Below are 419,469 nucleotides of genomic sequence, written 5' to 3'. Positions count from 1 at the left end.
GGGCCGGGAGCCGTGCCCGGGGCGGTGGATGCGCCGCCCGCCCAGCCCGGCCTCGGTGGCCAGGCCGCACAGCAGCGCGCCCGCCGCGGCGAACTCCATCGCGGACAGGTCGTCGGCCGGGCGGTCCAGCTCGGGCAGTTGCTCGGTCAGGATCTCCAGCCCACGATGCAGGTATCCGCCCAGCGCGCAGAAGCGCAGGTGCGCGGCGAGCAGCGGGAACGCGGTCCGCTCGCCGCGGTGCCGGCGGTACGCGTGCACGTGCGCCCGGGCCGCCCGCGTCACCGCGCCGGTACGCAGCCACGGCAGCAGCCCCACCGCGAGCGCCCGTTCCGGCTGATCGGTGCAGGCCGTCGCCCCGGCCGCTGCCGCCTGCCGTTCGCCCCGCCGGGTCGGTGGCGCCTGCGGCTCGACCCAGCCGGTCAGCGCGGGCGCGAGCGCCGCCAGTGCCGCGTCCGGCTCGCCCCACCCGGCCAGCAGGTCGGCCCGTCGCGCCGGGGCGCACCCCGGGCAGCCGCCCACCGGGTCCGTCGGGTCCGCCGCCGACCAGCGCTCGTACGCGCGCCGGGCGGCCGGCTCGTCGCCGAGGTGGTCGGCGAGCCGGCAGCGCAGCTCCGCCACCGGCGCCGCGTCCTCGCCCAGCTCCGCGGCGAGCGCGTCCAACAGGGACCGTGCCTGGTCCAGGCCCACCCGGGGCGTGCCGAACGACGCCTCCACCGCCTGCCGCTGGTGCCGGCGCAACCGGGTCAGCTCGTCGGGGCGGGCGTCCAGCAGCCCGGGGTGCCGGGCCAGCGTGGCCCGCATCCGCCGGACCGGTTCCACCGCGCGCCACCGCTCGCCCCGGTGCAGGTACGCCTCGACCAGCGCGAACCGCGCCGACAGGGCGGTACGCGGGTCGCCGGTGGCGTCCGCCCGGGACGCGATCCGCTCCAGCTCGGCGCAGCGCTCCGCGCCGTCAGGCCGGTCCCGGGCGTCGGCGAGCGCGGCGGCCAGCCCCCGGTCGCGTGCCGTGGTCACCGGAGCGTCCCGCCGGCCAGATCGTCGACGGCGGCGGCGAGCTGGCACCCGGTGGTCACGCCACAGTCGACGAGCCGGTCGAGCTGGTGCGGGGTCACCCCGCGCTCCAGGTCGGTGGTGACCTCGCCGCACACCTGTGCCGACCCGTCGTCGGCGACGTGCACGTACGCCTTCGGCCAGAGCCGGTCGTGGTTCCACGCGTTGCAGAAGGCGTGCAGCTCGGGCACACGCTCGATGCCGAAGTGGTGCGCGACGACTGTGCGTACCTGGAGCAGCTCACCGGCCGCTCCCCGGCGGTGGAACCAGATCAGGTTGCGCTCCCAGCGGCCCACCAGCGCGCCGTCGGGTTCCTCGGCCACCGCGTACCCCCGGTGGCCGAGCACGGCGGCGATCAGCTCGCCGGTCAGCGGGCGCAGTTCCTGCGGGTGTCCGGCCAGCGGACCGTCCGGACCGTCCTCGATCTCCGGCGACGCCATCGGGCATCCCTTCTGAGGCGAATAACACAAACGACGGTCCGACCCGTGCTGCGACGCGCGGACACGACCCGGAAAAGCGGCGATCCACCGGGTGCCGCCGTTACCGTGACTCTATGGCGGGCCGTACCTCTCAGGCGAGCCGGCGGCGCGGCGCGTCGCCGCGTGGCACCACGAACAACCGCGCCCGGCAACCGGCGAAGAAGGCGGCGGCGCGGAAACCGGCGCGGCGGCGCCCGGCCCCCGGGCCGAGCCCGGCCGCGTTCGTCGGCCGGGCCGTGGGCGCCCTCTGGATGGGGCTGGCCCACTCGGTGGGCTGGGCGTTCCGGGCGGCCGGGCGGCAGGCCGCGTCCACCCGGGAACTGGATCCGGAGCACCGCCGCGACGGCGGCGGGCTGCTCCTGTTCGGCCTGGCCATCCTCAGCGCGGTGGGCATCTGGGGCGGCGGCGCCGGGCCGGTGGGCCGGCACCTGGCCGACACCGTACGCCTGTTCATCGGCGCCATCTCGATAATCCTTCCGGTGCTGTTCATGGTCGGCGCGTGGCGGCTGATGCGGAGCCCGGCCGACCCCGAGCACCGCGGTCGCGGCCTGGTCGGCTGGGGCTCGATGATGCTGGCCACCGCCGCGATGCTGCACATCGGGCAGAACCCGGTCGACGAGGTCCAGCGTGACTTCGCCGGCGGCCTGATCGGCGCGGGCGTGGGCGACCTGCTGAAGTCGGCGGTGACCGCCTGGGTGGCCATGCCGCTGCTGCTCCTGCTGCTGGTGTTCGGCCTGCTCGTGGTCACCGCGACGCCGATCAACAAGATCCCGGAGCGGCTCGGCCTGCGCGCCGACCCGGCCGGGCCGGACGTCGACGACGAGCTCGCCGAGGACGAGGCGCCGGTGAAACCGGCCCGCAAGCGCCCGGCGAAGCGGATGCCACCGCCGCTGGAGCCGCTGGACCCGGACGACGAGCTGGCCGGCGTCGACCTCCAGGAGACGCTGGTGCTGCCGCGCAAGCCGCCGAAGGTGCCGGCGAACCGCAAGCCGGTCGAGCCGCCGGAGCACTCGCCGCTGCCCACCCGCGCCGAGCAACTGGCGCTCACCGGGCTGGCCGGCGACTACACGCTGCCGCCGGCGAACCTGCTCGGCAGCGGCGCCAAGCCGAAGAGCCGCAGCAAGGCCAACGACGAGGTGATCGCGGCGCTCACAGGCGTCTTCGAGCAGTTCGACGTGGACGCCGCCGTCACCGGGTTCACCCGCGGCCCGACTGTCACCCGGTACGAGGTGGAGCTGGGCCCGGGCGTCAAGGTCGAGCGGATCACCCAGCTCTCCCGCAACATCGCGTACGCGGTGAAGTCGCCGGACGTCCGCATCCTCAGCCCGATCCCGGGCAAGAGCGCGGTCGGTGTGGAGATCCCGAACACCGACCCGGAGAACGTGTCGCTCGGCGACGTGCTGCGCTCCCGCGAGGCGACCAGCGACCACCACCCGATGGTGGTGGCGCTCGGCAAGGACATCGAGGGCGGCTACGTGGTGGCCAACCTGGCGAAGATGCCACACATCCTGATCGCGGGCGCGACCGGCGCCGGCAAGTCGTCCTGCCTCAACTCACTGCTGGTGTCCATCCTGACCCGGGCCACGCCGGACGAGGTGCGGCTGCTGCTGATCGACCCGAAGCGGGTCGAGATGACCGGCTACGAGGGCATCCCGCACCTGGTCACGCCGATCGTGACCAACCCGAAGAAGGCGGCCGACTCGCTGGAGTGGGTCGTCCGCGAGATGGACATGCGCTACGACGACCTCGCCGCCAACGGGGTCCGGCACATCGACGACTTCAACCGCAAGGTGCGCAACGGCGAGATCAAGGCGCCGCCGGGCAGCGAGCGGGAGATGCGGCCGTACCCGTACCTGCTGGTGATCGTGGACGAGCTGGCCGACCTGATGATGGTCGCGCCGCGTGACGTGGAGGACTCCATCGTCCGGATCACCCAGCTCGCCCGCGCCGCCGGCATCCACCTGGTCCTCGCCACCCAGCGGCCCTCGGTCGACGTGGTCACCGGCCTGATCAAGGCGAACGTGCCGTCCCGGCTCGCGTTCGCCACCTCCTCGCTCGCCGACTCCCGGGTCATCCTGGACCAGCCCGGCGCGGAGAAGCTGCTCGGCCGCGGCGACGGCCTGTTCCTGCCGATGGGCGCGTCGAAGCCGCAGCGCATCCAGGGCGCCTGGGTCACCGAGCGCGAGATCTCCGACGTGGTCAAGTTCTGCAAGGACCAGCGTGAGCCGGAGTTCCGCCCGGACGTGCTCGCCCCGGCGCAGGACAGCAAGAAGAAGATCGACGAGGACATCGGCGACGACCTGGACCTGCTCGTGCAGGCGGTCGAGCTGGTGGTCACCTCACAGTTCGGGTCGACCTCGATGCTCCAGCGCAAGCTGCGGGTCGGCTTCGCCAAGGCGGGCCGGCTGATGGACCTGATGGAGACCCGGGGCGTGGTCGGTCCGTCCGAGGGCTCCAAGGCCCGCGACGTGCTGGTCAAGCCGGACGAGCTGGAGGAGGTCCTGGCCGGCCTGCGCGGCGGCGAGGACTGACGGCCCCGAAACGGACGACGGCGGCCCCCACCATCAGGTGGGAGCCGCCGTCGGCGGTTCCGGGTCAGTTGATCAGCGCGGCGAAGAGCACGGTGCCGAGCACCGCGGCGACCGCGCTCGCGGCGGCGGCGTACCAGCCCAGCGGCTTGTCACCGAGGACGGCGCCGACGATGCCGAGGACGATCCCGAGGATGCCGAAGATGAGCGGGGACACGAAGAGCGCGAGGGCCGCGAAGACGAACGCGACGATCGTGCAGATCCGGGCGGCGTTGCTGCGCGGACGGGCGCTGGCGTGGATGTCGGCCATGGGGTTCCTCCGTGAGTGATCTCGCTGTGGCTACGGAGGATCCGGTACCCCGGGGGTTGCACCGTCCAAACCGGATGACGCACCGATCAGCTGAACAGCTTCAGCCCGATCACGCCGGCCACCACCAGCAGCAGGCAGGCCACCCGTGGCAGGTTGACCGGTTCGCCGAGCGCGAGCATGCCGACCAGCGCGGTACCGAGCGCGCCGATGCCCACCCACACCGCGTAGCCGGTGCCGACCGGGATGTCGCGCAGCGCGTACGCCAGGCCGGCCATGCTCGCCACCAGCGTGACGGCGAAGACGGCGGAGGGGAGGGGGCGGGTGAAGCCGGCGCTGCGGTCCAGCGCGATCGCCCACGCGGTCTCCAGCAGTCCGGAGATCACCAGCACGATCCAGGCCATGGGTATCACCTCTGACGGACGGGCCCGGCGCGGGAGCGGGCCGGGCGACGGTCGGGTCACGCGGGGCGTCTTGGCCTGACCGGGTACGCCCACCACTCGTCCGGGACGGCCCAGGGGCCGTCGTGGCCGACGGTAGCACCGGGCGGGCCGGACCGGCGGCGTGGTGAGAAACGCCACCATGGGTGGAGTTGACGTCAACTTCAAGTTGCAGGATGGATGCCATGACCCTGCTCTTCTCCGACGACGACGTCGCGGCCGCCGTGGACGCCCCGCTCACCGTCGCGGCCATGCGGGACGCGCTGCTGGCCGCGTACGCCGGGCGGCTCATCGCCCCGCCCCGGGCGTCCGCGCCGCTGGACGGGGGCCGGATGGTGCTCACCGCCGGACACCTCACCGGGCAGTGGTACGGCTTCCGCTCGTACGACACGTTCGGCCACCCGGAGAGCGGTCAGCTCGTCGTGCTGCACGACGCGACCACCGGCGCGGTACGCGCCATCGCCGTCGGCGAGGAGCTGGGCTCCCGGCGTACCGGAGGACTCGGTGGCGTGGCGGTCGACGCCCTGGCCCGCGCGGACGCCGCCACGGTCGGCGTGGTGGGGTCCGGCCGGCAGGCCTGGACCCAGGTCTGGGCCGCGGCGGCGGTCCGGCCGCTGCGCGAGGTGACCGTGTACAGCCGCTCGGCGGCCCGGCGGGAGACGTTCGCCGCGCGGGTCCGCGCCGAACTGGACGTGCCGGCCCGCGCCGTCGGCTCGGCCACCGCCGCGGTACGCGACCGGGACGTGGTGGTGCTCGCCACCACCAGCACCGCCCCGGTGCTCGACGCCGCCGACCTGGCCCCCGGCACCCACGTCAACACGGTCGGCTTCAAGCAGACCGACCGGCACGAGTTCGGCACCGACCTGCTCGACGCCGCCGACCTGCTGGTCACCGACTCACCCGGGCAGGCCGCCGCGTACGTGCCGCCGATGCTCGCCGCCGTCGAGCCGTACGCCGGGCGGCTGCGTGACCTGGGCGCGGTGCTGGCCGGCGCGCTTCCCGGCCGGACCACCGCGGACCAGATCTCGGTCTTCTGCTCCACCGGCCTGGCCGGCACGGAGGTGTTCCTCCTCGACCGGCTGGCCCGGGTGGCCGTTCCCGCCCGCTGAACCGGCCGGACGGGTGCGCGGCGGTCCGGAACCGGCCCGGTACCCTCGGATGGTGTCTGCCTCCTCCTCCACCCCGCGATCCGACGGGCGCCGCGTCGCCCTGCTGACCCTCGGCTGTGCCCGCAACGAGGTCGACTCGGAGGAGCTGGCCGCCCGGCTGCACGCCGACGGATGGCAGGTCACCACCGACGGCGAGGGCGCCGACGTGGTGGTGGTGAACACCTGCGGGTTCGTGGAGAAGGCCAAGCAGGACTCGATCCAGACGCTGCTGGCCGCCGCCGACACCGGCGCCAAGGTCGTCGCCGCCGGGTGCATGGCCGAGCGGTACGGCCGTGAGCTGGCCGACAGTCTCCCCGAGGCGCAGGCGGTGCTGAGCTTCGACGACTACCCGGACATCGCCGCCCGGCTCGACTCGGTGCTGGCCGGCGAGGCGATCGGCGCGCACACCCCCCGCGACCGGCGGGAACTGCTGCCGCTGACCCCGGTGAAGCGCCGCGACGCGGCGGTGTCGCTGCCCGGGCACGGCACCCCGACCCGGGTCGCACCGGAGACCGACGCGCACACCCCGGCCCACCTGCGGCAGGTGCTGCGGCACCGGCTCGACACCGGCCCGGTGGCGTCGCTGAAGCTCGCCAGCGGCTGCGACCGGCGGTGCGCGTTCTGCGCCATCCCGGCGTTCCGCGGCGCGTTCGTCTCGCGTACCCCCGACGAGCTGCTCGCCGAGGCCGAGTGGCTGGCCAAGACCGGCGTACGGGAGCTGGTGCTGGTCAGCGAGAACTCCACCTCGTACGGCAAGGACCTGGGCGACCCCCGCGCGCTGGAGAAGCTCCTGCCGCAGCTCGCCGCGATCGACGGGATCGTGCGGGTCCGCGCCAGCTATCTCCAGCCCGCGGAGACCCGGCCCGGCCTGGTCGAGGTGATCGCCACCACGCCGGGCGTGGCCGCGTACTTCGACCTGTCGTTCCAGCACTCCAGCGAGCCGGTGCTGCGCCGGATGCGGCGCTTCGGCTCCACCGACCGGTTCCTGGAGCTGCTCGCCTCCGCCCGCGAGCTGGCGCCGGACGCGGGCGCGCGCAGCAACTTCATCGTCGGCTTCCCCGGCGAGACGAAGCAGGACGTGGCCGAGCTGGTCCGGTTCCTCACCGAGGCGCGGCTGGACGCGATCGGCATGTTCGACTACAGCGACGAGGACGGCACCGAGGCCGCCGGCCTGACCGGCAAGGCCTCCGCCGCCACGATCAAGCGGCGGTACGACAAGCTCAGCGCGCTGGCCGACGAACTCTGCTCGCAGCGCGCCGAGGAACGCCTCGGCGCGACGGTGGACGTGCTCGTGGACTCGACCGCCGACGGCGTGGTGGAGGGGCGGGCCGCCCACCAGGCGCCCGAGGTCGACGGCTCGACCACGCTCGTCGCGCCCGTCGGCGGCGGCGTGGATCTGGCCGCGCTGCGCCCCGGCGACCTGGTCCGGGCCACTGTGACCGCGACCGAGGGTGTCGACCTGGTCGCCGTACCGGATGAGATGATCTCGGCGGCGCCCGGCGCGGTACGGTGACGGCGGGCCCGGACGGAGCGGGGAAGCCACGTGGGGCGATGCGGGACATGACGGGAGCGGAGTCGACGGCGGCTGCCCCCGTACCGCTGCTCAACGCGGCGAACCTGCTCACCGGCGCGCGCCTGGTGCTGGTGCCGGTCTTCGCGGCCACCGTGATCGCCTCCGGCATGAGCGACGCGGGCTGGCGTACGGCCGCCTGCGTGATCTTCGTGGTGGCCTCCGCGACCGACCTGGTCGACGGCTGGATCGCCCGCCGGTACGAACTGGTCACCTCGCTGGGCAAGGTCGCCGACCCGATCGCCGACAAGGCGCTCACCGGCGCCGCCCTGGTGCTGCTCTCCTTCTACGACCGGCTGCCCTGGTGGGTGACGGTGGTGATCCTGGCCCGCGAGCTGGGCATCACCGGGCTGCGCTTCTGGGTGATCCGGCACGGGGTGATCGCCGCCAGCCGGGGCGGCAAGGTCAAGACCGCACTGCAGATCCTGGCCATCACCTGGTACCTCTGGCCGATGCCGGAGGCGCTCGCCGCGATCGGGCCGTGGATCATGGGAGCGGCCGTGGTGGTCACCGTGGTCACCGGGTTCGACTACATCGCCCAGGCGTTGCGGCTGCGCCGCCCGGCCCGTTGAGCCGGTCGGCGGGCCCGTCGATCCGGGCAGCCGACGAGTAAGCCGGCGCGGTGCGGGAAATGGGGGCGGGCATGGAAACCGACGCGAGAGACCACCGGCCCGCCGGCAGCCCGGCGGCCGCCGTGGTGCACCGGCTGCACGAGTGCGGCGAGACGCTGGCCACCGTCGAGTCGCTGACCGGAGGCCTGCTCGCCGCCGCGATCGTGGAGATCGCCGGGGTCAGCTCGATCTACCGGGGCGGCATGGTGGTCTACGCCACCGAACTCAAGGCGACGCTCGCCGGCGTACCGCAGGACCTGCTGGCCGACCGCGGCCCGGTCGACCCGGACGTGGCGGCCGCGCTGGCCGAGGGCGGACGGCAGCGGTGCGGCGCCGACTGGGGCCTGGCCACCACCGGTGTGGCCGGGCCGGAACCGCAGGACGACAAGCCGGTCGGCCTGGTCTACGTGGCGGTCGCCGGGCCGGACGGCACGCAGGTGCGCCGGCTCGACCTCGACGGCGGCCGCGACCACATCCGTTCGGCCGCGGTGATCGAGGCGCTGCGCCTGCTCGCCGACCGCATCCAGCTCCCCCAGGACGCCGGCGCGCCCGATCCGGCCGGGGCCGGCCACCGGTGAGCCGGCGTCACACCGGCACGCCCGGCGGCGGGACCGCCGGACCGGCCGATCCGCCCGGATTGGGGAGGCGGGGTGGGATGTCGTCGTGGCGACCAACGGGTACGGTTGCGGGAAGGCTCCGGCGGTCGCCGTCGGCGCCGGAGCGGTCCGCCGCGTCCGGCGCGACGCGAACGGCCGGGGATGGTGGTCCCGCTCAGGGGGAGGTGCGATGGTCCTGCTACGCCGGGTGATCGGTGACGCGCTGCGCGCACGCAGGCAGGGGCAGCACCGCACCCTCCGCGAGGTCTCCTCCGCGGCCAACGTCAGCCTCGGCTACCTCTCCGAGATCGAACGCGGCCAGAAGGAACCCTCCAGCGAGTTGCTGGCCGCGATCTGCGACGCGCTCGGCGCCCGCCTGTCCGAGCTGCTGCGCGAGGTGAGCGACACGGTCGCCCTGGCCGAGCAGATGCCCGGCGTGCTGGTGCCGGTGGCCGACGAGCCGGCCCCGGTGGCCCCGGCCGCCGTCCGCAAGGCGACGAACAGGGGTGTCCGCCAGGTCACCTCCGACGGCGGGGTCGCCGTCCAGGTCCGGCAGGACTCGCCGCTCAAGGCCACGCTGCGCAGCACCCGCGTACGTCCCGCCGAGCGGGATGTGGTCTGCGCCGCCTGACCCCGGCCACGGCGTCGTGGGCAGTGCTGGCGTTCGCGTCGTACTGTTGATCAGGAGCGTACGGGTGCCGGAGTGGCGTCCGGCTGGGACGATGTAGGCGCGACGCTACTGAGGGGACGAGGCGGAGATGGCGAACCCGTTCGTCAAGGGTTGGAAGTACCTGATGGCGCTCTTCGGCGCGAAGATCGACGAGCACGCCGATCCGAAGGTGCAGATCCAGCAGGCCGTCGAGGAGGCGCAGCGCCAGCACCAGGCGCTGGTGCAGCAGGCGGCGGCGGTGATCGGCAACCAGCGCCAGCTGGAGATGAAGCTGTCCCGGCAGATGACCGAGGTCGAACAGCTCCAGGGCAACGCGCGGCAGGCGCTGGCGGTGGCCGACCAGGCCCGGGGCCGGGGCGACGAGGCCGAGGCCGGGCGCTACGAGCAGACCGCCCAGATGCTGGCGACCCAGCTGGTCTCCGCGGAGCAGGCGCTGGAAGACCTCAAGACGCTGCACGACCAGGCGCTCGGCGCGGCCGCACAGGCCCGCAAGGCGGTCGAGAACAACTCGATGATCCTCCAGCAGAAGCTGGCCGAGCGCACCAAGCTGCTCAGCCAGCTGGAGCAGGCCAAGATGCAGGAGAGCGTGGCCCGCTCGCTGGAGTCGATGTCGTCGCTCACCGCGCCCGCCAACACCCCCTCGCTGGACGAGGTCCGTGACCGGATCGAACGCCGCTACGCCACCGCCATGGGCCGGGCCGAACTGGCTGGCAACTCGGTCGAGGGCCGGATGCTGGAGATCCAGAAGGCCACGCTCGACTCGGCCGGATCGGCGAGACTGGAGCAGATCCGGTCGAGCATGGCCGGCGAGCAGCTCGGCAGCCGGTCCGAGACCCCCGCCGTGGGGCAGCCGGCCGACCCGGCCGCCGCCGCCCGGCTCGACGAGATCCGGGCCAGCATGAGCCGGGAACGCGGCACCGGGGAGACCACGACCGGCTGACGGAGGGGCGGACACGATGGCGGACGAACGGGCCCGGCACTTCCGGAGGCTGCGCAGACTGCGCAACTCGGCGCGGCGGTGGAGCGTGCTGGCCGGAGGGCTCGGCGGCGCCGCCGCGGTGCTGACCCCGTACGCCGGACTGGGTCTGGCGGACGCGGCCTGGGCCGGCGCCGCGGGCAGCGCGATCGCGGTGGCCGCCTGGCGCTGGGTCGACCACCGCGCGCTCGCCGCCGTGCCGCCACCGCCCGCGCTCGACCCGGCCGAGGCCGCCGCCCGCTCCCGCGCCCGGCTGGTCGCCGCCGTCGAGCGGCTGCCCGTCGGCCCGGGCGTCGTGGCCGAGGTACGCCGGGTCCGTTCCCGCCTCGCACTGCGCGGCACCGCCGCGGCCGAACCGTGGGCCCGGCTGGACCGGGCCGCGCTCACCCTGGCCGGGCTGGCCGGTCGGCTCACCGGGCTGGCCGAGCCGGCGGTACGCGAGGCGGCCGAGGCCGACCGTTCCCTGCGCGAGCTGGCGACCCGGGTGGCGGGCGTGGAACGCGCGGCGAAGCTGACCCCGCAGAGCCCGCTGAACGAGGTGCACGCCACGCTGGTGACCCAGTTGGAGGACGGGGTGGCCGCGTACGAGCGGCTGGTGGTGGCCGCCGCCGGGTACGTGGCCGAGGACGCGCGCCCGAACACCGAACACCCGGCCGCCGCGCGCCTGACCGAGGCCACCGACCTGCTGCACGGCGTAGCCTCCGCCCTGGCCGAACTCCGCACCCCGCTGCGCGCCCCCTGACAGCCCTCCCTGCCTCGCTGTCTCCCCGGCCCTGCTGCCGGCCCTGCTCCCGGCTCTCCCCGTTGATCAAGGAGTTTGTGTCCTCCCACCGCCCGAATCCGGACACAAACCCCTTGATCACCGACCCTGGGCGCCCTGGCGCCCTGGACCGGCCGGCCCGCCCGACCTGCACGATCATGAGGTTGACGGCAACTTCGATCTCCATTCCTGCCGCCAACCTCATGATCACCGGGTTCCTGCCGGGCGCGGCGGCGCGCCGTCCGCCGGCCTCTCCGCTCTCTGCGCTGTCCGCTCTCTCCGCTCTCTGCGGTGATCAAGGAGTTTGTGTCCGGATCGGACTCGCTACAGGACCCAAACTCCTTGATCACCGGAGCAGAGCGGGGCCGAACGCCCGGGGAGCGGGTGCCTCGGCTGGGTGATCATGAAGTTGGCGGGGATGTTGATCTCTGAAACTGCCGCTAACTTCATGATCAACGCCGAGGGAGAGGGGTGGGTTAGGTGGGGGTGGTTTTGGGGGTGGGAGGGGTCCAGGGGGAGGTGCCTACGACGTTTGTGGCGCGTACCCGGTAGTGGTAGGTCGCACCGCGGGCCAGGCCTGTGTTGGTGAAGCCGCGACCGGTCACGTGGAACGTCGCCGGGTCGCGGGTGAAGGCGGCGTCGGTGGCGCGCTGCACGACGAACCCGGCGCCCGGTCCGGCCGGCGTCGGCGCCGACCAGCTCACCGTCACGGTCGCGGTGTCCGGCCCGGACACGCTCGCGGTGACGCTCACCCCGGTCGGCGCGACAGGCCGGGCCGGGGTGGTCACCGCGGCCACCGTGGACCAGGGGGAGGCGGCGCCCAGGTACGTCGTGCGTACCCGGTAGTAGTACGTGGTGTCCGGCGCGACGGCCGGGTCCACGTGGGCCTCGCCCACGGCGATGGCCGTGGTGCCCGGACCGCTGGTGAACGTGGGGTTGGTGGCCCGCTGCACGTCCACTCCGGTGGCGAACGAGTGGTTGGCCCAGCGCAGCGCCACCCGCAGCGGCGCGGTCGGTGGCAGCACCGCGGTCAGCCGGGTCGGCGCGGCCAGGTGCACCGCCGCCGGTACGGCGTTGGACCAGGACGAGCAGCTCACCGCGTTCTCGGCCCGGATCCGGTAGTGGTAGGTGACGCCGGGGGTGACAGTGGCGTCGGTGTACCGGGTGGCGGTGGCGGCCACTGTGATCTCGGTCAGCCCGGTGGTGAAGGTGCTGTCGGTGGCGCGTTGCAGCCGGTGGCTGGTGGGTACGGGCCGGCTGCCGTTGCCGGTCCAGGTCAGCGCGATGGCGGGTAGTGCGGTGGCGCTGCCGGGCGCCGGGGTGGCGGTGAGCCCGGTCGGCGCCTTGGGCGCCACGCGCAGCACCAGCGGGCGGCTCATGCCCTGGTCGCGCAGTCCGGCGGAGCGGGTCTGCCAGCGGTACTCCCAGCCCAGGTTCACCAGCTGGTTGACCACGACCGCGGGACGGCCGTCCACCGGGCTGACCGGGCCGGCGTCCAGCCGTGCGCCGGCCGGGCGGGTCGGGTCGAGCAGCCGTACGCTGTCGCCGATCTTGAACGGCAGGGCTGGTGGGACGGGACGCAGCGCCACCACGACGTCCTCCCGGGGGTTGACCCGGACGGTGTCCTTCCACCCCAGCTCGCCCGGGTCCGGCGGGCGGACCGTGCCGTCCCAGCCGACCCGGTTGACCAGTTGCACGTCGCAGCCCTCGATGTGGACCGGGTGGGTACGCGGGGCGTCGCCGACGATCCGCCAGAGCTGCGTGCCGTCGCCGGGCGCGCCGACCGCCACGGCCGGGTCGGTGGCGTGCAGCACCTCGGTGGCCGGGTCGGCCGGTCCCAGCGGCAGGGTGGCCGGGGCGAGTGGCCCGGCGACCGGGTGGCCGACGCCGAGCCGTCCCACCGCGCGGCCGTGCCGGGCCTCGAACACCTGCCCGACCGACTTCACCGTCAGCGGCAACGTGACCGGGGCGGTCGCGCCGGCCGGGGTGAACGTGACCGAGGTGGCTCGCGCGGGAACGAGCGTCGGGCGTGGGGTGGAGGTGCCGATCGCGGCGTCGTACGCGGGTTGCGGCACGATCGGCGGCGGCTGGCTGCGGGCGTACGCCCCTGGTAGCCGGTCGGCGAGCCGCCGCGTGTCGTACGGCTGGGCCGGGGTGCCGGTCACCCGGATCTGGAGCAGGGTACGGGTGTTCGGGCCGTATCCGGGGCGGGCCGGCGGCAGGCCCCCGGCGGGGGTGCGGTCCGGTGCGCCGGTGTGGTGGTCGTGGCGCGGGTCGAACCGGGGCAGCGGCGCGGGGCAGTCGTTGTAGAGGATGAGCGTGCTGCCGGGGGCCACTGTGGAGAAGTCCACCACCACGTCGGCGCGTTCGCCGGGGGCGAGCAGCAGCGCGTGCCCGTCGACGTTGAGCACCGTCGGGTCCTGCCTGTCGTACCGGTAGTCCACCGGCCGGTTGGTCAGCACCACCGGGGCGGGGAGCAGGCCGCCCTCGTTGCCGATCTGGATCATCTCGGGTCCGGCGGCGGCCGGGTCGGGCACGCCGCCGTCGCGTCCGTCCGTCGGCCAGTAGGCGGGCCGCCCCGGCGCGCGTACCGCCTCGACCATGGGCACCTCACCGGCGGCCGGGTCGGCCGGGCTGCCGTCGGGCGCCCACATCGGCGCGTCCGAGGCGGCCCGGTAGAGCTGGAGGTTGAGCGCCCGGTCCGCACAGGCGTTGAGGATCCGGAACCGGTACGCCCGTGGCGCCACCTCCAGGTACGGGTAGGCCACGCCGTTGACCAGCGGGGTGTCGCCGTACGCGTCGGGGACCGCCGACGGGTGCGGGACGCCCGGTACCAGCGGCGGCTCGTCGGGGTCGGTGTCGGGGTCGTGGTGCGGGTTCGGCACCGGGGCGACCCACGGGCTGGCGCCGCCGTCCGGGTCGTGGATCCACGGCCCGTAGTCCCAGCGTCCGGTCGGGTTGGTGCCGGTGAGCCGGTACGGGTTCTGCCGCGGCTGGTAGACGTGCGGGTGCCAGAGGCTGCCCTTGGCGCCCCAGCGGTCCCGGTCCCAGGTGGGGTCCTGGGCGGCGAGCTGCGCGTCGTCGGGCACGAACGTCTTGTCCTCGATCACCAGCGGGAACTGGTCGACGGGCAGCACGCCGTCGTCGACGAGCCGTTCCTCGGCCGGGTCGGTGAGCAGGTAGAGCGCGATCTGCCCGGAGTAGACGGTGAGCCGGGACAGGCCGAGCGTGTTGTCGTGCAGCCACATGAGCCGGCCGCTCTGGTCGTTCGGGAAGTACAGCGTGGTGGCGCCCGCGCCGGGCGGCGGCATGTCCGGCACCGGCGTCAGACCCACACCCGTCGGGTACGGCGTGATCTCACCGGCCGGGGTCACCCACTGCCACGGGTTGCCGGCGCTGATCCACCCGGTCTGCGCGCCGGACAGGTGCGGCACGGCCCGGTTCTGCGGGTACGGCGCGGGACCGTCGAGCGGCCCGTCACCGGCGCCGTCGACTGTCTCGTCGACCGGCAGGAACAGCTCGCCGGCCCGTCCGGTGGGGAGCTGGTTGATGAACTTGATGCGCACCGGGCGGCCCCGCCGGGCCACGATCATCGGGCCGAGGTGCCAGGGGCGGCCGGGCGGGCTGACCGTGTTGTGCCCGGAGGGGTCGGTGCCCAGGTTGAGCTGGCGGTAGCCGCGCAGCCGGGTGGCGGGCAGGTCGCGGTGCAGGCGCTGCGCGTACTCCTGGAGGCCGATCTCGTAGTAGTCGCAGCCCGGCCAGGTGATGGTGTCGGGGACGGCGACGGGCAGGCGGGCGCCGAGCCCGGCGGTGGCCGGCTGCCCGGGTAGCGGCAGCGGGTCGACGAACTTGCGGATGCCGGTGCCGGGGACCGGGTGGCCGTCCGGGTCGAGCGTGGGCAGCGGGCTGGCGGCGGTGTTCGGCACCGGGCCGAACAGGCGCGGGACGGCGGCCGGGTCGAGGCTGGCCGGGGCCGGGCCGCCGCCCGGTTCCTCGTCGCCGCCGCGAGCGGCCGGAACGGCGGGCGCGACGGAACCGGCGGGCGTCGGGGCACCGGCGGGCACGGGCGGCGTGGTCTCCTCGGCGACGACGGCGGCGATGGCGGCGCGGTCCGGACGTCCGGGCCGGCTGCGGCGGAACAGCACCATGGCTCTCCCCGGGGTCGGGGCGCGCCGGCCGACACCCCGGCGTGGCGGGCGTACGCGCTGCTGACGATCCGTGAGCGGTCCACCGCAGCATGCGACGTCACAGGGGTGAGGCGGAAGTACCCAATCGTCCCTATCTCGGCCGATCTTGGGCGTTTGGTGGAAGTTCCACGCCGGGCTGGCAGGCCGGGCACCAGTAGGTGACCCGTTCGCCCAGTTCCTCCTTGCGGACGGCGGTCCCGCAGCGGCGGCACGGCTGGGCCCGGCGGCCGTACACGTAGCTGGTGCCACCCCGGTGCAGCGCCCCCGTGGTGCTCTGCGTCCAGCGGCCCCGGTTGGCCGCCAGCAGCCGCTGGGCCAGCGCGACAGTGGCCGGCAGGTCCGGCACCGCGCCGACCGGCGTCCACGGCGACACGCCGCGCAGGAACAGCACCTCGCACTTGTAGAGGTTGCCCACCCCGGCCAGGTTGCGCTGGTCGAGCAGCGCCTCACCGATGGTGCGGTCCGGGTCGGCGGCGAGCCGGCGGACCGCCTCGTCCGCGTCCCAGTCCGGGCCGAGCAGGTCCGGGCCGAGGTGGCCGACGAGCGACTCCTCGTCGGCGGTCGGCACCAGCGCCAGCTCGTGCAGGTGGTAGCCGACGGCGACCGCGGCGGGGGAGCGCAGCACCACCCGGATCAGGTGCGCCGGCCGCGCGGTCCAGCGCTCACCCGGGGCGTAAGCCCGCCACGCGCCGTCCATCCGCAGGTGCGAGTGCAGCGTCCAGGGCTCGGCGTCGGTGCCGGTCAGGCGCAGCAGCAAATGCTTGCCCCGGCTCGCCGACTCGCGCACCGTCCAGCCGGTCAGGTCGGTGGTGGCGAGCTGTGGCACGCGGAAGTCGGACCCGGTGAGCCGGGCCCCGGCCAGCGCGCGTTGCAGGACGCGCGCGGTGTTCCAGACGGTGTCGCCTTCGGGCACCCCGCCATTGTCCCCTATCGAATGGAATTCGCATGTGTCGCTATTTGTACTGAGGTTCCACTTGATCTGCGGAAACGCAACGATCAGGGGGTTCTGAGGAGAATGCTGATGGCACATCTACGACGTCGTACCGTCGTCGCCCTGACCGCCCTGCTCACCGTGGCCGCCGGCCTGCCCGGCACGCCCGCGCAGGCCGCGCCCCCGCCCACCGCCGCACCGGCACGCGCCGCCGCGCCCGGCTCCGAACGCTGGTCCGTCGACCTCGCCGTCGCCGGCGGCGACGACGTCAACGTCGCCTGGCGGTCCGGCCGCCTGCGGCTGGCCGACCCACGGCCCACCGCCCGCACCCGCCCGGCCGCCGTCGCCGGACCGGTCGCCGAGGGCATCCTGCTCTCCGCGCCGCGCGCCCTGGACCGGCCCGCGACCCGGGTACGCGCACAGCTCGCCGCCCGCACCGGCGACGGGGGTACGGCGGTGGCCCAGGTACGCGGCTGGCGTGCCCGCGGCTGGACCGAGTGGCGCGACGCCACCGAGGCGGTGTTCGACCAGCCGGTCAGCCGGGTCCAGGCGCGCGTGGTGCTGACCACCAGCGACTCCGCGTCGGAGGCCACCGTCACCGGGCTGACGCTCGCCGCCGACTCGGTCGCCACCACGGCGGTCCAGCCGGCCGCCGCGCTCAAGTACCGGGTGTACGCGACCCGGATCGGCCTGGTCGGCGGCATCACCGCCAACGGGCACACGGTGCGGACCCGGGACCACTTCGCGGCGCTGCCCACCCGGCGCGGCCTGTCCCCGCGCGGCACCGGCGACTACACGGTCAAGGTCTGCACCACGAGCGGCAGCCGCTGCGAGTACGCCCCGGTCTGGGACGTCGGCCCGTGGAACACCCGGGACGACTGGTGGAACCCGGCTTCGGTCCGGGAGAACTGGAAGGACCTGCCGCGCGGGAAGCCGGAGGCGCAGGCCGCCTACCAGGACAACTACAACGGCGGGCGGGACCAGTTCGGCCGTACCGTGCGCAACCCGGCCGGACTGGACCTGGCCGACGGGACGTTCTGGGACGGGCTGCGGCTCACCGACAACGCGTGGGTGGACGTGACGTTGCTGTGGACCGGCGGCGGGACGCGGGCCGTTGTCGGCTCCGGGCCGCTGAACCTGCGCGCCGGGGCGAGCACCTCGTACGCGAGCCGAGGGCTGGCCGCCACGTACGCCCACGTGCCGGTGCAGTGCTATGTGACCGGGCAGAAGATCGCCGGTACGTACCGCACCACGACGAGGTGGTACCGCCTGGTGGGCGGCAACTACGTCAGCCACGCCTACCTGTCCTCGATCTACGGCGGCACAGTCCCCCGCTGCTGACCCGTGCCGCCCTCCCCTCGCCGACCTCCTCCGCGATCTTGCAGTTTCGGCCCTCTCGCCGGGGCATTCGCCCCTTGTGCCGGGGCGCCAACTGCAAGATCGCGGGGGGAGGCGGGCGGGGTCAGGGGTTGGTGATTCTGATCAAGGCGCCTGGGGTGGTTTGGAGGGTGTCGGCGGCTCGGCCGGTGTTGACCGCTACGGCCACCAGGCCGGCGGAGTCGACGTAGACCACCAGGGTGCCGGGTTCGGCATCGCCGAACGTGCGGCCGTGCACCGCCTCGTGGCCGTTCACCAGGACCCGGGACGGCAGGCCGTCGAGCAGCGCGCCCGGCGCGGCGAGCTGGACGTTGCCGAAGTGGTCGACGGTCAGCACCTCGGCGGTGAGGCCGCCCGGCTCGGCGCGTACCACCGGTTCCGGCAGCCGGACCAGCGCGCCCGGGTCCACTGCCGGTCCCGCCTCGCCCGGCGGCGCGCCCAGCGCCAGCCGGGCGGCCACCGGCGCGAACACGTCCCGCCCGTGGAACGTGCGGGACACGACCGGGCCGAGCCAGTCCGGGTTGGTCAGCTCCACCGCGGCGGTCACCCCGCCGAGCGCCTCCGCGGCCGGGACCAGCAGCCCGTTGTCCGGCCCCACGAGCAGCCCGCCGGGCGCGGCGAGCGCGATCCCGCGCCGCGTCGTGCCGACACCCGGGTCGACCACCGCCACGTGCACGCCCCACGGCAGGTGCGGCACCGTCTGCGCGAGCACCGCCGCGCCCCGGCGTACGTCGGCCGGTGGGATCAGGTGCGTCACGTCGATCACCCGGACGGCCGGGGCGAGCCGGGCCAGCACCCCGTGGCACGCCGCCACGAACCCGTCGGACAGCCCGTAGTCGGTGGTCAGCGAGACACACCGAGGGGTGCCGGTCACTTGTCGCCCGCCGGGGTCAGGTGCCGCGCCAGGCGCAGCTCGTCGTGCAGCGGGATCCCGTCCGCACCGACGTGCGGAATGGTCGGCTTGACCGCCCGGGCCCGGTCCACAGCGCCCGTGTCCACCGCGACGATCCGCAGCCCCCGGCGCTGGTAGAAGCGCAGCGCGCCCAGGTTGTCGTTGGTGGTGACCAGCCAGATCCGGTCCGCCCCGGCAGCGGTGGCCGCCTCCTCGACGGCGGCCAGCAGGGCGCTGCCGGCCCCGGTGCCGGGCGTCGACGCGGCCAGGCTCACCACTTCCAGCCCGTCGGTGTCGACCCGGTACACCAGCGCACCGGCGAACGCGCCGTCGTCGTCGACCGCCACCAGCGCGGGCAGGTCACGCAGGTCGTAGCGGGTGTCGTGGACCACCACGATCGGCCCGCCCCACTCCCGTTCGTGCAACGCCGTCAGCGCGGCGCGGTCCTCGTCGCGCGCCTGACGTACCCGGATCGAGGCCACCGGCACACCCTACGTTCCCGCTCCCCGGAACTCCGGGCGGTCAGCCGCGCAGGCGCAGGCCGCGCGGGGTGGCGCGGAAACCGGCGGCGGTCAGCGCGTCGCGCAGCGGGGACGCGTTCACGGCCTCGCCGTCGGCGCGTTCCACCGAGATCGCGCCGAGCGCACCCGAGTGCACCGCGTCGGCGAGCGCCTTGCCGGCCGCGCCGAGCGTGTCGGCGTCGTCGGTGAACGACAGGACCGTCCGGCCGCCCCGCTCGACGTAGAGCACCAGGTCGCCGCCGACGAGCACGACCAGCGCACCCGCCTTGCGCCCGGCCCGGTGGCCGGTGGCCGGCGCCGCTCCGTCGCCGGAGTCGACAACGCGTTCGGGCCAGGGCAGCGCCGCGCCGTACGGGTTCGCCGGGTCGGTGGCCGCGAGCACGACCGTCGGCCCGCCCCGGCCCTGGGAGTCGTCGGCGAGCGCCCGGATGCGGTCCACCGCACCCGGCACCGCGAACTGCGCCGCGCCGAGCCCTTCGACGAAGTAGCCGCGCCGGGCCGCCCCGCGTTCCTCCATCGCGGACAGCACCGGGTAGACCCCGGCGAAGCCGCCGGTGACCTGCTCGGCGACGACCGCGCCCCGGGTCACCACGCCGTGCCGTTCCAGCAGCAGGTCGGCCAGGGCGGCGGCCCGGCGGGTGGGGTCGAGGTCGCGTTCGGGCAGCCGGGACCAGCGACCGGCCATGGTGGGCGGGCCGCCCCGGCTGGGCAGCGCCACCCGGCCCGGCCGGCGGTAGCGGGTGCGCGGCGCCGACGGCCGGGACCGGTGCGCCCCGCCCGCGCCGAGCGCGGCCCGCAGCGGGGCGATCGTGTCGTTGGTGAGGTGACCGGCCCAGACCAGATCCCACACCGCGCCGGACAGGGCGGCGTCGTCGGTGGCGCCGACCCGGTCGGCCAGCGAGCGGAAGAACAGCGCCTGCCCGCCGGCGAGCGCGTCGAGCACCGACTCGTGCAGCGGGGTCAGCGTCAGCGCCTCGTCCGGCGGTGGGAGCAGCAGCGGCGCGACGTCGGCGTACGCGAGCGTCACCCACCCGTCGCCGCCGGAGATCGCGCCCGCGCCGGCCCACACCACCTCGCCACCGGCGCACAGCTCGTCGAGCTGGGCGGGGGAGTAGTCGGCGACCCGGGCGGGCAGCACCAGGCGTTCCAGCGCGGACGCCGGCACGCTCACGCCCTGCAACTGCTCGACGGTGGCGGCGACCGCCTCGACGCCCCGGGCCGACGAGCCGACCTGCTGCCAGCGGGGCAGGAACGCGGCGAGCGCGCGCGGCGGCACCGGTTCGATCTCCCGGCGCAGGGCGGCAAGGGAGCGGCGGCGCAGCAGGCGCAGCACCTCCGCGTCGCACCACTGGGTGCCCACACTGTCCGGCGCGAACTCGCCGGAGACCACCCGGCCGTTCACGGCGAGCCGGCGCAGCGCCTGCTCCACCACGAACACGCCGAGCCCGAACCGGGCCGCGCAGGTGGCCGCCGCGAACGGGCCGTGCGTGCGGGCGTACCGGGCGACCAGGTCGGCGAGCGGATCGGCCACCGGCGCGAGGTACGCCTCGGCGACCCCGACGGGCAGCGCCACCCCGAGCGCGTCGCGCAGCCGGGCGGCGTCCTCGACGACCACCCAGCGGTCCTCGCCGGCGATGCGGACCCGCAGCACCCGCCGGGCCGCCGCCAGCTCGTCGGTCCAGGACTCCGGTACGCCCCGCTCGGCCAGCTCGGCGCCGCTCAGGTCACCGACCACGCGCAGCAGCTCGACCACGTCCTCCGGGTCGCGGGGCCGCCGCTGCTCGGTGAGCCAGCGCAGTTGGCGTGCGGTCTCGGCGAGCACGTCCGGGTCGAGCAGTTCCCGCAGGTCGACGCGGCCGAGCAGCTCGCCGAGCAGCCCGGAGTCGAGCGCCAGCGCGGCGGCCCGCCGCTCGGCCAGGGGCGCGTCGCCCTCGTAGAGGAACGCGCCGACGTACCCGAACAGCAGCGACCTCGCGAACGGCGACGGGCGCTCGGACTCCACCTCGACCAGGCGTACCTTGCGGGCGGCCAGGTCGCGCATCAGCTCGCCGAGGGCGGGCTGGTCGAAGACGTCCTGGAGGCACTCGCGGGCGGCCTCCAGCGTGACCGGGAAGTCGGCGTACTCGCGGGCCACGTCGAGCAGCTGCGCGGCGCGCTGGCGTTGCTGCCACAGCGGTTGCCGCCGCCGGGGGTCACGCCGGGGCAGCAGCAGCGACCGGGCCGCGCACTCGCGGAACCGGGACGCGAACAGCGCCGACGTGCCGACCGACTCCTCGACGAGCTGGGCGATCTCGTCCGGGTCGAAGACGACCACGTCGGCGCCGGGCGGGGTGTCCGCGGTGTCCGGCAGGCGCACCACGATGCCGTCGTCGGAGGGCATGACCTGGGCGTCCACGCCGTACCGCTCGGCCAGCCGGCGGCCGATCGCCAGCGCCCACGGCCCGTTGACGCGCGCGCCGAGCACCGAGTGCACGGCGAGCCGCCAGTCGCCCAGCTCGTCGCGGAACCGTTCGACCACCACCGTCCGGTCGTCCGGCAACGACCGGGTGGCCGTCTTCTGCTCGCGCAGGTAGTTCATCAGGTTGCCGGCGGCCCAGTCGTCCAGCCCGCCCGCGCGCAGCGCCGCGACCGCGTCGGCGTCGGACTGCCGCAGCAGCGCCCGGACCCGGGCGCCGATCGCCCGGCCCAGCTCGACCGGGCGGCCGAGCTGGTCGCCCTTCCAGAACGGCATCCGGGCCGCCTGGCCGGGCGCGGGGGAGACGAGCACCCGGTCGGGGGTGATCTCCTCGATCCGCCAGGACGACGAGCCGAGCAGGAACACGTCACCCACCCGGGACTCGTAGACCATCTCCTCGTCCAGCTCACCGACCCGCGCGGCCCGCTCGGCGCCGGCCAGGAACACGCCGAACAGGCCCCGGTCGGGGATGGTGCCGCCGCTGGTCACGGCGAGCCGCTGGGCGCCGGGCCGGCCGGTCAGCACGTCGGTGGCGCGGTCCCAGACCAGCCGGGGACGCAGCTCGGCGAACGCGGTCGACGGGTAGCGCCCGGAGAGCATGTCGAGCACCGCGTGCAGCGCCGAGTCGGGCAGCTCCGCGAACGGCGCCGCCCGCCGGACCAGCACCGCCAGGTCGCCGAGCCGCCACGGCTCCAGCGCCACCATCGCGACGATCTGCTGGGCCAGCACGTCGAGCGGGTTGCGCGGGTAGTGCAGCTCCTCGATCGCCCCGACGCCCATCCGCTCGGCCACCACTGTGCAGGAGAGCAGGTCGCCCCGGTGCTTGGGGAAGACGACGCCGCGCGAGACCGCGCCGACCTGGTGCCCGGCCCGTCCGACGCGTTGCAGCCCGGCCGCCACGCTCGGCGGCGCCTCGATCTGCACCACCAGGTCGACGGCGCCCATGTCGATGCCCAGCTCCAGGCTGGACGTGGCGACCACGGCGGGCAGCCGGCCGGACTTGAGGGCCTCCTCGATCTGCTTGCGCTCCTCCCGCGACACGCTGCCGTGGTGCGCCCGCGCGATCACCGCCGGCGCCCCGGCCGCCGCGCCGGACTGCGCCATCACCTCCGCCGGCTGCCGCGGCGGTCCGACCGGGCCGCCGAACGCTGCCGCCCCCCGCCGTACCCGGTCCCCGTCGCCCCGGTCGCCGCCGGACACCGCGCCGGGCCCGCCGCCGCCGTCGAGCCCGGCCCCGTCGCCGGCCTGCGGGCCGTCGGCGCCGGGCAGCAGATCGGATACGCGCACCGGCTCCCCGCCCCGGGCCACGCGGCTGCCCTCCGGGGCGGACGCCGCCTCCAGTTCCTCGGCGGCCAGCTCGTTGAGGCGGGCGCAGAGGCGTTCGGCGCTGCGCCGGGAGTTGGTGAACACGATCGTGGACCGGTGCGCACGGATCAGCGCGAACACGCGTTCCTCGACCGCCGGCCAGATCGACGGGCGGCGGGGTGCGAGGCCGCCCAGGTCGTCCTCCGGCGGCTCCTGCTCGTCGAGGCGGGTCATGTCCTCCACCGGGACCTGGACGCTGACCTCGATGGTCTTGTTCGCCGGCGGCTGCACCACGTCGACCGGGCGTGCGCCGCCGAGGAAGCGGGCGCACACGTCGATCGGCCGGACGGTGGCGGACAACCCGATCCGTTGGGCGGGACGCTCCAGCAGCGCGTCGAGCCGTTCCAGGGACAGCGCCAGGTGGGCGCCGCGCTTGGTGCCGGCGACCGCGTGCACCTCGTCGACGATCACCGTGTCGACGCCGCGCAGCGAGTCGCGGGCGGCGGAGGTGAGCAGCAGGAACAGCGATTCGGGCGTGGTGATGAGGATGTCCGGCGGGGTGCGGGCGAAGGCCCGGCGCTCGTCGGCCGGGGTGTCGCCGGTCCGCATGCCGACGGTGATGTCGGGCGGGACCAGGCCGAGCCGGGAGGCGGCCTGGCGGATGCCGGTGAGCGGGGCGCGCAGGTTGCGTTCCACGTCGACGGCGAGCGCCTTGAGCGGGCTGACGTAGAGCACCCGGCAGCGGCGCCGGGGATCGGCCGGCGGCGGCTCCTTGGCGAGCCGGTCGAGTGACCAGAGGAACGCCGCGAGCGTCTTGCCGGAGCCGGTCGGCGCGACGACGAGGGCGTTGCGTGCGGCGGCCACCGAGCGCCAGGCGCCCTCCTGGGCCGGGGTGGGCGCGGCGAACGCCGCGGTGAACCACTCCCGGGTAGCCGCGCCGAACTCCGCCAGGACACCGCCCGACCCGCCTTGCCCGCCTGACCCGCCTTGCCCGCCTGACCCGCCTTGCCCGCCTGACCCGCCTGACCCGCCTGACCCGCCTGACCCGCCTGACCCGCCTGGCCGGCTCGCCGGGGTCACCTCGTCCGCCACGCTCCCATCCTGCCGCGCCGGTGTGACATCCGGCCCGCCGCCGGACCGTTCCGTCCCGCCCGCGACAGCCCGAGAATGGAATGGGCGATTATTCCGTTAAGTCTTACTTAACTGCTTGCTTGTGGGCTGCAACATAAAGTAACTTCACTCGCGATGCGGCGTGGGGTGGAGGCGTGGATGACCGTCGAGGACCGAGGTCTGGGTTCCGGAACCGACGTGCTCATCCGCAAGGTCGACAGTCGCCTGGCCGCGCTCCGCGCCGCGCTGCACGGCCCCGATCTCGAACTGGCCGAGGAACTGGCCGCGCGGCTGCGCGAGATGATCCTGGCGACCGCCCGCTCCAGCGCCGCCGACCGCGCCCGCGTCCGGGCCGCCGTGCACTACTTCGTCCAGCGCCGGGAGAGCCGCGACGCCCGGCTGCCGCTGCGCTCCCTGGTCGCCGCCCAGCGCGCCGTCGACCGCGCCGCCCGTCAGCTGGCCACCCCCAACCCCACCCCCTGACCCTCGCCGCACCCCGCCCTTCCGCCCTCCCGCCGCCCCGGTGATCAAGGAGTTCGTGTCCGGGAGCGCGCCCGATCCCGCCGCAAACTCCTTGATCACCGCCCGAGAGGCCGGGACGGCCGGGACGGCCGGGAAGGCCGGGTGGAGGTAAGGGTGGGTTTTGGGGAAAACGGCCCGGTTCGGTGCCTCTGTGGCGTGTGATCGGTTGTGACACCAGCGTGTTCTGCGCGCTGTCACCTCGACCGGGAGTACGCGTGCTCGTCCTGCTGATCGTGCACCTGGTGGCGGCGCTGCTCGCCCCGCTGCTGGTCCGCCGGTGGGGTCCGCGCGCCTGCCTGCTGCTCGCGCTCGCCCCGGCCGCCACAGCGGTCTGGGCGGCGGCGCACACCGCCGACGTACGCGACGGCGGTGAGGTGGTCGAGACGTACTCCTGGATCTCGCAGCTCCAGCTCGACGTGGCGCTGCGGGTCACCACGTTGTCCTGGCTGATGCTGCTGCTCGTCGGCGGCGTCGGCGCGCTGGTGCTGGTCTACTCCGCCCGCTACTTCCCGCCCGGGTCGGTCGGGCTGGCCCGGTTCGCCGCCGTCATGGTCGCCTTCGCCGGGGCCATGCTCGGCCTCGTCGTCTCCGACGACCTGCTGCTGCTCTACGTCTTCTGGGAACTGACCACGGTCTTCTCCTACCTGCTCATCGGGCACAGCACCGAGCGCCGCTCCAGCCGGTGGGCCGCCGCGCAGGCGCTCACCGTGACCACGCTGGGCGGGCTGGCCATGCTCGTCGGGTTCCTGCTGCTCGGCCACCACGCCGGGGGCTACCGGTGGTCGGAGGTGGCCGCCGCGCCGCTGCCCGGCGGCGGATACCTGACCGTCGCGGTGCTGCTCATCCTCGTCGGGGCGCTGGCGAAGTCCGCGGTGTTCCCGTTCAACGCCTGGCTGCCGGTGGCGATGGCCGCCCCGACGCCGGTGAGCGCGTACCTGCACGCGGCGGCGATGGTGAAGGCCGGCATCTTCCTCATCGGACTGCTCGGCCCGGTGCTCGCCCCGGTCGACGGGTGGCGGCCGGTCACGGTGGTCGGCGGCCTGGTCACGCTCGTCATCGGCGGGTGGGCGGCACTACGGCAGACCGACCTGAAGCTGCTGCTGGCGTACGGGACGGTCAGCCAGCTCGGCCTGCTCACCGTGGTGTTCGGCGCGGGCACCCCGAAGGCGGCGCTGGCCGGCGTGGCGATGCTGGCCGCACACGCCCTGTTCAAGGCGGCGCTGTTCCTGGTCGTCGGCATCCTCGACCACGAGGCCGGCACCCGTGACCTGCGGGAGCTGTCCGGGGTCAGGCGGACCGCGCCGGTGCTGGCCGTCGTCGCCACGCTGGCCGCCGCCTCGATGGCCGGGGTGCCGCCGCTGCTCGGGTTCGTCGGGAAGGAGGCGGCGCTCGCCGCGTTCACCGGCGATCCACTGGTCCTGATCGTGCTGGTGGTCGGCAGCGCGCTCACCGTCGCGTACAGCATCCGGTTCCTCTGGGGCGCGTTCGGCGCCCGGCCCGGCGTGCCGGACACCGAGCTGGCCCGGCCGCCCGCCGCGATGCTCGTACCCCCGGCGCTGCTCGCCGTGGCCGGGCTCGCCGCCGGTCCGGCCGCCGGGTGGCTGAGCGGCCTGTTCGAGCCGTACGCCGAGCTGTTCGGGCCGGTCGAGGAGCACCTGGCGCTCTGGCACGGACCCACGGCGGCGCTCGGCCTGTCCGCCGTCGTGCTGGCCGGCGGTGTGGTGCTGCACCTGATCCGCGGCCCGCTGGCGCCCGCGCTGGCGCGGCTGCGCTCGCCGGTGAACGGCAACCAGGGGTACGAGTGGGTGACGCACGGCTTCGACCGGCTCGCCATCGAGGTCACCGGCGCCACCCAGCGGGGTTCGCTGCCGCAGTACCTCGGCACCGTGCTGCTCGTGCTGGTGTTCGTGCCGGGCGGGGCGATGCTCGCCACCGCGCCGTGGCGGGTCGACCTGGCGCCCTGGGACAACCCGGCCCAGCTCGTGGTCTGCGTGGTGATCGCGGTCGCCGCGCTGCTCGCGGTCGGCGCGCGCCGCCGGCTCACCGCGATGCTGCTCGTCGGCGTGACCGGCTACGGCACCGCGATGATGTTCGTCCTCTACGGCGCGCCGGACGTGGCGCTGACCCAGTTCCTGGTGGAGACCGCGACGATCGCGGTGTTCGTGCTGGTGCTGCGGCGGCTGCCGGAGCGCTTCTCGGCCCGCCCGCTGCGCCGCAGCCGCTGGGTCCGGCGCGGCATCGGGATCGCCGCCGGCGTCGTGATGGCCGGCCTGGCGCTGGCCGCGGCCGGAGCGCGGCGGGCGCCGTCGATCTCCGCCGACTTCCCGGACCTGGCCCTGGTCGAGGGGTACGGCCGCAACGTCGTGAACGTGACGCTCGTCGACATCCGGGCGTGGGACACGATGGGGGAGATCTCGGTGCTCGTGGTGACCGCGACCGGCGTGGCCAGCCTGATCTACGAGCGTTCCCGCACCGGGCCGCGTCCCCGCCGTCCCCAGCCGGTCGCGTTGCGCGCCGGCGACCGGCGCACGGTGTGGCTGCGCGGCGGGCAGACGCTGCCGGAGCGGCGGCGCTCGATCGTGTTCGAGGTGGTCACCCGGCTGATCTTCCACACCGTGCTGGTCTTCTCGCTGTTCCTGCTCTTCTCCGGGCACAACGCCCCCGGCGGCGGCTTCGCGGGCGGGCTGGTCGCCGGCCTCGCGCTGGCCCTGCGTTACCTGGCTGGCGGCCGGTACGAGCTGGCCGAGGCGGCGCCGGTCGGGGCCGGCACGGTGCTCGGCGCGGGTCTGGGCATCTCGGTCGGCAGCGGCGTGCTCGGCCTGGCGCTCACCGGCGAGGTGCTCCAGAGCGTGAAGGTCAACCTGTGGCTGCCGGCGATCGGCGACTTCTACCTGGTCACGTCGCTGTTCTTCGACATCGGCGTCTACCTGGTGGTGGTCGGGCTGGTGCTGGACATCCTGCGGAGCCTGGGCGCCGAGGTGGACCGGCACGTGGAGGCCGCGGGCGAGGCCGGGCGAGGTCTGGTCGTTCAGCGGGAGAGTCCATCGTGAGCGCGAGGAGTGAGCCGGGTTTGCGAGCCCCGCAGTCGCGAACAGAGGTCGCTCAGTGACGAGGGGGGCGGCCGGGCCGACGCTGGTGCTGGTGCTGGCGGTCGGGGTGCTCGTCGCCGCCGGTGTGACGCTGCTGCTGGAACGCAGCCTGACCCGGATCCTGCTCGGCATCATCCTGCTCGGCAACGGCGTGAACCTGCTCATCCTGCTCGGCGGGCGGGCCGGCGCCGCACCGCTCGTGGGCTCCACCTCGCCGGGCGCGATGAGCGACGCGCTGCCGCAGGCCATGGTGCTCACCGCCGTGGTGATCACGTTCGGGCTGACCGCGTTCCTGCTCGCCGTCGCCTACCGGAGCTGGTACACCAGCGGCGACGACGAGGTGCAGGACGACCTGGAGGACCGGCAGATCGTCCGGCTCGCCGAGAGCAACGAGGTGTCCACGGCGGACCTCGGCGGCGAGGGCCCGGACGACGACCCGGAGCAGGTGGATCCGGAGCCGGCCCGCCGGCGGTTGCGCCGGGACGGGGAGCCCCAGTGAGCGCGAGGAGTGAGCCGGGTCTGCGAGCCCCGCAGTCGCGAACGGAGATGGCGCCGTGAGTGCCCTCGTGCCGCTTCCGGTGGTGGTGCCGCTGCTCGGCGCGGCGCTCACCCTGCTGCTGTCCGGGCGGCCCGGGTTGCAGCGGTGGGTGAGTGTGCTCTGCCTGTCCAGCGTCCTGGTGGTGGCGGCGGTGCTGCTGGTGCAGGCGTACCGGTTCGGGCCGGTGGTGGTGCAGGTGGGCGGCTGGCCGGCGCCGGTGGGCATCGTGCTCGTGGCGGACCAGTTGGCGGCGCTGATGGTGCTCGTCTCCTCGGCGGTGACGTTGTGCGTGCTGCTCTACTCGATCGGCCAGGGCCGGGGGGAGACCGGGGAGACCGCGCCGGTGAGCATCTTCCACCCCACGTACCTGGTGCTGACCGCGGGCGTGACGAACGCCTTCCTGGCCGGGGACCTGTTCAACCTCTTCGTCGGCTTCGAGATCCTGCTGGCCGCGAGCTTCGTGCTGATCACGCTGGGCGGCACCGAGGTGCGGTTGCGGACCGGGTCGACGTACGTGGTGGTCAGCATCCTGTCGTCGCTGCTGTTCCTGTCCGCCGTGGGGCTGGTGTACGCGGCCACCGGCACGCTGAACATGGCGCAGCTCGCCGGCCGGCTGGACGCGCTGCCGTCGGGCGTACGCCTGACCCTGCAACTGACGCTGCTGCTCGCGTTCGGGATCAAGGCGGCGGTGTTCCCGCTGTCGGCGTGGCTGCCGGACAGCTACCCGACCGCGCCCGCCCCGGTGACGGCGGTCTTCGCGGGCCTGCTCACCAAGGTCGGCGTGTACGCGATCATCCGCACCGAGACGCTGCTGTTCCCCGGCGGGCAGGTCGCCACGCTGCTGATGGTGGTGGCCGGGCTGACCATGGTGGTCGGCATCCTCGGCGCGGTCGCCCAGTCGGACCTGAAACGGCTGTTGTCCTTCACGCTGGTCAGCCACATCGGCTACATGATCTTCGGGGTGGCGCTGAGCAGCGTCGCCGGCCTGTCCGGGGCGATCTTCTACGTGGTGCACCACATCACCATCCAGACCACGCTGTTCCTGGTCGCCGGCCTGGTCGAGGAACGCGCGGGCAGCACCGACCTGCGCCGGATCGGCGGCCTGGCGCGGATCGCCCCGATGCTCGGCGTGCTCTTCTTCGTCCCGGCGATGAACCTCGCCGGCATCCCGCCGTTCTCCGGGTTCCTCGGCAAGCTCGGCCTGCTCCAGGCCGGCGTGGCGGCCGGCGGCACGCTGCCCGCCGTGCTGGTCGCGGCCGGCACGCTGACCAGCCTGCTCACGCTCTACGCCGCCTCCCGGGTGTGGAACATCGCGTTCTGGCGGGAGCCCCGGCTGGCCACCGCCACCCCGCCGGCCCGGCTGCCCGGGCTGATGGTCGGGGCGACCACCGCCCTGGTGGCGCTGGGCGTGCTGTTCACGCTGCTGGCCGGGCCGCTGTTCCAGGTCACCGCGGACGCGGCCACCGACCTGCGCGAGCGCACCCCGTACGTGCGGGCGGTCCTGCCCCGGGACGTGCCGTGACCGACGACCTGCCCCCGGGCGCGGGGGCGACCGGTGAGCCTGCGGGCGTACCCCGGGCCGCGCCCGCACCGGACGCGCCGGCACCGACGGTCGGCCGGGGTGGGCGGCGGCGGGACCAGGCGGTCGCGCTCGCCTGGCTGGTCGTCGCGTGGATGATGCTGTGGGGCGACGTGTCCTGGGGCAACCTGTTCGCCGGCCTGGTGGTCGGCGTGGCAGTGCTGCTGTTCTTCCCGCTGCCGCCGGTCACGTTCGGCGGCCGGGTACGCCCCCGCGCGCTGCTGGTGTTCGCTGCCACGTTCGTCGCGGAGCTGGTCAGCGCCAGCCTGCACGTGGCCGCCGTGGCGCTGCGCTTCGGCTACCGCCCACGCGGCGCGATCATCGCGGTGCCGCTGCGCGTGCGCACCGATCTCAACCTGGCGCTCACCGCCGAGGTGATCTCGCTGGTGCCGGGCACGCTGATCCTCGACGTCGACCGGGCCGAGGGCGTGCTCTACGTGCACCTGCTCGACGTGCGCGGACCCGAGGACATCACCGCCAGCCGCGAGCGCGTGCTCGCCGTCGAGCGGCGCATCGTGCGCGCCATCGGATCTCCCGACGAGGTACGCCGGCTCGACATCGAACCCGTGGAACGGAGGAACCACCAGTGACAGTCCTGCTCGCCGTCGCGCTCACCGTGCTGCTCTCGGCCACCGCGCTGCTCGCCCTGGCCCGGATCTACCGCGGCCCGTCCCTGCTCGACCGGGTCGTCGGCGCCGACCTGCTGCTGTCGGCGATGCTCGCCGCGGTGGGGGCGGAGGCCGCGGTGAACCGGCACGCCACCACTCTGCCCGTCCTGGTGGTGCTCTCCCTGCTCGGCTTCATCGGGTCGGTGTCGCTGGTGCGCTTCGCGGTCCGGGCTGAATCCTGATGGCCGGGGCGGTCGCGGACTGGGTGGGTGGCTTCCTGCTGCTGGCCGGGGCGGCGCTGGCCCTGGTCGCCGGCATCGGGCTGGTGCGCTTCCCGGACGTCCTGGACCGGATGCACGCGGCCACCAAGCCCCAGGTGCTGGGCGTCCTGCTGCTGCTGGCCGGGCTGGCGCTGCGCCTGCGTACCCCCTCGGATCTGGGCATGCTGGTCCTGGTGGCGATCTTCCAGCTCTCCACCGCGCCGGTGGCCGCGCAGATGATCGGCCGGGCCGCGTACCGCTCCGGGCGGGTCGACCGCACGCTGCTGGACGCCGACGAACTGGCCGGGCGCTGAACCGGACGTGCGGGAGGCTTCCCGGCACCCTCAGCGAACATCCAGCGGCCCCCGATAAAATGGGCGGCATGATCGACTCTCCTGCCCCGGAGGGCAGCAGTAGCCGGCCGGGTCATACCCGGCGAATTCCCTCCCCGACGACCCCGGGAGCCCTGAACCTCCCGTGTTGATCCTCGTCGGTCTCCTTCTCATCACCGTCCTCACCGCCGCCACCGGTTACTTCGTGGCCCAGGAGTTCGGTTACGTCGCCGTGGACCGGGGCAAGCTCAAGCAGCTCGCCGACGGTGGCGACCGTGCCGCGGCCCGGGCCCTGGAGGTGACCGGGCGGCTCTCGTTCATGCTGTCCGGCGCGCAGCTCGGCATCACCGTGACCGCCCTGCTGGTCGGTTACGTCGCCGAGCCGTACCTGGGTGCCGGGCTGGCCGACCTGCTCGGCCTGGCCGGGCTGTCCACCTCGGTGTCGCTGCCGCTGTCGGTGGCCCTCGCCCTGATCATCGCCACAGTGGTGCAGATGGTCCTCGGCGAGCTGGCCCCGAAGAACCTGGCCATCGCGCGGGCCGAGCCGCTCGCCCGCGCGCTGTCCCGGTCCACCCTGATGTACCTGAAGATCGCCGGTCCGCTGATCACGCTGTTCGACCGGGCCGCCGTACGGCTGCTCCGCCGGGTCGGCATCGAGCCGATCGAGGAGCTGCCCAGCGGCGCCACCCCGCAGGACCTGGAACAGATCATCGCCGAGTCCCGGGAGGAGGGGCATCTCGACGCCGAGATGTCCGACCTGCTGGACCGGGGTCTGGACTTCCGGGAGCTGACCGCCGGGGAGGCGATGGTGCCCCGGGTCGACGTGCACACCGTCCGGGCCGACGAGCCGGTCAGCCGGATCGTCGAGCTGCTGGACACCGGCCACTCCCGGTTCCCGGTCAGCGGCGCCGAGGGCGTCGACGACCTGATCGGCGTGGTCGGCATCGCCGACGTGCTCGGGGTGCCCCCGGCGCAGCGCGCGACCACCCGGGTCGACGCGGTGGCCGTACCCCCGTTGCTGGTGCCCGAGACGCTGCCGCTGCCGACGGTGCTGGACCGCCTGCGGTCCGGGCACCGGCAGCTCGCCTGCGTGGTCGACGAGTACGGCGGCTTCGCCGGCGTGATCACGCTGGAGGACCTGGCCGAGGAGCTGGTCGGGCCGATCCGCGACGAGGACGACCCGCCGGACCGCGCCGCGGCGCGGCAGGAGGACGGCTCCTGGGTGGTCCCGGCACGCTGGCGCATCGACGAGGTCGCCGACAGCACCGGCATCGAACTGCCGGAGGCGCCCGAGTACGACACGCTCTCCGGTCTGGTGATGCGTGAGCTGGGCCGGGTGCCCGAGGTCGGTGACCGGCTGGAGATCCCGGTCGCCACGGACGGCGACGGGCCGGCCGGCGGCCGGCGGGTGCTGGTCGAGGTGCTGGCGGTGGACCGGCACGTGGCCGACTCGGTGCGGCTGCGGCCGACCGCCGACGTGTCCGGGGAGGGTGGCGCATGAGCCCCGGGTTCGCGTTGATCTTCTCCGGGGTGCTGCTGGCGCTCAACGGGTTCTTCGTGGCCGCCGAGTTCGCGCTCGTCGCGGCCAAGCGGTACCGGCTGGAACAGGCGGCGGCCGGCGGCGGCCGGGCGGCCCGCGCGGCGCTGGACGGCGTCCGCGAGCTGAGCCTCATGCTGGCCGGCGCGCAGCTCGGCATCACGCTGTGCACGCTGGGTCTGGGCGCGCTGGCCGAGCCGGCCATCGAGCACCTGCTCAGCCCGCTGCTGCACGCGGTCGGCCTGCCCGCCGCGGCCAGTCACGTGGTGGCGCTGGTGTTCGCGCTGTCGCTCGTGACGTTCCTGCACCTGGTGGTCGGCGAGATGGCCCCGAAGTCGTGGGCGATCACCGACGCGGAGCGTTCGGCGACGCTGCTGGCGCTGCCGTTCCGGGCGTTCGCCCGGATCGTCCGGCCGGTGCTGTCCGTGCTCAACGGGCTCGCGAACGCGATGCTGCGCCTGTTCGGGGTGCAGCAGCAGGACCAGCTGGCCCAGGTGCACGGCCCGGACGAGCTGCGCATCCTGCTGGAGCAGTCCCGGGAGCACGGGCTGCTCGGCGCCGAGCAGCACCAGTTGCTCAGCAGCATGCTGGAGCTCCAGGGCACCACAGTCGCCCAGGTGATGGAGCCGTTCGACCGGATCGTCACGGTGGGCCGGGGCGAGACCGCCGAGCGGATCGAGCACGTGTCCCGCGACAGCGGCCGCTCCCGGCTGGCGGTGGTCGACACCGGTGGCGAGGTGTGCGGCCTGGTGCACGTACGCGAGGCGGTGCGCGCCGTCACCACCGGCCGCCCGGCGACCGCGGAGGAGTTGATGACCAACGCCTTCACGCTGCCGGCCGAGGCGTCGGTGACCGAGGCGGTGGCCGCGATGCGGGCGCAGCAGGCGCAGCTCGCGCTGGTGAGCAACGGCGGTGGGCCGACCCGGCCGATCGGGTTCGTCGCGCTGGAGGACCTCCTGGAGGAGGTCATCGGCGAGTTCGACGACGAGACCGACCCGGTGCCGCGAGGCCGCCGGATGCGCTGACCGTCATGATCCATGCCGGCCCGGCGAGGGGGGAGACCACCTCGCCGGGCCGGCGTCCGTTCCGGCCTGGCATGGCCGGGCGGGCAGCGGGAAAGCCCCGGCATGCGGTTGACCGGCGTGTCGCGGGACTCCGCCTGGACCGGGCTCTCGGTGAGCACCACGGTGCCCAACCCGAGCACCCGGCCGGGCCTGCGCCTGCCGGGCCGGGTGACGTTGAGCGCCGGCGGCTCGGACGTGCCGGTCCGGCACATCCGGCTGGGGTTGGTGACCCAGGTCGAACCGGAGGACCCGGAGGCGCCGCGCCGCCTGGTGCAGTTCCAGACGTGGACGATCGCGGGACGGTTCGTGGTGCCGGCCGGGCGGCGGCGGGCGGTCGACTTCGCCGTGCCGCTGCCGTGGGAGTCGCCGGTGACCACGTACGGCGGGGTGCCGTTGCTGAGCCTGCGTACCGGGCTGCGCACCGAGGTGTCGGTGGACCCGGAGGTGGACCAGGGCGCGATGGTGCCGGTGCTGATCCACCCGCTGCCCACCCAGGAGCATGTGCTCGCCGCGCTGGACACGCTCGGCTTCGCGATCCGGCAGGCGGGGCTGCGTGAGGGACAGCTGCCGGGGGTGGAGCAGACGTTGCCGTTCCAGCAGTGGTACGGGTTCTGGGCCGCCCCGCTCTACGCCGGCCCGATGACCGAACTCGAAGTGATCATGCTGACCGACCCGGCCGGCATGGAGGTGCTGCTCTGGGTGGACCGGCGGCTCTCCCTGGCCGGGATCACCCACCAGAGCATCAGCCGGTTCCGGGTCTGGCACGCCGGGGCCGACCAGCGCGACTGGGTGGCCACAGTGGACGGCTGGCTGCGGCACGCCATCGACCGGCACGCGGCGGCCGCCGCGCACGCCGACTGGTCCGCCACGATCCGCGAGTCGGCGCACGTCAGCCGCCGGCCCGACCGGCCCGTCGCGCCGGGCTACGGGCTCGGTGGGACGGCCGGCGGCGCGGGCATCGGCGGTGGCGGCGGAGGTGGTGACGGCACCTGACCGGCGCCGCCGGTCAGCCGGCGGCGAGCTTGAGGCTGAAGCCGAGGAACAGCACCGCGACCGCCGTGGTGCCGCTCGCGGCCAGCCGGCGGCGCTGCCGGAACTGGGCCGCCAGGTACGTGCCGGTGAAGATCAGCACGGTCAGGTAGATCGCGCTGGCGACCTGTGCGATCAGCCCGAGCAGCAGGAAGGACAGCGCCGGCCACGCGTACCCGGGGTCGACGAACTGGATGAAGAACGAGACGAAGAACAGGATCGCCTTCGGGTTGAGCAGGCTGATCACCAGCGCCCGCCGGAACGGCTCCCGCTGTTCCGCCGGCTCGACCTCGTCGATCAGGCGCGGCGTGGCCGGGTCGTTGCGGTCGCGCCAGCGCCGCCACGCGCCGCGCAACATGGCCAGCCCCAGATACCCGAGGTACGCCGCGCCGGCGTACTTGATCACCAGGTAGAGCGGAGGGTACGCCTGGAGCAGCGAGGCCACCCCGGCGGCGGACAGGACCATCAGCACCGCGTCGCCGACGAACACCCCGGCGGCGGCCCGGTAACCGGTGGCCACGCCCCGGCGGGCGGCGGTGGCCAGCACGAAGAGCGAGTTCGGCCCGGGCAGCAGCACGATCGCCACTGTGCCCAGCACGTACGTCCAGATGTCGGTGATCCCCAGCACGCCGGACATCATGACGCCGCGCCCGCCGTGGGGCGAAGCCTTTCCCGCAGGCTGACCTGTGCCTTCCGCCACTCCTGCGCGAGCATGGAGTACTGCACGGTGTCCCGCCAGGAGCCGTCGGCGCGCTGCTTGTGCTGCCGCAGCACGCCCTCCCGGCTCGCGCCGAGCCGTGCGATCGCCCGCTGCGAGCGTTCGTTGCGGATGTCGGTGTGCCAGACCACGCGGACCGCGTCCAGGTCGTCGAAGGCCCGGCCCAGCAGCAGCAGCTTCGCCTCGGTGTTGACGCCGGTACGCCACCACGGGCGGCCCAGCCAGGTGTAGCCGACGGCCAGCGACCGGCGGACCGGGTCGATCTCGTAGTACGAGGTCGTGCCGATCACCGCGCCGGTGACCGCGCAACGCTGGGTCCAGCACACCTGCTCGCCGCGCTCCTGCGCGTCCAGGTAGCCGGCGACCACCCGGCGCATCTCGTCGGCGTCGGCGGGCTGCGTGCCGCCCAGGTGCCGCCAGACCTCCGGGTCGGCGGTGGCGGCGTACAGCTCGTCGGCGTGGGCGAGGTCGAGCGGCTCCAGCACGACGTGCTCACCGCGCAGCACCGCCGGCTCGTGCCACGGCGAGCGGGCCGTCCGCAGGTACGCCGGCACCGGCGCGGCCACCCCGGGCGCCGGTTCGGGGCGGCCCGGCGTGAGCCGCAGCGGCACCACACCGGCCCAGTACGGCAGCGCCTCGTCGGCCGGCTCGTCGTTGACGCCGCCGGTGCGCATCCGTACCGACACCTCGCGCAGCGGCAGCGCCAGCACGGCCGTCTCGGCCAGCTCGCGCCGGTTCGGCGGGCGGCTGTCGCCGGACCGGCCGGTGGCCACCTTCTCCACCAGCGCGGCCATCACGGCGGCCTTCTCGCCGGGGTCGTCGACCAGCCGGGCGGTGCCGTGCGCCACCACCGACCGGTAGTTGGCGCTGTGGTGGAACTGGGAGCGGGCGTAGATCAGCCCGTCGAGGTGGGTGACCGCGACGCAGACCGGCAGCCCGGCCTCGCCCCGGGCGGCGAGCAGCGGCCGGCTGCCGGTGGACCCGTGCAGGTAGAGCGTGTCGCCGAGGCGGACGTGCAGCGTCGGCAGGACGCGCGGCTCACCGTCGACTGTGAACGCCAGCGCGCAGTGGTACGCCTCGTCGAGCAGCGCGTGGGCGGTGGCCCGGTCGTAGTGCATCCGGTCGCGGACGCGGCTGGCGGTGGTGCGTTCGGTCGGGGGGTACACGTGACATCCCACCTTCGTGCTAGTACAATCTTCGAACTGTGGCAGCACATTATCAGATCGTCGGTTCCACCTCAGCCGCGATTTCGGCAAGCGTCGAATCCGGCATCCGCACCGGTGACCTCGCTCCGGGCGACGCCCTGCCCGCCGTCCGGGCGCTCGCCGCCGACCTCGGCGTCAGCCCGGCCACCGTCGCGAAGGCGTACCAGGAACTGCGGCAACGCGGCCTGGTCGCGACCGCCGGCCGGCACGGCACCCGGGTCCGCCCCCGCCCGCCGGTCGCCGCCCGCCGCTCCGCGCTGCTGCCCCCGCCGCTGACCGGCGGCCGCGACCTCTCCGCCGGTCAGCCCGACCCCCGGCTGCTGCCCCCGCTGGGGCCGCACCTGGCCGCGCTCGCCGCCGAGATCGGACCCCCCGGCGGGTACGCGACCGACGCCGTGCTGCCCGACCTGGCCGCCCTGGCCCGGGACCGGCTCGCCGCGGACGGGGTGCCGGCCGCCGAGCTCACAGTCACCGGCGGCGCGCTCGACGGCATCGAACGGCTGCTCGCCGCCCACCTGCGCCCCGGTGACGCGGTGGCGGTCGAGGACCCGGGCTGGGCCAACCTGCTCGACCTGATCGCCGCGCTCGGTCTGCGTACCGTCGGGGTGCCGGTGGACGACGAGGGCCCCACCGTCGGCGGCGTCCGGGCGGCGCTGGCCGCCGGGGTCCGGGCGCTCGTGGTGACCAGCCGGGCGCAGAACCCGACCGGCGCCGCCGTCTCCGCCGGCCGGGCCGACGCGCTGCGGACGCTGCTCGCCGGCCGCGCCGACCTGCTGCTGATCGAGGACGACCACGCCGCCGAGCTGGCCCGCGTACCCCTGTGCCCGCTCGCCGGGGCGACCCCGGCGTGGGCCTTCGTCCGGTCGGTGAGCAAGCCCTACGGGCCCGACCTGCGGCTGGCGGTGCTGGCCGGCGACGAGGCCACAGTGGCCCGGGTCGCCGGGCGGGCGCGGGTCGGCGCCGGTTGGGTCTCCACGGTGCTGCAACGCCTGGTCCTGTCGCTCTGGCGCGACCCGGCCACCGCCGGGCTGGTGCGGGACGCGGCGGACAGCTACGACAGGCGGCGCGACGGGCTGGTGGCCGCGCTCGCCGCGCGCGGGGTGGCCGCGCACGGGCGTACCGGGATCAACGTGTGGGTGCCGGTGCCCGACGAGACGGTGGCGGTCACGACGCTGCGCGACGCGGGGTGGTCGCTCGCCCCCGGCGGCCTGTACCGGATCGCCGCCGCCCCCGCCGTGCGCGTCTCGGTGAGCGCGCTGGACGAGGCCGACATCCCCGCGCTCGCCGACGCGCTCGCCCGCGCCACCCGGCCCACCTCGACCTTCACCGCCTGATCGCGGCAAGCGCTCGCGTGGGCGCCGCCCGACGGGGTAGAACGGTCGGCATGGCCGAGACCGAGAGCGCCCCCGGAGCGCAGGAGTTCATCCCGCCGTCGGCGGACACCATCGCCGAACTGCGCGCCGCGGCGGGCGGCTGCCGGGGCTGCGAGCTGTACCGGGACGCCACCCAGACCGTCTTCGGCCGCGGCGACGAACACGCGCGCGTTGTCTTCGTCGGCGAGCAGCCGGGCGACATCGAGGACCAGAAGGGACTGCCGTTCGTCGGCCCGGCCGGGCGGCTGCTGCGCAAGGCCGTCGACGACGCGGCGCTCGACCCGGCCCAGATCTACCTGACGAACGCCGTGAAGCACTTCCGGTTCGAGCTGCGCGGCAAGCGGCGCATCCACCAGACCCCGGACCGGGTGCACGTCACCGCCTGCCGGCCGTGGCTGGTCGCCGAGTTCGCCCGGCTGCGCCCGGAGATCGTGGTGGTGCTCGGCGCGACAGCCGCCAAGGCGCTGCTCGGCCCGAGCTTCCGGGTGACGAAGCAGCGCGGTGAGCTGCTGCCGTGGCCGGCCGCCGCCCAGCACCCGGAGGACTTCGAGCGGGTGCCGGTGGACCGGACGGGCGCTGTGGCCGACGCCCCGGCGGCCCGGCTGCTCGCCACCATCCACCCGTCCGCGGTGCTGCGTGCCGACAACCAGGACGTCGCGTACGAGGGCCTGGTCGCCGACCTGAAGGTGGCCGCCAAGGCGCTGCGCTGACTCAGGAGCGCTGCTGCCAGGTGCAGAGGCAGACGCGGTTGCCGTCCGGGTCGGCGAGCACCCAGAAGCTCGGCGCCTCCGCGTCGCTGACCAGCGTGCCGCCGGCCGCCAGCGCCGCGGCGATGCGCGCGTCCACCTCGGCCGGGTCGACCCACACGTCCGGGTGCCACCGCTGCCGGGGCTCGTCCCGGCCGGAACGCTGGAACCAGACCGTCGGCAGCACGCCGTCCGGGTCGCGTACCTCGTCGTCGTCCGGGCCCCGGCCGTCCGGCGACCGCCAGGCCAGGACCGCCCGCCAGAACGGCAGCACCGCCGCGTGCTCCGGGGTGTCCAGCGCGAGTTCCAGGCGGGCGAGCCCGGCCGCCGACAGGGTCAGCCCGGCGTCGGCGGCCAGCGCCGAGATCGTCCGGGCCAGCCGCAGGTCACGCTGCGTCACGCCAGCCGCGTCGTGCGACCACAGCCGCACGTCGACGTGGGTGTAGCGCAGGTCCAGGTCCGGATGATGGTCGACCCGCTCGGCCTCCGCGCCCACCGCGGCCACCAACGCCAGTCCGGCTGCGAAATCGGGGGTACGGATGCGCGTCTGCAACGCCCCCAGCAGGTACGTCCACCCGTCCAGCCCGGCCTCGGCGACCTGTTTCCCCGTGAGTGTGCTCATCCGGCCATCCTGGTCTGTCCGCCGCCCGTCCGCCACCGTCCACAGAGGGCTCACGGATCGACACGCAGGGATACGATCCGGGCATGGCCGACTCCCGACCTCGTGTGTCACTGCTCCGGTTCGGCGCTCCCGGCCCGTACGTGGCCTCCATGCTGTTCGCCGGCCTCCTCTGGCTGCCCATCCGGCTCTGGGAGGAGTGGGACGGGTCCGCGCAGGTCGCGGTGGTCCGTGCCGGTCTGGGCGCGGTGATCTGGGGGTTCGCGTTCTTCTTCACGCTGAGCCGGTTCGGGAAGCCGCGCCCCGCCGAGGCGGACCGGGCCGCCGCCTGGGCGGTCACCGAGACCGCGCTGCGCCGGGGCGAGCCGCCCGCCGACGAGGTGGGGCGTGCGGCGGTGACGGACGACCTGTCCGCGGTACGCCGGGGAGCGCTGTTCGGGGCGGCCGGTGGCGTGGTGCTGCTCGGCCCGCTGATCGTGCTCGCCGTCCGCGCCGGGTGGGAACTCGCCGGGGTCGGGTTCGGGATCGTCCTGGTCGCGGTGCTGGCCGAAGCCGTGCGTACCGGCCGCCGGGAGCGCCGGCTGCGAGCGGCGCTCACCCCTGTCCAGGACGGGTGAGCGGTGCCAGACTGGCCGCCATGGAGCAGCATCTCTACGAGCCCGTCCACGACGAGTTCCGCGACCTGTGCCGCCGGTTCCTGACCCGGGAGGCGGTGCCGCACCACGAGCGCTGGGAGGCCGACGGGATCGTCGACCGGGAGGTGTGGCGGGCCGCCGGCGCCGCCGGGCTGCTCGGCCCGGACGTCGACCCCGAGTACGGCGGCGGCGGGCAGCGCGACTTCCGGTTCAACGCGGTGCTGGACGAGGAGATCGTCGCGTCCGGGTGCTCGGGCCTCGGGTTCGGGCTGCACAACGACGTGGTCGCGCCGTACCTGACCGAGCTGACCACCGACGACCAGCGCAAGCGGTGGCTGCCGGGCTTCTGCTCCGGCGACCTGGTCACCGCGATCGCGATGAGCGAGCCGGGCGCGGGCAGCGACCTGGCCGGCATCCGCACCGGCGCGGTGCGCGACGGCGACAGCCTGGTCCTCAACGGGCAGAAGACGTTCATCACCAACGGTGAGATGGCCGACCTGGTGGTCGTGGTGGTCAAGACCGCGCCGGACCAGGGCGCCCACGGGGTGAGCCTGGTCGTGGTGGAGAGCGGCACACCGGGCTTCAGCCGGGGCCGCCGGCTGGCCAAGGTCGGGTTGAAGGCCAACGACACCGCCGAGCTGTTCTTCGACGACTGCCGGGTGCCGGCGGAGAACCTGATCGGCACCGAGAACCACGGCTTCTACCACCTGATGGCCAACCTGCCCCGGGAGCGGTTGAGCATCGCCGTGGCAGCGGTGGCGGCCTGCGAGAAGCTGCTCGCGCTCACCATCGAGTACGCCCGCTCCCGCGAGGCGTTCGGGCGGCCGATCGGCCGGTTCCAGCACAACCGGTTCCTGCTGGCCGAGCTGGACACCGAGGTCACGATCGCGCGCACGTTCGTCAACCACTGCATCGCCGAGTTCAACGCGGGCCGCCTGTCGGTGACCGACGCGGCGAAGGCCAAGTGGTGGACCACCGAGCTGCAGACCAGGGTGGCCGACCGGTGCGTGCAGCTGCACGGCGGCTACGGCTTCATGGCGGAGTACCCGGTGGCGAAGGCGTGGCTGGACAGCCGGGTGCAGACCATCTACGGCGGCACCACCGAGATCATGAAGGAGATCATCGGCCGGGGCCTCGGCCTGTAGCGAAACCGGGTTGCCGGTCGGACGGACCGGCGGGGGAGGATGAGGGCATCCGTCCTCACCAGGAGCGCGCATGTCCACCGACCTGACCGCGCCGGCCCCGCCCCGGCCCGACGTCGCCGGCATCCAGCGGCGTACCGTCCGGCTGCTGTTCCTCACCCAGATCATCGGCGGCATCGGCGTCACCATCGGCATCTCGGTCGGCGCGCTGCTCGCCGCCCGGGTGGCCGGCACCGCCCTGGCCGGGCTGGCGCAGAGCGCCGGTGTGGTCGGCGCCGCGCTGCTCGCCATCCCCGTCACCCGGCTCATGGCCGCCCGTGGCCGCCGGCCGGGGCTGGTTCTCGCGTACGCGGTCGGCGCGGTCGGCGGCGTGCTGGTGGTGGTCGCCACCGTGACGCGCCTGGTGCCGCTGCTCTTCGTCGGCATGCTGCTGTTCGGCGGCGGCACGGCGGCCAACCTCCAGGCCCGCTACACGGCTGTGGACCTGGCCGAGCCGCAGCGCCGGGGGCGGCAGCTCTCGCTGGTGGTGTGGGCCACCACCATCGGCGCGGTGGCCGCGCCGAACTTCGCCGCGCTCGCCGACGAGACGACCCGGGGCTGGGGCCTGCCGGCGCTGGCCGGCCCGTTCGCCTTCAGCGCCGTCGCGTTCACGCTCACCGCCGTCGTACTCCTGGTCCTGCTGCGGCCGGACCCGCTGCTCACCGCGCGCCGGCTGACGGCGGCCGAGCCGGCGCCGGGCGCCGCACCGGCGGTCACCCGCCGCGGTGGCATGGTCGCCGCGTGGCGCACGGTACGCGGGCGGCCGGCCGCCCGCCTCGGCATCGCCGCGGTCGCGGTGGGGCACCTGGTGATGGTCGCGGTGATGTCGATGACCCCGGTGCACCTCGGCGAGTGGCACTCCGACGAGGACGTGCTGCCGGTGGTCGGCCTGGTGCTGAGCCTGCACATCGCCGGCATGTACGCGCTGTCGCCGGTGGTGGGGTGGCTCACCGACCGGGCCGGCCGGCGCCCGGTGATCCTCGGCGGGGTGGCGCTGCTGCTGGCCGCGTGCGCGGTGTCCGGCACCGCCGGGCACCACACGCCGCTGCTGTCGGTGGGGCTGACGCTGCTCGGGCTGGGCTGGTCGGGCACGATGGTGGCGGGCTCGACGCTGCTGTCGGAGTCGGTGCCCACCGCCGACCGGCCCGGCGTGCAGGGCCTGTCCGACCTGCTCATGGGGCTGGCCGGGGCGGGCGCGGCGGCGGCGAGCGGGTTCGTCATGCGAGCCGTGGGGTACCCGACGCTCACCCTGCTGTCGGCGATCGCGGTGGTGCCGCTGGTGGCGCTGGCGCTGCGCCGTACCGGCACTGCACCACTCGACGAGGAGGACTGAACACGTGCGGCTGACCGACTTCTGGACGCGGCTGGAGGAGGCGTTCGGCCCGGGGTACGCGGCCAGCATCGCCAGCGACCAGGTGCTGCCCCAGCTCGGCGGGCGGACCATCGAGCAGGCCCTCGCCGCCGGTGAGGAAACGCACGTGGTGTGGCGTGCCGTGGTCGCCGCATACCCGGACCGGGTGCCCGCCCGACTACGCTGAGCAGCCTTTTCGTCGATCCCGCGTGTCGCTTGCCCAGTCGTACACTTGTTCGGCTATTGTCCACAGCGGGGTGCTCGTCCACAGCTCACGGCCCGTCGGCTGGTTTTCTGTCGGACCCAGCGCCTAGCGTGTCCCGCGTGACGCGAAGCTCAGGAAAGACGCCGGCGAAGGCAGGGGTGGCAACGATGGCAGCAGGGCCTGACCGGGAGAAGGCGCTCGACCTTGCTCTCGCTCAGATCGACAAGCAGTTCGGCAAGGGTTCGGTGATGCGGCTGGGGGAGCGGCCCGTCGTGCAGACGGCTGTCATCCCGACCGGCTCCATCGCGCTCGACGTGGCGCTCGGTGTGGGCGGTCTGCCCCGCGGCCGCGTGGTCGAGATCTACGGTCCGGAGTCCAGCGGTAAGACCACCGTCGCCCTGCACGCGGTGGCGAACGCCCAGCGCGCCGGCGGCATCGCCGCGTTCATCGACGCCGAGCACGCGCTCGACCCGGAGTACGCGCGGGCCCTCGGCGTCGACACCGACGCCCTGCTGGTCTCCCAGCCGGACACCGGCGAGCAGGCGCTGGAGATCGCGGACATGCTGGTCCGCTCCGGCGCGATCGACATCATCGTGATCGACTCGGTGGCGGCCCTGGTGCCGCGCGCCGAGATCGAGGGCGAGATGGGCGACAGCCACGTCGGCCTCCAGGCCCGGCTGATGAGCCAGGCGCTGCGGAAGATCACCGGTGTGCTCAACAACACCGGCACCACCGCGATCTTCATCAACCAGCTCCGCGAGAAGATCGGCGTGATGTTCGGCAGCCCGGAGACCACCACCGGTGGCCGTGCGCTGAAGTTCTACGCCTCGGTCCGGCTCGACGTGCGCCGCATCGAGAGCCTCAAGGACGGCACCGACGTGGTCGGTAACCGCACCCGGGTCAAGGTCGTGAAGAACAAGGTCGCCGCGCCGTTCAAGCAGGCCGAGTTCGACATCATGTACGGCAAGGGCATCTCCCGCGAGGGCTCGCTGATCGACGTCGGCGTGGAGCAGGCGATCATCCGCAAGTCCGGCGCCTGGTACACCTACGACGGTGACCAGCTCGGCCAGGGCAAGGAGAAGGCCCGCGAGTTCCTCCGCGAGAACCCGGACGTGGCGGCCGAGATCGAGAAGAAGATCCTGGAGAAGCTCGGCGTCGGCACCGGCGGTGCCGGTGACGCCACCGGCGGCCCGGAGCTGCCGCCGGTCGACTTCTGATCCGCTGACCCGTGGCAGGACGACGCGCCCGTACGGGCCGGGGCTGGGATGCCGGCCCACCCCGTACGGGCGACGCCACAGGTACGCCCCGGCCTCGCCGGGGACGCCGTGATCGCGCGGCGGAGCCCGATGCAGGGGAGGCTCCGGCTCCGCCGCGCGACGAGGCCGAGGTGGCCCGGGAGATCTGCCTGCGGCAGCTCGCGGTGCGCCCGCGTACCCGGGCCGAGCTGGCCGGTGCGCTGGCCCGCCGCGGCATCTCCGAGGAGGTCGCCGAGCAGGTCCTCGACCGGTACGACGAGGTCGGCATCGTCGACGACGCCGCCTTCGCACGTGCCTGGGTGAGCAGCCGGCACAACGGCCGCGGGCTGGCCCGCCGGGCGCTCGCCAACGAGCTGCGCCAGCGCGGCGTCGACGGCGAGGTGGCCGGCGCGGCCCTGGACGGGCTGGACGAGGAGACCGAGGCGCAGACCGCCCGCGCCCTGGTGGAGCGCAAACTGCGCAGCACCCGGGGCGAGCCCGACGCGGTGTTCCGGCGCCTGGTCGGCATGCTGGCGCGCAAGGGCTACCCGGCCGGGGTGGCGATCCGGGCGGTGAAGGACGCGCTGGCCGCGCAGAGCGCCGAGGCGGCCGAGTTCGCCGAGCACATCGACGCCGACGCGATGGCCGACGCCGAGCAGGATCTCGACTCCCGCCGGCTCGACTGACCGACCGGCCGCCCTCTGTTGCGGCCGCCGACCCAGGAGAGGCGCACACCGGTGCTGAAGGCGTGTCTCAACGGCACACGACGGCGGGACGAGCACCCCGCCGTGCCGCTCACTCCGGCCGAACTGGCCGCCGACGCGGTGCGCTGCGCGACCGCCGGGGTGGCGGCGGTGCACGTGCACCCGCGCGACGACAGCGGCGCCGAGTCGCTCGACCCGGCGGTGATCGCCGCTGCGGTCACCGCCATCCGTGACGCCCGTCCCGGCCTGCCGGTCGGCGTGAGCACCGGCGCCTGGATCGTCCCCGACCCGGCCGAGCGGGTCGCCGCCGTCCGCGCCTGGACGGTGCTGCCCGACTTCGCCTCGGTCAACGCCCACGAGCCCGGAGCGGCCGAGGTCGCCGCCGCCCTGCACGAGCGCGGCGTGATGGTCGAGGCCGGTCTGTGGACCCCGGCGGCGGTCGACGCCTGGCGCCGCTGGTCCACGCCCACCGGACGGATCCTCGTCGAGTGCATGGCCGAGCAGGTCGAGACGGCGCTCGCCGACGCGGCGGCGATCCTCGGCGCGCTGCCCGGCGAGCACCCGCCGGTGCTGCTGCACGGCGAGGGCCCGGCCACCTGGCCGGTGTACGCCGAGGCGGTCCGGCGTGGCCTGCACACCCGCATCGGCCTGGAGGACACGCTGCTGCTACCCGACGGCACCGAGGCCCCCGACAACGCCACCTTGGTAACCACAGCCCGAGCCACCGCCGCTCCCTGACCCACCCCACCCGCCCCACCCGCCCCGCCGACCCACCCGCCCCGCCCCGACCCCGCCCGCCCCAGCCCTGTTGATCATGAAGTTGACGGCACTTCCCGTCCGTTTTGTCCAGGCCAACTTCATGATCGAGCCCGTCAACCTCATGATCGTGCGGGGAGGGGTGGGGAGAGGGCCGTCGCGCCTCCCTCGGCCGGCGTGCTGACGACGGCCCGGTCGGCCCGGCGCGGTGATCAAGGAGTTTGTGTCACCGGAGGGGCCGTGGGGCGACGTCAACTCCTTGATCGTGTGGGCGGGTGGCGGGCGGCGTCGATGGGGCAGAGGGCCTGAGCAGGTCGGGAGCGGCGAGCAGTGGCGCTGAGGGGCGGGGTTTGTCCGGGCCTGTCCGGCATCTGATCACCGCTGAGTGACGCTGCAACTTCTCTCCGTCCGGGTGGTTTGATCATGACTCCTTGACCGAACGGCCCCTCGCGACCTAGCCTCGCCATACAGGCTCACTTTGCCCGACCAGCGCAGGCTAAGCGCACAACATAGATCTCGTAACAGAACAGCATCACTTTGGCCAGCTACACCGGCCCTTGACGGGCGCTCCGGAGACCCCGGAGCCTCCGACAACTGCAACCGGCCCGCCAGCGGTGCCCCACAGGGGACACCGCCGACGGAAAGCTGCCCACAGCCAGCCGCTCCGGTCGGGCGTCCAGAGCCGCAGGCGCGTGTCCTTCGCGCGTGTCCTGCGGCGCCGACGTTCAGGGGGAGGCGGCCATGGCAGGGCGGCACAGGTTCACCGGCGGTCTGCCACACGGCCCCGATCCCTCCCCGGAGGGTGACAGCCCGGCCACCGAGCCCCGCCGGGCCGGCAACGCCGGCCGGACCACCGGCGCAGGGTGGACCGGCAACGCCGGCCGAGCGACCGGGGCAGGGCGGTACGGGGACCCCGGCCGGACCACCGGAGCAGGGCACGACACCGGAGCCCGGCGGGCGAGCGCGTCCGCGTACCGGTGCGGAGCGGCTCGATGAGCGCCTTCGACGTCGTCCTCCTTCTGGTCGTGCTGCTGCTGGTCGTGGTGGTGGTCGGCGCCGTGCTGTTCGGCGTGCGGACCCTCAAGCGGCTCAGCCTGGCGCCCGCACCGGAGGACCCGGCCTTCATCGCGGAGAAGGACCGGCAGGAGCAGTCCCTCGCGGCGTTGCGGACGGCCGCCGACGAGGTGAACAGCACCATCGACGTGGCCAAGTCCGCCGCCGCGGCGGCGCGGGCCGAGGCGGCTGCCGCCAAGGCGGAGGCGAAGGCGGCCCGGGCCGAGGCGCGGCGGGTGCTCGACGACGCCCGCGCCGAGGCGGACACGGTGCTGGAGCGCGCGCACAAGCAGGCCGAGGCGGACGCCGAGCAGTTGCGCGCCACCGCCCGGCGCAGCGGCGAGCGTGAGGTGGCGGTGCTGGCCGCCACCACGCGGGAGCAGGCCGCCGAGGTGGAACGCCGGGCCGCCCGGATGGACGAGCGGGAGCGGCTGCACACCGAGGAGGTGGAGCGGCTGGCCGAGCGGGAACGGCAGCTCACCGCCGCCACGGCGGCGCTCGCCGCCCGGGAGGCCGCCCTGGCCGAGCGCGAGCGGGCGCTGACCGAGGTGGAGGAGCAGCGCCGCCGGGAGCTGGAGCGGGTTGCCGGCCTGACCGCCGACGCGGCCCGCGCCGAGCTGGTCGACTCGATCGAGGGGCAGGCGAAGCGGGAGGCCGCGCTGCTGGTCCGGGAGATCGAGGCGGACGCCCGGGGCAGCGCCGAGCAGCGCGCCCGCAACATCGTCGTGGACGCCATCCAGCGGGTGGCAAGCGAGCAGACCGCGGAGAGCGTGGTCAGCGTGCTGCACCTGCCCGGCGACGAGATGAAGGGGCGCATCATCGGCCGGGAGGGGCGCAACATCCGCGCCTTCGAGTCGGTCACCGGCGTCAACCTGATCATCGACGACACCCCCGAGGCGGTGCTGCTGTCGTGCTTCGACCCGGTACGCCGGGAGGTCGGCCGGGTCACGCTGGAGAAGCTGGTGCTCGACGGCCGGATCCACCCGCACCGGATCGAGGAGGTCTACGACCTGGCCCGGCAGGAGGTGGAGGAGCTGTGCCTCCGGGCCGCCGAGGACGCGCTGGTCGAGGTCGGCATCACCGAGATCCACCCGGAGCTGGTCACGCTGCTGGGCCGGTTGCGCTACCGGACGTCGTACGGGCAGAACGTGCTGAAGCACCTGGTGGAGACCGCGCACATCGCCGGGGTGATGGCCGCCGAGCTGCGGCTGGACGTGCCGACGATCAAGCGGTGCGCGTTCCTGCACGACATCGGCAAGGCGCTCACCCACGAGGTGGAGGGCAGTCACGCGATCATCGGTGCGGACGTGGCCCGCAAGTACGGCGAGAGCGAGGACGTGGTGCACGCCATCGAGGCGCACCACAACGAGGTGCCGCCGCAGACCATCGAGGCCGTGCTCACCCAGGCGTCGGACGCCTGCTCGGGCGGGCGGCCGGGCGCGCGGCGGGAGAGCCTTGAGGCGTACGTCAAGCGGCTGGAGCGGATCGAGGAGATCGCGGCCGGCAAGCTGGGCGTGGAGAAGGTCTTCGCCATGCAGGCGGGCCGGGAGATCCGGGTGATGGTCAAGCCGGACGACGTGGACGACATCGGCGCGGCGGTGCTGGCCCGGGACGTGGCCAAGCAGATCGAGGAGGAGCTGACCTATCCGGGTCAGATCCGGGTGACAGTGGTGCGCGAGTCCCGGGTCACCGAGATCGCCCGCTGAGCTGCGGCTGGACGGAGAACGGGCGGGTGGGGAGAATCCCACCCGCCCGTTCCGTGTCCGTCGGACGACGTCAGCTCACAGCGGCGTGGCGCCGGTGCCACCGTCGGTCTGCGTGGCCGCCACCGGCTTGGCCGCGGTGCGCGGCAGCCGGGTCAGCCGCTTCTGCAGCCACCAGGCCAGCACCGACAGCAGGCCGCAGATGGCGATGTAGATGGCCGCGACGATCAGGTACGTCGGCACGTACGGCAGGCCGAACGCCAGCCGGCCGCCGATCTGCTTGCCCACGAACAGCAGCTCCGGGTACGTGATGATGAAGCCGAGTGCGGTGTCCTTGAGCAGCACGACGAGCTGGCTCACGATCGCCGGGAGCATCGACCGGAACGCCTGCGGCAGCAGGATCAGCCGTAGCACCTGGTTCTTGCGCATGCCGATCGCGTACGCGCCCTCGGACTGCCCGTACGGCACGGCGTTGATGCCGGCGCGGAAGATCTCCGCCAGCACCGAGCCGTTGTAGAGCGTCAACCCGATGACCAGCGCCCAGAACTTGTCGATCGGCCAGCCGTACTGCAGCGGCACGTAGTAGCCGAAGAAGATCAGGATCAGCAGCGGGATGGCCCGGAACAGCTCCACCACGAACGTGGCGGGCGCCCGGAAGAACACCTTGTCGCTGAGCCGGGCGCTGGCGAAGAACGCGCCGAACAGCAGTGCCAGCACGGTGGCGACGGCGGCGACCTTCAGCGTGGCCCAGAGGCCGTTCAGCAGCTCCCGCTGCACGGCCGCGTACTGGAACTGTTCCCACTTGCGGGCCTCGAACTGGCCGGTCTGGTCGAACTTGTAGACCACGAACGCGATCAGCGCGACGATCGCCGCGATCGAGACGATGCCGAGGATCCGGTTGCGCCTGCGGGCCTTCGGGCCGGGGATGTCGTAGAGGACGCTGCTGCTGCTCACCGGGCCACCGCCCACTTGCGCTCGAGGATCCGCTGGAGCACCACCAGCGGGATGATCAGGATCAGGAAGCCGATCACGATCCAGGTGAGCACGATGAACTGCGGCTCACCCCGTTCCGACATGTACGCCGGGATGGCGCCGGCCTCCAGCACCGAGAAGCCGGCGGCGATCGTGGTGTTCTTCAGCATGGCGATGAGCACGCTCATCATGGGCGGGACCATGGCCCGCAGCGCCTGCGGCAGCACGATCAGCGTCAGCACCTGGGCGAATGTCATGCCCAGCGCGCGGGCCGCCTCGGCCTGCCCGGTGGCTACCGTGTTCACGCCGGAGCGGACCACCTCGCAGATGAACGCCGAGGTGTACGCGATCAGCGCGATGCAGGCGCTGTTGAAGTAGTCGATGTTGACGTCCAGCTTCGGCACCGCGAAGACGAGGAACGCGAACACCAGCGTCAGGGGAGTGTTGCGCACCAGGTTGACGTAGGCGGCGCCGAACGCCCGCAGCGCGGGGACGGGGGACACCCGCATCGCGCCGAGCAGCATGCCGAGGACGAGACTGCCGACGCCGGCGATCAGGAACAACTTGACGGTGTTGTAGAACCCCTCGCGGAACAGGCTCGCGTTGTCCGTCAGGACGCGGAAGAACTCGCCCATACCTCGCTCTCACTCTCTCCAGACGGGACCGGGCGGGGAGGAGGACCTCCCCGCCCGGTCCGACGTCGGTGCGGACCGTCAGTACCGCTCGAGCTGCGGCGCAGTGGCCGGCGAGCCGGACTTGCCGAGCGTGCCGTCGTAGATCTTCTTCCAGGTGCCGTCGGTGAACGCCGCCTCGATCTGGTCGTTCACGTAGTCACGCAGCGCCTTGTCGTCCTTGGGCAGGCCGATGCCGTACTTCTCGGTGCTGAACGGCTGGCCGACGACCTTGAGCTCGTCCGGGTTCTGCGCGGCGTAGCCCTTGAGGATGGCGTCGTCGGTGGTCACCGCGTCGACCTTCTTGTCGAGCAGCTGCGAGACGCACTCGGAGTAGGTCTTGAACTCGACGATGTTCTCGCCCTCGGTCAGGCCCTCGTCGCGGATCTTCTGGATCGGCGTGGAGCCGGTGGCCGAGCAGACCTTCTTGCCCTTGAGCGTGTCCTTGCCGGTGATCGACGACTCGTCCTTGCGGACCAGCAGGTCCTGGCCGGCGACAAAGTACGGGCCGGCGAAGGAGACGTCGTTCTTGCGCTTGTCGGTGATCGAGTAGGTGCCGACGTAGTAGTCGATCTCGCCACCCTTGATCGCGGTCTCCCGGTTGGCGGAGGCGATCTCCTTGTACTCGATCTTCGCCGGGTCGACGCCGAGGGTGCTGGCGACGTACTGGGCGATCTCGATGTCGAAGCCGCAGCGCTTGCCCTGGGCGTCCTTGTAGCCGAGGTTCGGCTGGTCGAACTTGACGCCGATGACGACCTTGCCGGCCGACTTGATCTTCTCGAAGGCCGGGCTGCCGGCGACGTTGGCGTCCGTCTTGGGGGTGAAGGTCACGCCCGAGCTGCTGCAGCTGTCGCCCTGGGCTCCACCGCTGGCGTTGCCGCCGCCGCTGGGAGCGGGGTCCCCCTCCTTGCCACAGGCGGCCGCGGACAGGGCGAGCGAGGCCATCATGGCCACCGCCGCCACGCGCTTGTAACGCATAATCATCTCCTTCTTCGACGGAGTCGACGGGACGACTCCACTACGGACGCTCAGTGGGTGAGGATCTTGGAGAGGAAGTCCTTGGCCCGCTCGCTGCGCGGGTTCGCGAAGAACTCGGCCGGCGGCGCGTCCTCGACCAGCTTGCCGTCGGCCATGAAGATGACCCGGTTGGCCGCGTGCCGGGCGAAGCCCATCTCGTGGGTCACCACGACCATGGTCATGCCGTCGCGGGCCAGCGACGTCATCACGTCCAGCACCTCGCCGACCATCTCCGGGTCCAGCGCGCTCGTCGGCTCGTCGAACAGCATCGCCTTGGGCTGCATGGCCAGCGCGCGGGCGATCGCCGCCCGCTGCTGCTGACCGCCGGAGAGCTGCGCCGGGTACTTGTCCGCCTGGTTGGCGATGCCGACGCGGTCCAGCAGGGCCAGGCCGCGCTCACGGGCGGCGGCCGGCTTCTCCTTGCGGACCTTGACCGGCCCCAGCGCGACGTTCTCCAGGATGGTCTTGTGCGCGAAGAGGTTGAACGACTGGAACACCATGCCGACCTCGCTGCGCAGCTTGGCCAGGGGCTTGCCCTCGGCCGGAAGCGGCTGCCCGTCGAAGGTGATGGTGCCGGAGTCGATCGGCTCCAGCCGGTTGATCGTGCGGCAGAGCGTCGACTTGCCGGAGCCGGACGGGCCGATCACCACGACCACCTCGCCCCGGTCGACGGAGAGGGACACGTCGTCGAGCACGTGCAGCGGCCCGAACCACTTGTTGACCCCGTCGAGCACGATCAGCGGGTCGCCCGTCGTCACGTCGTCCACCGTCCCTGTCGTCCATGGCGGAATTCGGGGGTCGGTCGACCCCCGGTTGGGCAACTGTAGGCGGGGTGATGTGGCAGAACGCAACTCAGATGGTCACGGAGCGGTAACACCGGTCACGGGCGTACCGGCCCGTCCGAATTTCGTCACCCGAGGGTGGGCCGAGTGGCGCCGTCGCCGCAGGCCCGAGATCATGAGGGGATGACCGACGCGATCCGGCTGACCGACTACGCCCGCGGTGGCGGTTGCGCCTGCAAGATCCCACCCGGCGAGCTGGAGGCGATGGTCGCCGGTCTCGGCGCCACCGGAGGCTCGGCCGACCTGCTGGTCGGCCTGGAGAACGGCGACGACGCCGCGGTGGTCCGGCTGGACGAGCGTACGGGCCTGGTGAGCACCGCCGACTTCTTCACCCCGGTGGTCGACGACGCCTACGACTGGGGGCGCATCGCCGCCGCCAACGCTCTCTCCGACGTGTACGCGATGGGCGGCACCCCGCTCGTCGCGCTGAACCTGCTCTGCTGGCCGCGCGGGGTGCTGCCGCCGGAGATGGCCCGCGAGGTGCTGCGCGGCGGTCTGGACGTGGCCCGGGAGGCGGACTGCCACCTGGCCGGCGGGCACAGCGTGGACGACGACGGCCCGAAGTACGGCCTGGCGGTCACCGGCGTGGTCCGGCCGGAGGAGCTGATCACGCTCGACGCCGGGCGGGCCGGGCTGCCGCTGTCGCTGACCAAGCCGCTCGGGGTGGGCGTGCTCAACACCCGGCACAAGCAGACCGGGCAGCGCTTCCCGGAGGCGGTCGAGTCGATGGCCCGGCTCAACCGGGACGCGGCCCGCGCGGCGGTGGCCGCGAGCATCCGCTGCGGGACCGACGTGACCGGCTTCGGCCTGCTCGGGCACGCCTCGAAGCTGGCCCGCGCGAGCCGCCTGACGGTGGCGATCGACGCGGCGGCGGTGCCGTACCTGCCGGGTGCGCGGGAGGCGTTGCGCGACGGGTACGTCAGCGGCGGCACCCGGCGCAACCTGGAGTGGGTCATGCCGTGGACCGACTTCGGCGGTGCGGACGAGGGAGAGCGGCTGCTCCTCGCCGACGCGCAGACCTCCGGTGGCCTGCTGGTCGCCGGTGAGGTGCCGGGCGGCACGGTGATCGGTGAGCTGCTGCCTGCTTCGGAGCATCTGATCCGGGTGCGCTGAGCCTCGATTGCCGCGGCGCGGCCGGCCGTCGCCGCGGCACCGTACCCGATAAACTGTCATCTTCCAGCTACTCTGGGCAACGTCGCCCGAGGGAATTTTGCCCGGAATGGTCACAGACCGGTAACTTGCGCCCGGCTGAGGTCAAATGCACCCCACCATCGTCATTAAGGCCCGATCCGGAGGCCGGTGGAACGAGCGCAGCGAGGAGGCGGCATGACCGAGCTGTGGAACTGGAGAATCGACGGCGGCGAGCCGGTGGAGGTCTACCCGGCACTGGCCGAGGCGCTCGGCCGGGTGGTGATGCCCATGGCCGTCGCCGACCCGATGCGGCTCCCCGCGTACGCGGTGGTCTGCGACGTGTGGGAGGCACCCGGGCTGTACGGCACGGTGGTCGACTGTTACGGCGTGCCCGAGAGCCTGACCGAGCTGCCCGCGATCGCGGCGCTGGCCCGGCTGCTGGGCCGCAACTGCCTGACGCGTGACGACACGCTCGACGCCGGCCGGCACCTGCTGGTCGCGCCGGACGGCACGATCCGGCCGGTGCACTTCGACGTGGCCGACACCGACGACGGTGAGGTGCTCAGCCACCACCGGCTCTGCACTGTCGCCGACGCGCGCTGCCGGGGCTGGTCGCAGTGCCACCGCTCCCGGTGGGCCCCCGACACGGTCGCCCCGGCGCTCGCCGCCGCCTGAGCGCGGACGCCGGCGGGCACCCCTGAGCGGTGCTCGCCGCCGTGTCCCCGCCGGCGGCGAGCGGTGGCGGCCCCGGGCTCAGCCCCGGGCCGCCGGCTGCTGCCCCCGCACCACGAGCTGGTCGAGCAGCGTCGCGGTGGCGGCGGCCACGGCGTCCACCGCGGCGTCGAACGCGGCGGCGTTGTGGGCGGCGGGGGTACGGAATCCGGAGATCTTCCGGACGTACTGCAACGCGGCGGCGCGGATGTCCTCCTCGGTCACCACCGGGACGTACGGCTCACGCAGGGTCTTGATGCTCCGGCACACGGCTCCTCCTCGTTCGATCCGATCGGCTCCACCCGGATACGCTGTCCGGGTCATGACTACCGCAGCCGCGGGCAGCCCGCGCACCTACCAGGTGCGTACGTACGGCTGCCAGATGAACGTGCACGACTCCGAGCGCATCTCCGGCCTCCTCGAGGATGCCGGGTACGTGCGCGCCGCGGAGGCCGACGAGCAGCCCGACGTGGTGGTGTTCAACACCTGCGCGGTCCGGGAGAACGCCGACAACCGCCTCTACGGCAACCTGGGTCATCTGCGCCCCGTGAAGGCGAAGCACCCCGGGATGCAGATCGCTGTCGGCGGCTGCCTGGCCCAGAAGGACCGGGGCGACATCGTCCGCAAGGCGCCCTGGGTGGACGTCGTCTTCGGCACGCACAACATCGGCTCGTTGCCGGCGATGCTGGACCGCGCGCGGCACAACGCCGCGGCCGAGGTCGAGATCCTGGAGTCGCTGGAGGTCTTCCCCTCCACGCTGCCGACCCGGCGCGAGTCGACGTACGCCGGGTGGGTCTCGATCTCCGTCGGCTGCAACAACACGTGCACGTTCTGCATCGTGCCCTCCCTGCGCGGCAAGGAGAAGGACCGCCGCCCCGGCGACATCCTCTCCGAGGTGCGCGCGCTGGTCGACTCCGGCGTGCTGGAGGTGACGCTGCTCGGGCAGAACGTCAACTCCTACGGCGTCGAGTTCGGCGACCGGTACGCCTTCGGCAAGCTGCTGCGCGCCTGCGGCGACATCGACGGGCTGGAGCGGGTGCGGTTCACCAGCCCGCACCCGAAGGACTTCACCGACGACGTGATCGCCGCGATGGCCGAGACGCCCAACGTCTGCCACTCGCTGCACATGCCGTTGCAGTCCGGCTCGGACGACGTGCTGCGGGCGATGCGCCGCTCGTACCGGTCGGAGCGTTACCTGGGGATCATCTCCAAGGTCCGGGCGGCGATGCCGGACGCGGCGATCACCACCGACATCATCGTCGGCTTCCCGGGGGAGACCGAGGCCGACTTCGCCCGCACGCTCGACGTGGTGCGGGAGGCGCGGTTCTCGTCGGCGTTCACGTTCCAGTACTCCAAGCGCCCCGGCACCCCGGCCGCGACCATGGATGGCCAGCTGCCCAAGCAGGTCGTGCAGGAGCGCTACGAGCGGCTGATCGCCTGCGTCGAGGAGATCACCTGGGCGGAGAACAAGAAGCTGGTCGGCGAGACCGTCGAGGTGCTGGTGGCGGTCGGCGAGGGCCGCAAGGACGAGCGCACCGGCCGGATGTCCGGCCGGGCCCGCGACGGCCGGCTCGTGCACTTCGCCACCGGTGAGCTGGCCGGGCGGATCCGCCCCGGCGACATCGTGCACACAGTCGTCACGTACGCCGCCCCGCACCACCTGAACGCCGACGGCGCGCCGCTGGCGCACCGGCGCACCCGGGCCGGGGACGCGGCCGAGGCGGGGCAGGTTCCGCGTACCCCCGGGGTGCTGCTCGGACTGCCGACGGTCGGCGCGCCGGCCGCGGCGCCCGCCCCCGTCGGCGGCTGCGCCGCGCACTGAGCCGAGCGTGACGGCGGGGGCCGAGCGGGGCCCCCGCCGTCACTGCCTCAGCAGGCGGTGCCGTTGAGCTTCACGCTGTCCGGCGTCGCGGCGGTGCCGTTGGCGGTGAAGCCGACGGTGACCGACGCGCCCGGCGCCAGCGACGACGCCCAGGCCGGCGCGGCCGCCGTCACCGTGGTGCCGGACTGCGTGACAGTGGCGTTCCAGCCGCTGGCGAGCGTCACCCCGGACGGCCAGGTCCAGGTGGCCGACCACGGGTTCACCGCAGCGGTGCCGGTGTTCTTGACCGTCAGCTCGCCCTGGAAGCCGCCCGCCCAGGAGTTGATCTGCTTGTAGGTGGCGGTGCAGCCACCGGTCACCGGAGGCGGCGGGGTGGTCGGCGCCGGTGACGTGTTCGGCGTGCCGGTGGGGGACGGGCTGGTGGTGCCGCCGCCACCGGTCGGCGGGATCAGGTACGGCGTGAGGATGTCCTGCTTCGGCTGGTTGATCGTGGTCCAGTCGTCGTTGGCGATGCCACCGGTGTCACCCGAGTTCGGGTTCCACGACCAGTACGTGAACGACATGCCGTTCACGCCGGTGCCGGTGTACGCCATCAGGTTCTGCAGCCAGATCTTGTCCTTCGGGTCCTGGAGCGTGGTGCCGAACTCGCCCATCATGATCGGCGCGATGTTCTGCTTGTAGAGGTAGCCCCAGTACTTGTCCCAGATGGCCGGCATGTTCGCCGGGTACGACGGGTCGTCGAACCAGGCCTGCCGGTAGACCGACGTGGCGTACTCGTGCGGCGAGTAGACCAGCCGGTTCGCCACGTTCAGCCGGACCGGGAACTGCCCGGCCTTGGACAGGTTGCCGCCCCACCAGCCGCAGTCCTCGTCGTTGCTGGGGTCGTTGTCCCAGACGTTCGACAGGCCGCCGCTCGGGCAGCTCACCCCCTCCACGAAGATCAGCCAGTTGGGCTGCACGCCGAGGATCGCGTTGCCGGCCCGCTCGGCGGCCAGCCGCCAGTCCCGGGCGGTGTCGCCGCAGCCCCAGCAGGCGCCGGTGGCGGCCGGGTTGGTGCCCTCGGCGTGCGGCTCGTTGTGCAGGTCCGCGCCGATCACAGTGGTGTTGCCGGCGTACCGCTGGGCCAGCATCTTCCAGTCGTTGATCCAGGTCGCCTCGGAGACGGTCGAGGTGTACCAGAGCGGCGACTGCCCGGCCGACGTGGGCCGGTGCCGGTCCAGGATGACCCGCATCCCCTTGCTGCCCGCGTAGTCGATGACCTTGTCGAGGATCTGCAACGGCGACAGCCCGATCAGGTCCGGGTTGACGAAGTCGTTGATGCCGGTCGCGGTCGCGCCGGACTTGAGCGCGTCGTTCGAGTACGGGATGCGCAGCGTATTGTAGCCCAGCCGGGCCATGGTGTCGAGCTGCGAGCGCCACGGGTTGCTCGACCACAGGCCGTGGAACGTCTTGTTGTCGGTCTCCATCCCGAACCAGTTGATGCCGGTCAGCCGGACGGTCGCGCCCGTACTGTCGACGATCTTGTTGCCGCTGGTGTGCAGGTAACCGGTGCCGGTGCCACCGGCCGCCGCGGCGGCCGGTGCGGTGGAGACGGCGGCGGCGACGAGAACGCCGGCCGCTGCGGTGGCGAGCGCCGTCAGGGCGCCGCCGAGGGCGGTGCGTCGGTGCATGGAAGCTCCACTTCGGATGCCCGCGCCGCACGGGCGCCGCGGGCGGCAGGACCAGGAGGCACGTCCCGCTCGTCATCGAGTACGCGCGCAGCGCGCGCCGGGCCGTGTCGTGTGGACGGCCACCCGCGAGATGTCACACCGGCGATCGTCGACGGCGCAGATCAGCCGTCGATGCCCTCGTGCCGGTGCCTGAACCTGGCTCCGCCGCTCATTCTGATCAGCCCACCTCGATGCGTCAACCCGGCCCGGACGCAGGTGAGCCCCCGGCCGACCCGGCCGGGGGCTCACCCGATGTGTCTGTCCGCCGGCCTGCCCGGCCGGGGTGCTTCCGTCAGCCGGCCTGCTCGGCGAGCTGGAGGAACTGCCGCTTCGAGGCGAGCGCCTGCTCGGCCTCCTTGATCCGGCGGGCGTCACCGGCGGCCTGGGCCCGGGCCAGCCGGTCCTCGGCCTCGGCGACCTGGGCGCGCATCTGCGCCAGCAGCGGGTTGTCCTCCTTGGAGGTGCGCCGCCACGCCGAGTCCATCACCTCGCGGACCTTGTCGTCCACGGCCCGCAGCCGGCGCTCCAGCCCGGCGGCGGCCTCGCGGGGCACCCGGCCGGCCTCGTGCCACTGCGCCTGGATCTCCCGCAGCTTCGCCTGGGCGCCCTTCGGGTCGCCGTCGACGTCCAGCGCCTCGGCCTCGGCCAGCAGCGCCTGCTTGCGCTCCAGGTTGGCGCGCTGCTCGTTGTCGCGCGCCGAGAAGACCTCGCTGCGGCGGGTGAAGAACTCGTCCTGCGCGGCGCGGAACCGCTCCCAGAGCTTCTGCTCGGCCTCCTTGGCGGCGCGCGGCGCGGCCTTCCACTGGGCCATCAGGTCCTTGAGCTGACCGGCGGTGACGCCCCAGTCGGTGGACTCCTTGAGCTTCTCCGCCTCGGCGACCAGCTCCTCCTTGACCGTCTGCGCCTGCTTGCGCTGCTGGTCGAGGGAGGCGAAGTGGGCGCCCCGGCGGCGGGTGAAGCCGTCCCGCGCGGCCGCGAACCGCTTCCACAGCTCACCGTCGGTCTTCTTGTCGACGCCGCGGATGGTCTTCCACTCGTCGAGGATCTCCTTGAGCCGGTCACCGGCGGTCTTCCAGCCGGTCGACTCGGCGGCCAGCTTCTCGGCCTCCTCGACCAGGGCGGTCTTGCGCGCCAGCGCCTCGCCCCGGGCGGCCTCGCGGGCCGCCTTGGCCTCGCCGGCCTTCTCCTCGGCGACGGTGGCCAGCTTGTCCAGGCGGGCAGCCAGGGCGTCGATGTCACCGACCACGTGCGCCTCGGCCAGCGACCCACGGATCCGGCGGATCGTGGTCAGGGAGTGGCCGGCATCAGCCGCGCCCGAGTTGAGCCGCGCCTCGGTCAGGTCGACCTCGGTCACCAGATCGGCGTAGCGCCGGGCGAAATGGGCGAGCCCTTCCTCCGGTGCCCCTGCCTGCCAGGATCCGACCACCCGCTCGCCCTCGGCGGTCTTGACGTAGACGGTGCCGTCCTCGTCGACCCGTCCGAAGGCAGTCCAGTCGCTCATGTGCCCATCCTCGTTCTCCCGGCGTCGAGGGGACAGCCCCCTCGTTCGCCGCCACGGCGCAGCAAACTTTCTCCCGGCATTGTCACAGGTCCGCCCCCGTCCGTGTCGAGCGCCTGTCGCCGACCGTGACCATACGGTGTTGTACGCCCCCGATGACCGGATCGGCGCGGGGACGCACCGGGGGGCCCCGATAGGTTTGGGGGCGTGCCCCTGGTCGCCGCCGCCGTCTGCCCCCACCCGCCGTTGATCGTGCCCGAGCTGGCCGGCGCCGCCGCGCCCGAACTGGACGACCTGCGCGCCGCCACCGACGCCGCCGTCGCCCGGCTGCTCGCCGCCGAGCCGGAGGCGATCCTGCTCGTCGGCGGCGGGCCGGAGACGGTCCGGTTCAACGCCGCCGACTGGGGCTCGCTGCGGCGCTTCGGGCTCGACCGGCCGGTGCGGCTGTGGAAGACCTCCTGCTCCGGTGGTGAGGTCCTGCCGCTGAGCCTGACGATCGGCGCCTGGCTGCTGAACCGCTCCGGCACCGAGCTGCCCCGGCTGGCCCGCTCCGTGGCGCACGACGCCACACCGGCCGAGTGCGCGGCGTTCGGCGCGAGCCTGATCCTCGACGACGATCCGCGGGTCGCGCTGCTCGTGCTCGGCGACGGGTCCGCCTGCCGGGGCGTCAAGGCGCCGGGGTACGACGACCCGCGCGCCGAGGCGTACGACGAGGGGGTCGCCGCGGCGCTGGCCGGCGCGGACGCCGACGCCCTGCGCGGCCTGGACCCGGTGCTGTCCGCCGAGCTGCGGGTCGCTGGGCGGGCGCCGTGGCAGGTGCTGGCCGGCGCGGTCGGCGCGGCGGGCGGCGACTGGCGCGGCGAGCTGAGCTACCACCGCGCCCCCTACGGCGTTGCCTACTTCGTGGCGAACTGGGAGCGGTCGTGACAGTCGTTGCGGTGGTCGGGCCGACCGCGGCCGGGAAGTCGGCGCTGAGCATCGCGCTGGCGCACGCGCTCGACGGCGAGGTGGTCAACGCCGACTCGATGCAGCTCTACCGGGGCATGGACATCGGCACCGCCAAGCTGACGCCGGCCGAGCGTGAGGGCGTGCCGCACCACCTGCTGGACATCTGGCCGGTCACCGAGCCGGCCAGCGTCGCGGAATACCAGACGCTGGCCCGCGCGGCGGTCGACGACATCCTGGCCCGGGGCCGGGTGCCGCTGCTGGTCGGCGGCTCCGGGCTGTACGTGCGGGCGGTGCTGGAACGGTTCGAGTTCCCCGGCACCGACCCGGCGCTGCGGGAGCGGCTGGAGGCGGAACTCGCGGCGGTCGGCCCCCTGCCGCTGCACGCGCGGCTGACCGAGGCCGACCCGGGCGCGGCGGCGAGCATCCTGCCCACCAACGGGCGGCGGATCGTGCGGGCGCTGGAGGTGATCGAGCTGACCGGCGCGCCGTTCACCGCGTCGCTGCCGTCACCCACGCCGTACTACCCGTCCGTGCAGCTCGGCGTCGACCTGGACACCCCGCTCCTGGACGAGCGGATCGCGCTGCGGGTGGACCGGATGTGGGCCGACGGACTGGTCGACGAGGTGCGGGCGCTGGTCGGCGAAGGGCTGCCCGAGGGGCGGACCGCCAGCCGGGCGCTCGGCTACCAGCAGGTGCTGCGGTTCCTGGCCGGCGAGATGACCGAGGCCGAAGCGCACGAGGAGACGACCCGCGCCACCCGCCGGTTCGTGCGGCGGCAGCGTTCCTGGTTCCGGCGTGACCCGCGCATCCACTGGCTGGACTCGGCCTCGCCCGCGTTTCTCGACACTGCCCTGCGGGTGGTCGCCGAGCATCGGCGATGATGGGGGCGTGGAGTTCACCAAGGGTCACGGCACCGGCAACGACTTCGTCATCCTGCCCGACCCGGACGGCGCCCTCGACCTGACACCCGGCCTGGTCGCCGCGCTCTGCGACAGGCGGCGCGGCCTCGGCGGCGACGGCGTGCTGCGCGTCGTACGGGCCGCCAAGCACCCCGAGGGCGTCGCGCTGGCGGGCGAGGCCGAGTGGTTCATGGACTACTGGAACTCCGACGGCTCGTTCGCCGAGATGTGCGGCAACGGGGCCCGCGTGTTCGTCCGCTACCTGCTGGACCGTTCGCTGGCCGCCCCGTCGGGCGGGACGCTGCCGATCGCGACCCGCGCCGGCCTGGTGCGGGCCCGCGTCGAGGGCACGGACGTGGCGGTCGAGATGCGCCGCCCCCGGCTGTACGACACGGCGACCGCCGCGCTCGGCGGGCTGACGCTGGCCGGCACCGCCGTGGACGTCGGCAACCCGCACCTGGTCTGCGCGCTGCCCGCCGCGCTGGAACTCACCGGCCTGGACCTCACCCGCGCGCCCGAGGTCGACGCCTCGGCGTTCCCGTCCGGGGTGAACGTCGAGTTCACCACGCCGGGCGAGCCGGTCGACGGCACCGACGGGCACGTGCTGATGCGGGTCTACGAGCGCGGCTCCGCCGAGACGCTCTCCTGCGGCACCGGCGCGTGCGCGGTGGCGGCGGTGGCGTTGCGCGACGCCGGCCTGGACACCGGCACAATGACAGTCGACGTGCCCGGCGGGCGGCTGACGGTCACCGTGACGGCCGATTCGTGCTGGCTCTCCGGCCCGGCGGTCCTGGTGGCGACCGGCACCCTGACCCCGTCCGCCCTGACTCCCTGACCGTTCCCGCCTTCGGTGCCTCTGCCGGTTGATCAAGGAGTTTGTGGCGGATTTCCAGGCTCTGGTGACGCGAACTCCTTGGTCAACACCCGGGCTGAGTGGTGTTTCGCGGGCCGGCCGTCCCGTGCTCGGTGCGCTGCCGTGCTGCCGCCCGCATGATCAACACCAGTTCGGGGAAGTGGTGGTGTCGTGGGGCCTCTGATGCCACCACCCCGGCGAAGTGGTGTTGATCAAGGGTGCTGATGCCACCACTTCGGGGAAGTGGAGTCGATCAAGCGGCGGCGATGGGTCCTTCTGCCTGACTTGTCCCGTCAAGGCGAGCCGCTGTCGGAGATCTTGGAAGATTCGGGCCCCTCTGAGGGCCGTTTCCTTCCAAGATCTCGTGTGGACGCGCCGGGGACGCCTGACTATGCGGGTGCGGGTGCGCACGCGCGTGCGCCGCCCCGGTGGGAGGTGTTGCCCCGCGGAGCGCCCCCCGCGAGGCGGTGCCCTGTGAGGCGGTGCCCCCCAGCAGGAAGGTGCCCATGAGAGGGCGCTGGCCTGTGCAGAGGCGCCGCGAGGGGCTGGGGCGTGCCTGGGTCAGGGGGTGGCGCTGGCGTTGGCGGCGATCTCGGGAAGGTCGGCCGGGCCCGGGTCGGCCGCCGGGGCCGGCGTGGCGGCCGGGTTCTGGGCGGCGGCCCGCACCGCGGCGGCCACCGCCGGGGCGACCCGGGAGTCGAAGACGCTCGGCACGATCACCGTCGGGTTGATCTTGTCTTCACCGACCACGTCCGCGATGGCCCGCGCGGCGGCGAGCGCCATCTCCTCGGTGAACTCCTCGGCGTGCGCGTCGAGCATGCCGCGGAACACGCCGGGGAAGGCGAGCACGTTGTTGATCTGGTTCGGCTGGTCCGAGCGGCCGGTGGCGACCACCGCGGCGTACTTGCGCGCCTCCCGCGGGTCCACCTCCGGGTCGGGGTTCGCCAGCGCGAAGACGATCGAGTCCTTCGCCATCTGGGCGACGTCCTCGCCGGTGAGCAGGTTCGGCGCGCTCACGCCGATGAACACGTCCGCGCCGCGTACCGCCCCGGCCAGGTCACCGGAGTAGTTCTCCTTGTTGGTGTTCTCGGCCAGCCACTGCCACGCCGGGTTGAGGTCCGGCAGGCCGCGGTGCAGGGCGCCCTGGCGGTCGTACGCGATGATGTCGCCCACGCCCTGACGCAGCAGCAGCTTCATGATCGCGGTGCCGGCCGCGCCGGCGCCGGAGACCACGACCCGGACGTCCGCGAGCTGCTTGCCCACGACGCGCAGCGCGTTCGTCAGCGCGGCCAGCACGCAGATCGCGGTGCCGTGCTGGTCGTCGTGGAAGACCGGGATGTCCAGCGCCTCGCGCAGCCGGGCCTCGATCTCGAAGCAGCGCGGCGCGGCGATGTCCTCCAGGTTGATCCCGCCGTACGCCGGCGCGATCGCCTTGACGATCGCCACGATCTCGTCGGTGTCCTGGGTGTCCAGCACCACCGGCCAGGCGTCCACCCCGCCGAAGCGCTTGAACAGCGCCGCCTTGCCCTCCATCACCGGCAGCGACGCGGCCGGCCCGAGGTTGCCCAGGCCGAGCACCGCGGTGCCGTCGCTGACCACGGCGACGGTGTTGCGCTTGATGGTGAGCCGGCGCGCGTCGGCCGGGTTCTCCGCGATCGCCATGCAGACCCGGGCCACACCCGGGGTGTACGCGCGGGACAGCTCGTCGCGGGTGCGCAGCGCGACCTTCGGGGTGACCTCGATCTTGCCGCCGAGGTGCAGCAGGAAGGTGCGGTCGGAGACCTTGCGCACGTCCACCCCGTCGAGCGCGGTGAGCGCGTCGACGACCTGGTCGGCGTGGCCGGCGTCGGCGGTGTCGCAGGTGAGGTCGACGATCACGTGCGCGGGGTCGGAGTCGACCACGTCCAGCGCGGTGACGATGGCCCCGGCCTCGCCGGCGGCGGTGGTGAGCCGGCCGATGGAGGTGGCGTCGGCGGGTACCGCGATCCGGATGGTGATGGAGAATCCGGCACTCGGCAGTCGTGTGTTGGCCACGAGAAACTCCTCCGTCGGCGCTGAGCGGCTCGACTGGCATTTCTACTCGCCTGCCCAGGTCGCCCGGCATCCGCCCCCGCTACCAGTGGGTAGCGTCGCGGGCATAACACACGTGCGCCCGGCGTTGTCACATGTCAGGATTGCTGTCACGCGCCGAAAATTCTCGGCGTTGCACATAACGGACAGGAGACGCAGTTTGCGCGAGCAGGAGACCTTCCATCCCTACACCGACGACGAGTTCGACGCCACCACCGGCGAGTACGAGCTGTCGGAGCGGCAGGCGCTGCGGCGGGTCCCCGGCCTCTCCACCGAACTCACCGACATCACCGAGGTCGAATACCGCCAGCTCCGGCTGGAGCGGGTCGTCCTGGTGGGGGTCTGGACCGAGGGCACTCAGACCGACGCCGACAACAGCCTCACCGAGCTGGCGGCGCTGGCCGAGACGGCCGGCTCGCAGGTGCTCGAAGGGCTGATCCAGCGTCGCCACCGGCCCGACCCGGCCACGTACATCGGCCGGGGCAAGGTCGACGACCTGGGCGCGGTGGTGCTGTCGACCGGCGCCGACACGATCATCTGCGACGGTGAGCTGTCGCCGTCGCAGCTGCGCAACCTGGAGCAGCGCACCAAGGTCAAGGTGGTCGACCGGACGGCCCTGATCCTCGACATCTTCGCCCAGCACGCCAAGAGCAAGGAGGGCAAGGCGCAGGTCGAGCTGGCCCAGCTCGAATACCTGCTGCCGCGCCTGCGCGGCTGGGGCGAGACCCTGTCCCGGCAGACCGGTGGTAGCGGCCGCGGCGGGGGCGCCGGCGGCGGCGTGGGTCTGCGTGGTCCCGGTGAGACCAAGCTGGAGACCGACCGGCGGCGCATCCGCCACCGCATCGCGCGGCTGCGCCGCGAGATCAAGAGCATGGCGACGGTACGCCAGACCAAGCGCGCCCGGCGTACCCGTAACGCGGTGCCCGCGGTGGCCATCGCCGGCTACACCAACGCCGGCAAGTCCAGCCTGCTCAACCGCCTGACCGGTGCGGGTGTGCTGGTGGAGAACGCGCTGTTCGCCACGCTGGACCCGACCACCCGCCGGGCCACCACGTCCGACGGGCGGCTCTACACGCTGTCCGACACGGTCGGGTTCGTCCGGCACCTGCCGCACCAGATCGTCGAGGCGTTCCGCTCGACGCTGGAGGAGGTCGCCGACGCCGACCTGGTCGTGCACGTGGTCGACGGCACGCACCCTGATCCGGAGGAGCAGGTCCGGGCGGTACGCGAGGTGCTCGCCGAGGTGGGCGCCGACCGGCTGCCGGAACTCCTGGTGGTGAACAAGACCGACGCCACCGACGAGGAGACGATGCTGCGGCTCAAGCGGCTCTGGCCGGACGCGGTCTTCGTCTCCGCCCACAGCGGGCGCGGGATCGACGAGATGCGCGAGGCCGTCGAGCGGCGGCTGCCCCGGCCGGCCGTCGAGGTGCGCGCGGTGCTCCCGTACGACCGGGGTGACCTGGTCGCCCGGGTGCACCGGCAGGGTGAGGTGCTCAGCACCGCGCACCTGCCCGAGGGCACGCTGGTGCACGTGCGGGTCAACGAGGGGCTGGCCGCGGAGCTCGCGCCGTACCGGGCGGGTGAGCGGCTGACCAGCGACGAGCGGGTGGGCGCCGGGCGGTGAGCCGTCCGGCGTCACCCGCCGGAAACCCGTGCCGTGCGACACTGAGCGTCATGCGGCACGTTGTCTCCTCGGTCACGCTCGCGCTCGGCCTGGTCGGCGCGGTCGTGGCGCCGGCCGGGCCGGCCCCGGCGGCTCCCGCCGCGGCCCCCGTGCTGGCCGCGGCTCCCAAGAAGAAGTGCACGGTCGAGGACGACCGGCTCCGCGAGCTGTCCGGCCTGGTGGCCACCAGCAACGGGTACGTCGTGATCAACGACGGCTCGGACGACCCCAGCCGCAAGCGGGTCTTCTATCTGGACACCAAGTGCAAGGTCGACAGGGAGGTTCGTTACTCCGGTGACGGGCCGCTCGACACCGAGGACCTGGCGCTCAGCCCGGACCGCAAGACGCTCTGGATCGCCGACACCGGCGACAACGTGGAGAAGAAGACCCGCCGGGAGCGGGTCGCGGTCTGGACGATGCCGCTGAGCGGCTCGAAGCAGCCGGTGCTGCACCGGCTCAGCTATCCGGGCAAGGAGCCGCACGACGCGGAGGCCCTGCTCGTCGGCGACGACAACATGCCGCTGGTGATCACGAAGGAGCTCTCCGGCAAGTCGGAGATCTACACCCCGACGGTGAAGCTGAAGACGAGCGGCGACACCGAGGCGATCCCGATGAAGAAGGTCGGCGAGGTCACGCTGCCGAAGACCAGCACCGAGAACAAGCTCGGCTCGCCCGGGCGGGCGCTCGTCACCGGCGCGGCCCGCTCGCCCGACGGCAGCAAGGTCGTGCTGCGCACGTACGCCGACGCGTTCGAGTTCGACGTGGCCGGCGGCGACATCGTCAAGGCGATCACCACCGGCAAGCCCCGGGTCACGCCGCTCGCCGACCCGTTCGGTGAGGCGATCTCCTACACGCCGGACGGCAAGCTGTTCGTCACCGTCTCCGACGGCGGCACGCTCGACGAGTCGGACCCGATCGACATCCTCACCTACACCCCGTCGACCACCGGTGCCGAGGCGCTGCCGAACGGCGGCAAGGCCGACACCAAACCGGCCGCCCAGAAGTCGTGGCTCGAAGGGCTCTCGCTCGACGAGATCACGTACCTGATCGCGGCCGTCGGGGTGCTCGGCGCGCTCCTGGTCGGCGCGGGTGTGTTCGGCATCCTGCGGGCGCGGCGCAAGCCGGCGCCCCGGGCGCCGGCCGACGAGCCCGAGCGCAGCGGCGAGTTCCCGGTGAACAACGGCTTCCCGTCGGCCGAGCGGCCGGCCGCCCCGCGCGGCGGGGTCTACGGCGGCGGTCAGGCCGGCGTGTACGGCGGCGCGGCCAACGGCGACCGCCCGGCGTCCGGCGGTGTCTACGGTGGTGGCCGGCCGGGCGGCGGCGTGTACGGCGGCGGCCCCCAGGACGGCGGTCGCGGCCAGGGCGGTGGCCGTCCTCCGGGCGGAGCCCGTCCGCCGGGCGGCGTCTACGGCGGCGGCGGTGCCCCGGCCGGCGGCGGAGGGCGCGGCGGCGTCTACGGCGGTGGAGGTCAGGGCGGACCGGGCGGCGGTGCGGGCCAGGGTGGTCCCGGTCGTGGCGGCCCGGGTGGCGGCGGCCAGGGCCGCGGCGGCCCAGGTGGCGGCTACGGCGGTGGCCCGGGCGGGGCCGGACACCGGGGGCAGCCGAACGGCGGCGGGCCGCGGGGGGACGGCGGCCGGGCCGAGCCGCCGCGCCGCGGCCAGGAGCCGCGGGGCGGGCGCCGCGACGACGGCTACGACGGCCGGGGCCAGTACGGCCCGGTGTCCGGCGGTGGCCGGGAGTACCGCGGCGACCGCTACTGAGACGACACGACGAAGGGGTGACCGGCCACCGGTCACCCCTTCGTCGTCGCTGTCGCTCAGATGCGGCGCAGCACCGCCACCACACGGCCCATGATGGTGGCGTCGTCGCCGGGGATCGGGTCGAAGGCCGGGTTCTGCGGCATCAGCCAGACGTGTCCGTCGCGGCGCCGGTAGGTCTTCACCGTCGCCTCGCCGTCGAGCATGGCGGCCACGATGTCGCCGACCTCGGCGTTCGGCTGCTGCCGGACGACCACCCAGTCGCCGTCGCAGATCGCCGCGTCGAGCATCGAGTCGCCCTTGACCTGGAGCATGAAGACCTCGCCCTCGCCGACCAGCTCGCGGGGGAGGGGGAAGATGTCCTCCACCGCCTGCTCGGCCAGGATCGGCCCACCGGCGGCGATGCGGCCCAGCATCGGCACGTACGCCGGGGCGGGCCGCTGCGCGCGGGCCGCCTCGTCGTCCGCCTCGCCCGGCGCGCGGACGTCGACGGCGCGCGGACGGTTCGGGTCGCGACGCAGGAAGCCCTTCTTCTCCAGTTCCTTGAGCTGGTAGGCGACGCTGGACGGGGACACCAGCCCGACCGCCTCGCCGATCTCGCGCACGCTCGGCGGGTAGCCGTGGCGCTCGACCCAGGTGCGGATGAACTCCAGGATCCGTCGCTGCCGGGCGGTCAGGTCGACAGTCGCCGGGTCGGGGAAGCTGCTCACCACCGGGGTGACCGGACGCACCGCCGCGGGGGCGGTGCGGCTGCGGGCGGTGCGGGGGCGACGGGTCGCCGGAGGACCCGCCCCGTCGTTCGGCTGCGGGTTCTTCTGCCGGCTGGCCCGGTCCTCGGTCACGTCCGTCCCTCCCTGGTCGGCGCTGGGGTGCCTCGTCGGCTCGTGGTGCGTGTGGTCTGACCGTATAGGTGAGATCGGCCATTTTCAAACATCTGTACGACCTGCTGTCGGCGTGTCGCACCGAATTCCTGGATTTCCGAACTGGTGTTCTGATAGAAGAGTACGCCGCTCGAACGGGTGTTCTATCCCGGCCGCCCGTGGCTAGCACGGGAGGCCGTTCGTTGGGCTCCTCGGTGGCGTCGTGCCGGGCGTGATCCTGATGACGCGCCGGACACGCCCGCCAACTTGACCTCGCTTGGGGTTCGGCATACGGTCGACCCCTAGATGTAGTAGTCACACGGGCGTAAGTTGCCTACAGGTTGGGTTCAACTACCGAACGCACTCCCGCAGCGCGCACTCGGCGACGGTCATCGGACGATGGCCCCGCCGTGTCGACGCGTGCCCGGAGACGGTAGGTGTGCCCGCGATCGACGGAGGAGGTCGGGCGAATGCGGTGTCCGTACTGCCGGCACGCCGACTCCCGGGTTGTCGACTCGCGGGAGGCCGACGACGGCCAGCTCATCCGGCGGCGACGGTCGTGCCCGGAGTGCGGCAAGCGGTTCACCACCGTCGAGGAGGCGGTGCTCGCGGTGGTCAAGCGCAGCGGGGTGACCGAGCCGTTCAGCCGTACGAAGATCATCGGTGGGGTGCGCAAGGCGTGCCAGGGGCGCCCGGTCGACGACGACTCGATCGCGTTGCTGGCACAGAAGGTCGAGGAGACCGTGCGGGCCAAGGGGGCGGCCGAGATCCCCAGCCACGAGGTGGGCCTGGCCATCCTCGGCCCGTTGCGTGACCTCGACGAGGTGGCCTACATGCGGTTCGCCAGCGTCTACCGGTCCTTCGACTCGCTCGCCGACTTCGAGCGCGAGATCGAGACGCTGCGGGCCGCCGCGCGCGCCCGGGAGGGCGCCGGTGCCGGTGCGGCGGACGCCGCCGGCGCGATCAGCTGACATTTTCGGGTTTCTGACAGGTACACGAGGCGCGGTGGGTGACCGTTGCCGACGAGGGGGGCGAGGGCGTGACGACCAGCAAGTCACGGAACAAGGCCGGGGCGGGGCTGAAGATCGAGCGCGTCTGGACGACCGAGGGGGTGCATCCCTACGACGAGGTCGCCTGGGAGCGCCGCGACGTCGTCATGACGAACTGGCGGGACGGCTCGATCAACTTCGAGCAGCGCGGGGTGGAGTTCCCCGAGTCCTGGTCGGTGAACGCGGCGAACATCGTGACCACCAAGTACTTCCGGGGCGCGGTGGGGACCCCGGAGCGGGAGTGGTCGCTGCGGCAGCTGATCGACCGGGTGGTCGAGACCTACCGCACCGCCGGTGAGGAGTACGGCTACTTCGCCACCCCGGCCGACGCCGAGGTGTTCGCGCACGAACTGACCTGGATGCTGCTGCACCAGGTGTTCAGCTTCAACTCGCCGGTGTGGTTCAACGTCGGCACGCCGTCGCCGCAGCAGGTCAGCGCCTGCTTCATCCTGTCGGTCGACGACTCGATGGACTCCATCCTCGACTGGTACAAGGAGGAGGGCCGGATCTTCCAGGGCGGCTCGGGCGCCGGGGTCAACCTGTCCCGGATCCGTTCCTCGAAGGAACTGCTCTCCTCCGGCGGCACCGCCTCCGGCCCGGTCAGCTTCATGCGCGGCGCGGACGCCTCCGCCGGCACCATCAAGTCCGGTGGCGCCACCCGGCGTGCGGCCAAGATGGTCATCCTCGACGTGGACCACCCGGACATCGAGGAGTTCGTGGCGACCAAGGCGCGCGAGGAGGACAAGATCCGCGCGCTGCGCGACGCCGGGTTCGACATGGACCTGGGCGGCGCCGACATCGTCAGCGTGCAGTACCAGAACGCCAACAACTCGGTCCGCGTCTCGGACGAGTTCATGACCGCCGTGGAGAACGGCGGCGGCTTCGACCTGCGCGGCCGGCTCGACGGGCAGACCATCGAGACGATCGACGCGAAGAAGCTGTTCCGTACCATCTCCCAGGCCGCGTGGGAGTGCGCCGACCCGGGCCTGCAGTACGACGACACCATCAACGACTGGCACACCTGCCCGGAGACCGGGCGGATCACCGCGTCGAACCCGTGCTCGGAGTACCTGCACCTGGACAACTCCTCGTGCAACCTGGCGTCGCTGAACCTGATGAAGTTCCTCCGCGCCGACGGCGGCTTCGAGGTGGAGAAGTTCGTCAAGTCGGTCGAGTTCGTCATCACCGCGATGGACATCTCGATCTGCTTCGCCGACTTCCCGACCGAGAAGATCGGTGAGACCACCCGCGCCTACCGGCAGCTCGGCATCGGGTACGCCAACCTGGGCGCGCTGCTGATGGCCTCCGGCCTGCCGTACGACTCGGAGCAGGGCCGGGAGGTGTCCGCCGCGATCACCTCGCTGATGACCGGCACCGCCTACCGCCGTTCCGCCGAGCTGGCCGGCATCGTCGGCCCGTACGACGGCTACGCGCGCAACGCCGAGCCGCACAAGCGGGTCATGCGCAAGCACGCCGCAGCCAACGACGCGATCAAGGCGACCGGCACCGTGGCCACCGCCGTGCAGCGCGAGGCCACCAAGCAGTGGACGCTCGGCAACAAGCTCGGTGACAAGTTCGGTTGGCGCAACTCGCAGGCCAGCGTGCTCGCCCCGACCGGCACCATCGGCCTGATGATGGACTGCGACACCACCGGTGTCGAGCCGGACCTGGCACTGGTGAAGTTCAAGAAGCTGGTCGGCGGCGGCTCGATGCAGATCGTCAACCAGACCGTGCCGCGTGCCCTGCGCAGCCTCGGCTACCCCGAGGAGCAGGTCGAGGCGATCGTCGAGCACATCGCCGACCACGGTCACGTGGTGGACGCCCCGGGCCTGAAGCCGGAGCACTACCCGGTCTTCGACTGCGCCATGGGCGAGCGCTCGATCGCGCCGATGGGTCACGTGCGGATGATGGCGGCCGTCCAGCCGTTCATCTCCGGCGCCATCTCCAAGACGGTCAACATGCCCGAGCAGGCCACCGTCGAGGACGTCGAGAAGATCTACTTCGAGGGCTGGAAGCTCGGCCTCAAGGCGCTGGCGATCTACCGGGACAACTGCAAGGTCGGCCAGCCGCTGTCGGCCGCCAAGCCGAACAAGGCCACCGCCGAGACGCAGGCCCCGGCCGCCGAGGTCGAGAAGGTCGTGGAGAAGGTCGTCGAGTACCGCCCGGTGCGCAAGCGGCTGCCGAAGAAGCGCCCGTCGGAGACCATCTCGTTCTCGGTCGGCGGCGCGGAGGGCTACCTCACCGCCTCGTCCTACCCGGACGACGGCCTCGGCGAGGTCTTCCTCAAGATGTCGAAGCAGGGCTCGACCCTGGCCGGCGTGATGGACGCCTTCTCGGTGGCCATCTCCATCGGTCTCCAGTACGGCGTCCCGCTGGAGACGTACGTCAGCAAGTTCACCAACATGCGCTTCGAGCCGGCCGGCATGACCGACGACCCGGACGTGCGCATGGCCGCCTCGGTGATGGACTACATCTTCCGTCGCCTGGCGCTGGACTTCCTGCCGTACGACCGCCGCGCCGAGCTGGGCATCTTCACCGCCAAGGAGCGGGCCGCCCAGCTCGCGGCCGAGGCGGAGGCGGAGGCAAGCGGTGCGGACCTCACCGCGATGGCCGCCTCCGCCCCGGTCGAGGCGCCCGAGCCGAAGACCGGCCCGGTCGCGCAGCCGGCGCAGGAGATGGCCGACGCCGCGGCCGTCAAGCCCGCGCCGTCGGTGGGTTCCAGCACCGAACTGCTGGAGGCCGTGATCGGCAAGGCCGCCGACGCGCCGCTCTGCTTCACCTGCGGCACGAAGATGCGGCCCGCCGGTAGCTGCTACGTCTGCGAGGGCTGCGGCTCCACCAGCGGCTGCAGCTGACGCACGACCGAAGACGCGAGCGCGGCAGGGAGTTCCCTGCCGCGCTCGCGCGTGCCCACTGTCACACCCCATCGTGTACGCGAGCTGGAATGCTCGGGGGATGAGCACGGCAGACATCTATCGGGTCTTCGCCGAGCGTGAGACGCGCGGCGTGTCTCCGGCGTACGAGCGGTTGTCGCGGGCGGTCGCCGGTGATGCGGAGCTGCTCGCCCTGCTCGACACGCTGCCGCCGGCCAAGCGTCAGCCGAACCTGCTGTTCGGGGTGGTGCGGCTGCGCGGCGGGCCGGTGGACGACCCGGCGGCGTTCCGCGCGTACGTGATCGCGCACTGGCCGGACGTCTCGGCGCAGATGCGGACGTGGGCGACGCAGACGAACGAGGCGGGGCGGTGCGCGGTGCTGCTGCCGGTGCTCGCCGCGTTGCCGCAGCCGCTGGCGTTGCTGGAGGTGGGTGCGTCCGCCGGGCTGTGCCTCTACCCCGACCGGTACGCGTACCGCTACGGCGACCGGCGGGTCGGTGACGGCGAGCCGGTGCTCGACTGTGACCTGACCGGCACCGAGCCGCCGGTGCGGCGTCCGGAGGTGGTGTGGCGGGCCGGGCTCGACGTGAACCCGCTCGACGTCACCGACCCGGCCGACGTGGCCTGGCTGGAGGCGTTGATCTGGCCGGAGCACCGGCACCGCCGGGAGCGGCTGCGCCCGGCGGCTGCGATCGCGGCGGCCGATCCGCCGCTGCTGGTACGCGGTGACCTGGTCGACGACCTGCCGGCGCTGGCGGCGCAAGCTCCGGCCGGGGCGACGCTCGTGGTGTTCCACAGTTCGGTGCTGTACCAGGTGCCGCCGCCACGGCGGGAGGCGTTCACCGCGCTGGTCCGGACCCTGCCCGGCCACTGGATAGCCAACGAGGACCCGTCGGTGCTGCCCCACGCCGACCTGCCCGAGCCGCCCGCCGAAGGCTTCCACAACATCCTGGCCCTGGACGGCCGTCCCGTGGCCTGGACGACCGGCCACGGCCAGTCCCTCACCTGGTTCCGCTGACCCACCCACCGCCGCCCTTGTCCCGTTGATCATGAACTTGACGGCGCGACACGCCGGAGCGACGGCCGCCAACTTCATGATCGACGGAGGCTGGGCGGGCCGGGCGACGGCGGACACGCGTGACTAGGGTCGGCGGGCGTGACCGAACCTGCCTGGCTGGTCGAGACGCGTGCCGCCTACGACGCCGTCGCCGAGGACTATGCGCGGCTGCTGCCCGACGTGGTGGAGCCGCCGCTGGACCGGGCCCTGCTGGCCGCGTTCGCCGAGACGGTCGGGCCGGGGCGGCCCGCGCTGGAGGTGGGCTGCGGCACCGGTCGCGTCACCGCCCACCTGCACCGGCTCGGCCTCGACATCAGCGGCGTCGATCTGTCGCCCGGCATGGTGGCGGTGGCCCGCCGCGCGTACCCGGACCTGCGCTTCGAGGTCGGCTCGCTGACCGAGCTGGCCGTACCGGACGGATCACTGGCCGGGCTGGTGTCCTGGTACTCGGTCATCCACCTGCCACCGGAACTGCTGCCGGAGGTGTTCGCCGGTTTCCACCGGGTGCTCGCTCCGGGCGGTCACCTGCTGCTCGCGGTGAAGGCCGGCGACCGGCTCGACCGACGGGAGCAGGCATACGGCCACTCCGTCGCCTTCGACGTCTACTGGCTGTCCCCGGATCGGCTGGTCGCACAGCTCACGGCGGCCGGGTTCGCGGTGTCGGCGACGACGGTCCGCGCGCCGGTCGGCAGGGAGCGGCAGTCCCAGGCGTTCCTGCTCGCGCAGCGTCCGGCCGGCTGAACATTCACCACCGCTGACACCGATCCGTACCGCACGTGAGGACGGGACAGCGAAGAGTGGCCGCCCTGGCTAGGGTTGACGATCTCGGCGGAGGGAGACGTCATGCGCACCCGGATGCTCCTCGCGTCGACGCCGCCCCTGCTCTGGGGCGCTGTCGCCGGCTGGTGGACCCCGCGCGGGCCCGGCACGGTGGGTGCGGCACTCGCCTCCGTCGCGGTGAGCCTCGCCGTCGGGCTGGCCGCCGGGTGGCTGGGCCGGTCCCGCTGGTTGATGCTCGTCGCGCCGGTGATCTTCGCGGTGGCTGTCGAGCTGGTCCGGCTGCGGCTGCGCGGGCCCACCGTCGACCGTCCGCACCTGTCCGGCTTCGGTGTCGTGGCGCTGTTCGCCGGCCGGGGCGTACACGGGCTGCTGACCTTGTTGCCGCTGCTGGTCGGCGCCGCCTACGGCGCCGGCCTGGCACGTCGCCTCGGCGCGGTGCCGCAGCGCCGGCCGGTGCCGCGCTGGGCGGGCCGGGTCGGCGTCGGCCTGCTGGCTGCGCTGCTTGCGCTCGTCACCGTCGGCGCGGCCGTGCCGGGCCGCACCGACCCGATCTCCGGCGGCATCGCCCGCTTCGACACCGTCGACTCCTCCGGGCGCGAGCTGGGCCTGCTGATCCGGGGTACGGACCGCAGCGCTCCGGTGCTGCTCGTGGTGCCCGGGCCGCCCGGCGGCTCGGAGATCGGCGCGGTCCGTCGCCACCTGCCCGAGTTGGAGCGCCGATTCGTGGTGGCCGTCTGGGACCGTGCCGGCGGGCCACGCTCCTGGTCGGGGTTCCGCGCCGCGTCGGGCTGGCACCTGGACGACGAGGTGGACGACCTGGTCGCGGTGGCCCGGCACCTGCGGGAACGGCTGGGCCGGGATCGGATCCACCTGGTCGCGCACTCCGGCGGCACCATCGCCGGCCTGCTCGCCGTGCGACAGCACCCGGAACTGTTCGCCGCGTACGTGGGCGTCGGGCAGGTGGTGAGCCTGCGCGAGGCCGACCGCAGCCAGTACGCCGACACCGTGGCCTGGGCCCGCCGCACCGGCCGGACGGCGCTCGCGGACCGGATGACCGCGCAGGGGCCGCCGCCCTACCGCGACGTCTGGGCGTACGAGCCGTTGCTGACCAACGAGGCAGGGGCCTTCCCGGTCGACCGGGAAGGCGCGAGCGAGGACGAGACCGGGACCGTCGGCAACCTGGGCGTCTCCGAATACAGCCCACTGGAGAAGGTGCACCTGTTCGGTTTCCTGGACGGCTGGGACGTCCTCTACCCCCGGTTGCAGGAGATCGACTTCCGGCGTGACGTGCGGCAGCTCGCGGTGCCGGCGTACTTCGTGGACGGCGCGCAGGAGGTGCCGGGCCGGCTGCGCCTGTTCGACGAGTGGTACGCGCAGCTCCAGGCGCCGCGCAAGGACCATCTGGTGATCCCGCGCGCCGGGCACCGTTCGTTGTTCGAGCGGCCCGAGGCGTTCGTGCCGTACCTGGAACGCCTCGGGACCGAGAGCGGCCCGGGCGGAAACTAGGGCGGGCCGGGCGTCCGTAGACTTCAGCGGTGCGCGACGAGCTGGCGGGACGGCCCCTTACCGAACCGCACCCGTCGCGGCTGTCGCCGGACCACCCGGGGCGGGAACGCATCCTCGCCGCGCACGCCGCCGCCCTGGCCGCCGGGGAGGCCGGCTACCTGGACCCGGAGACCGGACTGTTCGTGCTCAGCGCGGGCTTCCTGGCGCGGCGTGGCACGTGCTGCGGGCGAGGCTGCCGGCACTGTCCGTACGTGGCCGATTAGGGGGCTTCCGTCCCCGCTGGGGCACGCCGTACGGTGTCCGACGGAACTCCGGCGGGTCGACCCGCCGCCGACCGCGGAGGTCTCCCGTGCGTGCACGTATCTGGCTGGCCGTTCCGGCCGTCCTGCTCGCCGCCGGCTGCGCCGACGAGGGGCCGACCCGGTCCGGGCCGCCGGCCCCACCTCCGCCGGTGCCGGTCGCGGCGGCGTCCTCGGGCGGGGCGTGCCGGCTGCTCGACTTCGCGGTGATCGCCGAGCACACGGGCGGCAAGTTCGACGTGGCGGCGGCCACAGAGCGGGGCGACACCCACACGTGCGTGGTCCGGGCGGCCGGGGCGGTGCTGCCGGAGCTGACGCTGTCGGTGACCGAAACGTCGATCGATGCGGCCACGTTCGCCCTGGACGTGCAACCGGGCGGCGCGGCGAAGATCACCAAGCTGGGCAAGGCCGCCTACCGGCGCACGCTGCCCAAGACCGCGAAGTCCGGGCCGGCGGCCGAGGTCGGCTGGCTGGCCACCGAGGGGCGGCTCGCCACCCTGCGCTGGACCGCCCCGGCCGGCACCGCGAAGGCGGAGGCGGACAAGACGGCCGGCAAGCTGGTCACGCTGGCCAAGGTGATCGACACAAGGCAGCTCTGACCGGAGGTCGCCAAGCAGCTCTGACCGAAGGTCGCCAAGCAGCCCTGACCGCGGGCCACGCCGGCAAGCTCTGACCGGAGGTCACGCAGGCAGCTCCGACCGCAGGCCAGAGCTGCCGGACGCGATCAGCGGGCCGCGACGAACACCCGGGACGCCACCTCGCGGGGAAGGCGTACCCGGTCGCCGGAGCGGTCGATGGAGACGGCGTCGCGTTCCTGCGCCACAGTCACTGTCGCGCCCGGGTCGACGCCGGCGGCGTGCAACTGCCGGAGCACGTCCGAGTCGGTCTGCACGCTCTCGCAGATCCGCCGCACCACGACCGGGCCGGACAGGCCGGGGAAGGCCAGGTTGCGCTCGCCCTCGACGGCGTCGGCAAGCGTCTGGCCCGGGTCGCCCAGCTCCGCCAGGCCAGGGATCGGGTTGCCGTACGGCGAGCGGGTCGGGCGGTTGAGCAGGTCGAAGACCCGCTTCTCCACCGCGTCGCTCATCACGTGCTCCCACCGGCAGGCCTCTTCGTGGGCCTCCTCGTAGGGCATCCCGATCACGTTCACCAGCAGCAACTCGGCCAGCCGGTGCTTGCGCATCACCGACACGGCGGTGTTGCGGCCCTGCGGCGTGAGAGTCAGGTGCCGGTCGCCCTCGACGGTGAGCAGGCCGTCGCGCTCCATGCGGGCGACGGTCTGGCTGACGGTCGGACCACTCTGCTTCAGCCGCTCGGCGATGCGGGCACGAAGCGGCGGCACCCCCTCCTCCTCGAGTTCGAGGATGGTGCGCAGGTACATCTCGGTGGTGTCAACAAGGTCGTGCTTCACGTCTGCGGCCTCCTGGGCTCCGATGGTACCCGCTCCCACCGACCATCGACGCAGGCGAAGCCGGAGGTGGCGGGCCGAATGGTGTTGACTGGGCCGCATGCCCGCCACCGCAGACCTGCTGGTCGAGCCCGACCGGCTCGCCGCCGAACTCGATCACGCCGACCCGCCGACCCTGCTCGACGTCCGCTGGCGGCTGACCGGCCCGCCCGGACGCGACGACTACACCGCCGGCCACCTGCCCGGCGCCGTCTTCGTCGACCTGGACACCGAGCTGTGCGGGCCGCCCGGCGCCGCCGGCCGGCACCCGCTTCCGGACCCGGCGGCGTTGCAGGCCGCGCTGCGGGCCGCGGGCGTCCGCGCCGGTCGTCCCGTCGTGGTGTACGACGGCGGCGACGGCATGTCCGCCGCCCGCGCCTGGTGGACGCTGCGCTGGGCCGGGCACCGGCAGGTGCGGGTGCTGCACGGCGGCTTCCCGGCCTGGACGGCCGCCGGCCTGCCGGTCGACACGAGCGTGCCCGCCCCGGCGCCCGGCGACGTGACAGTGGCGCCCGGCGCGTTGCCGGTGCTCGACGCCGCCGCTGCCGCCCGGCTCGCCGCCGCCGGGTCCGGCGTGTTGATCGACGTACGGGCCGCGCCGCGCTACCGGGGCGAGCACGAGCCGGTCGACCCGGTCGCCGGGCACGTGCCGGGCGCGGTCAACCTGCCCGCCCCGGAGTACGTCACGCAGGGCCGGTTCCCCGTCGCCGAGGCGCTGCGGGAGCGGTTCGCCGCTGCCGGGGTGGACACGGACGCGCCGGTCGGTGCGTACTGCGGCTCCGGGGTGACCGCCGCGCAGGCGGTGCTCGCGTTGCACCTGGCCGGTCGGCCGGACGCCGCGTTGTACGTCGGCTCGTGGAGCGAGTGGGTGGCCGACCCGGACCGTCCGGTCGCGACCGGCGGCACGTCCGGCCGGTGAGCGCACGACCGGTGGGCGCGTCCCGGGCCACGTGCGACGATGGCCGCATGGCCGACGACACGGTGGTGGTGTGGGACGAGGGTCTCCTCGCCTACGACATGGGCGACCATCCCCTCGACCCGGTCCGGGTCGAGCTGACCATGGCGCTCGCCCGCGAGCTGGGTGTGCTGGACCGGCCCGGCGTGCGGCTGGTCAAGCCCGAGCCGGCCGACGACGCGCTGCTCACCCGCGTGCACGATCCGGCCTACCTGGACGCGGTCCGGTCCGCGCCGCGCGACCCGCTGTTCGCCGGTTTCGGTCTGGGCACGTCGGACAATCCGGTCTTCGACGGGATGCACGAGGCGAGCGCGCTGATCGCCGGCGCCACGACCGCCGCCGCCGAGGCGGTGTGGCGCGGCGACGCCCGGCGTGCGGTGAGCGTGGCCGGCGGGCTGCACCACGCGATGCCCGCCCGGGCCGCCGGGTTCTGCGTCTACAACGACCCGGCCGTGGCCATCGCGCGGCTGCTCGACCTCGGCGCGGAACGGATCGCGTACGTGGACGTGGACGTGCACCACGGCGACGGCGTGCAGGAGATCTTCTACCGGGACCCGCGGGTGCTCACGGTCAGCCTGCACGAGACGCCGCTCGCGCTGTTCCCCGGCACCGGGTTCCCGGACGAGACCGGCGGCCCGGGCGCGGAGGGCACCGCCGTCAACGTGCCGCTGCCGCCGGGGGTGGGCGACGCCGGCTGGCAACGGGCGTTCCACGCGATCGTGCCGTCGGTGCTGCGCGCGTTCCGGCCGCAGGTGCTGGTCACCCAGTGCGGTGCCGACGGGCACCGCAAGGACCCGCTGGCCGACCTGCACCTCTCCGTGGACGGGCAGCGGGCCACCTACCGCGCGCTGCGGGCGCTCGCCGACGAGCTGTGCGACGGCCGCTGGGTCGCCACCGGCGGCGGCGGGTACGCGCTGGTCGAGGTGGTGCCCCGGGCCTGGACGCACCTGCTCGCGATCGCCACCGGCGAGCCGGTCGACCCGGCCACGCTGACCCCGCCCGGCTGGCGGGAGCTGGCCGCGCGGCGGCGACCCGGGCACGACGTGCCGTTGCGGATGACCGACGACGTGGACCCGTCGTACCAGCCGTGGCAGCCCAGCGGTGAGCCGAACGCGGTGGACCGGGCCGTCGCGGCCACCCGCAAGGCCGTCTTCCCGCTGCTCGGGCTCGATCCGCACGACCCGCGCGACTGAGCCGGCGGCAGGGGAGGACCGACCGGTGACCACCGTCGAACAACAGGTGGACGTGCTGCTCAGCGACGGCACGACCGTCCAGCTGCGACAGATCCGTCCGGATGACGCGCCCGAGATCGTGGCCATGCACGGCCGTTTCTCGGAGCGCACCCGATACCTGCGGTACTTCTCGCCGTACCCGCGTATCCCGGAACGCGACCTGAAGCGCTTCGTCAACGTCGACCACCGCGACCGGGAGGCGTTCGTGGTGCTCGCCGGCGAGCGGATCGTCGCCGTCGGCCGGTACGAGCGGCTCGGCCCCTCCTCGCCCGAGGCCGAGGTGGCGTTCGTGGTCGAGGACGCCTACCAGGGCCGGGGCATCGGCTCGGTGCTGCTGGAACATCTGGCCGACGCGGCCGGACGCAACGGCATCGTGCACTTCGTCGCCGAGGTGCTCCCGGCCAACGGGGCGATGCTGCGGGTCTTCGCCGACTTCGGCTACCAGGTCCAGCGCCAGTACGCCGACGGCGTGGTGCACCTGAGCTTCCCGATCGCGCCCACCGAGGCGACGCTCGAGGTGCAGCGCGGCCGGGAGCACCGCACGGAGGCCCGGTCGATCGCCCGGCTGCTCGCGCCGCGCGGCATCGCCGTGTACGGCGCCAGCACCACCGGCCAGGGCGTCGGCGCGGCGCTGCTCGGGCACCTGCGTGACGGCGGCTTCGCCGGGGCGATCGTGCCGGTGCACCCGAGCGCGGCGACGGTGGCGGGGCTGCCCGCGTACCCGTCGGCGGCCGACGCCGGCCAGGACGTCGACCTGGCCGTGGTGGCGGTCCCGCCGGACGCGGTGACCGACGTGGTCCGCGACGCGGCCCGCGCGGGCGCGCACGGCCTGGTGGTGATCTCGGCCGGGTTCGCCGAGTCCGGCCCGGCCGGCGCGGCGGCGCAGCGCGCGCTGGTCCGCGCCGCGCACCTGGCCGGCATGCGGGTGGTCGGCCCGAACTGTCTCGGCGTCGCCAACACCGACCCGGCGGTTCGCCTCAATGCCACGCTCGCCCCGGTGCTGCCCGCGGCGGGACGGGTCGGCGTGTTCAGCCAGTCCGGCGCGTTCGGGGTGGCGCTGCTGGCCGAGGCGTCCCGGCGCGGGCTCGGCCTGTCCAGCTTCGTCTCGGCCGGCAACCGGGCCGACGTGTCCGGCAACGACCTGCTCCAGTACTGGCAGGACGACCCGGCCACCGACGTCATCACGCTCTACCTGGAGACGTTCGGCAACCCGCGCAAGTTCGCCCGGCTGGCGCGGCGCATCGGCCGCCGCAAGCCGGTGGTGGCGCTCGCCTCGCTGGCCCGGCCGCCGGGCGTGGGGGAGGCGCCCGCGCTGGACGCGGCGGCGGTGAGCGCGTTGTTCGCCCAGTCCGGGGTGATCCGGGTGGACACCGTGTCCGAACTGCTCGACGTGGGCGTGCTGCTGGCCCACCAGCCGCTGCCGGCCGGGCGTCGGGTGGCTGTGGTGGGCAACTCGTCGGCGCTGACCGGGCTGGCCGCTACCGCCTGCGCGGCGCAGGGACTGACCGTTGCCGACGGCTACCCGCGGGACGTCGGGCCGAGCGCCGGGGCCGCCGCGTACGCCGCCGCGCTCGGCGAGGCGGTCGCCGACGAACGGGTGGACGCCGTGGTGGCGGTGTTCGCGCCGCCGCTGCCGGGGCAGCTCGCCGATCCGGTGGCCGACTTCGCGGCGGCGCTGCCCGAGGCGCGGGTCACCGGCAAGCCGGTGGTGGCGACGTTCCTGGCCGGGCTGGTGCCGGCCGGGGTGCCGGCGTACCCGAGCGTGGAGGAGGCGGTGCGCGCGCTGGGCCGGGTGACCGCGTACGCGGACTGGCTGCGCCGGCCCGCCGGGGGGCTGCCGGAGCTGGCCGACGTGGACCGGACGGCGGGGCACGCCGCGCTGCGGCCGGACGGCGCCGACTCGGCGGCGTTGCTGCGCGCGTACGGAATCGACGTGGTGGACTCGGTGCCGGCCCGCTCGGCCGAGGAGGCGGCGGCGGTGGGGGAGCGGCTCGGCTGGCCGGTGGCGCTCAAGGCCGCCGCCCCCGGGCTGCGGCACCGCCTCGACCTGGGCGCGGTACGCCTCGACCTGGCCGACGCCGCCGCGCTGCGCCGCGCGTACGCCGAGATGGACCCGGTGTTCGGCGCGGAGGTGCTGGTCCAGCCGATGGTCGCGCCGGGCGTGGCGTGCGTGGTGGAGCTGGTGGAGGATCCGGCGTTCGGGCCGGTGGTCGGGTTCGGGCTGGGTGGTGTCGCGACCGAGCTGCTCGGTGACCGGGCCTGGCGCGCGGTCCCGCTCACCGACCGGGACGCCGCCGAGCTGGTCGACGAGCCCCGGGCCGCGCCGCTGCTGCGCGGGCACCGGGGCGCCGCGCCGGTGGACCGGGCGGCCCTGGTCGACCTGCTGGTGCGGGTCGGCCGCCTCGCCGACGAGCAGCCCCGGGTGCGGTCGCTCACGCTCAACCCGGTGCTGGCCCGGCCGGACGGCATCTCGGTGCTGCACGCCACTGTGCGCACCGGCGCCGAGGCCGCCCGTCCGGACACCGGCCCGCGGAGGTTGTAGACCTCAGCCGCGATCGGAGATCTGCTGCACCGCCCACTCGTTGCCGTCCGGGTCGCGGAAGAACACGAAGCCGACGTTGTCCAGCGGGTGCGGCACCGGGCGCGGGTTCTGACCCATCACCTGGATCTCGCTCACCTCGACGCCCCGCTCGACCAGCTCGGCGTGCGCCCGCTCCAGGTCGGGCACGACGAGTTGCAGGCCCTTGAGGGAGCCCGGCGGCATCTCCGGTACGACGCCCCGGCCGAGCACGATCGAGCACCCGGAGCCCGGGGGAGTGAGTTGGACGATCCGCCCCGCGCCGCCCAGATCGGTGTCGTGGTCGAGGACGAAGCCGAGCCGCCGCGCGTAGAACTCCTTGGCCCGGTCCAGGTCGGAGACCGGTACGACCACCACTTCCAGCGTCCAGTTCACGTTGTCGCTCCTGTCGTCGAATCGTTGTGCAACGCTGCCGCGAGGCGGTCGAACGCCTCGCTCAGGCCGCGGGTCATCGGATAGCGCAGGACGGTGTCGCGGCCCTGCGCGGTGGCGTACCGCAGGTGGGTGACGACCGTGGTCCGGTCCGCCGGACCGGTGAAGTCGTGACGCACCAGCGTCTCGCCCGGATAGGACTGTCCGTCGAAGAGTTCGGTGCAGACCAGCCGCGTGGGCGGGTCGACCTCCCGGTACGTGCCGCCCTGGGCCATCAGGTCGCCGTCCGGTCCCCGGGAGACGAACCGCCAGCGTCCGCCGACCCGCAGGTCCACCTCGCACTCGACCAGGTGCCAGCCACGGGCGCCCCACCATCGGACCAGCAGCTCGGGTCGGGTGAAGGCGGCGAACACCAGGTGGCGCGGGGCGGCGAAGTCGCGGCTGAGCCGGATCTCCCGGTCGCCGTGCAGCGTGACGGTCAGGCCGGTCACCGCTGCTCCCCGGCGGTCAGCTCGGCGAGCACCTCGTCCAGCCGCGCGTAGCTCTCCGCCCAGTAGTCGCGGTAGTCCGCCAGCCACGCGACGGCCTCCCGCAGCGGCCGGGCGTCGAGCCGGCAGGGGCGGCGCTGGGCGTCCCGGCCCCGGGTGACCAGGCCGGCGCGTTCGAGCACCTTGAGGTGCTTGGAGACGGCGGGCTGGCTCATCGCGAACGGCTCGGCCAGCTCGGTGACTGTGGCCTCACCGGCGGCCAACCGGGTGAGGATGGCGCGCCGGGTGGGGTCGGCGAGCGCGGCGAATGTGGCGTCGAGCAGATCCGCGGACACGTTTATAACCTCCTGGTTGTGTAACCAGTCGGTTCTATACGGCGGGAGCGCCCGGGTCAAGCACGACAGGCCCCGGCGAACCGCCGGGGCCTGTCGGGGCAGGGGTGGATCAGCAGGCGTACGCCTCCAGCCGGTTCGCCCGCTCCGGGTCGCGCAGCTTGAGCAGCGTGACCTTCTCGATCTGCCGGATCCGCTCCCGGGACAGGCCGAACTCGCGGCCCACCTCGTCCAGCGTGCGCTGCCGGCCGTCGTCCAGGCCGAAGCGCAGCCGGATCACCGCCTGCTCCCGCTGGGACAGCGTGGCCAGCACGATCCGGACCTCGTTGCGCAGCTCGCCGTTCGTGGCGGCGTCGCCCGGCTCGGCGCGCGGGTCCACGGCGGCGACGAAGTCGCCGAGCGCGCTCTCGCCGTCCTCGCCGACGGCCTGGTCCAGGCTGACCGGCTCCCGGTCGTAGGAGATCAGCTCGATCACCTGGAACTCCGGGATCTCCAGCGCCACGGCCACCTCGCTCACGGTGGGCTCGCGGCCCAGCGTCACCGACAGCTCGCGGCGCACCCGGACCATGCGGTTGACCTGCTCGACCATGTGCACGGGGATGCGGATGGTGCGGGCCTGGTCGGCCATGGCGCGGGTGATGGCCTGGCGGATCCACCAGGTGGCGTAGGTGGAGAACTTGTAGCCCTTGGTGTAGTCGAACTTCTCGACGGCGCGGATGAGGCCGAGGTTGCCTTCCTGGATGAGGTCGAGGAAGGCCATGCCGCGACCGGTGTAGCGCTTGGCGATGCTCACCACCAGCCGCAGGTTCGCCTCCAGCAGGTGGTCCTTGGCGGCGCGGCCCTCGGCCGCGATCAGCGCCAGGTCCGCGCGCAGCTCGGCGGAGACGGGGGTGCAGGTGGCCAGCTTCTCCTCGGCGAAGAGGCCGGCCTCGATCCGCTTGCTCAGCTCGACCTCCTGCGCCGCGGTGAGCAGCTTGGTGCGGCCGATGCCGTTCAGGTACGCCCGGACCAGGTCGGTGGAGACGCCGCGCTCGTCGGTGGCGTCGAGGTCCGTGAGGGTGACGTCCATGTCCTGGTGCTCGATCATCTGCTGGGTCATCTCTGTTCTCCCCGTGTCCGACGTGCCTACCGGTCCCGTGCCGCCCACGCGGTGGTGGCCGATGACAAACAGCTTGGCGGTCGGGGCGTGAGACGGGAGTGAGGCGATCGGGGAACCGACAGGAATCCTCGCGGGAATCCGGCATCCGCTTGCCCGGCGCGGTTACCGTGCCACCGACCGGCCGTCGGAGCCGGCCCGGCACTGATGATCGGAGAACGTGGTGGTCTTCAAGCGGCTCATGCAGGCGATGGGTGTGGGCGGACCGTCGGTGGAGACGGTGCTGGCCAACCCGAACTGCCGCCCGGGCGGCGTTCTGGAGGGCCGGATCCAGGTGGTCGGTGGCGACCACCCGGTGGACGTGAGCTACGTCGCACTCGGTCTGGTCACGCGGGTCGAGGTGGAGAGCTCCGATTCGGAGTACGACGTCAACCAGGAGTTCGGCCGGGCCCAGATGACCGGCCCGTTCCGGCTGGAGCCGGGGCAGCGTCACGACGTGCCGTTCCGCTTCCAGGTGCCGTGGGAGACGCCGCTCACCGACCTGTACGGCCAGCACCTGCACGGCATGACGATGGGTCTGCGTACCGAGCTGGAGGTGGCGCGGGCGATGGACAAGGGTGACCTGGACCCGGTCGCGGTGCACCCGCTGCCCGCCCACGAGCGGCTGCTGGAGGCGCTGCTACGGCTGGGCTTCCGCTTCGCGCGCGCCGACGTCGAGCGTGGACACATCTACGGCCTGCACCAGCAGTTGCCCTTCTACCAGGAGATCGAGTTCTACCCGGCGCCGCAGTACGCGGGCGCGATGAACCAGCTGGAGGTCACCTTCGTGACCGATCCGCGGCAGGTCCACGTGGTGCTGGAGCTGGACAAGCGGGGTGGCCTGTTCACCGAGGGCCGCGACGCGTTCGGCCGGTTCACAGTGGACCACGCGACGGCGGACCGTACGGACTGGGCCGCCCAGCTCGACGGCTGGCTGCGTCAGTCGCTGTCCCGCCGCGGGCTGTTCTTCTGATCCTCCTCAGAGGTCGAGCACGAGGGTCCGGGGACCGACGTTGACGCTCTCCACCAGCATGTGGGCGCGGAAACGGCCGGTCTCCACCTTCGCGCCCCGGGCGCGCAGCTGTTCGACCACGGCGTCCACCAGGGGCTCGGCCACCTCGGCCGGCGCGGCGGCGGTCCAGCTCGGCCGCCGGCCCTTGCGGGCGTCGCCGTAGAGCGTGAACTGGCTGACCACGAGCAGCGGCGCCCCGACGTCGGCGGCGCTGCGCTCGTCGTCGAGGATCCGCAGCTCGTGCAGCTTGCGGGCCATCGTGGCGGCCACCTGCGGGGTGTCGGTGTGGGTGACGCCGAGCAGCACCAGCAGCCCGTCGGCGATCTCACCGGTCACCTCGTCGTCGACTGTCACCCGGGCCCGGCCGACGGTCTGCACCACCGCCCGCATCAGTCGGTCACCGGCTCGACGATGCCGCGCTCGACCAGGTGCGCCACGATCGGCCCGGCCGCCTCGGCCAGCTCGTCCGGTGCCACGTCGTGCGCGGCGGCCAGCAGGGCGAGCTGGTCGCGCAGCGGCAGCCGGCCGTCGGCGCCGCCGACCAGGGCGAGCACCAGCGGGTCGATCTCCTCCGACCAGCGCAGCCCGCGCGGCATGGCCAGGACCTGCCGGTCGACAGCCCAGCCGTCGTCGCCCATGGTGGCCTCCTGCCGCAGCTGGAGGCCCTCGGCGGCGCGGTAGCGGGCGGCGAGCAGGCCCTCGGTGTCCCGGGCGCGCAGCCAGTCCTGCCGGGCGAACCACTCGCCGATCCGGTCGCCCAGCGGCGGCTCGACCCGCTGGCGCAGGTCCTCCACCCGGACGACCGGCTGGTCGTTGCCGGAGCGGCGCAGCGAGACGATGCCGAAGCCGATCGCCTCCACCTTGTGCGCGTCGAACCAGTCCAGCCAGGCCGCCATCCGCTGCGGGTCGGCGCTCTCGCCGACGTCGGTGAGCCACAGGTTCACGTACGCCATCGGGTCGGCCACCTCGCGCTGGATCACCCACGCGTCCAGGCCGGTGCCGGCGAACCAGCCGGTGACCCGCTCGGCCCAGTCCTCACCGGTGACGTGCACCCAGTTCGCCAGGTACTGCATCGTGCCGCCCTCGGTGAGCAGGTCCGGCGCGGCGGCGGCCAGCTCCGCGCCGATCGCGTCGCCGACCCGGCCGGAGTCCCGGTAGACGTGCGTGGTGGTGCCCGGGCCGACCACGAACGGCGGGTTGCTGACCACCAGGTCGAAGCGGCGCCCGGCCACCGGGGCGACCATGTCGCCGCGCAGCAGTTCCCAGTCCTGCCCGTTGAGCGCGGCGGTGGTCGCGGCGAAGCGCAGCGCCCGCTCGGACACGTCGGTGGCGGTGACCCGGCGGGCGTGGGTGCCCAGGTGCAACGCCTGGACGCCGGAGCCGGTGCCGAGGTCGAGCGCGGTGTCCACGGTCGGGCGCACCGCGGCCGAGATCAGCGTCTGGGTGGCGCCGCCGATGCCCAGGACGTGCTCGGCGTGCAGCGGACGCCCGGGGCGCGCGGCGGCCGGCACGTCGGCGAGCACCCACCACTCGTCCCCGTACGGCTCCAGGTCGACCCCGGCACGCAGGCCGTCGCCGTGCCGCTCCACGATGCCCCCGGCCAGTGCCTCGTCCAGCGCGAGCGGGGCCAGCGCGGCGGCCACCGCCGCCTCCGGCTCGGTCTGGTCGCAGATGAACACCCGGATCATCGTGGCCAGCCGGTCCCGGTCCTCGGTGGCGCGCAGCGCGGCCCGGTAGTCGTTGCGGGCCACCGCGCCGGTGGCCTGCGGGCCCAGGCGGTCGGCGATCCCGTTGGCGGTGAAGCGGGCGAGCGTCAGCGCGGTGCGCAGCGCGTCGACCCCGGCGGGGGAGAGCAGCATGTCGTGACGGTCCACGTGCTCATCCTGCCCCGGGCGCGGTCCGGCGCGGCGCGGCACCCGCCGAATCCATAACGTCGACCGCATCTATCGGCGGCTATCTCTTTCATGTTTATCGATCTCTGGCTAGCATTCCTGCCAACATCCGTCGATGGGCGATCCGGCCACGAACCGGGCCGCCCGGTAGGGAGCCAGACGATGCCCGACGTGTCCCTTCCCCGGCGGCGCGCGCTGCGTGCGCTCGCCGTCACGGCCGCCGCCGCGGCCTTCGCCGCCGCCGCCTCCACGCCCGCTCTCGCCGCGCCCACCGGGGAGATCCGGTACGCCGGCGCCGCGGACGCCGTCAGCGGCAGCTACGTGGTCGTGCTCAAGGGCGACGCGGTCGGCACCGCGAACACCCTCGCCGCCCGTACCGCCGTGCCGGACCGGGCCGCCGGCCTGGCCAAGCGCTACGGCGGCAACGTCGGCACGGTGTGGAGCTCCGCTCTCACCGGCTACAGCGCGAAGATGACGCCCGCCCAGGCCCGCCGGCTCGCCGCCGACCCGGCCGTCGCGTACGTCGAGCAGGACCGCGTCATGACCACCCAGGGCACCCAGACCGGCGCCACCTGGGGCCTGGACCGGATCGACCAGCGCAACCTGCCGCTGAACAGCACCTACACCTACCCGAACACCGCCAGCAACGTGCGCGCCTACATCATCGACACGGGCATCCGCACCACGCACAGCGACTTCGGCGGCCGGGCCACCTGGGGCACCAACACGGTCGACACCAACAACACCGACTGCAACGGCCACGGCACGCACGTCGCCGGCACCGTCGGCGGCACCAAGTACGGCGTGGCCAAGAGCGTGCGCCTGGTGGCCGTCAAGGTGCTCAACTGCTCCGGCAGCGGCACCACCGCCGGCGTGATCAGCGGCGTCAACTGGGTCACCTCGAACGCGGTGAAGCCGGCCGTGGCCAACATGAGCCTCGGCGGCGGCGCCAGCACCACGCTGGACAACGCGGTGGCCAACTCGATCAACTCCGGCATCACGTACGCGCTCGCGGCCGGCAACTCCAGCGCCAACGCGTGCAACTCGTCGCCGGCCCGGGTCGCCTCGGCGATCACGGTGGGCGCCACCACCAGCACCGACGCCCGTGCCTCCTACTCGAACTACGGCTCCTGCGTGGACATCTTCGCCCCGGGCTCGTCGATCACCTCGGCGTGGCGCACCAGCGACACCTCGACCAACACGATCAGCGGCACCTCGATGGCGTCCCCGCACGTGGCCGGCGCGGCGGCGCTCGTGCTGTCCGCGAACACCTCCTACACCCCGGCTCAGGTGGCCAGCTACCTGACCAGCAACGCCACCACCGGCAAGGTGACCAGCCCGGGCTCGGGCTCGCCGAACCGGCTGCTCTTCGTCGTCAACTGACGACACGGGTGACCTGACCACACCGTGGGCCGCGGCCCGGTGGACCTCGCAGGGGTCCGCCGGGCCGCGTCACGTCGTCGGGGAGTCGGCGCCCGCGACCGGCGGGCGGGGCGGCAGGATGGTCCCCATGACGCTGTCACTGCCCATCGACCCGCAGGCCAACGAACTGCTGGCGCGCAGCCCGCTGGCCCTGCTCCTCGGCATGGTGCTGGACCAGCAGGTGCCGATGGAGAAGGCGTTCTCCTCCCCGTACGTGCTGGCGCAGCGGCTCGGCCACGAGCCCGACGCCGCGGAACTGGCCGGGTACGACCCGGAGGCGCTGGTGGAGATCTTCGCCCGGCCGCCCGCGCTGCACCGCTTCCCCAAGGCGATGGCGGCCCGTGTGCAGGAGGTGTGCCGGGCGCTCGTGGAGCGTTACGACGGCGACCCGGCCCGGCTCTGGTCCGACGTGACCGACGGCCGGGAACTGCTGCGCCGGGTGGGGGAGCTGCCCGGGTTCGGCCGGCAGAAGGCGCAGATCTTCGTCGCGTTGCTCGGCAAGCGGTTCGGGATCACCCCGGACGGCTGGCGCGAGGCGGCCGGTGACTACGGCGACGCGGACGCCCACCGGTCGGTCGCGGACGTGACAGATCCGGAGTCGCTGCGCCGGGTACGCGAGTTCAAGCAGCGGATGAAGGCGGAGGCGAAGGCCGCGAAGGGCTGATCCGCCGCCCGCCGCCGCAACCGGCCCGCCGCCGCTGTCGTTGGTCGCCAGGACGGGGGACGGGGGCGGACGATGACCGAGCAGCGGGGCGGGGCGCTGCTGCGTACCGCGTCCAGTCCCGGGCGGGCCACGTTCCTGGAGCTCTTCTTCGACCTGGTCTTCGTGTTCGCGCTGACCCGGGTCTCCCAGCGGCTGATCAACGGCCTCGACGGCTCCGCCGGCGCGGTGGCCGCCGAAGTGGGCAAGACCCTGCTGCTGTTCATGGTGCTGTGGCAGGTCTGGACGATCACCACCTGGGTGACCAGCCGGTACGAGCCGGAGCGCGTCGTCATCCAGGTCGTGGTGGTCGGCACCATGTTCGGCAGCCTGGTGCTGGGCGTGACGCTGCCCCGCGCCCTGGAGGAGCGGGCGCTGCCGTTCGCGCTCGCGTACGTGGTGGTGATGGTCGGCCGGCCGCTGCTGATCGCGGTGGCGCTGCGCGGCCACCCGCGGCGTCTGGTCCCGGTGCGGCTGGCCGCCTGGGCGGTGGCCAGCGCCCCGCTGTGGCTCGCCGGCGCCCTGATGCCCGGCCCGCGCCTGGCGCTCTGGGTGGTCGCGCTGGCGGTGGACCACCTCGGCACGCTCCTGGGCTGGCCGCTGCCGCGGATCGGGGCGTCGCCGATCCGGCAGTGGCTCGTCGCCGGGGAACACCTCGCCGAGCGCTACCAGCAGATCTTCCTCATCGCGCTGGGCGAGTCGATCCTGGTGATCGGCGTGACGTACAGCGGGAAGGAGTTCTCCGGCGAGGCGGCGGTGGCGTTCGCGATCTCGTTCGTGATCACGGCGCTGCTCTGGCGCATCTACTTCTACCGGGCCGGTCACCTGCTGGCGGAGGCGTTGCGGATGGCCGGCACGCCGGGGCAGCTGGCCGAGTCGGCCGCGCAGACCCACCTGTTCATGGTGCTCGGCGTGATCGGCGCCGCTGTCGGCTACGAGCTGGTCATCGCCCACCCGTACGACACGGTTCAGCCGAACTGGCTGGTCTTCGTGGCGGGCGGCCCGGCGCTGTTCCTGGCCGCCCGGTCCCGGTTCGAGTACGAGATCTTCGGCCGGGTGTCCCGCCCCCGGCTGGTCGGGCTGCTCGCCCTGGTGCTGCTCCTGCCCGCGTTGGCGGCCGTGCCGGCGATGTTCGCGCTCGGCGCGGTGGCTCTCGTGCTGGCGCTGGTCGCGTTCGCCGACGCCCGCCGGGCCTGGCACCGGCCGCCGGAGCCCTCCGCCTCACCGATCGGGCGGGAGATGCTCGACGAGGCCGGCCCGGAGGCGTGAGCCGTCAGGCGGCGGTCGGGCGGGACAGCGACGCCAGCGCGCGGCGTACGTCGGCCAGCGAGACGGTGGCCGAGTCGTCCAGGTCGGCCAGGCCGGCCTCGATCCACTGCCGCATCAGTGTGGTCACCCCGATGCCGCGCGCGTCGGCGGCGGCGCGGACCCGCTCGTACGTCTCCAGCGGGAGCCGGACCGACCGGCTGACCATCGGCACGTCGGTGTCGGGGGTGGGCAGCTGCGCCGGTGACGTGTCGTCGATCAGGTCGGCGAACGCGTCGCCTCCGGAGTGGAACCGCTTGGTCGCCTCGTCACGGTGCATCGTGACCGCCTCCTCGTCGGCGTGAGTTCCGCACCGCCTCGTCGTAGCGCTTGGCCTCGACGTCGCTCAGCTCGCGGGCGGAGAGGATGTCCCAGTCGTTGTCGGTGCCGTCGGCCTCGGCCAGCAGCACGGCGAGCCGCCGGCCGCGGTGGTCGGTGGCGTAGACCACCATGACGTCGTCCCCGAGGTGGCGGATGACCCGGCGGTTGCTGTGCAGGGCCTCCCAGACTTCCCCGGGTGTGACGTCGTAGACCCGCAGGTTCGCCAGCGCCTCGTCGGTGAAGCTGAACCGGTTGGCCACGGGCGAAGCGTACCACGCACGTAACACGTACCGGGCTGTCACGATTTTCGCCGATCATCCGTCCGGAGTGACAGGATGGGCCCTATCCCCTCGTAGGAGGTCCGTGGTGAAGCGTCAGGCGTACCAGCCGATACTGATCACCGACGCCCCGCGCAGCCAGGACGACCAGCTCAACAGCCGGCAGAAGCGTTACGTGCTGATGATGGCCATCCGGGTCGCGTGTCTGGTGGCCGGCGCGATCCTGGTCGGCGCGAAGGCACCGCTGCTCTGGCTCTGGCTGCCGCTGTGCGCGCTCGGCATGGTGCTCGTGCCCTGGCTGGCGGTGCTGCTGGCGAACGACCGGCCGCCCAAGGAGGAGCACCGCCTGGCGAACCGGTTCCAGAACCGGCGCCGCGAGGAGCCCGCGCCGACGGCCCTCACCGCCGAGGAGAACCCGCACAAGATCATCGACGCCGAGCCCTGACCGGCCCGGGCGGAGCGTCGCCCGGACCGGCCGCCGGCGTCAGGGCGCCGGGCGGGCGCCTACTGTCGTCACGGCGAGCGCGCCCAGGTCACCGGCCCGGGCCAGCGCGGCACGCGGGTCGGCGCCGGCCAGCCACGCGGTGAGCAGCCCGGCCGCGAACGCGTCCCCGGCGCCGGTCACGTCCACCACGTCCACCCCGGGCGCGGGCGCGAACTCCACCACACCGCCGCGCTCCACCCACACCGCGCCCGCCGCGCCGCGCTTGACCACCACCCGGTGCGCCACCGCTGTGAGCGCCCGCGCCTGCGCCGCCGGGTCCAGCCCGCCGGCCAGCACCGTCGCCTCGTCCGTGTTGACCAGCAGCAGGTCGACGTCGCGTACCCAGGTCAGGAACGCCCCGCCGACGCGCCGCAGCGGCGCCGCGGACGCCGCGTCGACGCTGACGGTCAGCCCGCGCTCGCGGGCCGTGGCCAGCGCGCGCAGGCCGGCGCCGCGCGACCCGACGTCCAACAGGGTGTACGCGGACAGGTGCAGATGCCCGGCGTCGGGCGCGGCGGCCAGCGCCGCGTCCACGTGCCCGGCGGTCAGCCGCAGGTTCGCGCCCCGCTGGCTGATCATCGTGCGCTCCCCGTCGTGGGCGAGCACGATGACGGTGCCGGTCGGGTAGCCCTCGTGCCGCTCCACCGCGCACTCGACACCGATCCGGGTCAGCTCGGCCACCCGCTCCCGGCCGGTCTCGTCGTCGCCCACGGCGGCGACCAGCGTCACCGCCGCGCCCTGCCCGGCGAGCCAGGCCGCGGTGTTCGCCGCCTGCCCGCCGCCGCTGAACCGGATCCCGGCCGCCGTGTCCGAGCCGGTCGCCAGCGGCCCGGACAGCACCGCGAGCACGTCGGTGATCACGTCGCCGACGACGACGATGCGCGGCCTCCCGCTCATGAGGTGGTCGCCGCGGCGACCGCGATCCGGGCCGCGAGATCGGCGTTGCGCAGGATGATCCGGACGTTCACCGCCAGGCTCGCGCCCTCGGTCGCGGAGTGGAAGTGCGACAGCAGGAACGGGGTGACCGCCTTGCCGGTGATCCCCTCGCGGGCCAGCGCCGCCAGTCCTTCGGCGAGCGTGCGGTCGTGCAGCGCCGGGTCGAGCTGCTCGTCGGCGGGCAGCGGGTTGGCCACCACCAGGCCGCCGTGGTGCACGCCGTGCGCCGCGCGGGCGGCCAGCACGTCGGCCACCTGCTCCGGCGACTCGACCGACCAGTCCAGGTCGAAGCCCGCGTCGGTGAGGTAGAAGCCGGGGAACCGGCGGGTGCGGTAGCCGACCACGCCCACCCCGAGCGTCTCCAGCCGCTCCAGCGTGGCCCCCACGTCGAGGATCGACTTCACCCCGGCGCAGACCACGGCGATCGGCGTCCGGGCCAGCGTGACCAGATCGGCCGACTCGTCGAACGTCTGCGCCGCCTCGCGGTGCACGCCGCCGAGCCCGCCGGTGGCGAACACGCCGATCCCGGCCGCCGCCGCGACCGCGCTCGTGGCCGCGACGGTGGTGGCGCCGTCCGCTCCGGTGGCCGCCGCCGGGGCCAGGTCGCGGACCGAGAGCTTGCTCACGCCGTCGACGGTGGCGAGCCGGGTGAGCTGGTCGTCGTCCAGCCCGACCCGCAGCCTGCCGGCGACCATGCCGATGGTGGCCGGCACCGCCCCCGCGTCCCGTACCGCCTGCTCGATCTCGCGCGCCACGCGCAGGTTGTCCGGCCGGGGCAGCCCGTGCGAGACGATCGTGCTCTCCAACGCCACGACCGGGCGGCCGTCCCGCAGGGCGTCGGCCACCTCACTACCGAGACTGATGTGAAAGTTGGTCACGTCGGCTACCGTACGGGCCGCCTCCGGCCGGGGCCCAGGTGGACCGGGGCGGACCGACCTGCAAAACTGGAACGCCGGAGGTGTAGTCGTGAGCACAGAGGTTCTCGAGCGTCCCGAGCTGAAGGACGCGGACACTGGTCCGGAGATGTTCCACTACGTCCGCAAGGAGAAGATCGCCGAGAGTGCCGTCATGGGCACCTACGTGGTCGCGCTCTGCGGCGAGACGTTCCCGGTCACCAAGGCGGCCAAGCCGGGCTCGCCGGTGTGCCCGAAGTGCAAGGAGATCTACGACTCGTACGCCGAGTGATCCCGGGCGGCTCCGCCGCCCCTGGACGTAACCTGCGGCGGTGACCACCTCCACCCCCCTTCTGCTCGCCGATCTGACCGGCGTGGCGGTCTTCGCCGCCTCCGGCGCCTCCGCGGCGGTGGCGAAACGGCTCGACCTGTTCGGGGTGGTCTTCGTCGGCGTGGTCGCCGCGCTCGGCGGCGGCATCTTCCGCGACCTGGCGATCGACGAGGTACCCCCGCTGGCGTTCGCCGACTGGCGCTACGCCGCCACCGCCGCAGTCGTCGCCACCGCCGTGTTCTGGCTGCACCCCCAGCTCGCCCGGCTGCGCACCACCGTGCTGGTGCTCGACGCCGCCGGCCTCGGCCTGTTCACCGTCACCGGCACGCTCAAGGCCCTCGACGCCGCCGTCCCGGCCGTCGGCGCCTGCATGATCGGCATGCTCACCGCGATCGGCGGCGGGCTGGGCCGGGACCTGCTCACCGGCGAGATCCCGGTGGTGCTGCGTCGCGAGATCTACGCGCTGGCCGCGCTCGCCGGTTCGATCGCGGTGGCGCTGCTGTCGGCGTGCGGACAGGCCACCGCCGTGCCGCTCACCGGCGCCGCGATGTTCGTGTTCGGGCTGCGCCTGATCGCGCTGCGCCGCCGCTGGTCCGCACCGGTGGCGACGATGCGGCCGCCGCGCACCGGCACCCGGGGACCACTGCCCTGACCCGCCGTGCGCCGGGGTGGGTGGATGTGACAGGCGTGGCGTCGAGTGGGGCGTACGGCCCGCGCTGGTTATGCTGACCCCGGCCTTCGCGGCACCGGATGCGCGAGGGCGTTTTCATGGGCGGCGGCTCCCGTGGCCCCGGTCGGGCCCGCCGCCGTCCGCGGCGGAGAGGAGCTACGCGTGCCACCGCGGATGCCGGCGCTCGACACGTTCCCGCCCCTGCGCGCCTGGCAACGCAAGGCGCTCGTGGAATACCTGCGCCGCCGGACCGAGGACTTCACCGCTGTCGCCACGCCCGGCGCCGGTAAGACCACGTTCGCGCTGCGCATCGCCGCCGAGCTGCTCGCCGACGGCAGCGTCGAGGCGGTCACCGTGGTCGCGCCGACCGAGCACCTCAAGACCCAGTGGGCGCAGGCCGCCGCCCGGGTCGGCATCCAGCTCGACGCCGCGTTCCGCAACGCCGACCTGCACTCCGCGGCCGACTTCCACGGCGCGGTGGTCACCTACGCCCAGGTGGGCATGGCGCCGCAGGTGCACCGGCGCCGCACCATGACCCGCCGCACGCTCGTCATCCTCGACGAGATCCACCACGCCGGCGACTCCCGTACCTGGGGCGACGGTGTGAAGGCGGCGTTCGAGCCCGCGGTACGCCGGCTGATGCTCACCGGTACGCCGTTCCGCTCCGACGACAACCCGATCCCGTTCGTCAGCTACGAGCGTGGCGGCGACGGGCTGCTGCGCTCCCGCGCCGACTCGGTCTACGGCTACTCCGACGCGCTGCGCGACGGCGTGGTCCGGCCGGTGCTGTTCCTGGCGTACTCGGGGGAGACCCGGTGGCGCACCAACGCCGGCGAGGAACTGGCCGCCCGCCTCGGCGAGCCGATGACGCAGGACCTGATCGCCCAGGCGTGGCGTACCGCGCTCGACCCGGCCGGCGACTGGATGCCGCAGGTGCTGCGCGCCGCCGACGCCCGGCTCAGCGTGCTGCGGGCCAACGGCATGCCCGACGCGGGCGGCCTGGTCATCGCCAGCGACCAGCAGGTGGCCCGCTCGTACGCGAAGCTGCTGGAGCAGGTGACCGGTGAGAAGGCCGCCGTGGTGCTCTCCGACGACCAGGGCGCGTCCGCGCGGATCGCGACGTTCGCCGCCTCACAGCAACGGTGGCTGGTCGCGGTGCGGATGGTGTCCGAGGGCGTCGACATCCCCCGGCTCGCCGTCGGCGTGTACGCGACGAGCGCCAGCACCCCGCTGTACTTCGCGCAGGCGATCGGCCGGTTCGTCCGGGCCCGCCGCTCCGGCGAGACCGCGTCGGTCTTCCTGCCCAGCGTGCCGCACCTGCTCGGGCTCGCCAGCGAGATGGAGGCCGAGCGGGACCACGTGCTCGGCAAGCCGAAGGACCGCGAGGGCTTCGACGACGACCTGCTGGAGCGCGCCCAGCGCGACGACGGCGCCAGCGGGGAGCTGGAGAAGCGTTTCGCCGCGCTCTCCGCGACCGCCGAGCTGGACCAGGTGATCTTCGACGGGGCCTCCTTCGGCACCGCCGCCCAGGCCGGCACGCCGGAGGAGGAGGAATACCTCGGCCTGCCCGGGCTGCTCACCGCCGACCAGGTCTCGCTGCTGCTCACCAAGCGGCAGGCCGAGCAGCTCGCCGCGCAGAAGCGCCGGGCCGCCCAGCGGACCGCTGAGCCGGCCGCTGCGGCCCCGGCGGCGGCTCCCCCACCGATGAGTGCCGCCCAGCGCCGCGTGGCGCTACGGCGGCAGCTGAACGCCCTGGTGGCCGCCCGGCACCATCACACCGGCCAGCCGCACGGCAAGATCCATGCCGAGCTGCGCCGGATCTGCGGCGGCCCGCCCAGCGCGCAGGCCACCATCGAGCAGCTCGAGGAGCGCATCGCCACCGTGCAGACCCTCTGACGGGTCGGCCGGGTCGCACCGGACACGAAAAACCGGCCGGAGGCTCCCCTTGCGGGTGCCTCCGGCCGGTCATGTCGGGTTATGGACTTCCTGTCGGACCTCAGTTCGCCATCAGATCGGCGCCACGCCAGCTGAACTCCGGGTCCGACGCGTAGCGCACGGTGATCTTCACGAGATCCTCCGCGTACTTGTTCGCGTGGTGCCCACAGAACACCAGCTCGCTCCCACCCGCCAGAGTGATCCGGAGCTTGCCGGCAGCATTGCAGCGGTCGCACCGTTCATCGGCGGCCGGGGGGCTCACCGTCTCGGGCGGCGGCGTGAGGGTCGGGGTCATCGCCTTCCTCCTCTGGTCGTCACCGATGAACACTCTCTTCGGTTGCTCACCTATCGTGCAACACCCATCTCGGGCCCTGCCTTCCCTGTGTGCCCGCGGGGGACCGAGGTCACACCTGGCGTGGAGGACAGTGTGCCGTGCACCAAGGGTGCCACGTCAACGATCACAAACAGGCAACCGACCGATCACCAAAGAGTGTTGTACGGCTGGTGATCAAACCGGCACGATTTGTTGACGTGCGCGGTCAGTCCAGGTAGTCGCGGAGCACCTGGGAACGCGAGGGGTGCCGCAACTTGGACATGGTCTTGGATTCGATCTGCCGGATGCGTTCCCGGGTCACGCCGTACACCTGGCCGATCTCGTCCAGAGTGCGCGGCTGGCCGTCGGTGAGGCCGAAACGCAGCCGCACCACGCCCGCCTCACGCTCGGACAGCGTCTGGAGGACCTGCTGGAGCTGGTCCTGCAGCAGCGAGAACGACACCGCGTCGACCGCGACGACCGCCTCGGAGTCCTCGATGAAGTCGCCGAGCTGGCTGTCACCCTCGTCGCCGATGGTCTGGTCGAGCGAGATGGGCTCCCGGGCGTACTGCTGGATCTCCAGCACCTTCTCCGGTGTGATGTCCATCTCCTTGGCCAGCTCCTCCGGGGTGGGCTCGCGGCCCAGGTCCTGGAGCAGCTCGCGCTGGATCCGGCCGAGCTTGTTGATCACCTCGACCATGTGCACCGGGATGCGGATGGTGCGGGCCTGGTCGGCCATGGCGCGGGTGATGGCCTGGCGGATCCACCAGGTGGCGTAGGTGGAGAACTTGTAGCCCTTGGTGTAGTCGAACTTCTCGACGGCGCGGATGAGGCCGAGGTTGCCTTCCTGGATGAGGTCGAGGAAGGCCATGCCGCGACCGGTGTAGCGCTTGGCCAGCGAGACCACCAGACGGAGGTTCGCCTCCAGCAGGTGGTTCTTGGCCCGCTCGCCGTCCCGGGAGATCCACATCAGGTCGCGCTGGAGGTCGCGGACCAGCTTCTCCTCGCCCTCGTCGGCGGCGCGCAGCCGCTCGGCGGCGTAGAGGCCGGCCTCGATCCGCTTGGCCAGCTCGACCTCCTGCTCGGCGTTGAGCAGCGGCACCTTGCCGATCTGCTTCAGGTACGCCCGCACGGAGTCGGCGGAGGCGGTCAGCTCGGCGTCCCGGCGCGCCTGCTTGAGCGCCTCGGACTCCTCGTCGTCCCACTCGAAGTCGTTGTCGGTGGCGGAGCTGGCCGCGTCGGCCTCGGCGGCCTGGGTCAGCTCGGCCGGCTCCTCGACCACCACGTCCTCGATCTCGGCGGCCAGCTCCTCCGGGTCGATCTCACCGTCGGGGCCCTCGGCCTTGCCGCCGGCCTTGGCCGGCTTGGCCGCGGCGGTCTTCGCCGCCACCGTGGCCTTGGTGGCGCGGGTCGCCTTGGTGGCCTTCGCCGGGGCCGCGGCCTTGGCCACGTCGGCGGTGGTGGCCTTGCGCGCGGTCGCCTTCCGGGGGGCCGGTGCGGGCGACTCGTCGGCGGCGGGCGCCTGCTTCGGGGCGGGCGCGGCGGCCTTCTTGGTGGTCTTGGCGGTGGTGGCGCGGGAGGCCGGGGTGGCGGACCGGGCGGCGGCGACGCGGCGGCGGGTGCTCGCCGAGCCGTCCACCACCACCGTCACGCCCGCCTCGGAGAGCGCGCGGAGGATCTTCTTGGCCTGGGCCGGGGTCACCTCAGCGGACTCGACGGTGCGCGCGAGCTGGGCCGACGTGAGCTGGCCGCCGGCGCTCTGCGCGTGGGCGATCAGGGTGTCGGTGAGCGAGCGAACGTCGGCGCCGGTCTGGCGGGGATCTGTCACGAAGACCTTCCGGAGGCGAAAGAGCGAGCACGGCCGGGTCGTCCGGCGCAGCATGGGACGGCCGCGCCGGGCGAGTCGTTGAGGACCCCCGTGTCCCGGGCCGTCCGGTCGCTGGCGGTCCGTGGCGCGTGGGCAGGGTGAATTGTAACGCCGTCTGCCGCGATCATCCCGCGCCGCACGGCGGACCTGCGGTCCGGGACCGCAGATTCGGCGCAGATGTGGACTTTGTAAGGATGATACCCGCGCACGAGACGGCCGGTCCCGATCGTGCCGGAAGGGGAGAGACATGATCACCTCGACGCCCACGGCGCGGGAGTTGCTCACGATCGCTGTCGACGTGGCCCGGGAGGCCGCCGCCACCGCGTACCGGATGCGGGTCGAGGGCGTCTCGGTGGCCGCGACCAAGAGCACTGTGACCGACGTGGTCACCGCCGCCGACCGGGCGGTGGAACGGCAGGTGGTCGCCGCGCTGCGGCAGCGGCGGCCCGGCGACGCGGTGCTGGGCGAGGAGTACGGCGCGGGCGAGACCGGCCCCGCCGACCCCGACGGCGTGCGCTGGATCCTCGACCCGATCGACGGAACCGTGAACTACCTGTACGGGCTGCCGTACTGCGCCGTCTCGCTGGCCGCCGAGGTGGCCGGCGAGGTGGTCGCCGGGGTGGTCCGCAACGTCGTCACCGGCGAGGAGTGGACCGCGACGCTGGGCGGCGGCGCCTGGCGCGACGGGCAGCGGCTGCACGGCTCCACCGCCACCGACCTCGGGCAGGCGCTCGTCGCCACCGGGTTCGGCTACGACGCCGGCCGCCGGGCCCACCAGGCGCGGGTGGTGACCGAGCTGATCCCGCACATCCGGGACATCCGCCGGATGGGCGCCGCCGCGCTCGACCTCTGCCTGGCCGCCGAGGGGCGGGTGGACGCGTACTACGAGAAGGGCCTGGCCGACTGGGACCTGGCCGCCGGCGGGCTGGTCGCCCGGGAGGCCGGGCTGCTGGTGACCGGCCTGTCCGGCCGCCCGCCCGGCCCGGACCTGGTGCTCGCCGCGCCGCCGGCGCTGCACGGGCCGCTGCACGACCGGCTGGTCGACCTGGACGCCTCCGGCGGGCCGTGACGGCGCCGCACACGCGACAGGGCGGCCTCCCCGGAGGGAGACCGCCCTGTGCCGTCGTCGCGCCGCCGCCTACTTCTCGATCGGCATCGGGCAGGTCTCGGGCGGCGCCTGCGGCGCGCCCAGGTCGCCGAGCGACTGGTTGACCTCGGTGGTGGTGGCGAGCTGCTGGAACTGGTTGCCCAGGACCACGTCGACCACGTCGTCCTTGCGGTTCGCGTCGAACTTCTGGTTGGCCTCGTTCAGGAAGTACGCGCGCAGCAGGTGCGCGGACCCCACGGCGTTGGGCCCGAACCGCAGCTCGGCCACGCCGTCGAACGCCTTCTTCTCGTTGCCGACCTTCTTGACCTGGAACTTGCGGTTGCGGAAGTCGTCCGCGACGCTGCCGGCCCGGCCTGCCTCGTCGGTGGCGTTGTAGACGTTGATCTTGACGTCCTTCTGTTCCCGCAGTCGCAGGTCGACCAGCGGCCAGCCGTCCGGGCAGGCGGCCGCCGTACCGGCTGTGCCCTGGCTGTCCTTCAGCACGGCGACGACCACGAAGACCAGGGCGACGACCGCCAGCAGTCCGACGACAACGAGTGCCCGCACTCGCGCAAAACTCATCCTGGGCGCTCCCCGGACAGTGATTGGGTGGTGGCGGGCGACGCGGTCGGGCCGCGACCTGTCGGCCGTCCAGTACGCCGCTGAGGTTAACGCTTGTCCGGCTCAGGCGTGGAAACAGTCCGACATACCGGCGCGCCACGCGGTGAACCGGTAGGACTACCCCTATCTTCGTGTCGCCTGAGTCACATTGGGAACAACTTCGGGCGCAGAGGCGTACATCTCTCCCGCGAGGGCGGTATACATGCCTCGCCCACAGGGGGGGTAAGGTTCCGCGCTCACCGGGGGCATTTCGCACCGGCGAGCCCGGCCCACCGCTCGTCGGGTCGGGTGCCCGACAGAGATGGTGGCCGGTCAGGGGAACCGAAACGGCGTCGTCCGGCGTTACAACCGGCAGCGACAATATCGATATTGGAGAGTGAAACCGATGGCCACCGACTACGACGCCCCGCGTCGCGACGAGGTCGACCTCGGCGAGGACAGCCTGGAAGAGCTCAAGGCCCGGCGGGTCGACTCACAGTCGGGCGCCGTGGACGTCGACGAGGCCGAGGTGGCCGAGAGCTTCGAGCTGCCCGGCGCCGATCTGGCCGACGAGGAGCTCACGGTCAAGGTCCTCCCGATGCAGCAGGACGAGTTCCGGTGCGCCCGCTGCTTCCTGGTCCACCACCGCAGCCAGCTGGCGGTCGAGCGCAACGGCGACCTGATCTGCCGCGAGTGCGTCTGATCCCGACCGAGGACACCAGCGGCGGCCTCCTCGACGGGGCCGCCGCTGTTCGAGCCGCCGCCGTGCGCGTGCGGCCGATTGCTGCTTGACTCGTTACGGGCGGCTGCCACGCCGCGCGGAGCGGGAGGGCGGACGGGTGAGCGAGCGCAGCGAGGGGACCGGCGCCGACCGGACCCCGGCTCCGGCGGCGAGGCCGGCACCGACCGGGCCGGACGTGACAGCGGCCGGACCGGACAGGGGCCCGGACGGCGCGGGCACGACACCCGATCCGACCGGCCCGGACACCGAGGAGCTGGGTGCCACAGTCGCCGCCCTGACCGCCGACGACATCGCGCCGGCCCGCCGGCGCCAACTGCTGACCCGGCTGGTCGGGCAGGCCCGCGCCCGGGGGATCACCGACCTGTTCAAGCCCCGTGCCGCGGTGCGCTGGATGACCGACACGGTCGCCGAGGTCGCCCCGCACGTGCCGATCCGCGACCTCGCCACGCTGCGGCGGCACTTCCCCGGCCTGGACGACGACGCGCTCGCCGACCGGCTGGTCCGTAACGCGTCCCGCGCCACCGCCGGGGTCGGCGCCGCGGGCGGCGGGGTGGCCGCGGTCGAGTGGGCGGTCACGCCCACGCTGCTCTCCGCGCCCGTGCTGCTGGCCGCCGAGACGGTGGCCGTGGTGGCGATCGAGCTGAAGCTGATCGGCGAGCTGCACGAGGTCCACCGGGTGCCGCTGCCGGCCGGTGGCGCCGGCCGTGCCGTGGCGCTCGTGCAGTCCTGGGCCACCCAGCGGGGGGTCAACCCGATGATGCCGGGCGTCGGGGTGAGCGCGGTGCTCGGCACCGCCGCCCGCCGCGAACTGCGGGACAGCCTGATGCGCCGCTTCGGGCGCAACCTCACCACGCTCGGGCCGTTCCTGACCGGCGCCGCCGTGGCCGGGTACCTCAACCGCCGGGCCACCCGCGCGCTCGGCGAGCAACTGCGCAAGGACCTGCGGCGCACCGCGCGTGCCCTGCCGGAGGCGCCGTCCTGACCGTGCGGGCCGGGCGGCAGCAGGTCAGGCCGCGTCGCGGGCGGCCAGCAGGGCGGTCGCCAGCTGGACCGGGTGCCGGGTGCTGACCACCCAGAACGGCGTCGGGTCGGCCGGGTCGTCCAGCACCACCTGCACGGCGCCGCCGATCCACGGGCGCTGCACCACGAAGGCGAGCGGGTCGGAGCCGACGCCGAGCACCTCGCGCCGGCCGGCCGCGTCCAGCGGCACCACGTCCGCGACGTACCGCACCGGCAGGTGGGCGTCGTCCACCCGCAGCTCGCCGTCGCGCACCTCGACCCGGATCCGGCCCAGCCACCACAGGGCGGCCACCGCGGCGGGGATCAGCAGCACGAACGGCAGCCAGGCGCGCACCCCGGTCGCGCCCATCCACAGCTCGACCGCGAGCAGGACGGCCGCGGCCAGCCCGAGCGGCCACGCCCACCAGGGCAGCCCGAGGCGCTCCGCGTACGGCGCGGCGGTGGCCGTCGGGGCGGCCGGAGATGACGACTGACGCACACAGACGAGGGTACGGCGCGGGAGCGGCCCGGCAACCGGCAGGATGGCAGGGGCACCCCGCAGGACCGGACGGAAGAGGATGACCGTGACAGACGTCGTACCCGTGCCCGTACGGCTGCTCGACCCGGAGCTGCCACTGCCGGCGTACGCCCATCCCGGCGACGCCGGGGCGGACCTGGTGGCCGCCGCGGACGTCGAGCTGCCCCCCGGCGGCCGGGCCCTGGTGCCCACCGGCGTGGCGGTGGCGCTGCCGGACGGCTACGTCGGGCTGGTGCACCCGCGATCCGGACTCGCGGCCAGACTCGGCGTGACGGTGCTCAACGCGCCCGGTACGGTCGACGCCGGCTACCGGGGTGAGATCCTGGTCAACCTGATCAACCACGATCGGGACACGCCGGCGAAGATCAGCCGGGGCGACCGCATCGCGCAGCTCGTGGTCCAGCGGGTCGCCCGGGCCGAGTTCCGGCCGGTGGCCGAGCTGCCCGGGTCCCGGCGTGGCACGGGCGGGCACGGGTCCACCGGCGGGCACGCCGGGCTGGTCCCGGCGCCGTCCGGCGGGCAGAGCGAAGAGGTGGCAGGGTGAGTGTGAACAGCGGAGGGTGGGCGCAGTGATCTTCTCCCGGAAGCGGGCCGACGAGGCGCGTGACAATGGGGTCCTCGACGCCGAGGAGACCCCGTCGGCGCCGGACCGCGGCCCGTACGACGTCAGCGAGGCACCGGAGGCGCCTCGCCTCGACCTGGGCAGCCTGCAGATCCCGGCGGTGCCGGACGTCGAGGTGCGGGTGCAGGCCGACCCGCAGGGCGTGATCCAGCAGGTCGTGCTGGTGCACGGGCAGAACGCGCTCCAGCTCGGCGTCTTCGCCGCACCCCGTTCCGAGGGCATCTGGGACGAGGTGCGCGAGGAGATCCGCCAGTCGCTGGTGAGCGACGGCGCGACCGTCCAGGAGGTCGAGGGGGAGCACGGGCCCGAGCTGCGCGCCCGGGTGCGTACTCCGGACGGGCCGACCGACCTGCGGTTCGTCGGCATCGACGGCCCGCGCTGGATGGTGCGCGGCGTCTTCCAGGGCGTGGCCGCCGCCGACCCGGCCTCCGCCGGCCCGCTCGCGGCCTGCCTGGACGGCCTGGTCGTCGACCGCGGCCAGGAGGCCAAGCCGGTGCGCGAGCCGCTGCCGCTGCGGCTGCCCCGCGAGGTCGCCGAGCAGCAGGCCGCCGACGCGCAGGAGGTCTGATCCACGACGTGCACGGGCCCGGCGCGAAACGGCGCCGGGCCCGCGGCGTGTCCGGTCCCGGCCGGCGGTACGCGCCACGCCGCTCCCGCCGGCGGGCCACTGCGCGTACGCTGGCGGGACGGTTCCGCCGCCCGCGGGGCCCCGCTGTGGAGAGGGTGACGCGGAGGTCATGACGACCGACGAGAGCCGGGGGTCGCTGCGGCGGCTCCTGCACCGGCTCACCGCGAGCGAGGCCGAGATCGAGGCGCAGGAGCTGCGCCGGGAGAGCGCCGAGTCCGGCGGCACGCCCGCCCACCAGTGCAACAGGGGTCAGGTGGTGTCGGTGGCCGGGCGGCTGCGTACCGTCGTCTACACGCCCCGCACGAACCTGCCCACGCTCGAAGCTGACCTCTACGACGGCAACGACGTGGTGACACTGGTCTGGCTGGGCCGCCGGCACATCGCCGGGATCGAGCCGGGCCGCCACCTGACCGCGCGCGGCCGGGTGGCGGTGCGCGACGACCGCAAGGTGATCTACAACCCGTACTACGAGCTGGAGTCGCCGAAGTGACGACCGGACAGCAGCAGACCCCGTCGGGCCTCGGCCCGCAGGACGAGGAGCGGCTGCCCAGCCTCGCCGAGCAGATGGCCGACCAGCTCGGCGGATGGCGCGGGCTGGTCGAGTCGAGCATCCCGGTGGTGGTCTTCGTGGTCGCCAACGTGATCGGCGAGCTGCGCCCCGCGGTGTACGCCTCGGTGGCGGTGGCGCTGCTGATCGCCGGGCTGCGGCTGGCCCAGCGCAAGCCGGTGCGGCACGCGGTCAACGGGCTGTTCGGCGTCGGCATCGGCGCGCTGCTGGCGCTGCGCACCGGCGACGAGCGCGACTTCTACCTGCCGGGCATCCTCTACGGCATCGGGTACGGCCTGGCGCTGCTGCTGTCGGCCGCGATCCGGCAGCCGCTGGTCGGCTGGATCTGGTCGGTGCTGGTGGCCAAGGGCCGCTCCGAGTGGCGCGACGACCCCAAACTGGTACGCACCTTCACCCAGCTCACCGTGCTGTGGGGCGTGGTGTGGCTGGCCAAGGTCGGCGTACAGGCCGGGCTCTACCTGGCCCACCAGGACACCGCGCTCGGCGTGGCCCGGCTCGCCCTGGGCTACCCGCCGTACGCGCTGCTGCTGCTGATCACGGTGTGGGTGGTGCGCCGGGTCACCCGGGAGACCGCACCCACCCCGCTGCCCGGTTCCTGAGGCCGCCGCCTCAGGAGCGGTCCCGGTGCCGGTCCGCGCTCGTCGGGCCGAGGATCACCGCACGCACGTCGTCCTCCACCGCCGCGGTGCAGACGAACACCAGCTCGTCGCCGGCCTCGATCGGGTCGTCCGGCGTCGGCACCAGCACCCGCTTGCCGCGCACGATCGCCACCAGCGCCGCGTCCCGGGGGATCGGCACCGCGTGGATCGGCTGCCCCACGTAGGGCGCGGTCGGCGGGAGCGTGATCTCGACCAGGTTCGCCTCGCCCTGCCGGAACGTCATCAGCCGGACCAGGTCGCCGACGGTGACCGCCTCCTCGACCAGCGCCGCCATCACCCGCGGCTTGCTCACCGCGACGTCCACGCCCCACTGCTCGGTGAACAGCCACTCGTTCTCCGCCCGGTTGACCCGGGCCACCACGCGGGGCACCGCGAACTCGGTCTTGGCCAGCAGCGACACCACCAGGTTGACCTTGTCGTCGCCGGTGGCGGCCACCACCACGTCGCACCCGGCCACGTTGGCCTCCTCCAGGCTGGCCAGCTCGCACGCGTCGGCGAGCACCCAGTCGGCGGCCGGCACCCGGTCGGGCCGCAGCATCTTCGGCTGCCGCTCGATCAGCATCACCTGGTGGCCGTTGTCGATCAGCTCCTGGGCGATCGAGCGGCCCACGTTGCCGGCGCCGGCGATGGCGATCCGCATGGCTCAGTGCCCCCCTTCCGGCGGCGCCGCCGCCACCGACGTGACCGGGCCGTTGATGTCGTCGGTCACCAGCATGTAGACCTGGTCGCCCTCCTGGATCACCGTGGAGGCGGTGGGCAGGGTGCCGATCCCGAACCGGTTCAGGTAGGCGACCCGGGCGCCGACGGCCTGCTCCAGCTGCCGCAGCGGCCGGCCGATCCAGTCCTTGTGCACCGGCACCTCGATGATCGAGACGGTGCTCGTCGGGTCGCGGAAGATCTCCACGTTGCCCTCGGGGACCAGGTGGCGCAGCATCCGGTCGGCGGTCCACCGGACGGTGGCCACGGTGGGGATGCCGAGGCGCTCGTAGACCTGGGCGCGGCGCTGGTCGTAGATGCGGGCCGCCACCCGGGACACGCCGAACGTCTCCCGGGCCAGCCGGGCCGAGATGATGTTGGAGTTGTCGCCGCTGGACACCGCCGCGAACGCGTCGGCCCGCTCGATGCCGGCCTGCCGCAGCACCTCGCCGTCGAAGCCGGCGCCGGTGACGGTGATGCCGGCGAAGTCGGGCCCGAGACGGCGGAACGCGTCCGCGTCCTGGTCGATCACCGCCACCGAGTGTCCACGCGCCTCCAGGCTGTGGGCGAGGGTCGACCCGACCCGGCCGCAGCCCATGATCACCACATGCACGGTGTCCGCTCCTCCCACGGCGCCGCCCGCCGACCCGTCGTCTGCGAGCCTGCCACGTCCCCCTGCCGGGCGGGGGACCGAACCGTACCGCGCGGCCGCACGCGGGGGAGATCGACCACCCCCGCGCCCCGGACCCGGTGGTCGTACGCTTGGCGGTTGTGGCCCGACCCACCTCGCTGCTGAAGCGACTCCTCCTCGGTCGACCGTTCCGGTCCGACCGCCTCCAGCACACGCTGCTGCCGAAGCGCATAGCGCTGCCGGTCTTCGCCTCGGATGCGCTCTCCAGCGTCGCGTACGCCCCGGACGAGATCCTCCTGACGCTGTCCATCGCCGGCGCCTCGGCGTTCATCTTCTCGCCGTGGGTCGCGCTCGCGGTCGTCGTGGTCATGCTGACCGTGGTGGCGAGCTACCGGCAGAACGTGCACGCCTACCCCTCCGGCGGCGGCGACTACGAGGTGGCGACGGTCAACCTCGGTCCCAAGGCCGGCCTCGCGGTGGCGAGCGCGCTGCTCGTCGACTACGTGCTCACCGTCGCCGTCTCGGTCTCCTCCGGCGTGGCGAACCTCGGCTCGGTGGTGCCGTTCGTGGCCACCCACAAGGTGCTCATCGCGGTCAGCGCGGTGGTGCTGCTCACCGCGATCAACCTGCGCGGCCTGCGCGAGTCGGGCACCGCCTTCGCCATCCCCACGTACGGCTTCGTGATCGTGATCGGCGGCATGCTGTTGACCGGGCTGGTCCGCGTCTTCGTGCTCGGCGACGACCTGCGCGCGCCGAGCGCCGGACTGGAGATCCAGGCCGAGCACAGCGTCACCGGGTTCGCGCTGGTGTTCCTGCTGCTGCGCACGTTCTCCTCCGGCTGCGCCGCGCTCACCGGCGTGGAGGCGATCTCCAACGGCGTACCGGCGTTCAAGAGCCCGAAGTCGAAGAACGCGGCGACCACGCTGCTGTTGCTCGGCGGCATCGCGGTGGCCATGCTCGTCGGCATCATCTGGCTGGCCCGCCTCACCGGCCTGCAGTTCGTCGAGGACCCGCGCACGCAGATCATCTCCGGCCCGGACGGGTACGTGCAGAAGACGGTCACCACCCAGCTCGGCGAGACCGTGTTCGGCGGCGGCTCGGTGCTGCTCTACGTGGTCGCCGGGATGACCGCGCTGATCCTGTTCCTGGCCGCGAACACCGCCTTCAACGGTTTCCCGGTGCTCGGCTCGATCCTCGCGCAGGACCGCTACCTGCCCCGGCAGCTGCACACCCGCGGCGACCGGCTGGCGTTCTCCAACGGCATCCTGTTCCTGGCCGTCTTCGCGGTGGTGCTGATCGTCGGCTTCCAGGCCGAGGTGACCAAGCTGATCCAGCTCTACATCGTCGGGGTGTTCGTCTCGTTCACGCTCTCCCAGGCCGGCATGATCCGGCACTGGAACCGGCACCTGCGCCGCGAGCGCGACCCGGAGGCGCGCCGGAGGATGATCCGCTCCCGGGCGATCAACACGTTCGGCATGGTCATGACCGGCGTCGTGCTGATCATCGTGCTGGCCACGAAGTTCCTGCTCGGTGCCTGGATCGCAATCGTCGCGATGGCCGTGATGTACGTGGTGATGCTCGGCATCCGCCGCCACTACGACCGGATCGCCGAGGAGCTGGAGCCGACCGAGCAGCGGGCCGTCCTGCCCGCCCGCAACCACGCCATCGTGCTGGTCAGCAAGCTGCACAAGCCGACGCTGCGCGCCGTCGCGTACGCCCGGGCCACCCGGCCCGACACGCTCACCGCGGTCACCGTGAACGTGGACGAGCAGGACACCCGCGACCTCCAGGCCGACTGGGAGCGCCGCGAGCTGCCGGTGCCGCTCACCGTGATCGACTCCCCGTACCGGGAGATCACCCGCCCGATCCTCAACTTCGTCGCGTCGGTGCGCCGGGAGTCGCCGCGCGACGTGGTCACCGTCTTCATTCCCGAGTACGTGGTGGGGCGCTGGTGGGAGAACCTGCTGCACAACCAGAGCGCGCTGCGGCTCAAGGGCCGGCTGCTGTTCGAGCCGGGCGTGATGGTGACCAGCGTGCCCTGGCAGCTCGCCTCCACCGCCAGCAAGAACCTGGACCGGCTGGACGCCACGCTGAGCCGGGGCCCGGCGCGCGGCCCCCGGGTGGCGCCGCAGAGCACGCTGCCGCCGCCGGTGGCCTCCACGCCCTCCGCCGAGCGGGAGGAGCGCTCGTGAGCGCCGTGGAGCGGTTCGGGCCTGCGTCGCCGGCCGGGCGTCCCGGTGCTGTGTCGGCGGACCGGCCCGGGCTGGAGGAGGCCGAGCGGGTCGAGCTGACCGTCGACGCGGTCGCGCCGGGTGGGCACTGCGTGGCCCGGGTCGGCGGGCAGGTGGTCTTCGTCCGGCACGCGTTGCCCGGCGAGCGGGTCGTGGCCGAGGTGACCGAGCTGCACCGGGGCTTCGCCCGCGCCGACGCGGTGGAGATCCTGGACGCCTCGCCGGACCGGGTCACCCCGCCGTGCCCGTACGCCCGGCCGGGCCGGTGCGGCGGCTGCGACCTCCAGCACGTCGACCCGGCCGCCCAGCTCGACTGGAAGCTGGCGGTGGTGCGCGAGCAGCTCACCCGGCTGGGCGGCCTCACCGCGGAGCGGATCGACGCGCTCGGCGTCCGCGTCGAGGCGCTGCCCGGCGGGCCGCTGGGATGGCGTTCCCGGGTCCGCTACGCGGTCGACGCGGCCGGTCGGGCGGGGCTGCTCAAGCACCGCTCGCACGAGGTGGTGCCGATCGAGCGGTGCCTGATCGCGCACCCGGCGATCCAGGAGCTGCCGGTGCTTCCGCCCACCGGCGCCCGCTGGCCGGACGCCGACGCGGTGGAGACGGTCGCCAGCACCGGCGGGGACGTCGCCGTGGTCGCGTACACCGACGGGGTTCCGACGGCCGTGAGCGGGCCGGAGCGGGTCCGGGAGACGGCGGCCGGGCGGTCCTTCACGCTGCCCGCCTCCGGGTTCTGGCAGGTGCACCCGGCGGCGGCGGACGCGCTGACCGGCGCGGTCCTCGACCTGCTCGACCCGAGGCCCGGCGAGACGGCCTGGGACCTGTACGGCGGGGCCGGCCTGTTCGCCGCCGCGCTCGCCGGACGGGTCGGCGGCGCCCGGGTGACGCTCGTCGAGTCGGCGCCGGACGGCGTGGCCGCGGCCCGGGAGAACCTGGCCGACCTGGCCGGCGTCGAGGTGGTGGCGGCCCGGGTGGAGACCGCGCTGTCCCGGCGGCGGATCACCGGCCCGGTCGACCTGGTGGTGCTCGACCCGCCGCGCTCCGGCGCGGGGGCCCCGGTGGTCCGCGCGGTGGCGGCCGCCGGGCCGCGCGCGGTCGCCTACGTGGCCTGCGACCCGGCCGCCTTCGCCCGGGACGTGCGCACGTTCGCCGAGGCGGGCTGGCGGCTGGCCGCGCTGCGCGGCTTCGACCTGTTCCCGATGACCCAGCACGTGGAGCTGGTGGGCCTGTTCCTGCCTGGCTAGCCTGACCCGATGAAGATCGTCGGGCTGATGTCGGGCACGTCCTACGACGGCGTGGACGTGGTCGCGGCCGAGTTCACCGCCGACGGCGACACGCTGCGGCTGCGGCCGCTCGGGCACCGGGAGCTGGCGTACCCGGACGACCTGCGGGCCGAGATCGGCGCGCTGCTGCCCCCGGCGGCCACCACGATCGAGGCGGTCTGCCGGCTGGACAACCGGCTCGGCGAGGCGTTCGCGGAGGCGGCGGCCGTCGGCGTCGAGCTGGCCGGGGGAGCGGCCGACGCGGTCGTGTCGCCCGGCCAGACGGTCTTCCACTGGGTCGAGGACGGCCGGGTGCGCGGCACGCTCCAGCTCGGCGCGCCGGCCCGGGTGGCCGCCCGGGTGGGCGTACCGGTGCTGCACGACCTGCGCTCGGCGGACGTGGCGGCCGGCGGCCAGGGCGCGCCGCTGGTCCCGGCGTTCGACGCGCTGCTGCTCGACCCGGCCGCCGGTGCGGCACCCCGCGCCGCGTTGAACCTGGGCGGAATCGCGAACCTCACAGTGGTCGCGCCCGGCGCGCCCGTCCTCGGGTACGACGTGGGCCCGGCCAACGCGCTGCTGGACGCCGCCGCCCGGCGCTTCCTGGACCGGCCCTGCGACGTCGACGGCGTCCGCGCCGCGGCCGGCCGGGTGCACGAGGCGCTGCTGGCCCGGCTGCTCGCCGAGCCGTACTACGCCGCGCCGCCGCCCAAGTCGACCGGCAAGGAGCTGTTCCACGGCGGCTACCTGGACGCCGCGCTGGCCGCGCTCGGCGAGCCGGTGGCCGCCGACGACGTGCTGGCCACGCTCACCGAGCTGACCGCCCGCACGGTGGCCGACGCCTGCGACCGGCACCGGGTGACCGAGGTGGTGGCCGCCGGCGGGGGAGTGCGCAATCCCACACTCCGGGCGCGGCTGGCCGCGCTGGGCGGAGGGCGCTGGCGGCTGCGCACCACCGACGAGCTGGGCGTGCCCGCCCAGGCGAAGGAGGCGTACGCGTTCGCGCTGCTGGGGTGGCTGTCCTGGCACGGGCTGCCCGGCGCGGTGCCGTCGGTGACCGGGGCGTCCCGGGCCGCCGTGCTCGGCTCCTGGACCCCGGCCGGGCCGTCCGCCGCCGCGCCGCGCCCACCCGCCCCGAGGCGGCTGGTGGTGGACGCCTGACCTGGGTCGATGCACGGCCGGGCTGCGGACTGTTCCGCGGCCGATAGACTCTCCGGTCATGAGTGTTGAAGAGGGCACGGCCAACCACGGTCGGCTGCTGGGCACCGTCCACGGCCCGCAGGACGTGAAGCGGATGACCGCCGAGCAGCTGGACATCCTCGCCGCCGAGATCCGTGACTTCCTGATCGCCAAGGTCTCCCGCACCGGCGGCCACGTCGGCCCCAACCTCGGTGTGGTCGAGCTGACCCTGGCGATGCACCGGGTCTTCGACTCCCCGCGTGACCGGCTCCTCTTCGACACCGGCCACCAGGCGTACGTGCACAAGATCCTCACCGGCCGGCAGGAGGGCTTCGACAAGCTCCGCCAGCGCGGTGGCCTCTCCGGCTACCCCAGCCAGGCCGAGAGCGAGCACGACCTGATCGAGAACTCGCACGCCTCCACCGCCCTGTCGTACGCCGACGGCCTGGCCAAGGCGTACGCGCTGCGCGGCGAGAAGCGGTCCGTGGTCGCCGTGGTCGGCGACGGCGCGCTCACCGGCGGCATGTGCTGGGAGGCGCTGAACAACATCGCCACCGCCGGCAACCCGCTGGTGATCGTGGTCAACGACAACGGCCGGTCCTACTCGCCGACCATCGGTGGCCTCGCCGACCACCTGTCGTCGCTGCGGCTCAACCCCGGCTACGAGAAGGTGCTCGACACGGTCAAGGACGCGCTGGGCAACACCCCGTTCGTCGGCAAGCCGATGTACGAGGTGCTGCACGCGGTCAAGAAGGGCATCAAGGACGCGGTCGCCCCGCAGGCCATGTTCGAGGACCTCGGCATCAAGTACGTCGGCCCGGTCGACGGCCACGACGTACCGGCGGTCGAGGCGGCGCTGCGCGCCGCGAAGAACTTCGGCGGCCCGGTCATCGTGCACGCGGTCACCCGCAAGGGCTACGGCTACCGTCCCGCCGAGGACGACGAGGCCGACTGCCTGCACGGTCCCGGCGCGTTCGACGCCGAGACCGGCAAGCTGCTCGCCGTGCCGTCGGTGAAGTGGACGAACGTCTTCGCCGACGAGCTGGTCGCGATCGCCGACGAGCGGCCCGACGTGGTCGGCATCACCGCCGCCATGGCCGAGCCCACCGGCATCGCCACGCTCGCCCGCAAGTACCCGGAGCGGGTGTACGACGTCGGCATCGCCGAGCAGCACGCGGCCACCTCCGCCGCGGGCCTCGCCATGGGCGGGCTGCACCCGGTCGTCGCGGTCTACGCCACGTTCCTCAACCGCGCGTTCGACCAGGTGCTGCTGGACGTGGCCATGCACAAGCTGCCGGTGACGTTCGTGCTGGACCGGGCCGGCATCACCGGCCCCGACGGGCCCAGCCACTACGGCATCTGGGACATGTCCGTCTTCGGCGTGGTGCCCGGCCTGCGGATCGCCGCGCCCCGCGACTCGGCCACGCTGCGCGAGGAACTGCGCGAGGCGGTCGCCGTGGACGACGGCCCGACCATCCTGCGCTTCCCGACCGGCACCGTCGCCGCCGACCTGCCCGCCGTGCGCCGGGTCGGTCCGGTCGACGTGCTGGCCGAGTCGGCGCGTACCGACGTGCTGCTGGTCGCGGTCGGCTCGTTCGCCGGCCTCGGCGTCGAGGTCGCGGCCCGCGTCGCCGAGCAGGGCTACGGCGTCACGGTCGTCGACCCGCGCTGGGTGCGCCCGGTGCCGGCCGAACTGGTCGAGCTGGCCGCCGGTCACCGGCTCGTGGTCACAGTCGAGGACGGCGTGCGCATCGGCGGCGTCGGTTCCGCGCTGGCCCAGGCGATGCGCGACGCCGACGTCCGCGTACCGGTCAAGGACATGGGCGTACCGGCCGATTGGCACCCGCACGGCACCCGCGCGCAGATCCTGGCCGACCTGCGGCTGACCGCGCAGGACGTGGCGCGCGACGTCACCGGCTGGATCTCCGGCCTGGACGCCGCCCCGGTCGACCCGGCCACGAACGGAGCCCGAGCCCAGAGCTGACCCGCCCCGCGCGCGCCCCGGTCGGCGCCCGCGTCGATCTTGCACTTGCGGCCCTCCTGATGTCGGCTTCGCCCGATTACGGAGGGCCGCAATCGCAAGATCGCGGGGGCCTTGACGTGGAGGGAGGGCTCGTGGGAGTGCGGGAGGCGGGGCTCGGGGATCTCCTGGGGATCGTCGAGGTGCACAGCCGGGCGCGGGTCGCCTACTACGGGGCCGGCGGGCTGCCGGTCGGGGAGATCCTCACGCCGGAGCTGGCCCGGGAGCAGCGGGAGGGCTGGGCGGCGGCGATCACCTCGGTGCACAAGCAGGTGCGAGTCGCCACCGTGGACGGTGTGCTGGCCGGGGTGCTCGCCATGGGGCCGCCGCACTCGTCCGACCTGGATCCGCGGACGACCGCGCAGCTCTACCAGATCCACGTCGACCCGGAGATGTGGGGACGAGGCGTGGGTGGTGCGCTGCACGCGTTGTTCGTACGTCACCTGGCGGACGAGGGGTTGGCGCGGGGCGTGCTGGAGGTGTGGGAGCGCAACACCCGGGCCCGCGCGTTCTACACGCGCCACGGATGGCGCCCCGACGGCACCTCCCGCCCCGGCCCAGCCGAGACCCCCTACGTAGGCATGCAGCTGACCCACCCCTAGCCCGTCCCCGCTCCGCCGCAGGTCACGCCCGCACCCCGCCCTCGCCCCCGATCCCGATCCCGGTCCCGGTTCCGGTTCCGGTTCCGCCGATCTTGCACTTCCGGCCCCCAGATTGCCGGTTTTGCCCTGGATCGGCGGGCCCTCAACTGCAAGATCGCCGAGTCCCGCCAGCCCCGCCCTGTTGACCAAGGAGTTCGGGTACGTGAGGGCCGCCCGGGGTGACACAAACTCCTTGATCACCGAGCCCGTCGGGCGATCATGAGGTTGGCGGTGGTTTGTGTCTGGTTTGTCGCCGTCAACTTCATGATCGATGGGGCGGGCGACCCCGGGGCGGGGAAGCGCGGGTCAGGTCAGGGGGTGGGGAGGGAGCGGTACCAGGTCTTCTCGGTGCCGGCCAGGCTGAACGTCTGCCTCTGGTCGGTGTGCTCGACCACCACCAGGCCGGGACGGTCGACCAGACGCGTCGTGCCGGGCGGGGCGGAGAACGAGGCGTCCCGGGTACGCCAGGACAGCACCGCCAGCGGCCGGCCCGGCATCGGCAGGTGGTACGCCTGAAGCGTGGTGGACCGGTCGGCGGGGGACACCACCGGAGTTCCGCCGTCGGCCGGCCGGTAGACCACCGCCGTCATCGTCCCGGCCGGTGTCTCCCAGCTGAGCTGCTCCAACTCGCCCGGCTCGCCCTCGCCGAGAGCCACCGAGCCGAGCGACCGCGTCGCGATCTTCGCCATCGGCCAGGACTCCGGCGCGGAACGGGGCGCCTCGCGGTCGCCGATGCGGCGCGGCACGCTGCCGAACGGGCCCCGTTCACCGGCCAGCACGCAGGTGTCCAGTCCGGTCAGCGCGCGCTTCCCGGCGCCCGTCTCGTCGCGTACCAGGGGATAGCGGGGCGCTTCGGTGGCCGTACCCAGGTCGAGGACGCGGTCCGCGGCCCGGCCGCGCGGCAGCGACGGCGTGGACCGCAGCGTCGCGGTCAGTTCGACGGCCCGGCAGGCCGGTACCGCGACCGGGTCGGTGACGCCGTCGGTGCTGCCGAGCACCTTGCCGTCGGGTCCGGTCAGGCGCTCGACGCGGGCCGAGGTGAGGTAGCGGCGGCCGGCCGGCTCCCGCACCGGCAGCACGTCGGAGTAGACCAGGTAACCGGGGTCGGTGTACTCGGTGGCGTGGACGACCCGCCAGCGCTGCCCGTCCCGGTCGAGTTGCAGCAGCCAGGACGCGGCCTCGCCGGGCACGTCGGCGGCGACGAGCGCGAGCGCCGACCCGGCGACCTGACCGGAGAAGAGGATGCCGGACGTGGGCACGTGCACCCGGTCGTCCACCGGGGAGCGCCAGTCGCGTACCGCTGTGGTGATCGCGGCGGTGGCCTCGGCGTCGCGGGCCAGGCTGCCGCGCGGCGGCCACACCGCGAGCGTGCCGTCCAGACTGTCGTAGCCGACCCGCAGGTCCGCCGGCTGCCGTTCGGCGACCGGTCCGCAACCGACCGTGACCAGCAGCAGAGCTGCCAGCGCGGTGCCCGTCGTAGCGCCTCGGCGGGCTGAAAGCACCCTGATCCCCTCGCTGGTCGTCGGTCGGAAGCCCACATGGTACGAGACGGCCGGTCACCCGGCCGCGCCCGGCTCACCCTTTCGGCCGATCGCCCACTGCGGAACGTGACGGGCGATTCGGGTACCAATATCCGGCTCCGGTAGACTCCGCCGACTGTGACGCCTGCCGAGACCCGCGGCGCCTCGACGCCGGACGCCGCCGCCCCGACGGGCCACCGCGCCGTCACCCTGGACCCACCACCGCTCACCGTCGCCGACGCGCCGGAGCGGGCGGCCACGACCACGCCCGAGGCGCCGGCCGAGCCGGAGGCGCCGGCCACGCCGGGCGCGCGGCGCGCGCGGCGGTGGCGGTGGACCCGCCGCCGGATCGACCTCACGGTGTACGGCGGATTCCTGCTCGCCGCGATCTGGGTCACCAGCGGCATCTGGGTCGACCCGGCCGGGCGGGTGGCCGCGCTCTACAGCAGCGACCCGGCGCAGGTGCAGTTCTTCCTGGCCCACTCGGTGCGGGTGGTGCTGCACGGCGAGTTCCCGTTCTTCACCGAGCAGTTCAACTACCCCGACGGCGTCAACCTGATGGCGAACACCGCCATCCTGGCGCTGGGCATCCCGATGGTGCCGGTGACCCTCCTGTTCGGACCGGCGGTCTCCTTCGTCACGCTGGTCACGCTCGGCCTCGCCGGCACCGCCGCCGCCTGGTACCGGGTGCTGTCCCGGCACCTGATCCGGCACCGCCCGGCCGCCGCCGTGGCGGCCTGGTTCTGCGGGTTCTCACCGGCCATGCTGTCGCACGCCAACTGGCACCCGAACATCATCAGCCAGTTCCTGCTGCCGTTCATCGTGTGGCGGGTGCTGGTGCTGACCCGGTCGGCCCGGCCGGTCCGCGACGGCGTGCTGCTGGCGCTGCTGGTCACCGCGCAGGCGTTCATCAACGAGGAGATCCTGCTCTTCACCGCGCTGGCGCTGGGCGTGTTCCTGATCGCCGTGGTGGTGCAGCAGCGCGAGCGGTGGGCGACCGCGTGGCGGCCGCTCGGCGCCGGGCTGGCGGTGTGCGCGGTGCTGGCCGGGGCGCTGCTGGCGTACCCGCTGTGGGTGCAGTTCGCCGGGCCGATGGCGTACCACGGGCTCAGCGACGCGGTGCGCGACTACGGCAACGACATCGCCGCCTTCTTCGCGCCCGGCTCGCCCACGTTCGGCGGCAACGAACGCGCCAACGTCAACCTGGCGCCGAACTACTCGGAGGAGAACGCGTTCTTCGGCTGGAGCCTGTCGCTGCTGGTCGTGGGCATCGTGGTGTGGCTGCGGCGGGACGTGATCGTCCGCGCGCTCGCCGCCACCGGGCTGTTCTTCGCCGTGCTCTCCCTCGGCGAGCGGATCTCCTGGTGGGACCGGGAGATCGCCACCGGCCCGTGGGAGCTGCTGGTACGGCTGCCGCTGCTCGACGCCGTGGTGCCGACCCGCTTCGGCCTGATCACCGGCGTGACGGTGGCGATCCTGCTCGCGTACGCGGTGCGCCGCGCCTGGGCGCTGCGCGGCGTGGACCGGCGTACCGCCCGCAGGCTCACCGCCGCGGGCCTGGTCCTCGCGCTGCTGCCGATCGCGCCGATGCCGTTGCAGGTCACCACGCGGGAGCCGGTGCCGGAGTTCATCACCGCCGACCGGTGGCGCAAGTACGTCGGGCCGGACCAGACGCTCGTCTCCGTGCCGGTGCCCGCGATGGGCAACACCGACCCGATGCGCTGGGCGGCCAGCACCAACCTCGACTTCAAGATCCCCGGCGGCTACTTCCTCGCGCCGCGCAACGGCGTCACCGGCGACCCCGGACGCTTCGGCGGCCGGCCCAGCGGCATCGGCGAGATGCTGCGGGAGGTATCGTCCACCGGCCGTACGCCGAAGCTGGACGATCGGCAGCGCCGTCGCTACCTGGACGAGCTGCGGCACTGGAACGCGGCGGTGGTGGTGCTGCCGCGCGACGAGCAGAACGCCGAGCCGCTGCGCCGAACCGTGGAGCAGCTGGTCGGCCCCGGACGGCAGGAGCTGGACGTGTGGCTGTGGGACGTGCGGAAACTGACCAGCCGGTCCGCCTGACCGAACCGGCGGTCCCCGCCGCCGCGCCCCGCCGCCGCCGGCCCCGCCGGGTCGACGTGCTGGTGGTGGCCGGCTACCTCGGTCTGGCCGTGCTGCTCACCACCGGCCAGTGGCGCCGGCCGGAACGGCTGTTCCACCAGGCCGGCGACCAGATGCTGTTCGAGTGGATGCTGGCCCGGGCCGCCCGCGCGGTCACCGGCGGCGAGAACCCGTTGTGGAGCGGCGCGCTGAACGCCCCGGACGGGGTGAACCTGATGGCGAACACGTCGGTGCTCGGGCTGGGCGTGCCGCTCACCCCGGTCACAGTGGTCTTCGGCTCCCAGGCGGCCTTCCTCGTCGCCGTGACGCTCAGCCTCGCCGGCACCGCCACCGCCTGGTACGCGCTGCTCGCCCGCCGGCTGGTCCGCTCCCGGGCCGCCGCCGCGGTGGGCGGCCTGTTCTGCGGCTTCGCCCCGGGCATGGTGGCGCAGGCCGGGGCGCACCTGCACATGGCCGCCCAGTTCCTGGTGCCGGTGATCCTCGCGCTGGTGTTCCGCCCGGCCACCGACCGGGTACGCCGCGACGGCGTGCTGCTCGGGCTCGCGGTCGCGTACCAGGTGTTCCTCGGCGAGGAGGTGCTGGTCTTCCTGGCGCTCGCCGCCGGGGTGTTCGCCGGGGCGTACGCGCTCGCCGACCGGGCCGCCGCGCGTCGCCTGGCGCCGGTGGTGGCCCGCCGGCTGGGTGTCGGCGCGCTGGTGGCGGGCCTGCTGCTGGCGTACCCGCTGTGGTTCCAGTTCGCCGGGCCGGGCCACTACCGGGGCATGCCGTTCCACACCGAGGGCTACCGGCTGGACGTGGTCTCGTTCGCCGCCACCGCCCGGCAGACGGTCGCCGGGGACGCCCAGCGGGCCGGGCTGCTGTCACCGAACCCGACCGAGCAGAACTCGTTCTTCGGTCCGTTCCTGCCCCTGCTGGCCGTACTCGTGGTGGTGCGGCTGTGGCGGCGGCCGCTGGTGCGCGCGCTCGCCGCGTGCGGCCTGCTGTTCGCGCTGCTGTCACTCGGTTCCCCGGTGGTGGTGAACCGGCACGACACCGGGCTGCCCGGCCCGTACCGCCTGCTCGCCGGGGTGCCGCTGGTGGATCTGGTGGTGCCGGCGCGGTTCGCGCTGGTCTGCGTACCGGTGCTCGGGGTGCTGCTCGCGCTGGCCCTGGACCGGGTCCGGCGCGGCGGCGTGCGCACCTGGGCGCCGTGGGCCGGCGCGGTCGCCGCCGCGCTGCTGCCGCTGGCGCCGACGCCGATCCGCGCGGTGCCGGTCCCGCCGGTCCCGGCCGTGGTGTCCGGCGGCGGCTGGCGGGAGTACGTGCCGGCGGGCCGGACGCTGGTGCCGGTGCCGCCGGTGACCGGCGCGGCGGTCAGCCCCGCCATGTTCTGGTCGGCGCGCACCGCGCTGGCGTTCGACGCGCCGGGCGGCTACTTCATCGGCCCGCGGTCGGCCACCGACCCGGCCGCCCGCTGGGGCGCGCCGGACCGGCCCACGTCGCTGCTGCTGCGCCGGGCCGCCGAGACCGGCCGGGTGCCGCCGGTCGGTGAGACGGAACGCCGGCAGGCGGTCGACGACCTGCGGCACTGGCGGGCGGCGGCCCTGGTGCAGGGCGACTCGTCACCCGGCGACCCGGTCCGCGCCACAGTGGACGCGCTGGTCGGCCCCGGCCGGGACGTGCCCGGCGGGTACCTGTGGGACGTCCGGCCACTCGTCGGCTGACCGGCGGGGTCACACCCGGTCGCGGACGTCCCAGATCCACACGTCGTCCACCCGCTGCGGCGGGCCGAGCAGCTCGGCCATCAGGTCGCGCAGCACCGCCTCGCGCGGGCCGGCCCCGAGCACCACCACCGAGGCCCGCCAGAAGCGCAGGTCGTCCACGGCCTGGCGGCGGTTCTCCTCGGTGATCTCCGGCACCTCGTTGGCGTCCATCGTGGCGTAGATGAGCGTGCTGGTGGGGCGGTTCGGGGCGCCGAAGACGCCCTCGCCGCGCTCGTTCGGGCCGATGAAGTAGCCGCCCGGGACCGGGAACTCGTGCCGGGTCAGCGCGCTCCAGCGCAGCGTGTGCAGCCCGTGCACGTTGCTCGGGATCGGCACCGGCACGAGCGTGCGGCCCTCCGGCACGTACGGCCGCCAGCCGCCGGCGGTGATGAAGTGCGGCGGCGGGTCGATCCGCTCGGCCGGCAGCGGACGCGGGATCAGCGGCACCACGGCGGCGGCGATGGCGACCAGCCCGGCCAGGCGCAGCACCCGGCGGCGCGTGTCGCGCGCGGCCGATTCGCCGTCCGCGTCGTCCCCGCCGTCGTCGGTGCCGGAGCGGGGGGCGGGCACCGGCGGGCGGCCGGCACCGGCGAGCGCGTCCCACGCCAGGGCGAGCAGCACGCCGACGGCGGCCACCACGACCAGGCTCAACCGGGTCGGCATCATCATCTCGACCAGCGGCAGGTCGTCCGGCACGTACGCCCACGGCCCGTCGATGTCGGTCTCCGCGCCGTTGAACCGTACAACCGGGCCGATCGAGGCGGTCGTGAACACGACCACCAGCACGGCCAGGATCCGGGCCGGCACCGAGCGGCGGACGAGCAGCACCAGCGCGGCCAGCGCCACCAGCACCAGCGGCCAGCCGAACCAGGTGTTCTGCTCGGTCAGGCCGATGGTCTTCTCCACCGCCTCGTCACCGGCGATCGTGTCCCGGGCGAACGTGACGAACGCGACCAGGTCCTCACCCCAGTTGTGGAAGACGCCGCCCTGCAAGCCGCGGTAGGACTGCGGGCCGTTGAACTGGAACCAGATCGGGTACGCGGTCAGCAGCAGCGCCAGGCCGCCGCCGAGACCGAGCGCGGCCACGAACGACCCGGCCCGCTCGCGGGCCGCGCGGGGCCGCTGCACCACGAACGCCACCACGGCGACCAGGCAGGCCAGCGCGGTCAGCAGCAGCATCTCCTCGTTGATGAAGATCTGGTACGCGACCAGCAACCCGAGCGCCAGCCCGTTGCGCCGCCAGCGGCCCGGCTCACCCAGCCGCAGCACCCGGGCCACGATCAGCGGCAGCAGGAAGTTCGACACGAAGTTGGGCTGCCCGTTGGCGTGGTGCACGATGCCCGGCGCGAAACCGAGGAACGCGCCACCGACGAACGCCGCGCCCCGCGAGCGGACCAGGTGCCGGGACAGCACCCAGTACGACGTGGCGGCGGTCGCGGACAGCGCGGCGCCCAGGTAGAGCGCGTACATGACCTGCGGGCCGAGCAGCAGCGTCAGCGGCGCCAGCGGCAACGTCACCCCGAGCAGCGAGGTGTTCGCCATCATGTTCACCCCGTCCGGCGCGTTCTGCCGGGTGGTGAACAGCGGGTTCTCCAGGTGCTGCACCGAGTACGCGCCGTGCGCGAACAGCCACTCGAACCAGCTGTGGTCGGTGGGCAGGTGCGAGGAGACCCGGTGCTCCACGTCGCCCCAGTAGTTGAGGCAGACGAGAACGCCGAGGAGCACATAGGCTCCGATGGCCAGCACGTCGGCGCGGGCCGGCCGGCGGCGGGCGCGGCGTGGCGGGTCGGCCACGACGGCGTCCGCCTCGACGGACGAGGGGTTCAACGAGGGGTCCACCACGGGCACGGCCACGACGCGCCATCGTACAGGCGGTTCGTCACGCGGCCGGTCACGGTCGGGCGGCGGCCCGGCGCGCGGGAGAGGATGGTCGTGACCGTCATCGATCTGGGGGAGATGCGCGACGACGCCTCACCCGGTCCGGCGCCCCGCCCGCCGCGCGCCGTCGGGCGACCGTTCCGCCTTCTCGCGGTGCTGCTGGTGGCGCTGCTCACGCTCACCGCCGCGACGCCGCCCCGACGCCCGGCGGAGTGGACGCTGCCCGGCGGGCTGGGATCGGCCGTGTTCGTCTCCGGTGACGTGGTGTACGTGGTGCAACCGGACCGCGGAGGCACCGGCGGCGGGCGGGAACTCGTCGCGTACCGGGGCGACCGGGAGCGGTGGCGCAGTCGGCTGCCCGGCACCGGCACCGCCGTGTCGGTGTGGGAGCAGGACGGCCGGGTGATCGTGGCGGGCCGGAGCGTCGACGACACGGACTGGCAGACGGTGACGTACGACGCGGTCACCGGCACGGACGTCTGGCGCCGGCCCGGAATCGCGTTCGCGGTGGGCCGGGTGCTGCTGATCCAGTCGGCCACCTCCGACACCACGACGTCGATCATGAGGGTGGACCCGGCCGACGGCCGTACGGTGTGGACTGCGCCGATGACGGGCGTGCTGGGTTTCGACTTCGAGCCGACCGGGCCGGTGCGCATGGTGTTGTCCCCGATGACCGGGCAGACGGTCGTCGTGGACGCGCGCACCGGCGCGCGGCTCGTGGCCCGCGACCTGTACCCGGTGCGATCGCCCGGCCCGCGCCGGTTTCAGATCGCCGGCGGGCTGCTGCTGGAGTTCCGCGACGGAGACGGGGCCATCGAGGCGTACGACCTGGACACGCTCCGGCCGCGCTGGACCGTCGCGCGGAAGCTCGTCGGCCACGCCGAGAGTTGCGGCGCCCTGCTCTGCGCCGCCGGGCTGGCCGGCGGGACGACCGCGCTGGATCCGGTGAGTGGCGCCGTGCGCTGGAGCGTGGACCGGTGGGTGGGCGTGTCGGCGGAGCGTGGCGGCCGGCTGCTCGTCGGCGTCCCCGACACCGACCTCGACGCCGGCCTGGCGGTGCTCGACCAGCACGACGGGCGGCTGATCGCCGACCTGGGCGGCTGGACACTGGTCCCGCAGCACGAGTCGGTCGGCCCGCTGCTGGCGACACGCCCGCTGGGCGGTGGCCGCCGGCTCCTGGCCGAGGTGGGCCTGTCCGGCGACCCGCCCTCGGTCCGGGGCACCTACACCGGAACCGACTGCACCACGGGCGCGACGCTGCTGGTCTGCCGCCGGCCCGGCGGCGACTACATGGTGCGGCGGCTGTCGTGAGCCCGATGATCGAACTGGGGGAGATGCGGCACGGGGAGTCCGCCGACGAGCCGGCCGACCGGCCGCCCCGCCGGCCACCGGGCCGGACGGCGCGGGTGGCGCTGCTCGGCTGTCTGGTGCTGCTCGTGGTCACCGCCGCCGCCGCGCCGCCGCGCCGGCCCGAGCCGATCCGGGTGCCCGCCCCGCAGGGCGCGGCGTTCGTGCTCCTGCCGGACCGGGTGGTGGTGGCCGACGGCCCGGGCGCGATCGGCCGGGGTGGGCGGGTGGTCGCCGCGCATCGGCTGCCCGGCGGGGAACCGGTGTGGCGGTTCGCGCTGACCGCCGGTGACCACGTGCTCGGGCTCACCGTCGTGGGCGGAGGGCTGCTGGTGACGAGCAGCCCGGCCAGGGACGGCGACTCGGTGTCGGCCATGCTCGACGCGGCGACCGGCACGCTGCGCTGGCGGCACCCCGGCTACCCGGTCCGGACCGCGTCCGGCGGGTTGCTGCTGGAGAATCGCCGCCCGCCCGGTGCGGGCACCGTGCGGGCCGTGGACCCGGCCTCCGGCGCGGTGCGGTGGACGCTACCAGTGCCGGGGCAGGAGGTGGGATACCGCCACGACGCCCACGGGGTGACGCAGCTCGTCCTGGTCACCCCGCAGGGCCGGGTGACCGTGTACGACGCGGACTCCGGCGCGGTCGCGCACATCGGGCGGGTGGAGCCCGCGGCCGACCGCGCCGCCTACCGGTACGCGCAGGTGGTGGCCGATCTGCTGCTGGTCGAGGACGCCCGGGGCACCGTCACCGGGTACGGGCTGGACGGGCTCGACGAGCGGTGGAGCCTCCCGGTCGGCTCGCGGGCCGGGCTCTGGTTCGCCGACTGCGCCGGGATGGTGTGCCTGCGCGACCAGGTGGGCGGCGCGCAGGCCCTCGACCCGGCCACCGGCCGTCCGGCCTGGTCGGACGAGCGCTGGCTGGGGATGGGTCCGGTCGGCGACCGGCTCATCGCCGCCGAGCGCGGGGTCGGTGAGGAGCTGGAACTGTCGGTGCTGGACCCGCCGACCGGCCGCGTGCTGGCCCGCCTGGGGCGCTGGCGCGTCTCCGGCAACGACCTCCCGTCCGGGCCGCTGCTCGGGCTGCGCACGCTCACCGGGGACCGGACGCTCGTCGGCGCGCTGGACGTGGCGGCCGGGCAGGTACGGATCCGGGGGATCCTGCCCGGTGCCTGGTCCGAGTGCGCGGACACGGGCACGGAACTGGTGTGCCTGCGCCCGACCGGCGGCATGGCGATCTGGCCGGTCGGCCGCTGATCACCAGTTGGCCTGCGCCGGAGGTGGCGGCAGCGGCGTCGACTCCGGGCGCAGCACGTACGCGATCCCACCGCTGCCCGCCTGCCAGGCGCTCTCGAACGGCCCGCGCGGCACAGTGCGGCGGACCCGCTCGTCGTCCGGCGCGTACGGGTCGTTGAGCACCGGGTCGCCGTCGGCGGTGAAGCCGGTCAGCACCATGAGGTGTCCCCGGGTGTCGTAGTCCAGGCCGGGTACCTGACCGGCGGTGAACGCGGCCGAGACGATCAGCGGGATGCCGGCGGCCACGAACCGTTCCGCCTCGGCCAGCGAGCGCAGCCGGGTGACGAAGGCGTCCACCCCGTGCGTCGCTGCGTACGCCGTGTTGAACGGCCAGTTGCCCGGCCCGCCGAAGGCGTGGTCGTAGCAGTGCCGGGCGGCGTGCACCACCTGCGGGCGCGGTCCGGGCGGCGCCACCCAGGCGTACCGGTCCGGGGCGGGGCCGGCGCCCCAGAAGTCGAGCACCATCGACACGCAGGTGGGGCTGCACCAGGAGTCGCCGCCGCCACCCCAGCGGGTCTCCCCGGCGGCGTGCAGCCGCTGCGCGTACCGCGGCACGTCCAGCACCCGTCCCCACGCGCCCGCATCCCCGCCGCGGGCGGCCGCCGTGTCACCGGTCGCCGCGCTGCCGGTCGCCGCACCGATGGCCGCCGCGCTGCCGGCGTTCGCGCTGGTCGCGTCCGCGCTGATCGTGTTCGTGCCGTCGGCCTGCGCGCCGCTGGGCGGGTCGGTCGAGGCGACCACGCCGAGCGTATGCAGCACCGGGCCGGCGGGCGCGTCGAGCCGCCGCAACAGCGTCACCCGGACCTGCCAGCCGGTCACCGTCGCGCCGGTCACCCGCAGCGTGTCGGCGGCGACCCGCGCCCGGTCGTCCTCCTGTCCGGGTATTGACGCGCGGTGCACGGCACTGTCGTCGGCGGCCCAGTGGCCCAGCTCGAACCAGCCGGTGGTGGCCGTTTCGTCGGCCCAGCCGCGCAGCTCGACCCGTAGCCAGCAGCCGGGCGGGGTGTCGGCGGTCCAGGAGGGCACCAGCTCGGTGACGGCGAAGCCGAGGGGCGTCACGGGCGAGGTCCAGGTGCCGGCGGCGTACTCGGCCGTGGTCCCGGAGTGCGGATCGGTGTGCGTGACCCGGCCGGCATCGCCGTCGGGCGTCAGCCCGGCCGGCCCGGCGCGCAGCCCGTCCGCACGACCCCGGTCCCGGTCCGCCGGGAAGCGGAACCGGTGGTACGTGATGTCGCGGCCGCTCATCGGGAACCCGCCCGGCACGGCCGTGACCAGTGGCTGCTGCGCTTGTCGATCATCGCCGCCGAGCATCGCGTACCCGAAGGTTTTCTGCAACGGCGGCCCGTGCCGCCGCACGCGGCGATCGGCCCGGCGTGCTGTCACTGACCGTAACCACAGCGCGCTCGAGGCATGGTCACCCCCGCGCCCTTTGCTCTGCAGCCATCGACGCAGCGGTGACCTACGGCTACCGCTGCGCATGGGGCTGCAGAGCAAAGGGCGCGAAGGGGTATCTCCGCCGGCGGAGGCCGGTTCAGAGTCTCTGCTGTTCAGAGTGATATGGCCTGCTGGTTGTCCAATTTGGGCGATCGGGCGCCCATCACGGTGCGTGACGCAGTCGTGAATCCGCGCCAACGTTACGAAGAGTCACACCCTGCGTTCCGGGTCGGGCGGGGCCGAGCGCAGCCCCGCGGGGCGCTCCCCGGTGGTGCGCTCGTCGACGGCCGTCTCGGTGGACGGCTCCTCCGGCGGCGGGTTTTGCCTGCCGCACTAGGTTGTCAGGGGTCACGAGGTGGGAGGCCGGGATGCGGGTACTGGTGGTCGAGGACGAGCGCAACCTCGCCGACGCGATCGCGCGCGGGCTGCGCAAGCGCGGGATGGCGGTCGACGTGGCCTACGACGGCGACGCCGGGCACGAGGCGGCGTTCGTCACCCGCTACGACGTGGTGATCCTGGACCGCGACCTGCCCGGCGTGCACGGCGACCGGATCTGCGCCGACCTGGCCGCCTCCGGCGCGCTGACCCGGGTGCTGATGCTGACCGCCAGCGGCACCGTCGCCGACCGGGTCGAGGGGTTGCAGCTCGGCGCCGACGACTACCTGGCCAAGCCGTTCGCGTTCGACGAGCTGGTGGCCCGGGTGCAGGCGCTCGGCCGCCGCGCCACCCCGGCCGCGCCGCCGGTGCTGGAGGTGGCCGACCTGGTGCTCGACCCGGCCCGCCGGGTGGTGAGCCGGGGCGGCGTGCCGCTCGACCTCACCAACAAGGAGTTCGGCGTGCTCGCCGAGCTGCTCAAGGCGCGCGGCGCCGTCGTCTCCAGCGAGGAGCTGCTGGAACGGGTCTGGGACGCCAACACCGACCCGTTCACCACGATCGTCCGGGTCACCGTGATGACACTGCGCAAGAAGCTCGGCGAGCCGCCGCTCATCGACACCGTCGTGGGCGCGGGCTACCGCATCGGCGGGGTACGCCAGTGAACGCCCGGAGTGCGCGCCGGGTGCGGCCGACGCTGCGGCTGCGGCTGACCCTGCTCAACGGCGTGCTGCTGGTCGGCGCCGGGGCGATCCTGGTGCTACTCGCCTGGCTGCTGGTCCGCGACGCGCTGCGCCCCACCGACGAGCTGCTGCCCGGCACCACTGTGGTGCTCACCGACGGGCGCACGCTCGACGCCGGGCAGTGGCAGCGGCAACTGGTCGACGCCGCGTCACAGGAACTGCTGGTCAAGGGGCTGCTCGCGCTGCTGGCGATCAGCGTGGTCGGGGTGGCCGGGGCGTACCTGGTGGCCGGCCGGGCGCTGCGCCCGCTGCACCAGGTCACCGCCACCGCCCGCCGGCTCGGCGAGGCCACGCTCGACGAGCGGATCGGCTGGTCCGGCGCCGACGACGAGGTGGCCGAGCTGGCCGAGACGTTCGACGCCATGCTCGACCGGATCAGCGGCGCGTTCGAGGCGCAGAAGCGGTTCGTCGCGAACGCCTCGCACGAGCTGCGGACACCGCTGGCGGTGATGCGTACCGAAATCGACGTGACGCTCAGCGACGACGACGCCGACCTCGCCGAGTACCGCCGCATGGCCGGCGTGGTGCGCGACGCCTCCGAGCGCGCCAACGGCCTCGTCGACGCGCTGCTGGTGCTGGCGCGCAGCGAGGCGCAGACCGGACGGCGGCTCGCCCGGCGCGCCGAGTCGGACCTCGCCATCGGCACCGCGAACGCGCTGTCCGCCGTCTCCCGGGAGGTGGAGCGCATCGGCCTGAAGGTGCACACCTCGCTGCGCCCGGCGCCGGTGATCGGTGACCCCGGCCTGCTCGACCGGCTCGCCGGCAACCTGGTGGAGAACGCGGTCCGCTACAACCACCTGCACGGCCGGATCTGGGTCCGCACCGGCACCGACGGGGAACGGTCCTGGCTGGTGGTGGGGAACACCGGCTTCGAGGTCGCCCCGGCCGACGTACCCGGGCTGTTCGAGCCGTTCCGGCGCGGCGGCCAGGAACGCACCGGCGCGCGCGGCTCCGGTCTCGGCCTGTCGATCGTGCGGGCCGTCAGCGACGCGCACGGCGGCACGGTCAAGGCGGTCGCCCAGCCCGGCGGCGGCCTGGAGGTGACAGTCACGCTTCCGTCGGCCGACCCGCCGGCGTCCACCTGACCGCCCACCTCACGCCGACCAGGCGGTGAGACGACCTCACCTTTTCGTGCGGGCGGCCTCGGCTGTCCTGCCCGGACCCGACGGTGGTCGGCCGCGGCGGCCCGGTGGTCGGGCAGAATGCGCCGCTCCCGCTGGACGCGGAGGCGTGGATCAACGGAGAGTGAGCGCAGCGACGCCTCACCCTGCTCACCCACCGGAGCTGCCCGTGACCCACCCCTCGGCCCCGCGCCGCCGCCGTCTCCTCGCGGTCCTCACCGCCGGCGCCCTCACCGTCGCCGGACTCTCCCCGGCCACGCCCGCGTCGGCCAACGCCGCGCCCGGCCACGACAAAGTGGTCCACACCGTCCCCTCCGCCGCCTCGCCCGACGTCCAGGACGGCTCGGTCGACGCGATCCACGACGCCGGTACGAAGATCATCGCGGGCGGCTCATTCACCCGGGTGCAGAACCGCAACTCGGACGTCGACATCCCCCGTGACTACCTGCTCGCCTTCGACAAGGCGACCGGGCAGGTGGACACCGCGTTCGCGCCCACGCTCGACAACGAGGTGACGGCCGTCGTCGGCGGTCCCACGGCGGGCACCGTCTTCGTCGCCGGCAAGTTCAACACCGTCAACGGCGTGACCCGGCGCAAGGTGGCCCTGCTCGACGTCGCCACCGGCGCTGTCGTCACCAGCTTCGCGCCGCCGGCGTTCAACGGGCTGATCAAGGACATCGCGCTGGTCGGCGACCGGCTGCTGGTGGGCGGCATCTTCACCACGGCCGGCAACCCCAACCCGCGCGGCGGGCTCGCCTCGCTCAACGCCACCACCGGCGCGGTCGACGGCTACCTCACCACGACGCTGACCGAGAACCACAACTGGGACGGCGTCAGCGGCGCGAAGGCCGGCGTGGGCGCGGAGAAGCTGGCGGTATCCCCGGACGGCACGCAGCTCGTCGTCATCGGCAACTTCAAGAAGGCCGACGGGGTCCTGCACGACCAGATCGTCAAGCTCGACCTGGGCGCCACCGCCGCCACCGTCGCGGACTGGAACACCGCCCGGTACACGCCGCGCTGCAAGTGGCAGTCGTTCGACTCGTACGTCCGCGACGTCGCGTTCTCCCCGGACAACAGCTACTTCGTGGTGGTCACCACCGGCGCCCCGTACAGCGGCACGCTCTGCGACACCGCGGCCCGCTGGGAGGCCGGCGCGACCGGCTCCGCTCTCCAGCCGACCTGGGTCGACTACAGCGGCGGCGACACGTTCCTGTCCGTCGGCATCAGCGAGCAGGCGGTCTACGTCGGCGGTCACCTCCGCTGGCTGAACAACACCACGGGCACCGACAACGCCCGGGCCGGTGCGGTCGGCCGGGCCAGCATCGCCGCGCTCGACCCGGTCAACGGCCTGCCGCTGTCCTGGAACCCGGGCCGGCACCCGCGCGGCATCGGCGCGTCCGAGATGCTCGTCACCGAGTCCGGGCTCTGGATCGGCGGCGACACGCTCTGGATCGGCAACTTCCAGTACCGGCGGGAGCGGATCGCGTTCTTCCCGCTCGCCGGCGGCAAGGCCCCGCACCCGACCAGCACCGCCACGCTGCCCGGCAACGTCTACCAGGCCGGCCTGCCGAAGCCGACGAACGTGCTGCACCGGGTGAACGCCGGCGGTCCGCTGGTCGCCGCCACCGACGGCGGGCCGGACTGGGCGGCCGACACCAGCTCCAGCCCCAGCCCGTACCACAACACCGGCAGCTCGACCTCCAGCTTCAACACGGTCGGCAGCCTGGACGCGACGGTGCCGGCCGGCACCCCGGCCGCGCTCTACAGCGACGAACGGTACGACCCGGCCGGCGGCGCGGAGATGCTCTGGCAGTTCCCCGTGCCCACCGGCACCGAGGTGCACGTGCGGCTTTACCTGGCCAACCGGTACGACGGCACCTCCGCCCCGAACACCCGCGTCTTCGACGTGGCGCTGGACGGCACCGTCGTCCTCGACGACCTGGACCTGTCCGCCAGCGTCGGGCACAACGTGGGCACCATGCGGGAGTTCACGGTGACCAGCGACGGCTCGATCGACATCGAGTTCCGCCACGTCAAGGAGAACCCGCTCGTCGACGCCGTCGAGATCGTCAAGACCGGGCCTCCGCCGGCTGGAACCGGCGAGGAGGTGCAGGTCCGCTCGTACGACGGCCTGACCGGCGTCGGCGCGCCCAGCCCGGTGGCGAACCCGGACGAGACCGTGTGGTCCGCCACGCGTAACGCGTTCTGGGTCGGCGGGACGCTGTTCTACGGCGCCGAGGGCGCGCTGTGGCGGCGGACGTTCGACGGCACCACGTTCGGCACGCCCGAACTGGTGGACCCGTACCACGACCCGTACTGGGACACCGTGGTGACCAACTCCGGTCCGGCCGGGCAGACGTACGTCGGCGCGACCACCGGCTTCTACGCCGAGATCCCGAACGTGACCGGCATGTTCTACACCGGCGGGCGGCTCTACTACTCGCTGTCCGGGCAGAACGGCCTGTTCTGGCGCTGGTTCACGCCGGACAGCGGCGTGGTCGGCGCCGACCGGTTCTCCGTGTCCGGGGCGAGCGGGTTCGCCGACGCGGGCGCGCTCTTCGTGGCCGGCTCCACGCTCTACAAGGTGAACCGGAGCACCGGCGACCTGTTCGCCGTCGACTGGGTGAACGGTGCTCCGTCGGGGACGTTCACGGTACGCAGCGGCCCGGCGGTCGACGGCGTCGACTGGCGCGCGAAGGCGGTCTTCGTCGGCCCGTGACGCGGCAGTGCCCGCCGGCCCGGTCCCGCACCCGCGGGGCCGGGCCGGCGGCTTGTTCCGGCCGGCCGGCGATGGCATGATCATCGGGTCAGCCCGAGAGGTGGAAGGGGGTGTGGTCGATGTCCGTCGTGAACCGTCCCGCGCCCCGCGTTCCCCGCTGACGTTCCCACTCCGTCGGGGCGCGCTCCCCACAGGAGGAAGCACCATGAGTGCACAGATCCACTGCGTGACCGTCGAGTCCGACGACCCGTACACCCTGGCCGTCTGGTGGGCCCGCGTGCTCGACCGCCGGCTCGCCGACGACGACCACCCGGGCGACCCGGAGGCGGTCCTGGCCGCACCCGGCGGGCACGGCCCCGACCTGCTGTTCGTCGAGGTGGGCGAGCGGCACGGCAAGGGCGCGTTCCATCTCGACCTGCACGCGGCCGAGGGCACCCGGGACGAGGAGGTGGCGCGGCTGCGTGAGCTGGGCGCCACGCTGGTGGCCGACCGGCGCCGGCCGGACGGGACCGGCTGGGTGGTGCTGGCCGACCCCGAGGGCAACGAGTTCTGCGTCTGCCGGAGCCCCGCCGAACGGGCCGCGTCCGCCTGATCCGGAAACGACACCGGGCCCCCGCCGTGACGGCGGGGGCCCGGTGCGTGACGGGTGTCAGTCCTGCTTCTCGATCTCGCCGCGCATCGTCACGAACTCCGACTGGAGCTCGGCCGCGGACTTGAAGTAGACCACCACCATGCCGAGGCTGCCCCGGTCGACCCAGATGCAGACGGCCACCGGCACGTCCGACGCCTTGCCGTCGGAGCACTTGGCGTCGCCGCCGAGCGGGCCCGCGTCGACCGTCTTGAAGTCCTTGGTGGCCAGGTCCGGGGTGACCGCCGCGGTCGCGTCGGCCAGCTCCTTCTTCGGGTCCGCCATGAGGCCGGACACCGCGACGATCATGACCAGGTCCTTCTTGGCCGGGTCGCCGTAGAAGGCGCCGACGGTGCTGGTCGCGTCCGGCACGTCCTTGCTGAGCTCGGACTTCATCTGCGCCGCGGCGGACTGCAGCTGCGGGTCGGTGACCTTCGCCCGGCCGCCGAGCGTCTGCGGCTCGACCACCCGGGTCTTGGTGGCGGTGACCACCTCGTCGACGGTGTCCTTCGTGGCGAAGTAGGCGGCGACACCGCCGCCGACGCAGAGCACCAGGACCACGGCGAGGACGATCAGCAGGATCTTGCCGACGCCGGACTTCTTCTTCGGCGGGACCGGCGCACCGAGCTGGCCGCCGTACTGCGGTTGCTGCGGAGTCTGCGGGTAGTCACCGCCGTACTGCGGCTGCTGCGGCGGCTGGTAGCCACCGGGCTGTTGCTGGGGGGAGGGGTAGTTGCCGGAGTAGGGACTGGACGGCGGCTGGGACATGTAGGCAGCTCCTGTGAGAAAACTGGACGCGTGATCGTAGCCAGCACCACCGACAGCCCGCTGTCCCGACAAGGGACGACGACGGAAAACCGCGACCTACCCGTGACCTGGGCCGCAGACGCCGATCGCGGTGGCCGGACCGTCCGGAACGGACAGCCCGACCGCCGCGATCGATGCGTGCGGCCGGTCAGCGCAGGCTTGCCACGCCTCGCGGCAGGAACCGCTTGCCGGTCACCCGCTCGGAGGTGCCGGTCCGGTCCAGGTACGGGGTGACGCCGCCCAGGTGGAACGGCCAGCCGGCGCCGAGGATCATGCACAGGTCGATGTCCTGCGCCTCGGCGACGACGCCCTCGTCGAGCATGAGCCGGATCTCCTGCGCCAGCGCGTCCAGCGCGTTCTGCCGGACCTGCTCGGCGGTCAGCGGCTCGTCACCGACCACGAGCAGCTTCGCCACCTCGTCGTTGATCTGGTCGTCGACCACGATCGGCTGACCCGAGTCGGCGATCCGCTTGAGGTTCTCGCTGACCCCGAACCGGTCCGGGAACGCCTCGTGCAGGGTGCCGCCCACGTGGTACGCCACGGCCGGCCCGACGAGCTGCAGCAGCGCCAGCGGACGCATCGGCAGGCCCAGCGGGTCCAGCGCGCTGTTCGCCACGTCCAGCGGGGTGCCCTGGTCGACGGCGGCGAACACGGTGCCGAGGAAGCGGGTCAGCAGCCGGTTCACCACGAACGCCGGGGCGTCCTTCACCAGCACCGACGACTTCTTGAGCTGCTTGCCGACCGCGAACGCGGTGGCCAGCGTGGCGTCGTCGGTCCGCTCACCGCGGACGATCTCCAGCAGCGGCAGCACCGCGACCGGGTTGAAGAAGTGGAAGCCGACCACCCGCTCCGGGTGCTCCAGCTCGGCGGCCATCTCGGTGATGGACAGCGAGCTGGTGTTGGTGGCGAGCACCGCCTCCGGCTTGACGATCTTCTCCAGCTCGGCCCAGACCTGCTTCTTGACGCCCAGGTCCTCGAACACGGCCTCGATGACGAAGTCGGCGTCGGCGAAGACGGACTTGTCGACCGAGCCGGACACCAGGCCGTACAGCTTGGCCGCGGTGCCCTTGTCCATCCGGCCCTTGCTGACGGCCTTCTCGATCTGGGTGTGCACGTAGCCGACGCCCTTGTCCACCCGGGACTGGTCCAGGTCGGTCATCACGACCGGCACCTGGAGCCGCCGGGCGAACAGCAGCGCGAGCTGGCTGGCCATCAGGCCGGCGCCGACGATGCCCACCTTGGTGACCGGACGGGCCAGGCCCTTGTCCGGCGCGCCGGCCGGGCGCTTGGCCCGCCGCTGCACCAGGTCGAAGGCGTACAGGCCGCTGCGCAGCTCCTCGGAGAAGATCAGGCCCGCGAGGGCCTCGTCCTCCGCCGCGGTGCCGGTGGCGAAGTCGGCGTCCTTCGCCGTCTCCAGCAGGTCCAGCGCCTTGTACGCGGACGGGACCGCGCCGTGCAGTCGCTGGTCCAGGGTCTGCCGGGCGAAGTAGAGCACGCCCGCCCACATGTCCTTGTCGACCTCGGGACGGGTCACGGTGACCTCGCCCCGGACCACGCCGGCGGCCCACTCCAGCGACCGCTCCAGGAAGTCGGCCGGCTCCAGCAGCACGTCCGCGATGCCCATCTCGGCGGCCTGCTTCGGCTTGAGCATCTTGTTCTGCATCAGCGGGTTCTGGATGATCACCTGCGTCGCGGCCGGGATGCCGATCAGGTTCGGCAGCAGCTGCGTGCCGCCCCAGCCGGGGATCAGGCCGAGCGAGACCTCGGGCAGCGCCAGGGCCGCCGCGCCCGCCGACAGGGTCCGGTAGTGGCAGTGCAGCGCCAGCTCCAGGCCGCCGCCCATCGCCGCGCCGTTGACGAACGCGAAGGTGGGGACGCCGCTGTCCTTGAGCCGGGCGAAGACCCGGTGGCCCAGCCGCCCGATCTCCAGCGCCTGCTCGCGGTTCTCCAGCGCGGGCAGGCTGGTGATGTCCGCGCCCACGCAGAAGATGTACGGCTTACCGGTGACCGCGATGAACGCCGGCTCGGCCGCCAGCGCGGCGGTGATCGCCTCGTCCAGGCTGGTCAGGCCGGCCGGGCCGAAGGTGTTCGGCTTGGTGTGGTCGAAGCCGTTGTCCAGGGTGATGAGGGCGGCGGGCCGGTCCAGCCCGGGTACGGCCACCTGGCGCAGCAGCGCCTTGGTGACGACCTCGTTCGGTGCGGCGAGGCTCACTTGTCTCCACCCTCCCAGTGCGGGTTCTCCCAGATCACGGTGCCGCCCATGCCGATGCCGATGCACATGGCGGTGAGGCCGTAGCGGACCTCGGGGTGCTCGGCGAACTGGCGGGCGAGCTGGGTCATCAGCCGGACGCCGGAGGACGCGAGCGGGTGACCGATGGCGATCGCGCCGCCCCACGGGTTGACCCGCGGGTCGTCGTCGGCGATGCCGAAGTGGTCGAGGAAGGCGAGCACCTGCACCGCGAACGCCTCGTTCAGCTCGAACAGGCCGATGTCGTCGATGCTCAGGCCGGCGATGCGCAGCGCCTTCTCGGTCGACGGGATCGGGCCGACGCCCATCACCTCGGGCTCGACGCCGACGAAGCCGAACGACACCAGGCGCATGCCGACCGGCAGGCCCAGCTCGCGGGCGGTCTCCTCGGCCACCAGCAGCGCGGCGGTGGCGCCGTCGTTCAGGCCGGCCGCGTTACCGGCGGTGACCTTGCCGTGCGGCCGGAACGGGGTCTTCAGGCCGGCCAGCTTCTCCATCGAGGTGTCCCGGGGTGCCTCGTCCACGCTGGCCAGGCCCCAGCCCGCCTCCGGGTCGCGGACCGCCACCGGCACCAGGTCGCCCTGGAGCTTGCCGTTGGCGTACGCCTTCGCGGTCTTCTGCTGCGAGGCCAGCGCGAACGCGTCGGTGCGCTCCTTGGTGATGTGCGGGACCCGGTCGTGCAGGTTCTCCGCGGTGGAGCCCATCACCAGAGCGGACGGGTCGACCAGCTTCTCCGCGACGATGCGCGGGTTGGGGTCGACGCCCTCGCCCATCGGGTGGCGGCCCATGTGCTCGACGCCGCCGGCGATCGCCACGTCGTACGCGCCCATGGCGATGCCGCTGGCCACTGTGGTGACGGCGGTCATCGCGCCGGCGCACATCCGGTCGATGGCGAAGCCGGGCACGGTCTTGGGCAGGCCGGCCAGCAGGGCGGCGGTGCGGCCGATGGTCAGGCCCTGGTCACCGATCTGGGTGGTGGCGGCGATGGCCACCTCCTCCACCTTCTCCGGCGGCAGTTGCGGGTTGCGGCGCATCAGCTCGCGGATGCAGCGGATCACCAGATCGTCGGCGCGGGTGTTGGCGTACATCCCACCCGCCTTGCCGAACGGGGTACGGACGCCGTCGACGAAGACGACATCCCGGACTTCACGGGGCACTTGGAGCCTCCCTCGGCACGGGCATTTCCCCGGATGCTACTCGCCAGTAACCAAACGTGGCACCACCCCCCGCGTGGCCCACCTCACACCTGCCACCGACGTTACTGCTGGGGGGTGCGCAGCGCCTCGGTAAGAGCCGGCAGCAGCAGACCGATCTGCCACTCGCGGGCGCCGAACCCGCGCAGCGTCTCCGCGACCGTCTCGTCGGTGATCTCCGCGGGCGGCTGCCACGCCAGCCGGCGGATCGAGTCCGGTGCGATCAGGTTCTCCGCCGGCAGGCGGTGCGCTCCGGCGGTGCCGACCACCACCTCCCGGGCGCGGGCCAGCCGGCCGGCCGCCACCGGGTCGCGTTCGGCCCACCGGTGCGGCGGAGGCGGCCCCTCCACGGCCGGGCTCACCGGCAGCGCGTCGTCCGGCAGCTGGCGCGCGTCGTCCAGCGCCGCCAGCCAGGTACGCGCCAGCCGGCGCACCGACCGCCCACCGAACCCGGGCAGCGTGAGCAGCGTCTTCTCGTCCTTCGGGTCCAGCTCGGCGGCGGCCACGATGGCCGAGTCGGGCAGCACCCGGCCCGGCGCGGCGTCCCGGCGGGCGGCGATCTGGTCCCGCGCGTACCAGAGGGAACGCACCCGGGCCTGGGCGCGCGCGCCGCGTACCCGGTGGATGCCGGACGTGCGCCGCCACGGCTCGGCGCGGACGCGCGGCGGACGGGCGCCGTTGCGTACGAGCGCGTCGAACTCCTCCGCCGCCCAGCCGGACTTGCCCTGCCGCTGCAACTCCTCGTCCAGCGCGTCGCGCAGGTCTACGAGCAGTTCCACGTCGAGCGCCGCGTACGTCAGCCAGGACTCCGGCAGCGGCCGGCTGGACCAGTCGGCGGCGGAGTGGTGCTTCTCCAGGCTGAACCCGAGCAGCTGTTCGGTCAGCGCGGCCAGGCCGACCCGCTCGAACCCGGCCAGCCGGGCGGCCAGTTCGGTGTCGAACAACCGGCGCGGGCGCAGCCCCACCTCGGCCAGGCAGGCGAGGTCCTGGCTGGCCGCGTGCAGCACCCACTCGGTCCCGGCGATCGCCGCGTCCAGGGCGGACAGGTCGGGCAGCGGCAGCGGGTCGATGAGCGCGGTGCCGGAGCCGCCGCGGCGCAGCTGCACCAGATAGGCGCGCTGGCTGTAGCGGTAGCCGGAGGCGCGTTCGGCGTCCAGGGCCACCGGGCCGCTGCCGGCCGCGAAGCGGGCCACGACCTCGTCCAACTCGGCAGGTGTGGCCACCGGGGCGGGCGTGCCGTCGCGCGGCGCGGTCAGGGGGACGGCCGCGCCCGGGTCGGTCTCGGTCCCCGCGTCCGCCGGCTCCGGCAGGGCCGACGTCGGATCGGCGGACGCCTCTCCGGTACGGCTTTCGGCGGCCCGACGGCGCAGGGGTGGTTCGTCGGTCACCTGACAACCCTAGTAGGCCGGACGATCCGGTGTGCGCAGCCGGTCGGGCGCGTGTCGGCGCGACGGCCGTCAGGTGACCGGAAAGGTGCGGGTTGCGGGGCCGTGAGAGGGTCGGACAAGGGGGAAGACAAAGCCCGTTCCCGCCGGTACGGTCCATCGAGCCGCGAACGGCGTACGGGCCGTGCCACAGCGGTCGGGGGGCGTCGGCGGAAGCCGACGGGGAGGACGGTCGAGCATGACAGGCGGGTACGGAACCGGCGACGACGTGCCGGGACAGGTCGGCGGCGACACGGCGGCCGACCGGCCGGGGCCGCTGCCGCCGCGCTTCGCCCCGCCCGCCGGCTCGGCCCCGGTGCCGTTCGCCGGTGGATCCGAGTGGAGCGGCACGCCCGGCTACCCGGCGCCCTCGGCTCGGGCCGCCGTCCAGCCGCCCGCCACGGCCCAGCCGCCGTCCTACGGCACCACACCTTCCCAGCCGGGCCAGTCGTCCTACGGCGCCGCACCGGCCCAGCCGTCGTCCTTCGGCGCCGTACCGGCGCAGACCTCCCGGTCCGCCGCTCCGGCGTACCCGGGTCAGCCGGCCGCGTCGCCGTCGTATCCGGGACAGCCGGTCTCCGCGACGCCGTCGTATCCGGGCGGGGCGGGGCCGTCGTACCCGGACCGGCAGCCCGCACCGTCGTATCCGGGCCCGTCCGGCGGCGGCCCGTCATACCCGGGCCCGCCCGTGTCCGCGCCCGCCTATCCGGGGCAGCCGGTGTCCGGGCCGTCGCAGCCGGGCCCGGCGTACCCGGGTCAGCCCGCGCCCCTGGGCGGCCCGGCCGGCCCGGCGTCCCGGCGCAGCCGGGTGGCGGTGGTGGCGCTGGCCCTGGCCGCCGTGCTGACAGTGGTCACCGGCGTGCAGGCGTACCAGATCTACCGGCTCGACGACCGGCTCGCCGCCGCCGACAAGCGGATGGCCGAGGGGCAGGGCGCGGACGCCAGCCGGCTCGACGGCCTGGAGCAGCGCGCCGGCAGCCTGGAGAAGCAGGCCGACGCGGCCTTCAACCCGGAGGCGGTGGCCAGCGCGGTGCTGCCGAGCGTGTTCCGGGTGCGGGCCGGGCAGTTCACCGGTACCGCGTTCGCCGTCGGCAAGGCGCAGTCGGGCGGCGGCACCACGCTGCTGACGAACTTCCACGTGGTCGAGGCGGTCTTCACCGCCGGTGAGCGCAAGGTGTTCCTGGAGCGCAAGGACCAGCGGTTCGAGGCGACCATCATCGCCACCGACAAGGACAAGGACCTGGCGCAGCTCCGGACCACCGCCAAGTTCACCGGGCTGGTCGCGGCCGGCGCCCCGGTGCGGTCCGGCCAGCAGATCATCGTGGTCGGCGCGCCGCTCGGGTTGCAGGACAGCGTCACCACGGGCGTGGTCAGCGCGTTCCGTGAGGACGAGCGCGGCGGCGGCCCGGTGATCCAGTTCGACGCGCCGATCAACCCGGGCAACTCCGGCGGTCCGGTGATCAACGGTTCGAAGGAGGTCGTCGGCATCGCCACGGCCAAGGCCCGTAACGCCGAGGGCATCGGGCTCGCCGTGCCGATCAAGACCGCCTGCGACCGGTTCCGGCTCTGCTGACCGGTGGCCACACCGGCCCGGCCGCACCGCATCGACCCCGGCCCATCGGGCCACCCCGCGGGGGACCAGCACATCTGGAGGAACGACATGTCCTACCCACCGGCCGGGGGCGACAACCCGCCCCCGGCGCCGGGGGGCACGGTCTACGGCAACCCGTACGGCAGCCGGCCCGCGCCCCAGCAGTACGACCCGAACCAGCCCGCGCCGACCCTGCACCAGCCCACCGCGTCCGACGGCGCTCCCGGGTACGGCGGATACCAGCCCGCCGCGCCGGGACAGCCGGGATACGCGCCGGGCGCCGCCCCGGTGCCCCCGCCGGCGCAGCCGATGTCGGCGCCGCCGGTATCCGTCCCGCCGGTCTCCGCCCCCGGCTACGCGCAGCCGATGTCGGTCCCGCCGGCGTCCGCTCCGCCGGTGTCCGGCCCCGGCTTCGCGCCGCCGCCGATGTCCGGGCCGCCCGGCCCGTACGGCCCGCCGGCCGCCGCGCCGGCGACCGGCGGCGGCCGGAAGTGGGCCGCGCTGGTGCTCGGCCTCGTGGCCGCGTTGCTGTTCGTCTTCGGCGGCGTGATGACGTTCCTGTACGTCTCCACGAACGGCGAGCTGGACAAGTCCCGGCAGACGGTCAGCCAGCGTGACGGCACGATCTCGGCGAACCAGCAGGAGATCGAGAAGCTCAAGGGCGAGCTGAAGACGGTCCAGGAGCGGCTGTCGGACACCCAGCAGGACCTGACCGGCACCAAGAACGACCGGGACGAGCAGGCCCGGCAGAAGAAGGTCATCGCGAGCTGCCTGGACAAGCTGACCACCGCCATCGCGGCGGCGTCGCGCGGCGACCGGGCCGGCTTCGAGGCGGCCAACAAGGGCCTGGACAAGGTCTGCGACGAGGCCGAGAACTACCTCTGACCGCGTCCGCCCGAAGGCCGCCCCGGCTCGCCCGGGGCGGCCTTCGCGCATCGGGCGTCAGCGGTGGAGCCGGCCGGGCGGCGGAGAGGGTACGACGGTCAGGCGGCGCCCGCCGAGCGGCGGGTGGGCAGCGCGGTGACACCGGGCGGCGGCAGGCCGGCCGTGGAGGCCAGCAGCGTGCACCAGCCCAGCAGGTGCGGGCCGAGGTCGGCGCGCAACGGCGTCCAGGAGGCGCGGATCTCGATGTCACCGGCGGCGGGCGGCCCGGCCAGCTCGCCGAAGCGGGTGGAGAGCGTCTGGGTGACGGTGCCGCCGATCGCCCGGTGCCCGGCGCCCTGCACGTCGAGCGCGTCGGTCAGCCAGGTCCAGCCGACGCCCGGCAGCAGCGGGTCGCTGGCGAGGTCGACCTCCAGCTCGGCGGTGACGTACGTGACCAGCCGCAAGGTGCCCTGCCACGCCTCGTGCCCAGCCGGGTCGTGCAGCAGGATCAGCCGGCCGGTGGCCACCTCGTCGTCGTCGCGCATCACGGCGGCGGACAGCGCGAACGCGTACGGTGCCAGCCGCTGCGGCGCGCCGACCTCCTCCAGGACGATCTCCGGGCGGGGTGTCACCGACCGCAGCCCCGCGACCGCGCGAGCGAACGTTTCCGGGAGCGCGATCGGGGGGGCCATGCGGGCAGCCTATGCGCGCTCACCGCGCGGCGCGCGACGGCGCGCCGGGTGATCGACGGTTAAGGCGACGCTCTGCCGGAGGCGTCGGGCGGGTGCCCTTCCTTCTACGTCACAAATGCGGACGGTGAGCGCGGGCGCGCACCGGGGGCGTGGCACGATTGCCGCGATGACCACCGACACCACGGGCACTGCCGCCCGAGACGGAGAACCCCGCCGCGGCGGGCCGGCCGACTCGCCCTTCGTCCGCGCCTGCCGGCGCGAGCCGGGCCCGCACACCCCGGTCTGGTTCATGCGCCAGGCCGGCCGGTCGCTGCCGGAGTACCGGGAGATCCGGGCCAACGTGCCGATGCTGGAGTCCTGCCGCCGGCCCGAGCTGGTCACCGAGATCACGCTCCAGCCGGTGCGCCGGCACGGCGTGGACGCGGCGATCCTGTTCAGCGACATCGTGGTGCCGGTCGCCGCGGCCGGCGTCGACCTGGACATCGTGCCCGGCACCGGTCCGGTGGTGGCCGAGCCGGTCCGTACCGCCGCCGACGTCGAGCGGATCAGCCCGATCGGCCGCGACGACGTGTCGTACGTGGACGAGGCGGTCCGCCGGCTCGTCGTCGAGCTGGGCGACACCCCGCTGATCGGCTTCGCCGGCGCTCCGTTCACGCTCGCCAGCTACCTGGTCGAGGGCGGCCCGTCGCGTACGCACGCCAAGACGAAGGCGCTGATGTACGGCGACCCGGACCTGTGGCACGCGCTGTGCGCGCGGCTGGCGGAGGTGACGCTGGCGTTCCTCCAGGTGCAGATCGACGCCGGGGTCTCCGCGGTGCAGCTGTTCGACTCGTGGGCCGGCGCGCTCTCCGAGGCCGACTACCGCCGTTTCGTGCTGCCGCACTCGACGTACGTGCTGGGCGGGCTCGCCGACGCGGGTGTGCCGCGGATCCACTTCGGGGTGGGCACCGGCGAGCTGCTCGGCGCGATGGGCGAGGCCGGGGCCGACGTGGTGGGCGTGGACTGGCGTACGCCGCTGGACGTCGCCACCGGCCGGATCGGCCCGGACAAGGCGGTGCAGGGCAACCTCGACCCGACGGTGCTGCTCGCCCCCTGGCCGGCGGTGGAGACCGAGGTGCGGCGCATCGTCGAGCAGGGCCGGGCCGCTCCCGGCCACGTGTTCAACCTCGGTCACGGCGTCCTGCCGGAGACCGACCCCGAGGTGCTGACCCGGGTGGTCGCGCTGGTGCACGAGCTGACCGCGCGACCGGAGCGCTAGGAGGAGACAGTGGTGCGACCGTGGCGGGTGGCGATCGTCGGTGGCGGGATCACCGGGCTGGCCGCCGCCGTCCGGTTGCGCGACCGGGCTCCCGGGGGCACCGAGATCACCGTGTACGAGCAGTCCGGCCGGCTCGGCGGCAAGCTGTTCACCGGTGAGCTGGCCGGTGGCCCGGTCGAGTTCGGCGCCGAGTCGTTCCTCATGCGCGACCCGGCCGGTGGCGAGTCGGCGGCGGTGACGCTGGCCCGCCGCCTCGGCCTGGACGAGGAGATCGTGCACCCCACGGTCGGGCAGGCGGCCCTGCTGGTCGACGGCACGTTGCGCCCGGTGCCGGGCGGCACGCTCGTCGGCGTACCCGGGGATCTGGACAAGGTGGCGGCGGTGGCGCCGCCGGCCGCGGACGCCGACCGCGACGCGGGCCACCCGCTGCTGGCCGACGGCGAGGACACCTCGGTCGGTGAGCTGGTCCGCAAGCGTCTCGGTGACGCGGTGGTGGAGCGGCTGGTCGACCCGATGCTCGGCGGCGTGTACGCGGGGCGGGCCGACGACCTGTCGCTGGTCACCACGATGCCGGCTCTGGCCCGCGCGGCCCGCGCCGAGCACACGCTGGTCGGTGCGGTACGCGCCGCGCAGGCCGCCGCGCCGCGCGCGCCGGGCGCCCCGGTCTTCGGCACCCTCGCCGGCGGGCTGAGCACGCTGGTCGCGGCGGCGGCGACGGCGAGCGGTGCGACGATCCGCCGGGGCGCCGCGGTACGCGAGCTGCGCCGCACCCCGGACGGCTGGCGGCTCACCGTCGGGCCGACCCGCGACGCCGAGCACGTCGAGGCCGACGCGGTGCTGCTCGCGGTGCCGGCCCGCCCGGCCGCCCGGCTGCTCGCCGCCGCCGCGCCCGAGGCGGCCGGCACGGTCGGCGCGCTCGACTACGCCAGCGTCGCCCTGATCACGCTCGCGCTGCCCGGCCCGGCCCTGCCGGAGCTGTCCGGCTTCCTGGTGCCGGCCGTCGAGGGGTTGACGATCAAGGCGTCGACGTTCTTCACCACCAAGTGGGGGCACCTGCGGCGGCCGGACGGGCTGGCGCTGGTGCGCGCCTCGGTCGGCCGGTACGGCGACGAGACGTCGCTCCAGCTCACCGACGACGACCTGGCCGACGTGGTGCACCGGGAGCTGTCGGCTGTGCTCGGCGCGCCGCTGCCGGTCCCGGTGGCCCGGCACGTGCAGCGGTGGGGTGGCGCGCTGCCCCAGTACACGCCCGGGCACACCGCCCGGGTGGCGGCGGTCCGGACGGCGTTGCGCGCCGCCCATCCGACGCTTGCGGTGGCCGGGGCCGGCTACGACGGCGTCGGCATTCCGGTCTGCGTCCGCTCCGGCGAGACGGCGGCCGAAGAGATCATCACGGCACTGGGAGGATCGGCAGCATGACCGAGCAGACCAACGCGGCGCGGCTGCGGGAGCTCAACGAGACCATCCGCTACACCATGTGGTCGGTGTACCGGGCCACCAGCCCGCTGCCGTCGCTGCGGGAGAACGTCGTCGACGAGGTCGAGTCGCTCTTCACCGAGCTGGCCGGCAAGGACGTCACGATCCGGGGCACGTACGACGTGGCCGGGCTGCGCGCCGACGCCGACCTGATGATCTGGTGGCACTCGTCGTCCAGCGACGCGCTCCAGGACGCGTACCTGCGGTTCCGCCGCACCACGCTGGGCCGGGCGCTCACCCCGGTCTGGTCGCAGATGGCGCTGCACCGCCCGGCCGAGTTCAACAAGAGCCACATCCCGGCGTTCCTGGCCGACGAGCAGCCGCGCGCCTACCTGTGCGTCTACCCGTTCGTGCGCTCGTACGAGTGGTACCTGCTGCCCGACGCTGAGCGGCGTGAGCTGCTGTCCGAGCACGGCAAGATGGCCCGGGGCTACCCGGACGTGCGGGCCAACACGGTCGCCTCGTTCGCGCTCGGCGACTACGAGTGGATGCTGGCGTTCGAGGCCGACGAGCTGCACCGGATCGTGGATCTCATGCGCGACCTGCGTGCCTCCGGCGCCCGCCGGCACGTGCGGGAGGAGATCCCGTTCTACACCGGCCGCCGCCGCCCGGTCGCCGACATCGTCAACTGCCTGGTCTGAGGGTGCCCGGCCGGGACCGCGAGCGCGGTCCCGGCCGGAGCCCGGTCAGGCGGTCGTCGTGCAGGACAGGATGCCGGGCACCGGGTTCGTCGCACCGGCCGAGCCGGTGAAGCCGAACGAGGTGCTGGCACCCGGCGCGAGCGAGCCGTTGTAGGCCACGTTGCGTGCCGTCACCAGCGTTCCGCTGGTGGTGACAGTGGCGTTCCACGCCGAGTTGACCTGCTGGCCGTTCTGGTAGTTCCAGCTCACCGACCAGCCGCGGATCGGTGAACCGCTGCCGTTTGTCACCTTCACCTCGGCCTGGAAGCCGCCGCCCCACGAACCGGTGATCGCGTACGTCGCGGTGCAGCCACCGGCCGGGTTCGGCGTGGTCGGGGGCGGGCTGGTCGGCGGCGTGCTGGTGGGCGGCGTGCTCGTCGGCGGGGTGCTGGTGGGCGGGGTGCTGGTCGGCGGGGTGCTGGTCGGCGGGGTGGTCGGGCCGGACCCGCCGAAGTCCACGTCGCTGCACAGGTAGTAGGACTGGTCCAGGTGGCTGGCCTGCCAGATGGTGTAGACGATGTGCCGGCCGGTGCGGCCCGGCGCGTTCGCCGGGATCTGGATGGACACGCCGTCCACCTCACGCGTCCACTGGCTGGCCGGGGTGTTGCCGATCTGGCCGACCAGTTCCAGGTCGCTCCAGCGCAACGGCGAGGTGAGCGCGTTGAAACCCTGCTTGGTCACGTACACCCGGATGTAGTCGGCGCCGTGGCTGGCCTGGTCGAAGAACTTGACCCGGAAGCTGTTGGTGACCGGCACGGTCTTCCAGGCGCCGACCGTGTCGAGCGCGTTGTACCGGCCGCTCTGGGTGCGTCCGCCGCTGCACAGCTGCCCGTCCGGGATGGCGCCCTGGTGGTTGCCGGCCACGCCCTCGCGGAACAGGCCGTTCCAGTTCCACATGGCGTTCGGGTCGGCCTGCCACGCCTGCCAGCACATCGGGTCCTGGGTGGCCATGGCCGGGTTCTGGAAGTCACCGCCCCAGCGCTGCCAGCAGCTGTAGGCGCGCGAGGCCGGGTCGACGACCGACCCGTGCGCCGAGGCCGGGCCGGAGAACGCGGTGGTGAGCAGCGCCGCGACGACCGCGCAGACGGCGAGGATCGCCGCCGCGAGCGGTAACGGGCGGCGGTACGGAGTGGACATGGGAAAGCCTCCGGGATGGGTGTCGGTGCACGACGCCCGGACTGTCGGGAGTTGCCCTCTCCCGCGTGGCGGCTCCGCCCGCAGGGTGCCACAAAAAGCGACAAACGTCAATGAGTCGGGCTGCGGCGCATCGGGGTGTGCGGGATGCCGTCCTCGACGTAGCCGGGGCCGTCGACGGTGAAGCCGAACCCGGCGTAGAAGCCGACCAGGTGCGTCTGCGCGTCGAGCACGCACGGCCGGTCACCCACCACGGCCAGGGCCTCGGTCATCAGCGCACCGGCCAGGCCCGCGCCGCGCGCCGCCGGCGCCACCACGACCCGTCCGATCCGTGCGACGCCGCCGGGGTCGGCCAGGATCCGCAGGTACGCGACCACGGCGCCGTCGCTGCTCAGCCACAGGTGGCGGGTGCCGGGCTCGACGTCCCGGCCGTCCAGTTCCGGGTACGGGCAGGACTGCTCGACCACGAACACGTCGATGCGCAGCCGGAGCAGGTCGTGGAAGGTGCGGGCGTCCAGGTCGGCGAAGCCGGCCAGGTGGGACTCGACGGGCATCGGCCCAGGGTAGGCGGCGCGTCTCCGGCCGCTCGTGCTCCCCCGGCGCGACACGTCGGCTCGGCGCGCGTCAGGCCGGCGCGGCCCGGCGCGTTCAGCCCTTCGACGTGCGCAGCCCGGTGGCGGTGGCGGTGACGGCGCGCTCGAACCAGGTGCCGGTGTCGGCCGCCGAGCGGGTCCAGACCGCGACGCACTGGGTCACCCGGCCGTGGTGCAGGCAGCCGTAGCGGTGCGGGAAGCGCGTGCCGTCGGACACGGTCATGGTCGCGGACACCACCCGGCCCGGCACGCCCAGCCCGGCGGGCAGGTCCGCCGCGGTGTGTCCGGCGGTCACCTGGCCGCCCTCCTCGTCGCGCTCGCACGCCTCCAGCACGCCGAAGACCTGCCGTACCGCGTCCGCCGCCGTCGGCTCGTCCGGGTAGACCACCGTCTCCTGGGCGATCTCGACGAACTCGCCGGCCGGGGTTCCCTCCGGCGTGACGAAGACCCGGGTGGACGCGACGAGCCGCCGGTCGAGCAGGGGCAGCGGGCGACCACAGGCGACGCCGTCGGAGTCGAGCTGCTCGCTGGCGTACTCCGGATCCTCGGCCAGGCCGATTAGGTTGCCGGTCGCGGCGTACCGGTCGCGCAGCGCCGCGGCGGCCCCGCCGTCGGTGGGTGAGGGCGCGACGAGCGCCGGATCGGGGGCGGTCGCGGCGCCGGGCTCGGTGGCGGAACCGCAGCCGGTGAGGGTGGCGACCAGGGCCGTCGTGATGATCAACCGTCGGGACACCGGAGGGATGCTAGACGGAGATCGACGCCGGTGGTGCCCCGGGAGCGCCCGCGTCAGGCGGGGCGGGCGCCGACCGCGTCGCGTACCTCGGCGCCCTGGTCGCCCTCGACGGCGCGGGCGCAGTGGGCGCAGCAGAAGAAGCGGCCGGAGACCTCGACGCCGTGCCCGACGATCTTGATCTGGCAGTGCTCGCAGATCGGCGCCATCTTGTGCACCGCGCACTCGAAGCAGTCGAACGTGTGCCGCGACCCGTCGACTGTGCGCACCTCGAACGCCATCCAGTAGTCGTTACCGCAAACCTCGCAGGCAGCCATGCGAAACCCCCCGAAAACGGACCTGTCATCCGAGAGTCGCGCAGAGGACACCTTCGAGCAACCGGAACCGGCGAACCTGATCCGGCCCCACGGCGAGTCGCTCCCGGCGTGTCGCGCGTTGACTCCTGTGACCGCCGAAAATCCCCGGAGGATTCGTGATCAAGCGCAACAGGCTCTTCGGCAACCAGACCCGGGTGACGTTCTCGCTGCCCCGGGACACCCCGGCCGGCACGGTCAGCGTGGTCGGCTGCTTCAACGGGTGGGAGCCCGGTCGGCACGAGCTGGTGCCGCGGCGCGACGGCACCCGTACCGTGACGGTCCGGCTCGCGCCGGGGGAGTACCGCTTCCGCTACCTCGCCACCGGCGGGGTGTGGCTGGACGACGAGGCCGCCGACCAGGTGGACGAGGCCGGCGGCCTGCTGCGGCTGTGACGCCGCCGTCAGCCGGCGCTGGGCTCCAGCCGCACCGAGATCGAGTTGACGCAGTGCCGGGTGTCCTTCGGGGTGAAGCCCTCACCCTCGAAGACGTGCCCGAGGTGGCTGTCGCAGCGCGCGCAGCGGATCTCCACGCGCCGCATCCCGAGCGTGTTGTCCGGGATCTCCTTGACCGCGCCCGGAATGGCGTCGTCGAAACTCGGCCAGCCGCAGTGCGAGTCGAACTTGTCCTGGCTGCGGAACAGTTCCAGCCCGCAGGCCCGGCAGTGGTAGACCCCGGGGGTCTTGGTGTCGACGTACTCACCGGTCCAGGGCGCCTCGGTGCCGGCCTCGCGGAGCACCCGGAACTCCTCAGGGCTCAGCCGGACGCGCCATTCGTCCTCGGTACGGGGCAGTTCGTTGTCGGAAAGACTCACCGTTCCACGGTACGTCGGGTGTCGGTGGCATCGCATATGGTCGCGTGATGGCGGGCAGGAGTGCGGTCGAGGAGATCGAGGTAGCCGGGCACACGGTGCGGCTGAGCAGCCCCGATCGGGTGATCTTCCCGCAGCGCGGCTTCACCAAGGCCGACGTCTTCCGCTACTACCTCGCCGTCGGCGACGGGATCATGCGCGCCCTGCGCGACCGGCCCACCACGCTCCAGCGCTTCCCCGACGGCATCGAGGGGGAGATGTTCTTCCAGAAGCGGGTGCCGCAGCGGGGCGTGCCGCCGTGGGTCCGCACCGCGCGGATCGCCTTCCCCAGCGGCCGCCCGGCCGACGAGCTGTGCCCTGCCGACCTGGCGCACGTGGCCTGGGCGGCGCAGATGGGCACAGTGGTGTTCCACCCGTGGCCGGTGCGCGCCGCCGACACCGACCGCCCCGACGAGCTGCGCGTCGACCTCGACCCGCAACCCGGGACCGACTTCGCCGACGCGGTGACCGCCGCCGGTGAGCTGCGCGGGCTGCTCGACGAGCTGGGCGTGCCCGGCTGGCCGAAGACCTCCGGCGGCCGGGGCGTGCACGTCTACCTGCGCATCCAGCCGCGCTGGACGTTCGTGGAGGTGCGCCGGGCCACCATCGCGCTGGCCCGGGAGCTGGAACGCCGCCGCCCCGAGCTGGTCACCACCGCCTGGTGGAAGGAGGAGCGCGGCGAGCGCGTCTTCGTCGACTTCAACCAGATGGCGCGGGACCGCACCATCGCCTGCGCGTACTCACTGCGCGCCAACGGCCGCGCCACCGTCTCCACCCCGGTCGACTGGGACGAGCTGCCGCAGGTCGACCCGGACGACTTCCACCTGGGCACGGTGCCGGCCCGGTTCGCCGAGCGCGGTGACCCGCACGCCGGCATCGACGACGCCCCGTGGGACATCACGCCGCTGCTGGAGTGGGCCGAGCGGGACGCCGCGGACGGGCTGGGCGACATGCCCTACCCGCCGGAATACCCGAAGATGCCCGGCGAGCCGAAGCGGGTCCAGCCGTCCAAGGACCGCGACCGCCCCCGCCCCTGACCTCGCCTCGCCGTTTCCTTGCCGCGGGTGGACCGGCGTGCGTCGTGCTCGGGCAGCGCGGCACGCGGCGTGCGTCGTGCTCGGGCAGCGCGGCACGCGGCGTGCGTCGTGCTCGGCTGACCGCGGCTCAGCCGGAGGCGGTCAGCAGGGCCCGGACCGAAGCGACGACGTGCCGGGGGCGGCGGTAGAGGTCGGTGGCCGTGTAGACCCGCATGCGCCAGCCGTGCTCGGCCAGCCAGTTGAGCCGGGAGCGGTCGTGGTGCAGCCGGCCGGGGTCGAGGTGGGATCCGCCGTCGTACTCCAGACCGATGCGCTGGTCGCGATAGCCCAGGTCGAGGCGGTAGATCGGTATCCCGTCGTGGTCGGAGACCCACAGCTGCGGCTCCGGCGGCGGCAGCCCGCCGTCGATCAGCAACAGGCGTAACTGGCTCTCCTGCCGGCACTCCGAACGCGGGTCGGCGAGCGCGACGAGTTGCCCCGCCTGTCGTACTCCCCGCAGGCCGGCGTGCCACGCCACCTCGGTCCGCAGATCCTCGTGGCGGCAGGCGCCGACTCGAAGGCAGAGGTCCAGCACCGGTAGCGCGTCCGGCCGCCGGATCCCCCGGGCCAGGTCCACCGCGCAGCGGGCCGCGGGCGCGCAGGGGATGCCGGCGATCTCCACCGCGTCCGGCACCGCCAGCACCGTCTGATGGGTCGCCACACCCCGGATGCGCGGCGCACCCACGCCGGGCGGCACGATCACGTGCACCCGGTCGTCCGGCACCGCCCCGAACCGGTGCAGTCGCGCGCCCGTGTGGAACCCCGCGACGGTGCCCGGCGGCAACCGCCGGAACAGGGCGCGCAACCGGCTCGTCTCGTCGTCGGCACAGCCGTAGACACCCCGGCCCAGCCGGCCCAGCCGTCCCGCCTCCACCTGGTGCCGGACTGCCCCACGGCTCATCCCACCCGCCAGCAACTCCCCGTACCGCCACACCCGCCCACCCTCCCGCCCCACCGCCCCTCCCGTCCGCCCCTGTGGACAGCCGCGCCCGCTACCCCGGTGGCCCCCGTCGATCTTGGAGTTGTGGTCGTTCCCAAAAGCCGCATAGAGCGCATTCGAGGTGCCACAACTCCAAGATCGACAGGGAGGTGGGCGGGGAGGGCGCGGTGGTGGGGCGGTGGGGACCGATAACGATCATGTAACGGGCGCGAACCTTTTGCGGGGTGTCACTGCTCTCTCTCGGCATCGGCCCGCCGGGGCCAGGAGAGGACGTCGGATGAAGCTGGTGTGGAGGCGGGCGGTAGAGGCCCGTGGGCTGCTGCTCGCCGCCGCTGTCGCGGCACTCGTCGCGGTCGCGTTGGTCACCGGGCTCTCCGACTACAACCGCCGTGCGGTCGAGGCGGGCGCCCGCGCGGTGCTCGACGCCGCCCCGGCCGAGGAGCGCAGCCTGCTGATCAGCGGCTCCGGCGGCGCCGACGCCGCCGCGTTCGCCGAGCGGGACCGGGCGGTACGGGAACAGTTCGCCGACGGCCTCGGCGGTGCTCCGGTCACAGTGGCCGGGACCCGCTCCGGGACCGGGCGGGAGCTGACCGGTGACGTGGGCGCCGCCCGTACCGACGACGATCCGATGTTCGCCAACCTGGCCACGCTCGACGACCTGCCCGCGCACGCCGAGCTGGCCGCCGGGGCGTGGCCGGTGCCCGGCAGCAACCCGTTGCAGGTGACGTTGCCGGAGAAGGTGGCCGCGCAACTGAGCCTGGAGGTCGGGGAGCGGGTGCCGCTGTACGACCGGGGCGCGGAGCGCGCCGGCACGGTGGTGGTCGTCGGCACGTGGCGGCCCCGGGACGCCGCCGAGGCGTACTGGCGGCTCGCCCCGGGGGTGGGGGAGAGCCAGGGCGACGCGGAGATCACCTCGTACGGGCCGTTCGCGCTCGACCCGGCCGACTTCGCCCGCACCTTCCCGGGCTCCACCTCGGCGGCCTGGGTGGTCGACCCCGACCTGGTGGCGGTCGAGCCGGCCCGGCTGCCCGCCGTGACCACAGCGCTGGACGAGATCACCGGGAAGCTGCCCGAGGCCACCGGCCTGGGCTCCTCGACACAGCAGGTCAGCCACCTGGACCGGCTCGTCGACCGGCTCAGCCGGGCCGACCTGGTGGGCCGGTCCGCGCTGCTCACCCCGCTGCTGCTGATCGTGGTGCTCGGCGGGTACGCGCTGGTCCTGGTGGCCGCGCTGCTCAACGAGGACCGGCGGGCGCAGACCGCGCTGCTGCGGGCCCGGGGCGCGGCCCGGGGGCAGATCGCCGGGCTGGCCGTACGCGAGGCGACGCTCGTGGTGGCGCCGGCGCTGCTGCTGGCCCCGGCGCTGACCGGGCAGGCGATCCACTACCTGGGCGCGGACCTGGGGCTGGCCGACGGCGACTTGGCCCGGGTGTGGATGGTCGCGGTCGGCGCGGCGGTGGGCTGCCTGCTCGCCATGGTGCTGCCGGCGATGCGCCGGGCCGGCACCTACGTCGCCGACATGGCGGCCCGGTCCCGTCCCTCCCGGGGAGCGGCGGTGCAGCGGGCGAGCGTGGACATCGTGCTGGTGGCGCTCGCCGTGCTCGCCTGGACCCAGCTGCGGCAGTACTCCTCGCCGCTGGCCGGCGCGAACGGCAGCCTCGGCATCGACCCACTGCTGGCGGCCGCCCCCACCATCGGCGTGCTGGCCGGCGCGGTGATCGCGCTGCGGCTGCTGCCGCCGACCACCCGGATCGCGGAACGCTTCGTGGACCGCCGGACGTGGAACGCCACCATGTTCGGCATGTGGCAGGCGGGCCGCCGCCCGCACGCCGGTCCGGTGCTGCTGCTCGCGCTCGCCGTCGGCGGCAGCACGCTCGCCTGGTCGCTCGTCGCCTCCTGGGAACGCTCGCAGCGCGACCAGGCGCAGCACACGGTCGGCGCGGACCTGCGGCTGACCGAACGGGACGGCACCGCCCCCGCGGACCGGGCCGCCCAGCTGGCCGCCGTACCCGGCGTCGACCGGGTGCTGCCGGCCTGGCGCGACGACGTACGCCTGGGCCGTGAGGCCCGGCCGGCGACAGTGGTGGCGTTCGACGCCGCCGCCGCGAAGGGGATGATCCGGCTCGACGACGCCGGCGGTGACGCGTCCACCGGTGCCCTGCTGGACCGGCTCGCGAACGGCCGGACCGCGCCGGCCGGCGGCGTTGTGCCCGAGGGGGCGAAGACGCTGTCCGGCACCGTCCGCACGCCTGTCGACAGCATGTACGACCGGCCCCGGGTGACGGTGACCGCGTTGTTCACCACCGACGCCGGGGCCACCTGGCGGGTCCGGCTGGCCGAGGCCGACGGCGACGGGAAGCCGATGCGCTTCTCGGTGCCGGTGCCCGACAGCGGCGGCGCCCCGCTGCGCCTGGCCGGCTTCGAGGCCGACGGCGGCGACGCCACCGGCAGCTCCTACCGGCTGCTCCTGGACGAGCTGCGGCTCACCGACGCCGACGGAGGGGTCCTGCCGGTGCCGGTGGAGGGATCCTGGCGGGTGATCGACCCGGGCTCCGGGCCGCGCGGCACCGCCAAGGCGAGCCCGACCCGGATCGACGGGACGCAGGGCTTCGACGTGCCGGCCGGGCTGTTGCAGTTCGCCCGGGTGTCCTCGTCCCGGTTCGCGCTGGTGCCGCAGGCGCCGGACCGTCCGGTGCCGGTGCTCGTCACCCCCGGCGTCGCCGCCGCGATGAGCCTCAAGACCGGCGACACCGTCAAGCTGTCGGTCGCCGAGGTGACGGTCGAGGTCACTGTGGTCGGCCAGGTCGCCGCGGTGCCCGGCACCGGGGGCGACGGGGTGCTGCTGGACCTGCCCACCGCCACCACGCAGCTCCTCGAACGCAGCGGCGGCGTCCGGCCGGTGGCCGAGTGGTGGCTGGGCACCACGCCCGGCGGGCACACCGCCGCCGCTGACGCGCTCGCCCCGACCGGCGGCACGGTGCTGCTGGACCGCCGTGCGGTGGCCGCGGAGGCCGCCGAGGACCCGTACTGGCAGGGCGCCCGCACCGGGCTGCTGGCCGCCGCGCTCGGCTCGGTGCTGCTCGCCCTGGTCGGCCTGGCGGTCGACGTCTGGGCCACCACCCGGCGCCGGCTGACCGAGTTCGCCGTGTTCAACACGCTCGGCGCGAACACCCGGCTGCTGGCACGCGCGTACCTCGCGGAACAGACGTTCCTGGCCGCGATCGGCGTCGGCGTCGGGATGCTCGTCGGCGCCCTCGTCGCGGCCACCATGGTGCCGCTGGTGATCCTCACCCCGGCCGCCGGCCGGCCGGTGCCCGAGGCGGCCTTCACAGTGCCCTGGGTGCCGATCGGGACGACAGCCGCCGGGCTGCTGCTCGCCGCGCTCGCCTTCGCCGCCCTCATCACCACCGGCATCCGCCAGCGGGTCGCCGCCGCGCAGCTCCGGATCGGAGGAGAACGATGAGCCTTCCTGGTGCCGCGCGCCGGGTACGCGCATACGGCGGGCAGTTCCTGCTGCTCGCCGTCCTGACCCTGGTGACCGCCCTGCTGATCACCGGGGTGCCCCGGGTCGCCGACCGGCTGACCGGGCAGGGGCTCACCGAGTACGTCGCAGGGCAGCCGGTGGCCCGCCGCGACCTCACGTACAGCACCGCGCCGACCGCGTTCCCGCCGTCGACCCGGGCCGCCGTGACCGGTAACGCGGCCGAGCTGGCCGGGATCGAGGAGGCGATGCCCGCCGAGGTCCGGGACAGCATCGGCCAGCGCTGGTACGTCGCCCAGACCGTCCCGGGACGGCTGCGCGGCCCGACGCTCGCCCCCGAGAAGGGGCTGATCGACGTGCACCTGCGTGCCGGTACCGGCATCAAGGAGGCGGCCACCCTGGTCGACGGGCGGTGGCCGGAACGCCCCGCCGCCCCGGCCCGCACGGTCGAGGTGACGCTCGCCGAGACGATCGCCGGCACGCTCGGCGTGAAGACCGGCGACCGGTTCCAGCTCCTGATCCTCGATCCGGACGACAACGTGCTCAAGTCCCTCCAGGTCCACCTGGTCGGCGTGTGGCGGCCGAACGACCCGGCCGACGGCGTCTGGGACACGCTGCCGTCGATGCTCAAGCTCACCCCGCCCGAGGGCGACGGCGACCCGTTCGTGGGCGTCGCCTACACCGCCGACGGCGGCGTCGACGAGGCCGTCGCGACCGGCTGGCCGGTCAGCTTCGGCTGGCGGTACCGGATCGCCCCGGACCGGCTCGAACCGGGCCGCCTCGACGCGCTGATCGCCGGCGTCGACGGGCTGGAGCGCAGCCGTCCCGCCGTGGCGACGCTCAGCCAGGGCGTGGACATCGCGCTGCGGCGCTTCGCCGACTCGCTCGCCGCCGCGCGTACCCTGCTCGCGGTCATCGCGGCCGGGCTGCTCGCCACGCTGGCCGGGCTGACGCTGCTGGCCGCCCGGCTGGCCGCGCGCCGCCGCCGCGCCGAGTTCCACCTGATCCGGGCACGCGGCGGCTCCACCGGCGCGGTGCTGCGCCGCGGCCTGGCCGAGTCGCTGCTGGTGCTGCCGGCCGCGGCCGGGATCGGCTGGCTGCTCGGCGGGCTGCTGCCCGGCACCGGGGCGTCGTGGCGCTGGGTGGTGATCGCCGGGCTCCTGGCCACGCTGCTGCCGCCACTGGCCGCGCTCGCCGTCGGCCGCCGGGCCGGTGGGCGTTCCGACCTGGGCGGCCGGTCGCCCGCCGTCCGGCTCACCGTCGAGGTGGCGGTGCTCGGGCTCGCCGTGCTCGGCGCGTTCCTGCTGCGCCGGCGCGGGCTCACCGCCGGTTCGGTGGACCCGCTGCTCGTCTCGGTGCCGGTGCTGCTGGCGATCGCGGCGGCGCTGCTGGCGCTGCGCGCGTACCCCTGGCCGTTGCGGCTGGTCAGCCGCGTCGCCGCCCGGGCGCGCGGCAGCGTCGCGTTCCTCGGCACCGCCCGCGCGGGCCGGGCCGCGACCACCGGGCCGCTGGTCGTGGTGGTGCTGGCCGTCGCCACCGCCGCGTTCTGCGGCGTGGTCGCGACCGGCATCGAGACCGGCCGGGACACCGCCGCCGCCCAGGCCGTGCCCGGTGACCTGCTGGTGGGCGGGGAGCGCTTCACGCCGGACACCGCCGAGAAGCTGGCCGAGCTGCCGGGGGTACGCGCTGTCGCGCCGCTGCTCACGGTGCCGGCCGAACGCCCGTACTCCGACCGCGCCGGACGTCCCGCCCCGATCACCGAGATGCGTGTGGTGCTGGTGGACGGGGAGCGGTTCGCCGAGGTGGCACGGGAGGCCGGCGTACCGGTGAGCGTGCCCGACGCGGTGCGGGCCCGCGCCGACGGGAACAGCCCGCTGCCGGCGCTGGTGTCCCCCGCGGTGGCCGAGGAGCTGGCCGACGCCGGGCTCGCCGACGCCCGGGGTGAGCGGCCCGCCTGGCTGGACGTGCAGGGCAACCGGCTGCCGGTGCGGACCGCCGCCACCGTCGACGAGTTCGCGCTCGTGGGCGAGGGCGTACGCCGGTTCGTGGTGCTGCCGTGGCCGGCGTTGCCGGCCGACGCGCCGCACCAGCTCGCGCCCACCGGTTTCGTGCTCGCCGGGTCCGGCGTGGACGCGGCCGAGGTGGACCGGGTCGCGCGGGAGGGGCAGCGCCGCTACCTGCGCATCGGCGGGGTCGACACCGGCGACAAGGCCCGCGCGCCGGAGGTGACGACCCGTTCGGCGGTGCGCGCCGACCTGGGCGGCAGCGGCGTGAACGGCCTGCTGGTGTTCGGGTTCGTGCTCGGCGCCGGCGGCGGCGCCGCGCTGGGGCTGCTCGGGCTCGCGCTCGCGGTGCTCGCCGGGGCCCGCTCGCGCGGGCAGGTGTTGTCCCGCCTGCGCACCATGGGCCTGTCCCGCCGCCAGTGGCGCGGACTGCTGATGGTGGAGCTGACGCCGCTGGTGCTGGTGTCGGTGCTCACCGGAGCGGTGGTCGGCGCGTTGCTGCCACTGCTGCTCACACCGGTGCTCGGCCTGCCCGCCTTCACCGGGGGCGTGGACGTGCGCCCCAGTTTCGAACCCGGCCTGGTGGCCGGGGTGTCGGTCCTGGCCATGCTGGCCCTCGGCTTCGCGATCACCGTGGAAGCCGTGAACAACCGCCGGTTGCGCCTCGGTGAGGTGCTGCGGCTCGGAGAGGAGAGCTGACATGACCGCGACCGCTTCCGGTCACCCGGGCCCGGCGCGTCTCACGCCGCGCGACGAACCGTCGTCCGCCGTACCGGACCTGGCGTCACTGCAACAGCGTGCCGCGCAGCGCGCCGCCGAACGGGCCGGCGGGCGCGACCGGCTGCGCGGGCACATCGTCTGCGACGGTCTGGTGCGCATCTTCAAGACCGAGGGCGTCGAGGTCGTCGCCCTCCAGGGCCTCGACCTGGTCATCGACCGGGGCGAGCTGGTCGCGATCGTGGGCGCCTCCGGCTCCGGCAAGTCGACGCTGCTGAACATCCTGTCCGGCCTGGACACCCCGACCGCCGGCATCGCCCGGGTCGCCGACTACGACCTGCTGTCGCTGTCGAACAAGCGGCGGCTGGCGTACCGGCGGGACGTGGTCGGGTTCATCTGGCAGCAGACCGGCCGCAACCTGCTGCCGTACCTGACCGCGCTGGAGAACGTGGAGCTGCCGATGAAGCTGGCCGGACGGGCCGGTGGCGGGCGCAAGCGGCGCGAACGGGCCCGTGAGCTGCTGGACATGGTCGGCGTCGGCTACTGCGCGGACCGCCGGCCGGGCCAGATGAGCGGCGGTGAGCAGCAGCGCTGCGCGGTCGCCGTGGCGGTGGCCAACGACCCGGAGATCCTCTTCGCCGACGAGCCGACGGGCGAGCTGGACGAGGCCACCGGCGCCGAGGTCTTCGCCGCGCTGCGCACCATCAACGCCGAACTGGGGGTCACCATCGTGGTGGTCACCCACGACCACGCCGTGGCCGGCCAGGTCCGCCGTACCGTCGCGATCCGCGACGGCCGGACCGCCTCCGAGGTACGCCGGACCGCGCGCGTCACCGCCGACGGCGGCACCGAGATGGTCAGCGAGGAGTACGCGGTGCTGGACCGCACCGGCCGGATGCAGTTGCCGGCGCAGTTCGTGGAGGCGCTGTCGCTGCGCGACCGGGTCCGGCTCAACCTGGAACCCGACCACGTCGAGGTGCGCCCCGGCGACCGGGCGCACGGCGAGGAGAGTGAGTGATGACCGACCAGACAGTGGTGCTGCCGGCGGTGCCGGCGTCGGCCGTCGAGGACGTGGTCCGGGTCGAGGGGGTGAGCCGCACCTTCGGCAGGGGCGAGCACGCCGTGCACGCCGTGCGGGACGTCTCGTTCACGGCGGGACGCGGCGAGCTGGTCGCCGTCCGGGGTCGCTCCGGCGCCGGCAAGACCACGCTGCTGAACCTGGTCGGCGGCCTGGACCGGCCGGATGCCGGCCTGATCCGGGTGGCCGGGCACGACGTCACAGCGGCCGGCGAGCGGGAGCTGCTGTCGCTGCGCCGGGGCACGATCGGGTTCGTGTTCCAGACGTTCGGCCTGGTGCCGATCCTGTCCGCGGCGGAGAACGTCGGGGTGCCGCTGCGGCTGGCCAAGGTGCCGGCGGCCGAGCGGGAGCAGCGGGTGGCGGTGCTGCTGGAACTGGTCGGGCTGGGCGGGCACGCCGCGCAGCGCCCGTACGAGCTGTCCGGCGGCCAGCAGCAGCGCGTGGCGGTGGCCCGGGCGCTGGCGAACGAACCGGACCTGCTGATCGCCGACGAGCCGACCGGTCAGCTCGACTCCGAGACCGGGCGGTCGATCATGGACCTGCTCCGGGCGGTGGTGCACGCCCGCGGCATGACCGCGCTGGTGGCCACGCACGACCCGGCACTGATCGAGCTGGCCGACCGTACGCTCACGCTGCGCGACGGCCGGCTCGTCTCGGAGGACTGACCCGCACGCCGGGCCGCCACCGGGGCGGCCCGGCGCCGGGCAGCGGCCGGCCCGGCGAAGGTTCGGGGCCGGGTCAGAGCGCCAGTTTCATGCCCTCGTGGCTGGCCACGAAGCCCAGGTCGCGGTAGAACCGGTGCGCGTCGGCGCGCTGCTTGTCGGTGGTGAGCTGCACCAGCGCGCAGCCGCGGTCGCGGGCCCGGTCGATCGCCCAGCGCATCATCGTCCCGCCCAGCCCGCGGCCGCGCCGGTCGGAGCGCACCCGCACCGACTCGATCAGGCACCGTTCGGCACCGTGCCGGCCCAGCCCCGGGATGTACGTGAGCTGGAAACAGCCGACCAGCTCCCCGCCGTCCTCGGCGACGATCAGCTGGTTGCGCGGGTCGGCGTCCAGGTCGGCGAAGGCCCGCTCGTACGCCTCGTCCACCTCGGGCAGGTCGCGGGTGCGGCCCAGCACGTCGTCGGCGAGCAGCGCGAGCACGGCGGGCAGGTCGGCGCGGACCGCCTCCCGGAAGATCACCTCGGTCACCCGGCCAGCCTGGCACAGTGCCTCGCGCCGGTGTGGCCCGGGCGGCGTCCCGACGTGTCGTCCGGTCGTGCCGCCTGGTCGTGTCGCCCGGCCACGGCCGGGCGGTCGCGTCGTCCGGTCGCGTCGTCCGGTTGCGGCGGCCGTGGTCAGCCGCCGTCCAGCCAGCTCCGCAGCGCCCACCACCAGTGCACGGTCTCCGGCACCGTGCACCGCGCCCCCTCCTCGACCGGCGGCCCGCCGGTCAGCTCCCGCAGCCGCCGCAGCCGGTAGCGCACCGTGTTCGGGTGGACGTGCAGCGCGGCGGCGGTCTGGTCCAGCCGCTGACCGTGGTGCAGCCAGGCGAGCGCGGTGCCGGCCAGCTCCCGGTGGAAGCCGTCGGCCGGGTCGAGCGCGCCGAGCAGCGTGCCGCGCAGCAGTTCGGCCAGCAGCGGCTGGGCGGCCAGCGCGGTCTCCCCGGCCAGGTCGGTGACCCGACGCAGCCCGCGCAGCCGCCGGTTGGCCGCCGTGGCGAGCGCCGCCAGGCAGAGCGCGTACATGGCCGGGGCCCGCTCCAGCGGCTGCGCGGGCGCCACCAGCGTCAGCAGGTCGGCCGGTACGGCGTCGGGCGGTCGCGGGAGCAGCCCGGCCAGCCGGTCCCCGACCGTGCCGAGCAGGCCGCCCCGCGCGGTGAGCTGCCGGTGCAGGGCGTACGCCCGGACCGGGTCCGGTGGCGCCGCGACCAGGCAGTGGTAGCGCCCGTCCGGCCGCAGCCCGAACCGGGTCAGCTCGGCCGGGGGCAGGCCCGCCGGGCCGTCACGCAGCAGCCGCCGCAGCAGGTGCGCCCGGGCCGCCGCGCCGGTGCGCACCAGTTCCCGCTCGGCGCTGCGGTGCCCGTCGACCACGGCCCGCTCCACCGCCGCGGCGTACCGGCCGATGGTGAGCAGTCCCTCCAGCAGCACCTCGTCGGGGATGCCGGCGGCCCGGCCGTGCCGGACCACCAGCTCCACCGCCCGGTCCCGCCCGGCCTGCACGCCGCGCAGCAGCCCGGCGACGGAGACGCCCTGCGCCGCCCGGTCCGCGCCCAGCCGGCGGGCCTCGGCGAAGTCCCGCCCGGCCGGATCCTCGTGGCGTTCCAGCGCGCCGAGACCGCTGGTCAGCAGCAGGACGACCTGACGGCGTACCTCGTCGGCGGGCAGCCGGGCCACCTCGGGGGAGTCCGCGCGGGCCGCCCGCGCCACCTCGTCGAGCGCGGCCGGATCGGCGGACAGGTCGCGCAGCAACGCGCCGAACGTCGGGGCCTGTCCGGTACGGGTCATCGGCGTCCGCCGCCCTCCGGTTGTCGACACGGCACAACCGGGCCGCCCGGGCGTTGGCGTCAGCTCCCTAGCCCCGGCGGCCGGCCGGTTGCTCTCCTGGTTGTTACCGCAAGGTAACACCGCTCGCGCCACTGAGAAACGTCGATGTCCTACCGGCTGCCAGGAGGCGTCCATGACACCCGTGCCACCCCGCCCGTCCCGCTCCCGCCGCCGTGCCGGCCTCGCCGTCCTGGCCGCGCTCGCCCTGGTCGCGCCGGCGCCGCTGGTGACGGCCCCCGCGCCGGCCACCGCCGCGGTCGCGCTCCAGGAGGTGATGTTCGTCGGCAACAACTGGGACGGCACCGCCGACGTCATCCGGTCCCGTGGCGACTACGCCAGGCTCGGCCGGATCAACGTGATCCCGGACCGCGCCGCACGCCTGCGCGAGATCTACCTCAACCCGATCAAGCTGGCGTTCTTCCTCGGCATCCGGCAGGGCCCGGGAGAGGGCCACGACCAGCTCATCGACGACATGTACACCACGCCGGACGGCACCGCGCTCGTGGTGTCCCGGCCCAGCTTCGCCGACGTCGTCTCGATCGACCTGGCCACCGGCGCGCTGCGCTGGCGGTTCCCGGTCTCCGGCTACCGCGCCGACCACATGGCCGTCTCGCCCGACGGCACCCGCGTCGCGGTCTCCGCCTCCACCTCCAACACGGTGCACGTGCTGGACATCCGCACCGGCGCGCAACTCGGCTCGTTCGGCGCCGGCGACAAGCCGCACGAGAACATCTACACCGACGGCGGCACCCGGCTGTGGAACATGTCCATCGGCGAGGTCAACACCGACCTGGACGCGCCGTGGCTCGACTGGACCAAGGGCGACCGCCGGATCACCGTCGCCGACACCAGCACGTACCAGGTGGTCAAGGTGATCGACATGCGGGACCGGCTGGACGCCGCCGGCCGCCGGGATCTCTCCGACGCGGTCCGCCCGGCCGTGTTCACCCCCGACGGCAGCCGGCTCTACTTCCAGGTGTCCTTCTTCAACGGCGTGGTCGAGTACGACGTGGCCACCGACCGCGTCACCCGCGTCGCCACGCTGCCGAAGAACCCGGCCACCAGCGAGGACCGCACCACCTGGGTCAACGACTCCCGGCACCACGGCCTGTCGATGAGCCCCGACGGCACCCGGATCTGCGTGGCCGGCACCATGGACGACTACGCCACCGTGATGGACCGGGCCACGCTGCGGGAGGGCCCGCTGGTGTCCGCGAGCAAGCCGTACTGGGCCACCGTCAGCGGGGACGGCCGGGACTGCGTGATCTCCGAATCCGGCGCGGACCAGGTCACCGCGATCAGCTTCGCCACCGGGCAGAAGGTCGCGAGCGTCCCGGTCGGCGACCACCCCCAGCGCGTCCGCATCGGGCACATCCCGGAGGGCTGGACGCCCCCGGCCGCCGGCTGACCGGCGGCCGCACCGTCACCGGGCGGGGCAGCGCAGCCCCTCCCGGGGGACGGTGAGCGAGATCAGGTACGCGTCGACGGCCGACGTCACGCACGACGTCTGCGGGTAGGCGGTGTGCCCCTCGCCCTCCCAGGTCAGCACCCGCCCCACCCCGAGCATGGACGCGAGCGCGGGCGTCTGCTCGTACGGCGTGGCCGGGTCACCGGTGGTGCCGACCACCAGGATCGGCGGCGCGCCGTCCGCCCGGCCGGTCGGGTACGGGTCCCGCTCGCCGGGCCACTCCACGCAGCCCAGCATCCCCACCGCCAGCGCGGGACCGAACAGCGGATACTTCTGCCGCCACTGCGACTGCAACGAGCGGACCTGCTCGCGGGTCGGCTTCTCGGTCTCGTCGGCGCAGTTGACCGCCAGGTTCGCGTCGAACAGGTTGGAGTAGTGCCCGTCGGGCTCGCGGCCCGCGTACGCGTCGGCCAGCTTGAACACGCCGTCCGGGTCGCCGCCCTGGAGGTCGTCGATCGCCCGGGCCAGCTCCTGCCAGCCCTGCTCGGTGTAGAGCGATGAGATCACCGCGTAGAAGACCCACCCGGGGGTGGCCTTGCGGCCGTCCTGCGCGCGTGCCGGGGAGGCCTTCGCCTTGGCGATCGCGTCCGTGACCGCGCCCCGGGCGTCCGGGGCGATCGGGCAGCGGCCGGCGTTCGCCGCGCACCACCTGGTGAAGTTGTCGAACGCCCGCTCGAAGCCCTTCGCCTGGCTCTCCGACCCGGCGATCAGCTTCTGCTGCGGGTCGACCGCGCCGTCGAGCACCAGGGCGCGCACACGCTGCGGGTAGAGCTGCGCGTATGTGGCGCCGAGCAGCGTGCCGTAGGAGTAGCCGAGGTACGTCAGCTTGTCGTCGCCGACCGCCGCCCGGACCGCGTCCATGTCCCGTGCGGCCTGCTCGGTGCCGTAGAGCGGGAGCTGGTCGCCGTACTTCGCGCCGCATCGCTCGCCGATGCGCCGGTTGAGGCCGACGAAGCCGTCGAACGACGACTGGCTCTCCGGGTCGGGGTCGTAGCCGAAGCTGGCGTCCAGGTCGGCGTCGGAGATGCACTTGACCGGGCTGGACCGGGCCACCCCGCGCGGGTCGAAGCCGACGATGTCGAACCGGTCCGTGACCGCCGTCGGCAGGCCGCCGAACGCCGGGCCGAAGGACAGGTAGACGGCGGTGTCGACGCCGGACGCCCCGGGACCGCCCGGGTTGATCACCAGCGAGCCGATCCGGTCGCGCTGCTTGGTCGAGCGGGCCCGGATCAGCGCGATCTCGAACGTCTCGCCGGCGCCCGGCCCGGCGGTCGCGCCGGTGGTGGCCCCGGTGCCCCAGTTGCGCGGCACGGCGATCCGGGCGCAGTCGTAGCGCATGTCCGCCGCGCCCCGCCCGACCAGCTCGTCGGGCACCTCCGGGCAGGCCCGCCACTCCGGCGCGGTGCCCGGCGGGGCGGCCTCGCCCTCGCTCTCGGCACGCGGGGCGAACGCCGGCAGCGTGCAGCCGGCGGTGAGCACCACCGCCGCGACGAACGCGGCCAGGACGGGCCGGAACCGGCGGGGCCGGTCGGGGAAGCGGGTCACGTGGGCGCCCTCCATGATCGTGTCGACCGTCAGGCTACGCCCGGCCGCGGGTGTCACCGACCGTCGCCGCCGGATCGCCGCGCAGCACCTCGTCGACGTCGTAGCGGATCGGGCGGTCGAGCTGGCCGTAGTCGCAGGAGCGGGGATCACGGTCGGGACGCCAGCGCAGGAACCGGGCGGTGTGCCGCAGCCGGTCGCCCTCCATCGCGTCGTACGCCACCTCGACCACCAGCGCCGGGCGCAGCGGCTCCCACTCCAGGTTCTTGCCGCCGGTCCACCGGCTCACCCCGCCCGGGATGCGCTGACCCCGCTCGTGGTCGCCGTGCACCCACGGGTGCTCGCCGCCGACGTCGCGGTAGGGCTCCAGCTCGTCGAGCAGCTCCTTGCGGCGGGCCATGGTGAAGGAGGAGCTGACGCCGATGTGGTGCAGCACGCCGTCGTCGTCGTAGAGGCCGAGCAGCAGCGAGCCGACCACCGGACCGGACTTGTGCCAGCGGAAACCGGCCACCACCGCGTCCATCGTGCGCGCGTGCTTGACCTTGAACATGAGCCGCTTGCCCGGCTCGTACGGCAGCTCGGCCGGCTTGACGATCAGCCCGTCCAGCCCGGCGCCCTCGAACACGTCGAACCAGCGGCGGGCCGTCTCCGGGTCGGTGGTCACCTGCGTCACGTGCACCGGTGGGCGCACCCCGGACAGCGCCTGCTCCAGCCGCTCGCGGCGCCGGGGATAGGGCTGGTCCGTGAGCAGCTCGTCGTCGATCGCCAGCAGGTCGAACGCGACGAAGTCGGCCGGGGTGGTCTCGGCCAGCATCTTGACCCGGGAGGCGGCCGGATGGATCCGCTGGGCCAGCAGCTCGAAGTCGAGCCGGGGCTGCCCGCCCGGGCCGTCCCGGCGGATCACGATCAGCTCGCCGTCGACCGCGCACCGGGGCGGGAGCTGCCGCCGGGCCTGCTCGACCACCTCGGGGAAGTAGCGCGTCATCGACTTGCCGCCCCGGCTGGCCAGCTCGACCTCGTCGCCGTCGCGGAACACGATGCAGCGGAAGCCGTCCCACTTCGGCTCGTAGGTCAGGCCGTCGTCGGTGGGCAGCTCGGCCACGCTCTTGGCCAGCATCGGCTCGACCGGAGGGTTGATCGGCAGGTCCACGGCGACCAGTCAACCAGACCCCACCGACAGTGGTGAGGCAGATCACCGCCGGTGGCCGGGCGGCGTGTCCCGTCGCGGCCGCGTTCGTCACCGCCGCCCGAATGGTGAAACCGCAGGTCAGAGCTACCGTCGCGGCGTGCCGGAGTGGAGTTGCGGATGCTGCGGGCGCTGGCGGGTCAGCGTCGAGCTGATCCGTGGCCGCTACCGCTACCGGCTGGCGCACCACTACCCGCCCGAGCACGGCGGCGGCGCGAACGTCCTCGGCGAGGTCGGCTCGGTGGCCGAGCTGGAGCGCCTGCTGAAGCGGTACGCCCCGGTCACCCTGGCCGACCTCCACGAGGCCGCCTGACTCTCCGGCCGGCCAGGCGAACCGCCGATCTTGGAGTTGTGGCACCTCATAAATCTCGCCGAACGGACATCCTGGGCGCCACAACTCCAAGATCGACGACAGCGGTCGAGCGGGGCGAGCGGGGCGGGTGCGGGGCGGCGCGGGAGGGTGCGGGGCGGCGCGGGAGGGCGGCGCGGGCATAGCCTTGGGGGACCGTCCACGGGGGAGGAACGCCGATGCGGTTCGCCGAGTCCGTCGAGATCGCCGCCGACGTCGACCGCGTCTGGGAGGTGCAGAGCGACGTCGACCGCTGGCCGGAGTGGACGCCGTCGGTCACCGCCGCCCGCCGGCTGGAGCCCGGTCCGCTGCTCCTCGGCTCGACGGCCCGGCTGGAGCAGCCCCGCCTGCGCCCGGCGGTGTGGCGGGTCGTGGAGATCCATCCGCCGAACTCGTTCGCCTGGGAGTCGGCGAGCCCCGGTGTGCGTACCCGTGGTGAGCACCGGCTGGTACCGCTGGAGGACGGGCGCACCCGGGCCGAGCTGGTCCTGGTGCAGACCGGTCCGCTGGCCGGCCTGATCGGGCTGCTGGCCGGCTCGATGATGCGCCGCTACCTGCGGCAGGAGGCGGACGGGCTCCGGCGCCGCTGCGAGGCCCGCTGACCGGCGCCGGAGCGCACGCTCAGGCTACGCCGCGAGACCCTGGGGCCGTCTTCTCCAGCGTGGACGCTCAGGCTCCGCCGGGAGACCCGGGGGCCGTCTTCTCCAGCACGGCGAGGCGGTTGCCGTTCTCGTCCGGCCGGTGCGCCACCACCCGGTAGCCGCGGCCCGCGTACAGGGACAGGTTCGCCGCGCTGTCCGCGCCGGTGAACAGCGCGAACCGGGTCGCCCGGTGCGCGCAGGCGTGCTCGACGGCGTCCAGCAGCCGCCCGCCGACGCCCCGGCCCTGCTGGTCGGGGGCGACCGAGAGGCGGCCGACGTGGGCGGTGTCGCCGTCGAGGCGGGCGCGTACCGAGCCGACCAGGCGGGTGCCGCGCCGGGCGGCGAGCACCACGTCCGGGCCGGCCAGCGCCGCCCGTACCTCGTCCAGCGTCTCGGTCAGCGGGGGCAGGAACACGTCGCGGTAGCGCTGCGCCTCCACGAGGTACGCGGCACGCTGCACGGTGAGGATCTCACCGGCGTCGGCGGGGCCGGCGGGGGCGATGGTCACGTCGGTCACCGGCTCAGCTCACCACAGCGCTCCCGGGCGGCCGTACGCTGGCGGGGGTGTTCCCATGAGCGTGGAGGTGACAGGCGTGCCCGAGCTGACGTACCCGGAGGTGGGCGCGACCCGCGACGGCTGCCTGCCGGCGGGTTACCACCACCTGCGCCACCGGGTCCGGCTGCCGGACGGCGGTTTCCCGGTGGCGGCGGACGCGGTGCTGGGCTGGCGGCTGCACCGCGCCGCCGGCGTGGTGATGCGCGCGGACGCGCCGCGCGCCGCCCCCGGGGTTCGGGTCACGCCGGGGCTCGGTGTCGGCCCGGTGCGGCTGTGGGGCCCGACCGAGGTGGTCTGGACGGTGGACGAGCCGGACCGGGCCGGGTTCGGCTACGGCACGCTGCCCGGGCACCCGGAGGTCGGTGAGGAGGCGTTCCTGGTGACCCGGGGCGCCGACGGCGTCTGGTTCGAGGTGACCGCGTTCAGTCGCCCGGCCCACTGGTACGTGCGTGCCGGCGGGCCGGTCGTGCTGGGCTTCCAGCGGGCGTACGCCTGGTGGCTGGGGCGGACGCTGCGGCGGCTGTGCCGGCGCCGCTGAGCGGTCAGTAGCGGGCGAAGGAGCGGATCGGGGCGCGCGGGCCGTACTTCGGTGCCTGGACGCCGGCCGCCTCCAGCAGCACGCAAACCCGGCCGCGGTGCCCCCGGAACGGCTCCAGCAGCGCCAGCATCCGGGCGTCGTCGCCGCGCGGTTCCCCGGCGAGCGCCCAGGCCACGGTGTTCGGCACGTGGTAGTCGCCGACGCTCACCGCGTCCGGATCCCCGTACGCGACGCGCACCACCTCGGCGGCGGTCCACGGCCCGATGCCGGGGACGGCGGTGAGCCGCCGGGTGGCCTCCGCCGAGTCGGCGCAGCGTTCCAGCCGGTCCGCGACGGCCGCCGCGCGGCGCAGCGTGTCGGCGCGCCGCTGCTCGACGCCGAACGGGTGGAACACCCAGTACGGCGTGGCCGCCACCGCGGCGGGCTCGGGCGGCAGCAGCAGGGGTTGCAGCGGGCCCGGCGCGGGTTCGCGGAAGTGCCGGACCGTGGCGGCGTACGCCCGGTACGCCTCCTTGCCGGTGACCTTCTGCTCGAAGACGGCCCGCAGCAGCCGGGGGAAGATCTGCCCGGTGGCGGGCATCCGTAGCCCGTGGTGCGTGTGGGCGAGCCGGGCCACCAGCGGGTGCGCGGCGGCGAGCGCGGCGAACCCGGTCAGGTCGTCGCACAGCCCGGCGATCCGGTCGGCCCGCTCGACCACCCAGGCCGCGCCCGGGCCGTACCCCTCGGCCAGCAGATCCCCGGCTTCCGGGCGCAGCGCCAGCGTGGCCGGGCCGTCCGGGGTGCGGGTGGCCCACCAGAACGTGCCGGCGGCGATCCGCGCGCACGGGTCGTACGGGCTGAACGTGAGCGCCCGCACCGACGGGGCCAGCCGGTAGCCGGCCGGCGGGCGCAGCGTACGGCGGGCGTCGGGCGAGGTCACCAGGCCACTCTGCCACGCGGCCCGGCCGTGACGCCGGGCACGCCCCGCGTGCCGGGAGGCGGGCCGATGCCGGTACGCCCCGCCTCCCGGGTCCGCGACGATGACCGGCCGCGCCCTCCCCGGCGGGACCGGTCACCGTGTCCTGGTGCGTCAGTACGAGTAGTCCGAGCCGCCGCCGGAGCTGTTCGAGCCGCCCGCGGCGGGCGGTGCGACCGCCTTGGGCGTGCCGGTCGGCAGGCAGGTCAGGTTCTTCTTGCCGTTCGGGTCGACCACGAACCAGGTGCCGCCGACGCCCTGGCCCTTCCACTGGCCGGGCTTCTTGTCGCCGATGTAGCGGTAGACCGGCCAGCCGCCGATGGTGAGCTGCCGGGTGCCGTCCTGGCGGGTGATGGTGCCGACCTTGTCGTCGGAGACGCCGCGCAGCTGCGGGTTGCCGTCGGTGAGCGACGGCGGCCACACCTCGGCGCACTTGTCCACGCAGTTGGACTGCGGCGGGTCGTCGGAGTCCTTGTCGAACCGGTACAGCACCCAGCCGTCCTGGTCGGTGACGACGCGGCCCATCCGGGGCAGCTTCTTGCCGACCAGCTCGTCGGTGATCTTCACGTTGGACGGGGGCGCCTTGTCCGCGACCGGCTTCTCCTCGGGAGCCGCCGACGCCTCCGGTTCGGCCGCCGCGGTGGGTTCGGCCGCGGCGACGGCGACCGGCTCGGCCGCGCCCGAGTTCGCCCCGTTGTAGCCTGCTGGGGCGCAGGCCGTAAGTGCGACCATCGCGCTCGCGACGATGACGGTCGTCCGCTTGTGGTGTGCCACGTGCCCTCCTCGTTCTTGGCAGTTCGCCGAGTAGTACGGGCGCGGCGGTGTCAAGGTTGAACCTGCAAGGGTGGCACATTTCACAGTGGACCGATTGAACCGTTGGGTACCGGCGTGCGTGCGTCAGCACGAGGGGGTCCGCCGGCCGGGCACGACACGACGGCGCCGGGTGGCTCAGCCACCCGGCGCCGTCGGCACACCCGGTCAGATGTCGTCGACCGTCACCAGCGGACTCGCCACGCCGTTCGCGTCGACCGACTGCACCTGGAGCTTGTCGATGTCTCGCACCGGGGTCCACGTGGACGCGCTCAGCTGTAGTGGAAGCTGGTTCTGGTTCGTCCCGTAGCCGCCGACCGGCACCGACCAGCTGGAGATCACCTCGCTGGTGGCGTCCTTGCGGACCACCACCAGCCGGCACGTGCGCGGCCCCGGCAGGCGGCTGAGCTGCACCGCGATCTGCGTGCCGTACTCCTTGCGGGCCAGCCACATCGTGGTCTGCACGCCCGTCCCCGGGTCGGTCGCGTTGTGCTGGTCGCCCTCGATCTCCTGTTCCCCGCCGACACCGGGGGCGTTCGGGTCGCCCGGCTCGCCGCTCGGCGCCGCCGTCGGCGCTCCGGGCGTCGGCACCGCCTGCGGCGGCGCCGGCTCGTCGCCGAGCATCCCGGCCGCCACCGCGCTCACGCCGCCGAACACCACCACGGCCGCCGCCGTCGCCAGCAACTGCCGCACCCGGGTACGGCGGCGATCCCGCCGCACCGCCATCAGCGTCCGGTCCAGCAGCGCCGGATCGGTGTGCGTCTGCTCCAGCGCGGCCATCGCCTCGCCGTCGATGCCGGAGAGCAGCCCCACCACCGGGACCATCGTCTCCAGTTCCGCCGCGCAGGCCCAGCAGGTGGCCAGATGCTCCTCGAAGCGCTCCGCGTCCTGCGCATCCAGCACGCCGAGCGCGTACGCGGCGACGTCCATGTGGTCGGCCCGGCTCATTCGGTCACCCCCCTCTCCTGCAGAGCCGTGCGCAGCGCGCGCAGCGCGTAGTAGACCCGCGACTTGGCGGTACCGAGCGGGAGCCCCAGCTCCTCGGCCGCCTCCGGCACGGTGCGCCCCCGGAAGTACGTCGCCACCAGGATCTCCCGGTGCGACTGGCTCAGCGTACGCAGCGCGTCCGCTACGGTCATCGTGCGCAGCACCCGGTCGGTGCTGTCCGACTCGGCGAACATGGTCAGATCCCGGTCGTACGTCTCGGGCGGGCGGGCCTGCTCGCTGCGGTGCTCGTCGATGGCGATCCGCCGGGCCACGGTGACCAGCCAGGGGCGCAGCGAGCCCTGGCCCTGCACGCCGAGCCGGTGCGCGTTGCGCCAGGCCCGCAGCAGCGTCTCCTGCACGATGTCCTCGGCGCGCTGCCGGTCCCCGCCGGTCAGCCGCATCACGAACATCAGCAGCGGGCCGGCGTGCTCGGCGTACAGCAGGCGGATCAGCTGGTCGGAGTGGCTGGCCTCGGCGGAGGTCGCCTGGTGGCGTCCGGGAGCGGGTCGCGGCGGCACCGGGTCATTCTGGCGATCCGTGGACCGGGCGTCGACCCCCCGGCCCGAACGCGAGGCGCGCGAGTGTGGTTGTGCCCGGGCGAACATCCACTCGGGCCGCGCCACCTCGCCGTGCCAGCCGGCCGCCACCGCATGCATGCAGACCTCCGCTGTCCAATGACATCAGCCGGCCCCCCACGGGCATGGCCGCCCGGTGATACGCAGCGATCAGCGGATCGGATCAACGTTTGACGGAAAAAATTCCCGGCGGTGGGGGAGTGGAGTCGACGGCGTCCGCGTCGTGGACCACCGCCGCGCCGCCGGTGAACCGGTCCAGCTCGGCGCCGGCCAGCACCCGGCCGGGGAACCAGTCGCCCGCTGCCCGCCGGGTCAGCTCCGGCACCGGCGGCTCCACCCGGGACGCCACCAGCACCAGGTTGCCGTAGCGCCGGCCGCGCAGCACCGCCGCGTCGCCGACCAGGCAGGCCCGCGGCAGCACGGTACGCACGGTCGCGACCTGCGCCCGCACGTGCCGCAGCGGCGGGCCGTCGGCCACGTTCGCCAGGTAGCTGCCGCCGGGTGCGAGCACGCGGGCCACCTCGGTGGCGTACTCCACCGAGGTCAGATGCGCGGGGGTACGGGCGCCGGCGAACACGTCGGCCACGATCACGTCGTACGCGCCGTCCCGGCTCGACGTCAGCGTCGCCCGCGCGTCGGCCACCCGTACCCTCAGCCGCGGATCGGACGGCCAGGGCAGCTCCCGGCGGACCAGCTCGACGAGCGCGCCGTCCACCTCGGACACCCGCTGCGTCGAGCCGGGCCGGGTGGCCTGCACGTAGCGGGGCAGGGTCAGCGCGCCGCCGCCCAGGTGCAGCACCCGCAGCGGCGTCCCGGCCGGCGCCACCAGGTCCAGCGCGGCGGCCAGCCGCCGGACGTACTCGAACTCCAGGTGCGTCGGGTCGGTCAGGTCCACGTGCGACTGCGGCGCGCCGTCCAGCAGCAGCGTCCACGAGCCCGGGCGGTCGGCGTCCGGCACCAGCTCGGCCCGGCCGGTGTCGACGTCGGCCGCCACCCGGTCGGAGTCGCGTCGCCGGCCCATCAGCGCCGCATCCCGCGCGCCGCGGCGGTGAGCACCCGGTGCAGCAGCCGCGCGTCGCCGAGCATCCCGCGCAGCCGGCGTTCCAGCCCGGCGATCGGCACCAGGTTCTGCGGGGCGCGCGGATCCTTGTACGGGGTGGAGGCGAACCGGGGCAGCGTCACCAGCGACAGGTCGGCCAGCGCGATCGCCTCCGGCACGGTCAGGTCGGCCGAGCACTCCACCCGTACGATGCCCGCCCAGGGCGCGCCGGCGCGCACCGGCAGCCGCAGATACCACGACCAGCCGCCCCACGCCGTGCCCAGCCGGAACACCGGGCACCGCTCACCCGGCGCCAGCCCGGTCACCACAGCGGTCAGCCGGGCGTCCAGGTACTGGCTGTGCTGCGTCTTGATGTACCCGAGCGTGCGCGGCAGGTTGCGCCGGCTGCGCAGCGGGCCGTCCACCACCAGCAGGTCACCGTCGGTGCGTACCGCGTCGGAGACGGCCACCTCCAGCGCGGTAAGCGGCGCCTGCACCGCCGCCGGCAGCTTGCTCAGCTCACCGGTGCCGCTCACCCGGTGCACCGGGTAACGGACCGAGCCGGCGACCACGTCCTGCGCCGACGGGCTCGCCGTGAACAGCCCCCGGCCCACCCGGGCACCCGCCATCTCGGCGGCGCCCCGGTCCAGGTCGCAGCGCACCACACCGGCCGCGTACGAGGCGGCGATGCCGGGGAACGAGCCGCCGTCCTCCTCGGCCGTCCAGACGCTGGCGTCGATCCGGCGTACCCCGTCGACCAGCAGCACCACGTCCGGCGACCGCACGCCCGCGCGGGGGCCGATCGCTCGCCAGTCGGTGGCCGGCAGCTCGACGTCGGCGTCGACCTGGGCGCTGCTCGGCGCGGCCGGCCCGGACCCGCCCGCCGCCTCGAACGACGCGCCGTACGCCGGATCCCAGGCGTCGACGAAGAACGCCGGCGACTGTGACGTCACAGGCCGGTCCGTTCCACGCGGGCCGTCCGCGCGTCCTTGCGGACCTCGAACCGGACCGGGATGCGCTCGGCCAGCGCCGGCACGTGGGTGACCACGCCGACCATCCGGTCGCCCCGGGCGGCCAGGTTCTCCAGCGTCGCCGCGACCGTGTCCAGCGTCGCCGCGTCGAGCGTGCCGAAGCCCTCGTCCAGCACGATCGACTCCAGGCTCGCGGCGGTGGTGGACATGCCGGCGAGCTGCTCGGACAGCGCCAGCGCGAGCGCCAGCGACGCCTGGAACGTCTCCCCGCCGGACAGCGTCCGCACCCCGCGCCGCAGCCCGGCGTCGTGGTGGTCGACCACGAAGAACTCACCCTTGTCGTGCATCAGGTCGTACTGCCCGCCGGACAGCTCCCGCAGGATCCGCGACGCGCCGTCGACGAGCAGGTCCAGCGCCTCGGTGAGCAGCCAGCGTTCGAAGTTGTTGGCCCGCAGGTGCGAGGCGAGCGCCCGCGCCACCCGCGCCTCGTGCTCGTGCCCGGCCCGCTGCTCCCGCAGCCCGGCCGCCTGCTCCCGGCGCTCGTCGAGGCGGCGCAACTCCGCCTCGGCCCGCTCCACCGCCACCGCCACGTCGCGCGGCGCGTCCTGCGGCGCGTCCAGCCCGGCGGCGGTGAACAACGCCGCGATCCCGTCGGCGACCTCGGCCGCGGCCCGCTGCGCCGCCTCCACCGACGCGGCCAGGCCGTCCCGCTCCGCGCGCCGCGCCTGCGCCTGCTCACCGGCCCAGCCGGCCAGCGCCGCCCACGCCGCCGCCACGTCGTCCCGGTCGGCGGCCGGCGGGCCGAACCGGGCCAGCCCGTCGCGTACCGCGTCGAAGTCACGCCAGGCCCGGCGCAGCCGCTCCTGCGCGGCGTCCAGTGCGCCCCGCGCCCGCCGGGCCGCCTCCCGCCCGGCCCGCACCGCGCCGGCCGCCTCCTCCAGCGCGGTCCGCAGCCGGGCGTGCTCGGCCAGCGACTCCCGCAGCCGCTCCGGCGCGGGCGCGCCCGCGAGCTGCTCGTCCAGCTCGGCCAGGCGCGCGCCGAGCTGGTCGTGCTGGGTCCGGGCGCGCAGCAGCACCCGGTCCAGGTCGCGAGCGGCGGTGTCGCGTTCCTGCACCACCCGCTTGGCCGCCTCGCTCGCCGCCCGCGCCGCCTTGCCCGCCTCGATCGCCCGGCTCACCGCCGAGCCCTTCGGCACCGCCGGCACGGAGGTGACAGTCTGCTCGCACACCGGGCACGGCGCGCCGTCGACCAGGTGCGCCCGCAGCGCCACCGCCTGGTCGGCGGCCTTCGCCTCCTCGTGCGCGCGGAACGCCGACTCCAGCTCCACCTCGGCCCGCTGCGCGTCCGCGTGCGCCGCCGCCAGCGCCTCCACCGCCGCGTCGTACTCGGTCCGCGCCGCGTCCACCGCCGCGCGGACCGTCGCCGCCTCCGCGGTCAGGCGGTCCCGGTCCGCGTACGCCTTCAGGTGCATCCGCAACGCGCTCTCGTCACCGGCGGCGGCCAGCTCCCCGCGCAGCTTCTCCTCGCGCTCCTCGGCCAGCCCGACCGCGCCCGCCGCCTCGTCGGCGGCGACCCGGGCCTGCGCCACCGCCCGCGCCAGCTCGGCGGTGCCCTCCGGCGGCCGCACCCCGGCCAGCACACCCAGCTCGGCGTCGAGGGCGGCCAGCGCCGCCGCCCGCTCACCCGCCGTCGCCCGGGCCCGCTCCCATTCGGGTACGGCGGCCGCGACCGCTGCGGCCAGTTCCCGCATCGCGTCCACCCGCTCCCGGGCGGCGGTCAGGCTGTCGTCGTCGACGTCGGCGAGCCCGCCGAGCATCTTGTCGACCGTCTCCAGCTTCGCCTCGGCCTGCCCGGCCCGCTCGACCGCCTTCTTCTGCACCTCCTCGTAGACGCCCAGCCCGAGCAGGTTCACCAGGATCTGCTGGCGGGTGGCCGGCTTGGCGTGCAGGAAATCGGCGAACTGCCCCTGCGGCAGCACCACGCAGGAGGTGAACTGCTCGTACGGCAGCCCCACCGCGTCCAGCACCGCCTGCTCCATCTCGGCCGGCGTGCCGGCCACCACCTCGCCCAGATCCTCCGGGCTGAGGCCGGTGTCGAGCTTGGTGACGTCGAACCCCGGCGGCATGAGCTGGAGACCGGCGTTCGCCGTCTTCACGGTGCCCCGGCCGTCGCGGCGCACCACCCGGGTCGCCACGTAACGGTCCCCGGCGGACTCGAACACCAGCCGGACCCGCGCCTCGGTCGCCGACGGCGCCAGCGCGTTCGCCAGCCCCCGGGTGCCGCCCCAGCGCGGCACCGTGCCGTAGAGGGCGAAGCAGATCGCGTCGAGCACCGTCGACTTGCCCGAACCGGTCGGCCCGACCAGCGCGAAGAAGTCGGCGTCGGTGAAGTCGACTGTGGTCTCGTCGCGGAACACCGTGAACCCGGCCATGTCCAGTCGCATCGGCCGCATCAGTGCTCCACCTCCTCGAGCAGCTCATCGAAGAGTTCCCGGACACCCTCGTCGGCGTGCCCACGGCTGTCCAGGTAGTCGCCGAACAACTCACCCGGCGACCGGCCGGCCCGCTGGGCGGTACGCGTCCCGCTGCCCGGCGCGGGCACCAGCTCCGGGTCGATCCGGATCTCCAGCGCCCGGGGCAGCAGCTCCTGCACCTCCTCGCGCAACCCGGCCCGGGGCTGCTCCCGGACGTAGACGCGCAGCCAGCCCTCCGGCGGCTCGATCTCGGCGAGCTGCGCGAGCGTGCCGCGGACCGTGCGCAGCGGCACCGCGCCCGGCACCGGCACCTCGCGGACGCGGGCGGCCGTGGTGGCGGTCACCTCCACGATCGTCACCGAGCAGACGTTCTCCTGCTCGCCGAAGTCGACCGCCAGCGGGCTGCCGCTGTAGCGGATCGGGCACGGGCCGATGACCCGCTGCGAGCGGTGCAGGTGACCCAGCGCCACGTAGTGCGCGTTGCCCGGGAAGACCGTCGCCGGTACGGCGTATCCGAGCACCGTGTGCGCGTCCCGCTCGCCGCCGCCGGTGCTCGCCCCGACCACAGTGAGGTGCGCGGTCACCAGGTGCACCCGGTCCGGCTCGGTGAACCCCTCGGCGAGCCGCTCCAGCACCCGGCCCAGGTGGTCGGCGTACGTCTGGTTGGCCTCGGCCGGGGTGAGCGTGTACATCTCCACCGCGCGCACCGCGTACCGCTGGGACAGGAACGGCAGCGCGGCGATGCGCCAGCGCTCCCCGGCGGCGGTCACCCCGTCGACGACGTGCTCGTCCGGGCTCTCCCGGACGCTGCCGCGCAGCGTGATCCCGGCCGCCTCGGCCCACGGGCGCAGCGCGTCCAGCGCCGCGCCGTTGTCGTGGTTGCCGCCGATCGCCACCACGTCGGCCCCGGTACGCCGCAACGCGGTGAGCGCCCGGGTGACCAGCCGGGTCGCCTCCGGGATGGGCGCCGCGGTGTCGTACAGGTCACCGGCCACGATGACCAGGTCCGGCCGCTCGCGCTGGGCGATGTCGATGACCTGGGCGAGGACCTGCTTGTGCTCCTCGGCCCGGGACTGCCCCTTGAGGACCTTGCCGACGTGCCAGTCGGAGGTGTGCAGGATCTTCATCTGGGTGCCGCCTAGAACGGGATGTCGTCGTCGGAGGAGCCGGAGCCGACCACCGCGAACGGATCGGCGGCCTGGGTGATCGACCGTAGCGTCTCCGAGGGCGCGCGGCCCGCCTCCGAGACCCGGGTGGCCCACGCCGGGAACGGGAACTCCAGGCAGAGCGGCACCGGGATGTCCGGCTGGTTGACGAACATCGTGCCCGGCTTGGCCAGCAGCGCCCGCTGCCGCTGGGCGGGCGGCAGGAAGCCGTACTCCGGGCGGGACGCCTCGGCCGGGTCGAGCCGGCCCACCACCCGGATCGCCGAGTTGGTGACGATCCGCCGCTCCACCTCGCTGGCGGTCTGCTGCGCGCCGACCAGGATCACGCCCAGCGAACGGCCCCGCTCGGCGATGTCGAGCAGCACCTCCTTGATCGGCGACGAGCCCTCCCGCGGCGCGTACTTGTTCAGCTCGTCGAGCACGACGAACAGCAGCGGCTTGGCCGTGCCGGCCTTCTCCTTGCGCTCGAACTCGCTCTTGAGCGTCACGCCGACCACGAACCGCTGCGCGCGGTCCGGCAGGTTGTGCAGGTCGACCACAGTCACCTGGGCGCTCTCCGCCGTGTTGATCGAGTGCGGGCGGCGGGTCGCCAGGTCACCCCGGATCAGCCGGCCCAGGTCCTTCTTGCTGCCGATCAGCCGTCGGGCGAACGCGTTCACGGTGCCCAGCCCGACCGCGCTGCCGGCCCACTCGCCGCGCGTCTCGTCGTCGTTCAACTGCTCGACCACGTGGTCGACCAGATCGGCGTACGAGCCGAGCCGCACCCCGTCGATGCTGACACCGCCGTCGGCGGGCTGCGCGTAGCGGGCCAGGTGGGCGGCGACCGAGTGGACCACCATCGTGTACTGCTGGCGCTCGTCGTCGGCGTCGGCGAACACGTACGGCAGGAGCCGGTCGGCGCAGAACTCGGACAACGTCCAGTAGAAGCTGTCCACGCCGGTGAGCCGGCTGCTCACATCGGGCGTGCCCGAGGAGTCGCCGACCCGCGGCGGGGCGTACACCCGCACGTCCGGGAACGCGCCCGCGTCCAGGCCCAGCTTCGCGTACGCCGCCCGGGTCGGATCGTCGAGCCGGCTGTTCGGGTGGTCGAGGAAGAGCAGGTCCTCGCCCTTCACGTTGAAGATCAGCGCCTTGGCGTTCACCGCGTCGCCGCCCAGCACCCCGGAGCGGAACACCGAGTAGAGCAGGAACGTGGCGAAGCTCGTCTTCGTGGCGACACCGGAGATGCCGGAGATCGACACGTGCGCGCCCCGGGTGCCGTCGAGGAAGTCGGCGTTGAGGTAGACCGGCACGCCGTCACGGCCCATCCCCATCGGGATCCGCCGCTCCATCCGGTCGAAGTGCAGCGCCCGCGCCCGAGCGTCACCCTCGGCCCGGTGCACCACGGCACCCGGCGTGGGCGGCACGTAGAACTCCGGGTCGACCCGCGTGGTGGTCACCTCGGCGGCCTCCTGCACCTGCGCCGGCAGCGTGCCGTCGGCGATGGCGAAGACGTCGGAGTCGAACTGCGCCCCCTCGTGCCGGGCGCGCACCTGGGTCACCACCCCGGCGATCGTCACCGGCTCACGGTCGGGCAGGTCGCGGCGGGTCACCACCACGTCGTCGAGTTGCAGGTAGCTGCCCGGCGCGACCGCGGTCCAGAAGGTGAGCGGGGTGGCGTCGGCGGTGCCGAGCACCCGGCCGACACCCTCGCCGGGCCCGTCGAGCTGGTCGTCGGTCATCGGCGGTCTCCGGTCGGCTGGTCGTACCGTTGGCGGTGCACGTCGTGCATCCTGCCCGAGGGATGCGACAGGTTGCCACGCGACGCGGCGGACGCCACGTCACCCGTGCGCCGAACGGTAGCCACCCGGATCCGCCCGATCACGATGCGTGCGTTTCCTCCACGTTCGCCATCTCCTTTCGCCCGCCGCTTGTCAGGACGGCGCGGAGATTTTGGTACGAAAGGGCCCCTATAGGGGCCGTTTGCTACCAAGATCTCGCGAGCCGTGGGCCGTGGGCGGGTCAGGCGGGCGGTGTCTCGGCGGGGTCGCGGGCGTAGCGCAGCATCAGCACCCCGTCGGCGGCGACCAGCACGTGTCGCAGCGGCAGGTGACGCGGGACGCCGGCGTCCCCGGCGGTGATCCGGCCCGGACCGGCGCCGGCGAGCAGCGGCGCCACGGTCAGGCACAGCTCGTCGACCAGGTCGGCGGCGGTGAGCGCGCCGAACAGGTGCGGGCCGCCCTCGCAGAGCAACTGGTCGAGTCCGCGCCGGCGCAGCTCGGCCAGGCCCGCGGCGAGGTCGACCCGGTCGGTGCCGCAGCGGACCAGGTCGGCGACGTCGGTCAGCCCGGGCGGCGGTACGGCGTCGGCGTGGGTGAGCACGACCGGCCGGACCGGGGCGTCGGCGAACGCGGCCTGCGCCGGGTCGAGGTCGAGTGAACCGGAGACGACCACCAGCGTCGGATACTCGGCCAGCTCCTGCTCGCGACGCCAGGCCCGGCGTTCCGGGCTCAGCCGCACCGCCCGGTAACCCTCGTGCCGCAGCGTGCCGGCGGCCACCACGAGACCGTCGCAGAGCATCCGCAGCAGCCCGAAGACCCGCTTGTCCGGCTCGCCGGAGAGCCCTGCGGAGTAGCCGTCCAGAGTGACCGCACCGTCGGCGCTGGCGACGAAGTTGACCCGCAGGTGCGGGCGGTCCGCCCGGGCGTAGAGCGCGGTGAGCTGCGGATCGGTCAGCGCACCGGTGACGGGTGCGGGCCAGATCCGTTCGATCGGGGTTCCGACGGTCATTCGCCGGCCGGACCGGTGACCGGAGGGGTGGGTTCGGGGGTACGGTGCTGGCAGTCGCACCACTTCCGGCCAGGACAGTCGTCGTGCCGCCGTTCCCGGCAGGCTCGGCAGATCATGCAGGCAGCCTATGCCCAGGAAGGATGGGACGTCGTGTCGCGTCAGATCTTCCAGCTCATGGTGTCGCTGGCCGGCGTCCGGCCACCGGTGTGGCGGCGGGTGCTGGTGCCCGGCGGCTACACGCTGGACCGGCTGCACCGGGTGATCCAGCACGCGATGGGCTGGCGCGACTGCCACCTGCACTCGTTCGACGTCGACGGCCGGCAGTACGGCGAGCCCGACCCGGACGGCGAGCTGTCGTTGCGCGACGAGCTGGACGTCCGACTGGACGCGCTCGTGGGCAAGGGCGACCGGTTCCGCTACACCTACGACTTCGGCGACTGGTGGGAGCACGACCTGGTGGTGGAGGACTGCTGCGCCGCCGACCCGGACGAGCGCTACCCGCTGTGCCTGGACGGGGAGCGGGCCTGCCCGCCGGAGGACGTGGGCGGTCCGGCCGGGTACGCGGTCCTGCTGGCCGCGCTCGCCGACCCCGGGCATCCGGAGCACCCGGCCATGCGGGAGTGGGCCGGCCCGGCGTTCGATCCGGCCGTGTTCGACCCGGACCGCGCCACCGTCCTACTGCGCCGCTGCTGCTGAGCAACCGGCCACCGCAGCGCCGGAAGCAACCACCGCGCCGCTGACCGAGCGAGGCCCGCACCGCTGAGGCGGCGGCCCTCGGACCGGGGCCGCGCGCCGACGCGGTAACGAAATGGGAACGCTCCCAATGGTCTATTGACACCCCTGTCACCTCCCGGCAACCTCATGGGAGCGCTCCCGAGAGTGGTGCGGATCTCCCTCCTGCCCGCTCCGGCCCGCGCGAAACGCACCCCCCACCACACAGCAGATATCGCCTCACCACCGAAAGAGGGGTCTCGGATGAGCGTCCCAATCCGTCGTCGGCGCTTCGCGGCCATCGCGCTCGCGTCCGTCGTCGTGCTCGGCACCACCGCCGCCTGCGGCGACGACTCGGACAGCGGCGACAGCGGCAGCGGCGGCGGCCCGATCACCCTGGTCGTCGACGTCTTCGGCGACCAGGGCTTCGGCTACGAAGAGCTGTACAAGCAGTACGAGGCGGAGCACACGAACGTCAAGATCCAGGAGCGGGGCAAGGGCCTCGGCCTCGGTGACTACAACACCCGCCTCACCCAGCAGATCACCGCCGGCTCGGGCGCCGGCGACGTGGTGGCCCTGGAAGAGGGCACGATCGTCCAGTTCTACGCGCAGGCCGACAAGTTCGTGAACCTCGCCGACCACGGCGCGAACGACCTCAAGGGCAACTTCCTGCCGTGGAAGTGGGAGCAGGGCACCACCCCCGACGGCAAGGTGCTGGGCCTCGGCACCGACGTCGGCTCGATGGCGCTGTGCTACCGCAGCGACCTGTTCAAGGCCGCCGGGCTGCCCACCGACCGCGAGCAGGTCGGCGCGCTCTGGCCGACCTGGGACGAGTTCATCGCCACCGGCCAGAAGTTCGCCGCCGCCGACAAGAAGCACAAGTTCGTCGACTCGGCGACCAACTTCTACAACGTGGTGCTGATGCAGGTCGCGGGCCAGGGCACCGGCTACACGTACTACGACAAGAGCAACAAGATGGTCATCGACCAGAACCCGGACGTGAAGACGGCGTACGACCTCACCACCAAGATGATCGCCGCCGGGCTGTCCAACAACCTCCAGTCGTTCTCCAACGAGTGGAACGCCGGCTTCAAGAACGGCACCTTCGCCACCATCGCCTGCCCCGCCTGGATGACCGGTGTCATCAAGGGCCAGGCCGGTGACGCGGCGGCCGGCAAGTGGGACATCGCCAAGGCGCCGGGCGCCGGTGGCAACTGGGGCGGCTCCTTCCTCGGCGTGCCGAAGTCGAGCAAGCACCAGAAGGAGGCCGCGGAGCTGGCCAAGTTCCTGACCAGCGCCAAGGGCCAGATCGGCGCGTACAAGGCGGTCGGCAACCTGCCTTCGAACCCGCAGGCGCTCACCGACCCGGCCGTGGCCGACTCGACCAACGACTACTTCAGCAAGGCCCCGGTCGGCAAGATCTTCGCCGCCGGCGCCACCGAGCTGAAGCCGGTCTACCTCGGCCCGAAGAACAACGCGGTCCGCACCGCGGTGGAGAACAGCCTGCGCGCCGTGGAGCAGGGCAAGTCGGCCGGCGAGCAGTGGCAGACGGCCCTCAAGAACGGTGCGGCCGCCGGTAAGTGACCGGTTGAGCCGCCCGCGGGTGGCGTCGGCAGCCCGGCTGCCGGCGCCACCCGCGGTGCCCGCAGAGTCCGGCGTCGCCCGTGTGGCGGGTGACGCCGGCTGAGGAGAAGGACTCCCCATGAGCCTCGACCTGCACGCCGCGGCGCCGCCCGATCCCGGCCCGCCGCGCGCCGCCCGTCACTCGCGCCGCCGTGCCGCCTCGCTGACGCGCCTGGACCTGAAGTACTCGCCGTACCTGTACGTCCTGCCGTTCTTCGTGATCTTCGCCGTGTTCGGCGTGTACCCGATCGCGTACACGGTCTGGATCGCGCTGACCGACCGGTCGCCGCTGAACTCGACGATCTCCTTCGTCGGGATGGACAACTTCGTCGAGCTGATCACCCAGGACCCGCAGTTCTGGAACGCGGTGGTCAACACGTTCGGCATGTTCCTGCTCTCCACGGTGCCCCAGCTGCTGCTGGCGCTGATGCTCGCCAACGCGCTCAACCGGAAGCTGCGCGCGCAGACGTTCTTCCGGATGGCCATCGCGATGCCGATCATCACCTCGACCGCCGTGGTCGCGCTGATCTTCTCGATGATCTACGCCAAGGACTTCGGCCTGGTCAACTGGCTGCTCGACAGCGTCGGCCTGGACCCGATCGACTGGCGGGCGAACCGCTTCGCGTCCTGGTTCGCCATCTCCACCATGGTCGACTGGCGGTGGGTCGGCTACAACGCGCTGATCTACCTGGCCGCCATGCAGTCGATCAGCAAGGACATGTACGAGGCCGCGGCGCTCGACGGCGCCTCCCGGCGGCGCCAGTTCTGGTCCATCACGGTCCCGCAGCTGCGCCCCACGATCATCTTCACGCTGATCATCTCCACCATCGGCGGCCTCCAGCTGTTCACCGAGCCCCTGCTGTTCACCAGCGGCTCGGGCGGCCTCTCCGGTGGTTCGGAGGGTCAGTTCCAGACCATCACGATGTACCTGCTCGACGTGATGAACCAGCGCTTCCGGTGGGGCTACGCCGGAGCGGTCGCGCTCGTGCTCTTCGTGCTCATCGCGTTGATGTCGGCGATCAACTACCTGCTCGCCCGCCGCATCAGCTCCGACAAGTGAGGTGACGAGATGACGACCACCGCCGTCCGCCCGCCCACCCGGCAGAGCCCGCCGGTGAAGACCACCCACCAGGCCGAGCGGCTCTGGAAGGCCAGCCCGCTCACCATGATCGGTCTGATCTTCGGCGTGCTGCTGTCCCTGTTCCCGTTCTACTGGATGATCGTGATCGCCAGCCGGACGAACGACGCGGCCAACTCGTGGCCGCCGCCGTTCCTGCCCGGCGGCAAGCTCGGCGAGAACATCGAGCGGGTGCTCGCCAACAGCGACGCCAACATCGTCAAGGGCCTGATGAACTCGTTCCTGGTCTCCGGGACGATCACCGTCGCGACGGTGTTCTTCGGCTCGCTGGCCGGCTTCGCGTTCGCCAAGCTCCGCTTCCGGGGCAAGAACGCGCTGCTGCTGATCATCCTCACCTCGATGATGGTGCCGATCCAGCTGGGCGTGCTGCCGCTGTACATCCTGATGGCCAAGCTCGACTGGCTGAACACCATGCCGTCGGTGACCGTTCCGTTCCTGATCGGCGGCTTCGGCATCTTCATGATGCGCCAGTACGCCGAGCAGGCGGTACCGAACGAGTTGATCGAGGCCGCCCGGGTGGACGGCTGCTCCACCTGGCGGGTGTACTGGCACGTGGTGGCACCCGCCCTGCGTCCGGCCGCCGCGGTGCTCGGCCTGCTGACCTTCATGGAGCAGTGGAACCAGTTCTTCTGGCCGTTCGTGGTGCTGGCGGACCCGTCCAACCCGACCGTCCAGATCTCGCTGCGCAGCCTCAACACCGCCTACTTCGCCGACAACTCGCAGATCTTCGCCGGTACGTTGATCGCGACCCTGCCCCTGTTCATCGTGTTCGTTCTGTTCGGCCGCCAGATCATCGGCGGCATCATGGAAGGCGCCGTCAAGTCGTGAGCAACCCAGCAAGCCCGCCCGCCGTCGGCGTCCTCGACGCCGGTCCGGCCCTCACCTTCCCGCCCGACTTCCTCTGGGGCGCGGCCACCGCCGCGTACCAGATCGAGGGCGCGGCGACGGAGGGCGGCCGTGCCCCGTCGATCTGGGACACCTTCAGCCACACCGAGGGCCGGACGGTGGCCGGGCACACCGGCGACGTGGCGTGCGACCACTACCACCGGATGCCGGACGACGTGCGGCTGATGGCCGACCTGGGCCTGCGGTCGTACCGCTTCTCGGTGAGCTGGCCGCGGGTGCAGCCGGGCGGTAGCGGCGGGATCAACCAGGAGGGCATGGACTTCTACCGCCGGTTGATCGACGAGCTGCTCGGCCACGGCATCGAGCCCTGGCTGACGCTCTACCACTGGGATCTGCCGCAGCCGCTGGAGGACGCGGGCGGCTGGCCGGCCCGCGACACCGCCGGCCGCTTCGCCGAGTACGCCCACCTGGTCGCCGAGGCGCTCGGTGACCGGGTGAAGTACTTCACCACGCTGAACGAGCCGTGGTGCTCGGCGTTCCTCGGCTACGGCTCCGGCGTGCACGCGCCGGGCCGCTCCGACGGCGCGGACGCGGTCCGGGCCGGGCACCACCTGATGCTCGGGCACGGCCTGGCCGTGCAGGCGGTCCGCGCGGTCCGCCCGGAGGCGCAGCTCGGCATCACCGTCAACCTGTACCCGGTGACCCCGGCGAGCGGATCGGCGGCGGACGCCGACGCGGCCCGCCGGATCGACGCGCTGGCGAACCGGTTCTTCCTGGACCCGGTGCTGCGCGGCGCGTACCCGGCGGATCTCGTCGCGGACCTGCGCCAGGTCACCGACATGGGGCACGTGCGCGACGGTGACCTGGCGACCATCTCCACGCCGCTGGACATGGTCGGGGTCAACTACTACAGCCGGCACGTGGTCGCCGCGCCGGTCGAGGGCGCGGAGCCGGAGCCCTACTGGCGGGCGCAGTCCTGCTGGCCGGGCAGCGAGGACGTCCGGTTCGTCACCCGGGGTGTCCCGGTGACTGACATGAACTGGGAGATCGACGCCCCGGGCCTGGTGGAGACGCTGGAGCGGGTCCACCGGGAGTACACCGACCTGCCGCTCTACGTCACCGAGAACGGCTCGGCGTTCGTCGACGAACTCGTCGACGGCCGGGTGGACGACCCGGACCGGCTGGCCTACTTCGCCGCGCACCTGCGCGCGGCGCACGCCGCGATCGAGGCCGGGGTGCCGCTCAAGGGCTACTTCGCCTGGTCGCTGATGGACAACTTCGAGTGGGCCTGGGGCTACACGAAGCGGTTCGGCATGGTCTATGTCGACTACGACAGCCAGGCCCGGATCGCGAAGTCCAGCGCCAGGTGGTACGCCGACGTGATCCGACGCAACGGACTGCCCGCACAATAAGCTGGGCCAGCCAGTAACGGGCGGCCCGGCGCCGACGCCTCAATCGGTGCCGGGTCCGCCCGACCGTCGGAGGAGCAACAGACGATGACAACGCAGCGCACCCGCTCGCTCGGGCGTCCGACCCTCGACGCGGTCGCGGCCCGCGCCGGCGTCGGGCGCGGCACGGTCTCCCGCGTGGTCAACGGCTCGCCGCAGGTCAGCCCGGAGGCCCGGGCCGCCGTCCAGCAGGCCATCGCCGAGCTGGGGTACGTGCCGAACCGCGCCGCCCGTGCGCTGGTCACCCAGCGGACCGACTCGGTGGCCCTGGTCGTCTCCGAGTCGGGGGAGCGGGTCTTCACCGAGCCGTTCTTCGCGGCCATCGTCCGGGGTGTCAGCTCCGGGCTGGTGGAGACGCCCATGCAGCTCTGGCTGGCCATGGTGCAGTCGCCGATCGAGCGGGAACGGGTCGAGCACCACCTGACCAACCAGCACGTGGACGGCGTACTCCTGCTCTCGCTGCACGACGCCGACCCGCTGCCCACGCTGCTGGAGGAGCGCGGGCTGCCGACTGTGCTCGGCGGCCGGCCGGCCCGGATGCTGCACCCGAACGCGCAGCCGGCCTGGTTCGTCGACATGGACAACGTGGGCGGCGCGCGCCAGGCGGTGGAGCACCTGTTCCGCCAGGGCCGCCGGCGGGTGGCGACCATCGCCGGCCCGCAGGACATGGGCGCCGGCCTGGCCCGGCTCTCCGGCTACCAGGAGGCCGTGCGCGCGTCCGGCGTCCGCGTCGACCCGGGCCTGATCGCGTACGGGGACTTCAGCGAGGGCAGCGGCACCGCTGCCATGCGCCGGCTGCTCGACGTCTGCCCGGAGCTGGACGCGGTGTTCGTCGCCTCCGACCTGATGGCGTTCGGCGCGCTGCGCGCGTTGCGCGAGGCCGGCCGCCGGGTGCCCGAGGACGTGGCGGTGATCGGCTTCGACGACGCCCCGATCGCGCGCCAGGCCGAGCCGCCGCTGACCACGGTGTTCCAGCCGGTGGAGGAGATGGGCCGGCAGATGGCCCGGCTGCTGGTCTCCCGCATCCGGGGCGAGGAGGTCCCTTCGCCGCACGTGCTGCTGGACACCGAACTCGTCCACCGGGCCTCCGCCTGACCCACCCCGTGCGGGGCGCCGGTCAGGAGTGGCGGCGCAGCTCCCGGCGGGCCAGCGAGGCGCGGTGGACCTCGTCCGGGCCGTCGGCCAGGCGCAGCGTGCGAGCCTGCGCCCACAGCTCGGCCAGCGGGGTGTCCTGGCTGACCCCGGCCCCGCCGTACGCCTGGATGGCCTTGTCGATCACCCATTCGGCCATCAGCGGGGTAGCGATCTTGATGGCCTGGATCTCGGTGTGCGCGCCCTTGTTGCCGACGGTGTCCATCAGCCACGCGGTCTTGAGCACCAGCAGGCGGGCCTGCTCGATCCGGACCCGCGACTCGGCGATCCACTCGCGTACCACGCCCTGCTCGGCGAGCGGGCGGCCGAACGCGACCCGGTCGAGCACGCGCCGGCAGAGCAGCTCCAGGGCCCGCTCGGCCATGCCGACCAGGCGCATGCAGTGGTGGATCCGGCCGGGGCCGAGCCGGGCCTGGGCGATGGCGAACCCGGTGCCCTCCTCGCCGACCAGGTTGTCCACCGGCACCCGTACGTCTGAAAAGTCGATCTCGGCGTGCCCGCCGTGCGGGGCGTCGCTGTAGCCGAAGACCCGCATCCCGCGGCGTACCGTCACGCCGGGGGTGTCCCGGGGGACCAGGATCATGGTCTGCTGGCGGTGCCGGTCGGCGTCCGGGTCGGTCTTGCCCATCACGATGAAGATCTCGCAGCGCGGGTCCATCGCCCCGGACGACCACCACTTGCGGCCGTTGATCACGTAGTGGTCGCCGTCGCGGACGATCCGGGTGGCGATGTTCGTCGCGTCGGAGGACGCCACCTCCGGCTCGGTCATGCAGAACGCGGACCGGATCTCGCCGGCCAGCAGCGGCGTGAGCCACTGCTTGCGCTGCGCCTCGGAGCCGAACTCGGCCAGCAGCTCCATGTTGCCGGTGTCCGGCGCGGCGCAGTTGAGCGCCTCCGGCGCCAGGTGCGGGCTGCGGCCGGTCAGCTCGGCCAGCGGCGCGTACTGGAGGTTGGTCAGGCCGGCGCCGTAGCGGGCGTCGGGCAGGAACAGGTTCCACAGGCCGCGCTCCCGCGCCTGCGCCTTCAGTTCCTCCATCACCGGCGGGCGGGCCCACGGGTCACCGGCGGCGAGCACCTGCTCGTGGTGCACCGGCTCGGCCGGGTACACGCACTCGGTGAGGAACGCCTCCAGCCGCTGCCGCAGCTCGACCGTCCGGTCGTCGTACGCGAACTCCATCTAGCTCTCCCTCACCGCGCGCAGCCCGTGTGCCACGAGCGGCGCCACCATGTCGCCGATCCGGTCGAAACCCTCGCCCAGCGTCTGCCCGAGCGTGTGCCGGTAGTGGATGCCCTCGCAGATCACCGCGAGCTTGAAACAGCCGAGCGCCACGTGCCAGTGCAGCGGGCCGACGTCGACGTCGCTGCGCCCGGCGTACCGCTCGATCAGCTCGGCGCCGGTGGGGAAGCCGGCGCGCGGGCCGATGCCGTCGGCCACCGGGTTGCCCTCGCCGTGGTCGCTGTCGCCGAGCACGTCCCAGTACGTCAGCAGCAGCCCGAGGTCGGCCAGCGGGTCGCCGAGCGTGGCCATCTCCCAGTCGAGCACGGCCCGCACCGCCACCGGGTCGACGGTGGCGAGCAGGTTGTCCAGCCGGTAGTCGCCGTGCACGATCCGGCCCGCGTTCGCGCCCTCGGGCACGCTGGCGGCCAGCGCGCCGCGCAGCTCGTCGATGCCCGGCAGCGGCCGGCTGCGGGACCGGTCGAGCTGGCCGCCCCAGCGGCGTACCTGCCGGGCCAGGTAGCCCTCCGGGCGGCCGAAGTCGGCCAGCCCCACCTCGGCCGGCTCGACCCGGTGCAGCGTGGCGAGCGTGTCCATCATCGCCATGGCGAGGTCGCGCCGCTGCGCGGCGGTGAGCGCGTCGGTCTGCTCCCGCCGCCGGTAGACCTCGCCGTCGACCTTCGCCATCAGGTAGAACGGTGCGCCGATGACGCTCTCGTCGGCGCAGAGCAGCAGCGCCTCCGGCACCGGTACGCCGGTCGGCGCGAGCGCCGAGATCACCCGGTGCTCGCGGGCCATGTCGTGCGCGGTGGCCAGCACGTGCCCGAGCGGTGGCCGGCGCAGCACCACCTCGCGGTCACCGGCGCGCAGCAGGTAGGTGAGGTTGGACTTGCCGCCGGCGATCAGCCGCGCCGACAGCGGCCCGCTCAGGTCCGGCCGGTGGACGGCCAGGTGGGTGGCGAGCCGGTCGAGGTCGAGCCCGCGCGGGGCCGGACCGGTCGAGGGCGCGGCGACATCGGCGGCCGGATCGGTCATCCGATTAGTTGATGGCAGCTCAGCTTTGTTGTCAAGGTCGGGTTTTCCCGGCGGGACATGCCCTTGCAACAGGGGCGAAATGGTCAACCGGCAGGCTGGGCCCCAGCCTGCCGGCCGCTCGGCCGGCCCGCCGAGCGGAGGGGATCAGACATGCTGCTGAGAGTTCGGGTGACCCTGCCGGACCGTCCGGGCACGCTCGGCCAGGTGGCCCGGACACTCGGCGTCTCCGGCGCGGACATCGTGCAGGTGGTGGTGCTGGAACGGCTCGGCGGCCGGGCGGTGGACGACTTCACCGTGGTCTGGCCGGGTGCGGCGCGGGTGGAGCGGATGCTCGCCGGGCTGGCCGCGATCCCCGGCGTCCGGGTGGACGGCGTGTGGCGGGCGATCGGCGCGCCCACCACCACCGGCCAGGACGCCGAACTGCTCGCCCAGGTGGCGGCGAACCCGGTCGACGGGGTGGCCACGCTCGTCGACGCGGTGCCCGGGCTGCTCGCCGCGGACTGGGCGGTGGCCGCCGTCGTACCGCTGGACTGGGCCTCGCGCAGCGGCGAGGCGGGTGTCGCCGCGATCGGGCACGCGAGCTGGCGGGCGCCGTCGCCGCCGCGCCTGCCGGAGGTCACCCCGCTGCGGGCGCGCTCGATGACCAGCCCGGACGGGCACCACTACGCGGTGGCGCCGTTCGGCCGGGCCGGGCTGGTGCTCGTGGTCGCCCGCGACCACAGCGAGCCACTCGCCGCCGCCGGGTTCCACTCCACCGAGGTGGACCGGCTCGCCCAGCTCGTCCGCGCCAGCGCGGTGATCCTCGGCGACCGGCTGGACCTGGTCGGCGCACCGTCAGTGACCACCGTCACCTGACCGGACGGCCCGCGTCACCCCGGGGCAACGGGCCCGCAACAGGCGGACGGCATGGTCGGTGCCGAGGAAGGGAGACAACCATGGCGCTGTGGCGGATCCGAGCCACCGTGGACGACCGGCCGGGCTACCTGTCGGTGCTCACGGCGAGCCTCGCGTTGCGCGGGGTCAACATCCTCAGCGTGCAGGTGCACACCACCGAGGCCGGCGCGGTCGACGACTTCCTGGTCGACGCGCCCGAGCAGGTGACCGAGGCGGAGCTGCGGGCCGCCGTGGAGCGGGGCCGGGGCCGGGACTGCTGGGTCGCGCGCAGCGGGGCTCGTGGGCTGGCCGACGAGCCGACCCGGCTGCTCGGGCTCGCCGGGCGGCTGGTCCGCGACCCGGAGGCGACCGGCGAGGTGCTGCGTACGTTGCTCGGCGCCGACACGGTGACCTGGCGTCCGGCGTCCGCCACCGCGCCGGGCGGGGTGGGCGGCACCACGATGGTGCTCGCCGACCCGGCGGGCGGCGCGCACGAACTGCACCGCCGGGAGCCGAGCTTCACCCCGGCCGAGTACGCCCGCGCGCAGGCCCTGGTCGAGCTGGCCGCGACGCTGGCCCGGCGGGACGCCGACCGGATCACGCTGGTGCTGCCGGACGGCGGCGAGGTGTCGGTGCGGGCCGCGACCGCCGAGGACGTCCCCGGCGTACGCGATCTGCACGCCGCCTGCTCGGCGCGCAGCCGGCAGCGGCGCTACCTGAGCGGGGCGGCGGACCCCTCGCCGGCCCGGCTGCGCCGGCTGCTGGAGCCGGCCCGGGGCGTGACCCTGCTCGCCACGGCGGGCTCCGGCGGGGCGGCGGAGCCGGTCGTGGCGATGGCGAACCTGCTCGGTGAGGGCGACGAGGCCGAGGCGGCGCTGCTGGTCCGCGACGACTGGCAGCGGCGGGGCCTCGGTTCGGCGCTGCTGCGCCGCCTGGTCGGGCACGCCGACCGGGCCGGGTACGCCGCCGTGCTGCTGCACGTGCAGTCCGAGAACACGCCGATGCTGCGTACGCTGCGCCGGCTGGACCGGCCGGTGGCGATGGAACGCGACGGCGGCGTGCTGACCGCGACGCTGCCGCTGGCTCCACGGCCGGTGGCCGAGCCGGCCGCGCGGGCCGAGGTGACGGTGCCCGCGCAGCGGTCGAGTTGAGCTGACGGCCGACCGGCCGGACCCCGGAGGTGCGCCGCAACGGCGCGGCACACCCGAGGGGTACGGCCCGGCGGCCGGAACCGGCGCGGTCACGCGCCACAGGGGCCGACCTCCGATACGGAGGACGGTGACACGGCGGGGCTCCCGATGCGGGGGCCCCGCCCGTCTGTGTGCGATCAGGTGGCCGGGTAGCTGCTGTAGTCGGGGAAGTTGCCGTAGAGCCGGCCGTCACCGCCCACCGTGACCGCCTGCACGAGCAGGTCGCCGCCGACGAACGCGCCCTTCCAGGACGCGCCCCGGCCGCCGAACGGCTCGTCCCGGTCGCCCCGGGAGCGCGGCTTGTTGATGCCCACCTTGAACGCCTGGAGGTCGACCGCCAGTTTGCCGGCCAGCTCCTCGTCGTCGCAGGCGAGCGACGCGACGAGCGCGCCGTTGGAGGCGTTCATCTGGGCCAGCAGTTCGTCGGTGGTGTCCACCACGACGATGGTGTCCACCGGGCCGAACGGCTCGGCGTGCATGAGGCGGGACCGGCCGGGTGGGGCCAGCAGCACGGCCGGGGCGACGTACGCGGAGGTGTCCTGCCCGTCCAGGAACGGCGCGCCGTCCAGCTTGCCGCGGTGCAGCGGCACGGCGCCGCCGCGTACCGCCTCGTCGACCTTGCGTCGCAGCTCGTCGGCCTTGGCGGCGCTGATCAGCGGCCCGAAGTCCAGCTCGGGCAGCGGGTCGCCGGCCGACCAGTCGGCACCGACGGCGAGCGGGTGGCCGAACCGGATCGAGCGGACGACCGGCAGGTACATGTCGAGGAACTCGTCGACCAGGTCGCGCTGGACCACGAACCGGGGGTACGCGGTGCAGCGCTGCTTGCCGTACTCGAAGCCCTTGCGCAGGTGCGCGGCGAGCGAGTCCCACTGGGAGAAGTTCCAGATGCCCCAGGCGTTGAGGCCCTCCTGCTCGATGAAGTGCCGCTTGTCGCAGTCGAGCAGCGCGGCGGCGACCTTGCCGCCGTTGGAGCGCCCGCCGACGAACGCCACCGCGCCGATCTCCGGCGCGCGGACGAGCACCTCGGACAGTTCCTCGCCGCTGCCGGACAGCAGCGTGGCGGGCAGTCCGGCGCGGCGCATCAGCGCGTGCGCGACGGTGAGGCAGACCGCCCCGCCCTGCGACGGCGTCTTGGCGATGACCGCGTTTCCGGCCAGCAACTGCACCAGCTCGGCGTGCACCAGCACGCTCATCGGGTAGTTCCAGGAGGCGATGTTGCTGACCGGGCCGGGCAGCGGCTCCCGGCCGTCGGCGAGCATCCGCTCGATCTCCTGCACGTACCAGCGCACGCCGTCCAGCGCGCGGTCCACGTCGGCGCACGCCAGCCGCCACGGCTTGCCGATCTCCCAGACCAGCAGCAGGGCGAGCAGGTCGCGGTGCGCGGTGAGCGCGTCCAGCGCGTCGGTGACCCGGGCGACGCGTTCGGCCAGCGGGGTCTGCGCCCACTCCCGGTGCGCCGTGGCGGCGTGGGCCACGGCGGCGCGGGCCGTGTCGGCGTCGAGCCGGGCCAGGTGTACGAGCACGGTGTTGTCCACCGGGGTGCGCACGGCGGTGGGCGTGCCGAGCGCGCGCCAGTCGCCCTGGACGAGGTTGTGCAGGGTGGTGGTGCCGTCGGGGCCGGTGCCGAACGCCTCGGGCGTGGCGGTCACCGCCCGGGCGAGCGTGTCGGACCAGGAGGTGCCCTCGGCGAGTCGTAGAGCCATCGCGATCTCCTCAGTGTCGTCCGGGGAGCGGCGGCGTCGATGGCACCGCAGGTGAGGCGTACTGTCCCGCGGGGCCGAGCGGCCGGGCAACCGTACGTTCGTATGCCAGGACGGCCGGGCCGCCGCCGGCGCTCTCGCGGACGTGTCCGCGACCGTGCCGATATCGCTGAGCTGGGACTTAACGCGCTCAATATTGAGAAGTATCGATGATGTGATCCAGCTCCCGATGGTTACCCGTGAGTACGCCCGGGTGCTGCGGATCAGCGTGGTCTTCCCCTGTGATGAACGGCGCATTACATTGTCGGTTGTCCATGGGAGCGCTCCCGAACTCCTGCGGACACCCACCACCACCGCCACGCGGCAGCCGGAGCCCTGTGAACCCGTCCCCGCTCCGGCTGCCGCCCGGCGCCAGCCACAGGAGCTCGCCATGCCCCGTCCGATTCCGCCGCCGGGAGGCCGGTCCCGGCTCCGCCGGCTGTTCGCCGCCGGCGCCGCGCTGGCCGTCGGCCTGGCCACTGCCGTCGCCGCCCCGCCACCCGCGTCCGCCTCCGCCGCCCAGGCCGCGCCCGCGTTCAACTACGCCGAGGCGTTGCAGAAGTCGCTGTTCTTCTACGAGGCGCAGCAGTCGGGCCGCAAACCCTCCTGGAACCGGGTCTCCTGGCGCGGCGACTCCGCGCTGACCGACGGCGCCGACGTCGGCGTCGACCTCACCGGCGGCTGGTACGACGCCGGCGACCACGTGAAGTTCGGCTTCCCGATGGCGTTCAGCGCCACCATGCTGGCGTGGGGCGCGGTCGAGTACCGCGACGGGTACGCCGCCTCCGGCCAGCTCACCCACCTGCTGAACAACCTGCGCTTCGTCAACGACTACTTCGTCAAGGCGCACCCCGCCGCGAACGTCCTCTACGGGCAGGTCGGCAAGGGCGACGACGACCACAAGTGGTGGGGCCCGGCCGAGGTGATGCCGATGGCACGGCCCGCGTACAAGATCGACGCGAGCTGTGGCGGCGCGGACCTGGCGGGGGAGACGGCGGCCGCGATGGCCGCCTCGTCGATGGTGTTCCGGCCCACCGACGCGGCCTACGCGGACAAGCTGCTCGGCCACGCCAAGCAGCTCTACACGTTCGCCGACACGGTGCGGAAGAGCTACCACGAGTGCATCACCGACGCGACGAGCTTCTACAAGTCGTGGAGCGGCTACCAGGACGAGCTGGTGTGGGGCGCGATCTGGCTGTACCGGGCCACCGGCGACGCCACCTACCTGGCCAAGGCCGAGAGCGAGTACGACAAGCTCGGCACCGAGCCGCAGTCCACCACCCGCTCCTACAAGTGGACCATCGCCTGGGACAACAAGCAGTTCGGCGCGTACGTGCTGCTGGCCAACCTGACCGGCAAGCAGAAGTACGTCGACGACGCCAACCGGTGGCTGGACTACTGGACCGTGGGCGTCAACGGCCAGCGGGTGCCGTACTCGCCGGGCGGGATGGCCGTGCTCGACTCCTGGGGCGCGCTGCGGTACGCCTCCAACACCGCGTTCGCCGCGCTGGTCTACAGCGACAGGGCCACCGACACCACGCGCAAGGCGCGCTACCACGACTTCGCCGTCCGGCAGATCAACTACGCGCTGGGCGACAACCCGCGCAACTCCAGCTACCAGATCGGCTTCGGCGCCAACTCGCCGCGCAACCCGCACCACCGCACCGCGCACGGCTCCTGGTGGGACAGCCAGACCGTGCCCACCGAGACCCGGCACGTGCTCTACGGCGCGCTGGTCGGCGGCCCGTCCTCGGCCAACGACGCGTACACCGACAGCCGGTCGGACTACGTGATGAACGAGGTGGCCACCGACTACAACGCCGGTTTCACCTCGGCGCTGGCCCGGCTGACGAACGAGTACGGCGGCAGCCCGCTCGCCGGCTTCCCGGTCGCCGAGACGCCCGACCTGGACGAGCTGACTGTGGAGACCACAGTGATGCAGGCCGAGCCGCGCGCCACCGGGCTCAAGGCGATCGTCTACAACAAGTCGGCGTTCCCGGCCCGGGCGCTGACCACCGGTAAGTTCCGGTACTTCTTCCGGCCCGACGGCACCGGCCCGGTGACAGTCACGCCCGGCTACACCCAGGGCTGCCCGTCCCCGTCGGCGGCGAAGCAGTTCTCCGGCGACATCTGGTACGTCGAGGTCGACTGCACCGGCTACACCATCGCGCCCGCCGGCCAGTCGCAGCACCGGATGGAGGTCCAGTTCAAGATCGGGGTGCCGGAGGGCGGCACCTGGGATCCGACGAACGACCCGTCGTACCAGGCCACGGCCGGGCCGAACCGCAAGGTGCCGCTCTACTCCGCCGGCGTACGCGTCTGGGGCGAGGAGCCCGGACCGGCCACGCCGGACACCACTGCGCCCTCGGCGCCCGGCACGCCCGTCGCGTCCGCCGTCACGTCGAGCGGGCTCACGCTGACCTGGGCCGCGTCCACCGACACCGGCGGCAGCGGCCTGGCCGGCTACGAGATCACCCAGTCGCAGACCGGCAGCGACGCGCTGGTGCTGCGGACCGCCACCACCAACACGCTCGCGGTGACCGGGCTGCTGCCGGAGCGGACGTACCAGTTCACCGTGCGGGCGCTCGACGGCGCCGGCAACCGCTCGGCGTCGTCGGCTGCCGTCAGCGTCACCACACCGGCCGGCCCGGCGCCGGACACCACCCCGCCGACCGCACCCGGTACGCCCACCGCCTCGGCGGTCGGCCCGACCGGCCTGACGCTGACCTGGGGCCCGTCCACCGACGCCGTCGGGGTCACCGGGTACCGCGTCTACCGGGGCGGGAACGTCCTGGTCGGCACCGCCACCGGCACCACGCTGGCGGTGACCGGGCTGACCGCCTCTACCACGTACACCTTCACTGTGGTGGCGGTGGACGCGGCCGGCAACGTCTCGCCGGCCTCGCCCGGCGTCACAGTGACCACCACGGCCCCGCCCACGGGCGGCGCCTGCGCGGTGACGTGGACGGCGAACACCTGGGACACCGGGTTCACCGCGAACGTCACTGTCGCCAACACCGGCACCACGGCGATCAACGGCTGGACGCTCGCGTTCACGTTCGGCAACAGCGGGCAGAAGGTCGGGCAGGCCTGGTCGGCGAACGTGACCCAGACCGGCACCGCGGTGACCGCGTCGAACCTGTCCTACAACGGCACGCTGGCGCCGGGGGCGTCGACGAGCTTCGGTTTCAACGGCACCCACACCGGCGCCAACCCGAGGCCCGCCGCCTTCACCCTGAACGGCTCCGCCTGCACCGTCTCCTGACCGTCGAGGCGGCGTGGCGTGGCCGGTGCCGCACCGGGCGACCGGCCACGCCACGCCTCGCGCGGCCAGAACCTTTCCGAAACGTTTCCGAAACACCATTGTCCCCGTCGATGCGCGATGGAAGCATCGACGGAGCTAGATAACCAACCGAGACGTCCAGTCGTCTTCGCCCCGGCGGCCTGGGTGTTGGCCAGTAAGGAGGCCAAGATGGCCATGAGCCCATCCGTTCATCGCGGCGGGAGCCGGCGACGGCGATCACCCGCCGTCCGAGCGCTGCTCGCCGGCGCGGTCAGCGCCGTGACGGTGGCCGCCGTCGCGGTGATGATGCCGTCGGCGAACGCCGCCGCGAGCACGCTGGGCGCGGCCGCCGCGCAGTCGGGCCGGTACTTCGGCACGGCGATCGCGGCGGGCCGGCTCGGCGACTCGACGTACAGCACCATCGCCGGGCGCGAGTTCAACATGATCACCGCCGAGAACGAGATGAAGCCGGACGCGACGCAGCCCCAGCGGGGCCAGTTCAACTTCAACTCCGGTGACCAGATCTACAACTGGGCGACCCAGCGCGGCTTGAAGGTCCGCGGGCACACCCTGGCGTGGCACGCGCAGCAGCCGGGCTGGATGCAGAGCCTGAGCGGCAGTAACCTTCGTCAGGCCATGATCGACCACATCAACGGCGTGATGGCCCACTACCGGGGCAAGCTCGCCGCGTGGGACGTGGTGAACGAGGCGTTCAACGAGGACGGCAGCCGCCGCCAGTCGAACCTCCAGGGCACCGGCAACGACTGGATCGAGGTCGCGTTCCGCACCGCCCGGGCGGCCGATCCGTCGACCAAGCTCTGCTACAACGACTACAACATCGAGAACTGGTCGTACGGCAAGACGCAGGGCGTCTACAACATGATCCGGGACTTCAAGTCCCGCGGCGTCCCGATCGACTGCGTGGGCCTGCAGACCCACTTCACCGGCGGCAGCTCGCTGCCGGGCAACTTCCAGACCACGCTGTCCAGCTTCGCGGCGCTCGGCGTGGACGTGGCGCTGACCGAGGCGGACGTCACCAACGCCTCGACCAGCCAGTACGCCGGGCTGACCCAGGCGTGCCTGAACGTGCCGCGCTGCATCGGCATCACCGTGTGGGGCGTCCGCGACAGCGACTCGTGGCGCTCAGGCGAGAACCCGCTGCTGTTCGACGGCGGCGGCAACAAGAAGGCCGCGTACAACTCGGTCCTCAACGCGCTCAACGCCGCCGCCCCGACCTCGGGGCCGACCACGACCCCGACCACGGGACCGCCGCCGAGCGGCGGCGCCGGCCGGATCGTCGGCGTGCAGTCGGGCCGGTGCATCGACGTGCCGAACGCCACCCAGACCAACGGCACCCGCGTGCAGCTCTACGACTGCAACGGCCAGTCCAACCAGCAGTGGACGTACACCTCGAACAAGCAGCTGATGGTCTACGGCAGCAAGTGCCTGGACGCGAACGGTGCGGCCACCGCCAACGGCACCGGAATCATCATCTGGGACTGCAACGGCCAGTCGAACCAGCAGTGGAACATCAACTCCAACGGCACCATCAGCGGCGTGCAGTCCGGCCGCTGCCTGGACGTCTGGGGCACCAGCAACGGCCAGCAGGTCCAGCTGTACGACTGCCACGGACAGACCAACCAGCAGTGGCGGACCGACTTCGGTGGCACCACGCCCCCGACCACGCCGCCGCCGACCACGACGCCCCCGCCGGGCGGCTGCTCGCTCCCGTCGACCTACCGGTGGTCGTCGACCGGCGCGCTGGCCAACCCGCAGAACGGCTGGGTCTCGCTCAAGGACTTCACCAACGTCGTCTACAACGGCAAGCACCTGGTCTACGGGTCGTACGTCAACAGCAGCGGCCAGTACAGCTCGATGAACTTCAGCACGTTCACGAACTGGTCCGACATGGCCTCGGCCGGCCAGAACGGAATGAGCCAGGGCACCGTGGCGCCCACCCTGCTGTACTTCGCGCCGAAGAACATCTGGGTGCTGGCGTACCAGTGGGGACCGACCTCGTTCAGCTACAAGACGTCGAGCGACCCGACGAACGCCAACGGCTGGTCCTCGGCGCAGACGCTGTCCACCGCCACCCTGCCCGACGCCCCGTACGGCGTGATCGACCAGACGCTCATCGGCGACGACCAGAACATGTACCTGTTCTTCGCCGGGGACAACGGCAAGATCTACCGGTCGAGCATGCCGCTCGGGAACTTCCCGGGCAGCTTCGGTTCGAGCTACACGACGATCATGACCGACTCGACGAACAACCTGTTCGAGGGCGTCGAGGTCTACAAGGTGGCGGGCCAGAACCAGTACCTCATGATCGTCGAGGCGATCGGGAGCCAGGGACGCTACTTCCGGTCGTTCACGTCCAGCAGCCTGAACGGCTCGTGGACCCCGCAGGCCGCCACCGAGAGCAACCCGTTCGCCGGCAAGGCCAACAGCGGCGCGACGTGGACCAACGACATCAGCCACGGTGACCTGGTCCGCACCAACCCCGACCAGACCAAGACCGTCGACGCCTGCAACCTGCAGTTCCTGTACCAGGGCAAGAACCCCAGTGCGGGAGGCGACTACAACCTGCTGCCGTGGCGGCCGGGTGTGCTGACCCTCCAGCGCTGACCGTCACACCGTTCGAGGAGAGCGTGCCCGGCACCCGTGCGGTGCCGGGCACGCCCGTTCCGGTGGGTCGGACCGGCCGGCGGGCGGACGGCGGTGACCCGGGGCAAGCTGGATCGGTGGAGCGCATGCTGCTGACCGTCGGCCACGGGGCCGCCCACCGCGACCAGCTCGGGGACCTGCTGGCCGGCGCGGAGGTCGCCCTGGTCGTGGACGTGCGTCGCTACCCGGCCAGCCGGACCAACCCCGACGTCCGCCGTGAGGCCCTCGAACGCTGGCTGCCCGAACGGGGCATCGACTACCGCTGGGAGCCGCGCCTCGGCGGCCGCCGGCACGTCCGCGCCGGCGAGCCGGAACCGGACACCTGGTGGACGGTTGCGGCCTTCCGGGCGTACGCCGCGTACACCCGCACGCCCGACTTCGACGCCGCACTGGACGAGGTGCTGGCCGACGCCGCGCGGCGGACCACGGCCGTGATGTGCAGCGAGAGCGTCTGGTGGCGCTGCCACCGGCGGCTGATCGCCGACGTCGCCGTGCTCGGCCGCGGCGTGCCGGTGTCGCACCTCATGCCGGACGGGCGGCTCAGCCCGCACCGGCCCGCCGAGGGCGCCCGCCGGCTGCCCGACGGGCACCTGCTCTGGGAAGGCTGACTCAGCCCGCCAGGTCCTCGGCGAGCAGATCCATCAGCAGCGCGTCGTGCCAACGTCCGTCCGCCCCACGCTCGTAGCGCCGCATGATGCCCACCGGGCGGAACCCCACCTTCGCGTACGCCCGGATCGCCGCCGTGTTCGCCGCCGCCGGGTCGATGGTGAACCGGTGGTGGCCGTACTCGTCGATCAGGTGCCGGACCAGCGTGCGGATCGCGTCGCCGCCCAGCCCCGAGCCGCGTACCGCCGGGTCGAGGAACACGTCCAGGCTGGCGTGGCGGTAGTCCGGGTCGGTCTCGGCGTACCACTGGATCGCGCCGACCAGCCGGCCGTCGTGCTCGACGGCGTAGGTCGTCACCGCGTCGTCGGCCAGGTCGGCCCGGACCGACGCGGCCAGGTCGTCGCCGCCGCGCCACCAGCGGCGCACCTCCGGGGTGGCCCGGATCGCGGCCAGCGCGGGCACGTCGGCGTCGGTCACCGGCCGCAACGTCACCGCCCGCCCCCGCAGCACGCCTCAGCCCCGCCGCTCGCCGTGCTCGACGCAGACCGCCGACCAGCCCGTCGGTACGACCTGCACCTTCATCCGCCGTCGGCAGGACGCGCACCAGCGCGGCGGCTCCCACGCCCGGGCCGCCTCGCACGCCGGGTGCGGCCCGGCCGCCACCGACTCGCCGCACCTGTCGCACCAGAGCGCCGCGGGGAGGGCCGCCGTGGCGGGGGAGGATTCGGTCACCGCTGCCTCACAGGGTCGCCGAGAGCGCCTTCACCGGCATCTTCAGGTCTTCCAGCAGCTTCAGATCGGCCGTCGCCGGCCGGCCCAGCGTGGTCAGGTAGTTGCCGACGATCACCGCGTTGATCCCGCCGAGCAGGCCGTCGCGGGTGCCCAGGTCACCGAGGGTGAGTTCGCGGCCGCCCGCGTACCGCAGGATGGTGCGCGGCATGGCCAGCCGGAACGCGGCGATGGCGCGCAGCGCGTCCTTGCCCTCCACCACCGGGCGGTCACCGAGCGGCGTGCCGGGGCGCGGGTTGAGGAAGTTCAGCGGCACCTCGTGCGGGTCCAGCTCGGCGAGCTGGGCGGCGAACTCGGCGCGCTGCTCGACCGTCTCGCCGAGGCCGAGGATGCCGCCGCAGCAGACCTCCATGCCGGACTCGCGGACCATCCGCAGCGTCTCCCAGCGCTCCTCCCACGAGTGCGTGGTGACCACGTTCGGGAAGTAGGAGCGGCAGGTCTCCAGGTTGTGGTTGTAGCGGTGCACGCCCATCTCGACCAGCTCGTCGACCTGCTCCTGGGTGAGCATGCCGAGCGAGGCGGCGACCTGGATGTCGACCTCGGCGCGGATGGCGGCGACGCCCTCGCGCATCTGCTTCATCAGCCGGGCGTCCGGGCCGCGCACGGCGGCCACGATGCAGAACTCGGTCGCCCCGGTCGCGGCGGTCTGCTTCGCGGCCTCGACCAGCGCCGGGATGTCCAGCCAGACCGAACGGACCGGGGAGGTGAACAGGCCGGACTGCGAGCAGAAGTGGCAGTCCTCCGGGCAGCCGCCGGTCTTCAGCGAGATGATGCCCTCGACCTCGACCTCCGGGCCGCACCAGCGCATCCGGACCTCGTGGGCGAGCTGGAGCGCGGCGGGCAGGTGCTCGTCGGGAATGTTCAGCACCGCGAGGACGCCGGCCTCGTCGAGGCCGACGCCGTTGCCCAGCACCCGCTCCCGGGCCTGGTCGAGGATCTCTGGCATGGCTCGTAACCTAACAGGCCACCGTGAGCCCGGGAAACCGCCGCCGCCAGCCCTCCGGCGAGCCGGGACCGCGCCACGCCGGGGCCCTCCGCGCGGGTGGTAACTTCGCCCCGCGGAAGCGCCCGGCGGGGGCGGGGAGTCGGCGGGAGGGGACGGCACGGTGGCGGACTGGCTGGCGGCCCTGGACCGCCGCGCCGAGCTGCGGGCCCGGGCGGGGCTGACCCGCACGCTGCGCCCCCGGGCCGCCGACGACGCCGTGGTCGACCTGGCCGGCAACGACTACCTGGGCCTGGCCACCCACCCGGAGGTCACGGCCGCCGCCGCGACGGCCCTGTCCGCGTACGGGCTGGGCGCCACCGGGTCGCGTCTGGTGCGCGGGTCCACCGACGCCCACCACGCGCTGGAGGACGACCTGGCCGGCTGGCTCGGCGTCGACAGTGCGCTCGTGTTCTCCTCCGGCTACCTGGCCAACCTCGCCGCCGTCCGGGGGCTGACGCAGCCGCGTACGCTGCTCGTCTCCGACGCCCACAACCACGCCTCGCTGATCGACGGCTGCCGGATCTCCGGCGCCGAGACGCTCGTGACGCCGCACGCCGACGTCGCAGCGGTGGCCGCGGCGCTGGCCGCCGCGCCGGGCCGCCCGGCGGTGGTGGTGACCGAGTCGGTCTTCTCCGTCGACGGCGACCTGGCCCCGCTCGCGGAGCTGCACGCGGTGGCCCGCCGGCACGGCGCGCTGCTGCTCGTCGACGACGCGCACGCGCTCGGCGTCACCGGCCCGGCCGGCGCCGGCGGGGTGGCCGCCGCCGGGCTGGCCGGCGCGCCCGACGTGGTGGTCACCGCGACGCTGTCCAAGGCGCTCGGCGGGGCCGGCGGCGTGGTCGCCGGGCCGGCCGAGTTCGTCCGGCACCTGGTGGAGACCGGCCGCACGTTCATCTTCGACACGGCGCCGCCGCCCGCCGTGGTGGCCGGGGTACGCGCCGCGGTACGCCTGGCCCGCACCGGTGACGCGCTGCGGGCCGAGCTGGCCGACCGGGTCGCGGCGGCGGTGCGCCGGCTCGGCGGGGCCGGGCTGTCCGTGTCCGCCCCGGACGGCGCCGTGATCTCGGTGACCGCGCCCGGCCCGCAGGAGGCGACCGCCTGGGCCGCCGCCTGCCGGGACCGGGGCGTCGCGGTCGGCTGCTTCCGTCCCCCGTCCACGCCGGACAGCCGCTCCCGGCTGCGGCTCACCGTCAGCGCGGGGGTGGACCGGGCCGACTTCGACCGGGCCCTGGATGTCATCGTGGAGTGTGCGCCATGAGCTTCGGCGACGCCTGGACCGGGCCGGTGCTGGTGACCGGCACGGACACCGAGGTCGGCAAGACGGTGGTGACCGCCGCCGTCGCCGCCGCCGCGCAGGCGGCCGGCCTGCGGGTCGCCGTGGTCAAGCCCGGCCAGACGGGTACGGCGACAGGCGAGCCCGGCGACGTCGACTCGGTGACCCGGCTGGCCGCCCCGCTGACCGGCCGGACGCTGGCGAGCTACCCCGATCCGCTGGCCCCGCTGGCCGCGGCCCGGGTGGCGGAGCTGCCGCCGCTGGAGCTGTACAACGCGGTCGACGCGATCCGCGAGGAGGCGGACAAGCACGACCTGGTGCTCGTCGAGGGCGCGGGCGGGCTGCTCGTACCGATGGGGTTGCGCCCGTCCGGCGAGCCGTGGACGGTGGCCGACCTGGCGGTGTCGCTCGGCGCACCCGCGGTGGTGGTGGCGCGGGCCGGGCTCGGCACGCTCAACCACACCGCGCTGACGCTGGAGGCGCTGGAGCGGCGCGCCGTCCCGGCCGGCGTGGTGATCGGCGCCTGGCCGGCCGAACCGGAGCTGGTGCACTGGCTCAACCTGTCCGAGCTGGTGCCGAACCTGCTCGGCGCGGTGCCGGCCGGCGCGGGCGGGATGGACCCGGGCGTGTTCCGCCGGTCCGCGTCCGGCTGGCTCACCCCCGCCCTGTACGGCGTGCTGGACGACTGGCGGGCCTGGGCCGAGGAGACCTGACTTTCGTCGGTGCCCGGCCCGGCCGGGCGTGGGTAGCGTGACCGCCGTGGAACCCCGCGAACGACAGCGCCGGGCCGGTGACCTGCTGCTCTGGGCCGTGCTCGCGGCGCCTGTCGCGTACGGCCGGCTCACCCCGCCGCAGATCGGCGAGCTGCCGCCGCTGGCCGCCGCGCTGGCGCTGCTCGGCGCGGCGGTGTGGATCGGCCGCCGGTGGCCGCTGGTCGCGGTGCTCGCGGTGGTGGCCGGCTCGCTCGTCGACGGCAACGTGGTGTTCGCCATCCCGGTCTTCGGCTACCTGGCCGGGCGGCGCAGCGACCGGGCCGCACCGGCCGCCGCCGTCTTCGCCGCCATCGCGGTCACCGGCTCGGTGCTCAACCTGGGGCTGCTCGGCACCGAGCCGTCCACCTGGTTCCTGCTCGCCTCGGTGCTGCTGTTCGCCGGGGTGTTCCCCTGGCTGCTGGGCCGGCTGCGGCGGCAGCACCGCGCGCTCGCCGACGCCGGGCTGCGGCACGCGCAGGCCGAGCGCCGGGCCGAGGTCGAGCGGGTACGCCTGCGCGAGCGGGCCCGCATCGCCCAGGACATGCACGACTCGCTCGGCCACGACCTGAGCCTCATCGCGCTGCGGGCGGGCGCGCTGGAACTGGCGCCGGACCTGTCCCCGGCGCACCGGGCGGCGGCCGGTGAGCTGCGGGCCAGCGTCGCCGCCGCCACCGAACGGCTGCACGACGTGATCGGCGTGCTGCGCGAGGAACGCACGTTGCGGCCGCCGGGGGAGACGGTCGCCGACGTGGTCGACGGCGCGCGCGACGCCGGGATGACGGTCGACCTGCGCGCCGACGGGGCGGACCTGCCGCCGCTGCCCGCGCACGCGGTGCATCGGGTGGTCCGGGAGGCGCTCACCAACGCCGCCCGCTACGCCCCCGGCGCCCCGGTCACCGTCGCTGTGGGACGCGATGCCGGCGCGGTGACCGTCGCGGTGGTGAACGCTCCGCCGCCGGCCGGTCCGCTGCCCGGGCCGCCGTCGCACGGCTCCGGGTTGCTGGCGCTGCGCGAGCGGGTACGCCTCGCCGGCGGCACCCTGGACGCCGGTCCCCGCGACGGTGGCTGGGCGGTCACCGCACGCGTCCCGCTGACCGGCCCGGCCGACGCCGAGGCTGCCTCGCCGGTCACCGGCGGCCTCACGGACGCGCTCGGTGTCTCCGGACGCGCCGGTGTCGACACCGGTCCGGCCGGCGATTCCGGGACGACCATCCCGCGATCCGGTGGTCTCGGCGACGGCCGCGCGGACGCGGATCCGCCCGGCGTATCCGGAAGCGTGGCTGCCGTCGTACCCCGGCGGGGTGAACCGGGGGACGCGGCCCGGCGGCTGCGGGAGGCCCGGCGGCGGGTGCGGCGCAGCCTGCTCGTCGCGATCGGCGCGCCCGCCGGGCTCGCACTGGTGCTGGCGCTCGTCTACTACCCGCTCGCCACGGCCGGCGCGGTGCTCGACCGGGCCGGCTACGAACGGCTGCGCCTCGGTGAGCCGCGTGACGCGCTCGGGCTGCCCCGGCGGCAGGCCGACCCGCCCGCGACCGGCGCGGTGCCGGGCTGCGAGTTCTACACCGACGGCAACTTCCCGTTCGCCCAGGCGACCTGGCGGCTCTGCTTCGCCGACGGCCGGCTGGTCAGCAAGGAGCAGATCGCACCATGAGCGACGACCTCGACCGCCCGCTGCGGGTGGTGCTCGCCGACGACGAGGCGCTGGTCCGGGCCGGGGTCCGGGCGATCCTTGCCGCCGACCCCGGCATCGAGGTGGTCGGTGAGGCGGGCGACGGCCTCGCGGCGGTGGAACTGGTCCGCGCGCACCGGCCCCGGGTGGCGCTGCTGGACATCCGGATGCCCCGCTGCGACGGGCTCAGCGCCGCCGCGCAGATCCGCCGGCTGGTGCCGGAGACGGCGGCGGTCATGCTCACCACGTTCGGCGACGACGACCTGATCGCCCGCGCGCTCGGTCACGGCGCCGCCGGGTTCCTGCTCAAGTCCGGTGACCCGCGCGAACTGCTGGCCGGGGTGCGGGCGGTGGCCGACGGCGGGGCGTACCTGTCGCCGCGGGTGGCCCGCCGGGTGATCGAGCTGAGCGGCCGCCGGATGGCCCGCGGCCCGTACGCGCGGGACCGGCTGGCCGGGCTGACCGACCGGGAACGCGACGTGCTGGCGCTGGTCGGGGCGGGACTGTCGAACGCCGAGATCGCCCGTCGGCTGCATCTGGTCGAGGGCACCGTGAAGAGCTATCTGACCAGCATCTTCACCCGGCTGGACGTGCGCAACCGGGTGCAGGCGGCGATCCTCGCGTACGAGGCGGGGCTGGTCCCGCCCGCCGGCTGACCAGCCCCGCCCCGCTCAGGCGTCGCGTCGTGCCAGCGCCCACCGGCCCAGCGCCAGCGCGGCGGCGGTCCAGGCGGCGAGCACCAGCAGCCCCGCCGCCGCCGGGTACGGCTCGGTGTCCCCGGCCAGGAAGTGGTTGCCGGCCACGCCGGGGAACGCGTCGGCGATCCGGGTCAGCACCGTGATGTCCGGCTCCTGCAACGACAGCGGCACGATCATCAGCAGCGCGAACAGCACGGTCAGCGTCAGTACCGCGCCGCGCAGCGCCGCCGCCAGGCCGAGCGCCAGCACACCGACGAGCGCCAGGTACGCCGCGGCGGCCACCACGTCGGCCACCGTCCCGCCCAGCGGGGCGTGGCCCCACTCGCCCAGCACCGGCCGCGCCGTCACCGCGCCGACAGTGCCGAGCAGCAGCCCGAGGCCGAACGTCACCGCGCCCACCACGATCGCCTTGGCCGCCAGCACCCGCCCCCGTGACGGGGTGCACCGCAGCGTGGTGCGGATCGTGCCGGTGGTGAACTCGCTGGTGATCGCGAACAGGCCGAGCGCCAGCACCACGTACTGGGTCAGCTCCAGCGACCCGGCCACGATCTCGCCGACGTCCACCACGCCCGGGTTGTTGGCCGGGTCGTCGTCGGTGTTGGCGTTCTGCGCGTAGATGGCGAGCTGGGCGCTGGTGGCCGCCATGGTCAGCACCGCCGCGAGCAGCGTCCACCAGGTGGAGCGGACCGACCAGAGTTTCGTCCACTCGGCGGCCACCGCCCCGGCGAGCGGACGTCCGGCGGGGGCGGGCCGGGCGGTCCGCCGGGCCGGGTCGAGCGTGGACGGTGCGGTCATCGGGTGCCACCTCGGGTCGGGCCGGCGGCGTACTCCACGCTGTCGGCGGTCAGCTCCAGGAACGCCTCCTCCAGGGAGGGGGCGACGGGGGTCAGCTCGTGCAGGCGTACCCCCATCTCGTGCGCCAGGTCGCCGACGCGGCCGGCGGTGCTGCCGGCGACGGACATCCCGCCCTCGTCGGTGGTGACAGTCGCGCCCTCGGCGGCGAGCCGGTCGCCGAGCGCGGCGAGCGCGGCCGGCTCGGGGCCGCGTACCCGGACCGACGCGGCGGGCCGGGCGGCGATCAGCTCGGCCAGCGGCGCGTCAGCCACCAGCCGGCCGCGCCCCAGCACCACCACCCGGTCGGCGGTCTGCTGCATCTCGCTCATCAGGTGGCTGGAGACGAGGACGGTGCGCCCCTCGTCGGCGAGGCGGCGGGTGAATCCGCGGATCCACCGCACCCCGTCCGGGTCGAGCCCGTTGACCGGCTCGTCGAGCAGCAGCACCGGCGGGTCACCGAGCAGCGCGCCGGCGATGCCGAGCCGCTGGCCCATGCCCAGCGACAGCGCCCGGCCCGGCTTGCCGGCGGCGCGGCCGTCCAGGCCGACCAGGTCGAGCACCTCGGTCACCCGCCGGGCCGGTACGCCGTTGCTGCGCGCCATCGCCCGCAGGTGCGCCACACCGGAGCGGGCCGGGTGCACGCCCGTCGCGTCGAGCAGCGCGCCCACCTCGTACAGCGGGTGCCGCAGCGTGCGGTAGTCCTGCCCGTTGACCAGCGCCCGCCCGGCGGTGGGCCGGTCCAGGCCGAGCACCATCCGCATGGTGGTGGACTTGCCGGCGCCGTTGGGGCCGAGGAACCCGGTGACCTGCCCGGGGCGGATCTCGACGGTCAGGTCGTCGACGGCCGTCACGTCGCCGAACCGTTTCGTCAACCCACGAAGTGTGATCATGCGGCGACGCTATGGCCCGGCGGTGGCGCCGCGCCGCCGTCGAACGGCAACGGCCGACACCGACTTTCGTCAGGTGCGACGGACCACGAACGCGTCGGGCATCCGGAACGTCAGGTTGTCCGGGCACCAGGGTGGACGGACCACAGTCACGCCGTCCAGCAGCGCGGTGGCCTCCGCGACCACCACGGCGGCCTCCATCCGGGCCAGCTGCGCGCCGACGCAGCGGTGCGGCCCGGCGCCGAAGGCCAGGTGCCGCCGCGAGCCGGGCTGCCCCGGGCGGAACTCGCCCGGCGCGCCGACCACTGCCGGGTCGCGCCCGGCGCGGGCCAGCCACGCCACCACGCTGGTGCCCGCCGGTACGGGGACCTCGCCGAGCGTGGTGTCGACGGCTGCCACCCGCCGCCAGGTGACGATCGGCGGCTCCAGCCGCAGCCCCTCCTCGACCACGTCGTCCACGTCGATCTCCCCGGCGCGCAGCCCGGCCCGTACCGCCGGTTCGCCGGACAGCCGGTGCAGCAGCAGGGTGAGGAACTGCGAGGTGGTCTCCTGACCGGCGACCAGCAGGAAGAACAGCGCGCCGACGACCACGTCGGGGGAGTGCCCGGCGTCGCGCAGCCGCGCGGCGAGCCCGCCCCCGGTCGCGGCGAACTCCCGCAGCACGGTGTGGAACCGGCCCACCTCGGCGGCCAGCGCGAGCTGCCGGTCGGCGTCCAGCGGCGCCCAGAACAGCTCCAGCGCGGCGCGGGCGAAGTCCTTCACCGCGCCGACCGGGGCGTCCGGCAGCTCGACCAGCCGGGCCAGCACCAGCAGCGGCAGGTCGGCGGCGAGCCCGGCGTACAGGTCGGCCGGGCGGCCCGCGTCCAGCGTCGCCGCCAGCCCGGCAATGCGCTCCCGGACCAGCCCGGTCAGCCACTGACGCTGGGCGGCCACCCGGTGCGGGTGCAGCGCGTCGGCGACGATGCCCCGGATCTCCGGGTGGTCGGCGCCGCCGTTGTTCGCCAGTGTCGGCGGCAGCCGGAACCGGTGCCCGGCGAGCACCCGCAGCGCGGCCACCGGGATCGGGGTGACCGCGTCGAGCGCGTTGTCCGGCCGGAACGTCACCGGATCGGTGAGCACCTGGCGGACGAGCGCGTGCCGGGTCACCACCAGGTGTGGCACGCCGACGTGGTCGACAACGGTGGCCGTGTCCGGCCACTGCCCGTCGACGGACTCCCCCCAGCCCCGGAACAGCACGCGGTAACGCTAGCGGCGGGCGCCCGGTGGGTTCGGGTCCAGCTCCCAGACGGTGGTGTGCTTCACCCGTACGCTCTCCAGCGCCTCGGACACCGGCACGTCGTACGCGGCCAGCTCGTGGAAGCGCTCGCGGGGCAGGAACGCGCGCCCCGGGTCGCCCACCAGCACCCGGGCGCCGGACCGGGCGGCCCGGAGCAGGAAGCGCAGCATGCGGCGGGCCATCGCCTCGCTGTAGAAGACGTCCCCGGCCAGCACCACCTCGGCGTCACCGGCGTCGGCGTCGAGGATGTCGCCGAGTTCGGCGTCGACGCGTACCCCGTTGGCCTCGGCGTTGAGCGCGACGGCGGCCACTGCCCGCTCGTCCACCTCGACCGCCCGGACGGTGGCGGCCCCGGCGCGGGCGGCGGCGACGGCGACCAGGCCGGAGCCGGAGGCCAGGTCGAGCACCCGGCGGCCGGCGACCACCTCGGGGTGGTCGGTGACGTAGCGGGCCAGTCCCTGCCCGCCGGCCCAGGCGAACGCCCAGAACGGCGGCGGCTGGGCGCTGCGGAACTCGCCCTCGGTCAGCTCCCACAGGCCGATCGGCTCGTCGGCCTGGTGCAGCAGCACCTCGGGGACGAACGCCACCGGGGCGAGACGGGCGTGCAGCCGGACGAACGCGGCGGACAGCTCGGACACCGGAGAATTGTGGCCCACCCCGGTTCCCCACCCGCATCCCGGGCGTGTCGCGGTGCCGTCGTGACCGGTTCACCACGCTCGGTGAAACAGGCCCCGTGTTGTGGCGTTGGATGCGAACACGCCCGTCTACCGGCGTGCCCGGCGCGCTCCTAGCGTTGCCTGTGGACACGACCGAGGGTGAGGAGGCGTGGTGAGCGGCTGGCGGCACGCGCTGCGGATCGGACTGGTGCTGACCTTCGTGGCCGGGACCGGATACGGCGGGGCCGTGCCGGCGCGGGCGGCGGCGGCCTTCTCCACCGAGTTGAGCGGCCTGCCGGACGAGTTCACCGCCGGGGACCGGGTGGAGACGTTGTCCGCCGTGGTGTCCCGCTCCGACGGGGGCGGCTGTGTCAAGGTGCGCTGGTCGATGCTGGTGCGGGTGCAGGGCCTGCGGCTGGACCAGCTCAAGGTGGACCGGGTGGAGGACAGCGGCTCGTTCCCGCTGGAGATCCGCACCGAGGGAGACACCGCCCGGCTCACCGACCGGCAGCTCGACCCGGGTGTGCTGTGTCCCGGCCGTACCGTGACCGCCCGCTACCGGGTCGCGTTCGCCGAGGACGTCGGGCGCGGGCGGGTGAGCTTCGCCGCCGAGGCGTACGACCCGCAGTTGCGGCTGCTGGCCCGGCGGACCGCCTCCCGTGAGGTGGTGGGGGAGGAGGCGGCTTCGCCGACTCCCTCGCCGAGCAGCGCGGAGCCCACACCGAGCGACGAGCCGTCTTCCGAGGCGCCCGACGAGGAACCTACTGACGAGCCGACCGACGCCGCGGTGGTGGAGCCTCCCGCGCCCGGTGGCGTGGCCGGGCGGCCGGTGGCGGACAGCGGCGGATTCGGCCTGGTGCAGGCCGCGTTCCTGCTCGGCGGGTTGCTGCTGTTCCTCGGCGCCGGGCTGCTGCTGCGGATGCGCCGCCTGCTGCGCCCCGCCCCGCAGGCTGACCCCGACCTCCCGCCCCCGTTCGAACGCCCCCGCCCTCGCTGGCACTGACGCGCCGCGGGTGGGTGGTCAGTCGAGCTGGCTGGGCTCCAGGCCCAGCTCCCGGGCGGCCACCAGACGGATCCACTCGGCGATCTGCCGGCGGGTGATCACCCGTTCGTGCACCGCGAGCTGGACCGCCAGCCCGTCCATCACCGCGCTGATCCGCCAGGCCGCGCCGGCCGGGTCGGGGCAGTCGAACGTGCCCTCGGCGACCCCGGCGGTGATCACCGCGGCCAGGTCCTGCCGCCACCGCAGGTCGAGACGGCGGGAGAGCTTCTCCAGCTCCGGCGTACGCAGCGACTCCGCCCAGCCGTCGATCCACATCGACCAGGAGGTGGCCCGGCCGGTCGGCGCGTAGAGGCGCAGCATCCGGCGCAGCTTCGCCAGCGGCGGGGCGGAGGAGCGCAGCACCGCGTCGAGGCGGGCCAGATCCTGCTCGACCGCGTACGCGAAGGCCTGCGCGAGCAGGCGGTCCTTCGTCGCGAAGTGGTAGAAGACGAGCGCCTGGCTGACCCCGGCGGCCTCGGCCACGTCCGCGGTGCGGGTGTTGGCGAGCCCTCTTTCCGCGATCACCTCGCAGGCCGTACGCAGCAGCGCGTCCAGGCGGATCTCGGCGGCTCGTCTCGTCACGGCGTTACGGTAACCCATCCGTATGACCACAAGGAGTTACCGAAGCGGCCGGTCGGCGGCAGGACAGTCGGATGCCGGACACTCGGGTCGCCGAGCGGATTCCGCAGGTCGCAGCCCTGCCTGCCAGCCCCGGAGGTCAGCCACCCAGGCTCCTAGGAAGCCTGCGGGGTGCGGCGCCGACGGCATCCGGACGCGCCGGAAGGGGACCCGATTTGGCAACCGTTCCCGGGCTCGGCTAAAGTTCTCATCCGTCACCGGATAACACCGGGGGCGTGCGGACGTAGCGCAGCTGGTAGCGCATCACCTTGCCAAGGTGAGGGTCGCGGGTTCGAATCCCGTCGTCCGCTCGGAGATGCCGCCACGCAGTTCGGGGGCAACCTCGGTGGAGTGGCCGAGAGGCGAGGCAACGGCCTGCAAAGCCGTGTACACGGGTTCAAATCCCGTCTCCACCTCGCAGTAGACGAGGGCGATTGGCGCAGTGGGAGCGCGCTTCCTTGACACGGAAGAGGTCACTGGTTCAAACCCAGTATCGCCCACCAGCGGAAAGGCCGTGTCGATCATTCGACACGGCCTTTCTCGTCGTCGATCAGTCCAGTGCCGTGCCGCTGGCCATTGCCGCCGCCGCAGCGCCCCGCCCAGACTGGCCCGGTGGACGATCAGCAGACCCGAGCCCGGCAGTTCCGCGCCCTGCACCTGCCCGGTGAACCACTGATCCTGGTCAACGCCTGGGACGCGCTGAGCGCCCGGATCGTCGCCGCGGCCGGCGCCCGGGCGGTCGCGACCACGAGCGCCGGGGTTGCGTGGAGCCGCGGCGCCCCGGACGGCGACGCGCTCGCCCGGGACACCGCCGTCGACGTGATCCGCCGGGTGGCCGACGCGGTCCCCGTACCGGTCACCGCCGACATCGAATCCGGGTACGGCGACAGCCCCGCAGAGGTCGCCGAGACGATCGCGGCGGTGCTCGCGGCCGGGGCCGTCGGCGTCAACGTGGAGGACTCCCGGCACGACGGCGGAGGCCCGCTGCGCCCGGTCGACGAGCAGGTCGGCCGGCTCGCCGCGGTCCGGGCCGCCGCCGACCGCGCCGGCATCCCGCTGTACGTCAACGCGCGGGTGGACACGTATCTGCGCGGCGCCGGTGGCGTACCCGAGACGGTCGCGCGCGCCGAGGCGTACCTGGCTGCCGGCGCGGACGGGATCTTCGTACCCGGAACCGTGGAACCGGAGACGGTGGCCGCGCTGGCGGCGGCGATTCCGGCGCCGCTGAACGTGCTGGCCGGGCCGGGCGCACCGCCGATCGGCGAGCTGGCGCGGCTCGGCGTGGCCCGGGTGAGCATCGGACCGGCGGTGGCCGAGGCCGCGTACGCGGTGGCCCAGCGGGCGGCGACGGAGGTGCTCGGCGCCGGGACGTACGGCGCGCTCGACGGCGGGCTCGACTTCGACGCGCTGAACGAGCTGATGCGGAGCTGACCCGGACGGCGCGGCATCGACCGCGGAGCGGGGCACCGGGTTGAATGTGCCGGTGACCGCCTCCGTCCGCCCGGTGCCCGCGCTGCTGGGCCTGCCCGTCGTCACGGGAGTCACGGCGGGGGCGTGCGTCGTTGCGCTCGCCGCCCTGGGGGCGGCCGGTCACGGCGGGTTCGCGACCGAGCCGGCCGGCGCCCTCGCCCTGGCCGTGGCGGCAGTGGCCGCGGCGGTCGCCGCGTCCCGGCTCGCCCGGTCGGGCCACCGCGCCGCCGGGCGGCTGGCGACCGGGCTCGCCGCGTCGCTGCTGGCTTATCTGGGGCTCGCCGTCCTGGCGGTGGCCACCGTCGCGGCCGGGCACCGGTGGGCCGGTCCGGCCGTCGCGGCGTGGAACTCGGCGTGGATCCCGCCGCTCGCGCTCCTGCAACTGACCGCCTCGGCCGCCGTCCGCACCGGCACCGTCACCCCGAAGGCGCACCGGTACGTGGGTCTCGTCCTCGGCGCGGCCACCCTCGTCAACGCGCTGCTGACGACGGCGACCGAGCCGTTCGACGGGCTGCCGACGATCGCGGGGGAGTCCTGGCGTACCGCCCTCGCCCCGGTCGGCGCCGCCGTCACCGTGCTGGGCGTGGCGGCGCTGCTCCTGCTGCCGGTGACGCTCTGGCGGGCCGCTCTCGGCTCGCACCACACCGTGCGGGCGCGGCTCGGCGTGGCCGCCGCGGCCACCACGGCGGCGCCGTTGACTGTCGTCTTCTGCCTGCTCCTCGCGATCGCCCGCACCCCCGGTGACGTCGAGCCGTCGCTGGGCTCGGTGGCCTTCCTGGTGGCCCTGTCCGGCGCCGCCGTGTTCGCCGCCGCCTGCGCGGTCACCGCCGCCCGGGGCACCACCGAGCCTCGGCGGGTCGGCACTGTGGTGCGCGCCGCCGGCCTGGCCGCCGCGGCCCTCCTGGTCGTCGGCGCCGGCACGCTCGTCGCCGCTCCCGGCTCGTCCCTGGGCCCGACCTCGGTCGCCCTGGTCGTGTCCGCGCTGACTGTCGTCGTCGGCGGCGGGGCGTGGGCCGGCACCGGCCGGCTGGCGGCGCTGCTCACCGCCGCGCCGGAAGTGCCGGCGGCGGCGCCGGTGACGCCGCGAGGCGGCGCGGAGGGTACGGCGGCAGGCGACGCGCCACCGCACGCCGGAACGCCCGATGCGGCGGTTTCGGATGTCGTCGAGACGACGGGCCCGGGCCCGTCGGCAGCGGAGGTCGCGCCGGACGCCTCCGGCGCGGCGGTGTGCGTCTCGGCCTCGGCCGGCGCGGGAGTACGCGTCCCGGTGCCCGCCGGTGCGGTTCCGGCATCGGTCGGCGGGCTGACGGCGCGCGAACGTGAGGTGCTCGCCGCGCTCGCCGAAGGCGCCAGCAACGCGGGGATCGCGGCGCAGCTCGTGGTCTCCGAGCGCACCGTCGACGCCCACCTGCGCGCCATCTTCGTCAAGCTCGGCCTGACCCCGGGCGGCGACACGAACCGGCGGGTACGGGCGGCGCGGATCTGGCTGGAGCACGCACGACAGCGGCGCTGAGCAGGACTTTCGCGAAGATAGGTGTTGAGGCCGATGCCCGCGCCGGTGGTGCCTCGGCACGGTGGGGCGACACCCGATCGACGGAGGCTCTCACAGTGCCCGTACCGAACACCGTGCCCGTACCGAAGCTGCGCCGCGCCGTGCTCGTCGCGCTTTTCGCCCTGCTCCTGGTGGCCCTGGCCGGCCGTACCCTGTTCATGTTGTGGGAGCCGCCGTTCGACGGCGCGATCCACTACGACGACGTACGCGAGCTGGGGTCCGCGTACTGGCCGATGAACCTCTACCTGGGCGGGCCTGCGTACGCCGTCTCCTGGATCGCCGCGGCGGTGTTCATCGTCGGTCTCGCCCGGGGTCGCGCGGGCGTGCTGAACCTGGTGGGGGCCTTCCTGGCCGGCCTCGGCGGTGTGGTGTTCGCGCTGGCGATCACCGCCGAGGTGCTGCCGTTCGCCTACGCCGCCGACCCGGCCGTCCTGCCGGAGCAGGAGGGGCGCGCGTTGTTCGACGTCTTCAACGACCAACTGGACGGGCTGCTCCCGGCAATCCTCGGCAGTCAGGTGGCGATCGTCCTCGGCATGGTCCTGGCGCTCGTCGGGATCCTGATCGGCCGCACGATGCCGCGCCCGCTGGTCGTCGCCGCGCTCGCCTACGTCGTGGCGTTCGTGCTGGTCCCGCAGGACGCGGGTCGCGCGGTGGTCGTCGTGAGCTACCTGCTCCAGGTGGCGCTCGTCGCCGCGATCGGCTGGTACGGGCTGCGCGCCGCCACCGCCGACGAGCGCCCGTAGCAGAACGGGCCGGCCGGATCGGGTGATCCGGCCGGCCCGTTCCGGGACCGATCAGCTCCGTCGGCCCCGGTCGCTGTCACATCGGCGGGGCGACGTCCCGGCGCTCCTCGACCCGGCGGTACTCCACCGGCTGCTCGGCGGTGGTCGTGACCACCTGGCGACGGCGGCCCCACACCAGCGTGGTCATGATCAGGCCGAGGACGCCGGCCGCCATCAGGATCCAGCCGACGACGTCGAGGTCGACCCCGCCGACGCTGGCGTTGAGCGCGAACGTGAGGATCGCGCCGACCGCGATCAGGAAAATGCTCGTACCGATACCCACGACAGCCTCCTTCGGGGGGATGGTTGTGCTGTCACCGGCCTCAGTACCCCGGCGGCGAGCAGCGCAACCACACGGCCGCCCGACGCGGCGGGGGCCTGCCGCACGGCGATCTTGGCATCGGGTAGAGTTCACCCCGTCGCCGGCGCGAACCGGCGGCACGCGGACGTAGCGCAGCTGGTAGCGCATCACCTTGCCAAGGTGAGGGTCGCGGGTTCGAATCCCGTCGTCCGCTCGCGATTGCCCGGGCGATTGGCGCAGTGGGAGCGCGCTTCCTTGACACGGAAGAGGTCACTGGTTCAAACCCAGTATCGCCCACCGAGAGTCACCCTCACCGCCCGCCGGCGCCGCCGGTCGATCGGCGGACGTATCCCACCGGACGGTTCGTACCGGCCACATCGGTCACCCGGCTCCACCGTGCGGATTATTCAGCCGCTGCCACCGCGCGTGTCACTGTGATGCCCGATGCGCAGGGAGGCGGTCACATGCACATGATCGAGCGGGGACGGTGGCGGCGGACGGCCGCCCGGTTAGGGGTGGCGGCTGTCGTCGCGGCGGCCGGGGTGACGGTCTCGGCCGCGCCCGCGCAGGCCACCGCGACGCGGACGGTGGCGTTCTTCAGCATGGACGAGCCCGCGTCGTCGACGGTGCTGACCGACTACAGCGGCAACGGCCGCCACGGCACGATCGGCGGCGAGGTGGTCACCGGCGCGCTCTACGCCGGGGCGACCGGCCACCGCTTCGCCACCCACCTGCCCACCGACCAGGAGTACGTCCCGGGCCACGTCGACCTGGTGCCGCACAGCACCGACTTCAACCCGGACGCCGGGGACTTCTCGGTGACCATCCGCTACCGGACCACGTACTCCTTCGGCAACATCCTCCAGAAGGGACAGGGCAACACGGCCGGCGGCTACTGGAAGTTCGAGGCGCCCAACGGCAAGCCGAAGTGCCTGTTCCGGGGCGCGGACGGCGCCTCCCGTACCGGCTACACGGACGTGCCGATCTCCGACGGCCAGTGGCACACGGTCACGTGCAACCGCACGTCCGCGTACGTGGAGATGTACGTCGACGGTGTGCGGACCAGCCGCCTCAACGGGCCGACCGGCACCATCGCCAACACCTGGCCGCTGTCCGCCGGCGGCAAGAGCCAGTGCGACGGTACGAAGGTCACCTGCGACTACTTCGCCGGCGACATCGACTACGTGAAGATCCTGAAGGGATCGGGCGGCCCGGCCAACCAGGCGCCGGTGGCAGCGTTGACGCCGACCTGCTCCGGACTGGTGTGCACGTTCTCCGGCGCGGCGTCCAGCGACGCCGACGGCGCGATCCAGGACCACGGCTGGGCCTTCGGCGACGGGGACAGCACCGGCACCGCCTCCGTACCGACCACGTCCCACACGTACGCGGCCGCCGGCACCTATCCGGTCACGCTCACCGTCACCGACGACCGGGGCGCCACCGGCACCGCGACCGTCGACGTGACCGTGGCGCCCGTACCGGAGCGGATCTCGTTCGTCGGCCAGGCCGCCGCGAACGCCAACTGGACCAGCCACACGGTCACCGTCCCGGCGGGCGTGCAGGCAGGTGACACGTTGCTGCTCCTGCTCAGCCAGAACACGCACACCGGCACCGGCGAGCCGACCGGGGTGACCGGCTGGACCAGGCTCGACCGCCTCGACGGTGGCTTCGCCACCACCACCGCCTGGTGGAAGACAGCGGGCGCGGGCGACGCGGGCACGGCGGTCCGGGTAACGCTGGACAGCCAGGCGAAGGGCAACCTGGTGCTGGCCGCGTACCGGGGTGCCGCCCCGACCGCGCCGGTCTTCACCAGGGCCACCGACCCGGCGAGCACCGCCACCCGGATCACCCCGTACGCGCCGGTGACCGCCGCGCAGAGCTGGGCCGTGTCGTACTGGCTGCACGGCGACAGCACCTCCACCGCGCTCACCCCGCCGTCCGGGGTGGCGGTGCGCAGCAACACCTCGCAGACCGGCGGCGGCCGGGTGACCGGCCTGCTCGCCGACTCGGCGAGTAGCGTGCCGACCGGCAGCTACGGCGGGCTCACCGCCACCGGCGCCGCGGCCAGCACGACCACCACCACGTGGACGTTCGTCCTGCCCCCGGCCTGACCGATCGGGTACGCGAAAGGCCGGCACCCCTTGGTTCGGGGTGCCGGCCTTCTCGTGTGTCTTACTTGTTCCAGTGCTCGGCGACGAGGTCGGCGGCCTGCTGTTCCCACTGGGCGTAGTGGTCGGGGTAGGCGGAGACCTGGACGGTCTGGGCGGCCTTGGTCAGGGGCATGTCCTGCCAGCCGTCGACCTGCTTCAGACCCTTCAGGAACGCCGTGGTCGAGTACTCGGGGTCGGTGATCTGCTCGACCGTGCCCCAGCCGGAGGAGGGGCGCTGCTGGAACAGGCCCTGCGAGTCGTGGTCGTTGCGGTCACCGAGGTGGCCGAGGTTCTCCAGCTTCGACTCCTGCAACGCGGTGGCGATGGAGACGACCGCGGCGCGCTCGTCCATGCCGGCCTTCTTCGTCGCGGCGATGATCGCCTTCACGTTCTTGGTCTGCTCGTCGTTCAGGTCGATGTGGGACTGGTTGCCCTGCACGCCGTGCGGGATCAGCTTGTCACCCTGCACGCTCACGCTCACCGGCTTCGCGTGCGTGGTGGTGTCCGCCGCGTGGGCGGCGACCGGGCCGGCGAAGACGCCACCGGTGAAGGCCAGACCAGCAATACCCAGGATGCTCTTCCGCAGGATCGTGTTCATGATGGGGGCTCCATTCGGGGGATCGACGCCCACACCGACGGGGGTCGGCGCGGGTGCGAGCACCGTCAGGCGCTCAAGAAAGTCTTCAAGGGGGGATCTCGGCTGCTCGCGGGGCACCGGGGGTGCCTCTGCGCGGCGCCGGAAGCATGTCCAACGACCCGCCACCCGCCACCATTCCCTGAGGCGGTGCACGCCACCAGGGGGCGCGGGGGTTCACGTCGTCGGAACCGTGTTCAACGACCAGCCCGCCGGGACCATTCCCCGCGGCTCACGTCGTCGGAACCGAACTCAACGACCGACAGCCCAAGACTGTTCCCGCAGCCAGCGGCCCCTTCTCGGGGCGCGGCTGGTACTCGGTCGCTCACCCGGATACAACGCCACCCACCCGCCAGCGATTCCACCGTCAGAGTGCCGCCCACCACCCCCGAACCGGACACCCCCACCCACACGCCGGACCGGACACCACGGCTGACAAGTTGCCCGCACTCCGGCCCAGCCTCAGCAGCATCTCGGAGCCCCTCGCCAGGCGGCCTCCCTCCGCATCCCGAGAGCAGCCGCAGATCTTGGTACCAAAGTGCCCCACAGGGGCCGTTTCGCACCAAGATCTACGGCCGGCTCGGTCCGAGGCGAGCGAGGGCATCCCACCCTGGCGGTCGATCATGAAGTTGGCGGCGACGAACCGGACACCAAACACCGCCAAGTTCATGATCGACCAGGCCCGGGGCGGGTCGACGTGCCGGCCGGGCTGCGTCGCCCGGGGAGGACGGGAGGGCGCGGCGAGGCCCTCGGCGATCTTGCGGTTCGAGCCCTCCGCGCGTCCCATTCGCGCGGTTTGCGCGGCACCAATGTGCAAGATCGCGGGCGGTCGGGGCGGTCGGGGCGGTCAGGGCGGCCCGGGCGGCCCGGGTGGCCCGGGTGGTCTTGAGGGCTGTTGGTCGAGGGCTGGCGAAAGGGGCCGTGAACTGCGAGGCGGACTCGTCGATCTTGGAGTTGTGGCACCTCGCGAACTGGGCTTATCGGGCATCCGAGGCGCCACAACTCCAAGATCGACGGTGAGGGGTGAGGGCGCGGGCCGGGCTCCCGGACGGCGCGGACAGTCGGGACGGGGCAGGTTCGGGTGGGGGCGAGTGCGGTGGCGCCGCAGTGACGGGAGGCTGGGTTCTGCCGTTGGCAGATCCGCTGACCGTGAAACCGGGCAGCCGTACCCGACCGGCGGCGGCACGCTGGGACTCATGCGACTCCTGATGCTTGGCGGTACGGGCTTTGTCGGTGGTGCGGTAGTGGCCGAGGCGGTACGCCGCGACTGGCAGGTCACCGTGTTCAACCGGGGTGTGCACGGGCAGGTGCCGGACGGCGTACACCGGTTGCGGGGTGACCGGACCGCGCCGGACGGCCTGGCCGCGCTCACCGGCGGCGAGTGGGATCTGGTGGTGGACACCTGGGACGGCGCGCCCCGGGCGGTACATGACGCGGCGTCGGCGCTGGAAGGCGCGGTGCCGCACTACGTCTACGTGTCCAGCGGATCGGTGTACGCGCCACCCGTCGCGCCCGGCAGCGGCGAGGAGGCACCGACAGTGCCGGCCGACCCGGACGCGGACGACGGTGACTACCCGGCGAACAAGGCCGGCGGGGAACGCGCCGCGACCCGGGTGTTCGGTGACCGGGCGCTGCTGGCGCGTGCCGGGCTGATCCTGGGGCCGGGGGAGGACATCGGGCGGTTGCCGTGGTGGCTGAACCGGATCGCCCGGGGCGGGGACGTGCTGGCACCGGGGCCGCGTGACCTGCCGATCCAGTACGTGGACGTGCGTGACCTGGCGACCTGGCTGCTGGACCGGGGTGCTGAGGGCGTCGGCGGGGCGTACAACGTGGTGGGTCGCACCGGGCACGCGACGATGGGTGACCTGCTCGACGCGGCGGTGGCCGCGACCGGGTCGGACGCGACGCTGCGGTGGACCGCGCCGGAGCCGATCCTGGCCGCCGGGGTGGAGCCGTGGAACGACCTGCCGGTGTGGATTCCGCGCGGGCACGAGTACCGCTGGTTGCAGGAGCGGGACGTGGAACGCGCGTACGCGGCGGGGCTGGTCTGCCGGCCGGTGACCGAGACGGTCGCGGACACCTGGCGGTGGCTGCGCGAGGTGGGCCGCGTGCCGGACCGGGCGGGGCGGCCGGCGCGCGCCCCGGTCGGCCTGGCGCCGGAGCGGGAGGCCGCCCTGCTGGCCGCGCTCCCGGCCTGACCGGCGGAGAGGTACGGGTCAGGCCGACACGACCGGCAGGTCGAGCACCTCCTCGACCGGACGGCGCGGGGTGGCGCGACCGGGCTGGCCGTACCCGATCCGCATCACCATCTGCGGGGTGCCGAACCGGCCCAGCGACATCCGCAGCGCCTCCCGCGCGGCCGGCACCTCGATCGGCTGGGACAGCATCGACACGCTCAGCCCGGCGTCGGTGGCGGTGAGCAGCACCCGCTGCAGCGCCTGCCCGGCGAGGATCTGGTCGGCGGAGGTGTTGCCGGCCGAGCCGAGCACCGCGACCAGCGGCTCCGGTTCGAAGTCGCGGCCGGGGGCGCGGTTGCGTCCGCCGAAGCCGCGCTGGGGCAGGAGGTCCTGCGGCTCGCTCTGCGGTCCGCCGGCGTCGGTGGGCACGCCGTCCGGGGCCGGCTCGGAGCGGATCCACTCGGCCCGCTCGGCCACGTACGCGGGGTCGCGTTCCAGCACCCGGTGGGCGCTGCGGGCGACCTCGGCGACCGCGTTGACGGCGCTGGTGCCGATCACCAGCTCCAGCCAGCACTGCTCGGCCCGGGCCGCCTCGCCGAGCCGCCAGCGGGCCTCGGCCGGCACCGGGTCGGGCCAGAACGGCGCGCGGTTGCTGAACCGGTGGCCGATCGCTCCGTACAGGCTCTGCTCGACCGGGGTGGGTCGGCGCGGCACGTCCGGGACCAGCCGGGCCACGACGTCGGGGTCGGCGGGGTACGGGCGCAGCCGCACAGTGGCCGGGGTGCCCGCGACGGCGAGCGCCAGCCGCAGGTTGAACAGCGCCGCCCCGGCGGCGATGCGCGCGCCCCAGCCGGTCGGGTCGGTGGCGGGCAGGCCGCGCAGCGGGTCGACGGACACCTCGATGCCGCCGTCGACGAGCCGGAACCGCCACGGCTGGGTGTTGTGCAGCGACGGCGCCCGGACCGCGTCGGCGACCGCGGCCCGCAGTTGCTCGCCGGTGTATTCGGTCGTCATGGTGGTGCTCCCTCTCGTGCGGCGCCGGCTTCCCCGGCCGGGTACACCACTACGGTGCGTCAGCGGGCGGCGCGGTGAGCAGGGCCGGAGGTCCCCACCTGGGCCCGGCCGTCGGTCCCGGCCGACGCGGTCAGGACGGGACTTTCGACCCGTGCTACGGGGGCGGGAAAGCGGGTAGAAAGGACTGATGATCCGGGTGTTCCTGCTCGACGACCACGAGGTCGTCCGTCGTGGCCTTGCCGACCTGCTCCAGAGCAGCGGCGACATCGAGGTGGTCGGCGAGTCCGGCCTGGCCCAGGAGGCGGCGCGCCGCATCCCGGCGCTGCGCCCGGACGTGGCGATCCTCGACGCCCGGCTGCCCGACGGCAACGGCATCGACGTGTGCCGGGACGTCCGTGCCGTGGACTCCTCGATCAAGGGGCTGATCCTCACCTCGTACGAGGACGACGAGGCGTTGTTCGCGGCGATCATGGCCGGCGCCGCCGGGTACGTGCTCAAGCAGATCCGCGGCACCGACCTGGTGGATGCGGTCCGCCGGGTGGCGGCGGGGCAGTCGCTGCTCGACCCGGCGATCACCACCCGCGTGCTGGAGCGCATCCGCAGCGGCGTGGAGCAGCCGCGGGAGCTGAAGTCGCTCACCGAGCAGGAACGGCGGATCCTGGAGTACGTGGCGGAGGGGCTCACCAACCGGGAGATCGCCGGGAAGATGTTCCTCGCCGAGAAGACGGTGAAGAACTACGTCTCCAGCGTGCTCGCCAAGCTGGGCCTGGAGCGGCGTACGCAGGCGGCGGTGCTGGCCACCCGGCTGCTCGGCAAGAACACCTGACGGCGCCTCAGTCGAGCGGGACGCTCCAGCGCACCTCGGTGCCGCGCGGCTCGGCCCGGCGCAGCGTGAACTCGCCGCCCAGCCGCTCGGCCCGCTCCCGCAGGTTGACCAGGCCGCTGCGGGCCGCCTCCGGGTCGCAGCCGATCCCGTCGTCGGTGACGGTGATCTCGACCCGGCCGGAGTCGACGCGTACGCGCACCGACACCCGATCGGCCTGCGCGTGGCGTACCGCGTTGGACAGCGCCTCGCGCAGCACGGCGGTGAGTTCGGGGCGCAGGTCGTCCGGGACGGCGCTGTCGATCGGGCCGATCAGCTCCAGGTCGGGGCGGTAGCCGAGCGATTCGGCGGCCACCTCGATCGCCTCGCGGATCTCGGTGCGCAGCGCCGCGCTCATCGGCGTCCGCAGCTCGAAGATGGTTCGGCGGATGTCTCGGATGGTGGCGTCCAGGTCGTCGACCGCCTGGTTGATCCGCTTGGCCGCCTCGGGGCGGGCGTTCATCGCGCCGCTCTGCAGTTGCAGGCCGGTGGCGAACAGCCGCTGGATCACCACGTCGTGCAGGTCGCGGGCGATGCGTTCGCGGTCCTCCAGGACCACCAGCAGTTCCCGTTCCTCCTGCCCGCGGGCGCGTTCCATGGCCAGCGCGGCCTGCCCGGCGAAGCTGGCGAGCAGGGCGAGGTCGTCGTCGGCGGCGGGCCCGTGGTCGGGCAGGTAGCCGATCACCAGGACGCCGTGCAGCGTGTCGGCGGCGGCGAGCGGGGAGACCACGGCCGGCCCGGCGACCACCGGCCGGGGCCAGGGCGCCGCGGCGGCGAGGTCGTCGACCTGGTCGTGGCGGCCCTGCGTGACGGACGCGGCGAAGCTGGTCTCGGCGGCCGGCAGCACCGCGCCGACCAGTTCCCGGCTGACCGGGTCGGCGCCGTCGACGACCTCGACGGTGAACTGGGCCTCGTCCTCGTCGTAGAGCAGCACCAGCGCCAGTTCGGCCTCGGCGACCTCGCGGGCGCGGCGGGCCACGAGCGTCAGCGCGTCGGTACGGCGTACCTCGCCGAGCAGCACCGAGGTGATCTCCGCGGCGGCCGCCAGCCAGCGTTCGCGGCGGTGCGCCAGCGCGTAGAGGCGGGCGTTCTCGATCGCCACGCCGGCCGCGGCGGCCAGCGCCACCACGATCTCCTCGTCGTCCTCGGTGAACTCGGCCGCGCCCTGCTTTTCGGCCAGGTAGAGGTTGCCCCAGACGTGGTCGCGGATGCGCACCGGCACGCCGAGGAAGCTGTGCATCGGCGGGTGGTTCGGCGGGAAGCCGTACGACTTCGGGTGCTTGGTGATGTCCGGCATGCGGACCGGCTTCGGCTCGTCGATGAGCAGACCCAGCACGCCGCGGCCGTGCGGCAGCTCGCCGATCTTCGCGTGCAGTTCGGGGCTGATGCCGTGGACGATGAAGTCGTGCAGCATGCGGTCGGGGCCGATCACGCCGAGCGCGCCGTACCGGGCGCCGGCCAGCTCGCACGCCGACTGCACGATCCGCTGCAGCGTGCTGCGCAGGTCGAGGTCGGACCCGATGCCGACGACCGCGTCCAGCAGGGCCCGTAGCCGCTCGCGGCTGGTGACCACCTCGCCGACGCGGTCGAGCATCTCCTGGAGCAGTTCGTCCAGGCGGACGCGGGACAGCGGGGTCAGCCCGAGCGACGGCGTGAGGTGCTCGTGCCGGGACTGGGGTGCGGCGGCCACCCGGCGATGGTATCGCCCGGTGGCCGCCGTGATCGAGACCGGTCAGGCGAGCCGGTCGCGGACCGCCGAGGTGTCGACCGTCTGTGCGACGTCCAGCCGGGGCGTGTGCGGCGGCCCGGCGTGGTTCGGGTCGGCCAGGCCGAGCCGCATGCTGATGTACGGGAACCCCAGGCCGGAGAGCATCTGGCGCAGCACCTCGCGGGTGCTCTCGACCTCCACCACACCGGACAGCGGCACCAGCGACACCCCGTGCCGGGTGGCGGTGAGCCAGGCGGCGGAGAGCGCCTCACCGGCGCGCAGCCAGCTCATCAGCTCGTCGTCGGAGCCCCACAGGATCCCGTACACGGCGGCCTTGTCGTGGCCGGGCCCGATCGGCAGCGAGCCGGCGCGGCCGAAGTCGCGGGCCGGAACGGTCGTCTGCGGGGCCTGCTCGGGCAGCACCTCCGGCGGCAGCCCGGTGCCGGTGCCGGCCCGGCTGGTCCAGTAGGCCAGCTCCTCGCGCAGTTCCGGGCTGTCCGCCTCGACGGCGGCGGCCTGCTGCGCGGCGCTCGCGAGCTGGATCTTCTGGGTGTCGTCGAGCAGTTGCAGGTTCACCCCCTCCAGCGTGGCGGCCCGGTCGATGTCGTTCAACGCGGCGGTGGGGATCGGCTCGTCGCTGACCGGCCGCCGGTCGGTGTGCCGCACCTGCATGCACTGCACGACGCGCATGGCGTCGGGGTCGGCGCCGGTGTGCTTGAGGGTGGTGATCCGGGCCAGCAGGTCGGGTTCCTTCGGGTCGGGCAGCCGTTCCACCACCGGGGTCCAGCCCTCGGCGGCCAGCGCCACCCGGGCGTGGTGCAGCGCGGCGCCGCAGCTCACCACCAGCAGGTGCCCTTCCGGGTCCAGGGCGCTGAGGTGCCGTTCGCGGACCACCCGCAGCTCCAGCGCGTCGGGCAGGACCGTCCAGTGCCACGGCTGCGTGTTGTGCACCGAGGGGGCGTGGCCGGCCATTCCGGCGGCCTCCGCGAGCGCGGTGGTCAACGGGCGATCGCCGGCCGGCGTCTCGTGGCTCATCGTCACGACCTTTCCTGTTTTCCCCATCGTGCCCCACCCCCGGGACGCCCGGGTGGGGATGCCGCTCCATCCTCGGGCATGCCCGGCCGCTCCGCAGGGCCGGATTACCAGTGTCGCCCCGCCGCCTCACGCCGGGACTGAGACGATCCACACGTGGGAACCGAGCCACGCGAGTGCGTACCCGAGCAGCCGGCCCGCGCCCGGCGGTGGGCGTGGGCCGAGTGGGCGCCGCTGGTGCTGCTCACCGCGGCGGTGCTGGCCGGTGCGGCGCTGTGGTTCGCCGGCGCGCACGACGCCGCCCGGCTGGTCTGGGCGGCGGTCACGGTGGTCGCCCTGGTGCCGGCGGCCTGGACGACGCTGCGCCAGTTGTGGCTGCGGCAGTTCGGGGTGGACGTCATCGCGGTGCTGGCGCTGCTCGGCGCGCTGCTGGTGCGGGAGTACCTGGCCGGCGCCGTGATCGCGGTGATGGTCGCCACCGGCCGGGCGCTGGAGGAGTACGCCCAGCGTCGCGCCACCCGCGACCTGCGGGCGCTGCTGGAACGCGCGCCCCGGCAGGCCCGCCGGCGCACCCCGGACGGCGGGATCGAGGTGGTGCCGCTGGACCGCGTCGCGGTGGGGGACCGCCTCGTCGTCGGGCCGGGCGACGTGGTGCCTGTGGACGGCGTGGTCGAGGAGGCGGCCACGCTCGACGAGTCGGTGGTCACCGGCGAGTCGCAGCTGGTCACCCGTGCGGCCGGGGAGGAGGTGGCCAGCGGCGTCGTCAACGCGGGTGCCGGCTTCGGGCTGCGGGCGCGCCGTAACGCGGCGGAGAGCACCTACGCGGGCATCGTCCGCCTGGCCGGCGAGGCGACGGCCCGCAAGGCCCCGATGGTACGGCTGGCCGACCGGTACGCCGCCGCGTTCGTGCCGTTCACGCTGGTGCTGGCCGGGCTGGCGTGGCTGCTGTCCGGCGAGTTCACCCGGGCGGTGGCGGTGCTCGTGGTGGCGACACCGTGCCCGCTGCTGCTGGCCACCCCGATCGCCGTGGTCTCCGGGCTGTCCCGGGTGGCCCGGCGCGGTGTGCTGGTCCGGGACGGCGGGTCGCTGGAACAGCTCGGCCGCGCCCGTACCCTGCTGCTGGACAAGACCGGCACGCTCACCGCCGGGCGGCCCCGGGCGGCGGAGGTGGTGGTGGCGCCCGGCGGCGACCGGGACGACGTGCTGCGGCTGGCCGCCTCGGTCGAGCAGCTCTCCCCGCACGTGCTGGCCGCCGCGCTGGTCCGGCAGGCCCGGGAGCGCGGGCTGGCGCTGGCCGAGCCGACGCAGGTCACCGAGGAGCCGGGGCACGGGGTGAGCGGGCGCGTCGACGGGCGGATGGTGCACGTCGGGCAGCTCGCCGGGGAACCGCCGGAGTGGGCGGGCCGGCTCGGTGAGCGCGCCGAACGGGCCGGGCGCTCCGCGGTCTGGGTCAGCGACGACCACGCGCCGCTCGGCGCGATCCTGCTGGAGGACCCGGTCCGGCCGGACGCCCGGCGCACGGTGCGGCGGCTGCGCGAGGCGGGCCTGACCCGCCTGGTCATGGTGACCGGCGACCGGCCGGGCACGGCCCGGCAGGTGGCGCAGGTCGTGGGCGTGGACGACGTGATCGCGCGGTGCTCGCCGCAGGAGAAGGCCGATCGGGTACGCGAGGAGTCGGCGCACGCGGTGACGGTGATGGTCGGCGACGGCGTGAACGACGCGCCCGCGCTGGCCGAGGCGCACGTGGGCGTGGCGATGGGCGCGACCGGGGCGACCGCCTCGGCGGACGTGGCCGACGCGGTGCTCACCGTGGACCGGCTGGACCGGCTCGCCGACGCGGTCGAGATCGCCCGGTACGCGCGCCGCATCGCGGTGCAGAGCGCCACCGTCGGGATGGGCCTGGCGGTGCTGGCCATGCTGGTGGCCGCGGCGGGGCGGCTGCCCCCGGTGGCCGGCGCGTTCCTCCAGGAGGGCATCGACGTCCTGGTGATCCTCAACGCGTTGCGCGCGCTCGGCGGCGGCCTGCGGCGGCGGGACCTGCCGGCGCACACCGTCGAGCTGATCGACAGGTACGCGGGCGAGCACGGCGGCGTCCGGGACGTGCTGGCGGCGCTGCGGGACACCGCCGACATGGTGGCGACCCGCCCGGACGACCCGGCGTGCCTGCCGGCGCTGCGGGAGGTGCACCGGCGCCTGGTCGACGAGGTGCTGCCGCACGAGGCGGCCGAGGACCGGCAGCTCTACCCGGCGCTGGCCGGTCCGCTCGGCAGCGCCGAGGCGACCTCCACGATGAGCCGGGCCCACGTGGAGATCGTCCGGCTGGTGGAGCGGATCGGCGGGCACCTCACGGCGCAGCCGGACGGCCGGCTGCGCCGTGACGAGGTGCCCGATCTGCTGGCCGCGCTCTACGGCCTGGACGCGGTGCTGCGCCTGCACCTGGCCCAGGAGGAGGAGGACTACTTCTCGCTCAACCCGGAGGAGGGCTCCACCGCGCCCGGCCGCTGAGTCAGCGCTCGCGGACCACCGCGACGGGGCAGTGCGAGTGCTGGATGAGCTGCTGGCTGACCGAGCCGAGGAGCATGCCGCGCAGGCCGCCCCGGCCCCGGCTGCCGACCACCACCAGCTGCGCCGACCGGCTCGCCTCCACCAGCAGTGCGGACGCGCTGCCGGGGACCGCCTCGATCTCGACCGGCACGTCGGGGAAGCTCTCCCGCCACGGCGCCAGCTCCGCCTCGGCGGCGGCCCGCTCGCTCGCGGCGACCTGCTCCGGGTCGAAGTCCGGCGGCACCCACCGGTCACCCGGCGGCTCCCAGGCCCGCAGCACCCGCAGCGGCACGTCCCGCTGGGCGGCCCGCTCGACGGCGAAGCCGAGCGCCCGCAGCGCCGACTCCGAGCCGTCCGAGCCGACCACCACCGGCCCGGACGTGGCGGCCTGGCCGTCGCGGACCACCACCACCGGGCAGTGGGCGTGCGCGGTGACCGAGACCGCCGTGGAACCGGCGAGCAGCCCGCCGAAGCCGCCGTGGCCCCGGCTGCCGAGCACGAGCATCCCGGCGTCGGCGGACCGCTCCTGGAGCACCAGCGCGGGCGGCCCGTCGAACACCTCGCCGTGCACGGTCAGGCCCGGCCGGTCGGCGGCGGCGTCCGCCGCCGCCTTGCGGACCAGCTCCTCGACCTGCTGCCGGGCGGCCTCGTCCGGCCACACCCCGGGCGCCACGCCGGGCCCGATCCAGCCGGTCACTGTCAACCACTCGAAGACGTACGCCAGGCGTACCGGCCGCCCGGAGCGGCCGGCCTCGTCCAGCGCCCAGTTCAGGGCGACGGCGGCGTCCGAGGAGCCGTCGTAGCCGACCAGGATCTCGTCGTCGTTCATTCGCCACTCCTCACCGCGGGGTCGTTCTCCCTGATCCAGCGCCACTCGGCGACCCGGGGGTCGTCCTCGCCGTAGCGGCGGGTGTAGTCGCGGCAGGCCTGGCGGGCGTCCACCATGTCCTGGCGCAGGTGCGCGGCGCGCGACCGCAGCCCCGGCACCCGGTCGATCACGTCGATGACCAGGTGGAAGCGGTCCAGGTCGTTGAGCATCACCATGTCGAACGGCGTCGTGGTGGTGCCCTCCTCCTTGTAGCCGCGCACGTGCAGGTTCTCGTGGTTGGTCCGGCGGTAGGTGAGCCGGTGGATCAGCCACGGGTAGCCGTGGTACGCGAAGATCACCGGCTTGTCGCGGGTGAAGATGGTGTCGAACTCGTTGTCCGGCAGGCCGTGCGGGTGCTCCGACGGCGGTTGCAGGCGCATCAGGTCGACCACGTTGACCACCCGCACCCTCAGGTCCGGCAGGTGCCGGCGCAGCAGGTCGACGGCGGCGAGCGTCTCCAGCGTCGGCACGTCGCCGGCGCAGGCCAGCACGACGTCCGGTTCGGTGCCGTCGTCGCTGCTGGCCCAGTCCCAGATGCCCAGGCCACGGCGGCAGTGCTGGATGGCCTCGTCCATGGTCAGCCAGTTCGGCGCGGGCTGCTTACCGGCCACCACCACGTTGATGTAGTGCCGGCTGCGCAGGCAGTGGTCCATGGTGGACAGCAGCGTGTTGCCGTCCGGCGGCAGGTAGACCCGGACCACCTCGGCCTTCTTGTTGACCACGTGGTCGATGAAGCCCGGATCCTGGTGCGAGAAGCCGTTGTGGTCCTGGCGCCACACGTGGCTGGACAGCAGGTAGTTCAGCGAGGCCACCGGCTCCCGCCACGGGATGTTCCGGGTCACCTTCAGCCACTTGGCGTGCTGGTTGACCATCGAGTCGACGATGTGGATGAACGCCTCGTAGCTGGTGAAGACGCCGTGCCGGCCGGTCAGCAGGTAGCCCTCCAGCCAGCCCTGGCACAGGTGCTCGGAGAGCACCTCCATCACCCGGCCGTCGGGGGAGAGGTGGTCGTCGCCGGGCACCTCGGCGCCCACGAACGCGCGGTCGGTCACCTCGAACGCCGCACCGAGCCGGTTCGAGGCGACCTCGTCCGGGCCGAACAGGCGGAACGTCTCCGGGTTGCGCGCGATCACGTCGCGGACCCAGGGGCCGAGCACACCGGTCGCGCCGGCCATCGGCTCGCCCGGCGTCGGCACGTCGACCGCGTAGTCGCGGAAGTCCGGCAGCTCCAGGTTGCGCAGCAGCCGGCCGCCGTTGGCGACCGGGTTGGCGCTCATCCGGTGGTCACCGGTGGGAGGCAGGCCGGCCACCTCGGCGACCGGGCCGCCGGTGGCGTCGAACAGCTCGTCCGGCCGGTAGCTGCGCAGCCAGCGCTCCAGCTCGGCCAGGTGCTCCGGGTTGTCCCGGACCTCGGAGATCGGCACCTGGTGGGCGCGGAACGTGCCCTCGACCTGCTTGCCGTCGACCCGGGACGGACCGGTCCAGCCCTTCGGCGTCCGCAGAATGATCATCGGCCAGCGGGGGCGCTCGACGTGCTCGCCGGAGCGGGCCCGGCGCTGGATCGCCGCGATCTCGTCGACCGCGCGGTCGAGCGTCGCGGCCAGCAGCTGGTGCACGGTCGCCGGGTCGTCGCCCTCGACCACGTACGGCTCGTAGCCGAAGCCGCGCATCATGTCCCGCAGGTCCTCACCGGGGATCCGGTCCAGCACGGTCGGGTTGGCGATCTTGTAGCCGTTGAGGTGCAGGATCGGCAGCACCGCGCCGTCGCGGGCCGGGTTGAGGAACACGTTCGACAGCCAGCTCCCGGCCAGCGGGCCGGTCTCCGCCTCGCCGTCACCGATCACGCAGGCCACGAGCAGGTCCGGGTTGTCGAACGCGGCGCCGTACGCGTGGCTCAGCGCGTACCCCAGCTCGCCGCCCTCGTGGATCGAACCCGGCACCTCCGGCGCCACGTGGCTCGGGATGCCGCCCGGGAAGGAGAACTGCCGGAACAGCCGCTGCATGCCGGTCTCGTCCCGGGGGATGCTGTGGTACAGCTCGCTGTAGGTGCCCTCCAGCCAGGTGTTCGCCACCAGAGCCGGGCCGCCGTGGCCGGGGCCGGTGACGAAGATGGCGGACAGGTCCCGGTTCACGATGACCCGGTTGAGGTGCGTGTAGAGCAGGTTGAGCCCGGGGCTGGTGCCCCAGTGGCCCAGCAGGCGCGGCTTGACGTGCTCGGGCTTGAGCGGTTCGCGCAGCAGCGGGTTGTCGAGCAGGTAGATCTGGCCGACGGTCAGGTAGTTCGCCGCGCGCCAGTAGGCGTCCAGCCGGCGCAACTCGTCGTCGGTCAGGGGGCTGTGCAGGTTCACCGCGGTGTCCATGCTGCCTTAGCCTCTCGTGGCTCGGGGTCGGCTGCCACTCGGGGAGCACATCTTCTTTCCCGCCGCGTCCAGCGTCGCCCCCGTCGGGGGTCGCCGGTCAGGGCCGTAGGTCCCGCCTCGCGCGGGCGTCATGACCCGTCCCCGGCGTCGGCGGCGACTCCGCGTACGACGATCAGCGGGGCCGGCGAGTGATAGAGCAGGGACTGGCTGACCGCGCCCAGAGTGGACCCTATCGGCCCGTCTCCCCAGGCGGCCACCACCGCGAGCTGCGCCGCGCGGGACCGGTCGAGCAGGACGGACTTCGGGTCACCGTGGACGGTCTCGCAGTCGGCGGCGACCCGGGGGTACCGCAGGGCCGTGCGGGTGACCGCCTCCTCCAGGCGCCCGTCGTCGCGGTCGCCGGACTCCGGCTCGATCACCCGGACGGCGAGCAGGCGGGCGCCCCGGTGCTGCGCGCAGTCGAAGGCGTACCCGAGGGCGGCCCGCGAACTGGGCGACCCGTCGAAGCCGACGAGCAGCGGGCCGGGCGGGGCCGGCTCGGTACGCCCGACCAGCACCGGGCAACCGGCCCGGGCGGCCACGTCGACGGCCGGCGTGTCGGCGGGTACGCGGTCCGGGTGCGCGGACATGCCCCCGTCACCGAGCGCGATCAGGAACGCGGTGTCGGCGACCCGCAGCAGCGCCTCGACCGGCGAGCCCTCGACGATCCGGCCGCTGACCGGCACCTGCGGCGCGCACTCGGCGACGACCTGCCCGGCGTGCTCCAGCACGTTCTCCGCGTCCCTTCGGGTGCCGCCGGCCGGGGCGGGGCCGGGCGTCGCGGCCCAGTTGAACGCGTGCAGCAGGTGCAGCGGCCGGTCGTGGGCGGCGGCCTCGGCGGCGGCCGTGCGGACCACTGTCAGATCGGCCTCGGACCGGCCGACGCCGACCACCACCGCGCCGTGGCTGGGTGCGGCCACCCCGGCTCACCTCCCGACCCCTGCTTTTCACCCACCGTAGTCGGGGGACCGGGTGCGCCGGAGCGGGTCGGCGGAACTGGCGGTCAGCGCGGGGCGGGCAGCGCCGGGTGCACGCGCAGCACGACGGCTGTGGCGTTGTCCTCGCCGCCCTCGTCCAGGCTGGCGGCGAGCAGGGCCTCGGCGGTGCGCGCCGGGTCGCGTCGCGCGGAGAGCAGGTCGCGCAGCCGGTGGTAGCCGAGCTGGTCGCTGATCCCGTCGGTGCACAGCAGCCAGGTGTCGCCCCGGCGCAGCGGCACGGCGAGCAGGTCCGGCTCGGGCCGGTCCGGGTGGCCGACGTAGCGCAGCAGCTGGTAGCGCGCCCGCGCCGCCTCCGGCGAGTCGGCCGGCCACCAGCCGTGCAGCAGGCCGAGCCAGGCCATGGTGTGGTCGACGGTGATCAGTTCCAGCAGCCCGTCGCGCAGCCGGTACGCCCGCGAGTCGCCGAGCTGCACCAGCCAGCCCTGGTCGCCGTCCGGCTCGATCACGAGCGCGGTGAGCGTGCATCCGGTCAGGCCCGGCTGCGCCGCGCCGGCCTGGCGTACCCGCCGTTGGGTCTCGGCCACGGCGGCGCGCAGCGCGGCGGCGCCGACGGCGGGCCAGCCGGCGCGGACCTGCGCCACGAACGTCTCCGCGGCGGTCGTGCCGGCCACCCGGCTGCCCTCGCCGTCGCCCATCCCGTCGCAGAGCACCGCGAGCGGCAGCTCGGGGTCGACGTGCAGCACGTCGTAGTTCTCCGGATAGCGGTGCCCGACCACGCTGCCCCCGGCGATCTCCAGGGTGAGGCGGCCGGCGGTGAGCCGGCGCGCGGACTCGACCGGCCGGTCCAGCGGACGGCGGCGGAACACCAGCGGACCGTAACACCGGGACGGGCCGGACAGCGGCAGGCCGCCTCGCCTGTCAACCAGGGTTGACAGGCGAGAGTCTGTCAACCTACATTGACACCATGAGTCAGGCGACGGAACTCGCGGCGGCGGCCGGCAGCACCGACCCCAAGGTCGGCCTGCGTGCCGTGCTCGCCCTGCGCCGGCTGCTGGAGCGGCTTGAGGTGATCCAGGTCGACAACGCCCGGCGGCAGGGCTGGTCGTGGCAGGAGATCGCCGACGCCCTCGAGGTCAGCCGGCAGGCGGTCCACAAGAAGCACGCCGGACGGCCGGCGGTGCGCCAGAGCTGGGAGGCGTGATGTTCGAACGGTTCACCGACCGGGCCCGGAGCGTGGTGCACCACGCGCTCGACGAGGCCCGCACCGAGGGACGGCGGCCGGTCGGCACCGAGCACCTGCTGCTGGGCGTGCTCGCCGACCGCGACAACCTGGCGGTACGGCTCCTGGCGGCCGGCGGCGTCGACGCCGACGCGCTGCGCGCCGCGGTGGCCCGCCACACCGCGCAGGGCGTGGACGGGCTCGGCGCGGCGGACGCCGCGGCGCTGCGCGAGATCGGCATCGACCTCGCCGCGATCGTGGCCCGGATCGAGGAGTCCTTCGGCCCCGACGCGCTGCGCGAGGCGACACCGCGTCCGCGCCGCTGGTGGCGTCGAGGGTCGCACCACGGCACGTTCTCGCCCCGCGCCAAGAAGGTGCTGGAGCTGTCGCTTCGCGAGGCGCTGCGGCTGCGCCACCGGCACATCGGCACCGAACACATCCTGCTCGGCCTGCTGCGCGAGGGCGACGGCCTGGCCGCCGTGGTGCTCACCGAGGCCGGCGTCGACCTCGACGACCTGCGGCGGCGCGTCGACGCGGCGCTGCGCGAGGCGGCCTGACCGCGACGACGCGCATCCATTTTTCAAACCTGTTTGCGGTCCTTGCAACGTCCCGCCCCGCCGGGTCGCCGTCACGCCCCGTGTCCTGCACACTGACGCCGTGGACGGTGCAGACGACAAGCGCCCGGTGAACGCGGAGAACCGCACCCCGCGCTCGGCAGTGGTGGTCAACCCGGTGAAGGTGGCCGACCTGGACGAGTTCCGCCGCACCGTGGACGGCGCGCTCGCCGCCGCCGGGTGGCCGGCCCCGGCCTGGTACGAGACGACAGTCGAGGACCCGGGCCGCGGGCAGACGGAACAGGCAATCGAGGCGGGCGCGGAGGTCGTCTTCGCCTGCGGCGGCGACGGCACGGTGATGGCGTGCGTGACCGCGCTGGCCGGCACCGACGTGGCGCTGGCCGTACTGCCCCAGGGCACCGGCAACCTGCTGGCCGCCAACCTCGGCCTCTCGAACGACCTGGCCGCCGGGCTGGAGGTCGCCGTCGAGCGCGGGATGCGCCGCCTCGACGTCGGCGCGGTCGGCGACAAGTGCTTCGCGGTGATGGCCGGGATGGGCTTCGACGCCCAGATGCTCGACTCCACCTCCGAGACCACGAAGAAGCGGATCGGCTGGCCCGCGTACGTGGTGGGCGCCGCCCGCCACCTGCGCGACCGGCCGATGCGCGTCTCCGTGCGCCTCGACGGCAAGCCGCCGCTGCGCCGCCGGGCCCGCTCGGTCCTGGTCGCCAACGTCGGGCGTCTCCAGGGCGGGGTACGCCTGCTCACCGAGGCCGAACCGGACGACGGCTGGCTCGACGTGGCGGTGCTGACGCCGCGTACGCTGCGCCACTGGCTCGCCATGGGCTGGGCGGTGCTGCGCCGCCGAGACCGGGTGCCCGGCATGGAGGTGTTCCGGGCCCGGTCGGTCGAGATCACCAGCACCCGGTCGCAGCCCCGGCAGCTCGACGGCGACCTGATCGAGCCGGGCCGGTCGCTCAAGGCCACCATCCGCCCCGAGTCGCTCTGGCTCTGCGTACCGCGCCCGGCGGAGGACCCCGACCTGGCCGTGGACGCCGACGCGGTCGGCGAGCGCGGTGAGCATCTGGTCGAGGAGGCCCGCCGTGAGTAGCACGAAGCTGGTCCCCGAGACCCGGTTGATGACCGAGGACCAGCTCTCCGCCGACGACGCCTGGCACACACTGCGCCGGCACGGCGGCTGGTGCCTGCTGCGGGACGCGTTCATCCGGTTCCGCTACGGCGACGGCTTCAGCCACTCCCGGGCGCTGGCGTTGCAGCTCTGCCTGGCCGTGGTGCCGTTCCTGATCGCGCTCACCGGTCTGATCACCGACCTGGGCGTGGACGAGGGCGGCAAGGTCGTCGCCGACACGGTGCTGGCGATCACGCCCGGCCAGAGCGAAGCCATGGTGCAGGACCTGCTGACCGACAGCGAGCGCACCGAGGACGCCGGTGAGCTGGCGCTGACGCTGGGTCTGCTCACCGGGCTGGTCGCGCTGACCACCACGATGGCGCAGATCGAGCGGGGAGCCAACCGGATCTACGGCGTCGAGCGGGACCGCCCGGCGCTGGCGAAGTACCTGCGCGCCGCCGTCCTCGCGGTGGTCGCCGGTGTGCCCGCGCTGGCCGGTTTCCTGATCCTGGTCGGCGGGCGGGCGATGGGCGAGTCGGTACGGCGGCACTACGAGTGGGGCGACCTCGCCATGGCCGGGTGGGACGTGATCCGCTGGCCGCTGAGCCTCGGCCTCACAGTGCTCGCCGTCGCGGTGCTGTTCCGGCACGCACCCCGGCGCCGCCAGCCCGGCCTGTCCTGGCTCTTCTTCGGCGCGTCCATCGCCATCGCGATCTGGTGGCTGGCCAGCCTGCTGCTCGCCGCCTACGTGAAGTACAGCGGCGGATTCGGCCAGACCTACGGCGCGCTGACCGGCATGATGGCCCTGTTGCTCTGGGCCAACCTCACCGGGATCGCGCTGTTCGGCGGGCTGGCCTTCGCCGCCCAGCTCGAAGCGATGCGCATCGGGGTGGAGGAGCCCGCCCAGCCGGACCTGTGGGAGCCGGAGGCGCAGCGGGCGGAGCTGTTCGACACCGGCGAGATGACCTCGCTCTGACGCCACGGCCGGTCCGGCGTGGACGCCGCGCCGGTGCGGCGTGTACGGGACACGCCGATCGGGTACAGCGCGCCTCGCAGAGGAACGAGGGAGGTGCGGTGTGACCGCGGTCAAGGAAGCCGGGAGCCGGCCGCTCAGCCATTTCGCGGAGCGGAGCCTCGCGGGCCTGCTCGCCGTGGCCGGCGCGGGAGTCGGGTTCGGCGTGCTGCTCATGCTGGTCCGGTTCCGGTGGAGCCCGCTGGGCGACGCCGACCACGCGGTGGCCGAGTGGTTCAACGACCTGGTGGCGCCGCACGGCCCGCTGGTCACAGTGCTCCAGGCGATCACCGACCTGGGCGGGCGGCCGGTGCTGATCTGGCTGGTCACCATCGCCGTGGTGGGCCTGCTGATCCGCCGCCAGTCCCGGCTGGCGGTCTACCTGATCGTCACCGGCGCCGGCGGGCTGATCCTCGACCCGTCGCTCAAGGCGCTGGTGGGGCGGCTGCGTCCGGTGGTGGACGTGCCGATCGCCAGCGCACCGGGCAACAGCTTCCCCAGTGGTCACGCGCTCGGCTCGTTCGTCGCGTACGGGGCGCTGCTGCTGGTGTTCCTGCCGGCCATGTCGCCGCGCTGGCGCAAGCCCGCCATCGCGATCGCCGGTGTGCTGATCTTCCTGGTCGGGCTGACCCGGATCGCGCTGGGCGTGCACTTCGTGTCCGACGTGATCGGCGGCTGGCTGCTCGGTGCGGCCTGGCTGGGCGTCACCGCGTACGCCTTCCGGCTGTGGCGGCGCGAGCGCGGCCGGCCGGTGCCGCCGCTGCGCGAGGGTCTGGAGCCGGAGGCCGGCGAGGAGCTGGCGCTCGCGCCGGACGAGGAGAAGGTGCTGGAGCACCCGCGCTCGGCGGTGGCCGAGCTGCTCGTCGGCTGGGTCCTCGTCTTCGGCGTGCTCTACGCGTTCGGCATGTTCGTCAGCTACCACGCCAAGGGCACGTTCTTCGACACGCTCGACACCGAGGTGCCGCGCTGGTTCGCCGAGCGGCACACCGACGCGCTCACGGAGCTGAGCTGGTGGTGGAGCAAGTTCGGCGACACCCACGCCATCCTGCTGGTGTCGCTGGTGTTCTGCCCGATCGTGCTGGCCGTGTGGCGGCGGTGGCGCCCGGTGCTGTACGTGGTGCTGGCGATGTTCGGCGAGCTGAGCCTGTTCCTGGCCAGCGCCCGCGTGGTGGACCGGCCCCGGCCGCCGGTGGAGAACCTGGACGGGCAGATGCCGACCTCGTCGTTCCCGTCGGGGCACATCGCGGCGACCATCTGCCTCTGGGTGGCGATGGCGGTGATCGTGTTCCCGCGTACGGACAGGTGGTGGCGGTGGCTGTTCGTGGGCATGGCCGTGCTGATGCCGGTGGGCGTGGCGACCTCCCGGATGTACCGGGGCATGCACCACCCGACCGACTTCATGGGCGCGATCCTGCTCGGCGCGCTCTGGCTGTCGCTGCTGTACTGGGTGATCAAGCCGAACGCCGACGTGTACGAGGGCAACCGGCCGGCGATCGAGTCCGAACAGGTCGACGAGCTGGACGACGAACTGGCCAAGGCCGCGCGGCCGGACTGAGCCGATGCTGCGGGTGATGACCTGGAACATCCGGACCGGCGGGCGGGACGGCGGCGGCGCCGACCGCCGGGACCGGATCGTCTCGGTCGTCACCGCGCAGCGCCCCGACGTGCTGGCGTTGCAGGAGCTGCGGGGGATGGACGCCACGCTGGGCGGCCTGGCCGACCGCCTCGGCATGACGCCGTACCTGGCCCGGTCCTGCTTCGGCCAGCCGGTGGCGGTGCTGGTCCGCCCGCCGCTGCGGGTGCTGCGCGCCGGCCGGGTCCGCCGCCCGTTCCACCACGCCGCCGCCCGGGTGCAGGTCGCCACCGGCGCGGGACCGTTCACCGTGTTCAGCACCCATCTGAACCCGTACTCGGGTGGGCGGCGCCGGATGGAGGCGGACTGGCTGGCCGCCGCGCTGCGGCGTACCGGGGGAGCGCTGGCCCTGCTGGCCGGTGACCTGAACACGCTGGAGCCCACCGCCGACCACACCGCCCGGCTGGCCGGGCTGGCCTCCCCGTACCGGCGGCGGCACCTGCGCCGCGACGGCCGTACCGTGGACACCCGGGCGGTGGCCCGGCTGCTCGACGCCGGGCTGGTCGACCTGTGGCCGCGCTCCGGCGGCGACGAGCCCGGCGGCCTGACCGTGCCGACCCGGCACGGCGGCGCCGAGTTCGCCGGGATGCGGCTGGACTACCTGCTCGCCACCCCGGCGCTGGCCGACCGGGTACGCGCGGTGCGGGTGGTCCGCGACGGTGACGCCGACTCGGCGTCGGACCACTATCCGGTGCTGGCCGAGGTGGACCTCACGGCCGGCTGAACGACCCCGCGAGGTCCGCCACCACGAAGGCCGCGAAGATCAGGATGACCACCTCGCTGACCAGCCAGGAGTGCCTGTCGGCCCAGGAGCGGAACGCGGGCAGCAGCCGTTCCGCGCGGTCGCCGGCCAGCAGCAGCGTGAGCAGCGGCAGGGCCAGCAGCAGCACGGTGAGCGCCGTGAACGGCAGCAGATGCCACCACGGGCGGCCGTGCCCGGCCATGCTGCCCGCGACCGACGCCATGACCAGCTCGTCGCTCGGCACGGCGACGGCGAGCAGCAGCCCCAGACCGAAGGCGTACGCGGGCCGCGGGTCCTGCAACCGGCGCAGCCACCCCGGGGGACGGTCGCGCCGCCGTCTGCGGAACGTGACCACCATGAGGACCGCCAGCAGGGCCAGCACGATCCAGTCGATGAGCCGGCGGCTGCCGCCCACCCCGATGCCGTGCACGGCGGTGTGCCGCACCACGCGGAACGCCGCGTACCAGAGCGTCAACGGCCCGAGCACGCCCACCGTGACGCCGGCCAGGTACGCCGCCGAGCTGCGGCGCGGGTGGCGGCCGGCGGCGAGGACGACGGCGCTGACGAGCTTCGACCCGGCGACCATCTCCAGCGCCAGCGGCAGCGCGGTCAGCAGGGGCATGCCCCATTCTGGTGTCGCCGTCGCGCACGCCGGGCCGGGTTCTACAGGACCAGGTTGAGCAGGACGGTGAGCACCACCGAGGCGACGATCGAGAAGAGGATCATCAGCAGGCAGCCGAGCCCGCCTCCGGCGGGCCGGATCTCGGTGTTCCCGATACGCATGGCGTCAACTCCTCAGCGGGGTGGTGAGCAGGTCGTGGACGGCGTCCGCGACCTGGGCCGGGGCGGTGGTGACCACGTTGTGCGCCGCGTCCGGGACGGCCAGCGTGCGGGCGTCCGGCACCAGCCGGGCGACCTGCTCCCGCCAGGCGGCGGGCGCGACCGGGTCGCGGGCGCCGGTCAGCACCAGCGTGGGCGCGCTGACCCGGGCCAGGTCCTCCTCGACCGCGTTGCGGACCGAGTGGGACAGCGTCGCGAACACCCGCCACGGCCGGGCGTCGGCCACGTCGCGCAGCAGGATCGGCGCCTGCCACTTCGCCTCCCGCAGCGTGTCCCGCAGCCACCGGCCGACCAGACCGCGCCGGGACCGGGCGGCCGGATCGCTGGTCGGACCGGCCAGCACCAGGGCGCGGACCAGGCCGGGGTGACGGGCGGCGAGCGCGGCGGCGACCTCCGCGCCGAAGGAATGGCCGAGCAGCACGACCGGACCCAAGCGGTACGCGTCGAGCCAGCCGGCCAGGAACGCCGCGTGCCGGTCCACGTCGTACGCGGCGCCGGGGCGTTCGGTCAGCCCGAAGCCGGGCAGGTCCGGCACGTACACCGGCTGGCGCGGCGCCAGCGCGACGGCCAGCGGGGTGAGGTAGCGGTGCGACACTGCGAGGCCGTGCACCAGCACGACCGGCGGCCCGTCCCCGCCCGGTGCGGCGGAGCGGCGGGTGTGCGCCCGCAGCCCGCCGACCTGCCGGAACTCGCTGGTCAGCCCGGCGGCCGGCCGGGGCGCGGCGAGCGCCAGGCGCAGCTCGGCCGGGCCGAAGCGCCCCGGCGGGGACGGTACGGCTGTCACAGCTCGCGCAGCCGGGGCAGCAGTTCCTCCTGGGCCCAGTCGAGGAACATCGGCTGGGTGTCGCCGCCCACCTGGACCAGCGCGACGTGGGTGAAGCCCGCGTCGACGAACTTCTTGAACGCCTCCACGTGCCGGTCGGTGTCCGGGCCGCAGGAGATGCCCTCGGCCACGTCCTCCTCACGGACGAACTGGGTGGCCGCCTCGAACGACTCCGGGCCGGGCAGGTCGGCGTTGACCTTCCAGCCCAGGCCGAACCAGCGGAACTGGTCGTGCACGATCTTGCGGCACTCGTCCTCGTCCGGGCCGTAGCAGATGGCCACCTGGCCGTAGCGGGGTCGGCCCGCGCCGCCGGCCTCCTCGTACATGTCGATCAGGTGGGACAGCGGGTCGGTGGCGATCATGGCGTCGGCGTACTCGGCGGCCAGCGTGGCCGACTGCCGCCCGGAGGCGGCCACCGCCATCGGCACCGGCCGCTCGGGGCGGTCCCAGACGTACGCGTCGGGCACGTCGAAGTGGTTGCCGGAGAACGTCAGCGTCTCGCCGTTGAGCAGCGGCCGGATGATCTGCAGCGCCTCCTCGAACATCTCGTGCCGCTGCTGCACGTGCGGCCATCCGCCCACCACGTGCTCGTTGAGGTTCTCCCCGGCGCCGAGGCCCAGCGTGAACCGGCCGTCCGAGAGCACTCCGATGGTGCTGGCCTTCTGCGCCACCACCGCCGGGTGGTACCGCCGGATCGGGCAGGTCACGAACGACATCAGCTCGGCCCGGCTGGTGGCGTGCGCGACCGCGCCGAGCACCGACCAGGCGTACGGGGAGTGGCCCTGGGACTCCAGCCAGGGGTAGTAGTGGTCGGACATGACCAGGTGGTCGAAGCCGGCGGCCTCGGCGCGTACGGCGTGGTCGACGAGTTCCTTCGGGCCGGCCTGCTCGCACATGAGGGTGTAACCGACGTTGACCATGGCACGTCTCCTTCCCGGGCGGATCGTCCCCGGATACCCCACCGGGCGCGGGTCAACCCTGCTGTCCGCTTCCGCGCCCGGCTCTTAACCGGTTCAGCTCATCCGGCCCGTCAAGCGGTGCCGCCTCCCGGCCCATCCCGCTTAACCGGTTGCCTCAGGCCATCCATCGCCCTACGCTGATGCCTGCGTCCGTTCGGGAACCGGGCGGCGGCTACCGGGCTCAGCCGCCACCTTCGTCGTCACCGTCACCGCACCCCCGCTCGGGCACGGGGGAGACCTTCCCCTGAGGACAGCCATGAAGAAACTGCTCTCCGTCGCGGGCGCCGCCCTGCTGACGGCCCTCGCCGCCGTCTTCGCCCTCGGGCAGCCGGCCCACGCCGCCACCGGGTTCTCCGTCTCCAACGGGCGGCTCTACGACGCCAACGGCGTCGAGTTCGTGATGCGCGGGGTCAACCACGCGCACACCTGGTACCCGCAGCAGACCAGCTCGTTCGCCGACATCAAGGCGCTGGGCGCGAACACCGTCCGGGTGGTGCTGGCCAGCGGCGACCGCTGGACGAAGAACAGCGCCGCCGACGTGGCGAACGTGATCTCGCTGTGCAAGGCCAACCGGCTGATCTGTGTGCTGGAGGTGCACGACACCACCGGGTACGGCGAGGAGGGCGCCGCCGCCTCGCTTGCGAAGGCCACCGACTACTGGCTGAGCATCGCCGACGTGCTCAAGGGCCAGGAGAAGTACGTCATCGTCAACATCGGCAACGAGCCGTTCGGCAACCAGGGCTACAGCGCCTGGACCACCGACACCTCGAACGCGATCAAGCGGCTGCGCGCCGCCGGCCTGACCCACACGATCATGGTGGACGCGCCGAACTGGGGCCAGGACTGGTCGTTCACCATGCGCGACAACGCGAGCACCGTGTTCGCCGCCGACGCGCAGCGCAACACCGTCTTCTCCATCCACATGTACGGCGTGTTCGACACCGCCGCCGAGATCAGCGACTACCTGGGCCGGTTCCGTACCGCCGGGCTGCCGATCGTGGTCGGCGAGTTCGGCTTCAACCACTCCGACGGCAACCCGGACGAGGACGCCATCATGGCGTACAGCCAGGCCAACGGCATCGGCTACCTCGGCTGGTCGTGGAGCGGCAACGGCGGCGGCGTGGAGTACCTGGACATGACCACCGCGTTCAACCCGGCGCAGCTCACGAGCTGGGGTCAGCGGATCTTCAACGGCGCCAACGGCATCGCGGCCACCTCCCGCGAGGCGTCGGTGTACGCCGGCAGCACCCCGACCCCGACCACCAGTCCCACCCGCAGCCCGAGCCCGACGCCGACGCCGACCGGCAGCCCCACCCCGACCCCGCCGCCGACCACCACGCCCCCGCCGTCCGGTGGCTGCACCGCCACCTACACAGTGGGCAACTCGTGGCAGGGCGGATTCCAGGGCGAGGTCAAGGTGACCGCCGGAGCCGCGGCGATCACCGGTTGGACGGTGCGCTGGACGTACGCGAACGGCCAGTCCGTCACCCAGGCGTGGAACGCGAGCGTCAGCAACAGCGGGTCGGCGTACACCGCCCGCAACGTCGACTACAACGGCCGCCTCGGCGCCGGCGCGAGCACCAGCTTCGGCTTCATCGGCACCTGGCAGGGCACCAACTCCACCCCTGCGGTGACCTGCACCCCCGCCTGACCCGCACCCCCAGTGGCGTGATCAAGGAGTTTGTGTCCCGATCGGACCTCGACGGAGACACAAACTCCTTGATCACCGGGGCGGGCCGGGCGGTCAGGCGGCGGTCACCTCCAGGAGGAGGGCCTGCTCGGGGTGCAGGGCGGGGAGCTGAACGCCGACCGACCCCAGCACCGAACCGCTCACCGTGATCCCGTCGCCCGGCCAGGCCAGCCAGCCGGGCGGGGACAACTCCAGCGCTGCGGGCTCCGGCACCCCGGCGGGCGGGCGCACGAGGTAGCGCCGCTCCGGGTCCAGCCCCGGCAGCCGGACCGCGCCCGGCACCTGTGCCACCGAGGTGGCGACCCGGCTGACCGCGTACACCGCATGCGAGCGGTCGTGGGCGACCACGCCGTGGGCCTGCACGGCCGGGTCCGGGTGGTCGACCCGGGCCACCCGGCCGGTGTGCAGCAGCGGGCGCAGCCGCTTGTGCAGCGCCACCCAGGCGGTGAGTTCGGCCCGCTCGGTGGCGTCGATCGCGGTGATGTCCCACTCGATGCCGTGGTGGCCGAACAGCGCGGTGACCGCGCGGAACCCCAGGTCGTGCACGCGGCGCGTGGTGTGCGAGCGCTCCGGCCCGATGTGCGTGCCGATCAGTTCGGGCGGCAGCAGCAGTCCGGTCCAGCGCTGGATGGACAGCCGTTCCAGCGCGTCGTTGCAGTCGCTGGCCCAGACCCGGTCGGTACGCCGCAGGATCTCCAGGTCGACCCGCGCGCCACCGGAGGAGCAGCTCTCGATCTCGACGTGCGGGTGCCGGGCACGCAGCTCGTCCAGCAGCCGGTAGACCGCGAGCGTCTGCGCGTGCACCCCGGGCCGTCCGGCGTGCCCGGCCTCGGTGAGGTCGCGGTTGTGGTCCCACTTCAGGTACGCGATCCCGTCGTGCTCGCTCAGCACCGCGTCGAGCCGTTCGAGCAGGTACGCGTACGCGTCGGGGTGGGCCAGGTCGAGCACCTGCTGGTGCCGCCACGGCGGCGGCAGCCGGCCCGGCGCCTGGAGCAGCCAGTCGGGGTGGGCGCGGAACAGGTCGGAGTCGGGGTTGACCATCTCCGGTTCCACCCAGAGGCCGAACTGCAGGCCGTGCCCGCGTACGTGGTCGATCAGCGGCTGCAACCCGTCCGGCCAGACCTCGCCGTCGACCCACCAGTCACCGAGCCCGGCCTGGTCGTGCCGCCGGCCGCGGAACCAGCCGTCGTCGAGCACGAAGCGTTCCACGCCGACCTCGGCGGCCGCGTCGGCGAGCGCCCGCAACCGGTCCAGGTCGTGGTCGAAGTAGACCGCCTCCCACACGTTCAGCGTCACCGGCCGCGGCGTGCGCGGATGCGACGGGCGGGCCCGCAGGTGCGTGTGCAGGGCGTCGCTGAGCCCGTCCAGCCCGTCGGCCGAGTGCGCCGCGTACAGCAGGGGAGTCGCGTACTCGTCGCCCGGCCCCAGCACGATCTCACCGGGCGTGAGCAGCTCACCGCCGCCGAGTGTGGACTCGCCGGTCGGGCGGCGCTCGGCGGCCGTGACGTGGTCGCCGCTCCACGCGGTGTGCACCGCCCACACCTCGCCGTGCCGGAAACCGAACCCGGCCGTGCCCGCGACCAGCAGCAACGTGGCGTCGTGGCCGGTGCGGCCGTGCCGCCCCTCGCGTACCCACGCGCCCATCGGCCACGGATGCCGCTGCGGCGCGCGCTCCCGGCACCACCGGCCGGTCAGGTCGAGCAGTTCGGTGGCGACCGCCGGCACCGGCAGCACCGGCGTCAGCTCCCGCACCTCGTACCGGCCGTCGCCGTCGTTGCGCAGCCGGTGCCGCAGCGTCAGCACCCCCGCCGCATCCAGTGTGATCTCGACGGTCAGGCTCAACCCCGCGCCCGGGTCCGCCGCCCGCACCGTCACCCGTGCGGCGCCGGCTCGGTCGCGGTTGCGCTCCTCATCGGGTACGCGCACCGCGTCCCCGCCTCCGGCCACGCCGCCCGGAGCGGGCGCGCGGTCCCGCTCCCCGCCTTCGGCCACGCCGCCCGGAGCGGGCGTGCCCGGCGCGTCGCCGTCCGGGGGCGGCTCGTCGCGCACGTCGAGGTCGGCCAGGCGGAACGCGGTCGACCAGTCCCGGCCGTCGCGGTGGCCGGCGAGACCGGGCCGCCCGCTCCACCCGGCGCTCGCCTCGGGCAGCAGCGACAGCACTGTTGGCGCGTCGAAGCTGCTCGGCACGACGGGTGGCACGGTGGCGTCGACGAGCGCGGGCAGGTCCCCGTCGGGCAGCGGGCCGAGGTCGGCGCCCCAGTGCACGACCCGGGGCAGCCCCGGGCCGCGTGCGTCGAGCACCAGGCTGGTCCGCGCGCGGCGCAGGTGGACGATCGTCATCCCTTGGAGGCTCCCAGCGTCAGACCCCGGACGAACTGCTTCTGGAGCAGGAAGAAGATCACCAGGGTGGGGATCGCGACCAGCACCGAACCGGCCGAGACCAGGTTGTTGTCGGTGAAGAACTCGCCGCGCAGGTTGTTCAGCGAGCTGGTGACCGGGAACTTGTCGCCGGTCCGCATGAGCACTGTGGCCCAGAAGAACTCGTTGTAGATCCAGGTCACCTCCAGCGTGGCCAGTGCGGCGAGCGCGGGGCGGCACAGCGGCAGCGTGACCTGCCAGTACTGCCGCCACACGTTCGCCCCGTCGACCATCGCGGCCTCGTACAGCTCGTGCGGCAGCGCCTTCATGTAGTTGCTGAGCACGAACACGCAGAAGCCGCACTGGAACGCGACGTTGACCAGGATCAGCCCCCAGTAGCTGTCGTAGAGCAGCTCCGAGTCGCTCATCCAGGCCGGCAGCGGGATCTCGGTGAACATCCGGAACAGCGGGATGAGCAGCGCCTGCTGCGGCAGCAGGTTCGCGGCCGTGAACAGGCCGAGCAGCGCGATGTTGAGCTTCCAGCTGAACCGGGCGATCACGAACGCCACGCAGGAGGCGAGGAACAGCGTGAGCAGCACCGCCGGAACGGTGATGTACGCCGAGTTGAGGAAGTGCTTGCCGAACTCGGCGGTACGCCAGGCGGTGACGTAGTTGTCGATCGTCCAGCCGCCGAGCGACACGTAACCGTTGGCGGCCGTGTACTCGTAGGAGCGGAACGACGTGAGCACCGCCCAGAGGATGGGGAACAGCCAGCCCACGGCGACCGTACCCAGGAACAGGTGCAGGACGACCCGGGCGGGCCGCACGGGGCGGCGGCCGGCGGAGACGGCGGTCATCGCTTGTCCTCCCGCATCACGGTCCAGAGGTAGATGGTGATGAAGACCAGCGACACGGCCAGCATGATCGTCGCCAGCGCGGAGCCGAAGCCGATCCGGCTGGCCTCGCCCACCACGTTCTGGGTGACCAGCGCGGAGATCAGCTCCAGTCCGTTGCGGCCCTTGTTGATGACCCAGACCAGGTCGAACGCGCGCAGCGACTCGATCACGGTCACCACCAGCACGATGATGTTGATCGGGCGCATCACCGGGAAGACGACCCGGAAGAACGTGCTGGTCTCGGACGATCCGTCGACTGCGGCGGCCTCGCGCAGCGACGGGTCGACGCCCTTGAGGCCGGCCAGGTAGAGCAGCATGATGTAGCCGACGTGCCGCCAGCCGGCCGCCACCAGCACGGCCCAGATGTTGACGTTCGGGTCGCCGTACCAGTCGGTCTCGCCGCCGAACACGCCGTTGAGCAGGCCCTGGTCGCGGCTGTAGATGAGCTGCCAGATGAAGCCGATGAGCGCCAGCGACAGCACCACCGGCAGGTAGAGCGCGGTCTGGTAGAAGCGGCTGCCGCGCAGTTCCTTGTCCAGCAGCACGGCGAGGAACATGCCGATCGGGGTGGCCACCACGAACAGCGCGGCCAGCCAGAGCAGGTTGTTCTGCACGGCCGGGACGAACGGCGGGTAGATGTTCACCACGTCGTCGTAGTTCTTGACCCCGACCCACTCGATCTCGCCGATCGGGCCGATGCCGTCCCAGTTCGTGCCGGAGAGCAGCACCGTCGCCACCGCGGGCAGCCAGACCAGGCCGGTGACGAGCAGCAGGGGTACCAGCACCATCAGCGTGATCACCACGCGGTCGGTGCGGGACAGGAGCCGTAGCCGGCGACCGCGACCACCGTTCGTGGTGGTCGCGGCCGGCGGCGGCACGGCGCGATCCGCTTGGATCAGGGGCAGGTCGGACATGATGTCCTTCCCCCTTCCGCCGTCAGCTGGTGAAGATCGACTTCTTCTGGTTCTCGATGCTGGTGAGCAGCCCGCTGATGTCCTTCGGGTCCTTGATGAACTGCTGGAGCGCCGGGATGATCACGGTGGAGGCGAAGTCCGGCCGGGTGTCGCGGTCGAGGAACTGGGCGATCTCGGTGGCGGAGCCGACCAGCTCGGCGGCCTTCTTCTGCAGCGCGGTGTAGGCGCCGGTGTCCGCGCCGCTGTTCGCGACGAGCGTGCTCGGGTCGTTCTTGACGGTGATGTCCGCCGCCTCCTTCGAGCCGAGGTACGTCAGCAGCTTCTGCGCCGCGTCCTTGGACTTCGGCTTGCGGGCCATCATGTAGCCGTCGATCGGGGCGTCCAGAGCCTTCGCGCCGATGGTGGAGTCGACCTCGGGGAACGTGAAGAAGTCCAGGTCCTCCAGGTCGGCGCCGCTGAACTGCTGGCCGACGAACAGGCCGAGCAGGTACATGCCGCTCTTCTTCTGCTGCAACGACTGGGCCGCCTCCTGCCAGGTGCGGCCGAGCGAGTCCGGCTGGTGCAGGGGGAGCAGCCCGGCCCAGGTGTCGAAGACCTTCTTCACCTTGTCGGAGGTCCACGCCTCCTTGCCGGCCATCAGGTCGATGTGGAACTGGTAGCCGTTGATGCGCAGGTTGAGGATGTCGAACGTGCCCATCGCCGGCCAGCCGTCCTTGTCCGCGAACGCGATCGGGACCAGGCCGTCCTTCTTCATCTGCGCGCCGAGCGTGTTCAGGTCGTCGAGCGTCTTCGGCACCTCGTAGCCGCGCTGCTGCCACACCGACTTGCGGTAGAAGACCGCCCACGGGTAGTACGACGCCGGCACGAAGTACTGCTTGCCGTCGTCGCCCGTGGACGCCTTCTTGAACGCGTCGGAGTAGCCGTCGAGCTTGCCCCACACGTCGCTGAGGTCACCGGCCAGGCCCTTGGCGGCGAAGAACCGCATCCGGTAGCCGGCGAACCAGGTGAACACGTCGTCCGGCTTGCCCTGCAGGTAGTTGTTGATGTTCTCCTGGAAGGTGTTGTGGTCGACCGTGTTGATGTCGACGGTCACGCCGGAGGACGTCTTGAAGCCGTCCATCACCTTGGCGACGACGTCCTTGGGCTTCGGGTCCGACTGGTTCGAGCCGAGCGAGACGCTCTTGGCGTCGCCGCCGGAACCGGAGTCGGAGTCGCCGCAGCCGGCGAGCAGACCGGTGCCGAGCAGCGCCCCCGCACCGGCCGCGCCGGCGAGCAGCGAGCGCCGGTTCAGGCCGGCGACGGACGGGGGTACGAGCCGGGCGAGGTATTCGGCTTGCGAGCGGGGACGGGACATGGTGCCTCCTGCGTGGAAGAGGTGCGCTGCGCTCATGGACCGTGATCGTTAGCGGTGAGCGGTGTTCGTGTCGGCCGCGGCAGATCCACCGAGAATCCACACGTCCGAACACAAACAGCCGGTGGCGCTTGAAGCTACCCCTTGGCGCGGCGCTGTCAAGAGGGCAAAAAGGCGACGCCTGCGGCGGTGAGGCAGGGCAAAGAGCCGGTAAACGTTGGAACGTCAGTCGATGTTGGAAAGTGTTGACTTGGGTGCTGTTCGGGGGCACCCTCTGCTGTCATGCGGAACTGGCACGGCGAGGGCATCTGGTACGGCGCGGACTACAACCCGGAGCAGTGGCCCGAGCAGACGTGGGCCGAGGACGTCGAACTCATGCGACGCGCCGGGGTCAACCTGGTCTCGGTCGGCATCTTCTCCTGGGCCCTGCTGCAGCCCACCCCCGAGCGGTACGTCTTCGACTGGCTCGACCGGGCGATCGACCTGCTGCACGACGGCGGCATCAGCGTCGACCTGGCCACCGCCACCGCCAGCCCACCGCCGTGGCTGGCGCACCGGCACCCGGAGACGCTGCCCCGCCGGGCCGACGGCACGGTGCTGTGGCCCGGCGGCCGGCAGGCGTACTGCCCCAGCTCGCCGGTGTTCCGGGACCACTCGCTCGCCCTGGTCGAGGCCGTCGCCCGCCGGTACGCGCGGCACCCCGCCGTGGTGCTCTGGCACGTCTCCAACGAACTCGGCTGCCACAACGTGCACTGCTACTGCGACGTCAGCGCCGAGGCGTTCCGCGGCTGGTTGCGCGAGCGCTACGGCGACCTGGACTCGCTCAACGCGGCCTGGGGCACCGCGTTCTGGAGCCAGCGCTACCACGACTGGGCCGAGGTCAACCCGCCGCGCACCGCCCCGACGTTCGCCAACCCGACCCAGCAACTGGACTTCCTGCGGTTCTCCTCCGACGAGCAGCGCGCGCAGCTGCGCGCCGAACGGGAGCTGCTGAACCGGATCGTCCCGCAGTCCGTCACCACGAACTTCATGATCGGCACCGGCATCAAGTACCTGGACTACCACTCCTGGGCCTCCGACGTGGACGTGGTCGCCAACGACCACTACCTCACCGCCGCCGACCCGCAGCCGCAGGTCAACCTGGCCCTCGCGGCCGACCACACCCGGGGCGTCGCCGGTGGCGCGCCGTGGCTGCTGATGGAGCACTCCACCAGCGCGGTCAACTGGCAGCCCCGCAACGTGGCCAAGACGCCCGGTCAGATGCGCCGCAACAGCCTCGCCCACGTCGCGCGCGGCGCCGACGGCGTGCTGTTCTTCCAGTGGCGGGCCTCCCGGGCCGGCGCGGAGAAGTTTCACTCCGCGCTGGTGCCGCACGCCGGGCCGGACACCAAGGTGTTCCGCGAGGTCTGCCGGCTCGGCGCCGACCTGCGCGCGCTCGCCGAGGTACGGGGCAGCCGCGTCGACGCCGACGTGGCGATCCTGTTCGACTACGAGGCCTGGTGGGGCGCCGAACTCGACTCCCACCCGAGCGTCGACGTCACGTACACCGACCGGTCGGCCGCGCTGCACGCCGCGCTCTGGCGGGCCGGGGTCACCGCCGACGTGGTGCACCCGTCGGCCGACCTGTCCCGCTACCGGCTCGTCGTGGTGCCCACGCTCTACCTCGTCCGCGACGCCGACGCCGACGCGCTGCGCCGGTTCGTGGAGGCCGGCGGCACCGCCGCGGTCACCTACTTCAGCGGCATCGTCGACGAGCACGACCACATCCGGCTCGGCGGCTACCCCGGCGCGTTCCGCGACCTGCTCGGCGTACGCGTCGAGGAGTTCTTCCCGCTGCGGGCCGGCGAGACGGTACGCCTCGACGACGGCGCCCGCGCCGACGTGTGGACCGAGTGGCTGCACGCCGAGGGCGCCGAGGTGCTGGCCGCGTACACCGACGGGCCGCTGCCCGGCGTGCCGGCGCTGACCCGCAACGCGGTCGGCGCGGGCGCCGCCTGGTACGTCGGCACCCGGCTCGACGACGACGCCACCGACCGGCTGGTGGCCCGGCTGCTCGCCGAGACCGGCGTGCGCCCGCCGGTCGACGCGCCGGCCGGGGTGGAGGTGGTCCGCCGCCGCTCGGCGGACCGGAGCTGGCTGTTCGTGGTCAACCACACCACCGAACCGGCCCGGCTGGCGGTCAGCGGCGTCGAGCTGCTCGGCGGCGTCAGGTGCGACGGCACCCTGGAGGTGCCGGCGGGTGAGGTGGCGGTGGTCCGCGAGGAGCCCGCGCCGGTGCCCGCGACCGCCTGACCGGTACCCTGCCGTCCGCGCCGAGGAGGTTCCCATGCTCGCCCAGCAACGGCAGAGCGCCATCCTGGAGTTGATCCGCCAACGCGGCGGCGTCCGGGTCAGTCACCTGGTCAGCCGCTTCGGGGTGTCCGACATGACGATCCGCCGTGACCTGGAGGTGCTCGCCGACCGCGGCCTCATCGACAAGGTGCACGGCGGCGCGACGCTCGCCGGACCCGGCTCCACCGAGGAGCCCGGATTCGCCGCCAAGTCGGTGCGCCAGCAGGCCGAGAAACGGGCCATCGTGGAGCGCGCCGCCGGGCTGGTCGAGCCGGGCATGGCCGTCGCACTCTCCGCCGGCACCACCACCGCCGCGCTGGCCGCCCGGCTGGCCGAGGTACGCGGGCTCACAGTGGTCACCAACTCCATCCCGGTGGCCGACGCGCTCTACCAGAACCCCCGCGCCGACCAGACGGTGGTGCTGACCGGGGGCATCCGCACCCCGTCGGACGCGCTGACCGGCCCGGTCGCCGAGGCCGCCATCGCCGCGCTCAACGTCGACCTGCTCTTCCTCGGCGTGCACGGGATGAGCCCGCGTACCGGATTCACCACGCCCAACCTGCTGGAGGCGGCGGTGAACCGGCGGCTGATCGGCTCCGCCCGCCGTCTCGTGGTGCTGGCCGACCACACCAAGTGGGAGACCATCGGCATCGCCACCATCGCTCCGCTGGAGGAGGCCGACGTGCTGATCACCGACGGCGGCCTGCCGCCGGAGGCCCGCCGGCAGCTCGGTGAGCAGGTCGGCGAGCTGGTGGTGGTCCGGGCCGACTGAGACCACGGCGTGCCTCACAGACAGTTCTCAGCCCCGCCGTCTAGGGTGCCCTGACGAAGTGCCCGACGGTCCATGTCGGAGCGCAGTTGCACGGGAGTGACCGATGGTCTTCAAGAAGATGTTGAGCGCGTTCGGCGTCGGCGGCCCGACCGTCGACACGGTGCTCAGCAACCCGAACACCCGGCCGGGCCTGACCCTGGACGGGCACGTGAACCTGGTCGGCGGCGACGCGGCGGCCCGCATCGAGCAGATCAACATCGGTCTGGTGACCCGGGTCGAGATCGAGAGCGGCGACCACGAGTACGCCGGCGTGATGGAGTTCCACCGGATGCCGGTCAGCGGCGCCTTCGAGCTGGCCCCGAAGCAGCAGCTCTCCATCCCGTTCCAGATGCCGGTGCCGTGGGAGACCCCGATCACCGACGTGTACGGCCAGCGCCTGCACGGCATGACCATGGGGCTGCGTACCGAGCTGGCGGTGGCCCGCGCGGTCGACAAGTCCGACCTGGACCAGGTGTCGGTGCACCCGCTGCCGATCCACGAGCGGATCCTGGAGGCGTTCCAGGCGCTCGGCTTCCGGTTCAAGCACGCCGACCTGGAGCGGGGCCACATCTACGGCGTGCCGCAGACGCTGCCGTTCTACCAGGAGATCGAGTTCTTCGCCGCGCCGCAGTACGCGCAGACGGTCACCGAGGTCGAGCTGACGTTCGTGACCAGCCAGCAGGGCGTCGAGGTGATCCTGGAGTGCGACAAGCGCGGCGGCTTCCTCAGCGCCGGGCACGACGTCATCGGGCGGTACTCGGTCCCGCACAGCGACGCCGCCCGTACCGACTGGGTGCAGGTCGTCGACGGCTGGCTGCGGGAGACCACGGGCCGCTACGGCAGCCTGCGGGCCCAGGGCTTCGGCATGCCGCACGGCGGCCACGGCTACCCGGGCCAGCACGGATACGCCGGTCACGGGCGGCGCGGCCCGGGCATGGGCGGCGTGGTCGCGGGCGCCGCGCTGGGCGTCGCCGGCGGCATGATCGCCGGTGAGATGCTCGACGACGCGTTCGACGGCGGCGGCGACGACTTCGGGGACTTCGGCGAGGAGTGAGCACACGCGACGACGCCCCCGGGACGGATCCCGGGGGCGTCGCCGTACGCGTGACTCGGCGCGCGTCAGCGCCGGCCTCGACGCTCCTCGCCGGAGCGGCGCGCGCTGCCCGCCTTCGACAGGCCACGGCTGACCAGGTACGCGCCGGTCAGCGCGGTCAGGTACCACCAGGCCTGGTTCGGGTTGTTGATGTTCAGGCCGTTGGCGGTGGTGCCCTTCCAGAACGCGGCGATCGCCACGACCGCGACCGCGGCTGCGTACACCCAGAACTCGGTGGTCAGGAACGCCTGCTTCGTCTCCGTACCCGGGGACGGCATGTTCTCCCGGTGACCGTCGTGCATCGACGGCATCTGCCGGGTCGACGTGTCCTGCATGTTCGACCGGTTCTGGACGTCGGACATCGGCCGGTTGGCCGGCCTGGTGGATGCAGCCTGCGTGCTCATCTGGTCCTCCTCAGGATTTGATGAGTCGTACCTGCATACCCTCGCCCCGCTACCGCAGGTCGGCCACGGCACGGTTCGCGCTTTGTGGCGGGGGCACCCTGGGTCTACCCCTCGCCGGAGACAAGGTAACCGCCGGTCGCCATCCGATGGCTGCCACGCTGGGCTCGCGGCCGGAACCGGACACCCCGGTGCACACCGGTCATCCCGGTGCCGGCCCCGGTTTCAGCCACCCACCCTCGGGCACGCAACACCGATACCCCGAGAGAGCTGCGAGGTGGTTGACGTGCGTGAGGACGACATGCGGCAGGACGCCGCCCGGCGGGCCGAGCAGCGGGTCGCCGGAGGCGTGTACGGCGAGGGCGCGCTGGACGAGGTCACAGTGCCGCAGACCGACGTGGAGCGGATGCGGCAGGAACTCGACCCGGACGACCCGGCGGACGTACCCGTCGACCCGACTGTGCTGCGCGACGGCGGACCGACGCGGGGCCAGGGCGCGGTCACCACGACCGGTGGCACCGCGGGCCCGGCGAGTGTGCGCCGGGTGGCCCGCCAGCCCGAGAAGCACCCGGGCAAGGTGGCGCCCACGACGACCGGTGACGCCGGCACGGGTGGCCTGAGCACCCCGGCCGGTGGTTCCACGAGCGACAACTCGTCCACGGGTGCCCAGGTGGGCAACTTCACCGACAACCGCCCCAACCCGGGCTGACCGGGGTGGCACGGCACGGCGGGGGCGGCCTCCGGCCGCCCCCGCCGAGCGACTTCTGCCACCGCCACTTCGGCGAAGTGGCGCAGTCAGGGCGGCCGTGATGTATCAACTTCCCCGACCTGGCGCACGTCCCCGCCACTCCGGCGAACTGGCGTGTTCGCCTCACCGATCCCGCCCGACCTGGTGGTGGGCTTCCTGCGGCTGGCGCTGGCGGCGTGCCACCACATCGGGGAAGTGGCGGGGTCAGGGCGGGTGTGATGTAGCAACTTCCCCGACCTGGCGCACGTCCCCGCCACTCCGGCGAACTGGCGCGAACAGGCCGCCGGGACACGCTCCCCGCCACCACCCCCAAGCCGGCACTCGCCGATCTTGCACTTCCGCCCCGAGAAATGTCCGTTTAGCGGAGCTTTCCGGGGCCGCAACTCCATGATCGCGGAGCGAGGGGAAGGGTGGGCGCGGCGGGGCATGAGGCAAGACGTGCCCGACCCCGTCGATCATGAAGTTGGCGGCCGATTTGGAGATCGACAATGCCGCCAACTTCATGATCAACGGGGCGGAGGGCGGAGGGCGGAGGGCGGAGGGCGGAGGGCGGAGGGCAGGGAGGGGGTTAGGCAGTGGGGGTGCGGAGGATGCCCAGGCGCTGGGTGGCTCTTGTCAGGGCCACGTAGAGGTCGCTGTTGCCCCTCGGGGACTCGGACACGATCCGGGCCGGGTCGACCACCAGCACCGAGTCGAACTCCAGGCCCTTGGCCTGCTCGGTGGTCAGCACCACCACCCGGTTCGCCAGCTCGGGCTGCTCACCCACTGTCGCCTCCGGCAGCGCCGCCACCACCGCACCGCCCAGCTCGGCCACCCGGCCGGTGGGCACCAGCACGCCGAGCCGCCCGTCGCCGAGCGACGCGGCCTCCCGGGCGGTCGCCTCGACCAGCTCCGTCACCAGCCGGTCCGCCGGTACGGTCCGGTCCCACGGCGGTACGCCGGTGGCGCGTACCGAGCGGGGTGGCCGCAGCGCCGGGTCGATCTCGGCGAGCACGTCGGCGGCGACCGCCATGATCTCGGCCGGGGTGCGGTAGCTGACGGTCAGCTCCTCCAGCCGCCACCGGTCCGCCACGTACGGCGCCAGCGCCTCGCCCCACGACGGCGTGCCGGCGAGCGCGCCGGTCTGCGCCACGTCGCCGACGATCGTCATGGACCGGCTCGGGCAGCGGCGCATCAGCAGCCGCCACGCCATCGGTGAGAGCTCCTGCGCCTCGTCCACGATCACGTGCCCGAATGCCCACGTACGGTCGGCGGCGGCGCGCTGGGCGGTGGTGAGCCGGTCGGACTCCTCCTGCCGCTCGGAGAGCCGGTCGGCGTCGATCAGGTCGGTGACGCCGAGGATCTCACCGCCGTCGGCCTCGTCCTCGACGTCGATGGAGCGGGAGCCGCGCCAGATCTCCAGCACACCCTCGGCGTACTCGCGTTCCAGCGCCCGGATCCGTTCCCGGCGGGCCACGGCGGCGCGCTCGTCCTCGCCGAGCAGTTCGGCGGCCTCGTCCAGCAGCGGCACGTCGGCGGGCGTCCAGCCGCCGGGCTCGCGGTGCAGCGCGGCCCGCTCGGCGTCGGTGAGCATGGGCGCGGCGGTGGCGATCCGCTCCGGCGAGGCGTACAGGTCGGCGAGCAGGCGTTGCGGGGTCAGCACCGGCCACAGCTCGTCCAGCGCGGCGCGGACCTCCGGCTCCTCGCGCAGCTCGCGGCGGATCTCGGCGCGGTCGGCCTCGGAGAGCAGGTTCTCCCCGCCGAGCGGGTCGGCGCCGATCCGCTCGGCCACCTGGTCGGCGAGCGCGTGCACGATCTCCACGTCGAACAGGGCGCGGGCCAGGTTGTGCGGGCGGCCGGTGCGGCGTACCCGGTCGCGGGCCTGCCGCACGGTCTCCGGGTCGAGCGTCAGCACCTCCCGCTGCGGCAGTTCGATGGTGACCGGCTCGTCGGGCACCCACTGCCGGTCGCGGACCGCCGCGGCGAGCACGTCGGCCAGCACGGCGCGGCCCTTGAGCGCGGCGGTGGTGGCCGGCTCGGCGCGGTGCGCGTGTACGCCGGGGAACAGGTCGGCCTGGGTACGCAGCAGCACGCCGGTCTCGGCCAGCGTGGGCAGCACCTGGGAGATGTAGCGCAGGAACGTGGCGTTCGGGCCGACCAGCAGCACGCCGCGGGTGGAGAGCTGCTGGCGGTGGGTGTAGAGCAGGTACGCGGCCCGGTGCAGCGCCACGGCCGTCTTGCCGGTGCCGGGGCCGCCCTGCACCACCATCACGCCGGGCAGGTCGGCGCGGATGATCCGGTCCTGCTCGGCCTGGATGGTCTCGACGATGTCGCGCATCCGGCCGGTGCGTCCGGCGTTGAGCGCGGCGAGCAGCGACGCCTCGCCGGTCAGTTCCTCGTGCGCGGTGGGGGAGGCGGCGGCGATGTCCAGCACCTCGTCGTTGAGTCCGGTCACCTTGCGGTCGCGCGTGCGCAGGTGGCGCCGGCGGCGTACGCCCTGCGGGTTGGCGGCGGTGGCCAGGTAGAACGGGCGGGCGGCCGGGGCGCGCCAGTCCATCAGCAGTGGGTCGTAGTCGCCGGAGGAGTCGAAGATCCCGATCCGGCCGATGTAGCGGACGGCGCCGTCGTCGCCGTCGAGGCGGCCGAAGCACAGGCCGCTCTCCACCGCGGAGAACTGCTCGACCTGGTCGGCGTACATGGCCACGGTCGAGTCGCGCTGCGAGCGGGCCTGCTGCGTGCCGCCGGTGTGGCGCAACTCCTCGTCGAGCCGCCGGGCGGCCTGTTCCCGCATGCCGTCCAGCCGGTCGTACAGCATCGAGACGTATTCCTGCTCCCGGCCGATCTCGTCGTCCTGGCGCAGGTCAGCCGACACGTCGGAGTGCGTTGACAATCCGGCTCCTCATTGACTAGAATTGCTGCAGGAATGGCATTCAGAAGCCATTCCTTTTTGTGCCTGAACTGAGAAAGATAGCGCGTCGGCAGCCACCCGACCAAGCCCGGACACGACTCGGGGCCCGGCCGGCGTCAGCCGACCGAGCCCCGGGCACGGCAGTTCTCAGCCCTTGGCCGCCTCGTAGAGCCGCTCCGGCGTGACCAGACCGGCGATCACCCGGCCGTCGTCGGTCAGCAGCACGCTGAACAGCTTGCCGCTGAGCAGCCGGCCGCTGCCCCAGTCGCCGCTGACCTTCGGCAGGTCACCGAGCACCTGCGCCAGCATCTGGGCGTCCGGCGCGTCCGCGCCGGGCTTCGCGCCGTCGCCGGTCGCCGCGTCGCCGATCTTGGCGACCACCACCGTGGTCCAGCCGGTGCCGACGGTACGCACGTCCGGCTTCTCGGCGTCCTTGCGGTCGAACCGCTTGCCCGCCGGCCCGGGCCGCTCGTCCTCGGTCGCCTCGGTGACCTTCACACCGGGCGGCGGGTTGAACCGGAACTGGTCGGCCTCCGGCGTGCGGAAGTCGACCTGGGTGAACGCCACCTGGAACGCCGGCTCGTCCTGCCCGTCGGCGAGCACCTGCAGGCGCAGCGGCACGTGCTCCTTCGCGTCCAGCGCGATCCGGACCTGGTGCACCAGGGACGCCTTGTCGCGCGGGGTGAGCACCAGCTCGTACGCGTCCCGCCCGGCCACCGTCGCGGTGCGGCCGACGGTGACCGCCGTGGTCGGGTCGATCGCCTCCAGCGCCCGGTCCGCGGCGTCGGCCGGGGTGGCCGGCACGGTGGCCCGGTCCGGTGCGTCGGCCGGCAACGTCCGGTGCGTGGCGGTGTTCTCCCGGCTGTTCCAGGTCCAGACGTCCCGCCCGTTGCGCAGGATGTCCTGCTCGCCGAGCGTGTCGACCAGGGCCAGCCGCTGCCGGTCCTGGCCGCCGTACCAGACGCGCAGTGTGTGCGTACCGGACACCAGCCCGGCCAGGTCGTTGCCGGCGGCCCGGCCGGCGAGCGCGGCGATCGGCGGCAGGCCGAGGTCGGCGCGCTGCACGACGGTGCCGGAGAGCCCGTCCAGGCGGGACGTGCGCAGGTCTTCCAGGAGCTGGGCGGCGCTGCGCGGCGGCAGCGCCGGGTCGGCGCCGGCGGCGAACGTGCCGACGGCGGCGCCACCGCCGATCACGGCGACCCCCGCGGTCACCGGGACCAGCCAGCGCAGCACGGCGCGGTTCTTCATCACGGACATAGTGTGCACCTCCTGCGCACCATGCTGCGCGACCGTCGCTGTGACCACGCTGAGGAGATCCCCTACGGGTGACCCCATGGTGGCACCCTGGACCGGTGCGGTTGCTGGTGGTGGAGGACGAGACGCGGCTCGCGGCGGCGCTGCGCCGGGGCCTGTCGGCGGAGGGGTTCGTGGTCGACGTGGCGGCCACCGGCCCGGAAGGGCTGGACGCGGCCCGGCACGGCGAGTACGACGCGATGATCCTCGACGTGATGCTGCCCGGCCTCTCCGGCTACGAGGTGGTCCGCCGGCTGCGCGCCGAGCAGCGCTGGCTGCCGGTGCTGATGCTCTCGGCCAAGGACGGCGAGTACGACCAGGCCGACGGCCTGGACTGCGGCGCCGACGACTACCTGACCAAGCCCTTCTCGTACGTGGTGCTGCTGGCCCGGCTGCGGGCGCTGCTGCGCCGCGGCGCGCCCCGGCGGCCGACCGTGCTCACCGTCGGCGACCTGCGCCTGGATCCGGCCCGCCGCCGGGTCACCCGGGCCGACGCCGAGGTGGTGCTGACCAGCCGCGAGTACGCGCTGCTGGACTACCTGATGCGCCGCCCCGGCGAGGTGGTCTCGAAGACCGAGCTGCTGGACCACGTCTGGGACGCGTCGGTCGACACCGCCCCGAACGCGGTGGAGGTCTACGTCGGCTATCTGCGCCGCAAGATCGGCCGGGAGCGGCTGGAGACGGTGCGCGGCGCGGGCTACCGGCTGGCCACATGAGCCGGTGGGTACGCGGCCCGCTGCCGCGACTGGGCCTGCGGGCCCGGCTGCTCGCGCTGGGCGTGCTGGGGCTGGTGGTCGGGTTCGCGTTCGGCGGGGCGCTGCTGCTCGGCGCGCTGGGCTGGACGCTGCAGCGCTCGGTCGACGAGGAGGCGCTGCGCACCGCCGACGCGGTGGCGCTGCTCACCGCCGAGGACGCGCTGCCGGACCCGCTTCCGGTGGCCGGCGGGCAGTTGCGGGTGCAGGTGGTCGACGCGCAGGGCCGGATCCGGGCCGCGTCCATCGACGCGGACCGCCTCGTGCCGATGCTCGGCCCGGACGAGCTGCGCCCCGGGCAGCGGCAGCGGCTGGTGGTGGACGGGCGGCGCGCCGGCATGCCCGGCCCGGTCCGGGTGGTCACGGTGCCGGCCGGCACGGCGCAGGAGCCGCGCACGGTGCTCGTCGCCAAGTCGCTCACCGACGTGCGGCACAGCCTGCACGTGGTCCGCAACCTGCTGCTCGTGGGCTTCCCGCTGCTGGTCGCCGGGCTCGGGGTGGTGGCTTGGCGGGTGGTGGGCGCGACGTTGCGCCCGGTCGAGCAGTTGCGCAGCGGCGCCGCCGAGATCACCGGCCGGGCCGGGGCGGAGCGGCTTCCCGTACCGGCGGGGCAGGACGAGATCCACCGGCTCGCGGTCACGCTCAACGACATGCTGGACCGGCTGGCCGCGTCCCGGGACCGGCAGCGGGCGTTCGTCGCCGACGCCGCGCACGAGCTGCGCAGCCCGCTGACGAACATGCGTACCGAGCTGGAGGTGGCCCGGCGTCTCGGCGACGACACCGACTGGCCGGCGGTCGCCGACGACCTGCTCGCGGACACCGAGCGGCTGAGCCGCCTGGTGGACGACCTGCTGCTGCTGGCCCGCCTCGACGAGCAGGACGCCCGGCCGTCCCCGGTCGGCCCGGTGGACCTGGGTGAGCTGCTGCGCGGTGTGGCGGCCCGCTACCCGTCGCCGCCGGTGCGCCTGACGCCGCCGGACGCGCCGCGGTGGGTCGAGGGGGACGCGGGGGAGCTGCGCCGGGTGCTGGTGAACCTGGTGGACAACGCGCTGCGGCACGCGTACACCGGTGTGGATCTGGCGGTGAGCGGGCCGGACGGTGCGTACCACCTGATCACGGTGACCGACGACGGGCCGGGCATCCCGGCGGTGGACCGGGAGCGGGTGTTCGCCCGGTTCACCCGGCTGGACGACGCGCGGGCGCGCGACGCGGGCGGCGCGGGCCTGGGCCTGGCCATCGTGCGCGAGCTGGTGCGCCGGGCCGGCGGCACGGTGGAGCTGGCCGACGCGACGCCCGGCGCCGCCGCGCCGGGGCTGCGGGCGACGGTACGGCTGCCCGCGCTGGCCGAGCCGGACGCGGAGTGAGCGGTCAGCGGCGGCGCTTTGTGCAGACCGGGCCGGTGCGTGCGACGGTGTCGGTGGACCAGACGAGCGCGACGGTGAAGCAGTAGTCGGTGGTGCGGTCGAGCCCGTAGGCGATGTAGTCGGCCGAGCCGGCGGGCAGCGTGGCGAACGTGCCCTGCGGCTGCCCGGACCGGCCCCCGGCGACCACCACCGGTCCTTCCGCGCCGGCCGGGTACGTCCAGCTCAGCACGATGCTGTCGCGCCGGTCGGTGAGCGTGAACCGCCCGGGTGGCGTGCCCGGGGCGGCGGCGGCCGCTGTGGTCGGCGCGGGAGCGGCCGAGGTCGGCGGCGCGCTGCCGGCCGGTGCGCTGGTGGCCGGTGGCGGGGTGTCGCGGCCGTCGTCCACCCGGGACACCCCGGCGATCACCGCGATGGTGCCGAGCAGCAGCGCCACCACGACGCCGAGCACCACGAGCGGCAGCCAGGGCAGCGTGCGCCGTTCCGGGGCAGGCGGCCGGGGCACGTGCACCGGGAGGTAGCGCGACGGCGGCTCGGGCGGGGGCGGCGGCACCCGGCGTACGCCGTCGGGCTCGTCGTCGGCGAGGCCGACCACCGTGGGCGGCAGCGGGTCGGCGCCGGGCCGCCACGGCTGCTCGGCCGGCTCGTCGGGCGGCCACGGGTAGTCGTCGAACGCGTCGCCGTCGGCCTCCGGCGCGGTACGCGGTGTCGGCACGTGCGCGGTCTCGGCGGCCCGGCCGGGCGGGTGGTAGAGCGGCGTCTCGACCGGCTCGTCGAGCGCGGGCGGGCTGTAGGGCGGCAGGTCGTGCGGACCCTCGGTGGCCGGGGGAACCCGGGCGGCGGGCACCACTGGCGTGGTCCGGGCGGGCGGCGGCTCGGGCGCCGCAGCGGCGGGCGCGGGGCAGACGTGGTCGGGGTCGGCGGCGGCGCGGGCCAGCCCGGCCACCTGGGCGGCGAGCGGGTCGTCGGGGTCCAGGTGCAGGCGGCACAGCTCCTCGGCGAGCGTCAGGTGCTCGTGGGAGTCGGCGTACCGGCCGCAGTCGCGTTCCATCGCGCCGAGCTTCGCCAGCATCTTGATGCCGCTGGGGTGGCCGTCGCCGTAGACCTCCCGGTGCAGCTCCCAGGCGTCCTGCAACCGGTCGCGGGCCACCTCGCACTGGCCGCGCGCGTACTCCACGGTGGCCAGGTCGGCGTGCGCGGCGAGGACCCGCTGCGACTCCGGGCCGTCGCGGGCGGTCAGCTCGATGATGACGTCGGAGTAGAGCCGGGCCGCCCGGGCGTCGCTGCCGACCCGGTGCAGCACCGCGGCGAGCGTCGCGGCGGCGGTGACGGTGCGCTCGTCGGAGCGGCCGTGCAGCCGGGTGGCCGCCGCGTACGCGAACGCGGCCCAGCCCCGGGCGGAGTGCGGCTCGCCGAGCGCGACCAGCACCCGGGCCTGGAGACCGGCCGCCTCGGCCAGCTCGGGGGAGGCGTTGCCGGGGCGGGGATCGGCGTCGCTGAGCGCGTCGGCGAGCAGCCGTTCCGCGCCGGTGAGGTCGCCTTCGGACACCAGTTGGTGCGCCTGGACGGTCAGGTCAGCGAAGCCGGAGGACACGCCCCATCGTGCTCGTCCGGCGACGGTATGTACAAGACCCGGAGTGGATCAGTTTGGTCCCGAATCCGTCAGGTGGTCGGCGAGCGTCTCGCTGATCCGGCGGAGTTGGTCGACCTGGGCCGGGCTGAGCGCGTCGAACAGGTGCCGGCGTACCCCCTCGACGTGGCCGGGCGCGGCGGCGGCCAGGGTGGCGAAGCCCTCGTCGGTGAGCACGGCGACCTGCCCGCGCCGGTCGGTGGGGCAGTTCTCCCGGCGGATCCACCCGGACGCCTCCAGCCGGGCGGCGGCGTGCGACAGCCGGCTGCGCGACGAGCCGGTCAGCTCGGCCAGTTCGCTCATCCGCAGCCGCCGGTCGGGGGCCTCGGAGAGGCGGACCAGGATCTCGTAGTACGCGTGCGGCATGCCCGCGTCGTGTTGCAGCTCGCGGTCGAGCGTCTCCATCAGCGCCCGGGAGGCGGTCAGGAAGGCGCGCCAGGTCCGCTGCTCGTCGGGGTCCAGCCACCGGGTCATGACGCCCATCATAGCGCCGATAGTTGAACGCTCAACAAAACCGGGGTACGGTCGACGACATGGGCATCCACCGACTCAACCACGCCGTCCTCTACGTCAGTGACCTGGAGCGCAGCGTCGCCTTCTACGGCGACGTGCTGGGCTTCCGCCGGGTGCCGATGACGCCCGAGGGCTTCCGCGGCGCCGCCTTCCTCCAGGCGCCCGACTCCACCAACGACCACGACCTCGGCCTGTTCGAGATCGGCGCGGCCGCCGGGGCGTCCCAGGCCGGCCGGGCCACGGTCGGGCTCTACCACCTGGCCTGGGAGCTGGACACGCTCGACGAGCTGGCCGCCACCGCCGAGCGGCTCTCCGCCGCCGGAGCGCTGGTCGGCGCGTCCGACCACGGCACCACCAAGAGCCTCTACGGCCGCGACCCGGACGGGCTGGAGTTCGAGATCGTCTGGATCGTCCCGGCCGACCTGCTCGACGACGCCGCGCTCGCCGCGCGTACCCGCATCGGGCGGCTCGACCTCGACCGCGAGCGGCAGCGCTACGGCGGGCAGACCCGCGGCGGCGTGGGCATCTCCGTCCCGGTCTGAGCGGGGTTCACGGCCGGGCCCGCCGCGCCGTGCGGTAGAAACGGCACCATGTCGACCGACGCCGTCCTGCGCGAGCTGCTCGTCCGCCAGCTCGACCACTGGCTCCCCGCCGCGCTGCACCGGGCGCGGCGGGCCACGCTCGCGCTCGCGTACGCCGGGGGTGACGCCGCCGGCGCGGAGGAGGCGTTGCGGGTGGTGGCCGAGTTCGCCGACCGGCTGCGCGGGCGGCGGCTGACCGTGCTCGTGGTGGCCGACGACGGCACCGACCTGCCGGCCCGTCTCGGCGCCGCCGAGGCCGCGCTGCCCGCCGACGTCGCCGTGCACCTCGTGCCCGGCGGCCCGGACCGGCTGCCGGTGGCGCTCAAGGCCGCCGGGGCGGCCGGCGCGCCGCTGCTCACAGTGGCCGACGGCGCCGACCCGGACCCGGCCCTGCTGGCCGCCGCCGCGTCCGGGCGCCCGGCCGAGCTGCTGCTGGTCACCACGCCCGGCCGGTCGCTGCGCCCGGCGCTCACCGGTGCCGGGTTCCCGCTCGTCACCGAGGTCGAGCTGGTGCCCGACGGGGACGGCCCGGCGCGGCTGCTCGGCTACGCCACCGGCTCCGACCGAGGGCTGGAGGCGGTCAAGGAGGCGCTCTGGGCGGTCGACGAGTACGCCGGTGTGCGCTACCGCGACCCGGCCGACCCGCAGGGGCGGCTGCTCGACATCTCGCTCGAACCCGAACCCGGCCCGCTGCGCCGGGAACTGCTGGCCGAGCTGGCCCGCTCCGGCCCGCGTACGGTCACCGAGCTGCGCCGCTTCGCCACCACGTCGACCGTCTACCGGGCCGCCGACGCCAACCGGGCGCTCGCCTCGCTGCTCGCCTCCGGTGCGGTGACCCGCGACCCGGAGCACGGCCGGCTCGGCGGGGACGTGTCGATCAGCGCCGTCCCGAGCGCTGGGTCATCTGCTTGACCACTATCGACGCTCCGGTGGCGACCACGCCGATGCTGAACACCATCTGCGCGCACACCGCCACCCGGGCGATCTGCCCCTGGGCGTGCACGTCGCCGTAGCCGACAGTGGTGAGTGTCGTGAGCGCGAAGTAGAGCGCGTCGACCCGCGTCCGCAGGCCGACGAACTCGCCGGGCCGGGTGTTCGCCACCACGTAGTCGCCGAGCGCGAAGACCAGCAGCCCGGCGACCAGCGCCACCGCGAGGCGGGTCAGCGCCCGGTCCTCGTCCCGGCCGGTCGGCTGGTCCCGGACGAGCTGGCGGCGGACCTGGCCGGTGACCAGGAACGCGATCACCGCCACCAGGACCGCCGTGCCGATCGAGCGCAGGGCCAGCCGCAGGCCGTTCGGGTCGGCCGCGACCGGCACCAGGAAGTAACCGACCAGCATGAGCGCGCAGGCCGCCACGGCCCGCCGTCGCAACCGCCGCAGGAACACGTCCGCCATGCGGCGATTCTCCGGTCGCCGGGACGCCGTGACGGGCGGAACCGGAAACCCGGCCGCAGACGACGAACGGGGTGCCGGCGGTCAGCCGGCACCCCGCTCGTCGCCCGGGAAGGTCAGGCCTTGTCCTGCTTCCAGGACAGCGGCCCCGGAAGGTCCACGCGGTGGGCGCGGGTGTTCGAGTTCCAGGACCAGCGGCCGATCTTGATGCTCCACGACGAGAAGCCGTTCTGGGTGAAGTGGAGGATCAGCGGCCCGTACTTCTTACGCTTGCGGAACTGGACGCCCATCGGGGGTGCCTCCTTCTCTCCCTGCCTCTGCAGTCGTCTGCATGCCTTCGCGGCAACGAACATGCCCGGATCGACGATTCGCGAAACCCTGCCCGGTCCGCTCTGGACGGTGGGACTGCCGCCCGGCAAAATCTCTATCCAACGGGTAGGTGTTAAGGAGTCGTAAATGCTGGTGGAGGCGGGTCGTAACAAAGCCAGCGACGAAAGTCTCACTGGATGGAAGGGCGTTGACCGGCGTGGAGAACGGTCGGCAGCATGAGGGCATGTCGCAGCGGGACGAGCTTCTCCTCACCGCTCGCGTGCACGTCGACCTGGTCCGGCACGCGAGCGCGCTCTGTTGAGCCGAGCGCTCGTCGTTCCCTCTCCGCCCGTCCGTTCCCGCAGCCGGCGCACCGTGGCCCGGCGCGGTGCGGCGTGCTCCCCGGCCCCGCGCGGGCCCCCTCCACCGCATCGTGGACAGATCAGGAGACTCCGCCATGCCCTCGACCCGATCACCGCGGCGTGCCCTCACCGCCGCCGTCGCCCTGCTCGCCCTCACCACCGCCACCGCGTGCGGCGCCGACGCCGCCGGCGGCGCACAGACCAAGGAACTGCGCTACCAGGGTTCGGTGGGCCAGGTGACCCTCCCCGAACTCGCCGCCGACCTCGGCTACCTCGGTGACGTCAGGCTCAACTGGATCGGCAACGTCACCGGCGGCCCGGCCGACATCCAGGCCACCGCGACCGGCCAGAGCGACTTCGGCGGCGCGTTCAACGGCGCGATCGTCAAGCTCCAGGCCGCGAACGCCCCGATCACCGCCGTGGTCAGCTACTACGGCTCCGACGCGCAGACGTACCAGGGCTACTACGTGCTCGACGGCAGCCCGATCCGCGGCCCGCGCGACCTGATCGGCAAGCGGGTCGGCATGAACACGCTCGGCGCGCACGCCGAGGCCGTCCTGCGTACCTGGCTGGCCCGGGGCGGCCTCACCGCCGCCGAGATCGGCAAGGTCGAGCTGGTAGCGCTGCCGCCGGTCAACACCGAGCAGTCGCTGCGCGCCCGGCAGATCGACGTCGCCGTGCTCGGCGGCGTGATCCGCGACAAGGCCGTCGCCAACGGCGGCATCCGTACGGTCTTCACCGACTACGAACTCCTCGGCGCGTTCAGCGCCGGCAGCTACGTCTTCCGCGACGACTTCCTCACCCGTAACCCGGACACCGTCCGGACGTTCGTCACCGCAGTGGGCAAGGCGATCGAGTGGGCGCGCACGCAACCGCGCGAGACCGTGGTGGCCCGCCTCAAGGCGATCATCAGCAAGCGCGGGCGCAACGAGGACACCACGCTCGTCGACTACTGGAAGTCCAGCGGCGTCGCCGAACCCGGCGGCGTCATCACCGACCGGGAGTTCGCCACCTGGATCGACTGGCTGGCCGACACCGGCGAGCTGAAGGGCGAGCGGCCGAAGCCGTCCGACCTCTACACCAACAGGTTCAACGCGGCCGCGACCCCCGGCGGTGGCGCATGAGCACCGACAAGATCCTCTTCGACCGGGTGCGCAAGGTCTTCCCGGGGCGGCGTGGCGGCGGCGGCGCGGTCACCGCGCTCGACGGGCTCACCCTCGGGGTACGCCCCGGCGAGTTCCTCGTCGTCGTCGGCCCCAGCGGCTGCGGCAAGTCCACCCTGCTCGACCTGCTCGGCGGGCTGGCCACCCCGACCGGCGGGCAGGTGCTCGTCGACGGCCGCCCGGTCACCGGGCCCGGCCTGGACCGGGGCATCGTCTTCCAGCAGTACGCGCTGCTGCCCTGGCGCACCGCCGCCGGCAACGTCGCGTTCGGACTGGAGGCCAAGGGCCTGCCCCGCGCCGAGCGCGCCGACCTGGTCGCGTACCACCTCGACCTGGTCGGGCTCACCGGCTTCGCCGACCGCTACCCGCACGAGCTGTCCGGCGGCATGAAGCAGCGCGTCGCCATCGCCCGCAGCCTCGCGTACGACCCGGACGTGCTGCTCATGGACGAGCCGTTCGCCGCGCTGGACGCGCAGACCCGCGACTCGCTCCAGGACGAGCTGGTGCGGATCTGGCAGGCCACCGGCAAGACGATCGTGTTCATCACGCACGGCATCGACGAGGCGGTGCACCTCGGCCAGCGGGTCGCCGTGATGACGTCGCGGCCCGGCCGGATCAAGCAGGTCATCGACATCGAGCTGGGCGACCGGGAGGCGGAGGAGGACGTCCGCTCCACCGACGCGTTCCGCCACCACCGGCACCGCATCTGGACGCTGCTGCGCGACGAGGTACGCGCCGCGCAGTCCGCCGTACGCGAGGAGGCCCGCGTTGGTTGACGTCGCCGCACCGCCGGTCCGGCCGGTGGCGCCCCCCGCCCCGGCGGCCGTGCCCGCCCGGCCCCGCCGCCTGCTCGGCCTCGGCGGCCGGGTGCTGCACCGCAGCGCCGCGCTGCTGGCGCTCGCCGCGATCTGGGAGACGGTGCCCCGCGCCGGGCTGGTCGACCGGGTCTTCCTGCCGCCGCTGTCCGAGGTGCTCGCCGCCTGGTGGGAGCTGCTGCGCAGCGGGCAGCTCGCCGACCACGTCGGCGCCAGCCTCACCCGCTCGCTGACCGGGCTGGCGCTCGCCGTGGTCACCGCCATCCCGCTCGGCCTGCTGATCGGCTGGTACCGGCCGCTCGCCGATTTGCTCAGCCCGCTGCTGGAGGTGTTCCGCAACACCGCCGCGCTCGCGCTGCTGCCGGTCTTCGTGCTCATTCTCGGGCTCGGTGAGACGTCGAAGATCGCCCTGGTGGTCTACGCCTGCTCCTGGCCGATCCTGCTCAACACCGTCGCCGGCGTGAAGGGCGTCGACCCGCTGCTGATCCGCTCGGCCCGCTCGATGGGGCTCAACCACCTGCGGCTGTTCCAGAAGGTGATCCTGCCGGCGGCCGTGCCGACCGTGTTCACCGGCGTCCGGCTCGCCGGGGCGTACTCGATCCTGGTGCTCGTCGCCGCCGAGATGGTCGGTGCGAAGGCCGGGCTCGGCTACCTCGTCAACTACGCGCAGTACAACTTCGCGATCCCCGACATGTACGCCGGGATCATCACCATCTCCGCCATCGGGCTGGTGGTCAACCAGCTCCTCGTCGCCGGGGAACGTCGCTTCTCCACCTGGCGCGCCGACGTCACCACCGCCTGAGAGGAACCGCCATGTCCCGGACCCTGCACCTCAACGCCTTCCTGATGGGTGTCGGCCACCACGAGGCGGCCTGGCGGCACCCCCGCGCCGACCCGAGCCGGCTCGCCGACGTACGCCACTTCCAGGAACTGGCCCGCATCGCCGAGCGGGGCACGCTCGACTCGGTGTTCCTCGCCGACGGGCTCGCCGTCGGCCCGGCCGTGCGGCACAACATCCAGGCCGTCTTCGAACCGATCACGCTGCTCGCCGCGATCGCCACCGCGACCGAGCACATCGGCCTGATCGCCACCGCCTCCACCACGTACACCGAACCGTTCAACCTGGCCCGCGCGTTCGCCTCGCTCGACCACCTCAGCGGCGGGCGGGCCGGCTGGAACATCGTCACCTCCGCCCAGGCCCGGGAGGCCCGCAACTTCAACCTCGACGACCACCCCGCGCACGCCGACCGCTACCGGCGGGCCGCCGAGTACGTCGACGTGGCGATCAAGCTCTGGGACAGCTGGGAGGACGACGCGCTGGTCCTGGACACCGCCGCGGGCGTCTTCGCCGACACCGGCCGGGTGCACGAGATCGACCACGCCGGCGAGCGGTTCCGGGTCCGCGGGCCGCTGAACACGCCCCGCCCGCCGCAGGGCCGGCCGCTGCTGGTGCAGGCCGGCTCGTCCGCCGACGGCATCGCGTTCGCCGCCCGGTACGCCGAGGCCGTGTTCACCGCCCAGCAGACGCTCGCCGACGGGCAGGCGTTCTACGCGGCGCTCAAGCGGGCCACCGCCGACGCCGGCCGCGACCCGGAACTGGTGAAGGTGCTACCCGGTATCGCGCCGGTCATCGGGGGTACCGAGAAGGAGGCCCGTGCCCTCGCCGACGAACTGGAGGCCCTGATCGTGCCCGAGCACGCGCTCGCCCAGCTCTCCGGCATGACCGGCCTCGACCTGACCGGGCTGCCGCTGGACGGCCCGCTGCCCGACCTGCCGGACACCGGCGCCGTGCAGTCCCACCAGAGCCGCTACCAGCTCGTCGTCGACCTGGCCCGGCGGGAACTGCTCACCCTGCGGCAGCTCATCGGCCGGCTCGGCGGCGGACGCGGGCACCGCGTCGTGGTCGGCACCCCGGAACAGATCGCCGACCAGATCGAGCTCTGGTTCACCCAGGGCGCCGCCGACGGCTTCAACGTCATGCCACCGCTGCTACCCGATGGACTGGAGGCCTTCGTGGACCACGTCGTACCACTGCTGCGCCGGCGCGGGCTGTTCCGTTCCGCGTACACCGGGCGCACCCTGCGCGAGCACTACGGCCTGCCCCGCCCGGCCAGCGTCTACGCGACCCGTGAGCTGGTGGCGTCGTGACCACCGTGGACCGGCCCGGCGCCGCCACCGTCGAGCTGCGCCCGGTCGACGTCGACTCGTTCCGCGGCCTGCTGCGCCGCCAGGCGTCCACCGTCACCGTGGTCACCACCCCCGGCCTGCGCGGCAACCGGATGCGGCCGGACCTGCCGCCGGCCGGCTTCACCGCCACCTCGTTCACCTCGGTGTCGCTCGACCCGCCACTGGTCTCGGTCTGCCTCGGCCGCGCCTCGTCGAGCTGGCCCACCGTCGAGCAGGCCGAGCACGTCGCGGTGCACCTGCTCGCCTCCGGCCAGCAGGAGATCGCGCAGATCTTCGCCACCAGCGGCATCGACCGGTTCACCGCCCACCCGGGCTGGACCACCGGACCGTTCGGCGTGCCGCTGATCGGCGACGCGCTCGCCGTGCTGCTGTGCCGGGTGGTCCGCCGGATCGAGGCGGGCGACCACACCATCCTGCTCGGCGAGCCGCTCGCGCTCGGCGCGGGCGAGGACGGCGACCCGCTGCTGCACCACCAGGGCCGCTACACCACCACGCTCGGCGACTGGCCCGAGGCGTGGTGACCACCGCCGCCGACGAGCTGATCGCGCTCGACCGGGCCGCCCAGGACCTGCTGTTCCGGGCGGCCCGCACGGCCAACGCGTTCACCGACGAGCCGGTCGGCGAAGAGCACGTCCGCGCCGTCCACGACCTGGTCCGGTACGGCCCGACCGCGATGAACGCCCAGCCGCTGCGGGTGCTGCTGCTGCGCTCGGCGGCGGCCCGGGCGCGGCTGCTGCCGTACGTCAGCGCCGGCAACCGGGACAAGACGGCCTCCGCGCCGCTGACCGCGGTGCTCGCCGCCGACGTGGACTGGCACGACCGGCTGCCCGAGCTGTTCCCGCACCGCCCCGGCGCGCGGGACTGGTTCACCGGCGACCCGGCCGGCCGGGAGGCGCAGGCCCGGTTCAACGCCGCGCTCCAGATCGGCTACCTGCTGGTCGGCGTACGCGCCGCCGGGCTGGCCGCCGGGCCGATGGCCGGGTTCGACGCGGCAGGCGTGGAACGCGAGTTCTTCCCCGGCGGGCGGCACCGGGTGCTGCTGCTGATGAACATCGGCCGCCCGGCGCCGGACGCCTGGCGGGAACGGCTGCCCCGCCTGCCCTACGAGGAGGTGGTCAGCACGCTGTGAGTCAGCGCGGCTCCCACGCGTCCGGCTGAGCGGTCAGCTTGCGCACGTGCGCCGGCAGCCGGCCGCTGACCAGCTCGTCCAGGCTCACCTCGTCGACCACCCGGCGCACCGAGGCGCGTACCGCGACCCAGAGGCGGGGCAGGTTCTCCGCCGCCCCCTCGTAGCGCGTCTCCTCGGGGCGCAGCCCGCGTACCCCCGCGAGCGGGCCGTCGACGGCGCGCAACACGTGCCCGATGGTGATCTCCCGCGGCGGCCGGGCCAGCGTGTAGCCGCCCTCGGCGCCGCGCTGGGCCCGGACGACCCCGGCCCGGCGCAGGTCCGCCAGGACCGCCTCGAGGAACTTGCGCGGCATGTCCTGCTCCGCCGCGATGGCCTGGGTGGACAGCAGGGTGGGGTACGCGGTGGCCAGGCTCAGGGCTGCCCGGACCGCGTAGTCGCCGCGCGCGGAGATCTGCACAGTGCCATCATGCCTGGCCGCCGGGTGCGGGGGAGTCGGCGGGCGGCCGGGGTCGCACCAGACGGACGGGCAGCGGGCGTTCCCGCTCGGCCCGGAACGTCCCCGGGCTCACCCCGACCTCCCGGGTGAAGAAGCGGCCGAAGTTCGTCGGCTCGGGAAAACCCAGCTCCCGGCCGATCGCGGCGATCGACTCGTCGGTGGCGGCGAGCAGCCGGCACGCCTGCAACGCGACCCGCTCGTCGATCACCTGCTTGGCGCTGCGGCCGGTCACCGCAAGGCAGGCCCGGGTCAGGGTACGCACCGAACAGCCGAGGCCGGCGGCGTAGTCCTCCACCCGGCGGGTGTGCCGGTAGCCGCGTTCCACCTCCCGGCACAGCCGCCGGAACGTCTCCGTCTCGGCCCGGGGTGTCGCGCCGTTGCGCGGATGCGGCAGCAGGCTCAACCGCAGCAGCAGCACGGCGAGCTGGTGGCGCAGCAGCGCCGCGGCGGCCGGCACCAGCGCGTGCCGGTCGGCGTCCACGGCGAGCTGGCTCACCTCGCTGATCACCGCGTCCTCGTCCTCGCCGGCGAGCTGGCGGTGGGCGGGCACCGCGTCCGGGTCTACGTCGAGGCCGCGCAGCGCGTCCGGCCGCCAGCTCACCACCGTCGCGTCGAGCTGGGCGCCGACGAACCGCAGCGCCTGGCCGGGGTGGGCGCGCAGCAGCGTGCCCGGACGGCAGGGGACCGGCCGGAAGTCCAGCTCGGCGGTGCCGTGCCCGTGGGTGACCAGGATCAGCAGATCGCGGTCGAGCAGGACCGGACGGGGCCAGCCGGGCTCGGCGGCGAGGTCGCCGAGCACACCGGTGACGATCTCGTCGGTGCCGGGACGGAGCTCCGGCAGGCCGGTGCGGGTGGCCGGGGAGGGCTGACCGGTAGTGACCATCATCCCGACGGTAACCGGCCCGCCCGCACGTTGCATCTCGACGGTTTCACCCGCTCGGGCCGCTCTTGTCGGCAACCGAGCCGGACGGTTAGGTTACCGATCGGTAAGACCCCGGGCCGGCGTGCGTTGCGCACCCGGCCACGCGGCCCCGGCCGACCGGCCCGCGGCCGGGCGACGGCGATGGGATGGGCATGACGGATCTGTTCTCGGTCGACGGCAAGACGGTCCTGGTCACCGGCGGCTCACGGGGGATCGGGCTGATGATCGCGCGCGGCTTCGTCCGGGCCGGCGCCAAGGTGATCATCTCCTCGCGCAAGGCGGACGTGTGCGAGTCGGTCGCCAAGGAACTGTCCGCCGAGGGCCACTGCGAGGCGATCCCGGCCGACCTGGGCAGCGACGCGGGCGCGCTGGCGCTCGCCGAGGCCGTGCGCGAACGCCACGACCGGCTGCACGTGCTGGTCAACAACGCCGGCGCCACCTGGGGCGCGCCGCTGGAGGAGTACCCGGAGGGCGCCTTCGACAAGCTCTGGGCGGTGAACGTCAAGGCCGTCTTCCGGCTCACCACCGCGCTGCTGCCGCAACTGCGCGCCGCGGCCGGCGCCGACGACCCGGCCCGCGTGATCAACATCGGGTCCATCGACGGCATCCGGGTGCCGTGGATGGAGGTGTACGCGTACTCGGCCACCAAGGCGGCAGTGCACATGCTCACCCGTGGCCTCGCCCACCAGCTCGCCGGCGAGCAGATCACCGTCAACGCGATCGCGCCCGGACCGTTCGAGAGCAAGATGATGGCGTTCGCGCTGGACGACCCGGAGTCGCGTGCCGCCATCGAGCAGCAGGTGCCGCTGGGCCGGATCGGCCGGCCCGAGGACATGGCGGGCACGGCGATCTACCTGGCCTCCCGGGCAGGTGCGTACCTGACCGGAGCGGTCATCCCGGTCGACGGCGGGATCACCACGCGCGGCTGAGGCGTACCCCCGGTTGGAGACGGCCCGGGGCCGCGCGGACTCGGCAGATCCGCGCGGCCCCGGGTTTCGCCGTGTCAGCGACCGGCGAGCAGCCGGTTCACCGCGGTGTCGACGTCCAGGTGCTCGGCCTCACGGCCACGCGGGACGACGACGTAGGTCCGGCGCAGGAAGCGCACCAGCACGCTGCGCGGAACCTCGAACAGGGCGTTGCCGTCCGGCGACGACAGCGCCAGCGCGACGAAGTCGCCGCGCGGGGTGGCCCACGGCCAGACCCGCACATCACCGATGCCGGCCGGTTCGTCGAGCCCGGTGACCAGCAGTTCGCGTGCGAACGACCAGCTCACCGCCTCGCCGCCGGCGGACTCGGCATGGAACAGGACATGGACCGCATACGGGTCAGCAGGGTCGTAACGCAGGCTGGCACGCACCGGCAAGGCGGTGGCGTCAGGCGCGACGAGCCTTAGCGACGTCTCGACCTCTACGGTCGTCGGTCGGATGACACTCATGGACGTTCTCCCCCCGGCACCGCTGCGGAACGCGCGTGTCCCGCTTTTCCCATACTCAGGTGCTGCTCCTGGCTACGCTCCGCCATACGCTGACTTCACCCAGTGGTGGGAAGGGGTTCCGAAAGCCCCCGGGACCGCCTGGCCCCGCGTAGAATTTCCGGTTCCGCCCACTCCGTCGTTCCGCCCGGCAACGGGTGGTTCAGTCGTCGACTTACTCCGGTAACGTCCAGTCGTGAGCAGGGGTGACGGTCCCGCGCGACACTGGGGGTGGAAATGGTCACGAGGGGCTCCTCGGTGACGTCGCGGACCACGGCCGAATCGCCGAAAGGTGCGGCCCGAGCAGCCGAAAGTCGGGGGTACGAGGTGCCGGTGGAAGGGCGGTCGCAAGGCGCTCTCATGGAGCAGCGCCGACGGCGGCGGGGCTGGCGCGGACGCCTGCACACCACGCTCGACCTCATCCGCGCCAATCCCACCGGCCGCGTCGCCCTGAAGATCTTCATCGGCATCCTCGGCGCCATCGTGGTCACCGTCGGCGTCGCGCTGATCCCGCTGCCCGGCCCCGGCTGGCTGCTGGTCATCGCCGGCCTCGGCGTGTGGGCGGTCGAGTTCCACTGGGCGCGACGGCTGCTCGCGTTCACCCGCCGGCACGTCAACGCCTGGACGCGCTGGGTGACCAGGCGGTCGCTGCCGGTGCGGTTCGTGCTCGGCGCGGTCGGGCTCGCGTTCGTGTCCGTGGTGGTGTGGCTGTCGCTCAAGTACAGCTTCGGTATCGACGTGGTGGCGGAGGCGCTGCACTACCTCGCGACGCACTGAGGGCCGGTTTTTGGTCCGGGCGGGTGATCGGGTAGAGTCATGCGCGCTGAGGGCGATTAGCTCAGCGGGAGAGCGCTTCGTTCACACCGAAGAGGTCACTGGTTCGATCCCAGTATCGCCCACGCAGGTCAAAGGCCACTTCCCGGCTTCGGGATGTGGCCTTCCTGCTTGCGTGCAGCAGCGGCGTCAGCGGATGGTCAGCGAGCTTTTCACCAAGGCGTAAGCCGCGTCTGCAGTCATGCCAGCAGGTCGGCTCGGCTGCCTCGCCGACCCCAGTTCCCCTCCGCTTCAGAAGCGTCGCAGGCCCTGATGCGCTGTGGACAACGGTTACGAAGCTGCGGCTAGCGATATGCGGTCGATGAACCCCGCTTTGCCCTCTTCGCTTCAGTGGCGATTGTCTAGTCCCACCACATGCTTGGCAGACCCGTCCCAGCGCATGGTTTACACATCGCCTAGCAGCTCTGCAGGAGGCGCTCTACGTCCGCGCCCGCTCGGACGACCACGGCGTCGGTGCGAAGTTCCTCGGGAAGGTGGTGCCGCTGCCCTTCGTGCGCGAGCATGGCGGGGCAGCCGGATGGGAGCACGACGGCATCAGCGAGCCTGATGTATTCGACGAGCATGTCGAGAACAGCACCGGCGGAGAACCGGCTGATCATGAGACTGTCGAGCGTGCCGCCGGCAGGGGCTGCGTAGAGGTCTGCAGTACCACCGTCGTCGGCGCTGATGTGCCAGTAGCTGTGTTGAGGCTCCCGACGGTCGACGCGGGGCTCAAAGGCGGCCAGGAACACCTCACCTGCCATCGGCGCTGCATCGCCCTGCTCGAACCGCTGAACGAACATGTGGTAGCTCATCCGAGCAGGCTAATGCCTCGACCAGGACGTCATGTCAAGCATCCGGCGGGGCGCAAGCGTAAAGCATCAGCCGGGACATGACACGCTTCAGTGACAGTCTGTTGCCGATTCCGTCTGTAGTAGATCAAGCGCGCTCCGCGCGGCGCGGGCCGGGGCGCGGCAAACGGCTCCTGCGGAGCCGCCGCCCCGGCGCAAGGGCGCCGGGGCGGAAAAATGACCTTGGAACCCTTCGTCTTGACCCGACCCCTGATCGGCTGACCTGAGCCGAGCCGGACAGCACGCCGGTGTGTTCGGGGTTATGCGGCCGCACATAGGTCGGTAGCGTTGGTGCCACGGCGGCTAAGAGGCCGGTGGTGGCGTCCCGCGCTTGAGGAGGTTCGGGATGGAATCCTTGCCGGAGCTGACTTTCGGGCAGCGGCTGAAGGTCTACCGGGAGCGGTCCGGGAAGACTCGCGCGGTGCTGGGTGGACTGGTGGGGCGCAGCGCCGAGTGGGTCAAGGCGGTCGAGACCGACCGGATCCTGCCGCCGCGCATCCACATGCTGGATCGCATCGCGCGAGCACTGAAGGTCGACGTGTCCGCCCTGGCCGGCGAGCTGAGCGACCGGTCCGCTGTGGTCAACGGGCCTGAGCATCCGGCGCTGGCATCGGTGCGGGACGCCGTGAACCGCGTCGTGCTCGCTGACGACGCTGAGCCGGAGTCGTTGGCCGGTTTGCGTGAGCGGCTTGCGATGGCCTGGCGGGCGCGTCATCAGGCGTCCGATCACCGGACGGTGCTGGGTGGGCTGCTGCCGAGACTCCTGCACGACGTGCAACGGGCCGCGCTTGTGTACGAGGACATTGAGCGTCGGCAGGCGCACTCGCTGTTGGCGGAGACGTTCGGCCTGACGCAGATGTTCCTTGCGTACCAGCCGGCTGCCGAGTTGTTGTGGCGGGTCGCGGACCGGGCGATGGTGGCGGCGCAGGACTCCGGTGACCCGGAGGCGGTGGCCCTCGCGGCATGGTTCCTGTGTCAAGTGCATCGGGACGCGGGCGACTGGGACACCGCCATGGCGGTAACGCACGATGTCCTGTCGGCTCTGGAGCCGAGGGCGGCCGACGCGGGCACGAACCTGCTGGCCTTGTGGGGTGCGCTCAACTTCGAGGCCGCCTACACCGCCGCTCGTGCCGGCGAGGAAGGCAGGGCCTGGCGGTACTGGGATCGGGCGGACCGGGTGGCGCAGCGTCTGCCGGAGGGCTTCTATCAGCCGCAGACGTCGTTCTCCCGGGTCATCATGGGCGCCCACGCGGTGACGGTGGCGGTGGAGTTGCAGAAGGCCGGTGAGGCGGTACGGCAGGCGCGCCGCCACGACTCGGCGGCCATTCCGTCGCGGCCGCGCCGGGCACGCCATCTCATCGAGGTGGCGCGGGCGCACTACGGCAAAGACGACAAGGAAGCGGCCGTGACGACGCTGCGGAAGGCGTACGAGTCGGCCCCGGAGACGATCCGCTTCAACGGGTACGCCCGGCAGATCACCTTGGACCTGCTCGACGGTCCACGCTCCACCAGTGACGACGCCCGTGACCTCGCGGTCAAGGTCGGGCTGCTCTCGTGATCCAGGGGTAGGAACCCTACCCATTCCGCCTCGCGACCGACCGTAGCGTCCTGCTCACGGGATGCGGCGGGCGGTGCGGGTATCGCCTGGTCGCCGCGTCCCCCTCAGATTCGGGGGCGGGAGGCCGCCCTCGTCCGTGAGCGAGGGAGGGTCCGTGCGGCGCGTCTCGTATGACGAATACCTTTCCGCCACCGCGCTGACTCTTGCCCGACGGCACCGGCCGGTGTGGTCGTGGCGGCTCTGGCGGCGCATCTGCCGCTGTGGGTCCGAACTGCCCTGCCGCGTCCGGCATCGGATACCGATCAATCGGGGCCACTGGCCGTCGGGAGAGCAGTGACCAGCGAGCAGGAACAGGCGATCGTCGCGGTTCATGTACGAGGACTCGACGGCATGTGTGCCGGGTGCCGAGCGTGGTGGGCGCGGCTGACTCCGTACCCCTGCTGGCAGGTGGAATGGGCGACCAGCCGGCAGGCGCGGGCGGTCACCGCGCGGTTCCTGGAGGGTGTGCGGTGACCACCCACGGCCCGGTCATGCCGGTCTGGAGCTGCGGTGGCTGCGACCTGCCGTGGCCGTGCCCGACGCGCAAGCGGGAGCTGCGGGCGGAGTTCATGGATGCGCCGGTGTCGCTGGCTCTCTACCTTGGTGCCTACCTCGTCCAGGCCACCGAGGACATGCCCTGGACTCCGGCCGGCGTGCTGCACCGCCGGTTCCTCGGCTGGACCAGGGAAACCGGCCACCTCATGCCGGTAGCGCAGCGGCGAGGTGCAGCAACCGTGCCGGCCGAATCCGGTCGAGACGAGTCCCGCCAGGAGTGGTAGGTGTAGGCGAGGAGTCGAGCAGGCTCGTGAGCCGTAGCTCGGACCGCCACCTGGTCCGGCGAAGCCCGCCTGAGCTACTGCTTGCGATCAGGCCCTGGCCCGGGGGCGTGGTCAGGCCCTGGTTTCGGAAGTGGGTTCCTGCGGTGTCACCGTGAACCCCGTCATGGCCAGCGAGAGCAGGCGGGTCGCGGTGGTGCCGGGGTCGGGGTCGTTCTCGGTTGCCAGGGCGATCCCGGTGACCAGCGTCGACAGGTCGGCGAAGGTGATGTCGGGCGCCAGCACTCCGGCCTCGGCGGCCCGACGAACCAGTGGCTCACCCGCCTCGGACAGTTGGTCGGACGCGCAGTAGACGCTTTCGGTGCGGCCGCGGTTCAGCGCCTCGGCCAGGCCCCGGATCGTCGCGGCGGCCCGCGTGATCTCGATCAGGAACTCGACGAGCGCGGCCCGGGGGTCCGGTTCGCCCGCCAGTTCGCCGGCGCGGGCGCAGAGGGCGTCGATGCGCTCCCGGAAGACGGCTTCGAGCAGGGCGTGCCGGGTCGGGAAGTGGCGGCGGACCGTGCCGGAGCCCACCCCGGCGGTCCGGGCGATCTGTTCCAGCGACGCGTCGGCCCCGTGCTCGGCCACCGCCTCTGCTGCCACCGCGAGCAGAAGTTCGTAGTTGCGGCGGGCGTCTGCTCGCATGTCTCACCTCGACGTTGCTAAGCGGCGGGGTCCGCCGTATGTTAGCAAGCATAAACGGCGGCCCCCGCCGTTTCTTGGTCGAGGAGTGTGTCCATGTCAGATCGAGCACCAGTCCTGGTCACCGGCGCTACCGGCCGGCAGGGCGGGGCAACCGTCCGCGCCCTGCTCGCCGCCGGCGTACCGGTGCGCGCCCTGGTCCGTGACCCTGCGGCCACCAAGGCCGCCGCGGTCGCCGCCCTCGGCGCCGAGCTGGTCACCGGCGATCTCCGCGACCCCGCATCGCTGGTCCCGGCGGCCCGGGGCGCCCGCGCCGTCTTCTCCGTACAGATGCCGGAGCTGCGCGGCGACACCTGGGACTTCGAGAGCGAACTCGCCCAGGGCGTCAACCTGATCGAGGCCGCGCTGGCCGCGGAGGTCCCGCAGTTCGTGCACACCTCGGTCTCCGGCGCCGGGCAGCACGAGGACGCCCCCGGCTGGACCGACGGACGCTGGGCCGCGATGGAGCGCGTCTTCCTGCCCAAGGCCGGCATGCAGGAACGCGTCCGGGCCGCCGGCTTCGACCGGTGGACGCTGATCAAGCCGGGCTTCTTCATGGAGAACTTCCTGCCCGACCTGGCCTACCTGCTGCCGCGGGGCATCGCGGGCGGGCTCGCGACGGTCCTCCGGCCGCAGACCCACCTCTCGCTGATCGCCGTCGACGACATCGGCCGAGCGGCCGCGGCGGCCGTCGCCGACCCGGACCGCTTCCACCGCGTCGAACTCGAACTGGCCGGCGACCACCTGCCCATGACGGAAATCGCGAAGATCATCGGTGAGTCGCTCGGCATCGACGGCACCGCTCCCGACATGACCGAGGCGGAAGCGATCGCCGCCGGCATGCCGCCGTGGGCCACCACCTCCCACGAGTTCCTGAACGTCGCCGGGCAGCCGGCCCGGCCGGAGTTCGCCCGCGCCCTCGGCATCCCCCTGACTTCGTTCGCCGAGTGGGCCGACCGGCACCTGCGCCCCCTCCGTCGGGGCTGACGCCAAGGCGCTACCGCTGCGCCGGTCGGCTGAAGTCCCAGCCCTGATCGCTCGGAGGGTGCCCGCGCGATGCGAGCACCCTCCGAGGGCCGGCGGTGCCGGATTCCCGGCCCGCCTCAGCTCGTGGGGCCGGCCGCCGCCCCACCGAGGGTCACCTTGAGGATCTTCTCGTTGCTGTTGTTCGGGGTGCTGTCCTTGTCCCCGCCGGTGCTCGTGGTCAGCCACAGGTTGCCGTCGAGGGTCGGTTCGACGGTGCGCAGCCGGAAGTACGTCCCGACGAAGTACTGCTGGACGTTGGTGAGCGTGTCGCCGCTGATCTCCGCACGGTACATCCGGTTGCCGCGCAGGCAGGCGATGTAGAGCACGTCCCGGACGATCGCGATGCCGCTGCACGAGGCCTCGGCCACCGGGTACGTCCGGATCGGGGCCCTGAAGCTCGGGTTGGCGCAGTCGCCGGAGGTGCCCTCGCAGGCGGGCCAGCCGTAGTTGCCGCCCTTGACGATGATGTTGGTCTCGTCCATGACGTTGTTGCCGAACTCCTGCTCGAAGAGCCGGCCCTGGGAGTCGAAGGCGAGTCCCTGCGGGTTGCGGTGGCCGTAGCTCCACACGTAGTTGCCGAAGGGGTTGTCCGCCGGCACGGTGCCGTCGGGGTTGAGCCGCAGCACCTTGCCGCCCAGGTTGCCGGTGTCCTGGGCCACGTCCGGATCCTGTCCGTCGCCGGTGGCGGCGTAGAGCTTGCCGTCGGGGCCGAAACGCAGCCGGCCGCCGTTGTGGTACTTGTTGCGCGGGATTCCCGTGACGAGCACCTGCTCGGTGCCGGTTTGCAGCGTGCCGTCGTAGCGGATGCGCACGATCCGGTTGTCGGTCGTGGTGGTGTGGTAGATGTACAGCCAGCGGTCGGTGGTGAAGGTGGCCGAGACGGCCAGCCCGAGCACGCCGCCCTCGCCGCTGGTGCCGGCCACGTTCGGCACGGTGCCGATGCTGCGCTTGTCGGTGCCGTCCGGGTTCATGGCGACGATGTCGAACAGGTCCCGCCGGCCGTAGAGGACCGTGCCGTCGGGCAGTTGCACCAGGCCCCAGGGCAGGTCCCTCTCGGTGGTGATCGCCGTGGCGCCGCAGATCGGGCTCGTGCAGCCCGAGCCGGTGTGCGCGGTGACCGCGGCGCTCGCCCCCGAGACGTTGCCCTGGGCGTCCCGGGCGGTCACGGTGTACCGGTAGTCGGTGTCGGGCGTCAGCCCGGTGTCGGTGAACGTGGTCGCCGGCGGGTTGCCGGCGGTGCCGGTGGTGGAGCCGACCGCCGTACCGTTGCGCAGGATGGTGTAGCCGGTGACCGCGACGTTGTCGGTGGAGGTCGACCAGGTGAGGGTCACGTCCGTGCCGTTCACAGTCGCGGCCAGGTTGGTCGGCGTGCTGGGCGGAGACGTGTCCTGCTGGCAGAACGGCGGGGTGACCGAGAGCGTGGAGCTGGCCTGCGAGACGTTGCCGGCGGCGTCGCGGGCGTTGACGTACCAGCCCCAGGTGACGCCCTGCACGACGCTGAGCGTGGCGGTCCGCGTCCGGCCCGGGACCGAGGTGACGAGCTGGCCGTCGTGGTAGATGTCGTAGAAGGCGACGCCGACGTTGTCCCAGGAGGCGTACCAGGAGAGCGTGACGGACTGGCAGGTCAGCCGGGTGCTGCGCAGGCCGGTCGGCCGGGTGGGCGGGCTGGTGTCGGCGGCGAGCCGGGCCGTCGGCCGGCTCCCGGTCGCCGGCGCGGCCGTCGCGGCGTTGGCGGGTACGCCGGTCAGGACGGTGCCGGCGCAGACCAGCAGGGCGAGCGGTACGCGGTGTCGGAACTGGCGAGGATTGATCCGCACGGATGCTTTCCTTCCCGGGTTCTTGGTCAGTACGGGTAGCCGGGGACGTTGAGCCGCACGCTGTACAGGCCCGAGTCGTTCGTCCGGCCGGAGGTGATGTAGAGGGTCCGCCGGTCGGGTCCGCCGAACGCCACGTTGGTGGTGCCGGTGCCGCCGGAGCGGATCGTGCCGAGCTGCGCGCCGGCGGGCGAGTAGACGTGGACCAGCCCGTCCGAGCCGGAGGCCCAGTACACGTTGCCGGCGCAGTCGACGGTGACCCCGTCGGGACCGCCGATGTAGTTCACGAAGACGCTGCGGGCGCCGGTGCTGCCGTCGGGCTGGACGACGTACTTGTAGATCTTGTTCTCGGAGTAGGCGCCCACGTAGAGCGTGCCGCCGTCCGGGGAGAGCGCGATGCCGTTGGGTTGCCGCAGCCGGTCGTCCACCAGCGACACCTGGCCGCCGGAGACGCGGAAGACACTGGTACGTCCGCTCATCTGGTCGGGTCGGTTGCCGCGCTGGAAGCTGGGGTCGGTGAAGTAGACGACGCCGTCGGACCGGACCGTGACGTCGTTGGGTGAGTTGAACGCCCGGCCCTGGTAGTCGGCGGCGACGGTGCCGCGGGTCTGGTCGCTCAGCCGGTAAGCGGAGACGTTCCGCTGGTCGTGAGTGGCGGCGATGATCTGCTGGGCGTCGGGGCTGAGCGCCAGGCCGTTGCTGCCGGCGTCGGCGACGAAGGTGTCGAAGGTCGCGGGCGGGGTGAACCGGCGGATCGTGGAGGGCTGCACGTTGTCCGGCCCGGTGCCCGCGGCCATGTCGGACACCAGCAGGTAGCCGCCGTCGGCGATCCAGACCGGTCCTTCAAGGAACGAGAACCCGCTCCGGATCTTCGTCGCGGACACGGAACCGGCCGGCAGGGGCGGGCCGTACCCGGCGCCCTCCGGGCAGACCCCGGGGGGCGCGCCGGGTGGGCCGGTGAACGGGTTGGTGTGAACGTTCACATCAGAGGCGTCCCGAGGTGCCGGGGGTGCGGGTGCGGCACCGACGGGGCCGGGTGCGGTGAGCGCCAGGTACAGGCCGGTGAGTGCGGCGATGGTTGGACGCCAGGTCATCGGGTACTCCCATCGGGGTCGGCGAATGCTTGGTTGGGTCGGTCCCGGCCCCGCCATCACCTACCATTGATCAATGTCGATGTATATGGAACGCAGCTTAGGCGAGGAAGCGGCGCCCCGCATCAGTTGTCCACGATCACCTTCGGCGCATGCCCCGACAGGCACCCGATGACCTGGCCGGGTCGCTCAGCCCGTCGTGCCGGCCGCCCCGACCGGCGGTTGCTCGGTCGGCTACGCGGCGAACGCCTGGCTGTCCCAATGGCTGATCATGTCGCCCATCAGCGCGGCCCGGACGTTGAGTCGAGAGGATCTGGACCACTCCTGCCATGGTTGAAATGATCCGGACGTGAAGGCTGATGCCACAGGCCGTCCCAGCCTGGACGAGGTACGCGAATACCAGGTGACGCGACTCAACCACGCCTTGCGCCGGCCGGGCATGTGGGGCGGCGAGACCGCCTTGCGACTGTTGATGGACGCGGTGGCCTTCGTCGACGGGCTCGACGAGGTCTGGCAGGCAGAGTGTGAGCAGCTCCGTGCGCGGGGAGCCGCCAATTCGCTCGGTGTGCGCGGAGCCTTCTCCGAGATCCTGCCCGGATACCGCGACGACGGAGCGGTGGCCTCGGTCTACGCCGACATCGCCTGGCGGCATGGCTGGCTCAAGGTTGATCGGACGCTCTCCGCCGATGACTTCCAGCGGCTACGTGACGAAGCCACCCGTTGGTGTGCCCAAGACCGCTACCTCGATGAGGCCCTGGTCGAACTCGGGGCACCCGCCGTGCTGTTCGGCGGTAGCAATCCCTGCTATCCCAAGACCCTGGCCTACGCCGCCGACCGCGCCACTGGGCTGATCTGCCTGCACTTCGCCGGCACGTGCGACTGGAACACCACACAGCCGCAGCCGGAATCCCCACCGGTGCTGCTGGCGATCCGCCACGGCGACGGCGCCTTCGCGGACACCTTCACTCTCACACCGACAGGCTCCACCTACCGCTACGAAGCCGACCGTTGACCAGCCGCACACCAGGTGGAGTTCCTGGATCATCGCAGCGCGTTGAAGAAGGCGCGCAGGTCGGCAGCGAGCAGGTCGGGTTCTTCCTGGGCGAGGAAGTGGCCGCCGACGGTGGGCTCGCGCCAGTGGGTGAGGTTGGCGTAGGTGCGTTCGGCGAACGACCGGGGCAGGCCGGCGTCCTCCACGCTGACCGTGATGCCGGCGGGCACGTCGACCATCGGCAGATGCGGGGCCAGGTGGTCGTCGCGGTAGGGCCGGAAGGACGTGCCGATGCAGTTGGTGACCCAGTACAGCATCACGGTGGTCAGCAGCTCGTCGAAGTCGAACCGGCGGGAGATGTCGCCGCCGCAGTCGCTCCAGCGCTGGTACTTCTCGACGATCCACGCGGCCAGGCCGGACGGCGAGTCGCTCAGGGCGGCCGCAAGGGTGTCGGGCCGTGTCTCCTGGAGGAATCCGTAGCCCCAGTCGTCTTGGGCCTTCGCGTCGAGCTTGGCGACGAACGCCTCCTCGGCCGGGCTGAGGTCGTCCCTGCGGTCCGCCGGCGGGAACTTGATGTGCTGCGAGAAGACCCCGATGACCCGATCTGCGTGGCGGGCGCCGAGCCACGTCGTCACGCCGGAACCGATGTCGCCACCGTAGGCGCCGAAGCGGTCGTAGCCCAGACGGGTCATCAGCTCGGCCCACACGTCCGCGACAGCCGCCTCGGTCGTAGGGCCCTCGGCGAGTGGTCCGGAGAAGACGAAGCCGGGCAGGCTCGGTATGACGAGGTCGAAGTCTGCGAGCCGGGACACCAGGGGCAGCATCTCCGTGTAGGTGCCGGGCCAGCCATGGGTCAGGATCAGCGCCGTGGCGTCGGGCGATGCCGAGCGGACATGAACGAAGTGGACCGGCGCGCTCCGGACCGTGGTGACGAACTGCGGGTACCGATTGAGGGCACGTTCGACCGCACGCCAGTCGAATCCGTCGAGCCAGTACCGCACCAGATCTGCCAGGTACCCAGGGTCGGTGCCGGCGGCCCACGGCTCTCCCGGGGCGGCCGGCGCGAACCTCGTCCGCGAAAGCCGAGCGCGCAGGTCGTCCAGGACGGCGTCGGGCACGTCGATGCGGAAGGGCGTCACCCGATCATGGTCCCATCGCCAGGAGTCACTGGGCAGCCGCCCGAACGGGCAGGCTGCCGCCGCGGTGTGACCGCACTCGGTCGGCAGCCACGATCCGGGAGACTCGATCAACGCCTCCGGAGGAGCGTGATTCAGGCCGGAACCGCTGCCAGGTGGCACTATCGTGACCCTCAGGTCCGGCAGGCCGCGCCGTGCGAACCGGTCCTCCAGGGAGGGAAGTTCACGTGCCTTCAGACGTACATCCGGGCTCGGAGGTCTTGATGCCCGCGGCGTTCCTGGGCCACGGCAACCCCATGAACGCCCTCGAGGTCAACCGGTACACCTCGGCGTGGAGAGCCTTCGGCGCCGCGGTGCCGCGTCCCCGCGCGATCCTGGTCGTCAGTGCCCACTGGTACATCAACGCCACGGCCGTCACCGCGATGCCCCGGCCGAGGACCATTCACGACTTCTACGGGTTCCCCCAGGAGCTGTTCGACGTGCAGTACCCGGCGCCGGGACTGCCCGAGCTGGCTGAGGAGATCAGTGACGTCGTCCATCCGACCTGGGTCGGGGCGGACGTCGACAGCTGGGGCATCGACCACGGCACCTGGTCGGTGCTGCTGCACGCCTTTCCGGACGCGTCGATTCCCGTCGTCCAGCTCAGCATCAACGCCGACAAGCCGATGGACTACCACCTTCAACTCGGCGCCCGGCTCGCTCCGCTGCGCCGGCGCGGCGTGCTGATCGTGGCGAGCGGCAACGTCGTGCACAACCTGCGCGGCATGGACTGGGCGCTGGCCGACGACGGCTTCGACTGGGCGCGGCGCTTCGACGAGGACGCCAAGGCCCGGATGTTGACCGACCCGGGCGAGTACGCGACCCTCGACGCTCACGGGGACTTCCGCCGTGCGGTACCGACACCGGATCACTTCATCCCCGCGTTGTACCTCGCCGGTCTGGCCGCCGCCATGGACACCCCCGACACCGAGGTTCTCGTCGACGGCTACGCCTACGGCTCGCTGTCCATGACGGCCTACACCCTGGGCATGTCCTGTCCGCCGGCTGCCGGCCGCGGCGGCTCCCCGCAGCCACCGCCCGGTCTGCCGCCGGACGGCTCCAACATCTGAGCAAGCGCCGGCTGGTCGAATGGTCCCATGGATCAAGGTGCAGTCGCGGTGGGCCCGGCGCTCGCCGCCGTACTCGTAGTTCTGGTGCTCGTCGCCGTGGCGACGGTGCGGGCCGGCCGGCTCGGCCACGCCCGTGGCATCGCCACGGCGGCGCTGCGCGCGGTCGTGCAGTTGTGCGCCGTGGCGCTGCTCATCACTGCCGTCCTGCGGTCGTGGTGGGCCAGCGCCGGGTTCATCACGCTGATGATCCTGGTCGCGGCGGCGACCTCCGCGCGCCGGGTCAGCTCGCTTCGCCTCGGCTGGCCGGTGCTGGCGCCGATCGCGGCCGGCGCGCTCCCGGCCTGCGCCCTCGTCGTGGCCTCCGGCACGGTGCCGCTGACCGAGGTCGCTGTCGTTCCGATCGCCGGGATCCTCATCGGCGGGGCGATGACGGCTACCTCGCTGGCGGGCCGCCGCGCACTGGACGAGCTTCGCGACCGCCATGGCGAGTACGAGGCGGCCCTGGCGTTGGGCCTCGTGCCGCGGGATGCGGCGCTGGAGATCTGCCGGCCCAGCGCGGGGCAGGCGCTGGTGCCCGCGCTGGACCAGACCCGCACCGTCGGCCTGGTCACGCTCCCCGGTGCCTTCGTCGGTGTGCTGCTCGGCGGCGGCACACCCGTCCAGGCCGGGGCGGCCCAACTACTGGTCCTGGTCGCGCTCCTGGCCGTCGAGGCGATCGCCGTCGCGGTGACCGTCGAGCTGGTCGCCAACGGACTGCTTCGCCGACCGAGCCCTGCCGTCTAGCTCCCGCTTCGACGTCTGATCGCCTGGCGGGAAAGAACCCGAAGGCGGGATGGAGCCGCTACGCGATAGGTGGGAGCGGGACCCGACGGCCGACGCGGACCTCCTCACCGGGATCAACCGGTGACGGGCTCCGGGCCGGTGGCACCGCCGGCAGGCTCCGGCCCGCCGACCGGCGGGTTGAGGTCGGGGCCGGCCTGCAACTGGACGAGCGAGGTGGGTGTGACGACCTCCCACGGATCACCGACGGCTACCTCCTCGCCCGGCCGGTCGAGAGCGTCGGCGATCAGCTCCTCGATCGGCGGGTACGGATTGCCGCCGTCCCGCCACGGCCGTGGCGACAGGGTGGGCACCTGGGAGGAGGCGAGATACCCGCCGACGGCGTACTCGTAGCCGGGGCGTACCGGCACGATGACCCGGGCCGCGCCGGCCTGCAGGAACGCCTGGTGCAACGCGTCGCTGCTGGTGCGGCTGCGTACGGTGACCCAGCGGTCCCGGCCCGCCCACTGGTAGGGGTAACACAGGTAGGTCAGGTTCTCCCACTCGAAGACCTCCTCGAAGAACTGGATGTGGTCGGCTTCGGCGGTGATCTGCATCCGGTCGATGCGGGGAGCCTCGTCGTCGGGAGTGTCCAGGGCCCCGTACAGGTCGAACTCCTGCCCGGTGAGCACGGTCTGGCAGGCCCGCTTGAGTTCCAGCATCTCCAGCTGCCGGAGGCCGGCCGCCGACCCGCTCGCCTGGTAGGCGGTGCGTGCCTGCCGGCGTGCCTGGTCGTTGTCGTAGGCGGAGCGCTGGGCCAGGTATCCGGCTCGGATCGTCTCCCAGGCCCGCAGCCGCCACGCCGCGAACGCGCCGTCGGTCCGGGTGCACCGCACCCGCACCACGACGGTGAGCCCGCCCCGCTGGTCGGTGCTGATGCCGATCGGGACCGGACCGGGGACCGGTGAGTCGAAGTCGATCTTCGCATTGCCGACGCTCTCGTTGAGGGTCACCCGGTGCTCTCCGATCGCGACCTGCGCGGCCTGCGGCGGGTTGCCGACGTCGGTGGGGTATTCGCCCTCGGACAGGCCCCAGGTGGTCCAGACGTACGCCCTGCTCGCCTCGTAGCCGGCCGGTACCGCGACCTCGCCGGTGTAGGAGGCGTACCCCCATTCGGGCTGAGACTTGTCAGTGGAGTTCTTGGGATGGTCGAACGGCCGGGCGGCCGGGTCGACGAAGGTGGCGGTGGCGAAGACCTCCGGGTCCGGGGGCGGCTCGACGCCGAAGACGTCCCAGCGGGCGGCCTTGGCGGCCCAGTTGTCGTCGTCCAGGTCGTCGACGTCGAGGAACCAGGCGGGCGGTTTGGGGACGGCGCCCGCGCTGGTGTCCTCGGACGTCCGGGTGCTCAGCCAGACCAGCGTGGCGGCGGGCTCGGGGACGACGAACTCCAGCATCAGCCGCTCGCCGTAGTTGTAGACCTGCGCCTGGTCGACCTTGTCCAGCCAGCGGTAGACGCCGCTGATGTTCGCGGCGCCGGCGGCGTTGTCGAAGGAGTGGGTGTTGGTCTCGGTGACCCGGACGCTGCTGGTGGTGGTGCGGCGTTGACCGGTCTCGGTACGCAGGAGCTGCGTGGCGCTCTCGGTGATCGTCTTGGCGTACGACACCGCGGAGCTGCTGCTCGTCTCGGTCGAGGTGGACTGGTCGGCGTTGATCTCGATTCCGGCCTGGACCGGCCCGAGGCCGCTGGACACGCTGACGCCCAGCGAGGTGGAGCTCTGCTGCGACGCCGCCGTCGCCAACGCCCGGTCCAGGCTGTTCTGCTCGGTGGACGCGAGTTCCTCGGTGGACGCGTCGATCGTCTTACTGATCGTGGTCACGGTTTCGCTGGTGCGGGTGTCGGCCACGTGGGACCGGCCGCGCGTCTCGCTGGCGAGCACGTTCTCGACGTACGAGATCTCGCCGGGCTGGTAGCGCAGCAGCGCGGTACGGATGACCATGAGGTCGCCCCGGCCGGCGATGCGGGTGTACGCGTCCAGCACCGGCACCTTCGGCTGCCCCGGATAGGGCAGCGGCTCGGCCGGGCCGGGATGCGACGGGATCGGTTCGGCGTCGCCCGGGTCCAGTTTCGCGGTCGCCCGGCGCCGGGCGTCGTCCTGCTCGGCGAAGAACACCCGGGCGAGGCGGCTCAGCGTCGTGGTGTCCGGGACACCCAGGTCGGCCGCGGCCTGCGTGGTGGCCGCGATGGCCGGACCGAGATCGGGAAAGCCGCTGTTCCGCAGGTCCCGTACGGTGGCGTCGCTCAGGCCGATAGCGCCGGCCCGGGCGCGTAGCCGCCGCAGGGTCTGGCCGAGGTCGGCGAACCGGCCGGCCCGATCGGCGTCCGGGTCGGTCCGCGGGGGCGCCGGCGGGTCCGGAAGCAGCACGTCGCGTCCGCCGAGCAGGGCCCGGACCAGACACGCCGCGTCGGCGTCGGAGCGGGCGAGGCGCAGCAGCGTCATCCCGCGCAGCACGCGGACCAGCACGACGGCTGCCGGTGACCGGGGGATCCGCAGGAACCGGCCCAGCACCAGCACGTCCACCACCCAGCCGGTCAGCTCCGCCGCGGCCGTGGTGAGCTGTCCGGCGTCCAGGTCGTGCTCGGTGGCCCACCCGGCGACGCCGTCGCGCAGCCCACCGACGGTCAGCCGGGCGTCGACGGCCACCCGGAGCAACAGCCACAGCGTCTGCCTGCCGAGCTCGTCGAGGCGGTCGTCCCGCGCCGCCAGCCGTTTGGCCAGCAGCCGCCGCGCCCGGTCGTCGTCGCCCTCGGTGACGACCTCCCGGACCGGATCCGACCAGGCGTCCCGGAAGTCGACGACCGCGTCGATCAGTTTCGGGCCGGTGGTGCAGGCGTCGGGGGCGGCGTCGCCCTCCCGGCGCAACTGGACGAACCGCAGGCCCACGTGGGTGGTGACAGGGGTGGTCATGGTTCCCCTCCGGTCTCCCGACTCGCTTGTGGTCAGATCTTCGGCAGGTGCAGGGCCGCGGGCATGCCGTACGCGGCGAGGTGTGTGTTGAGCCGGTCCACGAGCTGGTTCCATTCGGCCCGCACGTGTGTGTTCTGGCCGGCCGTCGTCTTCACGGCCTTCTGCCACTCGTCCTCGTGCAGTGCGCCGACCAGTTCCGCGAGGGTGAACTGGTCGAACGCCACGATCGGTTCGTCGGCGCGCGGCGTGTCGGTGAGCGGGAACGCCCACAGCGTCCCGCCGCCCGTCAGGGGGGAGTCGGCCGCACGGGCGGCGTCGTCGTACGCCGCCACGTCGCGGAGGGTGGGTACCGCCCGGTTGCCGTACCTGTCGACGCGCGTGACGCCGTCGAACATCCGACCGGCGTGCAGGTCGACCCGGGCGTGCTCCCAGGGGGAGAGGAGCTGGAGGTTGGCCGGTTCGGCGGCGCCGGTGAGCATCGACAGCCGGCTGGCCCAGACGGTCTCGTCCAGGTGGTTGCCCAGCCGATGCGCCCAGTCGTTCATGCGCTTGGTGAACCGCTGGACCAAGCCGTGCTCCCATTCGCGGGAGCGGGTCCGTACGTTCCAGGCGCCCGGCAGGCGGAGGGCCATCTCGAACAGCTCGTCCCGGGACCTCCGGTAGTACGGATCCCGGGCGTACCGTGTCTCGAGGTTCGTGGGGTCTCCGGTCCTGCCGGCGGTGTCGCTGCCGTGGTGGCTCCACAGCCGGTGCAGCGTGGCGTCGTCGGCCTCGATGAAGGCCTCGTCCTCCAGCCGGGCAGCCAACTCCCACCGCGCCTGCTCGGCGGTCCGGTCGTTGACCTTCTCCCGCACGAGCTTGAAGTGGTACACCGGCGAGTCGCCGGTCGTGATCATGTGGGCGATCTGCGGTTCGGACAGCAGCAGGTCGGGGTCGTAGTCCCAGGCGTGCAGCACGTCCTCGCTCTTCAGCCCCAACGTCCGGAACAGGGTGACACCGCGGGCGTCCAGCGGGATGTCTCGCCCCCACGCCCGCGAGGCCATCACCATCCCGATGGTGCGGTTGCCGCGGGCGGTGACGAGCTTTCCGTAAGCCGGATAGTGCAGGTCCGGCCCGGTCGGCGCGTTCATCGGGATGACGTTGAGCTCCTCGGGCAACGCGACGTGGTGCCCGATCTGGTAGCGGTACCTGCTGTAGGCGATGCCGCCGTCGTACGGTGTCGGGCCGAACCGGAAGTCGTGGAACGCCTGGACGAGCGCCTGGCGGTACAGGTCGGGGTCGGTGGTGCGCAGCATGGTCGCGGCGGCGGGCCCGAGCAGCGAGTCGACGATGCCGTGGAACAGCGAGTCGGCGGTGCCGCCGGCGAGGAACTCGCCGGTCGTCAGCCGTGGGTTGTCCCGCCGGGCCGCCTGGTAGAGATTCTGCAGGTACGCGGATTCCAGCGCGACACCGGAACGGTCGACGAGTTGCGCCGGATCGCGCAGGAACGCGGTCGGGACCGGCGTCACCGCCCTGGTCGCCGCCGTCTTCGCGGCCTGGGCGGTCAGCTTCTGCTGGGCCATCAGCAACCCCTGCTGCTGCACCAGCCCCACCGGCCGGGTCACGGCGACACCCGCGGCAGTTCGTCGATCAGGGCGGCGGCCAGGTCGGCGTCCACCGGGGCGGCTGCCGCCGCCGCCCGCGCCAGTCGGGGGAGCGGCACGTCACCACGGGTCAGCACCCGCCGGCCGGCGGCCAGCAGCGAACCACCGACCCGGTCCACCACGGGCGGCACCAGTACGCCACCCAGCGTCAGCGCCGCCGTCAGGCCGCTCATCGGCTGCCCGTCGAGATCCCTGCCGGTCAACACGTACGCGGCGACCGAACCGAGATCACGCAGGTCGTACATGGCTTGGACGGTGGGAACGGGGACGAACTGGCCCACCGTCGCCACCACGTGGACGATCTCCTCCAGAGTGGCCGGCCGGGCCGGCAGATCCCGCACCGGCACCACTTCGTCGGTGATCTCCAGGGGTACGTCGTCGAAGTGGGTGGCCACCCGCTCCCGATAGCGGACGATCCCCTTGACGGTGCTCACCCCGGCGGCGCCGACCGAGTCGTCGAGGAACACCCGCACCCCGGCGGTGCGGATCACGGTCAGCTGCCACACCGGTCCGTCGGGCGTCGTGGTGGCCGGGCCGCCGACCGGCTCGCCGTCGGAGTCCAGCAGATCCAGCCGGTAGGCGAAGCGGTCCTCGGCGCCGGCCGGGTCGACCCGGATGTGGATCGGCAGCGGCGCGCTGTCGGGTACCCCGCCCAGCCAGTCGACGTAGGTGTCGTACACGTCCTTGGCCAGCGTGAACGCGATGTCGTCGAGGACCGAGGCGGCGGCGACGAACCAGTCGGGCTGCCAGGACCAGGGCTGACCGCGAGGCGGGCGGCCCTGCTCGGGGCGGATCAGCACCAGGTCGAGTCCGTCCACCCGGACCTGCTGGACGGCCGTCGGCAGCAGCGCGCCGCCGACCCCCTCGACCGCCGCGTCCAGCGCGACGGTCCCGGCCACCAGGTCGGGTTCGGTGAGCGGGGCCGCCCGCAGCGGACCGCCGAGCGGTGGCAGCGTGTCCGGGTGCCGGTGGCGCTGGATCTCGAAGGCCAGGCTCTGGTCGCAGCGGGTGGGTCCGTCCCCGGGCAGGTACGCGGCTCGCAGCGCCCGCAGCCCGTCCGCGCCGAGCAGTGGCCGCGCCGAGAACGACACGCCCGGCGCCATGGCCAGCAGCAGCCGCATCGCGCTCCAGTGCACCAGCGGGGTGGCCTTCGGGTCCGCCTCCTCGATCTCGAAGGCGCGCGCGGGCGTGAACGCGTATCCCATCGGCAGCGGCGCGTACGAGATCGTCTCTCCGCCGACCACGACGCTCCGTTCGGCACCGGCGATCCGGTGCTCGACCCTCAGGTCGAAGACCAGCGGCTGGGCGGCGTCGACGTCGGTCACCATGACGGCGGACGCCTCCGGCCGCCGGTCCGCGTGCGCCGCGGTGGCGGCCTCGTAGCACCACCCGGGCAGATAGCTCACGGTCAGCGAATCGGCGCCGTCGAAGCGGACGTGCAGGACGTTGCTCATCGCGTCGAGGCACACGAACACCGGATCTGCCGGTGCACCGCCGTACAGTTCCAGCCAGCGGCCCTCGCCCTCGACCGCGGTGTCGAGGGTCAGCCAGACGTCCTCCAGCACGGCGCGCAGTGGCCGGGCCGCCTCGTCGGCAGCCTCCAGAAGGGTCGGTGGACCCGGGGCCATGGTTGGCAGCGTATCCACGGCGTGTCACGCTGCAGTCACCTGTCGGTCACTCGCGCGCGGGAAAGCGGACAGCGCGGAATCGGACAGGCCGCTCGACCCGCGTCGGCGCGGCGACACCGCAGGAGACCCAGGAACCGGGGCCAATGGCCGTCGGAGGGTGAGCGGTGACCGGCGGGTGGGAACAGGCGACCGTCGGACACCCGGTCAGCGGCGGATGAGGCCGAGGTCGGTGGCGGTGGCGACGGCGGCGGTGCGAGAGTCGACGCCGAGTTTGGCGTAGATGCGGGCCAGGTGGGACTTGACCGTGCCCTCGGTCAGGTAGAGGCGGGCGCCGATGGCCTGGTTGGACAGACCGTCAGCAACCAGCGCGATGACCTCGGTCTCGCGTCGGGTCAGGGCGGTGCCCGGCGTACGCAGGCGGTTCATCAGCCGGTCCGCGACGGCGGGCGCCAGCGTGGTGCGTCCGGCGGCGGCGGTGCGGACGGCGGCGGCCAGGTCCTCGGGTGGGGCGTCCTTGAGGAGGTAGCCGGTGGCGCCGGCCTCGATGGCGGGCAGGGTGTCGGCGTCGGAGTCGTAGGTGGTGACGATCAGCACGCGCGGCGCTCCCGGGCGGGCGGTGATCCGGGCGGTGGCTTCGACGCCGCCCATGCCCTTGCCGAACTGGAGGTCCATCAGTACGACGTCGATGTCGCCTTCGGCGGCGCGGGTGACGGCATCCTCGGCGGTCGCGGCCTCGGCCACGACGACGAGGCCGGGTTCGGTTTCCAGCACGGCGCGCAGCCCGGCCCGTACGACGGGGTGGTCGTCGGCCAGCAGGAGGCGGATGGGGGCGTCGTCGGTCACGGGCGGCCCTCGGGCTCGGTGGGTTGGGTGAGGGGAAGCCGGGCGGTCAGGTCGGTGCCGTGACCGGGCGCGGACTCGACGGCCAGGGTGCCGCCGAGGGTGTCCATGCGGGCACGCATGGCCGCCAGGCCGAAGCCGCCGCTGTCGGCGTCGGGGGCGGACGTCCGTTCGGGGTCGAAGCCGCGCCCGTCGTCGACGACGTGCAGGGCGACGTGGTCGCCGAGATTGCTGAGGGTGACCTCGGCGGTGGTGGCCCGGGCGTGCCGGACCGTGTTCGCGAGGGCGGACTGGGCGACACGCAGGAGAGCCACCTCCTGGGCGGTCGACAGCGGCACGGGGTCGCCGACGAGGTGGAAGCGCGCGGTGAGGCGGTGGCGGGCGCTGGTGGTGGTGCACAGGCGCTCCAGTGCACCGGCCAGGGTGGTGCCCTCCAGGGCGGGCGGGGTGAGTGCGGCGACGAAGCGCCGGGCCTCGGCGAGGTTGTCCACGGCGACCTGGCGGGCCGCGTCGACGTGGCCCGCGGCGGCGTCGGTCCGGCCGGGCAGGGCGCGCTCGGCGGCGCGCAGCAGCAGCTGGATGCTGGACAGGCCCTGGGCGAGGGTGTCGTGGATCTCGCGGGCCAGACGCTCGCGTTCGGCGAGTACGCCGGCGGTGTGCTGGGCCCGGGCCAGGTCGGCCCGGGTGGCGGTGAGTTCCTCGATCAGTTGCCTGCGCTGCTCGCTCTCCCGGTACAGCGCCTGGTATCCCCACACCACCCCGACGGCGACGGCGGCGCCGAGCGCGGGACCGATCGCCACGGCCGGGGTGAAGGAGCCGGTGTGGGCGGCGAACCCGGCGACGGCAGCCGCGGCGGTGACGATCACGGCAGCCAGGCCGGCGCGGCGCGGCAGCAGGTGGAGCTGGAGGAAGTACAGCGGAAAGGCCACCCAGATCGCGTCGGGGGACAGGCCCAGCAGCAACAGCCACACGGCGCCCACGGCGGCCAGCCACCACGCGGCGGTCCGCCGCGAGCGGCGGATGCGGGGAAGGAACGGCCCGGCGGCGTACGTCAGGCCGAACGCCGCCGCAGCAGCGACGATCAGTCCGGCGTGGGGCCGGTCGACGGCCACCGCCCGGCCGGCGACCAGGACGAGCAGGCCGGCGATCAGCAGGTGAAGGCACCAGGCCAAGGCCCGGATGGTCGGCGTCAGGACGGGGGCAGCGGTGCTCACAGTGCGTCCCACGTTACCGAGGCAGGCGGCCCGGGGGCCTCTATCGAAAGTTAGAACCCGGGTGCCGTCTTCCGGCCCGCGAAGTGCCGTCCTACGCCAGACGCGCACACGGGCGTCGGCAGCGATGGTGGATCCATACCGCTTCCACCGCTGGAAAGGACAGGCCGAGGCCGTGTTCGTCGCCTGGAGAGATCTGAAGTTCGCCAAGGGGCGCTTTGCCCTGATGGGGACCGTCATCATGTTGATCACCCTGCTGGTCGGGCTGCTGTCCGGGTTGACGGCCGGACTGGGCCAGCAGAACGTCTCGGCCATCACCGGCCTGCCCGCCGACAGGATCGCCTTCCAGGCACCCGGCGACGGCCAGAGTGTGTCGTACTCCAACTCCACGGTCACCGAGAAGCAGTGGGAGCAGTGGGCCGAGGCCCCCGGAGTCACCGGTGCCGAGCCGCTGGGCATCACCACCACCAAGGCCACCGCCGGGGACAGAAGCGCCGGGGTCTCCGCCTTCGGCGTCCGGCCCGGCTCCCGCCTGGCCCCCGACAGCGGCCGGATCGACGGGCGCTCGGCAGTGCTGTCCACCAAGGCCGCCGACGACCTCGGCGTGCAGGCCGGTGACTCGATCACGCTGGCCGCGCAGCAACTCACAGTGGCTGCAGTACGGGGCGACGCCTCCTTCAGTCACACCCCTGTGGTGTGGACCAGCTTGGACGCGTGGCAGCGGATCGCGCCTCCCACCGGCACCGGTGGCGGCGGCCCGACGGCCACCGTCGTCGCCCTGACCACCACCTCGGGGGCCGATCTGGCGGCCATCGACCGGCAGGCGGGCACCGAGACGGTCTTCGTCGACGACTCGCTGTCCGCGATCGGCTCCTACACCTCCGAGAACGGCTCCCTACAGCTGATGCGCGGCTTCCTGTTCGCCATCTCCGCCCTGGTCATCGGTGCCTTCTTCACCGTCTGGACCATCCAGCGCAGCGGTGACGTCGCCGTGCTGAAGGCACTCGGCGCCTCCACCGCCAACCTTCTCAAGGACGCCCTCGGACAGGCCGTCGTCCTGCTCACCGGCGGCACGCTGCTCGGCACCGGCATCGCCGCCGCCCTCGGCGCCCTCGTCGCCGGGTCCGCGGTGCCGTTCCTCCTGACCCCGGTGACCGTCCTGCTCCCCGCGGCCGTGATCGTCATCCTCGGCGCGCTCGGAGCCGCTCTGTCCATCCGCCGCATCACCTCCGTCGACCCGCTGACCGCCCTGGGGAGCGCCCGATGAGCCTGAACCTGACCGACGTCACCCTCACCTACCCCGACGGCGAGGGCCGCCTGACCGCCCTCGACCGCGTCACCCTGGACGTACCCAAGGGCAGCCTGACCGCAGTGATCGGCCCTTCCGGCTCCGGCAAGTCCAGCCTCCTCGCGGTCGCCGCCACCCTCATCACCCCCGACTCCGGCACCGTCACCGTCGACGGCACCCCCACCACCGGCATGATCAGGAGCGAACTCGCCGACCTGCGCCGCCGCAGGATCGGCATCGTCTTCCAGCAGCCCAACCTGCTGCCCTCCCTCACCGCCGCCGAGCAGCTCCAGGTCATGGCCCACATCGACGGCCGCCCGCCGGCCACGGCCCGCACCCGCGCCATGGAACTCCTCGACGCGGTCGGCCTCGCCGGCCAGGCCGACCGCCGGCCCCACCAGCTCTCCGGCGGCCAGCGCCAGCGCGTCAACATCGCCCGCGCCCTGATGAACGACCCCACCGTGCTGCTCGTCGACGAACCCACCAGCGCCCTCGACCACGAACGCGGCGCCGCCGTCATCGACCTGATCACCCGCCTCACCCACCAGCAGGCCACCGCCACCGTCCTGGTCACCCACGACCGCACGCTCCTCACCGCCGCCGACCAGATCGCCGAGGTCCACGACGGCCGCCTCCACCTTCCGGCACCGGCCCGCTGAAGCGGCGCGACCCACGAGCTGTCCGGCCCGCAGCAGCAACCCGGCGTACGCCGGGACGCCGGCCCGTCCCCGGCCGGCGGGAACGCGGTCGCGGCCGACGGAATGTGAGACCGCCGACTCCGCCGCTCGTCACGGCACGTGTGCGGCTCCTGGCGCATTGACACCGGGGCTACGGCCACATAAGACTGTCGCGACAACTGAACCACCGCGTGTACGTGCGGGGGAAGACCGGTCGAAATCCGGCGCTGGCCCGCAACGGTAGGCCGTCCAGTGGACTCTGGCGGCGAGCCCGAATACCCGTCGTACGCGTGAATCCGCTCCCCACCCGTCGTGGCCCACGGGTCGGAGTCCCGACCGACCCGGCGTTGCCGCATCGGCCGGGCTTTCGACGACCGCCGGGCCGGAAAGGCGCTTCCGATGGTCGTCCGCCGAAGCCGGCACCGCCTGCTCGCGCTCCTCTGCGGCGTGCTCGCCGCCCTCATCCTCACCACACCGGCCGTCGCCGCACCCGAGCGCGCCGCCCTCACCCGCCCCGAGGCCGCCGCCGGCTGGCTCGCCCGGCAACTGGTCGACGGGGAACGCTTCGAGGCGGTCTTCGACGGCGTCGCCTACCCCGACCAGGGGCTGACCCTCGACGCCGTGTTCGCCTTCGCCGCCGCGGGCGCCGCCGACGACTACAGCGCCGACGCGCTGGCCTGGGTCACCCGGCCGGACGTCCGCGACGGATACGTCGGCGACGGCGTCGCCGAGGCGTACGCGGGCGCCACAGCCAAGCTCGCCCTCGCCGTGCAGGTGCGCGGCGGCGACCCGGCCGACGTCGGCGGGGTCGACCTGATCGCCCGGCTGCGCTCGCTCCAGACGCCGGCCGGCCGGTTCAGCGACCGGTCCGCGTACGGCGACTACAGCAACGCGTTCAGCCAGTCCTTCGCGCTGCTGGCGCTGGACCGCACAGCGGCCGGGGCGCCACCGGCGGCGGCCGCCTGGCTGGCCGGCACCCGATGCCCGGACGGCGGCTACCCGCTGCTGCCCGCGCAACCGGTCTGCGTGTCCGACGTGGACGCGACCGCGCTCGCGACGCAGGCGCTGCGCGCCGCGGGGCGTCCGGCCGACGCCGCCGCCGGGCTGCGCTGGCTCGTGTCCGTCCAAGGTGCCGACGGCGGCTTCGCCAACGCCGCCGGCGCGCCGAACGCCAACAGCACCGGCCTCGCCGCGCAGGCCCTGCGCGACGGCAGCCGGCCCCTGGCCTGGGCGCGCGCCCGGGTGTTCCTCGCCGGACTCCAGGTCGGCTGCGCCGGGGCACCGGCGGACCGGGGCGCTGTCGACTTCGACGGCGGCGGCTTCGACCCGGCCACCGCGCCGCGGGCCACCGCCCAGGCCGTCCTCGGTCTCACCGGGACCGGGTACGCCCGCCTGTCCGCCGCCGGTGCCGAACCCGGCGCGCCGGCGCTCGCCTGCCCGTGAACCCCCTCGCCGCTCACCCGATCACAGGAGGACCCGTGTTCCGTCGTTCCACAGTCCGCAGTTGGCTGGCCGGCCTGCTGGCCGCCGCCGTGGTGGGCGTCGCGCTGACCGCCGCCGAACCCGCGCCCCGGGCGGCGCACGCCGCCGCCTGCGTCGGCACCTCGGGAGTCACAGTGGTCGTCGACTTCGCCGCACTCGGCGGCGGCGTCCAGGTCGGATGTGCCCCGGGTGACCCGGCCACCGGCCTGGCCGCGCTGCAGGCCGCCGGCTTCACAGTCACCGGCACCGCCCGCTGGGGCCTGGCCTTCGTCTGCCGGATCAACGGCAAGCCCACCGCCGCGACCGAGCCGTGCGTCAACACCCCGCCGGTCACGGCGTACTGGTCGTACTGGCACGCCCCCAGCGGCGGCTCCTGGTCCTACAGCACGTCCGGGGCGACCAGCTACAACCCCGCGCCGGGCAGTGTCGAGGGCTGGTCCTTCGGCGCCGGCGCCCCGCCGAGCATCGCCGCTCCCTAGGTGTGACCAGCGGCGCACCGGGTGCCGGCCGCTGCTCTGGCGTCGTCGCGCGCCCGGGCGGTACGGTGTCGGCACCCGGTGCGCCGGGCACACAACTGCATACGTCCCGTGTGGGGGGAAGCCGGTTCGAAGCCGGCGCTGACCCGCAACCGTGAGCGAGAGTGCCTTCTCGCGAGCCGGAATGCCCCGCCCGGGACGAGCGGCTTCCACTGTCGAGGTCTACAGGGTGAAGTCCGGGCCGCCGAGGTCCGACCACCCCCGCTCACCGCAGCACGCGGAGCGGGGTGTCCGTTTCTCGGGGTGCTTTCCGGAGGTTTCACCGACCGCTCTGCGAAAGGCACCCCTGATGCCCCTGTCCCGGCGTCTCACCACCGGTCTCGGTACAGCCACGGTGACGGCTCTCGCCGCGATCACCGGCATCCCGCCGGCCGTTGTCGCGGCACCCGCCCCGGCCCACGTCACAGCCGCCCGCGACGCCGCGGCCTGGCTGGCCGGCGAGTTCACCGACGGTACGCTGCCCGGCCCGTTCACCCCCGAGGACTGGGGGCTGACCATCGACGGCCTGGTCGCACTGTCCGCCACCGGCGTGGACGCGCCCACCCGGCAGGCGGCAACCGCGCAGGCCGCCAAGCACGTGCGCTCCTACAACAGCTACGACGACTGGGGCATCGAGGGCTTCACCGACGGCGGGGCCACCGCGAAACTGCTCTACGCCGCCTCCGCCGCCGGCGCCGACCCCACCGACTTCGGCGGCTACGACCTGCGGGCGGAAACCCTGTCGCTGATCGCCGGCGCCGACGCCGGGCACCAGCGGGGCCGGATCACCAGCCGCACCACCGCCGACAGCGGCCCGGACGCCAGCAACACCTTCGACCAGTCGTTCGCCGTGCTCGGCCTGGCCCGCAGCGGCGACCTACCGCAGGACACTGTGGACTTCCTGCTCCGGCAGCAGTGCGCGGCCGGTGGCTTCCGGCTCTACCCGGACACCGCCGACGGGCCGTCCTCCTCCTGCGACGAGCAGCCCGGCACCACCCTCGATGTCGACTCGACCGCGATGGCCGTGCAGGCGTTGCTGGCCGCCGCCGAGGACGGCGCCACCGGTGCCGGCGACGCCGCGCGCAAGGGCGCCGACTGGCTGGTGGCCCAGCAGCACGCCGACGGCTCCTTCGGCGGTTCGGGACCGACCACCGGTGCGAACTCCAACAGCACCGGCCTGGCCGGGCAGGCCCTCGCCGCCGCCGGACGCGACGACGACGCCGCCCGGGCCGCGAAGGCCCTGGCCGCGCTGCAGCTCACCGCGGGCGACGGCGGGGCCGCCTCGGCCGACGCCGGCGCGATCGCCTACAACACCGACGGACTCACGGCGGCCACGGCGGGCGGGATCACCGACACCGACCGTGACCAGTGGCGCCGCGCCACCGCGCAGGCCCTGCTCGGGCTGGCCCAGGTCCCGCTGGGCCGGATCGGCCTCGGCACGCCGCCCACATCGACTCCCACCCCGACCGGCACGGCCTCGCCCACCGCGCCCGCCACGCCCACCGCGTCTCCCACGCTCACCACGTCGCCTCCGCCGACCGGCACCGCCGGCCCGACGCCGAGCGTGACCAGCCCTCCGGCGACACCCGCGCCCACGACCGCGGCGCCGACCACCGCCGCTCCGCCGATCACGACCCCGGCCGCGTCAGGGCTGGGCGGGCTGCCGACCACCGGCGCGGCGATCGGCAGCTATCTGCTGATCGCGCTGCTGCTGATCGGTGGCGGAGTGACACTGCTCGTGCTCGGCCGACGGCGGGCGGGATGAGCCTCCGTGCCGCCCGCGGCGCGCTGGTCGTCGCCCTGGTCACCGCAGGCACAACGATCGGACCGGGCAGTCCTGTGGTGGCCGCCGGGTCGGCCGGCTACTGCCCGGACGCCTCCGGGGTCACAGTCGTGGTGGACTTCAACGAACTCGGCGGCGGAACGGTGGTGCGCTGCGCGCCGGGCACCCAGGCCACCGGCCTCGCGGCGCTCAAGAACGCGGGCTTCCCGATCACCGGCACGCTGCGCTGGGGCGAGGGGTTCATCTGCCGGATCGACGGCAAGCCGTCGGCCGCGACGGAGAAGTGCGTCGACACACCGCCTGCGAGCGCGTACTGGTCGTACTGGCACGCGCCGAACGGCGGCAGCTGGACGTACAGCGACAAGGGTGTGCTCAACCGCAGGCCGGCAGCCGGCAGCTTCGAGGGCTGGTCGTTCTCGCTCAACCGCAACGCCAACGACGCGCCTCGTCCCGGCGTCGCGCCGAAACGACCCGCCCCTCCACCGCCACCGCCGCCCCCTCCGCCGCCCACCGGCGGCGGGCCGGCGGTGCCACCACCGGCGGGCGGAACCGTCGTGGCGCCGCCGGTCGGCGGTGGCCGGCCCGGTGAGCCCACCCGGCCGGCCGGCACCGCCGGCCCGCCGGCCTCCGTCAGCCCGCCGGCCTCCGTCAGCCCGCCGGCCTCCGTCAGCCCGCCGACCTCCGCCGGCACGTCACCGACGGCCGGTACGCCGACCCTGGCGGTGACGCCGAGTGCTGACAACAGCACGGCACCGCAGGGTTCCTCCGACGAGCCCGTGGTGACCGATGTCGCCGCGTCCCGTGACGACGACGGCCTGCCACTGGGCACGATCGCCGGGGTGCTGCTGCTCGCCGTGCTCGCCACCGGCGCGCTGGTCGCGGCCCGTCGGCGGCGTGCCACCGGCCCGGATGACTGACGCCGCGGTCACCGGGTCGCCGGCCGCTGACGCCGGTCGTCTGCCGGGCCGGTGGTCGGTGTGGTGGCTGCCCCGGGGGCTGCATCCGGGCGCGTGGTGGCTGTGGGCGCTCGGCTTGGCGACCGCGGCCAGCCACACCACGAATCCGCTGCCCCTCGCTCTGCTCGTCGCGGTCGCCGGGCTTGTGGTGGTGCGCCGTCGTGGCGACGCCCCGTGGGCTCTGGCGTTCCGCATGTACGTCTGGCTCGGCATGGTGATCGTCGCGATGCGGGTCGTGTTCCGGATCGTGTTCGGCGGCGGCCAGGGCGAACACATCCTGGTCCGGTTGCCGGAGATCCCGCTGCCCGCGTGGGCGGCGGGCATCCGCCTGTTCGGACCGGTTGCCGTCGAGCAGATCCTCGGCGGCTTCTACGACGGGCTGCGGCTGGCGACGATGCTGATCTGCCTCGGTGCGGCCAACGCCCTGGCCAACCCGAAACGGCTGCTCAAGGCCGTCCCCGGAGCGCTGTACGCGGTCGGCACCGCCGTCGTGGTCGCGTTGTCGGTCGCCCCGCAACTGGTGGAGAGCGTGCTCCGGGTCCGCCGGGCCCGTCGGCTGCGTGGCGCGACCGGGCGGGGGATGCGGGCGCTGCGCGGGATCGCCCTGCCGGTGCTGGCCGACGCGCTGGACCGGTCCCTGGCACTCGCGGCGGCGATGGACTCCCGTGGTTACGGCCGCACCGCTTCGGTGGCCGCCGGGCAGCGGACCGTCACCGGCGGGCTCGTCCTCGGCGGGCTGGTCGGCGTCTGCGCCGGCACCTACGGGCTGCTCGACAGCGCCGGACCCGGCTACCTGGGGCTGCCGATGCTTCTGGCCGGACTGGTGGCCGCCGTGACCGGCATGCTGCTGGCCGGTCGCCGGGTCCGCCGCAGCCGCTACCGGCCGGACCGCTGGCACCCGGCCGAGCTGATCGTGGCCGGCTGCGGAGTGGCCGCCGCGGCGCTGACCATGCTCGCCGGCTCGGTGGACCCGGAACTGCTCTACCCGCCGGTCAGCCCGCTCACCTGGCCGCAACTGACCCCGCTGATGCTTCTCGCCGTCGGCGTCGCCGCGGCGCCGGCCTGGCTGGCACCACCACCGCCCGTGGTGCGGGTCCATCGCCCGCCGGCGGTGGACCCGCCCGTCCCCGTGCCGAAGACACCGGCGGACGGAGAACGCGTCGCGACGACACAGTCACCGGGAGATCGCCGATGATCACTTTCGACCGGGTCACCGTCCACTACGCCGAGGGCGGCCCGCCGCCGCTGCGGGACGTGACACTGCACATCGACGAGGGTGAACTCTGCCTGGTCGCCGGCCGTACCGGCGCCGGAAAGTCGACGCTGCTGCGGGCAATCAACGGCCTCGTCCCGCACTTCACCGGCGGCACCCTGCACGGCACCGTCACCGTCGACGGCCGGGACACCCGTACGCACCCGCCGCGTGACCTCGCCGACGTCGTCGGCGTGGTCGGCCAGGACCCGCTGGCCGGCTTCGTCACCGACACCGTCGAGGAGGAACTGGCGTACGGGATGGAGCAGCTCGCCCTGCCGCCGGCGGTGATGCGCAAGCGGGTGGAGGAGACCCTGGACCTGCTCGGCATCGCCGACCTGCGGGACCGGCCCCTGCGGACGCTGTCCGGCGGACAGCAGCAGCGGGTCGCCATCGGCGCGGTGCTCACCGCGCACCCCCGGGTGCTGGTGCTCGACGAACCCACCTCCGCGCTGGACCCCACCGCGGCGGAGGACGTGCTCGCCACGGTCACCCGTCTGGTCCACGACCTCGGGGTGACCGTGGTCCTGGCCGAGCACCGGCTGGAGCGCGTGCTCCAGTACGCCGACCGGCTGCTGTACCTGCCCGGCGACGGCCACGTGCACGACGGCACGCCCGCGACGGCGCTGGCCCACGTCGACATCGCGCCACCCCTGATCGAGTTGGGTCGCCTCGCCGGCTGGACACCGCTGCCGCTGTCGGTCCGCGACGCCCGCCGACGGGCGTCCGACCTGCGGCACCGGCTCGCCGACGCGGATCCGCCACCGGCCCCGGTGGTCGCGGACACCCGCCCCACGCTGACCGCCCGGAAGATCGTCGTACGGTACCCGGGGACCGTCGCGGTGGCCGGCGTCGACCTCGATCTGCGAGCCGGCGAGATCGTCGCGTTGATGGGCCGCAACGGATCCGGCAAGTCCAGCCTGCTCTGGGCGGTGCAGGGCAGCGGGCCCCGCCACGGCGGCACCGTCGCCGTGACCGGTCCGCAGGGCACCGCCGACCCCAGGGCACTGCGGGCCGGGCAGGCCCGTCGGCACGTCGGCCTCGTCCCGCAGAACTCCGGCGACCTGCTCTACCTGGAGACCGTCGACGCGGAGTGCGCCCAGGCCGACCGGGAGACCGACGTGCCGGCCGGCACCTGCCGGGCACTGCTGGACCAGCTCGTCCCCGGCCTGCCCGGTGACCGGCACCCCCGGGACCTGTCCGAGGGACAGCGGCTCGCCCTCGCGCTCGCCGTGCAGCTCACCGCCGCTCCGCCGGTGGTCCTGCTGGACGAGCCGACCCGCGGCCTGGACTACCACGCCAAGCGGCAGTTCACCGCCGTCGTCCGGATGCTGGCCGGCGACGGCCGGGCCGTGGTGGTCGCCACCCACGACGTCGAACTCGTCGCGACCCTCGCCGACCGGGTGGTGGTGATGGCCGAGGGGGAGACGGTCTCCGACGGCACCACCGCCGAGGTCATGCTCGCCTCCCCGGCGTTCGCGCCGCAGGTGGCCAAGGTCCTGGCCCCCGCACCCTGGCTGACAGTGGAACAGGTCGCCGCCGCGATCAGCGCGACCGGGGGACCGGCATGAGCGTGCTGCGGGTCGCCCCGCGTTCCGCAGTGGTGCTGACTCTCGCCTCGGCCGCCGCGCTGGCCACCTTCACCTGGCCCTTCTTCGTCCCCGCACACCCGGAGAGCACCGCCCGAACCGCCGAGGCGCCGCTGGTCTTCCTCGTCATGCTGCCGGTGCTCGTGGCGCTCGTCCTCGCCGAACTCACGTCCGGCGGCATCGACAGCAAAGCGCTCGCGATGCTCGGCGTACTCGCTGCCGTCAACGCCGCCCTGCGGCCCCTGGGCGCGGGAACCGCGGGCATCGAGACGGTGTTCTTCCTGCTCGTCCTCGCCGGCCGGGTCTTCGGACCCGGGTTCGGATTCCTGCTCGGCGCCACGTCGCTGTTCGCGTCCGCACTGCTCACCGCGGGCGTCGGACCGTGGCTACCGTTCCAGATGCTCTGCGCCTCCTGGATCGGCCTCGGCGCCGGCCTGCTCCCGGCCCGGCTGCGCGGGCGGGCCGAGACCGCCGTCCTGGCCGGCTACGGCGTGCTCGCCGCCTACGGCTACGGCCTGCTGATGAACCTGTGGTTCTGGCCGTTCAGCGTCGGCGCGGACACCCAGCTGTCGTACGTCGCCGGTGCGCCCGTACTGGAGAACCTGCACCGCCTCGCCCTGTTCACCGCCGTCACCTCCACCTTCGGCTGGGACACCGGCCGGGCGATCACCACCGCCGTGGCGATCGTCCTCGCCGGTCCAGCCGTCCTGGCGGCGCTGCGCCGCGCCGCCCGGCGGGCCGCGTTCGGCGCTCCGGTCACCTTCGCCGCGCCCGAATCTGCCACGCCCGGGGCGGGTGGTGAGCAGGTGACCATGCCCGGCATCAAGCCGACATCCTCGCAGGCGGCGGAGGAGGTCAGCTCATCGCAGACCCCGCGACCGCCCGTCAGATGATCGGTGACGCGTTTCGCTACCGGGCAGCGCTGCCGCCCGAATGAACGACGTGTGGGCGCAGGTCAGCGACGCCCCCGGCAGGTTGGCCTGACCGTGCGCTTCGGCGCACTGTTCCCAATCCTGGGCCGGCATTCACCGGGCGCGGTCGGTGTACGCCTTGCGTTGTTCCGCGGCCAGGATGGCGGCGCTGACCTCGTTCACGAATGCCCGGACCTCGTCGAACCGGCCGGGATCGGTGTCGTGGCCGGAGTCGTACCACCAGTCACGCGCCCAGACGATCAGGTCCGCCCATCGCGGGAGGGCGGCGGCGGTCTGCTCGGCGGCCTGCCGCTTGGACAGTTGCCGGCCGTTGCGCAGCCGCTGGAAGGCCCGGCAGAGCGTGAGCACCGCGTACGACTGGGCTCCGGGTGGGGTCATCGCGAGCACCCAGGCCGGCCAGTCGCGGACGTGGCCGAGCAGAGCCGCGCGGACCAGGCCGGGGTCGACGGCGGGCAGCACCTCGCCGGCCGGCGGTCCCAGCAGCGTACGGCCGTGGTCGCGCACGGCGACCCAGGTCACGACGCGGTGAGTGGTGGCGGGCAGCAGGTGCAGCGACTCGCCGGGGCTGATCCGGGCGATCAGGTGGCCCCGGCCGCCGACGGCGCGCACCGCGTCCAGTGACACGTATTCCACCTCGATCCGGCCCGCCCACTGCGGATGCCGCCGGTCGAGATCCGCGTGCAGTCCGGCGAGTACGTCGAGGAGCTTCTCGTCCGGGTCGCCGGCGAGGACCGCGAGCAGGTCCAGGTCGCTGCGGCCCAGATCGAAGTCGCCTGCCACCAGTGAGCCGTGCAGGTACAGGCCCAGAAGGCGGTCGGCCAGCGCCTCGCGCCACGCCTCGCGAAGGTCGGAGAGAACCATGTCGGGTGAAGCCACTGGGTGATCCTGCGCGGCCGGTTGCCGGGCGGCCACCGATTAAGCCGCCCCGGCCATCGCCGGCAGCATGCCAACGACCCCGGTCGACCCCGGCATCAACCACCTGGTTGACCGCCGCACCCACCGGGCTGCGCGGCGGCTCTCGCCGCGCAGTCGATTCGGCGTACGGGTGCCGGACGGCACGCTTCTGTCATGGCAATCATCGAGGTGGACGGCCTCGTCAAGCGTTACGGCGAGCACACCGCTGTGGACGGCGTCAGCTTCGCCGTCGAGCAGGGCGAGATCTTCGGCATCCTGGGCCCGAACGGGGCCGGCAAGACCACGACAGTCGAGTGCGTCGAAGGGCTGCGCGTCCCGGACGGCGGCACCGTCCGGGTCTGCGGCATCGACCCGCAACGTGACACCGGGGAGATGCGGCACCTGCTCGGCGCGCAGCTCCAGGCGAGCGAGCTGCCCGACAAGCTCACAGTCGGCGAGGCGATGGAGCTGTACAGCTCCTTCTACCGCCGGCCGGCCGACTGGGGTGCGCTGATCGACACGCTGGGTCTCACCGAAAAGCTCGGCACGCAGTTCCGGCGGCTCTCCGGCGGGCAGAAGCAGCGGCTGTCGATCGCGCTCGCGCTGGTCGGCGACCCGGAGGTGGCGGTGCTCGACGAGCTGACCACCGGCCTCGACCCGCAGGCGCGGCGCGACACGTGGGATCTGATCGAGGGCGTCCGTGATCGGGGTGTGACGGTGCTGCTGGTCACGCACTTCATGGAGGAGGCGGAACGGCTCTGCGACCGGCTGGCGGTGATCGACGCCGGTCGCCTGGTCGCGCTCGACTCCCTGGCCGGGCTCGTGGCGCGCGTCGACGACCGGCAGCGAATCCGGTTCCGGCCCTCCGCGCCGCTTGATCACGCCCTGCTGACCGCGCTGCCGGAGGTCACGTCCGTCGAGCGGGCCGGCAGCCAGCTCCTCGTGACCGGTACGGGAGACCTGCTGCTCGCCGTGACCACTGTGCTCGCCCGCCATCAGGTGGTCGCGGCCGATCTGCGGGTCGAGCAGACCTCACTGGACGACGCGTTCGTCGCGCTCACCGGCCGCCCGATCGACGCCTGAGGAGACATCATGTCCGCGCTGTACCGGCTCACCGCCACCGAGACCAGACTGTTCTTCCGCGAGCCGATCATCGTCTTCTTCGCCCTCGGTTTCCCGCCGCTCCTGCTCGTCATCTTCGGTGCGATCCCCGCGTTCCGGGAGCCCGACGCCGACCTCGGCGGGCTGCGGACCATCGACCTGTACGTGCCGATCATCGTCGCGCTGAGCATCGCCATGTTCGCGCTGAACAGCCTTTGCCAACTGCTCGCCACCTACCGGGAGAAGGGTGTGCTGCGCCGGATGCGGACCACGCCGGTCAAGCCGGCGGCGATGCTCGGCGCGCAGTTGCTGATGTCCACTGCGATGTCCGTGGTGACGATGCTCGTCGCGCTCGCCATCGGCCGGTTGGCGTTCGGCGTACGGCTGCCCCGGCAGGTGCCGGCGTACCTGACGAGTTACGTGCTGGCGGCCGTGACGATGTTCGCGATCGGTCTGCTCGTCGCCGCGCTCGCGCCCGGCGGCAAGAGTGCCGGGGCGGTCGGGACCGTACTCTTCTTTCCGGTCGTGTTCTTCGCCGGTCTCTGGCTCCCGCGCGACAGCATGCCCGGCGTGCTGCGGGGGATCAGCGACTTCACCCCGCTCGGGGCGGGCGTGCAATCATTGCAGGACGCCACCGCCGGTCAGTGGCCGCAGGTGCTGCACGTGGCTGTGATGCTGGGGTGGACGATCGTGGCCGGCGGGCTGGCCGCGCGGTACTTCCGCTGGGAGTAGGTCGTGAGTATCGAGGCCGAGCTACGTGCGGAGTTCGACCGCTGGGAACGCAAGGAGACGGTGTTCTTCACCGCCCTGCCGTACGTCCTCCTGTCGGTCTGCGCGCTCATCACGCTGGTGCTGCCGTTCTGGGACGTGTCACTGAACCTGCCGCTGGTGCTCGGGCTCACGCTCGTGATCGCCCTCTGGGTGGGCTGGTTCCATGCCCACCCGCAGTGGCAGGAGAGTGGCCCGTTGACGGGCCTCTACTACGTGGGGCTGATCGTGCTGGGCGCGAGCGTGGTGACGCTCGCTCCCTGGTACGGCATCTTCACCTTCATCGGGTACGTCCACGCGTTCCTGTTCCTGAAGGGCCGCTGGCGGTACGCGGGGGTCGCCGCCACGGCGATGATCCAGGCCGCGTCCTCCACCGGTGGCCTGTCCGGCGCGACGGTGAACGAGTGGCTGGTGCTGTCCCTGGTCATGATCGTGCTGGCCGGGGCGTTCTTCCGCTTCGCCGAGCTGGACGACCGGCGCAACCACAGGCAGAAGCGGGCGCTCGCCGAGCTGCACGAGGCGAACGTCAAGCTGGAGGCGGCGCTGGCGGAGAACGCCGGGCTGCACGCCCAGCTGCTCGTGCAGGCCCGCGAGGCGGGCGTGCAGGACGAGCGGCAGCGGATGGCCCGGGAGATCCACGACACCCTCGCCCAGGGGCTCGCCGGCATCCTCACCCAGCTCCAGGCCGCCGAGCAGACGGCCGACCGGGACGAGGCGTGGCGCCGGCACGTGGACAACGCGAAGAACCTGGCCCGCGACAGCCTCACCGAGGCCCGCCGTACGGTGCACGCCGTGCAGCCCGAGGTGCTCGCCGAGGCCCGGCTGCCGGAGGCGATCAGCGACGTGACCCGGCGCTGGTCGCAGGTGCACCACATCGACGCGGTGCTGACCACCACCGGCGATCCGCGCCCGATGCACGCCGATGTCGAGGTGACACTGCTGCGGGCCGCGCAGGAGGCACTCGCCAACGTCGCCAAGCATGCCCGGGCCAGCCGGGTCGGGCTGACGCTGTCGTACATGGAGGACCTGGTGACGCTCGACGTACGCGACGACGGGGTGGGTTTCGAGCCCGGCGCCAGGCGCGCCGACGGCGCCGGGGGTTTCGGGCTCACCGGCATGCGGCAGCGGGTGCAGCGCCTCGCCGGGCGGCTGGAGATCGAGTCGGAGCCGGGCGGCGGTACGGCGATCTCGGCCACGGTGCCGGCCATCCCCGCCGGAGCGGGCCGGTGATCTCGCTGCTGATCGTCGACGACCACCCGGTCGTACGCAACGGGCTGCGCGGCATGTTCAGCGCCGACCCGCGTTTCGAGGTGCTGGGCGAGGCGGGTGACGGTGCGGAGGCGATCGTCGCGGGGGAGGCGCTCCGGCCGGACGTGATCCTCATGGACCTGCGTATGCCGCGCGTCGACGGCGTCTGCGCCATCCGGGAGCTGGCGAGACGGGGAGTGCCGGCCCGCGTTCTGGTGCTGACGACGTACGACACGGACAGCGACGTGCTCCCCGCCATCGAGGCGGGCGCCACCGGCTACCTGCTGAAGGACGCGCCGAGCGAGGAGCTGTTCCGCGCGGTGGAGGCGGCCGCGCAGGGGCAGGCCGCGCTGTCCCCGGCGGTCGCGACGCGGCTCATGCGGCAGATGCGGCAACCGGCCTCGGAGCCGCTGTCGCAGCGGGAACTGGAGGTGCTGGAGCTGGTCGCCCGGGGCTCGACCAACCGCGAGGCGGCGCGGCAGTTGTTCATCAGCGAGGCGACTGTCAAGACGCACCTGCTGCACGCGTACGCGAAACTCGGCGTCAACGACCGCGCGGCGGCCGTCGCGGCAGCGTTCTCCCGCGGCTACCTGACGCCGGAGCGGTGAGGGCGGCCGGTCAGTTCCAGAAGCTGCTGGTGTTCGCGCCCCACGGCGACGAATCGAGGCGGCTGTCGACCTGGTGTGAGGACCGGCCACCGTCGAGCAGACCGGCGTCCCGGGCGAACCGCGGCATCAGCGCCTGTGCCGCGGGGGTTCCGAAGAGCGCCACCGCGAGGCCGACCTCCGCCGGCTCCAGGTCGGCTCGTTCGACGAGGCCGACGTGTCGGGCCCGGGCGGCGGCCAGGGCTCGCGTTCCGGCGACGGTACGGAGGGGCAGTGACCACACGGCGATCCCCACGAGAACCACGACGGCCACCAGTCCCTCGGTCACACCGACCATTCCCGCTGCCACCAGCTTCACGAGCAACGCCGGAGGCAGCGCCACCAGCAGGATCGGCAGCAGCGCCCGCCGGCCGGGCGTCCGCGCGAGACCCCGCCGGGCCAGGCTCCCTCGCACGTCGCGGAGTGCTCGCTGCACGCGCTTCTGCCGGGCGAGCTCCCCGGGGCCGACGGATCCGTAGAGGGCGGTGTACAGCGCCCGCTCCAGCGGCTCGGCCTCCGGCGGAAGCGACCCTGTCCGGCGGACCCGGCCGGCCCCTGCCGCCAGGACCCCGCGCGCGTTCAGCATGGCCAGAGCGGCGACTACCGCGCCCCGGTCACCGCCCTGAAGCAGGCCGATCTCGGTGGCCGCAAGCACGTCCGCGTCGCCCATGAGCTCAGGATCAGGGGTACGCGCAACCGCATCCTCCGGTCGTGGCTATGTGCTCGGCGGGTTGCGGTGCCGCTCGGCGAGGCCCGACGCGACCTGCCGCTGCGCGTCGTGCCGGTGCTGGTCGGCGCGGGCCTGGTGAACCGCAGCCGAGTCCTCGTCCGACGGGCGCCTCGTCCGGTCGCGCCGGGCGACGAAGACGACGAGCGCGAGCACCAGCACCAGCATCATCGCGAGCGACACCACCATCGTTCTCATGCCGTCGACGCTACGGCGTACGCGCCAGCCTCGGCGTGGTGACGGTCAGGGGGCTGCTCCGTCCGCCGCCGGATGGCAAGCTCACGTGTCGTGGTCGACGACTTCGCGAAGAGCGGTGGGAACGCGGTACGAGATCCGGACCTCGTGGAGGTCCGCCGGTGAGGGCGGTCATCGTCGCGGCCGCTGTCGCGTTCGTCATCTCCCTGTTCGGCACGCCGGTGGCGGTTCGCGTCTTCACCGCGCTGAAGGCCGGTCAGCCGATCCGGTCCATCGGGCTCGCCAGCAACGAGCACAAGGTGGGCACGCCCACGATGGGCGGCGTCGTCTTCATCGTGGCGACGGTCCTCGCGTACGTCGCCGGGCACCTCGCCCTGACCACCCTGCCCGAACGGCAGATCGCGCAGGAGGGGCCCACCATGACGGCCCTGGTGCTGCTCGGGCTGTTCGTCTTCTGCGGCGCGGTCGGCTTCTTCGACGACATCCTCAAGGTGCGCCGGCGCAACTCCGACGGGCTGTCGGCCAAGGGCAAGCTGCTCGGCCAGGCGCTCGTCGGCGGCGGGTTCGGCGTGGCCGCGCTGTACGTGCCCAGCACCAACGGCCAGACCGTGGCCAGCGAGCACATCTCGCTCATCCGCGACATCAGCTGGCTGGACGTCGGCAAGGTCGGCGCGGTCATGGTCTTCATCTTCGTGATCGCGGCGATGTCGAACGGGGTGAACCTCACCGACGGCCTCGACGGCCTCGCCACCGGCGCGTCGATCCTGGTGCTCGGCGCGTACTCGCTGATCGGCTTCTGGCAGTACCGGCACTGGTGCGCAGACGACGGGTACGCGCGCGTGAACGAGTACTGCTACCAGGTCCGCGATCCCCTGGAGATCGCCATGATCGCGGCAGCGGCGGCCGGCGCCTGCGTGGGCTTCCTGTGGTGGAACACGTCCCCGGCGCGGATCTTCATGGGTGACGTGGGCGCGCTCGGGCTGGGCGGCCTGATCGGCGGGCTCGCTGTGGTGACCCGTACGACGCTGCTCTCGATCCTGATCGGCGGGCTCTTCGTCATCATCACCACGACCTGGGTGATCCAGATCGTCTCGTACCGGACCACCGGACGACGCGTCTTCCGGATGGTGCCGTTGCACCACCACTTCGAGCTGGCCGGGTGGAGCGAGTCGACAATCGTGGTCCGGTTCTGGATCGTGGCCGGCGTCTGCGTCGCGGCCGGCCTGGGCCTGTTCTACTCGGACTTCCTGGCGACTGTGGGATAGCGGCAGAGCGACAGGAGACGCCGGCTCACACGGAAGGCTGCGGGGTGCCGCCGCCGCGGAGGTGGTCCAGCTCGGCGAGGTACATCTCCTGCAGGCGGCCGTGGTGCCGGACCAGCAGCCCGACCTCCTCGGCGCTGTAGCCCTCGACGAGCCGTTCCGCCCGCTCGGCGAAACGCTCGTACGGTCGCTCCAGGTCGGCGATCCGCTCCGGCCGCATGGTGACGACGACCCGCCGTCGATCGGCCGGGTCGCGTTCGGCCGTCACGTAGCCGGCCTGCTGGAGCCGGCGGACCATGCTGGTGACCGCGCCGGTGGTGAGGTTGGTCCGCTCGGCGATCTGTCCCGCCGTGGCGGATCCGACGTCCGCCAGGAAGTCCAGGCACTCCAGGTCGCTCACGGCGAGGCCGAGCCGTTCCGCGATGGCGTACCGGAGCACGGTGGACAGCCGCGACGTCTCCCGCCCGGCGCTCATGAGGTCGGCGATCGCGGAGGCGCGGGCCGGATCGTGGGACATGCGGGCAATCATGCCTCCGGCACGGTGACCCGATGCAGCCGAGGTAGCACGCGGGTCAGCACCCAGTGCGGTGCCGCGGCGCCTCCGGTGAGGCGGCGCATCAGCCTGGCGGCGTCGTCGACGGCGTGGAAGGCGTACGGCACCATCTCGTCCTGGTAGCCGGCGATCGCCTCTTCCACGGGCGTGCCGTTCCTCCGGGCCTCGACCAGCCTGTGGCCGAGCAGGGCGGCGTCGCGCAGCGCGGTGTTGCCGCCGTGCGCGCCGAACGGCGGCATGACGTGTACGGCGTCGCCCATCATCGTCGCCCGGGGCACCGCCCACCGGTGCGGCCGCCGGCCGGTGGCGAAGAGGTTGAGCACCGTGGCGTCCAGCTCGGCCGTGTCGACGAGCCGCCGGACGAGCGGGTGGAAGTCGATGCTCATCCGGGCCGCCACGTGCCACAGCGCCCGCAGGTCCCCGCGTACGCCGGGAGGCAGTTCGTCCCGCCGGAGCAGCAGTGCCCACATGACGTAGTCGTCGCCGGTGGGGGCGTAGCTGCCCGGCGCGAGGCGTGTGAACGCCTCCCGTGGGCTCTCGCCGAACCGCATGGAGGTGAAGAAGAATGCGCTGCCCGGCCGGTCGGCGATGGACAGGACCCCGCTGGTGCGCAGCGCGTCCGGGATGACGCTCGCGCCGTCGCGCCACAGCGGCGACCGGCCGTAGATGCCCGCCATCGGGGTGTCCGAGGGGTCGGCGTCCGGCATGAGCTGCGCGCGTAGCGCCGAACCGACGCCGTCGGCGCCCACCACGACTGTGGCCGCGGCGGCGCTGCCGTCGGAGAACCGCAGCCGCAGCCCGGCCGGGCCGCCGCTGTCCACGGCGACGGCGGCCTTGCCGTAGTGGATGCGCCCGTCCAGTCCGGACTGGAGGATCGACCGCAGCGTCAGCCGGTCCACCTGGCGGGTCTCGTGCGGATCGTCCTTGAAGGTGATCGTGAAGGCGTCCCGCAGCCGTCGGTCGGTGAAGCGCAGGTGCCCGCCGGGCTCGTCGCCGGTGGTCAGCGCCAGGCGGTACAGCGGGCGGGGCAGGCTCTCGCGCAGCGCCGCCAGCCCGTGCCGGTCGAGGATGATCCGGTAGCCCTGCCGCCGGACGAAGGGGCCGGGGTCCCGCTCGTAGACGTGCACGTCGACGCCGGCACGCGTCAGGTACTGGGCGAGGCAGAGGCCGGAGAGGCCTGCGCCGGCGATCACCACGGAGAAGTCGGTCGATGCGCTCATCCGATTACCTTAACCATTAAGATAATTTGAGCAAGGGGCACTGTGAACAGTCACCTTGGACGGATACTCAAGTTGTTTGTATATTCGGCGGCATGGGATCTGCTTCGCGTCCCGCGCTACGGGAACCGTCGTACTTCGTCCTCGCCGCCCTGCTCGGCGGGCCGCTCCACGGTTACGCCGTGATCAAGCGGGTGACCGAGTTGTCCGACGGGCGGGTGACCCTCGCCGCCGGATCGCTGTACTCGGTGATCGACCGGCTGCTCGGCGAGGGACTCGTCACCGCCGACGGGGAGGAGATCGTCAACGGGCGTGCCCGTCGCTACTACCGGCTCACCGACGAGGGCTGTCGCGTACTCACCGAAGAGGCCGACCGGCTCGCCCAGGCCGCGCGGGTGGTCATGGACCGCCTGCCACGCCGGGTCACATCGCAGGCAAGTGCCCCTCAACCTTCTACCGCGAGGATCAGACCAGCATGAGTTCCGATGTTCTGGAGAAGCGTTACCGCCTGCTGCTGCGGGCCTACCCGGCCGGCTACCGCCGCGAACGCGCCGACGAGCTGATCGACACGTTGATCGGCGACGAACCGACCGACCGTCGCTGGCCCAGCCTCCGAGAGGCGGCCTCGCTCGTCCGGGGCGCCCTGCGGGTGCACGGCGGCAGCACCGCGCCCCGGCCCGCCGCCGTGCTGTTCTGGCAGGGCATCCACCTCGGCGCCCTGGCGGCGCTGGCGCTGGGTGTGCTCATCGGCCTGGACGACATCGTCGAGGCGTTCCAGTACGGCGGACTCTCGGACCCCCTGACCGTCCTGCGGAATCAGGGCGTCCACGAAGTCGCGCTGATCGCGGCGCTGGTGGCGCTCGTCGCGGGCCGTACCCGCACCGCCGCCGTCCTGGCGGTCGCCGCGGCGGTGGTGCCGACCGCGATCTCCCAGTACCTGTTCCTCAACGGCCTGCCGCAGTGGTGGGCGCCGGTCGTCGCCGCGCCCCTGATCGTGCTGGGCCTGCGGCGTCCGGCGGACGTGCCGCCGGCGCCCCGGGCCAACGCCGTCCTGGTCACCGCCGGCGTCCTCGCCCTGCACCTGATCCCCGCGGGCGGCCTCCGCATGGTCGACGCGGCCCCGCGGATTGTCGCCGCCGCCATGGTGGTCGCCGGCGTGGCCGCCTTCCTGTGGGTGGCGACCGCCGACCAGCGGCTGCTGATCGCGGTCGTCCCCACCCTGCTGCTGGGCACGCTGCACCAGCTGGACAACGCCGGGCTGACGGGGGAACTGCTGCGCCGGCCCGATGCACTGCCGTCGCTGGTCGTCGCGGTCCTCATGGCTGTCGTCGCGGTCGTGTCGACGCGGCAGCGGCAGCGCACCCGCGCCTGACCAACAAGCGGGCGGTCCGGTCATGACCGGCGTCAGCTGATGCGCGATTCGCCGGAGCGGGCAGGCCGCCGGCGCGGTAGGTCAACGTGTACGCGAATTCCTGCGCCACGAAGTAGCCGGTGGCCGCGGTGATCGCCAATACCACCAGCAGCCCCAGAAGGAGACTCAACGCCCACATGGGGCCATGCTCCTGATCAGGGTGGCGCCGGGTGAATCAGGCCCGTAGCGGCGGTTCAATGGTCTCGGACGTTGGCCGTCGCCCATCGGGTCGCGCTCCTCCTCGTGTCAGCAGGGAGCGCAGAAACCTGACAATTCGCTCCCGACCGATCTCTGGCCCTCGTCGTGACCTCCCGTATCGGTGCCCGGGTGACCTCGGCGCGAGGTCACCCGGGCACCGCGGGCTATGCCGTGGGCCTGGCATCGTGCAGGATCCGGGCCAGCTCGACCGGTCGGCTCAGCATCGGCCAGTGCCAGGTCGGCAGTTCCGCGTACCGCCACGAATCGCCGGCCATGTGCCGGCACAGCGGCACGGTGGCGGCCATCTCGCGTGCCTGCTCGGCGGTGAAGCTCGACAGCACACCGAGGCGGGGGAGCTTCTCCCACGCCCCGGTGAGCCGTACCGGGGTGGTGGCAGTCGCCCACGGCTGGGCCGCCGACCTCTCATCGAGCAACGCGACGACCGATTCATCGACGTCTGCCGCGCTCGCCAGCTCGGCCCACGGCGGGGGTGGCAGCCGCCAGCCGTCGCCCTGTTCGGCGACCACCGCCGCGTTGCGTTCACGCTCCTGGGGCGGGCTGAAATCGGCGTTCGCCGCGCCGTCGGGTAGCGGGCCGGTGTCGACGAAGACCAGTTGGGCGATGCGGTCGGTCATGCGGTCGGCAACGGCGGTCGTCACGACCGCGCCGGCGTAGCTGTGCCCGACGAGAACCACGTCGTGCAGGTCCTCGTAGCGCAGCAGGTTGACCACGTCCGTGACGTGGACGTCGAGGTCGGTGTCCGGGCGGGCCAGGTGGGCGCGCTCGCCCAGGCCGGTCAGGCTCAGCGGGTACACCTCGTGGCCGTGCCCGCGCAGGGCGGCGGTGACCGGGTGCCAGGCCCATGCGCCGAGCCAGAACCCGGGAATCAGTACGAAGGTCGTCATGCCTGACACGCTACGATCAATACCGGACAGGTTCCGCCCGGATGAGGAGTGGGGATTTGACCCGGCCGACCGCGCGCGTACTGGCGTTGCTGGAGATCCTCCAGGCCGGTGGCGGCTTCACCGTCGCCGACCTGGCCGGTCGGCTGGGCGTCGACGAGCGCACCGTCCGCCGATACGCCGCGCACCTCGCCGACCTGGGCATCCCGGTCGAGGCCCGGCGCGGCCGCTACGGCGGGTACCGGCTCGCGCCCGGATACAAGCTGCCGCCACTCATGCTCACCGACGAGGAGGCGGTCGCCGTCATGCTCGGGCTCGTCGCCGCCGGCCGGGCCGGGCTGGTCACCGCCGAAGGCGCGGCCGCCGAGAGCGCGACCGCGAAGATCCGCCGGGTGCTGCCGGCCGTTCTCGCCCGGCGGATCGATTCGCTGCTGGAGACCGTGGACTTCACCGCGCGGATCCGGAAGCCCGCCCCGCCCGGCATCGAGGTGCTGCTGGTGCTCGCCGAAGCGGCCCGGCATCAGCAGCCGGTGAACATCACCTACACCACCTGGCGCGGCCAGTCCGGCGAGCGCCGGCTCGACCCGTACGGGCTGGTCTTCCACGCCGGCCGGTGGTACGTCACCGGCCACGACCACGACCGCCGGGCCGTACGGACGTTCCGGCTCGACCGCATCGGCACAGCCCTCCCCACCCCGGGCAGGTTCGACATCCCGGCCGGCTTCGATCCCACGGCGCAGGTACTCACCGGTCTGGCAGCCGTGCCGTACGCACACGACATCTCCGTGGTGCTGCACACCAGCCTGGAGCAGGCCCAGCGACGGATCCCGCTCTCGGTCGGCACGCTCACCGAGGTTCCCGGCGGAGTACACCTCACCGCCCGGGCCGAACGGCTCGACGGCGCGGCACAGATGCTCGCCGGACTCGGCTGGTCGTTCACGATCGACCGACCGGAGAAACTCAAGGACGAGGTACGGGCCCTGGCTGCCCGACTGCTCGCCGACGCCGACGCTCGGTAGAGGTGGTCAGACCCACCACGCGAGGTTGGCGGTCACGTGGGCCACCGGCTCGATGATCTCCCACGCCTCGGCGATCAGCCCATCGTCGATCCGCCAGATGTCGACGACCGCGATCTCCGGTCCTGCGTCGGGAAGCCAGCGCCGCGAGTACATCACGACGTGATCGCCGTCGGCCAGCACCTGATGGATCTCGACCTGCATGCCGGCAAGCGGTACCAGCGCGGCGCGGACGGCGGCGAGCCATTCCACCTTGGTCGATGTGGTTGAACCCGGCCTGTGGTGGACGAAGTCGTCACTCAGGAACGAGGCGAGCGCCTCGACGTCGCCCGTCTCGATCAGTCCTGCCAGCGCCCGTTGGACGATGCTCTGGTTCTCCGTGGTCATGGATGCAGTGTTTGCGTGACCGCTTCGATTGTCGATGAAATCGGATGTCATGGCGTCCGGCTCGACGATGAGTACGCTCCATGACCGTGCACACGGTCGGGGAACTCCTGCGGCAGTGGCGGCAGCGCCGGGGACTCAGCCAACTGGATCTCGCGATCGCTGCGGATGTCTCGGCTCGTCACGTCAGCCTGGTCGAGACCGGTAAGTCCAAGCCGAGCTCCGACATGATCCTTCGACTCGCGGATCAGCTCCACGTGCCGCTGCGGGATCGCAACCGGCTGCTGCTCGCCGGTGGCTTCGCACCTCGGTACGCCGAGAGTCCGCTCGACCACAACGCACTGTCAGCCGTCCACGACGCTGTCCGGAGGGTGCTCCGCGCCCACGAGCCCTACCCGGCGGTGGTCTTCGATCGCCGGTGGAACATCGTGACGACCAACCGCGCTGTCGACCCGTTCTTCGCGCAGGTGGCTCCTGACCTGCTGCGGCCGCCGGTCAACCTGGTACGGCTGGGACTGGACCCGCGCGGGCTCGCGCGCATGGTCGTCAACCTGGCCGACGTGCGCGCGGTGTTCCGCGCCCGGATCTCACGCCAGCTCGCCACTGCCCCCGACCCTGAGCTGACCGCGCTCTACGAAGAACTGTTGGCGCCCGAACCGCAGAACACGTCGAGTCAACGGATCGAACCGGACGTCGTGATACCGATGATCCTTCGCGTCGGCGGACGAGAGTTGCGGCTGTTCTCGACCATCACCACATTCGGCACCCCGATGGACATCACGATCGACGAAATCGCGATCGAGTCCTACTACCCGGCCGACGCGGAGAGTGCCGCCTACTTCACGACGTAGCGTTCCGTCAGCCGCTGTCGAGTCGCGGGCGCTCACCCCGCGTACCGGTCGGATCGCTCCGAGGCGCGCTGTCCCTGGCGGCGGGGCAATCCGCGGGGAATGATCGGGGTACACCGCGGGCTGCCCGCAGCAGTCCACGGCGCCGCAGAAGGGCGGTCGACGCCGATGACTCCGACGCAGCTACGGGCCTACGTCGCTGTCGTCCGGCTGGGATCGGTCAAGCAGGCCGCCGCACAACTGGAGGTCTCCGAGCCGGCGGTCTCGCTGTTGATCGGGCAGCTGCGCAAGGAGTTCGGAGATCAGCTGTTCACGCGGACGGCGGCGGGGCTGGCCTTCACCCCCGGCGGGCTGCGGCTCGCCAGCCGCGCGGCCGAGATGCTGGGGCTGCAGGACCGTACGGTCCTGGAGGTCAGTTCGGCGGCACACGGCCGCCGGATGCTGCGGGTCGCCGCGTCCAGCGAATTCGCCGAGTTCGCCGCGCCGAGACTGATCGAGCTGTTCGCCAGACGCGCCGCCGACCTCGACATCGAGCTGAGCGTCTGCGACCCCGGCTCCTTCGAGTCGCTGCTGCTGACTCGGGCCGCGGACATCGCGATGGGGCCGCTGCCGCCGGTGGCCGAACCGGCGATCTCCTGCCGGCCCATGATGAACTACCGGCTCGTGACGGTCGTCGGCCCGGATCATCCGCTGGCCGGTGTGCCGGCGTCACCGGGGCAGTTGCGCGACCAGACCTGGCTGCTCGGGCCTTCGGCCACCAACGCCCTGGGCGCTGTCCCGGCGATGCTGCGCCGGCTCGGTGTGCCCGAGGAGCGGCAGCAGATCTTCCAGAGCCACGCGGCAGCGCTGGGTGAGGCCCAGCGCGGCCGGGGGATCGCGCCGGCGCTGTCGTTCACCGTCGCGCCGGACGTCCGTGGCGGCCAGCTCGTGGCGTTGTCCGGGCCGCACGCGACGGCCGAGGCGACATGGCATTCGCTGGTGCTCGTCACCCCCGGCACTCCGTCCGCGGCGGCCGAGCTGTGCCGCTTCGCGTCGACGCCCCGGGCGATTCAGGCGATGATGCGCGGCGTGGGCGTCGCGGTCAACCGTTTCCGGCCCTCGGTGCACGTGACGCTCTGGAGCTGATCGGCGGCGTCCAGCAGGTCCCGGAACGTCGCGGCCGGCAGGAGCCGGTCACAGTAGGGCAGGGCCGCGGCCATGCCCGCCACCAGGGGAGCGAAGCCGGGGGCGCCGGCCCTGGGGTTCAGCCAGACCACCCGGTGGGCACGGCGGCTCAGCCACGCCATCACGGCGGAGAGCTCGGCCGGCGGGTCGCTGTCCCAGCCGTCCGAGCCGATCAGCACCACCGCACCGCGAACCGCCTCGCCGTGCGGGGAGTCGAGCAGCGCCCGCAGGTTCGTCGCGATGCGCGTACCCCCGAACCGGTCGGTCACGGCGGCGCTGGCGTGCGCGATCGCCGCGGACGCCGACGTGTGCCGCAGCGCGACGGTGAGCCGGGTGAGCGTCGTGGCGAAGGCGAACACCTCCGCGTCGGCGGCCACCGCGAAGGCCCGCAGCAGATGCAGGTACGCGTGGGCCTGGGCGCGCATCGACTCGCTGACGTCGCACAGCAGCACGACCCGGCGCGGCCGGCGTACCGGTTGCTCGCGGACGACCTCGACGGGCTCCCACGCGGTGCGACGGGCGCGGGCGATCGTCGGACGCAGTGCGACCCGGCGCCCGGCCGGACCCACGGCGTGCCGCCTGGTGCGCCGGGACGGCCAGCGGGCGACGGCCTCGCGCAGGGCCTCGCCGAGCAGTTCGAGCTGGGCGCCGTCGAGATCCTCGAACGGCCGGTCGGCGAGCCCGGCGAGGGCGCTGGGCCGTCGTTCGGGCAGCCGCAGTCCGGCATCGGAGGGCTCCGCCTCGGCGACGGGCGCCGGCAACGTCGCCCACGGCAGCCCGCCACCATCGTCGGTCTCGTCGGTGTCGGCGGGCACCGGCAGGTGTACGTCGTCACGGGCGCCCGGCGGGGCCGCGGACCGGGTGAGCGGCAGCGGCGGCGTGTCGACGAAGACAGCGGCGAAGACGCGGTCGAAGGCGGCGAGGTCGGCGTGCCGCCGCACGAAGCTGATCCGGGCGGCCCAGTAGAGTGCGGTCGTCTCCCCGAGTGTGCACACGCCGAGCGCCCGGACGAAGTCGCCGGCCTCGGTGAGCCCGGCGGGTACGCCGGCCCGCCGCAACCGGCCGGCGAACGCCGTCGCGAACGCCGCGCGGTCGACGCCGCGCAGCAGTCCGTCGCTCACCTGCGTGCGACCCACCAGGCGATCACCGCGCCGACGACGACGATCCCGACGAGCACCGGCACGAGGCGCTTGACGACGGCACCACCGGCGACGTCGAGCAGGTCCAGCGTCTCCGGTTCGGCGGCGGTGCCGGCATCCGGTCGGCCGGCGGACGCCGGGGCTGCCACGGGAGTGCCGGCCACGGTGGTCCCGGCCACGGTGGTCCCGGACGGGGTGGCGGGCGAGAGCCCGGCGGGTGAGGCGGCGACCGCCGCGGCGTCGGCGTCGGCCGCGAGGGTACGGGGCAGGGCCGTGGAGGCGTCGGGTCCGGTCGCGGCGGACGTGGCGGCGACGGCCGGTGCGGGCTCGGATGCGTCCGGCGCGGTGGCCGCGTGCGGGTCGCCGGTCTCCTCGGCCGCCAGCCTCGCCTCGAGGTTGGCGACGAACTGGGCGAGCAGCTTGCCCGACACCTCCTTGATCATGCCGCTGCCGAACTGGGCCAACCGCCCCGAGATCTTCAGATCGGTGTCCACGCTGACGACGGTGCGCCGACCGTCCGGCCGAAGTTGGGCGGTGACCAGGGCGGACGCGTTCGCCGCCGACCGCCGGTCGCGGCCCTTCGCGTCGATCACCCCCCGATAGCGACTGTCGTCCTTCTCGACGAAACGTGCGGTGCCGGCAAACTCGGAGACGACCGGACCGACCTTGACCTTCACCGTCCCCTGGTGGACGTCGCCGTCGACGCCGGTCAGCCGGGCGCCCGGCAGGCACGGTGCGATGCCCTCCAGGTCGGTGAGGATCGTCCACGCCCGCGCGATCGGGATGTCGACTGTGAACTCGTTGGTGATCTTCATGCCGGCCTCTCCTGGTGTGCGCCGAGCGCGGCGGCGACGGCGGCGCGGTCGTCGGGGGTCTTGGCGATGGTGCCGATGGTCCGGACGACGTCGTCGGCGCAGAGGTCGGCGGCGCCGAGCACTGACAGCGCGGCGACCCAGTCGATGGCCTCGGCCATGCCGGGTGCCTTGTCCAGGCCGAGGGCGCGTACGTCGCCGACGAAGGCGGTCGCCGTGCGGATCAGCCCTTCGGTGGCGCCCGGCACGGCCCGCCGGACGATCTCGGTGGCGCGGTCCGGCTCCGGGAAGTCGATCCAGTGGTACAGGCAGCGGCGGCGCAGCGCGTCGTGCAGGTCGCGGCTGCGGTTGGAGGTGAGCACCACGACCGGCGGCGTGGTCGCGGTGAACGTACCCAGCTCGGGGATGGTGATCCCGGACTCGCCGAGGAACTCGAACAGCAGCGCCTCGAACTCGTCGTCGGCCCGGTCGATCTCGTCGATCAGCAGCACCGGCGGGACCGGTCCCGGGTGGCGTACCGCCCGCAGGATCGGCCGTTCCTGCAGGAACTCCGCGGCGAACAGGTCGGCGTCGGTGAGCGAGGCGTGCCGGGCCTCGGCCAGCCGGATGGCGAGCAACTGCCGCTGGTAGTTCCACTCGTACAGCGCCTCGCCGGGGGTCAGGCCCTCGTAGCACTGCAGCCGGATCAGTGTCGTGTCCAGCGCCCGCGCCAGCGCCTTCGCCGCCGCGGTCTTGCCGACGCCGGGCTCACCTTCGAGCAGCAGCGGCTTGCCCAGCTCCAGCGCGAGGAAGACGGCCATCGCCATGCCGTCGTCGGCCAGGTAGTCGACGGCGTCCAGCCGGCGCCGCACGGCCTGCGGATCCTTCACCGCGCCTCGCCCGAGAGCAACCGCCGGTAGTCCGCGCGGGTGTCCACGTCGATCGGCACCGGCCCGTCCACCGGCACCTCCGTGACCGGGTGCCGGCCGGAGTGCAGCAGCTTCCACACCGCCTTGTCGCCGTGCAGGACACGCAGCTCCGGCAGGACGTCACGGGCGAACCAGAACGGGTGCCCCAGGCCGTCGGCGTACCGGCACACCGCGAGCGGGGTGGTCGCCGCCGCGACCCGGCGTACGTCGGCGGCCCGTACGCCGGGCTGGTCGCCGAGCAGGAGCACGAGCCCGTCGGCGCGCGGGTCCACCACCTGCGTCGCGGCGCGGATCGACGATCCGCAGCCCGTGCTGAACTCGGCGTTCTCGACGACCTGGACCCCGGTCAGGTCCACCCGCTCGCGGACCAGGTCGGCGGCGCCGCCGAGGGTCACCAGCAACTGGTCGAAGGCGCACGAGCGGGCCAGGTCGAGGGTGGCGTCGAGCAGCGTCCGCCCCCGGTACGGCAGCAGTTGCTTGGCCTCGCCGAGGCGCACCGACGCCCCGGCGGCCAGAACCAGGCCGGTCACGAACACGGCTACGCCGCCACGTGCCGGTCGCGGCAGCCGGGGCAGCAGAACCAGTGGTCGGTGCCGTCGATCCGCACGTGCGGGGTGTCCGGCCCGACCAGGACGGTCATCCCGCACACCGGGTCGACTGCCTGCTGGGGGAGCGCCGCGGATGGCGCGGGGGAGGAGGCGGCGAGGCCGTCCACCCGGAGCGCCCGCACCACCTCGGCCATGATCGACAGCGCGATCTCCTGCGGTGAGCGCGCCCCGATCTCCAGTCCGGCCGGGGTCCGGACCCGGGCACGCTCCGTGTCGGAGAGCGCAAGTTCGTCGAGCACCGCCGCCCCGCGCTTCCGGCTGGCGACCAGCGCCACGTGCCCCACCCCGGCATCCAGCGCGGCGCGGACGGCGTCCTGTTCGCCCTTGCCGAGGCCGGCCACCACGACCGCCGTCGCGCCGGAGAAGTCACCGGACGTGGCCACCTCGAAGTCGAGGAAGGCAGCCAGAGTGGCCACCGCCGCGCTGATCGGTGTGTCACCCACCAGACCCAGCACGGGTACGGGCAGCACCGGGCGCAGGAAGATCTCCAGCGCCCCGCCCGAGTGGCACGGGTTGACCACGACCCGTGCCCCCGGCGTGTCGGGGAAGGCGGGCGCGCCGTCCGGCAGGACCCGCAGCAGCAGCGCGTTGCCGTCCCGGAGCGTGTCCAGGGCGGCTGTCCGCACCGAGTTCTCGGCGCACATCCCGCCGACGAAACCCTCGATGGTGCCGTCCGGCAGGATCACGGCGTCGTCGCCGGGCCGGGCCGACGTCGGGTCCTGCGCCCGGACCACTGTGGCGTGCACGAACGGCGCGCGCGAGACGGTCAGATCATGCGTACGGCGGGCGATCGTCGTCATGGCCACCTCCCCTAGATCGGCGGGCGGGCGTTGCCGCGCATCGCGTCCCAGACGCGCGACGGCGTCAACGGCATGTCGGCATGCCGTACGCCGAAGGGTTCGAGGGCGTCGACGACCGCGTTGACGATGGCGGGCGGGGAGCCGACGGTGGCCGACTCGCCCACGCCCTTCGCGCCGATCGGGTGGTGCGGGGACGGGGTGACTGTGAAGCCGGTCTCCCAGTCGGGCACCTCCAGCGCGGTGGGGAGCAGGTAGTCCATGAGCGACGCGCCGAGGCAGTTGCCGTCCTCGTCGAACGCGATCATCTCCATCAGGGCCATGCCGACTCCGTCGGCCAGCCCGCCGTGCACCTGACCCTCGATGATCATCGGGTTGATCCGGGTGCCGCAGTCGTCGACGGCGATGAACCGCCGCACCTTGACCTGCGCGGTGCCGGGGTCGATGTCCACCACGCAGATGTACGCCCCGTGCGGATACGTCAGGTTCGACGGGTTGTAGCAGATCTGCGCCTCCAACCCGCCCTCGACGCCCTCGGGCAGGTCGCCGGCACCGTGCGCCCGCATCGCGATGTCCTGGATGGTCACGCTCTTGCCCGGGTCGCCCTTGACCCGGAAGGAACCCTTCTCCCACTCCAGGTCGGCGACCGAGACCTCCAGCATGCCGGAGGCGATGATCTTGGCCTTGTCGCGGACCTTGCGGGCGACGAGGGCCGCCGCGGCACCGGACACGGGGGTGGACCGGCTGCCGTACGTGCCGAGACCGAACGGCGTGTTGTCGGTGTCGCCGTGCACCACGTCGATGTCGTCCGGCGGGATGCCGATCTCCTCGGCGACGATCTGCGCGAACGTCGTCTCGTGTCCCTGGCCCTGGGACTGCACGCTGAGCCGGACCACGGCCTTGCCGGTCGGGTGCACGCGCAGCTCACAGCCGTCGGCCATGCCCAGGCCGAGGATGTCCATGTTCTTGCGCGGGCCGGCGCCGACGGCCTCGGTGAAGAACGCGATCCCGATGCCCATCAGCTCGCCCCGGGCCCGCTTCTCGGCCTGCTCGAGGCGCAACTCGTCGTAGCCGGCCATCTCCATCGCGAGCCGCATCGTCGGCTCGTAGTCGCCGGAGTCGTACACCCAGCCGGTCTTCGTCGTGTACGGGAACTGCTCCGGGCGGATGAAGTTCTTCAGCCGCAGTTCCGCCGGGTCCATGCCCAGCTCGTCGGCGAGGCAGTCGACGATCCGCTCGACGAGGTAGACGGCCTCGGTGATGCGGAACGAACAGGCGTACGCCACGCCGCCGGGTGCCTTGTTGGTGAAGACCGCCGTCATCTTGCAGTACGCGGCCTCGATGTCGTAGCTGCCGGTGAAGACCCCGAAGAAGCCGGCCGGGTACTTCACCGGCGCGGCGGTGCCGTTGAACGCGCCGTGGTCGGCGAGGACGTCGGTCCGGATGGCCAGGATCCGGCCGTCACGAGTCGCCGCGATCTCACCACGCATGATGTAGTCGCGGGCGAAGCCGGTGCTGATCAGGTTCTCGAAGCGGTCCTCCATCCACTTCACCGGCTTCCCGGTGACGATCGACGCGACGATCGCGCAGACGTACCCCGGATAGATCGGCACCTTGTTGCCGAAGCCGCCGCCGATGTCCGGCGAGATCACCTGGATCTTGTGCTCGGGGATCCCCGCCACCAGGGCGTAGAGGGTGCGGTGCGCGTGCGGCGCCTGCGTGGTGGACCAGAGGCGCAGCTTGCCGTCGACGGCGTCGAAGTCGGCGAGCGCCCCGCACGTCTCCATCGGCGCCGGGTGCACCCGCGGATAGACCAGGTCCTGGGTGACCACGAGGTCCGCCCGGGCGAACACGGCCGCGGTGGCCGCCTCGTCACCGGTCTCCCAGTCGAAGCAGTGGTTGTCGGTCTTGCCTTCGAGATCGTCGCGGATCACCGGGGCGCCCGGTTCGAGCGCGCGGCGGGCGTCGACGACCGGATCGAGGACGTCGTACTCGACGTCGATCAGCTCCAGCGCGTCCCGCGCCGCGTACTTGTCCTCGGCGACGACGAACGCCACCTCCTGGCCCTGGAAACGCACCTTGTCGGTGGCGAGCACGGCCTGCACGTCGTTGGAGAGCGTCGGCATCCAGGCCAGCCCCTGCTCGGCCAGCATCGCCCCGGTCACGACCGCCTTGACGCCGGGTGAGGCCTCGGCGGCGCTCGTGTCGATGCTCAGGATCCGCGCGTGGGCCACCGGCGAGCGGAGGATGGCCAGGTGCAGCATGCCGGGCAGCCGGACGTCGTCGACGAACCGGCCCCGGCCGCGGACGAACCGCGGATCCTCCTTCCGCAGCATGCGGCCGTATCCCACCGGCTTCTGGTCGTTGTCGTGGAAGGTGTCCACGCGCTCGTGCACAGTCGTCATACGACGCTCCCGGCGGGCCGGCCGGCGTTGTCGATCTCGCCGGCTTCGCGTGATTCGGTGGTCTCGGTGACCGCGGCGGCGGCGTTGGCCTCGTGTACGGCGGCCCAGCGCACCGAGCGCACGATGGTGGCGTAGCCCGTACAGCGGCAGATCTGACCGGAGATCGCCTCGCGGATCTCCGCCTCGGTCGGGTCCGGGTTGCGGTCGAGCAGTGCGCGGGCGGTCATCATCATGCCGGGGGTGCAGAAGCCGCACTGCAGGCCGTGGCACTGGATGAAGCCCTGCTGGACCGGGTCGAGCTCCGCGCCCTTCGCCAGGCCCTCGACGGTACGCACCCGGTGTCCGCCGGCCATCGCGGCCAGCACGGTGCACGACTTCACCGGTTCGCCGTCGAGCCACACGACGCAGGTGCCGCAGTTGCTGGTGTCGCAGCCCGCGTGCGTGCCGGTCAGGTCCAGCACGTCGCGCAGGAAGTGCACCAGCAGCAGGCGACCCTCGATCTCCCGGGTGACCTCGACGTCGTTGACGGTCATGGTGACCTGCATGCTCAGCTCCTCGCCCGTTGCACGGCCCGGCGCAGGGTCCGTCTGGTCAGCTCGTCGGCCAGGTGCCGTTTGTAGTCCGCGCTGCCCCGCTGGTCGGTGACCGGATCGCAGCTGCGCGCGGCGATCGCACCGGCCTGCTCGAAGAGGCTCTCGCTGGGCTCCTGCCCGCGCAGCGCCGCGGAGATCGCCGGGATACCGGTGGTGTTCGGACCAACAGCGGCCAGCCCGACCCGGGCGTCGGAGATCACGTCGCCGTCGAGCCAGACCGCCGCACCGGCCGAGACCACCGCCCAGTCCCCGGCCCGGCGCTCCACCTTCTCGTAGGCGCTGCCGCAGCCGGGCCGCACCGGCAGCCGGATCTCGACCAGGATCTCCCCGTCGCCGACGGCCGTCTCGTACGGCCCGACGTGGAACTCCTCCATGGACACCACCCGTTCGGCGCCGCCCGGCCCACGGATCACGCAGCTCGCGTCCAGGGCGGTGCAGACCGCGGACAGGTCCTCCGACGGGTCCGCCTGGCACAGCGAGCCGCCCAGCGTGCCCCGGTTGCGCACCACGGGATCGGCGATCACCCGTTCGGCGTCGGCGAAGATCGGGAAGGCCGCCGTCAGGGTGGCGGACTCGAGCAGTTCCCGGTGCCGGGTCAGCGCACCGATGCGTAGCTCGTCCGGACCCGCCTCGATGTAGCCGAGCTCGTCGTGGAGATCGTTGATGTCGATGAGATAGTCGAAACTGGCCAGCCGCAGCTTCATCATCGGCAGCAGGCTGTGCCCGCCGGCGATCAGCCGGGACGTGCCGCCCAGCCGTTCCATCAGGCTGATGGCGTGGTCCACACTGGTTGCTCGTTCGTACTCGAACGGGGCCGGCACCTGCATATCGCACCTCCGGAAGTCGTCAATGTGGTGCCGGTGCCCGCGGAAGTCAACGCCGACCTAAGCAAGTCCTTAGGTCGGCGTTGACGGTGCCGCTGCTGCTCACGGATCGTGCGGCAATGCGAGACATCGTCGACGGCTTGACCGCGTGGCGTGCCGCCGGCGTCCGGTTCGCCGTCGCGACAGTCGTGCGGACCTGGAGGTCGGCGCCCAGACCGCCGGGCGCGGCCATGGCGGTCTGCGCCGACGGCGAGGTCGTCGGCAGCATCTCGGGAGGGTGCGTCGAGGGCGCGGTGTACGAGCTCTGCCAGGAGGCCATACGCACCGGCCAGGCACGCACCGAGACGTACGGTGTCGGCGACGACGACGCCTTCGCGGTGGGCCTGACCTGCGGTGGCACCATCGAGGTCCTGGTGCAGCCGGACGTCGTGCTGACCGAACCCGACGCGGTGCTCGCCGCGATCCGGGCGGGTGCGCCGGTGGCGACGGCGTCGGCCGGGACAGCCCAGCTGGTGGTCTGGCCCGACCGGGTGGCCGGCACTCTCGGCGACGCCGACCTGGACCGTGCGGTGGCGCAGCAGGCCGAGGGCATGCTCGCCCTCGGCACCACCGGAGCCGTCCGACTCGGTACGCGCGGGCAGCAGCGGCACGACGAGGTGTCCGTCTTCGTCCAGTCGTACCTGCCGCCACCACGGATGATCGTGTTCGGCGCGATCGACTTCGCGGTCGCGGTGGCCCGGATCGGCCGTTTCCTCGGCTATCACGTCACTGTGTGCGACGCCCGTCCGGTGTTCGCCACCCGCAAGCGCTTCCCCGACGCCGACGCCCTCGTCGTCCAGTGGCCGCACACGTACCTGGAGTCGACGACAGTCGACGAGCGGACGGTGCTCTGCGTCCTCACCCACGACCCGAAGTTCGACGTCCCGCTGCTCCAGGTCGCCCTGCGCACCCCGGCCCGCTACATCGGCGCGATGGGCAGCCGCCGCACCCACGCCGATCGGTTGCGCCGCCTGCGCGAGGCGGGCGTGGACGAGGCCGCCCTCGCCCGGCTCTCCTCGCCGATCGGGCTCGACCTGGGGGCGCGGACGCCGGAGGAGACCGCCGTGGCGATCGCCGCCGAGTTCGTCGCCCTGGCCGCGGGAGGCTCCGGCCGGCGGCTGACGGACCTCGACACCCCGATCCACCACCGCTGACCGGCCGGCAGCGTACTCGTCACCCCCGGCTCAGGCCGAGCGCCTCGTCCACCCGGTCCAGCACCGTCACGTCGTCGTGGCCGACGCCGCGCAGCAGGTCGATGGCGGTCGCCCGGATCTGCCCGACGATCATGGTGACCGGCAGCGGCGGATCGGTCCGGAGCAGGCCGGCGGCGATCCGGACCGCCTCCAGGGCCGCCGTGTCGGCCTGCTGCGCGTGCCGGTCGGCGTCGGCGCCGGTGAGGTCGTGGGCCATGGCCTCACCGGCCGACCGTACGGCGGAGGTCAGCGCGCCGATCGCGGCGGCCAGCTCCGGCGGGGTGGCGGTGTGCCGGCGGGTCAGGGTCACGCCGGCCCGGGCCAGCACGCGGATGTTGCGGGCGGCGTAGTCGAGCTGCCGCAGCGTGGCCTCCACCTCGACGAGCTTGCCCAGGTGCCGGCGGCGCAGTCCCAGCCGCAGCGTCTCCCCGGTGGCGAGCACGGCGGCCTGCATCTCGGCGACGCAGTCGTCCACCTGCCGCGCCCGGTCCAGCGCGGCGCGGGCGGCGTCCTCGTCGCAGCCGCGCAGGGCCGCGTTGACCTGGTCGAGCAGGTCGGCCAGATCGGTGTAGCTGCGGCGGGCCTGGGCCACCAGTGGCGCCAGCGGGTCACGGGCGGCCATCAGTTGACTGGCGCCCAGTGCCACCACGCCGCCGATGAGCGCGTCGACGAAGCGGAACGGCATCAGCGTCCCGTTCGGCGCGGAGACCACCACCAGGTACATGGCCGAGACGCTGGCCTGCACGACCAGGGCCCGGCGGGCCCCGATCACCACGAGCGTCGTGGTGGTCAGCAGCAGCACCAGCAGAACCGTCTCGGTGCCCGGGCCCAGCGCGTACACCAGCAGCTCCGCGACGAGGACGGCGGCTGCCACGGCGAGCAGGATCTCGACGGTCTGCCGCAGCCGTCGACCACGGGACTCGCCGAGCACGACGAGCGCGGCCGTCGGTGCGAAGAACGGGTCCGGGTGACGGATCACCACCGCCGCCACGATCCAGGCGACCACAGCGGCGGCGGTCAGCTCGACCACCGTCATCCCGTCGCCGCGCAGCCGCGCGACGGCGTCGCGTAACCAGGTCCGCACCGGTGGTGCCCCTCTCGCCGGGCGGACCCGGACCGGCCGCCGCTTGATCTTCGCGAGGAGGGCCACTACCCCGGCCGTGACCTGCTCAACCGTTCGGTGGCCGGCGACGGACCCGGGGCACGCCCGGCGGTTGGTCGCGGTCGGCCTGGCCGCCCTGGCCGCCCTGCCGGGTTCGGGCCGTCAGCGCTTGGCGACGGTGAGCAGCACCGCGGAGTCTTCGAGCGCCTCCAGCGTGTGCCGGCGGTCCGGCACGATCAGCAGGTCGCCGGCTGAGCCGTCCCAGGATGTCTCGCCGGCGCCGAGCCGCACCCGGCCGCGCAGGACGTGCACGGTGGCCTCGCCGGGGTTCTCGTGTTCGCCGAGCATCTGCCCGGCGGTCAGCGCGATCAGCGTCTGTCGGAGCCTGTGCTCGTGACCGCCGTAGACGGTGGAGCTGCTGCGGCCGCTGGAGGAGGTGTGCGCGCGCTCCAGCTGCTCGCGGGCCAGCGCGGTCAGGGATGACTTCTGCATCAGGTGTCCCGTCCTTTCGTCGTACCGCTTCTCCCGAGCCGCCCAACCGGCTCAGGTCGACTCTGGCATACCGACGAGGGCTTCCGGCTAGACGGTCGGAACCACCATCGGGGCGCCGGTGACCGGGTTCGGCATCACCACGCTGGGCAGACCGAAGACCTCCCGCATCAGGTCGGCGTCCACCACGTCGGCCGGCGGCCCCTGCGCGACGATCCGGCCGGCCTTCATCGCCACGATGTGATCGGCGAACCGGCACGCCTGGTTGATGTCGTGCAGCACCGCGACGACAGTGCGTCCCTCGTCGCGCAGCTTGGCGAACAGCGCCAGCAGCTCGTACTGGTGCGTGATGTCCAGGAACGTGGTGGGCTCGTCCAGCAGCAGGTACGGCGTCTCCTGCGCCAGCACCATGGCGATCCAGACCCGTTGCCGCTGGCCGCCGGAGAGTTCCTCGACGGGCCGCTCGGCCAGGTCGGTGACGCCGGCAACCGCCATCGCCGACCGGACGGCCTCCTCGTCGGCGGCCGAGCCCGCGCCGAGCAGGGACTGGTGCGGGTAGCGGCCCCGGGCGACGAGCCGCCGCACGATGATGTTCTCCGGCGCGACGAGGCCCTGGGGCAGGAAGCCGACCTGGCGGGCGAACGGCTTCGGCCGGTGCTCGGCGACGTCCCGGCCGTCGAGGCGTACCGTGCCCGACGCCGGTGTGAGCAACCGGACGAACGCCTTCAGCAGCGTCGACTTCCCGCAGGCGTTGGGGCCGACGATCGCCGTGAACGCGCCGTCCGGCACGGCCAGGCTCACCCGCGTCGACACCACCCGATCGCCGTAGCCGAGCGTGACGTCCTCCGAGGTCAGGCGGCTGGTCACCGTCGTTTCACCTCCATGCCGAGCAGCCAGATGAGATAGCAGCCGCCGATCGCCGTGGTGACGACGCCGACCGGCAGCGCGACCGGCGCGAGCAGCAGTTGCGCGACGAGGTCCGCGGCGAGCAGCAGCACCGCGCCGGTCAGCGCCGCCGGCACCAGTGGGACGCCTGCGGCCCGCGCGAGCCGCCGGCCGATCTGGGGCGCGGCGAGCGCGATGAACACGACCGGCCCGGCCACCGCTGTCACCGTCGCGGTGCAGCCCACGCCGGCCAGGACCAGCAGCAGGCGGAGCCGGCCCAGGCGTACGCCGGTGGTGCGCGCGATCTCGTCGCCCAGCGCCGCCTGGTGCATGGCGTGCGAGATCACGGCGAGCAGGAGGACGAACAGGCCGATGACGGCGAACGGGAGCCGCACCTCGGCCCAGTCGACGCCGTTGAGTGAACCGGCGTTCCAGCCGGTCGCGGCGAGCGCCACGTCGATCTCGGCCCGCAGCACGATCCAGGAGTTGAGCGCGGTCAGCATCGCGTTGACGGCGATGCCGATGACGACCAGCCGGACGCCGCTGAGCCCGGAGTCCAGCGACAGCAGGTAGATGAGCGCGGCGGCGAGCAGCCCGCCCGCCACCGATCCGGCCGCGAGTTGCCCGGCGGTGCCGTTCAGCACGGTGATCGCGACAAGCGCGCCGGTGTACGCGCCCGCGTCGAGGCCGATCACGTCGGGGCTGCCCAGCGCGTTGCGGGTCAGGTTCTGGAAGACCGCTCCGGCCAGGCCCAGCGCGGCGCCGAAGACCAGCGCGGCGGCCACCCGGGGGAGCCGCCACTCCCGGATCACGAAGGCCGAGTCGCCGCCCTGGAACAGGGCGTCGAACACCTCCGCCGGTGTCGCCCACTCCGGTCCGTGGCTCAGCGTCAGCAGCGCGAGGGCCGCCGCGGCCGTGAGCAGCCCGGCCGAGGCGACGGCCGAGCGCCGTTCGACCTCGACCGCGAGGCGTCCCGCCCGCAGCCTCACCGTGCTCACAGCGCCGCCGCCCCGTAGCGGCGGACCGCCCAGATCAGCACCGGAGCGCCCAGGAACGCGGTGACGATCGACACCGGGACCTCGCCAGTGGGCAGCAGGACCCGCGAGCCGACGTCCGCGACGAGCAGCAGGATCGGCCCGAGCAGCATCGCGTACGCCATGATCCACGGGATCGAGTCGACTGCGAGCCGCCGCGCCAGGTGCGGAACCATCAGCCCGACGAACGCGATCGGGCCGGCGACCGCGGTGGCGACGCCGGTGAGCAGCGTGACGAGCACCAGGACGGTGACCCGGGTCCGGGTCACGTGCGCGCCTAGCGAGTGGGCGACGTCCTCGCCGAGGGCGAGCGCGTTCAACGGCCGGGTCGCGACCATCGCGGCGGCCAGGGCGGCGACTGTCACCAGCACCGGCAGCACCAGCGGCGTCTGCTCGGCGCCGGCCAGCGCCCCGACCGACCAGAACCGGTACCTGTCGAAGACGTCCGGGAAGCCCAGCCGCAGCCCGAGCGAGACGCCCATCAGCACCCAGCTCAGCGCGACTCCGGCGAGGACCAGCCGCAGCGGTGAGGTCCGCCCGACGGCGTAGACGGCGACGGCGGCGAGCGCGGAGCCGGCCACCGCGAGCACGAGCTGCCCGGCCTGCGACCCGGCGACGCCCGCCAGCACGCCCAGGTTGATGGCGAAGCCGGCCCCGGCTGTCACGCCGAGGATGCCCGGCTCGGCCAGCGGGTTGCGGGTGAGCGTCTGGATCAGCACCCCGGCGGCGCCGAGGGCGGCGCCGACGCAGACGCCGAGGATCGTGCGGGGCAGCCGGATGTCGTGTACGACGAGATGGTCCGTCGTGGCCGCGAAGTCGGTCAGCGCCCGCCACACCTCGGCCGGCGCGACCGGCCGCGCGCCCACGGCCATGCTCGCACCCGCCGCGACGACGAGCAGCGCGGCGGACACGAGCAGGAACGCCGCCCGGCGGGACAGGTCAGTCTTCAAGCCCGGCGACTCCGCGCTTCCAGTACCCGGTGATCAGTGAGTCGAGGCGGCCGGCGCTCCAGGCGCGCAACGGCCTGATGTCGTTCGCCTCCCCGGCCGCGAAGAGGAACGCCCGCCCGGCCGGCAGACGCAGCGACCCCACCTGCTGCGCGAGCGTGGACCCGGTGGCCGCGCGCACCAGCCACGTCACCGCCACCCCGTCGCGGTGCGCGAGCGGGTAGTCCCGTTCGGCCGGGTCGTCGACCTCGGCGACCACGTGCCCCGACACGTCGGCCGGGGACTCCTCCAGCCACCTGGCGACGGCCGGCAGAGCGGTGGCGTCGACGGCGAAGACGTAGTGGTCGTAGCTGTGCGGGAACGCCTTCGCGCCGGGCGGGCCCGCGATCGTCACCCCGTCGCCCACCGCCGCCGCGTCCGCCCACGCCGACGCGACACCGCCGTCGTGCAGCACGAAGTCCAGGTCGATCTCGCAGGCGGCGGGATCGTAGCGGCGCACCGTGTACTTGCGGGTGGTCGGCAGCGGGCGGGGCCAGTCGAGCATGCCCCGCCCGTCCGGGACGGGATCGCGCCGGGTGCCGTCCGGATCCGGGAAGACGAGCTTGACGTGGTCGTCCGCCTGGTAGGTGTGGAAACCGGCGAGGGCCGGGCCGCCGAGCGTCAGCCGCACCATGCGCGGGGTCAGCCGCCGCCGGGCGACGACCCGGACCTCGCGTACGTCGATCGGGTAGCCGATCCGGACCGTGCCACTGCCCGCGCGGTGGTGGGCGGCGACCCGGCCGGCCGGGTCGTGACGGTCGACTGTCATCGGGCCAGCAGCGGCGCGAATGCCTTGTCGACGGAGTCGAGCGTCCGGAGGGCCGACTCGTACGTCGCCGCCTCCGTGTACTGCAACCCGAACACCCGGCCGGCCTTGACCGCGGGCAGGTTCTTCCACAGCGCGGAGTCGAGCACCTGCTTCACCGCCTCGGCGGGGGTGCCGTCGGGCTGCAACGTGTACGTGATGGCGTCGGCCTCGCCGAGGCTCGTGGGCAGTTCCTCGATCGCCGGGTACTCGGTGACGTCGAGCCCGCCGCCGCCCTTCTCCTTGACCTCGCCGTAGTAGGTCACGCCCGCGTCCTGGGCGATGTTCGTGCCCCACGAGCCGGCGAACTCGCGGTGGAAGGTGCCCTTGGCGATCTCGCCGTAGCTGCCGACGTGCCCGAACTTCAGGCCCGCGAGGGCGGCGCCGTACTTGTCCTTCAGCTCCGCGGCCCTCTTCTCGTACGTCTCCTTGGCCGCCTCGAAGTTCGCGCCGCGACCGGCGGCGTCGGACTGCCGGCGGGACAGCTCGCGCCACGCGGCGGGCGTGGTGGGGCCGATCGCGACGACCGGCGCGATGCTCTCCAGCCGCTTCATGTCGATGCTGCCGAGAGCCGGCTTCGGCACCCCGATCACGATGAGGTCCGGCTTGGCGGCGGCGACGGCCTCGTAGTTGGTCTCGGCAGCGGCCTCGCCGGCGACCTTCGGCAGCCGTTCGTAGGTGGCCCGGTCCTGCTCGGTCATCAGCGCCAGGCCGCGCTTCCAGCTGGAGATCCCCACCAGTGCGGCGTCCGCCTCGATCAGGACCGGCACGGCGTAGCCGGTGGCGACGACCCGCTTGGGGTCGACCGGGATCGTGATCTCGCCGTTGTCGGCGGCGAAGACGCGGGTCGCGGCGTCGCCGGACTTCGCGGCGGAGTCGCCGCCGTCGGATCCGCAACCGGTGACCACGGCGAGCGTCACCGCGGCGGCGGCGATCACGCGCCAGTGCTGTCGTACGGACATCTGCCAGTTCCTTCGGGTTCTCAACACAGAGGTGCAGCCCCGCTGGGCTGCAGAGCTTAGGCTAGCCTTACTTCTGTGGGCGGAATGTCGCCGAGAGGTCAACCGATGTCGGGGAGAGGTCAGAGCGTGATGGTCACCGGCCCGATCACGGCGGATCCGGTCAGCTGCGAGGAGTTCGGCTACGGCCTGGGCCGCCCCGACGGCATCCTCCTCCTGCGCTACCGGTCGGTGACCCGGCTGGCGTTCGCCGAGAACCGGGAGGACTTCCTGCACCAGTTCTACTGGTCACCCGACGGTCTGCTCTCCGCCCGCCACGGTCGGCACACGACCTTCCTCGGGCCGGACGAGGTCTTCTGGGTGCACCGGGCCGTCACCCACGAGGTGCACGCGGCGGACCGGCAGACGGTCTACCGGATCTGCCTGCGCGAGGTGCCCGACGCCCTCGACGGGCTGGGGGCCGGTGTCGCCACCATCGACGCCGAGGCCGTTCGGCTCGTGCTCACGCTCGCCACCGCCGGCTACGACGAACGCGACGCCCCCGCCGCCCGCAGCCGCGTCATGGCCGGGCTCGCCCCCCGGCCCGACCCCGACGACCGGCAGGCCGGCGGTACGGGCGTCGCGCTGGCGGTCGCCACGGCCCTGGCCCGCGACCCGGGCGACACGACGGGGCTCGCCGAGTGGGCGGACCGCCTGCACGTCAGCGTCAAGACGCTGCAACGCGACTTCGACCGCGAGTTCGGCATGTCGTACTCGCAGTGGCGCACGAAGCTGCGCCTGCGCGCGTCGCTGGCGCTGCTGGAGACCCGGCCGGTCGGCGAGGTAGCCCGCCGCATCGGGTACGCCAGCCCGTCCGCGTTCATCTCCGCCTTCGCCCGCGAGTACGGCTACACGCCGGGTCGCGCCGCCGCGATGCGGCGTACCGCTGACATCCCGGCGCCCCGCGCGGCGAGGAGTTTCCGGCGCCCGCCCGCCCCCTGACCGGCCCGGTCCTGCCGGAACGGGTGGCGCGGTCACCTGCTCAGCTCATCGTGGCCTTCGGGGCGCCCATGCCCGGGTCGATCCGGGCCGGACCGGCGGCCGAGGGGCGGATGTCGAAGTCGAAGATCTCGGTGGGCAGGTAGACGGTCGCGCAGGAGTTGGGGATGTCCACCACGCCGGAGAGCCGGCCCTCGATGGGTGCGGCGCCGAGCAGCAGGTACGCCTGTTCCGGCTGGTAGCCGAACCGGGTCAGGTAGTCGATGGCGTGCAGGCAGGCGCGCTGGTACGCGAGCTGCGAGTCGAGGTACCGCTGTTCGCCGTCGAGCGTGACGGACATGCCGGAGAAGGCCAGCCACCGGGAGAACTGCGGCGGGGTGTCGCCCGGGATGAAGATGGCGTTCTCGGCGACGCCGTACGTCTGCATGCCGTTCTTGATCAGGTCCACGTGCAGGTCGATGAACCCGCCCATCTCGATGGCGCCGCAGAAGGTGATCTCCCCGTCGCCCTGGGAGAAGTGCAGGTCGCCGACGGACAGGTTGGCTCCCGGCACGTACACCGGGTAGAAGACCCGGCTGCCGACTGTGAAGTTCTTGATGTCCTGGTTCCCGCCGTTCTCCCGGGGCGGAGCGGTGCGCGCCGCCTCCACGGCCACCCGGTCGAAGTCGGCGCCGCTGAGGCCGCCGAGGATCGCGTCCTGCGGCTCGGGAGGCAGGGCCAGGGGCGGCACCCGGTCCGGCGCGGTGGCGATCAGCGCACCCTCCCGCCGGTTCCAGGTGGCCAGCAGCGACGCGGACGGGGCGGTGCCCATCAGCCCCGGGTGGGCGATCCCGGTGAACGAGACCCCGGGGATGTGCCGGGAGGTGGCCGTGCGGCCGGTGAAGTCCCAGACCGCCTTGTAGGCGTCGGGGAACTGCTCGGTGAGGAAGCCGCCGCCGTTGCCGGTGGGGAAGATGCCCGTGTAGCCCCAGCCCTGGCCGGCCAGCGGACCGGACTCCTGCGGGATCGGGCCCATGTCGAGGATGTCGACCATGAGCAGGTCGCCCGGCTCGGCGCCCTCGACGGCGAACGGGCCGCTGAGCGCGTGGACCCGGGTCAGTGGCGCGTCCCGGATGTCCTCGGCGGAGTCGTCGTTGTGGATCGCGCCGTCGAACCACTCACGGCAGTGGACGCGGAACGACTGTCCGGGCCGTACCGTCGCCACGGGCGGGATGTCGGGATGCCAGCGGTTGTGCCCGACCTTCTCCTGGTCGGTGAACCTCTTGGCGGAGTCGAGGGGGAACAGCAGTTCAGGCACGGCGTCGAGCCCTTCTCGTGGTCACCATCGCGGCAGGCGGGCGTGGGCCGGGTCGGTCGAGCGGCGTGCCGGGCGACGACCGGGTACCCGCCCGACCACCTCCGGCTGTTCCGCGCTGCGCTCGGTCCGGTCCATGGCCTCGCGCAGCGCCGCCGGCATGCGGCCCAGCCGGGGCGCGGCGAACACCCGCGTCGCCGGGTTCCCGCACCGGGGACAGTCCGTCGACGGACCCGCGGCGCCGACCGGCAGCGTGACGTCGAAGCTGCCGTCCTGCCGGCAGCGGTACTCGAAGGTGGCCATCGCCGTTCCCGTCTGGGCCTCTCGTGCGTGCGGGTGGCCGTTCCGCGGCCACTCACCCCGTCTTCCCGATTGTGGGCGATCGGCGGCAGAAGCGGCGCAAAACGACGAATGAGACGGAACTTCCGCCGTCGCGACGGACCGGCTGGGCCGCCGCACCGACCGAGGCGTGAGATATGTTGGCGATCATCGATGGGTTGACCGCATCGTCGACGTATGGCAGCCGTCTGTTCGTCCTCGCTGTTCCGCCGCCTGCGGCCGGGTCTGCCGGCCGCCGCCGTGCTGGCCACGGCGGTGCTCGCAACCGCGCTGACCGCCGCGCCGTCGGCCGGCGCCGGCACCGCGTGCCCCCAGGTCGCGCCGGCGCCCGGCGGCGCCGCGGCCTTCGCGGCGGAGCCGACCGGGACCGCGCCGCCGCCGCCCACGTCGACGCCGAGCACGCCCAGCACCACGCCGTTCCCGCCGAGCGCGCCCACGAACCTGACCGCCACCCGGGTACGGAGCACGTCGGTCACCCTCACCTGGACGGCCGCCGCGCGCGGCTGCTGCCCCGTCGTCGGGTACGACATCACCTACTACCAGGCGTTCGACGACGTGGTGTACGGCGTCAGCCTCGGCGACGTCACCACCGCCACGATCACCACCTACATCCAGCCCGGCCGGCAGTACTCGTTCCGGGTGTCGGCCCGCGACGGCGACGGCCGCCGTTCGCCCTCCACCGACGCGCTGACGGTGGTCACGCCCGTGACGGACACCGGCCCGGACACCACCCCGCCGAGCGCCCCGCAGAACCTCACGGTCGGCGACGTGACCGCCTCGACCGCCACGCTGTCCTGGTCGCCGTCGACCGACGACACCGGCGTGCTCGGGTACGACGTCTACCGGTTCGACGGCTGGTACACCTCGACGCGCGTGGCCACCGTGCCGGGCACCACGTACACGGCCGCGCTGCCCCCGGAGACGCCGCTGCGCACCCTGTACTACGTGCGGGCCCGGGACGCCGCCGGCAACGTGTCGATCGCGTCCAACACCGTCATCCTGCCCACGACGTCCACGCCGCCGCCTCCGCCGCCCTCGACCTGCCGGGTGACCTACCGGAACCAGTCCGAGTGGCCCGGCGGTTTCGTGGCGACCGTGACGGTCCAGAACACCGGGACGGCGCCGGTCGACGGCTGGATCGTCACCTTCAGCTTCCCCGGGGACCAGCACGTCACCACCGCGTGGAACGCCACCGTCGGCCAGACCGGTGCCGCCGTGACCGCCCGCAACGCCGACTGGAACCGCGTCATCGCGCCGAACGGCGCCACGACCTTCGGCTTCCAGGGGCGCTGGAGCGCGAGCGACGCGCCGCCGACCGGCTTCTCGCTCAACGGCGCCCCCTGCACTGCCGGCTGAGAGGAAGTCTCGTGACCACACCCCACCGCCGTCGGACCCTGGCCGGGGCCGTCACGGCCGTCGTCCTCGCCGCCACCACCACATTCGGGGGTACGCCGGCGCCCGTCGCCGCCGCGAACACGCTCAGCATGCGGGGCGCCGACGTCTCGTCGTTGCAGCGCAGCCTGGACCTGGGCGCGAAGTACCACGACGCCAACGGGGTCGCCCGCGATCCGCTGGACATCCTCAAGTCCGTCGGCGTCAACTACGTCCGGCTGCGCGTCTGGAACAACCCGGCCAGCGGCTACAACAACAAGAGCAGGGTGCTGGCCCAGGCGCGCACGGCCAAGGCGAAGGGCCTCAAGGTACTGATCGACTTCCACTACTCCGACACCTGGGCCTCCGGCAAGCAGTACAAGCCGGCCGCCTGGTCCGGGCACAGCCTGAGCCAGCTGCGCAACGACGTGTACGCGTTCACGTACGACGTCTGCGCCGCCCTGCGGGGACAGGGCACCATGCCGGACAGCGTGCAGATCGGCAACGAGATCAACGTCGGGATGCTGTGGAACGAAGGGAAGGTCGTCAACAACGACTTCGGCCCGCTGGCCGGCCTGCTGAAACAGGGCTACAACGCGGTGAAGGCCTGCGGCGGCGGCATCCCCGTGATGATCCACACCGCGAACGCCGACAGCAACGCCAACGCCCGGTGGTTCTACGACGGCATCCGTGCCCAGGGCGTGCAGTGGGACATGACGGCGCTGTCCTACTACTGCATGTGGCACGGCAGCCTGGCGAACCTCTACGACAACATCGTCGACCTGCACGGCCGCTACGGGAAGCCGGTGGTGATCGTGGAGACCGCGTACCCCTTCACCCGGGACGACGCGGACGGCCAGCCGAACGTCATCGGTGACGCGACCTGCGACGGCATCAGCGCGACCTGGGCCGGGCAGGCACAGGAGTTCGACTGGGTCCAGAACACCGCCCGCAACGCCGGCGCGATCGGGGTCTTCTACTGGGAACCCACCTGGTACGCCGTCCCCGGCAACGGCTGGGACCCGGCGAACATCAACGGCACCGGGAACGGGTGGGACAACATGGCCCTCTTCGACTGGTTCGGGCGGGTGAACCCGGGGGTGCGCTGGACGCCCTGACGGATCGGCCGGCGCACCCCCCAGCTCAGCGCTTGAGCAGCCGGCGTATCGAGTGGCGGCGGCCCCACGCGATGAACACGAACAACGCGAACAGCACCACGGGCGTGAGCACCAACGCGCCGCCGTCCAGGATGAACGCCTGGGTGATCGCGGCGCCGACCATGAGCAGCGCGAGCCCGACGGCGGCCAGCCCGGCTAGCCGCGGCACCAGCAGCCCGATGCCACCGGCCAGCTCCAGCAGGCCGACGAGATAACGGAACCAGGGCGCGGCGCCCATGTCCTCGAAGGTCTGGACCGCGTTGGCCTCGCCGAACAGCTTGGGACCGGCGGAGGCGACGATGAGGAAGACTCCGAGGACGCCCTGCAGCGCCCACAGCGCCCACAGCGTCCGGTGCAACCCGCGTGCGACGGGCGGGGGAGTGGTGTCGACGACGGTCATGGTTCTCGTCCCTCCTGGCGGTCGGCTGTTCCGCATCCGATCGGATGCACCAGCTCAGACCGGCGGAGGCAGCCGAACTCATCGCGGAGTCCGGCCGGCTCGGCTGACTCGGGCTATCCCCAGGCGCGTTCGAGGGCCAGAGCCAGCCGCCTCGTCCACTCCTCTCCGGTTCCCTCGATCCCCGGGTACTCGTCGACGAAGTTGTCCCAGTCGATGCTCCACGTCAGCACGTCCTCGGCGCTGAAGCCGTCCGCCTCGGCACCCAGCTCCGGCCGCATCAGACGGCGGACGAGGTCCCGGTCCACGCTCGTGGTCTCGGCCAGCAGGACCGCGTCGTACAGGTCCTTGCCCTGCGCGTACGCGTCGGTGGCCAGCCACAGCAGCTTCCAGGCGAGCGCCAGCGCGGCGGGCGCGGCGAGCACTGCGGCGGCGACACCGGGGAGCATCACCGTCTCCGGCGGGAGCGGCAGCTCCTCGCCGAAGACGACATCGATCTGTACGTGGCCGTCCGGCGCTCCGGCGATGCCGAACGGGACGACGAGGCGGCGGCCGTCGGCCCGCTCGTACGTCCAGATGGCCGCCTCGCTGATCCGGTCCGGGCGCAGGCCGGCGTCCGGCACGCTCCGGACGGCGGCCTTGACGGCGTCGAGCAGCGTACGGGCCTCGGCGCTGCCGCTGGTGACCGTGTGCGGGACGACGACGAAGTCCAGATCGCCGGGCTCACGTGCGGCGGCGCCGACCTGGACCGGCATCAGCGCACTACCCCGCAGCACCAGGTGACGGCCCACGGGGGCCGCCGCGATCGCCGCCAGCACACCGGTGAGCGCGGTACGCCGGGCGGCGCTCCACCGCCGGCCGGTCTCGGGCACCAGGAAGTCCGGCTCACCGGCACGGTACGCGTTCGGATAGTGCTTCAGAGCGGGATCGAACGCGGCGCTCTGGCGGACGGGAGCGTCGGCGGGCAGCGGCTGGTAGGTCGGCGGGAAACCCCGGGACCGTGCGGGCGCGGACCGCATGGCGTTCTCGCGTCTCGTCACCCAGTCGTTCGGCCGCGTCTCCTCCGGGCTTCCGGACGGGTCCAGCCAGCCGAGGTCGCGGACCGGTCCGCTGTCGAACACCACGTACTCCTGCTCCACCTCGGCGATCTCGAAGCCGGCGGCGGACACGGCCGCGACGAGGGCCTCCAGGCGCTGCCCGGCCGTGGCGAGCCCGACGCGGTAGCAGCGCTGGGTGACGAACCGCTCCTGCACACCGTCGGCGCGTACCCGGCGCGCGTTGCGGGACAGCCGTGCCCCGTGCGGCTCGACCAGGCCGGTGAGCGCCAGTGTCCGCGCGACCGTCGGTCCGGCCAGCAGCAGTTTGACGTGATGCTCGAAGTAGCGGGCGGCCGGCTCCGCCGCGGCCTCCTCGTCCGACTTCGGCACACCGGCAGCCCACGGTGCCACTTCGATCTTCGTGCGGCACACGTGGATCCCGGACGCCTCCACCTCGCCCTGCAGGCGCTCCGCCGCGGCCTGCTGCTCGGCGTGCGTGCCCCGCCCGGTCAGCGTGACCATCGGCTGGGAGGCGTAGGCGCCCCGGTCGAGGACGATGTGGACGAACTTCAGCCCGTGCCGCGCGGCGAGGGCGGACAGCCTCTCCGCGTCGTAGGGCTGGGCCGTCACATGGATTTCGAAGTCCCCCGACACCTCAAGCACCGGCGAAGCCTACGACACGTCGTCCAGCCCGGGCTGCGGCTTTTACGGCCGTACCGTCGGGCTGCGGTGATGCCGGGGCGAGGGCGCGTGTACCCCTGCGGCCGCCCGTCCGGCCGTACCATCTCCCGGTGAAGCTCCGCCGTCGGCTGGTCGCCGTGCCACTCCTCCTGGCGGTGGAGGCGACGGCGTTCGCGCTGCTCGTCACCGAGTCCGTGACGGGTGCGATCGTCGCCGCCGGCCTCACCTGCCTGTCGTTGTGGCTGCACCTCGTCCTGCACGAGTGCGGGCACCTGGTCGTGGCGAAGCTGCTGGGTCTGCCGGTCGTCGCGGTCCGTATCGCGCCCTTCAACGGTTGGCGCAACGAGGTGTCGGTCCGGCCTTCGCCGTCGACGACGGCGTTACCGCTGCGGATGGTGCTGTTCTACCTCGGTGGCCCGCTGGCCAACCTGTGCGCCGCGACGGCACTGGTCGTCGCGTCCGGGTACACCGGTACGGCCTTGACGCGGTTGACGTTGTTCGGCGCCGCGTTCGTCGGGGCGCTGCTCGGCCTGACCAACCTCGTTCCGGGGCGTTCGACCCGCAGCGACGGCCACAACCTGCTCCGCTGGCTCCGGGCTCCGGCAGCCGCCCGTGATGCGCTGCGGGCGGGCTACTACCAGGAGGAGGTGGTCAGGGCACTGCGGGCGGTCGTCCGAGCGGGTGGTGTCGTCCACCGGGTCGGGATTCAGGCCCGCGCCGGCAGCGATCCGCTCCTGGCCCTCGCTGCCTACCAGCAGAGACTGAGCACGGCACACACGCAGTCGGCGGAACTGGTCGAGGAGGCCGAGCGGCTCGCGGCGCTGGCTCGCGCGGGCAGCACCGATCCCGCGGCTGCCGCGGCCATCGGTCAGACGCTGAGCGTCCAGTTCGGGTTGTGGTACCTGTACGCCGCGGTGGTGACCGGTTCGCCGGTGGCCCGCCGGGAGGTGCGGGAGATCTCGGAACTGGCCGGGATCGCCGCCCGGACACAGCCGCACGCGTTCTCCGCCCGGATCGCGATGAGTCTGGCTCATCTGCTCAACCAGCGGCCCGAGGATGCGCGATCGCTGCTTCTCGACGTCCGCCCCGGTACCGAACCGGCCGACCTCTGTGCCGTCGCGCTCCTTCTGCGGGCGGCCGCCGAGTCGTATCTCGGCAACCACGCCGCCGCGGACCACCTCCTCCGCGCGGCCCGCGGCGACTACCCGCAGCTGGCGCAGCTCGTGGGCGCGATCCGGGCAGCCGACCCGGCACCGCCCCTGTTCGCGCCGGCGCCGGTGACCGGCGCCTGACCGGACTGCCGGGCCGGCGGCTGCGGTCAGTCCTCGAAGCCCGCCGGGTGGGCGTCTCCGACGGCGTTCAGCAGCACACCCTGCTCCAGCAGCGCCTTGCAGGCGCAGAGGACCATGGTGAACCCGCCCATCGAGTCGATCGCCTTGCTGACGGCCTGGTCGGCGGTCCCGGCGAAGCCGGTCTCGGTGACCCGGACCAGCGTGGTGTCGCCCTCGCCCGGCAGAAACCGCCACTCGACCTGGGTGGGGGACTCCGGATCCCACTCGGCCAGGATGCGGCGGTTCTCCACCACGTCCTTGACGGTCACGACGGTGGAGACGCCGTACATCTCCCATTCCCAGGTGACGACGGCGCCGGGTTCCAGCCGGCCGCTGCTCCTGGTGAACCAGAACTTCGTGGTCACGGCCGGGTCGGCGAACGCCTGGAAGACCTCGGCGGCGGGCCGGCGGATGAGCATCTGCGCGGTGATGACAGGGGGTCGGGTCAGACGGTCACTGTCCACGAGGGTCACTATATGGCCGGGAAGCACCGTGCCGGGCCACGTGCGGATGACCGGAGAGGACCGGAATTCGCTTGAGCGGTGCCGCGACGTGCGTCAGGGTCGTTCCATGATCTCCAACCGGAAGGGCGGCGACGCCCCGGCGCGATGAGCGCCCCCACGCGGCGCGACGGCGCCGCGAAGACCCCGCACGACCTGTGGCAGCAGGCCGTCCGGATCCGCCAGGAATGGCTCGACCACGCCCTGTCCACGCAACCGGCCGACCGACCGGCTGCCGAGCGCTGCCTGACCGCCCTCTACGCGAGGGCGTCGCGGCCGCGGCCCCGGTTCGAGTGGGTCGACTCGCCGGACGAGGCGATGCCGCTGGTCGGCGGCTGGCCCACACTCGACCACCTCCACGAACGCATCCGGGCGGCACGGCCGGCCCGGACACCCCTGCTGGCGAGCGACATCGCCATGATCGTCTCCCAGCTCCGGGGCGCGCTGAGCGCGGGCGTCGTGCACACCGATCCCGAGCTGTCACCCGCGCGTACGGGCAAGGCCAAGGAGCCGTGGCCCGAGCTGGCGCCGCTGCGGGCGCTGGACAGCGGCGTACCGCTCGCGGTCGTGCTGCACCAGGGGGTTCGGGCGGCGCTGCACCGGAGCCTCGCGCACGGGTTCTACCTGCCGGTGCGTGGGGCGCTCGCGAACGACGGCCCGGTGCCCGTGTGCTGGTACGGGCAGCAGGACGCGTCCTGGATCGCCTACTACGACGTGCTGCGCCGGCTCGGCCTCGCCCGGTACGGGCCGGAGGAGGCCGGGCACCTCGACACCTGGGCCGACCTGGCCCGCTCCTGCGGCTGGTGGTGGCCGGGGGAGGAGGTCTGCGTCGTCGTGGACCGGCCGCAGACGATCCGGACCGAGCCGGTCCCCGGTACGCCGCACGACCGGATCCGGCTGCGGCCCGGCGGTGTCCGCTATCGCGACGGCTGGCAACCACTGCGCGGCGGCGCGGGCGCCGATCCGGGATGACGGGCGGGCGCAGACCTTGATTGGATAGGCGACGGTAAATAGATTGGGCTCGGGCGCCGCCGAGGTCCGCACACCGGACCCCGGCGGCTGACCGGGCCGCCTTCGAGCCGGGCACATCGGTCGTACGCATCGACCACGTGGCGCATCGCCGCGCCGCACCCTCCCGCGCTGCGGCGTCCGTCCCGGACGCGCGTCGCTGCGCCCTGTCCCACGCCGAAGGACTTCCCATGACGATTCTCCGTGCCCGCCCCGCCCCGCTCGTGGCGGCCGTCGCCGCGCTGGCCGCCGTCACCGCGGCCGGTACGGCGCTGCTCACCGGCCCGGCCGCAGCCGCACAGGGCTGCCGGGTCGACTACACACCCAACCAGTGGCCCGGCGGGTTCACCGCGAACATCAAGGTGTCACCGGGTGACACAGCCGTCTCCGGCTGGACCGTCACCTGGACGTACGCCGGGGACGAGCGCGTCACGAACGGCTGGAACGCCACAGTGAGCCAGTCCGGGTCGACGGTGACCGCCCGCAACATGTCGTACAACGGCAGCATCCCGGCCGGCGGCTCGACCGAGTTCGGCGTGCAGGGCACGTTCGGCACCGCCGGCGGCACGCCGACCGGGTTCAGCCTGAACGGCGTACCCTGCAACGGCGCCGGCCCGACCACGCCGCCGCCCACCACGACGGTGCCGACGACCGCCCCACCGACCACCGCCCCACCGACCACGGCGCCGCCCACGACCGCACCGCCCACGACGGCCCCGCCGACCACGCCTCCGCCCACGACGCCACCTCCCACGACGCCTCCGCCGACCACCCCGCCGCCGAGCGGGTGCGCGGGCGCGGTGCTCTGCGACGGCTTCGAGAACCAGACCGGTTCGACGCCGTCGGGTGACTGGGGCGTGGTGAGCCCTGACTGTTCCGGCGCGGGCACGGCCACCATCGACACGGCCACCACGCACAGCGGCAGCCGCGCGGTCCGGATCAACGGCGCCGCCGGCTACTGCAACCACGTGTTCGTACGGACCACGAAGAACCTCAGCAACCTGGGCAGCGTCCGGTACGCCCGGATCTGGGTCCGGCACACCACCGCCCAGCCCACCGACCACACCACGATGATCACCATGTCCGACGCCGCCGACGGCAACCGGGACCTGCGCCTGGGCGGCCAGAACGGCGCGCTCCAGTGGAACCGCGCCTCCGACGACGCCACGCTGCCCGAGCAGAGCCCGGCCGGTGTGGCGCAGAGCGTGCCGCTGCCCACCAACCGCTGGGCCTGCCTGGAGTTCATGGTGGACGGCTCGGCCGGCCAGTTGCGTACCTGGCTGGACGGCGTCGCCGTGACCGGGCTGACCGCCGACGGCGTACCGACGCACGACATCGACGGCCAGTGGTACAACCGCACCTGGCGACCGCAGCTCACCGACCTGAAGCTGGGCTGGGAGAGCTACGGCGGCGGCGCCGACACCCTCTGGTACGACGACGTGGCGATGGGCTCCACCCGCATCGGCTGCTGACCTACGGCGAGTGGAACGTCACGGGTGCCGAACGCGTGCGCAGGCACCCGTGGCGTTCCACCGGGCGGCTCAGTGCTCGACGGTCATCCGCTGGGTGCCGATCACGGAGAGCAGCCGCAGCGCCTCCTCCGAGGGTGAGCCGGGCGTGGCGGTGTAGATGACCACCTGCTGATCGCGGTCGGTGATGTCGAGGACGTCGCAGTTGACGGTCACCGGGCCGACCAGCGGGTGCCGGAACGTCTTGCACAGCGTCCGCGCGCCGCCCACCTCGTGGGAGGCCCACAACCGGGCGAACTCCTCGCTCCCGGCGCGCAGCTCCGCGATCAGCGCGGCCATCTCCGGGTCGTCCGGGTAGCGGGCCGCCGCGGCGCGCAGCCGCCCGACCGACTGGCGGGCGAACTCGCCCACGTCCGACACGTCGTACAGCCCCGCGCCATGCAGGTGCGGGCCGAGGAACGCCCGCCGGACCAGGTTCCGGTCCCGCCGGGGCACTGCGGAGAAGTCCTCCATGAGCGCCGCCGCGAGGTCGTTCCAGGCGATCACCTCGAACGCCGCCGAGGTCACGAACGCCGCCGCCTGCGGCAGCCGGTGCAGCAGGTCCAGCACGCTCTGCCGTACCTCCCGGGGTGGTCCGGGCGGCGGCCCCGGCGGCTCCCCGGCCAGGTGGTGGAGGTGGTCGCGTTCGGCGTCGGAGAGCCGCAACGCGCGGGCCAGCCCGGCCAGCACCTCCCGCGACGGACGCGGACCCCGGCCCTGCTCCAGCCGGGTGTAGTACTCGGTCGAGATGAACGCCAGCCGCGCCGCCTCCTCGCGGCGCAGCCCCGGCGTGCGGCGGCGCTGCCCGGCGGGCAGGCCCACATCGGCCGGGGCGATCCGCTCCCGCCTGCTGCGCAGGAACACTGCCAGCTCACGTCGGTCCACGACCCCAGTGTGCCCGCGTGCGGCGGGCGTAACCAGGTACCGCCGGTGCCTGGATGGGCTCCGCGGCCGGACGCAGGCTTGCCCGCATGGACACCACACGAAACACTCAGGGCCTGCTCGCCGGCAAGGTCGCCTTCGTCACCGGCGCCGGACGCGGCATCGGCGCCGCGGCGGCCCGGCTGTTCGCCGCCGAGGGCGCCCGGGTGCTGCTCGCCGCACGCACCGAGGAGCAGCTGAAGGCGGTCACCGAGCAGGTCCGGGCCGCGGGCGGCACCGCCGAGTACGTCGTCTGCGACCTGGCCGACGCGGCAAGCGTGCGCGCCGCCGTCGACCGCACGGTCGAGGTGTACGGGCGCCTCGACGTCGCCTTCAACAACGGCGCGACGATCGTGCCGCCCGGACCGATGGACCGGGTGCGCGAAGAAGACTTCGACCACGTCTACACCGTCAACCTGAAGGGGCCGTGGCTCGCCATGGTCGCCGAGGTCGCGGCGATCCGGGCCACCGCCGGCACCGGCGCGATCGTCAACAACTCCAGCGTCGGCAGCCTGATGGGCAACCCCGCGCTGCCCGCGTACGGGGCGATGAAGCGCGCGGTCAACAGCCTCACCGAGTCCGCGGCGGTCACCTACGGGCCCGAGGGCATCCGCGTCAACGCGATCGCCCCGGGCAGCACGCTCACCGAGATGATGCGGTCCTGGGACGCCGAGTCGCCCGGGATCATCGACCGTCTCGCGGCGGCCACGCCGCTGCGCCGGGCCGCCGAGCCCGACGAGATCGCCCAGGCCGCCGCCTGGCTGCTCAGCGACCGCGCCTCCTTCGTGACCGGTACGGTGCTGCGGGTCGACGGCGGCGCGCGGGCCTGACCCGGCTCAGACGGTGGCGTCCTGGACCGGCCGGGGCTCGGCCGTGCCGGCCGTCACGGGGGAGGGCCGGAAGCCCTTGACGACCAGGTAGACGCCGAGCGAGAACTCCCACACCGCGATGGGGAGCGCGGCGACCGCCGCCACCGCTGACAGCCGGTCCCAGGCGCCGAACAGGGTGCCCAGGTCGGAGGCGACGAGCAGCGGCGCGCCCACCAGGCCGAGCACCGGCAGCACGCGCGGCACGAGGCGCGACTGGTACAGCAGGGTGCCCAGCAGCAGCGCGTTCACGGCCGGCAGGAACCCCTGGCTGAGCAGGAAGACGGAGTCGTAGAACGCGACGAGCATCCGGCCGGTGAGGAGCGCGTCCGGCCCGGCGTCGGACTCCCGCAGCGCGACGAGCGTCAGGATGCTCGCCACACCGACGAGGATGCCGGCGGCTTCGAGCACCCGGGCGCCGACGAGACCCAGCGCCCGGGCCTGCCCCTGTTGCTTGAGCACCGGGTACAGCGCGACGGCGGTGCCGATGCAGGCGAGCGCGACGACCACCTCCAGGACGCCGCCGAGGACGACCGGAGCCGGCGACGTGGTGCCGAGGACATAGTCCGACTCGCGGACCGGGGCGTACAGGCCGACGGTGGGGATCGAGACGAAGGTGAGCAGGTACGCGCCGCCGGCGACCAGCGAGATCTTCCGCAGTGGGTCCATCGGGGCCTCCTCCGTCACCGCCCGGCCGATGGTGGTCGTGCCCTCACTCTCCTGTGGACCGGCGCGGTGGCGCATCGGCCGCTCGGACAGTCACCTCGCGCGACGCGCGTGGGCCACCGGCACGGCATGCCGGTGGCCCACGCGCGTCAACGGCTCATCGCGTACGCCACCACGAGCGCGACGAGCGCCAGCGCGGCCAGCACCGCCGCCACGATCTTCGCCGTGCTGTAGGGGCGCTCGCCGATGACCTCACCGGTCCGCGCGTTCACCAGGACCTGGTACGACCGGCCCGCGTGCAGGTACGCGGCGATCCACACCGGCAGCAGGACCAGCTTGTACGACACGTCGGAGTACGCGGTGTCCACGGCGGACACCCGTTGCTCGTCGCCGCCGATGTCCGACCGGCAGTTCCGCTCGATGACCGGCGCCATCCGCGCCTTCGCCTCGGTCAGCCCCGCCTCGGGCTCGGTGTCGTACCGCAGGGCCTGGTATCCGGCGAGGTAGTCGCCGTGGAACGCGGTCACCTCGGCCAGCGGCCACGGCGCCAGCTTGTCCAGCTGCTCGGTGGGCAGGTGGGTGGTGGCCGGCACCAGCACGTCGTCGAAGTCCCGGCGGACGGTGCCGGCGGCCGGGTGCCACCGCGTGTGCCGCACCTGCCGGGTCCGCGTCTCCTGCCTGCCGTCGACTGTCACCGTGTACGTCTCGGTGACGTAGTAGTGCTCGCCCCGCTGACCCTGGTAGTCCGACACGGTCCGCGCGTCGAACGTCCAGTGCGGCAGGTACGTGCCCTTGAGCGTCTCCGCCTCGCTGATCTTCTTCAGGCTCCCGGGCGCGAACCAGCGGCTGCGGCACCACTGGCCCAGGGCCGTCCGCACGCCGTTGCGGTCGACGGCGAACGGCAGCACCGCCTCGGGCGCGATCAGCTCACCCGCCCCGGCGTCGGCCACCAGCGGGGTGGCGCAGAACTGGCAGCGCTGCGCCAGCGCGTCGCTCTCCGTCCGGGCGCCGCAGCCCGGGCAGACGAACGTGTGCGCACCGACGCTCGCCACCGGCTTGCGGGGCAGCGACGCCAGATCCGCGTACGCGTGCTCGCGCACCTCCCGGCCCGCGCCGGCGATCTCCTGCCGGTGCCCGCAGTACGGGCAGCTCAACGCGGTCGTGCCCGGCGCGAACTCCACCCGGGCACCGCAACCCCCGCACTGGTACGAGGGCGGGGAGACTGCCGTGTCGCTCATTGCGGCGGCAGCGGCGGCGGGACGCTGGCGAGCACCGGCGCCAGTTCGGGCACCTGCCCGGCCGGCTGCCACTGCGCCATGCCGGCACGCCAGACGAGCGTGTCCGCGGCGAGCGCGCCCGCACTCGCCTGCTCGGCCAGCCCGCCGAGGTCGTACGGGCCCTGGCGCTGGCCGCCGACGCCCACGTACCACTGGGCCTGGCCCGGCAGCGGCGGCGGCTCGGCGGCGGCCGGCTGCGCGGGGGCGGGCTGGGCCGGTGCCGGCTGCGTGGCCGCGCCCCCGCCCATCGAGCGGGCCATCTGCTGGCCCATCGCCATGCCCAGGCCCAGGCCGATGCCCGCGCCCGCCTCGCCACCCGGGTTGTTCGCCGCGGCCTCCATCGCGTTGGCGGCCTGGAAGCGGGTGTACCGGTCCAGGTCGCCGACCGCGCCCATGCTGGTCCGCTTGTCCAGCGCCTGCTCGACCTCCGGCGGCACCGACACGTTCTCGATGACGAACTTGGGGATCGCGATGCCGACCTCGGCCAGTTCCTCGGTCAGCACGGCGGCCAGCCGCCGGCCGATCGCGTCCTGGTGCGCGGCGAGGTCCAGCAGCGGCACGCCGGCCGTGGCGAGCGCGCCGCCGAGGCGCCCCACCATGAGCTGCCGCAGGTACTCCTGCACCTCCTCGGTGCGGAACTGCGGGTCGGTGCCGACCAACTCCCGCAGCAGCCGCGACGCGTCCACCACGCGCGCCGCGAAGGCGCCGAACGCCCGCACCCGGACCACGCCGAACTCGGCGTCGCGCAGGATGACCGGGTTCTGGGTGCCCCACTTCATGTCGGTGAACTGCCGGGTGTTGACGAAGTACACCTCGGCCTTGAACGGGGAGTTGAAGCCGTACTTCCAGCCCTTCAGGGTGGACAGGATCGGAAGGTTGCGGGTCTCCAGCGTGTACGTCCCGGGCGGGAAGACGTCGGCGATCTTCCCCTCGTTGACGAACACCGCCGTCTGGGACTCCCGGACGACCAGTTTGGCGCCCATCTTGATCTCGTTCTGATACCGGGGGAACCGCCAGACCATCGTGTCGCGGCTGTCGTCCAGCCACTCGATGATGTCGATGAGTTCGCCCCGGAGCTTGTCCATCAGCCCCATCGCAACCCTTTCCTCGGCGCCGGTCTCCGGCGTCGCGGGCGACCATAGCAACCGCCCGCCACCTGCGAAAAGAGAACGATTCTGCGCCTATCGGCGCCCACCGATCGGGGTTGCTCAGCCGGTTTCGCCGGCCATCGATTCGCCCGTGGCCGTACGCTGCTCCGGAATCCGGGGCACCCGGCCGGGGGTATCGACGACGTGCTCGGTCTCCTGCACCAGATAGTGCGGACGGCGTTTGGTCTCGTAGTAGATCCGGCCGATGTACTCGCCGATCACCCCGAGGATCATCATCTGGATGCCGCCGAGCCCGATCACGCTGACGATGATCGTGGTGTAGCCGGGCACGTCGATGCCCTTCTCCACGGCGTCCGCGACCACCCAGGCCATGTAGCCCACCGCGATGAGCGTGAGGAACAGGCCACCGTAGATGGCCAGGCGCAACGGCCGGTTGTTGAACGACAGCAGGCCGTCGAACGCGTAGTTGAACAGCTTGCCGAACGTCCAGCGGCTGCGCCCGGCCTGCCGGGTCTCGTTGCGGTGCGCCACCACCGCGGTGCGGAAACCGATCCACGAGAACAGGCCCTTGGAGAAACGGTTGTACTCCGGCATCGCCAGGATCGCGTTCACCGCGAGCCGGGACAGCAGCCGGAAGTCGCCGGCGCCGTCGAGCAGGCGGACGTCTATCCACCAGTTGACCAGCCGGTAGAAGGAGCGCGACGCGACCATCCGGACGAACCGGTCACCACGGCGGTCCCGGCGGGCGATCACCTGGTCGAACCCCTGGCGGTAGAGCATCACCATCTCGGGCAGCAGCCGCGGCGGGTGTTGCAGGTCGGCGTCCATGATGACGACCGCGTCGCCGGTGGCCCGTCGCAGGCCGGCGAGCATGGCCGCCTCCTTGCCGAAGTTGCGGCTCAGCGACGTGTAGCAGACGGCCGGATCGGCCGCGGCGAGCCCGCGCAGCGCCGCCAGCGTGCCGTCCTCGCTGCCGTCGTCGACGTACACCACCTCGACGTCCACGTCGGACAGTTCGGCGAGCGCGGCGCTGAGCATCTCGTGCAGCCGCTCCACCGACGCTTCCTCGTTGAAGCAGGGCACCACCACGGACAGCCGCACGGTGCTCACCCCGCCCGGCCCGGGCACACGCACCCGGTGCCCACGGTGTCAGAGGCGGTAGACAAGCGTGCCATCGACATCCTCCCGGGTGATGCCCAGCCCGTCGACCGGCCGGGTCTCGATGCCCTCCCACGGCGTTCCCGCCGCGCGGCTCGGCACCGCGACGACCGACCGCACGCCGATCCCGCGCAGGTAGGCCACGCTGCCCGCGTCGGGGAACGTCGCCACGGCGACCCGCGTCTGGGCCTGGGTGACCGGCTCGAAACCGCCGAGGCCGTTGGTGATCCGGGGGAACCCGTCGGTCGACCAGAGCATGTAGTTGAGGTCGCCCACCCCGCCGGCGGGCAGCACCAGCATCGGCTCCGGCGCAGTCCGCATCGCCGCCGGCGGCGTCGGCACGGCCGGGTGCGGCGTGCGGTTGACGCCCTCCAGCGTGACCAGGGCGAGCGGCACCAGCAGGACCAGCGCCGCCACGGCCCGGGACGCGCGCGCGGCCGCGGGCCGGCGCCACGACTCGGCCAGCGCGGTCACCAGCCCGGCGGCCAGCACCGCGAGCAGCAGGCTGGTCCAGTGCATCATCCGGCCCGGGGTGCGCAACGCGTCCCAGCCCGGCAGGAGCGTGGACAACGTCAGGTAGCCGGGGTCGCCGTCCCCGCCGAGCGTGGCGCCCAGGCCCAGCAGCACGGTGCCGGCCACGCCGAGCCCCAGCGCGACGCGGTGCCGCACCGGGAACGCCGAGACGAACAGCCCCGCCGCGGCCAGCCCGATCAGCGTCATGCCCGGTAGCAGCGCCATCTCCGGCGGCCAGGTCAGCTGCTCGCGGGCGGCGGCGTGCCGTTCCCCCCACAGCCACGAGTCGCCGGGCGCGGTGACGAACCCGATCAGCGGCGGGGAGAACATCTTGGTCCAGTCCAGCGACCGGACGGCCTGCGGGTTGAGGTCGACCACGCGCAGGTAGACCAGCCCGAGCAGCAGCGTCACGGTGCCGAACACGGTGCCTCCGGCCAGGTCGGCGATCAGCAGCCGCCGGCCGAACGGGGGCCGCTCCCGTTTGCGCCACCAGGACCAGCCGTAGCAGCCGGCCGCCACCAGCGCGGCGGCCAGCAGGAAGTAGACGAGCGGCAGCCCGATGCCGAAGCCGAGCGTGACCTGCCAGGCCGCGACGAGCCACCCGGCCACCGCCCAGCCGGGCTTGCGGCGCTCCGGCCGGTAGCCGTGGCGCAGCGACCAGCCGTGACCGCGCGCCAGCATCGCCAGCGCCAGCGCGATCCCGCCGCTGGACAGGATGTTCAGGTGGCCGGAGTGCGCCAGCCGCCAGGGCGCGTACGCCCACGCGATCCCGGCGACCGCCCCGCCCCAGCGGTTCGCGCCGAGCTGCCGGGCCAGCGCGTACGCCCCGAGGAACGCCAGCGCGTGCAGCAGCACGTAGAGCACGTTGTAGCGGATCACGGCGGCCTCGAAGCCGGAGCCGATCATCCCGAACGGGGCGTACCCGAGCAGCGTGTCGCTGTAGGCGTACGTGTAGCGCTCCGGATAGAACGTGTTCGAGTTCCAGAGGTTGGCCGGGTCGTTGAGCAGCGCGTGCCCGGACCAGGCGACCTGCCACGCCTGCAACGTCGGGTCACCGAGGTCGCCGGGGATCGTGGTCGCCGGGTGCCGCATCGTCGGCCAGGTCAGCACCACCGCCAGCAGCAGGCTGCCGAGGATCGCCAGCGTCCACTCCGGGTTCGGCCGCCACCGGCGTCTGCCGTCCGCAGGCCGTTCGTCGGAGGGGCGGTCGTCCGAGGGCCGGTCGGCGGGAGGCTGCTCGGGACCGGTGTCCTCAGCGGTCGGCGGGGCGACGGCGGGCCGGATCTTCATGGGATAGATGCTTCACGATGCTGCTGGTCCTGTCGATCCGCTGTCCGAAATATGGTTGAAACTTCCGGCCGGAATACCGGAAGGACCGGCTACGCGAACCGGTCGGCGAGCGTCGTCAGCTTGCTGACGTACGCCGGCCAGTCGTAGCCACCGGGGATGTTCCTGTTGTCCCGCCCCAGCCCGATCGCTGCGTCGTGCTGCTCGCGCATGATGTCGGCGTGACCGGCGTGCCGGGCCAGGTCGACGCAGACGTGCACGATGACCTGGTGCAGCGTGACGTCCTGCCGGCCCGGCCCCCACCACGGCACCCGCCCCGGCGCGTCCAGCGGCAGCGCCTCGATCGTCTCGTCCGCGAACGCACCCACGCGGCGGTACAGGTCGATCAGCCCGTCCTTGGTCTCGTCCTCCCGGGCGTACCAGTCCGCCTGCGGGTCCGCGTCGACCGCGTCGTCCGGGACCAGCTCCCCGGGGGTGGGGAACTCCCGGCCGAACGTGGTCCCGAAGTAGCCGGCCTCGACGTTCAGGCAGTGCTTGAGCAGGCCCAGGAAGTTGTTGCCGGTCGCGGTGCGGGGAAGCCGGGCGTCGCGTTCGCTCAGCCCGTCGAGCTTCCAGATCAGGTCCTCCCGGATCCCGCGCAGGTATGCGTGCAGCGCGGTCTTCGGGTCCGTCGGTGCGGTCATGCCCGACACTCTGCCCTACGGGTCGGACATCGTGGGGGCGGCGGTCAGCCGGTCTGGCTGCTGTCCTTGTGCGCGCCCCACCCGTGCCAGCGCTCGATCTCGATCCACGCGCTGACCCGGGCGCGGTCCCGGCGCGGGTACGGCCGCCCGGTGTAGTGCTGCGAGATGCGGTCGATGTCCGCCAGGCCCTCGTCGTCACGCAGCTCGACCACCCGCCCGATGAGGCTGACGTGGGTGTACCAGTTCCCCTCGTCCAGCACGGTCAGGGAGACCCGGGGATCGCTGCGCAGGTGCGCCAGCCGGCGGCGGCCCTCGTCCATGTTCACCAGGACGCGGCCGTCCTCCCAGAGATACCAGGTGGCCGCGGACACCGGCTGGCCGTCGCGAAGCGTGGCGATGACGGCGGGATTCGGTTTGCCCAGCATGGCGACGGCGGGCTCGGGCAGCGGCGGCTTCGACATGGTTCGCACTCTACGTACCCGCGGGGTCCGCCGCTGGTCATGCGGCGGGCGCCGCCCGGACGGGCTCCCCGGCGGCGTCCGCCGGAAAGCCCGTCTCGTGCCGGTCAGGCGCGGGCGCTCCACTGCTGGTTGGTGCCGCCGTGGCAGTCCCAGAGGTTGATCCTCGTCCCGTTGGCGGTGCCGTAGCCCGCCGCGTCCAGGCAGCGCCCGGACTGGACGCCGCTGATCGTGCCGTTGGCGTTGAGGTTCCACTGCTGGTTGGGTTGGCCGTTGCAGTCCCAGATGATCACGCTGGTGCCGTTCGCGGTGCCCCGCCCGCTGGCGTCGAGGCACTTGTTGCCGAGCACCTGCAACTGCTTGGCCGAGGTGTAGGTCCAGCGCTGCATCGTGCCGCCCCAGCAGTCGTACAACTGCACGGCGGTGCCGTTCGTGGTGCTGCCGTTCGGCACGTCCAGGCACCGGCCCGAGCCGGCGCCGACGAGCTGCACGTTCTGGTACGTGCCGCCGCCGCTGCCGGGGGTGCCGATGCTGCCGGACACCGACTGCAACGCGCGGTACCAGACCGCGGCCATCTTGTCGTAGCCGGTGGCGGTCGGGTGGATGCCGTCGATCAGGTCGGCGGTGGTCAGCGCCGAGTACTGGTCGACCAGGTGGACCCGCTTGCCGGCGTTCACCTTCGACTGCACGATGCCGGGCAGCGCGGCGTTGAACGTGCGCACCGCCGCCGCCTGGCCGGAGTTGGCGAGCGGGATGATCTGGGCGACGAAGACGTCCGCGTTCGGCGCCGTGGTGGTGATGCGGTCGATGAGTGAGGAGAGCCGGTTCGGCGCGGTCGAGACGTTGTAGTTCTGCAGGATGTCGTTGGTGCCGATGTGCAGCAGCACGCTGCGCGGCTGGTAGGCGTTCAGCCAGCCGGTGATGTTGGCGTCGATCTGGTCGATGCGCCAGCCCGGGTGCCCCTCGTGGTCGTGGTCGCCGAGGCTGCCCGGCCCGTTGAACTGGGAGCCGACCAGGTCGACCCGGTAGCCGCCGCCGGCCAGCCGCTGCCACAGGCCGATCCGGTAGCCGCCCGGCACCTGGGTGCCCTCGGTGATGGAGTCGCCGAGCGGCATCACCCGGGTGCCGCCGTTGGACTCGGCGCCCGCCGGCCCGGCCGGCGTGAGCACACCGGCGGCCAGCAGCGCCAGCGCGGCGCCCGCGGTGAGCCATCTCCTCACTCTGGTACGCATGAACGCTCCTCTCACGAGCCGGTGCAGGTCAGGGACGGGGTGGTCGGCGAGCCGTCGGCGATGAAGCCGAACGTGGTGGAGCCGGACGCGGGCACCGAGCCGTTGTACGCGGCGTTGCTGACGGTCGCGGTGGAGCCGCTGGTGCTCAGCGTGCCGCTCCAGACCTGGTTGATGCTCTGACCACCGGCCAGGTTCCACCGCACGGACCAGCCGTTGAGCGCCGCGGCGCCCGCGGTGACCGTCACCTCGGCCTGGAAACCGCCGGACCAGGAGTTGGTGGTGCGGTAGGTGGCGGTGCAGGCGCCGCCGGTCGGCGGCGGCGTGCTGGGCGGCGGGGGAGAGGAGGGCGGCGGGGTCGACGGGGGGACCGGCGGCGGGGTGCCGCTGAGGCTGGAGGTGAACCACCAGTGGTCGATGTTGAACAGCGAGCCGCTGCCGCCGGTGAACCGCAGGTAGAGGTCGTGGGTGCCGGTGGCACCGCTGACCGGGCAGCTCGGGTTGGTCCAGGTCTGCCAGCCGCCGGTGGGGGTCACCTGGCAGGTGCCCACCAGCGGGCCGGTCACGCTGTCCAGGCGCAGCTCGATGGACCCCCCGCTACCGGCCGAGGCCACCATGGCGGTGAACTTGGTCGCGCCGGCGCCGAAGGCCACACCCTTGACCTTGATGTAGTCGCCGTTGTCGATGTAACCGACGTTCCTCCCGCCCAGGGAGGACGCCTCGGTCTCGACCCCCTGCCCCCAGGCCATCGTCTCGGCCTCCTGCCGGGCGTACGGGTCCAGGGTGCCGACCTGCGGGGCGCCGGTGGTGGTCATGTTGATCGTGGGGATCGAGCCGTCCGCGCCGTAGGAGAACTTCTCCACCGCCACCGACCTGGTGAAACCGCCGCCGCCGGGCAGCGCGCCGTTGTGGTAGAAGAAGTACGAGTTGCCCTTGAAGTCGATGATCCCCGGGTGGTTGGTGAAGCTGCTGCCCTGGGTCGGCATGATCGTCCCGCGGTACGTCCAGGGGCCCAGCGGCCCGGGCGCGGTCGAGTAGGCGACGAACTCGGAGCAGCACCTGGCCGCGAACGCCATGTAGTAGAGGCCGTTGCGCTTGTACACCCACGGGCCCTCCTCGTAGAGGGTGGGCCGGTTCGCGTCTCCGGTCCGCGTCCCGAAGCCCGCGGTGGTCAGCGGGATCTGCGTCGGGCTGCCGGAGTACGAGATCATGTCCGAGTTCAGCTTCACGTACCACAGGCGCGGGTTGCCCCAGTACAGGTACGCCTGGCCGTCGTCGTCGATGAACACGGTGGGGTCGATCTCGCCGTTGCTCACCAGCGGACGCCCGATGGCGTCGCGGAACGGACCGGTGGGGCTGTCCGCCACCGCCACCCCGATGCCCATCTGGCCGGTGGCCCGCACGACCATCGGCACGTACCAGTAGAACTTGCCGTTGCGGTGGACCGCCTGGCCGGCCCACGCGTCCTGCTTGGCCCAGCTGAACGTGGTGAGGCTGAGCGGCGATCCGTGGTCGGTCCAGTTGACCATGTCGTCGGACGAGAAGACCCGCCACTCCTTCATGGTGAACCAGGTCGAGTTGTCCTCGTCGTGGCCGGTGTACAGGTAGACCCGGTTGTTGTACACGAGCGGGGCCGGGTCGGCCGTGTAGATGGTCTGCACGATCGGGTTGTCCGCCCGGGCGACGGTCGGGTTCAGCCCGCCGGCGACGACCGGGGCCAGCCCGAGCAGGGCGAGCATGGTCACGGCCAGCGCGAGCCATCGTCTGGTCCGGCGGTCGGGTCTCCATAGCGTTGAGGTCACAGGTCATCTCCCCGGTAGGCCGATGGGTACGGTCGGCGAAGGTCGGGCCGTCACGCCCGGCTCCACTTCTGGCTGCTGCCGCCGGTGCAGGCGGACAGGACGATCGGGGTGCCGTTGCCGGTACCGCCGCCGTTCGGGCTCAGGCACAGTCCGGACTGGACGCCGGTGATCGTGCCGTCGGTGTTGACGTTCCACTGCTGGTTGGCGCCGCCGTTGCAGTCCCAGATGATGACCCGGGTGCCGGACGAGGTGCCCTGGCCCTCGGCGTCGAGGCACTTGCTGCCGTACACCTGGAGTTGCCGGCTCGACGTCGCCGTCCACTGCTGGTTGGTCCCGCCGTTGCACTCCCACAACGTCACCTGCGTGCCGTTGGTCTGGGCCTGGTTCGGCACGTCGAGGCACCGGCTGGAGTTGGGGTTGAGCCACGCGCCGCTCGTACCCCCGGGGTTGCCGCCCGGGCCGGCGACCACCGACAGGTTGTCGAACTGGGCGGTCTCACCCTGGCTGGTGCCGAAGCCGACCTGGCCGGTGCCGAACGTGGAGTCGGTGGCCGTGCCGACGGTCGTGCCGTCGATGGTGGCGGTGATGGTGGTGCCGGAGAAGCCGAGCGCGAGGCTGTGCCAGCGGTTGGTGCCCAGCGCCGCGACGTTCCCGCTGCGCAGCGTGGTGAGCTGCCCGGCGGTGTTGTTGCGCAGGATGGACCACGCGCCGGAGTCGGTGACCCGGAGGAAGTAGGCGTTGTAGCGGCCGATGGGGTCCAGGTTGGTGCTGCCGACGCGGCCCTGGACCTGGGCGTAGCCGGACTGTTCGAGCAGGACGTCGGCGGAGACCGTGTAGTTGCCCCAGCTCAGGTTCCCGCCGTAGGTGGCCGGGTCGGCGAGGGTCTTCCAGGTGATGGGCGCCTGCGCGGACATCTGACGCAGGCACATGCCGGTCCGGCCGCCGCCGCAGCCGACGATCTCGAACGCGCCCTGCATGTCCTGGAGGTACTTCGGGAACCGCCCGCTGGCGTAGCTGTCGAAGTCGTCGCGGTACGGCAGGCTCAGCGAGCCCTGCGCCGGGCTGGTCGCGGTGCCCTTGCCCTGCCCGGTGGTGGTGGTGACGGTGTAGAGGTGGCCGGGCTGGACGGTGAGCGAGAACGAACCGCCCGACGGGGTGATGTCCGCGCCGCGGACGAAGAAGTCGTTCGGGTTCGTCGAGTTCAGGTTCGTGGACCAGACGTGCACCTGGCCGGTGGACAGCCCGCCGGTGACGTTCATGGTGATCTGCTGGGCCGCTGTGGCGTCCATGGTCTCGACGACAGTGCTGTAGTCGCCGGTGGTGGGTGAGCGCAGCGACACGTAGCTGCCGTTGTTGCGGTTGCCGCCCAGGTAGCCCGAGGAGGAGTCCAGGTAGCGCCAGCCGGGTGCGGTGAACTGCGTGGTGTGCGCGAGCGCCCAGGTGTTCTTGCCGACCGAGTACCAGCCGGACCAGGGCTGGTTGGCCAGGATCAGCCCGACCGTGGACCAGGGCAGGTTCGGGGTGATGGCGGCGATCAGGTCCCAGTTGAGGTAGGCGACCATCCGGCCGTCGATGTAGCCGCGGTTGATGCCGCGCGCGAGCGGCTTGGCGCCGTCGTTGTAGTCCTGGGAGCCGCCCTCGCTGTTCCACAGCGTCTTGCCGGTGGAGGTGGCTGTCGACGAGACGGTGCAGGTGGTCTGCGCGCTGAGGTAGCCGCACGGGTAGTGGCCGCTGAGCACGTCGATGCTGTTGCGCAACGTGGCGTTGCTGGCCACGGCGTTGGCCGGGCCCCAGCTACCGGGGTAGTCGTCCCCGTAGATGATCTTCACGCCGCTGTAGCCGTTGGCGTTCAGCGCCTGACGCAGGCTGATGGTCCAGTTCGCGTCGGTCCGCTTCTCGTTCTGGGCGGCGGTGATGTAGTCCATGGTGAGGTTGTGCTGCCGCGCGCAGCCCAGCCAGTCCACGAAGTAGTTGATCATGTCCTGGGACATGAAGTTGCCGTTGCCGATCCACCCGGGAGCGCCCCAGGGCAGTGCCGCCAGCTTGATGGCGGGGTTGCGGGCCTTGGCCTGCTCCATGATCCACCACTGGTAGCCGCGGTTGCAGTTGAGATCGCCCCGGACGTGTTCGTGGCTCGGCTCCGAGCCGCTGGTGGAGTTGGTGTCGCCGCCCATCTCGACCTTGAGGATCTGCAACGCGGCGCCGTAACCGGGCTTGAACAGGTAGTCCAGGATCTGCCCGCGCTGCGGCTCCGGATAGTCGATCAGCAGCCGGCTGTTGCCGCCGCCGCCGCTGACCGCGCCGACCCCGTCGAACGTCTGGCCGCCGGAGGCGCCGTTGACGGTGATCGTGGTGGCGGCCTGGGCGGGGCTCGCGGCGAACGTGAGGCCGCCGCCGGTGGCGGCCAGGGTGAGAGCCAGGGCGGGAATGACGAGACGCGATGGTCCGGATCGGACGGACCGGGGACGGGGGATCACCATGACGGCTCCTCGGGTACGCGCGGGCGCCCGACCGTCCGGACGGCGCCTCGCGAGTTGTGGGTGGCCGTCGGTGTCAACGCTAACAGCAGCAGTGTGCGGCTCCGAGGTGTCGGTGGTGGTGGCCTGCGGAGTCAAGAATGTTAGCGCAAACATCGACCAGAGTTAATTAGAGCACATCCCGCCGCCCGGCGGGACATCGGTTGTGCCGGCCGGTGCCGGGCCGGGGCGGCGGCATGCCACCCACAGCCCGGCTCCCCGTGCGGGGATCGGCGCTCCGGCGAGGTCAGGGACTGGTGCAGCTGACACCGCTGGGCGCGGTGGCCCCGTTTCCGGTGGCGGTGAACCCGAACGTCGTCGAGCCGTTCGCGCCGACCGTGCCGTTGTAGTCGGCGTTGCGGACCGACACCGAGCCGCTGGTGCCCGTGTTGACGCCGTTCCAGAGGCTGCTGATCGCCTGGCCGGAGGCCAGGGTCAGGCGTACCGTCCAGCCGTTGAGCGTGGTGGCGCCGTTGTTCGCCACCGTGACCTCGGCCTGGAAGCCGCCGGGCCAGGTGTTCACGGTCCGGTAGGTGGCGGTGCAGGCGCCCGGCTCACCGGTCGGCGGCGGGGTGGTCGGCGGCGGGGTCGTGGGCGGCGCGGTGGTCGGCGGCGGGGTCGTGGGCGGCGCGGTGGTCGGCGGCGCGGTGGTGGGCGGCGGCGTGGTGGACGCGAACTGGCTGAAGAACCGCCAGATCTCCCCCGACGTCCAGGTCCGGGAGTCGTTCGGGCTGGACGACCCGTCGACCGGGCTGGGGGTGTGGTCGCCGTCGAACGCGGCCCACTGCACCGGGTAGCCCTCGCGGCAGCCGGAGTACGTGGTGGTGATGTGGGTGAGGCTGCCCCGGCTCGGCTCGCGCGGGCTCTGCGCGGTGCAGCCGTTGTTGCGGACGAACGTGTCGCGCAGCGACCGGCCCATGGAGATGTTCAGCACGCTGTCGTAGATGCCGTGGATGCCGAAGTAGGCGACCGGCTGGGTGCCGCCGTTGCAGCCGCTGAGGTTGGCGCCGGAGATGACGGTGACCGCACGGACGATCGTGGGCCGGGCGCAGGCCACCGCGTAGCTCATCGCTCCGCCGTAGCTCCAGCCGAGCGCGAACCGCTGGCTGGTGTCGACGCAGAGGTCGTTCTCGACCTGCCGGGAGATGTCGTCGAACAGCGTCAGGTCGCGGCCGTTGGTATTGGCCCAGCCGTTGTCGATGCCCTGCGGCGCGACGAAGATCGTGCTGTTGTTCGACAGCGGCAGCAGGCCGTAGTAGCCGGCCGAGGCGACGTTGTTCGCCGAGCCGTTCAGCCAGTGGAACCCGAAGATCAGCCGGTACGGGCGGTTGCGGTCGTACCCGTCCGGGATGCGCAGGATGTAGCTGCGGTTCTGTCCGCCGCTGGAGATGGTGCGCGTCCCGCTGGACAGCGTGGGTGCCTTGCCGCAGCCGGCGGTCGCGGCGAGTGTGCCGTTCGTCGACGCCTGTGCCGTCTCGCCGAGGCCGCCGTTGAGCGCGCCGCCGGCGACCGCCGCGAGGAGCACGGCCGCGGCGGCGATGGATGAGAGAAGCGGTGTTCGTTTCGCCATTGCTTGACTCCTTGCCCTGGGTGGCGGTGCAGGCCGGACCGTCCGTCGATGCCGACGTCGCCTGCGAAGAGGGCGCGGAGCCGCGCGTGCGGCCGGGGCCGAAGTCGTCCGTGGCCGCCTGCGTCGGCGTGCATCGGCGGAGCGGCCCGGACCGGTCACCGACCGGCGGGGCGGCGAGGAAGGTGCCTCGGGTCGCCTTGCCGATTGCGGGGGTGACGGGGAGCGTGCCCTTCGCTCCCGTGCCGGAACATAGCAGGTTATCGATAACATGTTCAACCGGCCGGGCCCGGAGGAGTGCCGGGTGGGCCGCCGGGTGAGCGCTCACAGGAGCGCGGTGCAGGCGTCGCCGCCTGCTCAGGCGCGGTCGGCCAGGGCCGGCAGGTCACAGCCGGCGAGGGCGTCCGGCTGGGGTACGCGGGCGAGGTCCGCCTCGGCGAGCCCGAGCCGCCGGTACGCGGTGTGCAGCGCCGCGACCACGGCGCCCAGCGCGCCGGAGAGGTCGCCGAGTTCGGCGCCGTGCACTGTCGCCTCGGCGGCGGGCACGATCTCGTGCAGCCGGCCGCGCAGCCGGACCAGATCGGGTGTGAGCGCGTGGGAGACGCCGCCGCCGAGGACGATCACCTCCGGTTCGTAGGCGACCACCGCCGCGGTGAGGATGACCAGCAGTGCCTGCTCGACGTACTGCCGGACCGGCACCAGGCGCGGGTCGGCCGAGCGGAACACGTCCGCCGCGTTGTCGAACGACAGGCCGAGCTCGCGGGCGCGGGCGAGGATGCCGGACCCGCTGATGATCCGTTCGAGCGGTGCGCCGAGCGGACCGGCGGGCAGGTGGCCGAACTCGCCGACCAGGCCGCTGCGGCCCCGGAACAGCCGGCGGTCGATGGCGACGCCGGCGCCGAGCCCCGCCCCGATGGTGAGCATCACCGCGGTCTGCGCGTCCCGGGCGGCGCCGAAGCGCAGCTCGCCGAGCAGCGCGTAGTTGGAGTCGTTGTCCACCTCGACCGAGGTGTCCAGGTGCTTCTCCAGCAGCCGCAGGAACAGCGGGTCCTCCACCTGCGGCAGGTTCGGGGCGTTGGACACCGCGCGGTCGCCCTGCCGGACGGCGCCGGGCAGGCCCACCGCGACGCAGTCGAGGCGCTCCCGGTCGGCGCCGACGGTCCGGAGGATCAGGTCGGCCAGCCACTGGGCCAGCCGGGGGGCGTCGTAGCCGGCCGGCGTGGGCACGGTCCGGCCGGTCAGCGGCTTGGCGGCGAGGTCGGCGACGACCAGCCGGACGTTCGAGCCGCCGACGTCGACCCCGCAGACCACGCCGCGTCCGGCGGCGATCGCCACCCGGGTCGCCCGCCGGCCCCGGGTGGTGGTCGGCGCGCCGTCGGTCTCGGTCAGCAGCCCCTCGTCGAGCAGTTGTTCCACGATGCGCGACACGGTGGCGGGGGAGAGGTCGGTCTCGTGGCCGATGGCCGTGCGGCTCACCGGACCGTGGGTCAGCACGTGGGCCAGCACCGTGGACCGGTTCGCCGCCCGGGGTGCTCGAGATTCCACGCCCACCTCCGCCGATTTTCTTTCCGCCCGAATGCTAAAGCCGTGCCGCCTCCCGGGCAACCACCCGGGGCGTGTCGTCCGGTGCCGACGCGTGGCGGGCATCGACGCCCGTCCTCCCGCAGCCTCGCGCGGGCGTGAAAGCCCAGGTCAAGTGCCATGCTGGCGGCTCGAAGCCAGTGGGAGGAATCTCTGACCAGCGCTCTTGACGGAGTGTGATTACCGCGATAATACTTTCACCCTGAACGGAAATAGAGGTCGCTGGCCCCCAGGGACGGCGGCGGGTGCCCCCGCACGCGCCGTGCCGGTCGCATCGGACCCCCGTGTCAGTCCGGAATCACCGGTTCCAGACCCCGTTGCTGTGAAGGGAAGAGCAATGATTCTCAGCCGTAGACGTGGTGCCGCCCTCGGCGCGCTCTGCGCCCTGGCGCTCATGGTCGGCGCCTGCTCGAACGAGACCTCCGGGAGCGGCGGCGCGTCGAGCGGCCCGCGTACCGAGCCCAGCCTGTCGTTCGTCGGCCCCGGCGGCGAGACGCCGACCGCCGCCGACCAGCTCTCGCTCACTCCCGAGGAGCGGCAGAAGGTCAAGGACGGCGAGTACTCCGCCGCCTTCGTCTGGCACGAGGGCTCCGCGCTGACCAAGGCCGTGGAGTCCGGCGTCCGCAAGGAGTTCGACCAGCTCGGCATCAAGGTGCTGGCCAGCACCAGCGCCGAGTTCGACGCCGCCCGGCAGGCCAACAACGTGCAGACCGTCCTGGCGCTCAAGCCCGACCTGATCGTCACCATCGCGGTCGACCCGACCGCGGCGGCTGCGGCGTTCAAGCCCGCCGTGGACGCCGGCGTCAAGCTCGTCGTGATGACCACCCCGCCGAAGGGCTACAAGTCCGGCGAGCAGATCGTCGGCATCGTCACCGCCGACCTGACCGCGTTCGGCAAGGCCAACGCGGAGATGCTCGGCAAGGCGCTCGGCGGCAAGGGCAAGGTCGGCTACGTCTACCACGACGCCGACTTCTGGTTCACCAACCAGCGGGACAAGGCGTTCAAGGACTGGCTGGGCTACCTCTACCCGGACATCGAGATCGTCGAGGAGGCCGGGTTCTCCGACCCGGCGCGTACCGAGGACATCGCCACCGCGATGCTGACCCGCCACGCCGACCTCAAGGGCGTCTACGTCGCCTGGGCCACCGCCGCCGAGGGCGTGCTCGCCGCGACCCGTCAGCAGGGCCGCACCGACGTCAAGATCGTCACGAACGACCTGGAGGCAAACCTCGCCGCCGACATGGTCAAGGGCGGCAACGTCGCCGGCGTCGTCGCCAACGGCTCGACCCGCCTCGGCGAGAACCTGGGCGTCGTCGCCGCGTACGGCCTGCTCGGCAAGAAGGCCCCGGAGCTGGTCGTCGGATCGCCGATGGCCGCCACCAAGGACAACATCGCCGACGCCTGGCGCGACGACTACGGCCAGGAGCCCCCGGCCGAGGTGCTCGGCAACTGACGCCGGGCCGCGAGGTCCGGGGCCTCCCCGAACGGGCCCCGGACCTCGCCGGACGCGGCCCGGCCCACACCGCCGGGCCCGCGACCACCGCGAGACGAGAGGAAGAAGCACATGGGGTACGTCCAGACAGTCCTCGGGCCGGTGGCTCCCGAGTCGCTCGGCCGGGTGCTGAGCCACGAGCACCTCGGCGCGCTGGTGCCCGGGCCGTGGCTGTCCGGCGGCGCCGGGGACGACCGCGCCGACCTCGCCGCCGACGCGGTGAGCGGCCTGCCGGAGCTGGGCTTCGGCACGGTCGTGGACCTGTCCCCGTACGAGGTGGTCGGTCACGACGTGACGCTGCTGCGTGAGGTGGCGCTGCGTACCGGCCTGAACGTGGTCGCCGGATCGGCGATCTACCTGGAGCCGTACTCCCCGGGCTGGGCGCTGACCGCGAGCGTCGACGAGATGCGCGAGCGCTTCGTCGCCGACGCCACGATCGGCGTCGGGGACACCGGAATCAAGGTGGGCATCTTCGGCGAGCAGGCCACCGGCCTGAACGAGATCACCCCGCACGAGGAGAAGTGCCTGCGCGCCGCCGCCCGCGCCCACGTCGCCACCGGCCTGGCGGTGAACACCCACACCACCCACGGCACGATGGCGCTGGAGCAGGTCGAGATCCTGCGCGAGGAGAAGGCCGACCTCTCCCGCGTCGTCATCGGCCACCTGGACATCAACCCCGACCCGGACTACCTGCGGGCCGTGCTGGCCACCGGCGTGAACATCGCCTTCGACACGCTCGGCAAGCAGTTCTGGGACTTCGTGCTCGCCCCGCTGCCGGCGGACCCGCCGGAGGGCGAGTTCGCCAAGCGCGCGTACCACCGGCCCGACCGGGCCCGGCTGGACATGCTCGCCGGGCTGGTCCGGGACGGGTACGCCGACCGGATCCTGCTCTCGATGGACCTGACCGGCGCCGAGGCGTACCTGAACCCGGGCACGCACGGCCGCCTCGGGTACTCGTACCTGGGCGCGGAGATCGTGCCGGGTCTGGCCCGGCTCGGTGTGCCGCCGGAGGCGATCGACCAGATGCTGGTGGCCAACCCGGCCCGGCTCCTGACGGTCGGCTGATGGCCGCGCATCCGCGTCCGTCCGGCTACGTCGCCGGCGTCGACCTCGGCGGCACCAAGCTGCGGGCCGCGCTGGCCGACCTGGACGGTCTCGTCGTGGACGAGCAGGTGCAGCCGACCGACCCCCGGGGCGGTACGGCGGTCGCCGCGCAGATCGACGCGCTGCTGCGCCAGCTGGCCGCCCGGACCGGCATCGACTGGTCCGACGTGCGGGCCAGCGCGATCGGACTGCCCGGCGTACCCGACCCGGCGACCGGCGCCATCGAGCTGTCGCCCAACGTCTCCGACCTGGAGGCCCTCGACGTGCGGGCCGAACTGACCCGCCGGCTGGGCCACCCGGTCGTGCTGGACAACGACGTCAACATGGCCGCCGCCGGCGAGCAGTGGCTGGGCAGCGGGCGTACCCACCGGCACTTCGTGTTCGTGGCGGTCGGCACCGGTGTCGGCATGGGCATCGTGCTCGACGGCGAGCTGGTCCGCGGCGCGCGCGGCGCGGCCGGGGAGATCTCCTACCTGCCGCTGGGCACCGACCCGTTCGACAAGGACAACCAGGTGAAGGGCGCGCTGGAGGAGGCGGTCGCCGGTGCCGCCCTCGCGGCCCGCTACCGGGCGGTGTCCGGCGAGCAGGCGAGCGTGCCCGACGTCTTCGACCGGGCCGCGTCCGGTGACCCGGACGCCCTCGCGGCCATCGACGAGGAGGCGCGGCTGATCGCCCTGGCGGTCGTCGCGGTCACCGCCGTCCTGGACCCGGAGGCGGTCGTCCTGGGCGGCGGCATCGGCTCCCGGGCCGAACTCGTCGAACCGGTCCGGCGCTGGGTCGCCGCGCTCAGCGCGGACGCCCCGTTGATCAAGACCAGCCGGCTCGGAGACCGGGCCGGCCTGCTCGGCGCCGTCGCGGTCGCCCGCCGGGAGGCCGGCGTACGCGACGACGTACCGGCCCACCGGAACACCTCTTTCCAGACAGCGGAGGGACGATAGATGACCCACACGGATGCGGCGGTGAAGACCAGCGCCGCCCCGGCCTGGCGCCGGATCAACTGGCGCGACTACGTGGTCTACATCGGCTTCGCGGTCGTGTTCCTGTTCTTCGCCATCACCCAGGGCGGCAACGGCTTCCTGACCACGAGCAACCTCACCAACATCGTCATCCAGACCGCGCCGATCACGATCATGGCGGTCGGGCTGGTCTTCGTGCTGGCCGCCGGTGAGATCGACCTGTCCATCGGCTCGGTCGTCGCGCTCTCCGCGCTCGTCGGCGCGGTGACGTTGCGCGAGACCGACAGCATGCTGCTCGGCGTGGCCGCGGGCCTCGCCGCCGGCGCGGCGGTCGGCCTGGTCAACGGCGTCTTCGTGACGCTCGTGCGGCTGCCAAGCTTCCTGGTCACGCTCGCCACCATGGGTGCGGTGGCCGGTCTGGCCCGCGAGGTCACCGGCCTCCAGTCGGTGCCGGTCAGCAACGACGCGTTCCTGTCCTTCTTCGGCCAGGGCGAGATCCTCGGCATCCCCGGCCTGGTGCTCTGGTCGGTGGCGGCGGCTGTGGTCGGCTACCTCGTGCTGCGGCAGACCCGGTACGGCGCGCACACGCTCGCCATCGGCGACAACGTCGCGGCGGCCCGGGTCAGCGGCATCAAGGTGATCCGCGTCAAGATCATGGTGCTGATGGGCAGCGCGATGTGCGCAGCGATGGCCGGCCTGCTGTACGCCGGCCGCCTCCAGGGCGCCCGGTACACCCTCGGCGAGGCCGACCTGATGTCCGTGATCGCCGCCGTGATCGTGGGCGGGACCAGCCTCTTCGGCGGCAAGGGCTCGATCATCGGCGCGGTGCTGGGCAGCCTGCTGATGGGCATGCTCAACAACGGCCTGATCCTGGCCGGCCTGTCCGTGTCGCAGCAGATGATGGCGCGCGGCGCGATCATCCTGGTGGCCGTCTCCCTCTCGCTGCGCGAGCGGCGAAGCTGACCCGGAAGGAAGCACACGCATGTTTCTGGACCTGCTGCGACGCCGCAATCCGGGCCTGCTCGCCGCCGCCGCGAACCTGCACGGCAGCGGTGACCTGCCGGCCAACTGCTACGCGCTGGACCTGGACACGGTCGCCGCGAACGCCGCCGCCATCCGGGGCGAGGCAGACCGGTTCGGGCTGTCCGTCTACGCCATGACCAAGCAGGTCGGGCGCAACCCCGACTTCTGCCGGACGATCCGCGACGCGGGCATCACCGAGGCGGTCGGCGTCGACCTCCAGTGCGCGCTCGCCGACCGGCGCGGCGGGCTCGGCATCGGTCACCTCGGCCACCTGGTGCAGATCCCCCGGCACGAGGCCGCTGTCGCCGCCGCGCTCGCGCCCGCGTACTGGACGGTCTTCAACGACGCCAAGGCCGCCGAGGCGGCCGCCGCGAGCGCGGCGGCCGGGCGGGAGCAGGCGCTGCTCGCCCGGATCGCGGCTCCCGGCGACCGGTTCTACCGGGGCCACGAGGGCGGCTGGCCGGCCGAGGAGGTCGTCGCTGTGGCCCACCGGCTCGACGCCCTCGACGGCGCCCGGTTCGCCGGTGTCACCAGCTTCCCGACCCAGCTGTTCGATCCGGCCACCGGGCGGGTCGTGCCGACCCCCAACCTCGGCACCCTGCGGAGCGCCGCCGCCGCGTTGCGCGCCGCCGGGTGGTCGCACGTCGAGATCAACGCCCCGGGTACGACGTCGGCGGCGATCCTGCCCACGCTGGCCGAGGCGGGCGTGACGCAGGTCGAACCCGGTCACGGGCTCACCGGCACCACGCCCTGGCACGCGGTCACCGACCTGGTCGAGGAGCCGGCCGTGCTCTACGTCAGCGAGGTGTCCCACCTGTGGGACGGGCGGGCGTACGTCTTCGGCGGCGGGCTCTACGTCGACCCGGTGCTGGGCCTGGGCGGCACCCGGGCGCTGATCGTGCCCCGGGGCGGTGGTCTCGACGACGCGTACCTGGTCGACGTGGAGATGCCCGCGCCGGAGGCGATCGACTACTACGCGATGGCCGACGTGACCGCGGCGCCGGGCGTCGCGCCCGGCGACACGGTCCTGTTCGGCTTCCGGCCGCAGGCGTTCGTCACGCGGGCGCTGACGGCGGGCGTGACCGGCGTCCGGTCGGGCGCCCCGGCCGTGGCCGGCGTGTACGCCGCCGACGGCTCGGCGCCGATCGGGCTGGACGACATCGACGCGGTCGGCGGCCCCGGCACCGGCAACCACACCGCTCGCAGCGCAGGGAGGGCATGATGAGCACGGTCACCGACAAGACCGACGCGACCAGGGCGGGCGCCCCGCCGCTGCGGTTGCACGGCATCCGTAAGCAGTTCGGCGGCGTCGTCGCGATCGAGCGCTTCGACCTGGAACTGGCCGCCGGCCAGATCACCGCGCTGGTCGGCGACAACGGCGCCGGCAAGTCCACCCTCGTGAAGATCATCTCGGGGGTGTACCAGCCCACCGAGGGCGAGCTGGAGATGCACGGGCGGCCGGTGACGTTCCGGGACGCCTCCGACGCCCGCCGGCAGGGCGTCGAGGTGGTCTACCAGGATCTGGCCCTGGCCGACTCGCAGCCGGTCTACATGAACATGTTCCTGGGCCGGGAGCTCACCCGCGGTCCGCTGCGGCTGCTGGACCGGCGCCGGATGGCCCGGGAGACGCAGGAGCTGGTGGACGCGCTGGACGTACGCATCCCCAGCGCGAAGGCGACCATCCGGGACCTGTCCGGCGGCCAGCGGCAGGCGGTGGCGATCTGCCGCGCCACCCACTGGGCCAGCGGCCTGGTGCTGATGGACGAGCCGACCGCGGCGCTGGGCGTGGCCGAGACCGCCAAGGTGGAGCAGCTGATCCTGAAGCTGCGGGAGCGGGGCGCGGCCGTGCTCGTGGTCAGCCACAACCTGGACCAGGTGTTCCGCATCGCCGACCGGGTGGCGGTGCTGCGCCGGGGGCGCCAGGTCGGCGTCCGCGGCATCACCGAGACCAGCCGCAACGAGATCGTCTCGATGATCACCGGCGCGTCCGAGGAGACCGTCCGCCCCTGACCCGCGCGAACCACCGCGCGAGACGATGACCCCGGGTGTCCCTCCCGGGGTCATCGGCGTTCCCGGCCCCGTTCGATCCGCCGTACGTAACGTTTGTGTGAACCCATGTGAACGCTGACAGCGCGGCTATCCCGCACTTCGGGAGCGCTTTCATTTCGTTGCGCAGCCGTGTTCACTGAACACCGTTCACCCTATTGTTCACTGGTGCTAAATCCGGTAGAACTCCTGGTAGGTCCGCTGCTCGGGCCATCTGCCTCGTGCTTCTAGGAGGACTTCTCATGGCTCGTTCACCCCGTCCGGGCGCCTCCTCGCCCGCGCTCTCCCGCCGCGGCGTCCTGCAGTTGGGCGGCAGCGTCGCGCTCCTGTTCGCCACCGGCGCCTGCGCCGCGGACAGCGGTAACAAGTCCACGGACGGCAAGTCCGGCGGCGCCTCCGCCAAGACGCTGCGCATCGCCGTCTCCAGCTACCTGTCGAGCTGGGACCAGGACTTCGTCGGCTTCGACCTGACCGCGCTGATGCTCTACAAGAACGTCTTCCCGTACCTGATCGACTACGGGGTCACCAACGCCGGCGGAAGCCAGATCCTCGACACCCAGAACATCACCCCGACGTTCGCCGAGTCGTTCGAGCCGGACGCCGAGCAGAAGGTGTGGACGCTCAAGCTGCGCCGCGGCGTGAAGTTCGCCAGCGGCAACGAGATGAAGGCCGCCGACGTCAAGTGGTCGAAGGACCGTGCGTTCGCCGCCCAGGCCAACGTCGCCGGCGTCTACCGCACCATCGGCCTCACCAGCGCCGACCAGGTCAAGGTCGTCGACGACTACACGGTGGAGTTCCACCAGGCGTTCCCCAGCGCGCTCACCCGGCAGATCCAGGCGATCTCGCTGTACGTCTTCGACTCCGTCGAGGCCAAGAAGCACGCCAGCGCCAGCGACCCCTGGGCCAAGGACTGGTTCGCGAAGAACCCGCCCACCGGCGGCTACTTCAACGTCGCCAAGGCCACCCAGGGCCAGGAGATCGAGCTCAGCGCCAACACCGGCTACCCGGGCCCGGACCCGGCCAAGACGCCGACCATCCGGATCTCCGTCGTGCCGGCCGCCTCCAACCAGCGGCTCCAGCTCCAGGCCGGTGACATCGACATCGCCCTGGGCATCAGCCAGCGCGACATCCAGGACCTCAAGAAGGCCCCGGGCATCAAGGTGATCTCGGCGGCCAGCAACCGCCAGGTCGCCATCCAGATGTCGGTCACCGCGGCGCCGTTCAACGACGTGAACGTGCGCAAGGCGCTCGCCTACGCGGTGCCCTACGAGCAGATCATCAACAACGTGTACGGCGGCGACGCCCGCGCGGCCAAGAGCCCGGTCCCGCTGGACATGCCCGGGTACGACGAGAGCGGCTACCCGTTCACCCACGACCTGGAGAAGGCGAAGGCCGCCATGGCCGCCGCCGGCCGGGCGTCGCTCGACTCCGAGCTGGTCTTCGAGGCCGACAACGAGGAGCAGCAGAAGATCGCCGTCCAGGTGCAGAGCGAGGCGGCCAAGGCCGGCATCCGGCTCAAGCTGACCCCGCTCGACCCGGCGACCCTCGGCGAGCGGCGGACCAAGAAGAACATCCCGCTCCAGATCACCTCCGGGCAGCTCTGGGTGGACGACGTCGAGTACATGCTGGCGACGAGCTTCGTCAAGGGCGCCAACCTCAACTACTCGAACTACACCAACCCGGAGATCGAGGAGATCTACGAGAAGTCGCACACCACTGTCGACACGGGCGCCCGCAACGCGCTGTGGAAGCGGGTCCAGGAGATCCTCGCCGCCGACGTGCCGTGGGTGGTCATCTGCCAGCCCAACTTCAACCTGCCCGTCCGGGAATCCGTCGCCGGCTGGGTGCAGCCGATGGACGGCCTCGCCCGCCTGCGCTACCTGAGCGCTTCGGCCTAGGGACGTCACCCACCCATGCGTATCTTCCGGTTCGTCGCCAGGCGACTGCTCCAGCTGATCCCCGTTCTGCTCGGAGTGGTCGTCCTGGCCTTCCTCCTGGTCCGAGTGCTGCCGGGCGACCCCGTCCGCAGCATCCTCGGGCAGAACGCCACCGAGGAGGACGCAGCCGCGGCCCGGGCCCGCTTCGGGCTCGACCAGTCACTGTGGCAGCAGTTCCTCGACTACCTCGGCGGGCTGCTGACCGGTGACTTCGGGACCTCGATCCAGAGCGGCAGCTCCGTGGGCTCGGAGATGGCGCTCCGGGTGGGTCCGACCCTGGAACTCGTGGTCATCTCGGTGACCATCGCGCTCGTGGTGGCGACGGTGCTGGGCATCTGGTCGGCCAAGCGGGCCAACCGGGCCGGGGACCACAGCGTCCGGATCTTCGCGCTGGTCGGCAATTCCGTACCGGAGTTCTGGCTCGGCCTGGTGCTGGTGCTCGTCGGCTACAGCATCCTCGGCTGGTTCCCGGCGCCCAACGGCCGGGTCGACCCGGACACCGGCCTGACCCCGCTCACCGGCGCCGATCTCGTCGACGCCGTCCTCACCGCCAACGGGCCGGCGATCGCCTCGGCCGCGGCGTACCTCGTGCTGCCGGTGCTGACCCTCGTGGTCGGCGTGGTCGCCCCGCTGCTGCGCAGCGTCCGGGCCTCCGCGCTGGAGGTGCTGCACTCCGAGTCGTACGCCGCGGCCAAGGCGCACGGGCTGCGCGACCGGACGCTGCACTACGGCTACCTGCTGCGGGCGACGCTGGTCCGGCTGCCGTCGCTCGCCGCGCTGGTCTTCGGTACGGCGATCGGCTCCACCGTGCTCGTCGAGTACGTGTACTCGTGGCAGGGCTTCGGCCAGTGGGCCCTGCGCGGCCTGCTCTACCGGGACTACCCGGTGGTGCAGGCGTCGGTGCTGGTCATCGCGTTGTGCTACGTGCTGGTGTTCCTCATCGCCGACGTGGTCCACGCGATCCTCGACCCGAGAGTGAGGCTCTGATGGCCGAGCTGCGAACCGTTCCCGACGGTCCCGCCGCCGCGCCGGTGGTCGTGCCCGGCGGTGACCGGGACAGCCGTTTCGCCCGCCGCATGATCATCGCCGGGGCGAGCATCCTGTCGGTGGTCGCGCTGGTGGCGGTGTTCGCGCCGCTGCTGAGCCAGTGGGGCGAGACCGAGATCGACGCGGCGAACACCCTGGTCGCCCCGGGCGGCAGCCACCTGCTCGGCACCGACGGCAACGGCATGGACATCTGGAGCCGGGTGCTCTACGCCGCCCGGCTCGACCTGGGCATCGCCCTGGCCGCTGTCGCGCTCGCCGTGGTCGTCGGCACACTGCTCGGCCTGGTCGCCGGCTACTTCGGCGGCTGGCTCGACGACGTGCTGATGCGGGTGGTCGACATCTTCCAGTCGTTCCCCACGTTCATCCTGGCGCTGGCCGTGGCCGCCCTGCTCGGCAACGGCACGATCAACCTGATCATCACGATCGCGGCGGTGAACGCGCCGGCGTACGCCCGGCTGGTCCGCGCCGAGGTGCGGTCGCTGCGGGAACTGCCGTTCGTGGACGCCGCGATCACCTCCGGGGCGTCGCCGGTCGGCGTGCTCTGGCGGCACCTGCTCCCGAACAGCCTCACCCCGGTCCGGGTCATCGCGCCGCTGAACTGCGGCTGGGCCATGCTCACCCTGGCCGGGCTCTCCTTCCTCGGCCTGGGCGTGAGCATCCCCGAGGCGGAGTGGGGCGCCATGATCAGCCTCGGCGCCGCGGACGTGGTCGGCGGCCGGTGGTGGACCTCGGTCCCGCCCGGCCTGGCCCTGTTCGTCTGCGTCCTGGGGTTCAGCCTGCTCGGCGAAGGCCTGCAGGACCGCGCCAACGCGAAGCGGCGGTGACCATGCTGTCGATCGAGAACCTCTCCGTGACGATCCGCCGGCCCGGCCGGCAGGTGGCAGCGCTCAGCGGCGTCAGCTTCGCCGTACGACCCGGCGAGGTCGTCGGCCTGGTCGGCGAGAGCGGCGGCGGCAAGAGCATGGTGGCCCGCGCCGTCGTCGGGCTGCTGCCCGGCGGCTCGCACGCCACCGGCCGGGTGCGCTTCGGCGACTCGGACGTGCTGCGCATGGACGACGCCGCGCTCGCCGCCCACCGCGGGCGCGGGGTGGCGATCTGCTTCCAGAACCCGCGCGGCGCGCTCAGCCCCACCCGCACCATCGGCAAGCAGCTCGTCGACCGGCTCGCCACCCACCAGGAGATGTCCGGCGAGCGGGCGCGGGAGGCGGCGCGCGAGCTGTTCGAGGCGGTCGGCATCCGCAGCCCGCAGCGCCGGCTCGACGCGTACGCCCACGAGCTGTCCGGCGGCATGGCCCAGCGCGTGATGATCTCGCTGGCCACCGGCTGCGCGCCGGAGCTGCTGATCGCCGACGAGCCGACCACCGGCCTGGACGTGACGCTGACCCGGGAGATCCTGCGCCAGTTCCGGCACGCCGCCGACACCGACGGCCGGGGCGTCCTGCTGATCTCGCACGACCTGGCGTCCATCGCGGAGGTCTGCGACCGGGTGGTGGTGCTCTACGCCGGCACCGTGGTGGAGAGCGGCCCGGCCGCGCAGGTGCTGCGGGAACCCGCGCACCCGTACACCCGGGCGCTGCTGCGCTCGGTGCCGGACGTCGGCGGCCGGCCGGTCGTCGCCACCCCCGGCGCCATGCCGCTGCTCACCGAGGCGCCGCACAACTGCCCGTTCGTCGCCCGGTGCGCGCACGCCGACGGCACCTGCTCGTCCCGGCGCCCGGCCACCGTGCCGGTGCCCGGTGGTGGTGAGTGGTCGCTCGCCTGCTTCCACCCGCAGACCCGGCCGCTGGACGCCGACGTGCCGCGGACGTCGCACACGCCGGCGGCGTCCGGCGCGGTCGCGGCCTCGGACGCGAAGCCCGCAGTGCTGGAGATCGAGGACGCGCACGTCGTCTACCGCAGCCGGTTCGGTTCCGGCGGGCACCACGCACTGCGCGGCGTCACGCTGCGGCTCGGGCCGGGCGAGACGCTGGGCGTGGTCGGCGAGAGCGGCTGCGGCAAGAGCACGCTCGCCAAGCTCGTCATGGGCCTGGTCGCGCCCACGTCCGGCACCGTCACGGTCGCCGGGCAGGCGCTGGTCAAGCAGCCGGGCCGCCCCCGGCCGCGGGGCCGGGCGCTGCGCCGGGCCCGGACCCGGGCGCAGCTCGTATTCCAGGACCCGATCGGTTCGCTCAGCCCGCGCCGTCCCGTCGGCGACTCCATCGCCGAGCCGCTGCGCGCCGCGGGCCTGTCCCCGGCCCAGCGGGCCGAGCGCGTCACCGCCGTGCTGGACCGGATGGAGCTGGACCGGTCGATCCTCCAGCGCTACCCGCACGAGCTGTCCGGCGGCCAGGCGCAACGCATCGGCATCGCCCGCGCGCTGGTCGGCGAGCCGGACCTGATCGTGTTCGACGAGCCGACCTCGGCCCTGGACGTCACCGTCCAGGCGCAGATCCTCGACGTGATCGCCGACGTGGCGGCCGACGCGGACCGCGCCTCGGTGTTCATCTCCCACGACCTGGCCACGGTGCGCGGGTTCGCCGACCGGGTCGTGGTGCTCTACCTCGGCCGGGTCGTCGAGGAGGGACCGGTGGACGTCGTGTTCGACACGCCCCGGCACCCGTACACCCGGGCGCTGCTGGGCAGCGCCCCCCGCCTCGGCGGGACGACCGGGTCCGACGGCGAGGCCGTCGAGCTGGTCAAGGACCTGGAGGAAGCCGACGCCGCGACCGGGTGCCCACTGGCCGCCCGGTGCCCGTTCGTCACCGACCGGTGCCGAGCGGAGCAGCAGGAGCTTCAGTCGTACGGCGAGAGCCGGGCCGCCTGCTGGCGCGTTCCCGAGCTTCCCGCCCTCATCGGAAGGCAGGCTGTCACGCCATGACCCGTCGCCCCATCCGGCTCGCCGTCGACATCGGCGGGACCTTCGTGGACGCCATGGAACTCGACACGCGCACCAACCGGGTCCGCTTCCGCAAGGCGGCGACGACCCCGGCCCGGCCCGCGGACGGTGTCCTCAACGCGATCACCGCGCTCGGCACCGACCTGTCCGAGGTGGAGCTGTTCATCCACGGCACCACGCTCGGGCTCAACGCGGTGCTGGAGCGTCGTGGTGGCCGTACCGGCATCATCACCAACGAGGGCTTCCGGGACATCTTCCTGATCGGCCGCGGCAACGTGCCGTCCGACCACATGTACGACTTCCAGTACCAGCGGCCGGAGAGCCTGGTGCAGCGCCGCTTCACCGCCGGTGTGCGGGGCCGGCTCGACTACCGGGGCCGCGTGGTGGAGCCGCTGGACCCGGACAGCGTCCGGGAGGCCGCCCGCACGCTCGTGGTGGACCAGCAGGTCACCTCGATCGCCATCTGCTTCCTGCACTCGTTCCTCGACCCGAGCCACGAGCGGGAGGCCGCGCGCCTGATCCACGAGGAGTTCCCCGAGGTCAGCCTGTCGCTGTCGACCGACATCGTGCGCGAGTACCGGGAGTACGAGCGGACCAGCACCACGGTGCTGGAGGCGTACATCCGGCCGATCTTCGAGCGGTACGTGGACGAGCTGGAGTCCGGCCTGGCCGAGCGCGGCTTCGCCGGGCGCTTCCTGATCATGCGGTCCGGTGGCGGCTCGATGACCAGTGCGGTCGCCAAGACCGCACCCACGCACACAGTGCTGTCCGGCCCGGCCGGCGGCATCGTCGGCGCCGCGTACGTCGCCTCCGAGCTGGGCCGGGACAACGTGCTCACATTCGACATCGGCGGCACCTCGCTGGACGCCTGCGTGATCGAGCGCGGCAACCCGGTCGCCGCGTACGAGGCCCAGCTGGAGCACTTCCCGCTGCTCATCCCGACGTACGACATCCGGACCATCGGCGCCGGCGGCGGCTCGATCGCCTGGCTGGACCACGGTCTGCTCAAGGTCGGCCCGCAGAGCGCCGGCGCCGACCCGGGCCCGGTCTGCTACGGCCGGGGCGGCACCAAGCCGACTGTCACCGACGCCGCGGTGGTGCTCGGCTACATGGACCCGGACCGCTTCCTCGCCGGCACCATGGGGCTGCGCGACGCCGAGGCGCGCGCCGCGATCACCGAGCAGCTCGCCGAGCCGCTCGGCCTCACCGTGGAGAACGCGGCGGCGGGAGTGTTCGACGTGCTGCTGGCCCGCACCGTCGGCGCGGTCCGGCAGATCACCGTCGAGCGGGGTCACGACCCCCGGCAGTTCGCGCTGCTCGCGTTCGGCGGCGCCGGACCGCTGCTGGCGCCGCTGCTGGCCCGCGAGATGGGTATCGGCGAGGTGGTCGTGCCGTTCGCGCCGTCCGGTTTCTCCGCCTGGGGCATGCTCTCGGCCGACATCGTCAACGACTTCAGCCGTACCGTGATGGCCACGCTCGACGACGCCGACCTGTCGGAGCTGGAGCAGCTGTTCAAGGCGGTCGAGGCCGAGGCGGTCGCGTCGCTGGCGGCGCAGGGCGTGCCGGCCGGCGAGGCGGTGCTGGAGCGGCAGTTCGAGCTGCGCTACCTGGGCCAGGAGCACAGCCTGATGGTCACCGTCGGGCGCGAGCTGGACCGCGACGCGATCCGCGCCGCGTTCGACGAGACGCACCGCACCCGGTACGGCCACACCATGGGCAACCCGCTGCAGATCCTCAACCTGCGGGTGCGCGGCATCGGGCGCACCGACCGGCCCGAGCTGGAGACGCTGGCGCGCGGTGACGGCGACCCGGCGCAGGCGCTGCTGACCCACCGCGACGCGTACGACTTCGGGCAGCAGGCGGTGGTGCCGTTCGCCGTCTACGACCGAGCCCGCCTGGAGCCGGGCGACACCTTCGACGGACCGGCGCTGATCGACGAGGGCACCTCCACCACAGTGGTGCCAAGCGGCCAGCGGGTCACCGTCGACGACCACGGATACCTGCTCGTCACCCTGGAGGAAGCCGCATGACCACGCTGGACGGAGCCCAGGTCGAGGTCGTCCGCAGCTATCTGCAGTCGGCCGCGGAGGAGATGCGGGCCACCCTCATCCGTACCTCGTTCAACCCGGTCATCTACGAGGTGCACGACTTCGGTCTGTCGATGTACGACGCCGACCTGCGGCTGGTCGCCGAGGCCACCGGCCTGACGTTCTTCCTCGGCGCGAACGACTTCTCGCTGCGCAAGGGCGTGGAGTACGTGGGCCGGGAGAACCTGCACCGCGGCGACGTGGTGCTGCTCAACTACCCGTACTGGAACGCGGCGCACGCGTACGACGCGACGCTGTTCGCTCCGGTGTTCCGGCCCGACGAGGCCGACCCCGACGCGGACGGCGACCTGGTCGGCTTCCTCTGCGTCCGCGCGCACTGGATGGACCTGGGCGCCAAGGACCCGGGCTACGTGCTCGACTCGACCGACATGCACCAGGAGGGGCTCATCTTCCCGGGCACCAAGGTCGTGTCCCGGGGCGAGCCGGTGCGCGAGATCCACGAGCTGATCCGGTTCAACTCGCGGATGCCGGACGCGGTGCTCGGTGACCTGCACGCGCAGATCGCCGCGCTGCGCACCGGCGAGCGTCGGATGCTGGAGATCATCGAGAAGTTCGGCCGGGACACTGTGAACCAGGCGATCGACCGCATCATCGTCGACGGTGAGGCTCGCGCCCGCGCGGCGCTGGCCACGCTGCCGCAGGGCACCTGGACCGCCGAGGACTGGGTGGACGACGACGGCATCAGCGACGACCCGGTGAAGATGCGCGTCACCGTCACCATCGCCGACGGGCGCTTCGTCGTCGACTTCGCCGGTTCGGCGCCCGCCACCCGCGGCCCGATCAACATGCCGTTCGGGGCGACGGAGGCGATCTGCAAGGTCGTGCTGAAGTCGCTGACGTCGCGGGACGAGCCGTCGAACGCCGGCACCGTGGCGCCGCTGGAGGTGCGGGCCGAGCCGGGCACGCTGTTCCACGCCGTCTACCCGCAGCCGACGTTCACGCTCTGGACCGGCATCGTCGCGGTGGAGCTGATCCTCAAGGCGCTGGCCCAGGGCATGCCGGACCTGCTGCCCGCCTCCTCCGGCGGCGACGTGCCCGGCTTCATGATGGTCGGCCTGCACCCGGACACCGGGAAGATGTTCGCGGTCAGCAACAACGACCTGGTGGGCTGGGGCGGCACCGCGCAGCACGACGGCATGGACGCCGCCACCCACGTCTCCGGCAGCACCGGCCGGGGCACCCCGATCGAGGTCATGGAGGCCAAGACCGGGATGTTCTTCGAGCGCTGGGAGATCCGCGAGGACTCCGGTGGCGCGGGCCGGTTCCGGGGCGGTTGCGGCCTGCGGCGGGACATCCGGTTCGTGACGCCCGGTGAGTTCCTGACGGTGATCAAGAAGACCAAGAGCGCGCCGTGGGCGCTCGACGGCGGCTTGCAGCCGGAGCCGAACCAGATCGTGGTGTTCCCGGGCACCGACCGCGAGCACCGGGTGAGCACCAAGCGCACGACGGTCGCCGTCGGCGACCGGGTGACCCTGCTGACCGCCGGTGGCGGCGGGCACGGTGACCCGCGCCGGCGTGACCCGGAGGCGGTGCGGCGGGACGTGGCCGAGGGTTACGTCTCCCGGGAGGCGGCCCGGGACGTCTACGGAGTGGACGTCGATGGGTGAGCCGACGGTCGACGGGGCAACCGTCGAGGTCGTCCGCAGCCACCTCGTCTCGGCCGCCGAGGAGATGCGGGCCGCGCTGGTGCGCACCGCGTTCAACCCGGTGATCTACGAGGTGTACGACTTCGGCATCTCCGTCTACGACCGCCGGCTGCGGCTGGTCGCGGAGTCCACGGGGTTGTCCCGCTTCCTCGGCGCCAACGACTACTCGCTGCGCAAGGGCGTCGAGTACGTCGGCGTGGAGAACCTGCACCGCGGCGACGTGGTGCTGCTCAACTACCCGTACTGGAACGCGGCGCACACGTACGACGCGACGATGTTCGCGCCGGTCGTGCTGCCGGACAGCGAGGAGCTGATCGGGTTCCTGTGCATCCGGGCGCACTGGATGGACCTGGGCGCCAAGGATCCCGGTTACGTGCTCGACTCCACTGACATGCACCAGGAGGGGATCATCTTCCCCGGCACGAAGGTGTACGACCGCGGTGAGCCGGTGCGCGAGATCCACGAGCTGATCCGGTTCAACTCGCGGATGCCGGAGCTGGTCATCGGTGACCTCAACGCGCAGATCGCCGCGCTGCGTACCGGCGAGCGGCGGGTGACCGAGTTGTACCGCGACTACGGCCCCGCGGTGGTCGACGCGGTGATCGACCGGGTGATCGACGCCGCCGCGCAGCGCAGCGGCGAGGCGGTGGCCGCGCTGCCCCAGGGCAGCTGGACCGCCGAGGACTGGCTCGACGACGACGGCGTCACCGACGAGCCCATCCTCATGCGGGTCACCGTCACGGTCGCCGACGGTGAGTTCACAGTGGACTTCGCCGGGTCGTCCCCGGCGGTGCCCGGGCCGGTGAACCTGCCGCTGGGCGCCACCATCGCCACCTGCCGGGTCGCGTTCAAGGGCGTCACGACGCCGCACGAGCAGACCAACGCCGGGCACTTCGCGCCCCTGCGGGTACGCGCCGAACCCGGCACGCTGTTCCACGCGCAGTACCCGGCCGCCACGTTCACCCAGTGGACCGGCACCGTCGCGCTGGAGCTGATCCTCAAGGCGCTGGCGCAGGGCATGCCGGACCGGCTCGCGGCCTCCTCGGGCGGTGACGTGCCCGGGTTCATGATGGTCGGCCTGCACCCGGACACCGGCGACATGTTCGCGGTCAGCAACAACGACCCGGTCGGGTGGGGCGGCACGCCCCGGCACGACGGCATCGGACCGGCGAACCACCTGTGCCAGACCCAGGCGCGCAACACGCCGGTGGAGGTGCTGGAGTCGAAGACCGGGATGTTCTTCGAGCGCCTGGAGATCCGTACCGACTCCGGTGGCGCCGGCCGGTTCCGGGGCGGCTGCGGCCTACGGCGGGACATCCGGTTCGTGACACCGGGCGAGTTCCTGACCGTGATCAAGAAGACGAGGAGCGCGCCGTGGGCGCTCGACGGCGGCGAGCAGCCGGAGCCGAACCAGGTGGTGGTGTTCCCGGGCACGGACCGCGAGCACCGGGTGAGCACACGGCGTACCGCGGTGGCGGTGGGGGACCGGGTGACGTTGCTGACCGCCGGTGGCGGCGGGCACGGTGACCCGAGGAGTCGGGATCCAGAGGCGGTGCGACGGGACGTGGCCGAGGGCTACGTCTCGGCCCGGGCCGCCCGAGACGTTTATGGAGTGATCGCGTGAGTGCCGCCTATTCGCCCGAGCAGCCGAGCGTGCTGCTCGGCAACTGCACAGTGCTCGATGCCCGCGTGGTGGACGGCATGGCGCCCGTGACCGGTGCCGGGGTGTGGGTCCGGGGTGACCGGATCGCCGCCGTCGGGCCGTACGCCGAGGTGGCCGGGCAGGCGCGCGCCGCCGGCCGGCTGACCGAGGTGGACCTCGACGGCGCGTACCTGACGCCCGGTCTGGTCAACATGCACACCCACTTCTCGCTGTCGCTGCCCGGCTCCGCCGGCGAGGGCGTCAAGGGGATGGGCTCGTACGACCTCGCCCACTACATGGCCGACGGGGCGCGGCGCACGCTGCACTCCGGCGTGACCACAGTGCGCTGCGTGGCGGAGAAGGACCACGCCGACTTCGCGCTGCGGCGGGCTATCAACGCCGGGCGCGTGCCGGGTCCGCGCATCTACACCGCCGGCCGGGCGCTGGTGTGCACCGGCGGGCACGGCCACGAGAGCAACGACACGCTCGAATGCGACGGCCCGGTGGGCTTCCGCCGGGGCGTCCGCAGCCAGATCAAGGCGGGCGCGGACCTGATCAAGGTGATGATCTCGGGCGGCATCGCCGGTGAGCACGAGAGCATCCACACGCCCCAGTTGTTCGCCGACGAGATGACCGCGGTGATCGAGACCGCGCACGCGTGGGGCCGCAAGGTGACCGCGCACGCCGGTCCGGCCGACGTGATCGGCGCGGCCGTGGAGCTGGGACTGGACTGCGTGGAGCACGGCTACCAGCTCACCCCGCAGGTCGCGGCGCGGATGGCCGAGCGCGGCACCGCGCTCGTACCGACGCTGCTGGTGACCCGGTGCAAGGAGTTCTTCGACGAGCTGGGCGTACCGGAGTGGATGCAGTGCCGGTCGCTCGGCGCCGGCCCCCGGCACCTGGAGAGCTTCGACATGGCGATCGCCGCCGGCGTGGAGGTGCTGCTCGGCAGCGACATGCCCCCGTTCTGGGAGTTCGAGGGCACCACCGCCTCGATCCGGGAGCTGGAGTACATGTCCGAGCGGATCGGCACCGCGCGGGCCATCCACGCCGGCACCCTCGGGCCGATCCGGTGGCTCGGCGCGGAGTCCGACCTCGGCACGGTCGAGGCTGGCAAGCTGGCCGACCTGATCGCGACCGACGCCGACCCGCTGGCCGACACCTCGGCCTTCCGGGACGTGCGGTGGGTGATGAAGGGCGGGCAGATCGCCCGCGACGACCGGAACCAGGAGGAGACGCGATGACGTTCGCGCAGGCAGGCGCGGCGGCGATCGCCGCCGGCATCGATGACATGTACGACGCGTTCCTCGCCGGGGACCAGCAGCGGTTCGACACGCACCTGCACCCCGAGGTGACCACCTGGGAGACGCATCTGCCCGGGCCGCTGCGGACCCGCGCCGAGCTGGACGAGTACCGCGCCCGGCGGGACGCCGCGGGGCAGCGGCCCCGGCTGGCGGTGCTCGCCGCGCGGGACAAGCGCATCGACGTCTGGGACGACTTCGGCGTGGCCCGGTACGAGCTGGTCGCACAGCTGGGCCCGGACGACGAGCCGGAGATCACCCGGGTCACCGACGTGGTGCGCCGGATCGACGGCCGCTGGGTGATCGTGCACCACCACGCCGAGCTGGTCCGGGAACCGGTGGGCGCGGCGTGATCCGGCGGCTGGTCGCCGGGCGGACCGGCGAGCCGGCGGACGTGCTGTCGGTCGCCGACCTGCCCGACGACCCGCCGCCCGGCCCCGGCGAGGTGCGGCTCGCCGTGCGTACGGTGGGGCTGAACTTCCTGGACGTCATGCTCTGCCGGGGCGAGTACCCGGTGCGGCCGGACCCGCCGATGACACCCGGGGTGGAGGCGGCCGGACGGGTCGTCGCCGCCGGCGCCGGGGCCGGGCACCTGCTGGGCCGGGAGGTGCTCGCCTGCCCGGCGCTGCCGCGCGGCGCGCTCGGCACGACCGTCACCGTGGACGCCGCGGTGGTCGTAGCGCGGCCGTCCACAGTCGACCCGGTGACCGCCGCGGCGCTGCCGGTCACCTACCAGACCGCGTGGTTCGCGCTGGAACGGGCCGGTGTCACCGCCGGGCAGACGGTGCTGGTGCACGCGGGCGCCGGCGGGGTCGGTATCGCCACGATCCAGCTCGCCGTCGCCCGCGGCGCGCGGGTCCTGGCCACCGCGGGCGGTCCGGCCAAGACCGGGATCTGCCGCGACCACGGCGCCGCGGTCGCGATCGACTACACCGCGGCGGACTTCGTGCCCGCCGTGCTCGCGGCCACCGGCGGGCGGGGCGCGGACGTCGTGGTGGACCCGGTGGGCGGCGACGTGTTCGCCCGATCCTGGGACTGCCTGGCGTTCGAGGGCCGCCTGGTCGCCGTGGGCGCGGCGGGTGGCACACCGCCGCCCGTCGACCCGCTGCGGCTGATGGCGGCGAACGCGACGCTCGTCGGCCTCTCCTGGGGCTCGCAGTACCCGTGGCGCCGGGCGAGCGCCGTCGAGGCCGCCTACCAGGAACTGTTCGACATGTGCGTCTCCGGCGCGGTCCGGCCGCCGGTCAGCCGCGTGGTGTCGCTGGACGAGGCGCCCGCGGCGCTCACCGAGCTGGCCGAACGCCGGACCACCGGCAAGATCATCGTACGGATCGAGGAGGGGGAGGGGCCGTGAGCGACAGCGACGACGGCGACATGGAGATCTACGACCTGAAGGTGACAGTCGACCGGGTCGAGGGCCGGTCGGTGTGCGGCATGGCCGTGGGCGACCACTTCGAACTCACCAACAGCGCCCACCTGCGGCTGCCCGAGGGAAAGCACTTCTGCGTGTACGCGCTCGCCTCGGTGCTGCCCTTCCTCGCCGCCAAGCAGCGTGACCTGGCGCCGGGGGACTGGCTGGCCCAGGACTCCCACTTCATCTGCCCCGACCCGGAGGAGCGGCTCGTCATGAAGGTGGAACGGACCTGCCGGCGCACGATGAACTCGGCGGACCTGACATGACGGTCGAGATCGGACTCGGCCTGCAGAGCGACAAGCCGGCCGGTGCCTACGCCCGGCTGGCCCGCGCCGCCGAGGCGCACGGCTTCGACGTGCTCACCGTCTTCGGCGACCTGATGTACCAGCCGCCGATCTTCCCGCTGCTGGAGATGGCGCAGGCGACCGAGCGGGTACGCCTCGGCGCGGCCTGCCTGAACCCGTACTCGATGGCGCCGTACGAGATCGCCGGTCAGATCGCCGCCCTGGACCTGGCCTCGCACGGGCGGGCCTACCTGGGTCTGGCCCGGGGGACCTGGCTGGGCGCTGTCGGCCTGCCGCAGCCGCGGCCGCTGACCACGATCGAGGAGGCCGTCCAGGTCGTCTACCGCCTGCTGCGCGGCGACCGCAGCGGCTTCACCGGGAAGGTCTTCTCGCTCGCCCCCGGCACCGCGCTGCGCTACGACGTGCGGCGGCCCGACCCGCCGCTGCTGCTCGGCGCGTGGGGCCCGCAGGGCGCGGCGCTGGCCGGGCGGATCGCCGACGAGATCAAGGTGGGCGGCAGCGCCAACCCGGACATGGTCCCGGTGATCCGCGAACGGCTGCGAACGGGCGCGGAGAAGGCCGGGCGCGACGTCGCGGACGTCGGCATCGTGCTCGGCGCTGTCACAGTCGTCGACACCGACGGCGAGGCGGCCCGCGCCAAGGCCCGTACCGAGGTGGCCATGTACCTGGCGGTGGTGGCCGAGCTGGACCCGACCGTCGAGATGCCCGACGACCTGGTCAAGCGCGTCGGCGAGCTGGTCGACGCGGGCGAGGACGAGGCGGCGGGCCGGCTGATCCCGGACGACGTGCTCGACCGGTTCGCCTTCTCCGGCACCCCGGAGCAGGTCGCCGCGCAGGCCCAGGCGCTCATCGACGCGGGCGTGCGCCGGGTCGAGTTCGGCACGCCGCACGGCCTCACCGACGAGCGCGGCGTCGACCTGCTCGGCTCGGCCGTCCTGCCGCTGCTGCGCAGGTGAGTCAGGTGCGGCTCACCGTCCTGGTCGGCCCCGGCCTGGTGGCCGACGCGGCCCTGCTGGCGTCGTCGACCGCCGCCACCTGCGCCGAACTCGACGTCTCCGGCCGGGTCGTCACCGCCGCCTCGGCCGACGAGATGCGCGCGCTGCTCGCCACGGCCGACCAGCCGGTGGTGGTGCTCCCCGGCCCCACGGCTGCGGCCCGTGCCCTGATCGGCGCGCAGCCGTCCGGCGTGGTCTGGTACGACCTCACAGTCGAGCCGTCGGTGCCCGGCGCGGTCCACCTGGCCGGGCGGGGACTGTGGGGCCTGACCTGGGCGATCCGGCACGCCGTGCACCGCCTCCGTGCGCCGGCCACCCGGATCGCCTACGGCCCGGACCCGGACCAGTGGGGCGACCTGCGGCTGCCGTCCACCCCGGACGCCGGGCCGGCGCCGGTCGCGGTGCTGCTGCACGGCGGGTTCTGGCGGTCCATCTGGGGCGCGGACCTGATGGACGCGCTCGCCGTCGACCTGGCCCGGCGCGGGTACGCGAGCTGGAACCTGGAGTACCGGCGCCCGGACCGGCACGGCTGGGACGCGACCACACAGGACGTGCAGGCGGGCCTCCTCGCGTTGCGGGAACCGGCCCGCGACCGGTTGGTCGACCTGGACCGGATCGTCGTGCTGGGACACTCGGCGGGCGGGCAGCTCGCGTTGCGCGCCGCGGCGGACCTCGCCGCGCGTCCGAGCGGGCCGCGTGTCGCGCTCGCGGTGTCGCTGGCCGGGGTGCTCGACCTCACCGAGGGCGAGCGGCGCTACCTCGGCGACGGTGCGGTCGCCGCGGCGCTGGGCGGCTCACCGGTGACGGCACCACGCCGGTACGCCGAGAGCGACCCGATGCTCCGCCTGCCGACAGGGGTGCCCACACTGCTCGTGCAGGGAACGGAGGACAGCCTCGACCTCGTCGACGCCAACCGGCGCTACGCCGTGGCGGCGGCCGGTGCGGGAGACGACGTCCGCCACCTCGAACAGCCGGGGGACCACTTCGCCGTCATCGACCCGGCCTCGGCCGTCTGGCAGGACACGATGACCGCCGTGGACGCACGCCTCGGCCGCTGACGCCGGACGCTGAATCGCCCTCCGGGTTCACCTACGTGAACACGGAGGGCGATTCGTGGTGCCCGGGGGCGCGGGTCAGAACAGGCGGGGCGTGACCACCGAGACCACAGTCGTCACCGCGTCGGTGTCGTTGTAGAGCTGGTGCGGCACCGACGAGCGCAGGTGCACGCTGTCGCCCGGGAACAGCCGGTGCTCGACGCCCTCGACCTCGTAGAGCAGTTCGCCGGAGATGACGTAGGCGAACTCCTCACCCCGGTGGCCGTACGCGTTCTCCCGGCGCCCGCCCGGCGCGATGTGCACGAGCATCGGTTCGAGCACCAGGTCCGGCCCCCGGTCGGAGAGCATGCGGTAGGTCTGCTGCCCGGACACGTACTGAGTGGCGGCCGTCTCCGCCCTGGTCAGCGTGAAGTGCCGGGGGAGCGAGGAGACGGTGCTGTCCGGCGATGCGGTGCCGGCGTCGAAGAAGTCGGCCACCGACCGGTCGAGCGCCTTGGCGACGCTGCCGAGCGCGGTCAGGCCGATGGAGGAGATGCCGCGCTCGACCTGGGACAGGAAGCCGATGGACAGCCCGGAGCGGGAGGCGAGGCCGCGCAGCGTCAGCCCGCGCTCCTTGCGGTAGCGCCGGATCCGGCCGCCGACGACGCCAGCGGGCGTGTTCTCGTCCGCGGCGCCACCGGAGCCGGCCTGCTCCGACGGCGGCTGACTGTTCATGGGCCGCACGGGGACCTCCTGTCGCGGTGGCGGGACGTCCGCCGGGATGTTCGATGGTATCGAACATCCCGGCGAATCCGCGAGGGGTGTCCACCCACGATTCGCAGCGGGACCGCAGGTGGAACCCCTCGTGCGACGCCGCTGCGCGTCAGCCGGCCCGGCGCAGCCGGCCGAGCATGCCGGCGAGGTCCTGGACGAACAGTTCATGGCGGAAGTAGTGCCCGCCTGGCACCTCCCGCCACTCGTGCGGGATGCCCGCCCGGCTGAGCGCTCCCCGGAACTCGCGCTGGCCCGCCAGCACCTGACCCTCGTTGACCGAGTCGAACCAGTTGACCGGGTCGGGTGACGTGCCGGCGGCCAGGAAGATCCGCTTGTTGCGGTAGCTCTCGATGCGCTCCATCGGGTTGTCCGCGCTGACCCGTGCCTCGTCCCACAGGGGCGCGCCGTAGACGGTGCCGCCGCCGAGGTCGAGCGCGGCCGAGGTGACGTTCGCCCAGTGGACGACCAGGCCGAAGTCGCGGCGCAGACTGGCCGGCCCGGAGTGGGCGCTGACCGAGCAGAAATGGCCGTAGTACTTCGCCGTGTACTTGAGTGCCCCGAAGCCGCCCATCGAGAAGCCGGCCACGGCGCGGCCGTTGTACTCGGGGAACGTGCGGAAGTTGGCCTCGATCCAGGGGAGCAGCTGGGCGATGTGGAAGGTCTCCCAGTTGCGCGGTCCGGTGTTGGTGCTGACCGGGTTGCTGTACCAGCCGGTGGAGGCGTCCGGCATGACGACGATGATCTCCCGGCCGGCGGTGAGGTTGATGATGTTGTCCTGGAGGTGGAACGTGCGGAAGTCCGCGTTGCCGCCGTGCAGCAGGTACAGCACCGGATACCGCTTGCCGCTGGTGTGATAGCCGTCGGGCAGCAGCACGTTCACCGCCGGATCCCACTCGATCGCGTCGGTGGCGAAGCGGTAGTACTGCAACCGGCCGCCGTTCTCGTTGCGGGCGACGATGCGCAGGCCGTACCCGTTGACGGCGGCACCGGCCGCGGACGGCGCGGTGAAGGCGCCGGCGAGGGCGCCGGTCGCCGCGACCGCGGCGGCGCCGGTGAGCAGCCGCCGGCGGCTCACCGTGGGGGAGACGTTCCGGTCGTGCGACATGGGGGTTCCTCCTGGGGGTCAGAGTGTGGTTTCGCCGGTGAGGCCGAAGTAGTCGTGCCATTTGGTGGAGGGGGCGAATGTGGTGCCGGTGGACAGGGCGACGTAGATGTCGTTGGTGGTGTTCTTGGTGAAGACGATGAGGTCGTGTTTGCCGTCGCCGTTGGCGTCGGCGAGGTAGGGGAATTCGCCGGGTAGGCAGAAGAAGTCGTGCCATTTGATCGTGGTGCCGGTGAAGGTGGTGCCGGTGGAGGTGGCGGCGTAGACGTCGGCGTCGGTGTTGCAGGTGAAGGTGACGATGTCGTCGCGGCCGTCGCCGTTGATGTCGCCGATGCGGGGTTGTTCGGTGCCGACGGCGAACAGGTCGTGCCATTTCTGTGGTGGGCCGAAGCTGGTGCCGGTGGACAGGGCGACGATGACGTCGGCTGCGGTGGCGGGGCCTTGGGTGAAGGTGATGATGTCGTCGCGTCCGTCGCCGTTGACGTCGCCCAGGGCGGGGAACTCCCCGGCGATGGAGAAGTAGTCGTGCCATTTGATCGCGGTGCCGGTGAAGGATGTGCCGGTGGACAGGGCGACGTAGACGTCGGCGTTGGTGTCGTGGGTGAAGGTGACGATGTCGTCGCGTCCGTCGCCGTTGACGTCGCCGACGGCGGGGACCTCGGTGCCGGGGGCGAACCAGTCGTGCCATTTCGCCGACGCCGCGAACGAGCTGCCGGTGGACAGGGCGACGTGGACGTCGGCGGTGGTGCCGTGGGTGAACACGATCGCGTCGTCTCGTCCGTCGCCGTTGACGTCCCCGGTCAACGGTGTCTCCCCGGACAGGGCGAACCAGTCGTGCCACTTCACCGACGTGCCCGCGAACGACGAACCCGTCGACGTGGCCACATACGCGTCAGCCGCCGCGCCGTGGGTGAACGCCACCACGTCATCCCGACCGTCACCATCGAAATCCGTAGGCGAACCACCGAAATAGCGGGGCGTGGGCGGCGGCGGTGGCGTGCCGCAGTTGTCGCTGACCAGGAACCTCTGGTTGTACTGGCCGGGATACGGCGCGAGCGAGACGCCGTTGATCGAGATGACCTGGCCGACGCCGTTGTAGAGCTGCTCGTAGTGCACGTGCGCGCCGGAGGAGTTGCCGGTGCTGCCGGTGATCCCGATCTGCTGCCCCTGCTGCACGTAGGCGCCGTCGGGCACCGAGTAGGCGCTGAGGTGGAAGTAGTAGGTGGTCCACCCGCCGCCGTGGTCGATGACGATGTAGTTGCCGGCGCCGCTGGGCTGCGAGTAGCGGCGGGCGACTCCGGCGGCGGACGCCACCTGGGGCGTACCGCCTGTGACACCGCCGTCGGCGCGGACGAAGTCCAGCGCCTGCCGCACCTCGGCGCTGTGGTGGCTGTACGTCCACCGCTGCCCGCAGGGGAACGGTGCCTTGAAGGTGGGCGCGGCGAGTGCCGGTGACGGGGCGACCGTCACCGCGGTGAGGGTGGCCGCGGCCAGGGTGAGCAGCGCGACGAGGGCCCGCCGGGCGGGACGCGTCGGGAATCTGGGCATGCGGTGACTCCTCGTCGGAAGCGGGATGCACGGTCGGAGCGGCGCGTGGGCGCGTCGAGCCAGGGGCCGGTGTCGCCGATGGGCGGGCCCTGACAGTTCGCGTCGGAGAAGGGGCGGCTGGCGTCCCGATCGGCGGGACGGTGGCGCTGAGGAGAAGTGAAACCGCAGACTTCGGAGCCTGTCAATACCCGCCGGGGTGGTGAGTGCCGGCGGAAAACTTCCTTCAGCGTCGCTTCCGCCCGGCCTGGCTGCGCGGCGTGCGGGCCGACCCGCCGCGAAGATTCCTGCCCTGGAGGGAAAGCCGGGCGCAAAGTATTGACAACCGTGGAAGTCTCGAAGTTAACTCGCCAGCAATCGATTTCTCATGGCTCCTACGGCCGCTCGGAAGGGACACCGATGAGGCTTCGCATCGGCCGTTGGGCCGGCGCCGCAGCAGCCGCGCTGCTGGCCGTTGCCGTGCCCGCGACCTCGTCCGCCGCCGCGCCGGCCGCCACGTCGGCGCCCGCTCCCGCTCTCGCCGTCGCCGACGACAAGGGACCGATCGGCTGGGACGCCTACCGCCGGCTCGACCGCCTGCCGGAGCTGGCCGCCGGCACCCGTACCCACCAGTTCTCCAGCTTCGGCCGCGACGGCTCCAACGACGACGGCTTCGTCGGCACCTGGTCGTGTCTGCGTCGGAGCGGGGGATGTGTGATCGCCGAGGCACGTGGCCCGGGCGAGGTGCAGTCGATCTGGTTCACCCGCGACGACGGAAACGTCCGCGCCACCGGCTGGATCCGCGTCGAACTCGACGGCGTCGTGGTCGTCCAGGCCGACCTCCAGGATCTGGTGGACGGGCGGCTCGGCAGCCCGTTCGTCGCGCCGCTCGTGAGCAACGCCGACCAGACGTCCGGCGGCGTCACCGTCAAGGTGCCCATGCCCTACCGGGAGTCCATGCGGGTCACCACCCAGAACAACCCGCTGTTCCACCACGTCACCTACCGGACCTTCGCCGACGCGGCAGGGGTGCCCCGGTTCGATCCGGCCGACCCGGCCACCGACGTGGTCACGCTGCTACGCGCCGCCGGCACCCGCGACCCGAAGCCCGCCCAGGCCGGCGCCTCCACCACGCGCGCCACCGTCACCGCCCCGGCGCAGGGGCAGGTGTCACTGGCCGCCCTGACCGGGCCACGCGCGATCACCGCGCTGCGGCTGCGCGTACCGGACGCCGCAGCCGGGGCGCCGACGCTCGCCGGGCTGCGGCTGCGGATGACGTTCGACGGGCGTACCACAGTGGACAGCCCGATCGGGGAGTTCTTCGGCGCCGGGCTGGGCGAGCGCACCGTCCGGTCGCTGATGTTCGCCATGGACTCCGCGCCCGGCGGCTGGTACAGCGCATGGTGGCCGATGCCGTTCCGCACCGCCGCCGCACTGACGCTCGTCAACACGACAGGCGCCACAGTCGGCGGCGTCGAGGTCGAGGTGACGTCGGCGCCCGGCACCGAGTGGACGTCCCGGCTCGCCGCCGACGGCAACGCCGGCTACTTCACCACCCAGTCACGCCGCGCCGAGACGGTCGGCGGCACCGACTGGATCATCGCCGACCAGTCCGGGCGGGGCCGGTTCGTGGGCGTCTCGCAGACCATGCGCGGCCACATCATCGGCGGCAACACCCGCAACTACCTGGAGGGCGACGAGCGGGTGTACGTCGACGGCTCGCCCACGCCGCAGATCTACGGCACCGGCACCGAGGACTTCTACGAGTCGGGCTGGTACTTCAACCGCGGCGCGTACAGCGGCGTCTTCACCGGCAACACCGCCCACCTGGTCCGCGGCGGCGGATGCGCCGACGAGTGCGACGCCGCCTACCGGCTCATGATCGGCGACGCGGTGGCGTACGGCACCGCGCTGCGCTTCGGCATCGAGCACGGACCGGCGAACGACATGCCCGCCGAGTACGCCTCGACCGCGTTCCTCTACACCCAGCGCACCGTGACCACGCGCCGGACCGACACCGTCGTCACCGGCGACGCCGCCAGCCGCGCCGCGCACGCGTACACCGACTCCGGGGCGACCCAGACCGCGCTCAGCTCCGCCTTCGAGGGCGACGACGACAACGTCCCGCACACCGGCCAGGTCCGCGCCACCACCGCACCGGTCCGCTTCCGGCTGGCGATCGACCCGGCCAACCAGGGGGTACGGCTGCGCCGCCACGGCGACCAGGCCGGCGGCTACCAGCAGGCGGCCGTGTCGGTGGACGGCACGCCGGCCGGGGTGTGGCTGCAGCCGCTGGGCAACGACAGGCAGCGCTGGCTGGCCGACGAGTTCGTGCTGCCCGCGGCGCTGACGGCGGGCCGGTCGGCGGTCACCGTCCAGCTCACCCCGGCTACCGGCGCGCCGGCCTGGACCGCCGCCCGGTACCTGGCCGACAGCATGGTGGCGCCGTTCACCGACACCGTCGCCCCGGCCCCGGTCGCCGGTCTCGCCCTGACCGGCGGGCGCATGCACGCGCTGGGCCTGACCTGGTCTCCCTCCGCCGACGACGTCGGCGTGGTCTCCTACCGCGTCTACGCCTCCCGGAACCCGGGGGTGGCGATCACCGCCGCCAACCTGGTCGGCACGACCCGTGCCACCACGTTCCGGCACGGCCCGCTGCCCGCCGCGCAGACCCGCCACTACCGGGTCGTGGCTGTCGACGGGTCGGGCAACGCCGCCGCGCCCTCGGCGGAGGTGTCGGCCACCACCCGTACCCGCAACACCAGCGACGCCGACGGCGACCGCCGCGACGACGCCGTCGACTTCACCCGAGGCGCCGCCGCCGACGTGTTCACCTCGCTCTCCGACGGCACCCGGTTCGTGCCGGACAGCCGGCCCTGGAACGACTTCTTCGCCGTCGGCGCGGAGGTGCCGCTCACCGGCGACGTCAACGGCGACGGCCGCGCCGACGTCATCACGTTCACCCGCGGCGACAGCGCCGACGTCTACGTCGGGCTCTCCACCGGCGCCGGATACTCCGCCGGGGTCAAGTGGCACGACTTCTTCGCCGTCGGCGCCGAGATCCCGGCGGTCGGCGACGTCAACGGCGACGGCCGCGCCGACATCATCACGTTCACCCGCGGCGCCGCCGCCGACGTCTACGTGGCGCTCTCCACCGGCGCCGGCTTCGGACCCGGCGTCAAGTGGCACGACCACTTCGCGCTCGGCGACGAGTTCCCGGCGGTGGGCGACGTGGACGGTGACGGGCGGGACGACGTCGTGACGTTCACCAGGGGCACGACCGGCGACGTGTTCGTGTCGCTGTCCGACGGCACCCGCTTCGTCGAGGACGGCTGGAAGTGGCACGACAGCTTCGCCGTCGGCGACGAGCTGCCGGCGGTGGGCGACGTGGACGGTGACGGGCGGGACGACGTCGTGACGTTCACCAGGGGCACGACCGGCGACGTGTTCGTGTCGCTGTCCGACGGCGGCCGCTTCGTGCAGAACTCCTTGAAGTGGCACGACCACTTCGCGTTCGGCGACGAACTGCCCGGGGTGGGGGACTTCAACGGCGACGGGCGGGCCGACGTGGTCACGTTCACCAGGGGCCTGACCGCCGACGTGTTCGTCTCGCTCTCCACCGGCGGAGGATTCGGGCCACCGGGAAACCGCTGGCACGACCAGTTCGCACCCGGCGCCGACCTGCCCCGTCCGAGCGTGTCGTGATGCGCGCCCGGCGTGCCCTCGCGGCGCTCCTGCTCGGGGCCGCCCTGGTGGCGGTCCCGGCCGGACCGGCAGCGGCCGACGACCCGGTCCGGTTCGAGGCCGAGTCGCTCGCCGTCGTCTCCGCCACCGCGCCGGTCGGCGCGCAGGCCGACTGCTGCGGGGTGAGCTGGTCCGGCGGACGGCAACTGTGGTTCCGGGGCGCCCGCGCCGGTGACGCGGTGACGCTCACCCTGCCGTCGGTACCGGCCGGGCAGTACGACATCGGCGCGGTGCTCACCCGGGCCGGCGACTACGGCACGCTGCGCTTCGCCGTCGACGGGGTGGCGGTCGGTCAACTCTTCGACGGGTACGCGGGCGGGGTGCAACGTACCGGCGCGGTGCCGCTGGGCTCGGCGTCCCTGTCGACAGGCACGCACCGCCTCACCGTCACGGTGACCGGCCGGTCCGCGTCCTCCACCGGCTTCTTCGCCGGGCTGGACACGGTGACGCTGCGCCGTGTCGGCCCGCTCGCGGCGGTCACCACGACGCCGTACGAGACGCTCGGCGAGACGCCGGCGCGGGGCGCGTCCACGCGCGTCTACGACCCCGGCGCCGGGGAGTCGACGACCTGGTACTACAACGACCACACGCTGGTACGACACGAGCAGACCGGCGTGTGGCACCTGTTCGGCATCACCCACGCCGAACCCGGCGCGCCGCAGGACGAGAAGGTCTTCGGGCACGCCACCGCGCCCACCCCGACCGGCCCGTGGACGAAACGGCCGGTGGCGCTGGCCGCCGACCCCGGGGCCGGGGAGCAGTGGATCTGGGCCCCGCACGTCGTCCAGCACAACGGCGTCTACTACATGTTCTACGCGGCCGGGAACCCGGACTACGCCCGGTACCGCATGCACCTGGCCACCTCGACCGACCTGTTCACCTGGACCCGCAGCTCCGCCAACCCGCTGTTCACCGACGGGTGGGAGGGCCGCGACCCGATGGTGACCCGGGTCGGCGACCGCTGGGTCATGTACTACACGGCCACGTCGAGCCCGTCCGGCGGCAACCATGTCGTGGCGTACCGGACCAGCACCGACCTGCGTTCGTGGAGCGGCCGCGCGATCGCGTACACCTCGCCGCACACCGGCCGGGCGGGCGGGCAGACGGAGTCGCCGTTCGTGGTGCGCCGGGGGGAGTGGTGGTACCTGTTCGTCTGCTGCGACGGCACCGACTACGGCGCCGCGTACCGGCGGACGGCCGTCTACCGCAGCCGCGACCCGCTGCGCTTCGACGGCGCGGAGAAGGTGACGGTGCTGGACGCGCACGCCGCCGAGGTCGTGGTGGACGGCTCCACCTGGTACCTGACCCACGCCGGCTGGGGTCAGGGCGGGCTCTGGCTGGCGCCGTTGACCTGGTCTACCGGTGTGGTGGCCCGGGGCTGGACGGTGACCACCGGATTCCTGCGCGCCGACGTGCGCACCTGGCCGAACGCCCGGATCGCCGAGCTGGCGGTGGACCCGGCCGGAGCCGGCAACCACCGTCCCGCGCTCGACTCGTCGCACCGGGGCACCGGCCCGTACCTCGCCGTCGGCCGGTTCGACGTGACCGACCGGGCCGGGGCGCCGGCCCGGGTCGACGTGTCGGCCGACGGCTCCCGGATCAACCTGGTCGGCATCCCGTTCGGCGACGAGCCGGTCACCGCCGACTGGCTGCTCACCGTGACGCCCCGGTGGACCGGTCCCGGGTTGCAGAGCGACGTCACCTGGTCGGTGAACGGGTGGCCGACCGCCGCGGTGTGGGAGGTGGCGTTCAACATCGACGGCGCGTCGCCGCTGGTCGGCGACCCGGCGGCGGAGGCTCGGCCGACAGGTGACGTCACCGGCATGCCCCGCTGGACGATGAGCACCGGCGACGGGCTCTCGGTGGTCGCGGCGCACCGGTGGGGGTCGGCCTGGCGCGGGGACAACACCTGGTACGACGCCGGCCACGCGATGGCGGCCTGGCAGCCGCTGTGGCGCTCCGGCGGCCTGTCCTGGGCGCCCGGCCAGTACGCGGGCGGCACCTGGCGCCTGACCGCGAGCGGGGTCCGGCGGGACGTGCCGTTCGCCGACGCCGCGCACGCCGCGATCAACGCGATCCCATGACCGGCGTGGACAACCGCGACGCGCCCGGCCCGAGCGGCCGGGTGGTGGTCGCGGCGACCGGTGTGGCCAAGCGGTTCGGCGGCGTGACGGCGCTCGACGGCGTCGACTTCGACGTACGGGCGGGCGAGGTGCACGCGCTGCTGGGCGAGAACGGCGCGGGCAAGTCCACTCTGATCAACGTCCTGTCCGGCGTGATCACCGACTACGACGGAGAGGTCACGGTCGACGGGACGCCGGTACGGTTCACCGGCCCGGCCGCCGCCCAGGCCGCCGGGATCGCGACCATCCACCAGGAACTCGACCTGGTGCCCGCCCTGTCGGTGGCCGACAACCTCGTGCTCGGGCGGGAGCCCCGGACCCGGCTGCGCACAGTCGACCGGCGGGCCGCGGCCCGCACCGCGCGCGAGCACCTGGACCGGCTCGGCGCCGACATCGACCCGCGCCGCCCGGTGGGCTCGCTGCGCGTCGGCGAGCAGCAGCTCGTCGAGATCGCCAAGGCGCTCGCCCTGGACGCCCGCGTCCTCGTCATGGACGAGCCGACGGCCGCCCTCGCCGACGGGGAGGTGCGGCGGCTGTTCACCACCATCGGCGGCCTGCGCCGCCGGGGCGTCGGCATCGTCTACATCTCCCACCGGATGGAGGAGATCGAGGTCGTCGCGGACCGCGCGACGGTGCTGCGCAACGGTTCCGTAGCCGGTGTCGTACCGGCCGGCCGGATGGACCGGCCGCGGATCGTGGCGATGATGGTCGGCGGCCGGGCCGCGTCGCTGTTCGAGCCCGCCCCGGCGGACGTGGCCGGCGCTCCCGGCCCGCCGCGCGGATCGGGCGGCGGCGACCCGGTGCTGCACGTCACCGACCTGGCGGTGCGGCCCCGGGCGCCCCGGCCCGGCCGCTGCGAGCCGGCCGGCATCAGCCTGACCGTGCGGGCCGGCGAGATCGTCGGCCTGGCCGGGCTGATGGGCGCCGGACGCACCGAACTGCTGGAGACCCTGTTCGGCGCCGGGCCCGTCGGTCGCCGCACCGGCACGGTCCTGCTGGCCGGCCGCCCGTACGCGCCGCGCCGCCCCCGCGCGGCGCTGCGCGCCGGCGTCGGCTTCGTCCCCGAGGACCGGCGCCGCTCCGCGCTGGTCCTGGAACACCCGGTCGGCTGGAGCATCGTGCTGGCCGCGCTCGCCCGGTTGACCACGGCCGGGCTCGTCCGGCGCGGCCGGGAGCGGGCCGCAGTCGCCCGGTCGGTCACCGACCTGGCGATCAAGACGGCGTCGGCGGCCACGCCGGTCGGCGCGCTCTCCGGCGGCAACCAGCAGAAGGTCGTCTTCGCCCGCCACCTGCTCACCGAGCCGCGGCTGCTCCTGCTGGACGAGCCGACCCGCGGCGTCGACATCGGGGCGAAGGCGGAGATCTACCGGCTGCTGCGCCGGCTCGCCGACGACGGCATGGGCATCCTGCTCGCCTCCTCGGAACTGCCCGAGCTGCTCGGCGTCTGTGACCGGGTGGTGGTGCTGCGCCGCGGCCGGGCCGTGGCCGACCTCGCCACCGGCGGCTGCACCGCCGAGGACGTCCTCGCGGCGGCGATGGGCGGCCCGGCCGCCGGAAGGGACGACCGATGACCGACACCCGCGTGCCGCCGCCCGAGCCGGCAGTGACCGGGGCCCCGGCCGCCGGTACGGCCGGACTGCGCGGCGCGACAGCCCACTGGCTGCGCCGGCCGCGCAGCCGCCGGGAACTGGTCGACCGGCTCTTCGCGGTGCAGAGTCTCTTCGCGCTGCTCGTGGTCTTCGTGGTGGCGGTCCTCGCCTCCCCGCGCCGCGACGGCGAGATCCTCTTCCTCACCGCCGGCAACCTGGGGAACATCGTCCGCGCGGTGTCGGAGATCGGCATCATCGCGATCGGGATGACGTTCGTCGTCCTGCTGGGCGGCATCGACCTGTCGGTCGGGGCGATCCTCGGTCTGTCGGCGGTCGGCACCGCGACGCTCATGGTCGACTCCGGGCTCGGCATCCTGCCCGCCGTCGCCGCGGTGCTCGCGATCGGCGCGCTGTTCGGCGCGCTCCAGGGGTACGCCGTGGCCCGCCTCGGCATCCAGTCGTTCATCGTGACACTGGCCGGTCTCCAGGTCGCCCGAGGCATCGCCCGGATATGGTCCGGCGGCCTCGGCATCCCGATCGCCTACGGCGACGGACCCCAGGAGGCGCCGCCCGCCTTCGAACTGCTGAACGGCTCGATAAACGGTGTGCTCCCGGTGCCGGCGGTGCTGTTCGTCCTGATCGGGGTGGCCGCTGTCGTGGTGCTGCGGACGACGGCGTTCGCCCGGCACGTCTACGCGATCGGCGGCAACGAGAAGGCGGCCCGGCTCTCCGGCGTGCCGGTGACGCGGGTCAAGGTCGCCGTGTTCGCCGTCGCCGGCCTCCTGGCGGCGGTGGCCGGCGTGGTCCACGCGGGACAGCTCAACCAGGGCAGCCCGAACGACGGCGCCGGATACGAGCTGGACGCGATCGCCGCCGTCGTCATCGGCGGCACCAGCCTGGCCGGTGGCTCCGGCTCGATGGGCGGCACCCTGGCCGGTGCGCTGCTGCTCGGCATCCTCAACAACATCCTCGCGCTCAACAACATCGACGCCAACGTCCAGCTGCTGATCAAGGGACTGGTGATCGTGCTCGCGGCGGCGTTGCAGAAGCTGCGCCGCGGCCTCGCCTGACCGAACCGACTCCGAGGAGCCATCGATGGACAAGCGAACCACACTGATCGCGCTGCTGGTCACCGGCGCGCTGGCGGCGACGGGGTGCAGCGTCGAGAAGCCGTCCGACGACGCCGGGCAGGCCCGTGCCTGCGGCGCCGGCAAGGACTTCCTGATCGGCATGTCCCAGGCCAACAACGCCGAGCCGTACCGGCAGGTGATGAACAACGACGTGCAGACGGCGGCGAAGTCGGTGCCCGGCTTCCGCGTCGTGGTCTCCGACGCCGCGCAGGACAACAGCAAGCAGGTCGCCGACGTGGAGAACTTCCTCACCCAGAAGATCGACCTGCTGATCGTCTCGCCGAACGAGGCCAAGCCGCTGACCGCCGTGGTGAAGAAGGCGTACGACCAGGGCGTGCCGGTGATCGTGCTGGACCGCAAGGTCGAGGGGGAGGCGTACACCGCGTTCATCGGCGGCGACAACGTGGCGATCGGCAAGGCGGCCGGCGAGTTCTACGCCACGACGCTGCTGCCCGGCGGCGGCAAGGTGATCGAGATCGCCGGGCTGCCCGGCTCGACCCCCGCCGCCGAACGCGCGCAGGGCTTCCGCGACGGCATCGCCGCCAACCCGAAGATCCAGATCGTCGCCTCCCAGCCCGGCGACTGGCTGCGGGAGAAGGGACAGTCGGTGGCGGACGCACTGATCAAGGCCCACCCGGACGTGTCCGCGATCTACGCGCACAACGACCCGATGGCCGAGGGCGCCTACCTCGCCGCGAAGTCGGCGGGCAAGGCGCAGCGGATCAAGTTCACCGGCATCGACGCGCTGCCGGTGCCCTCCGGCGGGATCAAGGCCGTCGAGCAGGGCCGCCTGGCCGCCACGTTCCAGTACGCCACCGGCGGCCGGGAGGCGGTCGAGCTGGCCCGGAAGATCCTCGTCGACTGCGCCGAGGACGTCCCGCGTACCACCACGCTGGGCACCATGCGGATCACCAAGGAGAACGCCGCCGAGGCGTACGCGAAGCTCGGTGGCCTCTGAACGCGGCCGCCCCCCGTCCCGCCCACCGTCCGCCCGTCGAGGGAGCCGCCCCGTGACCCGTTACACAATGCCCGTGCCGGTCGAGCGCCCGGCCGCCCCGCCCCGGACCGTCTACACGGTGGCCAGCGGCGACCTGCGGTCGAGCGCCAACGTCACCTGCTGGCCCACCCAGCGGCAGCTCGAAGCCGACCTCGCCGCCGCCGTCACCGCGCTCGGCTGGCACGTCCGGCGCGGTCACGACGTCGACCCGCTCAAGGGACACGGCTTCATCGACAGCCAGCGCGCCGGGATCGAGGTGTTCCGGAGCATCCCGGCCGACGTGCCGCTCGTCGTGGTGGAGGCGGTCTGGCAGTACAGCCACCACGTGCTGGCCGGGCTGCGCGCCCACCGCGGGCCGATCCTGCTGGTGGCGAACTGGAGCGGGGAGTATCCGGGCCTGGTGGGCCTGCTCAACCTCGCCGGCAGCCTCACCAAGGCGGGCGTGCGGTACTCGACGCTGTGGAGCGAGGACTTCACCGACGAGTGGGCGCGCGACGGCCTGAAGACGTGGCTGGAGACCGGCCGGGTGACGCACGACGAGAGCCACGTACGCCCGCTGCCCGAGCTGCGGCCGGACGAGGAGGTCGAACTCGGCGTGGCGCTGGCCCGGCAGCTCGTCTCCGAGCGGGCCGTCATCGGCGTCTTCGACGAGGGCTGCATGGGCATGTACAACGCCATCATCGACGACGAGCTGCTCAACCCGATCGGCGTCTTCAAGGAACGCCTGTCGCAGAGCGCACTGGTGGCGGAGATGGCGCGGGTGCCCGACACCGAGGCGCGGGCGGTGCTCGCCTGGCTGGAGGCGGCCGGGATGACGTTCCACACCGGCGCCGACGAGGCGACCGAGCTGACGCACGCCCAACTGCTCAGCCAGTGCCGGATGTACGTCGCGGCGCTGCGCATCGCCGACGACTTCGGCCTGGACGCGGTCGGGATCCAGTACCAGCAGGGGCTCAAGGACACGGTGCCCGCCAGCGACCTGGCCGAGGGTCTGCTCAACAACGTCGATCGCCCTCCGGTGACCAGCCGGGACGGCTCCCGGGAGCTGTACCCGGGCGTCGCGCTGCCGCACTTCAACGAGGTCGACGAGGGCGTCGCGGTGGACTCGCTGGTCACCAACCGGATCTGGACCGCGATGGGCCTGGACCCGGCGACGACGCTGCACGACATCCGCTGGGGACAGCAGTACGGCGAGCACTTCGTCTGGGTCTTCGAGATCTCCGGTTCGGTGCCCGCGTCGCACAACGGGGGCTACGACAGGTCGTACAGCATGCGTCAGCCACCGATGTACTTCCCGCTCGGCGGCGGCACGCTCAGCGGCGTGTCGAAGCCGGGGGAGATCGTCTGGTCGCGGGTGTTCGTGATGGACGGCGGCCTGCACGTCGACCTCGGGCGCGGCACGGTGGTGGAGCTGCCCGAGGCGGAGACCCGGCGGCGGCTGGACGCCACCACACCGCAGTGGCCGATCATGCACGCCGTGCTGCACGGCGTGGGCCGCGACCAGTTGATGGCCCGGCACAAGGCCAACCACGTCAACGTGGTCTACGCGCCCGACGCCGACACCGCCGACCGCGCGCTACGGGTCAAGGCCGCCCTCTTCGCCGAGCTGGGCGTACGGGTGCACCTGTGCGGGGAGGTCACGATCTGAGCGAGCCGGCGGCAGTGCCGCGTGACCGGGTACGGCCCGCCGCGGGGCCCTGGCGGCCGGCCGGCGGCGCCGAGCTCTCGCGTACCCGCAGCTCGGTGTGGAGCACCACTGTCGAGGGCACCCTGGCCGGGTCGGCGATCCGCTCGACCAGCAGCGTCGCCGCGGTACGCCCCAGGTCGTAGGTGGGCTGCGCGACGGTGCTCAACGAGGGCCGGACCAGGTGCGCCCACGGGATGTCGTCGAACCCGACGATGCCGAACGGGTCGGGCACGCCGATGCCGTTGTCCACGAGGCACTCGACGGCGCCCACCGTCATCAGGTTGTTCGCCGCGAACACCGCGTCCGGCGGCTCGGTGGTCTCCAGCAGGGAGGCCATCGCCCGGTAGCCGCCCTCCTCGCGGAAGTCCGCGTGCCGGATCAGGTCCTCGGTGGCCGGGCGTCCGCTCGCCTTCAGCGCCCGCTGGTAACCCCGCAGCCGCTGCATGGCGGTGGAGATCCGGCGCGGGCCGGTGATGCAGGCGATCCGCCGGTAGCCGCTGCCCACCAGATGGGCGGTCGCCTGCTCGGCGCCGTGGGTGTTGTCCACCAGCACGGTGTCCACCTCGACGCCGCGTGGCTGCCTGTCGATCGCCACGACCGGGATGCGGGCCTGCACCAGGCGGCTGATCAGGGCCGGCCGCCCGGACGAGGAGATGATCACCCCGGCCATCCGCTCGGCCAGGGCCGCGGCGACGTAGCGGGCCTCCTTCTCCGGGTCCTCGTCGCCGTTGCAGAGCACGACCGAGAAGCCGGCCTCCTGCGCGACGTCCTCGACACCGCGCACCATCGAGGTGAAGAACGGGTTCCCGATGTCGGAGATGATGACCGCCCAGAGGCTGGTCCGGCTGCGGCGGAGGCTGCGCGCGACGGCGTTGGGGCGGTAGTCGAGGTCCTGCGCGGCCTGCCGTACCCGCGCGGCCATCTCCGGGTCGACCGAGGCGCGCCCGTTGAGGACACGGGAGACGGTCGCCGGCGACACTCCCGCGCGACGCGCCACGTCGTAGATGGTCGTCATCGCGCTCCCGTCGTCGTCGCCCGGGCGCTCCGGCCCGGCCCCCGTCGGATGGTGACGTACCGGAGGGGGACCGCCACCGCGGGAGATCGCTCGGAATCCTATACCCGTCCAGCAATCGATTTCCGGATGGGTGCGTCGCGCACGGCCGACGCTATTGACATCGATGATGGTGACTACGAGACTCGTCAGCAATCGATTTCTCGCCTGGTGCCGCTGGTCACCCCCACACCCCCTGAGGAGCACGGTGAGACGAAACCTGCTGGCGATGCTTGTCGCGCTCTGCACCGTCACGGCGGCCGGTGCGCTCGGCGCGCCGGCCGCCGCCGTGCCGATGGACACGCTCGCCTGCCCGTCCGTCCCGGCCACCCACGACCCCGCCGTCACCGTGATCGTCTACCGGGTGGCCCGGTCGTACAACGTCAACGACAAGGTCATGCTCTCCACCTTCGAGGCGGGCTGGGTCGAGTCCCACATGAACAACCTGCCCTGCGGCGACAAGTCCAGCCTGGGCGTGTTCCAGCAGCGCTGGGACTACGGCTGGGGCACGCCGGAGCAGATCATGGACCCGGTCTACGCCACCACCCAGTACGTCACGCGCGCGATCACCTGCGACCGCAACAACCCCGGCTTCACCCCGGGCCAGGTCGCCCAGTGCGTCCAGCGGTCGGGCTTCCCCGACCGGTACGACCAGGCGGCGGCGACCGCGCGGACGCTGCTCAACCAGGCGGCGCGAACCCACGGCATGGCCGGCGGCTCGTCGACGGACGTGAACGGTGACGGCCGCGACGACATCCTCACCTTCACCCAGAACGCCTCCGCCGACGTGTACGCGAGCACGTCGACCGGAACCGGCTTCGCCGGGACGTCGGTGAAGTGGAACGACTTCTTCTCCATCGGCGGGGAGACCGCGTCGACGGGCGACGTCAACGGTGACGGCCGCGACGACATCGTCACGTTCGCGCACGGCAACACCGGCGACGTGTACGTGGCGCTGTCGAACGGATCAGCGTTCACGTCGCCGGGCCGGTGGCACGACTGGTTCGCCCCCGGCGCGGAGATCGCCGCGGTCGGCGACGTCAACGGCGACGGCCGCGACGACATCGTCGCGTTCACGCACAACGCGACGGCGGACGTCTACGTGGCGTTGTCGACCGGTTCGTCGTTCGCGGGCACGGCGGTGAAGTGGCACGACTACTTCTCCATCGCCGGGGAGTTCCCCGCCCTGGGCGACGTCAACGGCGACGGACGCGACGACATCATCACCTTCACCCAGGGCCCCGCCACCGCAGCCGACGTCATCGTCGCCCTGTCCACCGGCACCAGCTTCGGGCCACCACAGAAATGGCACGACCTGTTCGCCGTCGGCACCGAACAACCCCGCGTCGGCGACATCAACGGCGACGGCAAGGATGACATCGTCACCTTCACCTGCAACACCGACGCCGACGTCTACGCCGCCACCTCCACCGGCACCGGCTTCACCGGCACCACGATCAAGTGGCACGACTTCTTCTGCCTACCCGGCGAATTCCCCTACCTCGCCGACGCCAACGGCGACGGCAGAGACGACCTCATCGTCTTCACCAAGAACACCACCAACGACGTGTACGTGGCGCTGTCCACCGGCACCACCTTCGGTCCCTCCAGCAAGTGGCACGACTACTTCGGGCTCACCGGTGAGGTGACCCTGTGACGTCAGGATGGGAGGCCCCCGTGGCCGGAACACGACGGAGACGGCGGCGCGCCGGCGTCGCCCTGCTGGCCGCGGCGCTCGCCGGCGGGATCGCGGTGCAGCCCGCGCCGGCGTCCGCGACGCCGCCGGGCCGGACCGCGCTGGACGCCGCGTTCGTGCGGGCGGCGCAGGAGTACGACGTGCCCCGGGACGTCCTGGTCGCGGTCGGCTACGGCGAGTCCCGCCTCGACGCGCACGGCGGCAAGCCGAGCCAGGCGAACGGCTACGGGGTGATGCACCTGGTGAGCAACCCGGTCCAGCACAGCCTGGAACGGGCGGCGGAGTTGACCGGCGAGCCGGTCGGGCGGCTGAAGACCGTCACGCCGGCGAACATCCGCGGCGGCGCGGCCGTGCTGCGTGATCTGGCCGACGCCGAGGGGCTGACCGCGCGGGACCGGGACCGGGTGACCGCCTGGTACCCGGTGGTGGCGCGGTACGGCGGCGCGGCCGACGACGCCACCGCACGCCTGTACGCGGACGGGATCTACGAGCTGGTGCAGCAGGGCATTCCGGGGGCGGTGCCGGTCCGGGCGCACCGGGTCGAGCCGGAGCGGGGCCGCTACGCCACTGTGGCCCCCGCCGGCACCGCGTCCCGTACCCTGGCCGCCGCCGTGCCCGAGTACCCGCCGGCGCGGTGGGTCGCCGCGAACGGCGCGAACTACGGCGTCGGGCGGTCCAGTCGGATCACCACTGTGATCCTCCACGTCACCCAGGGCTCGTACGCCGGGACCATAAGCTGGTTCCAGAACCCGTCGTCCGGCGTCAGCGCGCACTACGTGGTCAAGTCCAGCAACGGCGAGATCACCCAGATGGTCCGCGAGGGTGACACCGCCTACCACGCCCGGTCCGGCAACGCGTACGGCGTCGGCATCGAGCACGAGGGGTACGTCGACAACCCGGCCTGGTTCACCGACGCGATGTACCGATCGTCGGCCGCGCTGACCCGTTACCTGTGCGACAAGTACGGCATCCCGAAGAACCGCACCGGCATCAAGGGCCACAACGAGATCCCGGGCAACGACCACACCGACCCGGGGCCGAACTGGAACTGGAACTACTACCTCTCGCTGGTGAACCAGGGCGGGGGTGGATCGGCCGCCCGGTATTTCGGTGGTTCGCCTACGGATTTCGATGGTGACGGTCGGGATGACGTGGTGGCGTTCACCCACGGCGCGGCGGCTGACGCGTATGTGGCCACGTCGACGGGTTCGTCGTTCGCGGGCACGTCGGTGAAGTGGCACGACTGGTTCGCCCTGTCCGGGGAGACACCGTTGACCGGGGACGTCAACGGCGACGGACGAGACGACGCGATCGTGTTCACCCACGGCACCACCGCCGACGTCCACGTCGCCCTGTCCACCGGCAGCTCGTTCGCGGCGTCGGCGAAATGGCACGACTGGTTCGCCCCCGGCACCGAGGTCCCCGCCGTCGGCGACGTCAACGGCGACGGACGCGACGACATCATCACCTTCACCCACGACACCAACGCCGACGTCTACGTCGCCCTGTCCACCGGCACATCCTTCACCGGCACCGCGATCAAATGGCACGACTACTTCTCCATCGCCGGGGAGTTCCCCGCCCTGGGCGACGTCAACGGCGACGGACGCGACGACATCATCACCTTCACCCAGGGCCCCGCCTCGGCAGCCGACGTCATCGTCGCCCTGTCCACCGGCACCAGCTTCGGGGCGCCGCAGAAGTGGCACGACCTGTTCGCCGTGGGCGCCGAGCAGCCTCGGGTGGGCGACATCAACGGCGACGGCCGCGACGACATCGTCACCTTCACCTGCAACACCGACGCCGACGTCTACGCCGCCACCTCCACCGGCACCACCTTCACCGGCACCACGATCAAATGGCACGACTTCTTCTGCCTACCCGGCGAATTCCCCTACCTCGCCGACGCCAACGGCGACGGCAAACACGACCTCATCGTCTTCACCAAGAACACCACCAACGACATCTACGTCGCCCTGTCCACCGGCACCACATTCGCCCCCTCCACCAAATGGCACGACTACTTCGGCCTCACCGGCGAAACCACACTCTGAACCCGACAGCGGTAGACACCGGCCCGGCGGGCCGGCGTCTACCGCTTCACCAGGTTGCGCAGCGCCCCGAGCAGCGAGCGGTGGCTGACCTCGGCGTAGATCTTCTTGTCCTGGCCGTACAGGACCACGTACGGGCACTGCTGGTCGTCCCCGCCCATGGTCTTGTCCAGCAGCCGTCGACCGGTTGCCACCTCGTACACCCGCAGGCGGTAGGTGGCCTTCAGCAGCGTCAGCGTGTCCGGCTCCGGGTCGTCGTAGCGGCACTTGCGGATCGTCGCGCCGGTGCTCGTGCGATCCAGGCAGGCGACCATCTGCACGACCTTCGGGTCCTCCGACGCCCAGGTCCGCTCCACCCGCTTCGACAGGCCCTCGTCGTAGTAGTAGACCTGGTCGTGGCGGCGGCTGCCCGCGCCCAGATCGGTGCCGACGAGCAGCGCCACCGGGTGCGGCGCCGCTCCGGTGCGCTTCGGCGACTGCGGAAAGTAGAGAACGCCGTCGCACACGTCGTTCAGATCGGAGATCTGCGCCGCCGGGAAGTCGCTCGGCTGCGGCCCGCGCGCCGACGGCTCCGCGCTCGCCGTCGCACCCGGCGTGGGCGTCGCGCCGGACGACCGCCAGGGTGCGGCCGGCGGCGCGGCCGGCTCCCGCTCGGCCGCCTCGCGGGGCGAGGAACCCAGCAGGAACGCGCCGCCGATCAGACCTGAGCACGCCACCAGCAGCAGCACGCTCAGCACCGCGACGGCGACGACCAGAGCGCGGCTGCGGCCGGACGACGGCGGGCCGGGTGGCGGGTACGGCCCGTACGGCGGAGCCGGCGTGGCCGGGCCGTACGGCGGACCAGCGGTGGGCGGTCCGTAACCCGGAACGGGCGACCCGTGACCCGGCCCGGTGGCGGGCGGTGGTGGCGGCCCGGGAACGCCGGGCGGCTCGCCGGCCGGCCGCATCCAGGCGGTCTCTCCCCGCTGTTCCGCGTCCCCCGCCGGTCCCTGCTCGGATCCGGCCCCCGTGTCGGACATGCGCATTCCCCCGTCGAACCCGTGCGGAGCGCGCAACCTATCAGCCTCGCCGGGCCGGAGGAGGCCCACTAGATGGTTGCGCTACCTAGATGGCGGCGCTACCGTCATCGCGGATGTCGTCCGATCGGGACAGTGCGGAGCGGAATGAACCAGGAACGGCGGGCGCAGTGGCTGCGCGGGGTGCTCGACCTCTGCGTGCTCGCGCTGCTGAGCCGCGGCGAGTCCTACGGCTACGAGCTGTCCCAGGCGCTGCGGGCCCACGGGCTGGGCGCCGTGCAGGGCGGCACCCTCTACCCGGTGCTGCTGCGGTTGCAGCGCTCCGGCCTGCTCACCGCGCACTGGCGGGAGGGCGGGACCGGGCCCGCGAGGAAGTACTACCGGATCAGCCCGGCCGGCAGCGCGGCGTTGCGGGCCGCCGCGATCGACTGGAGCGCCTTCGCGTCGAGCTTGGGCACGATACTGCGCGAGGAGCCGAAGCGGTGAACCACGAACCCTGGCTCGCCGCCCTGACCGGCGAGCTGCGCCGGCACGGGGTGGGGCCCGACCTGACCGGTCACGTCGTCGCCGAGGCGGCCACCCACCTGCTCGACAGCGGGGAATCGCCGCTGCGGGTCTTCGGCGCGCCGGAGGCGTACGCCCGGGCGGTGGTCGACAGCCTCGGCGGCCCCGACGTGCGGCCGCCGCGCCGCCAGCCCGGACCGGTGCGGCTCGCCGCCCGGGGCGTCACCAAGCGCTACCGGGGACGCACCGTCCTGGACCGGGTCGACCTCACCGTCCGGGCCGGCCAGATCGCGGCGGTGGTCGGCGCCAACGGCGCCGGCAAGAGCACGTTCCTGCGGATCTGCGCCGGCCTGCTGAGCCCGGAGGCGGGCACCGTCGAGGTGCACGGCACGCTCGGCTACTGCCCGCAGGACGGCGGCACCGCCGAGTTCCTCAGCCCGGACGAGCACTTCGTGCTCATCGGCGCCGGCCGAGGGCTGGGCCGGACGGCGGCGCGGCGGGCCGGGCGCGCGGAGGCGGCCGGGCTGGAGTGGACACCGCCGCGGCGCACCCAGGCCCGGCACCTCTCCGGCGGCACGCGGCAGAAGCTCAACCTGGTGCTGGCCCGGCTCGGCGAGCCGGACGTGCTGCTGCTCGACGAGCCCTACCAGGGGTTCGACCGGGGCACCTACCTCGACTTCTGGCACGAGGTGTGGCGGTGGCGCGACGCCGGCAAGGCCGTCGTGGTCGTCACCCACCTGCTCAACCAGCTCGACCGGGTCGACGTCGTGCTTGATCTTTCCGGGGAGCGGAACGCATGAGCCGGACCCTCGTGGTGGCCGAGGCCGCCCTGCGCGAGCTGCTGCGCCGCCGTACCGTGCTGGTCATCCTGCTGCTGATGCCGCTGGCCTTCTACCTGAGCCGCGGCGGCGACTTTCTCGGGCAGTCGATCCGCTTCGTCTGTCTCGGCCTGGCCTGGGCGCTCAGCACCGCCGCGCTGTTCGCGGGCAGCGCGGCGCGGGGCATGGAACCCCGCCTGCGGCTCTCCGGCTACGGCAGCCGGCACCTGGTGCTCGGCCGGCTGCTCGCGCTCTGGACCGTCGGCGTGCTGCTCTCCACCCCGTACTTCCTGCTCGTCCTGGTCGACCAGCGCGACGTGCGGTACGGCGCGATCGCGCTGATCATGGCGTTGACCGTGTTCGTGTCGGTGCCGTTCGGCCTGCTGCTGAGCGCCGTGCTGCCGCGCGAGCTGGAGGGCACGCTGGTGCTGCTGACAGTGGTCGGTCTCCAGATGGTGATGGACCCGGCGGGCAGCGCCACCCGGGCGCTGCCGTTCTGGTTCAGCCGCGAGCTCGCCACGTACGCCGTGGACCACACCGACGGCGGCTACCTCACCCGGGGCCTGACCCACGGGCTGGTCTTCGCTGTCGCGCTCACGGTGCTGGTCGTGGTGGCCGCCGCGGTGCGGCTGCGGCAGCGCCGGCATCTGCGCCTGGCCACCTGACCGGCGGGGGCGGCGGACCGGACCGGGGCGCGGGCCGTGGCAGGATCGGCGCGTGCAGATCGGGTTGCTCGGGCCTTTCCAGGTCACCACGGACGGCGGCCTACCGGCCGACGTGCCGGGCGCACGGCTGCGCGGACTGCTGGCCGCCCTCGCGCTCCAGCCCGGCCGGGTGGTCCCGAAGGCCGCGCTCGTCGACTGGATCTGGGGCGAGCAGCCGCCCGCCGACGCCGCGAACGCGCTGCAACGGCTGGTGTCCCGGCTGCGCAAGGCGCTGCCGGCGGGCGCCGTCGACGGGCTGCCGGACGGCTACCGGCTCGCCGTCGAGCCCGACGCCGTCGACGCCGTACGGTTCGAACGTCTCGTCCGGCGGGCCCGCGACGGCGACGGGCCGCAGCGGGTACGGCTGCTGCGCGAGGCGCTGGGCCTGTGGCGCGGCGACGCGCTGCGCGACGTCGGCCTGCCCGACAGCCCGGCGCTCGACGCGGCGGCGACCCGGCTGGAACGGCTGCGCCTGACCGCGACGGAGGACCGGTACGACGCCGAGACCGGGCTCGGCGGGGAAGCGGACCTGATCCCGGAGCTGACCGACCTCGTGGCCGCCCATCCGGTACGCGAGCGGCTCGCCATGGCACTGATGCGTGCGCTCGTCGCCGCCGGCCGGGACACCGAGGCGCTGCTGGTCTACCAGCGCACCGCCGACGCGCTCGCCGACGCGCTGGGCGCCGACCCGTCGCCGGAACTGTCGGCGCTGCACGTCGCCCTGCTGCGGGGCGAGACGACACGCCGCGACGACACCCGCCGGACCAACCTGCGCGCCGAGCTGACCAGCTTCGTCGGCCGGGACGCCGACCTCACCGCCGTCGGCGCGCTGGTGGCCGAGCACCGGCTCACCACGCTCACCGGCCCGGGTGGCTCCGGGAAGACCAGGCTGGCCACCGAGACCGGACGCCGGATGACGGGCGACCTGCCGGACGGCGTGTGGCTGGTGGAGTTCGCCGCGATCGGCGCCGACGGGGACGTGGCACAGGCGACGATCTCCGGGCTCGGCCTGCGCGACGCGCTGCTCGGCGACGCGGGCAGCGCGGAGCCGGACGACCGGCTCGTCGCGGCGATCCGGGACCGGGAGATGCTGCTGATCCTGGACAACTGCGAACACGTCGTGGAGCAGGCGGCGGCGCTGGCGCACCGGCTGCTCGGCGAGTGCCGGCGGCTGCGGATCCTGGCCACCAGCCGGGAACCGCTCGGCATCACCGGGGAGGTGTTGTGGCCGGTCGCGCCGCTGGGCCTGCCGGACGGCGACGCCGTGGTCGCCGAGGTCGAGTCGTCGCCCGCCGTCCGCCTGCTGCGGGACCGGGCCGTCGCGGTCCGCCGGGACCTCGCGTCGGACGCCCGCACGGCGATGACGATGGCGCGGATCTGCCGCGCGCTCGACGGCATGCCGCTGGCGATCGAGCTGGCCGCGGCGCGGCTGCGCGCCATGTCCGTCGACCAGCTCGCCACCCGGCTCGACGACCGGTTCCGGCTGCTCACCGGTGGCAGCCGGACCGCCCTGCCCCGGCACCGGACGTTGCGCGCGATGGTCGACTGGAGCTGGGAACTGCTCACCGACGCCGAACGCGCGGTGTTGCGCCGGCTGTCGGTGTTCTCCGGCGGGGCGGGCCTGGACGCGGCCGAGCGGGTCTGCGCCGGCGGCGCCGTCGAGCCGGGCGACGTGCTCGACCTGCTCACCGCGCTGACCGAGAAGTCGCTGCTGGTCGCCGCCGGCGACGTCGCGCCGCGCTACCGCATGCTCGGCACGATCAAGGAGTATGCCGCGCAGCGGCTCGCCGAGGCGGGGGAGGCGGACCTCGCGCGCCACGCGCACCTGGCGTACTTCACCGAGCTGGCCGAGACCGCCGAGCCGCGGCTGCGCCGCGCCGACCAGCTCACCTGGCTCGCCCGGCTCGAAGCCGAGCACGACAACATCACCGCCGCGATGCGCGGTGCGCTCGCCGCCGGTGAGGGGCGCGAGGCGATGCGGCTCGCGGCCGGCGCCGGCTGGTACTGGTGGCTCGGCGGCCACCGGACCGAGGGCATGGAACTGATCATCGCGGCCACCGAGACGCCCGGCGACGTGCCCGACCACATCCGCGCCGTGGTGTACGGGCTGGTGGTGCTGTTCCTCAGCTCCGGCCCGGGCGACGCGCAGCACGCGGCCGAGTGGATCCACAAGGCGTACCGGTTGAGCGGGGAAGGTCGCGGCGGTCATCCGGAGCTGGCCCTGGTCGTGCCGATGGAGCGCATGCTGCGGGAGCCGGACGCGCTGCTGCCCGCCTGGGAGTCGCTGCTCGACCACGAGGACCGGTGGGTACGCGCGCTGGCCCGGCTGCACCTGGGCAAGCTGCGGGTCATCCTCGGCATCGAGGCGGCGCAGGCGGAGGCGTGCCTGCGGCAGGCGCTCGCCGAGTTCCGGGCGGTGGGCGAACGCTTCGGGATCTCGTTCGCGCTCAGCGAGCTGGCCGAGCTGATCGCCGTACGCGGTGACGTCGCCGCCGCCTGCGCGTACTACGAGCAGGCCGCCGCGGCGGTCACCGAGGTCGGCGCCGTCGAGGACGTGATCCGGATGCGGGCGCGGCTGGCCTGGCTGTACCGGCTGGGCGGCGACGAGGCGGCGAGCGCCGCGGCCGTGGCCGAGGCGCAACGGCTCGCCGCCCGGGTCGCCTGGCCGGGCGCGCTGGCCGAGCTGGCGCTGGCCGAGGCGTACATGGCCCGCCACGACGGCGACGCGGACGAGGCGTACGCGCAACTGCGGGCGGTGTCGGCGCTGCTCGGGGACGAGGCGGACCTGGCCGGCGTCCGGGCGGGCACCCAGGATCTGCTGGGCTACCTGGCCGAGGACGTCGAGCAGGCCCGTACCCATCGGGCGGCGGCGTGCCGGGCGGCGCGCGAGGGCGGCTACGCGCCGCTGACCGCGCAGGTGCTCGTCGGCGTCGCGGACCTGGCGTTGCGGCTGGACCGGCCGGACCAGGCGGCGCGGCTGCTGGGCGCGGGCGACGCGGTACGCGGGCTGCCCGACCGCACCCACCCCGACGTGCCCCGGATCGAGGCGGCGGCGCGCGACCGCCTCGGCGACGCGGGGTTCGCCGAGGCGGTCGCACAGGGCCGGGAGACCGGCTGGGAGCGGCTGGTCGAGATCACGCTCGCTTCGTGAACGTGGACCGCGCCCACAGGTAGCCGACCAGCGCGATGCCGGCGCACCAGGCGATCGCGGGGATCACGTCACCGGCCGACGGCGCGCCGCCCAACAGGCCGCGCAGGGTCTCGATGATCGGCGTGAACGGCTGGTACTCGGCGAACTGCCGCAGTCCCGGCCCCATCTTGTCCGCCGGCACGATCGCGCTGCTGAAGAACGGCAGCAGGACCAGCGGCACGGCGGCCATGCCCGCCGACTCCGGCGACTTCGCGAACAGGCCCAGCGCGACTGTGAACCAGCTGACGGCGACGCTGAGCAGCACCACCATGCCGGCCACACCGAGCCAGTGCAGCGGATCGGCGGCCGGGCGGAAGCCGAGCAGGAACGCCACCCCGACCAGGGCCGCGACCGCGAGGACGTTCGTCAGCACGGTGGCGACGACGTGGCCGGTCAGCACCGCGCCCCGGGAGACGTGCATGACCTTGAACCGGTTGATGATGCCCTTGGTCATGTCGGAGCTGACCGACGTCGCGGTGCCGCCGAGGCCGTAGCAGACCGCCAGCAGCATCAGGCCCGGCGTCGCGTAGTCGACGTAGTCGACGCCGACGGAGAACGCGTCGCCGAGCATGTAGACGAACATCAGCATGACGATGATCGGCATCAGCACCGCGTTGAACACCGAGGTGGGGTTACGGCGCAGGTGCGTCAGGTTGCGGCGCAGCATGACGACCGAGTGGTTCCTGCTCATTTCGCGGCCACCTCCGGGGTGCGGCCCGTCAGGGCCAGGAAGACGTCGTCGAGGTCGGGGGTCTGTACGGACAGGTCGCCGGCGGTGATCGCGTGCGCGTCGAGCCGGTCGAGCAGGGCGCGCAGCGCCGCGGTCCCGCCGTCGGTGGGCACGCGCAGCGCCAGCGCCTCCTCGTCGCGTACCGCGCCGGGCAGCACCAGCGCCGCCGCGTCGAGTTCGGCGACGGTGCCGAACCGCAACCGCACGTGCGTGCCGGGCATCCGGCGCTTGAGCTCCTCCGGCGTGCCCTGGGCGACCAGCCGGCCCTGGTCGAGCACCGCGATCCGGTCCGCGAGGCGGTCGGCCTCGTCGAGGTACTGGGTGGTGAGGAAGACCGTCACGCCGCCGGCCACCAGCTCCCTGATGATCGACCACATGGTGCGGCGGCTGCGCGGGTCCAGCCCGGTCGTCGGCTCGTCCAGGAAGATGATCCGCGGTTCGCCGACCAGCGTCATCGCCAGGTCCAGCTTGCGGCGCATGCCCCCGGAGTACGTCGACACGAGCTTGTCGGCGGCCTCGACCAGGTCGAACCGTTCCAGCAGTTCCGCGACGACCCGCTTGCCGGGCACGCGGTCGCGCGGGCCGAGGTCGACCATGAGTTGCAGGTTCTCCCGCCCGGTCAGCAGTTCGTCCACCGCCGCGAACTGCCCGGTCACGCCGATCGCCGCGCGGACCGCCTTGGCCTCGGTGGCCACGTCGTGCCCGGCGACCCGCACCGATCCGGCGTCGGCGCGGATCAGGGTGGTCAGGATGTTCACTGTCGTCGTCTTGCCCGCCCCGTTCGGCCCGAGCAGGGAGAAGATCGTCCCGGCGGGGACGTCCAGGTCGATGCCGTCGAGCACCACCCGGTCCTTGTACGCCTTGCGCAGCCCGGAGACCGCTATCGCTGAACTCGTCATGCGCCCACCATGGGTGGCCGTACCGCCACCGCCCTGACACGGCGCTGACACGGCCGCTGACAGCTTGTCGGTGGGGCGGCGTACGGTCCCGCCGTGGATCGGGGAGACGTTCTGGGACATCGTGGAGCGGGCGCGCTCGACGCCGCCGACCGCGCTGCTCCCCCGGCCCGGCGCCGGCCGACCCGGCCGGTGAGGACTTCGACTTCGGCGACGACGAGCAGATGCGCGCCCGCCTGCCGCGCCTCGCGGCGATCTACCGGCCGGTGGAATGACGCGTCACGGCCCGCCGCCGACCCGATCCGGGTTAACCGCTGGTCCGCCGCGGGCCGGGTGGGCGAGCATGGTCGGCATGGCCGGGTCGACGGGTGCGAGGCTGCCGCTCCAGGGCGGGCTGCCACCCGGCGAGGCGCTGACCGGCGCGGTGCGGGAGATCGCCTGCGACGAGTCCGGCTTCTCCGGCACCAACCTGCTCGACCCGGCCACCCCGGTGATCGTCCACGCCAGCGTCGACCTGAGCCGTGACGAGGCGGCCGCGTTGATCGGTACGCTGCGGTCCGGGTTCCGGTTCTCGCCCGACGAGGTCAAGTCGCGGCAGTTCCTGCGCCGCCGCGAAGCCGCCGAGGCGGTGGAGTGGTTCCTGTCGGCGTTGCGCGGCCGGGCGCACGTGCACCTGGTCGACAAGGAGTTCTTCCTCGCCACCCGGGTCGTCGACCTGCTGCTGGCCGAGCCGTCGTACGCGGCGGGCACCCGCCTCGCCGGTGACCGGCGTCCGGCCGCGGCGGCGCTGCACCGGGCCGGGCGGGCGGCCGGACCCGGCTGGGCGGTCTTCCTCGCCGCCGTGGTCGAGATGCTGCGCACCAAGCGGCGGGACCGGGCCGACGACCGGAGCGTGGCACGGTTCTTCGCCGCGCGGGACGCGCTGCGCCGCCACGTCGACGACACGCAGGCCGGTGCCGTCCTCGACGCGCTCGACCCGGCCCGGGTGGCAGCCGTGCAGGCCCGGTTGTACGCGGGCGACCGGACGATCCCGCCGCCGCTGGAGCCGCTGCTGCCGGCGCTGGCCGAGACCGTCCTGCACTGGAGCGGCGGCCGGTGGCGGGTGCTGGTGATCCACGACGAGCAGAGCGCCCTCACCGGGGACCGGCTGCGCCGCCTCCAGGCGGCACTGGCGGCCGGTGATCCGGCCGGCCCGTCGCCGCTGGCCGGGCTGGTGATGGCCGACTCGCGCGACGACCCCCGCGTCCAGGCCGCCGACCTGCTCGCCGGGGTGGCCCGCCGGATGCCCGGCGTACAGGAGCCGTCGTGATCCTCGACGACGTGACGCCGACCGCCGGAGTGCACTGCGAGACCACCACGCTCGGCGTGCTGACGCGGCACGCCGGCCTGGACCTGTCCGAGCCCATGCTGTTCGGTCTCGGCGAAGGGCTCGGCTTCGTCTACTGGGACGCCAAGAGCATGGACGTGCCGTTCCTCGGCGGGCGCACCAAGCCGCTGTGCGTGACCCGGGCCGCCGCCGGCCGCCTCGGTCTGGACCTGCGCGTCCGCGAGACGACGTCGGCGGCCAAGGCGTGGCGCGACGTCACCGACGCGCTGGACGCCGGGCACCCGGTCGGCCTGCAACTGGACTCGTACCACCTGGACTACTTCACCACCAAGGTCCACTTCGGCGGGCACACGGTCGCCGTGTACGGCTACGACGACACCAACGCCCACCTGGTCGACACCGCCCAGCAGGGCGGCGCGGTGACCACCACGCTGGAGAGCCTGGCGCGGGCGCGCGCCGCGCGTGGACCGATGACCGCGCGCCACCTGTCGTACACGCTCACCGCGCCCGGCGGCCCGCCGGACCTGGCCGCCGCCGTCCGCGCGGCGGTACGCGCCAACGCCGGGGCGTTCCTCGACCCGCCGATCGCCAACCTCGGCCACCGGGGGATCGCCACCGCCGCCGCCCGGGTGACCCGCTGGCTGGACCGCGCCGCCGATCCGGCCCGCGACCTGCCGCTCGCCGCGACGCTGATGGAACGCGGCGGCACCGGCGGCGCGCTGTTCCGCGCCGTGTACCGCGACTTCCTCGCCGAGGCCGCCGCCATCACCGGCGACGCGCGGGTGCGGCGGGCACAGCGGATGTACGCCGACATCGCGCCGCTGTGGACCGCCGTCGCCGACCACATCGCCACCGCCGGGCGGACCGGCGACGCCGCCCACCTGACCCGCGCCTCGGAGGTCCTGGCCGACCTGGCCGTCCGCGAACGCGAGGCGATGACGCTGCTGGCCGCCGTGGACGCCGGGTAGCGGTCAGCCGAGCTGCTGGGCCAGCGCCACGATGACTCCCGCCGGGCCGCGCAGGTAGCACAGCCGGTAGACGTCGCCGTAGTCCGCCACCTCACCGATCAGCTCGCCGCCGTGGGCCCGCAGGCGGCCCACCGTGTCGTCGACGTCGTCCACGGCGAACATGACCGACCGCAGGCCGAGCGTGTTCGGCGGCGCGTCCGACGGTTCGGCGGCGACGAGCGCCGGCGCCCGGAACCGCGTCAGTTCGAGCTTGCCGTGGCCGTCCGGGGTGCGCATCATCGCGATGTCCACCCGTACGCCGTCCATGCCGTTGACCCGGTCCACCCAGGCCCCCTCGACCGGCGTCTCGCCCTCCACCTCCATGCCGAGTTCGGTGAAGAAGGCGATGGCGGCCGGCAGGTCGTCCACCACGACGCTGACGTGGTCCATCCGCTGAAGCGTCACGCCCCGAGCATAGGGCGACGTCCGGCCCGGTCAGCTCATGTCGAGCGTGTACGCGGCCTCCCGCACGTCGGCGTCCGGATGACGGCGCAAGCCGACGAGCAGGTCCCGCCACGGCGTCTTCCAGCCGAACTCCGACCCGTGCGCGACGAGCGCCACCGCGAACAGCCCACCGGCCAGGTCGCCGCGCCCGGCGAGGCGCGCCACCGTGCCGGCGACGGCCGCCGGGTCGGGCCGCCGCCGCATGGTGAGCAGTCGATCGCCGACGCGTTGCGCGGTGCGCACCGCGACCACGGGCCGGCCCGCGCAGAGCGCGGCGACCTCGTCCAGGTCGTCGAGGCGGCCGAGGTCGACGAGCAGCCCGGTGGCCGTACCCAGGAAGGTGTCCCGGCCGGCGAGCCACCGCGCGGCCTCGACCAGCCCGGCCCGGTCGGCGGCGGCCGGGCGGCTGTCGGACCACAGGGCCGCGCCCTCCGCGAGCAGCTCGACGCGCCGCCGGGCGGGCCGGTCGGCGGCCGGACCGCCCGGGTCGTCGTCGGCGGCGTCCCGCTCCACCAGCCGGGCCAGCGCGGCCCGGAACGCCCCGTCGCCGCCGGCCCGCAGCAGGTTCGCCACCCCGATGCCCGGCGTCGTCTCGTCCGGGTCGGTGAGCCGGTCCACGACCAGGTCGGTGACGCCGGTCAGCCACTGCCACCACTCGCCGAGCGCGTCGAACGCCGCGCGGCGGACCTCCCGGTCGTCGGCCCGGCACGCCTGCACCACCAGCGCGGCGTAGGTGCGGCGGTGGCGCTGCGAGATCCCGGACGGGTACGCGCCGAGCACCGCCCGCCGCTCCTCCCGGCTGGCGTGCACCGCGGCGCGCAGGACCGCCCAGCCCGCCTCGGTCCCCAGCCGCTGCCGGGCGGCGGAGACGATCGCCGCGCGCACGTCGCGGTGCGTGCCCGGATCGGCGTACGCCTCACCGAGCGCCGCCATCACGTCCACGTGCGCGTAGCGGGCCAGGAGCCGGGCGGCCTCCTTGCGGCTGGTGACCTTCGCGGCACCGGTCAGCACCCCGCCCAGCAGCTCGGCCAGCCGGGCCGGCGGGACGTACCGGGCGGCCCGCCCGGCGGCGTACAGCGCGACGCGTGCCCGGTCGCCGTCGGCGTACCGGAGCAGCACCGGGAACGCCTCGTCCGGCCGGTCGGTCCAGACCAGCGCGCCCAGCGCCGCCTCGGCGACCGGCACCTCGGACGCGTCGACGTGGCGCAGCACCAGCTCGCGTCCGGCCGGTCCGGCCCCGGCGGCGGCCCGGATCGCCGCCGCCCGCTGCCACACCCGGTGACCGGAGTCGGCGACGACGCGCGCCTGGAGCGCCACGAAGCGTTCCTGGTGGCGGGGGAGCCACCGTTGCGCGCGCGGCGCCGGGCCGGGCACCCACCGTTTCCCGTTCTCCACGAACCGGCCGCGCGGGGGCCGGTCCAGCACCCGGTCGAGCAGGTCGGTGCGGGACGTGCAGACGATCGCCCACACCTCGTGCAGCGCCACCGCCGACGCGTCGACGTCGAGCACCTCGGCGACGCGCCGCGAGCGGGTACGCGGGTCGTCGAGCCAGAGGCCGACCGCGGTACGGGCCACAGCGGGCAGGGTGTCCGGCCCGATCGTCCGGCGCAGCAGGTCCTGCAGCCCCGGCAGACGCCAGGCCCGCCGGCCGAGCGCGTGGGTGAACGCGAACAGCAGCCCGTACCGGCCGCGCGCCATGCCCGCCTCGATCCGGCCGCGCAGCCGGTCGAACACCACCGCCTCCTGGCCGTGCCGCAGCACGGTGTCGAGCCGGCGCAGCACCGGAACGTTCGCGTCGCTGCTCACCGCGTCGATCGTGCGCAGCGCCCATTCGACCAGTTCCGGCACGTCCACGTGGTGGGTGAGGACGTCGACGGCGAGCCGGCTCAACGCGGTGGTGGTGGTCGCCGAGGCGTCCCGCGCGTCGACCGCGTCGGTGGTGAGCCCGGTCAGTCCACCGGCGCTCGTGGCGGTGAGCAGCGGCGCCACAGTGGCGAGCGCGGTGAGCGCTGCGGCGCGTACCGGGTCCTGCTCGTTGCGCAGCCGGCCGAGCCGGACCACCACCTGGGCCACCGTGCGCGGGTCGCGGGAGCGGCGTGCGGCCGCCACCAGCAGCCGCCAGCCGTCCGCCCGCTCGTCCGCGTCGCCCGAGCGCAGCGCCGCGCTCGCCGACGCGGACGCCTCCGGCCAGGGCAGGTACGCGCTCCAGAACCGCACCTGCTCCTCCCGCTCGCGGACCGACGGCAGGGTCAGCACCCGGGCCGCCTCGCGCGCCCGTACCGCCGCCGGCAGCACCTCCATCACCTGGGCGCCGGGCAGCAGCGCCGTGGTGTCGGTGTCGGCCAGCGCCCCGTCGTACAGCTCGGCGCGACGGCTCGGCGCGACGGCGTGCAGCAGCGCGGCCAGCGCGTGGTCGTGCTCCCGCAGCCGGGCGGCCAGCGGGACCAGCTCGGCGGTGGGCAGCGCGGCGAGGCGGCGCAGCAGCGCCCGGGGCAGCGTGGTCCGTGCCAGCCAGGCCGCGCGTGCGGACGACGTGAGCAGGCGGACGACCCGGCGGGCGTCGTGCGCGGCGAGCCGCCCGTACGCGACGGGCGGGCCGGGCAGCGACTCCTCGGGCGCGTACCCGTCGAGCAGGTCCAGCGCCCGCGCCGGATCGCCGTGCAGCACCGCGCCGGCGACCTCCGCCCAGATCCGCCCGCGTGACTCCGGTGGGGCCACGGCCATCCGCTCACCGGTGCGCGTCAGCACGATGTCGGAGTGCGACCGCATCAGCCGTTCCGGGTTCAGCGCGTGTTCCAGATCGGGCAGCCACGCCCGTACCGTCTCGGGGCCGCACGCCGGCAGCAACGCGGCGGCCTCGTGGTCACCGAACCGCTCGCGTACCCCGATGATCAGCGCGTCGGCGACGGCCGGCACCGGGTTGCGGCGCAGCGCCCGGTAGACGCGCCGCCGCGCGTCGGCCGGCCGGTCGGTCAGGTCGGGGGGCGTCACGCCGGCCCGCACGGCGGCGGTCAGCGCGGTGGCGGCGATCGAGGGTTCCGGGTCGAACGTCGCGGCCAGGACGGCCGCGGTGTCCCGGGTCGCCAGCGCGGCGAGCAGCGCGAGACGCCGCTCGTAGGGCCCGTGCCGGCGCAGGTCGGCGCAGACCTGCGCCCGGTCGGGCGCGGTGCGTGCCCACGCCACGAGGCGCCGCGTCCGGTCGCGGTGGGGCAGCGGGTCGAGGGCGGCGAGCAGGTCGCGGGTGGCGGTGGGCACGGCGCTCATTGTGCCGGTGCGCGGGTCGCCGCGGGTGCCCGTCGCGCCTATTCCGCAATTCCTATGGAAATTGTAGATTTTCAGCGTTCTCCCAGCCGCCCGGGATTGACATCAATCGGACCGTCGGGGATATTCCTAGCGGCGCGTCGGGGCGCGGGGCGGAGCAGGCGAGGTCTGCGGACTTCACCTGCGTGACGTGCGGAAAGGTGTTCGTGCTGCCCCTGCTCCGCGGGGTCCGGATGAGGTTGGGAAATGATTAATCGGGCCGTCGAATTCGCCAAGCACAATTCGCCGAATTCTCTGCGGGTCAAGGCCCGGCGGGCGCAGATGGAAGCGCGCAACGCCCGTATGCGACTCACCGTTCCGGTGGTGGCCCAAAGCGAGTTCGACAACATCTTCCACTGCACCGTCCGCAAGACCGGCAGCCAGTGGATCAAGGCGTTGTTCAGCGACCCGGCCGTCTACCGCCACAGCGGGCTGCTGCCCTACGACCCGCGCTTCTACTCCGGCGGCGCGACCGCGCCGGTGCCGGCCGGCCGCATCGGCCTGGCGATCTTCCTCTCCCACAAGCGGTTCGAGGCGGTGCCCAAGGCCGGCGGCTACCGCGCGTTCTTCGTGATCCGCGACCCGCGCGACGTGGTCGTGTCCAGCTACTTCTCGCTGCGCAACTCGCACGCCCCGATGGGCGACATCCCGCAGGCGCGCAAGGCCCTCCAGGAACTGCCGAAGAAGGAGGGCATGCTCTACGTCATCGACCGCCTGCGCGACAAGAAGCAGTTCGGGCAGATGCGGTCCTGGGCGGTCGCGCCGAGCGACGAGACGTTCCGGCTGTTCCGCTACGAGGATCTGACCGGCGAGCGGCAGGCCGACGAGGTCGACCAGCTCCTGCGGCATTGCGGCATCACGCTGCCCCCGGCCGAGCTGGAGGCCCTGCTGGCCCGCTACAGCTTCACCAGGATGAAGAAGTCGAAGGAGACGCCCGGGCGGATCTCCCACTACCGCAAGGGCGCGTCCGGCGACTGGCGCAACCACTTCGACGACGACATCTACGCCGCGTACACGAAGGCGGCCGGTGACCTCGCGGAGATCCTCGGCTACCCCGCCCGGGACGACGAGCGGAACGGGCAGGAATCCGCCGCACGGTAGTGCGGGACACAGGACCGGGGGAGAAGAATGCCGGACCGGGAGATGATCGTTGCTTCCCTGGGAACCGCCGGGGTGGAGGTGGTCGACTTCCACTGGGACTCCGCCGGGCTCCCGGCCTCGGCGGCCTGGATGCTCTCCGCGTGCTCGACCGAGGACGGCAGGGAGGATGTCGAGTTCATGTTCGACGACTCCTGCCTGATCGAGGGCGCCAACGCGGCGTGGTGGGACTTCGCGTACAGGGGCCGGTTGTTCGACGAAGAGGGGTGCTTTCTCGTCTCGGTCGGGCCGGTCGACGGAGAGCCGTCAGCGAGGCCGCACTGGGCCCGGGTGCGGCTGCGCGACGAATGGGACGTCATCGGCAAGGGCGTGGACCAGGGTGTGCTGGGAGGCCCTTCGGGACGACCTGGCTTCGTCATGGCGGCGCTGGACGAGCGTGTGCTCGTCGGCGCGACCACCTGGAACGGATTCATCAGCGTCATGAGGCTGGCAGATCCGACGACGGCCGAGCCGATCCGCCGGGCGATGGGTTTGCGGGACTGAGCCGGACCGGCCGTTCCCCGGGCGCCCGACCACTCGTGCCCCGTGGCCGCCGTATGCTCCTGCCGTGGAGCTGCGGTTCACCACCCGGACGTCCGACTCGGACTGGATCGACACCGTGTGGACCTGCACCAGCGATCGGGTCGACGAGATGACGTCGGTGGCGACCCCGTGCTGGGGGCTGGTGTTCTGGCAGCGCGACGGGCGCTCGTACGCGGCCGTCTCCGGCCCCGAGATTGCGACCGGCACCGCGCCGGTGCCCGAGGGCGCCACGTTCGTCGGCATCGAGTTCGCGGTGGGCACCTCGCTGCGGCTCGTATCCACGCCCGCGCTGGTCGACGGCGGCGCCGAGCTGCCCGACGTGAGCCGCCGCACGTTCCGGCTCGACGGCGGCCGGTGGCCCACACCCGGCCCGGACGACGCCGAGGCCCTGGTCGACCGGCTGGTCCGTGCCGGTGCGGTGGTCCGCGACCCGCTCGTCACCGAGACGCTGCGCGGCGGCCGCCCACCGGCCTCACCCCGTACCCTCGAACGCCGGTTCCGCGCCGCGACCGGCCTGACCCGGGGCGCGGTGCGGCAGATCGACCGCGCGCGCCGCGCCGCCGTGCTGCTGGCCGCCGGCGGCCCGCCCGCCGACGCGGTCACCACCTTCGGGTACGTGGACGAACCGCACCTGGCCCGCGCGCTGCGCCGGTACGTCGGACGGACGGCCGGTGAGCTGCGCGCGGGCGCCGGTGGTGCGATAGCGCTGGACCCGGCTCAGCGGGTCACGTCGTAGATCAGCTTGACCACGCCGTTGGGGTAGGCGGCGGAGTCGCGCAGACGCAGCGTCTGCCGGTCCCGGTCGGCCTGGCTGAACAGGCTCTTGCCGGCGCCGAGCAGCACCGGGAAGACGAGCAGGTGGTACCTGTCGATCAGGTCCGCCTCGGCGAGACGGCGGGCGAGTTCCGCGCTGCCGTGGATGAAGACGTCGCCGCCGTCGCCCTGCTTGAGCGCGGCCACGTCGGCGGTGCTCCGCAGGACCGTCGTCGGCCCCCAGCCGTCGACCAGGGCGTCCTCGGGCAGACTGGACGGCACCACGTACTTCGGCAGGTCCCGGTAGGCGGCGTGGTCCTCGGAGTCGCGCCAGGTCGGCGCGAACGCCTCGTAGCTGCGCCGGCCGAACATCAGCGCCGTGGTCTGCGCCAGTTCCTCGCCCTTGAGCGAGAACGCCTCCGGCAGGAACTCGACGTCCTTGACGACCCAGCCGCCGCTGCGGTGCTCCTCGCCCGGGCCGCCGCCGGGGGAGTCCACGACGCCGTCGAGCGACATGAATCCGGTGTACACAAGATCACGCATGCGGGCCATGCTAGGAACGGCCGCCATCTGCTGTCTTGTACGGAACCGACACGCCTCAGCAGCCGCACGAGACGCCGGCCGGGGCGGTGAGGTCGTCGGCGGGCCGCCGGACGAGCCCCGCCCCGGTGCGCACCGGGAAACCCTCCCGCACCCAGTACTCGTACCCGCCGATCATCTCCTTGACCGGCCGGCCGAGCCGGGCGAACTCCAGCGCCGCGCGGGTGGCGCCGTTGCAGCCCGGCCCCCAGCAGTAGGTGACCACCGTGGCGTCCGGCGGGACCAGCTCGCCCGCCCGCGCGGCGACCTCGGCGGTGGGCAGGTGCACGGCGCCGGGGATGTGCCCCTGCCGCCACGCCGGAAGGGAGCGCGAGTCGACCACGACCAGGCCGGGGACGCCCGCCTCCAGGTCGGCGTGCACGTCGCTCACGTCGGCCTCGAACGAGAAGCGGGCCGCGAAGTGGGCGAGGGCGTCGGCGGGGCGGGCGGCGGGAATGCGCAGGACGTTCGACATGGCACCCATCGTGGTGGCCGCCGTCCGGCCGCTCCAGTGGCGCGAGCGACGCCCTTCGCTAAGATCCCGCCATGAACCGCGCCACCGTGTCGGTGCTGGCGTACGAGGGCATGTCGGTGTTCGAGACCGGCATCGTCACCGAGGTCTTCGGCCTGCCCCGCCCCGAGTTCGACGTGCCCTGGTACGAGCTGACCGTCTGCGCGGAGACCCCCGGCACGGTGCGGCTGGTCGGCGGCGCCACCCTGCACACCGGCCACGGCCTCGACGCGTTCGCCGCCGCCGGCACGCTGATCGTGCCCGGGGTCGCCGACGTGCACGCCGACCCGACACCGGCGCTCACCGGCGCGCTCCGTGCGGCCCACCGGCGCGGCGCCCGGATCGTGTCGATCTGCTCGGGCGCGTTCGCGCTGGCCGGCGCCGGCCTGCTCGACGGCCGCCGGGCCACCACCCACTGGCGGTACGCCGACCTGCTCGCCCGGCGCCACCCGGCGGTACGCGTCGACCCGGACGTGCTCTACGTCGACGACGGCGACATCCTCACCAGCGCCGGCAGCGCGGCCGGTCTCGACCTCTGCGTCCACCTGGTACGCCGCGACCACGGCCCGACGATCGCCAACGCGGTCGCCCGCCGGCTGGTCGTACCGCCGCACCGCGAGGGCGGCCAGGCGCAGTTCATCGAGTCGCCGGTGCCCGGCGACCCGGAGGACGGCCGGCTCGCCGCGAGCATGTCCTGGGCGCTGGCGAACCTCGGCACCCCGATCACAGTCGACCGGCTGGCGCGGCAGGCCCACATGTCGGCGCGTACCTACCTGCGGCACTTCGCGCGGGCCACCGGCACCACACCGATCCGGTGGCTGATCGACCGGCGCGTCCAGGCCAGCCTGCCGCTGCTGGAGACGACCACCGTGCCGATCGATGAGGTCGCCACGACCGTCGGTTTCGAGACGGCTGTGACGTTCCGGCACCACTTCACCGCCGCGATGCGGACCTCGCCGTCGGCGTACCGCCGGGCCTTCACCCGGCCCGGCGGCCGCCGCGCTCACGACCCGGCGGCCCCCAGCGGTACGACGTAGGAGTCGAC

General features: G+C 73.4%; 373 protein-coding genes, 6 tRNA genes, 2 pseudogenes and 3 riboswitches (1 of these 384 cut by a window edge). Of the genes and pseudogenes, 215 read left to right on the top strand and 166 right to left on the bottom strand.

Features of this window, described 5'->3' with window-relative positions:
- Together ACN27C_RS32200 and ACN27C_RS32195 are read right to left on the bottom strand one after the other, a co-directional pair.
- Positions 1 to 1,014 (bottom strand): annotated as a pseudogene (locus tag ACN27C_RS32200) (YbjN domain-containing protein); the annotation flags it as partial.
- On the bottom strand, positions 1,011 to 1,490 hold the full coding sequence (locus tag ACN27C_RS32195; protein WP_422750092.1) for a YbjN domain-containing protein: 480 nt from the start codon (positions 1,488 to 1,490) through the stop codon (positions 1,011 to 1,013). The gene ACN27C_RS32195 and the pseudogene ACN27C_RS32200, both read right to left, overlap by 4 nt.
- A 113-nt stretch (positions 1,491 to 1,603) precedes the next feature.
- On the opposite strand from ACN27C_RS32195, the gene ACN27C_RS32190 reads away from it, so the two are divergent.
- The gene (locus ACN27C_RS32190; protein ID WP_120571095.1) at positions 1,604 to 4,060 is read left to right on the top strand and encodes an FtsK/SpoIIIE family DNA translocase; all 2,457 of its coding nucleotides are present in this window, start codon (positions 1,604 to 1,606) and stop codon (positions 4,058 to 4,060) included.
- Between the two features lie 64 nt (positions 4,061 to 4,124).
- Here ACN27C_RS32190 and ACN27C_RS32185 read toward each other — a convergent pair whose 3' ends face one another.
- Both ACN27C_RS32185 and ACN27C_RS32180 read right to left on the bottom strand, forming a co-directional pair.
- Positions 4,125 to 4,367 carry a hypothetical protein gene (locus ACN27C_RS32185; protein ID WP_120571094.1) on the bottom strand — a complete coding sequence of 81 codons (243 nt, stop codon included), beginning with the start codon at positions 4,365 to 4,367 and terminating at the stop codon, positions 4,125 to 4,127.
- 86 nt (positions 4,368 to 4,453) lie between these two features.
- Complete coding sequence (locus ACN27C_RS32180) at positions 4,454 to 4,768, bottom strand: DMT family transporter (protein ID WP_120571093.1); 315 nt, start codon at positions 4,766 to 4,768, stop codon at positions 4,454 to 4,456.
- 59 nt (positions 4,769 to 4,827) lie between these two features.
- Positions 4,828 to 4,893, bottom strand: a riboswitch (guanidine-III (ykkC-III) riboswitch).
- Between the two features lie 96 nt (positions 4,894 to 4,989).
- On the opposite strand from ACN27C_RS32180, the gene ACN27C_RS32175 reads away from it, so the two are divergent.
- The 7 genes from ACN27C_RS32175 to pspM all read left to right on the top strand — a co-directional run bounded on the left by ACN27C_RS32175 (position 4,990) and on the right by pspM (position 11,117).
- Positions 4,990 to 5,913 (top strand): ornithine cyclodeaminase family protein, encoded by a 924-nt coding sequence (locus tag ACN27C_RS32175; RefSeq protein WP_422750089.1) that lies wholly within the window; start codon positions 4,990 to 4,992, stop codon positions 5,911 to 5,913.
- Between the two features lie 49 nt (positions 5,914 to 5,962).
- Entirely contained in the window at positions 5,963 to 7,465 is a 1,503-nt protein-coding gene (gene rimO, locus ACN27C_RS32170) for a 30S ribosomal protein S12 methylthiotransferase RimO (protein WP_422750087.1), read from the top strand.
- Between the two features lie 47 nt (positions 7,466 to 7,512).
- Positions 7,513 to 8,094, top strand: coding sequence for a CDP-diacylglycerol--glycerol-3-phosphate 3-phosphatidyltransferase (gene pgsA, locus ACN27C_RS32165; protein ID WP_422751699.1), 582 nt, complete (start codon positions 7,513 to 7,515; stop codon positions 8,092 to 8,094).
- A 71-nt stretch (positions 8,095 to 8,165) separates the two neighbouring features.
- Positions 8,166 to 8,711 carry a CinA family protein gene (locus ACN27C_RS32160; RefSeq protein WP_422750085.1) on the top strand — a complete coding sequence of 182 codons (546 nt, stop codon included), beginning with the start codon at positions 8,166 to 8,168 and terminating at the stop codon, positions 8,709 to 8,711.
- Between the two features lie 208 nt (positions 8,712 to 8,919).
- The gene (locus ACN27C_RS32155; RefSeq protein ID WP_121684125.1) at positions 8,920 to 9,360 is read left to right on the top strand and encodes a helix-turn-helix domain-containing protein; all 441 of its coding nucleotides are present in this window, start codon (positions 8,920 to 8,922) and stop codon (positions 9,358 to 9,360) included.
- Positions 9,361 to 9,487: 127 nt separating this feature from the next.
- Positions 9,488 to 10,339, top strand: a complete 852-nt coding sequence (locus ACN27C_RS32150; protein ID WP_013284702.1) for a PspA/IM30 family protein — start codon at positions 9,488 to 9,490, stop codon at positions 10,337 to 10,339.
- A 16-nt stretch (positions 10,340 to 10,355) separates the two neighbouring features.
- Entirely contained in the window at positions 10,356 to 11,117 is a 762-nt protein-coding gene (gene pspM, locus ACN27C_RS32145; RefSeq protein WP_120571087.1) for a phage shock envelope stress response protein PspM, read from the top strand.
- 494 nt (positions 11,118 to 11,611) lie between these two features.
- Here pspM and ACN27C_RS32140 read toward each other — a convergent pair whose 3' ends face one another.
- Together ACN27C_RS32140 and ACN27C_RS32135 are read right to left on the bottom strand one after the other, a co-directional pair.
- Positions 11,612 to 15,283 (bottom strand): fibronectin type III domain-containing protein, encoded by a 3,672-nt coding sequence (locus ACN27C_RS32140; RefSeq protein WP_422750082.1) that lies wholly within the window; start codon positions 15,281 to 15,283, stop codon positions 11,612 to 11,614.
- Between the two features lie 130 nt (positions 15,284 to 15,413).
- Positions 15,414 to 16,235 carry a DNA-formamidopyrimidine glycosylase family protein gene (locus tag ACN27C_RS32135; RefSeq protein WP_422750080.1) on the bottom strand — a complete coding sequence of 274 codons (822 nt, stop codon included), beginning with the start codon at positions 16,233 to 16,235 and terminating at the stop codon, positions 15,414 to 15,416.
- 108 nt (positions 16,236 to 16,343) lie between these two features.
- On the opposite strand from ACN27C_RS32135, the gene ACN27C_RS32130 reads away from it, so the two are divergent.
- A complete protein-coding gene (locus ACN27C_RS32130; protein WP_364804340.1) occupies positions 16,344 to 17,594 on the top strand; it encodes a hypothetical protein in 1,251 nt (416 codons plus the stop codon).
- Positions 17,595 to 17,715: 121 nt separating this feature from the next.
- Here the strand turns inward: ACN27C_RS32130 and ACN27C_RS32125 are convergent, their stop codons facing one another.
- Genes ACN27C_RS32125 through ACN27C_RS32115 form a run of 3 tightly spaced genes read right to left on the bottom strand, consistent with a single transcriptional unit; the run spans position 17,716 to position 23,754 of the window.
- A complete protein-coding gene (locus tag ACN27C_RS32125; protein WP_422750078.1) occupies positions 17,716 to 18,504 on the bottom strand; it encodes an SAM hydrolase/SAM-dependent halogenase family protein in 789 nt (262 codons plus the stop codon).
- Positions 18,501 to 19,004: a GNAT family N-acetyltransferase gene (locus tag ACN27C_RS32120; protein ID WP_422750076.1), complete on the bottom strand. Its 504-nt coding sequence runs from the start codon at positions 19,002 to 19,004 to the stop codon at positions 18,501 to 18,503. The genes ACN27C_RS32125 and ACN27C_RS32120 overlap by 4 nt, the downstream gene beginning before the upstream one ends.
- A gap of 40 nt (positions 19,005 to 19,044) precedes the next feature.
- Entirely contained in the window at positions 19,045 to 23,754 is a 4,710-nt protein-coding gene (locus ACN27C_RS32115) for an Lhr family helicase (protein WP_422751698.1), read from the bottom strand.
- Between the two features lie 318 nt (positions 23,755 to 24,072).
- Here ACN27C_RS32115 and ACN27C_RS32110 point away from each other — a divergent pair, with 318 nt between their 5' ends.
- The 10 genes from ACN27C_RS32110 (at position 24,073) to ACN27C_RS32065 (ending at position 34,435) form a co-directional block, all read left to right on the top strand.
- Positions 24,073 to 24,396: a hypothetical protein gene (locus ACN27C_RS32110; protein WP_030269802.1), complete on the top strand. Its 324-nt coding sequence runs from the start codon at positions 24,073 to 24,075 to the stop codon at positions 24,394 to 24,396.
- A gap of 254 nt (positions 24,397 to 24,650) precedes the next feature.
- Positions 24,651 to 27,485, top strand: coding sequence for a Na+/H+ antiporter subunit A (locus ACN27C_RS32105; protein WP_422750073.1), 2,835 nt, complete (start codon positions 24,651 to 24,653; stop codon positions 27,483 to 27,485).
- 55 nt (positions 27,486 to 27,540) lie between these two features.
- The gene (locus ACN27C_RS32100; protein ID WP_121683669.1) at positions 27,541 to 28,023 is read left to right on the top strand and encodes a Na(+)/H(+) antiporter subunit C; all 483 of its coding nucleotides are present in this window, start codon (positions 27,541 to 27,543) and stop codon (positions 28,021 to 28,023) included.
- Positions 28,024 to 28,078: 55 nt separating this feature from the next.
- On the top strand, positions 28,079 to 29,584 hold the full coding sequence (locus ACN27C_RS32095) for a Na+/H+ antiporter subunit D (RefSeq protein ID WP_252454451.1): 1,506 nt from the start codon (positions 28,079 to 28,081) through the stop codon (positions 29,582 to 29,584).
- Positions 29,581 to 30,231: a Na+/H+ antiporter subunit E gene (locus tag ACN27C_RS32090; RefSeq protein ID WP_121683667.1), complete on the top strand. Its 651-nt coding sequence runs from the start codon at positions 29,581 to 29,583 to the stop codon at positions 30,229 to 30,231. Before ACN27C_RS32095 ends, ACN27C_RS32090 begins: the two co-directional genes overlap by 4 nt.
- The gene (locus tag ACN27C_RS32085; RefSeq protein WP_120571077.1) at positions 30,228 to 30,491 is read left to right on the top strand and encodes a monovalent cation/H+ antiporter complex subunit F; all 264 of its coding nucleotides are present in this window, start codon (positions 30,228 to 30,230) and stop codon (positions 30,489 to 30,491) included. The genes ACN27C_RS32090 and ACN27C_RS32085 overlap by 4 nt, the downstream gene beginning before the upstream one ends.
- Positions 30,491 to 30,823 (top strand): monovalent cation/H(+) antiporter subunit G, encoded by a 333-nt coding sequence (gene mnhG, locus ACN27C_RS32080; protein ID WP_121683666.1) that lies wholly within the window; start codon positions 30,491 to 30,493, stop codon positions 30,821 to 30,823. Before ACN27C_RS32085 ends, mnhG begins: the two co-directional genes overlap by 1 nt.
- 163 nt (positions 30,824 to 30,986) lie before the next feature.
- Positions 30,987 to 32,342, top strand: coding sequence for a hemolysin family protein (locus ACN27C_RS32075; protein WP_350814242.1), 1,356 nt, complete (start codon positions 30,987 to 30,989; stop codon positions 32,340 to 32,342).
- Positions 32,339 to 33,403: a hemolysin family protein gene (locus ACN27C_RS32070; protein ID WP_350814243.1), complete on the top strand. Its 1,065-nt coding sequence runs from the start codon at positions 32,339 to 32,341 to the stop codon at positions 33,401 to 33,403. Before ACN27C_RS32075 ends, ACN27C_RS32070 begins: the two co-directional genes overlap by 4 nt.
- A gap of 102 nt (positions 33,404 to 33,505) precedes the next feature.
- Positions 33,506 to 34,435 (top strand): sporulation protein, encoded by a 930-nt coding sequence (locus tag ACN27C_RS32065; RefSeq protein WP_422750069.1) that lies wholly within the window; start codon positions 33,506 to 33,508, stop codon positions 34,433 to 34,435.
- 13 nt (positions 34,436 to 34,448) lie between these two features.
- On the opposite strand, the gene leuE is transcribed toward ACN27C_RS32065, so the two are convergent.
- Positions 34,449 to 35,111 carry a leucine efflux protein LeuE gene (gene leuE / locus ACN27C_RS32060; RefSeq protein WP_120571072.1) on the bottom strand — a complete coding sequence of 221 codons (663 nt, stop codon included), beginning with the start codon at positions 35,109 to 35,111 and terminating at the stop codon, positions 34,449 to 34,451.
- Positions 35,108 to 36,355 (bottom strand): bifunctional pyridoxamine 5'-phosphate oxidase family protein/GNAT family N-acetyltransferase, encoded by a 1,248-nt coding sequence (locus tag ACN27C_RS32055; RefSeq protein ID WP_422750067.1) that lies wholly within the window; start codon positions 36,353 to 36,355, stop codon positions 35,108 to 35,110. The genes leuE and ACN27C_RS32055 overlap by 4 nt, the downstream gene beginning before the upstream one ends.
- Positions 36,356 to 36,393: 38 nt before the next feature.
- Here ACN27C_RS32055 and ACN27C_RS32050 point away from each other — a divergent pair, with 38 nt between their 5' ends.
- Together ACN27C_RS32050 and ACN27C_RS32045 are read left to right on the top strand one after the other, a co-directional pair.
- On the top strand, positions 36,394 to 37,728 hold the full coding sequence (locus ACN27C_RS32050) for an aminotransferase class I/II-fold pyridoxal phosphate-dependent enzyme (protein WP_422750065.1): 1,335 nt from the start codon (positions 36,394 to 36,396) through the stop codon (positions 37,726 to 37,728).
- A 50-nt stretch (positions 37,729 to 37,778) separates the two neighbouring features.
- Complete coding sequence (locus ACN27C_RS32045; protein WP_422750063.1) at positions 37,779 to 38,477, top strand: UdgX family uracil-DNA binding protein; 699 nt, start codon at positions 37,779 to 37,781, stop codon at positions 38,475 to 38,477.
- A 1-nt stretch (position 38,478) separates the two neighbouring features.
- On the opposite strand, the gene ACN27C_RS32040 is transcribed toward ACN27C_RS32045, so the two are convergent.
- Positions 38,479 to 39,135, bottom strand: a complete 657-nt coding sequence (locus tag ACN27C_RS32040) for a 4a-hydroxytetrahydrobiopterin dehydratase (protein WP_120571068.1) — start codon at positions 39,133 to 39,135, stop codon at positions 38,479 to 38,481.
- 83 nt (positions 39,136 to 39,218) lie between these two features.
- Between ACN27C_RS32040 and ACN27C_RS32035 the strand changes: the two genes are divergently transcribed.
- The 8 genes and pseudogenes from ACN27C_RS32035 (at position 39,219) to rny (ending at position 47,958) form a co-directional block, all read left to right on the top strand.
- Positions 39,219 to 39,749, top strand: a complete 531-nt coding sequence (locus ACN27C_RS32035; RefSeq protein WP_422750061.1) for a hypothetical protein — start codon at positions 39,219 to 39,221, stop codon at positions 39,747 to 39,749.
- Between the two features lie 20 nt (positions 39,750 to 39,769).
- The gene (locus tag ACN27C_RS32030) at positions 39,770 to 40,912 is read left to right on the top strand and encodes an acyl-CoA dehydrogenase family protein (RefSeq protein WP_194802962.1); all 1,143 of its coding nucleotides are present in this window, start codon (positions 39,770 to 39,772) and stop codon (positions 40,910 to 40,912) included.
- 70 nt (positions 40,913 to 40,982) lie between these two features.
- A pseudogene (locus ACN27C_RS32025) lies at positions 40,983 to 42,295 on the top strand (MFS transporter).
- The gene (locus tag ACN27C_RS32020; RefSeq protein ID WP_120571064.1) at positions 42,286 to 42,486 is read left to right on the top strand and encodes a DUF3046 domain-containing protein; all 201 of its coding nucleotides are present in this window, start codon (positions 42,286 to 42,288) and stop codon (positions 42,484 to 42,486) included. Before ACN27C_RS32025 ends, ACN27C_RS32020 begins: the two are co-directional and overlap by 10 nt.
- 185 nt (positions 42,487 to 42,671) lie before the next feature.
- Complete coding sequence (gene recA / locus ACN27C_RS32015) at positions 42,672 to 43,721, top strand: recombinase RecA (protein ID WP_073830227.1); 1,050 nt, start codon at positions 42,672 to 42,674, stop codon at positions 43,719 to 43,721.
- Between the two features lie 11 nt (positions 43,722 to 43,732).
- Positions 43,733 to 44,425 (top strand): regulatory protein RecX, encoded by a 693-nt coding sequence (locus tag ACN27C_RS32010; protein WP_422750058.1) that lies wholly within the window; start codon positions 43,733 to 43,735, stop codon positions 44,423 to 44,425.
- 51 nt (positions 44,426 to 44,476) lie between these two features.
- Positions 44,477 to 45,181: a 3-keto-5-aminohexanoate cleavage protein gene (locus tag ACN27C_RS32005; protein WP_422750056.1), complete on the top strand. Its 705-nt coding sequence runs from the start codon at positions 44,477 to 44,479 to the stop codon at positions 45,179 to 45,181.
- A gap of 1,010 nt (positions 45,182 to 46,191) precedes the next feature.
- Entirely contained in the window at positions 46,192 to 47,958 is a 1,767-nt protein-coding gene (gene rny / locus ACN27C_RS32000) for a ribonuclease Y (RefSeq protein WP_121685685.1), read from the top strand.
- 75 nt (positions 47,959 to 48,033) lie between these two features.
- On the opposite strand, the gene ACN27C_RS31995 is transcribed toward rny, so the two are convergent.
- From ACN27C_RS31995 to ACN27C_RS31980, 4 genes are all read right to left on the bottom strand, one after another.
- On the bottom strand, positions 48,034 to 48,909 hold the full coding sequence (locus ACN27C_RS31995) for an amino acid ABC transporter permease (protein ID WP_121685690.1): 876 nt from the start codon (positions 48,907 to 48,909) through the stop codon (positions 48,034 to 48,036).
- Positions 48,906 to 49,562 (bottom strand): amino acid ABC transporter permease, encoded by a 657-nt coding sequence (locus ACN27C_RS31990; protein WP_422750053.1) that lies wholly within the window; start codon positions 49,560 to 49,562, stop codon positions 48,906 to 48,908. The genes ACN27C_RS31995 and ACN27C_RS31990 overlap by 4 nt, the downstream gene beginning before the upstream one ends.
- A 78-nt stretch (positions 49,563 to 49,640) precedes the next feature.
- A complete protein-coding gene (locus ACN27C_RS31985) occupies positions 49,641 to 50,576 on the bottom strand; it encodes a glutamate ABC transporter substrate-binding protein (RefSeq protein WP_121685686.1) in 936 nt (311 codons plus the stop codon).
- 50 nt (positions 50,577 to 50,626) lie between these two features.
- Positions 50,627 to 51,382 carry an amino acid ABC transporter ATP-binding protein gene (locus ACN27C_RS31980; RefSeq protein ID WP_120571055.1) on the bottom strand — a complete coding sequence of 252 codons (756 nt, stop codon included), beginning with the start codon at positions 51,380 to 51,382 and terminating at the stop codon, positions 50,627 to 50,629.
- 198 nt (positions 51,383 to 51,580) lie between these two features.
- On the opposite strand from ACN27C_RS31980, the gene selD reads away from it, so the two are divergent.
- Together selD and ACN27C_RS31970 are read left to right on the top strand one after the other, a co-directional pair.
- Positions 51,581 to 52,570 carry a selenide, water dikinase SelD gene (gene selD, locus ACN27C_RS31975; RefSeq protein WP_422750050.1) on the top strand — a complete coding sequence of 330 codons (990 nt, stop codon included), beginning with the start codon at positions 51,581 to 51,583 and terminating at the stop codon, positions 52,568 to 52,570.
- Between the two features lie 213 nt (positions 52,571 to 52,783).
- Positions 52,784 to 53,263 (top strand): hypothetical protein, encoded by a 480-nt coding sequence (locus ACN27C_RS31970; RefSeq protein ID WP_018785973.1) that lies wholly within the window; start codon positions 52,784 to 52,786, stop codon positions 53,261 to 53,263.
- A 78-nt stretch (positions 53,264 to 53,341) separates the two neighbouring features.
- On the opposite strand, the gene ACN27C_RS31965 is transcribed toward ACN27C_RS31970, so the two are convergent.
- Positions 53,342 to 53,569, bottom strand: coding sequence for a DUF2277 family protein (locus ACN27C_RS31965; RefSeq protein ID WP_013284740.1), 228 nt, complete (start codon positions 53,567 to 53,569; stop codon positions 53,342 to 53,344).
- A gap of 52 nt (positions 53,570 to 53,621) precedes the next feature.
- Between ACN27C_RS31965 and miaB the strand changes: the two genes are divergently transcribed.
- Positions 53,622 to 55,121, top strand: coding sequence for a tRNA (N6-isopentenyl adenosine(37)-C2)-methylthiotransferase MiaB (gene miaB, locus ACN27C_RS31960; RefSeq protein ID WP_422750047.1), 1,500 nt, complete (start codon positions 53,622 to 53,624; stop codon positions 55,119 to 55,121).
- Positions 55,122 to 55,168: 47 nt separating this feature from the next.
- Here the strand turns inward: miaB and ACN27C_RS31955 are convergent, their stop codons facing one another.
- Together ACN27C_RS31955 and ACN27C_RS31950 are read right to left on the bottom strand one after the other, a co-directional pair.
- Positions 55,169 to 56,791, bottom strand: coding sequence for a cellulase family glycosylhydrolase (locus ACN27C_RS31955; RefSeq protein WP_422750045.1), 1,623 nt, complete (start codon positions 56,789 to 56,791; stop codon positions 55,169 to 55,171).
- Between the two features lie 331 nt (positions 56,792 to 57,122).
- Positions 57,123 to 58,331: a DUF349 domain-containing protein gene (locus ACN27C_RS31950; RefSeq protein WP_120571050.1), complete on the bottom strand. Its 1,209-nt coding sequence runs from the start codon at positions 58,329 to 58,331 to the stop codon at positions 57,123 to 57,125.
- A gap of 204 nt (positions 58,332 to 58,535) precedes the next feature.
- On the opposite strand from ACN27C_RS31950, the gene ACN27C_RS31945 reads away from it, so the two are divergent.
- The 3 genes from ACN27C_RS31945 to dapF are packed head-to-tail and all read left to right on the top strand — an operon-like array spanning position 58,536 to position 61,010.
- Positions 58,536 to 59,255, top strand: a complete 720-nt coding sequence (locus ACN27C_RS31945) for a hypothetical protein (RefSeq protein ID WP_145822809.1) — start codon at positions 58,536 to 58,538, stop codon at positions 59,253 to 59,255.
- Positions 59,138 to 60,157 (top strand): tRNA (adenosine(37)-N6)-dimethylallyltransferase MiaA, encoded by a 1,020-nt coding sequence (gene miaA / locus ACN27C_RS31940; protein ID WP_422750042.1) that lies wholly within the window; start codon positions 59,138 to 59,140, stop codon positions 60,155 to 60,157. Before ACN27C_RS31945 ends, miaA begins: the two co-directional genes overlap by 118 nt.
- A 7-nt stretch (positions 60,158 to 60,164) precedes the next feature.
- Positions 60,165 to 61,010: a diaminopimelate epimerase gene (gene dapF, locus ACN27C_RS31935; protein WP_422750040.1), complete on the top strand. Its 846-nt coding sequence runs from the start codon at positions 60,165 to 60,167 to the stop codon at positions 61,008 to 61,010.
- Positions 61,011 to 61,589: 579 nt separating this feature from the next.
- Here the strand turns inward: dapF and ACN27C_RS31930 are convergent.
- Positions 61,590 to 63,062, bottom strand: a complete 1,473-nt coding sequence (locus ACN27C_RS31930) for an NAD-dependent malic enzyme (RefSeq protein WP_187691138.1) — start codon at positions 63,060 to 63,062, stop codon at positions 61,590 to 61,592.
- 196 nt (positions 63,063 to 63,258) lie between these two features.
- On the opposite strand from ACN27C_RS31930, the gene hflX reads away from it, so the two are divergent.
- Positions 63,259 to 64,722, top strand: coding sequence for a GTPase HflX (gene hflX, locus ACN27C_RS31925; protein WP_422750038.1), 1,464 nt, complete (start codon positions 63,259 to 63,261; stop codon positions 64,720 to 64,722).
- Between the two features lie 50 nt (positions 64,723 to 64,772).
- A complete protein-coding gene (locus tag ACN27C_RS31920; protein WP_422750036.1) occupies positions 64,773 to 66,521 on the top strand; it encodes a hypothetical protein in 1,749 nt (582 codons plus the stop codon).
- A 56-nt stretch (positions 66,522 to 66,577) separates the two neighbouring features.
- Here the strand turns inward: ACN27C_RS31920 and lexA are convergent, their stop codons facing one another.
- Positions 66,578 to 67,360 (bottom strand): transcriptional repressor LexA, encoded by a 783-nt coding sequence (lexA, locus tag ACN27C_RS31915; RefSeq protein ID WP_128137231.1) that lies wholly within the window; start codon positions 67,358 to 67,360, stop codon positions 66,578 to 66,580.
- A 488-nt stretch (positions 67,361 to 67,848) separates the two neighbouring features.
- On the opposite strand from lexA, the gene nrdR reads away from it, so the two are divergent.
- The 7 genes from nrdR to ACN27C_RS31880 all read left to right on the top strand — a co-directional run bounded on the left by nrdR (position 67,849) and on the right by ACN27C_RS31880 (position 75,541).
- Complete coding sequence (gene nrdR, locus ACN27C_RS31910) at positions 67,849 to 68,349, top strand: transcriptional regulator NrdR (protein ID WP_013284751.1); 501 nt, start codon at positions 67,849 to 67,851, stop codon at positions 68,347 to 68,349.
- A gap of 38 nt (positions 68,350 to 68,387) precedes the next feature.
- Entirely contained in the window at positions 68,388 to 71,282 is a 2,895-nt protein-coding gene (locus tag ACN27C_RS31905) for a vitamin B12-dependent ribonucleotide reductase (RefSeq protein WP_422750033.1), read from the top strand.
- A gap of 100 nt (positions 71,283 to 71,382) precedes the next feature.
- On the top strand, positions 71,383 to 72,318 hold the full coding sequence (locus ACN27C_RS31900; protein ID WP_422750031.1) for a DUF2332 domain-containing protein: 936 nt from the start codon (positions 71,383 to 71,385) through the stop codon (positions 72,316 to 72,318).
- 138 nt (positions 72,319 to 72,456) lie between these two features.
- Complete coding sequence (locus ACN27C_RS31895) at positions 72,457 to 73,098, top strand: class I SAM-dependent DNA methyltransferase (protein WP_422750029.1); 642 nt, start codon at positions 72,457 to 72,459, stop codon at positions 73,096 to 73,098.
- Between the two features lie 102 nt (positions 73,099 to 73,200).
- On the top strand, positions 73,201 to 74,643 hold the full coding sequence (locus tag ACN27C_RS31890) for an alpha/beta fold hydrolase (RefSeq protein WP_422750027.1): 1,443 nt from the start codon (positions 73,201 to 73,203) through the stop codon (positions 74,641 to 74,643).
- Between the two features lie 29 nt (positions 74,644 to 74,672).
- A complete protein-coding gene (locus ACN27C_RS31885; protein ID WP_071096262.1) occupies positions 74,673 to 74,906 on the top strand; it encodes a DUF5522 domain-containing protein in 234 nt (77 codons plus the stop codon).
- A gap of 86 nt (positions 74,907 to 74,992) precedes the next feature.
- Positions 74,993 to 75,541 (top strand): hypothetical protein, encoded by a 549-nt coding sequence (locus tag ACN27C_RS31880; protein ID WP_422750024.1) that lies wholly within the window; start codon positions 74,993 to 74,995, stop codon positions 75,539 to 75,541.
- A gap of 125 nt (positions 75,542 to 75,666) precedes the next feature.
- Here ACN27C_RS31880 and ACN27C_RS31875 read toward each other — a convergent pair whose 3' ends face one another.
- A complete protein-coding gene (locus ACN27C_RS31875) occupies positions 75,667 to 76,353 on the bottom strand; it encodes a metal-dependent transcriptional regulator (RefSeq protein WP_030274585.1) in 687 nt (228 codons plus the stop codon).
- Between the two features lie 97 nt (positions 76,354 to 76,450).
- Here ACN27C_RS31875 and ACN27C_RS31870 point away from each other — a divergent pair, with 97 nt between their 5' ends.
- From ACN27C_RS31870 to ACN27C_RS31860, 3 genes are read left to right on the top strand one after another with little or no spacing between them, the layout of a single operon-like run.
- On the top strand, positions 76,451 to 77,308 hold the full coding sequence (locus ACN27C_RS31870; RefSeq protein ID WP_422750022.1) for a sulfurtransferase: 858 nt from the start codon (positions 76,451 to 76,453) through the stop codon (positions 77,306 to 77,308).
- 47 nt (positions 77,309 to 77,355) lie between these two features.
- Positions 77,356 to 78,537, top strand: a complete 1,182-nt coding sequence (locus tag ACN27C_RS31865; protein WP_252450635.1) for an acetoin utilization protein AcuC — start codon at positions 77,356 to 77,358, stop codon at positions 78,535 to 78,537.
- 25 nt (positions 78,538 to 78,562) lie between these two features.
- Positions 78,563 to 81,118, top strand: a complete 2,556-nt coding sequence (locus ACN27C_RS31860; protein ID WP_422750020.1) for a GNAT family N-acetyltransferase — start codon at positions 78,563 to 78,565, stop codon at positions 81,116 to 81,118.
- A 3-nt stretch (positions 81,119 to 81,121) separates the two neighbouring features.
- Here ACN27C_RS31860 and ACN27C_RS31855 read toward each other — a convergent pair whose 3' ends face one another.
- The 4 genes from ACN27C_RS31855 to sigB all read right to left on the bottom strand — a co-directional run bounded on the left by ACN27C_RS31855 (position 81,122) and on the right by sigB (position 83,445).
- Complete coding sequence (locus ACN27C_RS31855; RefSeq protein ID WP_422750018.1) at positions 81,122 to 81,529, bottom strand: VOC family protein; 408 nt, start codon at positions 81,527 to 81,529, stop codon at positions 81,122 to 81,124.
- Entirely contained in the window at positions 81,526 to 82,017 is a 492-nt protein-coding gene (locus tag ACN27C_RS31850) for an SRPBCC family protein (RefSeq protein ID WP_422750016.1), read from the bottom strand. The genes ACN27C_RS31855 and ACN27C_RS31850 overlap by 4 nt, the downstream gene beginning before the upstream one ends.
- Positions 82,014 to 82,349 carry an ArsR/SmtB family transcription factor gene (locus ACN27C_RS31845; protein ID WP_120573912.1) on the bottom strand — a complete coding sequence of 112 codons (336 nt, stop codon included), beginning with the start codon at positions 82,347 to 82,349 and terminating at the stop codon, positions 82,014 to 82,016. The genes ACN27C_RS31850 and ACN27C_RS31845 overlap by 4 nt, the downstream gene beginning before the upstream one ends.
- A gap of 109 nt (positions 82,350 to 82,458) precedes the next feature.
- The gene (gene sigB, locus ACN27C_RS31840) at positions 82,459 to 83,445 is read right to left on the bottom strand and encodes an RNA polymerase sigma factor SigB (RefSeq protein ID WP_120571035.1); all 987 of its coding nucleotides are present in this window, start codon (positions 83,443 to 83,445) and stop codon (positions 82,459 to 82,461) included.
- Positions 83,446 to 83,665: 220 nt separating this feature from the next.
- Between sigB and ACN27C_RS31835 the strand changes: the two genes are divergently transcribed.
- The gene (locus ACN27C_RS31835) at positions 83,666 to 84,454 is read left to right on the top strand and encodes a sporulation protein (RefSeq protein ID WP_121684305.1); all 789 of its coding nucleotides are present in this window, start codon (positions 83,666 to 83,668) and stop codon (positions 84,452 to 84,454) included.
- A gap of 6 nt (positions 84,455 to 84,460) precedes the next feature.
- On the opposite strand, the gene dtd is transcribed toward ACN27C_RS31835, so the two are convergent.
- Together dtd and ACN27C_RS31825 are read right to left on the bottom strand one after the other, a co-directional pair.
- The gene (gene dtd / locus ACN27C_RS31830) at positions 84,461 to 84,883 is read right to left on the bottom strand and encodes a D-aminoacyl-tRNA deacylase (RefSeq protein ID WP_013474500.1); all 423 of its coding nucleotides are present in this window, start codon (positions 84,881 to 84,883) and stop codon (positions 84,461 to 84,463) included.
- Positions 84,883 to 86,367, bottom strand: a complete 1,485-nt coding sequence (locus ACN27C_RS31825) for a DUF7059 domain-containing protein (protein WP_422750012.1) — start codon at positions 86,365 to 86,367, stop codon at positions 84,883 to 84,885. Before ACN27C_RS31825 ends, dtd begins: the two co-directional genes overlap by 1 nt.
- Positions 86,368 to 86,547: 180 nt before the next feature.
- Between ACN27C_RS31825 and ACN27C_RS31820 the strand changes: the two genes are divergently transcribed.
- From ACN27C_RS31820 to ACN27C_RS31810, 3 genes are all read left to right on the top strand, one after another.
- On the top strand, positions 86,548 to 87,768 hold the full coding sequence (locus tag ACN27C_RS31820; RefSeq protein WP_421500032.1) for a S8 family peptidase: 1,221 nt from the start codon (positions 86,548 to 86,550) through the stop codon (positions 87,766 to 87,768).
- Between the two features lie 118 nt (positions 87,769 to 87,886).
- On the top strand, positions 87,887 to 88,471 hold the full coding sequence (locus ACN27C_RS31815) for an HhH-GPD-type base excision DNA repair protein (protein WP_184977128.1): 585 nt from the start codon (positions 87,887 to 87,889) through the stop codon (positions 88,469 to 88,471).
- 72 nt (positions 88,472 to 88,543) lie between these two features.
- The gene (locus tag ACN27C_RS31810; RefSeq protein ID WP_422750010.1) at positions 88,544 to 89,776 is read left to right on the top strand and encodes a low temperature requirement protein A; all 1,233 of its coding nucleotides are present in this window, start codon (positions 88,544 to 88,546) and stop codon (positions 89,774 to 89,776) included.
- Between the two features lie 4 nt (positions 89,777 to 89,780).
- Here the strand turns inward: ACN27C_RS31810 and ACN27C_RS31805 are convergent, their stop codons facing one another.
- Together ACN27C_RS31805 and ACN27C_RS31800 are read right to left on the bottom strand one after the other, a co-directional pair.
- Entirely contained in the window at positions 89,781 to 90,092 is a 312-nt protein-coding gene (locus tag ACN27C_RS31805; protein WP_121684289.1) for a hypothetical protein, read from the bottom strand.
- Entirely contained in the window at positions 90,082 to 90,393 is a 312-nt protein-coding gene (locus ACN27C_RS31800; RefSeq protein ID WP_216932656.1) for a hypothetical protein, read from the bottom strand. Before ACN27C_RS31800 ends, ACN27C_RS31805 begins: the two co-directional genes overlap by 11 nt.
- Before the next feature lie 106 nt (positions 90,394 to 90,499).
- On the opposite strand from ACN27C_RS31800, the gene ACN27C_RS31795 reads away from it, so the two are divergent.
- Entirely contained in the window at positions 90,500 to 90,856 is a 357-nt protein-coding gene (locus ACN27C_RS31795; protein ID WP_013284780.1) for a DUF3099 domain-containing protein, read from the top strand.
- Between the two features lie 39 nt (positions 90,857 to 90,895).
- Here the strand turns inward: ACN27C_RS31795 and ACN27C_RS31790 are convergent, their stop codons facing one another.
- Both ACN27C_RS31790 and ACN27C_RS31785 read right to left on the bottom strand, forming a co-directional pair.
- A complete protein-coding gene (locus ACN27C_RS31790) occupies positions 90,896 to 91,792 on the bottom strand; it encodes a carbohydrate kinase family protein (protein ID WP_120571029.1) in 897 nt (298 codons plus the stop codon).
- On the bottom strand, positions 91,789 to 92,709 hold the full coding sequence (locus ACN27C_RS31785) for a pseudouridine-5'-phosphate glycosidase (RefSeq protein ID WP_120571028.1): 921 nt from the start codon (positions 92,707 to 92,709) through the stop codon (positions 91,789 to 91,791). The genes ACN27C_RS31790 and ACN27C_RS31785 overlap by 4 nt, the downstream gene beginning before the upstream one ends.
- A gap of 88 nt (positions 92,710 to 92,797) precedes the next feature.
- On the opposite strand from ACN27C_RS31785, the gene ACN27C_RS31780 reads away from it, so the two are divergent.
- The 3 genes from ACN27C_RS31780 (at position 92,798) to ACN27C_RS31770 (ending at position 95,621) form a co-directional block, all read left to right on the top strand.
- Positions 92,798 to 93,016, top strand: a complete 219-nt coding sequence (locus ACN27C_RS31780; RefSeq protein ID WP_013284783.1) for a DUF3039 domain-containing protein — start codon at positions 92,798 to 92,800, stop codon at positions 93,014 to 93,016.
- Positions 93,017 to 93,056: 40 nt separating this feature from the next.
- The gene (locus ACN27C_RS31775) at positions 93,057 to 93,707 is read left to right on the top strand and encodes a trimeric intracellular cation channel family protein (RefSeq protein ID WP_145754656.1); all 651 of its coding nucleotides are present in this window, start codon (positions 93,057 to 93,059) and stop codon (positions 93,705 to 93,707) included.
- 192 nt (positions 93,708 to 93,899) lie between these two features.
- Positions 93,900 to 95,621 carry a DEAD/DEAH box helicase gene (locus ACN27C_RS31770; RefSeq protein ID WP_120573908.1) on the top strand — a complete coding sequence of 574 codons (1,722 nt, stop codon included), beginning with the start codon at positions 93,900 to 93,902 and terminating at the stop codon, positions 95,619 to 95,621.
- Between the two features lie 100 nt (positions 95,622 to 95,721).
- Here ACN27C_RS31770 and ACN27C_RS31765 read toward each other — a convergent pair whose 3' ends face one another.
- Entirely contained in the window at positions 95,722 to 95,955 is a 234-nt protein-coding gene (locus ACN27C_RS31765) for a DUF7455 domain-containing protein (RefSeq protein WP_013284786.1), read from the bottom strand.
- A gap of 244 nt (positions 95,956 to 96,199) precedes the next feature.
- The gene (locus ACN27C_RS31760; protein WP_121684303.1) at positions 96,200 to 97,801 is read right to left on the bottom strand and encodes an RNA polymerase sigma factor; all 1,602 of its coding nucleotides are present in this window, start codon (positions 97,799 to 97,801) and stop codon (positions 96,200 to 96,202) included.
- 286 nt (positions 97,802 to 98,087) lie between these two features.
- On the opposite strand from ACN27C_RS31760, the gene ACN27C_RS31755 reads away from it, so the two are divergent.
- A complete protein-coding gene (locus ACN27C_RS31755) occupies positions 98,088 to 98,909 on the top strand; it encodes an inositol monophosphatase family protein (RefSeq protein ID WP_121684287.1) in 822 nt (273 codons plus the stop codon).
- Between the two features lie 69 nt (positions 98,910 to 98,978).
- On the opposite strand, the gene ACN27C_RS31750 is transcribed toward ACN27C_RS31755, so the two are convergent.
- Complete coding sequence (locus ACN27C_RS31750) at positions 98,979 to 99,494, bottom strand: LytR C-terminal domain-containing protein (protein WP_422751697.1); 516 nt, start codon at positions 99,492 to 99,494, stop codon at positions 98,979 to 98,981.
- A 439-nt stretch (positions 99,495 to 99,933) separates the two neighbouring features.
- Here ACN27C_RS31750 and ACN27C_RS31745 point away from each other — a divergent pair, with 439 nt between their 5' ends.
- Entirely contained in the window at positions 99,934 to 100,230 is a 297-nt protein-coding gene (locus tag ACN27C_RS31745) for a DUF4193 domain-containing protein (protein WP_013284790.1), read from the top strand.
- 214 nt (positions 100,231 to 100,444) lie between these two features.
- On the top strand, positions 100,445 to 101,251 hold the full coding sequence (locus ACN27C_RS31740; protein WP_121684302.1) for a hypothetical protein: 807 nt from the start codon (positions 100,445 to 100,447) through the stop codon (positions 101,249 to 101,251).
- Positions 101,252 to 101,275: 24 nt separating this feature from the next.
- On the opposite strand, the gene ACN27C_RS31735 is transcribed toward ACN27C_RS31740, so the two are convergent.
- On the bottom strand, positions 101,276 to 101,767 hold the full coding sequence (locus ACN27C_RS31735) for a DUF3093 domain-containing protein (protein WP_120571024.1): 492 nt from the start codon (positions 101,765 to 101,767) through the stop codon (positions 101,276 to 101,278).
- Between the two features lie 85 nt (positions 101,768 to 101,852).
- On the opposite strand from ACN27C_RS31735, the gene dut reads away from it, so the two are divergent.
- From dut to ACN27C_RS31715, 4 genes are all read left to right on the top strand, one after another.
- On the top strand, positions 101,853 to 102,350 hold the full coding sequence (gene dut / locus ACN27C_RS31730) for a dUTP diphosphatase (RefSeq protein ID WP_199733147.1): 498 nt from the start codon (positions 101,853 to 101,855) through the stop codon (positions 102,348 to 102,350).
- 25 nt (positions 102,351 to 102,375) lie between these two features.
- On the top strand, positions 102,376 to 102,996 hold the full coding sequence (locus ACN27C_RS31725) for a DUF3710 domain-containing protein (protein WP_422750004.1): 621 nt from the start codon (positions 102,376 to 102,378) through the stop codon (positions 102,994 to 102,996).
- A gap of 169 nt (positions 102,997 to 103,165) precedes the next feature.
- Entirely contained in the window at positions 103,166 to 103,546 is a 381-nt protein-coding gene (locus tag ACN27C_RS31720; RefSeq protein WP_013284795.1) for an OB-fold nucleic acid binding domain-containing protein, read from the top strand.
- On the top strand, positions 103,543 to 104,223 hold the full coding sequence (locus ACN27C_RS31715; RefSeq protein ID WP_422750002.1) for a DUF3159 domain-containing protein: 681 nt from the start codon (positions 103,543 to 103,545) through the stop codon (positions 104,221 to 104,223). The genes ACN27C_RS31720 and ACN27C_RS31715 overlap by 4 nt, the downstream gene beginning before the upstream one ends.
- 10 nt (positions 104,224 to 104,233) lie before the next feature.
- On the opposite strand, the gene ACN27C_RS31710 is transcribed toward ACN27C_RS31715, so the two are convergent.
- Positions 104,234 to 104,923, bottom strand: coding sequence for a potassium channel family protein (locus ACN27C_RS31710; protein ID WP_120571020.1), 690 nt, complete (start codon positions 104,921 to 104,923; stop codon positions 104,234 to 104,236).
- A 3-nt stretch (positions 104,924 to 104,926) separates the two neighbouring features.
- Entirely contained in the window at positions 104,927 to 105,592 is a 666-nt protein-coding gene (locus tag ACN27C_RS31705) for a potassium channel family protein (protein ID WP_120571019.1), read from the bottom strand.
- 158 nt (positions 105,593 to 105,750) lie between these two features.
- On the opposite strand from ACN27C_RS31705, the gene ACN27C_RS31700 reads away from it, so the two are divergent.
- From ACN27C_RS31700 to ACN27C_RS31680, 5 genes are all read left to right on the top strand, one after another.
- A complete protein-coding gene (locus tag ACN27C_RS31700) occupies positions 105,751 to 107,802 on the top strand; it encodes an APC family permease (RefSeq protein WP_364814459.1) in 2,052 nt (683 codons plus the stop codon).
- A 50-nt stretch (positions 107,803 to 107,852) separates the two neighbouring features.
- Positions 107,853 to 109,082, top strand: a complete 1,230-nt coding sequence (locus ACN27C_RS31695; protein ID WP_422751696.1) for a class I SAM-dependent RNA methyltransferase — start codon at positions 107,853 to 107,855, stop codon at positions 109,080 to 109,082.
- Between the two features lie 9 nt (positions 109,083 to 109,091).
- Complete coding sequence (locus ACN27C_RS31690; RefSeq protein WP_422749998.1) at positions 109,092 to 110,258, top strand: anhydro-N-acetylmuramic acid kinase; 1,167 nt, start codon at positions 109,092 to 109,094, stop codon at positions 110,256 to 110,258.
- A 58-nt stretch (positions 110,259 to 110,316) separates the two neighbouring features.
- The gene (gene dxs, locus ACN27C_RS31685; protein ID WP_252450680.1) at positions 110,317 to 112,260 is read left to right on the top strand and encodes a 1-deoxy-D-xylulose-5-phosphate synthase; all 1,944 of its coding nucleotides are present in this window, start codon (positions 110,317 to 110,319) and stop codon (positions 112,258 to 112,260) included.
- A 131-nt stretch (positions 112,261 to 112,391) separates the two neighbouring features.
- On the top strand, positions 112,392 to 112,898 hold the full coding sequence (locus ACN27C_RS31680) for a GNAT family N-acetyltransferase (RefSeq protein WP_422749996.1): 507 nt from the start codon (positions 112,392 to 112,394) through the stop codon (positions 112,896 to 112,898).
- 350 nt (positions 112,899 to 113,248) lie between these two features.
- Here the strand turns inward: ACN27C_RS31680 and ACN27C_RS31675 are convergent, their stop codons facing one another.
- Complete coding sequence (locus ACN27C_RS31675; RefSeq protein ID WP_120573903.1) at positions 113,249 to 114,439, bottom strand: hypothetical protein; 1,191 nt, start codon at positions 114,437 to 114,439, stop codon at positions 113,249 to 113,251.
- Positions 114,440 to 114,595: 156 nt separating this feature from the next.
- Between ACN27C_RS31675 and ACN27C_RS31670 the strand changes: the two genes are divergently transcribed.
- Positions 114,596 to 116,527, top strand: a complete 1,932-nt coding sequence (locus ACN27C_RS31670; RefSeq protein WP_393377515.1) for a hypothetical protein — start codon at positions 114,596 to 114,598, stop codon at positions 116,525 to 116,527.
- Positions 116,485 to 118,269 (top strand): hypothetical protein, encoded by a 1,785-nt coding sequence (locus ACN27C_RS31665; protein ID WP_422749993.1) that lies wholly within the window; start codon positions 116,485 to 116,487, stop codon positions 118,267 to 118,269. Before ACN27C_RS31670 ends, ACN27C_RS31665 begins: the two co-directional genes overlap by 43 nt.
- A 9-nt stretch (positions 118,270 to 118,278) precedes the next feature.
- On the opposite strand, the gene ACN27C_RS31660 is transcribed toward ACN27C_RS31665, so the two are convergent.
- Positions 118,279 to 120,150: a hypothetical protein gene (locus ACN27C_RS31660; protein ID WP_422751695.1), complete on the bottom strand. Its 1,872-nt coding sequence runs from the start codon at positions 120,148 to 120,150 to the stop codon at positions 118,279 to 118,281.
- Positions 120,151 to 120,240: 90 nt separating this feature from the next.
- Here ACN27C_RS31660 and ACN27C_RS31655 point away from each other — a divergent pair, with 90 nt between their 5' ends.
- Together ACN27C_RS31655 and ACN27C_RS31650 are read left to right on the top strand one after the other, a co-directional pair.
- Positions 120,241 to 121,497: a PQQ-binding-like beta-propeller repeat protein gene (locus tag ACN27C_RS31655; RefSeq protein ID WP_120573902.1), complete on the top strand. Its 1,257-nt coding sequence runs from the start codon at positions 120,241 to 120,243 to the stop codon at positions 121,495 to 121,497.
- 5 nt (positions 121,498 to 121,502) lie between these two features.
- A complete protein-coding gene (locus ACN27C_RS31650; protein ID WP_393377518.1) occupies positions 121,503 to 122,786 on the top strand; it encodes a PQQ-binding-like beta-propeller repeat protein in 1,284 nt (427 codons plus the stop codon).
- Here the strand turns inward: ACN27C_RS31650 and ACN27C_RS31645 are convergent, their stop codons facing one another.
- Positions 122,787 to 124,208 carry a C39 family peptidase gene (locus ACN27C_RS31645; protein WP_422749991.1) on the bottom strand — a complete coding sequence of 474 codons (1,422 nt, stop codon included), beginning with the start codon at positions 124,206 to 124,208 and terminating at the stop codon, positions 122,787 to 122,789. It abuts the gene before it with no gap.
- A gap of 419 nt (positions 124,209 to 124,627) precedes the next feature.
- Between ACN27C_RS31645 and ACN27C_RS31640 the strand changes: the two genes are divergently transcribed.
- The 4 genes from ACN27C_RS31640 to ACN27C_RS31625 all read left to right on the top strand — a co-directional run bounded on the left by ACN27C_RS31640 (position 124,628) and on the right by ACN27C_RS31625 (position 129,806).
- On the top strand, positions 124,628 to 125,296 hold the full coding sequence (locus ACN27C_RS31640) for a response regulator transcription factor (RefSeq protein ID WP_120571010.1): 669 nt from the start codon (positions 124,628 to 124,630) through the stop codon (positions 125,294 to 125,296).
- On the top strand, positions 125,293 to 126,459 hold the full coding sequence (locus tag ACN27C_RS31635; RefSeq protein WP_374668547.1) for a sensor histidine kinase: 1,167 nt from the start codon (positions 125,293 to 125,295) through the stop codon (positions 126,457 to 126,459). Before ACN27C_RS31640 ends, ACN27C_RS31635 begins: the two co-directional genes overlap by 4 nt.
- 205 nt (positions 126,460 to 126,664) lie before the next feature.
- The gene (locus ACN27C_RS31630; RefSeq protein WP_422749988.1) at positions 126,665 to 129,214 is read left to right on the top strand and encodes a malectin domain-containing carbohydrate-binding protein; all 2,550 of its coding nucleotides are present in this window, start codon (positions 126,665 to 126,667) and stop codon (positions 129,212 to 129,214) included.
- Between the two features lie 205 nt (positions 129,215 to 129,419).
- On the top strand, positions 129,420 to 129,806 hold the full coding sequence (locus ACN27C_RS31625) for a VOC family protein (RefSeq protein WP_120571008.1): 387 nt from the start codon (positions 129,420 to 129,422) through the stop codon (positions 129,804 to 129,806).
- Between the two features lie 57 nt (positions 129,807 to 129,863).
- On the opposite strand, the gene ACN27C_RS31620 is transcribed toward ACN27C_RS31625, so the two are convergent.
- From ACN27C_RS31620 to ACN27C_RS31605, 4 genes are all read right to left on the bottom strand, one after another.
- Positions 129,864 to 130,610: a hypothetical protein gene (locus ACN27C_RS31620; protein ID WP_121686449.1), complete on the bottom strand. Its 747-nt coding sequence runs from the start codon at positions 130,608 to 130,610 to the stop codon at positions 129,864 to 129,866.
- A 187-nt stretch (positions 130,611 to 130,797) separates the two neighbouring features.
- Positions 130,798 to 132,861 (bottom strand): 3-hydroxyacyl-CoA dehydrogenase NAD-binding domain-containing protein, encoded by a 2,064-nt coding sequence (locus ACN27C_RS31615; RefSeq protein ID WP_120571006.1) that lies wholly within the window; start codon positions 132,859 to 132,861, stop codon positions 130,798 to 130,800.
- Positions 132,858 to 134,054, bottom strand: coding sequence for a thiolase family protein (locus tag ACN27C_RS31610; RefSeq protein ID WP_091420004.1), 1,197 nt, complete (start codon positions 134,052 to 134,054; stop codon positions 132,858 to 132,860). The genes ACN27C_RS31615 and ACN27C_RS31610 overlap by 4 nt, the downstream gene beginning before the upstream one ends.
- Before the next feature lie 101 nt (positions 134,055 to 134,155).
- Complete coding sequence (locus ACN27C_RS31605) at positions 134,156 to 135,478, bottom strand: ribonuclease D (RefSeq protein WP_422749985.1); 1,323 nt, start codon at positions 135,476 to 135,478, stop codon at positions 134,156 to 134,158.
- 235 nt (positions 135,479 to 135,713) lie between these two features.
- Here ACN27C_RS31605 and ACN27C_RS31600 point away from each other — a divergent pair, with 235 nt between their 5' ends.
- Positions 135,714 to 137,087, top strand: a complete 1,374-nt coding sequence (locus tag ACN27C_RS31600; RefSeq protein WP_422749983.1) for a trypsin-like peptidase domain-containing protein — start codon at positions 135,714 to 135,716, stop codon at positions 137,085 to 137,087.
- Positions 137,088 to 137,174: 87 nt separating this feature from the next.
- Positions 137,175 to 137,990: a hypothetical protein gene (locus ACN27C_RS31595; protein WP_350815149.1), complete on the top strand. Its 816-nt coding sequence runs from the start codon at positions 137,175 to 137,177 to the stop codon at positions 137,988 to 137,990.
- Between the two features lie 98 nt (positions 137,991 to 138,088).
- On the opposite strand, the gene ACN27C_RS31590 is transcribed toward ACN27C_RS31595, so the two are convergent.
- A complete protein-coding gene (locus ACN27C_RS31590) occupies positions 138,089 to 138,661 on the bottom strand; it encodes a DUF3000 domain-containing protein (RefSeq protein WP_120571001.1) in 573 nt (190 codons plus the stop codon).
- A gap of 166 nt (positions 138,662 to 138,827) precedes the next feature.
- On the opposite strand from ACN27C_RS31590, the gene hemE reads away from it, so the two are divergent.
- From hemE to hemQ, 3 genes are read left to right on the top strand one after another with little or no spacing between them, the layout of a single operon-like run.
- On the top strand, positions 138,828 to 139,919 hold the full coding sequence (hemE, locus tag ACN27C_RS31585) for a uroporphyrinogen decarboxylase (RefSeq protein ID WP_205776070.1): 1,092 nt from the start codon (positions 138,828 to 138,830) through the stop codon (positions 139,917 to 139,919).
- A 9-nt stretch (positions 139,920 to 139,928) separates the two neighbouring features.
- Complete coding sequence (hemG, locus tag ACN27C_RS31580; RefSeq protein ID WP_422749980.1) at positions 139,929 to 141,338, top strand: protoporphyrinogen oxidase; 1,410 nt, start codon at positions 139,929 to 139,931, stop codon at positions 141,336 to 141,338.
- Positions 141,335 to 142,036, top strand: coding sequence for a hydrogen peroxide-dependent heme synthase (gene hemQ, locus ACN27C_RS31575; protein WP_120570998.1), 702 nt, complete (start codon positions 141,335 to 141,337; stop codon positions 142,034 to 142,036). The genes hemG and hemQ overlap by 4 nt, the downstream gene beginning before the upstream one ends.
- A 45-nt stretch (positions 142,037 to 142,081) precedes the next feature.
- On the opposite strand, the gene ACN27C_RS31570 is transcribed toward hemQ, so the two are convergent.
- From ACN27C_RS31570 to ACN27C_RS31555, 4 genes are all read right to left on the bottom strand, one after another.
- A complete protein-coding gene (locus tag ACN27C_RS31570; protein WP_120570997.1) occupies positions 142,082 to 143,212 on the bottom strand; it encodes a lytic polysaccharide monooxygenase in 1,131 nt (376 codons plus the stop codon).
- Between the two features lie 107 nt (positions 143,213 to 143,319).
- Positions 143,320 to 143,763 (bottom strand): GNAT family N-acetyltransferase, encoded by a 444-nt coding sequence (locus tag ACN27C_RS31565; protein ID WP_422749977.1) that lies wholly within the window; start codon positions 143,761 to 143,763, stop codon positions 143,320 to 143,322.
- Positions 143,764 to 143,857: 94 nt separating this feature from the next.
- The gene (locus tag ACN27C_RS31560) at positions 143,858 to 144,535 is read right to left on the bottom strand and encodes a hypothetical protein (protein WP_422749975.1); all 678 of its coding nucleotides are present in this window, start codon (positions 144,533 to 144,535) and stop codon (positions 143,858 to 143,860) included.
- 53 nt (positions 144,536 to 144,588) lie between these two features.
- A complete protein-coding gene (locus ACN27C_RS31555) occupies positions 144,589 to 144,849 on the bottom strand; it encodes a Prokaryotic metallothionein (protein ID WP_208578018.1) in 261 nt (86 codons plus the stop codon).
- A gap of 155 nt (positions 144,850 to 145,004) precedes the next feature.
- On the opposite strand from ACN27C_RS31555, the gene ACN27C_RS31550 reads away from it, so the two are divergent.
- A complete protein-coding gene (locus ACN27C_RS31550) occupies positions 145,005 to 145,280 on the top strand; it encodes an isoamylase early set domain-containing protein (protein ID WP_120570994.1) in 276 nt (91 codons plus the stop codon).
- Positions 145,281 to 145,288: 8 nt separating this feature from the next.
- Here ACN27C_RS31550 and msrB read toward each other — a convergent pair whose 3' ends face one another.
- Entirely contained in the window at positions 145,289 to 145,699 is a 411-nt protein-coding gene (gene msrB, locus ACN27C_RS31545; RefSeq protein ID WP_013284828.1) for a peptide-methionine (R)-S-oxide reductase MsrB, read from the bottom strand.
- A 47-nt stretch (positions 145,700 to 145,746) separates the two neighbouring features.
- On the opposite strand from msrB, the gene ligD reads away from it, so the two are divergent.
- The gene (gene ligD, locus ACN27C_RS31540; protein WP_121686439.1) at positions 145,747 to 146,772 is read left to right on the top strand and encodes a non-homologous end-joining DNA ligase; all 1,026 of its coding nucleotides are present in this window, start codon (positions 145,747 to 145,749) and stop codon (positions 146,770 to 146,772) included.
- Positions 146,773 to 146,899: 127 nt separating this feature from the next.
- Here the strand turns inward: ligD and ACN27C_RS31535 are convergent, their stop codons facing one another.
- Positions 146,900 to 147,712, bottom strand: a complete 813-nt coding sequence (locus ACN27C_RS31535) for a hypothetical protein (RefSeq protein WP_422749972.1) — start codon at positions 147,710 to 147,712, stop codon at positions 146,900 to 146,902.
- Between the two features lie 316 nt (positions 147,713 to 148,028).
- Between ACN27C_RS31535 and ACN27C_RS31530 the strand changes: the two genes are divergently transcribed.
- Genes ACN27C_RS31530 through ACN27C_RS31515 form a run of 4 tightly spaced genes read left to right on the top strand, consistent with a single transcriptional unit; the run spans position 148,029 to position 155,695 of the window.
- Entirely contained in the window at positions 148,029 to 151,214 is a 3,186-nt protein-coding gene (locus ACN27C_RS31530) for an FtsX-like permease family protein (protein ID WP_422749970.1), read from the top strand.
- Entirely contained in the window at positions 151,211 to 153,934 is a 2,724-nt protein-coding gene (locus ACN27C_RS31525; protein WP_422749968.1) for an FtsX-like permease family protein, read from the top strand. Before ACN27C_RS31530 ends, ACN27C_RS31525 begins: the two co-directional genes overlap by 4 nt.
- Before the next feature lies 1 nt (position 153,935).
- Positions 153,936 to 154,970 carry an ABC transporter ATP-binding protein gene (locus tag ACN27C_RS31520; protein ID WP_013284833.1) on the top strand — a complete coding sequence of 345 codons (1,035 nt, stop codon included), beginning with the start codon at positions 153,936 to 153,938 and terminating at the stop codon, positions 154,968 to 154,970.
- Positions 154,970 to 155,695 (top strand): ABC transporter ATP-binding protein, encoded by a 726-nt coding sequence (locus tag ACN27C_RS31515; RefSeq protein ID WP_357135842.1) that lies wholly within the window; start codon positions 154,970 to 154,972, stop codon positions 155,693 to 155,695. The genes ACN27C_RS31520 and ACN27C_RS31515 overlap by 1 nt, the downstream gene beginning before the upstream one ends.
- Before the next feature lie 73 nt (positions 155,696 to 155,768).
- Here the strand turns inward: ACN27C_RS31515 and ACN27C_RS31510 are convergent, their stop codons facing one another.
- Both ACN27C_RS31510 and ACN27C_RS31505 read right to left on the bottom strand, forming a co-directional pair.
- Positions 155,769 to 156,221, bottom strand: a complete 453-nt coding sequence (locus tag ACN27C_RS31510) for a GNAT family N-acetyltransferase (protein WP_422749965.1) — start codon at positions 156,219 to 156,221, stop codon at positions 155,769 to 155,771.
- 146 nt (positions 156,222 to 156,367) lie between these two features.
- A complete protein-coding gene (locus ACN27C_RS31505) occupies positions 156,368 to 157,516 on the bottom strand; it encodes a helix-turn-helix domain-containing protein (protein WP_357899930.1) in 1,149 nt (382 codons plus the stop codon).
- A 172-nt stretch (positions 157,517 to 157,688) separates the two neighbouring features.
- Here ACN27C_RS31505 and ACN27C_RS31500 point away from each other — a divergent pair, with 172 nt between their 5' ends.
- A complete protein-coding gene (locus ACN27C_RS31500; protein ID WP_422749962.1) occupies positions 157,689 to 158,963 on the top strand; it encodes a YncE family protein in 1,275 nt (424 codons plus the stop codon).
- A 15-nt stretch (positions 158,964 to 158,978) separates the two neighbouring features.
- Here ACN27C_RS31500 and ACN27C_RS31495 read toward each other — a convergent pair whose 3' ends face one another.
- Positions 158,979 to 160,583 (bottom strand): alpha/beta hydrolase, encoded by a 1,605-nt coding sequence (locus ACN27C_RS31495; protein ID WP_350815135.1) that lies wholly within the window; start codon positions 160,581 to 160,583, stop codon positions 158,979 to 158,981.
- A gap of 19 nt (positions 160,584 to 160,602) precedes the next feature.
- Positions 160,603 to 161,715 carry an ATP-dependent DNA ligase gene (locus ACN27C_RS31490; RefSeq protein ID WP_422749960.1) on the bottom strand — a complete coding sequence of 371 codons (1,113 nt, stop codon included), beginning with the start codon at positions 161,713 to 161,715 and terminating at the stop codon, positions 160,603 to 160,605.
- 136 nt (positions 161,716 to 161,851) lie between these two features.
- Between ACN27C_RS31490 and ACN27C_RS31485 the strand changes: the two genes are divergently transcribed.
- Both ACN27C_RS31485 and ACN27C_RS31480 read left to right on the top strand, forming a co-directional pair.
- The gene (locus tag ACN27C_RS31485) at positions 161,852 to 162,064 is read left to right on the top strand and encodes a hypothetical protein (protein ID WP_422749958.1); all 213 of its coding nucleotides are present in this window, start codon (positions 161,852 to 161,854) and stop codon (positions 162,062 to 162,064) included.
- A 215-nt stretch (positions 162,065 to 162,279) separates the two neighbouring features.
- The gene (locus ACN27C_RS31480; RefSeq protein WP_422749956.1) at positions 162,280 to 162,702 is read left to right on the top strand and encodes an SRPBCC family protein; all 423 of its coding nucleotides are present in this window, start codon (positions 162,280 to 162,282) and stop codon (positions 162,700 to 162,702) included.
- A 67-nt stretch (positions 162,703 to 162,769) separates the two neighbouring features.
- Here the strand turns inward: ACN27C_RS31480 and ACN27C_RS31475 are convergent, their stop codons facing one another.
- Entirely contained in the window at positions 162,770 to 163,258 is a 489-nt protein-coding gene (locus tag ACN27C_RS31475; RefSeq protein ID WP_422749954.1) for a GNAT family N-acetyltransferase, read from the bottom strand.
- 55 nt (positions 163,259 to 163,313) lie between these two features.
- On the opposite strand from ACN27C_RS31475, the gene ACN27C_RS31470 reads away from it, so the two are divergent.
- Positions 163,314 to 163,835, top strand: a complete 522-nt coding sequence (locus ACN27C_RS31470) for a DUF1990 family protein (RefSeq protein WP_422749952.1) — start codon at positions 163,314 to 163,316, stop codon at positions 163,833 to 163,835.
- A 4-nt stretch (positions 163,836 to 163,839) separates the two neighbouring features.
- On the opposite strand, the gene ACN27C_RS31465 is transcribed toward ACN27C_RS31470, so the two are convergent.
- From ACN27C_RS31465 to ACN27C_RS31420, 10 genes are all read right to left on the bottom strand, one after another.
- Positions 163,840 to 164,754, bottom strand: coding sequence for a DNA-3-methyladenine glycosylase family protein (locus ACN27C_RS31465; RefSeq protein WP_422749950.1), 915 nt, complete (start codon positions 164,752 to 164,754; stop codon positions 163,840 to 163,842).
- Between the two features lie 150 nt (positions 164,755 to 164,904).
- The gene (locus ACN27C_RS31460; protein WP_120570974.1) at positions 164,905 to 165,564 is read right to left on the bottom strand and encodes a hypothetical protein; all 660 of its coding nucleotides are present in this window, start codon (positions 165,562 to 165,564) and stop codon (positions 164,905 to 164,907) included.
- Positions 165,565 to 165,768: 204 nt separating this feature from the next.
- The gene (locus ACN27C_RS31455; RefSeq protein WP_357154911.1) at positions 165,769 to 166,548 is read right to left on the bottom strand and encodes an anti-sigma factor family protein; all 780 of its coding nucleotides are present in this window, start codon (positions 166,546 to 166,548) and stop codon (positions 165,769 to 165,771) included.
- Complete coding sequence (locus ACN27C_RS31450) at positions 166,545 to 167,243, bottom strand: sigma-70 family RNA polymerase sigma factor (protein WP_013284847.1); 699 nt, start codon at positions 167,241 to 167,243, stop codon at positions 166,545 to 166,547. Before ACN27C_RS31450 ends, ACN27C_RS31455 begins: the two co-directional genes overlap by 4 nt.
- Positions 167,244 to 167,325: 82 nt before the next feature.
- Positions 167,326 to 168,183, bottom strand: a complete 858-nt coding sequence (locus ACN27C_RS31445; protein ID WP_422749947.1) for a spermidine synthase — start codon at positions 168,181 to 168,183, stop codon at positions 167,326 to 167,328.
- Positions 168,183 to 169,154 (bottom strand): hypothetical protein, encoded by a 972-nt coding sequence (locus ACN27C_RS31440; RefSeq protein ID WP_364814502.1) that lies wholly within the window; start codon positions 169,152 to 169,154, stop codon positions 168,183 to 168,185. Before ACN27C_RS31440 ends, ACN27C_RS31445 begins: the two co-directional genes overlap by 1 nt.
- Complete coding sequence (locus ACN27C_RS31435; protein WP_422749945.1) at positions 169,151 to 171,625, bottom strand: AAA family ATPase; 2,475 nt, start codon at positions 171,623 to 171,625, stop codon at positions 169,151 to 169,153. Before ACN27C_RS31435 ends, ACN27C_RS31440 begins: the two co-directional genes overlap by 4 nt.
- Positions 171,625 to 172,773, bottom strand: coding sequence for an exonuclease SbcCD subunit D (locus ACN27C_RS31430; protein ID WP_422749943.1), 1,149 nt, complete (start codon positions 172,771 to 172,773; stop codon positions 171,625 to 171,627). Before ACN27C_RS31430 ends, ACN27C_RS31435 begins: the two co-directional genes overlap by 1 nt.
- 11 nt (positions 172,774 to 172,784) lie before the next feature.
- On the bottom strand, positions 172,785 to 174,533 hold the full coding sequence (locus tag ACN27C_RS31425; protein WP_043325613.1) for an ATP-binding protein: 1,749 nt from the start codon (positions 174,531 to 174,533) through the stop codon (positions 172,785 to 172,787).
- A gap of 280 nt (positions 174,534 to 174,813) precedes the next feature.
- Positions 174,814 to 175,581 carry a pyrimidine reductase family protein gene (locus tag ACN27C_RS31420; RefSeq protein ID WP_422749940.1) on the bottom strand — a complete coding sequence of 256 codons (768 nt, stop codon included), beginning with the start codon at positions 175,579 to 175,581 and terminating at the stop codon, positions 174,814 to 174,816.
- A gap of 150 nt (positions 175,582 to 175,731) precedes the next feature.
- Here ACN27C_RS31420 and ACN27C_RS31415 point away from each other — a divergent pair, with 150 nt between their 5' ends.
- The 6 genes from ACN27C_RS31415 (at position 175,732) to ACN27C_RS31390 (ending at position 182,442) form a co-directional block, all read left to right on the top strand.
- Positions 175,732 to 176,277 (top strand): plasmid pRiA4b ORF-3 family protein, encoded by a 546-nt coding sequence (locus tag ACN27C_RS31415; protein WP_199733041.1) that lies wholly within the window; start codon positions 175,732 to 175,734, stop codon positions 176,275 to 176,277.
- A 279-nt stretch (positions 176,278 to 176,556) separates the two neighbouring features.
- Entirely contained in the window at positions 176,557 to 177,876 is a 1,320-nt protein-coding gene (locus ACN27C_RS31410) for an ABC transporter substrate-binding protein (RefSeq protein ID WP_120570966.1), read from the top strand.
- Positions 177,877 to 177,994: 118 nt separating this feature from the next.
- Positions 177,995 to 178,975, top strand: coding sequence for a carbohydrate ABC transporter permease (locus ACN27C_RS31405; protein ID WP_120570965.1), 981 nt, complete (start codon positions 177,995 to 177,997; stop codon positions 178,973 to 178,975).
- Between the two features lie 105 nt (positions 178,976 to 179,080).
- Positions 179,081 to 179,881 carry a carbohydrate ABC transporter permease gene (locus tag ACN27C_RS31400; RefSeq protein ID WP_199733042.1) on the top strand — a complete coding sequence of 267 codons (801 nt, stop codon included), beginning with the start codon at positions 179,081 to 179,083 and terminating at the stop codon, positions 179,879 to 179,881.
- Entirely contained in the window at positions 179,878 to 181,311 is a 1,434-nt protein-coding gene (locus ACN27C_RS31395; RefSeq protein ID WP_120570963.1) for a GH1 family beta-glucosidase, read from the top strand. Before ACN27C_RS31400 ends, ACN27C_RS31395 begins: the two co-directional genes overlap by 4 nt.
- Positions 181,312 to 181,395: 84 nt before the next feature.
- The gene (locus ACN27C_RS31390) at positions 181,396 to 182,442 is read left to right on the top strand and encodes a LacI family DNA-binding transcriptional regulator (protein ID WP_120570962.1); all 1,047 of its coding nucleotides are present in this window, start codon (positions 181,396 to 181,398) and stop codon (positions 182,440 to 182,442) included.
- 22 nt (positions 182,443 to 182,464) lie between these two features.
- Here the strand turns inward: ACN27C_RS31390 and ACN27C_RS31385 are convergent, their stop codons facing one another.
- Both ACN27C_RS31385 and ACN27C_RS31380 read right to left on the bottom strand, forming a co-directional pair.
- Positions 182,465 to 183,676 carry an acyl-CoA dehydrogenase family protein gene (locus ACN27C_RS31385; RefSeq protein ID WP_422749937.1) on the bottom strand — a complete coding sequence of 404 codons (1,212 nt, stop codon included), beginning with the start codon at positions 183,674 to 183,676 and terminating at the stop codon, positions 182,465 to 182,467.
- Complete coding sequence (locus ACN27C_RS31380; RefSeq protein ID WP_422749935.1) at positions 183,677 to 184,750, bottom strand: phosphotransferase family protein; 1,074 nt, start codon at positions 184,748 to 184,750, stop codon at positions 183,677 to 183,679.
- A gap of 150 nt (positions 184,751 to 184,900) precedes the next feature.
- Between ACN27C_RS31380 and ACN27C_RS31375 the strand changes: the two genes are divergently transcribed.
- Both ACN27C_RS31375 and ACN27C_RS31370 read left to right on the top strand, forming a co-directional pair.
- Positions 184,901 to 185,605, top strand: a complete 705-nt coding sequence (locus ACN27C_RS31375) for an amino acid-binding protein (protein ID WP_120570959.1) — start codon at positions 184,901 to 184,903, stop codon at positions 185,603 to 185,605.
- Positions 185,606 to 185,685: 80 nt separating this feature from the next.
- Positions 185,686 to 186,774, top strand: coding sequence for a GNAT family N-acetyltransferase (locus ACN27C_RS31370; protein WP_357799121.1), 1,089 nt, complete (start codon positions 185,686 to 185,688; stop codon positions 186,772 to 186,774).
- 176 nt (positions 186,775 to 186,950) lie between these two features.
- Here the strand turns inward: ACN27C_RS31370 and ACN27C_RS31365 are convergent, their stop codons facing one another.
- Positions 186,951 to 188,516, bottom strand: a complete 1,566-nt coding sequence (locus tag ACN27C_RS31365) for an aldehyde dehydrogenase family protein (RefSeq protein WP_358192294.1) — start codon at positions 188,514 to 188,516, stop codon at positions 186,951 to 186,953.
- A gap of 427 nt (positions 188,517 to 188,943) precedes the next feature.
- Here ACN27C_RS31365 and ACN27C_RS31360 point away from each other — a divergent pair, with 427 nt between their 5' ends.
- The 3 genes from ACN27C_RS31360 to ACN27C_RS31350 all read left to right on the top strand — a co-directional run bounded on the left by ACN27C_RS31360 (position 188,944) and on the right by ACN27C_RS31350 (position 195,107).
- A complete protein-coding gene (locus ACN27C_RS31360) occupies positions 188,944 to 191,817 on the top strand; it encodes a glycoside hydrolase family 9 protein (RefSeq protein WP_422749932.1) in 2,874 nt (957 codons plus the stop codon).
- A 207-nt stretch (positions 191,818 to 192,024) separates the two neighbouring features.
- Positions 192,025 to 194,460: a non-reducing end alpha-L-arabinofuranosidase family hydrolase gene (locus ACN27C_RS31355; protein ID WP_422749930.1), complete on the top strand. Its 2,436-nt coding sequence runs from the start codon at positions 192,025 to 192,027 to the stop codon at positions 194,458 to 194,460.
- A 125-nt stretch (positions 194,461 to 194,585) separates the two neighbouring features.
- On the top strand, positions 194,586 to 195,107 hold the full coding sequence (locus ACN27C_RS31350) for a DUF488 family protein (RefSeq protein ID WP_233585366.1): 522 nt from the start codon (positions 194,586 to 194,588) through the stop codon (positions 195,105 to 195,107).
- Position 195,108: 1 nt separating this feature from the next.
- On the opposite strand, the gene ACN27C_RS31345 is transcribed toward ACN27C_RS31350, so the two are convergent.
- The 3 genes from ACN27C_RS31345 to bioB are packed head-to-tail and all read right to left on the bottom strand — an operon-like array spanning position 195,109 to position 196,840.
- On the bottom strand, positions 195,109 to 195,615 hold the full coding sequence (locus ACN27C_RS31345) for a GNAT family N-acetyltransferase (RefSeq protein WP_120570954.1): 507 nt from the start codon (positions 195,613 to 195,615) through the stop codon (positions 195,109 to 195,111).
- A gap of 3 nt (positions 195,616 to 195,618) precedes the next feature.
- Entirely contained in the window at positions 195,619 to 195,837 is a 219-nt protein-coding gene (locus ACN27C_RS31340; protein WP_091420122.1) for a hypothetical protein, read from the bottom strand.
- A 7-nt stretch (positions 195,838 to 195,844) separates the two neighbouring features.
- Positions 195,845 to 196,840, bottom strand: a complete 996-nt coding sequence (gene bioB, locus ACN27C_RS31335) for a biotin synthase BioB (RefSeq protein WP_422749927.1) — start codon at positions 196,838 to 196,840, stop codon at positions 195,845 to 195,847.
- A gap of 160 nt (positions 196,841 to 197,000) precedes the next feature.
- Here bioB and ACN27C_RS31330 point away from each other — a divergent pair, with 160 nt between their 5' ends.
- The 4 genes from ACN27C_RS31330 to ACN27C_RS31315 are packed head-to-tail and all read left to right on the top strand — an operon-like array spanning position 197,001 to position 201,229.
- Entirely contained in the window at positions 197,001 to 198,137 is a 1,137-nt protein-coding gene (locus ACN27C_RS31330; protein WP_422749925.1) for an 8-amino-7-oxononanoate synthase, read from the top strand.
- Positions 198,134 to 198,865, top strand: a complete 732-nt coding sequence (gene bioD / locus ACN27C_RS31325; protein WP_422749923.1) for a dethiobiotin synthase — start codon at positions 198,134 to 198,136, stop codon at positions 198,863 to 198,865. The genes ACN27C_RS31330 and bioD overlap by 4 nt, the downstream gene beginning before the upstream one ends.
- A 46-nt stretch (positions 198,866 to 198,911) precedes the next feature.
- Complete coding sequence (locus ACN27C_RS31320; RefSeq protein WP_422749921.1) at positions 198,912 to 200,555, top strand: sensor histidine kinase; 1,644 nt, start codon at positions 198,912 to 198,914, stop codon at positions 200,553 to 200,555.
- Positions 200,552 to 201,229 carry a response regulator transcription factor gene (locus ACN27C_RS31315; RefSeq protein WP_358170431.1) on the top strand — a complete coding sequence of 226 codons (678 nt, stop codon included), beginning with the start codon at positions 200,552 to 200,554 and terminating at the stop codon, positions 201,227 to 201,229. Before ACN27C_RS31320 ends, ACN27C_RS31315 begins: the two co-directional genes overlap by 4 nt.
- A gap of 15 nt (positions 201,230 to 201,244) precedes the next feature.
- Here ACN27C_RS31315 and ACN27C_RS31310 read toward each other — a convergent pair whose 3' ends face one another.
- The 4 genes from ACN27C_RS31310 to ACN27C_RS31295 all read right to left on the bottom strand — a co-directional run bounded on the left by ACN27C_RS31310 (position 201,245) and on the right by ACN27C_RS31295 (position 204,906).
- Positions 201,245 to 202,066 carry an ABC transporter permease gene (locus ACN27C_RS31310; protein ID WP_422749919.1) on the bottom strand — a complete coding sequence of 274 codons (822 nt, stop codon included), beginning with the start codon at positions 202,064 to 202,066 and terminating at the stop codon, positions 201,245 to 201,247.
- A complete protein-coding gene (locus ACN27C_RS31305; protein ID WP_422749917.1) occupies positions 202,063 to 202,995 on the bottom strand; it encodes an ABC transporter ATP-binding protein in 933 nt (310 codons plus the stop codon). Before ACN27C_RS31305 ends, ACN27C_RS31310 begins: the two co-directional genes overlap by 4 nt.
- 69 nt (positions 202,996 to 203,064) lie before the next feature.
- Positions 203,065 to 204,228: a cytochrome P450 gene (locus tag ACN27C_RS31300; RefSeq protein WP_422749915.1), complete on the bottom strand. Its 1,164-nt coding sequence runs from the start codon at positions 204,226 to 204,228 to the stop codon at positions 203,065 to 203,067.
- A 9-nt stretch (positions 204,229 to 204,237) separates the two neighbouring features.
- Positions 204,238 to 204,906, bottom strand: a complete 669-nt coding sequence (locus ACN27C_RS31295) for a class I SAM-dependent methyltransferase (RefSeq protein ID WP_422749913.1) — start codon at positions 204,904 to 204,906, stop codon at positions 204,238 to 204,240.
- 190 nt (positions 204,907 to 205,096) lie between these two features.
- On the opposite strand from ACN27C_RS31295, the gene ACN27C_RS31290 reads away from it, so the two are divergent.
- Positions 205,097 to 205,927: a hypothetical protein gene (locus ACN27C_RS31290; protein ID WP_120573897.1), complete on the top strand. Its 831-nt coding sequence runs from the start codon at positions 205,097 to 205,099 to the stop codon at positions 205,925 to 205,927.
- 18 nt (positions 205,928 to 205,945) lie between these two features.
- Here ACN27C_RS31290 and ACN27C_RS31285 read toward each other — a convergent pair whose 3' ends face one another.
- On the bottom strand, positions 205,946 to 206,548 hold the full coding sequence (locus tag ACN27C_RS31285; protein ID WP_091420285.1) for a TetR/AcrR family transcriptional regulator: 603 nt from the start codon (positions 206,546 to 206,548) through the stop codon (positions 205,946 to 205,948).
- 274 nt (positions 206,549 to 206,822) lie between these two features.
- Between ACN27C_RS31285 and ACN27C_RS31280 the strand changes: the two genes are divergently transcribed.
- The 6 genes from ACN27C_RS31280 (at position 206,823) to ACN27C_RS31255 (ending at position 210,349) form a co-directional block, all read left to right on the top strand.
- Positions 206,823 to 206,895: transfer RNA gene (locus ACN27C_RS31280), tRNA-Gly, on the top strand.
- A 34-nt stretch (positions 206,896 to 206,929) separates the two neighbouring features.
- Positions 206,930 to 207,000 (top strand) — tRNA-Cys (locus ACN27C_RS31275).
- A gap of 12 nt (positions 207,001 to 207,012) precedes the next feature.
- A tRNA-Val gene (locus tag ACN27C_RS31270) sits at positions 207,013 to 207,087 on the top strand.
- Positions 207,088 to 207,196: 109 nt separating this feature from the next.
- Entirely contained in the window at positions 207,197 to 208,015 is an 819-nt protein-coding gene (locus ACN27C_RS31265; RefSeq protein WP_422749910.1) for an isocitrate lyase/PEP mutase family protein, read from the top strand.
- A 52-nt stretch (positions 208,016 to 208,067) separates the two neighbouring features.
- Entirely contained in the window at positions 208,068 to 209,567 is a 1,500-nt protein-coding gene (locus ACN27C_RS31260; RefSeq protein ID WP_422749908.1) for a response regulator transcription factor, read from the top strand.
- A 95-nt stretch (positions 209,568 to 209,662) separates the two neighbouring features.
- Entirely contained in the window at positions 209,663 to 210,349 is a 687-nt protein-coding gene (locus ACN27C_RS31255; RefSeq protein ID WP_422749906.1) for a hypothetical protein, read from the top strand.
- Positions 210,350 to 210,425: 76 nt separating this feature from the next.
- Here ACN27C_RS31255 and ACN27C_RS31250 read toward each other — a convergent pair whose 3' ends face one another.
- Positions 210,426 to 210,671, bottom strand: coding sequence for a DUF6458 family protein (locus ACN27C_RS31250; RefSeq protein WP_013284878.1), 246 nt, complete (start codon positions 210,669 to 210,671; stop codon positions 210,426 to 210,428).
- A 159-nt stretch (positions 210,672 to 210,830) separates the two neighbouring features.
- Between ACN27C_RS31250 and ACN27C_RS31245 the strand changes: the two genes are divergently transcribed.
- From ACN27C_RS31245 to ACN27C_RS31235, 3 genes are all read left to right on the top strand, one after another.
- Positions 210,831 to 210,903 (top strand) — tRNA-Gly (locus ACN27C_RS31245).
- A gap of 11 nt (positions 210,904 to 210,914) precedes the next feature.
- A tRNA-Val gene (locus ACN27C_RS31240) sits at positions 210,915 to 210,986 on the top strand.
- A gap of 167 nt (positions 210,987 to 211,153) precedes the next feature.
- Entirely contained in the window at positions 211,154 to 212,800 is a 1,647-nt protein-coding gene (locus ACN27C_RS31235; protein ID WP_422749904.1) for a PKD domain-containing protein, read from the top strand.
- Between the two features lie 61 nt (positions 212,801 to 212,861).
- On the opposite strand, the gene ACN27C_RS31230 is transcribed toward ACN27C_RS31235, so the two are convergent.
- Complete coding sequence (locus tag ACN27C_RS31230; protein WP_422749902.1) at positions 212,862 to 213,437, bottom strand: hypothetical protein; 576 nt, start codon at positions 213,435 to 213,437, stop codon at positions 212,862 to 212,864.
- 1,232 nt (positions 213,438 to 214,669) lie between these two features.
- On the opposite strand from ACN27C_RS31230, the gene ACN27C_RS31225 reads away from it, so the two are divergent.
- Positions 214,670 to 215,671, top strand: a complete 1,002-nt coding sequence (locus ACN27C_RS31225; RefSeq protein ID WP_422749900.1) for an NAD-dependent epimerase/dehydratase family protein — start codon at positions 214,670 to 214,672, stop codon at positions 215,669 to 215,671.
- 18 nt (positions 215,672 to 215,689) lie between these two features.
- Here the strand turns inward: ACN27C_RS31225 and ACN27C_RS31220 are convergent, their stop codons facing one another.
- Positions 215,690 to 216,664: an Acg family FMN-binding oxidoreductase gene (locus ACN27C_RS31220; protein WP_120570939.1), complete on the bottom strand. Its 975-nt coding sequence runs from the start codon at positions 216,662 to 216,664 to the stop codon at positions 215,690 to 215,692.
- A gap of 187 nt (positions 216,665 to 216,851) precedes the next feature.
- Here ACN27C_RS31220 and ACN27C_RS31215 point away from each other — a divergent pair, with 187 nt between their 5' ends.
- A complete protein-coding gene (locus ACN27C_RS31215) occupies positions 216,852 to 217,490 on the top strand; it encodes a response regulator (protein WP_013284884.1) in 639 nt (212 codons plus the stop codon).
- 7 nt (positions 217,491 to 217,497) lie between these two features.
- On the opposite strand, the gene ACN27C_RS31210 is transcribed toward ACN27C_RS31215, so the two are convergent.
- Entirely contained in the window at positions 217,498 to 219,165 is a 1,668-nt protein-coding gene (locus ACN27C_RS31210) for a GAF domain-containing sensor histidine kinase (protein WP_199733054.1), read from the bottom strand.
- Positions 219,166 to 219,258: 93 nt separating this feature from the next.
- On the bottom strand, positions 219,259 to 220,269 hold the full coding sequence (locus tag ACN27C_RS31205) for an Acg family FMN-binding oxidoreductase (protein ID WP_120573894.1): 1,011 nt from the start codon (positions 220,267 to 220,269) through the stop codon (positions 219,259 to 219,261).
- A gap of 153 nt (positions 220,270 to 220,422) precedes the next feature.
- On the opposite strand from ACN27C_RS31205, the gene ACN27C_RS31200 reads away from it, so the two are divergent.
- The gene (locus ACN27C_RS31200) at positions 220,423 to 222,771 is read left to right on the top strand and encodes a heavy metal translocating P-type ATPase (protein ID WP_121683206.1); all 2,349 of its coding nucleotides are present in this window, start codon (positions 220,423 to 220,425) and stop codon (positions 222,769 to 222,771) included.
- Position 222,772: 1 nt separating this feature from the next.
- On the opposite strand, the gene ACN27C_RS31195 is transcribed toward ACN27C_RS31200, so the two are convergent.
- From ACN27C_RS31195 to ACN27C_RS31180, 4 genes are all read right to left on the bottom strand, one after another.
- Positions 222,773 to 223,639, bottom strand: a complete 867-nt coding sequence (locus ACN27C_RS31195) for a universal stress protein (RefSeq protein ID WP_422749896.1) — start codon at positions 223,637 to 223,639, stop codon at positions 222,773 to 222,775.
- Complete coding sequence (locus ACN27C_RS31190) at positions 223,636 to 226,038, bottom strand: phosphoketolase family protein (protein ID WP_422749894.1); 2,403 nt, start codon at positions 226,036 to 226,038, stop codon at positions 223,636 to 223,638. The genes ACN27C_RS31195 and ACN27C_RS31190 overlap by 4 nt, the downstream gene beginning before the upstream one ends.
- A 128-nt stretch (positions 226,039 to 226,166) precedes the next feature.
- Complete coding sequence (locus tag ACN27C_RS31185) at positions 226,167 to 226,997, bottom strand: universal stress protein (protein ID WP_422749892.1); 831 nt, start codon at positions 226,995 to 226,997, stop codon at positions 226,167 to 226,169.
- Between the two features lie 83 nt (positions 226,998 to 227,080).
- The gene (locus ACN27C_RS31180) at positions 227,081 to 227,881 is read right to left on the bottom strand and encodes a PP2C family protein-serine/threonine phosphatase (protein ID WP_120570933.1); all 801 of its coding nucleotides are present in this window, start codon (positions 227,879 to 227,881) and stop codon (positions 227,081 to 227,083) included.
- Between the two features lie 98 nt (positions 227,882 to 227,979).
- Between ACN27C_RS31180 and ACN27C_RS31175 the strand changes: the two genes are divergently transcribed.
- The 6 genes from ACN27C_RS31175 to ACN27C_RS31150 all read left to right on the top strand — a co-directional run bounded on the left by ACN27C_RS31175 (position 227,980) and on the right by ACN27C_RS31150 (position 233,286).
- Positions 227,980 to 228,216 (top strand): HTH domain-containing protein, encoded by a 237-nt coding sequence (locus tag ACN27C_RS31175; protein ID WP_354874698.1) that lies wholly within the window; start codon positions 227,980 to 227,982, stop codon positions 228,214 to 228,216.
- A complete protein-coding gene (locus ACN27C_RS31170; protein WP_120570932.1) occupies positions 228,216 to 228,791 on the top strand; it encodes a Clp protease N-terminal domain-containing protein in 576 nt (191 codons plus the stop codon). The genes ACN27C_RS31175 and ACN27C_RS31170 overlap by 1 nt, the downstream gene beginning before the upstream one ends.
- A gap of 100 nt (positions 228,792 to 228,891) precedes the next feature.
- On the top strand, positions 228,892 to 229,899 hold the full coding sequence (locus ACN27C_RS31165; protein ID WP_358175630.1) for a diacylglycerol/lipid kinase family protein: 1,008 nt from the start codon (positions 228,892 to 228,894) through the stop codon (positions 229,897 to 229,899).
- Complete coding sequence (locus tag ACN27C_RS31160; RefSeq protein ID WP_120570930.1) at positions 229,892 to 230,893, top strand: YihY/virulence factor BrkB family protein; 1,002 nt, start codon at positions 229,892 to 229,894, stop codon at positions 230,891 to 230,893. The genes ACN27C_RS31165 and ACN27C_RS31160 overlap by 8 nt, the downstream gene beginning before the upstream one ends.
- Positions 230,894 to 230,993: 100 nt before the next feature.
- Positions 230,994 to 232,484, top strand: a complete 1,491-nt coding sequence (locus ACN27C_RS31155; RefSeq protein ID WP_364809694.1) for a phosphatase PAP2 family protein — start codon at positions 230,994 to 230,996, stop codon at positions 232,482 to 232,484.
- A gap of 4 nt (positions 232,485 to 232,488) precedes the next feature.
- Positions 232,489 to 233,286, top strand: coding sequence for an endonuclease/exonuclease/phosphatase family protein (locus ACN27C_RS31150; protein ID WP_120570928.1), 798 nt, complete (start codon positions 232,489 to 232,491; stop codon positions 233,284 to 233,286).
- Here the strand turns inward: ACN27C_RS31150 and ACN27C_RS31145 are convergent.
- From ACN27C_RS31145 to ACN27C_RS31135, 3 genes are all read right to left on the bottom strand, one after another.
- A complete protein-coding gene (locus ACN27C_RS31145; RefSeq protein WP_422749887.1) occupies positions 233,273 to 233,926 on the bottom strand; it encodes a GAP family protein in 654 nt (217 codons plus the stop codon). The two genes, ACN27C_RS31150 and ACN27C_RS31145, sit on opposite strands and share 14 nt — an antisense overlap.
- A gap of 165 nt (positions 233,927 to 234,091) precedes the next feature.
- Positions 234,092 to 234,928, bottom strand: coding sequence for an alpha/beta fold hydrolase (locus tag ACN27C_RS31140; RefSeq protein WP_422749885.1), 837 nt, complete (start codon positions 234,926 to 234,928; stop codon positions 234,092 to 234,094).
- Complete coding sequence (locus ACN27C_RS31135; RefSeq protein WP_121683197.1) at positions 234,925 to 235,887, bottom strand: TIGR03557 family F420-dependent LLM class oxidoreductase; 963 nt, start codon at positions 235,885 to 235,887, stop codon at positions 234,925 to 234,927. The genes ACN27C_RS31140 and ACN27C_RS31135 overlap by 4 nt, the downstream gene beginning before the upstream one ends.
- Before the next feature lie 295 nt (positions 235,888 to 236,182).
- Here ACN27C_RS31135 and ACN27C_RS31130 point away from each other — a divergent pair, with 295 nt between their 5' ends.
- The gene (locus tag ACN27C_RS31130) at positions 236,183 to 237,577 is read left to right on the top strand and encodes a cellulase family glycosylhydrolase (protein ID WP_364809688.1); all 1,395 of its coding nucleotides are present in this window, start codon (positions 236,183 to 236,185) and stop codon (positions 237,575 to 237,577) included.
- Between the two features lie 93 nt (positions 237,578 to 237,670).
- On the opposite strand, the gene ACN27C_RS31125 is transcribed toward ACN27C_RS31130, so the two are convergent.
- Genes ACN27C_RS31125 through ACN27C_RS31110 form a run of 4 tightly spaced genes read right to left on the bottom strand, consistent with a single transcriptional unit; the run spans position 237,671 to position 243,138 of the window.
- A complete protein-coding gene (locus ACN27C_RS31125) occupies positions 237,671 to 239,956 on the bottom strand; it encodes an alpha-galactosidase (protein WP_422749882.1) in 2,286 nt (761 codons plus the stop codon).
- Positions 239,953 to 240,831: a carbohydrate ABC transporter permease gene (locus ACN27C_RS31120; RefSeq protein WP_422749880.1), complete on the bottom strand. Its 879-nt coding sequence runs from the start codon at positions 240,829 to 240,831 to the stop codon at positions 239,953 to 239,955. Before ACN27C_RS31120 ends, ACN27C_RS31125 begins: the two co-directional genes overlap by 4 nt.
- Complete coding sequence (locus ACN27C_RS31115) at positions 240,828 to 241,784, bottom strand: carbohydrate ABC transporter permease (RefSeq protein WP_121686305.1); 957 nt, start codon at positions 241,782 to 241,784, stop codon at positions 240,828 to 240,830. The genes ACN27C_RS31120 and ACN27C_RS31115 overlap by 4 nt, the downstream gene beginning before the upstream one ends.
- Before the next feature lie 22 nt (positions 241,785 to 241,806).
- Complete coding sequence (locus ACN27C_RS31110) at positions 241,807 to 243,138, bottom strand: ABC transporter substrate-binding protein (RefSeq protein WP_358175654.1); 1,332 nt, start codon at positions 243,136 to 243,138, stop codon at positions 241,807 to 241,809.
- A 279-nt stretch (positions 243,139 to 243,417) separates the two neighbouring features.
- Here ACN27C_RS31110 and ACN27C_RS31105 point away from each other — a divergent pair, with 279 nt between their 5' ends.
- The 3 genes from ACN27C_RS31105 (at position 243,418) to ACN27C_RS31095 (ending at position 247,331) form a co-directional block, all read left to right on the top strand.
- Positions 243,418 to 245,427, top strand: a complete 2,010-nt coding sequence (locus ACN27C_RS31105) for a beta-galactosidase (protein WP_422749877.1) — start codon at positions 243,418 to 243,420, stop codon at positions 245,425 to 245,427.
- Between the two features lie 34 nt (positions 245,428 to 245,461).
- Positions 245,462 to 246,238 (top strand): DeoR/GlpR family DNA-binding transcription regulator, encoded by a 777-nt coding sequence (locus tag ACN27C_RS31100; protein WP_120570918.1) that lies wholly within the window; start codon positions 245,462 to 245,464, stop codon positions 246,236 to 246,238.
- Positions 246,239 to 246,341: 103 nt separating this feature from the next.
- Complete coding sequence (locus ACN27C_RS31095) at positions 246,342 to 247,331, top strand: sporulation protein (RefSeq protein WP_121686309.1); 990 nt, start codon at positions 246,342 to 246,344, stop codon at positions 247,329 to 247,331.
- A gap of 65 nt (positions 247,332 to 247,396) precedes the next feature.
- Here the strand turns inward: ACN27C_RS31095 and ACN27C_RS31090 are convergent, their stop codons facing one another.
- Positions 247,397 to 247,774, bottom strand: a complete 378-nt coding sequence (locus ACN27C_RS31090) for a hypothetical protein (protein ID WP_091427728.1) — start codon at positions 247,772 to 247,774, stop codon at positions 247,397 to 247,399.
- Positions 247,775 to 248,057: 283 nt separating this feature from the next.
- On the opposite strand from ACN27C_RS31090, the gene ACN27C_RS31085 reads away from it, so the two are divergent.
- Positions 248,058 to 248,480, top strand: a complete 423-nt coding sequence (locus ACN27C_RS31085; protein WP_162959127.1) for a hypothetical protein — start codon at positions 248,058 to 248,060, stop codon at positions 248,478 to 248,480.
- 607 nt (positions 248,481 to 249,087) lie between these two features.
- On the opposite strand, the gene ACN27C_RS31080 is transcribed toward ACN27C_RS31085, so the two are convergent.
- Both ACN27C_RS31080 and ACN27C_RS31075 read right to left on the bottom strand, forming a co-directional pair.
- Positions 249,088 to 251,313 (bottom strand): HelD family protein, encoded by a 2,226-nt coding sequence (locus ACN27C_RS31080; RefSeq protein ID WP_422751694.1) that lies wholly within the window; start codon positions 251,311 to 251,313, stop codon positions 249,088 to 249,090.
- 240 nt (positions 251,314 to 251,553) lie between these two features.
- Entirely contained in the window at positions 251,554 to 252,663 is a 1,110-nt protein-coding gene (locus ACN27C_RS31075; RefSeq protein WP_422749874.1) for a LolA family protein, read from the bottom strand.
- 95 nt (positions 252,664 to 252,758) lie between these two features.
- On the opposite strand from ACN27C_RS31075, the gene ACN27C_RS31070 reads away from it, so the two are divergent.
- Positions 252,759 to 253,415, top strand: a complete 657-nt coding sequence (locus tag ACN27C_RS31070; protein ID WP_091427735.1) for a response regulator transcription factor — start codon at positions 252,759 to 252,761, stop codon at positions 253,413 to 253,415.
- Entirely contained in the window at positions 253,412 to 254,815 is a 1,404-nt protein-coding gene (locus tag ACN27C_RS31065) for a sensor histidine kinase (protein WP_422749872.1), read from the top strand. Before ACN27C_RS31070 ends, ACN27C_RS31065 begins: the two co-directional genes overlap by 4 nt.
- A gap of 4 nt (positions 254,816 to 254,819) precedes the next feature.
- Here the strand turns inward: ACN27C_RS31065 and ACN27C_RS31060 are convergent, their stop codons facing one another.
- Positions 254,820 to 256,406, bottom strand: coding sequence for a tetratricopeptide repeat protein (locus tag ACN27C_RS31060; RefSeq protein ID WP_357900039.1), 1,587 nt, complete (start codon positions 256,404 to 256,406; stop codon positions 254,820 to 254,822).
- A 48-nt stretch (positions 256,407 to 256,454) separates the two neighbouring features.
- Positions 256,455 to 256,925 (bottom strand): MarR family winged helix-turn-helix transcriptional regulator, encoded by a 471-nt coding sequence (locus ACN27C_RS31055; protein ID WP_422751693.1) that lies wholly within the window; start codon positions 256,923 to 256,925, stop codon positions 256,455 to 256,457.
- A 50-nt stretch (positions 256,926 to 256,975) separates the two neighbouring features.
- On the opposite strand from ACN27C_RS31055, the gene ACN27C_RS31050 reads away from it, so the two are divergent.
- Positions 256,976 to 257,497 (top strand): VOC family protein, encoded by a 522-nt coding sequence (locus tag ACN27C_RS31050; protein WP_120570912.1) that lies wholly within the window; start codon positions 256,976 to 256,978, stop codon positions 257,495 to 257,497.
- Positions 257,498 to 257,545: 48 nt separating this feature from the next.
- On the top strand, positions 257,546 to 258,448 hold the full coding sequence (locus ACN27C_RS31045) for a hypothetical protein (protein ID WP_135239051.1): 903 nt from the start codon (positions 257,546 to 257,548) through the stop codon (positions 258,446 to 258,448).
- On the opposite strand, the gene ACN27C_RS31040 is transcribed toward ACN27C_RS31045, so the two are convergent.
- Complete coding sequence (locus ACN27C_RS31040) at positions 258,414 to 258,932, bottom strand: potassium channel family protein (RefSeq protein WP_120570910.1); 519 nt, start codon at positions 258,930 to 258,932, stop codon at positions 258,414 to 258,416. The two genes, ACN27C_RS31045 and ACN27C_RS31040, sit on opposite strands and share 35 nt — an antisense overlap.
- Before the next feature lie 113 nt (positions 258,933 to 259,045).
- Positions 259,046 to 259,219 (bottom strand): DUF4236 domain-containing protein, encoded by a 174-nt coding sequence (locus ACN27C_RS31035; protein ID WP_064498970.1) that lies wholly within the window; start codon positions 259,217 to 259,219, stop codon positions 259,046 to 259,048.
- A 263-nt stretch (positions 259,220 to 259,482) separates the two neighbouring features.
- Here ACN27C_RS31035 and ACN27C_RS31030 point away from each other — a divergent pair, with 263 nt between their 5' ends.
- From ACN27C_RS31030 to ACN27C_RS31000, 7 genes are all read left to right on the top strand, one after another.
- The gene (locus tag ACN27C_RS31030; protein ID WP_349881247.1) at positions 259,483 to 259,560 is read left to right on the top strand and encodes a putative leader peptide; all 78 of its coding nucleotides are present in this window, start codon (positions 259,483 to 259,485) and stop codon (positions 259,558 to 259,560) included.
- A gap of 135 nt (positions 259,561 to 259,695) precedes the next feature.
- Positions 259,696 to 260,724: an ABC transporter substrate-binding protein gene (locus ACN27C_RS31025; RefSeq protein WP_422749868.1), complete on the top strand. Its 1,029-nt coding sequence runs from the start codon at positions 259,696 to 259,698 to the stop codon at positions 260,722 to 260,724.
- A complete protein-coding gene (locus tag ACN27C_RS31020) occupies positions 260,721 to 261,539 on the top strand; it encodes an ABC transporter ATP-binding protein (RefSeq protein WP_121683381.1) in 819 nt (272 codons plus the stop codon). The genes ACN27C_RS31025 and ACN27C_RS31020 overlap by 4 nt, the downstream gene beginning before the upstream one ends.
- Entirely contained in the window at positions 261,532 to 262,380 is an 849-nt protein-coding gene (locus tag ACN27C_RS31015) for an ABC transporter permease (RefSeq protein WP_233585447.1), read from the top strand. The genes ACN27C_RS31020 and ACN27C_RS31015 overlap by 8 nt, the downstream gene beginning before the upstream one ends.
- 11 nt (positions 262,381 to 262,391) lie before the next feature.
- A complete protein-coding gene (locus ACN27C_RS31010) occupies positions 262,392 to 263,726 on the top strand; it encodes an LLM class flavin-dependent oxidoreductase (RefSeq protein WP_422749865.1) in 1,335 nt (444 codons plus the stop codon).
- Positions 263,723 to 264,286 (top strand): flavin reductase family protein, encoded by a 564-nt coding sequence (locus ACN27C_RS31005; protein ID WP_357900055.1) that lies wholly within the window; start codon positions 263,723 to 263,725, stop codon positions 264,284 to 264,286. The genes ACN27C_RS31010 and ACN27C_RS31005 overlap by 4 nt, the downstream gene beginning before the upstream one ends.
- A complete protein-coding gene (locus ACN27C_RS31000; RefSeq protein ID WP_422749863.1) occupies positions 264,283 to 264,894 on the top strand; it encodes a malonic semialdehyde reductase in 612 nt (203 codons plus the stop codon). The genes ACN27C_RS31005 and ACN27C_RS31000 overlap by 4 nt, the downstream gene beginning before the upstream one ends.
- 1 nt (position 264,895) lies before the next feature.
- Here the strand turns inward: ACN27C_RS31000 and ACN27C_RS30995 are convergent, their stop codons facing one another.
- A complete protein-coding gene (locus ACN27C_RS30995) occupies positions 264,896 to 265,351 on the bottom strand; it encodes an RrF2 family transcriptional regulator (RefSeq protein ID WP_013284925.1) in 456 nt (151 codons plus the stop codon).
- A 7-nt stretch (positions 265,352 to 265,358) separates the two neighbouring features.
- Complete coding sequence (locus tag ACN27C_RS30990; protein ID WP_091427763.1) at positions 265,359 to 266,276, bottom strand: helix-turn-helix transcriptional regulator; 918 nt, start codon at positions 266,274 to 266,276, stop codon at positions 265,359 to 265,361.
- A 188-nt stretch (positions 266,277 to 266,464) separates the two neighbouring features.
- On the opposite strand from ACN27C_RS30990, the gene ACN27C_RS30985 reads away from it, so the two are divergent.
- The gene (locus ACN27C_RS30985) at positions 266,465 to 267,241 is read left to right on the top strand and encodes a glucose 1-dehydrogenase (protein WP_091427952.1); all 777 of its coding nucleotides are present in this window, start codon (positions 266,465 to 266,467) and stop codon (positions 267,239 to 267,241) included.
- A 74-nt stretch (positions 267,242 to 267,315) separates the two neighbouring features.
- Here ACN27C_RS30985 and ACN27C_RS30980 read toward each other — a convergent pair whose 3' ends face one another.
- The gene (locus ACN27C_RS30980) at positions 267,316 to 267,747 is read right to left on the bottom strand and encodes an SsgA family sporulation/cell division regulator (RefSeq protein WP_007457244.1); all 432 of its coding nucleotides are present in this window, start codon (positions 267,745 to 267,747) and stop codon (positions 267,316 to 267,318) included.
- A 273-nt stretch (positions 267,748 to 268,020) separates the two neighbouring features.
- Here ACN27C_RS30980 and ACN27C_RS30975 point away from each other — a divergent pair, with 273 nt between their 5' ends.
- Together ACN27C_RS30975 and ACN27C_RS30970 are read left to right on the top strand one after the other, a co-directional pair.
- Positions 268,021 to 268,560, top strand: coding sequence for a TIGR02611 family protein (locus ACN27C_RS30975; protein ID WP_422749860.1), 540 nt, complete (start codon positions 268,021 to 268,023; stop codon positions 268,558 to 268,560).
- 50 nt (positions 268,561 to 268,610) lie between these two features.
- Positions 268,611 to 268,682 (top strand) — tRNA-Val (locus ACN27C_RS30970).
- A 330-nt stretch (positions 268,683 to 269,012) separates the two neighbouring features.
- On the opposite strand, the gene ACN27C_RS30965 is transcribed toward ACN27C_RS30970, so the two are convergent.
- Entirely contained in the window at positions 269,013 to 269,411 is a 399-nt protein-coding gene (locus tag ACN27C_RS30965) for a hypothetical protein (protein ID WP_364774030.1), read from the bottom strand.
- Between the two features lie 382 nt (positions 269,412 to 269,793).
- Here ACN27C_RS30965 and ACN27C_RS30960 point away from each other — a divergent pair, with 382 nt between their 5' ends.
- The 3 genes from ACN27C_RS30960 to ACN27C_RS30950 all read left to right on the top strand — a co-directional run bounded on the left by ACN27C_RS30960 (position 269,794) and on the right by ACN27C_RS30950 (position 271,823).
- On the top strand, positions 269,794 to 271,005 hold the full coding sequence (locus ACN27C_RS30960) for a helix-turn-helix domain-containing protein (protein WP_422749858.1): 1,212 nt from the start codon (positions 269,794 to 269,796) through the stop codon (positions 271,003 to 271,005).
- A 177-nt stretch (positions 271,006 to 271,182) separates the two neighbouring features.
- Positions 271,183 to 271,518 (top strand): hypothetical protein, encoded by a 336-nt coding sequence (locus tag ACN27C_RS30955; protein ID WP_422751692.1) that lies wholly within the window; start codon positions 271,183 to 271,185, stop codon positions 271,516 to 271,518.
- Positions 271,515 to 271,823: a hypothetical protein gene (locus ACN27C_RS30950; RefSeq protein ID WP_422749856.1), complete on the top strand. Its 309-nt coding sequence runs from the start codon at positions 271,515 to 271,517 to the stop codon at positions 271,821 to 271,823. Before ACN27C_RS30955 ends, ACN27C_RS30950 begins: the two co-directional genes overlap by 4 nt.
- A gap of 111 nt (positions 271,824 to 271,934) precedes the next feature.
- Here the strand turns inward: ACN27C_RS30950 and ACN27C_RS30945 are convergent, their stop codons facing one another.
- Positions 271,935 to 272,504 (bottom strand): TetR/AcrR family transcriptional regulator, encoded by a 570-nt coding sequence (locus tag ACN27C_RS30945; protein WP_422749854.1) that lies wholly within the window; start codon positions 272,502 to 272,504, stop codon positions 271,935 to 271,937.
- A 93-nt stretch (positions 272,505 to 272,597) separates the two neighbouring features.
- Here ACN27C_RS30945 and ACN27C_RS30940 point away from each other — a divergent pair, with 93 nt between their 5' ends.
- A complete protein-coding gene (locus tag ACN27C_RS30940; protein WP_422749852.1) occupies positions 272,598 to 273,527 on the top strand; it encodes an NmrA family NAD(P)-binding protein in 930 nt (309 codons plus the stop codon).
- A 116-nt stretch (positions 273,528 to 273,643) separates the two neighbouring features.
- Here the strand turns inward: ACN27C_RS30940 and ACN27C_RS30935 are convergent, their stop codons facing one another.
- Both ACN27C_RS30935 and ACN27C_RS30930 read right to left on the bottom strand, forming a co-directional pair.
- On the bottom strand, positions 273,644 to 275,383 hold the full coding sequence (locus ACN27C_RS30935) for a PQQ-dependent sugar dehydrogenase (protein ID WP_422749850.1): 1,740 nt from the start codon (positions 275,381 to 275,383) through the stop codon (positions 273,644 to 273,646).
- Between the two features lie 26 nt (positions 275,384 to 275,409).
- Positions 275,410 to 276,474: an SMP-30/gluconolactonase/LRE family protein gene (locus ACN27C_RS30930; protein WP_422749848.1), complete on the bottom strand. Its 1,065-nt coding sequence runs from the start codon at positions 276,472 to 276,474 to the stop codon at positions 275,410 to 275,412.
- A gap of 346 nt (positions 276,475 to 276,820) precedes the next feature.
- Between ACN27C_RS30930 and ACN27C_RS30925 the strand changes: the two genes are divergently transcribed.
- Positions 276,821 to 277,483 carry a hypothetical protein gene (locus tag ACN27C_RS30925; RefSeq protein ID WP_422749846.1) on the top strand — a complete coding sequence of 221 codons (663 nt, stop codon included), beginning with the start codon at positions 276,821 to 276,823 and terminating at the stop codon, positions 277,481 to 277,483.
- Between the two features lie 29 nt (positions 277,484 to 277,512).
- Here ACN27C_RS30925 and ACN27C_RS30920 read toward each other — a convergent pair whose 3' ends face one another.
- Positions 277,513 to 278,601, bottom strand: coding sequence for an epoxide hydrolase family protein (locus ACN27C_RS30920; RefSeq protein ID WP_422749844.1), 1,089 nt, complete (start codon positions 278,599 to 278,601; stop codon positions 277,513 to 277,515).
- Between the two features lie 260 nt (positions 278,602 to 278,861).
- Here ACN27C_RS30920 and ygiD point away from each other — a divergent pair, with 260 nt between their 5' ends.
- Both ygiD and ACN27C_RS30910 read left to right on the top strand, forming a co-directional pair.
- Positions 278,862 to 279,707: a 4,5-DOPA dioxygenase extradiol gene (gene ygiD, locus ACN27C_RS30915; protein WP_357824139.1), complete on the top strand. Its 846-nt coding sequence runs from the start codon at positions 278,862 to 278,864 to the stop codon at positions 279,705 to 279,707.
- A gap of 27 nt (positions 279,708 to 279,734) precedes the next feature.
- On the top strand, positions 279,735 to 280,490 hold the full coding sequence (locus ACN27C_RS30910) for an ABC transporter permease (protein WP_422749842.1): 756 nt from the start codon (positions 279,735 to 279,737) through the stop codon (positions 280,488 to 280,490).
- A 113-nt stretch (positions 280,491 to 280,603) separates the two neighbouring features.
- Here the strand turns inward: ACN27C_RS30910 and ACN27C_RS30905 are convergent, their stop codons facing one another.
- From ACN27C_RS30905 to ACN27C_RS30885, 5 genes are all read right to left on the bottom strand, one after another.
- Positions 280,604 to 283,432 (bottom strand): hypothetical protein, encoded by a 2,829-nt coding sequence (locus tag ACN27C_RS30905; protein WP_422749840.1) that lies wholly within the window; start codon positions 283,430 to 283,432, stop codon positions 280,604 to 280,606.
- Positions 283,433 to 283,464: 32 nt separating this feature from the next.
- Positions 283,465 to 285,036 (bottom strand): hypothetical protein, encoded by a 1,572-nt coding sequence (locus tag ACN27C_RS30900; RefSeq protein WP_422749838.1) that lies wholly within the window; start codon positions 285,034 to 285,036, stop codon positions 283,465 to 283,467.
- Entirely contained in the window at positions 285,033 to 286,703 is a 1,671-nt protein-coding gene (locus ACN27C_RS30895) for a hypothetical protein (protein ID WP_422749836.1), read from the bottom strand. The genes ACN27C_RS30900 and ACN27C_RS30895 overlap by 4 nt, the downstream gene beginning before the upstream one ends.
- A gap of 204 nt (positions 286,704 to 286,907) precedes the next feature.
- Positions 286,908 to 287,546, bottom strand: coding sequence for a response regulator (locus ACN27C_RS30890; RefSeq protein WP_422749834.1), 639 nt, complete (start codon positions 287,544 to 287,546; stop codon positions 286,908 to 286,910).
- Positions 287,543 to 288,757, bottom strand: coding sequence for a sensor histidine kinase (locus tag ACN27C_RS30885; protein ID WP_422749832.1), 1,215 nt, complete (start codon positions 288,755 to 288,757; stop codon positions 287,543 to 287,545). Before ACN27C_RS30885 ends, ACN27C_RS30890 begins: the two co-directional genes overlap by 4 nt.
- Positions 288,758 to 288,995: 238 nt before the next feature.
- Between ACN27C_RS30885 and ACN27C_RS30880 the strand changes: the two genes are divergently transcribed.
- From ACN27C_RS30880 to ACN27C_RS30840, 9 genes are all read left to right on the top strand, one after another.
- Positions 288,996 to 290,021: an ABC transporter permease gene (locus tag ACN27C_RS30880; protein WP_357899305.1), complete on the top strand. Its 1,026-nt coding sequence runs from the start codon at positions 288,996 to 288,998 to the stop codon at positions 290,019 to 290,021.
- On the top strand, positions 290,018 to 290,701 hold the full coding sequence (locus ACN27C_RS30875) for an ABC transporter ATP-binding protein (RefSeq protein ID WP_120570878.1): 684 nt from the start codon (positions 290,018 to 290,020) through the stop codon (positions 290,699 to 290,701). The genes ACN27C_RS30880 and ACN27C_RS30875 overlap by 4 nt, the downstream gene beginning before the upstream one ends.
- 126 nt (positions 290,702 to 290,827) lie before the next feature.
- A riboswitch (cobalamin riboswitch) is annotated at positions 290,828 to 291,020 on the top strand.
- A 98-nt stretch (positions 291,021 to 291,118) separates the two neighbouring features.
- Positions 291,119 to 292,162 (top strand): peptidase, encoded by a 1,044-nt coding sequence (locus tag ACN27C_RS30870; protein WP_422749829.1) that lies wholly within the window; start codon positions 291,119 to 291,121, stop codon positions 292,160 to 292,162.
- A 35-nt stretch (positions 292,163 to 292,197) separates the two neighbouring features.
- On the top strand, positions 292,198 to 292,680 hold the full coding sequence (locus tag ACN27C_RS30865) for a hypothetical protein (protein WP_422749827.1): 483 nt from the start codon (positions 292,198 to 292,200) through the stop codon (positions 292,678 to 292,680).
- A gap of 91 nt (positions 292,681 to 292,771) precedes the next feature.
- Positions 292,772 to 292,888, top strand: a riboswitch (cobalamin riboswitch).
- A gap of 138 nt (positions 292,889 to 293,026) precedes the next feature.
- Positions 293,027 to 294,481 (top strand): cell wall anchor protein, encoded by a 1,455-nt coding sequence (locus tag ACN27C_RS30860; RefSeq protein WP_422749825.1) that lies wholly within the window; start codon positions 293,027 to 293,029, stop codon positions 294,479 to 294,481.
- The gene (locus ACN27C_RS30855; RefSeq protein WP_422749823.1) at positions 294,478 to 295,416 is read left to right on the top strand and encodes a hypothetical protein; all 939 of its coding nucleotides are present in this window, start codon (positions 294,478 to 294,480) and stop codon (positions 295,414 to 295,416) included. The genes ACN27C_RS30860 and ACN27C_RS30855 overlap by 4 nt, the downstream gene beginning before the upstream one ends.
- The gene (locus ACN27C_RS30850; protein WP_422749821.1) at positions 295,409 to 296,650 is read left to right on the top strand and encodes an energy-coupling factor transporter transmembrane protein EcfT; all 1,242 of its coding nucleotides are present in this window, start codon (positions 295,409 to 295,411) and stop codon (positions 296,648 to 296,650) included. The genes ACN27C_RS30855 and ACN27C_RS30850 overlap by 8 nt, the downstream gene beginning before the upstream one ends.
- On the top strand, positions 296,647 to 298,278 hold the full coding sequence (locus ACN27C_RS30845; RefSeq protein ID WP_357899301.1) for an ABC transporter ATP-binding protein: 1,632 nt from the start codon (positions 296,647 to 296,649) through the stop codon (positions 298,276 to 298,278). Before ACN27C_RS30850 ends, ACN27C_RS30845 begins: the two co-directional genes overlap by 4 nt.
- On the top strand, positions 298,275 to 299,189 hold the full coding sequence (locus ACN27C_RS30840) for an ECF transporter S component (RefSeq protein WP_357899299.1): 915 nt from the start codon (positions 298,275 to 298,277) through the stop codon (positions 299,187 to 299,189). The genes ACN27C_RS30845 and ACN27C_RS30840 overlap by 4 nt, the downstream gene beginning before the upstream one ends.
- Positions 299,190 to 299,321: 132 nt before the next feature.
- On the opposite strand, the gene ACN27C_RS30835 is transcribed toward ACN27C_RS30840, so the two are convergent.
- A complete protein-coding gene (locus ACN27C_RS30835; RefSeq protein WP_422749818.1) occupies positions 299,322 to 300,104 on the bottom strand; it encodes an aminoglycoside adenylyltransferase domain-containing protein in 783 nt (260 codons plus the stop codon).
- A gap of 192 nt (positions 300,105 to 300,296) precedes the next feature.
- Here ACN27C_RS30835 and ACN27C_RS30830 point away from each other — a divergent pair, with 192 nt between their 5' ends.
- Genes ACN27C_RS30830 through ACN27C_RS30815 form a run of 4 tightly spaced genes read left to right on the top strand, consistent with a single transcriptional unit; the run spans position 300,297 to position 303,847 of the window.
- Positions 300,297 to 301,205, top strand: coding sequence for an ABC transporter ATP-binding protein (locus tag ACN27C_RS30830; RefSeq protein WP_422749816.1), 909 nt, complete (start codon positions 300,297 to 300,299; stop codon positions 301,203 to 301,205).
- 9 nt (positions 301,206 to 301,214) lie between these two features.
- A complete protein-coding gene (locus tag ACN27C_RS30825; protein ID WP_422749814.1) occupies positions 301,215 to 301,955 on the top strand; it encodes an ABC transporter permease in 741 nt (246 codons plus the stop codon).
- A 3-nt stretch (positions 301,956 to 301,958) separates the two neighbouring features.
- Positions 301,959 to 303,221 (top strand): sensor histidine kinase, encoded by a 1,263-nt coding sequence (locus ACN27C_RS30820; protein ID WP_422749812.1) that lies wholly within the window; start codon positions 301,959 to 301,961, stop codon positions 303,219 to 303,221.
- A complete protein-coding gene (locus tag ACN27C_RS30815) occupies positions 303,218 to 303,847 on the top strand; it encodes a response regulator (RefSeq protein WP_120570867.1) in 630 nt (209 codons plus the stop codon). Before ACN27C_RS30820 ends, ACN27C_RS30815 begins: the two co-directional genes overlap by 4 nt.
- A 10-nt stretch (positions 303,848 to 303,857) precedes the next feature.
- Here ACN27C_RS30815 and ACN27C_RS30810 read toward each other — a convergent pair whose 3' ends face one another.
- Complete coding sequence (locus tag ACN27C_RS30810; protein ID WP_350815040.1) at positions 303,858 to 304,553, bottom strand: TIGR04222 domain-containing membrane protein; 696 nt, start codon at positions 304,551 to 304,553, stop codon at positions 303,858 to 303,860.
- Between the two features lie 45 nt (positions 304,554 to 304,598).
- Complete coding sequence (locus tag ACN27C_RS30805; RefSeq protein WP_357792987.1) at positions 304,599 to 304,808, bottom strand: hypothetical protein; 210 nt, start codon at positions 304,806 to 304,808, stop codon at positions 304,599 to 304,601.
- Between the two features lie 158 nt (positions 304,809 to 304,966).
- On the opposite strand from ACN27C_RS30805, the gene mraY reads away from it, so the two are divergent.
- Positions 304,967 to 306,070: a phospho-N-acetylmuramoyl-pentapeptide-transferase gene (gene mraY / locus ACN27C_RS30800; protein WP_422749809.1), complete on the top strand. Its 1,104-nt coding sequence runs from the start codon at positions 304,967 to 304,969 to the stop codon at positions 306,068 to 306,070.
- 25 nt (positions 306,071 to 306,095) lie between these two features.
- Here the strand turns inward: mraY and ACN27C_RS30795 are convergent, their stop codons facing one another.
- Positions 306,096 to 306,584, bottom strand: a complete 489-nt coding sequence (locus tag ACN27C_RS30795) for a MarR family transcriptional regulator (protein WP_422749807.1) — start codon at positions 306,582 to 306,584, stop codon at positions 306,096 to 306,098.
- Positions 306,585 to 306,592: 8 nt separating this feature from the next.
- Positions 306,593 to 307,840, bottom strand: coding sequence for an FAD-dependent oxidoreductase (locus ACN27C_RS30790; protein WP_422749805.1), 1,248 nt, complete (start codon positions 307,838 to 307,840; stop codon positions 306,593 to 306,595).
- Between the two features lie 92 nt (positions 307,841 to 307,932).
- Between ACN27C_RS30790 and ACN27C_RS30785 the strand changes: the two genes are divergently transcribed.
- Together ACN27C_RS30785 and ACN27C_RS30780 are read left to right on the top strand one after the other, a co-directional pair.
- Complete coding sequence (locus tag ACN27C_RS30785; RefSeq protein ID WP_120570861.1) at positions 307,933 to 308,316, top strand: PadR family transcriptional regulator; 384 nt, start codon at positions 307,933 to 307,935, stop codon at positions 308,314 to 308,316.
- Positions 308,313 to 309,209, top strand: coding sequence for a hypothetical protein (locus ACN27C_RS30780; protein WP_422749803.1), 897 nt, complete (start codon positions 308,313 to 308,315; stop codon positions 309,207 to 309,209). The genes ACN27C_RS30785 and ACN27C_RS30780 overlap by 4 nt, the downstream gene beginning before the upstream one ends.
- Positions 309,210 to 309,610: 401 nt before the next feature.
- Here ACN27C_RS30780 and ACN27C_RS30775 read toward each other — a convergent pair whose 3' ends face one another.
- Positions 309,611 to 310,351, bottom strand: a complete 741-nt coding sequence (locus tag ACN27C_RS30775; RefSeq protein ID WP_422749801.1) for an alpha/beta fold hydrolase — start codon at positions 310,349 to 310,351, stop codon at positions 309,611 to 309,613.
- A gap of 56 nt (positions 310,352 to 310,407) precedes the next feature.
- Between ACN27C_RS30775 and ACN27C_RS30770 the strand changes: the two genes are divergently transcribed.
- Entirely contained in the window at positions 310,408 to 311,367 is a 960-nt protein-coding gene (locus ACN27C_RS30770; RefSeq protein ID WP_422749799.1) for a helix-turn-helix transcriptional regulator, read from the top strand.
- A gap of 6 nt (positions 311,368 to 311,373) precedes the next feature.
- Here the strand turns inward: ACN27C_RS30770 and ACN27C_RS30765 are convergent, their stop codons facing one another.
- Positions 311,374 to 311,751: a nuclear transport factor 2 family protein gene (locus tag ACN27C_RS30765; protein ID WP_422749798.1), complete on the bottom strand. Its 378-nt coding sequence runs from the start codon at positions 311,749 to 311,751 to the stop codon at positions 311,374 to 311,376.
- Positions 311,752 to 311,831: 80 nt separating this feature from the next.
- On the opposite strand from ACN27C_RS30765, the gene ACN27C_RS30760 reads away from it, so the two are divergent.
- Together ACN27C_RS30760 and ACN27C_RS30755 are read left to right on the top strand one after the other, a co-directional pair.
- Complete coding sequence (locus ACN27C_RS30760) at positions 311,832 to 312,599, top strand: helix-turn-helix domain-containing protein (protein ID WP_422749796.1); 768 nt, start codon at positions 311,832 to 311,834, stop codon at positions 312,597 to 312,599.
- A 165-nt stretch (positions 312,600 to 312,764) separates the two neighbouring features.
- Complete coding sequence (locus ACN27C_RS30755; protein WP_349878105.1) at positions 312,765 to 313,721, top strand: LysR family transcriptional regulator; 957 nt, start codon at positions 312,765 to 312,767, stop codon at positions 313,719 to 313,721.
- On the opposite strand, the gene ACN27C_RS30750 is transcribed toward ACN27C_RS30755, so the two are convergent.
- From ACN27C_RS30750 to ACN27C_RS30715, 8 genes are read right to left on the bottom strand one after another with little or no spacing between them, the layout of a single operon-like run.
- The gene (locus tag ACN27C_RS30750; protein ID WP_422749794.1) at positions 313,646 to 314,881 is read right to left on the bottom strand and encodes a vWA domain-containing protein; all 1,236 of its coding nucleotides are present in this window, start codon (positions 314,879 to 314,881) and stop codon (positions 313,646 to 313,648) included. The two genes, ACN27C_RS30755 and ACN27C_RS30750, sit on opposite strands and share 76 nt — an antisense overlap.
- Complete coding sequence (locus ACN27C_RS30745) at positions 314,878 to 315,714, bottom strand: SRPBCC family protein (RefSeq protein ID WP_393159461.1); 837 nt, start codon at positions 315,712 to 315,714, stop codon at positions 314,878 to 314,880. Before ACN27C_RS30745 ends, ACN27C_RS30750 begins: the two co-directional genes overlap by 4 nt.
- On the bottom strand, positions 315,711 to 316,580 hold the full coding sequence (locus ACN27C_RS30740) for an AAA family ATPase (protein WP_350815025.1): 870 nt from the start codon (positions 316,578 to 316,580) through the stop codon (positions 315,711 to 315,713). The genes ACN27C_RS30745 and ACN27C_RS30740 overlap by 4 nt, the downstream gene beginning before the upstream one ends.
- Complete coding sequence (locus tag ACN27C_RS30735) at positions 316,577 to 317,149, bottom strand: nucleotidyltransferase family protein (protein ID WP_364809318.1); 573 nt, start codon at positions 317,147 to 317,149, stop codon at positions 316,577 to 316,579. Before ACN27C_RS30735 ends, ACN27C_RS30740 begins: the two co-directional genes overlap by 4 nt.
- An 8-nt stretch (positions 317,150 to 317,157) precedes the next feature.
- On the bottom strand, positions 317,158 to 318,027 hold the full coding sequence (locus ACN27C_RS30730; protein WP_422749790.1) for an XdhC family protein: 870 nt from the start codon (positions 318,025 to 318,027) through the stop codon (positions 317,158 to 317,160).
- 11 nt (positions 318,028 to 318,038) lie between these two features.
- On the bottom strand, positions 318,039 to 320,429 hold the full coding sequence (locus tag ACN27C_RS30725; protein WP_422749788.1) for an aerobic carbon-monoxide dehydrogenase large subunit: 2,391 nt from the start codon (positions 320,427 to 320,429) through the stop codon (positions 318,039 to 318,041).
- Positions 320,426 to 320,974: a (2Fe-2S)-binding protein gene (locus ACN27C_RS30720; RefSeq protein ID WP_358175862.1), complete on the bottom strand. Its 549-nt coding sequence runs from the start codon at positions 320,972 to 320,974 to the stop codon at positions 320,426 to 320,428. Before ACN27C_RS30720 ends, ACN27C_RS30725 begins: the two co-directional genes overlap by 4 nt.
- 2 nt (positions 320,975 to 320,976) lie before the next feature.
- The gene (locus ACN27C_RS30715) at positions 320,977 to 321,849 is read right to left on the bottom strand and encodes an FAD binding domain-containing protein (protein WP_422749786.1); all 873 of its coding nucleotides are present in this window, start codon (positions 321,847 to 321,849) and stop codon (positions 320,977 to 320,979) included.
- A gap of 116 nt (positions 321,850 to 321,965) precedes the next feature.
- Here ACN27C_RS30715 and ACN27C_RS30710 point away from each other — a divergent pair, with 116 nt between their 5' ends.
- On the top strand, positions 321,966 to 323,039 hold the full coding sequence (locus tag ACN27C_RS30710) for an XdhC family protein (protein ID WP_422749784.1): 1,074 nt from the start codon (positions 321,966 to 321,968) through the stop codon (positions 323,037 to 323,039).
- A gap of 19 nt (positions 323,040 to 323,058) precedes the next feature.
- Here ACN27C_RS30710 and ACN27C_RS30705 read toward each other — a convergent pair whose 3' ends face one another.
- The 7 genes from ACN27C_RS30705 to ACN27C_RS30675 form a co-directional block, all read right to left on the bottom strand.
- Entirely contained in the window at positions 323,059 to 324,162 is a 1,104-nt protein-coding gene (locus tag ACN27C_RS30705) for an FUSC family protein (protein WP_349878096.1), read from the bottom strand.
- Positions 324,163 to 324,342: 180 nt separating this feature from the next.
- A complete protein-coding gene (locus ACN27C_RS30700) occupies positions 324,343 to 324,672 on the bottom strand; it encodes a cupin domain-containing protein (protein WP_120570860.1) in 330 nt (109 codons plus the stop codon).
- 87 nt (positions 324,673 to 324,759) lie between these two features.
- Positions 324,760 to 325,536, bottom strand: a complete 777-nt coding sequence (locus tag ACN27C_RS30695) for an ABC transporter ATP-binding protein (protein ID WP_349878095.1) — start codon at positions 325,534 to 325,536, stop codon at positions 324,760 to 324,762.
- Entirely contained in the window at positions 325,533 to 326,552 is a 1,020-nt protein-coding gene (locus ACN27C_RS30690) for a FecCD family ABC transporter permease (protein WP_120570858.1), read from the bottom strand. The genes ACN27C_RS30695 and ACN27C_RS30690 overlap by 4 nt, the downstream gene beginning before the upstream one ends.
- Positions 326,549 to 327,538, bottom strand: a complete 990-nt coding sequence (locus tag ACN27C_RS30685) for a FecCD family ABC transporter permease (RefSeq protein ID WP_422749781.1) — start codon at positions 327,536 to 327,538, stop codon at positions 326,549 to 326,551. The genes ACN27C_RS30690 and ACN27C_RS30685 overlap by 4 nt, the downstream gene beginning before the upstream one ends.
- Complete coding sequence (locus tag ACN27C_RS30680) at positions 327,528 to 328,343, bottom strand: siderophore-interacting protein (protein WP_422749779.1); 816 nt, start codon at positions 328,341 to 328,343, stop codon at positions 327,528 to 327,530. The genes ACN27C_RS30685 and ACN27C_RS30680 overlap by 11 nt, the downstream gene beginning before the upstream one ends.
- The gene (locus ACN27C_RS30675; RefSeq protein ID WP_422749777.1) at positions 328,340 to 329,341 is read right to left on the bottom strand and encodes an ABC transporter substrate-binding protein; all 1,002 of its coding nucleotides are present in this window, start codon (positions 329,339 to 329,341) and stop codon (positions 328,340 to 328,342) included. The genes ACN27C_RS30680 and ACN27C_RS30675 overlap by 4 nt, the downstream gene beginning before the upstream one ends.
- Before the next feature lie 105 nt (positions 329,342 to 329,446).
- Between ACN27C_RS30675 and ACN27C_RS30670 the strand changes: the two genes are divergently transcribed.
- Positions 329,447 to 330,319 (top strand): helix-turn-helix domain-containing protein, encoded by an 873-nt coding sequence (locus tag ACN27C_RS30670; RefSeq protein ID WP_358175879.1) that lies wholly within the window; start codon positions 329,447 to 329,449, stop codon positions 330,317 to 330,319.
- A 40-nt stretch (positions 330,320 to 330,359) separates the two neighbouring features.
- On the opposite strand, the gene fmdA is transcribed toward ACN27C_RS30670, so the two are convergent.
- Both fmdA and ACN27C_RS30660 read right to left on the bottom strand, forming a co-directional pair.
- Complete coding sequence (gene fmdA, locus ACN27C_RS30665) at positions 330,360 to 331,613, bottom strand: formamidase (RefSeq protein ID WP_358175882.1); 1,254 nt, start codon at positions 331,611 to 331,613, stop codon at positions 330,360 to 330,362.
- Between the two features lie 21 nt (positions 331,614 to 331,634).
- The gene (locus ACN27C_RS30660; RefSeq protein ID WP_357824079.1) at positions 331,635 to 331,913 is read right to left on the bottom strand and encodes an FmdB family zinc ribbon protein; all 279 of its coding nucleotides are present in this window, start codon (positions 331,911 to 331,913) and stop codon (positions 331,635 to 331,637) included.
- Positions 331,914 to 332,126: 213 nt separating this feature from the next.
- Between ACN27C_RS30660 and ACN27C_RS30655 the strand changes: the two genes are divergently transcribed.
- Both ACN27C_RS30655 and ACN27C_RS30650 read left to right on the top strand, forming a co-directional pair.
- Positions 332,127 to 333,305: a cellulose binding domain-containing protein gene (locus ACN27C_RS30655; RefSeq protein ID WP_422749774.1), complete on the top strand. Its 1,179-nt coding sequence runs from the start codon at positions 332,127 to 332,129 to the stop codon at positions 333,303 to 333,305.
- Between the two features lie 11 nt (positions 333,306 to 333,316).
- The gene (locus ACN27C_RS30650; RefSeq protein WP_422749772.1) at positions 333,317 to 334,438 is read left to right on the top strand and encodes a glycoside hydrolase family 53 protein; all 1,122 of its coding nucleotides are present in this window, start codon (positions 333,317 to 333,319) and stop codon (positions 334,436 to 334,438) included.
- A 25-nt stretch (positions 334,439 to 334,463) separates the two neighbouring features.
- Here ACN27C_RS30650 and ACN27C_RS30645 read toward each other — a convergent pair whose 3' ends face one another.
- The gene (locus ACN27C_RS30645; RefSeq protein WP_422749770.1) at positions 334,464 to 334,877 is read right to left on the bottom strand and encodes a DoxX family protein; all 414 of its coding nucleotides are present in this window, start codon (positions 334,875 to 334,877) and stop codon (positions 334,464 to 334,466) included.
- 113 nt (positions 334,878 to 334,990) lie between these two features.
- Positions 334,991 to 336,574 carry a nucleotidyl transferase AbiEii/AbiGii toxin family protein gene (locus ACN27C_RS30640; RefSeq protein WP_422749768.1) on the bottom strand — a complete coding sequence of 528 codons (1,584 nt, stop codon included), beginning with the start codon at positions 336,572 to 336,574 and terminating at the stop codon, positions 334,991 to 334,993.
- 128 nt (positions 336,575 to 336,702) lie between these two features.
- Here ACN27C_RS30640 and ACN27C_RS30635 point away from each other — a divergent pair, with 128 nt between their 5' ends.
- Positions 336,703 to 337,884, top strand: a complete 1,182-nt coding sequence (locus tag ACN27C_RS30635) for a hypothetical protein (protein ID WP_422749766.1) — start codon at positions 336,703 to 336,705, stop codon at positions 337,882 to 337,884.
- Between the two features lie 26 nt (positions 337,885 to 337,910).
- Here the strand turns inward: ACN27C_RS30635 and ACN27C_RS30630 are convergent, their stop codons facing one another.
- The gene (locus ACN27C_RS30630) at positions 337,911 to 338,342 is read right to left on the bottom strand and encodes an SRPBCC family protein (RefSeq protein WP_422751691.1); all 432 of its coding nucleotides are present in this window, start codon (positions 338,340 to 338,342) and stop codon (positions 337,911 to 337,913) included.
- A gap of 189 nt (positions 338,343 to 338,531) precedes the next feature.
- Here ACN27C_RS30630 and ACN27C_RS30625 point away from each other — a divergent pair, with 189 nt between their 5' ends.
- The gene (locus ACN27C_RS30625) at positions 338,532 to 339,395 is read left to right on the top strand and encodes a DUF6745 domain-containing protein (protein WP_421500155.1); all 864 of its coding nucleotides are present in this window, start codon (positions 338,532 to 338,534) and stop codon (positions 339,393 to 339,395) included.
- 227 nt (positions 339,396 to 339,622) lie between these two features.
- Entirely contained in the window at positions 339,623 to 340,903 is a 1,281-nt protein-coding gene (locus ACN27C_RS30620) for a cellulose-binding domain-containing protein (RefSeq protein WP_422749764.1), read from the top strand.
- A 69-nt stretch (positions 340,904 to 340,972) separates the two neighbouring features.
- Here ACN27C_RS30620 and ACN27C_RS30615 read toward each other — a convergent pair whose 3' ends face one another.
- On the bottom strand, positions 340,973 to 341,824 hold the full coding sequence (locus tag ACN27C_RS30615) for a helix-turn-helix transcriptional regulator (RefSeq protein WP_358175900.1): 852 nt from the start codon (positions 341,822 to 341,824) through the stop codon (positions 340,973 to 340,975).
- Positions 341,825 to 341,910: 86 nt separating this feature from the next.
- Here ACN27C_RS30615 and ACN27C_RS30610 point away from each other — a divergent pair, with 86 nt between their 5' ends.
- Positions 341,911 to 342,690, top strand: coding sequence for an SDR family NAD(P)-dependent oxidoreductase (locus tag ACN27C_RS30610; RefSeq protein ID WP_252450081.1), 780 nt, complete (start codon positions 341,911 to 341,913; stop codon positions 342,688 to 342,690).
- Positions 342,691 to 342,696: 6 nt separating this feature from the next.
- Here the strand turns inward: ACN27C_RS30610 and ACN27C_RS30605 are convergent, their stop codons facing one another.
- From ACN27C_RS30605 to ACN27C_RS30550, 12 genes are all read right to left on the bottom strand, one after another.
- Positions 342,697 to 343,395: a DUF4386 domain-containing protein gene (locus ACN27C_RS30605; RefSeq protein WP_422749762.1), complete on the bottom strand. Its 699-nt coding sequence runs from the start codon at positions 343,393 to 343,395 to the stop codon at positions 342,697 to 342,699.
- Positions 343,396 to 343,541: 146 nt separating this feature from the next.
- Positions 343,542 to 344,573, bottom strand: coding sequence for a hypothetical protein (locus tag ACN27C_RS30600; protein WP_422749760.1), 1,032 nt, complete (start codon positions 344,571 to 344,573; stop codon positions 343,542 to 343,544).
- A 53-nt stretch (positions 344,574 to 344,626) separates the two neighbouring features.
- Positions 344,627 to 345,763, bottom strand: coding sequence for an SPFH domain-containing protein (locus tag ACN27C_RS30595; protein WP_422749758.1), 1,137 nt, complete (start codon positions 345,761 to 345,763; stop codon positions 344,627 to 344,629).
- A gap of 114 nt (positions 345,764 to 345,877) precedes the next feature.
- Positions 345,878 to 346,879: a glycosyltransferase family 2 protein gene (locus ACN27C_RS30590; protein WP_422749756.1), complete on the bottom strand. Its 1,002-nt coding sequence runs from the start codon at positions 346,877 to 346,879 to the stop codon at positions 345,878 to 345,880.
- A 48-nt stretch (positions 346,880 to 346,927) separates the two neighbouring features.
- Positions 346,928 to 348,739, bottom strand: a complete 1,812-nt coding sequence (locus ACN27C_RS30585) for a hypothetical protein (RefSeq protein ID WP_422749754.1) — start codon at positions 348,737 to 348,739, stop codon at positions 346,928 to 346,930.
- Between the two features lie 89 nt (positions 348,740 to 348,828).
- On the bottom strand, positions 348,829 to 349,419 hold the full coding sequence (locus ACN27C_RS30580; protein ID WP_422749752.1) for a DinB family protein: 591 nt from the start codon (positions 349,417 to 349,419) through the stop codon (positions 348,829 to 348,831).
- Positions 349,420 to 349,463: 44 nt separating this feature from the next.
- On the bottom strand, positions 349,464 to 349,880 hold the full coding sequence (locus ACN27C_RS30575; protein WP_422749750.1) for a PPOX class F420-dependent oxidoreductase: 417 nt from the start codon (positions 349,878 to 349,880) through the stop codon (positions 349,464 to 349,466).
- A 104-nt stretch (positions 349,881 to 349,984) separates the two neighbouring features.
- Positions 349,985 to 351,109 carry an RICIN domain-containing protein gene (locus tag ACN27C_RS30570; RefSeq protein ID WP_121684206.1) on the bottom strand — a complete coding sequence of 375 codons (1,125 nt, stop codon included), beginning with the start codon at positions 351,107 to 351,109 and terminating at the stop codon, positions 349,985 to 349,987.
- An 11-nt stretch (positions 351,110 to 351,120) separates the two neighbouring features.
- Entirely contained in the window at positions 351,121 to 352,845 is a 1,725-nt protein-coding gene (locus ACN27C_RS30565; protein WP_422751690.1) for a family 43 glycosylhydrolase, read from the bottom strand.
- A 113-nt stretch (positions 352,846 to 352,958) separates the two neighbouring features.
- Positions 352,959 to 355,388: a ricin-type beta-trefoil lectin domain protein gene (locus ACN27C_RS30560; protein WP_422749748.1), complete on the bottom strand. Its 2,430-nt coding sequence runs from the start codon at positions 355,386 to 355,388 to the stop codon at positions 352,959 to 352,961.
- A gap of 283 nt (positions 355,389 to 355,671) precedes the next feature.
- Positions 355,672 to 356,994 carry a cellulose binding domain-containing protein gene (locus ACN27C_RS30555; RefSeq protein WP_422749746.1) on the bottom strand — a complete coding sequence of 441 codons (1,323 nt, stop codon included), beginning with the start codon at positions 356,992 to 356,994 and terminating at the stop codon, positions 355,672 to 355,674.
- 354 nt (positions 356,995 to 357,348) lie between these two features.
- Entirely contained in the window at positions 357,349 to 358,536 is a 1,188-nt protein-coding gene (locus tag ACN27C_RS30550) for an ROK family transcriptional regulator (protein WP_350814983.1), read from the bottom strand.
- A gap of 373 nt (positions 358,537 to 358,909) precedes the next feature.
- Between ACN27C_RS30550 and ACN27C_RS30545 the strand changes: the two genes are divergently transcribed.
- From ACN27C_RS30545 to ACN27C_RS30455, 19 genes are all read left to right on the top strand, one after another.
- Positions 358,910 to 360,025, top strand: a complete 1,116-nt coding sequence (locus tag ACN27C_RS30545) for a substrate-binding domain-containing protein (protein ID WP_091427902.1) — start codon at positions 358,910 to 358,912, stop codon at positions 360,023 to 360,025.
- Positions 360,026 to 360,136: 111 nt separating this feature from the next.
- Positions 360,137 to 361,129 (top strand): phosphotriesterase family protein, encoded by a 993-nt coding sequence (locus tag ACN27C_RS30540; protein ID WP_252450093.1) that lies wholly within the window; start codon positions 360,137 to 360,139, stop codon positions 361,127 to 361,129.
- The gene (locus ACN27C_RS30535) at positions 361,129 to 362,106 is read left to right on the top strand and encodes an ROK family protein (protein ID WP_120570832.1); all 978 of its coding nucleotides are present in this window, start codon (positions 361,129 to 361,131) and stop codon (positions 362,104 to 362,106) included. Before ACN27C_RS30540 ends, ACN27C_RS30535 begins: the two co-directional genes overlap by 1 nt.
- A complete protein-coding gene (locus tag ACN27C_RS30530; RefSeq protein WP_422749743.1) occupies positions 362,107 to 363,087 on the top strand; it encodes an ABC transporter permease in 981 nt (326 codons plus the stop codon).
- Between the two features lie 19 nt (positions 363,088 to 363,106).
- Complete coding sequence (locus ACN27C_RS30525; RefSeq protein WP_422749741.1) at positions 363,107 to 364,369, top strand: alanine racemase; 1,263 nt, start codon at positions 363,107 to 363,109, stop codon at positions 364,367 to 364,369.
- Entirely contained in the window at positions 364,369 to 365,157 is a 789-nt protein-coding gene (locus ACN27C_RS30520; protein WP_422749739.1) for an ATP-binding cassette domain-containing protein, read from the top strand. The genes ACN27C_RS30525 and ACN27C_RS30520 overlap by 1 nt, the downstream gene beginning before the upstream one ends.
- Positions 365,158 to 365,435: 278 nt before the next feature.
- Positions 365,436 to 367,091 carry an ABC transporter substrate-binding protein gene (locus tag ACN27C_RS30515; RefSeq protein ID WP_422749737.1) on the top strand — a complete coding sequence of 552 codons (1,656 nt, stop codon included), beginning with the start codon at positions 365,436 to 365,438 and terminating at the stop codon, positions 367,089 to 367,091.
- 15 nt (positions 367,092 to 367,106) lie between these two features.
- Complete coding sequence (locus tag ACN27C_RS30510; protein WP_128138124.1) at positions 367,107 to 368,117, top strand: ABC transporter permease; 1,011 nt, start codon at positions 367,107 to 367,109, stop codon at positions 368,115 to 368,117.
- Entirely contained in the window at positions 368,117 to 369,001 is an 885-nt protein-coding gene (locus ACN27C_RS30505; RefSeq protein ID WP_091427917.1) for an ABC transporter permease, read from the top strand. Before ACN27C_RS30510 ends, ACN27C_RS30505 begins: the two co-directional genes overlap by 1 nt.
- A 2-nt stretch (positions 369,002 to 369,003) precedes the next feature.
- Complete coding sequence (locus ACN27C_RS30500; RefSeq protein ID WP_358175961.1) at positions 369,004 to 371,034, top strand: ABC transporter ATP-binding protein; 2,031 nt, start codon at positions 369,004 to 369,006, stop codon at positions 371,032 to 371,034.
- Positions 371,031 to 373,082, top strand: a complete 2,052-nt coding sequence (locus ACN27C_RS30495; RefSeq protein WP_422749734.1) for a hydantoinase/oxoprolinase family protein — start codon at positions 371,031 to 371,033, stop codon at positions 373,080 to 373,082. The genes ACN27C_RS30500 and ACN27C_RS30495 overlap by 4 nt, the downstream gene beginning before the upstream one ends.
- Positions 373,079 to 374,767, top strand: coding sequence for a hydantoinase B/oxoprolinase family protein (locus ACN27C_RS30490; protein ID WP_422749732.1), 1,689 nt, complete (start codon positions 373,079 to 373,081; stop codon positions 374,765 to 374,767). The genes ACN27C_RS30495 and ACN27C_RS30490 overlap by 4 nt, the downstream gene beginning before the upstream one ends.
- Entirely contained in the window at positions 374,760 to 376,430 is a 1,671-nt protein-coding gene (locus ACN27C_RS30485) for a hydantoinase B/oxoprolinase family protein (RefSeq protein ID WP_422749730.1), read from the top strand. The genes ACN27C_RS30490 and ACN27C_RS30485 overlap by 8 nt, the downstream gene beginning before the upstream one ends.
- A complete protein-coding gene (locus tag ACN27C_RS30480) occupies positions 376,427 to 377,692 on the top strand; it encodes an amidohydrolase family protein (protein ID WP_357797492.1) in 1,266 nt (421 codons plus the stop codon). The genes ACN27C_RS30485 and ACN27C_RS30480 overlap by 4 nt, the downstream gene beginning before the upstream one ends.
- On the top strand, positions 377,689 to 378,102 hold the full coding sequence (locus tag ACN27C_RS30475; RefSeq protein ID WP_120570821.1) for a nuclear transport factor 2 family protein: 414 nt from the start codon (positions 377,689 to 377,691) through the stop codon (positions 378,100 to 378,102). The genes ACN27C_RS30480 and ACN27C_RS30475 overlap by 4 nt, the downstream gene beginning before the upstream one ends.
- Positions 378,099 to 379,103: a zinc-binding dehydrogenase gene (locus ACN27C_RS30470; RefSeq protein WP_422749727.1), complete on the top strand. Its 1,005-nt coding sequence runs from the start codon at positions 378,099 to 378,101 to the stop codon at positions 379,101 to 379,103. Before ACN27C_RS30475 ends, ACN27C_RS30470 begins: the two co-directional genes overlap by 4 nt.
- Positions 379,100 to 379,429, top strand: a complete 330-nt coding sequence (locus tag ACN27C_RS30465) for a TIGR04076 family protein (RefSeq protein ID WP_422749725.1) — start codon at positions 379,100 to 379,102, stop codon at positions 379,427 to 379,429. The genes ACN27C_RS30470 and ACN27C_RS30465 overlap by 4 nt, the downstream gene beginning before the upstream one ends.
- On the top strand, positions 379,426 to 380,424 hold the full coding sequence (locus ACN27C_RS30460) for an LLM class flavin-dependent oxidoreductase (RefSeq protein WP_422749723.1): 999 nt from the start codon (positions 379,426 to 379,428) through the stop codon (positions 380,422 to 380,424). Before ACN27C_RS30465 ends, ACN27C_RS30460 begins: the two co-directional genes overlap by 4 nt.
- A gap of 5 nt (positions 380,425 to 380,429) precedes the next feature.
- Positions 380,430 to 381,521, top strand: a complete 1,092-nt coding sequence (locus ACN27C_RS30455) for an alpha/beta hydrolase (protein ID WP_422749721.1) — start codon at positions 380,430 to 380,432, stop codon at positions 381,519 to 381,521.
- 75 nt (positions 381,522 to 381,596) lie between these two features.
- Here the strand turns inward: ACN27C_RS30455 and ACN27C_RS30450 are convergent, their stop codons facing one another.
- From ACN27C_RS30450 to ACN27C_RS30440, 3 genes are all read right to left on the bottom strand, one after another.
- Positions 381,597 to 382,232, bottom strand: a complete 636-nt coding sequence (locus tag ACN27C_RS30450; RefSeq protein ID WP_233585729.1) for a helix-turn-helix domain-containing protein — start codon at positions 382,230 to 382,232, stop codon at positions 381,597 to 381,599.
- A gap of 148 nt (positions 382,233 to 382,380) precedes the next feature.
- Complete coding sequence (locus ACN27C_RS30445; RefSeq protein ID WP_422749718.1) at positions 382,381 to 383,376, bottom strand: alpha/beta hydrolase; 996 nt, start codon at positions 383,374 to 383,376, stop codon at positions 382,381 to 382,383.
- An 18-nt stretch (positions 383,377 to 383,394) separates the two neighbouring features.
- The gene (locus ACN27C_RS30440) at positions 383,395 to 384,921 is read right to left on the bottom strand and encodes an FG-GAP-like repeat-containing protein (protein WP_422749716.1); all 1,527 of its coding nucleotides are present in this window, start codon (positions 384,919 to 384,921) and stop codon (positions 383,395 to 383,397) included.
- Between the two features lie 396 nt (positions 384,922 to 385,317).
- Between ACN27C_RS30440 and ACN27C_RS30435 the strand changes: the two genes are divergently transcribed.
- The 6 genes from ACN27C_RS30435 to ACN27C_RS30410 are packed head-to-tail and all read left to right on the top strand — an operon-like array spanning position 385,318 to position 396,128.
- The gene (locus ACN27C_RS30435; RefSeq protein ID WP_422749714.1) at positions 385,318 to 388,602 is read left to right on the top strand and encodes a DUF2961 domain-containing protein; all 3,285 of its coding nucleotides are present in this window, start codon (positions 385,318 to 385,320) and stop codon (positions 388,600 to 388,602) included.
- Positions 388,602 to 390,725 (top strand): family 43 glycosylhydrolase, encoded by a 2,124-nt coding sequence (locus ACN27C_RS30430; protein WP_422749712.1) that lies wholly within the window; start codon positions 388,602 to 388,604, stop codon positions 390,723 to 390,725. Before ACN27C_RS30435 ends, ACN27C_RS30430 begins: the two co-directional genes overlap by 1 nt.
- Entirely contained in the window at positions 390,722 to 392,335 is a 1,614-nt protein-coding gene (locus ACN27C_RS30425) for a sugar ABC transporter ATP-binding protein (RefSeq protein WP_422749710.1), read from the top strand. The genes ACN27C_RS30430 and ACN27C_RS30425 overlap by 4 nt, the downstream gene beginning before the upstream one ends.
- Positions 392,332 to 393,423 carry an ABC transporter permease gene (locus ACN27C_RS30420; RefSeq protein WP_350817308.1) on the top strand — a complete coding sequence of 364 codons (1,092 nt, stop codon included), beginning with the start codon at positions 392,332 to 392,334 and terminating at the stop codon, positions 393,421 to 393,423. Before ACN27C_RS30425 ends, ACN27C_RS30420 begins: the two co-directional genes overlap by 4 nt.
- 25 nt (positions 393,424 to 393,448) lie before the next feature.
- Positions 393,449 to 394,441: a substrate-binding domain-containing protein gene (locus tag ACN27C_RS30415; RefSeq protein WP_357899175.1), complete on the top strand. Its 993-nt coding sequence runs from the start codon at positions 393,449 to 393,451 to the stop codon at positions 394,439 to 394,441.
- 52 nt (positions 394,442 to 394,493) lie between these two features.
- Positions 394,494 to 396,128 (top strand): fucose isomerase, encoded by a 1,635-nt coding sequence (locus tag ACN27C_RS30410; protein WP_364815650.1) that lies wholly within the window; start codon positions 394,494 to 394,496, stop codon positions 396,126 to 396,128.
- On the opposite strand, the gene ACN27C_RS30405 is transcribed toward ACN27C_RS30410, so the two are convergent.
- Entirely contained in the window at positions 396,118 to 397,182 is a 1,065-nt protein-coding gene (locus ACN27C_RS30405) for a LacI family DNA-binding transcriptional regulator (protein WP_422749707.1), read from the bottom strand. The genes ACN27C_RS30410 and ACN27C_RS30405 overlap by 11 nt on opposite strands.
- A 244-nt stretch (positions 397,183 to 397,426) precedes the next feature.
- Between ACN27C_RS30405 and ACN27C_RS30400 the strand changes: the two genes are divergently transcribed.
- Together ACN27C_RS30400 and ACN27C_RS30395 are read left to right on the top strand one after the other, a co-directional pair.
- The gene (locus ACN27C_RS30400; RefSeq protein ID WP_422749705.1) at positions 397,427 to 398,875 is read left to right on the top strand and encodes an FG-GAP repeat domain-containing protein; all 1,449 of its coding nucleotides are present in this window, start codon (positions 397,427 to 397,429) and stop codon (positions 398,873 to 398,875) included.
- A gap of 20 nt (positions 398,876 to 398,895) precedes the next feature.
- Entirely contained in the window at positions 398,896 to 400,968 is a 2,073-nt protein-coding gene (locus ACN27C_RS30395; protein WP_422749703.1) for an N-acetylmuramoyl-L-alanine amidase, read from the top strand.
- Positions 400,969 to 401,006: 38 nt separating this feature from the next.
- Here the strand turns inward: ACN27C_RS30395 and ACN27C_RS30390 are convergent, their stop codons facing one another.
- Entirely contained in the window at positions 401,007 to 401,984 is a 978-nt protein-coding gene (locus ACN27C_RS30390) for a hypothetical protein (RefSeq protein ID WP_422749701.1), read from the bottom strand.
- A 144-nt stretch (positions 401,985 to 402,128) separates the two neighbouring features.
- Between ACN27C_RS30390 and ACN27C_RS30385 the strand changes: the two genes are divergently transcribed.
- Genes ACN27C_RS30385 through ACN27C_RS30370 form a run of 4 tightly spaced genes read left to right on the top strand, consistent with a single transcriptional unit; the run spans position 402,129 to position 407,158 of the window.
- On the top strand, positions 402,129 to 402,467 hold the full coding sequence (locus ACN27C_RS30385) for a PadR family transcriptional regulator (RefSeq protein ID WP_422749699.1): 339 nt from the start codon (positions 402,129 to 402,131) through the stop codon (positions 402,465 to 402,467).
- A complete protein-coding gene (locus ACN27C_RS30380; RefSeq protein ID WP_120570806.1) occupies positions 402,464 to 403,285 on the top strand; it encodes an ATP-binding cassette domain-containing protein in 822 nt (273 codons plus the stop codon). The genes ACN27C_RS30385 and ACN27C_RS30380 overlap by 4 nt, the downstream gene beginning before the upstream one ends.
- Positions 403,282 to 403,968 (top strand): hypothetical protein, encoded by a 687-nt coding sequence (locus tag ACN27C_RS30375; RefSeq protein ID WP_422749697.1) that lies wholly within the window; start codon positions 403,282 to 403,284, stop codon positions 403,966 to 403,968. Before ACN27C_RS30380 ends, ACN27C_RS30375 begins: the two co-directional genes overlap by 4 nt.
- Before the next feature lie 52 nt (positions 403,969 to 404,020).
- Positions 404,021 to 407,158 carry a BTAD domain-containing putative transcriptional regulator gene (locus ACN27C_RS30370; protein ID WP_422749695.1) on the top strand — a complete coding sequence of 1,046 codons (3,138 nt, stop codon included), beginning with the start codon at positions 404,021 to 404,023 and terminating at the stop codon, positions 407,156 to 407,158.
- On the opposite strand, the gene ACN27C_RS30365 is transcribed toward ACN27C_RS30370, so the two are convergent.
- On the bottom strand, positions 407,142 to 407,888 hold the full coding sequence (locus ACN27C_RS30365; protein ID WP_121683110.1) for an ABC transporter permease: 747 nt from the start codon (positions 407,886 to 407,888) through the stop codon (positions 407,142 to 407,144). The two genes, ACN27C_RS30370 and ACN27C_RS30365, sit on opposite strands and share 17 nt — an antisense overlap.
- Positions 407,885 to 408,826 carry an ATP-binding cassette domain-containing protein gene (locus tag ACN27C_RS30360; RefSeq protein ID WP_422749693.1) on the bottom strand — a complete coding sequence of 314 codons (942 nt, stop codon included), beginning with the start codon at positions 408,824 to 408,826 and terminating at the stop codon, positions 407,885 to 407,887. The genes ACN27C_RS30365 and ACN27C_RS30360 overlap by 4 nt, the downstream gene beginning before the upstream one ends.
- Before the next feature lie 70 nt (positions 408,827 to 408,896).
- Here ACN27C_RS30360 and ACN27C_RS30355 point away from each other — a divergent pair, with 70 nt between their 5' ends.
- The 3 genes from ACN27C_RS30355 (at position 408,897) to ACN27C_RS30345 (ending at position 411,118) form a co-directional block, all read left to right on the top strand.
- Positions 408,897 to 409,019, top strand: a complete 123-nt coding sequence (locus ACN27C_RS30355) for a hypothetical protein (RefSeq protein ID WP_422749691.1) — start codon at positions 408,897 to 408,899, stop codon at positions 409,017 to 409,019.
- Between the two features lie 156 nt (positions 409,020 to 409,175).
- Positions 409,176 to 410,132: a hypothetical protein gene (locus ACN27C_RS30350; RefSeq protein WP_422749689.1), complete on the top strand. Its 957-nt coding sequence runs from the start codon at positions 409,176 to 409,178 to the stop codon at positions 410,130 to 410,132.
- Positions 410,129 to 411,118, top strand: a complete 990-nt coding sequence (locus tag ACN27C_RS30345; RefSeq protein ID WP_422749687.1) for a BtrH N-terminal domain-containing protein — start codon at positions 410,129 to 410,131, stop codon at positions 411,116 to 411,118. Before ACN27C_RS30350 ends, ACN27C_RS30345 begins: the two co-directional genes overlap by 4 nt.
- A gap of 3 nt (positions 411,119 to 411,121) precedes the next feature.
- Here the strand turns inward: ACN27C_RS30345 and ACN27C_RS30340 are convergent, their stop codons facing one another.
- The gene (locus ACN27C_RS30340) at positions 411,122 to 411,547 is read right to left on the bottom strand and encodes a VOC family protein (protein WP_422751689.1); all 426 of its coding nucleotides are present in this window, start codon (positions 411,545 to 411,547) and stop codon (positions 411,122 to 411,124) included.
- Positions 411,548 to 411,592: 45 nt separating this feature from the next.
- The gene (locus tag ACN27C_RS30335; RefSeq protein ID WP_422749685.1) at positions 411,593 to 414,865 is read right to left on the bottom strand and encodes a hypothetical protein; all 3,273 of its coding nucleotides are present in this window, start codon (positions 414,863 to 414,865) and stop codon (positions 411,593 to 411,595) included.
- A gap of 243 nt (positions 414,866 to 415,108) precedes the next feature.
- Between ACN27C_RS30335 and ACN27C_RS30330 the strand changes: the two genes are divergently transcribed.
- The 3 genes from ACN27C_RS30330 to ACN27C_RS30320 all read left to right on the top strand — a co-directional run bounded on the left by ACN27C_RS30330 (position 415,109) and on the right by ACN27C_RS30320 (position 417,317).
- A complete protein-coding gene (locus tag ACN27C_RS30330) occupies positions 415,109 to 416,002 on the top strand; it encodes a sulfotransferase domain-containing protein (protein ID WP_421500190.1) in 894 nt (297 codons plus the stop codon).
- Between the two features lie 27 nt (positions 416,003 to 416,029).
- On the top strand, positions 416,030 to 416,542 hold the full coding sequence (locus tag ACN27C_RS30325) for a hypothetical protein (protein ID WP_244933408.1): 513 nt from the start codon (positions 416,030 to 416,032) through the stop codon (positions 416,540 to 416,542).
- Between the two features lie 64 nt (positions 416,543 to 416,606).
- Positions 416,607 to 417,317: a helix-turn-helix domain-containing protein gene (locus tag ACN27C_RS30320; RefSeq protein WP_422749682.1), complete on the top strand. Its 711-nt coding sequence runs from the start codon at positions 416,607 to 416,609 to the stop codon at positions 417,315 to 417,317.
- Here the strand turns inward: ACN27C_RS30320 and ACN27C_RS30315 are convergent.
- Together ACN27C_RS30315 and ACN27C_RS30310 are read right to left on the bottom strand one after the other, a co-directional pair.
- A complete protein-coding gene (locus tag ACN27C_RS30315; RefSeq protein WP_422749680.1) occupies positions 417,299 to 417,877 on the bottom strand; it encodes a dihydrofolate reductase family protein in 579 nt (192 codons plus the stop codon). The two genes, ACN27C_RS30320 and ACN27C_RS30315, sit on opposite strands and share 19 nt — an antisense overlap.
- Before the next feature lie 55 nt (positions 417,878 to 417,932).
- On the bottom strand, positions 417,933 to 418,397 hold the full coding sequence (locus ACN27C_RS30310) for a rhodanese-like domain-containing protein (RefSeq protein WP_422749678.1): 465 nt from the start codon (positions 418,395 to 418,397) through the stop codon (positions 417,933 to 417,935).
- A gap of 62 nt (positions 418,398 to 418,459) precedes the next feature.
- Here ACN27C_RS30310 and ftrA point away from each other — a divergent pair, with 62 nt between their 5' ends.
- On the top strand, positions 418,460 to 419,461 hold the full coding sequence (gene ftrA / locus ACN27C_RS30305) for a transcriptional regulator FtrA (RefSeq protein ID WP_120570795.1): 1,002 nt from the start codon (positions 418,460 to 418,462) through the stop codon (positions 419,459 to 419,461).
- Here ftrA and ACN27C_RS30300 read toward each other — a convergent pair.
- A protein-coding gene (locus tag ACN27C_RS30300) for a nuclear transport factor 2 family protein (protein ID WP_120570794.1) crosses the window boundary here: on the bottom strand, positions 419,428 to 419,469 show its 3' portion. It continues 327 nt past the right edge of the window; 42 of the gene's 369 nt are visible here — the last part of the coding sequence; its start codon lies beyond the right edge, outside the window; the stop codon is at positions 419,428 to 419,430. The genes ftrA and ACN27C_RS30300 overlap by 34 nt on opposite strands.

Origin of the sequence: Micromonospora sp. WMMD1219, from assembly GCF_049315215.1 — a bacterium.
Lineage (GTDB): Bacteria > Actinomycetota > Actinomycetes > Mycobacteriales > Micromonosporaceae > Micromonospora > Micromonospora tulbaghiae.
The sequence above is the reverse complement of the archived record's forward strand: the minus strand, read 5'-3'. Positions and strand labels throughout refer to the sequence as shown.

Coding starts and splice junctions, on each gene's coding strand:
- ACN27C_RS32195 (WP_422750092.1), bottom strand. CDS start 1,490: ATGGCGTCGCCGGAGATCGAGGACGGTCCGGACGGTCCGCTGGCCGGA.
- ACN27C_RS32190 (WP_120571095.1), top strand. CDS start 1,604: ATGGCGGGCCGTACCTCTCAGGCGAGCCGGCGGCGCGGCGCGTCGCCG.
- ACN27C_RS32185 (WP_120571094.1), bottom strand. CDS start 4,367: ATGGCCGACATCCACGCCAGCGCCCGTCCGCGCAGCAACGCCGCCCGG.
- ACN27C_RS32180 (WP_120571093.1), bottom strand. CDS start 4,768: ATGGCCTGGATCGTGCTGGTGATCTCCGGACTGCTGGAGACCGCGTGG.
- ACN27C_RS32175 (WP_422750089.1), top strand. CDS start 4,990: ATGACCCTGCTCTTCTCCGACGACGACGTCGCGGCCGCCGTGGACGCC.
- rimO (WP_422750087.1), top strand. CDS start 5,963: ATGGTGTCTGCCTCCTCCTCCACCCCGCGATCCGACGGGCGCCGCGTC.
- pgsA (WP_422751699.1), top strand. CDS start 7,513: ATGACGGGAGCGGAGTCGACGGCGGCTGCCCCCGTACCGCTGCTCAAC.
- ACN27C_RS32160 (WP_422750085.1), top strand. CDS start 8,166: ATGGAAACCGACGCGAGAGACCACCGGCCCGCCGGCAGCCCGGCGGCC.
- ACN27C_RS32155 (WP_121684125.1), top strand. CDS start 8,920: ATGGTCCTGCTACGCCGGGTGATCGGTGACGCGCTGCGCGCACGCAGG.
- ACN27C_RS32150 (WP_013284702.1), top strand. CDS start 9,488: ATGGCGAACCCGTTCGTCAAGGGTTGGAAGTACCTGATGGCGCTCTTC.
- pspM (WP_120571087.1), top strand. CDS start 10,356: ATGGCGGACGAACGGGCCCGGCACTTCCGGAGGCTGCGCAGACTGCGC.
- ACN27C_RS32140 (WP_422750082.1), bottom strand. CDS start 15,283: ATGGTGCTGTTCCGCCGCAGCCGGCCCGGACGTCCGGACCGCGCCGCC.
- ACN27C_RS32130 (WP_364804340.1), top strand. CDS start 16,344: ATGGCACATCTACGACGTCGTACCGTCGTCGCCCTGACCGCCCTGCTC.
- ACN27C_RS32110 (WP_030269802.1), top strand. CDS start 24,073: ATGACCGTCGAGGACCGAGGTCTGGGTTCCGGAACCGACGTGCTCATC.
- mnhG (WP_121683666.1), top strand. CDS start 30,491: ATGGCCGGGGCGGTCGCGGACTGGGTGGGTGGCTTCCTGCTGCTGGCC.
- ACN27C_RS32070 (WP_350814243.1), top strand. CDS start 32,339: ATGAGCCCCGGGTTCGCGTTGATCTTCTCCGGGGTGCTGCTGGCGCTC.
- ACN27C_RS32065 (WP_422750069.1), top strand. CDS start 33,506: ATGCGGTTGACCGGCGTGTCGCGGGACTCCGCCTGGACCGGGCTCTCG.
- leuE (WP_120571072.1), bottom strand. CDS start 35,111: ATGATGTCCGGCGTGCTGGGGATCACCGACATCTGGACGTACGTGCTG.
- ACN27C_RS32045 (WP_422750063.1), top strand. CDS start 37,779: ATGGCCGAGACCGAGAGCGCCCCCGGAGCGCAGGAGTTCATCCCGCCG.
- ACN27C_RS32040 (WP_120571068.1), bottom strand. CDS start 39,135: ATGAGCACACTCACGGGGAAACAGGTCGCCGAGGCCGGGCTGGACGGG.
- ACN27C_RS32035 (WP_422750061.1), top strand. CDS start 39,219: ATGGCCGACTCCCGACCTCGTGTGTCACTGCTCCGGTTCGGCGCTCCC.
- ACN27C_RS32030 (WP_194802962.1), top strand. CDS start 39,770: ATGGAGCAGCATCTCTACGAGCCCGTCCACGACGAGTTCCGCGACCTG.
- recA (WP_073830227.1), top strand. CDS start 42,672: ATGGCAGCAGGGCCTGACCGGGAGAAGGCGCTCGACCTTGCTCTCGCT.
- rny (WP_121685685.1), top strand. CDS start 46,192: ATGAGCGCCTTCGACGTCGTCCTCCTTCTGGTCGTGCTGCTGCTGGTC.
- ACN27C_RS31990 (WP_422750053.1), bottom strand. CDS start 49,562: ATGGGCGAGTTCTTCCGCGTCCTGACGGACAACGCGAGCCTGTTCCGC.
- ACN27C_RS31985 (WP_121685686.1), bottom strand. CDS start 50,576: ATGCGTTACAAGCGCGTGGCGGCGGTGGCCATGATGGCCTCGCTCGCC.
- selD (WP_422750050.1), top strand. CDS start 51,581: ATGACCGACGCGATCCGGCTGACCGACTACGCCCGCGGTGGCGGTTGC.
- ACN27C_RS31970 (WP_018785973.1), top strand. CDS start 52,784: ATGACCGAGCTGTGGAACTGGAGAATCGACGGCGGCGAGCCGGTGGAG.
- miaB (WP_422750047.1), top strand. CDS start 53,622: ATGACTACCGCAGCCGCGGGCAGCCCGCGCACCTACCAGGTGCGTACG.
- ACN27C_RS31955 (WP_422750045.1), bottom strand. CDS start 56,791: ATGCACCGACGCACCGCCCTCGGCGGCGCCCTGACGGCGCTCGCCACC.
- ACN27C_RS31950 (WP_120571050.1), bottom strand. CDS start 58,331: ATGAGCGACTGGACTGCCTTCGGACGGGTCGACGAGGACGGCACCGTC.
- ACN27C_RS31920 (WP_422750036.1), top strand. CDS start 64,773: ATGCGGCACGTTGTCTCCTCGGTCACGCTCGCGCTCGGCCTGGTCGGC.
- nrdR (WP_013284751.1), top strand. CDS start 67,849: ATGCGGTGTCCGTACTGCCGGCACGCCGACTCCCGGGTTGTCGACTCG.
- ACN27C_RS31900 (WP_422750031.1), top strand. CDS start 71,383: ATGAGCACGGCAGACATCTATCGGGTCTTCGCCGAGCGTGAGACGCGC.
- ACN27C_RS31890 (WP_422750027.1), top strand. CDS start 73,201: ATGCGCACCCGGATGCTCCTCGCGTCGACGCCGCCCCTGCTCTGGGGC.
- ACN27C_RS31870 (WP_422750022.1), top strand. CDS start 76,451: ATGCCCGCCACCGCAGACCTGCTGGTCGAGCCCGACCGGCTCGCCGCC.
- ACN27C_RS31865 (WP_252450635.1), top strand. CDS start 77,356: ATGGCCGACGACACGGTGGTGGTGTGGGACGAGGGTCTCCTCGCCTAC.
- sigB (WP_120571035.1), bottom strand. CDS start 83,445: ATGACCCAGCAGATGATCGAGCACCAGGACATGGACGTCACCCTCACG.
- dtd (WP_013474500.1), bottom strand. CDS start 84,883: ATGCGGGCGGTGGTGCAGACCGTCGGCCGGGCCCGGGTGACAGTCGAC.
- ACN27C_RS31820 (WP_421500032.1), top strand. CDS start 86,548: ATGCCCGACGTGTCCCTTCCCCGGCGGCGCGCGCTGCGTGCGCTCGCC.
- ACN27C_RS31815 (WP_184977128.1), top strand. CDS start 87,887: ATGGTCCCCATGACGCTGTCACTGCCCATCGACCCGCAGGCCAACGAA.
- ACN27C_RS31810 (WP_422750010.1), top strand. CDS start 88,544: ATGACCGAGCAGCGGGGCGGGGCGCTGCTGCGTACCGCGTCCAGTCCC.
- ACN27C_RS31805 (WP_121684289.1), bottom strand. CDS start 90,092: ATGCACCGTGACGAGGCGACCAAGCGGTTCCACTCCGGAGGCGACGCG.
- ACN27C_RS31790 (WP_120571029.1), bottom strand. CDS start 91,792: ATGAGCGGGAGGCCGCGCATCGTCGTCGTCGGCGACGTGATCACCGAC.
- ACN27C_RS31770 (WP_120573908.1), top strand. CDS start 93,900: ATGCCGGCGCTCGACACGTTCCCGCCCCTGCGCGCCTGGCAACGCAAG.
- ACN27C_RS31765 (WP_013284786.1), bottom strand. CDS start 95,955: ATGACCCCGACCCTCACGCCGCCGCCCGAGACGGTGAGCCCCCCGGCC.
- ACN27C_RS31755 (WP_121684287.1), top strand. CDS start 98,088: ATGATCACCTCGACGCCCACGGCGCGGGAGTTGCTCACGATCGCTGTC.
- ACN27C_RS31745 (WP_013284790.1), top strand. CDS start 99,934: ATGGCCACCGACTACGACGCCCCGCGTCGCGACGAGGTCGACCTCGGC.
- ACN27C_RS31720 (WP_013284795.1), top strand. CDS start 103,166: ATGACGACCGACGAGAGCCGGGGGTCGCTGCGGCGGCTCCTGCACCGG.
- ACN27C_RS31710 (WP_120571020.1), bottom strand. CDS start 104,923: ATGCGGATCGCCATCGCCGGCGCCGGCAACGTGGGCCGCTCGATCGCC.
- ACN27C_RS31690 (WP_422749998.1), top strand. CDS start 109,092: ATGAAGATCGTCGGGCTGATGTCGGGCACGTCCTACGACGGCGTGGAC.
- dxs (WP_252450680.1), top strand. CDS start 110,317: ATGAGTGTTGAAGAGGGCACGGCCAACCACGGTCGGCTGCTGGGCACC.
- ACN27C_RS31650 (WP_393377518.1), top strand. CDS start 121,503: ATGATCGAACTGGGGGAGATGCGGCACGGGGAGTCCGCCGACGAGCCG.
- ACN27C_RS31640 (WP_120571010.1), top strand. CDS start 124,628: ATGCGGGTACTGGTGGTCGAGGACGAGCGCAACCTCGCCGACGCGATC.
- ACN27C_RS31625 (WP_120571008.1), top strand. CDS start 129,420: ATGAGTGCACAGATCCACTGCGTGACCGTCGAGTCCGACGACCCGTAC.
- ACN27C_RS31620 (WP_121686449.1), bottom strand. CDS start 130,610: ATGTCCCAGCCGCCGTCCAGTCCCTACTCCGGCAACTACCCCTCCCCC.
- ACN27C_RS31600 (WP_422749983.1), top strand. CDS start 135,714: ATGACAGGCGGGTACGGAACCGGCGACGACGTGCCGGGACAGGTCGGC.
- ACN27C_RS31595 (WP_350815149.1), top strand. CDS start 137,175: ATGTCCTACCCACCGGCCGGGGGCGACAACCCGCCCCCGGCGCCGGGG.
- ACN27C_RS31590 (WP_120571001.1), bottom strand. CDS start 138,661: ATGGCCCCCCCGATCGCGCTCCCGGAAACGTTCGCTCGCGCGGTCGCG.
- hemE (WP_205776070.1), top strand. CDS start 138,828: ATGACCACCGACACCACGGGCACTGCCGCCCGAGACGGAGAACCCCGC.
- hemQ (WP_120570998.1), top strand. CDS start 141,335: ATGACCGAGCAGACCAACGCGGCGCGGCTGCGGGAGCTCAACGAGACC.
- ACN27C_RS31570 (WP_120570997.1), bottom strand. CDS start 143,212: ATGTCCACTCCGTACCGCCGCCCGTTACCGCTCGCGGCGGCGATCCTC.
- ACN27C_RS31565 (WP_422749977.1), bottom strand. CDS start 143,763: ATGCCCGTCGAGTCCCACCTGGCCGGCTTCGCCGACCTGGACGCCCGC.
- ACN27C_RS31555 (WP_208578018.1), bottom strand. CDS start 144,849: ATGGCTGCCTGCGAGGTTTGCGGTAACGACTACTGGATGGCGTTCGAG.
- ligD (WP_121686439.1), top strand. CDS start 145,747: ATGGCGGGCAGGAGTGCGGTCGAGGAGATCGAGGTAGCCGGGCACACG.
- ACN27C_RS31535 (WP_422749972.1), bottom strand. CDS start 147,712: ATGAGCCGTGGGGCAGTCCGGCACCAGGTGGAGGCGGGACGGCTGGGC.
- ACN27C_RS31530 (WP_422749970.1), top strand. CDS start 148,029: ATGAAGCTGGTGTGGAGGCGGGCGGTAGAGGCCCGTGGGCTGCTGCTC.
- ACN27C_RS31525 (WP_422749968.1), top strand. CDS start 151,211: ATGAGCCTTCCTGGTGCCGCGCGCCGGGTACGCGCATACGGCGGGCAG.
- ACN27C_RS31520 (WP_013284833.1), top strand. CDS start 153,936: ATGACCGCGACCGCTTCCGGTCACCCGGGCCCGGCGCGTCTCACGCCG.
- ACN27C_RS31515 (WP_357135842.1), top strand. CDS start 154,970: ATGACCGACCAGACAGTGGTGCTGCCGGCGGTGCCGGCGTCGGCCGTC.
- ACN27C_RS31505 (WP_357899930.1), bottom strand. CDS start 157,516: ATGACCCGTACCGGACAGGCCCCGACGTTCGGCGCGTTGCTGCGCGAC.
- ACN27C_RS31500 (WP_422749962.1), top strand. CDS start 157,689: ATGACACCCGTGCCACCCCGCCCGTCCCGCTCCCGCCGCCGTGCCGGC.
- ACN27C_RS31495 (WP_350815135.1), bottom strand. CDS start 160,583: ATGGAGGGCGCCCACGTGACCCGCTTCCCCGACCGGCCCCGCCGGTTC.
- ACN27C_RS31480 (WP_422749956.1), top strand. CDS start 162,280: ATGCGGTTCGCCGAGTCCGTCGAGATCGCCGCCGACGTCGACCGCGTC.
- ACN27C_RS31470 (WP_422749952.1), top strand. CDS start 163,314: ATGAGCGTGGAGGTGACAGGCGTGCCCGAGCTGACGTACCCGGAGGTG.
- ACN27C_RS31455 (WP_357154911.1), bottom strand. CDS start 166,548: ATGAGCCGGGCCGACCACATGGACGTCGCCGCGTACGCGCTCGGCGTG.
- ACN27C_RS31450 (WP_013284847.1), bottom strand. CDS start 167,243: ATGCATGCGGTGGCGGCCGGCTGGCACGGCGAGGTGGCGCGGCCCGAG.
- ACN27C_RS31445 (WP_422749947.1), bottom strand. CDS start 168,183: ATGGGCCGGCGACGCGACTCCGACCGGGTGGCGGCCGACGTCGACACC.
- ACN27C_RS31435 (WP_422749945.1), bottom strand. CDS start 171,625: ATGCGGCCGATGCGACTGGACATGGCCGGGTTCACGGTGTTCCGCGAC.
- ACN27C_RS31430 (WP_422749943.1), bottom strand. CDS start 172,773: ATGAAGATCCTGCACACCTCCGACTGGCACGTCGGCAAGGTCCTCAAG.
- ACN27C_RS31425 (WP_043325613.1), bottom strand. CDS start 174,533: ATGACCGACGACCAGCTCGACGGGCCCGGCGAGGGTGTCGGCCGGGTG.
- ACN27C_RS31420 (WP_422749940.1), bottom strand. CDS start 175,581: ATGACCGTCGGAACCCCGATCGAACGGATCTGGCCCGCACCCGTCACC.
- ACN27C_RS31410 (WP_120570966.1), top strand. CDS start 176,557: ATGAGCGTCCCAATCCGTCGTCGGCGCTTCGCGGCCATCGCGCTCGCG.
- ACN27C_RS31405 (WP_120570965.1), top strand. CDS start 177,995: ATGAGCCTCGACCTGCACGCCGCGGCGCCGCCCGATCCCGGCCCGCCG.
- ACN27C_RS31400 (WP_199733042.1), top strand. CDS start 179,081: ATGATCGGTCTGATCTTCGGCGTGCTGCTGTCCCTGTTCCCGTTCTAC.
- ACN27C_RS31390 (WP_120570962.1), top strand. CDS start 181,396: ATGACAACGCAGCGCACCCGCTCGCTCGGGCGTCCGACCCTCGACGCG.
- ACN27C_RS31385 (WP_422749937.1), bottom strand. CDS start 183,676: ATGGAGTTCGCGTACGACGACCGGACGGTCGAGCTGCGGCAGCGGCTG.
- ACN27C_RS31380 (WP_422749935.1), bottom strand. CDS start 184,750: ATGACCGATCCGGCCGCCGATGTCGCCGCGCCCTCGACCGGTCCGGCC.
- ACN27C_RS31375 (WP_120570959.1), top strand. CDS start 184,901: ATGCTGCTGAGAGTTCGGGTGACCCTGCCGGACCGTCCGGGCACGCTC.
- ACN27C_RS31370 (WP_357799121.1), top strand. CDS start 185,686: ATGGCGCTGTGGCGGATCCGAGCCACCGTGGACGACCGGCCGGGCTAC.
- ACN27C_RS31365 (WP_358192294.1), bottom strand. CDS start 188,516: ATGGCTCTACGACTCGCCGAGGGCACCTCCTGGTCCGACACGCTCGCC.
- ACN27C_RS31360 (WP_422749932.1), top strand. CDS start 188,944: ATGCCCCGTCCGATTCCGCCGCCGGGAGGCCGGTCCCGGCTCCGCCGG.
- ACN27C_RS31355 (WP_422749930.1), top strand. CDS start 192,025: ATGGCCATGAGCCCATCCGTTCATCGCGGCGGGAGCCGGCGACGGCGA.
- ACN27C_RS31350 (WP_233585366.1), top strand. CDS start 194,586: ATGCTGCTGACCGTCGGCCACGGGGCCGCCCACCGCGACCAGCTCGGG.
- bioB (WP_422749927.1), bottom strand. CDS start 196,840: ATGCCAGAGATCCTCGACCAGGCCCGGGAGCGGGTGCTGGGCAACGGC.
- bioD (WP_422749923.1), top strand. CDS start 198,134: ATGAGCTTCGGCGACGCCTGGACCGGGCCGGTGCTGGTGACCGGCACG.
- ACN27C_RS31315 (WP_358170431.1), top strand. CDS start 200,552: ATGAGCGACGACCTCGACCGCCCGCTGCGGGTGGTGCTCGCCGACGAC.
- ACN27C_RS31310 (WP_422749919.1), bottom strand. CDS start 202,066: ATGACCGCACCGTCCACGCTCGACCCGGCCCGGCGGACCGCCCGGCCC.
- ACN27C_RS31305 (WP_422749917.1), bottom strand. CDS start 202,995: ATGATCACACTTCGTGGGTTGACGAAACGGTTCGGCGACGTGACGGCC.
- ACN27C_RS31235 (WP_422749904.1), top strand. CDS start 211,154: ATGCACATGATCGAGCGGGGACGGTGGCGGCGGACGGCCGCCCGGTTA.
- ACN27C_RS31230 (WP_422749902.1), bottom strand. CDS start 213,437: ATGAACACGATCCTGCGGAAGAGCATCCTGGGTATTGCTGGTCTGGCC.
- ACN27C_RS31225 (WP_422749900.1), top strand. CDS start 214,670: ATGCGACTCCTGATGCTTGGCGGTACGGGCTTTGTCGGTGGTGCGGTA.
- ACN27C_RS31220 (WP_120570939.1), bottom strand. CDS start 216,664: ATGACGACCGAATACACCGGCGAGCAACTGCGGGCCGCGGTCGCCGAC.
- ACN27C_RS31215 (WP_013284884.1), top strand. CDS start 216,852: ATGATCCGGGTGTTCCTGCTCGACGACCACGAGGTCGTCCGTCGTGGC.
- ACN27C_RS31205 (WP_120573894.1), bottom strand. CDS start 220,269: ATGAGCCACGAGACGCCGGCCGGCGATCGCCCGTTGACCACCGCGCTC.
- ACN27C_RS31195 (WP_422749896.1), bottom strand. CDS start 223,639: ATGAACGACGACGAGATCCTGGTCGGCTACGACGGCTCCTCGGACGCC.
- ACN27C_RS31190 (WP_422749894.1), bottom strand. CDS start 226,038: ATGGACACCGCGGTGAACCTGCACAGCCCCCTGACCGACGACGAGTTG.
- ACN27C_RS31175 (WP_354874698.1), top strand. CDS start 227,980: ATGAGTCAGGCGACGGAACTCGCGGCGGCGGCCGGCAGCACCGACCCC.
- ACN27C_RS31170 (WP_120570932.1), top strand. CDS start 228,216: ATGTTCGAACGGTTCACCGACCGGGCCCGGAGCGTGGTGCACCACGCG.
- ACN27C_RS31150 (WP_120570928.1), top strand. CDS start 232,489: ATGCTGCGGGTGATGACCTGGAACATCCGGACCGGCGGGCGGGACGGC.
- ACN27C_RS31145 (WP_422749887.1), bottom strand. CDS start 233,926: ATGCCCCTGCTGACCGCGCTGCCGCTGGCGCTGGAGATGGTCGCCGGG.
- ACN27C_RS31135 (WP_121683197.1), bottom strand. CDS start 235,887: ATGGTCAACGTCGGTTACACCCTCATGTGCGAGCAGGCCGGCCCGAAG.
- ACN27C_RS31130 (WP_364809688.1), top strand. CDS start 236,183: ATGAAGAAACTGCTCTCCGTCGCGGGCGCCGCCCTGCTGACGGCCCTC.
- ACN27C_RS31125 (WP_422749882.1), bottom strand. CDS start 239,956: ATGACGATCGTCCACCTGCGCCGCGCGCGGACCAGCCTGGTGCTCGAC.
- ACN27C_RS31120 (WP_422749880.1), bottom strand. CDS start 240,831: ATGACCGCCGTCTCCGCCGGCCGCCGCCCCGTGCGGCCCGCCCGGGTC.
- ACN27C_RS31115 (WP_121686305.1), bottom strand. CDS start 241,784: ATGTCCGACCTGCCCCTGATCCAAGCGGATCGCGCCGTGCCGCCGCCG.
- ACN27C_RS31110 (WP_358175654.1), bottom strand. CDS start 243,138: ATGTCCCGTCCCCGCTCGCAAGCCGAATACCTCGCCCGGCTCGTACCC.
- ACN27C_RS31105 (WP_422749877.1), top strand. CDS start 243,418: ATGCGGAACTGGCACGGCGAGGGCATCTGGTACGGCGCGGACTACAAC.
- ACN27C_RS31100 (WP_120570918.1), top strand. CDS start 245,462: ATGCTCGCCCAGCAACGGCAGAGCGCCATCCTGGAGTTGATCCGCCAA.
- ACN27C_RS31095 (WP_121686309.1), top strand. CDS start 246,342: ATGGTCTTCAAGAAGATGTTGAGCGCGTTCGGCGTCGGCGGCCCGACC.
- ACN27C_RS31090 (WP_091427728.1), bottom strand. CDS start 247,774: ATGAGCACGCAGGCTGCATCCACCAGGCCGGCCAACCGGCCGATGTCC.
- ACN27C_RS31080 (WP_422751694.1), bottom strand. CDS start 251,313: ATGCTGTACGACCGGCTGGACGGCATGCGGGAACAGGCCGCCCGGCGG.
- ACN27C_RS31075 (WP_422749874.1), bottom strand. CDS start 252,663: ATGTCCGTGATGAAGAACCGCGCCGTGCTGCGCTGGCTGGTCCCGGTG.
- ACN27C_RS31065 (WP_422749872.1), top strand. CDS start 253,412: ATGAGCCGGTGGGTACGCGGCCCGCTGCCGCGACTGGGCCTGCGGGCC.
- ACN27C_RS31055 (WP_422751693.1), bottom strand. CDS start 256,925: ATGGGCGTCATGACCCGGTGGCTGGACCCCGACGAGCAGCGGACCTGG.
- ACN27C_RS31050 (WP_120570912.1), top strand. CDS start 256,976: ATGGGCATCCACCGACTCAACCACGCCGTCCTCTACGTCAGTGACCTG.
- ACN27C_RS31045 (WP_135239051.1), top strand. CDS start 257,546: ATGTCGACCGACGCCGTCCTGCGCGAGCTGCTCGTCCGCCAGCTCGAC.
- ACN27C_RS31040 (WP_120570910.1), bottom strand. CDS start 258,932: ATGGCGGACGTGTTCCTGCGGCGGTTGCGACGGCGGGCCGTGGCGGCC.
- ACN27C_RS31035 (WP_064498970.1), bottom strand. CDS start 259,219: ATGGGCGTCCAGTTCCGCAAGCGTAAGAAGTACGGGCCGCTGATCCTC.
- ACN27C_RS31030 (WP_349881247.1), top strand. CDS start 259,483: ATGTCGCAGCGGGACGAGCTTCTCCTCACCGCTCGCGTGCACGTCGAC.
- ACN27C_RS31025 (WP_422749868.1), top strand. CDS start 259,696: ATGCCCTCGACCCGATCACCGCGGCGTGCCCTCACCGCCGCCGTCGCC.
- ACN27C_RS31020 (WP_121683381.1), top strand. CDS start 260,721: ATGAGCACCGACAAGATCCTCTTCGACCGGGTGCGCAAGGTCTTCCCG.
- ACN27C_RS31010 (WP_422749865.1), top strand. CDS start 262,392: ATGTCCCGGACCCTGCACCTCAACGCCTTCCTGATGGGTGTCGGCCAC.
- ACN27C_RS30990 (WP_091427763.1), bottom strand. CDS start 266,276: ATGATGGTCACTACCGGTCAGCCCTCCCCGGCCACCCGCACCGGCCTG.
- ACN27C_RS30985 (WP_091427952.1), top strand. CDS start 266,465: ATGACGGATCTGTTCTCGGTCGACGGCAAGACGGTCCTGGTCACCGGC.
- ACN27C_RS30980 (WP_007457244.1), bottom strand. CDS start 267,747: ATGAGTGTCATCCGACCGACGACCGTAGAGGTCGAGACGTCGCTAAGG.
- ACN27C_RS30975 (WP_422749860.1), top strand. CDS start 268,021: ATGGTCACGAGGGGCTCCTCGGTGACGTCGCGGACCACGGCCGAATCG.
- ACN27C_RS30965 (WP_364774030.1), bottom strand. CDS start 269,411: ATGAGCTACCACATGTTCGTTCAGCGGTTCGAGCAGGGCGATGCAGCG.
- ACN27C_RS30960 (WP_422749858.1), top strand. CDS start 269,794: ATGGAATCCTTGCCGGAGCTGACTTTCGGGCAGCGGCTGAAGGTCTAC.
- ACN27C_RS30945 (WP_422749854.1), bottom strand. CDS start 272,504: ATGCGAGCAGACGCCCGCCGCAACTACGAACTTCTGCTCGCGGTGGCA.
- ACN27C_RS30940 (WP_422749852.1), top strand. CDS start 272,598: ATGTCAGATCGAGCACCAGTCCTGGTCACCGGCGCTACCGGCCGGCAG.
- ACN27C_RS30930 (WP_422749848.1), bottom strand. CDS start 276,474: ATGACCTGGCGTCCAACCATCGCCGCACTCACCGGCCTGTACCTGGCG.
- ygiD (WP_357824139.1), top strand. CDS start 278,862: ATGCCCGCGGCGTTCCTGGGCCACGGCAACCCCATGAACGCCCTCGAG.
- ACN27C_RS30910 (WP_422749842.1), top strand. CDS start 279,735: ATGGATCAAGGTGCAGTCGCGGTGGGCCCGGCGCTCGCCGCCGTACTC.
- ACN27C_RS30905 (WP_422749840.1), bottom strand. CDS start 283,432: ATGACCACCCCTGTCACCACCCACGTGGGCCTGCGGTTCGTCCAGTTG.
- ACN27C_RS30895 (WP_422749836.1), bottom strand. CDS start 286,703: ATGGCCCCGGGTCCACCGACCCTTCTGGAGGCTGCCGACGAGGCGGCC.
- ACN27C_RS30880 (WP_357899305.1), top strand. CDS start 288,996: ATGTTGATCACCCTGCTGGTCGGGCTGCTGTCCGGGTTGACGGCCGGA.
- ACN27C_RS30875 (WP_120570878.1), top strand. CDS start 290,018: ATGAGCCTGAACCTGACCGACGTCACCCTCACCTACCCCGACGGCGAG.
- ACN27C_RS30870 (WP_422749829.1), top strand. CDS start 291,119: ATGGTCGTCCGCCGAAGCCGGCACCGCCTGCTCGCGCTCCTCTGCGGC.
- ACN27C_RS30860 (WP_422749825.1), top strand. CDS start 293,027: ATGCCCCTGTCCCGGCGTCTCACCACCGGTCTCGGTACAGCCACGGTG.
- ACN27C_RS30855 (WP_422749823.1), top strand. CDS start 294,478: ATGAGCCTCCGTGCCGCCCGCGGCGCGCTGGTCGTCGCCCTGGTCACC.
- ACN27C_RS30850 (WP_422749821.1), top strand. CDS start 295,409: ATGACTGACGCCGCGGTCACCGGGTCGCCGGCCGCTGACGCCGGTCGT.
- ACN27C_RS30845 (WP_357899301.1), top strand. CDS start 296,647: ATGATCACTTTCGACCGGGTCACCGTCCACTACGCCGAGGGCGGCCCG.
- ACN27C_RS30840 (WP_357899299.1), top strand. CDS start 298,275: ATGAGCGTGCTGCGGGTCGCCCCGCGTTCCGCAGTGGTGCTGACTCTC.
- ACN27C_RS30830 (WP_422749816.1), top strand. CDS start 300,297: ATGGCAATCATCGAGGTGGACGGCCTCGTCAAGCGTTACGGCGAGCAC.
- ACN27C_RS30825 (WP_422749814.1), top strand. CDS start 301,215: ATGTCCGCGCTGTACCGGCTCACCGCCACCGAGACCAGACTGTTCTTC.
- ACN27C_RS30810 (WP_350815040.1), bottom strand. CDS start 304,553: ATGGGCGACGCGGACGTGCTTGCGGCCACCGAGATCGGCCTGCTTCAG.
- ACN27C_RS30805 (WP_357792987.1), bottom strand. CDS start 304,808: ATGAGAACGATGGTGGTGTCGCTCGCGATGATGCTGGTGCTGGTGCTC.
- ACN27C_RS30795 (WP_422749807.1), bottom strand. CDS start 306,584: ATGTCCCACGATCCGGCCCGCGCCTCCGCGATCGCCGACCTCATGAGC.
- ACN27C_RS30790 (WP_422749805.1), bottom strand. CDS start 307,840: ATGAGCGCATCGACCGACTTCTCCGTGGTGATCGCCGGCGCAGGCCTC.
- ACN27C_RS30785 (WP_120570861.1), top strand. CDS start 307,933: ATGGGATCTGCTTCGCGTCCCGCGCTACGGGAACCGTCGTACTTCGTC.
- ACN27C_RS30780 (WP_422749803.1), top strand. CDS start 308,313: ATGAGTTCCGATGTTCTGGAGAAGCGTTACCGCCTGCTGCTGCGGGCC.
- ACN27C_RS30775 (WP_422749801.1), bottom strand. CDS start 310,351: ATGACGACCTTCGTACTGATTCCCGGGTTCTGGCTCGGCGCATGGGCC.
- ACN27C_RS30765 (WP_422749798.1), bottom strand. CDS start 311,751: ATGACCACGGAGAACCAGAGCATCGTCCAACGGGCGCTGGCAGGACTG.
- ACN27C_RS30760 (WP_422749796.1), top strand. CDS start 311,832: ATGACCGTGCACACGGTCGGGGAACTCCTGCGGCAGTGGCGGCAGCGC.
- ACN27C_RS30755 (WP_349878105.1), top strand. CDS start 312,765: ATGACTCCGACGCAGCTACGGGCCTACGTCGCTGTCGTCCGGCTGGGA.
- ACN27C_RS30745 (WP_393159461.1), bottom strand. CDS start 315,714: ATGAAGATCACCAACGAGTTCACAGTCGACATCCCGATCGCGCGGGCG.
- ACN27C_RS30730 (WP_422749790.1), bottom strand. CDS start 318,027: ATGACGACGATCGCCCGCCGTACGCATGATCTGACCGTCTCGCGCGCG.
- ACN27C_RS30725 (WP_422749788.1), bottom strand. CDS start 320,429: ATGACGACTGTGCACGAGCGCGTGGACACCTTCCACGACAACGACCAG.
- ACN27C_RS30720 (WP_358175862.1), bottom strand. CDS start 320,974: ATGCAGGTCACCATGACCGTCAACGACGTCGAGGTCACCCGGGAGATC.
- ACN27C_RS30715 (WP_422749786.1), bottom strand. CDS start 321,849: ATGCAGGTGCCGGCCCCGTTCGAGTACGAACGAGCAACCAGTGTGGAC.
- ACN27C_RS30710 (WP_422749784.1), top strand. CDS start 321,966: ATGCGAGACATCGTCGACGGCTTGACCGCGTGGCGTGCCGCCGGCGTC.
- ACN27C_RS30700 (WP_120570860.1), bottom strand. CDS start 324,672: ATGCAGAAGTCATCCCTGACCGCGCTGGCCCGCGAGCAGCTGGAGCGC.
- ACN27C_RS30680 (WP_422749779.1), bottom strand. CDS start 328,343: ATGACAGTCGACCGTCACGACCCGGCCGGCCGGGTCGCCGCCCACCAC.
- ACN27C_RS30675 (WP_422749777.1), bottom strand. CDS start 329,341: ATGTCCGTACGACAGCACTGGCGCGTGATCGCCGCCGCCGCGGTGACG.
- ACN27C_RS30670 (WP_358175879.1), top strand. CDS start 329,447: ATGTCGGGGAGAGGTCAGAGCGTGATGGTCACCGGCCCGATCACGGCG.
- ACN27C_RS30660 (WP_357824079.1), bottom strand. CDS start 331,913: ATGGCCACCTTCGAGTACCGCTGCCGGCAGGACGGCAGCTTCGACGTC.
- ACN27C_RS30655 (WP_422749774.1), top strand. CDS start 332,127: ATGGCAGCCGTCTGTTCGTCCTCGCTGTTCCGCCGCCTGCGGCCGGGT.
- ACN27C_RS30645 (WP_422749770.1), bottom strand. CDS start 334,877: ATGACCGTCGTCGACACCACTCCCCCGCCCGTCGCACGCGGGTTGCAC.
- ACN27C_RS30630 (WP_422751691.1), bottom strand. CDS start 338,342: ATGCTCATCCGCCGGCCCGCCGCCGAGGTCTTCCAGGCGTTCGCCGAC.
- ACN27C_RS30625 (WP_421500155.1), top strand. CDS start 338,532: ATGAGCGCCCCCACGCGGCGCGACGGCGCCGCGAAGACCCCGCACGAC.
- ACN27C_RS30620 (WP_422749764.1), top strand. CDS start 339,623: ATGACGATTCTCCGTGCCCGCCCCGCCCCGCTCGTGGCGGCCGTCGCC.
- ACN27C_RS30610 (WP_252450081.1), top strand. CDS start 341,911: ATGGACACCACACGAAACACTCAGGGCCTGCTCGCCGGCAAGGTCGCC.
- ACN27C_RS30605 (WP_422749762.1), bottom strand. CDS start 343,395: ATGGACCCACTGCGGAAGATCTCGCTGGTCGCCGGCGGCGCGTACCTG.
- ACN27C_RS30595 (WP_422749758.1), bottom strand. CDS start 345,763: ATGGGGCTGATGGACAAGCTCCGGGGCGAACTCATCGACATCATCGAG.
- ACN27C_RS30585 (WP_422749754.1), bottom strand. CDS start 348,739: ATGAAGATCCGGCCCGCCGTCGCCCCGCCGACCGCTGAGGACACCGGT.
- ACN27C_RS30580 (WP_422749752.1), bottom strand. CDS start 349,419: ATGACCGCACCGACGGACCCGAAGACCGCGCTGCACGCATACCTGCGC.
- ACN27C_RS30575 (WP_422749750.1), bottom strand. CDS start 349,880: ATGTCGAAGCCGCCGCTGCCCGAGCCCGCCGTCGCCATGCTGGGCAAA.
- ACN27C_RS30570 (WP_121684206.1), bottom strand. CDS start 351,109: ATGCGTACCAGAGTGAGGAGATGGCTCACCGCGGGCGCCGCGCTGGCG.
- ACN27C_RS30565 (WP_422751690.1), bottom strand. CDS start 352,845: ATGCTCGCCCTGCTCGGGCTGGCCCCGGTCGTCGCCGGCGGGCTGAAC.
- ACN27C_RS30560 (WP_422749748.1), bottom strand. CDS start 355,388: ATGGTGATCCCCCGTCCCCGGTCCGTCCGATCCGGACCATCGCGTCTC.
- ACN27C_RS30555 (WP_422749746.1), bottom strand. CDS start 356,994: ATGGCGAAACGAACACCGCTTCTCTCATCCATCGCCGCCGCGGCCGTG.
- ACN27C_RS30545 (WP_091427902.1), top strand. CDS start 358,910: ATGATTCTCAGCCGTAGACGTGGTGCCGCCCTCGGCGCGCTCTGCGCC.
- ACN27C_RS30540 (WP_252450093.1), top strand. CDS start 360,137: ATGGGGTACGTCCAGACAGTCCTCGGGCCGGTGGCTCCCGAGTCGCTC.
- ACN27C_RS30535 (WP_120570832.1), top strand. CDS start 361,129: ATGGCCGCGCATCCGCGTCCGTCCGGCTACGTCGCCGGCGTCGACCTC.
- ACN27C_RS30530 (WP_422749743.1), top strand. CDS start 362,107: ATGACCCACACGGATGCGGCGGTGAAGACCAGCGCCGCCCCGGCCTGG.
- ACN27C_RS30525 (WP_422749741.1), top strand. CDS start 363,107: ATGTTTCTGGACCTGCTGCGACGCCGCAATCCGGGCCTGCTCGCCGCC.
- ACN27C_RS30520 (WP_422749739.1), top strand. CDS start 364,369: ATGAGCACGGTCACCGACAAGACCGACGCGACCAGGGCGGGCGCCCCG.
- ACN27C_RS30515 (WP_422749737.1), top strand. CDS start 365,436: ATGGCTCGTTCACCCCGTCCGGGCGCCTCCTCGCCCGCGCTCTCCCGC.
- ACN27C_RS30510 (WP_128138124.1), top strand. CDS start 367,107: ATGCGTATCTTCCGGTTCGTCGCCAGGCGACTGCTCCAGCTGATCCCC.
- ACN27C_RS30505 (WP_091427917.1), top strand. CDS start 368,117: ATGGCCGAGCTGCGAACCGTTCCCGACGGTCCCGCCGCCGCGCCGGTG.
- ACN27C_RS30500 (WP_358175961.1), top strand. CDS start 369,004: ATGCTGTCGATCGAGAACCTCTCCGTGACGATCCGCCGGCCCGGCCGG.
- ACN27C_RS30495 (WP_422749734.1), top strand. CDS start 371,031: ATGACCCGTCGCCCCATCCGGCTCGCCGTCGACATCGGCGGGACCTTC.
- ACN27C_RS30490 (WP_422749732.1), top strand. CDS start 373,079: ATGACCACGCTGGACGGAGCCCAGGTCGAGGTCGTCCGCAGCTATCTG.
- ACN27C_RS30485 (WP_422749730.1), top strand. CDS start 374,760: ATGGGTGAGCCGACGGTCGACGGGGCAACCGTCGAGGTCGTCCGCAGC.
- ACN27C_RS30475 (WP_120570821.1), top strand. CDS start 377,689: ATGACGTTCGCGCAGGCAGGCGCGGCGGCGATCGCCGCCGGCATCGAT.
- ACN27C_RS30460 (WP_422749723.1), top strand. CDS start 379,426: ATGACGGTCGAGATCGGACTCGGCCTGCAGAGCGACAAGCCGGCCGGT.
- ACN27C_RS30450 (WP_233585729.1), bottom strand. CDS start 382,232: ATGAACAGTCAGCCGCCGTCGGAGCAGGCCGGCTCCGGTGGCGCCGCG.
- ACN27C_RS30445 (WP_422749718.1), bottom strand. CDS start 383,376: ATGTCGCACGACCGGAACGTCTCCCCCACGGTGAGCCGCCGGCGGCTG.
- ACN27C_RS30440 (WP_422749716.1), bottom strand. CDS start 384,921: ATGCCCAGATTCCCGACGCGTCCCGCCCGGCGGGCCCTCGTCGCGCTG.
- ACN27C_RS30435 (WP_422749714.1), top strand. CDS start 385,318: ATGAGGCTTCGCATCGGCCGTTGGGCCGGCGCCGCAGCAGCCGCGCTG.
- ACN27C_RS30430 (WP_422749712.1), top strand. CDS start 388,602: ATGCGCGCCCGGCGTGCCCTCGCGGCGCTCCTGCTCGGGGCCGCCCTG.
- ACN27C_RS30425 (WP_422749710.1), top strand. CDS start 390,722: ATGACCGGCGTGGACAACCGCGACGCGCCCGGCCCGAGCGGCCGGGTG.
- ACN27C_RS30420 (WP_350817308.1), top strand. CDS start 392,332: ATGACCGACACCCGCGTGCCGCCGCCCGAGCCGGCAGTGACCGGGGCC.
- ACN27C_RS30415 (WP_357899175.1), top strand. CDS start 393,449: ATGGACAAGCGAACCACACTGATCGCGCTGCTGGTCACCGGCGCGCTG.
- ACN27C_RS30405 (WP_422749707.1), bottom strand. CDS start 397,182: ATGACGACCATCTACGACGTGGCGCGTCGCGCGGGAGTGTCGCCGGCG.
- ACN27C_RS30390 (WP_422749701.1), bottom strand. CDS start 401,984: ATGTCCGACACGGGGGCCGGATCCGAGCAGGGACCGGCGGGGGACGCG.
- ACN27C_RS30385 (WP_422749699.1), top strand. CDS start 402,129: ATGAACCAGGAACGGCGGGCGCAGTGGCTGCGCGGGGTGCTCGACCTC.
- ACN27C_RS30375 (WP_422749697.1), top strand. CDS start 403,282: ATGAGCCGGACCCTCGTGGTGGCCGAGGCCGCCCTGCGCGAGCTGCTG.
- ACN27C_RS30365 (WP_121683110.1), bottom strand. CDS start 407,888: ATGAGCAGGAACCACTCGGTCGTCATGCTGCGCCGCAACCTGACGCAC.
- ACN27C_RS30360 (WP_422749693.1), bottom strand. CDS start 408,826: ATGACGAGTTCAGCGATAGCGGTCTCCGGGCTGCGCAAGGCGTACAAG.
- ACN27C_RS30350 (WP_422749689.1), top strand. CDS start 409,176: ATGGCCGGGTCGACGGGTGCGAGGCTGCCGCTCCAGGGCGGGCTGCCA.
- ACN27C_RS30340 (WP_422751689.1), bottom strand. CDS start 411,547: ATGGACCACGTCAGCGTCGTGGTGGACGACCTGCCGGCCGCCATCGCC.
- ACN27C_RS30335 (WP_422749685.1), bottom strand. CDS start 414,865: ATGAGCGCCGTGCCCACCGCCACCCGCGACCTGCTCGCCGCCCTCGAC.
- ACN27C_RS30330 (WP_421500190.1), top strand. CDS start 415,109: ATGATTAATCGGGCCGTCGAATTCGCCAAGCACAATTCGCCGAATTCT.
- ACN27C_RS30325 (WP_244933408.1), top strand. CDS start 416,030: ATGCCGGACCGGGAGATGATCGTTGCTTCCCTGGGAACCGCCGGGGTG.
- ACN27C_RS30315 (WP_422749680.1), bottom strand. CDS start 417,877: ATGCGTGATCTTGTGTACACCGGATTCATGTCGCTCGACGGCGTCGTG.
- ACN27C_RS30310 (WP_422749678.1), bottom strand. CDS start 418,397: ATGGGTGCCATGTCGAACGTCCTGCGCATTCCCGCCGCCCGCCCCGCC.
- ftrA (WP_120570795.1), top strand. CDS start 418,460: ATGAACCGCGCCACCGTGTCGGTGCTGGCGTACGAGGGCATGTCGGTG.